Here is a 374571-nt window from a genome sequence, read left to right as displayed (position 1 = left end):
AAAAAATATTCATTTTAAATAATTTATATTCATTTTAATCAATTTATATTCATTTTAATTGAGTTAAAAATATTAAATTTTTCTAAAATTAGCCTTGTGTTATATAAAATCATCTAAAATTTAGGTTTAACTAAAAAATAGAAACTTATATATTAAAATATTAGTGGGAAGCATTGATTATAATTGGATAAAGAGTACTAATTTAATTTTAAATTAAAAGATTCTTTTTCCATTAATTTTTCCATTAATTTATTTTTTAATTTATTTCTTTTAAGATGTTTATTTCTTAATTAATTTATAGACATTTTCTTAATTAATTTAAAAAGATTTATTTTTGATAATGAAACTATTCAAAAACTGACAAAGAGTAAAAATGACCAAGAACTTTTTAATACTTTAATTTTATATAATTATAAATATTTGAAATAATATATTATTGATTAATATACTATACTTAAAAAACTAAAAAATTAACTCTCTATTAGTTAATTAGGAATTGGTTTTATGAACTCTATATTAATTAAAAATATAACAATTATTGATTCTAATTATGATGAACCTTTGGAAAATGTATCTATCTTTATTAAAGATGGAAAAATAGCTGATATTGGTAAATCTACTTGTATTGATATTGATGATGGAACTAATATTATTGATGCTGAGGGAATGTTCATTCTTCCTGGATTTATTGATATGCATGTTCATTTAATGGCTAATGGTTTTATAAAAGAAGATGATTTAACTAATCCTTTAGCTAATTACTTTTATCAAGCTGTAAAGAATATGAAGGATACTATTGATGCTGGTGTTACTTATGTCCGTGATTGTGGATTAGCTGATATTGGAGTAAAGATGGCTGTAGAAAAAAAGATATTTCCTGCTCCAAAGATGAAAATAAGTGTGATGCCTCTTTCTATAACTGGAGGACACTTTGATTTTGCTCTTAATTCTGGTATTGACACTGTTATAAATTATCCTGGATTTCCTCTTCCAGTTTGTGATGGTGTTGAGGGAGTAATAAAAAAGACAAGAGAAGTTTTCAGAGCTCAAGCCGATTTCATAAAGGTAATGTCAACTGGTGGAGTTATTAGTGCTAATGATGCTCCTGAATTTAGTCAATTTAATGTAAAAGAGTTAAAAGCTATTGTAAAAGAGGCAGATATGAGGGGTGGAGCTAAAGTTTCTTCTCATGCCCATGGTTTGGGTGGTATTAAGAATTCTATAAAGGCAGGAATTCAATTCATCGATCATGGAACTTTTATTGATAGAAAAACTGCTCAGCTAATGGTTAAAAAAGGAATTTATTTAGTACCAACATGTTCTGTAATGAAAGGTGTTGTAGAACAGGTTAATCAAGGGATAATAAAAGGAAGAAGTGCTGAAAATGGACTCCAAACTGAAAGAGTACATAAAGATAATATGATTATGGCATATAAAGAAGGAGTTAAAATGCTTATGGGTACTGATTCTGGTGTCATTCCTCATGGAAATAATTTAAAAGAATTAGAATTATTATGTGAAATTGGGATGTCCCCAAGTGAAGCTATTGCTTCTGGAACAATTGAAGCAGCTAAAGCATTAGAAATTGATGATGAAGTGGGTTCAGTAGAAATTGGAAAATCTGCTGATTTGATTATGGTTTCTAAAAATCCTTTAGTGGATATTAGCCATCTATCTAATCCGAATAATATTTTAATGGTTATTCAGGATGGTACTATTGTTAAGGATATTTTTAATTAGAATACACAATTAATATACTGAAATATACTAATAAAATTATTAATCAAAATATATTAATCATACTATTAATTATACTATTATTATACTGTTATTCATAGTATTATCCATAATATTAATCATAATACTCTTAATATTAACTTGTATTGATTAATCAAGTTCTTATTGATTATAATATTATAAGTTTTTTATTAATCAAGTTTTTGGACAATTATAATCAAATCATCATATCAAATCTAAAATTATAATCAAAACATATAATAACTTTAAGATAGATATTTTAATACATAATTTAGGTGTTCCTAATTTCTGATTAATTATTCTTAATTTTTATTTTTTTTAGATGATTAGGATATTTTTAATTATTATTATATTTCGGAGTGTTTTCATGGCTCAAAATAATAAAACAAGTCAAAAAAATAATGACAATGATTATAAAGATAAATATCATAAATATAATGATCATAAGGATGATGATCATAAAGATAATGAAAATTCTATTAAAAAAATAGAACTATCTATTGAGGGAATGCATTGTGCTTCTTGTGCATTAAATGTGGAGACTTCCATTAATAAATTAGATGGAGCTAAAGCTGAAGTTGATATTAATACAAATAAAGCAAGGGTAGAATATGATCCTAATAGTGTAGAAGTTTCTGATATTGATAGAAGCATTGAGGATGCAGGGTTTAGTGTTCGTAAATCAGAAGTTACTTTAAAAATTGGTGGAATGCATTGTGCTAATTGTGTTCTAAACATTGAAAAAGCATTAAATAATTTAGATGGGGTAAGTAAGGTATCTGTTAATTTAAGTTCTGAAAATGCCTTTGTAGTCTATGATAAAAATCTTGTTTCTGTTGATGATATGGGAAAATCTATAAAAGATCTTGGATTTGATTTTTTAGGGATAACTGATCAACTTGATCCAGATATGGATGATAAATTATATGAAAAAGATATAAAAGACAAGAAAAATCGTATAATTGTTGGTTTTGTTTTTTCTGGAATATTAATGGGATTAATGTTTACACCACATATGTTATTTGAGGATATTGGAATATCCATGTCTGTACTTTCACTTATAATATCGATAATTCCTTTTGTTTATGTTTCATACCCTATTATTAAAGCTGGTTTTAATTCATTAGCACATAAAAACTTAGATATGGATGTAATGTATACTATGGGTATTTTAGTAGCTTTTATATCTAGTTTCCTAGGTACTTTTAACATTGTTCTTGATTCAAGTTTTATGTTTTATGAAACAGCTATAATGTTAGCATCATTTTTAATGTTAGGACGATTTTTAGAAGCTAGAGCTAAAAGAAAAACGTCCAGTTCTATTAAAGAATTAATTGGATTACAACCTAAAACAGCTACTTTATTAGTAAAAGATGAAAAAGCTTCTAAATCGAATGAAAATAGGGAATTAAATGAAAATAGAGAGTTAAGTGAAAATAGGGAATTAAATGAAAATGATGAATTTATAGAAAAACAAATTTTGATAGAAGATATTTCTATAGATGATCTACTTCTTGTACGCCCTGGTGATAAGATCCCTGCTGATTCTGTTGTTTTCAGTGGGAATAGTTATGTTGATGAAGCAATGATCACTGGTGAACCAATACCAAAACTTAAAACAAAAGGAGAAGACGTTTTTGCCGGAACTATTAATCAAGATGGTGTACTTCGAATTAAAGCTCGTAAAATTGGAAAAGAGACTATCTTATCTCAAATAATTGACCTTGTTGAAAAAGCTCAATCTTCTAAGCCTCCTGTTCAAAAAATAGCCGATAAGGTTGTAAAATATTTCATTCCTGTAATTTTAACTATTGCCATATTTTCTTTTATTGGTTGGTACTTTGTTGCTGGTTCAACTCTTTTATTAGCTCTTACAACATTTATCTCTGTTCTTGTTATTGCATGTCCATGTGCTTTAGGTTTAGCTACTCCAACAGCTGTTACTGTTGGTATTGGGAGAGCTGCTGAATATGGAATTTTGATTAAAAATGGTGAAACTTTAGAAAATGCAGGTAATATTAGTGTTGCTGCTTTTGATAAAACTGGAACTATTACAGAGGGTAAACCTGTTGTTGAGGATATTTTCATAATTGATGAAACAGAATCAATATTGAAGAGGAATGAAGTAATAAAAAATACTAATGGTGAATGGATAGTTGTAGATGATCCTTCTGTCCCTGGAAAACCTGTTAATGTAAAACCTTTAAAAAATAATGGAGTAAATGAAGAAAATATTCACAAAGAAAACGAAAATTTAAAAGAATTGGATACTGAAGATATTGAAAAAGAAGTTATTAAATTATTAGCTAGCTTAGAGAATAATTCTAATCATCCAATAGCTAAAGCAATAGTAAAAAAAGCCGATGAACTTAACATAAACCTTGAATCAGTTGATAATTTTGAAAATGTGACTGGAAAAGGATTAAAAGGGGAAATTTTTGGAAAAACAGTTTTAGCAGGTAATAATTCTCTTTTAAGGGATGAAAATATTCCTGATACTGAAAATATTGTTACTTATTCTAATGCTCAAGAAAAATATAATGAATTTATTAGTCAAGGTAAAACTACAATATTTTTAGTGTATGATAATCATATTAAAGGTATAATAACTCTTGTTGATAAAATTAGGGATAATTCTAAAAGAACTATTGATGAACTTCATAAGATGAATATAAGTACTTATATGTTAACTGGGGATAATGAAAAAACAGCTAAAAGTGTAGCTGAATCTGTTGGAATAGATAATGTAATGGCTAATGTATTACCTAATGAAAAGTTGGATAAAGTTGTTGAAATTCAAAATCAAGAAAGTTTTAAACAAGAAAAAGAAGGAAAATTAAAAAAAGAGATTGAAACAATTGAAGGTAAAATAGAAGGGATAAAAAAGAATTCTAAAGAAGTAGTCTTTATAGGTGATGGTATTAATGATGCTCCAGCTCTTTCTCAAGCTAATGTTGGTGTAGCTTTAGGTAGTGGAACTGATATAGCAATGGAAAGTGGTGATATTGTTCTTATGGAAGGAAATTTAGAAAATGTGGTTGCAGCAATTCAATTTTCTAATAAAGTAATGACTCGTATTAAAGAAAATATATTTTGGGCATTTGCATATAATATAATCCTTATTCCAGTAGCTGCAGGGGTACTTTATCCGTTTTTTGGAATACTTTTTAGACCAGAATTAGCTGGATTAGCAATGGCATTAAGTTCAGTTACTGTGATTTCTCTTTCTTTAATGTTAAGAAATTATATTCCTCCTATAAAAAAATAATAGTTTATATTTTAGAGATTATTTTAAAAACTAAAAATTCATCGATTATTTTAAAAAATTGAAAATTATTAGTAAGATAATAGTTAGTGGAATATTAATAAAAATAAATAATAGAATACTAATAAAGAATTATCATTGGAATATTAATAAGAATAAGTAATAGAATATTGATAAGAATTATTATTAGAATATTTAATCGTTAATATTCTAGTTTTAACCATATTTAATATTCTAATCTTTTAATTCTATTTTTACAGGAGAGAATTTTTTACTAAAGAAATTGTATAAATAAGCACTTATTGCTCCATATATGAATCCTCCAATTAATCCTCCAATAGTTAGTAATACAATTAATATTAGATTGGCTGGAAGACTTACAGAAATAACACTAAATATTAATCCATATATTAAACCAAATACTAAACAAATAACTCCTGAAATTATTCCTGCATTTTTAGGATTTATATAATCTATTGAAGTCATATTGTCCTTTTTAGATAATAATACTTTTAATCCTCCAATCTTTGGACTAATTTTATTAAATATAAATGCTCCTATTCCTGTAAATACAAGGCTAATTACAAATGAATATAAAATGAATGTTGGATCAAATGCAAGACTAATTGGATAAACCAGCCATGAAAATCCTTGTAAACTAATTGCTTGTATTAATGAATATAGAATTGTTACAAATGACAACATAAGGAATATAATTGGATAAATGATTATTGAAACAACTAATGAGATAACTGCAACTATTAAGGATAATGATAGTATTGAGATATTTGTAATACTTTCCATATTATCAATGCCTATTTCAACATCTCTCATCCGTTTTATAAAGAAATTATATAAAAATGAGACACCAAAATATTTAGATATGCTAAGTATTAATGTTCCAAAAATAATTCCTATTCCAATAATTGTAAAGCTAATATCAAATCTACCTATTATTAAAGATAAAATAGCTATTATAATTATTGAAAATACAATACTCCAAATAAAACTAATTGAAGTACCTATTATTGTTAAAGATGATAAATCAATTGATTTCACGCTTTTTAAGTCTTTCATTTAAAGCCTCCATTTTTAAGTTTTTGTCAATATTTTTATGCATTTTTATATATTATTTTATACATTTTTCATTTTTTAATATTCATATTGTTTTTTGTTTTTGTTATATCTTTTTATAATCAATAATTTCTTTTTTAAAATAAAATATATTTATTAATGAATTTAAACTAATAATTAATTATTAATAACTAATTATTGATAATAAATATAATTATAAAATAAATTATAAAATAAATTATAGAATAAATTATAGAATAAATTATAGAATAAATTATAGGATAATTATAAAATAATTATAAAATAATCATATTTTTATGTATTATAATAGATTTTAAGTAAAATTAATAAATTTTAACAAATTTTAACAAATTTTAATAAATTTTAATAAATTTTAATAATTTTTAACAATTTTTAATAAAACCTAATAAATTTTAATAATAAAGGAGAGTTTAAATGGCTATTCACCCTATTGAATTTAGATATGGAACTCCTGAGATGAAAAATATTTGGGAATCTGAAAATAAATTGCAAAAAATGTTAGATGTTGAATCTGCATTATCTCAAGCAGAAGCTCAACTTGGAATTATACCAAAAGAAGTAGCTGATGAGATAAGGAGTAAAGCAAGCACTAAATATGTTAAACTGGATAGAGTAAATGAAATTGAAAGAGAAACTAATCATGATATAGCTGCTCTTGTTAAAGGGCTAGGAGAGCAGTGTGAAGGTGATGCAGGCGAATATATTCATTTTGGTGCTACATCTAATGATATAGTTGATAGTTCACAATCTCTTCTATTTAAAGAATCAATAGAAGTTCTAGAAGAAAAAGTAAAAAGATTAGCTAATATTACATTAAAATTAGCTGATGAAAATAAGGAACTTGTATGTATAGGTCGTACTCATGGACAACATGCTCTTCCAACTACTTATGGTATGAAATTTGCTCTTTGGGCAGATGAACTTAAAAGACAATATGATAGACTTGAACAATCAAAGAAAAATCTTTGTGTTGCTATGATGGATGGAGCTGTTGGAACTACAGCTGCTTTAGGTGAAATTGGATGGGAAGTTCATAAAAAGGTGGCTGAAATCCTTGATCTTCCTCCAGCTAAAATAACTAATCAAGTTGTTCAGAGGGATAATCATGCTGAATTTATGATGGTAATGGCTAATATAGCTACTACTCTTGATAAAATAGCTCTTGAAATTAGAAATCTTCAACGTACTGAAATTATGGAACTTGGAGAATATTTTGATCCTGAAAAACAAGTTGGAAGTAGTACAATGCCTCATAAAATGAATCCTATTACTGCTGAAAGAATTTGTGGTGTTTCACGTGTTGTTAGATCTTATGTTGTCGCAGCCATGGAAAATAATCCTTTATGGCATGAACGTGATCTTACAAACTCTTCCTGTGAGAGAATTATATTCCCCGAAGCTTGTATTCTAACTGATTACATTTTAAATTTAACTATTAAGTTAATGAGTAATTTGGTATTTTATAATGATAATATTGAGAGAAACCTTAATTTAACTAATGGTTTAATCATGGCAGAACGTCTTATGGCTGAATTGACAAGAAGTGGTATGGGAAAACAAACTGCTTATGGCATTGTTAGAGAATGTGCTATAAAAGCTAATAAAGAAAATGAACCTCTTTTTGATGTTATATTAACTAAAGATGAAGTTAAAGAATTTTTATCCAAGGAAGATGTTGAAAAAATCATGAATCCTCATACTTATTTGGGTTCTTCTAAAAAAATAGTTGATGAAGTTTTAAAATCATCTAAAGATTGGTTTTAGATTAATTTTAAATAAATTATTTTTTATCTTATTTATTTAATTTTTGTATTTATTCAGTATTTTTATAAATATTTCTAAAATATTCTTATTTAATACTTTTATCTTTTTATATTTTTTTCCTTTTTTATTATATTTTGTCCTTATTTTATTTTAAGTCATTATTTTATTTTAATTTTAGTTATCTTATTTTAATTTTACTTATTTTAGTTATTACTTTTATTTTTTCTAGTTTATTTTTCTATTTCTAGTTTTTAAATATGGAAATCCAAATTTTTAATACTCATTAAACACAAATATATATTCATATTTGTGTCTTAAAACAACTCTTCATATCTAATTTGATTATTATAAAATTTTTTTATTTATCTTTTAAATAGAGATTTATTAATTAAAGAAGTTGAGGGTTAAAAATGAAAACAAGAAATATTTTTAAAACAGTAAAAGGCCAACCTGTGATTGATGGTGCAGGTGTTCATTTAATAAGAGTTCTTGGTCCTAGTGATGTCTATGATATTGACCCATTTTTAATGCTGGATGCTTTTGATAGTGAAAACCCTGAAGATTATATTTTAGGTTTTCCAATGCACCCTCACCGAGGAATTGAAACTATTACCTATCTTATAAAGGGAGAAATTGATCACAAAGATAGTTTAGGTAATGGAGGGACTATTAAAGAGGGAGAATCTCAATGGATGACTTCTGGAAGTGGTATTCTTCATGAAGAGATGCCTCAGGCATCTGATAAACTTTTTGGTCTTCAAATATGGTTAAATATGCCAAAAATGTCCAAGATGGACGAACCTGCTTATTTTGATATTACTAGGGATATGATTAAATCTATCGATCTTCCAGAAAATGGTGGTGTAGTTAAAGTTATTTCTGGATTATATGATAATATTGATGGTGTTGATACTCGCCATGTTCAAGTCATTATTTTTGATATTAGCTTAAATCCAGGTTTTGAGTTTGAAATTCCATCAAATGAAGAAAATAATTTATTTATCTATATATTTGAAGGAAATGGGTTTTTTGGAGAAAATGAGGATATTATTGTTGATAATAAGACTGTAGCTATTTTTGATGAAGGAGATCATTTTAAAGCTAAAGCTGGAGCCAATGGATTACGTTTCATGTTGTTTTCAGGTAAACCTCTTAGAGAACCTATTGCTTGGGGAGGTCCTATTGTTATGAATACTGATGAAGAATTAGATGAAGCTTTTCGTGAACTTAGATTAGGTAAATTCATTAAATAATAACTTTAGCATAACTTTAGCTTTTTTAATATTTTTTTAGATAATTTTTTAATATTTTAATATTTTTTCTGCATTGTTTCATCATTTTTTAATTTAAAATTTAATTGAAATTTTATGGGGGTCATTGATTTTAATTAAATTTATTTAATTCTTAATTTATATCAAATTATAAATATTAATAAACTATAAATTTTAATAAGTTAATCTTATTGGTGGAACAAATGAAAGATAAAAACATTGACAATGATATTCTAAAGAATCTAAATTATAAATGGCTTATTTCATGTGGTGCTATTGCATCTTTTATATTTACATTTTCTTGGATTATTCAAGGAATTTTTAAATATTCTTATAATCCTTTAAAAATGTCTATAAGTTCATTAGCTATTGGGTCTTTTGGATGGATACAATCATTTACTTTCATTTTAACAGGAATTTTACTAATTTTATTTGCATTTGGATTTTTTAAGTTAAGTAAAATGAGATTTAATCAGATTTCTAAATGGACTTATATTTTTATATTTATTTGTGGTTTGGGATTAATTGGTGCAGGTTGTTTCACTACAGGTTATATTAATGGATATTTTACACCTGAAATGTTATCTAATGAATATTTGAGAAGTATTTTGAATCGATTGTTTTTAACAATTTTTTTCTTTGGGATAGCATTAGCTTGTTTCATTTTTGGAAATTATTTCACTTATAAAAGAGAGCTAAATTGGTTAGTTTATTCTTCTTTGTCTGGTATGATAGTATTAATAACCTTTTTGATAAGTAATTTAGGATTTTCTAATTTTATTGGAATACAATATTATGCAGGGCTTTTAGAAAGAATAACATTTACAATAGGATTTATTTGGGTGTTTTTAGTTTCAATTTATTTTTTAATAGATAATAAAGCTTAACTATTAATAATACTTTTTATCTTAACATTCAGCTTAATAATGTTTAACTTTTTAATATTTCTTTAGATTATAATATTTTTAACTTAATATTTTTAATCTATATACTTTAACCTTCTATATACTTTAACCTAACGTTTATAGCTGAATATATTTTAATCTAATATAATTTTAATTTAGTATAATTTTAATCTAGTATATTTTAATCTAGTATAATTTTTATCAATATTTTTTTAACTTTTATAATTTTACAGGTGTTTTAGATGGATCAAAAGGATTTAATTAATATTTTCAAAAAAATCGAATCTGATGAATTAGATAATGGATTAAAACCAGTATTTTTACAAAATAAAAATGATATATCATATCAATCTGAAAAAATTCATTTTATATTTATTAATAAGGTAACCCTTGCATTTAATAAGTTACAAATTGATGAAAATAATCTTCGTTTTTATATAGATGATGAAGCGGTTAGTGCTATAGCTATCTTTAATATTGAAGAAATAAATCTATAAATCATCTTTCAATGTTTTTGTTTCAAAATTAAGGCAAAAAGCTTATATAATAAAAAAATTAGATAAAATATTGTAATAATATAAAACTCAGAAATATTATTTTAATTTATTTTAGAACTTAATATTTTCTTAAATATAGTTTTTATATTATATATCGATTTATAAAATTTTTAAAATCGAAAATAGAATTAAAAATTTAATATAATTAAAGTTAATTTATATAATTAATTAAAAATTTAAATATCGGGTTATGGAAAATTTAAGATGATTGATATTCAACTTATACTTTTAGCTATAGGTTCTTTACTTTTAGCTGGGGTATTATTAAGTAAACTTTCTTCTTATATTGGTGTCCCAACTCTCATTGTTTTTTTATTGCTTGGACTTTTTTTCAATGGAAATACTCTTTTTACTCCTTCTGTTGATAGCTATACATATATTCAGTATATTAGTATATTTGCATTAATTATAATAATGTTTTCTGGTGGTTTGGATACTAATACTAAGAAAATGAAGCCAATAGCTTCTAGAGGAGCTGTTTTAGCTACTGTTGGTGTTTTAATAACGGCTATTGCCACTGGATTACTTATTCACTATTTATTGGGAATAGATATAGTACTTTCTTTATTAATGGGTTCTATTATTTCTTCTACTGATGCAGCAGCAGTATTTTCAATTTTTAGATCTGGAAAAATAAAATTAAAAAAAAATCTTGCTGAAACTCTTGAACTTGAAAGTGGGGCAAATGACCCAATGGCTTATGTACTTACAATCAGTTTTATAGAACTATTAACTCACCCAACAACTTCTATTGAAGGTATCATATTCTTATTTTTGAAGTCTTTGATTCTTGGGGCGGTATTTGGAGTTATATCTGGTAAATTATCTATAAAATTATTTGAAAACGTTAATTTGGATGTTAAGGGTTTATATCCAGTTCTTTTAGTTGCTTTAGCTGTTTTAACCTTTTCAATTTCTGAAATAGTTGGTGCAAATGGATTTTTAGCTGTTTATATTGCAGGAATCATGATAGGTAATGCTAAAATGATAAAAGATGCTAAACTATCTAATGAAACAAATACAACTTTCTTCGAAGGGTTAGCATGGCTTATGCAGGTTATAATGTTTTTAGTTTTAGGGTTGTTTATTTTCCCAAATCAGTTATTAGAAACTGCTGGAATTAGTATAGTAATAGCAATAGCTTTAATGTTTATTTCTAGGCCTATAGCTGTTTTCACTTCGTTGATTCCATTTAAAGTGAGTTTAAAAGAAAAGGTATTTTTGTCGTGGACAGGAATTAAAGGAGCGGTTCCTATAGTTTTTGCTACATATCCCTTAGTTGCAGGAATTCCTGAGGCTTATACAATATTTAATGTTGTATTTTTTATTACAATAATCTCAGTAATTTTACAAGGTGGAACTATTAAATTTGTTGCAAGAAAGCTTGATTTGCTCTCTACTTGTTAAATATTTAAAAATAAGTAATTAGAATTAGATAATAAGTAAAATTATATAATAATTAGATAATATGATATTAGATATAATATTATTTAAGATAAATTATATTATCTAGTTTTAGATATAGTTTTAGAAATTTTGTTATTTTTAATTTGAAAAATTTAATATAAAACAGAAGATTCCTAAAATTATTGTTGCAATAACAACTCCTTCTGGAGAAATTTTAGGTCCAGTACTTTCTTCATCAAAGTATCGTACTAATCCTGCCCCTGTCGGAGGAAGCATATTTTGATCTTTTTTTGCCATTTTATCACCGATAATGAAATATAAATATTGTATAATAGATTATAAATATGATTATAATAAATATAAATAAATTTAATATTGATAAATATTATATTATTTCTTATATTTATACTTATAGTAATATTATTATAATATATAATAAGAGTATGTTTATAGCTATGTTTATAAACTAAGTTATAATTATATTATTTTTAAATATTAATATAATATTAATATTACATTAATAATTATTTTAATATTATTATTAAATTTTAATATTATTATTAATTTTATTTATTTTAATTATTTATTATTAATCTCATTTTTAATATTTGTAAATTTGCTTAGTTTAATTCACCAATCTTATTTAATATTGTTAATTTTATTTAGCTATTATTAATTTTATTTTTATTAGTTTTATTTTTATTAATCTTAATTTTATTGATTTTATTTTTATTAATTTTAGTTTTAATTATTTAATCATTTTTGATATTATTTTACTGAGATTTATAAAATTAAACTAACCCTTAATAATAAATACTAGTTTGAACAAAAGATTACATAGTAAGATAAACTTTGCACAGCCATATAAATATTGTTTTTTTAGTGTAATGTTTGCTGATTTGGATTATTTTTTAGTTATAGCTAATTAAAGGATGTATTAGGTAAGATGGAAGATTCTGAAAACACTATAAAAATGGATTATTTTGAAAAACTAGAAAAAGAAACTCATTATCTCTATAAAATAGCTAATGAGGCTCGTTCTAAAGGATTTGATGTTGAAACTGAGACTGAGATTCCTTTAGCTAAGGATTTAGCTGAAAGAGTTGAGGGACTTGTTGGTCCTGTGGGAGTAGCTAAAAGGATGAAAGAACTTGAAGAAAAAAATCCTTCATGGTCTCGTGAACAGATTGCATTTAAATTAGCTGCTGAAATATCTTCTCAGAAAATCGAAGAAGATTTAAATAATAGTAGAGGAAAAGAGAAAAAAGTTTATGAATCTTTTGGAGAAACATTTGATTCAAAAAGAGAACAGATTGCAGATCAAGCTTTAAGAACAGCTTTAGCTATTTTAACAGAAGGTGTAGTAGCAGCTCCTATAGAAGGTATAGCTAAAGTTAAAATTAAAAAAAACTTTGATGGAACAGAATATTTGGCTGTTTACTTTGCAGGTCCAATTAGAAGTGCAGGAGGAACTGCTGCAGCACTTGCTGTTCTTATTGGAGATTGTATTAAAGTAGCTACTAATCTTAGTAATTATAAACCAATTGATGCAGAAATTGAGAGATATGTAGAAGAAGTTGAACTTTATGAATCAGAGGTTACTAATCTCCAATATTCTCCAAAACCTGAAGAAGTACGTCTTGCAGCTCAAAATATTCCTGTTGAAGTTACTGGTGAACAAACTGACCAGGTTGAAGTATCCCATAGGGATTTAGAGCGTGTTGAAACTAATAACATTAGGGGAGGAGCATTACTTGCAATGGTTGAAGGTATTATTCAGAAATCTTCAAAAGTCTTAAAATACTCTCACACTCTTAAACTTGATGGTTGGGATTGGTTAGAAGGTTATTCAAAAGAAAAAAATGAAAAAAATGAAAATACTGATAAACAAGAAGATAAACAGAAAAATAAGAAAGAGAATAAAGAAGAAAAATCTAAGCATGAGACTGCTAAAGAAAATGCTAAATATATTCAGGATATTATTGGTGGACGTCCAGTTTTAGGCTATCCTTCAGAAAAAGGAGGATTTAGGTTACGATATGGGAGAAGTAGAAATACTGGACTTGCAGCTATGGGTGTAAATCCTGCTACAATGCAGCTTCTTGAATTTTTAGCTGTTGGAACTCAACTTAAAATTGAAAGGCCTGGCAAAGGAAATTGTGTTGTTCCAGTAGACTCAATCGAAGGACCTATTATAAAATTAAAAAATGGTGATGTAGTTAAAATTAATTCTGTAAAAGAGGCAAAGGCTGTTAAAGGTCAAGTAGCTGAAATCTTATTTTTAGGTGATATGTTAGTAGCTTTTGGAGAATTTTTAAGGAATAATCAGACTCTTCTTCCTTCAGCTTGGTGTGAAGAATGGTGGATTGAAACTATTAAAAATTCAAGCATTTTTGATGAAAACGTTTCTCTTTTGGATTCAAATCCTGATTTGACTTTAAAAAATCTTGGTAAATTAGAAATGTCTGAATATAGTTATATTTCTGCTGAAGAAGCTTTTGAAATTTCAAAAAAGTATGATGTTCCTTTACATCCTTTGTATACTTATTGTTATAATGATATTTCTATGAAAGATTTAAATTCATTAATTAAATGGATAAATAAATATAAAGAAAGTTATAATGAAAATGTTGAAGAGTTTAAACTTGATTTATCTTTTGAAAAACGAATTTTAGAAGTTATTGGTGTTCCTCATAAAATTGAAGGAAGAATTGATAAAAATGGTGATGTTAAGGTTATTTTAGATCGTGATGATGCTTATACATTAATTCATACTTTATCTAAAGAGATATCTAGAGATGATTTAGATAATTCTAATATATCAACTCTTGAAGCTTTAAATAATGTTTCTCCAGTTATAATAAAAGATAAAGCTCCTATATATATTGGAACTCGAGTTGGAAGACCAGAAAAATCTAAAGAAAGATTAATGCGTCCTGCTCCTCATGTTTTATTCCCTATAGGAAATTTCGGTGGAAACAGGCGGCTTGTGGCCGAAGCATCTAAAAAAGGAAAAATAGCTGTTGAATTATCTAGAAGAGTTTGTACAAATCCTCAATGTCAGTTAAGCTCATTTAATTCAATTTGTCCTCATTGTGGCTCTCCTACTGAAATTGGATCTCCGGGTCGTAAAAATATAAACTTATCTGGAATGTTAAGAAAAGCTTCTGATAATGTGTCATATAGGAGAGTAGATGAGATTAAAGGGGTTATAGGAATGATTTCTGAATCAAAACTTCCTGAACCTCTTGAAAAAGGTGTTTTAAGAGCTAAAAATGAAGTATTCACATTTAAAGATGCTACAATTAGGCATGATTCCACAGACCTTCCTTTAACTCATTTTATTCCTAAAGAGATTGGAGTAACAGTAAAAAAACTACTTGAAATGGGTTATGATAAAGATGCTTATGGAAATCCTATTGAAGATGAAAATCAAGTAATTGAGCTAAAAGTCCAAGATGTAGTTATATCTAACAACTGTGGGGATTATTTAGTTAATGTAGCTAATTATGTGGATGATTTACTTGATAAATTTTATTCTATGGATAGATTTTATAATGTAAATGAAAAACAAGATTTAATAGGTAATTTAATAGTAGGTCTTGCTCCTCACACCTCTGCTGGTGTTTTAGGCCGTATTGTTGGTTTTACAAAGGCTTTAGCTTGTTATGCTCATCCTTATTTCCATTCTGCAAAAAGAAGGAATTGTGATAGTGATGAAGATTCTGTTATGTTACTTCTTGATGCTTTAATTAATTTTTCAAAATCATATCTTCCTAGTACTCGTGGTGGAAGTATGGATGCCCCTTTAGTTTTATCTTCAAGAATTGATCCTGAAGAAATCGATGATGAGTCCCATAATATTGATGTTTTAGCTAATTTTTCAGAAAGCTTCTTTGAAAAAACTTATGAGGGTGTTAAACCTTCAGATGCCTTGGATTTAGTTGATAATGTTTCAATGCATTTAGGAACATATAAACAATATGAAGATTTGATGTTTTCTCATAATACCTCTAATATTCACGCAGGTCCTAATATATGCTTATATAAAACCCTACCTTCTATGAAAGAAAAAGTGGAATCGCAGATTGAATTAGCTGAAAAAATTCGGGCTGTTGATCAAAGAGGTGTTGTTGAAGGAGTATTAAGCTCTCATTTCCTTCCAGACATTATGGGTAATGTAAGAGCATTTTCAAAGCAAAAAGTTCGATGTACCTCTTGTGGTTCTAAATATAGGAGAATGCCTCTCACAGGAAAATGTAAATGTGGATCAGATTTAGTTTTAAGTGTTTCAAAAGGATCGGTAATTAAATATCTTGAAATATCAAGGGATTTAGTAGCTAGATATCCCATAACTCATTATTTAACCCAAAGATTAGAAATACAGGAGTTTGGTATCGATTCTCTTTTTGAAAGTGATAAATCTAAACAAAGTTCTCTTGATATTTTCTTATAAATAATACTTTCTTATAAATAATATTTTTTTTATTAGAATTTTTTCATAGATTATTTATTTAAAAGATATTTTTTATATTTATAACATTTCTGATTTTATAATTTAAAAACGGAGTTTTTATTATTTATTAGATATTCTTATTTAAATGATATCTCTATTTTGGAAGATATTTTTATAATTGATCTTTAGATATTTTGTTTATTCTTTTTATTTGTTTAGAATTAAGATTTATTTTTATATTTTGTTTAATTAATTTAATAATTCTCTAATTTTTGATTATTTTCATTTATTTGATGGTTATTAGAATAATTCGTTTTTATTAAAAACTTAGGAAGTTATATATGTTAGATTTTACATATAATTAGACAATGAATTATTAATTTTTTTATGAAAATTCAGGGATGTGTATGTAAATTCGCTAATTATTATATCATATTATTTGTTTGATATCATACGAATATTTATATATTTCTTTTTATAAATATTATTAATAATTCTTATTAATTCATATTTAAAATGAAATTAATTTTAAAATATTAGTTTATATTTAAATAAAATATTAGTTTGTATTTAAATAAAATATTTTGTATTTAAATTAAAATATTAATTTGTATTTAAAAATTAATTTACTAGAGTAAGTTTAATTATTAAAAAATTATTTTTAAAATTGAACATTTATATGTATTATTAAATGGGTGTTGGCAATGCAAAACGAGACAAAAACAACCGATGATTTATCAAATAAGGTTAAAATATGTGTCAAAAAAAATAATGGGATAATGGAGCGTTTTAGTTATGAAAAACTTTTAAAGTCATTAGTTATGGTAGAAGCTCCTTACTTTGAGTCTGATAGAATACTTTCTAATGTTGCTTCTTCAGTTTATGATGGAATTTCAACAAAAGAAATAAAAAAGATAGTTTATGAACTATTATCAGATATTGATGAAGAAAGTGCTAATAAATATTTAGCTGCAACTACTTTAAAGGTTAGGACTTCAAGAGATAAAATTGAATCTTTTGATCTCGCTAAAATTGCTAACACTTTGGTTGAAGAAACTGGTGCTTCACAGGAAACAGCTTTTGAGATTGCTTCTCAAGTTTGGAAAGAACTTAAAAAATTAAATGTTGAATATCTTACTGCTCCAATGATAAGGGAAATTGTAAACACTAAGCTAGTTGAACATGGTTTAGAGGATTTGAGAAGTAGATATACTCGTTTAGGTATTCCTGTTTTTAATATTACTTCTTTAATCGAAAATGGATCTCGTGATAATGCTAACATGATCCATAATCCTGAAAGTGTTCATAAATATGTAGCTGATGAAGCTTTAAAACAATATGCATTACTTCAGATGCTTCCATCAGATTTAGCTGATGCTCATATGTCTGGTGATATACATATTCATGATCTTGAATTTTTCGCTGGAAGGCCTTTAAATTGTATGCAACATGATATTCGTACCTTTATTAAATATGGGCTTAAAGTAGATGGGACTGGTGATCACACTTCAGTAGCTGGAGCTCCTAATCATATAGAAACTTTAATGAATCATACTGGGGAGATAATGCTTGCAGCACAGCAAAATATGTCTGGTGGACAAGGTATGTCTCTTTGGAATGTTTTTGTAGCTCCTTTTGCAAGTGGTCTTCCTTATGGTAAAGTAAAACAAGCTGTTGAGATGTTAATTTATAATCTAAATATGGCTTATGCAGCAAGAGGTTCTCAAGTCCCTTTCACAAGTATGGGCTTAGAATTTAGCGTTCCTAAATTCCTTCAAGATGAAGTTGCTTATGGCCCTAAAGGGAAAATTGTAGGTACTTATGGTGATTTTGAGGAAGAAACTCGGATGCTTCAAAGAGCTTTCACTGAGATATTGCTTGAAGGAGATGCTGATGGAAAACCTCATCTTTTCCCTAATACTATCTATACTCTTAGGAAAGAGTCATTAAAAGATGAATATGCAGAAGATTTACTTAAAGTCCATGAACTTTCAGCTAAATACGGCTCTGCTTACTTTGCAAATATGTTACCTGATTATAGGGGTAATATGGCTAATTATATGGGTTGTAGAACTTGTCTTCAGGATAATTGGACTGGAGATTGGAATACTGATTGTCTAAGAACTGGTAATTTAGCTTACATTACTTTAAATCTTCCTAGAATTGCTTATCAATCTAGAGATGAATCTGAAGTATTTGAATATATTGATTCTTATATGGATCTTGGTATTAGAGCATTAAATATTAGGAGAGAACAGGGACTTAATTGTTTAAATAATTATAATTTATTGCCTTTCCTTAATCAAGATGTAGAAGATGATGTTTATTATAGAATTGAAAATGCTACTATGTCTTTTGGTTTCGTAGGACTTAATGAGATGTTAATGTCTTTATTTGGTTCTGGAATTGATAATCCTAATTCCAATAAATTTGGTGTTGAAATATTGGAGTATATGAATAAGAGAGCTCAGGAACTTAAAAAAGAAACTGGTCTTAGGTGGACTATTTTGCAAACTCCTGCAGAATCAACTGCTTATAGATTTGCAACTCTTGACAAAGAGAAATTCTCAGATAATGTAATTACTCAAGGAGAATCTGGAGCTAATTATTATACTAACTCCTCCCATGTTCCAGTCAATTCAAATGTTTCATTGGTTGATAAGATTAAAATTGAAGAGAAATACCATCCTTTAACTGGTGGAGGTCATATTTTCCATGCATTTATGGGTGAATCTTATTCTGACCCAGAATCTTTAATGAGTTTAACGAATAAGATAGCTAAAAAGTCTGATATCGGATTTTGGGCATATAGTTCTGCATTGAGTTTTTGTATTAAATGTAAAACTCTTATGAAGGGTTTGAATGATCAATGTCCTACTTGTGGCGAACGTGATGATGTTGAATGGTATGATAGAATAACAGGGTATGTTCAACAAGTTGGTAGAGCTAAATCTTCATCTGGTGGATGGAATGCTGGTAAAAAACAAGAACTTGTAGATAGAAATAGATTTGAGAATAGTTAATAATTAAATTATTTTTTTATCTTATTTATTAATTTTTATTTATTAATTTTTGTATTTATTCAGTATTTTAAAATTAGCTATATTAATTCTTTATTTTTCTTTTTATTATTCTTTTTAGTATTTTCTTTATTTTTATTATGCAATTTTTATCTAATATTATTCTTTTTTATTTTTATTATTTTTAGATCTTTATTTTCAATATTATTATTGCTTTTATAATATTACTATTGTTACTATTATTATTACTTTTATTATTACTTTTATTACTATTATTCTTATTATTCTTATTATTGCTTTTATCATTATTTTTTATTTTTCATTGAATTTTGACTAGAATATTTATTATATATGTTGTACAATAATGTACTACAAAGGTTTAAATAGTACTTTATATAATTTATTTATACAGTAAAGTTCTAAAATTTATTCTAAAATTGAATAAAATATTTAAAAAAATACTAATAATACCGAATTAAAAGTTTTATAAATTGTTATTCCTTTGAAAAAGATTTAATTTCTTGAATAACATTATAAAAAAATTAAATTGTCTAAAAATTCTAATTTAAGAAAAATATAACTATATTTAAAGCAAAATAACAATTATTTATTCATATTAACAAAAAACATATTAATTATATTAAAAAGGAGTTATAAAATGTATTTTCCACCAATAGAAAAAGCAAAGAAGATACTTAAAGAAGGTGACTATAAAGTCATTCCAATTTGTTGCGAAATATTGTCTGATATTAAAACTCCAATTGAAGTGCTTAAAATTTTAAAAAATAACAGTAAGCATTGTTTCATATTGGAGAGTATGGAAGATTTGGAAAATTGGGGAAGATACACAATATTAGGTTTTGATCCGACTTTAGAAATTACTTGTGAGGATAACTTTTTAAATATTAAAGGTTATAAGAATTTAAGTAAAAAAACTAACAATCCTAAAAAATACATTAACCAAATTATCGATGAAAATAGGAGTCCTAAAATATTAGAACTTCCACCTTTTACAGGAGGATTAGTGGGGTATTTTGCATATGATTATATTAAATATGTTGAACCTTCTCTTAAATTAAAAGAAAATTTATTTAAAAATAATAATGAGGATGATGAGTCTTTTAAAGATGTTGATTTAATGCTATTTGATAAAGTAATTGTTTTTGATAACCTTAAACAAAAGATTTTCTTAATAGTTAATATAAAATCAGATAATATTGAAAAAGAGTATGAACTAGGTATAGCTCAATTAATGGAATTAAAAAACATAATAATTAACGGTATGCCAACAAATGGAAATGATAATAGATTAAAACTACTTGATGATTTTAAACCTTTATTTTCTAAAGAAGAATTTTCTAAAATAGTAAAAAAAGCTAAATTTCATATAAAAGAAGGAGATATATTCCAAGTTGTTTTATCTAATCCATTATCTTGTAAAATAAAAGGTAGTTTATTAGATACGTATAGAATTCTCAGAACAACTAACCCTTCTCCCTATATGTTTTATTTTTCAAGCGATGATATTGAAATAGCTGGTGCTTCTCCTGAAACTCTTGTAAAACTGCAAGATGATAATTTATACACTTTTCCATTAGCTGGAACAAGACCAAGAGGTAAAAATAAAAAAGAAGATGATGAATTAGAAAAAGACCTTCTTTCAGATGAAAAAGAACTTGCAGAACATAATATGTTAGTTGATCTTGGAAGAAATGATCTTGGAAAAGTTAGTGAATTTGGTTCTATAAATGTTGAAAAATATCTTACTATTGAAAGATTTTCTCATGTGATGCATATAGGTTCTACTGTTTCTGGAAAATTAAAAGAAGGTAAAAATGCTTTGGATGTTATAGATGCAATTCTTCCTGCAGGAACTCTTTCTGGAGCACCTAAAATTAGAGCTTGTGAAATAATAAATGAGCTGGAAGATAATAAAAGGGGCATATATGGAGGAGCAATTGGTTATATTAGCCTATCTGGAAATATGGATACTTGTATAGCTATTAGAATAGCTTTTTCTAAGAAAAATAAAGTTTTCATTCGATCAGGTGCAGGTATAGTTGCAGACAGTGTTCCTGAGTTAGAATATGATGAATCTATAAATAAGGCAAAAGCAGTCTTAAATGCTCTAAAATTAGCTGAAGATATTAATGTATAATTTTTATTAAATAATGGTGATAAAATGATTTTACTTATAGATAATTATGATAGTTTTTCATATAATCTTTATCAAATGATTGGAGAATTGAATCTTGATATTAATGTTATTCGTAATGATGAATTAACTTTATCTGAGATTAAAAGACTTTCTCCAAAATTTATTGTGATATCTCCAGGTCCTGGAAGACCAAATGATGCAGGATTATCAGTAGATATTATAAAAAATTTTTATAAAAAAATACCTATTCTCGGAATTTGTTTAGGGCATCAATCTATTTATGAAGCTTTCGGTGGGGAGATTATATATTCAAAGAGATTGGTTCATGGAAAATCTTCTAATATTGAAATTGATAATGAAAATATCCTATTTAATAATTTAGAAAATGAAATTTCTGTAGGTCGTTATCATTCTCTTTCTGTGAATAAAGAAAATATTCCTGAAGATATTTCTATAATAGCTAAATCAAAAGATGATAATGAAATAATGGCAATATGCCATAGAAAATATCCTGTTTATGGTTTACAGTTTCACCCAGAATCAATACTGACTCCTAATGGTGATAATATTGTTAAAAATTTTTTTAGAGGATTTAAATCTTAATTGACAATTGTAGAATATTAGAATATTAGAATATTAAAATTAAAATGATTAATAATTAATTTGAGAGGTAGAAACATGATAAAAGAAGCTATTTTAAAAGTAACTAAAAATCAAGATATTTCTTATGAAATGGCTGAAGAAACAATGAATGAAATAATGAATGGTGAAGCCAGTAAAGTCCAAATGAGTTCCTATTTAACTGCCTTATCTATGAAAGGTGAAACTATAGATGAGATAACTGCTTCTGCTGCTTCTTTAAGAAATCATTGTATTAAATTATTAACAGATATGGATGTTTTAGAAATTGTAGGTACTGGTGGTGATGGTTCAAATTCATTTAATATTTCTACAGTATCTTCAATTGTAATTTCTGCAGGAGGAGTTCCAGTAGCTAAACATGGTAACAGAGCATACTCTAGTAAATGTGGAGCTGCGGATGTTTTAGAGGCTTTAGGTGTCAATATTGAACTTCCACCAGAGAAAAGCAAGTTGTTACTTGAAAAAATTGGCATTTGCTTTTTATATGCTCAAAATTATCATTTAGCTATGAAGTATGTTGCTCCTGTTAGAAAAGAGCTAGGTATCCCTACAATTTTTAATATTCTAGGGCCATTACTTAATCCTGCTGGTGCTAATATGGAGGTAATCGGTGTTTATGAAGAATCTCTTGTTCTTCCTATAGCTATGGTTATTCATAATTTAGGTGTTAAAAATGCTATGGTAGTTTATGGTCAAGATAAATTAGATGAAATCTCTATTTCGGCCCCTACTACTGTGTGTGAGATAAAAAATGGTAAATTTTCTCAGTATACTTTAAATCCTGAAGATTATGGCTTCAATTTAGCTTCAAAGTCTGCAATAACTGGAGGTTCTGCATCACATAATGCTCAAATTGCATTAAATATTTTAAATGGAGAAGAAAGTCCTAAAAGAGATGCTATTATTATTAATTCAGCAGCTGGACTTTATATTTCTGGAAAGGCAAATAGCTTAGAAAAAGGTATAACTCTTGCTGAGAATATTATTGATAGTGGTAAAGCTAAAGAAAAGCTAGATAACTTTGTTTATATGTCTAACAATATTTAGTATTAGATTAATAATATCAAATTAATAGTATTAAATTAATAGTATTAGATTAATAATTAGATTAATAGTATTAGATTAATAGCATCAAATTTACTATAATTAAATTTTATTGATTAATATATTTTTAAAACTTTTTGGTTGAGTTTGTAATGATTTTAGATGAAATTTTAATAGCAACTGAAGAAAGATTAGAGAATAAAAAAATGAATATCTCTCTTAAAGATTTAAAAAACAAATTAAAAAACAAATCAAATAATAAATCAAATAATAAATCAAATAATAAGTCAGATAATAAGTCAGATAATGAATTGGATAATAAGTTAAATAATAAGTTAATCAATAATAATTCTAAGAGTATTAAACTTGAAGATAATTATTTTGAGAAATATTTAAAAGAAGATAATATTTCTTTCATCTGTGAAGTTAAAAGAGCTTCTCCATCTAAAGGAATTATTTGCGATGAATTTGATTATATAAAAATAGCTAAAGAATATGAAAATGCAGGAGCAGCTGCTATTTCAGTTTTAACAGAGCCTAAATTTTTTAAAGGTAGTGACACATATCTTTCAGACATTGTAGCTAATGTAAATATTCCAGTTCTCAGAAAAGATTTTATAATTGATGAATATATGATCTATGAATCAAAATTATTAGATGCTTCTGCATTACTTCTAATAACCTCTATTTTAGAACCAAAACAACTAAAAAAATATATCAAACTCTCCTATAGTTTAAATATTTTCCCATTAGTAGAAACTCATAACTTAAATGAGGTTGAAATAGCTATTGGTGCTGGTGCAAAGATTATTGGTATAAACAATAGAGATCTTAGAGATTTTACTGTAGATATTAATAATACTTTAAATTTAGAAAAAAATATTCAAAAAGACATTAGGAATTCAATAACCATTGTTTCTGAAAGTGGAATAAAGACTTCTGAAGATATAAAAATATTAAATGATAATAATATCGACTCTGTTTTAATTGGTGAGTCTCTTATGAGAAGTAAAAATAAGGAATTAGCTATTAAAGAGTTAAAATCTTTGATATAGATTATATTTGATTACTATATTTAATTGTTATATTAATTAATATGACTTATAATGAATAATTACAATTTTTAATAAGTAGTTAAAATCTATAATAATTTATGAGTGAAATAATGAATAAAGCTATTAGTGAAGAAGATATCAAAATTAAAATCTGTGGATTGAAAAGAATTGATGATGCAAAAATCCTTAATAAATATGTTCCTGATTATGCAGGATTTGTATTTGCAGAAAGCAAAAGGAAAGTTAGTTTTGATGAAGCTAAAGCTATTAAAAATGTTTTGGACGAAAGTATTACTACTGTTGGTGTTTTTGTTGATCCTGATATTGAAGATATTTTTTACCTTATAAAAAATGGTATTATTGATATAGTACAGCTTCATGGTAATGAAGATGAAGGTCTTATAAATAAATTAAAAGAATTTGATAGTAATATTAATATTATTAAGTCTATTGAAGTAAATAATGAATATAGTGAAAATAAGTATGACGATGGATTTAATATAAAAAACACCATTAAAAAATGGGAAAATTCTAATGTTGATTATTTATTGTTAGATAGTGGAAAGGGTTCAGGAAAAGTTTTCAACTGGGAATTAATAGGAGATATTAAAAAAATCAAAAAACCAGTTTTCCTTGCTGGAGGTATTAATAGTGAAAATATCAAAAAAGCTTCTAAAATTAAACCTTTTGCCTTTGATTTAAGTTCTGGTGTTGAAAAAAATGGATTTAAGAGTTCTAAAAAAATAAATGAAATTATAAATAATTTGGATAATATTAATAAATCGAATAATAAAGCAAATAACAAGAATAAAACAAGTAATAAAGAATCAAAAAATAATAAATCAAATATTAACAAGTCAAATATTAATAAATCAATTAATTTAAATAGATTAGATGATGTGAAAGATATGAATAATGGAAGATATGGAATTTATGGTGGACAATATATTCCAGAAACATTAATGAATGAATTGATTAATCTTGAAGAGCAATATAACTTTTATAAAAATGACCCTGATTTCATAGAAGAGCTTCAAAATTTACTCAATGAGTATGCGGGGCGTCCTTCACTTTTATATTTTGCAGAAAACATGACTAATGATCTTGGTGGAGCTAAAATATATTTGAAGCGAGAAGATCTTAATCATACAGGATCTCATAAGATTAATAATGTTCTTGGTCAAGTCTTATTAGCTAAAAAAATGGGTAAAACAAGAATCATTGCTGAAACTGGTGCTGGACAACATGGTGTTGCAACAGCTACTGGTGCTGCATTTTTAGATATGGAATGTGAGATATTCATGGGTGAAGAAGACATGGAACGCCAAGCTCTGAATGTTTATCGTATGGAACTTTTAGGAGCTAAAGTTAATCCTGTTTCATCTGGAACAAAAACCTTAAAAGATGCTGTAAATGAGACAATGAGGGAATGGACAACAAGAGTTCATGATACACACTATGTTTTAGGTTCTGTAATGGGCCCTCATCCTTTTCCAATGATTGTTCGAGATTTTCAAAGTGTTATAAGTTGTGAAATTAAAGAACAAATATTAAGAATTGAAGGTAAGCTTCCAACAGCAATTGTTGCCTGTGTTGGTGGTGGAAGTAATGCAATAGGCTCATTTTTTAACTTTATAGGTGATAAAAATGTTAGATTAATTGGTTGTGAAGCTGGAGGGGAAGGTGTTGATACTGAATATCATGCAGCATCTATTACTAAAGGTGAAGTTGGGATTTTCCATGGTATGAAGTCTTACTTTTGCCAAGGCAATTATGGTCAAATATCTCCAGTATATTCAATTTCTGCAGGTCTTGATTATCCGGGAATAGGGCCTGAACATGCTTACCTTAATGATACAAAAAGAGCAGAATATGTTCCTATAACTGATGACGAAGCTGTTGAGGCATTTGAATACTTAGCTGAAAAAGAAGGAATTATCTGTGCTATTGAAAGTGCTCATGCCATAGCTCAATCAATAAAAATAGCTAAAGAGATGGATTCTGAGGATATTATTGTAGTTTGTCTTTCTGGAAGAGGAGATAAAGATGCTGAATCTATTAAAAATTATAAATTAGCTAAATCAGATAAATTAGCTAAATCATCTAATTCAGCTAAATTAGATAAATTGAGCGAAGAGGAGATTTAATTGAGTAGAATTACAGAAGTTTTTCAAGATGAAAAAGCATTTATAGGTTTTTTAACAGCTGGAGATCCTTCAAAGGAAAAAACTATTGAGTTTATTTTAGCTATGGATAGTGCTGGGGCTGATTTAATTGAAATAGGAATACCTTTTTCAGACCCCATAGCTGAAGGTCCTGTTATTCAAGATGCTAACTTAAGAGCACTATCTAAAGGTATAAACACTGATGATATTTTTGATTTAGTAATTGATGTAAGAAAAAAGTCTGATATTCCTCTTATTTTTCTTACATATATTAATCCTGTTTTTTATTATGGATATGAAAAATTCTTTAAAAAGTGTAAAGATGTTGGACTAAATGGGATAGTTATTCCTGATTTACCTTATGAGGAAAAAGAAGAAATATCAAAAGTTGCAAAGAGTTATGATGTTGATATTATTTCTTTAATAGCTCCAACCTCAAAAGATAGGATAAGGATGATAGCTAAAGATGCTACTGGTTTTATATATCTTGTTTCATCAATGGGTGTGACTGGTGTTAGAAGTGAGATTAAAACTGATTTGGAAGAAATTATTGTTGAAATAAGAAATGTTACTGATGTTCCAGTAGCTGTGGGTTTTGGGATTAATACTCCTAAACAGGCTGAAAACATTTCTAAAATAGCTGATGGAGTCATTGTTGGTAGTGCTATAATAAAAATAATTGAAGAATATGGTAATGATTCTAAAGATCACTTAAAAGATTATGTTTCTAGAATGAAAAATGCAACTAGATTTTGATTATTAAGAATCAAACATTTAATTTAATAATATGTAGTTATATAATATTAATTGTGTTATGTATATTATTAATTGGTGTTTAAATGGATGATGTTTATTTCATGGAAAAGGCTATTAATGAAGCTAAAAAATCTATATCTGAAGGTGGAATTCCCATTGGGGCAGTTTTAGTTAAAAATGGGGAAATTATTGGCAAAGGTCATAATCGCCTTATTCAGTCTAACTCTGCTATTTTTCATGGTGAATTAGATGCTATTGAAAATGCAAATAGTAAAAATAGGCTAACTGGTAAGGATTATCAGAATTCTACTCTTTATACGACTCTTTCACCTTGTCCAATGTGTTCTGGAGCTATAATATTATATAATATTCCACGTGTAGTTATTGGAGAGAATAAAACTCTTCTTGGTGCTGAAGAATTGCTTAAAAATAATGGTGTTGAGATTGTTAGTTTAGATAATAATGAATGTAAGGTTCTTTTTGAAGATTATATTAAAGAAAATCCAGAAACATGGAATGAAGAATTGAAACGTGTTGATGGCACTACATCTTTAAAATAAATGCTTTAAATAATTTTTTAAATAATTTTTTTAAATATCTATTTAAGTAAAATTCTTAAATAAACTTCTTAAGTAAGTTTTTAAATAAATTCTTAAAATAATTTTTAATATTATTCCCAATTTTCTTTATTAAGTTTTTCACCTAAAATTTTTAATTTTTTCTTCTGTTCTGGGTAATCAGGCATTATAGATTCTACTATATTCCAAAATTTCTTTGAATGGTTATGTTGTTTTATATGTGCTAGTTCATGAATTATTACATAATCAATTGTCTTATCATCTGCCATAATCAGTTTCCAAGAGAAATTAACACTATTTTTTCCACTACAACTTCCCCATCTTGTTTTGGCACTTGTAATACCAATTTTTATGGGTTTAACGTCCATTTTATTTTTAAAATAGTTAACTCTTTTATTTATATGGTTATGGGCTATTTTTTTATATAATTCTATCAATATTTCTTTGATTTGATTTTGTTTATCTGTTTCTGGTATAAAAAATATCTTTTTATCTTTATTGTATATTGCTCTTTTACCATCAACAGGCTTAATTTGGTTATTTTGTCCTCTGACTAAAATAAAATCTCCAAAATTCAGTTCAAACTGTTTTTTAAGAAAATAATTATTAGAAATTCTTTCGCTGTGTTTAGCTATCCATTTTTCTTTTGAATTTACAAACTCATCTATTTTATTTTTAGACAAGTTTACTGGTGCTTTAACTTCTAAGCTACTATCTGCATTGATTTTAATAGCAATAGTTTTTCTATTAGAACGAGTAATTGTATATTTTCTCATAAATATCCTTATTTTTAAATATTTTTATTATATATCATTGATTTATTATTACTTTTTTATCTTTTTTATCCTTTTATCTTTCTTATTCTTTTTATTCTTTTTTTATTAGTTTATTTATTATTTTTCATTAGCTATCACTATTTATTTTAATATCTTTGTTTTAATTAATCAATATAATTATTTTGGATTATTATTATTTTAAATATTATTTTAAATATTTTAAATATTAATTTAAATTATTATATATTGGATTATATATTACATAATTATATACCAGTGATTTAATGAATCAAAAACATAAAGAAATTATTTGTAAGAGTGCATGTAATAAAACTAAACGTTCTATGCCTTATAAATGGGATTTAAATATTTATAGAGGTTGTGAACATAGATGTAAGTATTGTTATGCTTTGTATTCTCATAAATATCTTGAATCTAACTATAGAGAAAGTTTGGATTCTAAAAATACTAATAATTCTAGTATTTCCAATAGTTTTTTTTGAAAATATTTACATAAAATCTAACATAGCTGAAAAACTTGATATTCAGCTTTCTAAGACTAGTTGGAAAAATGAAATGATAGCTATAGGAACTGTAACAGATAGCTATCAACCTATTGAAAAAGAATATGAATTAATGCCAGATGTATTAAATACACTAATAAAGCATAAAAATCCTGCTGTAATTTCAACAAAGTCTGATTTAATATTTCGTGATTTAGATTTAATCAATGAATTATCTGAAATTAATTTTATTAACATAGCTGTAACAATAACTTCTCTTGATGATAAAATTCAAAAATTAATTGAACCAAATACTATATCTTCAAAAAAGAGATTTAATATATTAAAAAAGATAAGAAAAAATACTAATGCATCTTGTGGACTTCATTTTATGCCAATTATACCTTATTTAACTGATAGCTATGAGAATATGGATTTAATGTTTAAAAATGCAGAAAAACTTAATGTAAATTGTATTATTTCAGGATCACTTAATTTGTATGGAAAAACAAGGGGATATTTCCTTAAATTTATAAAAAATGAGTTTCCTGAGATTTATAATGATTTATTCTCTTTATATAAGAATGGTAAAGTTAATAGAGAATATAGTAAGGATCTTTTTTCTAAAATTAAAAAGTTTAAAAAGGATTATAATGTTGAAACTAATTATTCTAATGTTATAAAAGAAAAAATAAAGGTTTATAATAATGATTTAAAACAATCTTCTCTTTTTGATTATTAATAATATTAATATTATTATTAATAATAATAATTAATCGAATTTCTACTATAATAATCTTTTACATAATAATCATTCACTCTAAATATTTATATACTATAAATTGTTTTATTATATTTATTTTTTAATTTAATCTTACATATTTTCTTTTTAGTTGTTGTTTTTTCTCTTTCTAATAGTTATTTCATTGTTTTTTTGTTGATTAGATTTTATTTTTTTATAATAATTATTTTACTTTTTAATACTTTTTTAATTTTAATTTAAATAACGGAGGGGGGTAGGTATTGTTTTTTGTTTTTATTCAGTAATATTTATATAGAAGTTTTTTTATATTATATATGTAACATAGTGAATGTTCACTTATTACATTTTTATATTTTTTAAATTCTCTTTTACTTGAGGTTGTTGTTTAAAAAATTGAGGTGATTTTTTGTCTTTAAAGAGATCTTCAAAAGAGGCTATTATTGAAACTACATTTTTATTATCTTTAAAAAAGGGTTTTGATAATGTATCAGTTAATGATATTGGGAAGCACACTTCTATGTGTGGTTCATCAGGGATTTATTATCATTTTAAGAAAAAGGAAGATTTATTAGATCATGTTATTGATAAATATGTTGTGGAAAATACTAATGCTTTTAAAAATGCACTTGATTCTCATAATGGGACATTAATTGAGAAATTAAGATTTGTTTTTTATTATCATGTTGGAATAAATATTTTAAGTGGTGATAATGTTCCATTAGCTGATTTAATTGATTATAAAGATTATTATCTTTTTTTCATGAATTCTTTCCATATTCGCCCTGTTTTTAGGGATAAACTTTATGAGTCTCGAAAAGGAAAGTTGGATTGTTTTGTTAAAAATTTATCTGATGATTCTTTGGAGGATGGTTTGTATATTTATGCTGTTTTAAGGGGATTTATTATTGATTGGATTTTATCTCCTGATTTCGAGTTGGATGTTAATATTGAGAGATATTGTAGAATGATTTTATCTGTTTTAGAAAAATAGCATAATTAAAATACTATTATTAAATAAAACTATTAAAATAATATTATTAGGTAGAATTAAAGTTGAATTATTAAAATTGGGTTATTAAATAGGCTTATTAAAATTTTATTATATTAAAATAGTTTTATTTGAAGTTATTATTTTACTTTTTTTCTGATTAACTTTTTATTTTATTATATTTTTTTGAGATGCCTCATGATTACAAGTTCAATGAACAAAAGCTGGAATTTAAGAATATATTTATACAAAATATTATATATTAAAATTTCTTAGAAATTGCTCATTTTAGTTTATATATATAAATTGAATAAAAATAATTCTGAGTCAACCTCTTTTTTTAAAAAAAGAATCATCATATTAATATATTAAAATAATCTAATATTTTTATATGATAGTAAATGCAGACTTACATATTCATAGCTGTTTTTCTATGGCAACTTCAAAAGATATGCTAATAGATAATATAGCTCCTCAAGCAAAGCTAAAGGGGCTTCAACTTATGGGTACTGGGGACGCTCTTCATCCTGGATGGTTAGATATAATTGAAAAAAGTACTGAATATGTTGGAGGCGGCATATACTCTACAGAACACTGTGATTTTATCCTTACTTCTGAAATTGAGGGTGAAAAGAAAATTCATCATCTTGTTATTATTCCTAATATTGAAATAGCTAAAGAAATAGGGGATAAGCTTGTTTCTAATAATAAATATAAAGATGGTCGTCCTAGGGCTAAAATGAATGGAAAAGAAATTATGGACTTAGCTAAAGAATATGATTGTTTAGTTGGTCCTGCTCATGCATTCACTCCTTGGACTGGTATGTACAAAACATTTGATAGTATTATCGATTGTTATGGTCGAGCACCTGATTTTTTAGAGCTAGGATTATCTGCAGATACTGATATGGCTGATACTATTGAAGAACTACAAAATATTCCATTTCTTTCAAATTCTGATGCTCATTCTCCATGGCCACATAGATTAGGTAGGGAGTTTAATCAAATAGAGCTTCAAGATATTTCATTCGAGTCTTTAAAGTCTTCAATTAAAAACAACAAAATTAAAGCAAACTATGGTCTTGTTCCGAATTTAGGTAAATATCACATGACTGCGTGTACTAAGTGTTATAAATTAATAGATCCTAACTTAGCTATTAAAAATAAAATGAAATGTAGTTGTGGAGGAACTATAAAAAGAGGTGTTGATTTTAGAATTTCTCAGATAGCTACTTGGGATACACCTCATCATCCTTCTCATCGTCCACCTTATATACACTTACTTCCTTTAGCTGAAATTATTAGCATGGTTTATGATAAGGGAGTTACAACAAAAACTGTTCAAGGTAAATGGAAAGAGTTAATTGATAATATTGGTAATGAAATTGAAATTTTGATTGATGCTCCAATAGATACAATATCTAAAGTCAATGAGGATCTTGTTCCTGCTATTGAATCTTTTAGAAATAGATCCTTATATATTAATCCTGGTGGTGGGGGAAAATATGGGGAAATCTCTTTTGATGAAAAACTAGCTGAAAAAAAAGTAGAAAAAGATAATAATGTTACTCTAGATAATTTTTAATTTAATAATTAGAATTTGAAAATAGAAAAAATGAGATTTTAATTCTATTTTCCTATTCTAAGGGCATTAGCTACTACTAAAAGTGTTAATCCCATATCACCAATCAAAACTGCTTCCCAAAGACTAACATAGCCAATTACTCCTAAAATTGCTAGAATAGATTTCACAGTTAGAGGTATTGCTATATTTTGCTTTATAATTCCCATTGTTTTTTTAGCTATATCAATTAAATAATTTACTTTTGATATATTATCTTGCATTAAAACTATATCTGCAGTTTCAACAGCTACATCTGCACCACCCATTCCCATAGCTATTCCTACATTAGCTCTTGCAAGTGAAGGAGTATCATTTACTCCATCTCCGACCATAGCTATATTTTCATATTCTTTACCTAATTCTTCAACAATATTAACTTTATCTTCTGGAAGAAGATTTGGATAGTAATTATCAAGTCCAAGTTTTTCTGCTACATTTTTAGCAGTCGCTGAATTATCTCCAGTTAACATAATAGTTTTAATGGATTTATCTTTGAGTTTTTCTATAGTTTTAGGACCATTTTCTCTTATTTTATCATTTAAATTGATAAAACCCAATATTTCATTTTCATTTCCAATAATAACACTAGTTTTTCCAATATTTTGGCTTTCTAGATTTAAGTTATTAATATCTTTTTTCAAATTCTCATTATAATCAAAAAGTTCTTTTTTACCAACATAGTATGTTTTCTGATTTATTTCTCCTTTTAATCCTTTTCCTGCTATAGATTTAAAATTTTCAACTTTAAAAGAGTTTATATTGTTATTTTTTTGATATTCATTAAATGCTTTTGCAATTGGATGTTTTGACTGATTTTCTAAACTACAAGCTATTTCTATCATCTCATTTTCTTTGAAATTATTTAGTGTGTTTATTTTACTGATTTCTAGCTTACCTTCAGTTAAAGTTCCAGTTTTATCAAACATAACAGCTTTTATCTCTGCTAATGCTTCAATATATTCTCCACCTTTAATAATTATTCCATTTTTAGTTCCTGCTGTAATTGCTGAAACAATAGAAACTGGGGTTGAAATAGCTATTGCACAAGGACAGGATATAACTAATAAAACTAATGCTCTGTATACCCATTCATTAAGAGGTTGTTTAAATATTAAAGTTGGTATTATTGCAACAAGCATGGCTAATACAATAACTGTTGGAGTGTAATATCTTGCGAATTTATCTATAAATAAGTCTATTTTTGCTTTCTTATCTTCTGATTCTTTTATTAAATCAATTATTTTTGAAAATATTGTTTCATTAGACTTTTTAGTAACTTTTATTTCGATATATCCATCTTCATTTATTGTAGAAGCGTAAACTTCGTCTCCTTCTCTTTTTGTAACTGCTAAACTTTCTCCTGTAATTGAAGACTGGTCAACAGAGGTAATTCCTTTTATAATAGATCCATCTATTGGAATTTTATCCCCTGGCTTCACTATTACAGTATCTCCAATGGATAAATCTTTAACATTAACTTCAACTTCTTCAAATTTATCATTAATTCCACTATTTCCAATTTTTCTTTTTACAGTTGCTATATCTGGAGATAGTTTAACTAATTTTGATAATGATCTTTTTGACCTGTCTAATGCATATGTTTCTAAATATTCGGCAAGGAAAAACAGAATCATTAATGTTGCACCTTCTCCTCCATCCCCAAGAAGAAATGCACCAAAGGTTGCTATTGTTATTAATAATTCTATTTTTACTTCTTTATTGAGTAGTGATGTTATACCGTGTTTTATTATGCCAGGCCCAACAATTAATACTACGATTAAATATATTATTTGAGATATTATGTCTTGATTAATATTGATTGATATATTAGAGATGGTTAGATTGAATAGATTAAAACTCATTGTAGATATAAAATATCCTATTACAAATATAAATATGCCTATTCCTAAAATAATCAATGGTTTTTTAGATTTTTTCTCTTCAATGCTATCTATGTTTTCAAGTATGCCTTGTTCACATGCACATCCTTGATGCTCATGATTGTTATTTTCATGATCACAACAATTATCTTGTTCATCGTTTTCTTCATGTTCTTGGCTGCAACAATCATCTTGTGTATTGTTTTCTTCATTTTCTTGGCTGCAACAATTGTCTTCATTTTCAATTTTTTCATTTTCATGGTCACAGCAGTTGTCTTCATTATTGTTTTCTTCATGGTCACAACAATTATCTTCGTTTTCTGATGCTGTTTTATTTTTAGAATCCATACTCATTCGCCTTTCTTATTATTGAGATAATTTCATCATTTTGTAATGAATAAAATGTTTGTTTATTTTCTTTTCTAAATTTAACAATGTCTTTATGTCTAAGTAGTCTTAATTGGTGTGAAATAGCTGATTGGCTCATATCTAATAGTAAAGATAGTTCACATACACAAAGTTCTTGATAGCTAAGTGCACAGAGTATTCTTATCCTATTATAGTCTCCAAGTAGTTTAAATAGATTAGATATGTCATGATATGTACTATCTTTTGACATTTTCTTTGTTACTTCAGCAATAAGATCTTCTCTAATACTTTTAATTTCACAACCTTGATTTGACATATGAACATATATTCATATATTCATATTTAAAGTTTTCTATCTTAAAGTCTTTTAATTACTAAAATTTTTTATAGACATTTTTATTTAATATACAATTAAAAATTAGATAAGAGTAAAAATTTAGATAAAAGTAAAAATTAGCTTAAAATGAATATTTATAATATTAAATATATTATAATAACAGTTTATACTATAATATAGTTATCAAAAATCAGTTGTGTATTTTTAAAACAAGTTGTATAGTTTTAAATCCTTTTGTTGTTAATATATACTCTCCATGGTCTTGTTTTTGAAATATTAAATCATTTTCTATTAGCTTGTTTATATGGAATATGAGATTTCCTCCTTTCAAATTTGTTATATTAGAAAGGGATGAAAAACTCTGTGGCTCAAGAGCTATTGATTTTAATATTTTCAACCGTTTTTCATGAGATATTGGGTCTAAAAAACCTTTAACAATCTTTTCTTCATTAATTTCAGATATTTTCTTCTGATCTTCTTCTTTTTGATTATCATAAATCTTGAATGATTTAATTAAGTTTATTTGATTTTCAAACATGTCAGAAACTTCATTAAAACACACATCACACTCTTCTTTTTTACTAACTTTTCTTAAATCTTCTAATTCTGTTTTAATTTCACCTATTTTTTCTGGTGTCATATTTTCTGGATTTAAATCAAGAGTATACCTTTTCAAATATTTTTTAAATACATTTTTACATTGTTGTTTCATATCACAATGATTAACCATTCTTCTTTCTAATTCAGGATCCATTTTATCTATCATATATCCATTCATAGATCCAATGAATTCATTTTTGAGGTTTGAATACATTAAATTTAGATATTCTTCATTAGACTTTTCAATCATATTCTTCATATCTTTTTGAATGTCTCTAATCATATCTTTCATTTCAGCTATTTCTCCATAATCGGCATGAATACTCAAATCATTTACTTTTTCTATTCTTTTTTCAACTTTTTTTTCATTGGTAGCGTTATTTCCCATCATTTCCCCTTTTTATTTATTTTTATATTTTATTAATTTTTAAAAAATTATAATAAAATTGTTATAAAATTATTATAAAATACTATAAAATTTTAGTTACTTCAATATATTTAACTACATTTTTATGACGATTAAGTATATATTTATATTTATATATAAATTATTTTATAGAATATTTAGATTTTCTATAATATTAGAAATTTTTAAAATAGTTTTAACTGTTTAATAAATTATTTTATAAGCTATTTTATTAATTATTTTATTAATAATTTGAACAATAAAAGAAATTAAATAAAAAAATTAAATATTCTATATTTTTAATATAAAAATAAATTTAAAAGAGGTAAAATTATGTCTGTAAAAGAAGATATATATGAACAAATTGTTGGAGCACTAAAAGGAGCTAATTTTCCCATTCAATCACCAGAAGAATTATTTGATGCATTGCCTGATGGTCCAAATACCACATGTAAATCAGGAGATGTATCTTTAAAAGCATCTGACGCAGGAAAAGTATTATCTGAAGATGATTTTCCATTTGAATCAGCTGAAGATGTTGCTTCAACTATTGTTAATAAAGCTGGACTTTAATTAATAAATTGTCCTTAATTAATAGTTTTTCCTAATTAATTAGTAAATTTTTCTAATTAAATAAAAAACTTATATTCTAACCTATTTTCATATTTCAATTTATTTCTATATTTTAAATATTTTTATATTTCAATTTATTTTTATATTTTAAATATTTTCATTTTTTAAATTATTTTCATAATTTAAAATATTCTAATTTTTAAATTAATATTTAATAAAATTATAAAAATTTATAAAATTTTAAAAGAATAAAATTTGATAAGCAAAAGAAAGTAAAATAAGATAATAAAAAAGAGCAGAATAGGTAAAAAGAGTAAAATAATTAACAAAAAGAATATAAGGATAAATAAATTATCCTTAATTATTAATATTGTTTCTATGAACTATTATATAATAATTAAAATTCAAATATACTATTAAAGTATACTTAAAAGTATATTGAATTAATTTTATAATAGCTTTTAATTAATTTTTAGCTATTTTTTTCATTATAGATTAATCCAGTTGCTCTTGAAGAGAACATAACAAGATATGGGTTGATAACTAATAAAGTAATTATAAATCCTATAAATGGTATTAAATTGATTATTCCCATAATAAATACAACAATAAATAATATTATGAACAATAAAATATACCATACAATATAATTTCCCCATCCAATTTTTTTAATTGTATTGAATATTTCACCAAATTTAAATGCAGCACCCATATTTCCTTTTTCTGCAAATCTAGCAATACCAATAGTTATAATCAATGTTGTTATGATGAATAAAATAATTCCAACAATCATTACTGCGAAAAATGAAGCAAATAAGTTAAAAGCTAATTCATCTGAAATAGCTCCTCCACTGAGAGCTATTATTTGAGCTAAATTATTGAATGCTCCGCTTGCGATAGCTACTAATATAGTTATTATAACTGGTATTATGTAATATACTATTGAAATAATTAAAATTTTTAGCCCATTCAAAATATTATTGCCGATTTCAAACGATGGAATTGTGTCTATATTATTGACAGTATTCTTAATTATACTAAAACTATATCCCATTATAATTAAATTTATTATAAAACTTATAATAGAAACTATAGTAAGTACTATTCCAGTAAAACCAATACTATTTAAGCTTATTCCAATAGCAGGAATAACTAAAACGATATTAGCTATTATAGTTAACAATCCTAAGATTAATACATTTTGCCAATTATTTGATGGATATGTTAATCCATCTTTAAAAATTTCTACGATTTTCATTTATTAAACTCCTTTATGTTTTAAATATAAGTCTAACTTATATAAGCTTAACTTATACTAATTATTATTTTGTTTATACTATATTTAATTCTTTCTCAATTTTATTGAAACTTTTTAAAGTTAATTAGTATAATATTCATTTTGTTTATAAAAACAAGTAGTGATAAATGGAAATATTTAAAATATAAAGTATTCAATATTTAAGATATTTGTATAAATGATATAGACTATATTTTTAAACATATAAAATCAGAGATTTTATTAAATAATAAAAATATTTATATAATTCTTAAATAATAATTTATTTTATATATATTATAATGGATTTCATATAATAATGGGGAAGAATATGAGAAAGTATTATCTTGATGTTTTAAGACTATTAGCAATTTTTTTTGTGATTATTCTACATATCTTTTTAATTTATTCTACTTTACCCTATTATATAAAACAGGGGAGCAATGACTTTTTAACTTATGTAATTATACTATTTTTAGTTTGGTTAATGCCTTTATTGTTTACTATTGCAGGAATAACTTCTTTTTATTCTTTAAGAAAGAGAAGTATCGGAGAATATCTTAAAGAAAGAGTTCAAAGATTATTAATTCCATTTATAGCGGCAATGTTTCTTTTAAATCCAATTTTGTCTTTTTATGGGCTGAAATTTCATGAAAATATTCAAATTAACTATTTAGAGTTTTATCCTCTTTTTTTTAAGGTTACAGATCTTACAGGATATGATGGTGGTTTAACTCTTGGACCAGCATGGTTTATTTTGTTTTTGTTTATAGTTTCATGTTTAGCTGTACCAGTTATTCTATTATTAAGAAAATATAAGATTGATTTAAGTAATAAGGACTTTTCAATTTTTACAATAATTTTATTAGGTATTATTCCAGTTATTTTGTATCCTATACTTAGTAGTGGAGAAGGAAAAAGTATTGGAATGTCTTTTGCTTTCTTTTTACTGGGATATTATGTTTTGTCAAATGATAATGTTATGATGAAACTTGAAAAAAATAAATGGTTATTAGGAATATTAACTTTATTATTGACAGCTGTTTTCGTGATTGGAGCTATATATTTCGGAAGTATTTTTGGACCTATATCTTTTTATTATCAAGCATTTTATGGCTGGGTTTGTATTCTTTTATTATTAATAATAGGCAAAATGTTTTTAAATAAAACAAGTAATACCCTTCAATATTTGTCTGAATCATCCTTTACAATATATATTTTCCATGAATCAATACTTGTTGCAGTTGCTTTTTATATAATACAAATAACTTCAAATATTTATATTCAGATGATCTTAATATTTATATTAACTGTATCGTTATCTATTGGTTTTTATGCACTGTGTCAACGATTTAAGTTAACTAGGTTTATTTTTGGAATAAAATAAGTATGATTTACATTTTTAGATTAAATAATCATGATAAAACACACTTTAAAAATAATGTAATGGATAGAATCTGAACTTTTGATTTTAAGATTTTTACTTTTTAACTTCTACTGATGTTGATGTAATAAATAAAATTTATCTGTGAATTTTTAATAGGTAAAATTGATAAAAAGGATATATAATTATATACTTTGAAAAACATAATTTAATAATGCAATAGTTAGAACAATATTATTTGATGATTTATTATTTTTTCTTAAAACAAACATTATCATATAATACTAAAATATTTTTAGTATTTTTCACTGATTTTTTTTGAATAGATATTTTAAAAAATCTTTTTTATTAACTAATTAATATTGCATTATTAAAAAATATATCTCTAAAATTTAAAATGGAAGTGATTTTATAATGTTTGATAGAAACAACAGAAATAATAGAAATAATAATTATAGAAACAATAATAACAATTATAGAAACAATAACAGTAACTATGGAAACAATAATAATAGTTATAGTAATGCCCCTGTAAATGTAGGGGAAACATATGATGTTAAAATAGAGGACATAGGTCGATCTGGGGATGGAATAGCTAAAGTAGATGGTTATATTCTTTTTGTACCTAATACTAAAAAAGATCAAGAAGTTAAAATAAAAGTTACTGCAACTAAACGAAACCTTGGATTCGCAGAATTAGTAGAATAATAATACATTTTTATTATTCATCTTTTTTATTTTTTTCATTTACCCTATTTTTAAATTGAGTATTTAAAATATTACTTTTTTTATGAATAATATTTACTTCAAATAAAAGCATATTAACCTAATTTTTATATACGAGTATATTATTAATTCTTTATTATAATTCTTCATAGTTAGCTATACTACAATACTAAGACAATAAGAATTTTCAATATAAAGATATATTAAAACAAGCAATATTTCTATTTTTCCTTTATTTTTCATGTTGAATTGGTTATTTATAGCTTTTCTTTTGTCAATTGTTTTTCAATGTCTTTGAACCTTTATGTAAATATAAGTATGTAAAATAATTATTAAATGAAGAATCTCAATATTGAATTTATATAGAAGCTATATATTATTTTTAATTCTGAATATTTGGAATAAGATAAAAAAATAAAAAAGATATTTAAGAACTTTGAGGAAATTTGAACTTTTGATTTTAAGATTTTTTCATTTTTTTAATTATCATTTTTTTTAGTTTATTTGTTTTTCTTAAGTAGCCATGTTAAAGCTATAATGCTGTTTTCTAAATCATAAACTCCATCTTCATGTTCTTGAACATAATTATTAAATAATACACTTAATTCAGGATATTTTTCTTTTAATTCTTCTGCTCTTTTAGATATTAGTTCAGTATTAAGTTTGTTAATACTAGAAAATTTTTTACCATCCGATAAAATTTCATTAATAATTTCTAATCCATTTAAATTAAATAATTCTATCCATTTATCATATTTTAGATAGACATGTTTATCATATCTTAAGTTTTTTTCAAGTGAATTATCTTCAAGATATCCTCCATCGAATATGATGTATCCATTAGGTTTTATAATTTTTGAAAGTTTGTTTATTGTTTCTTCAGGACTTCCTAGAATATTTCCTCCTCCACAAAACAATACTAAATCCCAATTTCTTTCATTTATAATTGTATTGTTCACATCATCGACTTTTAATTCATAAAAATCATTTTTTAGTCCATGTTCTAAAGATTTTTTCCTAGCTTCTTCAATAAATTCTGGTATAATATCAACTATTTTGATATATGCTCCTGTCTCTTTAGCTAAAGGTATTGAAACTCCTCCTTTACCTCCTGCAAGATCTAAAATTCTGATTTTATCAGAATTTTCTATATTATCTTTTATTATTTTCAATGTTAAAATTTAATGAGTGGACTTGGAAGGATTCGAACCTTTAATAGCAAGATTAAGATTTGTTAGCGGATTTAAGTGTTTCTAGCTTATTTGAACTAGTTTTTAATGTATTATATTAGTTTTATTTTTAGAAATAATAAAAAATAGAGAATTAAAAATTGAAAAATAATAAATATTTTTTTTATTGTAAAGTTTTTTATTTAGTGCCATTGTGGTCTTAGCTTTTGTTGAAGTGAATGTTTTACTTGATTCAATTTTATTGTATTCGGAATCATCATTAAAACTTGTTTTAATAGTATATTTAGCTACAGTAAGTATTATATTTTAAAATAGAACAAAAAGATTTTCATACAGTGATAGTTAGCTTATTATTTCTTTTATAGCTTCAAGGTTGGCATCTATTATTTCATCTACATCACTATCAGATAGAGTCATCCATAAGTTTATAAATCCTTTAATATTGGTAAAAAGAAATAAAGCCATTTTATTTGGACTAATATTAATATCTAATTCTTTTTTGTATATAAATTCATCCACTAATTCTTTAAAAATTTGAATTACATTGTGAGTTGTATTATCAAATAGATCTCTATATTCTGGATGTTGATGATAAATACTATTAATCATTAAATAGTATTTTTTATAATCAATTGTTTCACCATTTATTTTTTGAATAGGTATCTTATTATTCTGAATATCAATGCCTATGGAACGATAATATATGAATTTTAATTTTTCAATAAATGTGCCTTCGAACTCATAATAAAGTTTTTTTAATTCGATGGTTTTTTCTACAAAGTATTTTTGTATCATATAAAATAAAATAGCATCCTTATTTTTGTAATGATGATAAATAGAACTAGCGGCGATTCCAGATTTTTCTTTAATTTGTTTTATAGAAACATTATCATATCCATATTCCATGGATAATAGAAAAGTAGATTCAACAATTTTATCTTTTGTATTCATTAAGATCTCCCCGAATAAATATAATAATTATATAGTCAAACAATTACTTATATATTATAGTGTTAATGCACAAATAAATAAAAAATTCAGTTAGTATATCTAAAAACATTTATATATATGAATAAACTAAGAATATAATAAGTCATAAATGGAACGAAGATCTGTTCCAATATATCAAGATTTAATTTTTTATAAAAATTAAATCTAAAATAATATGACTTTGAATAAAAAGATTGGTATAAAAATAATATTAATTTATTCTCCCCCGAATAATAAATTAAATTATAAATCAATCTTTTTATTCTAAATATAATATTTTTAGGTTGCTAAATTTTTAGTTTTCTGAGAGCTTTTTTATGCTTTCTAATTCATTAATTCCATGTTTTATGAATTTTATCTAAAGTACTAAAACAATGAGAATTTGCAGTCTTAGTAAGTTTTCGATGTAACCATCTATTAAAAGAGTTATTATCTGCATTTCTTTCATATTTTCAATTAAACTATTAATAATTTCTTCTACTAGTTTATTGTTTGAAGATAGTATTATTATTAAGATATATAATTTATTATTGATTCTATTATTTTTTAGTTAATATTTTTTCTTTTTTTATTTCCTATTCATCATATAAAATATTATTAGTATTGATTTTTAGTTTTACTCTCTGATTTTTCTACAAATTTCTATATTTTCAACTTTTAAAGTTTATTAATGCTTATTGGTGGGCTTTCTAGAAATTTAGTATTTTTTTATTTATTTCATGGATTATATTTTTTTTATTTATTTTCAAGTATTAAAGTGTGATAAATATAAACAAAAATCTCTTAAAATACTTAATTATATAACTCTTTAGAATAGTATTAGATTTATGAAAAGAATGTAAATTATAAATGATTCATATTACAACTACTTTTCAATCTATTGATTTTAATTATATATATTTATATATGGGAGACAATATAGATAAAAAATCAACAGATTGGAAAGTAATTAAACTTTTAAATTGAATATAAATTATTTTGAAAGATAATAAGCGTAATAATTAATTTTATTTGTCTATTATTAAAATAAATAGTAAATAATTCACTATTTGAAAAATGAACCTGAATTATCAATAATCAACAAACGGACTTGGGGAGGGGAATTTAAACCCTCGATCTACTGATTATGGCCTATTTTCAAAGTTTTTACTTGTTTTAAGATATTTTAAGATTATTTGAGGCTGTATTTCACTCAATGATTTAATAAAAAGAGATTTTGTTTCTGAACCCCATTTTTCAAAATCAATTAATAAGTTATTTGAATTTTTTATATAATTATCATATTCTATTATTCTTTTAATTTCTCTGAATTCATAAGAACAAAAGAGATTGAATAATTTATTTTTAATATTAATTCTTAATTCCCTTTTATCTTCTGCATGTACATTTATGTATTCTAACTGTTTCAAATTTTTAATATTTTCTATTAATCTTTCATCAGTATGTGGATTTTTATCATATTCATTTTTTTCATGATTTAAACCCTTTAGAATATTTTTATTATTAATAATTAGTTGAAATTTAAATATTTATTAAATAATCTTTTTATTCTCAAAATATTATTTTTACTTTTTTAATAATATTGTTAATCTATTAATTAATAATGGAATGATTTAATAAACTAAAAATAAGTTCTCATCTGAATAAAAAACATATATAACAATTACGACAAAATACTATTCTAATTAGAATCTATATTGATTTTCAATGAAAATATCAACATTATTAAAAAAATAATTCTTAAAAGTAATAATAAAATTTTATGGTTACATCATAATATATTTGCTAATGTTAAAATTTAGAGTTAAAGATTTAAAAATGGAATATAAAAAAAATAAAAAATGGGTGGAAATAGATTTTTCATAGTTTCTATTTTTTATTTTAGTTTTTTCTTGCTTTATATGCAACTCCAAATATCATTACTAATAGACCTAAAATTAAAGGTAGTGCAGGAGCACCAGTGGATTTCATTGATACTTTTTGTACATTGGCAGATGTTTTAACTGGATTTTTAGTGATGTTGTTTATTCGTGAATCAATATATACAGTTACATTAGTAGTATTTGATATTTCTGAATTGTATTCGTTTTGAGTTATTATTGTTGCTTCATTAGTAAGGGTTTTACCTACTAAAGAAATTTTAGGAGTGACATATAGTAATAATGTCGCACTAGCATCATTAGCAATTGTTCCTACATTCCATATTCCAGTAGCACTGTTGTAGTTTCCTTGGCTTGCTGTGTAACCATTAAAGGTTAAACCAGCAGGTATAAAATCAGAAACTTTAACACCAGTAGCAGTATCTGGGCCATGATTAGTTGCTATTATAATATATCTAAATTGCTGACCCACCCTAGGAGCAGTATTGCTTGTAGTTTTAGATAATACTACATTAGCTTTAGGAACATGGATAGTTACATTAACAGACTGTCCAGGTATTGTTGCATTGTTAATTAAATTTTTACCAGCTACAGAAGCTTTAGGAGTGACATATAGTAATAATGTCGCACTAGTACCATTAGCAATTGTTCCTACATTCCATATTCCAGTAGTACTATTGTAGTTTCCTTGGCTTGCTGTGTAACCATTAAAGGTTAAACCAGCAGGTATAAAATCAGTCACTTTAACACCAGTAGCAGTATCTGAACCATTATTATTCACTATTATAGTGTAAATAAATTTTTCGCCAACATTAGGTGTAGGATTGCTAGTAGTTATATTTAAGACTAAATTAGCTATAACAGCAGGAACAAATACAGTTACATTAGCAGTTTGGTTTGTATTTATTAATGTTACATTTTTAGTGACGTTTGTACCATTTACAGATGATGTGGGGGTAACAAACAGTTGTAATATTGCACTAGCACCACTAGCGAGGGTTTCGATATTCCATATGTCAGTTGCACTATTATAAGTTCCTTGACTTGATATATAACCGTTAAAATTAAAGCCGGGAGGTATTCCATCAATCAACTGAACATCAGTAGCATCGTCTGGGCCATTGTTAGTCACAATTATAATGTAAATAAACTCTTTACCAACTTTAGGTGTAGAATTACTAGCAGTAATGTTTAGATTCATTGTATAATTCAAGAAAGGTATTACAGTTATACTTGAATTACCTGCCACATCGTTTGATGCTGGACCAGAAGTGGAACCCCACCAGTTAGATGTAGCAATTATTATTCCTCCATTCTGTACTGTGTTTGTGGTGAGGATATTATTAGTTCCATTTATTTCTGCATAATTGTAGATTGCATTACCATTAGGTGCAGTGTTACCTACAATTGTGTTGTTAGTTACTGTTAAAGTTCCAGCACCATTTTGTATGGTGTTTGTAGTTAATGTGTTGTCAGTTGTGTTTATTATTGCATTATTGTCTATTGCTCCACCGTTATTTGTTGCTGTATTGCCAGCAAGTGTATTATGAGTTATTGTGAATGTTCCACCATTCTGTGCAGTATTATCTGTGAGTGTACTAGCAGCTACAATTGATGCTGCATCATTATAGATAGCACCACCATTCTGTGCAATATTACCAATAATAACACTATTGTTAATAGATAATGTTCCACCATTACGTGCTACAGTACTACCTGTAAGTGTACTATTATTAATAGTTATTTTACCACCATTATAAATAGCACCACCATTGTTTGTTGCAATGTTGCCAATGAATGTACTGTTTTTTATGGTTAATACTCCACCATTATGTGTTGCAGTACTTGTAGTAAGTGTACTACTATTAGTTATGATTATTGTAGCATCATTATAGATAGCACCACCATTCTGTGCATTATTGTTTCTGAAGGTACTGTTAGTTACTGTCAATGTTCCACCATTGTATGTTGCAGTATTACTTGTAAGTGTACTATTATTAATAGTTATTTTACCACCATTATAAATAGCACCACCATTATCTGTTGCATTGTTATTTATGAATGTAGTGTTGCTTATTACTACTGTTCCACCATTAGCAGGTATTGTGTTTCCTACAACTGTGGTTGTGTTAGTTATATTTATTGATGCATCATTATAGATAGCCCCACCATTTTGTGCATTATTTTCTCGGAATATGCAGTTGTTGATATTTAAAGTTCCATTGTTGTATATAGCACCACCGAAGGTTCCTTGACCTTTGGTAATTATTAAATTCTGCAGTTTAACTATCACACCACTATTTATTATAAATATTGTTCCAAGGTTATTACCATTTATAGTGGCATATCCATTGTTAAATACATTGAAATCCAAATTTTTGTCAATAACAAGATTATATTCAAAAAAAGTTGCTCCATTTTCAAGCATTATAGTGTCACCGCTTAAAGCAACACTAATAGCATCAGCTATTGTGCTGTAAATGTAACCTGGAGGATTACCTCCACGAGCTACAGGAACCCCATCTTTATAGATTTGAGGGTCTTTTAATGTTTGATTACTTTTCGAATTCAATGAATTAGATGTTTCATTACTATTATTGGATGTTTTTGATGTGTTCTTGGCAGTTGTCTGTGAATCCTCTAATTCTGTATTAGATACTATTGAATTGTTTGATTGAACTACCGTATTGTTAGATGTTTCCTGAGCAGCTTGAACATCAGTGACAATGCATGAAAATAGTAAAATCAATGTTAAAAGCAGTAAAGGAACCATAATTTTAGCTTTATTATATTCTTTAATAGAGTTAAAATTGTCTTCTTTGGCAATTGTTTGTTTTCTAATTTTTTCATCTCCTTTATATTTTTTAGGATATGGAATATATTGTAGAACTCTAATCATAGAATTCTAATCGATGAATAAGTAGTAGAAAACATTTATACTATCAAATATCCACAATCGAATACGATCAAAACTTGATTTATAAAAGAACACATAAATATTTTTATTTTATAAAGATTGGATTTTGATAATGATAATAAAATATACTCCAATAAAGTATACTCAAATAAAATATACTCCATAACCATATTATATTTAGTACACCATAAGTAATAAAATTTTTGATTATTTTTTAAAAAAAACGGATTTAAGAATAATAATAAAAAAAATAAAAAATAATATTAGATTTTATGGGAAATAAGTCCAAATTAAACAATTTTTAGCTTAAGAACAATAGCAATATAACCAAAACTTTTTTTAAATTTAAATGAATTTCAATACATTTTAGTATCTCTAAAAATTTTAAAGAAATAAAAATGCCACGACCTAAACATTTCTTGATATTGGCAGTAGTGAATAAAAATTTAAAGTCATGAAAATTCTTTAAAAATTACATTATTTCCCATATTAATATTAATTTTCATGAAAATAATACCTAAAAAGTAAGAATACATAATTTATTTTTTTTCATGAAAATGAATTAAAGAAAATAATTATAACTAAAAAACGATGAAAATAGACAATATTAAAATAGACAATATTATTTAAATATGGACTTCTATTAAAAATCAAATATTATATACAAAACTTGTGAAGAATATTACGAATAGTAATTATGATAATATTAGTAATAATAATATAAAATATATGGAATGAACTTATACTCTGAAATTTGATGAAATAAAAATTTTTAAGTTTTTAATAAATTAGATAATAAAATAAACAAAAAAATCAGAAAAAATAAAAGAAGATGTAATTATTTTGTATTTTGTGTTTCTTCTTTTTTATCTTCTTTATTATCTCCAGTAATAGAACTTTTAATATCATTAACTTTGTTTTCTACTTTGTTTTTATTTTCTGTTGCAGAACTTTTGATATCTTCAACTTTACTACCTACTTTATCTTCAACTTTATTCCCTGTATCTTTCACTTTTTTTTGAATTTCCATGTTAAAAAACTCCTAAATATTTTCTAAAAACAACAACTGTAATTAATTAATAATTTAGGTAAAGAGTATCGGGAATTGATTTTATTTATTTTTTTTCATCAACTAAAAATATCAATTGGAGCTAATATCGACTTTTTTATAATTTATATTATTATCAATAACAAATAAGCACGATATATTTAGTACTCCTTTCTTTTTTACAAAAAATTAATAATTTTTTTAATTATAGTTGTATAATTAATATATTGTTTTACATCCTACATAATGCTTTGCTTTTAAGCAGTTTTTATATAAAAATAATAATTTGAAAAATCATAGATTTTAAACCAAATTTTTGCATTTGATTTGTATATATGGCATAGAAATAGCTTTAAAAGTATTTTAATATTTTTTATCTCAATGTTTCTATTTTTTATTTTTTTCTATATTTTATATTTCTAGTTTATTAATAATGAAAAGTTATAAATAAGAGTTTAAACATATTATTTATTAATATTATTTAATTATATATCATTAATTTTTATAAAGTTATGATAAAAGCTATAATAAGATTAATGATTAAAGAATAATTTATTTTATATAATTTTATTGATTAAATTAGAATTAATGATCTTTTTATGATTTTTTAATCATTTGTTAAAGTTATTATTTTTATTAATAAGAATAAATATTTTACAATATATTAGATTTGGAAAGGGCTATTTTAGTATAATTTTGGGGAAATGTGTTGTGTTTTATGAAAATTTTGATGGTGTGAATGTTAATATATTTAAATTATTGAGGAACGATGAATAGTATTGATGTATTGTTAATAAATCCTATAGATAATACTGCTGTTAAAAATGGTTTAGGTCTTAGTATACCTCCTTTGAATTTGATGTATCTTGCTGGTGCACTTGAAAAAGCTTCATTTTCGGTTAAGATATTTGATGATGATTTGTATCAATTAGGGAATGATAAAATTCTTAAAGTTGTTTCAAAGATTGATCCTATGGTTGTAGGTCTAACTGCAACTACTGCAACAATAAATAATGCATTAGAATATGTTAAAAATATTAAAAGAGTTTTACCTAATGTTTTATCAGTTATTGGTGGTCCTCATACTACATTTGTTCCTGAAGAAACTTTAATAGATGAAGAATCATTGGATGTTGTTGTTATAGGGGAAGGTGAGGAAACATTTGTTGATCTTGTTGAAGCTTTTATTAAAACTCAATATAAAAAATTATCTAAAGTTAAAGGAATTGCTTTTCGTGATGAAGATAAAGTTAGAATGAATGGATTTAGACCTTTAATAAAAGATTTAGATAGTATACCATTTCCTGCGAGACATTTAGTTCCTTTTAAGTCTTATGAACTTTCAGGCCAATCTGGAGGGATGATTACAAGTAGGGGTTGTGTTTTTGGTTGTAATTATTGTTCTTCATCTCTTATAATGGGTAAAAAGTTCAGAACTCGTAGTCCAGAAAATGTTGTTGATGAAGTTGAAGAATTAGTTTTTAAATATGGGCTTGAGGATATTGCTTTTTTAGATGATATTTTCATGTTAGATAAAAGAAGGGCTATAAAAATATGTGATGAAATCAAGGAAAGAGGTATTGATTTAAAATTTGTAGCTTCTTCAAGAGTTGATACTGTTAATAAACCATTGTTGGAATCTCTTACAAATTCTGGAATGAAAACATTGTATTATGGTGTTGAATCAGGTTCACAACGAGTTTTAGATCTTATGGGGAAGAATATAACACTTAATCAGACTGAGAAAGCATTTAAGATTGCGAAAGATGTGGGTGTTGATGTTATTGGTTCTTTTATTTTAGGGTATCCTGGAGAAACAGTAGAAGAAATGAATGATACTATTGATTTTTCGATAAAGTTGGATCCTGATTATGCTCAGTATTCTATATTAACTCCATTTCCAGGGACTCCTATTTATTCTCAATTGAAAAAAAGTAATCTTTTAGAGGGGAATAATTGGGATAATTATACTGTTCTTAATTCTGTTTTAAATTATGAAAAATTGGGATTAAGTAGTAAATTAATTGAAAGAAAGTTGATTAAAGCTTATTTAAAGTTTTATGTAAGGCCGTCTTATATTTTTAAACATAAATATATGCTTAAAGTTTTAGCAGATACAGTTATTCGTAGCTTTGTTTTACCTAAATTTAAAAATAAAAATCCACAAGGATGGTATGATACATTATAAATAATAATAAAACTAAATTATAATTAAAAAAATAAGATTTTTAATCTTTTTATATCATCTTTAAATAATATTATTCGTTTTTCAAAATATAACTGGATTATGTAAAATTAAAAAATTCAAATCATCAATATCCATAACGGACTTGGAGGGATTTGAACCCTAAATCGCAAGATTAGGACTTGATAGCAGAGTTTTGAGTTGTTTTATGCTTGTTTAAAGTTTTTATTTTTTAAAGAAGAGATTTTTTATATTTATATTTAGATTAGATTTGAGGAATTTTAAACATTTCTAAAGATATTAAATATTTAAAATAAATTAAATTAATTTCTTTTACCCAAAAGAGCTATTAATCTATCTAATGAGTCATTCACACTTTCATATATTGCTCCACTACTATTTTCAGCATCAATTTGTCTTTCTATTCTTTTTAATTGAAGACCTATAGCATAATTTATTATTTCTTTTTTATCCACATTTTCATTATTCTTTAATTTTTCTGCAATATTGTTTTTATCAGACATTTTATATACTCCTGTGTTGCATTTTTGTTTTATAAAATATATATCATTTATCTATTATATCATGAAAAGTAATAATTAATTTTTTAATTAATTCAGTATATTTTTATTGTTAGTTGGTTTTTTTATATTTTGTTTTTGTTTCTTTTAGTTATGGTTTTATTTATATATGTTTTTGCTTGATAACAGCTATTTTGATTTTGGTGATATTGTGTTTTTATTTTTTATTTCTTTTGTTTTATTTTCTCTATTTTTTTTGGTGTTTAGCTGTTATTTTTATATTTTTCTTATTTTTTCTTTATATGCTTATTTTTTTATACAGCTATTCTACTATTTTTGTGGGGGGAGGGGGTAGCTATTGTTTTTTTATTTTTTGGATAGGAAGTTTTTTATATTAGTTTTTTTATATTATATTATCGTAGTGAGTGTTATCATTGTGTTAGTATTTTTTTATATACTGGTTGATTGGATCCTGAGGTGAAAAAACAAAATGTTTACAATAAATAGATTTTTTAAACCAATTATTTTTGTTATGTGACCAATATTGGTAGAATAAAAAACATAACAGAGACTAAAACTACAGATATTATTGAATTAAAAAATTTAACATACACAGGATCAAACAATACAGGAATTATTATTAGTGGTGGTAATATTAATATTCTTAACATAATAAATGGAAAATTTAATTAGAAAAACATGAAAAAATTAAAAAAGCCTAAAATTTTACAATCTATTTTTATTTAAAAATAAAATATAGGCTAAATAATATATAATGAAAAAAGATGTTACTAATATAATAGTAATATTAAATAATAAGGAAAGATGCTATGAAAATTTTTAAAAATTTATCTCAAGGAATGATGCTTACTTTAATATTGTTAGTGTTTTTTTTAAGCTTATCAATTAAAAGTGCAGCAGATATCCATATAAATACAACGAACGATACATTAAGCAATGCTGTGAATATAGCAGATAATATTTTGCCTTCTTTTGTGTAATAATATTTGTCATGTTTATAAATAAGTATATAACACATATAATAATAAGTTTGATATCTATTTTAAATTTTATATTTTAGTTATTATTATGAATAATTTTTTTTGAAAAATTGGATAAATGGAATATATTTTTTAAGGTATTTTATTCGCTGTTTAATAGTTTTTAATTAGATATTTTTTTTTATTATTAATTGATGTAACAATTTATTAGAGGGGTTAAAATTATGAGTTTTTTAGAAAATAGTAGTTATGGTTTAAATAATGTTTGGAGATATGCTTTAACTATTATTTTGACTTGGTTTGTTGGAAGTTTAATTGGAAGTTGTTTAGGGATTGTACTCGTACCATTATTTGGATTGAGTTTAACTGTGGGTACAGGATATCTTTTGAATATATTCATTGTTTTTGCAATTCAGTTATTATTATTGTTCTTATCAATACGTTTTATTCATAAACGAGACTTTTTTTCTATAATTAATATGTCAAAATCTAATAATTCTTTTTTAAAAAGAGTGAGATGGATATTAATTTTAAAAGGAATGCTTTTGTGGATTCTTTTTCTGTTAATACTCACATTGGCAAATTTTATTATAATTCCTAATGAGATTTATATAAATCCCAATTGGATTATGATATTGTCTTCAATTCCAATTTTAGTAATTGGGCTTATTATTCAAACAAGTTTTGAAGAATTTTTCTTTAGAGGATATTTTAATCAAGGATTAAATTTACTATTTAAAAATAAAATTTTTGTTATATTAGTAGGTTCTTTAGTTTTTGCTATTCCTCATTTGTCCAATGGTGGGGTTGATACGTTTTTATCTTTTGAAATTTTAATTGAAACTTTTTTAATGGGTGTGATATTCACTATTTTCGCATTACTTTACGAAGGGCTTGAATTTTCTATTGGAATACATTTTGTAAATAATTTATATGTTTTTATTATTGGCCCAACAGAGGGAACTTTCTCGACTGTTCCAACTATTTTGATGAATATTAGTAATAGTTTATTAAGTCTATTAATTCCGACTATATTCATGTTATTATTTATTGCTATTCTTTTTATTTATAAAAGAAAGAAAATATCAAATATTTTGCTAAATTAGTGAAAAATAGTAATTCATTATTTCAAAACCATTTTATTTTAAATAATTTTATTAAATAATTTTTTTATTAAAATCGAAATTATCTTATGAATATTCTGAAAAAAATAATTTTGGAAAATATTAGGATTCATTGATCGAATGATTAGGGGTTCTTAGCTTTATTTAAATTAGGTTAGAATCTCTTTATAATTAATTATAATAGAAAAATAACGTGTTTTTAAAGATTAAAGAGTTTTTTAAAATAAAATGACATTATTGGGTCGGGAGGGATTTGAACCATCGGTCTTAAGATTAGGATTATTTTTTTAAACTCACTAATTATATCTAATTTTTTATATATTATTATTTAAAATTAGGAATGTAATTTATAATTTTCGATAGCTACTTTTTAATATTCTTTTTTCAATAACTTATTCTTATATTTCCATCATTTTAAACTAATAGTTACTTTAAGACTATTATTTTCATTAACGGTTTCTGTAAGAATAATTTAAGTATTCTGAAAATTAGTATTTTATTCAGTGTTTAATCTATATCTATCTCTTCCTATTAAATTATAGTTAACGGACTTGGCGAGATTTGAACTCGCGCTCTAACGATTAGGAGTTATAAAAAAACCCGCTGATTATGTATTGTTTTAGATATACTTTTTTATTATAAAGTATTACTTAAAATTAATAATATTTTTAATGTAATGCTGTATTAAAAATAATTTTGTTTATATTTTTTAAGATTTAATATATCTAAAATACTTCAATGATTAAAATTTTTGATTGAATTTAAATAACCATTAAATAAAAATATTATTTTTTAATTTTTTTAATAAATTATTAATTTATTGGCATGTATTGTTGTATGATTAATATAGAAAATTATAATAATAAAAAATACCTATAAGTGTATAGAATTAATATTAACTAAATGAAGTAAGCAAGGAATTTATTATTAACAGATAAAAGGAAAAGAAGCTTTAAAATATATTGAATAATATTATTTTTCATGATATGGGATTAAAACTATAACATAAATAACACTTACTATAAATTAATTAATAGATAACAAAAAGATTATTAAAACAGGTTTAATTCAGAAAATTTTATAAAATAACAAAAATAAAAGAATTATTAATATTTATAAGGAAGAATTACTTATTTGAATTAAGCTAAACGTGGCTTTTATCAAATTAAAAAGAAAGAAGTTTGATGTAGATAAAATTATAAGTGTGTTGTTTTGATGTTTATATTTGAAGTGAAAAAATGAAGATAAAAGAGTTGAGAATATATAAAAAAATTAAATCTTTCTTTGAAAAAAAGGAAAATCATCAACAGGATTATAATTTTTATCCATTATCACCTAATGACCGAATAGAGAATGGAAAAAGCTATTTTGATGCTCTAAATTGGGCATTAAACAATGATAAAATTAAAAATATAGCATTAACGGGTCCTTATGGTTCAGGTAAAAGTAGTATTCTTCAATCCTTTCGAAAGCAAAATACTAATAAAAAATTTTATTTTCTTAATATTTCTTTGGCAACTTTCAAGGAGGAAGAGGAGAAAAAAGAAGAAAACCAAGCTCCCTCTAAAGATAATGAAAATAAAACAATAGGGGAAGATTTATTAAGATTGATAGAATTAAGTATTCTTCAACAATTATTTTACAGAGAAGAAGATAAAAAACTACCCTACTCACGACTGAAAAAAATAAGGAGTTTCACTTGGAAAAATTTAATATCTACCACAATTGCTTGTTTTGTGTTTATTGCTTCACTTTTTCTTTTAATTAAACCTGATATTCTTTTATATATCTTGCCGACAGTTACTATCCCGAATTATTTAAAAATAGTATTTGCAGGTGTGTGTGTTTTAGGATTTGCTTTTATTGTATACAAGTTAATTCCAATATTCCACAATTTAAAAGTAAACAAATTGAATATAAGTAATGTTGAAATAGAAATCAGTGATGAAATTAACAAATCAGTTTTAAATCACAATTTAGATGAAATTTTATATTTTTTTGAAGCTACAGGGCATAATGTTGTGATAATCGAAGATTTAGATAGATTTCAAGAAACAGAAATATTCACAAAGCTTCGTGAAATAAATCTACTTATCAATAATTCAAACAAAATAGATCGGCATGTTACCTTTATTTATGCCATTAGAGATGAAATGTTTACAGATAAAGACAGAACTAAATTTTTTGATTTTATAGTTCCTGTTATTCCAGTTATTAATACTTCAAATTCTAATGAAATAATTAAAAAAGAAATGAAACACATTGGAGTTAAAGTTTCTGAAGTACTGATTGATGACATTTCACTTTTTATTGATGAAATGCGTCTTTTGTACAATATAATTAATGAATTTACGATTTACAAGCAACTTCTAAGTGATGAATTAGTTCAAGACAAATTACTTGCAATGATTGTATATAAAAATATTTTTCCTAGTGATTTTGTGGAATTAAGCAATTATAAGGGGATTTTATACAAAACAATCAATAAAAAGCAAGAATATATGAAACAGAAAAGAGAAAAAATAGATGATGAAATCTTAAAACATAAAGACGAGATAAAAAATTTAGACACTCTAAAAATAAAAGACATAAAAGAATTAAGAGCAGTATATATTTTACAATATGCAAATCGTTTAAAAGGGATTAAGTCATTTCATATCAATGACACGGATTATGATATTAATGGTGTACTTGAAGATGATATTTTTTCTTATTTCATAGAAGACGAAATTCAGTATAAACATTATAATGATAATTACTATCCACGACAAATAGGAATTAATTTCACTGATATTGAAAATCAAGTTAATTCTAAATATACTTATAAAGAACGAGAACAACTGATTAAAGATTGGAATAATGGCAAAATAGGAGAATTAAAACAAAAAATAGAATCATTATTGCAACAAAAGGATGATTTAAGAAATAAAAAGTTACAACATTTAATAGATTCAAAAGATGTGACTATAGAGACAAGTTCAAATCAACAAAAAATACTTATCAATTTGCTTTTGCATAATGGTTATATTGGTGAAGATTATTTGGACTATATTTCCATATTCCATGAAATTAGCATATCCAGAAACGACCATAAATTTTTACTAAATGTAAAATCTTCAACAAAAACAGAGTTTACCCATCCTCTTGATAGAATTGACAAACTTATCAACAAAATAAATTTGATTGATTTTGAGAAAGAATATATTTTGAATTATCGACTTGTGGATTATATTCTAGATAATCCTGTGTATGAAAAAGAAAAAGAGGCTATTTTCAATTTTTTGAAAGATGAGTCTGACACTTCAATAGGCTTTATAGACGGTTTTATTGCTAATGGAAGCAATTTAGATGGATTCTTCAGAGAACTATGTCATTATTGGACTGGAATTTGGAAATATATATCTTCTGGAGCCAGTTATAGTCAGATTCTTCCTTACCTCCCAGATAATAAAATATGCACTTATTTCAATCTTATTATTAAAAATGCTAAAAATGATGATATAAAAGCAATAGCTGAGAAATCTAATCTAAAAGAATATATTTCTGAACATACTGAATTTTGTAGTATTATAACTGATGAAGAAAAAATTAAAGAAGTTTTAAAAACTCTTGAAATAACATTTATTGATTTAGATCTGACTGAAACTCCTAGAGATTTGCTTGACTATATATATGAAAACAATCATTACCAAATCAATGATGTGATGATTAAAATAATGCTTCAAGAAAAAGGAAATTTTAATCAAGTAAATTTTGACACAAAAAATTATTATGCAATCAAAAAATCAAATTGTGATAATCTAATTAAATACATTGAAAACGAAATCTCTGAATATATCAATAATGTTTATCTAAAATTAGAAAACAACACAAAGGAGAATGAAAATTGTTTGATTGAACTTTTAAATAATGAATATTTAGACATTAAAGAAAAAGAATCAATCATTAAACAAGTTGAAACAAAAATTTTAAATTTGTCAAACATAAATGATAATGAAGTAAAAGATCTATTATTAAATAACTCCAAGTTGATACCAAATTGGGAAAATATCTTAACTTGTTTTATAAATAATGAAAATGTTATATCTAAACCAGTTATAACATTTTTAAACAATACAAAAAATGTGGAAATTCTAGTAAAGACTAAAATAAAAAAAGAAACAGATGATGAATTTTTAAAAACACTTCTGCTGAGTGAGAAAATCGAAAACAATTCTTATGCACAAATTATAAAACCTATTTCTGAATTACATACATACGATTCATTGGCATTTGATAGTCTGCTAAAAGATAAGGTTACTTTATTGATTCAAAATAACATATTAAGACTCAATGATAGTAACTATACTTTATTAAAAGATAGTTTTTCAAATTTACACATCACTTTAATTGAAAAAAGGCATTTAGAATTAACAGAGGAATTATTAGAAAAATTGATATTTGATAATGATGATATAATAAATGTTTTAGAATCAGCTACTTTACCATTTGAAAAGAAACAAATGATTGTTGATGCTTATGATGAAGGAGAGATAATAAATTCAGCTAAGATATTGAATTTGTTAAAAAACATTTGTTTAGATCACTCATTCAACGTGAGTAAAAATGTTTTAATGGTAATTCTTACAAAAAAAGAAGAAAAAGAAGAATCAAGAATAGAACTATACAACAAACAATATACTATTCTCAACAAAGAAGATATAACAATATTCTTAAATTCACTATCTGAACCATATCCAAGTATCGTAGAAAAAGGGAAACGACCTTTATTGCAAAATACGAAACCAAACAAATTGTTTGCAGAAAATCTTAAAGAAAAAGATTATATTTCAAACTATAACATTGGAGACAAAGGAATAAGAATATCTACATTTAGAAAGTAAAATATGACGAAACATTTACTTCTTTTGGAACTTCTTTCCTATTTTACTTCCTTTTCTATTTTTACTTTCAACTAAAGAGTATGTAAAAAATGTGGAATTATTTGAAGAATTTCCATTTTATTCACTGACCATATTCTCTAAATAAACATCTATTAACCTTCTATCCAAAAAACAAACATAAATTATCAATTATTCAAAAACACAAAATAGGAATTTAGAAAGATATTCCTATTTATTCGCAATTTTATTTTAACAAATCAGTAGGATATTTAATTTTAATTATCGGTGCAAAACTCATTTTTGCACTTCAAAAACGCGTGATTTCATTGTAAATCTAACAAATGAATAAAAAACTAATCTTAGATGTTTTGATGAGAAAAATATGGAGAATCTTTTGGTATTATATTAAGTAAAAGGAACATCTAAATTCTCACTTAAAAAAATAAAATCACATCCTTTTTCAAGATTTTTTAATTATAACTTTGAGTTTAAAATATAAAATAACTCTTGATAATGATAGATTACTAATATTTAGCTACTTACTTCTTATTTTAATATTCGTGCGCTCATTATTTTTTTATTTTTAAGATATTTTTCACCTTTATTATAATTTAAGTAATTGAATTGATTTTTTAGTATTTAAAATATTATTTTAACATTGGCAATAAGTTATATACAAAAAACATTTTTTCTAGAATTTATTTTATACTCTAAAGTTATCTTATACAAATAGATTAACTATAAATTTACCATTATAATTAATTGATTTCGTATTTAATTAATTGAAAACATAATAATTTTATAAAATTAGCTAAATGAAATAAGATATTGCTAATAATATAATATTACTATAATGTTAAATACACCATATTCTATATAGATTAATAACAAATGACAATTATTAATATATGGATGTAATAAGAAGGGATGATAGTGAAAATAAAAAATTTTAATGTAGAAAATTTTAAATCTATAAAAAACTCAGGAACAATAGATTTAGAAAAAGATATCACAACACTAATTGGTATTAATGAAGCTGGAAAAAGTAATATATTAGAAGCTTTGCACTTTTTAAATTATGCTGAAAGATTTACTTATAATGAATTACCTCTTGATTCTGATTTAAAAGAAAAATATGAAAATGGGGAAGATTTTTTAGTATTGACTGTAGATATCCTATTAAAACCTGATGAAATTAAAAATACTACTATTTCAGGAAAAATTCGAGATATAATCACCGTTAAAAAGTTTTTCAGTGATAATTATAAAATTTATGATAACAATAAATTAATTTTTGAATATAAAAGTGAAGATGTTAAAAAAATTGCAAACGAATTAAAAGAAATCCTTATAAAAATTGAAAACGAAGATGATGATGAAAATGAAAATCGTGAGAGTCTTAAAAAAGAATTGGAAGGCAGAATTGTTTATTTTCCTACGGAATATGAAATTAATGAACTTACGGATGATACTCAAGCTATAGATAGTTTTAAATCAGAGTATGATGAAAAATTGGAGTCTCTATATACAGAAATTAATAAAAGGGATGATAATTTCGATGAATATAGAAAATTAATTCCTCAAGTTGTTTTATATGAAGATAAAAATGATTTAACCTTAGAATTCAATATTAAAGATATAAATTTAGAAAGAGACCATCATAAAATACCAGACTTGTTTAAACTATCTGAAATTGACTTTGTTCAATTAAAAGAGATGGATAATGATTCTTTTGTGACTGAGTTAAAAAGAGGTTCAAAGTTATTAACTGAAAAAATTCGTGCCAGATGGAATGAAAAGAGCATCGAAATTGAAATCCATGAAAGAAATGGCAAAATTTTCATGACACTAACAGATAAACATTTAAAAAGTTCACATAACTTAAAAATAAGAAGTGATGGTTTAAACCAGTTCTTAAGAACATTTGTTGTGAATAATGCAAAAAATTATAAAAATAAAGTATTGTTATTTGATGATGTTGGCGTTTATTTACATGCAAAAGGACAATTAGATTTACTTGATACTTTTAAAGAATTATCAAATGAAAATCAGGTCATAATATCCACTCATTCTCCATTTATGATAGATACTAATAAATTAAGCAAAACACGTGCTATAATAAAAACTGAAGAAAATGGAACATTAATTGATAAAAATATGAAAAAAAGAGGCGACTCTTATCATACCATACGATTAGCAATGGGAATTCCATTGGATAATTCTTTAATATTAAATAGTCCAAATGTGTTAGTCGAAGGAGAAGTTGACAAAATTATTTTAGATTCAATGTATAAAATTTTGGAATTGGATATACCATTAGAATCCTTTACTTCATTACCTTGTGCAGGATGTACTAAAGTTATAGATATGGCTCATATAGCATTAACATATCATAAAATGCCAGCAATATTGCTAGATAGTGATGATTCTGGTAAAAAATCTAAAGAAGAAGTGAAAAAATTGCTTCCTGATGTTAATGTGATTGATTATGGGGATTTAAAGGGTTTGAATGGTAAATTAGAAATAGAAAATTTGATTGACATTGATTATTACCTTAAAAGTCTTAATAATGTTCATTCAAATGATTTAGACCAAGAACTAACTAAAAGTGATTTTACCAAACGTAACCCTACTTTTAGAGATATTAAACTATTTTTCAAAGGAAAACATTTAAAATTAGATAAACGAGAAATTGCCTTGGATATTTCTAAAAGAATTGATGATGAGGAATTGCCTCCTAAAAAAACAATCCAAAATTTTAAACAGTTATTTGAGTTAATTAATGATAATTGTGAAAAATGAATTAGCAAAAAACACCAAATACAATCTGTGAATAATTTTAATATAAAACTTGGATAAATGATATAATGGGCGAAAATACTAAAAAGAATGTGTTAAAAATGTTATGATGAAATGAAAAATTATTTAGATAAAAAATTTTTTAGAAATAATTACAATAACAATTAGTACGTTATTTTTATTATTGATTGTTGTAATAACAAATCCATCATGGTTAAGTATGCTCCCTGGTGTTGATATTCCTGTTAATCAAAGTGGATTAGGAGCTATTGGAACTTTTATTTTTATAATTATATATTTTGCTTTATTAGCCATAACAACAAATAAAATTGGTCAATATTATAATAAAAAACAAGATCGAAAAGTTTACAATATAGGTTCTAAATCAGTCGATGAAAATGATTTAACAATTAACTTTGATTATATTATCCAAACTAAAACATTTAACAAGTTAATTGGGGTAATAATTGGGATAATTCTTTTTTTAGCAGTAGTTTATTTATTAACACCATTATTTGTTTAATAATAGAGATTATATATGTATTTCATGATTGAAGAGGTTAATTATTAGTTTTCATAATAATATGAAAAATTTATATAGGATATAAAAATAATTAGGGCCCTAGATTTTTATGAAAAAATGAAGAATGTATAATGGTTATTTGATATGTTTTAAGCTAGGACGGTGATGAGTTTCTAAAAGTACAAATGAAATTTGGCTTAAAATTCATTTGTATTTAGTAAAATTATTGAATATTAGTTTAAAGTATTTTCCATAATGTCACTTTTCACCCAATTTTGAGGTATGTGGATTTTCTTTATTATTAAAATCAAAGCTTTAAATTTTAGAATTTTCACTCAAAAACACCATAAAATTTGTACTTTTATAGGACAAATATGCAGCGAACTTCACTCATGTTAAATAGGACCATATATTACTTCAATTTTTCCCAAAAATCTAGGACCCTAAATAACTTGTTCTTATAGTTTCATTAGTTTAAATTAATAGATATCTCGAAAACTAGTATTTTTATTAATAGCTTTTATGAGAATAATTGAAGTATTCTAAAAATTAGTATTTTATTAAGTGTTTAATCTATATCTTTTCATGTTAAATTATAGTTAACGGACTTGGCGAGATTTGAACTCGCGCTCTAACGATTAGGAGTCGTTCGCCTTATCCAAACTAGGCCACAAGCCCTTATATTGTATATTATGTAAAAATAGTATTTTTAAAAACAAAAAGTGGTTAACGGGCCGGGAGGGATTTGAACCCTCGATCTACGGATTAGGACATCTTATGTTATTTAATTTTAGTTTTAATCGTTTTAAAACGGTTTTATATTTAATTATTAATTTTTATAAGTTTTTTTCAATATACTTAATTTTTTAATTATTGTTTTATTATAAATAGGTTTTTCTTTTTAGATATTTAAAATATATAAAATTAATAATTATTAATCTTTTATTCGAAAAATAGCCATATAATATCAATTATCAAAAAACGGGCTTGAAGAGATTTAAAACCCCTGATCTTAAGATTAGGTTATGATTGTGGATTATAAATTATTTTAAGATTATTTCAATCATTATTTTTTGAAATAAAGTTACAAATGAGTTCATTTATGCTTTGAGCTTCTTTAGATAAATCTTCTTTGGTATTTATAAGAGGAAGTGACTTTCTTAAAAGATATTTTTTCACATTTTTCTTTTTATATACAAATTCAGGAGCATTATTTAAGATATCTTCTTTAATGAATTCATAAAATTCATTGTCTTGATAATCTTTTTCACTAAAGTTTTCATTTATTTGAATATTATTATTCTTTATTTGATCAAAATCCTTTAAAGCATTAATAAGAACATCTTTCTTTAACAAATTTTCAACTTCTCGGGATTGTAATATATGATATTCACACTCATTTTCTTTTAAAACTTCTTCAAGGGAGTTATCATTATCATCTCTATCGATAATAAATAGAGATCTACTTTTTTCTCTTTCATTTAGTTTGTTAGCTACATGTTTCATTTCACTTCCGCCACAGATAGTGAAATTATAATTATAACCTTCTTCAATAGTATCTTTTTTTTCTAATTCTTTTAAATGAATTTTTAAATAATGATTATAGTAACTAACATCAATGTTACCTTCAACGAAAATATTACAGTTAGACATAAGTACTGAAGAAGGTTTCACTCCTAATTCATCTAAAATGGAATAGTTATCAAATGAAAATTTTTCTATTGAAAAATTAGGTATTTCTTCATTTCCAGAGCCTGTTATTTTTTTCCGAAATGAAAAAACAGATACATTATTATTAGTTAGTGTATTGTCTAAAAAGTGGTTAGAGTGTGTAGTTAAAAAGAACTGAAAATTATTAAAAATATCATCTTCAAAAGTTTTTATTAATTTTTTCTGAAGAGCAGGATGTAAGTGAATTTCTGGTTCCTCAATAAAGACTAAAACATTATCTGTTTCTTCAATTTCTTTTAAATTTAGAAACAACGGAAAAGTTATATTAATTATTGATTGTAACCCATCACCTAACTCATAAATTGGTCTTTCAAACTCGTTTCCAATTTTTATAGATATAATATTTTTATCCTTTTCTTTAGGTATTAAGTAAACTTCTTCTCCATCAAAAAAATTTTCAGATAAATATGCCTGATACTTTTCAATAAGGTTTCTTTCATTAAAATCACCATGCGCATAACTTTTTAATAAATCATATGATTCTAATCCAGTAAATATTGTTAATTTTCCATTTTCTCTTATAGTGCCTATATTAAAATAATCCTCTATGGTTCTTTCTTGGTAAATATCTTCTTCAGATAATGGTCTCAATCCTCTTAGAATAGGAATATATATTTTTTGAAAATTAAAGAATTCATTGGATTTAAATATTTCAATTTTGAGTTTATGCTTGTTTATAATATCAGTTATTTCCTTAAAAACCGTATTTTCAAAAACATCTCCCCATTCACTTGATCTATTACTATGATTAATTTCATAATGTCCTGCTTGTTGGTTAATATTATAATTGTTTAATATTTCCATTAACTTATTTAATAAATGAATTATCTCCTTTTTTGGAAATTCATCGGATAATTTTCCCTGTAATTCTGTTAATATTGTTTCAATTGAAGGTATATAATTAGAATATTTTTCTGTGTATTTTTTCAAATACTCTTCAAGTTCATTTATAAAATTTTCTATATTGGGAATATATTTTTCATATGCTTCTTCGGTAGTTTTAAAATTAATTTCAGGATTTTCACCATTTAAAAATAAAGATCTCATAAAACGACTTTTACCACAGTTGTTTTCCCCAATAAAAACATTTATTCTTGATAAATCATTTAAAAAATCATTACCACTTTCGGCAATAGTAGAATAAGAATTGTTTTCTATCTTTAAATCTTTAATTATTGTCACCATTTTAATTCATCCTATCAATATCTTATTAATTATTTATTAAATTATGTCCTTATAGTTATCTATAACGAAATAATAATTAATTTTTGTAATGATTTTCAATATATTATTCTTTCTTCATTTTTTTTATTTTGTAATTTGTTAATGTTATTTTCTTTGTTATATTGGGGGTTACTCTTAAGTTTTTTTATTATTTAAAGCCTTTCCGTAAGTTTTTATACGAGTAGAATGAATATAATATTATGATTTCGAGTGATATTAAACTTAAGCAGATGTTTTTGAGAAAAAACTTGTCTGAGTCTAGGGAACATCATTATATAAAGACTTTAACTGAAATGTATGAGATTACTGGTAAAACACCATCAGAACTTATTGTTGAAGCTAAAGAAGAAGAACAACCATACTTAATTAATGGTGTGCCTCGTATAAGAGATATTGATGATAGAAAAATTACTTCTTATCTTTATAATTATTATGAATCCTTATTAAAAAAGAATATTATTGATTCTACTATTAATTATAAATTAAGTTGTATAAGAGCTTTTTATCGTGAATATAATATAACCCTGCCTCGGCCGATTGAAATTAATATTCCTCCTAAGATTATCAGGGAGGGAGACATTCCAAACCTCGAAGATATTAGGTTGGCTGTTGATAATACTTCAGTAAGGAATAAAGCTATATTATTACTAATGGCTTCATCAGGAGTAAGAAGTAGCGATATGAGAAACTTTAAGATTTCCGATTTTACTAATGCTACTATTGACTATCATAACGGAGATAGTATAGAGGATTTGTTAGATGGAAAGTATAAGAATGTTATTCCTTGTTGGGATTTTGTACCTATTAAAACTAAAAAAACTAATAATATCTGCATGACATTCAACACACCAGAAGCAACCGAATACATAATAAACTACCTAAAAACCAGAGATAATATAAAAGAAGACCAACCTTTATTCATGTCTCAGTATAAAAAAGCTTTAACTCAACATGGTGTAATTTGGTTATTTAGTGAGATTAATGATAGATGGTTCTACCGAAATGATGAAGGCAAAAGATTCTTTCATGCGCATGCATTGAGGAAATTCTTTATTTCAACAGTAAAACATTATACTAGTGATTATAAGAAATCTAAAGTTTTATCAGGTCATGCAGTTACAAGATTAGAAATAGCATATGAGGAAATAAGAAAAAGCGTAATGAAAGAATTTTATTGTCAACTAATACCTCATTTAAGCATTAATAAGACTAAAATAAATGATATTAAGTCTAAAGAATACTTAGATTTAGAAGATGAGTTAAGCTATGAAAAACTAAAGCATGATAAATTGAGAAATTTATTAAATCAGCAAGGAATTAATGAAAATAAAATAGAAGATATATTAAATAAAGTTTAGCTAAATAATGCTCAATTTTTTAATATATAAAATTTTTTTAAACTTAATGTTTTAAATTATTTGTTTTTCAAGGCGGAGTATAACATTTTTATATAATTTTTTTGAATTTATTAATGTATAATTATTCTTAGCTGATTTGTTATTTAATTCATTTTTTAAACTTTTTTATATAATCGTTCATTTTTAGAATTTTCACTACTCATCCACAAGTGATATGATTGTTAACTAATAATGTAAACATAACATTGTTATGTAGCAATATATTGCAATATCTTCAATTTATTCTATTTTACTACATTGTTTAATTTAAATAAGAATTATATAATTTTTGTTTAAAAAATAAACTCTTAAAAACATGCAAAACATTTATATAACGATGAAAATCAAGTATATATGTTATTATAAATTTTTAATTTTATAATAGCTAAAGAATTCTTAAAAAGATAAACAAGTATTAAAATATGTAAAAAAAGTAATATTAATAGAAGTTATTGGCTAATAAAAATTTACTAGTCAATAATCTTCAATCTGCAATTAATATTTTATTTTTTTATTATATTTATAAATTGTTGTCTAAGGAGGACATAAATATGAATGTTAATAAGAATAAAAATATTTTAAAAAATGATGTGTCTAGTATTGTTGAAAGTAATATCAGTCTTAATAGTGATTTAGAAATTGAGATTTCTAAAGAATTATCAGCGTATTTAAAACAAATTTTATCTCCTAATAATAATTTTCAGTTTAATAAACATTACAAATTTACATATATGGGATTTTATTTAGATATTAATAAAATGGAAGAAATAATAAATGCTGGTAAAAATAAGAATTTTGAAGTAAAATTAGTTGGAGCATTATGTAAACTGATTTATGAACAACATAATCATATTGCTGATCATTTTTTGGATTATGGTGAAAAAAATAATTTAATAACAACAACAGAAGAAAATAAACAGGAAATGAAGGAGTCCATCGTAAGCATGTCTATAATTTATTTAGTTATAGGTGAAGAATTTAAAAGATTATTAGAAATTATTACTCCAAATGGATATAACATTGATGGCTATTATGGTAGTCGTCTTTTAGATGAAATTAAATATTATACTATTAAAAATAGTTTCGATGAATGTGTATCCCAAATTCTTAAAGATATGGGATTAATTATAAATCTTTTGGAAAGTAGTGAATTGGATAATAGTCATGACCCTATGATAGAATAAGTAATAAAAATAAATTAAATCTCTTTTTAAATTAATTTTTCTTTTTTTTTTATTTAGTAGTGTCTGAATGCATACTTACTAATTTTTTTCATTATTGTACTTTGGGGTGGTTTTGGAGGTTTGTTATTTTGGCTATGGGTATTAAAGAGGATAATTGGAAAAAAATCAATTTTGAGCTAGATAAACTTAATAAAAAATATCTACATAAACATTCCGTTATTTTAAATACTTCTCCTCCGCGTGTAGGTAAGACTATTAATACTATTTCACGGCATATTGATGATAATGTTCCTGTTATTGTTTTTGTAGATAATGAGAAACAATCCAAGGATCTTTATAATAAATTAATTGGTACAATTAGGGTTGATGGGGAGAGACTATACTATTGGAGAAATAAGGCCAGTTCTTGTTATATTATGCAACTTAGTGAAGAAGAAACAGAAAATAATGAATATATTATTAATGCTAAATCTGAAATTAATGAAGGAGTTAATCATTGCAAAAAATGTTTTTATCATAAAGATTGTTATTGGAAATGGCAAAGAAGAAATGTGAAAGAGTATGATGTTGTTTTAATGAATAAGCATAATATTGGTACTGTGCTTATTGATGATGATGAATTATTTTATCGAAATGGTGAAAGGAGGTCTATTATTTATGATGAAGAGATTGATAAACCTCAGTTAACAGATTATAAACAATTAGATGATGTTGATATTGAATTATTCAATAAAGTATATAGCTTAACAAGTGGATTTCCTGATAATTTAATAATTAATAATAATGATTTTATTAATAAAATCGATTTAATTAAAGAAATGCTTAAAGTTAGAGCTACAGATGCGGAAATAATAAGTAGTGGTTTTGATTCTTCAAAATATAGTAAAAAATATGGTAATTTAGATGAAAAAGCTTATTTGGAATTATTTTTCAATAAGATAAGAGTTAATATTGAAATCTATGATTATCTTGATAAGAAACCTGCTCCTTTACCTAAAAAAGAAGATAAGAGTTATGATTTTGATCAGTTTAAACTTGAAAAATTATTCATTGATATCTTGATTGATAAGAGAAGTGAACATAATATTATTTTACTTGACGCTACGCCATTAAAGATTATAGTTGATAGGATTAAAGATAAGGTTGATGATTTTAAGGAAATTGGAGTAAGTGCAGATTTTTTTGAAAAACAGTCTTTAATGTTTAGGATTGAAAGAAAAGGAGGTTATGTTAAAAATTCTAGAATGTCAGTAAAAACTAGGATAAGGAAAAATATAAGTTTTGAGAATATTTATGATAAGAATTTGGGCTTAGATAAAGATATTTCCTACATAACTGCTTTTAAAATTAATGAATTAATAAAAGAATATAATAGAATAAATGGTAAAAATGCTAAATATGGTGTGGTTACCTATGGAAGTATTAGATTTAAAAATAATTTAGTTATAGATGTAGTTAGAATGCTTAAAGAGAATGGTATTGAAAATATATTATATTATGGTAATTATAGGGGTCGTTCTAATTTAAATGAATGTGAAGTAATTCATGTTATTGGAACAGATCTTCATGATTCTTCAGCTTCATATAATTTATACCGGTATTTAGATGGTGAAAAATCACTGCAAGAACTTAAAAAATCATATAATTTGGAAAAACATGAGTTTGGGGATGTTTTATTTGATGAATTGGTTAAACATCAAAGAAACAGTGGTATGGAGCAAATAATCTTCCGTAATATGCCACATATGAAAAAAAGAATAGTAATAATTGAAGGATACCTACCTCCTCATTTAGAAGAATATTTCAAATATACATTTCCATTAAAAGTATATGAAGAATTTCCAAACTCTGGTACAATAGCCAATCCTTCTAAAAAAATCATAAAAGAAATAATAAATAAATTTCTTGATAGTGTTTATTATAATAAGAAAATAGAAGAAGATTTTTATAACTCATTTTCTCAGCTGTCTTGTGAACCTAAACAAAAATTAAACATTAAACTTGAGAAAATAGATAAAGAAGAAGCTAGAAAAGAAGTCATGACTTTAACAAAAAAATATTTGTCTCCAAAAAACAAAAGAAAATATAAGCGTTTACCGAAAGGTGCTTTTGATAATTTAAATGAAAATTATACTAATTTAATGAAAAAAGCAAAAATTAAATCTTTAGGAAGATTTAGAGAATTATACCGTGATTTTATTGAAAATAAATAGTTTTAAACCAAATTCGGTTTCATTTTTTACAACATCTTAATAATTATATACTTATATTATAATGATAAATTTTTTGAAACCGTTTTCCCATATTTTCAAGTAAAAACCAATTAAAATTCCTATATAACTTTTAATTATTTTCAAACCGTTTATAATTTTTTTATTTATCCAAATTCACTAATTATAATAGCTAAATTACTATTATAAAATCTTCTTCAATCATTGGTTATCCATACTGCCTAAAAAACCTATTATACGCCTTATATTAAGCTGTTTTTTAAATATAATGTATTTATATTAAATTTTATTTATCATAGCTTTTTTTAATTGTAAATAGGACATAAAGTTTTGATTTATATTAATATTTATCTCATTGAATTATATAAAATCTTTATTAAACTTTTCAATCGATTATTTAACTATTTAAGAGCTATAAAGTATAGTAAATATATATTATAAGAACTTTATTAGAAAATAATATATACTTATGCCACAAATTTATCTTTTATGTTCCTTTTTATCTATACCAAATGGGGAATATTTGGCAACTTCGCAGAGTTATAGGAGTACGTAGCATCTTTTATAGCTGTTTTACTAACTTTTAAGAGCTGTTATATTTGAAAAATAATAATATGGCTATAACTTATCGTTATTGGGCTATTTTTGGTGAAGTGGTAAACCTTTTTTTTTAAGAATTTAGAAATTATTATATTGAAAATTAGAATGTTTAAATTTATTTTTAATCTATGAAATATAATAAATTTATAATAATGAAAAATAGTGGTTGAATGAATTTTTTAATTAAGTTCATTCAATTGTTTTTGTTTAATTTTTTTACTATTGTTCTGAAAATATTTTATCTAAAAGTTTTTTTTCTTCTTTTGTTAATTTTCTATTATTTAAATAGGCAACAAATCTTCTACAGATTTTATATATCCTCATACTATCGTTAGATTTAACAGACTTAATTTTAATAAAATCAGTTTCATATCCTTTAGCATATTTTCTGAGATATTTTATCATTATCTCTTCAACAGGGTTAGTTGTACTACTATAAATATATAAACTATTTTTAGGTATTTTTTCTCCTTTATTTATCTTAATGATAGTAGTGTTCTCAATAAATTCATTGTCCTTAAATTTTTCAGGTAATTTATTATATAATTTTATAAATTTATTTTCCTCTTCTTCATTAAATCCTCTAAATTTCATTTCAAATTCATAATTGGGTTCAGATTTTTCGTTTGAAATTATTTTAAGATTATTTTTAATAATTCTTCTATATTTTATAATTTTGTTTTTATTCATTACTCCATTATCAACTTTTTTGGCAATTATTTTTACAAAATCATCGCTTGGATGTTCAAACTCTTTGTTTAGCTGATTTCTTATTTTATTGTTCATTACAATATTTTCAAGATTTTTTGAGTTATATTTCTCTTTTGTAAACATTTCTAACTCTGAAATATCAACTTTTGATAAATTCCTTAAATCAATTTCGAGAAAAGGAGTTCTATCCATCAATTTATCAGTATTAGTAAAAAATTTATAAATAATGCCGTTGGTCAATATAGCTAATCTACAATTATCTATGATGTTATAATAGCTTCTTAATTGTGTTTCATCTTTTTTTGTAAGTTTTTTTTTAATTTTTTTACATTCAATTATTATTTCAGGTTTATTAGTATTATTTAATATGATAATATCTATTTTACCTTTTTTATTTAGTTTAGGCACTCCTAATTCAATATTTACATCATATTGATATTCAACTTCCTTGGGGTCTGTAATATCATAACCTAATAAATCTAGAAAAGGGTTGATTAAAGCGTTTATTGTTCCATCTTCACTTTTTATATGTTTCATTTTTTCTGGTATATTTTCTGTAAATTTTTTAATATTTTCCTCAAAAGGCATTATTAAACCTCGAGTATGTTTGTATATAAAGTGTAAACATGTATTAAAAAGAAATTTCTTACTGGAGTATCTAATCTCACCAGTTTTTTATTAATTAATATTATATAATAATCATTTAAAGCTATAGTGCCTGAAGGACTAGGTTTTGTATAATTTTTTTTGGTAAAATACCTCATTATACTTCCATGTGTCATGTATATTTTGATAAAATGGTATAACTGTTATATGAAATATATAATTCAGATATCAATGATATAATTATTAATAAAATTATATTTATAATTTATGGCCTTATTCACTTCATTAAACAGTATTTGTTTCTCCAATATAACTATCTTCGAAATTAAAGCTTTCTAATTTATCTTTTAATTGAGGATTTTTAATTAATAGTTCTCTTATATTATCAATAATTTTTTCAGATTCTTTGTTTAATTCGTTTAATTCTTTGTTTATTTTATTAGCTTCATTAAGACCTATATCATCAGGTTTTAAACCATTAATCACATCTTTATAATTATTAAGTCCATTATTATATTTTTCATACCATTTTTTGTAATTATTTTTAAGTTTTAATTGGTAATCGACGTATTTTTTCTCTTCTGGTGTTTGAGCATAGTTTTTAGCTTTTTCAAGTGAATTAATTTCTTCATCTAAAGCTTTATCAATTTTTTTAATTGAATTAATAGCATCATTTGTTTGATTTATATTAGGTCTGTCTGGAAGACTTTGGATATTGTCTGATTTATCAACACGCATTTTACTATAATCATGAGCTTCTTTTAAATTTTTATCAAATTCAGCATTTGCATAAGAAGTATAAGCAAAATAACTGCCTAAACCTATAATTATTATTAAAGCAACAATTATTAAAATTTTAAATTTCTTTTCCATAAATTTTCATCCTCTTTTTTTTTTAATAGTATTCGTATACTTCTATATTCCACCATTCTAGTTCATAGGTTGAAATTTCAATTTCAAAGTTACCTGAATTTGAAACTTCTATAGTTTTTGTTTTTGTTGCTACTGCACTTTTACTATTCCATGACATTTGCGACATATCAACGGTTCTACTTCCTTGATTGAGTATAGTTGTTAGTGAATTATCAGCATAGTTTTTAATAGGCATAGCAGTTGAAACAATTTTTATTTTACTTCCTTTAGTGTTGATTTGTATGCTATCATCACTAATACCGTTATATGTTCCTATTTTGTGCCATGTGGGATTGGAACTAATATTTTTAATAGTATTATTATTGTTGCTTATTTCATTAATATTATTATTAGTATTTTGTGGGTGGAAGAGTATATTTCCTATTATAATGCCTCCAATTAGTCCTACTATTAGTAAAATTGCTATTAGTGGTATGTATATTTTTTTCAATTTTTTCAACTCATGCGTATGGGTTAATTTCACCTTCTATAATTAGCCATTTTCCTAACCCTGTTGTGGTGTCCCATTTCATTTTATATTTTCCATCAGGTGATTCACTTATAAATGAATTGTCGTCTTTGTTTATTTGTGTGATTATCATTCCTTGACTACCTTCTGTATGATTTGAAGTAGAAATTGCATCACCGACATACCAAGTTTCACCATTAAATTCAATACTCTCTGGAGCACTTAAAGCACTAATTAACACACCAACACCAACAACAGCAACAACTATTATTATAATTCCTAAGATAATTTTTTTATTTTTCTTCATAAATTTGTACCTCGTTTTTCTTAATTTTTTAAAACCTTTTTTTTATGTAGTGTTGGACATATAATTGAATAGTTCATTTTTATTTAATGCATTGTCATTGTTTGAATCGTATGATAAGAATTCATCTGCTATACTTTCAGGGTCACTACTAGAATTGAAATAAGTTATTAATTCGGAACGATCTATTAAATTATCATTATTAACATCACTTTGTGCTAAAAATAATTGAGTTTTAGCTTCAGGGTTATTATTTAATGCTTCCATTTCAGCCTCATTGTTTAATTCACTAACATAATTAATAATAACTATACTAATAACTACTACAACAACAGCAATTATAACTCCTAAGATAATTTTTTTATTTTTCTCCATAAATTTTAACCTCATATAAATTTTTTATAAACTTTTTTGTAAAATATAATTATAAATTATTTTAAGAATATATAAATATTGTGTACATACTATGCAAGTTTAATGCACCTAAAAATATATTATTATGCAACAACTAATATTATATGGAAAGAGAACTTATTGAAGGAATAGCTATTATTCAAAGGAGTAAATGCAAAGAAATAGTTTTAAGAAGTTTAAATAATGGTATAAAAATGCCTTCAAAAATTTCTAAAGAAACAAAGATAAGTATTCATCATGTTAGCAGATATCTTAAACAATTAAAAGAAAAAAATTTAGTTATATGTTTAAATGAGGATTATAAGCAAGGAAGATTATATAAAATAACAGAACTTGGAAAAGAAGTTTTAGAACATATATAAAATTAAATGAAAAATTATTAAATATATTATAATATTAGTGAAAATTTTATTTAATTAACTATTATTTTTGAATATTTAAATATCTATTAAACAACTTTTTATTATTTTTTTACTTTTTTAAAGATTATTCATTTATTAATGTTTATCTTTGAATGATTAATATAGAAAATTATAATAATGAAAAATACCTATAATTGTTTAGAATGATTATTATGGTGAAGTTAAACAAGGAAATTTTTATCATATTAAAATATTAAAAAATAAAAATCCATATGGGGTGTATAAAATGGATAAAAACGAAAGAAATGAGTATTTAAAGTTATTAGGAGAAAATATAGTTAAAATTAAAGGTTGTTCAGCTTACTATCATGATAACATTGGTCATTTTGAAAATTGTTATAATGAATACTATGGTATTATATGTAAGCTTATTGATTTGTTAAACAAAGAATATACAACCAATTTAAAACATTTAAACTTTTATAATTTATCTGATGATTTTTATGAGAACAATATGAATCAAAAAAGTGTGACTGCTTATTTAAATAATGCTTATAATCCTTTAGAAGATGAAATACGCTCAATAATTTCTGAAAATCAGGAATCTGCTGAATCCAATTCTAAGAATTTTAATAAAGCTTCAAAAAATGAATTGAAAAATAGTGTTTATATTAATAATAATCAACCAATTGATAATCAGGCTTCGGAGGATAAATTACAGAATAATAATATTATGAATAATAAGATCATAGAAGATGATCTTTGTTTTGTATTGATGCCATTTGATGAAAAATTTAATGGAGTTTATGATTTAATAAAAGAAGATTTAGATAATTTTAACTTGAACATTATACGTGCTGATGATATAAATGAGCCTGGAACAGTAATTGATGACATATGTAATCATATAAAAAATTCAAAATTTTTAATTGCTGAATTGACAGATTCAAATCCTAATGTATTCTATGAATTGGGTTATGCAGATGCTTTAGATAAAAATATCATTTTAATAATTCAAAATAGTCAAAATACTTCAGAAAAATTCCCATTTGATGTTTCAGGAAAAAGAATGATTATATATGAAGACACAATAGCAGGACAAACGTATTTAAAAAACAAACTGCAAGGATTTGTTAAAAATATAATCAATAGATAATTATTAAGATTATTAAATAAAAAAAGTTAAAAATGGTTTTAACAGATAAATGGAAGGAAATTTTTAATTATAGCAAATAATTAGTCAAAAGGTGAAGAATTTGAAAATAACTGAAACAAAAATTAGAAATTTCAGAAATCTTGATGGAATGAATTTAAAATTAAATCCTAAAATGAATTTTTTAGTTGGGGGAAATGGATATGGGAAAACAAACTTTTTAGAACTGCTTAACAATATTTTAAATAGGAAAACATTTAGAGAAACAGATTTTAAAGAAATTAATTCTCCAATTGAAGTTGATTTTTCATTAAAATTAGAAGATTCTGAAATAGGTATTTTTGAAGATTTATTTTGTCCTACTGATAAAAATATAATAAATATTAATGCATCAATGAATTTTGAAGATGAAAAAATACAGTATACTAATACTGATACTAATCAAGATATTTTTTGGAAAAACTTAGATTACATTAATTATATTAATTATGGATCTATGCGAAACCCATCAGATGAATTAAGCTTTTATAAGAACCGTGGTGTTGGGAAATTTTTAAATTTTATGGTTGAAAGAGTGGTTGATAATAAATCACCTGAAGATATTATACAAAATGATAGTATGGATGAAATTGTCGATGAATTAAACTCTCATTTTGAAAAAATTAAAATATTTTCGGATCTTGGAATTAAAACAGCAATTGAGACAGATATAGTTGATTTAGTCAGAAGATCTTTAACAATGATAGATTTAAATGAATTTAATATATCAAATTCTGGAGATGGAACTCAATATTCAATAGTAATATTGCTATCTCTAATTGATTATTTGTTGAAAATCACTAAATTAAATAATTCAAAATATTTTGTGGATGAAAATGGTGAAAAAACTATATTTTTAATTTTAGGACTAGATGAACCTGAAACTCATTTAAATCCTTATAAACAAAGATACTTAATAAAATATATTAAAAATATACTTTGTAATAGAGAAATACAATTTTCATCACTTATTTCTGATATTTTTGGTATTGATAAGATATGCGGTCAAGGAATAATTATAACACATTCACCTAATATTTTAAATGATGATTATAAAAGTTTAATCAGATTTTATCAAGAAAACAAACAAACTAAATCTATTTCTGGATCTAGTTTAAATTTAGATGATACAATCGAGAAACAATTAAGATTAACTTTTCCATTTGTAAAGGAAGCTTTTTTTTCTAAAGCTGTGATGATTGTTGAAGGATCTAGTGAATATGGTTCGATTCCAGTATTTGCAAAAAATGAAAATATTGATTTAGATAAAAAAGGAATATGTATAGTTTCAGCTGGAGGAGCTGATGGTATACCTAATATATCAAAATTATTAAATAATTTTTCTATTAAAAACATTGGAATTATGGACAAAGATAAAGGACACATCAAAGATAAAAATGCAGATTTAAAGTTATATATAACAGATTTTGATGATTTTGAAGACGAAATTTTTGAATGTGTTGAAATATCGAAAATAATTAACTTTATAAAAAATGATTATACTGGAAGAAATAAAAAAATTAAAAATTTGAAAAATGATATTAATAAACTTGAGCTTTTTCCAACGATTATGAGTAATGATAAAGATACAATTTGTGAAAATATACTAAATCATTGCGAAGATATTGAAAAAAATGATTTGAAGGAACCTTTTATAAAATTTATTTCTGGTAAAAATAAAAATATTAAATTTTCTAGAGAAATTTCGTTAAGTATTGAAAAAACTCCAGATTTTTATTCAAGAATGCTTAGTAAAGTAGAAAGGTTATCTGATGAGTAATATAAGATATAAAATTAAAAAACTGCATGAAAATAGAGGAGTTACAGATGCACATCAAATTAACGTGGTTTTTTCAGAAGAAAGTAGGGTAATTGTTGAAGCTCCTGCGGGATATGGGAAAACAAAAACTTTGATAAGCAAAATAGCTTATTTAATTTGTGATAAATATATTAAAAATAGTAAAAAGATATTGATTTTAACTTTTAGTGTTAATGCAGCATATAAGATTAAAAAAGACATTTTAATTAATTTACCCATAATTTTAGAAGAATATATTTCCTCAAAAGATCAATTAAGTAACCATATTTTTTCTACAAACTATCATGGGTTTTGTAGAAGTATACTAAATAAATATGGTTATTTAATGGAGGATACTTTAAAAGATTTAAATTCCTTTGAAACAGTAGATTTTGATGAAAATTCTTCTGAAAAAAAAATAAATCTGAATAGGGCGGAGAAAACATTTCTGATAGATTTTAAAAATAATTTAAAAATGTCAAATAGAGAATATATTGAAAAAAACATTCTAAAATACAAATCTATAATTATAGAAAAATTTATCCCAGTTGAGAAAATCACATTTGATTCCATAATAATTTTTGTACTATGTCTTTTTTATGAATATCCTGAAATATTAAAATTTTATCAATTATACTACCCTATATTAATAGTTGATGAATATCAAGATACCAATATTTTAAATTTTATGCTAGTTGAAACACTTATAACTCCTGAAACAAGAATAATATTATTTGGAGACCCTTTACAAAGAATTTATGGGTTTCTAGGTGCTGTACCAAATATCATGTCTATTTCTAAGGAAAAATTTAATATGGAACTTTTTAAGCTGAAAACTAATCATAGATTTGAAAATGAAAATATGCTTCTTTTAGATAAAAACCTTAGAAAACACGCCAAAAATTTAAATAATCCTTCAATAACTGAGGATGCAATAATTAAATGTATTGCAAGTGATGATCAACAATCTGAAGCTAAAAATATTTTAAATAAAATAAAATATTTGAGCGGAGAGGGTGAAAAAATTGCAGTACTATGTAGGTTAAGAAGTGAAAATTTAAATCTACTGAAAAGAGAATTAAGAAATATAAATTATTTCGATGCTGTTTTTAGTGATGAAGATCCTGATTACATAAAATTTCATAATATTTGTAAAAGAATTTTCAATCAAATCGTTGGTGATGAATTAAACATATTTAATATGAGAATTATTAATCGATTTGTTAAAGATGTGAAAGTTGAATTTAAAATTGAAGAGAATATTATTTTTGATTCACTGATATATTTGTTAGAAGTGTTTTTGGAAAGTATCAGAGAAGAATATAATTTTTTAACTCAAAAACAACAGATCATGATTATAAAAGATTCATTAGAGAGAAAAAGTCTCAAACAATCTTTAGAAAATGTTAAACATGATGTTATTTTAACAACAATACATGGTGCTAAAGGTTTAGAATGGGATTATGTAATAATGCCAGATTTAGAAAAATATAGTTTTCCTTTATATTATACTTGTAAAGAATGTGGGTTTAATCAAACTTGTAGTATAAATTGGAATGAAACAAGTGAAGATTTTAAGGAAAAGTATCTTGAAGAGCTAAATGTTTTTTACGTAGGTGCTACTAGATCAAGAAAAGAAACAATTTTTTCATTTAGTAGACGAAATGCTCCTTATAATTCTCTTTCTGGGGCAAATTGTTTTTTAAGGCTTGAAGGAATTAAATTAATAAAAGATAGTATTGAAGATAATAAATAATTTATTAAAATATTACATAGTTAAAAGCACGATTAAAATTGAAAGAGTTTTAATTTTTACCTTGAACATTAAAATATATACATTACTAAAATTATTTAAAAGATAATAACTAAGAATAAACATTTTTATATTCTCTAAATAAAGTTTTGATAAATGTAAATTACCAATTATTCGAATATTGACTTGGAGGAATTTGAACTTTTGATTTTAAAATTAATACTATTTTTAATGAATTTATTTTTTAATAGCTACTTTTTAATATTTTTTATTTCAATAACTTATTTTAGTTTTTCCATCATTTTAAACTAATAGTTACTTTAAGACTATTATTTTCATTAACGGTTTCTGTAAGAATAATTTAAGTATTCTGAAAATTAGTATTTTATTCAGTGTTTAATCTATATCTATCTCTTCCTATTAAATTATAGTTAACGGACTTGGCGAGATTTGAACTCGCGCTCTAACGATTAGGAGTCGTTCGCCTTATCCAAACTAGGCCACAAGCCCTTTATATTACTATTATATGAAAATTAGTATTTTTTAAAATAAAATGTGGTTAACGGGCCGGGAGGGATTTGAACCCTCGATCTACGGATTAGGACATCCGATGCCATTTAATTTTAGTTTTAATAGTTTTTAAAACGGTTTTATATTTAAATATTGTTTTTTATAAGTTTTTTTCAACATACTTAATTTTTAATAATAATAATAATGGATATTTTTTTAATTATTATTTTTATTATAAATAAGTTTTTCTTTTTATTTTTTTCAGATATTTTCATAATGCCTTATTGATGTATTTTATTTAATTATATGGGGCTTATACTTAAGTTTTTTAGAAATTTAGAGCCTTCCCGTAAGTTTTTATACGAGTAGAATGAATATAATATTATGATTTCGAATGATATTAAACTTAAGCAGATGTTTCTTAGGAAGAACTTATCTGAGTCTAGGGAGCATCATTATATTAAGACTTTAACTGAAGTGTATGAGATTACGGGTAAAACTCCGTCTGAACTTATTGTTGAAGCTAAAGAAGAAGAACAACCATACTTAATTAATGGTGTGCCTCGTATTAGGGATATTGATGATAGAAAAATTACTTCTTATCTTTATAATTACTATGAATCCTTATTAAAAAAGAATATTATTGATTCTACTATTAATTATAAATTAAGTTGTATAAGAGCTTTTTATCGTGAATATAATATAACCCTGCCTCGGCCGATTGAAATTAATATTCCTCCTAAGATTATCAGGGAGGGAGACATTCCAAACCTCGAAGATATTAGGCTGGCTGTTGATAATACTTCAGTAAGGAATAAAGCTATACTATTACTAATGGCTTCATCAGGAGTAAGAAGTAGCGATATGAGAAACTTTAAGATTTCCGATTTTACTAATGCTACTATTGACTATCATAATAGTGATAATATTGAGGATTTACTAGATGGGAAGTATAAAAATATTATTCCTTGTTGGGATTTTGTACCCATTAAAACTAAAAAAACTAATAATATCTGCATGACATTCAACACACCAGAAGCAACCGAATACATAATAAACTACCTAAAAACCAGAGATAATATAAAAGAAGACGAACCTTTATTCTTATCTCAGTATAAAAAAGCTTTAACTCAACATGGTGTTATCTGGCTATTCAGCGAAATTAATGATAGATGGTTCTACCGCAATGACGAAGGCAAAAGATTCTTCCATGCACATGCATTGAGAAAGTTCTTTATTTCAACTGTTAAGCATTATACTAGTGATTATAAAAAATCTAAAGTTTTATCAGGTCATGCTGTTACAAGACTAGAAATAGCATATGAAGAAATAAGAAAAAGCGTAATGAAAGAATTTTATTGTCAGTTAATACCTCATTTAAGTATTAATAAGACTAAAATAAATGATATTAAGTCTAAAGAATACTTAGATTTAGAAGATGAGTTAAACTATGAAAAATTAAAATATGATAAGTTGAGAAATGTATTAAGCCAACAAGGAATTAATGAAAATAAAATAGAAGATATATTAAACAAAGTTTAGCTAATAAATGACTAATTTTCTAATATATAAAATTATTAATTCTTTTTTATTTATTTATAATAGCTTATTTTTAGAAAAGAAAGCTTAAATATTAGAATTTAGAAAGATTTTAGTTAGATGTATTGGGGATTGTTTTTTTTCTCAATATAATATTTTTTTGGAAGTTTATAAATATAGTTGAAAAATTGAAGGTAAAAAAAATAGTAATATAATATTAGAAAGATTGGATTATAACCCAATCCTCCCTCATTGCTTTGTATATTACTTTATTTTTACTCATATATAAAATTACTGTGTTATTATTATGAGTCAAAGAAGTAAAAACCAGAAAAAAGTTAATAATAAATTAATGGAACTTAATAGAGAATTTATTCCTGAGTATGATGTTATTTTGAATACTGCTCCTCCGAGGGCGGGTAAAACTATTAATACTATTCTTTATCATGTTGATAATGATATTCCTATTATTGTTTTTGTTGATAATAAAGAACAAGCTGAAGATATAATGGCTGACTTAGGAGAAATTGATGATTATTTCAAAGCTCCTTATTACTGGAAAAGTAAAAAAAATTTATGCTATATTCTTAATAATAAAAAAGAAATAATTAAAGAAGAGGGTAGGAAATTTTTTAAGTTTACAGAGTTTAAATATGAGAATGGCATTAATATTTGTGATAATTGTAAATATCGTGATAATTGTGAGTGGCAGATTCAGAAAATAAGCTTATTAGGCAATAATCTAATTTTAATGAATAAAAAGAATATTGAAACAGCTACCGTAGATAATCCTAATGAAAATGAGCATTTAATCTTATTTCACAAGCATACTCTGGATATATCAGATACTGATGGTGAACCTCGGAATATTGTTTATGATGAAAAATTAGAGCAATTACATACAATAGAATTCAAGGAATTAACATCTAATGAGCTTAAATTAATTAATAAAATAATTAAATTAAAAGAACCATCAGCAGATATTATTATTCTGGATAATCAGGATTTTATTCATCAAATAGACTTCATTAAAAATATTTTAAAAGAGGATATTTATACTTATTCTTTTTTGAAGAGATTGGATTTTGATTTTAGTTTATTTGGTGAATTTGATTATAAAATTTATTTTGAAATATTTCTCAATAAGATAAAAGATAATATAAAAATTTATGACTATTTGGTTGAAAAACCTGCTCCTTTACCTATGAAAGGTAATTCGTTTGATTTAAAGCATTTTACTTATGAGAAATTATATATTGATATTTTATTTGAAAGAATGAGTGAACATAAGATAATTTTACTTGATGCCACACCACTTAAATCTATAGTTGAAAAAATTAAAGAAAAAAAAGGTTTTAAACATATAACATTAGATAATGATCTATTGGATAATGATTCTTCATTACTTAGAATATGTAGGGGAGGTAAAGCTGTTAATGCTTCAAGATCCACATTACAAGATAGATATCATGATGATGACCTTGATGATATTCTTGATGATGTGGCTTATACTCCTGTAATTGAAACTAGTCAGTATATTCAAGAGTTTAAAAAATTGAAAAATGTAGAATTAGGTGTTGTATCTTACCAATCACTTGAGATAGAAGGTATTAAAGATCCTATTCCTATTATTGATCTTTTGAAAAAGCGATTAGGTAATATTCATACGCTTTATTTTGGTAATGTTCGTGGTAGATCTGAGTTAAATGATTGTGATATATTATATATTGTTGGAACTGATAGGCATCCTTCATCATCTAAGTATGATCTTTACAGATATTTAGGGGGAGAAAAGTCTTTTTATGACCTTAAAAAGCTAAAAGGAGGTTATTCTAGGTTAACTTTTAATGATGAGCTTTTTAATGATATAATAAATCATCAAGTTGATAGTGAGATGGAGCAGGTGATTTTTCGTAATATGCCTCATATGAAAAAGAGGCTTACTATTCTTGAAGGAGATCTACCAGAACATATGAATAAGTATTTTAAAAGGGTTGGTAAGATTAATATGCATGAATATTCCCAAGAAAACATTTTTCCCACTGTTATTAATCATTTTCTTAAAATCGTTTTTTTAGATAAACCTTTTGATTTTGAAGAAGTTAATAGACTATATGATCTTAGTCTTAAAACAGAAGAAGAAATTGAAAAAGAAATTGAAAAGAGAGCTTTAAAGCTTAACAAGAAAAAATCCCTAGATAAATCTCTTAAATTAGCAAGAAAATATATGTCTAAAAGATATCAACATAAATATAACTGTAAGCTACCCAATATTTTTAATTATTTAAATAGAAACAATAGTAGTTTGATGAAAAATGCCGAATTAGACTCTTTATCAAAATTTAGAAGATTATATAAAAAAAGGATATAAAAAATAACTGTTTTAAATAGATTTTTGTTTCATTTTTTCAAAAGTTATTATAATATATTAGTATAAATAAGTTTTTGATTTTTGAAACAAAATTTTAATAATATAAAGTATTTTTTAGATTAAGTCTTTATTTTCAACTAATAATCTTTTAATTTTCTTAATTGTGTTTATTTATTAATTTTCTTAATTTCTAAATCGTTAATTTATATTATAATTATATATTATTAGGTTTTTATAATTATATTTTTTTTAGAAGATTGTTAGTTTTTTTTTAATTTATATAAAATTATTAATTTTTAAATATTTTTTTCTATAAAAAAAATATTTAAGTATAAAATTTAAATTATGAAAAAGTAGGAATCTTCTAAAAAAAGAAAAACTATAAAGCTAATTAGAAAATTAATTATTTTTTTGTAATTTTTTTCATTAATCTTTATTATTTTTACTTAAAAATTTTTCTACTAATATAATTTTAGTAAATAGATTAAATTATTTCTTATTTTTAATAATTATAGGTAATTTTTATATACTAATTTTTTTTATCTTATGGCTATGATTAATAGCTATAATGATGGTTTATAGTTGGTGATAGTTACGGTTAGGGTTTTTAAAGATTAATATTAGTCGGAAATGGTTTTTATAATTTTTATGAAGGTATATTTATATACTGAGTGCAACATACCATTATATAACTGAATAGAATAAGTTTTTCTGATTTGTTTAAAAAAATAAGTATGTGTTACTAGTTACGGCCGAAAATATGTACTATTTTTTCTAATTAATAAATAGTAAGAAAATTATTCTTTTTAGTAGCAAATTAGTAAAGAATAGGCAATAATACGAATATATAAAGAAATAGGATATTAGAAGGATATATTGACTAATAAAAGGTTTATTGGTTAGCCAATATATTTCTTCAATCGCATTTAATATTTTATTTTCTTATTATATTTATAAATTGTTGTCTAATAATGGAGAAGATAAAATGAATGGTAATGAAAATGAAAGTATTTTAGAAGATATTGTGTCTAGAATAATGGAAAATAGTAGAAATTTTAGTTTGGAGCTAAAGAGTGATATTGGTGTGATGTTAAATGAGTATATAAATCAATTTTCCCCTATTAGGAAATTGGTTAGTTTTAATAATTCTCCTGCTTCATATGCTAAATCTACTGTTTCTGAGGAAATTATAATACCTGAATTGGGGAATAAGTATGATTTGAAAGAAGAAATTAATAATTTAGTAAAGAATATAATTAGTAGAGAAAATGAATTCATCATTACTCATTTAATAAAATATGCTAAAGAAAATGATTTAATGGAAGACAATTCTGAGCATGCTATTTTAAAGGCAGTAAATCATTATTTGCAAACACCTGAAAGTCATATAATTGCAGGTAAGAGCTTAAAAAGTACTATAATGGATAGTGAAATATATAAAGATAATATAGACATGATTGATATTGATGATATTTGTTTTTTAGAGGAAGCAGAAAATTATATTATTTTTCTTTGTTTTTATGATGGTTATTTTGGTGTTAATAATTTCTATGATATTGTGAATTTAAAAAATGGGTCTAAAAATAATTTTATTATGCATAATGTTGAAGAAATACATATTGGTGGTTTTTATGATTTTGGGGGTTTTATATCAGTTATGGAATTGAATTAATAATTTTATAATTCTGTGAAAATATTTAAAATTTTTTTTATTTTTTTATTATATTAGACTCTAGATATTATTAAGCTGGTTACTTTTACTTGAAAATACTTTATTATCAGACACCTTGTTTATTATATAATCAAGTGTTAGGTATTTTTTGTAATAATAATTAATGTTAAATTTATTTTAATGAGCTTTATTTTATTATATCTTGCTAAAGCTACAATCTGATAAATAAAATGAGTATAAAAGCACTTATCTATTGAGAAATACTAAAATTTATAGCTAAATTAGTATTTTAAATGTATTTTCAATCATTGGTTATCTATACTGCCTAAAAAACCTATTATCTACTTGATATTAGCTCATTTTTTAAAAATAATGTATTTATATTAAATTTTATTTATCGTAGCTTTTTTAGTTGTAATTTAAGATATAAAAATATCATTATTATATTAATATTAAAATGATTCAAACTATCTAAACCATTATTAAACTTTTTCAACTGATTATTTAACTATTTAAGGACTATATAGTAATTATAATGACCTTATTAGAAAATAATATATGCGTATGGTGCAACTTGAACATTTATGTCCCGTTTTATCTATACCAAATGGGGAATATCTTGCAACTTCGCAGAGTTATAGGAGTACCTAGCACTCTTCATAGCTGTTTTACTAACTTTTAAGAGCAGTTATATTTGAAAAATAATAATATGGATATAACTGGTTGTTATTAGGTTATTTATGATGAAACGGTAAACCTTTTTTTAAGAATTGAGAAATTATTATATTGAAAATAAGAATTTTTAAGTTTTAATCTATGAAATATTATTGAAAATATAATATTGAAAAATAGTGATTGAAGGAATTGTTTTTTTTAATTAAGTTCCTTCAATTGGTTTTTGTTTAATTATTTTCTTTTTTTTTTAGTATAGTATGTATTTTATTTCACCAGTCTCTTTACTAATTATAAATAAGCCGAAATTTTTGACTACTGCTGTCCAATAGTTATTTGTTTCATCAATTTCATAAACGGCATAATTTGTACCTAGTTCTTTATTTACTTCTTTTAAATAGTTACTTACATATATTTTTACACCTTGTTCATCTAATTCACTTGGTTCAGCTATTGTATAAAGATGTTCTGCATTTAAAAACATTTCTTTATTATTTAAATCATGTTCTTCATCTATTGTCATCGGCATCATACTTGATATTACACTAAATACTACAACAACAGCAATAACAGCTATTATAACTCCTAAGATAATTTTTTTATTTTTCTTCATAAATTTGTACCTCTTTTTTCTTAATTTTTTAAAACCTTTTTTTTATGTATTATTGGACATATAATTGAATAATTCATTTTTATTTAATGCATCGTCATTGTTTGAATCGTATGATAAGAATTTATCTGCTATACTTTCAGGGTTACTACTAGAATTGAAATAAGTTATTAATTCGGAACGATCTATTAAATTATCATTATTAATATCGCTTTGTGCTAAAAATAATTGAGTTTTAGCTTCAGGATTATTATTTAATGCTTCCATTTCAGCCTCATTGTTTAATTCAGTAATATAATTAATAATAACTATGCCAATAACTGCTATAACAACTATTGCTATTATAATTCCTATAATAATTTTTTTATTTTTCTCCATAAAATTTAACCTCATATAAATTTTTTATAAACTTTTTTGTAAAATATAATTATAAATTATTTTTAATAGTATTTAAATATTGATATGTTACTGATATGGTATTGTTTAGGGACTAATTAAATTTTTAATTTAATACAACAAAAACTATATGAAAGAAAAATTAGATGATGAACTGATAGAATTAATATCATTTGTTCAAATGTCAAGTTATAGAGAAAAAATTTTGTTTGCTTTAATGGATAAATTAAGAACCCCTTCAAAAATATCTAAGTCAACTAACATAAAAATGAGCCATATAAGTACAATTTTGAAAGAATTATCTGATAAAAATTTAATAAAATGCTTAAATCCTCAAAAAAGACAAGGAAGACTTTATACTACTACAGACAAAGGAAAAAAAGTCTTAAAATATATAGAATAATTTATATGCGAAATATATAAACATTTAAGTAATCAGTATTAGGTTTATTGATGGAATTAAAAAGGACGAATATACAAAATAACAGACTTAGGAAAAGAAGTATTAAAACATATTTAAATAAAAAAATATCATTGAAAGTATAAATTACTAAATTCTTATAATTCTTCTAAGTTATATATCTAAACTAGTAAAACTATAAGAACTTTATATGCTATTAAGATTTTTAAAGTAATGGCTAATTAAACTGATAGTATTATCTATTCTTTGTTTTATTTTATCATGTTAAATTGTTATTATAGTTTTTATTTGTTTCATTATTTTTTAATTTTTTTTAATAGATTATTCATTTTAGCTTTATTATTGTATGATTAATATAGAAAATTATAATAATAAAAAATACCTATAATTGTGTAAATTAATATTATAATGGAATTTAAAAAGAATTATTAATTAACAGATAAAAAAAGTATTAAAACGATATCTAAAAGTTTATAATTAATGGGAAAAATGAGGTAATATTATGATGACTAGAACTTTTCATCCTATTGGACAAGGGGCTTTTTATACTGAACAATTTGAAAAAAATAATAATTTAATATATGAAATAGATGATTATTCTGATGGATTATTTGAAAAAATTAATATCGTATATGATTGTGGTACTTCATCAGGGGATAATATAGGAACTGATGTAATTGAAAAGAGTTTTAGGCAGGGAGAGGATATAGAGATATTATTTATTTCTCATTTTCATTCAGACCATGTCAATATGATAAAAAAACTGATAGAACATTGTGGATTGATTAAAATTGTCGTTTTACCTTTATTAAATGAAAATGAAAAAAGATTAATTATAAATATTTATAAGTCTTTGGATTTAAACGAAACAGCTGACTTAATAGAAAATATAGGTTTATATTTGGATGATAAAACAAAAATTCTTTTTGTTGAAGAAAAAAAAGATAAACAAGAGAAAGACAAAAAAGAAGAAAATATTTTTGATAATAAAATAATAGATATTGAAGATATAAAAAAAAATGAAGAAATAAAAAGTGGAGATGTGATAAAATTACAAAAAGAATGGTATTTTGTTCCACACAATTATGAATATGAGAAAAGAAAAGAAGAATTAAAAAAAGAACTTAAAGCTAATGATTTGGATATAATAAAAATTGAGAATGATTTAGATTATGCGCTAAATGAACGTAAAAAAATAAAAGATGTGTATGATTCACTTGAAGGAAGAATCCATTTAAACTCAATGGTATTATATTCTGGTCCATTGGAACCAAAAAATAATAAATCATTAATGCATTGTTTACATTCTTCATTACATTATATATGTACTAAATATAGGATTTTTAATAGAATTGGATGTATTTATACAGGCGATGCCAATCTTAAAAAGATTAATATTAAAAAAGACTTTAAAGATTACTGGGATAGTGTTGGAACAGTCCAAATTCCTCATCATGGTTCAGGAAATGAATTTAATAAAAATTTCTTTGATGATAGATTTTATTATTGTCCTATTTCTGTTGGGAAAGATAGGAGGTATGGTCACCCATCTGAAGATGTAATTGATATTATTCGTGATAATAAATCAATAGAAATTATTATAAATGAATTACCTCGATCCAAGTTCATCCAAAATATTTATATTTAATAAAAATTTTTACTATATTTTTTCCTTTTTTTTTTATCTTGAGATATGTTTCCCTTAAAATTGTATAGTGTTAATTTATCTCTTTATTTTTTATTTATATATTTTCATTTAAATTTTTTATATTTTTGTAATGAGTTATCTATAATTTTAATTAGATTATATATAAAATTTGTGTACATACTGTGCAAGTTTAATGCATCTAAAGATATCTTATTATGCAATAACTAATATTATATGGAAATAGAACTTATTGAATGAATATATATTATTCAAAGGAGTAAATATAAAGAAAAAGCTTTAAGAAGTTTAAAAAATAATATTAAAAATTTCTAGAGACACATAGATAAACATTTATCATTTAGCAAATACTTTAAATAATTAAAAGTGAAAAATTCGTTATTTGTTTTAATGAGGATTATAAGCAATGACTATTATATAAAATAAATGATCTTGGAAAAGAAGTTTTAGAATATAGTTAAATAATAATTCATTATCAAAACTACACTAAAGCACAATTATGAATTTCAAATAAGTATAAATAATATTAATATTTGGAAAATAATATATTTAACACATATTAAAATTAATCATTGAAATATTTGATATGGACTATTTATATAGATTTAAATGGTTTTTAAATATAATAGATCTTTTTAAAGTAGATAATAATTAATTATAGATTACAAAATTAGTTGAATTGTTAGTTGAGGAGTATTTAGCGAATTAGATTATATTTAAATTAATATTTTTTCAAAAAAAAATAGTATTATTGATTTTAAAATGATTTTTTTCAGCTAATATGAATATTTACTCCATGGAACATTCTCAATTGGAACATCTGCCATGAACTTTGCTATATCTTGTCTCCCATAATATGTTGGAACGCCTCTAGAGTCTTGGGCCATAAGAACTACAGGAATGCCCGGAAATACTGGTTGAAATTCTTGTATTGTCTGATCTGCTTTTGAACTATTTTGAACAATATGTCTTTTCACAATGACTATTGCAAATTTAATACCTTGCTCTTTAATTACAGCACCTTCAAATTCCATTTTTTCACCTCCATTAACTTTTATAAAATTTTAATATTTTTCTCAAAAATAATATGGTATTTGTTGAAAAATATATAATAATACTATAATTATATACTATTTAAGTATGTCTATTTGTAATGAATATAAGAAAATGAAGTTTTAATCTAATAGTTTAATTAATCATAATATATTTATTAAAAATAAAAATAATAAAATGAATATTATTAATTATTTAAAAATATTAAAATGGTTTTGATAATTGTTAGGGAACCCTAGATCTTAAGATTACTTATTTGTTTAAACGAAGACTATAAATAAGGAAGGCTATATAAAATTACAAAACTTGGAAAAGAAGTATTAAAACACATTTAAATAAAAAAATTATCCTTGAAAATATAAATTACTAAATTCTTATAATTCTTCTAAGTTATCTATATTTAAACTAGTAAAACTATAAGAACTTTATATGCTATTAAGATTTTTGAAGTAATGCTTTATTAAATAGGTAGTATTTTATATTCCTTGTTTTATTTTATCGTATTAAAGTTATTTATGGTTCTTTTTTGTTTTATCATTTTTAATTTTTTTTTAATAGGTTATTCATTTGTTAATCTGTGTTGTTGTATGATTAATATAGAAAATTATAATAATAAAAAATACAGATAATTGTATGGAATGAATATCATATGATAGAATTAACAAGAGATTTTTCAAATTAACAGATTAAATGAAAGAGTTTTTGAAATATATTGAATATGCATTATACGTATAGAGGAATTATTATATATAAATAACTTAATATTATTTACAGTGGGTTTAAAATGGATGCTTTATTTTTTAAATTAATATTATTAATTATTTTTATTTTAATTATAGTAGTTAATAATGATTTAAGAAAACAGTTTATAGAACAAATGAAAACAAATATTGTAATAAGATACTTGGTGTTCCCTGTATTATTATATGTTATATTTGTAATTGCATTATTAGGAAGTATTATAAAAATAGAGCCTCCTCAATTGTTTACAGTTGGTTTGTTTGTTGTAATGATTTTAGGAGGCATTCTTGGTTGTATTGAAGATAGAAAAAAGAAAAAACAGGAGAAAAATGAATAGTTTATTAAATATAGTTATATTATAAGATGGATGGTTAAAGATGAATTATTTTGAGTATATAAATATGGATCCTGTATTGGCTATTGTGGTTGCTGTGGTTTTACTTATTGTGTGTTTTTTAGGACCAATTTTATTAAATAAATATTTTTTACCTAAACGCCTTAATGATGATGGGGAATTAGAAGGATTTCTTGATACTGATACAAAAGAAGGAATTATATATCTTATAAGTTTGGCAGCACTAGTAATTTTTATTAGCATGATTTTGAGCTTACTCTTTTGGGGTCTCATAGTTTTTGCCATTGTTCCAATTGTAGGACTTATATATTTTACCTATAGATATTTTAAACTATAATATCTTTCTTATATCTTTTTCAAGTAGCTACTTTTTAATAGTTTTACTTTAATAACTTATTTCAATGTTTTCATCATTTCAAATCAATAGTTACTTTAAACTTAGTAATTTACTTAATAAGTTTTTTAAGAATAAATAAGGTATTTGAAAATTAGTATTTTATTAAGTGTTTAGTCTATTCTTTATTATTTTTATTTTTTTTAGTAATATTTATATATTATTTTGTTGTATATTTAAAATATTATCTTATGTTTTTTTTTTAGGAGGTGTATTTTTTTTATGGATAATAAGAATTTTGCTATAATATTGGTTGTGATAATTGCTTTTTTGGTTGTTGTTTCTTTAGTAGGGGTTTTTTATTTTTTAAGCCCTGCTAGTTCTGATTCTATGAAGAATGAGACTTTTGATAATGTTGTTATTAGTGTTCCATCTAATGTAAATTTTGCAAAAAATGATTTAAATGTTTATGAAGATATGATTAAAGGAATCTCAATTTATACATATACAACTGGCACTGATAAAAGTTTTATCGAAGAATTAATTAGATCTGAACCTATTTTAAATAATTTAACTGAGATTAATATAACTAATCTTTCATCTAATGCTAAAGCATTTAAATGGGGACAAGATGAGAACATGACAACAATTATTGTCACTAATGATGAAAAAGATAAGGCGGTTTTTATAGTTTCTGTTTATAATAGGGATTTAGCTGTTAAAATGGCTAATAGTGTAGTTTTTAGATAGTTGGATTCATTTATTATTGTTTTATGGGGTTGATTTATAAAATGTTTGATAGAAAGTATTTTTTTGCTTTGGCTTGTGTTTTTATTATGTTTGGTGCTTTGGTGATTGCTTCTGATTCAGTTTCAGCTGCTAAATATAAAAAAATTGATAAAGGTGAAAATAAGTTAATTTATAAAAATTCTTGGAAATCTTATTATAATGGTAAAACAGTTGTAACTGCTTATAAGATGTATGTTAAATATCCAAATAAACATAAATATGAGCTTTATGTGAATAATAAGATTTATTTAACTAAAGTTAGTAAAAATAAGTTAAAAGTCACTGTTGTAAATCATCGTACTAAAAATAATCCTCATGGTAAGTATACAGATTATGTTAAAACAGGTTTAAGTGCTAAATCTTATTATAACAAATTTTATAAAAAAAGTTTTAGAAATCCTGGTGCATAAAAAATATTAAAAAACATCACATCTTTTTTTTTATTATAATTTTTTTTATTCTTATATATCTAATTGAGCATAGATAATTTACAAGTTAAATAAAAAACAATATTTTAATTTTAATATATCCTTTATTGAACAAAAAGGTTATATATTGAATTTTTTTTGAAATAGTTTATTTTCTTTTATATACTTCTTAAATAAAAATACATAAATGTTTATTGTTTATATGCTTATTTTATCTATTTTTATTGAAAATTAAATGAGAAAGTTTAAATATTAATTAAATTAATACTATGTTTAATAAAAAATAATAGTATAATTATATTTTTATTTAATTTATTAATACTATTATAATACTAATGGGGTTCGTCGAAATGGGTTTTAAAAAATTGATGATTGTATTGTCTTGTATTTTAGTTCTTTTTTTGTTTGTGGGTGCTGTTTCTTCTGCTACTTTGAATGAAACTGAAATGAAAGATTCTTCTTCTGCTGTTAAAAATTATACTGATACTAACAGTAAATTGCCTAAGTATGTTGACATTTCTGATAAGAATAATTCTATGCCTTCTTATTTGAATTCATTGGTTACTTATACTTTGCAGCTTAATAAAAGTAATAAGAATCCTGTTACTATAAAGAGTGTTGGTGCTCCTACTGGTCCTTCTGGAACAGCTACAGGTACTTTAACAAAGGCACAATATTTGACAATGGCTAATAATATTAAGAATTTTATTAATACTAATGGTGTTGCTCCTAATTATGCATCAAGTTCTTTGGGTAATATTCGTTATGAATCATTAGTGTATGCTTATGCAAGAATTGTTAATTATTATCATGTTAATGGTGTTTTACCAAATTCTGTAACAATCACTCAAATTTCTGGCGTTAATTCTGCAGGAGTGATAGTAGATAATTTGCCTCCAACTGTAAGTATTAATTTAGCTGGTGGCACTTATAATAGTATTAAGAATGTTACTATAACTGCTACAGATAGTCGTGATGCTAATCCCAAAGTTTATTATAGCATAAATAATGGTGCATGGGTTAATAAGGTTAAAACAGTTACATTAACACTTGGTGCAGGTGAAACTGTTTTAAAGTATTATGCAATTGACTCGAAAGGCAATCCCTCTGCTACAAAAACAGTAACATATAATATAAACATTGCTAATAGTAACACCACTAAATTTTCATTGGAAGATCTACAATATGCTGCAAATTCTGTTCAAGCACATGTTGAAGTTAATCATAGATTGCCTGAAAATATCACTATTAATGGAATAACAATTAATATGGCTCAATTCTTAAAACTCTTATCTATTTCAATTATTAACATTAATAATGGTACAAATTCTTCGATTGAACTGGAAAATGCAACAACAGTTGTTTCATCTGAAAATTTAAATAAATCTAGAAGTCTGAATAAAACTGATTATTTAAGCCTTGCAAACAGTATTAAATCTTATATGGATACTAATGGTCAAGCTCCAACATATCAATCTACTAATATTGGTAACGTTGGCTATGAATCATTAGTTTATACATTCACACAAATAATATCCTCACATCAATCTTTAAATTCTTTACCTGATTTTATCACTGTTTATCCATGGAGTACTGTTTCTAATAATAGAACTGTATTTATGAACATGGCAGATATTATTCTTGCTTCTGGTACTCTTGTTTCTCATGTTGAATCACAGCATAATTTGCCTGATTTTATTATTATTTCAGAAAATAAGGTTAAAATGAGTGATTTTTTAATGCTTTCATCAAAAGCTTTAAAAAATCTAAATGGAAAACTCTTCCAATCTATTATGTTAGAAAATTTCAGTGCTGCTGCTAATCCTTATGAAAGTATTACTGGTGGTAATTTACTTTATAATGATTATTTAAGTTTGATAAATGATGTTATTAGTTTTATGGATGCTAATCGTACTGCTCCTAACTTTAAAAACACTATTCGTGGTGCTATTTCATATCAATCATTAGTTTATATTAATGCTCAACTTTTAGTTTCTGCAAACAAAAACAATATTCTACCGGAGTATATTACATTAGTACCTTGGAGTATTGTTCAAAATACTTCTACTACTTTTATCAGTATGGATTTAATTAATTCTATGGCTTTTTATCTTAAAAATTATGTTATTACTAATCATGCTTTACCAAATAATCTGAATATTTTAGGTTTTATTATTAATATGCCTCAGTTTTTAATGCTAGAAATTGTTTCTTTAAAAAACATTAAAATAGGCTTGTATCAATCTATAATATTAAGAAATTATTCTGCTCCAAATAATCCTTCAGAAAGTTTAATTGCTGGTAAAATTAGTTTTGCTAATTATTTTAATGCTATTGATAATATTAAATCATATATGGACACTAATGCCCAAGCTCCAAATTATTCTTGGATATCTCAAGGAAACATGTCTTATTATAATTTAATTTTCATGTATGCAATAATTTTGGATTATTATAATATTAGAGGCTCTCTGCCTGAATATGTTTCTGTTAATCCTTGGTCAGTAATATCTAATCCGAATACTATGAGTTTTACTGAAACTCAAATCATGGAAGCTGCAGAAACTGTGGAATATTATATTGAAGTTAATCATGTTTTACCAGATAAAGTTGTTATTGGTGGTTATAATGTTACTATGCCTCAGTTTTTAAAGCTTTTAACCACTACATTACATAATCTTAATGGTACTTATGCGGGTCAAATATTGCTTGGTAATTTTGGATATCCAACATCATATTCTGAAACCACTACTGGAGGTATTCTTGATCAGGATACTTATTTAAATCTTGCTCGTAGTGTTGAATATTTCATGTTTGATGGAAGAGCACCAAACTATCAAAGTTCAACTATTGGGAACATAAGATATGACTCATTAATATATATGTTTTCACAAATATTAAGTTCTACAAAACAAATTGGTAAATTGCCAGATTTTATTGTTGTTGATCCATGGAGTAAAATATCCAATTCGTCTAACACTTTTGTTTCAGTTGGTAATGTAGTTTTGTTTTCTAGTGTAGTTAAATATTTTATTGAAAAAAGGCATGTTCTTCCAATAAATGTCACTATTTTTAATTTTACTATTTCAATGCCTCAGTATTTGAAACTGTTAAGTAATTGTTTGAATTATATCAATGGTAATTTAAGGTCTAATATTTTGTTAGAAAATTATAGTGTGCCTATTGGGGTTTCAGAAAAAATCAATTCTTCTCTTTTTGATGAAGAATTTTATATGTCTTTATCAAATAATGTCAGTTCTTATATAATGGATAATGGTAATGTTCCTGCTTATATGGTGACTAATTTGGGTAATATTTCTTATCAATCTTTGATCTATACTTTTTCAAGTATTTTAAGCTATTATTTTGATACTAATAATTTGCCTGATGTGTTTTATTTTAATAATTGGAGTGTTATCTCTAGTAATAATACTAAGTTTGTTTCTATTAATGATATTTTAGCTGCAGGAAAATCTGTAGCTGATTATATTGAGAAATATCATACTTTGCCTAGTTCTGTGGTTGTTAATGGTTCTACTATTACTATGGCTCAGTTTTTAAGTCTTGCGGTTATTGGTGTTATGAATATTGACAATGGTTTTAGTGGAATGATCCCTATTAAAAATTATGGTTCCCCTACAAACATTTCTGAGGGTATTAATCAGTCTTTTGGTATTTCTAATAATGATTTAATTGATCTTGCGTCTGTTATTGCTGAATATATGGAAGTTAATGGAAAAGCTCCTGATTATCAAAACTCTACTTTGGGTAAAGTAGGCTTTAATTCACTCATTTATACTTATAGTCAAATCTTAAGATCTTACCAAGTGATAAATCAAACTCCTTCTTTTATAACAATTGTACCTTGGGATCTGATTTCTAATTCCAGCACTGTGTTTATATCAATGGAACAATTGAAAAATGCTTCAACTTATATTCAATCTTATGTAAGTAGCTATCATGTTCTTCCGAGTAGTGTTTTGGTTTCTGGTGTGAATATTTCAATGGATGAATTTTTATTACTTTCTGCAAAAGCTGTAACTTTTCTTAAAAGTGATTTGGATACAAGTTTAATTTTAGAAAGGCTAAATACACATATTTCAAATAATGCTTCTGAAAATATTATGAAAGGAGATATTTATTATGATGAAATCTTAGAAATAGCAGATTACGTTGTTTCTTATTCAAATACTAATAAAAAAGTTCCTTCTAACTTCAATAACAGTAGCTTGGGAGATTTAATCGGGTTTGAATCTTTAGTTTTCATGTTTTCAAATATTATGGCAACTTATAATGTTACTAATGGTAATATTAGTGATCAATTGTCTGTTGTTCCTTGGTTAGCTGTTTATAATCCTAATAAAACTTATAATTTCAGATCAAATAAAGTCTTCGATAATTTACAAGAAGCTATTAATGATGTTGATACTATTGTTGGTGATACTTTATGGCTTTCTAAAGATAAATATCTTGAAAACATTATATTAAATAAGAAATTAACAATCACTTCTTTATTTGATAATTTTGTATTAATCCAAGCATTAAACACTTCTACTCCTGTGTTTACAATTAATTCAAATGCTAGTGGTAGTTTATTAAAAGGTCTATGGATAAATGGCTCTAGTAATTATGTTCTTAGTTGGGGTGTTTACATTTCTAATTCATCCAATAATACTATTTTAGAATGTAAAATTACTGGTCATTTTTATGGAATTGAAATTTATGAATCTAGTGGGAATGTAATATCAACAAATATTATATCTGATAATCTTCGCAGAGGTATTTCTGTTGAAAGTTCTTTAAATGATGAAATTGCTTATAATAATGTAACTAATAATATGTATGGAATTTTTAGTCATCTTTCTAATAATTCTAAGTTTTATGATAACATTGTTTCAGAAAACTGGATAGGATTTGTTTTTGAAAACTCTTCAGGTGAAGGACACTATAATATAATATTTAAAAATACAGAAAGTGGATTGTATGTTGAAGGTATAAATAGTGTTGTGAATTTTATCAATAATTGGTGGGGTTCTAATAATCCTATATCATCATCAAATAATGGCAGTGATATTCATATAAAAAATGGGAATGTTTTATATAACCCTTATTTGATTTTAAAACTTACCACATCTACTGACAGGTCTACTTGGAATAGTACACATTATGAATATTTCATCGAGGCTGATTTAACATATAATAATAATGGAGAAGATACTTCTCCTCATGGTAATATCCCAGATGATTTAATTATATACTTTAACTCTACTAATGGATATATTAATGCTTCAACAAGTACAGTTAATGGTAAAGCTAAGGTCAAGCTTATAAACACAACTAATGGAACCACAACTGTCTTTGCTTCTTTTAATGACTTCGCATTGAATAAAACTTTTAATGTAATGTCTGTTAATTCTACTGGTGTTTTAAATACTAGAACTGGAGAATATTTTGAAACTATTCAAGAAGCTATTAATAGTATAAATACAAAATCAGGAGATCTAATTCGTGTTTCTGAAGGTACTTACTATGAGAATATAATTATAAACAAAAAAATTACTTTAGAAGTTGTTTCAGGAGAAAAAGTATATTTGTGCCCTAAAGATATTGATCAAAACATGATTACAATTACTTCTTCAGGTAGTGGAAGCACTATTAGTGGTTTTAATATTATAGGTTCTGGTTATGCATATGGTATAAGCTTAGTTAAATCATATGGGTGTATTATAAAAAATAACATAATATCTGGATTTAATGTGAATATTTATTCATATATTTCTGGAAATAATACTATTCAGAATAATACTATTTTGGATGGTGTTGAAGGGATTTCATTAATCGCTTCAAATAATAATAAAATTAATGGTAATAAATTAGTTTCTAATGAGAATGGAATTAATTTGCAAAATTCAAATTATAATGCTATTAATTCTAATGAATTAACTTATAACTATTATGCTATTTATATAAGTTTTAGTGATAATATTAATATTTTAAACAATAAAGTAATTAATAATTGGGTTGGTGTTTATCTATTTAAAACCGATAGTAATAATATCATAGGCAATAATTTTACTGAAAATGGTGCAGGTTTATCAATTTATAATTCTATTGCTACTTTGAATAGTTCTAATATTTTTAAGAATAATTGGTTGGCGGATACTTCTGTTATTGATGATAGTGAGATGGTTATGGCGACTACTGTGTATACTTGTGGTCCAGCAGCTCTTGCAACATTATTTAAAAAATGGGGGATTTTCACAACAGAAGCAGAACTAGCAAAACTTGCTGGTACTGATAATGAAGGAACAAGCCTATGGGGGCTTAAAAATGCTTCAGGATTTAAAGGCATATGCTCTAATGCGTATAATGTTACTTTTGATAAGTTAAAGGTTGATAATATTGTTCTTTTGAAAATTAATGGTTTTAATCATTTTGAATTAATATTGAATATGACTAATGAGACTATTACTTTGTTTGATCCTAATCTTGGTATTATAAGTATGAATTGGACTAAGTTTAACGAGCTGTTCACTGGTATTGTAATGGTCTTTAATGATACTATAGCTAATTGTACTCTATTGTCTGAGAAAGTGATGAAGGAAATTAAAGGTTTATGGCATTATGAATGGCGTACATATTATAAGTATCATCCACCAAAAATATATTGGAAGACTTATACAATAAAGTACCCTGTTAAAGTTTCTGTAAAAGTAGGATGGAAAACAGGATGGTTTGGTATTAAATATCCTGTATTCAGTACAAAAATCGTGTGGAAATCATATACGGTCAGAGTGCCTTATGTTAAAAATGCAGGATGGTTTCAAGCAATAAAATACCGTGTGAAAGTTTATGACTGGAAAGATGTTGTTAATGTAGGTAAATTTGTCTATAAAAAAGTTAGTAACTATGTTAATAATGGTATTAAATCTGCTACTTCTATAGCTATTAGTGTTATAAATAACAACCCATTGATTAAATCAACTGCTAAGAATATTGTCGCATGGACAAATAGTACAATAAAAGCTGCTAATTCTTTGGTTACTGGTATTGATAAAGGCATTAAGTCTTTAGAAAATGGCAATAATAAATTTGCTATGCGAACAAGTGCTGATGTAATAGGAGGATTTTTAATGACTGGAGCTATTGTGGCAGCAAGTACTGGAGTTGGAGCTCCTGTGGCTGCTGTGATGGCAGTAGCAGGTATTGGTCTAATGGCTTATGGTAATGGCATGTTTGAAGATCCATTGAATCCAATTAATGTTATTGGTTTTTCTTCATCAGTTGCGTTCTCTATTATGGGAGGAAATGCAATGATTGCCTTAAAAGGTGTTCTCAGAGGTGCTATGGGTGCATCAAGAGGTGCTACTAAAAATATTGCAAAAGGTATTGTTTATTCTACATATGGAACTATTGATGCTGGTGAAAGTGTTGCATATGGTGTAACTATGAGCGGATTTGAAAAATACTTTTCAAATTAACCTAAAACTCAATAAGAAATAAAATACATTTTAAAATACATTTGAAGAAAATTATTTGAATATATTAAAATATTATTAATTTGAAAATAATGTTATTTTATTAAATGTTGAAAATTAGAGTAAGAGATACAATGTCCTATGATACTTTTTTAAAAATAATGAAAAATGGATGGGGGGGAACAATAGAATGCTCTGAAAATAGCCTTCATGACCCCTCCATATCAACAATGTATAGTAGAATAAGAATGAATCCTTTTGATGCATTAGCTGTAGATAGATTGGCTCATAAAATAAATGCTAATTTTAGAGTTGACAATAATGGAATAGTTATTCATCAAACTAGTCATAAAAACAAGCAGATGAAAATAATTTGGGAAAATATAATCAATGTATACAATACAGAAATCACTAGTGAAATTCTAATTAAAGTAGTAGATGGTAATGAATTAATAATTACGCCTCCTTTCGTCAAGCGCTTCTTTTTAAAACATTATTTTGTCAATGAATTCATTTCATATATTAACAATCATATTCTAAAGAATAAATCTTAAATTTTATATTTTTTCTTTAAATAAATTATTTTAATCGTTTCATTAGTTTAAATTAATAGTTATCTTTAAATCTAGTATTTTAATTAATAGTTTCTGTAAGAATAATTGAGGTATTCTAAAAATTAGTAATCTATTAATTGTCTAATCTTGAGGAGTTTGGACTTTGATTTTAAAATTTATATTTTTTTATATAAGGTTTGTATTTTAGTTTATGGTGTTTTTATTTCTTTTTAATTTAAGAAGCTTTTTATAATATATTTATTATAGGGGAGTGATTTAAAATTTATAATAGGGATCTTTGTATATTTCTTGCATTTTCATTAATTGGTAGTATAGTGGGTTTCATTGATTTTCCTAATCCTGGATATTTCTATAGGAATTCTTGGGTATATTATTTCTCAAATAGAATCAATTAGGTTAAATTTAAAACTATATTATTTTTTAATTTTAGTTTTTATTAGTATACAAATAATTTATTTAATAATTAGTATTTTTAGTAATAATATTTCAACTTATTTGAATGATTTTAAAGGACAAATAATATTCTATTTAGGAATTTTTGGAATTGTAATTTTAATAATTAAAGCTATTAAACCTAATATTGATTTAAAATATAGATGATAGATTTTTTTCTTATTGATAACTATTTAATAGTTATTTTTGATTTTTTTTTAAATGGATTATTTAACATGCTTTTATTAATTATTAAACTTGTAGTATTGTTTATAGGGGATGTTTTTTATTATTTTTAAAGGTTTTAGAGTTAGATCATTACATAAAAAGGCTTTGGATTGTGTTAATGATGGTTTTTATTCAGATGCTTTGGACTTTTATCAAAAAATATTGGAGATTGATAAAGAGGATTATGCTGCGTGGAATGGAAAAGGTATTGCGCTATCAAATTTAGATAGTGAAGATGAAGCTTTGGTTTGTTTTGATATTGCATTAAAAATTGAGCCTAATTGTCATTCTTGGTATAATAAAGGTCTTATTTTAGAGGAAAAATTTAAATTTGAAGATGCTTTGGTAGCTTATAATGAGGCATTAAAACTAAATCAAGATAACATTTCATTGTTGATAAAAATAGCTATTTGCTTAACTGAATTAAAAAGATATGATGATGCATTAAAAAAGTATGATGAAGTATTATTAATTGATAAAACTTCTTATATTGCTTTATACAATAAAGGCATAGTTTTTTCACATCAAAAGCTATATGATGATGCTTTAAAATGTTTTAATAAAGCTTTAAACTATTTTAATCATGATTTATATTTAAAAGAAGATTATGCTAGTATATTATCTAGTAAAGGTTTAGCATTATATAAGTTAGGTAAAAAGAAAGATGCTTTGATTTATTTTGATAATGCATTTGAAATTTCTCCAGATAATTTTATTACATGGTATAATAAGGGTTCTGCTTTAGCGGAATTAGGAATGTTTGATGAAGCTTTAAATTGTATAAATGAGACTTTAAATTTGAATCCTGAAATGGAAGAAGCTATTGAACTTAAACCTATGATTTTAGAGAAAATTAATAATCCTAAAAAGTAATTTTTTTTATATTTTAAAGATTATGTTGCATGAATTAAATTATTTTTAAGATTTTATCATTTTTTAAACTTGTTTGTTTTGCCTTTTCAGGACTTTTAATTTAATATCCAATTTCAAAAAGTATTGTTCCATTTATCAAATCTTGTATTTATTTTGATAGTTTAATAAAAATAGAATTTTTTCTTTCATTTAATCCATTATTATTTTTATTCAAGAATGATTGAATAAACTTGAAGGGATTTTAAACCCTAATATTAATACTATTTTTCATTAATTTACTTTTTTAATAGATTATTCATTTATGTGTATTGTTGTATGATTAATATAGAAAATTATAATAATAAAAAATACCTATAATTGTATAGAATAATTATTAAATGATGAAATAAGGAATTTATCAGATTAACAGATAAAAGGAAAAGAAGTTTTAAAATATGTTGAATAACAACATATGGATTAATGAATTATTGAACTTAGTGTAGGTGATTTTCTGTATCTTGAAAAATTTAAAATTAAAAATTTTAGATTAATAAAAGAAACTACTTTAAATTTTAACCCAGGTTTAAATGTATTAATTGGAGAAAATAATTCTGGAAAAACAGCTATTATTGATGCATTGAGATTATGTATTGGATTTAAAGATCAAAAAAGGGAAATTTATATAAATAAAAGCGATTTTCATATCAATAACGATTTTAACTTATTAGATGATATAGAATTTAATTTATTTTTTAAAATAAACGATGAATTTGAAAAAGCTTGTTTCATTGAATTATATAACCCAAAAAATGATTGTTTAGAACTTAATTTTAGATATAATTTAAATACTTCAGCTCCTATTGAAAGAATAAATTATAAAATTTGGGGTGGAGAAAATGAAGGTCAAAATATTTCAAATGAAGTTTTTCAGCTTTTTTATCATGTTTATTTAGGTGCATTGAGAGATGCCAGAAGACATTTACATCCAGGGAGAAATAGTAAACTAGCCCAATTTTTTTCAAAGATTGATTCTAAAGAATTGAGTCAGGATTTTGATAAAGATGAGATGATTAAAAGCTTAAATGAAGCAATTAAAGATGAAAAAATATTTGAATTCATTGAAAAAGCTAAAAAGGAATATATTAGTACTCATCTGACTCAAACTACTATTGATGACATAGATATTAATATAAAATTTTTACCACATAATTTTGAGGATTTTGTTGAAAAATTTAAAATATTATTACCATATTCCAACGAAACAGGTGATTTAGAACAAAAATATCTGGAATTGCATCAAAATGGGTTAGGATATAATAATTTAATCTATATATCGATTCTTTTAGGAGATTTGAAAGATTTAAATAAGATAGAAAAAGGTTCATATGTAAGTTTATTAGTTGAAGAGCCAGAAGCTCATTTACACCCACAACTACAAAATTTATTTTTTAATTATTTAAATGAACTGAATAAAGAGCTAAACACTGAAAAAAATCAAGGATTCCAAATTTTTGTTTCGTCCCATTCGCCCACACTAACTGCAAAATCTGATCTGGATTCGCTAATTATTTTACAAAATTTTAACAATTCTATAAATAATATTTCAATGAAAAATTCTAATTTATCATTGGATAATAAGAAGTATCTTCTTAAATTTTTAGACGTTACAAAATCACAACTATTTTTCGCTAAATCTGTTATATTAGTTGAAGGTATTTCTGAAGCATTATTATTGCCTATTTTTGGAGAAATTTTAGGATATAACTTTGATAAGCAAGGGGTTGAATTAGTAAATGTAAATGGATTATCTTTTAAACATTTTATTCCTTTATTTTCAAAAAACATTAATTTTGAAAATAATACAACAAAAAATATTTTAACATCTCGATGTTCTATAGTAACAGATGATGATAGAAAAAATCTATTTTCTAGACCATCAAATACATTTAAATCATTGAAAAAAACTGAAGATATTAATTTAAGGGTTTTTGGAGGGATGAAAACATTCGAATTTGCATTATTCAATGCTAGTAATAAAAATATAGAAATATTAACTCCTTTATATAAAAAAGTTCATCCCACCATGGGTAAAAAATTTTCTGAAAAAATAAAAGGTATGATTTACAAAGAACAGTTTATATTCAATAATCTTAAAATTAAGGAAAAATCAGAATTTGCTTGGGAATTATCTATGCTTTTAAATAGTGAATCAGAAGTTAAAAATAAATTCAAAGTTCCAAATTATATTGTGGAGGCAATAGAATTTGCCATTGGAAAAAACGATTAAATGGACTAAAAAGCAGAAAGAAGTTATTAGTTTGGAAAAAAATGGAAAATTTGTTGTTAAAGCTTGTCCTGGAAGTGGAAAAACAACTACAATATCTAGGAAACTTTTTAATATTATAACTAATTGGAATGAAAGTTATTCTGGAGTTGCAACTTTATCTTTCACTAATGTTGCAGCTGATGAAATTAAAGAGAGATTTATCAAGTGGAGCAATAAATCTATTCTTTTCCCACATTATATTGGTACAATTGATAGTTTTATAAATAAATATATATTTTTACCTTATGGTCATCTTGTTATGGGGGTTAATGAAAGACCAATTCTTGTAGGAGAACCTCATGGAAAATGGCATGCTAAATCTCATGGTTGTAGCTATTTTGACAAGTTTACTTATGATATTAATGAAAATATAGTTGAAATGGGAGATTATGGTCTAACTGAACCTGAATTAAAAGAAGTGAAAAGATGTAAAAAATCTTTAATCAGTAGTGGTTATGCTAATCAAGCCGATGCTAATTATTTTTCAATGAAAATCCTTAAAAATTATCCTAATGTTGCTAAAGCAATTGCTTTAAGATTTCCTAATTTTATAATTGATGAAGCTCAGGATACTTCTGATATTCAAATAAAAATTTTTGATATTTTAATTAAACACGGTTTGAACGAAATAATATTAATAGGTGATCCTGAACAAGCTATTTATGAGTGGAATAATGCTAATCCAGAACTTTTCAATGGTAAATTCGAGGAATGGGAACATAATTCTATAATATTCAATAAAAACTTTAGAAGCTCTGAAGAGATATGTAAAGTTACTTCTAAACTTTCAGAAATAGAATACTCAACAGGAAAAGAAAAAAATCTAGATAATATCAGCTATATTCCAGAATTCATTCCATATGATAATGAAAATATTAATGATATAATTCAAAAATATTTAAAATTATGCAAAAAATATAGTATATCTTTATCTAAAGAGTCTGTTGCAGTTTTATATAGAAGTGATAATTTTTTAAAAGAATTTTTAATTAATAACAAATATACTGATGAAACTATTCATAGTATCTGGAAATCAGGAAAAAATTCGAGTCCTGAAAAAATTGCATATACAAAAGATTTTCTGTATGGAAAATTTTTATGGGATAATCAAAACAAGCTAGACGGATTTAAATTAATTGAAAAAGCAATATTTGAAATGTATAATAATTTTACTCATGTAAAACAAGAAGAAATTTCAGAAATAATAAAAAATGTTGGCTTTTATAATCATAGAACTCATATTTATAATATTATTAATTTACTTCCACATACAAGTTTAAAATCAAATATTAATGAATGGATAATTAAAACTAACAACATATTTCATGAGAATAATATTGAATATGAGTTGAACATGATAAAAAGTAAAAGAGGTCATGCTTATTTTAAGGAAGATTTAATTTTTAGTGATATTTTTTCCAACAATCTCAATAATAAAGATATTAAATACCACATAGGTACGGTACACAGTGTTAAAGGAAAATCTTTTAAAGCAGTTTTACTTTTTTTGAAGAAACAAGGTGCAAAAGGTAGTCATTATAAAACACTTCTAAAAAATAATACTTACCTTTGTGAAAGTGAAGAATTAAGAATTGTATATGTGGGAATGACACGACCTGAGAAAATTTTACAAGTGGCAGTTCCAACAAGTGAAATTGAATATTGGAAAAACTTTTTTGAAGATTTTAAGTCCGATGAAAAGATTTTAAGTTCACAATCTACTTTATTCGATGTTTTTTCATAATCAAACATTATTAAATCTTTTAACCTATCTTTGATAATTAATCACACGATTTAGAAAAATATGAGAAACAAAACAATTAATATATATTGGTGATTAAATGGACGAATTTGAAGTGATAATTTCAAAATTTAAAGGAATTGAGTTAGAAAAAAGTAAAATAGAAAAATTAAGAGAAAGTATAAAAAATAATAGTATTCTTATAATAGCAACAATAATATTTTTATTTGCAATTGGAGCTGTATTCTTTTTTGCTTCTTCAGATTCTAATAAAGGTTCATATTTAATTGCTGTTACTTCAATTTATATCATGTTTATAACAAATTTCATCAACAATAAACATAATAATAAACAAATAGAGCAAACAAGAAAAATGATGTCTATTGAGTTAAGAAAAGATGAAATTGAGGATGCATTAAGTCAATTTGTTGCAGATTTAGAACATATTATTAATTCAAAAAACGAAGAGAAATATGTAACATATAACTTATGTAAGATTTTTTCTAAAAACTATTTAAAATATTTACCATATTTCATATATAGGATATATTATGAAAATATTCGGGAATTGATTGCGAAAAACGATGAAAGAGAAATGTTTAAATTAGAAGAGGATTTTGAATTTGTGAAATTAAAAATTAATGATAATCTTGAAAATTTTCAGAAAAGGTACGAAAATTTAGATTCTGAAACAGAATATGGAGTAGCTTTTAAAGGTATTTTTGACCATATATTAAACAGTAGTTTAGAATCACTTGAAAATAATCGTGCAAAACTTATGGTATTTTTAAATGTTCTTAGTATTGCAATAAAAACTACACCTATTGATACAATATTAAAAGTAGAATTTTTAGATGATTAAATCGATTTAACAAACAATATTACAGCCCAATTTGTGAAAATAGTTTAAAAACACCAATTTAAATTAACAATTTTTAAAAACGGACTTGGAGGGATTTAAACCCTCAATCTTAAGATTAGGATTATTTTTTAAACTCATTAATTATATTTATTTTTAATATACTTTTTTTATATATTATTATTTAAAATTAGGAATGTAATTTATAATTTTCGATAGCTACTTTTTAATATTCTTTTTTCAATAACTTATTCTTATATTTCCATCATTTTAAACTAATAGTTACTTTAAATCTAATAGTTTAATTAACTGTTTCTACAATAATAATTGAGGTATTTTGAAAATTAGTAATTTATTAAATGTTTATATATTATTATCATTATTATTTATTATTTTTTAATGCTAAAATATAGTGAATTGAATTGGCGAGATTTGAACCCTTGATTGTAAGATTAGAAGTAATTATTTAACTTATTTATAATATTATTAGTAGCATAGCCCTATATAGATTAATGTGGCAAGCAAATAGAAAAATAAACAGTTAGATTTAATAATAATAGTAGTAACATATATATTTTCAATTTTCTAAGTTTTAGCATATTGTAATTGTTCATTATTCATAACTCATTAAATAGTTTCAAAGTATTGTTTTTATTAATTAAGATAAAAAATAATAGTATTATTTAAATATTACTTTTTATAAATTTTAATATTACTACTAAAATTTCCATGATATATAAGGATTTTATAAAGATATAATAATATGTTGTAGTAGAAATAATAAAGATTTAGGTATGCCTAAAAATATATATATTAATGAATAAATAGTGTTAAAAGGGGGAAAATTAAAAATGAAAAAAGGAAATAAATAATAATATTGGTTTCTTTAATAACTATACTACTCTGTTTAGCAATAAATACAACCTATGCAAGTGAAATTACAATTAATGATACAAATCAAGATGGAATAAAGGTGCAATTGCAAATGGAAATGATATAATATCTCTTGAAAAAGGAAAATACATTGGATCAAAAAATACTAATATAACTATTGGGAATGATCTAAATATAATAATAAAAAATACAGATAATTGTATAGAGTAAATATTAAATGATGAAGCTAAAAAAAGAATTTATGTCAATAACTTTTTTGTATATGATAAATTTAAAGATTCTGTATTATCTTTAAATCTGATAAAGAATCATTTAAACTTATTTCAAGGAGTTATTTTAAAATTTTGAAGAATATATAATTGATTTAAATATGATTATATAATAATTAGATAATGAGGAAAAAAATATTATGAAAACTTTTAAAAATTTATCCAAAGGAATGATACTCACTTTAATATTGATACTATTTTTCTTAACCTTATCAATTACAAGTGCAGCAGATATCCATATAAATACAACGAACGATACATTAAGCAATGTTGTAGATATGGCAAATGATACTGATAATATATATTTAGACACAGGAACATACAATTTTTCACATATAAGCAATGTTAATGGTATAATTGTAAATAAGAACTTGACAATAGTAGGTAAAAGTCGAGAAAATACAATTATTGATGCTGAAAAAACTGGAAGAATATTCAACATCACAACAGGAAACACACTCACACTCATAAACATAACATTAATCAATGGAAATACAGCAGGTGCTGGTGGAGGAATCTACTCACAAGGAACACTCAAAATAACAAATACTAATTTTTTTAATAATTCCGCAAATGTGGGTGGTGCTATTTTCAATTCAGGTGGTGCTAATTTTTCATTAAATAGTAGTACTTTTACAAATAATTCTGCAAATAATGGTGCTGCAATCTATAAAATTGGAGGTAATTTAAATATTTCTGATGTGGAATTTATAAATAATAGTGCAACATGGTCTAATCTATATTTTATAAATTCTAATGTTACCATAGTTAACTCTACTTTTGCAAATATCTCAAGTAAGTATGCAGGAGCTATTTATTCTTCAAATGGTTATTTGAGAATTTATAATACTAGTTTTCTTAATATTCATGTAAATGAAACCGGAGGGGCTATTGGTTTAAAAGATAATTATTATGCAATTATAAATAATTCTACTTTTATTAATACTACTTCTGAAAGTAATGGTGGAGCAATATATTTTGACAGTCAATATAGGTATGAAAATAGTTCTGGATATGAATTAGAAATTTATGATTCTGATTTTATTAATTGTTCATCTAATTTTGGAGGAGCATTGCTTTTATTAAATGGCGATTTAATTGTATCTGATTCTAATTTTAGAAATAATTCTGCTTATTTGGATGGTGGAGCTATTTATACATCTTTTTCTAATGTATTCATAGCAAGATCTAATTTTACAGGAAATAAAGTCTTATATAATTTATCAGATAGAGGCGCTCAAGGAGGAGCATTATACTTTGATAATTCTGAAATCGTACTTTTAAATTCAACACTTGAAAATAATTCTGCTACTTTAAATGGTGGAGCTATATATACATATGATACTAATTTATCAGTATCTGACACTATTTTTATTAACAATTCTGCAGTAAATGGAAGTGGAATATATTGTGACTTTTCTAAAGACATCAACCTTACTAACAATCAGTATAATAATGATACAATTTCTTTAAATAACACTCCTTATGCTTTTATAATGACATACCCTGGTGCTGTCTTAGCATTAGTGAATAATAGTATTATTCTTGTTAATTTACCTTCTAAATTTGATTTACGTGATTTTGGATGGGTGAGTTCGGTTAAAAATCAAGGATCAATGGGTGCTTGTTGGACATTTGGAGCTTTAGGTGCTCTTGAATCTGCTTTATTAAAAGCAACAAATATAGAATATGATTTTTCTGAAAATAATATGCAAAATTCAATGGTTCAATATTCTAAATATGGAATAATTGGATTAACAGAAGGGGGAGGAGATTGGACTGCTCTTGCTTATCTTTTAAGTTGGTTAGGTACATTTCCTACAGAATATGACAGCTATGATGAACTTGGGAAAATTTCTCCAATAATAGTTACAAATAATGATATTCATATTCAAGATATAATTATAATTCCTCCACGTAATGGTTCTATGGATAATAATCTAATTAAAGATGCTATATTAAAGTATGGTGCATTAACTGTTTCTTATCATGTAAATAATTCATATTTTAATCCAAGTACAAATGCATATTATTATAATGGATCAGACCATGCTAACCATGCAGTTTCTGTTATTGGATGGGATGATAATTATAGTAAAGATAATTTTGCAACTACTCCTATAGGTGATGGTGCTTTCATTGTTAAAAATAGTTGGGGAACTGATTGGGCAGACGGTGGTTATTTTTATGTATCCTATTATGATACTTCTTTTGCCACTGATGGTATATCTTCAGGTTATATAATAAATAATACTGTAAATTATAATAAAAATTATCAATATGATTTATCTGGTCTTTCAAGATTCATATCTTCTCCTCTTAATTCTACTTATGTTTATTATTCTAATGAGTTTGAAGCTATTGAGGATGATTTAATAGCTGCAGTAGGTACTTATTTTGATGATTATGATAATGATTATGAGATTTCAATTTATGTAAATGGTGTTTTAAAATATATTCAGGAAGGTAAGACAAATTTCCCAGGATTTGCAACTATTAAATTAAATGATTATATTCAAATTAAAAAAGGTGATATATTTAAAGTTGTTATGAAATCATCAGTAATCCCTGTAATGCAGTATAGTAGAAGTCATTTATTAGCTAATACTTCATTTGTTAATTTGGGTGATGGTGAATGGGTGGATTTATATGAATTAAATATGACTGCTTGTTTAAAAGTTTATACTGTTAAAAATCCAATAATCACTAATTCAACTATTATTGTTGGTCCATCTATTGTTGATATTGGTCGAAATGTCACTATTAATGGCCAGTTAGCTAATTACTCTGGTAATGGTTCTGATATTTTAAATGTTATTGTTGATGGAAATCAGATCTTAGTTTTTATTAGTAATAATGGTATTTGGAGTTTAAATTATATTACTAACAAAACAGGGAAAATTAATGTAACTGTTAATTATCAAGGTAATGAAAACTATACTGGATTTACTAACACTACAATATTCAATGTAAAAGGTTTATTAACCACTATAACTATGAATAATTTTAAAGGAACTTATAATAAACTAGTCACATTGTCTACTACCCTTAAATCCAATGGTAAAACTTTAGCTGGTCAAACTGTTAAGTTTTATGTTAATGGTAAATATGTAGGACAAGGAAAAACAAATTCTAAAGGAGTAGCTACTTATAAATATAAAGTTGGAAAAACAGGTAATTTAATTGTTAAAGGAATATTTACTAATACTTCAGTGTATGATAGTAGTTCTAAATCTAGTAAATTAACTGTTCCTAAATTATCTGAGTTAAAAATCAAGAATAAACTTTTAGTTAAAAAGAGAACAGCTAAAATAAAAAGTATAATAGCTAATTTGGGATATAATAAAGGAACTTTTAAATTAACTTTTAAACTAGCTAAAGGGTTAACTTATAAAAAACCTAAAGTAAGTACAGGTAAAATATCTTACAATAAGAAAACAAAAACATTAACATGGATGATTAAAAACTTAAAAGTCAACAAAGCAAAATCAGCAGCTATAAAATGGAATTTAAAAGCTAAAAAAGGCAAATATAATTTAACACCAAAACTTGTTAAAAACAATTATATAAAATTATTATATAATAATAAATTAAGTTTTAAAGTTAAATAAGTATAAAAAATATTTAAACTATTTTTTTTAAAAAGAGAGATTATTTCTCCTCTCTTTTAAATAAATTATTAATATTTAATACTTTAAATGTATTATTATTATTAGATTTCTGAATCCTTTTGTCTTTATATAATCTTAAAGTATTTTTGTTTTATTTTTTTTTTCAATTAGAATTTTGGTTGATTTGTTATAAAAAGAGAGATTTATATTTTTTTTGGGCTATTTTTCTTAATAATTGAGTTTAATAAAATTATATTTTATTTGAATTAATGAGAGTTGTTTTAAGAGTATTTATGAAATTATGAGGGTGTTTGATATTTTAATAAGAGTTGTGAGATTTATTTAAATTCATTGTAGTGTATAGAGTTAGTTTTTCATTGTTTAAATTTTTTTAATAAGTTTTATTATATGAAAAAGGATTATTTTTCAATCTTAAATAGATTTTATTATAATTAGACTTTAGACCTATTAATTATGAGATTATTAGGTTTGTTTTTATAGAATTATTAATGTTTTTCATATTTAAAAAAGAGTTAATGTTATTGGCTAGTATTCAGTGTAATTTAAAAAAATATGAGCATAAGAATATGAATTATATTTAATTGATAATATTGATTTTAATAGTGAATTATTCTCAATAACTTAAAAATAAGTATAAATTTTTCATGAAAATTACTTAAATTGAAGTGGTGTATAAAGGCATTATGAAAAATCTAATTTTAAATCATTTATAAAGTTTTTCAAGAAAAAATTAGGTAATTTTTTTAGTGTTATGGGTGTTGGAGTTTAATATTTCAGATATTTGTTGCATTTTGTTTTAAAAGGCTATAAAGCCTTGAAAAAATTCTTATTAAATTCATTTTCGAAATAGGTTACTATTTTTAAATAATTTTAATCTAAAATTTGTTGTATTTTTTTGTATTATCAAATAGTAATTTTTATATATTTTTAGACAAAATATTAATTATAGTTTTTATTAGAATATTTATTTAAAATAAAGATTATATTATATTACCAAAGTTTTGTAATGGATATTTAGTATTGAATATTTGTTAATATATTTTAAACACTCTTTAATTTTAATTTAAGGAATGTTTAAAAATTTTTATAGGAAATTAAAATATTAATATGTGGTTGCAATTTTTAAGTAAGGTATTATAACTAATATTAAATATATGTTTAGAGGTTATTTTATGAGTAATAAAAATTTTTTAGAAATAATTACAATAACAATTAGTACGTTATTTTTATTATTGATTGTTGTAATAACAAATCCATCATGGTTAAGTATGCTCCCTGGTGTTGATATTCCTGTTAATCAAAGTGGATTAGGAGCTATTGGAACTTTTATTTTTATAATTATATATTTTGCTTTATTAGCCATAACAACAAATAAAATTGGTCAATATTATAATAAAAAACAAGATCGAAAAGTTTACAATATAGGTTCTAAATCAGTCGATGAAAATGATTTAACAATTAACTTTGATTATATTATCCAAACTAAAACATTTAACAAGTTAATTGGGGTAATAATTGGGATAATTCTTTTTTTAGCAGTAGTTTATTTATTAACACCATTATTTGTTTAATAATAGAGATTATATATGTATTTCATGATTGAAGAGGTTAATTATTAGTTTTCATAATAATATGAAAAATTTATATAGGATATAAAAATAATTAGGGCCCTAGATTTTTATGAAAAAATGAAGAATGTATAATGGTTATTTGATATGTTTTAAGCTAGGACGGTGATGAGTTTCTAAAAGTACAAATGAAATTTGGCTTAAAATTCATTTGTATTTAGTAAAATTATTGAATATTAGTTTAAAGTATTTTCCATAATGTCACTTTTCACCCAATTTTGAGGTATGTGGATTTTCTTTATTATTAAAATCAAAGCTTTAAATTTTAGAATTTTCACTCAAAAACACCATAAAATTTGTACTTTTATAGGACAAATATGCAGCGAACTTCACTCATGTTAAATAGGACCATATATTACTTCAATTTTTCCCAAAAATCTAGGACCCTAAATAACTTGTTCTTATAGTTTCATTAGTTTAAATTAATAGATATCTCGAAAACTAGTATTTTCATTAACGGTTTCTGTAAGAATAATTTAAGTATTCTGAAAATTAGTATTTTATTCAGTGTTTAATCTAATCTCTTCCTATTAAATTATAGTTAACGGACTTGGCGAGATTTGAACTCGCGCTCTAACGATTAGGAGTATTTTTTAAACCCGCTAATTATGTATGATTTTGGATATATTTTTTTATTATAAAGTATTACTTTAAATTAATAATATTTTTTATTATTTATATAAAATGATTTTTGTGTGTTTTTTGTTTTATTGATTTAGATTTTTTGTTATAATTTTTATATTTTATTTTGTATTTATTTTTTGTTTTTTTTGTATTATATCTTTATTACTTTTGTTTTTTATTAGTATTTATTTTTTTCTTTTTGATGTTTTTATAAATATTTATAAAGTTTAATTGATAACTTATCAAATAATATTTAATTATTCATTTTTTATTATAAATTTCAAAATTATCATGTAAGGTTTAAGTGAATTTATATGTCAAGAAAGTATTTTTATATAGCTATATTGGTTTTATGTATTTATTTTTGTATGAATGGTGTTGCTGCTAGTGATAATAGTAGTTATGATAATAGTACTGACTTTAATAGTGATAGTGATTATGTAATTAATGAGTCTGTTGTAAATGAGTCTGATACTCAGAATAAAGCTGAATCAGTTAATAATAGTCCTAGTGAAATTTCAGATTTTGATATTGAGCAGATGAATATTCAAAGTACTAATTATCCGGGTAATGTTTTTAATGAAAATACAGGTTCTTATTTTAATGATTTACAACAAGCTATTGATAATGCAAACAAAGGGGAAAAATTGATAGTCTTTGAGGGTTATTATGAAAATATTATTTTATCTCGTAATGGTTTGACTATAACCTGTGTTAATCAGTATAATTCTACAATAGGCAATCTATATGTTCATTATGTAGTTGGGTGTAATATTTCAGGTTTTACTATAAATTCATTGGATCTTTATAATGCACATGAAAATGTTTTTTGTAACAATTTTTTTGACCATTATAATAATAATATGAATTGGCCCACAAGTAATCCTGTTATTATGATAAGTATTTCTTATTATAATTTATTTGAAAGTAATAAGATAAAACAGAATACTAATGGATTATTCATATTATCTGGAGGTAGTAATTCCACTTTTAGATTTAATCTGTTTGATAAAATTGATTATTATCCTTATGGAGATATAGATGCAGGAGGTAGTTATTTAGATTTAGATAATAATTTATGGTATTGGATGGAAATGATAACATATGATCCTAGCTATTTTGAAAGTATTAAAAATGAACTTATTAGAAATCAGGGGTCTAATGTTGTTTTAGATAAGTGGATTATTCCTAAATTTGATATAATAAACTATAAAACACTGCTTAATTTTAATTTTAATAATTTCAATGAAGATATTTCATCTTTAGGAAGTATGAATAAAATTAATATACTGTATCAAATGTATTGGGATTATAATATCATGACATCTGAGATAAACAATGGCTATGCTGAACTAAATCTACCATATAATATTAATTCATTTTATTTATTAATTGACTACTATATGCCAATCATGTTATTTGAAGATGAAAGTTTTATTTTTAATCGTAATACTAGTAATTATTATAAAAATTTACAAGAAGCAATTGATGATGTTTATACTTTAAATGGTCATACTTTAGAATTATGTGGATCTCATAGTAGTGGGGATATATTCCTTAATAAAAATTTAACAATAAACGGTCGTAATTTAATTATAAATAATTTTTTAATTAATGAGGGTGGTAGTGGTTCTAAAATTTCAAATTTTAATATTAAGAATTTAACAATAAAAAGCTCTAATTATTTAAATATTTTAAATAATCAAATTGAGAATTTATTAATGAATAATTCTAACTTTAACACATTTTTTTCAAACAATATTAAAAATATTACTGAAATATTTAATTCTAATAATTTAAATCTTTCAAACAACCGAATTAATAGTATATATATGGATAGTTCTGATTATTGTATAATTTATTTAAACAATATTACTAAAATCGATATATTTAATTCCAATAACTTAAATATTTCAAATAACCAGATCAATATCTCATCTATAAACAATTCTAATTTCAGTAACATATCTTCAAATAATATTAAAAACAATACTATAATACTTAATTCTAATAATTTAAATATTTCAAATAATCAAATTGATAATTTATATATGAGTAATTCTAATTTCAGCATAATTTCTAACAATATAATTAATTATTTAAATTTGAATAATACTCATAGTAATAATGTTTTTTCTTCTAACAGTGTATGGGATTATTTGTTGAAAACTCATCTAATATGAACTTAAGTTCTAATAATATTAATAATGCAAGTATTTTTTATTCAGATAATATTACTTTTTATTGTAATAATTTGAACAATATTACATTTAGTAATAGTGTTAGTAATTTAAGATTTAACAATATAAAAGGTAAAATTAAAAATATTAATGGTTCTGTTATTGCAAACAATAATTGGTGGGGAACAAATAATGTTACAAATGATCAAATATTAGCTCCTGGCAGCGATAATATTATTCATAATTCTTGGATTGTGATGACTATATATGTAATAAATAGTAGGACGCTTATTTTAGATTTTACTTATAATAATCTTGGTGATAATGTTTATTCTCAAGGAAATATTCCAAATAATATTCCAATCACAATAATAACAAAAACTACTGATTATCGAATTTTAAATAATAAAACTGTCTATACTGAAAATGGATTGGCTTCTTATGAAGCATCTCATTATTTTATATTAGATATTTACTTAGTAAAAGAAATCAAAAGTATTATTTTATATCCTATTGTTGTTTCAAATAATATATCTTCTAAAGTTGTTAAATTAACTGCTAATAATTCTACTATTTATTATAGGATTAACAATGGTCGGTGGATTTCTAGTTTTAACTCTGTGAATATATCTTTAAATGAAGGTTTGAATAGTATTCAGTATTATGCAATAGATTCTTTGGGAAGAATTGGTGATTCTAATACACTAGAATATTATTTTAATCTTTTAAATTATACTGTTGAAATTCCTAATTATGTTAATGTTACATATGATGGTTATGTTTATAATACAAGCTCATATGTTTTAAAATCAGGTATTGGTGGTATTATTAAAGTACCTTTCTCAAGAGAAATTAGAATTAGGACTTCTATTAATACTTATATTTTTATGTATACTCCGTTTGATGATGTTACTTCTGGTTATATTGATATTACTAATGGTGATTCTTATTTCGTTTATTTTGATAAAAATCAAGTAATTAAGTTAAATTCTTCGGATGGTTTTGCAACTAATGATTCCGGTATTTTAATTAAAGCTTTCAATGATGTTATGACATTAACTTATTATAATTTCATAACAGATGACATTAATCAATTTGCAGTTATATACAATAAAGCAATAATAGATTATGAACGTGTAGATTTTATTTTAAATGGCTTTAATCAGTCTACTATTTTTTTAAGTAATGCGCTTCCTGGTTTTGATGAGTGGGGTTTAAGAGAACAATTTGTCCGTAGCTACGGTTATCGTTCGGATTGGTTGACTTGTAAATATGAAGACTTTGCACAATATTATTATAATGTTTTCAGATATACTGCAACCGGAGAACCTTTAGGAGTTAACATTTATGGAAACAGATTAGTTAGAGGTACTTCACAAGAAAATATAACTACAATATTTTCATTAAATAATGAAATTATAAATAAGAAAGAAACCATAACATATGGTACAGGTTCTAATTATGCTTCATCAAATGGATTCGAAATAGTACAAAGCTTTGCAATTGTCCAAAAAATTGTAACTGATAGTATGTTGCAAGAATGGTTAAATAAAAGTAATCTTTATCCTGTTGGTGGTATGAAAGCAGCTTATGGTACTTTTTTAACTGCATTAACAACAATATGGTTAAGTGATAAACTAGCGAGTGCTACTGCTCCTAAATATAATGTTACTTGGAATAGAACAAAAATAACAATTACTATGGCTGGAGTAAATTATATGGGTAGAGCTTATTTGCATACACCTGATGCTAATATGGGAATGAATATTATAAGTAATAATGAGTCAAATATTATTGGATTCAGATTTGTTAGTTCAATGTGTATTCAGGAAATCGAAAGTTATGTATTGAGTTTAACAGGTATTCAAACAAGTTCTTCTTTGAATAATATATTTAATGCTATTAGTAATTTTAATTTCACTATACTTCATGATGGCGAATTGATGATTATTTCAACAGAAGATGGGTCTAATTCTTCAATGGTCATAAATACAACAAGTGGTTTAGTTAAAAATTTAATTGAAGATGATGGTTTTGTTTATAAAGGTGTGATATCTGATGAAATTGCATATTGTTTCCATGATACAATTACAAATCTATTTATTAATGGTTTAACTAATGCATGGAATACTTTAACATCTCCGTTTAGTCCAATATTTAATGATTTTTGGGACTTTGGTGTTGGAATTTCTAAATTTAACATCACTGATAACTGGGCATATTTACCATCTTATATTCCAGGCATCATTGAAGGTTCTCTTGGAATTGTTACAATTTCTTCAGGTATTCTTTTTCCTATTAGTTTAGGATTTATTTTAATGGCTGAAGGAGATTTGATTGTAGCAGTACGAAATGATTTTAAACCTATGGACACATGGCAATATATCAGTTATCATCCTAATACTTATACTAGTAGAATAAAAACATTTGTTTTTAAAAATAATGTGACAAATTATATTAATTATATTGAAGTTCCAATTTTAGGTAATGGAGATTATGATAGGGATAATGCAATTTATATTGATCATAATGGTGCTAGGAATATGACTAAGCAAGAAACATATAATTATTTTTAATGAAAATTTGGGATTAATATTTATTACTGAAGAGGTTAAATTTATGCTGATGTTGTCAAATATCTTGAAGCTATCTTATTTATTAATTATTATTCAGATTGTAATTTTAATATTTTATACTCGTTACAATCTTTTTTCTTCAGTAATATTGTATATCATTTGTTTACCTATAGTTTTAAGCATCATATTATTGGGTATAATGAATAAAAATAAAAAATATTATGGAAACTCAAGAAATTTTATGATACATTATTTTATCCTTTTTTTAACTGAAGGAGTTATAATTCTTTCATGGGCTTATTTATTCAATTAATTACAATTTTTTAACTTTATGAAAATGAAATGTTTTTTAATAATATTTCATGTCTTGAATTTGCGGAGTTTTCATATTCTTTTTTTAGTGTTAATAGTTTGTTATTGTCAGCTTGATATGTTAAATCGTTTTCCCATATGGTGCATTGGTTTTTTATTTCTTTAAACCATTTTAGTTGGTTGTTGTATTCTTTTATTTGTGCTTCTGCGTATTCTTTTTCAACTTGTGTTGTAGCGGTTCTTTTCATTTCTTCTGAGTAATTTATAGCTTTTTGTGATGATTCAATAGCTAGGTCTAATGAGTAAAATATATTGTCAAAATAATCAGTTGTGTTTTGATAGAATAGGGCTGTGTTATTCATATCAACATTACTTTCATTTAGATAGTTAAAAGAATTTACAGCATAGTTACTTCTTAATTTATATGCTTCATCGTATTTTGAGTCCATGTATATTTCATAAGCAAAATAACTCCCAACACTAACAACAGCAATAATTGCTACTATAATAACAATTATGACTTTCTTTTTCTTTTCCATAAATTTTCAACCTCCTTTTTTTTTAATAGTATTCGTATACTTCTATATTCCACCATTCTAGTTCATAAGTTGAAACTTCAATTTCAAAGTTACCTGAATTTGAAACTTCTATAGTTTTTGTTTTTGTTGCTACTGCACTTTTACTATTCCATGACATTTGCGACATATCAACGGTTCTACTTCCTTGATTGAGTATGGTTGTTAGAGAATTATCAGCATAGTTTTTAATAGGCATAGCAGTTGAAACAATTTTTATTTTACTTCCTTTAGTGTTGATTTGTATGCTATCATCACTAATACCGTTATATGTTCCTATTTTGTGCCATGTGGGATTGGAACTAATATTTTTAATAGTATTATTATTGTTGCTTATTTCATTAATATTATTATTAGTATTTTGTGGGTGGAAGAGTATATTTCCTATTATAATACCGCCAATTAGTCCTACTATTAGTAAAATAGCTATTAGTGGTATGTATATTTTTTTCAATTTTTTCAACTCATGCGTATGGGTTAATTTCTCCATTTTTAACAAGCCATTGACATAGTCCTGTTGTTGTATCCCATTTAGCTTTATATTTACCATCTGGACTTTCACTTAAAAAAGAATTATCCTCATTATTTATACTAACAATAACCATACCTTGGGAACCCTCATCACCTTTTTCAGTATGAACCACATCTCCAACTTGCCAAGTTTGACCATCCATTTCAATACTATCTGGAGCACTCAAAGCACTAATTAACACACCAACACCAACAACAGCAACAACTATTATTATAACTCCTAAAATAATTTTTTTATTTTTCTTCATAAATTTGTACCTCTTTTTTCTTAATTTTTTAAAACCTTTTTTTATGTAGTATTGGACATATAATTGAATAATTCATTTTTATTTAATGCATCATCATTGTTTGAATCATATGATAAGAATTTATCTGCTATACTTTCAGGGTCACTACTAGAATTGAAATAAGTTATTAATTCGGAACGATCTATTAAATTATCATTATTAACATCACTTTGCGCTAAAAATAATTGAGTTTTAGCTTCAGGATCATTATTCAATGCCTCCATTTCAGCCTCATTGTTTAATTCAGTAATATAATTAATAATAACTATACCAATTGCTAAAACCGCAACAACAGCTATTATAACTCCTATAATAATTTTTTTATTTTTCTCCATAAAATTTTACCTCATATAAATTTTTTATAAACTTTTTTGTAAAATATAATTATAAATTATTTTTAATAGTATTTATAAATTTGTATGTAAATTGTCTTAATTAGTATAAATTATGTCTAAAATTCTATAAGATTATTTTATTTAATTACTATTATGGATGAAGAAATGGCAAACTTGATTGCTTATGTAAAATCAGGAAAAAATCGGTTGAAAGTTTTAGAAATATTAGATAAACAAGAAAAATTAGTTTTTGCTTCGGATATAACTGATGAGGTTGGAATTAGGGTTAATCATATGGGAGCATTATTAAGAGAACTAACTGAAAAAGGATTACTTAATAATCCTAACCCTTCAAATAAAAGGCAAAAATTATATGAAATTAGCGAAAAAGGGAAAGAAATAGTTAATTATTTCAATAAATAGAAGAATATATAACAGCAAATTAATTATAAAATAACAAAATTGGAAAAGAAGTTTTAAAACACATTTAAATAAAAAAATAGCATTTAAAATATTAATATAAATTACTAAATTCTTATAATTCTCCTAAGTTATCTATATTTAAACTAGTAAAACGACTAGAACTTTATATGCTATTAAGATTTTTAAAGTAATGGTTTATTAAACTGATAGTATTATCTATTTCTTGTTTTATTTTATCATGTTAAATTGTTATTATAGTTCTTCTTTGATTCATTGCTTCTTTAATTTTTTTAATAGATTATTCATTTTAGCTTTATTGTTGTATGATTAATATAGAAAATTATAATAATAAAAAATACTGATAATTGTATAGAATTAATATTTAATAATGAATTTAACAAGGAATTTATTGAATTAATAGATAAAAAAATAAAAGAACCTTTAAAAAATTAATTATAATTGAGGGGATTTATTGAAAAAAATTAAAGATAAATATTATAAAATTGAGTATGGTTGTATATATTTATATTATGAAGATTTAGTAAATATTATTGAAATAATAAACAAAAATTTTAAAGAATATAAATTAAAATTTGAGGATTATGAAATAACTAATGAAGATGATATTAATATAGCACTAAAAGAAATTAAAAAAGAGGGTATTGAAGTAGTATATGATTTAGATTTAGATGCAAAATATTTATTAAATAATAATGATTATGCTTCTTTAAATATAAATATAGACACTTATAATTCAAAAATTTCTACTTTTTATTCCAATAATGAGATGATAAGAGGGATTATGGCAAAATTAGATGAAATATTAAGTTTAAGAGTAAAAAAATTTAGAAATATGTTCCAATCTACTTATTTTATATTCATTTTTGGGACATTATTATTTTACCCGATTTTAAGATTTGGAATAGATCTTATTAATAATTTTGATATTTTATTATTGGGTGTTGTATTCTTGTTAGTTTTTTTATTGGGTATATTTTTCATATTTTCTTTTCCAGGGAAATTCAACAAAAGTAAAATTTATTTATTGAAATATAATGAAAAAAATTCATGGTATTCTAAGATTAAACAACATATGGGTGAACTAATACTTCTCATTGTTGGAACTTTTATTGGAGGAGTTATAGTAGCATTAGTTTCATATTTCTTTTTATAATTCTTAATAAATAAAATTTAAACAAAAAATTTATAATTGACAGAGAAAGGAAAAGAAGTTTTAAAATATATTCAATAATATTAGTTTTCATGAGATAGTTAAAAGTATAACATAAATAACAATTACTATAAATCAATTAATAGAAAAGGAAAAGAAGTTTTAAAATATATTGATTAAATGATTGCTTATTGTATAATATGTATTAATTTACTATATTATATCTAAAATTAAATAAAAAATTATAGGGAGTTATTGAATGAAATCTGAGGAAATAAAAAATATAAATGATCTTGAGGAATATATTAAAGATTTTGATTTAACTGAAAAATCAAAGGAAAATTTTGACAATGCAGATATTATATTCGTACCTGACACATCTGAAGATGAATATACTTGGTGTATTGATTTTTTGAATGCTGGTATCAACAAACTAGGTGATGTAAATTCTTGGACAATGAATGAAGATAAAAGAGTTAAAATGGGATTTTCTGAGCAGCAAATTATAGATTTGGGATTGATATTTATAAAAGAAATAGCTATTCCTGTTATAGTTGCTCTCATAATTAAAGCTTTTCCATCTGACAAAAACAGTACAGTGAAAGTGAAAATTAAAAGTGATGATGGTGAATTTGAATATCAAGGTCCTTTAACTGAAATTGAAGCATCTAAAGAGGGAATTATTATTAAAGATAATGTAAAATAATTTAATTGGAATTTTATAACGATATTAAATTGCATAATTACAATTAAAGAAAATCTTTCGAAAAAAATTTTGCTAAGTAAAATAACAGAACTTGGAAAAGAAGTTTTAGAAAATATTTGATTTAAGGCTAAAAAATTATTTTCATCCTTAAATAGATAATTTGAGTAAAGAATGGCATCATTGATTAACATAAAAAAAGGAAAATTGTTAAAAAAAAATATTTGAATGTTTAAAAAATTTATTATCATTTAATAGTTACCTATGTGATTTATTAGGAGATTTATATATGGTAAATGAAGATATATTGGAAAATATCACATCAAAAATAATGAAAAATGAAACTAATTTCAGCGAAGAATTAGAATCTGAAATCTCTAAAGAGCTAATAGAATATTTAAATCAAAAATATTGCATTAGAAAAATAATTCCTTTCAAAATGCATGAAAAAATGGCAGAAGGTCCTTCTTATATCACTATTGAAAAAATGAATGAAACACTTACTGTAGGTAAACCTAGACGTGAAGGTCTTAAATTTAAAATAAAACAAAATTTTAAACAAAAACTGACTGAAGAATTACATAATTTGATGATTAGAGAAACTAATTATATTATTAATTATTTAATCAAATATGCCGAAGAAAATAATCTAATAAAAAGTATAAAAGAAGATAACGATGAAGAAATAATAGATTCTCTTATAAATGCTTTTGTGGGGGATAAAGTAATAGCAGATAAAAAAATTAAGGCTATGTTACTCAAAAATGAGATATATAAAAATAATTCAGATAGTTTTAATAGTAATAATCTTTGCTTTTTAAAAGAAGCAGAAAATTATATTATTTGTATTGATTTCGATGAAGGCATATTTGAAGTTCTTGAAGATAATAAACTCATTAATTTAGAAATTGACAATAAAAATTACTATTCTCAACTTCGTTTATATGATATGATATCTATTAAGGCATTCAGTGATGATTTTATTTCAGTTATAAAAATAAATTAGCTTGATAAATAATATTATAATTTTTTCTTTTTTTCATTGGCTATAATTTAAAATCTAATCACTTTTCATTTTTTATAATTTATTTCATTAATTATATATTTAGGGTGCTAGATTTTTTCTTATTTTTTGAGGTTGGATTTAGCTTATTTTCGTTGTTTTTATATTTTTTTGTTTTTTGTTTTTAAAAGTACATTTTTTATGAGTTTTGTTTTATTTTTTAGGGTATTTTAAATCGATAAATATAAATAACAGTATTTAGAATATTATATTAGATTTTAATGTTTCATTTGAAGGTGATGACGAATATCTACCAAGCAATACAACTGGAACTGTAACTCTAATTATAGAACCTATACCACCAAAACCACCTACTCCAAAACCAATTAATACAAACTCACATAAAAACACTAATACTACTACTAGTGATAATTCAGTGAAAGCAGCGATGAAGCCAACTGGAATACCAATAATTACCATTGTTTTAGTGATTTTAGCTAGCTTAGGAATAATATACAGAAAAAAATAAAAATTTAAACTTTTTAGGATAAATTTATTTATTTTTATCTTTTTTTTCTCTTTTTTATTATTTTAATTTAATATACTTTAATTTACTTTTCAAGTAGCTATTTTTTAATTCTCACCTCAATATCTTATACTTATAACTCCTTCAATTTAAATTAATAGCTACTTTAAAACTAGTATTTTTATTAATAGCTTTTATGAGAATAATTTAAGTATTTTGAAAATTAGTATTTTATTCAGTGTTTAATCTAATCTCTTCCTATTAAATTATAGTTAACGGACTTGGCGAGATTTGAACTCGCGATCTAACGATTAGGAGTCGTTCGCCTTATCCAGACTAGGCCACAAGCCCTTATATTGTATATTATGTAAAAATTAGTATTTTTTAAAATAAAATGTGGTTAACGGGCCGGGAGGGATTTGAACCCTCGATCTACGGATTAGGACATTTTAACGACTTTTAAATTATTTTTACCTTATTTTAGGATACAAATAATTTCTACAACTTGTTAAAGATAAATGCACTGTTTTAACAAACTATTTTTTATAAAATTTTAAGCTCATTTTCATATGATGAGATATCAATTGAAAAAATCTTCAATTTTTTCTTTATTTTCTTCCGAAAAAGAGATTTCACTATCTGTAAGAAAATTGTTAATAACATTTTTTGTTCCAAGATTGCTCTTATTATATACAGAAAAAGTTTTTGATATTAAGTTATTTTCTATATTTTCATCGACACAATTCCAAAGTTTCTTAAAAATATTTAAAACATCTGCTCTTGAATTAGTGGAATAATATACATCTAACATGGGAATTAATTTTAGCAAAAATTTTTTTGATGTTTCATAGGTTAATAAATCAGTGTTAAATTCTTCTTTAAATAAATTTGTAATAAGTCTAAAGAATGGTCTTCTATTATTATAGTTACTAAATGAACGTGGATTAAGATGATTAGTACCACAATTGATTAAAATGTTCAACCTTTCTTCTTTTATTATGCACTCCTTAGAATAATACCTGAATAAGTTACCAAAGAATATATATGAAACACCTACATTTTTATTATTTTTTAAATTATCAATTGCAAATTGTATCACAGAGTCCAATTTTGGTCTTGTATTTTTAAAAATGGAGTTGATATGTTTTTCTCTTTCAATTATTAAAATAAGTGAATTAAAAAAGTCAATATTTTCATTATTTTTAATTTCAGAAAATATAGTATCAACCAAAGATTTTTTATTTTCTTTTGAAAGTTTTGTATAAATATTTGTTGCTTTAATGTACTCTTTTTCATTGATAAGACTTATAACATTCTTAGGACTGAAAAATTTTTGTTCTAAAATAGTTCCTTCAATATATTTAATTTCTTTATTAGAAAGTTCATTAATAATGTCTCTTTCATTATTTTTAATCTTTGTTGTTGAACTTACAACATATATATCATCTATTAGATGAGAAAATTGAGGAATACTTGATAAATCATCTGTTTTAATTTTAGATAGATAATCTTTACACTCAAAAGCTATCAATGTTTCGTTTTCAAAACAAACAACATCTAACTCGTTTTCAACTTTTTTCCCATCTTTTTCATGTCTTATATGGATATTATGTTCCACACTTTCGTAAATATCTTCACAAATAGTATATACATACCATTCAAACCAATGTCCCTCATTGTTTAAAAATTCATAATTAGATGAGTAATAATATTTAATTTCTCGTTGATGTCCACATTTGCAGATTAAATCTTTGTTTTCAGAATATTCTTGAGTATTTTTGCATTTATTACAATAAAATTTTAAATCTTTTTTGAAAACCCCTATATTTTCTAATTTTTCTAGGAATTTTATAAGGTCATTTCTATTTATATCAAAATCATCTTTCAAAGTATCGAAATTAAATTCAATGATAGCTCCACATTTTGGACAAGTGATGTCCTCTTCATCAAATCCAATATCATCGATATGTTCTCTAAAAAGTAAATGATTACAATTAAAACACTCTATTTTTTTAATACAACTTTCCTTTATTTTGTTTTTAAGAGTATCTTTGTTTAAATATTTATAGAAAAAAGGAATATTATCAATATTCATTGATTTTGTTCTCAATATAAGTCCAAATAAATATCTATTAAGGTTATTTTCAACTAAAAAAGTGAAAAATTTTTTGCTTACCTCCTCTTCTATAATAAAATCATCTATAAGTTTTCCATTTTCTGTCTGAGTTATTTCTATACATCCCCTTTCCTTTAATTTTTCCATTATATCATCATATACTTCATAAATAGAAATACCTCCCATATTATGTTTAGTTTTAATAGTTAATATTTAGCTTATTATAATATTAATTTGTTTATATTTACCTATAACGAAATGTTAACTAATTTTTATATTATTTCTTTCAAGGTTTTAATTTTATATAAATTTCTAATCTGCTAATTTTTTATTCACTTTTAGGAATTTTAAGACTTTTTGTAAGTTTTTATATGATGAAAATGAATATAATATTATGATTTCGAATGATATTAAACTTAAGCAGATGTTTCTTAGAAAGAACTTATCTGAATCTAGGGAGCATCATTATATAAAGACTTTAACTGAAGTGTATGAGATTACGGGTAAAACTCCATCTGAACTTATTGTTGAAGCTAAAGAAGAAGAACAACCATACTTAGTTAATAATGTGCCTCGTATTAGGGATATTGATGATAGGAAAATTACTTCTTATCTTTATAATTATTATGAATCTTTATTGAAGAAGAATATTATTGATTCTACTATTAATTATAAATTGGGTTGTCTGAGAGCTTTTTATCGTGAATATAATATAACTTTGCCTCGTCCGATTGAGATTAATATTCCTCCTAAGATTATTAGGGAAGGAGATATACCTAATCTAGAAGATATTAGGTTGGCTGTTGATAATACTTCAGTAAGGAATAAAGCCATACTATTACTAATGGCTTCATCAGGAGTAAGAAGTAGCGATATGAGAAACTTTAAAGTGTCTGATTTTACTAATGCTACTATTGACTATCATAACGGAGATAGTATAGAGGATTTACTAGATGGAAATTATAAGAATGTTATTCCTTGTTGGGATTTTATACCCATTAAAACTAAAAAAACTAATAATATCTGCATGACATTCAACACACCAGAAGCAACCGAATACATAATAAAATACCTAAAAACCAGAGATAATATAAAAGAAAATGAACCTTTATTCCTGTCTCAGTATAAAAAAGCTTTAACTCAACATGGTGTAATTTGGCTATTCAGCGAAATTAATGATAGATGGTTCTACCGTAATGATGAAGGTAAAAGATTTTTCCATGCGCATGCATTGAGGAAATTCTTTATTTCAACAGTAAAACATTATACTAGTGATTATAAAAAATCTAAAGTTTTATCAGGTCATGCTGTTACAAGATTAGAAATAGCATATGAAGAAATAAGAAAAAGCGTAATGAAAGAATTTTATTGTCAGTTAATACCTCATTTAAGTACTAATAAGACTAAAATAAATGATATTAAGTCTAAAGAATACTTAGATTTAGAAGATGAGTTAAGCTATGAAAAATTAAAATATGATAAGTTGAGAAATGTATTAAGTGAGCAAGGAATTAATGAAAATAAGATAGAGGATATATTAAATAAAGTTAGCTAAGAATCTTTAATTTTTCAATATATAATATTATAATTCCTTTGTATTTATTTTAATAGCTTATTTTTAGAAAAGAAAGCTTAAATATTAGAATTTAGAAACATTTTAGTTAGATGTATTGAGAATTATTTTTTTTCTCAATATAATACTTAGATTTTATTTTTGAATCGAAAATTTGTTTAGTTAAATTTTTTTTTTACAAATATTATCATTGATTATATAATTTAATATAGGGGGATTTTAGTATGGAAGATTGTAATGTTTTTAGAGAAAAAATTATTAGAACTTGGCATTTAGATAAAGAAGGTAAAGATTATTTAGGAGGGCCTAGTAAATATTTTGGGTTTTATATGAAAGAAATGATTTTTCAAGATGATAAGTATTTTAAAACAGTTATAAGATATAATCCATTTCATATTATGGAAATTTATAGTGAAAAATTACTTTCTTTAACACATAAAGAGCTTGAAAATAGATGTGAGGAAAACAATAAAAATTCAAATTGGGAAATTCTAAAAGAATATTATGAAAATCCAGATGAAGAATTTTTAAGTATATTAGAAGGATATAAGAAGAGTTCTAGTAAAATTACTTTGGATAAGGGTCCTAATGGTAGTATAACAAAAGGTAGACTTATAGTGCCTATTAATATTGCAAGAAAATTAGATTATAGAACTGGAAATTGTAAAGTTTATTATGATGAAGAAAGGGGGGATGTTTTTATTCATTTTAACACTAAAAAATCAGTTAATTATGGAAAGTAGAATAGTTAATAGAATATTATTATAATATTATGTACCTAACTTTTATACTATAAAATACTAATTTATTGTTATGGTTAGAGAAAAAATTGGATTTAAAGAAGATCAGACTTCGATTAAAAAGTTGGATTTAATCTTTTATAATAATGCTTATTTTAAAAAAGTTATTAAAAGAGCTTATTTTATAAAATATAGGTCTAAAGGATATTCAATTGCTGAAGCATCAAAAAAAGCAGGAGTTTCTAGAGGAACTGGTTATATTTGGCAAAAAATATGGAATAACTCTAATACTGAAAATTTTAATGTTTTATTTGATGTTGGTAACTTTGGTGGCCCCAAACCTAATCTTTCTTATGATGATTTAAAGATATTGAAAGATTTAATATCTCATAATATGTCTGTTAAAGATGTTAAAAAATTAATAAAGGATGAATTTGATGTGGATTTTTGTGAAAAGCATGTTAGAACTTATATTATGAAAAAATTAAAATACATTGAATAATTGTTTCTTTAACCTTTATTTTTTTCATTGTTTTATAAAATTTGTTTTTAAGTGGTTTTTTTCTTTTTTATTATTTTTTAGTTGTTTATTTCTTTTTTTATTATTTTTTATTAGAATTAGAGGTCGACTCACAATTATTTTTGTTCAATTAGTATATATACTAAAATGAATAATTTTTAAAAAATTTTATTATATAATATTTTGTTCAAAAATATTTCTAAATTTAGACTTTTGTTCATTGAATTTGTAATTATGAGTCATCCTCAATTATATTTTTTTTAATTTTTTGTGTAAAAGTTAGGTATATATTTTTGTTTTTAGGGTACTTTTCTAACGTCTATATATACTCTAGTTCAAATTATTATTTGTGATTTTAGCGCTATATCACCAAAGTTTAGAATGTAATTAATTAAATTTGAAAAATTATAATGGTGATCAAAATGACACTAAAAAAGAAGATTGAAAATAATTTAAGTATTTTAAAAAGAGTAAATAATGAATATAAAAGATGTGAGACTTGTAAAAGTGATAATGAGGATATTAAAGTGTTAGTAATGCTACCTACAGAACCTACAATTTTCAATATCCTCTATTATAACTATCTTTCTTGTAATATAAATATTTTTCAATTATTTAGAGGAGGATTTTTATGAATAAAAATGAAACCCTTTTTATAAATAATAATTCTAGTTTGAAAGTAGTTTTAGCTACTAAATCTGAAATTGATGCTAAAAGAAAAGAATTATTTGAACAAGAAGAAAAAGCTAAAATAGATAAAGAGCGACTTTTTATTAAATTAATAAAAATACTAGAGAAGAATTGTTTTAAAGAAGAACAAGCTATTGGTTTGGTGAATTACTTATGTCATAAAAAATTATACCATAATGAGATAATTTATATTATTGAGAGCTCTATAAAAGCAAAAGAGAATGGAAATAAAATAATATCTCTAATTAAACCTATATTTAAAAAAAATAATAAGGAATTAACTAAAACTAAAAAACTTAGGGAGTTATTTCCCAATGATATTGTTGATGATATAATAAATATTGCTAAAGAAATAAAAAATATTAATGAAGGAAAATATATTAAAAAATTTGTTGATGGTAAAATTTATAATATTCTTGAAAATGATGGTCAGCCTAATACAAAATTATTAGTAGATTCAATAGAACAATATGCAAAGTTATATGTTGATCATTCTACCTTGAAGTATTATGCTAAGATTAAAAATTCAAAAGGTAAAGAGCAAATAAAAAATATTTCTATTAAAGAAATAACAGATTATTGTAATAAAGCATTTGGTTCAAATAAAATTAGTAAAAGTATTTGTGCCAGTGTTTTAAAGTTTATTACAAGAAGCATAGAGAAAGATTATACTTTATTAGAATTTACAAATGGAACATTAAAATTAAATGATGAGGATTATATTTTTAATGATGGCGAATTTAATGTAAATGCTGTGCCAAAAAGAGTATTTCCTTTTGAATGGAATCCTTCTTTTGAAGATGATGAAGAAAATAAGATTGAAAATATTGTAAATGATATATTAAAATCTGAAAGCCTTGGTTTTGAGGAAAATATTGATAATTTTTATAAGTGTGTTGGTAATGTTTGTATGCCTATTAATTATCCTCAAATTTTCACTATATTTCTCGGACCGCCAGGTACTGGTAAAAGTACTTTATTAACTATTTTAAAAAGGATTTTTAGTTATTCTGAGGTTCCTATACCTGATATTATTAAAAATGATAGATTTTCATTGTATCCTGCAATAGATGTAGATATAAATATCGATGACGATCTTCAAACCGAATCTTGGAAAAATATTGGTAAGCTAAATACTTTTGTCAGTGGTAATGGTATTCAAATAGAAGTTAAAGGAGAAAATGGAAGATTACCATTAAATCAATATAATACTCCTAAGTTATTTGGAAGTACGAATACTTTGCCTCGTGTTGAGGGTAGTGGTTATAAAAGACGATTAATATTGATAAAAGCTGAAAATAAAGTATCTGAAGATAAAAAAGATGATACTTTACAGCATAATATAAATAATGGAAAATATGATAAAGGCTTAGCCAAACTAATATATAAGTCCATTAATCTTTTTTATGATAATAGGAATAATTTGTTTTCTGAAGAATCTAGAAAAACTATGTTGGATGAATGGGATTTGAGGTCTGATCCTTTAAATTGGGTTATTGATAAGTTTTTCAAAGTACCTAATAGTGATGAATTTTTCTCTGGAAAGTGCAGGGATATTTCTGTTTCTGAAGTTAATGATAAGATTAGATTTCTTTTAATGGATTATTTTGATAAAGGAAAAATAGATTCTAAATATTCTCGTCCTAGTAATCATGATATTAAAAAAACCATGTTGGGCAAAGGTTTTACTCAAGGTAAAATAGCTATTACAAATGATGAGGGGAATCCTTCAACTATTTCAGTTTATAAAGATGTTCTTGAAAAAGGTAGTAATGATATAAAGGATAATAATGAACCAAAAGATAATAATGAGGAAAAATATGATGAGGATATATTAATATAATATTTATCTAATTTATCTAATTTCCCCTTTTCTCATCTATTTTTTTTATTAATTATTTTTTTAAAAAATTTTTTTCTAACTTTTAGATAGATTATACGTAAATTCGATAAATATGATAAATATTTATTCTTTATTTTTCTATTCATTAAACACGATGAAGAATTTTTCAATAATGAGCCTATTTTATTCTCATATTACTTTTTAATTATTATAAATCTTTCAAATAATTAATTTATAATTTTTTATTCTTTTTTTCATAATATATTATCTAGATTTATCGTATTTATTAAAATCTGCTCTTTTTTAACTAAAAAAATTATAATATTTTTTTAAAAATTTTTTATTTTAAAATTAAATTATTTTTTCATGGAAATTCGATAAATATTATAAAATTAAATATTCTCATTAATTAATCCGTTGAAGAAAATCTCTAAATAATATTCTATTTAATATAATAATTAGTCTAATATGCTTCTTAAAATTATATTAGTTACTATATAATAATTATATAATAATATTAGTTGAAAAATATTATAATCTAATACCTAAATTACTATTATAAAAGTTTTTTCAATAAACCATAGTCAATACTTCCCAAAAAACTTATTATATAGCTAATATTAGTCTATTTTTTAAGGATAATTCTATTATTATAAATTTTATTTAGTATATTTTATTAAAATTATAATTTAAGATATAAAATTCTTCTATTAAATTTATTTTCATAGGATTTAAACTAATTAAAATCTTTTAAACTTTTTCAATCGATTATTTAACTATTTAATAGTTATAAGGTATAGTAAATATATATTTTAAGGAGTTTATTAGAAAATAATATATACTATAGTGCAAGTTGAACCTTTATGTCCCGTTTTATCTATAGTAAACCGTCAACATATGGCAACTTAGCAGAGTTATAACGCTCCATAGCATCTTTCATAGCTGTTTTACTAGTTTTTAAGAGCTGTTATGCTGGTAAAAAAATAATATTGCTTATAACTGGTTGTTATTAGGTTATTTTTGATGAAACGGTAACCCCTTTTTTAAGAATTTAGAAATTATTATTCATTGAAAATAAGAATGTTTAAGTTTTAATCTATGAAATATTATTGAAAATATAATATTGAAAAATAGTGATTGAAGGAATTATTTTTTTTTAATTAAGTTCCTTCAATTGGTTTTTGTTTAATTATTTTCTTTTTTTTTTAGTATAGTATGTATTTTATTTCACCAGTCTCTTTACTAATTATAAATAAGCCGAAATTTTTGACTACTGCTGTCCAATAGTTATTTGTTTCATCAATTTCATAAACGGCATAATTTGTACCTAGTTCTTTATTTACTTCTTTTAAATAGTTACTTACATATATTTTTACACCTTGTTCATCTAATTCACTTGGTTCAGCTATTGTATAAAGATGTTCTGCATTTAAAAACATTTCTTTATTATTTAAATCATGTTCTTCATCTATTGTCATCGGCATCATACTTGATATTACACTAAATACTACAACAACAGCAACAACAGCTATTATAACTCCTATAATAATTTTTTTATTTTTCTCCATAAAATTTTACCTCATATAAATTTTTTATAAACTTTTTTGTAGATTTTTTAATCTATATTAATATAATATAAAATGGAATATAAATGTTGTGTAAAAAAGATTAAAAAATATTATTTCACATTTAAAACTTTATTATAAAATATTTTAATACATATATATGGATATTAAAAAAGAGTTTTATAAAGAAATAAGTTTTCTTAAAGCTGGAAAATATAGAATTTTAGTTATTTCAGATATAAATAATAAGTTTAAAACTCCAACAGATATTTCCAAATCTCTTAAAATTCCAATGCGAGAAACAAGTAGAGCATTAAAAGAACTTAGAGAGCATGAAATGGTTGAAGTTTTAGATGATGATGTTAAAAAGGGTAGATTATATAAATTAACCTCTAAAGGATTTGAAGCTCTCGAAATATTAAAAAATAACATATAATCAAGGAAGATTATATAAAATTAAAGAACTTGGAAAAGAAGTATTAAAACACACTTAATTAAAAAAAATATTATTGAAAATCTTAATATAAATTACTAAATTTTTATATAATTCTTCTAAGTTATCTATATTTAAACTAGTAAAACTATAAGAACTTTATATGGTATTAAGATTTTTGAAGTAATGGTTTATTAAATAGGCAGTATTCTATATTCTTTGTTTTATTTTATCATGTTAAAGTGTTATTTATGATTGTTATTTGATTCGTTGTTTTTAATTTTTTTTAATAGATTATTCATTTTAGCTTTATTATTGTATGATTAATATAGAAAATTATAATAATAAAAAATACTGATAATTGTATAGAATTAATATTTAATAATGAATTTAACAAGGAATTTATATATAATAATTGAAATGAAAGAAGTTTTGAATAAATTAATCCAATAAGCATTACTTTTGAATTATTCAAAGAAGGAGATATTTGATGTCAAATACTCATGATGATGATAATTTTTTATATGAATTACTAAAAGAAGATTTTTATAATGAATATAATAGATTAGGGATATTAGAAGGTAAAGCAAGTAATCTTTTGGCAGTTGCAGGAATCATTTTAACATTTCAAGGAGGATTACCTTTATTAAGTCAGAATAATTATTTTAGTAATTGGTCTATTTTTCATTTTATTTTGTATATATTGCCACTAATTCTATATGCCCTTTCTATAATTTTCTTTCTAAAGGCTTTTTCAACTAGTGATTATAATTATATTCCTGATACTGAAAAAAGTGAATTATATGAATGTAAAAATGACAAAAAAGAACTAAAATTTTTATTAATAGAACATTATAAAAAAGAATTTAAAAAAAAGTAATAAAATTTTAGAAAATAAAGGTAAAAATATTGATCACGGAGTTTATTTATTTATTGGAGGCATATTACTTACTTTAATATACCTTTCGTGTACGATTTTGAATATACAAGGAATTATTTAAGTTTCCTTTTAGTTGAAATTATTTCGTATTTTTTAAGATAACTTTTAATTATTTACTATAAATTAGTAGCTTATATAAATTAACAAATCTTGGAAAGAAATTTTAGAGCATATATAAAATTAAGTTTTAATAACCAAAAAGTATAATTATTTTTAAAAGTAGGATAATTTAATTTATATTTTAGGATTTAGTATATTATAAAATATTTTAATGATTAATGTTTTATCTTGAATTTAAATAACTATTAACTAAAAATATTATTTTTTAATAAATTATTAATTTATTGGTATTTATTGCTGTATGATTAATATAGAAAATTATAATAATAAAAAATACATATAAATGTATAGAATAATTATTAAATGATGAATTTAAACAATGGAATTTTATCAAATTAACAGGATAAAAGGAAAAAACTCCTAAAATATATAGAATAATTTATATAAAAATTAAAATAATTATTATATTTATTATGAAGTTAAACAAAGAATTTATCAATTAACAGGGTTTTAGGAAAAGAAGTTTTAAAATACAGCAAAGAATAAGAATAATGTACATTTTGGCAAGTATTAATCATAGTATAATTAGTTATCTGTTTTCAAGAAAAATTTCTAAAAATTCATATATGAACTTTAAAATAGGTTTTCATTAGCTAATGAAAAAAATATGTTGAAAACTACTCTAAAGCCTACAAAAAAGTGAGATTATGAAAAATTCTAAATGAATTAATTACATCATGGTGATTTTATGGCAGGAAATTTAGAAATAACAAACCAAATAAAATTTCATTTAGCTCAACTTTCTTCAAACAATGAACATCATAAATTTGAAGATATATGCAGACATCTGACAAGATCAAGAATATGTAGTAATATATTACCCGCAACAGGTCCAGTTACTAGTGGAGGAGATCAAGGAAGAGATTTTGAATCTTTTTCTACATATATTAAAGAAACCTCCTTAAAAGATTCTTCTTTCTTCAAATTAAAATCTGATAAAAAAATTGTTGGTGCTTGTACAACTCAAAAAGGAGGTATACCAACAAAAATAAAAAATGATATTAAAAAAATTGTGAGCCAAGGAGATAATGTTGAAATAGTTTACTTTTTCACAACTGAAGCTATTCCAATTTCAAAGACACATGAGCTACAAAAATTTATCAGAGAAGATTATTCTTTAGAATTAGAAGTCCTAGATATCAATGCTATTTCTGAATTATTAGCAGAGAAAGATATTTTTTGGATAGCGAATGAATTTTTAAACATTCCCTCTGAGTTGTATCCTAAAATTAATGATGATGAATATAATAATATTTTTAATAAATGGAAAGAATCTGATCCTTTCAATTATGCTGATTTTGTTGAAATAAAAAATACTCTTAGAAACTCTTATTTTAATGAAGAATATAAACAAGATATTAACTTTTGGATGGATAAAATAAAATATTTTTTTGAAAATGATTTTCCACAAAAATTGAAAAATCAAGCTATATATGAATATATCATAGCTAATTTAAGAGGTAAAGATACTTTAATGGGCTTATCTTCGTTGATAAATGAATATTTCAATGATTTGGAGGAGGTTGATAATTATAATGAACTTGAAGATAGGGTTGTTTTACTTCAATATTGTGCTGAAGCAGAACATAGAAATATAATTGAAATAGATAAAAATATTTTAAACAATTGGCATGGAAAACTCATCAGTATTGTTGAAAAAGATATTGAATCTAGTAATTTTGGAGCCAAAAGATTGTCATTGTTAGAATTACGAGGATATCAACATTTAAATCCTTTTCTAAATGATATTGATGTCACTGTTGAAATTGTTATGAAATCTTGGATTGAGTTAATAGAAAATGTTGAAAATGTTCCCCTATTCCCTATAGAGACTTTTTCAGATAGAATTAATTTTTTTGCACCAATAATTGAAAATCATTCACAATATGATTATTTAATAGAACGGACTGATATTTTAGTTGGAGAAAAAGTTGGAGGATTCCAAGTTGCAGAAAATAATAGAGATAGAGCAATGAGATTTTACGAACGTAGAAATATTGTTAAAGCAATAAATAGCCTCCATAATACAAAAATGAAATGGTTTTCTGATGAAACACTTTATGGGTCTTTGTTAACTACAAGATTAATATCTCATTGGTATGCTGAACTAGGACTTTATCATGCAGCTAAATATTACGCTATGATCACTGTATTCATTGCATTGAATTCTAATAAAGATAGTGTAAAAAAATTCATTCACAATGGTTTATTTTTACTAGCTAACCATGACTATGCTATTGGGTATTGGTATGGTTTCTTAGATGAATTTTTACTATCCATTGAATATTACAATATGTTTTCTGATGGAACAGATCAGGATAATGATTTAGTGGATAGAAGCTATTACCATCTAAGTATATTAATATGGTTTGTAAAAAACTTTAGCAATAAAGAGATAAAGGAATATGTTTCTGAAATGGAAGATAAATATCCTATTAATGAGATGACTGATTTGATTTTACAGGAAATAGAATCAAACTTTTCAGATAATTTAGATGATATTTGGCCTAATCTTGAAAAATCAATTATGGGTATGCCATTTTCAGACTGTGGAATTTCTAGAAATATTGTTTTTAAGACTTTTGGCATTAAATGGAATATCAATTGGAAAAATGATTATAATTTAAACATTTTAAGTGAACAATTTATTTCATCCTTACAAATATTTCTAATAGATATCCTAAAACAGGATTTATGTCTAATTGAAACTAATGTAGAAATTGAAATCTCATCAAATAGTCAATCAGATGAAATAATCTTTAATAGAAAACCTTCAAACAAGAATAGTCAATGGGAATTATTACTTCCTCCAACTGACAAAATAAAAATGTCTGATTTTGAAAATAAGATTTTAGAATTTTTATTGGAAATTCTCCAAGATGTCTCACTTCTAAATCAAAAAGGTCTTAATGAAATGATAAAAATTACATTTAATAAGGGTTTAGCGACTAAATTGATTTTTGGGGGATCATATTACAAAATATACAATAGTTTATTTCCTGAATCTGATTTGAATAAAGAAGTTATATTTAGCAAATTACCCTACTCTAATAAAAAATTTAACAGTTCCTTTGAGCATGAAGAATTAAAATGGCCTGATGGAATTGGACCTACATATACTAAAAAAATTTCTGAAGAAGCTATCAAAAATAGATATAATCGAGCTAAAAAAGGAATTGAATTTACAATTAAAAGACTAACAAAAAACCCTAAGTTTACAAGAAAAGTTCTTGGAGAATTAAGAAAAATGGGGTGGAAAGACTGGCATATTCTTTTAATAATTAATAATATTGCACTTAATTATCGTGCAAATGAATTGGTAAAAAAAGACCCTGCTCCTTTAGGAACAGACCCTGGTTTTTGGTATGACTTAAAATTAGAAATTGTAAGGTCTGAAAATGAAAAAGAATCATCTAAACAAATTTCTTTATCTGAATTTACTTTAGATAAATTTATTTTTCACATGAATTTTGTAATGATTACTTCATTACAAGTTTTTGATTTAGAATGTAGGCAACCAACCCCAAACATAGAAGCAATTGATAAATTTTTAAAAAATCGTTATAATTTCTGGAATGATGATATAGAACATATTCCTTTATTTTAAATCAAAGAATAAACAATAGAAAAGTTAATAAAATAAAATAGAAAAAGTATTTATTATGTCAAGTGATGAAACAAAAAAAAGTTTTTGGAACAAAGGAATAATTTGGTTAATTATCGGTTTAATATTAATATTATTACTAGGAACAATTTTAGTTGCTAATAACATGAGTTTTGCTAATGCCATTTCTATATGTGCTTCAACTGTAGCTATTTTAAGTTTATTATTTACTCAATATAAAAATAGTAATAATATAAAAAAGCAATTAGACAAAGCAGATGAAAGATTAGAAATTCAAATGAATAAAGCTAATACACGTTTAAAAAAACAATTAAATGTTCAAAAAGAAAATCTTAAAGAGCAATTAATACATGATGACAAACAAAAAGTGTTATTAAGTATATATAAAGAATTATCTAACTACCAAGACTCAAAAAAGTCTTTAAACTATAATCTTTTTAGAGGTAATATTCATAATGCTATACTAAAATTTGCATCAGATGGGGATATTATAAAAAATGAAGAACTATCAATATTCATTAATAAACTCTATATTTATATGTATTTAAAAGAAATTAGAAGGGATATATTTAGCTATTATTATATCCCAGAGGATATTAAAAAAATTATAACTGACTACCTAGAGAAAATTGAAAATGAAACATTGAAACGTTCAGGAACTAATAAAGATGATTTTATAAAAATATTATCAAGTTTTATTGAAAAATTTAAAAATGGTGAACAATTAGAGAAAATTGACATAAAATTGTATGGTTTATTAAATGATGTTTTTTATGATGATAAACTAAAAGTTAATGAGGATATAAACAACATTTACAAAAAAATAGAAAAAGAAGTTGGAATAAAAATGATTGAGTAAATGTTTATAATTGTTAACCATAATTTAACCAATATTTTCAATGATAAAATTAGTGAACTGACTTGGAGGGATTTGAACCCTTGATCTTAAGATTAGGATTATTTTTTAAACTCATTAATTATATTTATTTTTAATATACTTTTTTTATATATTATTATTTAAAATTAGGAATGTAATTTATAATTTCCGATAGCTACTTTTTAATATTCTTTTTTTCAATAAATTATTCTTATATTTCCATCATTTTAAACTAATAGTTATCTTTAAATCTAGAAGTTTAATTAACAGTTTCTACAAAAATAATCGAAGTATTCTAAAAACTAGTATTTTATTAAGTGTTTAATCTATATCTCTTCTTATTAAATTATAGTGAACGGACTTGGCGAGATTTGAACTCGCGCTCTAACGATTAGGAGTCGTTCGCCTTATCCAAACTAGGCCACAAGCCCTTATATTATGTATTATACGAAAATTAGTATTTTTAAAAATAAAAAGTAGTTAACGGGCCGGGAGGGATTTGAACCCTCGATCTACGGATTAGAAGTCCGTCGCCTTATCCAGACTGGGCCACCGGTCCATATTAATGTATATATATTTTATTTTTTTATTTACTGAAGTTTTTTTCTTCTTTTTAACCTTATTTATTTTATTTATTGAATAAATAGGTTTTAATTAAAGTTTTTTTTCTGTGGTATCATATCATTGTTGGATATACTTATGATTTACAGAATAATAAATTATTGTACTTTTTAATATATAAACATAACTCTTATATAAATATATTTCTTTTTAATATTTATTTTTAGAGCTAAGTTTTTTCTGCAGAAATAGTTGAAAAATATATTTTGAACTTTTTAATATTTAAACTTAACATTAAAATTAGAATTAATATTATCATAAAAATTATAAAAAAATATTGGTAAATAGCAAAAATAGCTATCTACATGTAAATAGGTGGTTGAGGATTTTTTGTAACTTCTTCAGCTAGTTTTTGAAGTCTTGATTCAATATCTTGAGCTTCTTTTAGAAGTGGCTCATAATCGATATCCATATCAAGTAGTTTATTAAGTCCTTGAACTGCTTCAGCAGCAGCTCGTGGATCAGGATATTGTGTTAGAGTTTCTGCAAGTATACATGTAGCAGGGATATTTTTTTGTGCAGATTGGGTTAATAAAGTTCCTGAAATTCCATTTATATTTCCCATTTGCATTATTGGAAGATCTTTTTCTTTTAGCTTGTCTAATGCCTCTGTTGAGTTAGCAACCGCACCTGCAGGATTCATTTTTTCTCTAACAAGTGCACTATTAAATGTTAGTAATTCTTTGCTGTTATTTTTATCCATCCAGTCAACGATCACATTTGTCATATCAAAAACAACTTCTTGTGGAACTATAAAATCTGATAAAAATAGTACTAATCCTTCTCCTTCATATATTCTAAAAGGATGTAATGCTATACCTTTGTATAATACTGCCAATGGAGGAAAATGTTTTGATTCAATATAACCAATTTCTCTCATTTTTAGGTTATCTACTAATAACCACCCTATTATGTTCCCAATAAGCCCTGCATTTGGGGAACCTTCAAGTACAATTGCATCTTCTATATCTTCTGAAACTATTTTACAACAATCAGTTTTAGTTTCCACTATCATTTGATTCAACCCTATTTTTAAATTTTAATTAGCAACCAGCTCCACCAAGATTTTCACCAGTTTCGCTATTTATATGGATTTCTCCAACAATGACTTCGTTTATAAGTATAGGAACAATATAAACTAATAAGTTATTGTCCGTTTCTTTTAATCTTGGTGTTCCAGCTATTGCTTCTTTTTCTTCAATATATTTTGAAGCAATTAATTGTGCTTCTTCTTCATTTATCATATAATTCCGCCTCTCATGATTATGAATATTTTTAGTTATACTCTATTTGTGTGTCCGTTTGGTTCTACACCAATACCGTCTACTACATTACCATTTTTATCATAGACTTTAACAACCCACATTTGCATAGAACTATCCCATTGTGCATCTCCTGCATATGCTCCTGGTTCTTTAATTACACCTTGAGCTATTTGTTTAGCTTGGGATGCACTCATACCTCCATGGGATGAATCGCCACCGCTTCCAGAATTTCCATTTGTAGATCCTCCACTATTTGATGATGATCCACTTGAGCTACCACTATTACTAGCTCCATTATTATCATCATCATCATTTGTTCCATTTACATCTCCAACTCCAGAAGAACCAGCATCACTAGAACTACTATCTGGAGTATAACCTGGAAGACTAAATATGCTATTATCTGGATTGGTTACACTATAAGCTGTTACTCCAGCAGCTATACATAAAACTATTATAACTGAAATAATTATGTTTGAACTTTTCATTTAATTACCTCTTAGGTTTGGTATTATTATGCTTTTTACAAGTTATTTAATAAGATCTTCTTTTTTTTGTTTATTTTTTATTTTTTTATTCTTATTTAATCTAACTTAACATAATTATACATGATAATATATATTCTAATTACTTAATATATCTTTCTATTGTTCTATTTTATTACTTAAATAATTATTTTTTCTTTTTTAATAGTGTTTTATTTCTTTTTTATCATTGTTTTATTGTTTAAAGTTTATTTTATAGAGTTTTAACTTTATTTTAGATAATTTTTAGATAATTATTATTTAATGGATAACTTATTGTTTAATATAAACTTGTATATTTTAATTATAAATAATATTTTCAATTATATAGTTTAAATTATAATATTATTAATTATATCTAATTTAAATTATAATATATTAGATTGTATAGTTTAAAATCATAAAATTCTTAATTATATCTGGTTTAAATTTTAATAATTTATATTATGAATTTCGTGAATAAAAACAATATTGATTAATCTTTTAATTTGAGTTTATATTTTAATTTGAATTTATAGTTTTTATTGATTATTAATTAATTTTTAATTAATTTTTTTGTATTGCCTAAATTTCATTCATTTGCTTGTTTTTTAGTTATTTTTTCTTATTTTTTCTTTTAATTAACTATTTGATTTTTATTCTTTGATTAATACTTAGCTTAAAATTTTTATTAAAAAACTGTTTTTTAACCAAGCCTAAACTTCACTTTATAATATATAAATGTTTCCTTTTTTTTCAAATGGAAACTTTATTAATAAAGAGTTATGTAAAATATATTTGTTAGTTTCTAATTTTTTATAAATAAAGAGGTGACACATTTGAGCGAAAAAATAGTTATATCTCCTACATCTCGTCAGGAAGGACATGCTGAGCTTGTCATGGAAGTCGATGATGAAGGGATAGTTACCAAAGGAAGATACTTTAGTATCACTCCTGTTAGAGGCTTAGAGAAACTCGTAGCTGGTAAAGCACCTGAGACTGCACCAGTTATGTGTCAGAGGATTTGTGGTGTTTGCCCAATACCTCATACTTTAGCTTCCGTAGAGGCAATGGATGACTCATTAAATATTGAAGTCCCAAAAGCCGGTCAATTGTTGAGAGAATTAACCTTAGCTGCACACACAGTTAACAGTCATGCTATACATCACTTTTTAATAGCTACCGACGTTGTGCCAGAAAACTTATTTGCTGATGCTGTTAACAGTGTTTCTACAATAAGAAAAAATGCACAATATGTTGTAGATATGGTTGCTGGTGAAGGTATCCACCCATCTGATATTAGAATTGGTGGTATGGCTAGTAATATTACTGAATTAGCTAGGAAAAAATTATATTCAAGATTAAAAGCACTAGTTCCTGTTGTTGATGCTCATGTAGAGTTAATCACTGGTTTAGTTGCTGATAAAGAATTCCCAGCAGGATTAGGTGTACATAATCAACCTGTTTTTGCAAGTGATAAAATCTATGGTAAAAGAGAATACTTTGATTTAGATAGATTTACTGAAATAATGCCTGAAAGTTGGTATGATGACCCTGAAATAGCTAAAAGAGCTTGTTCAACCATTCCTTTATATGATGGTGTTAACGTAGAAACTGGTCCAAGAGCAAGAGCTGTTAAGTTTGGAGGCTTTAATGAAAGAGGAGTTGTAGCTCAGCATGTTGCTAGAGCTGTTGAAATGAAATCTCATCTTTCTAGAGCAATTGCTATCTTAGATGAATTAGATACTTCAGCAAATACTTTAGCTGACTTTGATCCTAGAGGAACAAATAAGCTTGGTATTGGAGCAATTGAAGGACCAAGAGGTTTAGATGTTCACATGGCACAAGTTGCCGATGGTAAAACTCAATTCTATAGTGCATTAGTACCTACTACTTGGAATATTCCAACTATGGGTCCTGCTACTGAAGGGTTCCATCATGAATGGGGACCTCATGTTATACGAGCTTATGACCCTTGTTTATCCTGTGCTACTCATGTAATGGTAGTTGATGATGAAGACAAGAGTGTCGTTAAAAACGAAATGGTAAAAATCTAATTAATATATGATTTTAGTAAAGTTAATTATTTAATTTTACAATACAATCATTATTATTAATGGATTATTGAAGGGAAAAACATGCCATATGATGCAGAAATATTAGTTGTTGGATGCGGAAACATACTCTTTAAGGATGATGGTTTCGGTCCAGAAGTTATTAATGCTTTAGAAGACTATTTTAAAGATAAAGAAATGCCAAATGACACCATGTTTATTGATGCAGGAACTGGTGCAACACACTTTATATTTACTTTGCCACATGAAAGTTGGAAAAAGTTAATAGTAGTTGATGTTGTGGAGTTCGATGCAGAACCGGGAACTCTAAAAATTTTTAGTCCCTATGATATGCCAAGAGGAGCATATGAAAATGTTCATTCTTGGCCAGTTGAAGAACCTCTTCATGACTTAGCTAAAGACATTGAAGTAGTTATTGTAGGGTGTAAACCTAAGGAAATTTCTGCACCAAATGTGGAAATGGGCTTATCAGAGCCTGTTAAAAATGCAATCCCTGAAGCCATTGAGATGATTTTAAAAGAAATAGGGGTTTAGCAAATGCTTGCAAGAATTAAAAGATTTTTAGGACTTGGAGGTAAGCCAGAAAAACAAGCTAACCCAATTAAGCCAAAAGATGATGAATCTTCACAACAGGAGGTTGAAAAAGTGGCTGATAAACCAAGAATAGGATATATTCACTTAAGTGGGTGTTCTGGTGATGGTATGGCATTAACAGAAAATTATGACATACTCGCCGACCTACTTACTGATATGGTAGATATTGTATATGGACAAACCTTAGTAGATGTGTGGTATGAAGATGGTAATAACCAAAATAACCCACAAATGATTGATGACATGCCAGAAATGGACTTAGCATTAGTAGAAGGATCTGTCTGTTTACAAGATGAACATAGTATGCATGAACTTAAAAAATTAAGAGAAAAATCTAAATTAGTATGTGCTTTTGGGTCTTGTGCTATGAACGGATGTTTCACACGATTCTCTCGTGGTGGACAACAAGCACAGCCAAAACATGAAGCATTTTTACCAATTGGAGATATAGTACAAGTTGATTGTGCAATTCCAGGTTGTCCTGTTTCTCCAGAGATTGTAGCTAAAACTGTAGTTGCGCTTATTAATGGAGACATGGATTATTTACAACCTATGTTAGATATTGCAGGTTGTACATATAACTGTGGTTGTGACTTACAAAAAAATATTGTTAATAAGTCCCTTTGTACTGGATGTGGAACTTGTGCAATGGCTTGTCAAACAAGAGCTATTGATATGAGAGAAGGTAGACCAGAAGTCAATATAGACAGATGTATTAAATGTGGTATATGCTACACTCACTGTCCAAGAAGCTGGTTCCCTGCAGAACAGATCAATAAGGATTTAGGACTATAGGAGGGTTTAAAAATGGTATTAGGTACTTATAAAGAAGCTGTATCTGCAAGAGCTACTGATAAACAAATCCAAAAAGTCTCACAAGATGGTGGAATAGTAACTGCATTATTATCTTATGCATTAGATGAAGGTATTATTGAAGGAGCTGTAGTAGCAGGACCTAGTGAAGAATTATGGAAACCAGAACCATTAGTTGCTATGACTTCTGATGAAATTCTTTCTGCAGCAGGAACAAAATACACTTTTTCCCCTAATGTATGGGCATTGAAAAAAGCTGTTAGACAATATGGGCTTGAAAAAGTCGGTACTGTTGCAATTCCATGTCAATTACAAGGTATTAGAAAAACACAATCTTATCCATTTGGAACAAGATTCTTAGCTGATAAATTATCTTTAATTGTTGGTATTTTCTGTATGGAAAATTTCCCATTTGCTTCACTTGAAACTTTCATCAGTGAAAAGATGAAATCTTCACCTGAAGTAACTGAAAAAATGGATATTGGAAAAGGTAAATTCTGGATTAATGCTTTAGGAGAAGATATTGGTCTTCCATTAAAAGAAACTCATGGATATGAACAAGCAGGATGTAATATATGTCCTGATTATACTGCTGAGTTAGCAGATGTATCTACAGGTTCTGTTGGTTCTCCAGATGGTTGGTCTACTGTTCTTAAAAGAACTGAAGCTGGTATATCCATTTTCGATCAGGCTGTTGAAGTTGGTATTATCGAAACTAAATCCATGGATGATGTAAAACCAGGTTTACCATTACTTGAAAAACTAGCACAAGGTAAAAAAGACAATGCTAAGAAAGAAAGTGATAGTAGAAGAGAATTGGGACTCCCTGTTCCATTCTAATTCTATTTTCATTTTTTATTTTTATTTTTAAATTTTTCAATATATAATCCTTTTAATATATAATAAATAATATTAAATAATACTATTTTTAAATATCATACAGTTTCATTATATCATAATACTGTTATATATAATATTATTTGTATATCATACTATTTTTGCATATTATACTATTTTTAAATATCATTAATACTTTTATATATTATAATATTATTACATATCATAATATTTTTGACAAAATTGTTATTAACAAAATTATTATAATTACCATTGATTAATAATACAATAAAAATAATATAATAATAATTATAATAATTATAATACTTCTAATACTTTTAATAATTTTAATATTAAAAATAGTCTTATTATTAAAAATAAAAGCATTATTGATCTAAATATTATTATTTAAATAATTTTAACAATTATAAAAATTTTCTATTTTTATAAAATTAAGAAATCTTTGATTTTTTAATTATTAGATTAAAAATGTTATTAATTTTATATATCTTAAAAACTTTATATATCTTAAAAATATAATGCCTATCTTAAAAATATAAAGATTATTAAAAATATAAAAAAGATATTAGCTGAATTCTTATTCAAATTTACATATACTGATTATTTGGTTGTTATAGTACAACTGTCTCCTTCAACAATAACAGTATGTTCACTTTGAGAAACCCAACAATTAGTTTTTTCTTTTAGTGCAGGATATGGATATATTGCCATTGCTTGTGAAAGTTGCCTCATGGAACTATTTAATCGATTTGGATTGAATTTTTTTGTTAACCATCTAATAGAAAATGGCAGTGTATTATAGTTTGTTTTTATTTCACTTAGAACTTTTGTAGTATGTGCCATCCTGAAAGGTTTATCCTTTAAAAATCTAAATATATATGTATTGGGAGTATCGGTTACCCAACCAACCCCATCTGTTGCAAATGGTTCTATAGCTATTACATCTCCTTCTTTTAATTTTGTTGTGCTTTTATCATCAACACTAGGAATTGATAAACCAGAATGTAAATTCCATTGTTCTAAACTATGTCCTGTTAAATTAGATATTGGATTAAATCCATAACTATTTATAGCTTCTTGAACAGCTTTGCCTATCTTACCAATTTCAACACCTGGTTTCACTGTATTAATAGCTGCTTCAAGCCCAGCATCTGAACTTTCAATCATTTCTTTATTTTTATTTATAATATCATCATCATATTTTTCTTCTAAACCTTTTCCAGGAACCATTACTGTTATTGCAGAATCAGCTATATAACCATCAATATGTGCTCCTAAATCTAATTTTACTAAATCTCCAGTAGTTATTTTTGTCTTATCATTAAATGGGGCGGTATAATGAGCGGTCATTTCATTTACAGAAACATTACAGGGGAATGCTATTCCTGCTCCTGCTTTTTCAATTTCATTTTCTACAAATTCTACTAAGTCTAATATTAGTAACTCATCTTTTATAATCTTAATTGCATCTTTTCTGACTTGTGAAACGATTTTTCCAGCTTTTTCATATGATTCTATCATGTTTTCATCTTATTTTTTTATATACTAATAAACTTATTGATTTTGAATGTTCTATTACTATTTAAACTAATTTTTAATAGAACTAAATTGTAACAATATTAAATTATATTACAATAGGAAATATAAGGTACTTAATAAGGTACTAAATATAATTTATTATAATATAATGTATTATGATATGAAATATAATTATAATTTTACTAAATGTAGTAATTATATTTTGCTAATCTGAAGTATATTTAATTATTTATTCTAAAATTCTTACAAAATTTTTATATAGTTTTATTAACAAATATTAGTAATAATAGTCTTTCATATAGATATATAATATATATTAAAATTTTTAAATTAAAATTTTAAAATGAGGTAAAATTATGGCAAATTTGGTATTATCTGGTGTAAATACAATATCAGTTAATCAGATATTCATTGTTGTTATTGCCATCATTGCTTTAATAGCTATTATAATAATAGTTATGCAGTGGAGACGAGTTAGAGAATCTCAAAATAATGTTCGAATAATGGAAACCGAGATTGAGCTTAAAAAAATAAGCATGGTCGAGAAAGATTTGGAATCAAAGCGTTTAATGGAGAATCCAATTCAGTTACCTAAAGAACAACAAGAGAATCTTTCTACTATTCGTAAATCTACATCTGATATAATGGGCGATGTTGGATATTTGCACAGTGAAATTAATGAAAGGTTAGCTAGATTAGAAGCTCAAACAGAGCAAAAAAAGCTTGAAAAGATGCTTAAAGAAATTGAAATTAAGGAAAAACAACTCCTTAAAAAAGGTAAACTCTAATGGGGTGTTATTATGGATGCTTTAGAAGCTTTAGCTGTTTTAATACTTGCAGGTGCAATAATAGTTTTATTATATTATTATTTACAAAATAATACAGAAGCTATGAGTAAAGTTAGAGAATATATTCCTTCCAATGTCCAACAGAATAATGAGGAAGAACAAGTTCCAACTGGAGGTTTAAACATGACTCAAAATGCAAATTCAGATTCAAATACTTCTATGGGAGAAAAATTAAAAGTTAAATTTAAAGACATTGATATGCCTAATTTTAGTACTGATTCATTTTCAAAGAAAATAGATTCATTTTTAGATGAAAAAAGTGATGAATTAATTAAAGATTGGTCTTTAGCTACTAAAGAAGATACTGAGGCTCTTGAAAAAAGATATGAATCAGTTTCTAGAAATGTTGATGAATTAACTAAAAGATTTAATGAATATAGGGAATATACTAATGAAAGATTAGATTCTATCAATGAAAGGTTAAGTAAACTTGAAGAAGAGTAAATAATACAAAAAATAATTTTTTATATCTTATTTTTTATATTTTTTACTTCTATTTTTTTATTTATTTTTATAAAAAGCTTTATATACTATAAAAACATATAGTTTGATGATGACTATTTTTAAGTAGATCTCAAGACTTTTAAAAGTATTTTTTAAAAATTCAAATTTATTAGTTTAGATTTTCTTCTAAAAATAATTTGTTTTTTGTAAACTATTTGTTTAAATAAATTTTCATTCATTTAGCAGGGTGGGGTAGTCTGGTGATCCCGCGGGGCTCATAACCCCGAGAGCCCTAGTTCAAATCTAGGCCCTGCTATTCTAAATTCTTGTCTTTTTTTACTATCTTCTTTTTTTACTATCTAATAAATATAATAATATTTTTAGGAATTTCACAAATTTTTCAAGAATTTGCAAATTTCATAATATTATTTAGGTTAAATATAATAATTTTAATTAAACTTATTAATAATAAAATATATATCTTTTCATGATAGCAAGCTAAAGACAGTTGCTGGTTATTTTTAACTAAGGAAACTCCATCCATCACACAGAACTATAATGTTGAAAGACATATGCTGAGAAGTATGACTCTGGAGCAGAAACGACACGTCTTTTAATGAATGAATATGATAGTTTAATCTTGATTGACATTAAAAGGAACGGTGAAACGGCCATTCTATAGGGTGCAAGGACAAGTTTGCTTTTGATCCTCTGTGGTAGGCAAGGTAGTCCGCGTAGATGAATACTGTAGAAACAGAAGGTGGGTTATTCTTAGCATGCTATCTATAATACTTATTTTCATGTTTTAACTGCTTTATTCAATATTAAGCATAATTTATGAGATATTTATATATTTATAATATTTATACTATTCTTGGCAATTTATTTTTGCCAATTTCATATTTCTTCTATTTTTTTTCTACATAAATAATTATAATAAACCTTCATAATTGTATTAAGCTATGCACTTACTATGTAAATTTTCATAGGGTTTTTTAATATAATAAATGTATTCATAGATTTTATAATTAATACTTTAATATATACATACATCTACATCTTGTATCATATACTAATCTAATAGATGACTTATAAGTGTTTATATATATAAAAAAGAAAAAAAGAAAAACAATATTAAAAATAATTTAAAAAAAGATAGCAAATAGCTATATTAGCTATTTACTTGATTTTAATAGTTCTAATAGTTCTAATAGTTCTAATAGTTCTAATAGTTCTAATATTTCTAATATTTCTAATAGTTCTAATATTTCTAATATTTCTAAAAATTTTGGAATATTTTGAATAGAATTTTATTAATTATTCTATAATCTCACCTTTTAACTATCCTTATTGTATTTTTGGTGAATGTATTCTTTGAAATAGTATTTTTAATCCCTTTAACATATATTCCGTACTTATGGTATGAAATTTTATTTTTTAAGATATTATTTTTACTTCCTAGAATACAAATTCCAATTTTTGAATTTTTATATACAGTATTTATATATACAGTAACACTTTTAGCAGTTTTAGAGAGTATAAGTCCATACTTACAATTTTTCAAGATATTATATTTTATTGTTGATTTAACACTAGAGTATATTCCTTTAATATTAGATTTTAATGTGTTTTCCCTTATTAAAGTATCTTTGCCTATATTATAAATACCATATTTTGCATTTGAATAAATCTTGTTGTTATTTATATTAAGTGACTTTGCTTTATTATAAATACCGTTTTGATAGTTCTGTATTGAAAATCCTCTGATACTTGTTCCAGTAGCATTGGTATTAACTTTTATAGCTGTTCCTTTTTTATTAATTCCTTTTAAATTAACAGTACCATTAGTTCTTAGATTTAAAGGTTTAGATATTGATAGTGTTAATCCTTTATAAGTTCCTTTTGCAAAAAGTATAATGTCTTTAGAGGCAGCTTTGTTAATTATAGATTGTATTGTACTTTTATTCATCTTATTGTTAACTTTCCATATAACTTTAGCATTCGCTACATTGATTCCTCTATTGTTTTCAGAAGATATATGATTATTATCTCCCTCAAACACAGTTTTTACAATTAATTTACCATATGAATATGAAATATAACTAAATTTAGCTATTCCATTAACATTAGTAATGCTATTGCCAACATATACATTGTTCACATAAAATTTAACAACTTTATCAGAAATAGGATTACCATCTTCATCTTTTAAAGTAGCAATCAGATTAAACAATACTCCCCTTTTACCAGTAACAGAATTTATATTTATACTAGTGTTTTTAACTACTAAAATTTCTGAAGTATATAGGGAAATTAAATTTCCTTTAGTATAATTTGCATAATATTCACCAGACAGAATATATTTGCCTAAATTATTTATGCTTAAATCATATTTTGCTAAACCTTCACTTACTACTGCATTAAATCTTTCATCACCTAATAAAAATGTGAAATTACCTCCAGAAATATTATTTCCTTTATCATCAGTAACTAAAACATATAAACTTATATTTCCTTTTATAATTTTAATAGTCTCATTCTTTAGTAAAGTTAATTTTACAGTATCAATTGATCCATTATTGTATATATAATGTCCATCAGTAGAAGCAAAACAATTAGTCATTGTATTATTTTTAAGTTTTAACAATCCATTGTTCCATATTGCTCCTCCTCTTTCTAATACACTATTATTTTCGAAATTAGAATCATTAATATTAACAATACATCTACTAGTATAAGCAGAAGGTGCGGCATTATATATAGCGCCGCCCTGAGTTGCATTATTACTAATAAAATTAGAATTAGCAATATTTAAAACGCTGCTTTCACCACCATAATTGCATATAGCACCACCTTCAGATGCATTATTACTAATAAACTCAGATGCATTAATATTTATAGTTCCCAATGTATTATATATAGTACCTCCCTTAGTTGCATTGTTACTAATAAAACTAGAATTATTTATTGTTATATTATTCCAATTTCCACTACTGTAGATAGCACTTCCGTTAGTTGCAACATTGCCTATAAATTTAGAACCAGTAATATTTATAATACCTGGTGAACCCACAATACCTTTATTACTTATACCAGCACCATAATTTTTTGCAGTATTGTTTGTGAAATTGGAGTTAATAATGTTTAACTTTCCATCATTATAGATAGCACCACCGTCAGTTGCATTGTTATTAATAAAGCTAGAGTCTTTAATACTTACAATTCCAACTGTATTAATATTTATTGCACCACCATAATTTCTTGTACTACCTGTCACAAATGTTGCAGTATTATTTATGAATTTAGAGCTAATGATAGATAAAATACCATTATTAACATAAATAGCTCCTCCAGTTTTTGCTGTGTTGTTTATGAAGTTACAATTTTCTATGTAAGCTGTTGCATTATTATATATTCCTATTGCTCCTGCTTCAGATCCTTTTCCTTCATCGACTACTTTGTTGTTTGTGAAATTACAGTTTATAATTGTTGCGTTTGCTCCGTATTCTCCGTAAAGTACATTTATTGCAGCTGCTCCAGGTGCAGTATTCCCTGAACCTAGACCTAATGCAGTATTATTATTAAAAGTACTATTGGATACAGTGACTCTTGAGTAGATAAGAACAGTACTGTATAATGCACTATTATCATCAAAAGTACATCTATCTATAATTTTATCTCCTTGGTTTCTTTTTTCGCTGTCAAAGAACATTACTGCTCCGCCGTGGCGTGCGTTGTTTCTTGTGAATGTGGAATTATATATTAGTACGTTGTTTATGTTGTTGAGTATGAGGATTGCTCCTCCTGAGCCTCCATCTCCTCCAGGTTCTTCATTTTTGCTTGCAGCAATATTACTATCGAAAATAGAATCATAAACACTTAATTCACCATGGGAAAGTATTGCTCCTCCTCCATAGCTTTGACCTGTTGCTCCTTGGATTGTAGTTACTTGGTTGTTTTTGAAGGTAGTACCTGTTATGGTTGTTGTTCCATTGTTCCAGATTGCTCCTCCTCGTTGTGTTGCATTATTATTTTCAAAGTTACAAGTATTAATGGATAGTATGTTGTTGTTCCAGATTGCTCCTCCTTGTGTTGCTGTATTGTCTGTGAAATTACAGTTTTCTATTTTAGTGTTTGATTTGGAGTTGTATATTGCTCCTCCTTGTGTTGCTGTGTTGTTTATGAAGTTACAATCTTTTATGAGTGCTGTTGCATTGTTATATATTCCTATTGCTCCTGCTTCTGAACCTAATTCTAGGTTGGTTGCTTTATTATTTGTAAAGTTACAGTTTATGATTGTTGCGTTTGCTCCGTATTCTCCGTAAAGTATATTTATTGCTGCTCCTCCAGGTGTTCTGTTCCCTGACCCTGTTCCTGTTGCTGTATTGTTATTGAATATACTATTGGATACTGTTACTTGTGAATATATTGCTAATGCTGCATATAGTGCTGTATTTTCTTCGAATGTACAGTTATCTATAGTTTTAGTTCCTTGGTTTCTTTTTTCATTGTCAAAGAACATTACTGCTCCGCCGTGGCGTGCGTTGTTTCTTGTGAATGTGGAATTATATATTAGTACGTTGTTTATGTTGTCGAGTATGAGGATTGCTCCTCCTGCTCCTCCGTCGCCTCCTGGCTCTATATTATTATTTGCAGCAATATTGTTGTCAAAAATTGAGTCATAAACTTCTAAAGCACCATGGGAAAGTATTGCTCCTCCTCCATAATCTTTATTTGTTGCTCCTTGGATTGTAGTTACTTGGTTATTTTTAAATCTTGAATTATTAATAACTAATGTCCCATTGTTCCAGATTGCTCCTCCTCTTTGTGTTGCATTATTATTTTCAAAGTTACAATTTGTTATTGTTAAAGTACCATAATTAACTATTGCTCCTCCATTTATGTTTGTACAATTTAAAATTGTTAAATTGTGTAAATAAACAATAGAGTTTGAACTTATGTTAAATAGGTATGAAATTGAACTTCCATCAATGTAAGTTTTGTCAACTCCCTTACCTATAATAGTGATACTTCCTCCTTGATTTTCATGAAACTTACTAATTTCAATTTTCGTGTTATTATCGCCTTGATAGATTCCTTCATCTAAATTAATAATGTTCTTATCGGAATCTGTTGATTGATTGATGGCCTTACCTATTGAATTGTAGGGATTATCACTTGATCCATTCCCTGATGAATCACTTCCACCAAGAGAAACATAAATATTATTTTCAGCTGCTGAAACTTCTGATGCTATAACAACACCTGAAAATAAACTTATTATAAGTAAAAAACTTATTATTACCTTATTAATTTTCAATAATTGCGCCCCCTTATTTAATATTTTTAAAATTAGCTAATCAATAATTAAAAAGAAAAATTAAAAAGAAAAAATAGTATTAAGAATATTTTGTATATTTAAAAATTTCATTTTACTGTTAAATTAAAAGCATGATTGATTAACTAGTAATACTATAGACTAGACAACATATATAATTAACTATACCATTATTTAATTGTACTGTTTTTATATTTTATTCATAGTTATATATAATTTATTCATATCTATATGGAATATTCACATTGATATAAATATTACTTCTATTCTATAAATTAATATATATTTTTTATATATTTATATTAATTATTATTTAATTTTTATATAATCATTATTTAATTTATATTTAATTTATATATATTTTTCATTTCTTCATTATTATTCATTATTTTTTATTTAATTTTTTCATGATTTAATGATTTTTGATATAATTATTTATAGTATTAAAATCTATTATTTAATTATGAACATAATTAAAAGGAGAAACAATACAAATCTAAGAAGATTAAATGAGATTCTGAAAGTTTTCAGCAAATATGAGTTTGGTTTTGTAATTGAGAGAATAGGTTTAAAACACAAAATTCCATTTTTTGGGCATTCTAATAAATATGAATCATTAGAGGAACTTGATGAATCATTGCCTGTCAGATTAAGAAAAACATTACAGGAATTAGGTCCTGCATATATCAAATTAGGACAAATGATAAGTACTCGGCCTGATTTGGTTGGAGAATTGATTGCATCTGAGTTTTCTAAAATGCAATCTGATAATCCGACTGTAGAATTTTTAGAAATAAGAAAAATTGTTGAAGAAGAATTAGATAGTCCTATAGATGATATATTTGACATATTTTATGAAACTCCTTTGTCTGCTGCATCTATTGGTCAAGTTCATGTAGCTAAGTTGAAAAATGGTCCTTATGTTGCAGTTAAAATTCAAAAACCAGATATTGAAAATGTAATAAAAAGTGATTTAGCTATAATGAAATTTCTAGCTAAAAGAATTGACCAATATATTCCAAAAGCTAAGCCTTATAATTTTCCCACTATAATTAAGGAATTTGAAAGGTCAATTTTAAAAGAAATTGATTATAATCAAGAATTAAATAATATGGAGCATTTTAAAAAGATATTTGATGATGATGAAACAGTTCATGTTCCAAAAGCATATTCTGAATTTTCAACTAAACGGGTACTTACTATGGAATATGTTAATGGGGAAAAAGTTTCTGATGTTATATTGTCAGAAGGAGTTTATGATAAAAAATTAATAGCTCAAAGAGGAATGAAATCTTACTTCAAACAGATTGTAGATCATGGGTTTTTCCATGCAGATCCACATCCGTCTAATGTTTATATTTTAAAAGGTAATATTATTTGTTACATCGATTTTGGAATGATGGGATTTCTTGATAACGAGTTTCGTGAAAATTTAACTGAATTATTCGTATATTTTATTGAAAAGAATGTTAAAGGAATGATTAATCAGTTATCTTATATGGGAATATTAAACAATCGTGTAAATAAAAAGGATTTAAGCTATGATTTAATGGATTTAATGAATAAATATTATGGAGTAGAGTTAAAGGGAGTTCATGGAGGAATGATGGATTTAATATCTATTATGAGGGATTATGAAGTTACTATGCCAAGAGAATTTGTTTTAATCTCTAAGGGCCTTTCAATGTTAGAAGAAACAGGTATAGAGTTAGATCCAAATTTTGATACAATATCAACACTTGAACCATATGTTCGTAAAATAACAGTTAGAAGATTAAGCCCATTTAGATTAGTTAAATTTATTAAAGATAATATTTTTGAAATTGAGCATATATTAAAGACACTCCCACTAAATATATCTAAAACACTTTATAAGTTAGAAGAAGGCAAGCTACTTATTGAGCTAGAGCATAAAAATTTAGAAAAAATGACTAATAGAATTTCAATTTCAATGATTTTATCAGCATTGCTTATTGGATCTTCACTAGTTATATTATCTGATAAAGGCTTTATGATATTAGGTTTGCCGTTTTTAGGAATTATAGGATTTATTTTCAGTGCTATATTGGGGTTATGGCTAATTATATATACATTAAGAGGAAAAAATTATTAAAATTAAGATTAAAATAAGGGAAGATTAAAATATATAAGATTAAAATAAGAGAAGATTAAAATAAGGGAAGAATAAAATTAAAAAATTATAATTAATATTTTTTATTAAAAGTTTTATTAAAAACTGATAGATTGGAATTTTAGTGGTTAATAGCTTCTTTTACTTTATCAAAAAATCCTTTTTCATAAGTTTTTATCTCTTCACCACTTATTTCAGCAAATTCTTTAAGTAATTCCTTTTGTTTTTCATTTAATTTTTGAGGAACAACTACACTAGCTGTAACATAAAGATTTCCTTTGGAATTTCTCCTCATTATAGGCATACCTTGACCTCTTAAGCGGAATACACTACCACTTTGAGTTCCAGGAGGTATTTTAAGTTCTACTTCACCATCAATAGTAGGAATATCTATAGAATCTCCAAGACTAGCTTGAACAAAACTGATTTGTTGTTCATAATAAAGATTAGGTCCTTCTCTTTCAAATTTTTGATGTGGTTTAACATTAATTAAAACAATCAAGTCTCCATATCCACCATTAAAATCTCCAGCATTTCCTTCACCAGGAACACGAAGACGAGAACCAGATTCCACTCCAGCAGGAATTTTTATACTAATTGTATTATTTTCTCTTACTTTTCCTTTCCCATTACAGTTCTTACATGGGTCTGTTATGATTTTTCCTTCTCCTCTGCATTCAGGACAAGGTCTTACATTCATCATTTGGCCTAAAATTGTATTAGTCACTTGTTTCACTTGACCAGTTCCACCACATGTTTGACATTCTTTAGGATTGCTTCCAGGTTCAGATTTGCTTCCATGGCACACTGGACATTCTACATCATGCATTATAGAAATATTTTTTTCTATATCTTTTGATGCTTCTTCTAAAGTTATATCTATTTCTGCATAGATATCAGATCCTCTTTGAGGACCTCCTCTTCTGTTTCCACCACCAAATCCAAACATTTCAAAGATATTCCCCATGTCAAATCCACCACCAAATCCTTGGAATATATCTTCAAAATTAACATTTCTGAATATGTCTTCATTAGAAAAGCCATCCATACCAGCATGACCAAACTGATCATAAGTTTTTCTTTTTTCCTCGTCAGATAAAACAGCATAAGCTTCACTTATCTCTTTAAACTTCTCAGTAGCTTCTTCATCTTCAGAGACATCTGGATGGTATTTCATAGCTAATTTACGATAAGCTTTTTTTATTTCTTTTTTATCTGATCCCTTCTCTACCCCGAGAACATCATAATAGTCACGCTTTTCTGGCATTTATTCACCTAAAATATAAAATTATTTATAAAATAAAAATTATCAATTTTTTTAAGTTTATTTTGAATATTAACTTCATTTATTAATATTAATCTTATATATTAATATAAGCTTACTTATGAATATAATTTTTTAAATATAAAAATAATTAAAAATAAATCAATTATTAAAAATAAAATTTAGGATATATAATAGCTTTGATTATATTAGTTTTAATTATATTTTAACTACTATATCCATTAACTACTATAATCCATTATTTAGTAATATATTATTTAATAATGTATTATTCAGTATATATCTATTACATTATATATTTTATTTTTATTACAAATATATTTATTTTTTAACTTCATAATCTGCATCAATAGTGTCATCATTGTTAGACTCATTATCTTGGTCTTGATTTCCACCTTGATCTGCTGCCCCTTGTTGAGCTTGCTGTGCTGCTTGAGCTTCTTGATAGATTTTTGCACCTAATTCCTGAACAATTTTTGTTAATTCTTCAGTTTTATCTTTTATAGCTGCAATATCATCACCAGTTATTAATTCACGAAGTTCTTTAACTAAATTTTCAATTTTAGATTTTTCATCATCAGATACTTTATCTTTAAGATCTTCTAAGGTTTTTTCTGCAGTATAAATCATAGAGTCTGCATTATTTCTAACTTCAATTTCTTCTTGTTTCTTTTTATCTTCTTCAGCATGCACTTCAGCTTCTTTAACCTTTTGATCGATTTCATCATCAGATAATTTAGTTGAAGCAGTAATTGTAATAGCTTGCTCTTTACCAGTTCCCATATCTTTTGCAGATACATTTATAATACCATTTGCATCAATATCAAATGTAACTTCAATTTGAGGAACTCCTCTTGGTGCTGGAGGGATTCCTACTAATTGGAACCTTCCAAGAGTAGTATTATCAGATGCCATTGGCCTTTCACCTTGTAATACATGAATATCCACAGAAGTTTGATTATCTGCAGCTGTTGAGAATATTTGGCTCTTTTTAGCAGGTATTGTTGTGTTACGGTCTATGAGTTTAGTTGCAACTGCCCCCATTGTTTCAATACCTAATGAAAGTGGAGTAACATCAAGAAGTACAAGATCTTTAATTTCTCCTGCTAATACTCCTCCTTGAATAGCTGCCCCCATAGCTACACATTCCATAGGATCAATTCCTCTTTCAATATCTTTTCCAATATATCCTTCAACGAATTTTTGGACTACTGGCATTCTGGTAGGTCCACCAACGAGAATTATTTTATCTATGTCTCCTTTTGTCATTTTAGCATCTTTTAATGCTTGTTCCATAGGGCTTCCACATTTTTTAACAATAGGATCAACTAATTCTTCAAGTTTTGCTCTAGTAAGATTGTTTATTAAATTTTTAGGACTTCCATCAGTTCCCATAGTAATGAATGGTAAATTTACTTCACTGGTTAAGGTGGTTGAAAGTTCTATTTTTGCTTTTTCAGCTGCTTCTCTAAGTCTTTGAACTGCTTGATCATCATCCATAAGACTTATACCTGTCTCTTTTTTAAATTCATCAGCTAAATAGTTCATTATAGTATTATCCATATCGGTTCCACCGAGTTGTGTGTCACCACTTGTAGATTTAACTTCAAATACTCCTCCACCAAATTCCATAATGGTTACATCAAGAGTACCTCCACCAAAGTCAAATACCATAATTTCTATTTCATCTGCTTCTTGTTTATCAATTCCATAAGCTAAACTTGCTGCTGTTGGCTCATTTACAAGACGTACAACATCTAAACCTGCTATAGTACCAGCATCTTTAGTAGCTGTTCTTTGATTATCATCAAAATAAGCTGGGACAGTAATAACGGCTTTTTTCACTTCTTCTCCAAGGAATGATTCTGCATCTTTTTTAATTTTTTGAAGAATAAAAGCAGATATTTCTTGGGGAGTATATTCTTTTCCCTGAACTTTAACTTTCCTGTCAGTTCCCATACTACGTTTGATTGCACTAATTGTATTTTCTGGGTTTGTAACAGCTTGTCTCCTAGCTGGCTCTCCAACTAATCTCTGTCCATCTGGTGTAAAAGCTACATAACTTGGAAATGCTTTACCATACTGACTAGCTCCTTCTGCACTTGGTATTACAGTTGGTTTTCCACCTACAAGAACTGCTGCAGCTGAATTACTTGTTCCTAAATCGATTCCTATTATTTTTTCTTTTTTATCTGCCATGAATATCACCTATCTAATTTTTTGTATTACTTTTTATTTTTATTATTTTTTATAAAATTTTATTTTTATTAAAATCTATTAAAATAGCTTATATATTAAAATTTTTTTAATAAGAATTATCATTAATTATAAGATTTATATAAAATAAGATTTATTTATATAAGAGTTATTTTTATATAAGACTCATTTTATGTTATATAATATTTATTTTAAGTTATATGGGAATTATTTTAACTATAAGAATATTTTAAAGTTATATAAGAATTATTTTGATTTATATAAGAGTTATTTGATTTATAAATAAATTTATTTGGCTAATTTATTTTTTACAAACTCTAACTTTTGAATATTTAATTACTTTATCTTTTAGAGTGTATCCTTTCATTAATTCATCAATGATTTCACCATTCTCATGTTCTTCACTAGCTTCTGCCATTAAAGCTTCATGTTTAAATGGATCGAATTTTTCGCCTTCTGCAACTATTTCTTCAAGTCCTTCTTTTTCTAAAGTTGATTTTAATTTGGAATATATTAATTCTACTCCTTCTCTTAATTCTTTTTCAGTTTTAGATTGTTTAAGAGCTCTTTCAAGGTCTTCATAGCTATCTAATATATTCATTATTAAATTTTCATTTGCAAACTTAATGATTTCTTGTTTTTGTTTTTCAGTTTGTTTTTTAAAATTTTCAAAATCAGCCTGAAGGCGTTGAATATGAGACATATATTCACTTATTTCTTCATTTTTGTCTTCAAGGTCTTTTTCTATATTAGCTAACTCATCTATCTTTATTTTTAACTCTTTCTGAGTATCATCAAATTCTTTTTCCTGAAGCTTCATTTTTTCTTTCATTTCTTTTATTTGCTCTTCAAGATTTACTATTTTTTTGTCATTAGCCATCAATTCACCTTTTTTAATAATAATAAAAGAAAGAATTTTGTTATAATTAATAAATTTGATTAATGAATTTATATAGTTTGAAATAGATATTAATTATTAAAATTTCTAATTTATACAATTAAATAATTGTGCAATTAGAAAAAATTAAATGTTTTCGATTATTAAAATTTTGGGTTGAGTTTAGTTTTATTTTAATAATAAAAACAATTATTTTTGAACTCATATTTGGACTTTTTTCTATCAAATTTATTAAAGTAACAAAAAGTTATCTTTCTCATTATCTTATAGTAACAAAAAGTTATATAAATGTTTCGATATATAGTTAATATGATGATTATGATAGGTGATAATTTTAATAATAAAAAAAATAATAAGAGCAACTTTGGCACTAATACTAAAGAATTTATTAGTGATAATGATTTAAACAATTTTAATGCTCCTAATCCTTATAATATTACTGATAATAGTAACCAATTTAATAATGTAGATATGGAAGATATTCTTGATGTCATGGGATGTCGAACTAGGAGAGAAATTATTAATTTGTTAAGGGAAGAACCAAGATTCGTAAGTGAAATATCACAAGAGCTTGAAATTGGACAAAAAGCAATTATTGAGCATTTAAGAGCTATGGAAGAAATTGGAATACTTGAATCTTCTTTTAAGAAGATTGTTAGAGGTAGACCTCGTAAATACTACGATATGCCTAATGATTTCACTATTAACATAACTATAACTGAAAATTCTTTTGATGTTAATATTTCTGAGGATATCCTTAATCTTAAACAACTTCCTTCTGGGGATGAATGGTCTAAGTTATTAGATATTGAAAAAAGAATTGATCAAGGGCATTGGGAGGCTGTTGAAGAGCTTAAAAGTCAAATAAGATTATATGAGAACTTAAAAAATAGAGCAGAGTATATTCTTGAAAGAACTCAAATGAAATGAGTTATATATCCTTTCAATTCATCCATATATGTTTATAACAAATAAATATATATTCAAATTATCCATATATCCTCAATTCATATATCTACTCATATATCTTTATATCAATTCATGTTATTCTTTTTATATGCATTCTTTTTATTATACTATTAAATTAATGTTATTCTATTATTCTAATTCTATTATTCTAATTTTATTTATGGCTATATTTAATGAATTTATTTTTTAATTTTAGAAGATGCTATTATGGCCTGTCCAAGTGAGATGGAACCATCACCTGCACAAGAATTTCTATGCTGAATGAATTTAAATCCTTCTTTTTCAATATATTGTTTTGTAGCTAAAGTAATTGCTTCATTATAGAAAACTCCTCCAGTAGCACCAATATAATCAATTCCAACTTTTTCTGCAGCATCTACAGCTAATTTTGCTAACCCTTCACTAATAGCAACTTGTCCAGCATATGCTATCTCTTTTTTATTTTTTCTTTCTTTTATTAAATCCATTATATCTATAAGTATTTGACTAGTATCAAGGACAGGTCTATTATCCACTTTTTTAAATTTTGGTTGGATGGTTATATCTCCATTTGCACCATATGCATATGATTCTAATTTCATAGAACATTCTCCTTCATAAGTTCTTTTACCGCAAATATTTAAAGCTGCAGAAATAGAATCTAAAATCCTACCTGTACTTGTTGTAATTTGGACATTTAGATTTGATTTGATTTGATTTAAAACATTTTTTATTTCAATTTCTTTGTGTTGGAAATAATAAGAATAGTTAGAAATTAATATATTCTCAAGTTCACTCTCTATTTTACTCTCTTTATAATAGTCACTATTATATAAAATAGAAGCTAACATTCTTGCAGGATATTTAGTAGAAATATCTCCTCCTGGCATTTTTTGAGGTTCAAGAGAAGCTAATCTCTCATAATTAGTTAAATCTGTGTAAAGTATTTCTCCTCCCCAAGCAGTTCCATCTTCACCATATCCTACACCATCAGCAGCTATAAAAATTAATTCATCGATAGAATTGTCAATAGCTAATACTGCACCATGAGCATGATGGTGTTGAACTGGAACAACAGGACAATTGAATTTTTCTCCCATTCCTCTAGCTAAACGTGTTGTAAAAAATTGTGGATGCATATCGCATGCTATTAAATCCAATTTTTCTGTTTTTGTAATATTCATCATATTTTTTATAGCTTCTTGAAGAAATTCATAGGTTTTGAACTTGTTTGTATTTCCAATATGCTGAGAAACATAAGCTAATCCTTGTTTTTGAAGTGTAAATGTAACATCAAGTTCTGGTCCAAGAGCTAAAACATTAAAATTACTTTTTAAGCCTTTCAAACTATTTAAATTACTTAAATCATATGGTTCAGGAACATAACCTCTTGATCTTCTTATAAATGACAATTCATTATTTCTATATCTTATTACAGAATCATCGCAACGATTTATAATTTTCCTATTATGTAAAAGGAAGTAATCAGCTATTCCATAGAGACTAGAAAGGATTTCCTTGTTTTTTATCATCATAGGTTCTCCTGGAATATTTGCAGATGTCATAATGAATGCTGGTTCTTCTGTGTAATCAAAAATAAGATGGTGTAATGGAGAATATGGGAGCATAACTCCAATATTATGAAGCTCTGGAGCTAAAAATTCCGAAAAACCATATTTATCATTCTTTTTTAGTACAACTATTGGTCTTTCTTTTGATAATAAAGAATTCATTTCAAGCTTTGATACTTCAGCGAACTTTTTTATTGTTTCTAAATTTGGAGACATAACTGCAAATGGTTGGTTAGGTCTATTTAATCTTTTTCTAAGTTTTTTGATTGGGTTATCTTCAGTCACCTTAGCCACTAGATGTGTTCCACCTATTCCTTTAATTGCTAATATTTTTCCGTCATTTAATAAACTAACTCCTTCTTTTAGAGGGTTACTTTTTTTATTAGGTATGAGTTCTTTTCTATCTTTATCAAATAGTTTTAAAGAAGGCCCACAATTTTTACAACAACTAGCTTCTGCATGATATCTACGGTCACTTGGGTTTTCATATTCTGTATTGCATTCATAACAAAGAGGAAATTCATCCATTGTTGTTCTACTTCTATCATATGGAACTGATTCAATTAAAGTAAAACGAGGTCCACAATCTGTACATGCTGTAAATGGATATTTATACCTTCTATTATTTTGATCATTCATTTCATCTAAACAATTATCGCAAACAGCTAAATCTGGAGGAATAACAGAAGCACCTGAAAAATTGGACGAACTTTCAAGTATATTAAATCCATCTTGAATTTCAATGTGTTCTAACTTTTTTCCACCTTTTCTATCTTTTTCATTTTTTTCATCTATCCAATTTATTTCAATTGAATTTATCTTAGCTATTGGAGGACATTTATTTTTAAGTGTTTTTATGAAATTATTTACATTATCTTCATTTTCAAATAAAACTATTTCAACAACATTTCCAAGATTTCTAACATATCCTGCCATATTAAGAGCATTAGCTATCCTATATACTGTTGGTCTGAATCCAACTCCTTGCACTATTCCTTGGACTAATATTCTAGCAATTTTCATTTATTGCACCATTGAAACCAATTTTATAATATAATTACTCATAATGGGTATGATGATAATTCATATTGATCATATGATGTTATATTGATTGTTATATTGATTATTAGTTATCTAATTATATTGATATATTATTATATTAATTGTTATCACATTGATTATTTTCTTAATTATATTATACTCTAATCATTATGAAATTTTTAATAAATAATAATCAATAAAACAAGACCTAATTAATAATAATAAAGATCTAATAAATAATAATATTTTAATAAAAATGAATATGATAAATAGATATTCAATAAACTATACACAATAAAATATACACAACAAAATATACACAGTAAAATATACATTAAATAAATTACATATTTATAAAGTAGGGTATTTAATAAAGAAAATTATTCTTTAATATTTTTAATAATAATTTTTTAATAAGATAAATTTTATATTGATTGTTTTATATAATTTTAATATAGTAATTACATTAATATCTATAATTTATAATATTTATAATAATTTACAGTATTATTATTTATATTATTTACAGTATTATTATTTGGATTATAAAGTATTATTATTCATCAAACATTTATTCGATCTTCCTTACATTCTTTATCAACAATTAGTTGTGGTATTATGAGAAAAATCCTTGAAAAACTTTTAAAAGGGGAAATAGATATTGAAACTTGTGAAAGTCTTTTGAAAGCTAATACTATACTAGAATTAGATGAAATAGCTAAATTTGATAATAATAGAAAAAATAGAACAGGATTTCCAGAAGCGATTCTGGCTCAAGGAAAAGATTATAATGATTTATTAGCTATAATTAAAGGATATTTTGATAATAAGGGAGAATATTTTGATAATAAGGAAAACAATGATTTCAATAATTCTATTATTCTAACTAGATTGGATAATGATAAATATGATAAATTGAAAGCGGATTTAGCTTATTTAAATGAAAAATTTGATTTTGAATATAATTATAAGGCTAAAATATTAATAATATCTAATAAAATTATTAATAATGAGTCTAATGATGAGGTTAATAATGACTCTAATAATGACTTTAATAGTAATGAAAACTCTAAAAAAATTGGCATAATAACTGCTGGAACTTCTGATATACCTGTTGGTGAAGAAGCTAAGGTTATTGTTGAACAAGGAGGTTGTAAGGCTATAACTTCTTATGATGTTGGAGTGGCAGGTATTCATAGACTTTTTCCACAAATTGCTAAAATGATTGAAGAGAGAGTTTGTGTAATAATTGTATGTGCTGGTATGGAAGGGGCTCTTCCTTCTGTTGTAGCTGGTTTAGTTGATGTTCCTATAATTGGTGTTCCAACTTCTATTGGTTATGGTATTGGTGGAAAAGGTAAAGCTGCTTTGTATGCTATGTTACAATCATGTGCTCCGGGATTAGCAGTTGTCAACATTGATAATGGTTTTGGAGCTGGAGTTTTTGCTCTTACAATTGCTAAAAATTTAAAATAATTACTTTTTTTTCATCGACATATATTATGGTATTGTTGTCTATTAATCATTTTTAAGAGGAATTGAATTGATTTTTAAAGAATTTAACCCTAACAAACATGATACTCGTAAAGTTGCAGAACTTATTTATTCTGTAGATTATAGAACAAATCTTAAAGTTTTTAGATCTAAAGAAAGAGCAGTTCTAGCTATTGAAACTCTACTCTTATCTGGAAAGAACAATTATAATGAAAAGAGTTCTGAAGATTATATCATCGATCTTAATCATCACAATCAGAAAAATAATACTAACATTACTAATAATCAAACATATAATACTAATAGTAAATCTATTAAAAAAACAAATAATCATGATAATAAGTCTAATTATAATAATAAATATAATGATAGAAAGAACAATAAAATTATCAATGATAAGATTATCAATAATAAAATTATCAATGATCAAAGTATAGATAATCAAAATATAAATAATAAAAGTATAAATAATAAAAATGTAAATAATAAAAATATTAATTCTAATGATTTGAATAATAATTCTAAATTTTATATTATATTGGATGAAAATAATTTTGAAGATAATGAAGACAATATAGTTGGAATAATATCTCTTGTTAAAGGTAAAAAAGGTAGCTTATTAAAAGATATTTTATTAACACTTAAAAATTTAAATTTATTAGATTCCCTAAGATTTTCTTTTATATATATTTTAGATTATTTTGTTTTAGCTAAAACTCTTCCAGATGATATTTACCTTGCTGAAATAGCTATTGATAAAAGTCAAAGAGGTAACGGCATGGGAACAGAGATATTAAGTATTATTATTGAAGCAGCAAGAAAAAAAAGATTTAAACGAGTTGTTTTAGATGCTGAATTTAATAATAAGGGAGCAATAAAGCTATATAAATCTTTAGGATTCGAAATATTTGATAAAAAAAGTATTAAATTGTTTAAAAAAGAAAGGGGAATGTATAATATGGAATATCTATTATAAAATTACATACTTATATTAAATGAACTTACAATATTTAGTAAACTATAATAAAATTGCCATATTTAGTAAACTATAATAACATTGCCATATTTAGTAACTATAATTCATGTCTTCTCTTAAATTCCTCTAATAATTCATCTAGGCTAATTTCTTTGTATGCTAAAAGAAGAAGTGTGTGAAAAATTAAATCAGCAGATTCATGAACGAGTTTCTCATTATTTTTTGATGCAATTATAACCTCAGCTGCTTCTTCCCCTATTTTTTCTAAAATTTTATCCTCAGCTAATTTTTTGCTATCTTTCATTATATTAGAAGTATATGAATCAATCGGGTTATTTTTTCTATCTTCTAGTGTTTCATAAATGTCTCTGATAATTTTTTCATTAGTCATTAAGGATCCTTCTTCATTGTATAAATTATATATTATTTATTGGATATATTGGATATGAATTCTTTAAAGCTATTTTTACTTTATTCATTACTTTCTTGTTCTTCATCTTCTTTGGTCCAATATTTACCAGGCTTCATTTTTTCAGGCATTTTTTTCTTTAAACTTTCTGTAATAGCTATAAGTGGATGTTGTGCATCATCAATAATTTCAATATCATCAAAATTATGTATCCCTGCTTTGTCAGCTGTTTTTTCCATACCTAACTCTAAATCCTTGTTTAGATTAATAACATAACAATCAATTTCATTACATCCTAATTTTCTTGCAGCAACGGCTCTGTGATGTCCATCAACAAGTATCCATCTATTTCCACTTTTTACTACAATAGCTGGTTCAGCTAACCCTCTTTTTAATTCATAAGTCCTTCCTTCTAATTCATCAGCATAGACTTTATCTTGAGTAGGTCTTAAATCATTAGTACTAACTTTTTCTCTTTTTAAATTTGTTTTAATTCCATATAATTGTTCTAAAGTCTTTTTAAAGTAATTTACTTTAGTTGGAGTTGATCGTTCTATATGGGATCTAACCATATCTGTGTTTGTTATTATTCCATTAAGTCTTCCATCTCTACCTACAACTGGTAATCTTGAAATTCCTTGTCTAAACATTACTCTAGAAGCATCATTGATAGACATATCTTGTTGAGCAACTACTACTTCAGTTGACATAATATCTTTCACTAACTCTTCCCATTCTTTTAATAATAAGTCAAAAGCAGTAACTATTCCTACAATATGTTCGTTTTCATCAATAACTGGAAATCCATCGTGACCAGTATCTTTCATTAATTTTATAACATTTGCATTAGGTGTATTAGGATTTACACTAATAACATCCTTTGTCATATAGTTTTTTACTAAAGATTTTCCACTCATTTTTCTATACTTCCTTCAATTATTAATTTTTAAAATAGCTATTTTTTCCTTCAATTCCTATTTAATTCAATAATTTGCTATATTAATAATTTTTATTCTATTTAAGTAATTCTTTTAATATTTTTACAGTTTCTCCAGGATCTGCTTTTCCTCTAGTTAATCTCATAACCTGACCAACTAAGAAGTTTAAGGATGCTCCTTTACCTGCTTTATAATCTTCTACAGCCTCAGAATTTTCTTCTATGGCTTTTTTAGCTGCATTTATTACTTCATCTTCTTTTACAACACCTATTAATCCCAAATTTTCAGCTATTTCCTTTGGAGGTTTCTTATTCTTAGGCATTTGTTCAACTATTCTTTGTCCTGCTTTTGTTGTAATCTCTTTATCTTTAAGAAGTTTTAATAGATCTATAATATTATTTGGACTTATTTCACTATCTGCAAATTCAAGTTTATTATATGTTAAAACTCTTTTAAGTTCATCTCTCATCCACATTGCAGAAAATTTTGGATCTATTGATTTAGCTACTTCTTCATAAGCATTAGCTAATTCAAGTTCTGAAGTTAATGTTTTAGCAGTTTCTTCATCTATTTTATATTGTTCCATGAATCTATTGACTTTATGGTGAGGAGCTTCAGGCATAGATTCAGCTACTTCTTCAAGTTGATTGCTTTGAATCTTAATTGGGGGTAAATCTGGGTCTGGTATAAATCTATAATCATCTGCGTCTTCTTTTGTTCTCATACCTACGGTTATCATTTGAGATTCTAAGAATGCTCTTGTTTCTTGTTTTACTTCAACCCCTCTTTTTATTAAATTTTTTTGTCTGATCATTTCAAACTTAAGTGCTTTATATGCACCTTTTATAGAGTTTATATTTTTAATTTCTGCTCTATTTCCTCCTTCAAGGGATATATTGACATCTGCTCGCATGGTTCCTTCTCCACGAGCACATTCACTATAATTTAAGACTCTAATTAGCTCTTTTAAAAATTCACGAGCTTCTTCTGGGGAATGCATGTCTGGTTCTGTAACAATTTCAACAAGAGGAATTCCAGACCTATTAAAATCAACTATTCCAAAATCTGGTTTAAATTGACCTGGATCTTCTTCCATATGTATTTCACGTATTCTGATTCCATTCAGATCTCCTTCATATCCAATTGGAACTGAAGTTCTTTGATAACCAGAAGGTAAATCTGGATAATCATAATGTTTTCTCATGAAATAGGTTATACTTTGGTCTATTTTACAGTTTAACATTAATGCTATTGTTAGGGCATTTTCTAAAGCTTTTTCATTAGTTGGATATGGTTTTGCTCCTGGTTGATTTAAACAAACTGGACAAATGTTTGTGTTTGCTGAAGCATCTTTATAGTTTGTAGGGCAATCACAAAATAGCTTTGAGTCAGTTTTTAGCTGTACGTGAATTTCAAGTCCACATTTCATGTCAATAATAATTCCTCCAATAATTAGAAATACTAATTAGAATTAATAATATATAATTTTAAACAATTTAAACTATTTAACTAAATCATACTTTTAATTTATTCACATCTTTAATTTATTTTCATCTTTAATTTATTTTCATCTTTAATTTATTTTTGATAATATTCTATTTAACTATTTTATATATTATAAATTTTTCCAAATTTAATAATTTGAATTTAATAATTTAAGTTTAATAATTTAAGTTTAAAAAGTTAAGTTTAATATTTATCATTTAATGATTCTTTGATATATCTTTTTATAAAAGGATCTAGATTGGACATATATTCGCTTTCTTTTTTTCCCAGCTGTTTTTGATCTGTAAATGTTCCTTTTAATTTTCTTCCTGCCCAATAAACTTCTTCTTCAACTCTTTTTCCATATTTTGTTCCAAACATTTTAAAAAGAGGAAATTTTGTTATACCATTAGCTCCACTTAAAATTAAGGGACCAATATTGGCTAGATTGTCTGTCCAAGTACCACATATTATTTCAATATCTGGAAAAACAAGTCTTATTGTGGATACTACTCCTGCATAATATAAAGAGGCAGGTTGTGATGATTTTTCAAATTCTGTGTCTTTATGAGGATTTAAAGAATAAAATATTACTCTATCAATTTTATGATTTTTAATGTATTCAATTAAATATTCAATATCATCAGGAGTCTCACCTAGTCCTAAAATCACAGTAATCGCTTTTTTGAAACCTAGTTCTCCAGCTTTATCCAACATATTTCCAATTTTATCTAAGGGTTTGCTTGGACATAGTTTATCATGCAACTTGGGGTTGGCTGTTTCAACTGCTCCAGTTATACCAATAACTTCTTCTCCATATTCCTCTAAATCATTTGTTATACCAATATTTAACCATACTTGATTGTTTGTTATATTATATATTTTTTTTGCTATTTCTTTTATTTCTTTTATTTCAAATGATTCATATCCTCCAGATAAAAATTCTATATTCCAATTTAATCGTTTACACATTTCTGCTTCTGCTAATATACTTTCAACTTTTCTTCTAGCTTTTTTAGGATCTTTAATCTTGTTTTTTTGTGTACTCATATAACAAAAACTACAATCTCCTTTTTCACACCACCATGATAAGAATATTGCTCTTTCTAAACTTATAGTGTTGTATCTTTTTTTTAAACTAAGTTTATTAGCTTTACTGATTAAATCTATAACTTCAAAGCTTTTTATTTTATTTATATATGTCATTTTGTTTCCTTTTGTTTTATGTTAACTACTGTTATTTTATATAATATTATTATTTAAAATATATTATTTAAATTATTAATGATATAAATGATAATATAATATTAGCTAAAATGGTAATATTACATAAAATAATTACATAAGATATAGATTATAATAATAAACTAAAATACTAGATTAAAATAATAGGTTAAAATACTAGATTAATACAATAGGTTAAAATAATAAGTTAAAAAATAGATTAAAAGAATATATTAAAAGAATAGATTAAAGAATATCTAAAAATTTATAAAGTTAATAATATAATAATATATATTATAATAAACTGATAAAGTATTTTATAGTTATATAAATTGTATTTTATAAAAAGATATTAAAGGGATTTGATGGTATATTGTAGATATTGTGGGACTCAAAATAGGGATGGTACTTTAAAATGTATTAAGTGTGGTAAACCTTTGAGTTTAATTCCTAATGATTCTCACCCAAACTCAATGCAAGATTCATCTAGAAATCATTATTCAAAAGAGGATGATTATAGGAAAAACAATAATTATGGAAAAATCGATAATTATGGGAATAATCGTAATAATCATGATGATTCTATTAATTCTGATGTTTCTAATTATCATAGGAGTCCAATTAAGGATAGTTATATGAGGAAAAATCAAGAATTTGATAATTTTGAAAATCCTTCTAAATATCCGGTTAATCTAAATAAAAATCAAAATAATGATTATTATTCTCAAAATTATAGGAAAGAACCTGTAAAACCAGATAAAAACTCGGTTGAATGGGATGTTGTTATAGCTACTGCTTTAATGGTTATTATTTTAACTGCAATACTTCAAAGAATCTTTCCTTTTATGGCAATATTCATATCATTAATAATAGGACTAATATACATATTAATAGCTACTAAATCTAAATCAAGCCTTTTTAAAGCTATTCCATTAACAATTATAACTATACTAGCTATTTCAGCTTATTTCAGTATTTGAATATTTTTTTTAGTTTATAATAAGTCTATTTTAATTACTATTTCTTGATTTAAGATTTTTAAAAGATTTTAAATTTTTGCTTGGTTTATTTAATTATCAAAAAGTTTATATATGATGATTATCAACCTATGTAATGCTGTCTAAAGCTTCAATGATTTTAGACATATGCTATCATCATGCCCGATTATAGGCGTGGGTTTTCATATGCCGTCGTAGCTCAGTAGGTAGAGCGTTCGGCTGTTAACCGATTGGTCACAGGTTCGAGCCCTGTCGACGGCGTTTTTGGGCCCATAGCTTAGCCAGGTAGAGCGCCCGGCTCATAACCGGGCGGCCATGGGTTCGAATCCCATTGGGCCCATTGATATAAGCTTTAATTTGATTATTTTAGATTATTGGGTAATTTTAATAAATATAATTTTAAATAAATTAATAATAATCTTAATTGTAGTAATCTTGTTGATAAAATATATTAATATTGATATATTAATAAATATGAATATATTAATAAAATAATCTTAATTAATAATAATTTTATAAATTTAATATTATAAAGTGTTATAATAGTAATGTTTATAAGTTAATACAATAATACTATTATAAGTTTACTAAATTTTTTTATTTGCTCCGGTGGTGTAGTCCGGCCAATCATTTCGGCCTTTCGAGCCGAAGACTCGGGTTCGAATCCCGGCCGGAGCATTTTTATCATTTGTTCAATATATAATTCATTTAATTATATATTTCATTTATTTGTTATGTAATTTTTTCAATGAATTATATTGTGTTACATTTATGTTTTGAAGATTCATGGGACAAACCTCCTTCTTATCTAAAGCGGGGGTGCCCGAGCGGCCAAAGGGGACAGGCTTAGGACCTGTTGACGCAGGTCTACCAGGGTTCGAATCCCTGCTCCCGCATTAATCTTTAAATATATAAATACTTTAAATGTTATAATGTCTTAAGTAATCTAATTTATTATAATGTTTTTAATTAATTTAATGTTTTAAATAAGTTAATTTTATTTGTTATCAATGCCGGGGTGGGGTAGGCGGTTATCCTACGGGACTGTGGATCCTGCGACTCGGGTTCGAATCTCGGCCCCGGCCCCATTTTTATATAAATTAGTTTTGCTATTGTTTATATTATTTTTATTCATTTTTATTTATTATTATAATTTTATTCAGGTTTATAATAGTTCAGGCTTATAATAGTTATTATAATAGCTATTATAATTATTATTAATAAACATGATTTTATTAATAAATATGATTTTCATGCTTTTTTAGGAAAAAGATAACTATATATACTATCTTCAATATATAACTCCTTGTTAAACCATATATTGTTAAATGATAATAAGATAAAGATATATTTCATGGCTGCTATTTAGTTTAATTATTCCTTATTTTTCAGGTAATAAAAATTAAAATGATAGTATTGTGAATATCTTAAAAATAATTTTATTCATTCTATTTTTGCTGATGTTTATAATATTATAGTCATGAATATGGTTTAAGGAGGTATTTTATGCAAAATAAATTTATAGCATTAATAATAGTTATTATAATTGCTATTTGCGGAGTTTCAGCATTTTTATTAACTCAAGGTACTGATAATGAAGTTAATAATATGACTGATAATAGCAGTTCAAATAAAACTGTTAACAATGTTACTAATAATAAGAATATTAATAATCGAAATACAAACTTCAATGGAAATACTGATGAAAACAGTGTCACTGCTTCTTTGAATGGCCCTGAATATTCTGCTGAAGGAAAAACAGTTAATTTAATATGGAAAATTACAAATGATGGTAATACTACCATTACTAACGTTCTTGCAGAGGATCAATCATCTTCTAATAATTTTGGAAGCTTAGCTCCAGGAGAATCTAAAACATATTCTGTGTCTTTAAATATTCCTACTTTAGCTCAAGTTAAAGAGGATTTTGGTCCTGATGCAACTGTCTCAAATCCATTTTCTATTGGTGGATATTCTATAACTTATGTACTAAATGGAGAGCAATTCCAATTTAACTCAAATTCTCTTGAGATTAAATTAGTTTAATACTTTTCATTCTATTAGAATATTTTATTTCTTTTTTTATTTCTTTATTTTCTTTTTTATTTCTTTTCTCATTATTTTTATTTTATTTTTCTTATTAATACTCATTTAAATTTATTCTCATTTAAATTTATTATTTAAATTCATTAACTTTTAATTTTTATTATTTTTCAAATATTGTTAATTAAAATATTACTTTTCATTAGCTAGGAAAAATTTAAAGTATATCATGTTAGATATTATAATTTAGATATTATAGTCATTATTAAACTGTTTATTTCATTAGGATTATTTCATTAATTATCATGTTATTATAAGATTATTCTATAATTATTATTATTATAGAATTATATTATAATATTTATTATAATATTGCTGTGTTGGTAAGATGGCTAAAAAAGGTTCAGCAGAAGAAAGAGATTTAGTTCACAAATTATGGGAAAAGGATTTTGCAGCTATGAGAGCTCCAGCGTCAGGTGGAGCTACCAAAAGACCTCTTCCAGATGTTTTAGCAGGCAATGGAAAATTATATCTTGCAATTGAGGTCAAAACTACTACTAAAGATAAAATTTACATTGATTCTCCTCAGATTGATGCTCTTTGTGAATTTTGTGATATTTTTGGAGCATCTCCTTTTTTAGGAATTAAATTTAAATATACAAAATGGCTATTTTTATCTCCAGAGAAAATAGATAGAACTAGAAGTAATAATTATAAGATAGAAAAAGATGTAGCTTTGAAAAATGGTCTAGAACTAGATGAAATTATAGGTATCGATAAACAAATTAAATTTTAGAAATATAACTATGTATCTTATAATATGGTTAATATAAATCAAACTTAATCAATTTAATTAAATTCCTTTTTATCATTTTAATGGCTTATTTTTTAGTATTAATGGATATTTTAGTTAATTTATCATTGTTACTATTTTTAATGGGATTAATCTCTAATTCAATTTATTAGCTTATTTTTAATATTTTATGAAATATTCATTATTCTAAATTTTATCAAAACATTTAAATATTAAGTTAAACTAAACTTTCAATGTTGCCAAGGTAGCTTAGCGGCGAAGCGGTGGACTGCAGATCCATTACACGGGAGTTCAAATCTCTCCCTTGGCTTCAAATTTATTATAAAAAACCATTACAATGTTCATTTTTGTTTTGTAGTTGGGGTTATAGTGTAATCTGGCATCATCTGGGACTCCAGTTGTCTTTGAAGAAAAAAACGCGTAACTGACAGTATGATGATCAACATCGTATAGTATGATGATCAATTGGAGTACTGAGACATGAGAAATCCCAGGATCGGGGTTCAAATCCCTGTGACCCCATTTATTTATTTTTTACTAAGGACTATTTTTAAAAATAATAGCTAATTTTCATTGATGATTATTTTCAAAATCTATTTAAATATTAAATTAGATAATAATTAAAATATATAATAATTTAATTGCTTGCTTTTAAATGGTTTAAATTGTTATTTTAATTTTAACTAGTATGCAATATTATTAAACTATATATATTATAATTGTGACGAGTATTATATATAGTATTATTATACATTATATTATTATAAGTTGTATTATTATATAATTATGTATTAGTATTATTATATTGAATATCATTATGAATATTATTGAGGATTTTTATGGAAAAAATAAAAAATATTTTTTGTATTGAAGGCTTTGGGGCTGACTCTAATTGTTATTTGTTTGATGATATATTAATCGATACTGGAACTGGTATAAAAAAAGATTATTTATATCAAAAAATTAAAGAAGCTAACTATAGTATTGATGATATATCTATGATTGTAAATACACATTGTCACTTTGATCACGTTGGTGGAAATTATTTATTTCCTAATGCTAAGGTTCTTATTCATGAAAATGATGCTGAATCAATTAGATCTGGAGATCTTTCATCAACCGCAGGCTTTATTTTCGGAGAATCTATTAGGAGAAATGATGTTGATATAGAACTTAAAGAAGGAGATAAAATATCAAACTTTGAAGTTCTTCATACTCCAGGCCATACTAGTGGAGGAATTTCTCTTTGGGATGGTGAAATACTTATTTCCGGAGATACAGTTTTTTCTAATGGTGGTTTTGGTAGAATAGATATTGGTGGAAATTCTAATGATATGGCTGAATCTATTGATAGATTGAGCAAATTAGATGTAAAATATCTCTTACCTGGACATGGTCCTTGGGTTAATAATGGTAAAAGACATATAGAACTAGCAAGACAAATGTTTCAAGGATATTAGTTATTATTCATAACTATTATTCCTAATTATTATTTATAAATATTATTCCTACTTATTATTTATAACTATTATTTCTAGTTAATATTATTTCCAAATGTTTGAATAATAATTAATGACAAAAAAATATTAAAATATTTCTCTTATTTTTATTTCAATTTTACTATTTTACTTATCCTTGATTTAATTAATAGTTTCATCATTTTAAATTTAAAAAAGTAATTAACTTATTGTTTAAGCAATGATTATTATGATATTTTCATGTGCTGTTTAATTTTTAATAATATTAAATATCTTACATCTATATATTATATCTACTATATCATCTATCTATATGATTATATCATATAAATCACAATGTATAACACACATTATATTAGATGATTGTTATATTGTCTAATCATATAATCTAAATATAAAATATTCTTAATTATTTACTTGATATTAACTATTTATATATTGATAACCATTTATTTTATTAATCTTTATTCAATGTTATTAACTATTTATTTGATTTTATTATTTTATTATTTAATTTTATCTATTTCATTTTATTATCTATTTCATGAATTTTTTAGCCGCTTTTTTAAAGTTACCTCTTTTTACAAGTATTGAGATTTTATTCCCTTTGTTTAAGACTGTATCAGGTTTTGGAATAGTTAACTTACCTCCATGATAGGTAGCAATTATCATGTAATCATCAGTTGGAGAAACATCAGATACTTTTTTACCAGTAACTTTCTCATTTTCTATAATCATATCAAGGATTTCTGCATTGCCTTTTCCAAAAGCAGTTAAATCAGCTACATTGGGGCGGGTTATAATCTTTTCAAGAAAACCTGCTGCTGTTATTTCAGGACTTATTACATCATCTATTCCAACTTTTCTGAAAGCTTCTTCGTGATCAGGGTTACTTACTCTAGCTATTATTTTAGGTATTCCATAATCTTTAACTAATATAGATGAAAGAAGATTAGCTTCATCATTTCCAGTAGCTGCTACAAAAAAATCAGCATCTTGTATATTGGCTTCTTCTAATGTTTTTGTATCAGTACCATTTCCACAGATTATTAATGCATCTAATTCTGCAGCTGCATCATTACATAAATTTTCACTATTTTCGATTAGAGTAATATCATAACCATCATTTATTAGAAGGTCTGCAAGTGTGAGTCCTACACGCCCACCTCCCATTATAATAACATACATTCAAACACCTTGATTATTATACACTGATATTAATAATTTTTTATAATAATTTATAATAATTTATAATATTTTTAATAATATTTTGTAATTTTTATAATAAATTATTAAATTTATAATTTTTTATAATTTTAATTTGACAATGATTTTAAGTCTATGTTTATTGATGTTAATAAGCTTTTTTGTTATTATTAATTTTAGAATATTTTTTATTTATTTTAATAAGTTTTTTTAGGAATTACTCCTTTAAATATTTCAATAAAACTTCTTAAAATTACTAGTACGGGTATTATTTCCAGACGACCTATCCACATGTTAAATATTGTAATTATTTTAGCTCCAATAGGCATTTCTCCATTCACAATTCCGACACTCAGTCCTACATTTCCCTGTGCAGAAACTATTTCAAATAAAGAGTTCATTCCATCATAACCATAGAATACTAATACAGACCAACCAATAACAATGAATATCAGATAAAGAGAGATATATGAACTTGCTTCTCTAACTTGAGTTTCTTTTAAATTTTTGTTAGATAGTTCCATATTTATTACTCGTCCTTCTGGAGAAATTATATTTATTATATTTTTGTATATTCCTCTTAGTAAGGTGATTACTCTGATTATTTTTACTGCACCAACAGTAGAACCTGCTGCACCACCTATAAACATAAGAACTATTATAATAACTTTTATAAATGCATTATAATCTGTAAAATATCCAGAAGGATTTATACTTGCTCCTGTTGTTGTTATAGCAGACACTACACTATAAATAGCATCTATAGGGAGTATGTTATTAGCTAATATTAATAAAAGACTTGCAACAATTATTACTCCTATCATAGCTTTAAACTGTATGTCACTAAAGATCGATTTTCCTCTTGTTTTAATTGCTTGATAGTGAGATAGAAAACTAGTTGCCCCAATTATCATCATAATCATGGATATTATATAAAATAAATCATTATTATAAAAACCCATATTAATATTCTTAATAGACATTCCTCCAGTAGATATTGCAGTAAATGTATTGTTTACAGCATCAAAAACTGGCATTCCAACTATAATAAATAATAAAGTTCCTATAATTGTGTAAATTAAATATATTTGGAGAATCTTTTTTAATGTGTTGGCTATACTGGGTTTTATTCTGTCTTCTCTAGCTTCAGATTTATAAAGACGAGATGCAGCGGTTCCTGAATGGATTAAAACTCCAATCATTATAACAACAACTCCCAATCCCCCTACCCACTGTTCAAGGCTTCTAAGAAATAGTATGGAGTTTGGTAAGATTTCTACATCTTGGAATATTGTAAATCCACTTCCTGTCCAAGCAGACATATTCTCAAAAAAAGCATTTATGAATGAAATATCTAAACATATGTACATTACTAGAGCTCCAATAAATGCAGCCCAAAGCCAAGCTAATGAGGATACAATCATCCCATGTTTCAACCTAACTCGATTACATTTAGGATTTATTCTTCCAAGTAATGTTCCCACACCTAATGATATCAAAGAAGGTATTATAAACCCTAAAAGATAAATATGTTCTCTATATATTAAGGCAATAATTATTGGTAATAGTATTACTATTCCTACTCCTTGCATTACTTTACCTAGATAATATAATGCTATATAAATATCTCTTCGGGTAATATATTTCATCTTTAATCATTTGATTTTTATATATAAATATCTTATTATTTTATTAATTATATTATAATTATCTTAATTCATATCTCAAATATATTTACAGATTTAATATATTTAAAAATTTGACATTTATCTTAAGATTTAATATTATCCTAATATTTACATATCATTGCATAATTGTTTAGAATAATCATATATTTTATAATAAGTATATATCATTTAGAATAAGCATAAAATATTGTTTATAATAGTATCTAAATGAATAAAAAATATAAAAATATAATTAAAATTAAAAATAGAAAACTGTTTAAAATCAAAATATTAAAATCAGATCAAATAAAATTTTTTAAATTACTGATTTAAATTAGCTAGTTTAATTTATATTAAAAATAAGTAGGATTATTTAGTCTATTGAGTATTTATTATGGATTTTAATATTTATCCATTTTAATGTAATTTCATCTAATATATAAAATTTAATAATATTTTAATTTAACAATGTTAAGGTATATTATTAAATTTTATATATTATAATATAGCTTTATGATTATAATTCCTTGTAAAATAATAATAACAAATATATTAATAAATATTAGTAATAATGTACTAATACTTTATTAATTCATATTTATCATTTTATTATTTTATAAAATCAATGAAGTAATATTATTCTACTACTTCTCCGAAAGCGAACTTTCTGCGGGTTGCATTGACTTTTACTTTTACTTCTTGACCAACTTCGGTTCCAGGAATGAATATAACAAACCCATCTACTCTAGCAATACCGTCGCCAGTTTTACCTTGGTCTTCTATTTTAACATCATACTCTGTACCGACTTCTACTGGGCAAGAGAATTCTTCTTGTCTATTATAACTATCTTCAAACATTTTAATAACACCTAGTTTTGGATTAGATATCACTAATCCTTAACTTCAATGCAAAAGTAGTAATAACATAAAAATTTATCATACAACCAATTTAAATTATGTAATAAAATAATTAATTAAAAAAGTATGAATCTATATTCAGTAAAATTAGTATGAATTTATATTCAATTTTATTTTTAATGTCTTATATTATTTTAAGAAAAAATTTAATTAATTCAGAATAAAACCTATGTATATATTATCTATTTTATGCATTATTAATACAATGTTTTTTGACATATATAAATATTTCTATTTTATAGCATTTTTTTTATAACATAACATTAAAATATTTATTATAAATATTGATTAGTTAATATTAATCATAGAATAGTATATAAAATATTTTAGAATACTTTAGAATATTTTAAAATATTATCTATTTTAGATTGAGAATAATATTTTAAATAATAAAATTTGTTTATAGAGATAATACATATAATGTTATTTTGCTTTATTACTATTTATTTTATAAAGTATTTAATTTATAATAAAATTATAATTGTTTTTATAATAAGCTTTTCTTTTATATTAATCTTTTTTTATATTAATCTTTATAATAATATTTAATCTAGTAATTCTATAATATCTATTAAATTTTTTAATAATATTTAATCTATTATTTTTTATTTAAATAATAATTTATTTATAATGATTATTTATTATATAAATATATAAATGAATTTATAAAGTTATAAAAGCTATACTTATAAAATTATAAATTAATAAAGATTGTGAATATAATATATTTATATAATTATATTATATAATGATAATTTATTAAAAAGTAATGATAATTTATTAAAAAGATATTTTTTTTATAGACGTATAACATATTAAATATAATGTTTAACTGTGTATATGATGTGATGTGCTTATGAAACATAAAACTGTTATATTTTTAGCTATTGGCTTAGCAATAATGGGAGTTATGCTATATTTTATTGGCATAGACCAGGTAATCGATGCTCTTAAGTTAGCTAATTTTTGGTTTATTTTATTAGCTATATTAATTCAGTTTTTCATTTTTTATCTGTATGCACTTCGGTGGAATATAGTAAATAAAACTGCCAACATTAATACAACAGTTAAAGAGATCATTCCAATGGTTTTAGTTGGCATGGCGATTAATAATATAACTCCTAGTGGTCGTGGTGGTGGTGAACCAGTTAGGGCATATATACTTTCTAAACATGTTAATAAACCAACTGAAGAGACTTTCGCTACAGTAATAGCTGATAGGGCATTGGATACATTTCCTTTTCTTGTACTTGCAGTGATTACTATAATTGCTGTTATGGTATATTTTTCATTAAGCAAATTAATTTTATCAATTTTAATCATCTCAGTTATAGTTATTACAATTGCTTTTATTCTTTTAGTATATATGTCAATAAATCAAAAAGCTGGAGAAAAGATTACAGCATGGATTGTTCGCATTATTAAAATTTTTTACAAAAAAATTGATCCTGAAACATTAGAAAATAAAGTTATTAAAGCTATTGCAGGATTTCAAAAAACTATGAAAAGAATGTTAGCTGATAAAATGATTCTTTATTATGGTTTACCTCTTTCTTTTTTTATTTGGGCTGTTGAAATAGCACGTGTTTTTGTAGTTTTTTTAGCTTTCGGTGCTAATGTAGATCCAATTTTAATAGGTGAAGTCTTTATTGTTGCTAGTTTAATTGGTATGATTCCTTTACTTCCTGGAGGTATTGGTGCCGTTGATGGAGTTATGATTCTTTTTTATAGTTCAGCAGGAATTCCCCCTTCTATAAGTGCAGCAGCAACTGTTATTGAGAGACTTATATCTTTTTGGATGCCAACAATGATTGGATTTGCTATACTTCCTCATTATGGCTCTTCTGTTCTTGATAAGATAGGTACTACTAGTATTAGTGAAGAAAAAACAGCTAAAGAAATTATTGACGAGTTAGATTATATTGAAGATATTGATGAAGAAGAAATGAAACCTGAATAAATTATGCTTAAAATAATTAACTTAAAATAATTAATACTCACAATAATAAATAACACTTTAAATAAAAAAATAATAACATTTTAAATAAAATATAAATAACAAAATAAATAACAGAATAAATAATAAAATCAATAATATTTTAAATAAAATATATTTTAAATAATAAATTATTAACGGAATATTTGATTAAAAATTAATAGAATAAATTAATTAGACTAAAGTTAAATAGAAAACTTTATTTTATAATAAATGAAATTCTAAATTGGTGAAATTTATGCAATTAAATGGTGTAGATATAAAAGATACTTATGCGGAAGCTTTTGGAATAAAAGTTTCTAGATTACTCGTAACTGCAGCAACTAAAAAATTAGCTCTTGTAGCAGCTACTGAGGCTACTGGTTATGGTACTTCTGTAATTGGATGTCCTGCTGAAGCTGGAATTGATGGTTATGTTTCTCCACTTGAAACTCCTGATGGAAGACCTGGTTACACTATAATGATTTGTAACTCTGGTAAAAAAAAGTTAGATCATGAACTTCTTGAAAGAATTGGTATGGGAATATTAACTGCTCCGACTACTGCTGTATTCAATGCATTAGAAGATACTGAAGAAGTATTAAAAGCTGGTTTCAAATTGAAATTTTTCGGTGATGGGTATGAGAAGGAAGTTGAAGTTGGTGGAAGAACCGTTCAATCTATCCCTATTATGTCTGGTGACTTTTTAGTTGAGTCTGATTTTGGAATGAAAGATGGTGTTGCTGGAGGAAACTTCTTTATACTTGCTGATAGTCAGATGAATGCTCTTGTGGCTGCTGAAGCAGCTGTTGATGCGATTTATGAAGTACCTGGAACAATCACTCCTTTCCCTGGTGGAATTGTTGCTTCTGGATCTAAAGTAGGATGTAATGAATATAATTTCTTAAATGCTTCTACAAATGAGAAAATGTGTGTTTCTTTAAAAGAAGAAGTTGTAGAAAGTGAAATTAGAAAAGATGTAAATGGTATCTATGAAATAGTTATTGATGGTATTGATGAAGAATCTGTAAGAGAAGCTATGAAACAAGGAATAAAAGCTGCTTGTACAATTCCAGGAGTTAAAGAAATCAGTGCAGGTAACTATGGTGGAAACTTAGGTGCTTATAAGATTAATTTAAGAGATTTATTTTAATTAGATCTATTAGATAAATACATTTATAGTTATTTTGATTTATAATGTGTTTTTAAGGTATTTATTAATATTTGTTAAATAAATCTTTATTTTTTAAATTTTTTATTTTTACATTTTCCATTTTTTATTTTTTCATTTTTTATTTTAGTTTATTAAATTATTTTTAACCTATTTTAATATATTTTAACCTATTTTTAATCTATTTTTAACTTACTTTTACTTATTCTCAAATTATTTTTAACATTTTCTTAACCATATTCTTTTAATTATATTTTTACAAATTTTGTTAAATGTTAATTAGAATAATTTATATATTTTAATAACTAATTTTTTAATGTGGGTTTGTCATGTTACTTAATGAAATAGTAGAATATAATAAAGAATTTGTTGATGAATTTGAAGGGAGTAAATTATCCCATATACCTCAAAAAAAATTAGCTATTGTTGCTTGTATGGATACACGGCTTACTGATGGTTTTTTAGAAAAAGCTATGGGTATAAGTCGTGGTGATGCAAAAATAATCAAAAATGCAGGTAATAATGTTTTAGATCGTGATGTTATACGTTCTATTGCAGCAGCTATATTTGCTTTAGGTTCTAAAGAAGTTATTTTAGTTGGGCATTATGATTGTGGTATGTCTAATGTTGATGGAGAAAAATTAAAATCAATAATGTTAGAAAGAGGAATATATCCTGAAGAAATAGCTAAAATAGATATTGAAGATTGGATTGGATCTATTGATAGCGAAGAGTCAAATGTAATAAATGGAGTTAATAAAATTAAGAGTTCTCCTCTTATTCCTGATGATGTTCCTGTTCATGGCCTTATTATGGATCCGATTACTGGTAAGGTTGATATTTTAGTAAATGGATATTAATATTTATTTTTTATATTTAATTATTTATTTATATTATTTTTAGTTTTATTATTTTTAATAATTCTTAATAATTTTTATTTTATTTTTATAATAATTATTTTTATATTAGTTTTTAATTATATTTTTAATTATATTTTTAATTTATAATTTTTGTATAATTTTTTCATAATTATAAATATTTTAGTAGTCTTTATATTTTTTTCATTGATATATTCATGATTATATTAGTTCTATTAATATAATTAGTTCTATTAATAAATGAATATATTATTTCTAAATATATTACTTCTATGAATAATAAAACAATTGTATAATATAAAATTTCATGAATAATATAAAATAGTTTCATGAATATAAAATAATTTATATCATAATAATATAGATAATAAATATAGATAATAATTATACTAAATATATTATACTAATATATGAAATAGAATTATATTGCTTATAAAATACTTTAATTATATACTAATAAAAGTTAAATCGTTTATAAAATTAACTACTATTGTTTATAAAGTATCTTATGGTTATATTGCTTATGATACTTGTTCATGATATTATAATTTGCTTTAATAATATTATTTAGATTGGAGATTTAAAAATGGATCCTATTGATATGGTGGTAACAGATATAAATTGTGAAGATCTAGGTCTATCAAGATTATGTTTAATGGAGAATGCAGGTAAATGTTTGTCAGATGAGATAGCTACGATATCTACATTTACATTTTCAAAACCAGTTAAAATAGCAATATTTACAGGTTCTGGTGGTAATGCAGGTGATGGGTTTGTAGCTGCAAGACATCTTCTGAACCGTGGTTTTGAAGTAGAAATCTTCATGCTTACTTCTCCAAAAGATATTAAATCAATAGATGCTCAAATTAACTTTGAAATTTTGGAAAATATGGTTCCTCGCATTTCAAGGTTAAATATCACTGAATTAAATGATTCTAATGATATTGATAATATAGAACTAGCTAAATCAGAGAGTTTCAGTGAGTATATTATTATAGATGGGATTTTAGGAACTGGAATCAAAGGGGATTTGAGAAAAAAAGTTAAAAAATCTATTGAAGTAATAAATAATTCAAATGCTTTAAAGATATCTATCGATGTTCCTTCTGGAATGGATCCATTAACTGGTAAAATCAATGATATAGCTGTAAAGCCAGAATATACAATAACATTTCATAAAGTAAAAACTGGTGTTAAAAAAGCTAGTTTTAGTAACGAATCATTAGTTGGTGGGCTTGTAATTTGTGATATTGGAATTCCTATAGAAGCTGAAATATTTGTTGGTAATGGTGATTTGATTAGGCTAAAAAATAGGATTGATACTTCTCATAAAGGTAATAATGGAAGAATACTAATAGTTGGAGGAAACAAAGATTATCATGGGGCTCCAACGATCGCTGGTTTATCTGCTATGTCTAGTGGTGCTGATTTAGTTTATATCGCCACTCCGGAATCTACAAGTTTAGCCATTAAACAAGAATCGCCTGATTTAATTGTTAAAGGTTTAAATAATGATAATGGAAGTAAAGATTATTTAAATTTGGATAATTTAGATGAAATAATGACTATTATTAATGAAAATAATATTGATGCGATTTTAATAGGTCCTGGAGCAGGATTAAATGAAGAAACTGGAAAATTATTTAATATTTTGGTTAAAAAAATAGATATTCCTATTGTTCTTGATGCAGATGCTTTAAAATTAGTTAATCCTCTTTTAATAAAAGATAAAGATAATTTGATTGTTACTCCTCATTTAAATGAATTAAAAATATTTTTCAATGATTCTATTGACGATTTAAATAATTTATCTAATGTTTCTAATTTTGATAAGGATTTTGATAAATTTAATGAAAAAATATCTGTTTTACAAGGTATAACAAGAAATATAAATGGTACTCTTGTATTAAAAGGAAAGTATGATTTAATTTTCAATGGAATTAGTTTTAGAATTAACAGAACTGGAAATTCTGGAATGACTGTTGGAGGTACTGGTGATTCTTTAGCAGGCATAGCTACAAGTCTTTTATCTCAAGGTTTGAATAGTTATGATGCAGGTGCTTTAGCTACTTATTTAAATGGTAAAGCAGGAGATTTTGCTAAAGAACAATATGGCAATGGCTTTTTAGCAAGTCATTTATCTGAATTTTTAGGTATATTGATGGAAAATATATATTGATTCTAGAATATTTGATTCTATATTTTTTTTTATTGATTCTTTATATTATATTTAGAATTTAATTTTGCTATCTTTACCTTAACTTCATTTTCATAGATTTTTTAAGCTTATTTCTACTGTAATACTATACTAGTAATATATTAGTAATATATTAGTAGTAGATTAGTGATAATATATTAGTGGTATTTAGTAGTATATCTATTAGTATACATATGTGAGTAATATTATGAACGATTATATAAAAGCTGTATTTAGATCTAGACCGAATCGTTTTATAGCAGAAGTTGAAATTGATGGAAATTTAGAAATTGCTCATGTTCCAAATACTGGAAGATGTAAAGAACTTTTAGTCCAAGGGGCAACTGTTTATTTATTGCCTAGCAACAATCCAAAAAGGAAAACAAAATATTCACTTCATTTTGTAGAAAATGAGGGGGCTCTTGTTTCTATTTATTCTCAGCAAGCTAATGAAATTGTATATAAATCTATTTTAGATGGTAAAATAAAGGAACTTTTAAATTATGGCATTGTTGAAAGAGAAAAAAGTGTTGAAAATTCAAGAATAGATATATATCTAGCTAATGAATATGAGGATTGTTATGTGGAAGTAAAAGGCGTTACATTAGTTAATAATAATATAGCTATATTTCCAGATGCTCCAACTGAACGAGGACGAAAACATCTTCAAAAACTAATAAAACTAAAAAAAGAAGGTCATAGGGCAGTTGTTTTCTTTTTAATCCAACATCCTAATGGTAACAGTTTTAGACCTAATTGGGAAACAGATATAGATTTTAGTAAAACTCTTTCTAAGGCATATACTGAAGGTGTAGAAATTTTAGTCTATAAATCTGATAATAAACTTGATAAAATTGAAATTATTGAAGAATCTATAGATTTTGATTTAGAGGAAGTATAATAATTGACTCATTATCATATTGATTTTTTTAATATTGATTTAAGTATTATAATTGGTTTAATTAGTTTCATCTTCTTGATTGTTTAATTATTTTAATCAATAATATCTTATCCCATGGTTCTATATCTCATACTTTTACATTGTTATTTTTTCAGTATATAAATTCTTTTAAATTCATTTTTTATATTATTTTTTTAAAAACTTCTCCTATAGGTTCATTTATTACTAAATTAGCATAATTATCATATGATGTCATTGTTTTATTGATTAAAACTAAATTTTTTCCTTTGAAATGTTGGATAAGTCCTGCTGCAGGATAAACAACAAGAGATGTTCCTCCAATAATTAGTAGATCAGCTTCCGTTATGAATTCAATAGCTTTATTAATAATTTCTTCTTTTAGTGGTTCTTGATATAGAACTATATCAGGTTATTATTTCTCCACAATATTTGCAAATTGGTACATTTTTTGAATCTACAATATAATCCAGATTGTATTTGGTATTACAATTTACACAATAATTTTTTAAGATATTACCATGAAGCTCTAAAACATTTTTACTTCCTGCTTTTTGGTGAAGACCATCTATGTTTTGTGTGATAATTGCTTTAATTTTACCTTCTTTCTCAAGTTTATTAATTCCTATATGTGAATATTTAGGTTTGGCATATTTATAGATTATATTTTCTTTATAATATTCATAAAATAAGCTTGTATTTGAAATAAAGTAGTCATGAGATAGTATAGTTTCAGGGGATTCTCTATATTTTTTCATAGTGTTATAAATTTCTTCTTCTCCTCTGAAATCTGGAATCCCACTTTCAGTTGATACTCCTGCTCCTCCAAAGAAAACGACATTTTGTGAGCTAGATATTCTTTTTTTTAAATTAGATATCTTTTCTAAACTCTCTTTTTTCATAATTCATTCTTTTTCATAGTTTAATCTTTCTTTTTTCATAGATAATTCTCTTGAATTCAGTAAATATTTTAGACGTGAATTTATTAATAAAATATACATTTATTAATAAAAGTATTTAATATAAAATATAATTTATTAAGTTATAAATATTCCAAGTATTAAAAAAATCAGTAAAAATGTTAAAAGTATTAATATTATTTTTAGTAAGTTTTTCAATATTTTTATAATCGCTTTTTTGTCTGATAATTTTGATTTTTCTAATATTTCCTCAATTTCAAGATTGTTAAATCTATTTGGAGGATTATGTGACTTGTTTAAAATAGTAAAACTATTCAATATTATTTCTATATCATCTATTAATAGGTTTAAATCTTTATCAGTTAATAGTTTAATTTGATAAATATACTGATTTTTTATAAACCCAATAAATCTCTCTTCAAATTCCATATCTCTAAATCTTCTTTTAGCCCAAATATCACAAGCTTCTATATCGTCTATCTTTGTTTTATTGGTTTTTATGATCTCTGAATCAAAGGTATTTATAATATATCGTTTAGTATATACTTCATAATCAGTAGTTGTATGATTTTTTCCATTTTTATAATTTATAGGGATTTTTGATATATCTAAAATTGTTTTTTCACTTAAATTATTATACATAGCAAAAATAGAAAATGGATCATTAGAATTATACTTTTTTATCCAATTTTCATTATATTTAAATGAAATATCGTTATCAATATATACTAAAATAGGCATTATTCAACCTACTATTAAATTCTAATTATTATTTAATCTATTATTTCTAATTTTTATTCAATCTAATATTATTTCTAATTATTATCATTATCTTTTTGTTTTAATATTAACTTTAATTCTTTTCTCTTTTAATATCTAATAATTCTAGATAAGAGGTTCTTTCAAATCCTTCAGTTATATTTAATTTTTTAAATAATTCAAATATTTTATCTATTTCGGCTTTATAATCATTACCTTCTTCAATATCAGTTTCAATTTCCATGTAAGGTTCTAAACCAATAACATCATCAAGGCTTATTATATATTGTTCAAATTTATATATTATCCTTTTTTTAATAACTTTTGAGGCTTTAACAAATTCCAATGATTCAAATATATCTGCTACCTTTTCTGGGTCTTCAATTTTCACTTCAACTTCTTTTCTGGTTTTACTTTTATCATCAATTTTAGGTCCTTTATATGTTATAAATGTTTCAATAGAATCCTTAGTTCTAACTTTCCTTATTCTTAATGCTTCATCGGTTTCTGCAAAATCTTTTATAGGACTATTAAAATAAATATCTTCTTGATGTTCAGTATGGCTTTCTAAAGCTCCAATATTATATAAATCTTTTTTAATAGAATTAAAGTCATCTATTTTTGCTTTAACTTCAACTTCAATCATTTTATCACCTTTTAAATAATCCTATTTTACTAAATTCTATAATTTATACAAATCTTTATACAAATTTTTTATAAAGTTACAAATTTTTTATAAAATATTTATACAAAATATTTATATGATGAAATATATATTAAACTTATAAAAATATAGTAAGCTATTTATACTAGTATTTAAGTATTTTTATATTTACTCTTTATTTATGGTATGGATTTTAATGTAATAACCTTTTGTAATATTTTTAAAAATAATTTTTATACTATTATTGACTTTATCTAAATACTATGTATTAAAGTATTATTATTGCTTTATATTGCTTTATAAGTGAGCTAAAAAATGATAATTTTTAAAATATTTATTTAAAATATACATATTAAGCAATTTATTTAGTTATTTATTTAAAATATTTATAGATTTAAATTAAAATTTTCAAATGTTTAATAGTTACAATCATTATAATAATTATATAATTCTTGTTATAATTATTCTTGTTATAATTGTTGTTGTAAAATTTTCATTCTGAAATTTTTAAATAGGTTTATATAGTATATAAATTAAAAAATAAATAAAGTAAATTATTACTATTTTTTAAAATTTGATTGGGAGGAATCTTAACTTGACCGATGTTGATATTAAAATAGAGAACATTGTAGCTTCTGCGGCCATTGGAAAGGATATAGAATTAACTGAAGTTTCCAAAGCTTTAGAAGGAGTTGATTTTAATCGAGAACAGTTTCCAGGATTAGTTTTTAAACTAAAAGAACCTAAAACTGCTGCACTTATTTTCAGTTCAGGAAAATTGGTTTGTACTGGGGCTAAATCTATAGATGATTCTATTTTAGCTATAAATAAAACTGTTGATCTAATGAGGACTGTTGATAAAGATATCCCTCATGAATTTGAGATTAAAATTCAAAATATTGTGGCTTCTGCCAACTTGGAAGCAACATTAAATCTAGATGCAGTAGCTCTAGAATTAGAAAATACGGAATATGAACCTGAGCAATTTCCAGGTTTAGTTTACCGTTTACAAGACCCTAAAGTTGTTTTATTATTATTTGGATCAGGTAAAGTAGTTTGTACTGGTGCCAAAACTAAAGATGATGCTAAGCTGGGAGTAGAAAGGGCATACGATCGACTTAGCGAGTTGGACTTAATATAATTGGTGATATGATTGATTAAACTTGTAGTATTTGACTTAGATAATGTTATTATTGATGGTGAAGCGATAGATGAGATCGGGAAATTAGTAGACGTTCAAGAACAAATTGCAGAAATCACTGAAAAAGCAATGAATGGTGATTTAGACTTCGAAACATCTATAAAAGAAAGAGTTAAACTTTTAGAAGGAGCTTCAGTAGAAGATATTAAAAATTTAGCTAATGAAATGAAGCTCATGGAAGGAGCAGAAGATGCTATCAAAGGTTTGAAAGATAAGGGCTATAAAGTAGCTGTTATAAGTGGTAGCTTTGATTTGATTGCTGATTCTTTAAAAGAGAAACTCAATTTAGATTATTTATTTACTAATAAATTAGAGGAAAAAGATGGAAAACTTACTGGAGAAGTTACTGGACCTCTAGTTGAAGGTTCTAAAGCTGATGTACTTAAAAGTATTATTGAAAGCAGTGATATTTCTGTTGAAGAATGTATAGCTGTGGGTGATGGTGCTAATGATATTTCCATGATGGAAATAGCACAAGTAGGTATTGCATTTAATGCAAAACCTGCAGTTAAAGAAGTTGCAGACATAGTTTTAGAAGAAAAAGATTTAAAGGAAGTTTTAAATATTATAAATGATTTAAATTCTGAAGCTACTGAGGAAGCTACTGAGGAAGCTACTGAGGAAGCTACTGAGGAAGCTACTGAGGAAGCTACTGAGGAAGCTACTGAGGAAGCTACTGAGGAAGCTACTGAGGAAGCTACTGAGGAAGCTACTGAGGAAGCTACTGAGGAAGCTACTGAGGAAGCTACTGAGGAAGCTACTGAGGAAGCTACTGAGGAAGCTACTGAGGAAGCTACTGAGGAAGCTACTGAGGAAGTTAAAACTTCTAAAAAAGTTAATAAAGAACCAAAAACTAAAACTAAAAAGTCTAAAAAAGATGCACTTCCTGAAGTAGATTTTGATCTTGCTCCTACTCCTGAAGGAGTTAGAAAGCAAAAAGACGAAAGAGAAGAAATCATTGCTAAAATAGCTGATGAAAGAGAAGAATTCAATAAAATAGCTAAAGAACAACGTAAAATACGTGATGAACTTAACGATGATTTAAAAGAAAATCTTAAATTAGCTATTGAATTGAGAGATAAACGTAATGAAGTTAACAAATCTGTTGAAGAAGCTAAAAAATTACGTGATAATGTCAATGATGAACTTAAAAAGCTTGAATGGTCATCTGGAAGAAGAGACAGATTAAAACTTGAGAATGAAATTAAAAAAATAGATAAAATTATTGAAACTCGAGTTTTAGACATTAAAAAAGAAAATCAATTGGTAAAAAATGCTAATGATTTGAGAAAACAACTAATGGACATTCAAGAAGATGAAAAAATTAAAGATGAAGCTCAAAATCTTAAAAAGATTTCTGAAGATCATCATGCTAAAGTTGTTGAATTATCTACTCAAGCTCAAGATTTTCATGAAAAAATGCTTAATTACTTTAGAAAAACTGATGATATTAGAACAAAAGCGGATGAGGCTCATAAAAAGTTTGTTGAAGCTAGAAAATCTGCATCAGCTAAACATGAAGAATTTAAAGTTGTTTTAAGCGAAATTCATGTTATTAATAAGGAACTTGGAACTAACAAGTCTAAAAGAAGAAAATCTGAAAAACAAGCTAGTACAAAGAAAAATCGTGAAGAAAAAGAAAAAGCAGAAGATATCTTTGAGAAGTTTAAGCATGGTAAAAAGCTTACCACTGAAGAACTTTTACTTTTACAAAAACACGATATAGGTTAATTCAATTACTAGTTTATTGATTTATAGAGATTTTTAGGTATTGAAAATATTAACTTTATGTTTTCAGCCTTTATTTCTATTTACCAAATTGAGTCCATATAGTCTTTAGAATATATAATAATTCTAAGACTAGTCATTTAATCTAGCTATTGGTGAAACAATGGATAAAAAGACAGTATCGGAATCTCCTAATCAAATTGATGATAATGAAAAAATAGAAATTTGTTATATGTGTCATCAGGAATTTAATATTAATGAAGATGATGATAGTCATTATCATTATGATAATTATCCTATGTGTGCATATTGTAGTGAATTCTATGGATTTTATAAAAAAGACCGTTGATTGTCTTATTTTTTATAGTAGCTAGTATTTTTTATTTTATATTTAATTTTATTTTTAATTTTATTTTTATTTCATTTTTTATTCTATATTTTATTTTCTATTTTTAAATTTATTTTATTATTTTATTTTATCCTATTAAGCTTTAGTAATGTTTTTATCAAACATGTTTTTATCAATCATTATTATAATACTTATTAACAAAAAAGTTTAAATAATACTATTTTATATATTAGTATTAAATAATTTATTAATTATATATTTTGATTAAAATTAATGTAAATTATATTTATAAAAAAAGAATTATTTATAAAAAGGATTACTATAATATTTAGTTATTAATAATATATTATATTGTAAAATTAGATATTCTAAAAATTTTATAAACTTAAGTATAATTAGATAATTAAGTATAAAATTAATATAAATTAAGAAAAAATTAAGCATATATTTTGAAATAGATACTTTATAAAATTTATAAATTAGATAATTCATAAGGCTTTAATAAACTTCATAAGGTTTATAATAATTTATATATAAAAGTAATGAAATAGACAAAGTAAACAATTTAACATTGGTAATATAATTTATAGTATTAATATAAAGTGATATAATGCATGAAGTGATTATTTGTGAGAAACCAAAATCTGCTGAAAAAATAGCTCAAGCTCTTTCTTCTAATGTAAAAAAAATGAAATATGGTAGGAAAGTTAACTATTGGGAAATCAATGAAAAAGACAAAAGAATTACTATAATATCTGCTGTAGGTCATTTATATTCATTAACCCCAAAAAATCAAAAAGAAAAGGTTTATTTTGATTTAAAATGGGTTCCATCATATGAAACTCAGAAAAATTTAAATTATGTTAAGGATTATGTTTATGCTATAAAAAAATTAGGCAAGGGTGCAGATAAATATATTCATGCTTGTGATTATGATATTGAAGGAACTTTAATAGGTTTCAATGCATTGAAATATGCATGTGGTGAAAATTCTATCGATATAACCTCTAGGATGAAATTTTCAACCTTAACAAAGAAAGATCTTATTGATGCTTATAATAATCAAATTGAATTAGATATTAATCAAGTTAATGGTGGTATAGCTAGACATATTGTTGATTTTTATTTTGGGGTTAATATATCTAAAGCTTTAACAACTGCTGTTAGAAAAGCTAAATATAGATATTTACAACTTTCAGCAGGTAGAGTACAAACTCCAACATTAGCTATATTAGTTGGTAGGGAAAAAGAAATTCAAAAATTTGTTCCAGAGCCTTATTGGTTGATTAAGGCCTTACTTGAAAATAAGTATGAAAAAAATAAAGAAGAAGATATTATAGCTGATCATGTTGAAGGTAAGATTTTTGACCCAGAACGTGCTGAAAAAATATTTGAAAGCTGTCAGGGTGCTGATTCAACTGTAGATAAAGTAAAACTCAGCGAAACTATTAGAAAGCCACCTATACCATTTAATTTAGGAGGTTTGCAGTCTGAAGCACACACTGTTTTTGGTTTCAGTCCTAAAAAGACTCAAACTATTGCTCAGAATTTATATACTGAAGGTTATACTTCTTATCCTCGTACTTCTTCTCAAAAATTACCTGAAAGTTTGGAGTTTAAAAAAATATTCAAACAGTTGTCTGCAAATGAGGTATTTAAAAAGCATATTGATTCTCTTCCTCAAAAAACTAAACCAAATGAAGGTAAAAAAATTGATGCAGCACACCCTGCTATTCACCCAACTGGCATAATTCCTAAAAAATTGGATAGTGATAGTGCTAAAATTTATGAACTTATTGTTTATAGATTTATTAGTGTTTTCGCCGAAAATTCTAAGTTAGAAACATTAAGAGTGGATCTTAGTGTTGATAAAGAGAAATTTTTCTTTAAAAGGAAAAGAGTTTCATATATGGGTTGGTTAAGTCATTATCCTTTTCGTAAGATTGAAGAAGATTTTTTCCCAGCTTTTAAAAAAGGAGATAATATTAAGGTAAATGAAATATTATCTGAAGAAAAAGAGACTAAACCTCCTGCTAGGTATAATGAAGCTTCTTTAATTAAAGAATTAGAAAAAAGAGAGTTAGGTACAAAAGCTACAAGAGCTGATATCATTGCAAAACTATATGATAGAAAATATATTTCTGGTAAAAAAATTGAAGTTAATCAGCTAGGCATGAACATTATTTCTAATTTACAGGAATATTGTAAAAATCTTACGAGTGAAGAACTTACAAGAGACCTTGAAAAGAAACTTGAGGGTATAATGGCAGATAAAATAACTAAAGATAAAGTTATCGAAGATGCTAAAAAAGAAGTCTTAACTATATTGGATGATATTGATAAAAACAATCTTAAAATTGGTGAAGGACTTTATAATGCTTATCAAGAAAGTAGAATTGTTGGTAAATGTACTTGTGGAGGCAATTTAGTTGTTAGATTCTCTCCAAAAACTAAGTCTTCATTTGTTGGTTGTTCTAATTATCCTGATTGTAATGTAATATATTCACTTCCAAAAGGTGCAGAAGTTTTAAAAAGTAAATGTGAAAAATGTGGACTTCCGAACATTTCTTTTGGAAGAGGTAAATCTCGAAAAAGAGCATGTTTAGATTCTAAGTGTGGTGTTGACCATTCTAAAATTAATGAAGTTGAAGTTGTTGGTCAATGTCCAGATTGTGGAAATAACCTTCTTAAAAGACATGGCCGTTATGGCGAATTTGTTGGTTGTAGTGGATTTCCAAAATGTAAATTTACTTCTTCATTGGAAGATTTAGAAGACAAACTAAATAAAAAAGAGGACTAATTATTTATAAATAATTTATTTTTATATCTATACATAATTCATTTTATATATTTATAAAAATTTTATATAATTCATTTTATTATGTATTGAATATAAAAATGAAGTTTATTTTTGATTGAAGTGTTTCAACTTGAACTGTTATTATCTTTCTTCTTATTTTTAATATTTTTAAATTTGTTATAATTTTTTTCATAAAATAGCTTTGAAAATAGTATAATTTAATAAGGTAAAGTTATAAATATTTAGGATAATATTGTTATTTAGACAATTAATAATATTTCTAATAATATTTCTAATAATATTGTTGGCGTTACAATGTTTCTCATGTAATTATTTATACAATATTATTTCATGATATTATTTTTAATCTCAAATCATATTTATTAGATTATACTTAATAATTTCAGTATTATCGAGTATATTTTCAATTATTGAATATATTTTCAATATTATTGATTATGAAATTTAATATAAATTATTCTTGGATTTTTGAGATTATTAGTCTTAATAATTATTAATTATTTAGGTTATAATTATCTAATAATTGTTTAATTTATAATTATTTAATTTATAATTGTTTAATCTATAATTATTTAATTTATAATTGTTTAATTTATAGTTATTTAGAAAACTTGAAAAATCTGTTTATAAATACAATAATTCTCTTTATAATAATGTTTATAAACATATTAATATTTAATTCATTTATTGGATGATATTTATGGATAAAAATAAAATAATGTCGATATTAAAGTCAGTAGCTATCATACTGGTAATCGTCTGTTTTGTTGCATTTTTGCGATTTCAAGCAGCTGATTTATCAGTTATTCCAGCTGATCAACAATCTTACTACAAAGACGCTAGCGGACTCCCTTACTTCACTGAAATGGATTCATATTATAATTTACGTATGACAGAAAACTTCCTTACGTATGGACATATGGGAGATACAATTAAAAACGGTACTCCTTGGGACACCCTTTCTTATGCTCCTGAGGGTAGAAGTGCAGAATATAAACCTATGATTGTTTATGTAACTTCTTTCTTATATTATATTTCTAATATATTTTCGGATGTATCTTTAAAAGAAGTAGCATTCTTCGTTTCTGCAATAATAGCTCCTCTTGCAGCTATACCTGCATTTATCATTGTTAGGAGACTCACTAATAATTATGGTGGTGCAACAGCAGCTTTAATAGTAGCCTTAGCTCCAAATTATTTTGCTCATACATTTGCAGGATTTTTTGATACAGATATGTTTAATGTAGTCTTACCTTTGTTTTTGGTTCTATTCTTTATTGAAAGTATAAGATCGAGTAAATTGGCCTATAGAATAGTATATATTTTATTAACTATCATTACTATGGTGCTTTTCTCATTAGCATGGGATGGATATGTATTCTATATAGGTATGTTAGTAATATTCATGATTGTGTATTTATTATTAGGTTTTATACTAAAATTGGATCTAATTAAACCAAGGAAAAATTATTCAAATTTATTATCTTGGTTCACGGATCAAAAAGAGATATTTTCTATTGTTTTAATAGCAATTATAGGGTTTATAGGACTTGGTTTAACTAATGGATTTGATTCTATTATACAAGCCCCTATGAATCTTCTTGGAGCAACTCAAATTCAATCAGCAGCTAATGCAGCTGCTTATCCTAATGTTTTTATTTCTGTTGCAGAACTGCAAATTCCAAGCCTTTTAACCGGAGGAATATCTGGTGCATTTTCAGCTAATTCTGGAGGTATAATAAATGGTGTGGGTGGAATTGTAGCTATATTTGGTGCATTTTTCATATTAATTTTATTTGCACAGAGGTTATGGAAACTTAGATCATTTAATGCTAGGGGTGTAAATAAAAAACCTCCTAAAGGGCAACGTAAAGCTACATCTAAACTAAAAGAGAGTAAAAGTAGAGATTCTCTTATTGAATCTACATTATCAGATATTAAAACTATTGAAGATGTTAATAGAAATAAACGTGATACATTACTTTATTTAGTTTTGTTTTCTGTATGGATATTTTTATCTGCGGTTGCAGTAACACAAGGTTCAAGATTTATCATGGTATTAATGATTCCTTTAGGTCTTTGTGTTGGCTTATTTGTAGGATATGCAGCTGTATATATTAAAAATAAAGTAGATAGTAAAAGTAAACTGATGGCAATAGCAATAATAGGAACATTTTTGATTGTTTATCCTATATTCCAAACATTTAGTGTATTCTATCCTTTATTTAACATATCTTCTACATTAGCTTTTATTATTCCAATAATCATACTTTTTGCCTTGATTGGAATTTCTGCTTTATTAATTTATGGTTTTAAAGGACTTAAAAGTTCTAAATTTGCTAAAACAGCTGTAATACTTATATTAATGTTTGCTATAGTTTCACCAACTGTTTTTAGCGCTTATCAAGTTTCAGAATCTGTTGTTCCGAGTACTAGTGATCCAATGTGGGATTCCATGTTATGGGTTAAAGCAAATACTACTGATGATACTACTTTGGCATCTTGGTGGGATTTCGGTTACTTGTTTGAAATAGCATCTGAAAGACCAACACTTTTCGATGGTGGTTCTCAGACAGGTATACGGGCATTCTGGACAGGTAAGGCCATGACGACAAATGATACGGAACTTTCAGCAGCTATATTTGAAATGTTAGCTTTTAGTGGTGATAAAGCGACTGAACTATTGGATAATTACACTGGAAATGATAGTCAAAAATCTGTTGAAATTCTTGAAAATACATTAACATTACCAAAAGAAGAAGCTAAAACTACGATGATTAATTCATATAATTTAACTTCGGATCAAGCAGATAATGTTGTGAATTTAACACATCCTGATGAGCCGGTTCCTGTTATATTTGTTGCAAGTTCGGATATGTTACAGAAAGCTGGTTGGTGGACTTACTTTGGGAATTGGGACTTTAATTCTAAAACTAGTACTGGATATCAGTACCTTATTGCTCAACAACCTGCAAACTTGGAAAATCTTGGAAATGGTTCATATCAAGCAAATATAACTAATTTGGAAGAGAATGGTATTTTATTTAAAACTGTAGTTACAAAAGATATTGATAATAATACTACTAATGCAACTACTGCTGCAGTATTTGAAAACGGAACTCCAGTTAAAACACAGGATAACACTACTTTCAATCCTTTCACAGTTAACAGACTTGTTATTATAGAAGATAATATGCTTGTCCAGAATGAAACTGTTAATGAAAGTGGAAATTACACCTTACTTGTAATGGGTGATAATGGAACTTATACTTCTGTTATTATGAGTAAAGAACTTGAAAATGCCATGTTTACAAAACTTTTCATACTTGGAGGATTTGGACAGGATTCATTTGAAATGGTTCATATGGATGATGGAATTTCATTATGGAAAATTAGTGGATATAACACTTTAAGAAATGAAACAGGATCTACTAACAGTTCAACTTAATGTTAATTCCTTGTTTCAAGGTGTAAATTTTGAAGAAGTGATATTAGTTTATATTAAGTATATTCCATGGTAATAAATGGTTTATGCTTAATTTTATATATTTTATTATTTTAATTTTTAATTAGTTATATACTATTTTTTAATTTAATGGAATATCAGATTTATTGAAATTAACTATTAATAAAGATTATTAACTATTATTTATAATTATTAACTATTATTAAAGTTTGTTAACTATTATTTAAGCTCATTAGTTCTTGTTTAAATTTATTAACTATTGTTAGCTATTATTTAACCTTATTAACTATTATTAAGTTTATTATTATCACTAAAGTTTATTATTAATTATTAAAAGTATTATTTATCGAAAAAAAATTATTGGATATTAGTGAGTTTTATGGATATTGATGAAAAAATAAAGAAAATTGAGGATGAAATTCAGAAAACTCCTTATAATAAGGCTACCTCTCATCATATTGGTAAGCTTAAAGCTAAAATATCAAAATTAAAAGAAGAATCATTACAAAGAAAAAGTTCTGGAACTAAAGGTAAAGGGTTTCATGTAAAAAAAAGTGGTGATTCTACAGCAGTTTTAGTTGGATTTCCTTCTGTTGGAAAATCCACTCTTCTTAATGAATTAACTAATGCTGAGTCAAAAGTTGGAGCTTATCAATTTACTACCTTAGATATTGTTCCAGGCATTATGGAATATAGAGGAGCTAAAATTCAGATTTTTGATATTCCTGGAATTATAACTGGGGCTTCTGGTGGAAAAGGAAGAGGAAAAGAGATTCTTTCTGTAGCAAGAACTGCTGATTTGATTATAATAGTTTTGGATGTTTTTAATCCTCAACATTTGGATATTATCTTAAGAGAATTAAGGGATATAGGGATCCGTCCAAATGAAAATAAACCTGATGTTACTGTTAGAAGAAAAAAACTTGGTGGGGTTCAAGTTTCTTCAACAGAAGAATTAACTCATCTTGATGAAGCTACTATAAGGTCTATTATAAATGAATATGGAATGCATAATGCAGATGTTTTAATTAGGGGCGATGTAACTATGGATCAATTCATTGATGCTTTAGAGAATAACCGATCCTATGTTCCAGCAATTGTCCTTTTAAATAAAGTTGATCTTGTAGATGAAAGCTACTTAAAAGAGCTGAAAAAGACTATTCCTAATTTTATTCCAATTTCTGCTGATAAAAAATTCAATATTGATTATCTTAAAGATCAGATATTTGAAAATTTGAACTTGATAAGAGTATATCTCAAACCTCAAGGTAAAAAAGCCGATTTTGAAGAACCTCTTATAATTAAAAAAGGTTCTACTGTTTTGGATGTTTGTGGAAAGTTACATAGAGAATTTGTAAAAAATTTCCGCCATGCAAAGATTTGGGGAGATTCTGTCAAGTTCCCTGGACAAAAAATTGGACCAGATCATATTTTAGAGGATAAAGATGTTTTGAGAATAATTCTTAAAAAATAATACTCAAAATTTATTAAATAGTTTTAACTTTTAATATGTTTAATTACTTTGTTTATTAAAATATTAATTAAATTTTTATTTAATTAATTTATAAGATTTATTATAAGAAATAACACTAAATAAGATATTAATATAGGAAATATAGGAATATTATAATAATTATAGTAGTATAGGAAAAATATCTATAGGAATATTATAAGAATTACAGTAGTATAGGAAAAATATCTATAGGAATATTATAAGAATTACAGTAGTATAGGAAATATCTAATGAAAATAATGAAATCTTCAAATAAAGAAAATATTAAAGAGAATCATAATAAGATTATTTTTATTACTGGAACACCATGTACTGGTAAGACTACATTAGCTAATGTGTTGGAAAGTAAATTTTCTAAAAATTACAATTTTCAAATTATTAAAATAAATGATTTAGCTATTGAGAATGATTTTATTGATGGTGTTGACTCTGATAAAGGTTATAAGATTGTTAATATTCAAAAATTAGATAAAAAACTTAATGAACTTTTAGATTCCTTTTTTAATCAAAAAAATCTTAAGGATTCTAATTTGAAAATATCTATTGTTGAAGGCCATCTTTCTCATCTATGTAATTGTGAGAATGTTGATAAGATAATTGTTCTTAGATTAAATCCAAAAATTTTAGAAAGTAGGCTTAAATCAAGGAATTATAGTGAAAATAAGATTCATGAGAATTTAGAAGCTGAAGCATTAGGAGTATGTTCGGTTGAAGCATATCAAAAATATGGAACTAAAGTTAATGAAATTGACACAAGTGATTTATCTACTAAAGAAGTTTCTAAGTTTGTTGAAGATATAATATTGAATAAAAAAGATTTTCCTGTTGGAAGTATTGATTTTATGAATTGGATATTAGGTTAATACTGATAATAGTAACAATATCATTATTAATATTTATTATTAATATTTGTAATATGAATAATATTAATATAGTAATCTTTTTAAGGTATAAAACATATATTTTTTATTGATTGATTATTTCCTTAAACAATTTTGATTACTAATTAAATATCATAAATTTATTAATAATATATAATAATATTTTGTTTAATTTATAATATAATTAAATTTATATTATAAACTTATAATATAACGTTATAATTTATAAAAATTAAAAGATTTAAGTAATAAACTTATTTTATAGCTAGTAAATTCATAAGTAATAAATCAACATAATAATAATCAAAATATAATAAATTAACATAATAAATTAACAATTATATTATAATTAAATATTATAATTATAATTATAATAATCAAACAATTATATAATCAATTATAATCATAATAGAGCAATATAAATCGATTGTAATTATAGATATGGCAATTATATAGATTGTAATTATAGATAATCATATTTGATAAATATTTAATTATATGATAATAATTATATGATATGTTTATAATTATGAAATTTATAATTCTTAATAATTTTTAAGTATATAAAAATATTAATAAAATAAAAGTCTATAGAAAGTCTTTTTAAATAGAAGATACAAAAGATTATTATTACTCTTCTACTACCTAAATAGTTAAGACTAACTTTTAATATATCGTTTTAAAACATTCAAAATCATGTTATAATTACTTGAATAATATAAATCTATATTTATTTTATTCGATTGCATGTTTTACAATTATATGAGGTTTAATATTGCGAAGAGGAAGAAGACCTAAATGGATGATTGATATAGCTCATGAACGTATGAATATTCTATTCTCCATGGCAAAAAATGAATTTTCAAATAATCCTGATAGGTCACATAGATATGTGAGCTTAGCTCGTAAAATATCTAAAAAATATAATACTAAAATTCCTGATAACTGGAGACGTAGCTATTGTAAAAATTGTTATAAATTTTTATATCCTTCTAAAAATTCTTCGGTTAGGCTATTTAATGGTGAAGTAAATATTAAATGCCATGAATGTAATCAAATTATGAAAATACCTTATAAAAAAGAGAAAAAAGAAAAAAGGAGAGCTAAAATTGAGTATTACACTATCAAAAAAAGAAATGATGAATAGGGCTCTCAATTCTATGACAATAAACATTGGAAAAGCTGGAATAAATGAAAATGTTATTGAAGAAATAAAACGCCAGCTAAAAGCAAATGAAATTGTTAAATTAAGATTTGCAAAAAATATAGCAAATCAAAAAGAAGATTATCTTGCAGTAATTGTTGAAAAAACAAGATCTAAGCTTGTTGATTTAAGAGGAAATGTTGCTGTAATTTACAAAAAGAAACCTTAAAAACTTTAAAAAAGAAACCTTGATTTTAAAATTCAGTGGAATTTATTTGTGTGCTTAATATTTCAATGAGTTGTTTTCTAATTAGTTGGTTTCTCAATAATTATAAAATTTATTAGGAGAATTAATATGACTACTGTATATGATGTACCTGCTGATTTATTAATAAATAAAGTTGCAAAAGATTTTAATGAGAATAATGATAAAATTGCTGCTCCAGAATGGACTAACTTAGTAAAAACTGGAGTTCATAAAGAAAGAAAGCCAGAAAATGTGGATTGGTGGTATGTAAGATGTGCTTCTATTTTAAGAAGAGTTTACATGGATGGTCCAGTTGGAATTAATAGTTTAAGAACTTTTTATGGTGGAAAGAAAGATAGAGGAGTTACTCCAGAAACTTTTAGAAAAGGTAGTGGAGCTATTGTTAGAGGAGCATTACACCAACTTGAAGATGCTGGATATATTCAAAAAGTAAATGCTGGAAGGATTGTAACTTCTGAAGGTAAATCTTTCTTAGATAAAACTTCTAGTGAAGTAATTAAAGATATTCCAGAACTTGATAAGTACTAATAATTCTTTATTAATAATTTCTATTAATAATTCATTATTAATATTCTCTATTAACAATTCATTATTATTAATTCTATAATTGTTTATTTATTCAGCTATAAACCAATTTATTTCTGTTTAATGAATTATTATATAGCTAAATCCTATAAATCATTTATAAAATCAATCATTTATAAAATTAATCATTTATAAAATTAATTTCTTATAAAACTTATCTATAATTAATTATATTTTTTATACTACTATAATTTAATACAAAATGGAGGTTCTGAAAATGAGTGATCTTGATGAATTACGCCGTAAAAGGATGCAAGAGTTGCAACAACAAGCTGCTGCTAATGAAAATCAGCAAGCACAGCAACAAATGCAACAGCAACAGATGCAGCAAGAAATGGAAGCACAAAAAAGACAATTAATGATGCAAATCTTGACTCCAGAAGCTCGAAGTAGATTAGCCAACCTTAGATTAACTAAGCCTGAATTTGTAGATCAAATTGAGATTCAACTTATTCAATTGGCTCAAAGTGGTAGAATGAAAGGTAAAATTACTGATGAGCAACTTAAAGTTCTTCTTAAGCAGTTATCTGGTCAAAAAAGAGATATAAATATTACCAGAAGATAATTTATAAATTTATTACAATGAAAGCTTATGTTTTATTCAGTGGAGGGAAAGACAGTTCTTTAATGGCTATTCTTCTTAAAAAAATGGGAATAGAAGTTGAACTTCTAACAGCTAATTTTGGAGTTTATGATTCTTATATTCCTTCTCAAAAATCTGCTGAATCTCTTAAAATAAAACATAATGTATTAAATTTAAATAAAAAAATATTGGATAATGCTGTTGATATTATATTGAATGATGGTTTCCCTAATAATGGGATTGCTTATCTTCATAAGGTTGTAGTTGAAAAATCAGCTGATTTAGCAAAGAAAAAAAAATTTTCAATCATTGCTGATGGAACAAGAAGAGATGATAGGACTCCAAAGTTAGATAAAAATGAAATTAGGAGCTTAGAAGATAGGAAGAATATTCAATACATTAATCTAGATAGTTTTGGTTATAAAACTATTGATTATTTAGTTTCAAATTTATTTAATATTACTCAAGAAGAAAGTAATCGATATAATAGCTCTGATTATGAAGTAGAAATACGTTGCTTAATTGATAAGGAAAAAGGCGTTGATTCAACTGTTTTTTTTCCAAAACATTTTCAGACAAGAGTAATTGGATTGAATAGAATTCAGAAATTATAAATTAGTAATATAAATCAATATTATAAATTAATAATATAAATTAGTATTATAAGTTAGTATTATAAATTAGTATTATAAATTAATATTATCCGTTAATATTATATCATTTAATATTTTAATCAGTTAATATTTATATTAATTAATGATATATCATTAATGATACATAAGTTAATGATAGATTTAATAAATAAATAATAATTTTAATCTGTATAATTAAGATTAATTCTACTGTGGTGATGATGCTTAACTATAGTAGTATTCATATAATGTTTAAATATATTTATGTTCATATGGTGTAAAAATGAGTAGAAATAAACCATTAGCTAAAAAATTAAGACTAGCAAAAGCTAATAAACAAAATAGAAGAGTCCCAATATGGGCTTATGCGAAAACTAAACGTCAATTAAAATATAGGCCTAAACCAAGACATTGGAGAAGAAATAATCTTAAAGTATAGGTGTTATCATGGAAAGAACTTACACAATACCTCTTAGAGATGCTAAGAATGTACAAAGAACTATAAGAGCAGCTAAAGCTATTAGGGTAGTTCAAGAATTCTTACAAAAGCATATGAAATCAGAAGAAATTAAATTGGATGCTTCTGTAAATGAAAAAATTTGGGAGAGAGGAATTCAGAAGATTCCTTCAAAAATAAAAGTTAAAGCTGTTAAAGATGACGATGGAGTTGTAGAAGCAACTTTAGCTGAATAATGTTATAATTAATATTACAATTAATTAATATTATAACTAATTATATTATAACTATAATTAACTATATTATAAGTAATATTAAATATATTATAAGTAATATTATAATTTTAATATAATAATTTTAATATAATTATAATTTTAATTAATACAATAATATAAATATCAATAATATAAATAATTAATAATTTTAAAAAAGATTTAGATTATAAAAAATTAGATTATATTTGTTTAGATATGGAGAAAGGTACAATGCTTAAAAGAATAAATTTAACTGGAAACCCAAACTTAGGTGTATATATTTCCGTCACTGATCAATTAGCTATTGTTCCTTTTAACTTTCCAGAAGTAATGGAAAATCATATAAAAGAAGCATTAGAAATTGATGTTGTAAGAACTACAATATCTGGAAGTAATTTGTGTGGTGCATTGTCTTGTGGAAATTCTAATGGTATTATAGTATCTCCATATACATTAGATAGTGAGATTTTTGTTTTAGAAGAAGTTGGACTTAATGTAGCTAAAATTTCTGATAAATATACTGCTGTTGGAAATATTATTGCAGCAAATGATAATGGAGCTATCATAAGTCCATTAGTTTCTGAAAAATCAATCAATATTATTGAAGAAACTTTAGACATTCGTGTAGAACGATCAGAGATAGCAGGATTTAATATTATTGGTTCTTTACTCAATGTTACTAATAAAGGAGCTCTTGTTCATAGAGAAACATCTGAATCTGAGCTTAAATTCATTGAAAATGTTTTTAAAGTTAAAGGTGATATTGGAACTGTTGGCCAAGGTATAAATTTTGTTGGAGCATGTTCTGTAGCTAATTCTTATGGTGCAATTGTTCCAGAAAATAGTACTGGTCCTGAAATGGCTCGTATTGAAGAAGCTTTAGGATTTTTAGACTCTTCTGAAATTTAAACTTCTTTCGTCATGTTTTTTATAATATAATTTAATAATAAAATATAATTTAATAATCAAAAATTTAAAATTTACATTACAGACTTACAAATATTACAGATTTATAAATTATTATAGTGTGGTAGTATGAAAACAAAAATATATAGAATTCAAGGTAGATTTACAATGGGTGATCAAACTAAAGTATTTACTAAGGAATTAAAATCAATGAGTGAAAAAAATATTTATGAAAAAATTTACTCTGAGTTTGGTAGTAAACATGGAATAAACAGAAATCAAATTGACATTGAAGAAATTAAAGAGATTTCTGCTGATGAAGTTAATGATCCTTTAGTAAAAGCATTATTATAAATTTTTATTTCAGTATATTTATTTGTTCCTTATTGGATGATAGAACGTTATTAAGGTGTAATTATGGAAGATCAGCAAAAATTAGATGAGATGGTAAATGAGCTTAATTTATATAAAAATCAAGCTGAAGTATTACAACAACAAGTTGAAGCTATACAAGCTTCATTAGCCGAAGTTGAAACATTAGAATCAACATTAGAAGATATTAAAGAAGAAAATTCTTTAGAAGCACTAGTACCTGTTGGTGCTGGATCTTTCATGAATGCTGAAATTAAAAATACTAATGAGATTATTATGAGTATTGGTGCAGGTGTAGCTATTAAAAAATCTGTTGAAGATGCTAAAGAAACCTTATCTTCTCAAAAAGAGGAGTTAAATGACAGTCTTGATAAAATGTTAAATAATCTTCAAAAAATCAGTCAGATTGTAGCTCAACTATCTCCTCAAGCTGAAGAGCTTATGAGAAAAGTTCAAGCAAGCAATCCACAATAAATGATACACTACTTTTTTTAAGTTTTTTCATTATTTAATTATTATTTCTAATTTTGTATTAAATATTAAAAATCTATTTTTTTATTAATTTTTTATCATTATTACTATTTTTATTTTTTTTATTGTACTATTCTCTATTTTTATCATTTGAGATCATTTTGAGTTTATTATAATAGTTAAAGAATTACTACTTTAAATTAATTATATAAATAAATTATAGTTTATGGTTAAATTTTTATATACTAATAACATAAATTTGATTATATATTAAATTGATTATATATTGAAGTTTATTAATTAATTTTATGTAATATAATATTATTAATAATATATAATATTAGTAATACTATAATCAATATTACATATTAAAAATCCATCTGAGGATTTTTCATGTTTTAAGGATATTATTTATCTATAAATATTAAATTATTTTATTATATTCTATTAGGGAAGGTAATATTTTGTTTGAGTCAATAAAAAAGAAATTTGCCGAAGCTTCTGGAAAATTAACTAAAAAAGTTTCTGAGGAAGCAGAAGAAGAGAACAATGTTAAACTAGAAGAAAAAGCTGAGGAAGTTAATGAATCTACTTTGATTAATCAAGATGATGCAAATAAAAATGATCTGATTAATCATGAAAAGGATGATGAAAAATCAAATGATGATGAAAAAATTGAAAAGGATGTTTCAGCTGAATTAGACACTTTTAAAGATGAATCTGAAGTCATTGATGATAAAGAAACTACTTTTTCAAAGATAAGTGAAAAATTAAGATTTAAAAAACCTAAAGTTGATAAATCTGATGATAAAGTTAAAGTTGATAAATCTGATGTTATAGCTAAAAATGATAAATCTGGTGATAAGGAAACTATTGAAACTGGAACTGATATTTCATCAGATTTAGAAACATTGGATGATGAAAAAAAGAAGTCTGGAATTTTTTCTTTCATCCGAGAGAAAACCATTTCTGAAAAAGATTTAGAAGATATTTTATGGGAATTAGAACTTTCTCTTCTTGAAAGTGATGTAGCTATTGATGTAGCTAACTTTGTTGTTGAATCTGTAAGAGAAGATCTTATTGGTCAAAAAATTAAAAGAAGCAGTGATGTTGATGAATACACTTATCAGGCTCTTCGAAATGCAGTATCAAAAATTATTGATATTGAAGGTAAATCAATGACTGATATGATTGAAGAAAAGAAAAAAAAGGGAGAACCTCTTGTTGTTATGTTTGTTGGAATTAATGGAACTGGTAAAACAACAACTATTGGTAAGTTAGCTAATTATTATATTAAAAAAGGATATACTCCTGTTGTAGCTGCTTCTGATACTTTTAGGGCTGGAGCTATTGAACAAATTAATTATCATACTGATAAACTAAATGTTAAGCTTATTAAACATGAAAAGGGGTCTGATCCTGCAGCTGTGGCATTTGATGCGGTTGAACATGCAAAAGCAAAAGGTAAGGAACTTGTTTTAATTGATACTGCTGGTAGAATGCAGACAAATACTAATCTTATGGACGAAATGAAAAAAATACGTAGGGTAGCTAAACCTGATATTGTTGTTTTTGTAGGAGATGCATTAACTGGTAATGATGCTGTTGAACAAGCTACTAAATTCAATGATGCTATTGATATTGATGGTGTTATTCTAACTAAAGCCGATGCAGATTCAAAAGGAGGGGCTTCTCTTTCAATTGGTTATGTTATTGGAAAACCTATACTATTTTTAGGAATGGGTCAGAGCTATGATGATATAAAAGAATATGATCCTGATTGGATGTTAGATCAGATATTTAGTTAATTAATCAATATTTTTATTGTTAGAAATCTTTTAAATATTCTAATGTAATATTATGAATAATACAATTATTAAAAATAAGAAAATTATATATAATTTATTATGAGTTTATTATTATGGGTTTATTAAATTTATAATATATTTATTAATTTTTTGAATATGATAAATCTTAGACTATAAATATTAAGGCATTTTTATGGAAGTTTTGAATTATCCATTTTCTGATCTTTTCATGAATCTAGTTTGCAAATTTTTATAAAAAAGTTTCTGACATTTCTGCTTTAGATAAAATTTTGTTTAATAACCATCAGATTTTCAATCATTCTGCATTATATGCTAAATTTTATGTTTTTGATAATTCTAATGTGATTATTACTTCTGCAAATTTAACATTCTCTGGATTAAACAGAAATTATGATTATGGTATTATATAAATGATCCAAATTCGATATCTCAGATTTCAAATGATTTTGATCAATTATGTAAAATTGATCAAGCAGGTAATATTAATCAGGATAATATAGTCCAAATACAAAAAATATTAAAGGATGTTTATTTATTTGAAAATGAAATTCAAAGAATCTATCCAATAATCAAAATATTAAACCTAAAATTAGACAAACTCTTCAATTTTTGAGAGATTTAGGACTAATAAAATTTGAAGGAAGTGGATTCTACAGGAAGTTATGTAAAAATTAATATTTTTCATTTAGTCATAATGGATAATAGTTTTATTATTTCTATTCCTCTAACTCACTTAATAAGTTTCCAGCCACTCCTATATTTTCAGCTTCGTTCTCTCTTATTATGATTGTTACTGTGTTTTCAGGTAATCCATATGTTTCAGCTGTTAATTTTGTTAAATTTTTAACATATTCTCTTTTTTTATCAACATCTAATTTATTTGATTCTACTATTATTACAGGCATTCTTTTATCTCCTTATTTTTATTTTATTAGATAGCTACTAATTCTATTAATTATTAATAATCTTTTAATAATTTTATTTAACAACCTTACTTAACAATTCTTTTAATTTTTTTTTTATATTATTATTAGATTGTATTAATTTTAATAGCTATTAAATATTTTATGATATAAAGTTATATCTGTTAAAGTACATAATTATTTTTATATAAATTTTTAAATAATCTTATAAAAAATAATCTTATAAATATACGTGATTAAAAATGTTAGGAGAAAAAGAACTTATAAAATTATTTCCTGATTTTAAAAAATTAGTACAACCTTCTGGAATTGACTTAGCTCTTGATGAAGTATTTATCCAAAAATCAGCTGCTTCTCTTATTGATAATGAGAAAAATCTACCTGATATTGAAGCTATAGATGGACCAGTATATACTCTTAAACCACATACTGCTTATTTAGCTACAATTGATCGAAAAATTAAGATTCCTAAAGGATATTCTATGTTATATTTACCCAGATCTACTCTTCTTCGTAGTTTTGTTTCAGTTCAAACTGCTGTTGGTGATCCTGGTTTTTATGGTACTCTTATGTTTATGATTTATAATCATGGAAATTTTGATTATAAAATTAAAAAAGGCGATAGAATAGCTCAGGGTGTTGTTTTTAAAGTTGATGGTTCTGGGGAGTATTCTGGCAGCTATCAAGAGGAATAAAATCTATAATTATATATTATTTTGTTTTTATTCAATGTTTTCATTATCTAATCTTTTTTATTCAATATTTTTTTATTTAGTATTTTATTTCATGTTTTTTATTTATATTTTTATCATTTTTAGTAATATTTTGGATAAGTGTGTCAAATGAATACTGCGGAATGTATTGTTAAAATTCTTGAAAATTCAGGTGTTAAACATATTTTTGGACATCCTGGAGAGCAAATTATTCCATTTTATGGTGCTTTAAACAATTCTAAAATTGGTCATGTTCTTATGAGACATGAACAAGGTGCTGTTCATGCTGCTGATGCTTATTCTAGAGTCTCTGGTAAGTTTGGAGTTTGTGTTTCTACTGCAGGTCCTGGTGCTTTAAATATGGTAATGGGTGTTGGAGTTGCTTTTAAAGATTCTGTTCCTATGCTTGTTATAACTGGAGATAATCATTTAAATCATGAAAATAAGGATGAATTTCAAGATATTGATATTGAAGCTATTTTTAAACCTATTACTATTAAAACTTTCAATCCTAAAAATGGTAGATCATCTATTGATAATATTAAAAAAGCTGTAAAAATTCTTAATAACGAACCAAGAGGCCCTATTCACATTAATCTTTCGAAAAACGTTCTTTTAGATAAATCTATTGATCATAATAATTGTAATTTGGATTTGTCCTCTGATTATTATCTGTCCTCTGATTATCCAATGTCATCTGATCTATCCTCTAATTATTATGATTATAATAAAATAGATGATGCATTGTTAGAAATAAAAAAATCCAAAAGACCATTGATTGTTGCTGGTGCTGGAATATTTTGGGCAGACTCTGTTGAAGAGCTTAAAAAATTTTCAGAAACTAATAAAATTCCTATTACTCATACATATCATTCAAAGGGCTTGATAAATGATTATGGCCTTGAATTAGGCCTTGTAGGTCTTAGAGGATCTAAAATGGCTAATTTTGCATTTAAAAACGCTGACTTAATAATATTTTTAGGTTCTAAAATATCTGAAAGAACAACTCATATTAACAGTCATTTTGATTTTAGAAAAGCTAAAACCAAGGTTATTAGTGTTAATATTGATCAAAATGTTCTTTTTGGAGATATAAAAATTCATGGTAATGTAAAAAAGGTTTTAAATCATTTTAATTATTCAAAAATAGTTAATAATTCATTTAAGGATTCCGTTAAGGATTCATCTAAGGACTCATCTAAAGATTCATCTAAAGATTCATTTAATAATTCGTTTAATGATTCATGGATAGCTGATATTTTTCAAAATAATGAAAAAACTCATATCGATGGGTTAGAAAGTAAAGAAATCCCTTTAAAACCACAAGTAGCTATTAAATTAATAATGGAATATTTCAATGATTTAGATAAATTAGATAATTTTAAGGATTATATTCTGGTTAATGATGCAGGTTCACATACGACATGGGTTAATCTTATATCTGAAATTTATAATAAAAGGATTATATTCTCAGGAGCTATGGCTCCTATGGGATATGGATTACCTGCAGCTTGTGGGGCATCAATATCTCAACCTAATAAGAAAATTCTTCTTATTAATGGAGATGGTGGCTTTCAGATGAATATTCAAGAGTTAGCTACTATTTCTTCTAATAATCTCCCTATTTTAATCATAGTATTAAATAATTCTCAATTGGGTGTAATTAGGCAATGGGAAGCTTTTTATAATAAAGATTTAAGATATTCTGTTGATTTAGAAAATCCTGATTTTGTGAAATTAGCTAATGCTTATGGAATTGAAGCTGATTCTGTAAGTTCTAGGGAAGAGTTAAAATTAGCTATTAAAAATTTAAAATTAGATAAACCTTATTTATTAGAGGTTTTAATTGCAGAAGAAGATATTCCACTTGTTAAATCTTAATAATAGCTATAAATTAAAATTTACTATTTTTTAAGTATTTTTAATAATAATTTTAATATTACTTTTAATATTACTTTTAATACAAAATTAGAAATAATAATCAAAAACATTAAGGGAAGAATATAAAAATTAATATTAATTATAATATTGAGATTAATATTATTATTAATAATATTAAATGTAATACTGAGAATATATTAAAAATGATACTAAAAATAATAGTGAAAAGAATACTACAAATATTACAAACAATATTAAAAGTATTATTAAGATAGTATTAAAATTAAGATTAAAACTAGTATTAAAACTAGTATTAAAAGTAATATTAAAAGTAATATAAAAATTATTATTAAAAATAAAATTAAAAAATTTAAAAAAAAGTATTAGAAAATACAACTAATATAACAACTAATATAAATATTATTATAGAATATTATTATAAAATATTATATTATAAAATATTATTATAAATTTTATTATTAATATTATTATTAATATTATTATTTAATAGCTGTATTATAACATATAATATATAAAATGAATCATAAGTATGATTTATTAACTGCAGCTACTCCTGCACCCATGTCAATATCGAATCCAAGACCTTTTAAAGTCATTCCAAGTGCAGAAAATGTAATAGCTAGTTCTTTATAGGATATGTTACCCATATGTCCAATTCTAAATATATTTCCTTTTAAATGGTCTTGTCCACCAGCTAATTCTACTTTATATTTATTTCGCATTGTTCCTCTTAATTCTGCGTCAGTAACGTTTTCTGGCATTTTAACTGCGGTAACAGTTGTAGATGAAACTTTTTCATCAGGGAATATTTCAAGACCAAGAGCTTTAACAGCATTTCTTGAAGCTTCAGCAGCTGTTTCATGCCTAACTACTCTATTTTCTAGGCCTTCTTCTTTAATTATTTTTAAAGCTTCAAATAAAGCATAAATTAATGAAACTGATGGAGTATATGGAGTTTCAGGAGGTGTTCCAGCACCACTTTTTTTGTATTTTTTCATATCTAAATAATATGTGTTAGAATCGGTATTATCAATAACTTTCCATGCTTCATCATTTAAAGTAATTGCAGCTAATCCTGGAGGAGCAGCTAAACATTTTTGAGATCCTGTTACACAAATATCGATGCCATACTTATCTACATCTACTCTATCTCCTCCAAGAGATGATACAGTATCTACAATGTATAATGCATCGTAATTTTTCATAACCTTTCCAATTTCTTCAATAGGAGCAGCTACACCAGTAGAGGTTTCATTATGAACAACAGTAACTGCTTTAATATATTCATCATTTTCAAGAGCAATTTTCACTTGTTCTGGTGTTACAGCAGTTCCCCATTCAACAGCTAATTCTTGTGCATCTATTCCAAATGAGTTAGCTATTTGCATAAACCTTTGTCCGAATTTACCTCCTACAACATTTAATATTTTTTCTCCAGGTTTTATAGTATTAGCGATAGCTGCTTCCATAGCTGATGTACCTGAACCAGTAAGTAAATAAGATTGATTCTGTGTTTTAAAAACCTCAGACATTAGTTCAGTAGTTTCAGTAAATATCTCTCCAAAAATTGCGCTTCTATGGTTAACAATATTATTAGACATAGCTTTTAGAACTCTTGGTGCTACGCTTGTTGGTCCAGGAAGCATTAATAAAGTATCATCCATTTATTTATTCCTCCAATTGATTATTTGCTATAAGAATGATTATTTATAGTTTAATTATAAAATATCTTAAACTATATTACAAACTTTATTTAATATATATAAAAAGCTTTTCTATTGGGTATAATTATAGTGCTTAATTTATTATATTATTTAATTAAAATGATTAGAATAATTAAAATTCAATGTTTAAATAATAAGATTATATATTATTTTTTTATATTATTTTTTTATATTATTTTTTTTGGATTGATTTTTTAGTTATAAATTATATTTTTTATTATTGTACATTTGTTTTTTCACTTATTTTTTTATTCACTTATTTTTTTATTTGTTTTTATAGTTATATTAATTTATAAGCTTTTTAGTTGATTAAAAATTGAAAATAAGATAATTTTAATTAAAAGCAATATTAATTTCAAAAAACTTATTTAATAGAAAATATATAGTTTTTAATAATGAAATTTGATGAATGGAATATTTGGTATGAGAAAATATTATCGGATTTTGGATTTCCAAAAGAAGAAGATGAAAAAACTGCTGCTATTTTGAATAAACTATTATCTGTAAGAGATTCGATTAAAATTGAAGATTTATTGGATAATTTAGAGCATGAGAATATTACTGTTCATAATTTTCATAAAAGTAAAACAGATATAAGAAATTTCATAGTTTTTGGTGCAGGACCATCATTAAAAAAAGACATAGAAAAAGTTAAAAAGATTTCTAACTTAGAAGACTCTGATGATTATATATTAATTTCTGCCGATGGTGCAACAACAGCTCTTTTAGAAGAAAATATCGTTCCAGATATAATAGTAACTGATTTAGATGGTAAAATTGAAGATTTATTATTGGCAAATGATTTAGGATCTTTGTTTGTTCTTCATGCTCATGGTAATAATTTTGATCAAATACTAAAATACACAAATAAGTTTAATAAGATTTTAGGTACTACTCAGTCTAAACCATTTTCTAATCTTTATAATTTCGGAGGTTTTACTGATGGTGATAGGGCAGTGTTTTTAGCTATTGCTTTAAATGCCGAGAAGATTATTCTTGCTGGAATGGACTTTGGAAAAATTATAACCAAATATTCTAGACCTGAAATCAATTTAGAAACTGCTGAAGCTGATGAAATTAAGCAAAAAAAGTTAGTATATGCTGAAAAACTTATTGATTGGATAAAAAATAATAATGATGTTGAAATAATTAATTTAAGTAAATAATTTATTTACTAATCAATTAGATTTAGTAATAGTTTATTTTATTTTAAGATAATTAGAATATACTTTTTTATATAAGTTTATACATACTATTGTTATGGGAATTGAAGATATATTACTTCATGATGAAACAATATTTCAGGATATAAATGCATTTAATCCAGATTATATGCCTGAAAATTATAATTTCAGGGATTCACAAATGGAAGGAATGGCAATGTCTATTCGCCCAGCTTTAAATAAGGGGCGACCTGTTAATACTGTTATACTTGGGTCTTGTGCTACAGGAAAAACAACTGCAATAAAAAAACTTTTTAAGATGGTTGAAAAAAATTCTAATAAGATTTTTTGTTGTTATGTAAATTGTCAATTACATACTACTCGTTTTAGTATATTTTCACAGATACATAAAAAGATTTTTGGACATGCTCCTCCTGAAACAGGAATTCCTGTATCAAGAGTATATGAGAAAATAATGCAACATCTTTCAGATGAAGATAAAGCATTACTGGTAGCTTTTGATGATGTTGATTATTTATTCAAAAATAACATGATTAATAAGATATTTTATGATATATTACGAGCTTATGAAGAATTTCCAGGAGTTAGAACCGGATTGTTTGCAATTTTATCAGAACTTGAATTTAGGTTTGCATTAGATAAAAATGTAAATACAGTTTTCATCCCTCAGGAGATAACGTTTCCTCCTTATACTCGAAGTGAAATACTAAGTATTCTAACTGATAGGGCTAAATTGGGATTTTATCCTGGAGTAATTAGTGATGAAATATTAGAGGAAATTACTGATTATTCTATAGATGGAGGAGATTTGAGAACTGGAATTGATTTATTGAGGATATGTGGAAATATAGCTGAATCCAATGCATCTAAAACAATAGAATTATCTCACCTTGAAGAAGCTAAATCTAAAAGTAATTCTTTAAAATTAGTTGAAACACTAAGATCATTAAATAAATCAGAAAAAGATTTGTTAAAAGTTATTGCAACTAAAGAGGAGCCTTTAAATTCTGGTCCCTTATCTAAGCTGTTTATGGAAGAAACAGGACTTAGCTATGCAACATTTGGAAGAACTTTAGAAAAATTAGAATTTTTGCGGTTGATTGATACAAAATTCACAGGAAAAGGAGTTAGGGGAAATTCTAGACAAATAATACTTAGAGTTAATTCTGATGATGTTAAAAAATGCCTTTTATAATTAAAAATTTTTAAATATTGTATATATCTATTTTTAAGCCATATAATTTAATATATAAATTATATGGTCTTATTAGGATTATTCATTGTTATAATTACTATTTATTATAATATTTTTCATCATGATTACTATTTATTATAATTATTTTTATAATAATTACTTTTTAGCATAATTATTTTTCATCATGATTACTTTTTATACTATTATCATCTGAATTTAAATTATTAATTTTTATACTATCTATAACTTTTAATTACAAATTTAATTATTTCCTAATAGCATAGTTGTAATGCAATTCTTACTATAATTATTAATATAAATATCTATATTAATATTTATAATAAAAAGTCTTGCATGGCTTACTCATTAGCTACTTAGGGTTTGGTAGTATAATTTTTTAAGTTATATATTGGATTTATATAATATTAAAATATATAATATCAATATTAGTTTAATAATGATACTATTTTTAAATTCCAAAAATAACACTAGGATTAGGGGTTGTAGCTATAGATAATATACTGAAAAGTAATACTAGAAAAACAAAGAGTATTACCATGCAAGATTGAAAGTTAATGTTTTTAAAGAATAAAAAATCATTTATATCATTTTTTTTCCTTAAATCATTTCTTATATATTGATTTGTATTTTTTGACATATAATCACTCAAATTTTAACTCAAATTTGTTCATAAATATAATTAGTTAAAAATACATATAAAGAAAATCCGAGAGAGCTTATGAGGAGTAATATTAAAATTATTGAATTTTAATTATGTGTACTTATTTTGATAAAAAAGATTTAAATCAACTTAAATAGCAAAAAATTGACTTTAAAAATTTTCATGATTGATATGATTGAAGAAAATAGAACTAATCAGAAAAATATTCAAAAAAAGTTTGAATTTTTCGATGTTACTGCTGACATTGGTTATTGGGCATATGGGAAAACATTAGAAGAAGCTTTTGAAAATTCTGCTTTAGCAATGTTCAATGTCATTACTAATGTTAAAAAAGTAGATAAAAAAGAAATAAGAGAATTTACCATTGAATCGGAGGATAAAGTTTCTTTATTATATGATTTTTTAGAAGAATTATTATTTATTCATGAAATTAGTCTTCTTCTTTTTTCAAATTTTAGTGTATCTATTGAAAAGAAAAATTCAGGTGATAATAAGTTTTATAAACTTAATGCAATAGCTGAAGGTGAGAAAATAGATTGGAAAGTCCATGAAAGAAGAAGTGAAGTTAAAGCAATAACATTTCACATGATGGAAGTTTCATGTAATGAATTATGTAAAATAAGAGTTATTTTAGATTTATAACTATGGTATTGTTGTATTTAATTAGTATTTATAGTTTTATAGTATTTATAATATTTATTTAATATTTTTATTATTATATATTACTATATATTATTGTTTTTATTATTATTTTCAGTATTATTCTTAGTATTTAGTACTTTAATTAGTATTTTCATTATTTTTATTTTTTATAGTATTTTTAGTAAATTATATAATATCATCAAAACTATATAGTATAATATATAGTACTATAATTTAATGTATTGATATCTAATTTATAAGATTTTTAATTTAGTGTTTAATCGACATTGTTTAATTAAATTTTTTAATTTAATATAATTAATGCTTTAAACTTTATTTTATACAAATTTATACAAATTTACTAAATATTTTTATAATAAAAAATTTATCTTTCTATTTAATTAATACAGTTGATTCTTATGAGTATAAACAAGAATATTAAGGAAAATATTACTGAAGTTCGTCCAAATGTTTGGGAGATTCCTAGTAACTTTAAAAGAGAAATGAAAGTTCCTGGCCGCTTTTATTTAGAAGAAGATGCACTTTCTAGTTTAGAGGAAGGAGCTATTGAACAGATAACTAATGTAGCTTGTCTTCCTGGAATACAAAAGTTTGCTATTGGCCTTCCTGATATTCATTTTGGTTATGGTTTTCCTATTGGTGGAGTTGGAGCTTTCAGTACTCGTACTGGAGTAATTAGTCCTGGTGGAGTTGGTTTTGATATTAATTGTGGTGTCAGAATGGTTAGAACAAATCTGACTGAAAAAGATATCAAACCTAAAATGAAAGAAATTGTTGATAAACTTTTTGTTAATGTTCCCTCTGGTGTTGGAAGTAAGGGAAAAATTAGACTAAAAAACAATGAAATTGACAATGTTTTAGACTTTGGAGCTGAATGGGCTGTTGAAAACGAATATGGTTGGGAAGAAGACCTTAATTTTCTTGAAGAAAATGGTAGGATGTTAGATGCTGATTCATCTAAAGTATCTGAAAAGGCTAAAAAACGTGGAATTCCTCAGCTTGGTTCATTAGGGTCTGGAAATCATTTTTTAGAGGTTCAAAAAATTAATGAAATCTTTAATGAAGAAGTAGCTAAAACTTTTAATCTTGAACCTGGAACAATAACTATTATGGTTCATAGTGGATCTCGTGGATGTGGTCATCAAGTTTGCTCTGACCATCTTCGTGCAATGGATAAGGCATATAAAAAACACAATCTTAATATACCTGACAGACAATTAGCTTGTGCCCCTATAGATTCTATTGAAGCTGAAAATTATTTTAGAGCTATGTCTGCTGCGGCTAACTATGCTTGGGCAAATCGTCAGATGATGGTTCATTGGGTTAGGGAGACTTTTGAAGGAATATTTAATCAGTCTGCTGAAGATATGGAAATGAGTGTTATATATGACGTTGCTCATAATATTGCTAAAAAAGAGGTTCATAATATAAAAAATAGGAATCAAGAGGTTATTGTTCATAGAAAAGGAGCTACTCGTGCTTTTGGTCCAGGTAGGGTTGAAATTCCAAGTGAATATAGAAAAGTGGGACAACCAATTTTAATTCCTGGAACTATGGGAACTGCTTCTTATATTCTTCATGGAACTGATATTGCTATGGAAGAAACTTTTGGGTCTACTGCTCATGGTGCTGGAAGAAAATTAAGTCGTACTGGCGCTAAAAAGAAATTTACTAGTGATGAGATAAAAGCTGATCTTAAAAGTAAAGGTATTCATGTAAGAGCTAATTCAGACCCAGTTCTTGCTGAAGAAGCACCTGCAGCTTATAAAGATGTTGATCAGGTTGTTAGAACATCTGATAGCACTGGAATAGCTAAAATTGTAGCTAAAGTTGTACCATTAGCTGTTACTAAAGGTTAATCTTTTCTTTTTTATTTTTATTATCTATATTTGTTCTTTATTTTTATTTTTTTTTAATGTTTGGTGTATTTATGATAGGTATTATTGGTGGTAGTGGTGTTTATGACATTACAAAAGAGGTTGATAATGTTGAGAAGAAAATAGTTCTGACTCCTTATGGTGAGTCTGCAGAAATTTCTCTTTTTAAAATTGGGGAAAATGATGTAGCATTTATGCCAAGACACTCTGGAGATCACAGTTCACCTCCTCATAAAATTAATTATCGTGCAAATATTTGGGGGCTTCATAGCTTAGGTGTTAAACAAATCATAGCTACAAATGCAGTAGGCTCTTTAGATGAAAAAATTCATCCGGGTTCATTAGTGATAGTTGATGACTTTATTGATTTTACTTTTAGAAGGGAAAAAACATTTTATGATGATACGGTTGTTCATATTGATGTTACAGAACCTTATTGTAATAGGCTGAGGTCTCAAATTATAGCTAATAAATCTGTTGTTACTGATGGTGACTTTGTAGAAGGAGGAGTTTATGTTTGTAATGAAGGTCCACGATTTGAAAGTCCTGCTGAGGTAAAAATGCTTCAAACCTTAGGTGGAAATGTTGTAGGTATGACTGGTCTTCCTGAAGCAGTATTAGCTAGAGAAAAAGAAATATGTTATGCTAGTATTTGCCTTGTTTCTAATTATGGGGCATCTATTTCTCCAAATAAGTTAACAATGGATGAAGTTTTTGAAATAATGGAAGTTAAAGGACAAGAACTTATTAATCTTATTTATAAAACGGTTGAATCAATGAATAGAGAATATGATTGTCATTGTTCATCTGCTTTAGATGGTGCTGGAGTTTAATCCTTTGGTTTATAAACATGTTATTTATCTATGAATATTTCTTCTACAGAAACTTTAAAGAATTTGGCTATTTTAAATGCTAGTTTTAGTGATGGATCATATTTATCTTTTTCAATAGCTAAAATTGTTTGTCTTGATACTTGTAGCTGTTTAGCTAATTCTTCCTGAGTAGTGTCATGTATCGCTCTGAATTCTTTTATTCTATTTTTCATTTTTACTCACTATATTTTCGTTTAAAATAGATTCTACTTATTAAAAATATTATAATTCCTATAATTGCTGTAAAAAAGAATGCATATGACATTGGAGTATATTGTGGGTATATGTTTCTGAGAGTAAAAATAGCTATTGCTGCATATATAATTATCCCCATCACTGATCCAAAAGCTGGAAGTGAAGCTCTTTCATCAATATATTGTGTTCTTTCATCTTCGATTATTTCTCCATTTCTGCTTTTAAAGAATTTATCTAGTTCTTTATAATATCTAATTGTCGGTATAAGAGTTATCATTAACACAATCATGGATATTATAAATAAATTGAAATTTGCAAATATAATTCCTAAAACCCAGAGTAGTGTTACTAAACTTGATAATAAAATAGTTATTATTACTTTTAGTTTTGTTTTCATATTTTCACTCTTAATATATTCTTTCTTTATTCTTTTCTTAAGGTATTTTTTCTTAAATTAATTCTTTTCTTAGGATTATTCTTTTCTTAAATTATTTTTTAAAAATATTCTTTTATTTATTAAAACTTTTTAAGATACTTTTTAATTTAAATTTTTTATTAAATGATTAATGAATTTTTTGTTAAGCTTATTAAACATTTTGTAAATAGTTTTTTACATTTTGTTAAAAGTATTATACATTTACGTATTTATACTTTTCTATTTTTAATATTTTAATAATTTTTAATTTTATTTTTTAATTATTAGAAACTATTTTTTAAACTATTTTTAAAATCATTTTTTAAAATTATTTTCAATTACTTTTTAAATACTATTTTCAAGTACTATTTTTAAATACTATTTCTAGTACTATTTTTAATTTAATGATAATAATAAATGAATAAAATTTAATTAAAATAAAAAATATACATATATTTGTGTATTATAATTAATCTATTTACAATTTTTAGTAAAGTATTTAAAATTGTTTAATATTTGAAATATCAAAATATCAAATATTTGAATTAGATGGAGTGTTAGAGATGGCAGATGTAATTTTATTAAGTGGAAGTCCTAGGAAAAATAGTAATACTGTTGAAGTTTTAGAAGTATGTGCTGATGAAATAGAAAAAAATGGATTAAGTACTGAGATTTTAAATCTTCGTGGAATGCAAATTCAGTCTTGTATAGCTTGTAATAAGTGTATAGAAGAGGGAAATTGTGTTTTAAAAGACGGACTTGATGAAATCATTGAAAAAATAAGAAAAGCTGATGGATTTATCCCTGCAGCACCTGTTTATTTTGGGACAGCTAGAGGGGATATAATGGCGGCTCTTCAAAGAATTGGAAAAGTTTCTCGTGGAACCGATCAATTTCTTTCATGGATGGTTGGTGGTCCAATAGCTGTAGCTAGAAGAGGTGGTCAGACTTTAACACTTCAAGAAATGGCAATGGTTTTCCCTATAAACAATATGATCATGGTAGGTTCAAATTATTGGAATATGGTTTTTGCACTTGAAGAAGGTACTGCTAGTGAAGATGAAGAAGGTATTGGAACAATAAAATTATTTGCTGAAAATGTTGCTAAATTAATTAATAAAATTAGAGACTAATTGGAGATAATCATGAGAATTGCTGTTGCTTCATCTGATGGAAAAAATGTTGATCTTCATTTTGGAAAAGCTAGTTCTATCTGTATTTTTGATTTTGATGAAGAAGGGAATAATAAAAAATTTATTGAAAAAAGATCTGTTGAATTTAACCCTGGAGAAAAACATCAGTGGATGAAGACTTTGAATGCAATTAAGGATTGTGATGTGGTTATTTGTGTTCAAGCAGGATTTAAGTCAAAGTTTGGAATTGAAGAATCTGGTATAAAACTTGTTGAAGATGACGGTCCTATTGATGAAGCTTTAAATCGTTATATTGATCATTATAATTTTATGAAGACTCCAATATAATAGAATCATATATTATAGGATAATATATTATAGAATAGTATATTATAGGACCATATATTATAAAATCAAGTATAATTAAATCAATTAAATAAATAGGAAAAGGTTGGAATATGAAGTGTATTATTATATATGAATCAATACATCATAATAATACTGAAAAAGTAGCTAAAGTAATTGCAGATGAAATTGGTGCGGAATTAGTAAATGTGAGAGATTTCAATAAGAACTACGAAAATCTGGATGAATATGATTTAGTTGGTGTTGGTTCTGGTATATATTATGGGAAAATTCATAAAAACATTAAAAATTTTATTGATACTACTGAACATATGGATAATCAGAAAAGCTTTATTTTTACTACAAGTGGTAGAACTAAAAGTAGCTTCAATGAGAAGTTTAAAGATTTTTTAAATTCCAGAGGATTTAATGTCATAGCTGATTTTAATTGTAAAGGTTTTGACACTTTTGGCCCACTTAAAATTGTTGGAGGTATAAATAAGGAACATCCTAATGAAGATGATTTGAATAATGCAAAAAAATTTGCAAAGTCTTTAAAATAACTTTTTATTTTTTCCATTTTTTTGATTATTTATAAGTATCTATGATCATTTGGATTTCTTTAATTATTTTTAATTATTTTTAATTATTTAAATTTTTAACTTTTTAATTTTCTAATTTTCCATAATTTTCTAATTTTTTAAAAAACTTTAAATATGATAAATCCAAATGTTATATTAACCTTTAAGGGCGGGTTTTAAAGTATTTTAAAACTTTATTATAAACAATTTTTACTAATATTTGGATTGAGTCCAATATCAGATTTGCGAATTAGCTGATTTTAGAGCTAAGAAGTTAATTCGAGTTAATTTTATTGTTTTTATAGTTATTATAGATAATTTTATGTAACTTTATATAGTTTTATATATTTTTATATACTTTATATACATTTTTATATAAAATATTAGAAAATATTATTTTAATTATATTAGTAATATTAATATGAATTAATATGAGTTCCAATTAGGGTACTCTTTGATTATATATTTCTGTTTCTAAAAATATTAATTTACAGATTAAGGAATTGAATAAAAAATTTATAGGATGTAATATTTATGGCAAAGGCAAAAAGAAGAAGAGCACGTGATACATGGAAAGAAAAATCTTGGTATACAATTAAAACTCCTGTGGCATTTGGAGATAAAGAAATTGGGGAAACTCCTTCTAGAGATCCTGACTTTTTAATAGGTAGGGGTGTAGAAGTCACTATGAGGGAATTGACTGGTGATTTTTCTAAACAATACATAAAATTAAAGTTTGAAGTTGATAATGTAGCTGGAGATATAGCTAATACTAAATTTACTGGTCATAAGGTAACAACTGATTATGTAAGAAGTATGATTAGAAGAGGAACAAGTAGGATTGATACTCATGTTGTTATTAAGACTAAAGACGATCATAAAATGAAACTTCATGTTTTAGCTATAACTACAAGAAGGTCTAAATCTTCCCAACAAAAGTTCATGAGAGAAACAATCACTGGACTTGTTCAAAAATTAGCAAGTGAAAGAAGCTATGAAGATGTAATTGAAACTTCTGTTAATGGAAGAATGGCTTCTGAGATATATCATAGAGCTAAAAAGATTTATCCTCTTAAAAGAGTAGAAATTATTAAAAGTAAAGTATTAGATTAATTATTATATTATTCTAATATTTTTATTATTAATTTTATTTTATTATTAATAGTATTACATTATTATATTATCATTATATTATCATTATATTTTCATTATATTTTCATTATTACTATTTTTATCACTATTTTTATTATTATTTTTATTATTACTACTTTTATTTTTACTTATTTCTGTATTAATCAATTTTTTATCATATTTTGTAATTTTCATAAAAAGTTAATTTATACATATATTTCTATAACTCATTTAATAATTAATTTTTATTAATTCGGCATATTTATATAAATCATATAATAAATTTAATAATGATGATTTTTATGGAAGAGACCTTAATGATAAATTGGGGGTATGTAGTTTTGCTTCTATTAGTGGGAGCTTTCATCTATAATCGAAAGGCTTTAGATTTATGGGGAACTCTTGCTATGGTTATTATGGGTATTATAATAATATTTTCTGCAGGTATCAGCTGGTTACTTCTAATATTAATTTTCTTAATTTTAAGTCTTGTTGCTACAAGACATAGTAAATATTATAAACAGAATTTAGGAATATATGAAGGTAAAAGAACTGCAAAAAATGTTATTTCTAATGGTGTTGTTGCCTTCATAATGGCTGCATTCGGAGGTTATTATCTTCCACTTGTAGGGGGTTTTATAGGAGCTATTGCTACTGCTACTGCTGATACATTAGCAAGTGAGATTGGAATACTTCAAAGACCACGCCTTATAACTACAATGAGAAAAGTTGATCCTGGAACTGATGGTGCGATTTCTGTCCTTGGTACATTGGTGGGGATAATTGGGGCAGCTATAATTGGTATTGCAGCATTTTTTTTAGGTATAATATCTGACCCGTTTCTTTCTTTAAAAATTGCAGTTGTTTCTGGTACTGTCGGTTGTTTTATGGATAGTATACTTGGAGCAGTTTTTGAAAGAAGAAATTTCATAAACAATGAGCATGTTAATCTTTTAGCTACTATAACTGGAGCTTTAGTTGGTATAATTTCAACTTTATGATTAATCAGTATTTATTTTTAATTATTAACTTTCTTTAATAACTAAATTTATTTTATTAAAACTTATATGTTTTAAATTTCAATATATATTACAATTATGATATATTGTAATTATGAGATAGAATTTGAAAAAGAGATAAGATTTAAAAGATAATTGTGATATAAGCAAAATATTAATATTAATATTAAATATTAATATTAATTATAAATATTGGTTATAAATATTAGTTATGGATATTGATTATAGATAGTAATTATAATATTGATTATAAATATTTACTTTAAAAATAGTTTTTTAATAATATATTGTGATTTTTATGAAAGGAATGATTTTAATAATGGATGGACTTGGAGATCGCCCATTAAAAGATTTAAATGGAATGACTCCATTACAAGCAGCTAAAACCCCAAACATGGATAAAATGGCTGAAAAAGGTATTAATGGATTGATGGATTCTATTAAACCTGGTATAATTCCTGGAAGTGATACTGCCCATATTTCAATACTTGGTTATGATCCTTATGAGATTTATACTGGAAGAGGTCCTTTTGAAGCTTCTGGTGTTGGTGTTGATATTTTACCAGGGGATATAGCATTCAGATGTAATTTTTCAACTGCTGATAGTAATAAAATAATCACTGATAGGCGTGCTGGAAGAATAAGGGATGGAACAAAAGATATTATTAATACTCTTAATGGAATGATTATTGAAGGGTATGAAGATGTAAAAATTATTTTTAAAGAGTCGACTGGTCATAGAGCAGTTCTTGTTCTTAGATCTGAAGGTCATGAATCTCTTTCAGATGCAGTTTCAGATGCAGATCCTAAAAATGAAGGAAAACCTCCAAAAACAGTTTTTCCAACTGATGATACTAAAGAAGCTGTTAGAACCGCAGATATTTTAAATAAAATTGTTGATACGTCTTATGAAATGATTAAAGATCATCCTGTTAACCAAGAAAGAGAAAAAAATGGTGAACCTCCTGCGAATATAATTGTACCTAGAGGTGCTGGTGCAGTACCTGAGGTTGAATCTATAAATGAAAAATATAATCTTAATTCTCTATGTATTGCAGAAACTGGACTTATTATGGGTATAGGAAGGTTTGCGGGTATGGATATTATTGAAGTTGAGGGGGCCACTGGTGGAACAGATACTAACCTTGATAATATTATTGATGAGATTGTTAAACATGCAACTGGTAATGAATATAATTTTTTACTTATAAATATTGATGGGGCAGATGAAGCTGGTCATGATGGTAGTTTTGAAGAGAAATTGGAATTTATAGAGAAAGTTGATAAGATTGTTATAAAGAAATTATTAGAAATTGAAGATTGTTATATAATATTGACTGCAGATCATTCAACTCCAATTTCTAGGATGGATCATACTGCAGATCCAGTTCCAATAATTATTAATGGTCCTGAAGTCAGAATTGATAATGTAAAAGAATTTAATGAAATAGAAGCTCATAAAGGAGGACTTTGCAGAATACGTGGTTCTGATGTTATGGACATTTTAATGGATTTAATGAATAATTCTTCTAAATTTGGAGCTTAATCTTTAATTATTTTAATCTTGCTTAGCTTAATCTTAATTATATTAATCTTAATTATATTGGAGTAATAAAATGCCTGTTAATACTAATAATAAAAAGCTTTTTGGAACTTCTGGAATAAGGGGAAAAATTGGTGAAGAAGTTACATCAAACCTTGCCTTGAATGTTGCAAAAGCATTAGCCACTTATTTAGGGGGGACTGGAAATGTTGTTTTGGGTTATGATACAAGAACAACTAATAAAATGCTTGACAATGCAATTACTGCGGGATTGCTTGAATCAGGAGTCAATGTTTTAAAAATAGGTATGGTTCCAACACCTCTTGTAGGTTATGCTGTTAAAACTTTAAATGCTGATGCAGGAATAATGATTACAGCATCTCATAATCCTTCACAATATAATGGTATTAAGATATGGAATAGTAATGGAATGGCATATACTCCTTCTCAAGAAAGAGAAATAGAAAATATATATTATTCAAAAGAATTTGAAGAAGCTGGCTGGGACAATATTGGAACGATTTATCATGATAAAGAAATTAAACAAAAATATATTAACAATCTTTTGAGCATTGTTGATATTAAACCAGGATTAAAAGTAGTGATTGACTGTGCTTCAGGTGCAGGTTCTGAATTATCTCCATTGATATTTAGAATGGCAGGATGTGAAGTTATTACTCTAAATTCTCAAGTTGATGGATTTTTCCCTGGCAGAAATCCTGAACCAAATGAGGCGAATTTAGGGGACTTAATGAAGATTGTTATAGCTACTGGGGCTGATTTAGGGATAGCTCATGATGGTGATGCTGATAGAATGATTGCAATAGATGGAAATGGTAGAGTTGGAGATTTTGATAAGTTATTAGCAATAATATCAGGATATATGGCTGAAAAATATGGGGAAAATGATTTAAAGGTTATTACTACTGTTGATGCGGGTATATGTCTCGATGAATCTTTAGATCATGTTAATGGTAAGATCATTAGGACAAAAGTCGGTGATGTGAATGTAGCCGAGTCTATAATTGAAGAAAATGCTATATTTGGTGGGGAACCTTCTGGAACATGGTTGCATCCTGATTTTTGTATGTGTCCTGATGGTATTCTTTCAGGTCTTAGGATGGCAGAAATTGTATCAAAAAAAGGTTCTCTTTCTAAACTTTTAGATAATATTCCAAATTATTCAAACATTAGGGAAAAAATAAACTGTTCTAAAGAAGATAAGCTTAAAGTAATGGAAAATATGGAAAAATTACTAATAAAATCTTTTGATGATGTTATTGATGTTAATACAATTGATGGAGTTAGATTAACATTTTCAGATGATAGTTGGGTTTTAGTTAGACCTTCTGGAACAGAAGATTATATTAGAGTGACTTTAGAGGCTAAAACCATTGAAAATGCAAATTTAATAAGAGATATTTCGGTTAAAATAATTAAAGATAATTTGAATTAGTTATTTAATTGTTATTTATCTAATTATTACTTATTTAATTATTAGGTAGATAATTATTAATTATCTTATTAATATTTAATAATTATAAAAAAATTATTATTTTATTAATTATAGAATATAAAATAAGAATTATAAAAATAATAATTGTAAGATAATTATTTGTATTATATCATTATTTACTTTATCATTATTTAATTTATTATTATTTACTTTATAAATATATAGAGGGGATTTTTTGAAAGCTATAATTTTAAGCGCAGGGGAAGGAACAAGAATGAGGCCTTTAACACTTACTAAGCCGAAGACAATGCTTCCAGTAGCAGGTAAACCTATTATACAATATAATATTGAGTCTTTAAGAGATAGTGGGGTTACTGATATTCTTTTAATTGTAAATTATAAGGAAGATATGGTTAGAAATTATTTTAAGGATGGAAAAGACCTTGGAGTCAATATAACTTATAAAAAACAAGAAAAATTATCTGGAACTGCTAATGCTATTGGGTATGGTGAAGATTTTGTTGATGATGAATTTATAGTTTTAAATGGGGATATAATACTTGACACTGCTCTTTTGATGAATATTATAGATGAATATTATAAAATCAATCCTGATACTTTAATGGTTTTAACAGAAGTTGAAGATCCAACTCTCTTTGGTGTTGTTGAAATTAAAGAAAATATAGTCAATAAAATAATTGAAAAACCAACCATTGATGAAGCACCAAGTAATTATGTCAATACGGGGATTTATATATTTAATAAAGATATATTTGAAAAAATAGCAAAAACAAAAAAGTCTTCAAGGGGAGAGTATGAGATTACTGATTCATTAGCTATGCAAATTGATGATGGTAAGACTATTTGGGGATTTAAATCTAATAAAAAATGGCTTGATGTGGGGCGCCCTTGGGAGCTAATTGAAATTAATGAATATTTTTTAGAAGAAATTACTACTAATATTAAAGGTAAAGTAGAGCCTGGTGCTCATATTCATGGTAATATTCATCTTGGTGAAGGTAGTGTGATTAGATCAGGAGTTTACATAATGGGCTCTGTTTATATCGGAGAAGATTGTGATATTGGTCCAAATTGCTATATTAGAGGAAGTACTTATCTTGGTAATAATGTTAATGTTGGTAATGCTGTTGAGATAAAAAATTCAATAATAATGGATGATACTAATGTTAATCATTTAAGTTATGTTGGTGATTCTGTTATTGGATCTAATTGTAATATAGCTGCTGGTACAAATGTAGCTAACTTAAGATTTGATAATGAAACAGTTAAAACAACAATAAAAGATGAAAAAATTGATAGTGGTAGACGTAAACTTGGTGCAATCTTTGGTGATTCTGTTAAAACTGGAATTAACTCAAGTTTCAGTCCTGGGGTGAAAGTTGGTTGTAATTCTTCTGTTGGTTCTGATGTTTTGCTTTATGAAGATCTTGATTCTGATAAGGTTGTTTTAGTAAAACAAGAACATATAATTACTAATAAAAAAGAGGATTAGTAAAACATGAGAATAATTTCTATTAGTCAATATTTATTTCTTTAATTATTGTTCAATATTATAATAAAGTTCAATATTTATTAAAGTTCAATATTTATAATAAAATATTTTTAAATAATTTATTTTAATTATTACTTTATTCTCACATTATTTGATATATTTAGAATTATAATTAGCATTATACTTAGTATTATATTTATTATTATATTTATTATTATATTTAGAATTATAATTAGTATTATACTTAGCATACTTAATATTATATTTATTACTTATAGTGATAACATGGTTATTAATAATTTAAATGATTTAAAACCAGTATTGCATAAATCTGTGAGAATTTTTGAGGGTTCTCATATTATCGGTGATGTAAAAATAGGTGAAAATTCTTCTGTGTGGTATAATGCAGTTATTAGGGGGGATAGAGGACCTATAATAATAGGTAAATCTACTAATATTCAAGATAATTGTGTTATTCATTGTTCTGATACTTTAACCACTACATTAAAGGATTTTGTTTCAGTAGGTCATGGTGCGATTATCCATGGCTGTGAAATAGGTGAAAATGTTATTATTGGAATGAATGCAACAATTTTAAATGATTCAAAAATTGGTGATGATTCTATTGTTGGTGCAGGGTCTGTTGTAACAGAAGGAAAAGAATTTCCAGAAAAAAGTTTAATTTTAGGCATTCCTGGAAGAGTAGTAAGACAATTAACTTCTGATGAAATAAATAAAATTAAATTAAATGCATTAAATTATGTGAAATTAATGAAAGATTATTAGTTTTATTTTTTAATTTAATTTCGATTTTCTTTAATTTATTAATTTTCTTTAATTTGATTGTTTATATTTTGTTTAAATTTATTCTATTTCAATTAAATATATTTAGATCAATATTTAAATCAATATTTAAATTATTAATATTTAAATTATTATTAATTTAAGATAGTTTTATTTATTTAAGTAGATTTATTAATTAAAATAGCTTTATTAATTAATATATTTTATTAATTAAGATAATTTTATTAATTAAGGTAATTCTATTAATCAATATAATTTTATTAGTTTAGGTAATATTATGAGAGTAAGAAAAATAGTAAATGAATTAGATCCTTATATTCCTGGAAGGTCTCAAGATGAGATAGCTGAAGAATTTGGTTTGAAAAAAGAAGATATAATTAAATTAGGGTCTAATGAAAACCCATGGGGTCCTTCAAAAAAAGCTATTTCTAGTATTGAAAATGAATTAAGTTCTATAAATCGCTATCCTGAATCTGATTTATCTGATTTAAAAAAGGAGATTGCAAGTTATTCGGGAGTTAATAGTTCACAAGTTATTGTTGGTGGAGATGGTGCTGATGAAATTATTGATATCTTAGCAAAAACATTTATAGAAGAAGGAGATGAATTTATTGTTCCTTTACCATCCTATATGTATTATGAATTTTTGTTTAAACCATATGGGGCGATTCCTGTTTATGGAAAGTGGAATTTAGAAGATAATACTCTTGATCTTGATTCTATTATATCTAAAATAAATGAAAAAACAAAAATGATATTTTTATGCTCTCCTAATAATCCTACTGGTGCTTTGGTATCTAGAGAGGATATAATTAATATTTTAGAAATTACTGAAGAAAAAGAAATAGTTTTAGTTATAGATGAAGCCTATTTTGAGTATTCTGAAGTAAATAATGTAGATCTTATAAATAATAATTCAAATGTTTTTATAATGAGGACAATGTCTAAAGTTTTTGGATTAGCTGGTATGAGAGTTGGATATGGCCTTGCAAATTCTGAAATGATAGAATATATGCATAGAATAAAACCAGTATTTTCGCTTACGAAACTTTCTTATTTTGCAGCATTAAATACACTTAAAGATAAAGAATATATTGAAAAATCAATAAAAAAAGGTATTGAAAGTAGAGAATTTTTATTTGAAGAGTTATCTAAAATAAATTCATTAAATGTTCTTCAATCATGTTCTAATTATATTTTAATTGGAATAAAAGAAATTGGAATTACTGCAAAAGATTTATCTCAGAAACTTATGGAAAAGGGCGTAATTGTTAGGGATTGTACTTCATTTAAAGGATTAGATGAATATTGGATTAGGGTTAGCATTGGTACAATAGAAGAAGATAAAAAATTTTTAGAAATTTTTAATAGGATTATTAGTGATATATAATATTTAAATTTATAATATAGATGTATAATACATTATGTAATATTTAAATGCATAATAGGGACGTATAATACATTATGTAATATGTAAATGTATAATGTAGATATATGATATGTAAATATATAATATTTTAGTAATATATAATATGGGGTAATTTGTGATAATATGGAAACAGGAGGAACTTTAATATCTTCAGTTGAGTATAATGGAAAGATATCTTTAGTTATATTTATGGCACATTGTCCTTTAAGATGTCCATATTGTCATAATGCAGAATTATTGGAAACTGGTGAAGAAACACCTTTGGAGGATATTTTGGGAATTATTAGTGATTCTTCAGATTATATAGATGCTGTTGTAATATCTGGAGGAGAACCTTTGGTTCAGTTAGATAATACAATTGAAGTATTAAAATATTCAAAGTCTTTAGGTCTTAAGACCAAAGTTGATACAAGTGGTTGTTATCCTAGACGCATAAAAAAAATTTTAAATTTCACTGATTATGTTGCTGTGGATATTAAAGCTCCATTTGATAAATATGGGGAAATTATAGGTTCAGATATTGGTAAAAATGTTGAAAAAAGTATGAAAATAATTAATAACAGTAAAAATACTTTTTTAGAGTGTAGAACTACTTATGTCCCTACACTTTTGAATCATGAAGATATTAAACAAATTTCTCGTGAAATTGATTGTGATGTTTATACATTACAACAATTTAGAAATAATAATGTATTAGATGAAAATTTAAAAGATGTTAAAAATCCAAATCCTTCAGAACTTAAAGAATTAGCTAAAGAAATAAAGCCTATTTTAAAAAAAGTAAAAGTAAAAACATCAGAGTTTGGAGAAGAGTGTATTTAGTAATTTATAAATTAATATATATTATCATAATATTTACTAATATTTCTTACTAAATATTAACATTATGATAATTTGTAATATTTACTTTAATTTGTGATATATTAATTTATAACATATACTGATTTATAATTATTAATTTTATAATATTACTAATTTATAATATACTAATTTATAATATACTAATTTTATAATATATAATAATTTATAAATTACTAAACCAAATCCTAAATAATACCATATTATTAATAGAAACTTTAATTATTTTATATAAAACAATAGATACATATAATTTTATTGAAGTATTCTTTTATTTGGAGGAAGATAATGCCAATCATATCATTTGGAAGCCAAGACATAGACCTCATAACTGGCAAAAAAACAATGACTATTAGAAAGTTATGGAAAAATCCTCTTAAAGTTGGAGATAGGTTACATTGCTATTGGAATTTAGTTTCTAAAGAAAAAAAGAAAATATTTGAAGCTGAAGTTACTGATGTCAAGCTAATTTCATTCAAAGATTTAAAAAATAATGATAAAATAGCTAAAGAAGAAGGATATGATAGTTCTCAAGATATGATTAAAGAATTTAAAAAGATGTATGTTAATGGTATTGATGAAGAAGATATATTTCAAATAATTCGTTTTAAAAAATTAGATGTTAATAAATGGGAAGGTGAAAAGATTGATGAAAAAGCAATGGTGACTCAAAGAGCAGATATATTATTTGATAGTGGTAAATATGATAAATCTGCTCTGTGTTATACTGCTGCTTTAAAATTTGATCCTGAAGATGTTTATTTACTAAATAAGAGAGGAGATAATTTATCTCGTTTAGGTAAGTTTGAGGAGGCTATTGAATGCTATAATAAAGCTTTGAAAATAGAGCCTAAAAATGAATATATTTGGAATAATAAATCTATTGCTCTTCTTAATTATGGTGATCCTGAAGAAGCTTTGAATGCTAATAATAATGCAATGAAAATAAATCCTAAAAATCCTGTTGTTTTATATTGGAGAGGATTTATTTTGGAAGTTTTAGGAAAATTTAACGAAGCTATTGATATCTATGATGATTTATTAAAAATAGATAGTAAAAATCCTGAAGTTTGGAATGCTCGTGGAAATTTGCTTTCTGAAATGGAAGAATTAGAAGAAGCCTTAAAGTCATACGATATGGCATTAGAATTGTGTTTTGATGATGATGAAGTGGATGCTGAAACACAAAATAGAAAAGGCAATGCTCTTTTAGATCTTGGAAGATTTGATGAAGCATTGGAATCTTATGATAAAGCTATAGAAATTGCCAATAATAATTCAGAAGACCCAAGCTATTTTATACTTAATAAAGGAGTTGTTTTAATGGAATTAAATAGATTTCAAGAAGCAATGGAAAGTTTTACTAAAGTATTAGCAATAGATCCTAATAATGATGATGCTAGAGTTTTAAGAGATGAATGTTTGGAGAATTTATAAGCTTTATATAAAGTTCTATAGAAGAAATTATGGAAAAATTTATAGAGATATTATTCTATTTTTATATTAATCACTAATTTTTGAATTTTTCAATCAATGATATTCCCCATTCAGCCATTTCAATAGCTGTTTTTTGGGAATTGCTTTCAGAAAAACATCTAAATATTGGTTCAGTACCAGAAGGACGAATTATAACCCAACCCTCATTTTTAAAGATTTTAACGCCATCAGTTGTATCGATGGTATATCCGAGGTTAGCTACTTCACCTGCAACTTTTTCCATAACTTCTTGTTTTTTATCATCTTCACATTCACATTTCATTTTTTCTGAATAATATACTGGAAGCTCTTCTACAAGTTCTGATAATTTTTTGTTTTCTATAGCCATTATTTCTAATATTTTTGCTGCTGAAAGTGCTGCATCTCTTCCATATACGAAGTCTGGGAAAATTAATCCTCCGTTTTCTTCTCCACCAAATAGGCCATTTTCTTCTTTTAATTTTCGAGCTACTAGAAGATCTCCTACAGCAGTAGCTATTACTTCTCCATTATTTTCTTTTGCAATATCATATATTGCTGTTGAGGTAGCAACTGTAGTTACAATTATATTTGTAGTGTTTTCATGAGCTAAATTTTCATTTTTTTCTTTTAACATTCTTTTTTGAACTAAAGAGAATGATTTATCACCAAGAACAAAATTTCCTTTCTCATCAATACATATTGTTCTATCAGCATCCCCATCATGGGCTATTCCTAAATCTGCACCTAAATTTTTAACAGCAGATATTAAATCACCTAAATTTGCTTCAATCGGTTCTGGGTCACGACCAGGGAAAAATCCATCTGCTTGAGAATTTAATGTTATCAATTCACATCCAAGTCTTCTTAAAATAATTGGTGCAGTAAAACATCCTGCTCCTGATCCACAATCAAGAACAACTTTTAATTTAGCCTCTTGAATTGATTTAACATCAACTCTTTTAAGAACTTCTTCTATGTATTCTTCGATTATTTTATCATTTTTAAAAAGATTTCCAATAGATTTCCAAGATGCACGATCTACTTCACCATCAAAATATATATTTTCAATAGCTATTTCATCAGTATCACTTAAACCTATACCATATTTATCAACAAATTTAATACCATTGTATTTTGGAGGGTTGTGGGATGCAGTGACTATTATTCCTCCATCGTAATAATTTCGAACAGCATACTGTACTGCAGGGGTTGGTAGGATTCCTAAATCTATAACATCACATCCAGAGGACATAAGTCCTGCAATTATGGCATGTTTTATCATTGGTGTCGTTGTTCTAGTATCTCCTCCAATAGCTACTTTCCCTTTGATTAAAGTACCATAACTTGCAGCTAGCTTTGATGCAAATTCTGGTGTTAAAACGTCATTAGCTGTTCTTCTTACACCAAATGTCCCAAATAATCGTTTTTTCATTGTAATAACCTTTTAAATTCTTTTTATAATTATAATATAGTTTATTGAAGTTTTTTCATTGATTAAATAAATTTTTATAACTTTCTTATTTGATATATTTAATTATTATATTATTAATGATTTTGGATATAAATTTAATTCTTCTATTTACTTATATTTTCCTGTTTTTACACATTTAATTTCTATTTTAGTTTCATTCTATTAAATTTAATTCTATTTTAAGCTTAATTAAATTATTATTATAATAAATGTTAATTGGATAGAATATACTGAATATAATTTATTATAATAATTAATTAGAATAATATTTTATTATAATAATTCATTGAATATAATTTGTTAGATATAGAATTTTTAGTTTTCTATCTTGATGGAATTTGAATCATGTATAATTAATTCCATTGTTGATTTAAATTCAGTAACCGTTCCTGTAACTATGACCTTTTTATTTTCGAAATTTTCAAGGTTAACCTCATTTTCTGCAAATTTTGTTATTGTAGATTCAAATATCATCATATTTATTCTTCCAGAACCATCATTAAGAGTTAGAATGTAATTTTTTCCATTTGATGATTTTTGTATCTTATCTATATTTCCAGTAATCGTAACCTCTTCATCTATCATTCCTCTATCTATATCTTTTATAATCACTTCTTTGGGATTTATTTCTCCTGCAAAAATAATCATTCCTATTAATCCAATTATTGTTGTTATTAAAGCTATTTTAAATATTTTTTCATCTGTTATTTCCATTTTAACATCCTAATTTTTTATTTTAGATTAAATATTTTAAAACAATATTTTAATTATCTTTATGAATGTTTGAGGAAAAATAATATTTAAATCTTACTCAATTATCTTAATAATTTGAATTTTTCTCTTTTTGATTGTTTTACAATTAATAAATTCTTATTTTATTGTAAAATTTATCTTCTTCTTAGAAAATTTATTCATTTTAAAAATAGCTATAGCAAATAATAAAATAAATTAATAAGAATAATGGCTATGATAGTTATGATAAATAGTGGAGATAATAGAAATAGTGAGAGTAGTAGAAATATTAATTATAAGAAATTATAATAGAAATTTTAGCTTTAATAAAAACAATAACTAATAGGATATGTGAATTTAATATAATGATAATGAAACATGATATAATTTAAAAAATAAATAATATATAATAATTAATATGGAAATAAAACATATATAGTAATCAATAGAAATAATAAATAGATATAATAAATAGATATAATATTAATGGGAAGATAATTATTTATTCATCCTATCCTTTAAACATAGATTTTAAACGTTCCACAGTATCAATATCTGCTAGTCCTTTATCTTCCCTAATTCTTTTTACTACTGGAAATCTTAAAGAGTATCCTGCTTCATATTCAGGACTTTTAACTATCTCACTATATGCAATTTCTAGAATTATTCTTGGCTCAACGTTTATCTTTGTACCTTTTTCTACAATTTTGTATTTTTTCATGAGGTTAGTTAGTTCTGCTAATGTTTCATCATCTAAACCAGTAGCTACATGTGCTAGTGTTTTTAAACCACCATTTTCATCAGCTAAAGCTACTTTATATGATCCAATAAAGTTTGCTCTTTTTCCAACACCGTAAGTTCCACCCACCACTACTACATCTAATGTTTCTGGTTCAGCCTTAAATTTTAACATTTTTTTGCCACGTATTCCAGGAATATATGGTTCTTTTGGATTTTTTATCATAATTCCTTCATGCCCTTTAGATATAGACTCATTAAAAAGTGTTTGAGCATCTGAAATATTTTCAACTGTGACTTTAATCATTTTGCTAAGGTTTATTTGGCTTTTTTCGGTTTTAACAATAGATTCAAGTGTTGCACGCCTTATTTCTAATGGATTATCTATCATTGGTTCTTTAAAATATAGGAGGTCAAAAAGATATAATTTGAGTGGTACATCTTCAATTGCTTTTTCAATATTGTATTTTCTTCTTACTCTTTGCAGCATATACTGAAAAGAGATAGGATTATTGTTTTTTGTAGCAATTATTTCGCCTTCAGCTATAAAATCTTGGTTGGGGAATGATTCTCTAATATAATCTACCATTTCAGGAATTGCTTTACTAATATTTTCAAGTCGACGGGTAAATAGGTTTATTTCATCATCTTTTTTATGTATTTGAACTCTTATTCCATCATATTTTGTTTCACAGATAGCTTCTCCCATTTCTTCAACACTAATAGCTATTCCCTCTGAAAGCTGAGCTAACATAGGTTTTACTGGCTTACCAGGACTTAAATTCAATTTTTTGAGTCCATTTTCTCCTTCTTCTTTAGCTACTTTAGCTACTAGTCCTAAATCATTTGTAAGCATATGTGCACGATCTGCAACTGATTTTTCTACTTCAAATGCTTGTGAAATTGCGTCACGTATTGTTCCTTCTCCAACCCCTATCCTAAGCTCTTCAATTATAGTTCTTGATATATATTTTGCTTCAGTTGCTGTAGCAGATGATAAAAGTTCTAAAACAATAGCTATTTTCCTTGATGTTGACCTATCACCAGAGATTTTAGTTAATTTTCTAAGATTATTAAATACAAAATCTATCTCGAGAGGTTTAAAAAAGAAAGTAGTTTGAGATTTATTTTTATACAATTCTTCAGCAGCTCCACCAATATCTCCTTGTTCTCTTACTTGGTCCTCTACTTTATTTATTGAAACACCCACAACATTTGCTATTGATTTCATAAGTAATTTATCAGCTAAACCTTGTTCTTCTTCACACCATGGAGGAAAAACTGTACCTAAGGCCATAAGAACAACTTTGGGGAGTGTTTCAGTATCTACTTCTTTAAAAAATTCAGATAATATGCTTGTTTTTTCCAAACGCTTTGTTGTTGCAGCCAATGATTCATATACATCAACTAGTTTTTTATACTTCATTTTACCTTTACCTTGTTTTATCAGTATATTCTAGCAAATAATTATCGATTTATGTTTTGATTTACTATCCATTACTATCATATTTCAATAACTAATAATTATCTATTATAATACTATAAATATTTAATATTATAAATATTAAAGTTATAGGATTGAAATTGAGTACTATAATAAATTTATATATTATAAAAAGATATTTTATGAAAAATTTAAAGTTTAAAAATTTAAAATTTAAAAATTAAAGTCAAATAATTAAATAGCTAAATAATTAAAGATTCAAATAATTAAAGACTAAGATAATTAAAGACTAAAATCAAATAATTTTAAATATTAATAATTACAATTAAAGATAAAATTGTTAAAATATTAAAATTGTTAAAATAGTAATTATATTAAAAATAAAAATTAATTTGAATAAATATTATGTTAAATTACAATATTTGTTCAAATCTTTCAGCATCTACTTTACAGATTGGACATTTATTTGGAGGTTTTGGTCTACTACATAAATATCCACAAACTTTGCATCTCCACACAGGAAACTCAAAATTAAGAGATGAAACATTATCTTCGTTTGATTGAGTCTTTTTATTTTTTTTAAGTTCCAATTCCTTCAACCTCCTATCTGGTATTGATGTTAACTTTTTTTTACCATCTAAAACATCTTGAGTAACATATAATGCACAGAAGCAGGCTCCATAATTATCTAAATCCTCATCTCTGTAATCACAGGGACAAATCAAATCAAGATCTTTTTCTTTTTCTCCTGATGCTAATCTACAAGGACAAGCTCCATATCCATATCTTTCAATATTAACATCAATGTTTTCAAGCAACATCTCTACAAATTCCACATCAGCATTGACATTATAACCAGAAGATTCGGCTTCTTTTTTAAAGTTATCATAAGCTTGACCCATAATATCCCTTTTTTCCTTATATTTACTCTTTTATGCTTGATACATCACTTTTATTAATTTTTAAGTTTTTAACTTAATTTGGCTTTAATTTTATCCTCTTCGAATCCAATTATTGTATCAGTATCGTTTATCACTAATGTTGGGAATGAAATGTCTGGATTATATTGTTTAAGAGTTTCAACAGCTTCTTCTCTTTCATCACCATTTGTTAAATCAACATAAATGTAATTGTATTCTACCCCAAGATTTTCAATTAGCATTCTTGTTTTTTTACACCATCCACAAGTACTCAAAGCAAACAAAACAATGTTTCCTTTATTTTCACCATCTACATGTTCTAATTTCATTTTATAACTTCCTTTTATTAAATTTTATTAAATTTTAAGTAATGATTCATTTATACTTTTATTATTCATATTATATTAATTTATTCTATTATTTTACTGAAAATTCATTATATTAATAACAATTTATTATTTTACTAAAAATTCATTATTTTGCTAATTCATTATTTTGTTGAAATAAATATTTTTTTAAAAATCCTATAAAAAATTTTAAAAGTCGTCTTTTGCTATTCTAATAGCACAGTATTCTCCGCACATGGAACACATATCTTCTTCTTCCACTGGACAGCTTTCACGATATTTTTCACATTTCTCTCTATCAAATGCAAGTTCAAACTGTTTATCCCAATTAAATGTTTTTCTAGCTATCGCCATATCTTTTTCTTTCTCTAATGCAGAATTTAATCCTTTTGCAACATCTGCAGCTTGAGCTGCTATTTTAGAAGCAATAACTCCTTCTTTTACATCTTCAAGGTTTGGAATTGATAGATGTTCAGCAGGTGTAACATAACATAAGAAATTAGCTCCTGATTGTGCAGCTATAGCTCCTCCTATTGCAGAAGTAATATGATCATATCCTGGAGCTAAATCAGTCACTATTGGTCCAAGAACATAGAAAGGAGCACCGTAACATAGAGTTTTTTGTATTTGCATATTTGATGCTATTTGGTTCATTGGAACATGTCCTGGACCTTCTACCATACTTTGTACTGATGCATCTTGTGCTTTTTTTACTAAAGTTCCAAGATTTACTAATTCTTGTATTTGTGAGATATCTGTTGCATCCTGAAGACAGCCAGGTCTTAATCCATCCCCTAAACTTAATGTAATATCATATTCATTTGCTATTTCAAGAATATAATCATAATTTTCATATAATGGGTTTTCTATACCATTATGAAGGATCCATGATGCTAAAAAGGTACCTCCTCTACTAACAATCCCCATTGTTCTTTTAGCATGTGTTAATTTTTCTACAAGGTCTTTATTTATACCACAGTGAAGTGTCATAAAATCAACACCTTCTTTGGCTTGATTTTCAATGGCTTTAAAAATATCTTCTTCACTCATACTTGTTATAGGCTCTCCTCTTTTTTGTGTAGCTACTCCTGCTTCATATATTGGAACAGTTCCTATGGGGATATTTATTTCATCCATTATTTTTTCTCTAAATTCTTTAAGATTTGATCCAGTACTCAAATCCATTACTGCATCAGCACCATATTTCACTGCTGTTTTAGCTTTTTCAATTTCAAGAGGTAGATTTTCCATTTTTGTTGATGATCCAATGTTTGCATTGATTTTTGTTTTCAAGTTGTCTCCAATTCCACATGGTTTTGTTTTTCTGTTGATATTTTTTGGTATTACAACTTTACCTATAGCAATCATCTTTCTAAGTTTTTCAGGAGAAATATGTTCCTCGTTAGCTATAATTTCAACTTCTTTAGTTATGTTGCCTTTTCTAGCTTCTTTCATTTGAGTCAATTAAATACCTCTTTTATTTGTTGCTTATTATTTACTAATATTTATTTATTAAACTATTATCATTGTTATTATTATAGTTGACATCTTTAATATTTTCACTGTTATTGTTCAACTATTATCTTATCTTAGATTTCTTAATATTTATTATTCTTATTTTTATCATTATTTTTATTCTTTTTTTTATTATTTTTATTCTTGCTTTTTTATTATTTTTATTATTTTTATTCATCATTTTTTATATTTCTCATGTTAAGCATTTTTATTTTATTTTTCTGTGTTTTGCTATTAAGTTTATTAATTAAACTATTAAAATTAATTTAATAATTAATGAATTTTTAATAATTAAAAAGGAATTAATATTAAAAAAGGAATTAATAATATTAACAAAAGAATTAATAATAATTTTAATATATTAGTAAAAACAAAATATTATTATGATTGAAGATTTATGTGCTAAAGATATAATGTTGAAAGATGTTATAGTTTCATCACCCACTGACTTGGTAGCAGCTGCTAAACTTAAGATGGTAAGGGCAAACATTGGGGGTGTTCCTGTTGTTGACGGTGATGAACTTGTAGGTCTCATAACTCATAGAGATGTTTTACTTGCAGGTAGTGAAGCTATGGGACTTAAAGTTGGAGATTTAATGAGTAAAGAATTATCTACAGTAACAAAATCAGTAAATATAAAAGAAATAAGTAGAATAATGTCAGATACTGGATACCAAAGAATTCCTGTTGTTGAAGATAAAAAACTCCTTGGTTTAATTACTCAAAGTTGTATAATAAGGGCGTTTGCAGATAATATTGATAAAAAATAGTTTATATGATTAAAAATATAATCAAACATTAATATACAAACATTAATATATTAAATTAATTATTATAATATTAAATCTAATCAATATATATAATATAAAATATTTATACAATATTTAAATAAGTTTTAATAAAGTTTAATAGCTTAATAAGATTTAATAAATTTTATTAGTTTTAATAAGATTCAATAAATTTTACTAGTTTTAGTAAAATTAAATAAAATTTACTTTTCTTAATATAAGATTTAATAATATTTACTAAGTTTTACTAAGATTTGAATAGGAAATCATATTTTTAAATTAATGGTTCTGGTGTTTTAGGATCTTTTTTAGGTTTCATTCCTCCTATATGTTCTAATCTTAGTTCTAAAAAATATTTTCCTTTGTTTGTTGCAGCATAGATTGGTATTGACTCTCCTACTTTTTTCTTAGATTTTTCATCACCAATATCTCTAATATCTTTTGAAGCACATGAAGTTATAACATCACAGTATTCAAATAGCTGTTCACAACCCTCTCGCTTAATGCCAGTATTATGAACACTAAATATGTATATATTTATTTTTTCACCATTTTCATTATATTTTTTTTCTAATTTTCTTATATTTTCTGCATCATCGGGATTAGCTATTGTAACTGCGATATTTTTATGTCCCTTAGATTTTGCTAATTCAATACCTTTAATTTGATCAATTAAAGCGTTTTTTGGATCAAGAACATTTTTTTCTCCAATTTTACCAATTATTTTAGGTATTGGCTTTGTTTCAGACAAACCAGATACACGTCCTCCAATTCCTTGAGCCATTTCTCCAGTTTCAACAATCACGGTTCCACAGCCTTCACAAACCATAATTGCACAATCGATAATATTTTGATTTAGTAGTGTTGAAATAGTTTCAGAGATTCCAAAAGATAAGAAATCTTTCATTTTAATCTCCCTATCTTCTGAACACATTCCAAAATCAGCCATCCTAAATTCTATATTTTTTTTTATTGATTCTTTATCTAATTTTTCAATTCCTCTATGTTTATGAAATAATGGACAATATTCTATTTTAGGATCCTCTATATCAATAACTTTTCCATCTCTAATAGTAATTTTAGCTCTTCCCATAGCTTCTATAATATGTTCATCCATTTTAACACCTACTAAGAATAGTATTTGTATAAATATTAAATATACTTGTTTTTATTATTATTTCTACTTTATTATTTCTATTTATTATTATTTTTACTTTTAATTAGTATATTTATATTATATTTTTTATAATATTTTTATATATTTTTTATATTATTTCTTGTAATATTTTTTAAGATTAATTTTTTCTTTTAGAAAGTTTATATCATTAAAATATCTATTTACTATAAAAGTAGCTAATAAACCTCCAAATATTCCAATTATTGCTCCAATAAGAATATCGAATGGATAATGAACTCCAATATACACTCTTGAAAAACAAGTTAATAATGCTATTGGATAAAGAATCCAAGCTAGTTTAAACTGTTTTCCTCTTAATTTTAATGTACAGTTAAGACCAAATGCAGTAGCTAATGCGAATATGTTTCCTGAGTGTCCTGAAGGAAAAGAATAGGGGTCATTTTCTATAATTAATAGATTTACATATTTTAATACTATAAAAGGTCTTGGTTCTTCCACTAATACTTTTAATGTAAATATTATTGCAGCTGTAATTATAAAGGCAATTAATCCAATTATAGCTAATCTTCTTAATTTCATATTTTTTTTTAAAATACCAACTATTAATAGTACTGTACTTATAGTGAAAACGACTATAGTACTACCTATATCTGTTATAACTGGCATTAAAAAATTAAAAAAAACTATTTTTTAGTGTATGATTTATAAAATAAAATAATGATATATTCATTTCTATTAAACATTCATATATACTCGTAATTATTCAATCAACCCATTTTCTTTTATTAAAATCATCTTTATATAATTATTAATATTTTTATCTAATAATTTTATATAATAAAAATTTTATTTAATAATATTTTTTTTCTAATAATATTTTTATACTAAATAATATTAATTATCATTATCAATGATATAATTATTATTAATCTAACTACTATTATTAATAAAATTTTTATTTTTTATTCATTTTTTATTATATATCTACTATTTTTTATAATTCTCTTATTTTTTTATATTTCTGTTAATTTTTTTATATTATTACTATTTTTATATTATTATTATTTTTATTATTCTTATTATTATTTTTATTAAGAGTTATTCTATCTTTATTATTATGAATTATATAAAAAGTATTACTAGTAGAAAATAAAAAAGTGAGGGTAATCATTAAGATTCCCTCACTTTAATGGGTTTTTAAACCACAGATTGATTTAAAGGGTGTTTTTAAAATTTTGAAAATCAAAAATTTTCATATTATGAAATTATGATTTTCCAATCTTGTAGTATTTTTGATCTGTTTTCATCAGGAGAGATGAATTCTCTAATTTTTTTGATTTCAATTTAATGATAGTTTTTTATATATGAGGTAATATAAGGAGGTTAGTGGCTAATTAATCTATCAATTAATCAGAACTATTCATTAATCTAATCAACAGGGTTTACTTAGAGATATTGCACCATATCTCCATCATCTGAAGTTGGTTTAACTTTTTCCATAGCTTTATTAAAGTATTTCATACTCACTTCTTTAGCTTCAATATTATCTCTTAAGGTTAACATTGCAGCTTCACGACAAACAGCTTCAATATCTGCTCCAACATAATCTTCAGTTTCTTTAGCTAATTTTTTGAGATTAACATCTTTTGCAAGTGGCATGTCAGCACTGTGAACTTTAAATATCGCGAGACGTCCTTCTTCATTAGGATTCTCTACTTTAATATGCCTATCAAATCTTCCTGGTCTCATTAATCCCGGATCAATGATATCTGGTCTATTTGTTGCTGCAATAATTGCCACATCTTGTAATTCTTCCATACCATCGATTTCAGTAAGTAACTGGTTAACCACCCTTTGAGTTACACCAGAATCTCCACTAGAATCGCCTCTTGTACTTGCAATAGAATCAATTTCATCGAAAAAGACGACTGTAGGTGCAGTTTGTCTTGCTTTTCTAAATACTTCCCTTACGCCTTTTTCAGATTCTCCTACCCATTTAGATAAAAGTTCTGGACCTTTAACTGCTATAAAGTTAGCTTCACTTTCATTAGCTACAGCTTTAGCTAAGAGTGTTTTACCTGTACCTGGAGAACCAAATAATAATGTTCCTTTAGGAGGTTTAACTCCAAATTTTTCAAAGTTTTCAGGATATTTTAATGGCCATTCAACAGCTTCCTGTAATTCTTGTTTAGCATTTTCAAGTCCTCCTATATCATCCCATCCAATATCTGGGATTTGGACTAGAACTTCTCGAAGTGCTGAAGGTTGAATCTCTTTAAGAGCTTCTTTAAAGTCATCTTTTTTAACAATTATTTTTTTCAAGGTTTCTTTAGGTATCTCTTCGTCACCTTTTATTTCAGGTAGGATTCTTCTTACAACTCTCATAGCTGCTTCTTTACATAAGGATTCTAAATCCGCTCCTACAAATCCATGTGTGGTATCAGCTATTTCATCTAAATCAACATCTTCATCTAAAGGCATTCCTCGTGTATGTATTTCCATTACTTCTTTTCTTTCCTCACTATCTGGAACACCTATTTCAATTTCTCTGTCAAATCTTCCAGGTCTTCTAAGTGCTTGATCTAAGGAATCTGGCCTGTTAGTAGCTCCTATAACTACAACTTGTCCTCTTGATTTGAGTCCATCCATCAAAGTAAGTAATTGTGCAACGGTCCTTCTTTCTACTTCTCCTTGAGTTTCTTCTCTTTTTGGAGCTATTGCATCTAATTCATCTATAAATATGATAGACGGAGAATTTTCTTCGGCTTCTTCAAAGAATTCTCGAAGATTTTCTTCAGAACCTCCTACATATTTGCTCATTATTTCTGGACCATTGATAAGAATAAAATGGGCATCACTTTCACTAGCTACTGCCTTGGCTAAGAGTGTTTTACCAGTTCCTGGAGGTCCATGCATTAAAACTCCCTTTGGTGGGGAAATTCCTAATCTTTCAAAAAGTTCTGGTCTTTTAAGAGGAATTTCAATCATTTCTCTTACTTTTTTAACTTCTTCCTTTAGACCACCGATGTCTTCATAACTAACATCTATAACATTTTTCATTCCTTCAACTTTTGAAACATCGACTGGTTCAGTTTGGACTTCTAAAGTTGTATTTGGACCAACTTTTACAATTCCTGCAGGGCTTGTAGAAACAACTGCTAACTTTATCTCACCGAGTGGAGAAACATCCATCATTTCTCTAAACATATCATCAATTAAACTTCCACCCCTGCCAGGTTGAGGGGTACGTTGTTGACGAACTCCGGTAACAATAATATCTCCTTGTGTCATTACTTGATTTGCAAAAGCAGATCTAACATCTCCTCTAATACTTATTTGATGTTCTACTGGTGCAAGAACAATCTTTTTAGCTTCTTTAACCTCAGCCTTTCTAACGATTATTTCTCCTCCAATAGATGCTCCTGCATTTTTTCTTAATATTCCATCAATTCTAATGACACCTAACCCAATATCACTTTGTGATGAAACAGCTTTTGCAGCTGTGATTTTATTTGCTTCAATTTCAATTATATCTCCATCAAGAAGATCTAATTTTTCCATACATGCTGGATCGATTCTCGCGATCCCTCTTCCAACATCGCTTTGAGCTATTGCTTCAGCGACTTTAAGATTTATTTCTTGTCTTTCCATTTTTAAAAACTCCCTTTTTTGTTTAAATACTTATGAAAAATAAAAATTATAATGTTTCAAAGTTTTTTGTAAAATATCTTTTTAATTATACTTTTAAAGCATATTTTTTAAAGTATTTTTTAAATTTTTAATATATTTTTGTTAAAGTGTATTCTTGTAACAATAATATATAATCTAAATATTTTATTAATCAATTAAAGTTTGTTATGCTTTATTTTTTGATTTATATTTGTTATAAAGTTAATAATAATAAAAATAATAATTTTTAAGCTTGATTAATGTAAAATGGATTGTTATTCTAGGATTAATATTCATATTACATTAAAAATCTTTTAGTAAGTTTTTGTTACTATAATATAACTTGTTGTTCATACTATATAAAGGTTTCGGTATATAGAAATAATCAAAGTTTAATATTTAAATATTTGAACTTTATTTTAAAAATAATCATTAATTATTAGTTTAAAAATTTGAAAAATTGATAAAAAAAGGTATATGTTCTATATTTTATATTTGGAATAATATTTACGTGTTATATTCGTTTTAAATAATTGTTTCATATTAAATAACTTTATTTTTTAAGTAAATAATAAATAACCACTTTTTATACCTTCTGAATTATTATATTTACTAATTTTTCAGGGTCATATGAATCATTTAAAGCATTCTAATTTAAAGATCATTTCACTGAAATATGTAAGATTTTCAATATTTTCACAAGAGAAATTCATATTCTATATCATAATTGCGTATCTCTGATCAGATTCATAGTTAAAATCTTCTCAAAATCTACTTGAAGACCTATATTCCGACTCTCCACTATATAAAAAGAATATTCATTCAATAATTAATATTATAATACTAACTATTATAATTATAATACTAATTATAATACTAATTATTATAATAATTATTATAATAATTCCTATAATTAATATTGATTTATTTTTTCATATAATAAAAAACATTAGAATGTAAAATTTTATTATTTTGTATATCAAAAAGAAAATAAGGAAGATAACCTAGTAAATGACTATTTTTACCTTATAATTCCACCAAAACCTTCTAATACATCTTTAACAGATTTAAAAGTAGATTTATCAAATGCAACGATCTCAAATGTAAAACTAACATTTCCTTCAGATATTTGATGCCCAGTATAAATATCTGTAACTTTTATACTAATTATATCATCTACACAATTTTTTATAGTGTCTTTTATAATCTCTGCATTGGAATTTTTTGGAAATATACAGCTAATAGAATTTGTTTTAGTATTTTGGTTTTTAATTTTCCAATCTAGCAAATCATATTTATCTAAGATTTTAATATTAGCTATTTTAAGTTTTTTCTGATTTTTTCCAGTATCTAATATTATAAAATCAGGATTAACTTGATTCAAAACACCTATATGGACTTCTTCAGAATATATATGTTGTAAAGCTATTTCTTTTCCAATTGAATTTTTAAGAATAGTTAACTCATGATTTTGAGAATCAATAGCTTTATCACTTCTACCAAGTGCAGATTGTATGTCATCTAAATTTTTTGTAGCTTCAATTGCTATTTTTACAAAGTTATCTTTATCATGATTAGTAATGACTTTTTTCAGCTCTAACACTGAATCAGCAAAGGTTTGCCTTACTTTTTCCCCATTTTGATTTTCTAATTGTATTGAATAAGTAAGAAATGGATTTTGGGAAACTATTCTTGATATCATATCAACCATAAGATTGTAAATAGGACTTGCAAACTTTCTTGTGTCTTTTATATTAATTCCAAGTTTTTTAATTGCTGAAGCTGTTGAAATATATGAAAAATGAGTTAAAACTTGAACAACAGCCATCATATCGTCGTGTTCTTCTGGGCTTGCTTCAATTATCCTAACTTTTCTATCGTTTAAAAATTTTAAAATTTTGGGATACCATTTTCCTTCTTTTTGTTTTTGAGATATAGGTGTTAAAACAACTACTTGTCCTTCTAAATTAGTCGTTCTCGGCCCAAAAACAGGATGTGTGGGTATAAATTCAACATCATCATCTAAAAGAGTTTTCATTAGATTACTAGGTTCTACTTTAACAGAAGTCACATCAACAACTAAAGAACCTGGTTTAACTGATTTAGCTATTTCTTTAATCACTTTGCTAGTTGTTGATATTGGTACTGATATTATAATAATATCTGATGAAGATGCTACTTTTTTATTATCATTTGAGTATTCAACATTTAGATCTTCACTAACTTGATTTCCAGTAACAGTATCTCGTCCTGTGATTGTTACATCAAACTCTTCTTTGCTTAAGATACTTGCAAGAGTCTTTCCAAGACCTCTTGTTCCTCCAATAATTCCAATTTTCATTTTATCTAATATTCATAAATATTCATATTTTATCAACAAAGGATTTTCAGTATTCTTGATATTTTTCAATATTTATTCTTTTATATGCTTTTTCTGCTATGAATCCTCCTAAGAATCCTAATATTCCTGCAAGGATACATGTTACTAAAAATCCTATTATAAAGTTTGGAAAATCAAATCCAATATTTTCAGCTATATAAGAGGGGATATTTGGAACTAAAATTAATCCTCCAAAAAAATTCAATATTGCAAATATTAATGCAGCTATAACTCCTATAATATAAGTTTTGCTTTCTTTTTTAACCATATATGTTGATATAAATCCTATAAAAGCTATTACGAATATATTGTCGAATAGTAATGTTAATATTCCTCCAAGAATTAAACTAATAATTATTGAGCTTGTTTCTCCAAATTCCATATATAATAGCTCCTTTATAAAATATTATTTTTTATTTATATTATTTTTATATAAATTCTTTTTTATAAATCATTTTTATATGATTTATGAATTCAATATAAAGTTAATACTTCTTTAAATTTATTGATTATTAAACTATTGTTTTTATGTTATTTTAATTTTTATTAATTATTTTACTATACTTAAACCTTAATATAATAATATTATATATTATTTAAAGTAATATTATATATTATTTTAATAAGTAATATTATTGGTAATTTATTGATAATAATATAAATAATAACAATAGTAATAATAAAAGTAGTAATATTATTAATAACATAATTAATAATATAAATAATAACATAATTAATACTATTAATTAGAATAATAACTGATTATTGGGTAATAATTACTAATAATTCTAATAATTAGTAATACTTTGTAATCAATAGTTAGTAATCAATATTTACTAATCAATTAGTAATCAATAGTTGCTAATCAATTAGTAATCATTGATAATAATATTATTAATTAAAAATATTATTAATTAAAAATTAAAGATTATTATTAAAAAATACTAAAAATTATTAGTATTACATATTTTTATTAATATTTAGAAATATATTATATTTATTATAAATTATTAAATATTTTTTAATAATAATCTTTAATTTTTTAATGTTTATTGGTCATTATAACTATTATTTAGTTATTTTAACTATTTATTAAGTATTTTAATATTATTTATTAGGCATTTTACATCTATTAAAGATTTTAATATTATTGAATTATTAAGGGGCTAAAATGAGAATAACATATCAAGATACAAAGAAAGGAGTTATTGACCTAGTTCCAGAAACTCTTGATGATCTTTGGCATATTTCACATATAATAGAAGTTGGAGATATTGTTTCTTCTAAAACAACTCGTAGAATACAAGACACTACTGGGGATAAATTAAGAAGTGATAGAGGAGTCAAAAAAACATTTTTCATTGGAATTGGGGTAGAATCAGTTAATTTTCACTTATTCACTGGTAAATTAAGAGCTACAGGCTCTATAGTCATGGGACCTGAGGATTTTGTTCCTCTTGGTTCTCATCATACTATAGAAGTTAAACTAAATCATCCAATTAAGATAAAAAAAGAACATTGGTCTAAATATATTTTGAATAGGATCAAACAATCTATTGAGGCATCTAAAAAACTTTCAGCAATAATAGTTTCTATTGAAGATGATACGGCTGATTTTGGTTTAGTTCGTCAATTTGGAATCGAATATTATGGTCCTATTATAGGAAACATTTCTGGAAAGAGGATTATTGATAAAAATAGAGGTAAAAATCTCGATGATTTTTATAAAAGAATATGTGACTCTTTATTAAAATTTGATAATATTCAAAATATAATTATTTCAGGACCTGGTTTTACAAAAAATAGTTTTCATGATTTTTTAGAAAATAAATATCCTGATTTAGCTAAAATTTCGATTGTTGAGAATACAGGCTCTGGTGGAAGAGTGGGGATCAATGAGATTTTGAAAAAAGGATTGGTTGAAAAATTAAATTCTGAAAATAGAGTTGCTAAAGAGATTGCTGCCATAACTAATTTATTGGAGGAAATAGCTAAATCTAGAGGTAATGTTGCTTATGGTAAGCAAGAAACTATTGATGCTGTTAATGCTGGAGCTGTTAAAGATTTGTTAGTTCTAGATAAATTTGTTAGGATTGAAGAGTTAGAAAGAGTAATGGAATTAGTTGAAAATATGGGTGGTAATGTTATGGTAATAAGTAGTGAGCATGATGGTGGAAAACAGCTGGAATCATTAGGTGGAATTGCTGCATTATTAAGATACGCTATAAAATAACATTATTCTTAATTATTTATGTTAATATTATTCTTATTCTTCTATTTTCATTTTATATTATTTTTTTATTCTTATTTTTCCATTCTTTTTCCATTCTTTTTTCTATTTTTATTTTTTATTATATTTTTCCGTTCTTTTTTTATTCTTAGTTTTATTATTAATTTTTAATATTTTATTAATCTTAATATCTTATTTATTAATTTTAATTTATAATTTATTGATTTTAACAAATATTTTATTAACTTTAATAAATTTAATATAATTAATCATTAATTAAAAAAAGTTATATATTAGTAAAATCTTATTTAAATCTGGATTATAAGTTATAACTATTATACTTATTTCGATGGTATATCTATTTTGACTGATAAACCTATAAATCTATAATTTATTGAGAAATTAATAAAAAATTGGATAATATTATTTTTTTCTTGTAAAATTAGGTTCTTTCATGTATAAAAATTGTAAGGATTAATAAAATGAATTATCAATATATTTTAATACCATTTTTACTGTCTTTAATCTTAACTCTTGTTTTAACAATTGTTTTTAGATTTGTAGGTAAGAAGGGTTATTTGGGAAATCTTTATGTGAATAATGTTCGTGGAGGAACTCCTCGTGCTTTGGGAATAATACCATTTATAATACTTAGCTTTTACTTTCCCTCTGGATTCAATAATTTAATCCTTATAATAGGTATATTTGCTTTTATAGATGATTTAATCGGAAGAAGGAAAATAGGAAATTCTAATATAGAATGGGGACAATTATCTCGAGGTATTGGGATGTTGGCTGTTATGGTTGTTGGTTTTCCTATTGTAGGATTTTCATCTATTTTAATCGCATTGATGGTTCAACCAATTAATATTTCAGATATGCAACCAGGTTCTACTTCTATTGTTGTAATTATAATGAGTGTATTTACAATTTTAGCTATGATAATGTTAGATATTGGTTCAATAATTTCAATACCAGGATATTATGCTTTCTATGCTCCATTACTATTACTTATTGTATGTATTGGTTACTCACCGTTAGATTTCGCTGGAAAAATAATGTTAGGAGAAGTTGGAAATCATTCTTTTGCTGTAGCTCTTGGAATATGTTTTTATATGTTAGGAGGATTTATTTGGACTCTTGTATTATTCATTGCTACTACAATCTTAATTGCATTAATCAGGAAAAATAATCTAAAGAAATTCTTTGCAAGAAAGCTGAATATTAAAAATCCAACTTTTGGAGATTACTTTATGGATGTTTTAACTGGAGGAGGATTGGGAGATGCTCTAAGAAGGTTAATTTTAGGTAAAAAACAATATAACATTAAAAATCCTTTTTTCATAATGTTAGGCTTCAGAAGACTTTTTTACAATCCATTTGCCCATAAAACTCTTGATAGCTATAATAAATATTATTCTCCTAGTGATTTAGAAAGAAAATAACCTTAAAAATATATTTTTATTATTTTTATCAATATTCTATTATTGTATCAATAAACTTATTAGTTTTTATTTATAAACATCATATATAAAAATGATTTTAAAATGATCATATAATATTGGTTCTATATAATATAATTCTGTATAATAAAAAGTCATATTATGACAAATTAATTATCTAATAATAATTTTATCATTAGATATTAACTAAATATTATTTTATCATTAGCTATTAACTAAATATTTTAGTATTTATTATTAATATGAAGGTGAATTTTATGAAGGATGTTTTTGATGTAATTAATGGTCGTAGAAGTATAAGATCTTATAAAAAAGAGCAATTAAAAGATGAAGAAATTGAAAAAATAATTAATGCAGGTTTTATGGCTCCTACTGCAAGAGGGGAAGAGCCTTGGCATTTTACAGTTATTCAAGACCGAAAACTCCTTAAAGAGATGAATGATATTGGGATTAAAAATATGGCTTCTTCTGGTGATAAATTTTTAGAATCAATAGCTAATAGTGGAAAAAATATACTTCATAATGCCCCTACAGTTATTATAATCTCAGGAAACGAATCTGCTAGTGATATTAAGGCAGATTGTAGTGCAGCTATTGAAAATATTCTTCTTGCAGCTGAAGGATTAGATATTGGATCTTGTTGGATAGGCTTAATTAAAGCATATTTCCAAGACCCAGAAAGTTCAACTAAACTTAAAATTCCTGATGGTTATGTTCCATTGTATGGTGTTACTTTAGGATATAAAGATGTGAAAAAACAAGGAAATCCAAATAGAAATGAAAATGTTGTAAATTGGATTAGATAATAAAAATCCTTATTTTAATAAGAAGAAAATTAATTGGAATAGAAAGCATTAATTAAATTTATATTATTTAAGTTTTAATAGTTATTAGTTAATTTTTAATAGTTTAATTTTTTAGTTTTTAATATTTTGAGTGAATGATATTATGAAAGCTTTATTGGTTATAACTGGTAGGGGAATGGGGGGAGATGCAGTTAATGCATTAAATATTGCTCGTTCTTTAGAAAAAAAAGGTATTCAATGTGAACTTGCACTTGATAAAAATGCTCCAGGTTTACTTTTTAAAAATAATGGTTATACATGGCATAAAGTTAGCGTTCCACAAGCAGGAGGACATGCTGCTACAAAAATAGCTACAGCTAAGGCAGGTTTTAGGACAATAAAAGCAGCTTTTGAAACAAGAAATTTAATAAAAAAACTTAAAGTCGATGTAGTGGTAGGTATTATTGGTGGAGGGGCTGTTGTAGGATGTATAGCATCTAAATTAGCTAATGTTCCAGCAGTTGGTATTATTGATACTCCAACTGATACAAAAGTTTGTACAAAATTAAATACTTGTATAGTTCTTCCTGAAGCTCAATTATTTAGGTCAAATAATATTCCTGAAAATGTATTTAAATCATTTTTCCCATTAACTCCTGGTTTAACAAAGGGAGATAAGGATAAAGCATTAGATGAAATAAAAAAATCTATAAAAAAATCTATCGAAGGAAAAAATCTGAAATTAGAAGATCTTTTTGATGAAAATAAGCCTAGTATACTATTTTCTTCTGGGTCTTCTTTATTTGAAATGATGGCTAAAGCAGTAGCTAATGCAAGTAATTTAGAATTATCTGATTTATCTGAAAGATATAATTTATTATTAGTTGGAATTCCTTTAGAAGAAGACTATCTAGATTTAATCAACAATAAAAAAGTTATTAATTTAGGTTATATTACTTGGATAAGGGATCTTTATGAACTAATTGATTTGGCTGTTTTAACAGATGATGGAGTTATGATTCAAGAGGCTATGGCTTGTGAACTTCCTGCAATAGCTTTAACAAGGGTTAAATATGGTAGATACCACAATATGGCAGGAATTTTCCCTGGAGCTGTAATTGAAGCGGATATTGATAATTTGAATAATAAAATCGAAGAAGCTTTACTTGATTTAGATGAAATTAAGTCTAATTCAAAAAAATATAGTAAAGAAGTACTTTCATCTGGTGAAAAAATAGCTGAAATAGTTATTAAGGAAGCTAATAAAAAATTAATAAAAAAAACTGTTAAAAGAACTAATAAAGGAACTAATAATAAATAAAAATAAATTGAACATGAGTAATTATAAATAATTTTTATAAATAATTTTTTAAACAAACTTTTAAATAATTTTTTAATAATTTCTTAATAACTTCTTAATTTTTCTTATTTTTTTTTAAAAAAAATTGTTATAACAAGGAATACATAAATTTTTTTTATCATAATCTTTTATTCTATGTTTACTAGTCGTTTCTCCACATTCATCACATATTAATGTTTCATAAATATTAGCTTTTTCAGGAATATCTATTTCAACTTCCTCTATAGAAAATATATCTTCATCAGGCATATTTATTATATAATCACATATTTCTGATGTTAATTTTTGGAGTAACTTTTTTTCTTCATTTGTTATAGTTTGATTTCTTTCTTTTCCTTTTAATTCTGTAAATTTAGGATTTATTTTCATTGGATTAAATGATTCTTTCATTGATAGTCTAATAGATTTATCTGTTTTTCTATCAATTATAGTGTAAACTCCTTTACCATAATCTTTAAATATTAAATTTCCCTTACCAAATGTACAACTTAAAACTACCTGAATTGAGTCTACAGCACAGCTATCATTTTCAACAATAGCTAATATTTCTTCATCTTTAGATAAACCAATATTCAACTTTTCAGCAGCTATTTTTGCGGCTTTGTATCCAATAGCTGACCCTGGACACATATGTCCATGAAAATCTGTAACTTCTTCAAATTTTTTTATCATTACAACATCTCTTTTATTCTAAAATCTTTTATAATTTACATAATATTTCATTATCTGAAAAATATTTATATATATTTCATAATTTGGAAAAATACATCGGTTGAAGGATGTATTTCAATGAATTCATCAAAATTTTCTATGTTTTCACCTATTCTCATTAAATAGGATAAGTATGCTATATCATTTACAGATGAGGGAGAAATTGCAGTAATTGATTCTAATAATCCTTTTTCTGAATTAAAAGAAGCTTTTGTCATTCCAGTTTCGTTTGTTAAAACTTTCCAAAATGCTCTAGGGCCTGCTGAACCTGGAACTAAAACTTCATTGAGTTTTTCGTTGTTATTAACATAAACATTATTAGTGTTATTATCAATATTATTATTAATATTATTAATATTATTAGTATTATTAGTATTATTAGGATTATTAGTATTATTTTTAGTGTTGATTTTACTGTTTTTATATTCTATGTTTTTTACAAAACTAACATCCATTTCTAAACGTATAGATTGAGGAATACAATTGTAATCTATTTTGTTAAAATAACCTGCCATGTTTCTAGCTGCTAAAATTCCTTGCATTCTGGCTACTGGTGTTAAATTAAGTCCTCCAATAACATCTCCTGCCGCATAAATATTTTTCACATTGGTTTGCATCATCTCATTAACTTTTATTGCTCCTTTTCTATCAAATTGACTTGATTCTAGGATATTCTTTAATATTTTTGAATTTGGGGATCTTCCAGTAGCTAAAAATGTCAAACCTTCAATTTCTATTATTTTTTCATCTTTATTTTTTGCAATGGTTTTATTTTTTTGAATTTCTAGAGGTTCTGTTTTTTCATGAATTTTAACATTTTTAAGTAATTTTTTAACTACATATTCTTTTATTTCTGGATCTAATTCTTTTAAAAATTCAGATCGAGCTATTACATTAACTTCACTTCCTAATGAGGAATAAATATTCGAAATTTCAGCAGCTATTATGCTTCCACCTAAAATGTTTAATCTTTCAGGAACTTTTTTGAGTTTAAGTATATCTTTATTATTGATACTATATTCAACGCCTTTAATATTGGGAATATGAGGATTTGCACCAGTTGCAACTAGTAAATTTTTATAATTAAAGCTCTCTCCATTTACTTTAACTTCATTATCGTTAATTTCAGCTTCTCCATATATGATTTCATTATTGTTTGAAGTGTTTTCAGCATGATCAATTTTATGGATTATTTCTTGAGTTTTTTTAATTTTTTTTACAATTTCTTCATATGAGAACTCAATATCTCCTCTTATTAAGCTTAAACTTTTATAATGAGTGGAGTCGTTTAAAAATCTGGCTATATCTGTTAATGCACAAACTACCATACATCCTTCATTTAAACATGTTCCTCCTAGTTTATTCTTTTCAATAAGAATAACCTCTTCTCCTAATCTTCCTAATTCTAATCCTGCTAGTCTTCCTGCAGGTCCAGCCCCGATTATAATATTTTTCATTATATTCAGCTCTTATATCGTTTTTAATTTATTATTTTAATTTTTCATTTTAGTTCATTATTTTAATTTTTTATTTTAAAATTATTTTGCTTTGCTTTTTTAACTTTTTCCTGTTTTTATAGATCTTTGATTTAAATATTAGATATTTTATATTCTATATTTTTTACAAAGAATTCTACAAAGCAATTTATATACTATTTATGGATTTTTTATAATTAAATATAATTTTCATAATATAAGTCTTTTTTATATATTATTTTTTCATATAATTATTTTTTATATTATTATTTAATAATAATTTAATAGTAAATTACATAATTTTATATAACTTGAAATTCAAATTTTTATTAAAATATTTATAATCCTTATTTGTAATATTATACTTGTAATATGTTACTAAGTATTTTTTATTAAGACTAAGTATTATCTACTAAGTATTTTTTATTAAGTTATTTAATTTATGAATATTTATTTTTAAGTTTTTGCATGTTATTATTTAATTATTAAAGAGAGGGATACTATATGTGTATTGCAGCACCAGCACAAATTGTTGAGATTAATCAAGAGGAAAAAATAGGATTTGTTGATTTTGGTGGAGTTAAACAACAAGTAAAATTAGACCTTGTTGATGAAATTGAAGAAGGAAAATATGTTCTTGTTCATGCAGGTTATGCTATTGAAGTTTTGGATGATCAAGCAGCTAAAGAATCTTTAGAAGCCTGGGATGAACTTTTAGAAATTCTTGATGAAGAAGATAAGGAACTTCAAGCCTTAGCTGACAAATAGAATATCTTATTTTATTCTTATACTTTTTATTTTTCACTTTTGTTCTTCATTTTTACCTTTTTATTTTTAAATTTTTTTTAAATTTTATTTAAATTTTTTAAATATTTTTATATTTTTAAATATTTTAATCTTTTACTATTTTTTACTTTATTTTTATTATTTTTATAATATTTTTTATTATTTTCAATATTTTTATAATTTTTTTACTTTATTATTTTTATAATATTTTTTATTATTTTTTATTATTTTTACAGTATTTTATATTTCTTATTTAATAATTATAATTTAAAAGAATTTAAATAAAATAAAAAACATATTATTATAAAATTATAGGTCAATAGATGCGAAAATACTTTTTAAAGAAGGGATAAGATGTTTAAGTACCGGTGTAAAGTATGTAACTATTTTTTTGATGAATTAAAAGAAAATATGGCATTTGAAAAACTTCCTAAATCTTGGAAATGTCCTGTTTGCAATACCAGTAAAGATATGTTTATTGAAATAAAAGAAAAGGATATTAAAAACAAGAATATGGATTTTAATAAAAATAATAAAACTGTGGAAAATAATATGGCTGATGAAGATTCATTTAAAACGGCTCCAGATGTGATGATTGAACAGATGGTAGCATGGGGAATTAAATACGTTTTTGGAATTCCTGGAACTTCTTCTCTTGGTGTTGTTGAGGCAGTTCGTAAAAATAAAGATATTGAATATTTTCAAGTTCGTCATGAACAGACTGCTGCCATGATGGCTTCAGCTTATGGAAAATTAACTGGTAACATTGCAGCTTGTCTTACAATTGCTGGTCCTGGTGCAACTAACTTAGCTACTGGACTTTATGATGCAACTCTCGATAAATCTCCTGTACTTGTAATTACTGGGCATGTTCAAAGAAAACTTATTGGTACAAAGGCATTTCAGGAAATCAATCAGCATGAATTTTTTGAAACCTTTGCTGTTTTTAATAAGACTATAAATCATTCTGATGAGGTCACTCGTTTAACTACTCTAGCTATTCGTCATGCACTAATAGAAAAAGGAGTTTCTCATCTTTCAATTTCTGTTGATATTCAAAAAGAAAAGTGTGATGATGAAATTATTCCTATTGAGGGTAAAATAGCTACTATATCAGCTACTGCCTCCGAAAATGTAATTGATCAGGCAGTTAGTATGATAAATAACTCAAAACGTCCAGTTATTGTTGCAGGTGCTGGTGCTCTTGAAAATAAGGAAGACATTAAAGAACTTTCTCAAAAGATATCTGCACCAATTGTAACTTCATTTAGAGGTAAAGGAATTGTTGATGATAATTATTTTCTTCATGTTGGAGGCCATGGCGGAATTGGATCTTTAACAGCTGGAGAACTCACTGATAGCTCTGATTTACTTATAATAATTGGTTGTTCATGTTCAAATAATACAAATCTTCCAAATAGGCCAGCTATACAAATTGATATTGATCCTCTTGTAATTGGTAAAAAACATCCTATTGATTTAAATATTATGGGTAATAGTGGGGAAATTGTTCCAAAAATATTAAAAAAAGTTAAAAAATCAAACAAAGAAGAATATTTAGATGAAATTGCTAAATTAAAGAAACAATGGAATGAGATATTGGAAAATGAAGAAGATCCTACTAAAGTTCCTCTTAAATTCCCATTTATATTGAAAGAGTTGTCTAATTATGTTGCTGATGATGCTATAATAGCTATTGATGTTGGGGAAAATGGTTGGAGAGTTGGAAGAAACTTTCCAATGAAAAATACTCAAAAAATTGTCATGTCTGGATATTTAGCTACCATGGGATTCGGACTCCCTGCAGCCCTTGTTAGTCAGATAATTAACCCTGGAAAAGAGGTTATATGTATATCTGGAGATGGTGGCTTTGCAATGGTTATGGGTGACTTTTTAACAGCTGTTAAATATAAATTACCTATAAAAGTATTTATTTTTAATAACCATGAGCTTGGAATGATAATGGCTGAGCAAGAAAATGAAGATTATACTAATTGGAATACTCATTTACATAATTGTGATTTTGCAGAATTTGCAGAAAGCTGTGGAGGTATTGGTCTTAAAGCAAACACTTCTCAAGAGCTTAAAATGGCTATAGAAACTGCATTTGCTGTTGATGAGCCAGTCATTGTTGATATTGAAACAGATCCTAATACTTATGATTGATTTAAAATATAATTTTTAAAATACAAAAAATAATTTTCAAAATATAATTATTATTTAATTCTAATTATAAACAACTCAAAAAACTAAAAACTATTAAAAAAGTAGTCAAAAATTTATTCAAAAATTTACTCAAAAATAACTAAAAAAATTATTCAAAAATTACCCAAAAAACTTAATATTAAGCTAATGGAATTAATATTATGAAAGTGATATGTTCTAGTGAAGAATCTTTATATCGTCCAGAAGTTCATAGATGGCGAGAAAGAATGGAATTAATGAATCCTATTGGTGAGGTAGTTGTTATTCTTCCTTGTAGTATGAAAAAACCTTATTCAAATTCTAAATCTCATCAAAAATTTAGAAGAGCTACAAAAGGATATCAGGAAGTTATTTTAACATCTCCATTTGGTATTTGTCCTCGTGAGATGGAAAATACATTCCCTATAAATTCTTACGATGTTACAGTTTCTGGAGATTGGAGTTTTGAAGAGAAAAAATTAGCTGGAGAGCTTCTTAAAGATTATGTTAAGGATAAAAATGTAATTGCTAATGTTTCTGGAGGTTATGAAGAAGTATGTAAGGAATATTTAGAGGATGTTATTTATACTGCAAAAGAAGGTAGACCAACTTCCAATGATTCGATTTATAATCTAAGAACTGAATTAAAAAATTATAAAAAAGTTAAAGGTCGTGATAGGCTTATTAATGAGCTTCGTTCAATAGCTATTTATCAATTTGGGGCTGATGGAAAGAATTTTATTTCTGATAATACTATAGCTAAAGGGATGTATCATAGGAGAATTTTCACTGAAAGTAAACAAATAGCTCTTTTAAATAAGGATACTGGATTTTATTCTTTAAGACTTCCTGGAGGGGAATTATTACATGATTTAGGCATTAATATTATAGAAATTGATTTTGAATTAAAAACAAACACTTTATTTTCTCCAGGTATTGAAAAAGCTGATAATAATATTATTCCTAATGATGAAGTTGTAATTATTAAGGATGATGAAGTTGTTGGTGTTGGAAAGGCTGTTTTAACTGGTAAAGAAATGGAAGAATCTGGTAATGGAGTTGCTGTTAAAGTTAAAGATAGAAAAAAATAATTTTTTATTAATTATTAATAATCTCTTAATAATTTTGGTTTTGATTATTTTTTAAATTATTTTTTGGCTTGTTTTTATAATTTATCTTTTTTATAATTTATTTTTTATAATTTATTTTTTTATTAGTTATATTTATTTCAAATTATCTTAATTTAACAGTTCGTCATGTTATTTTATTTTTTTATTATATTTAATTTTTCATTTTAGATATAAATCAATATTTATGTATTATTGAGATTTATAGGGTTTATTTTTCCTTTTTTATATTATTTTAATAAATTTTATATTTTATTAAATTTATTTTTATATTAGAATAAAATAGCTATCTATAAATATAACTAAAACAAAAAGTTGATATGATTATTTTTGTATGAAATTTAAAAACAAAATAACTTAAATATAAAAATAACTAAAATTATTATAATTAATTCAATTAAATTAAAATGAATTATTATAAACTCATTAGTGAGTATAATACTTAAATATATAAGAGTGAGGAATAATATGTCAGAAGATTTAACAAATAAAGTAAGAGAGGCTGTTTCTAAAGTAAATGATCCACACATGGGAGTAAGTATTGTAGAAATGGGCATTGTACAGAATATTGATATTGATGGTTCAACTGCTAAAATTACAATAAAACCTACTAATCCTGGATGTATGAGTGTAGCTCGTATGGCTGCAGATGCAAAAGCTCAAGCTTTGTCTGTTGATGGAATTGATGATACTGAAATTATTGTTGAAGGCCATGCTATGGCTGATTCCATTAATGAAATGATAAATAAGAAAAAATAGCTAATTTTTTATTTTCTAAATCTGTTTAATTGTCTACTTTATTTTTTTATGCAATTTTACTTTTTTAGGTTTAAATTTATTTTTGATTAGGTATTTTTTATAATATTATTTTTATAATATTCGTTTTTAGACTTTTCATAATATTTAGATTCATAATATTTAGATATAAGTTAGTATCTTAAAAATTTATAATTATAATATTTTTAATATTTTTCTAATTGAAATCGAAAATATTATATATGATGAAATCTAAATGTTGTGTCTAGCTCTAATTTTATTACATAATTTTTTATGATTATATAGGTTTATATATAATTAGAGTATATCGATATAAGAAATATAGGCCAGTGGCTCAGCTTGGTTAGAGCGCACGGCTGATAACCGTGAGGTCCTGGGTTCGAATCCCAGCTGGCCTATTTTTTATTTTTAATTATTAAAATTTTTATTTAAAAATTTATATCTTTATTTTTTTAGTCTGCTTTTTAATCTGTATTAAGCCTTATCTTTACTTTATATTATGTATCTGTTTTTTTATTTAGTATATAACTTCTAAATTGTATTTTTCCTTGTTTTTTCTCTAAATTGTATTTTAGTTTTGAAAATGTGGTTTCTATTAGAATTATAATTCTATAATTTTCTAATTTCATAGCTTTTTAATTCTATAAGCTTTTAGTTATATTTTTACTAATTAACTTAGTTTTAAATAATGATTATAATATTTAATGATTGATAGTTGTAATATCTAATAAATAGATTATTGATAATTATTATAATATTAAATGAATTTGTTAATTAATAATTATTATAGTATCTAATGACTAATCATCATAATATATTAAGATGTTTTTCCAATATATTATAATATTGAAAATATATTATATGATTAAAAAGCAAGGAAAAGTAGAGTATATATAAATATAATAATTTTTAAAAATAAATTAATAGTAAAAATATAACTAAACTAATTTGTGGTTTATAAAATGTGGGAATCATTGAAGTATAAATTTGAGAAGTATCCTGCACGTATGAATGTTGCAAGTAAGATGATAGAATTAGGTCTTAGAGTAGGTAAAGATCATAAGATTTATTGTGGAGATCTTAAAATAAGTGATGTAGCTTTAGCTAAGGCTGCAAATGTAGATAGAAAAGCTATAAAATTAACTGTTGATTTTATTTTAAATGACGAAAAACTTTCAAATATTTTTGAAAATATTTTTCCTGCTGGAACACTACTTAAGAACATAGCTAAAAATCTTGGACTAGGGGTCATAGAAATAGAAGTTGGTGAGGAAAATACAGGAATACTTGCTAATGCTACCAAGATAATATCAGAAGAAGGCATAAGTATAAGACAAGCTTATGCTTCGGATACCCAACTAGAAGAAATTCCAAGATTAACAATTATTACTGAAGAAAATGTATCTGGAGAAATTATAAAAAAATTTTTAAAAATTAATGGTGTAATAAGAGTTTCAGTTTATTAATAATTATTTTTAAATAATTTTTAAATTATTTTTTTATTAATTATTAATAATCTCTAATAATTTTGGTAATTATTTTTCATATATTATTGTTTTTCGTATTAGTATTATTTTTTGTATTAGTATTATTTTTCGTATTAATATTATTAATATTATTATTATTTTTTATATTATTTTTCAAAACGAGTTATTAGTTCATCATGAACTTTTTTTAATCTATCAACTGATTCTTCTAAATTATTTATTTGATAATTTTTCCATTTATTAATTATAAACTCAATATCTACTTCTTCAATACCATGTATAAGATTATCGGCATGTGAAATTATCTTTTCTTCAATAGTACTAGGGATATAATCTTTTTCTGGAAGCCCCAATTCAACAGCTTCTTTTTTTGATATTCCTGAACCAACATGTTTTTCAATTATAGAAGCTACTTCATTAGAAAACCCATTTTCAATAGCTAAGTTGGCTCCAATGATTGCATGATTAATCTCATTTGTTTTAGATCTACCAATATCATGAAGTAAAGCTGCCTCTTCTATTAACTCTTGACTAACATCAAAATTTTTTGATATCTCTTTAGCTTTATTCCAGACTGCTAAAGAATGTTCAATAACCCAGTCTGGACATCCTTCTTCTTTTAAAAGTTTTATTACCATAATAACACTCCAATATTAATAATAATAAAATATAATACTTTTAATATTAAAAGAAAAATTTAGTATATTTAACATTGCTTTTAATATTAAAAATAATAACTATAATATATGAAATAATATAAAAAATATTAATAACTATAAATTATATGAAATAATATAAAAAATAATATATAATAATTTAAAAATAAACTCAATTAAAATATAATAGAAAAATTTCACTAATTATTTTTATTAGTTATTTTTTATTAGTTATTTTTCATTAATTATTTTGCATTTTCTGTTCTACCAATAGAGTATGCTTTTTCATAGCTTGCAATTTCTTCTTTTATTCTACTAATTATCCCATCATTTTCTTGGAAACTGATATCATTTCCACATTCTGGGCATATGAATCCCATTTCTGAAGCTTGATCAAATGCAAACCTTGAATGCCCTTCTGGACAGACAAAAAACATATTGTTCTCTTCAATCTCTAGGATTTCTCTTAGATTATTTATTTCATCAGCTGATTTTTCTTGAATTTGCGTATTTACTCCATTGGAATCAAATTTCCATGAATATGTATACCATTGTGTTTCAGGATCTTTACTTCTTTTGTAACTAGCTAATCCTGAATCATATAGCTTATATAACACTTTTCGCACGATATTTAATTTAATTTCAGTTTTTTCAGCTATTTCTTCATCAGTATTAGTTCCATCTATTAAACATTCAACAATGGATATATTTTCTTCATCCTGTACAACTTCATTTAATAATTCTTGGACCAATGGATCATTTAACATTTACTCAACCCTCTCCACAAAAACAATTGTATATATGACTTTATCATAGTAAATAAAGCTTATAAAATTATTTGATAAAATGCATTAGCACTATATGGTGTTCAAAGGAGATTAAACACCTTAAAAAATAATTAGGTATTTATTAATACCACTAATATATATGTAGTGCATACAATATAAAATTAATTATCGTAATATTTTTCTAAAAAATATTGTCTTTAAAAGATTGTTAAAAAATATATTATTATGTTTTAAAACTGCTTCTATAATAAGTAAAATTCTTTATTTTTATTATTTATAAAAATATGATATTTTTTATTAGTAAAAACATGTAAATAACATTCTTATATCTAGAAACAGTATGTATCTATTTTATTATATAAAGAACATATATTTTATAAATTATTACTATATCTTATCAAACTATTTTAATACTACTAATTATATAATACTTATATTAATTGTTATACTGTGCATAAACTATTATCTTAATAGCATTATATATTATGTTATAAGTTATATTTATTCTTTTCTCTTACTATAACTGCTGGGGTATGAACAATAGAATCAAGAGATTCAACAGTAGTACTGTCTATATCACTACTTAAAATATTTTTAACACTATGTATAGTTTCCATATTTGTTGAAAGAGTTTTTTGGTAGCTTTCAGCTATATTAGCCATTTTTATTCCTTTTTTGACAGTGATATTTTTTGAACTTCCAAGTGGAGTAGAGCCAACATTTTCAGATAATTGTCCTAAAACATATCCAAAAACACCTTTATTAGAATCAATTCCATCTATAGCTATTGGAAGCCCTGTAAAATATTTTTCACCCCTTTTATAGGTAGCATCAGTATCTATTATTAAGACATTCACTGATTTCGCTGTTTTTCCTTCTATTTTTTTTGCTATGTCTTTAGCTACCTTTTCAGGATTTTCAGGCAGCAATGATACAAAAGTTCCAGGAGCATTACTTAAATCTATCCCTGCTTCTGATGCAGGTTTTAAGGCATGTTTCCATCCATATAATTGTAAAACCACTTCTTTATGTCTTTTTGATTCTGGTGGTAATCTTCTCAAGTTTTTAATTGTTCTATCTTTTATTCCAAAAAGAGGCCCAAGTAAATATCCCCAAATATATTTGCTCCAAATGATAGCTAAGAATTTAGCTGATATTCCTGGTTCATATTCCATTTCATCAACTAACCTTCCTTGTGATATAGCAACAGGAGTTTCAGCTATTATTAAATAATCATCATTCTCTATTAGTTTAAGTACAGGATCAATGATCTTATTTAAGTTTTCATTAGCATTTATGTAACTTGTTTCAATGGGGATAATAATAAAGTCGCCACTTTCGACATATTTATAGTTTATTCCTTTTTTTGTTTTTCCTTGAATATAATTTGGTTTTATAGTCTTTTTTTTCATGTAATCATGCTTTTTTACATTTTTAAAGATTAAATTCTTCTAATATTAAATTCCATTAATTATTTATATTATATTATGTTTTATATCATTTTATATCATTTTATATCATTTTATATCATTTTATATCATTTTATATCATTTTATATCATTTTATATCATTTTTATATCATTTTTATATTATTTCATATCATTTTATATAGTTTTACTTTATTTTATTTATTGTATCTCCCCTGAGCCCTCTTCTAATAGTTTCAAGAGAAGTTATGTCATCTGTTGAGATATTTCCAAGATTCGTTTCTTTGCCAAGTTTAAGTATAAAGTAAACTTGCTGATCTTTATTTGGAGCTTCCCATATAATTTTTTCTTTAGGAACATGTCTTAGAAGATAGTCAACTTCTTCTTCTTTTGCATTTCCTTTTTCATCATAGATTCCAATGTTTTTTCCACCTTCTCGTGCTTCTATGATTACCATATCTGATCCTGCTTTCAATTCTGCATTTACTAATTCTATTCTTTTTTCCATAGTAATTGATGCATCTGCTTCAGGATCTTTTTTACCTACTTCAGATAAAACATAAAAACCTTTTTCTTTGGCTTCTGATATGAAATTAAGCTTTTCATTTTTTGTCATATCAGTTGATCCATCAGATATTTCGATAGCTTCAAAACCTATTTCTTTTGATTCTTTAAAAAATTCAGGAACTTTATTGTTTATATAAGCTATTTCAAAAAGTGTTCCTCCTGTATAAGGAGTTATTTCAAATGACTTATACATTTCTATTTTTCTTTTAATTATTTCCTTATCATGAACGATTATTGTTCCCCATCCAAACTTTAAAAAATCAATGTATTCTCCTGATATCTCCATTAAACTTTTTGCAGTTTTTAAACCAAGTCCTTTATCTAAGACCATGGTAAATCCTTTTTTTCTAGGTTTTTTTTCTCTTGATGGAAGTAAAAATTCAAAACATTTCATATAATCACTTTTTACGAATTTATAATATTTTCATTTTGTTCTTTATAATTTTTATTTTTTTGCAATCATGCTTTTTTTGTAGATTATTTAATTTAAAATTTATTTAATTAAATAGACTATTAATTTAAATAAGTTATTAAATATAGATTATAATAGATAATTAAATTATAATCAACATTAATAATTAATATAATATCAATATTATAATCGATATAATTATTTAAAATGGAATTTATTTAGTAGTTTATTTAGTTATTTAGGAATTTATTTAGAAATTTTTTGAGAATTTTGATAAAATTAGTTTTGGAGGGATTTTTATGGATAAATTAATAAAATATTTCGAAAAACCTGGCAATGAGAATACGGATGATTTAATTAATCTTGTTAAAGAAAGATTGGTAGATTCAGATATTAAATATGTTGCTATAGCTTCTGTTTCTGGTGAAACTGCACTTAAGCTTTTTAAAGCTCTTGAAGATGTAGGGATCAATGATAAAATTACTATTGTTAATGTAACTCATCATGCAGGTTTTAAAGAGAAGAATAAATTAGAAATAAGTTCTAAAACTAGGAAAAAATTGGAAGAAAAAGGAATAATTACATTTGCAGGGTCTCATGCTTTTAGTGGTGTTGGAAGAGGAATTTCAAATAAATTTGGCGGAGTAACTCCTGTTGAAATTATATCTGAAACATTTAGAATGTTTTCACAAGGAATAAAAGTTTGTGGAGAGATAAGTATCATGTTAGCTGATGCTGGTCTTATTCCAGTTGAAGAAAAAATATTAGCTATTGGTGGAAGAGCAAATGGTGCAGATTCTGCTGCTATTATTACTCCTGCTAATATGACCAATGTTTTTGATATGAGAATCCATGAAATAATAGCTATGCCAATAGATTAATACATTTTGTATGTTTCAATGTTAGATTATAATTATTTCTATTAATATTTCTATTTTTGGCTTATTTCTATCTTTATAATTCTTATTTTTATAATTTCTTTATCTTTTTATTCTTATATTTTTATTATATTTTTATTTATTTTTATTTATTTTTATTAATTATTTTTATTAATTTTAAATTTATAGATTTAATATGATTATTAATTAGTTTAATAAAAGTTTTTCATAGATATTTTTTCTTACTAAAGATATATTTACTAATAGTAATAATTTCATTTTAATTTCTCATTTGATTTTATGATTAAATTACAATTAAAATTTTTATCTAATTATAGTCTTATAAATATTTGAATTTTAGATTTTTATGTTAAATTACTATCTAATTTTCAGATTTCTGAGATTTTTACCGTTGCATTTAAATATAACTTATTACAAATCAATTAACATAAAATAAATTAAAATTATAATTTATAAATTATATGTTTTAATTTTTATTAATGTGGGGTTAGTAAGTGAAATTTTTAAATGATGCAATCAAAGATTCTGAAAAGAGAATGGAAAAACAGATTCCAACAAGAATTTCAGCAGACCTAGATGATGAATTACTTGACATGATTGATAAAAGTCGTGCTAGAATTTTCGTAATTGGTGCTGGTGGTGCTGGTAATAATACTGTATCTAGATTAAATGAAATTGGTATTGATGGAGCAGAAACAGTGACTGTTAATACTGATGCTCAAGATCTATTTTATAGTCAATCTACCAAAAAACTACTTTTAGGTAAGAAAACTTGTCATGGTTTAGGTGCTGGTGGAGATCCTGATGTTGGAGAAGAATGTGCTGAAGAAAGCGAAGATGAAATAAGAGATGAACTCGAAGGATCTGACATGGTTTTTGTTACATGTGGTCTTGGTGGAGGAACTGGTACTGGTTCTGCTCCAGTTATCTCAAAATTAGCTAAAAAAGCAGGTGCTTTAACTGTTGCTGTAGCTACTATGCCATTTTCAGCAGAAGGTATTAAAAGAAGAGAAAATGCTGAGAAAGGTTTAGAAAAACTTAAAAATAATGCAGATACTGTTATAATAATTCCTAATGATAAATTATTAGAAGTAGCTCCTAATCTTCCTCTAAACAAAGCATTTATGGTTTCTGATGAAATCTTAGGTCGAGCTGTAAAAGGTATTACTGAGTTAATTACTAAGAAAAGTTTAGTTAACCTTGATTTTGCTGATATTAGAAGTATTATGCAAGGTTCTGGTATGGCTATGATTGGTATGGGTGAATCTGAATCTGGAGATAGAGCATTAGAATCTGTCCATGAAGCTCTAAACAGTCCTTTACTTGATTTAGATATTTCAGATGCTAAAGGTGCATTAATTAATATATCTGGTAGTTCAGACTTAACTTTACATGAATCTGAGAAGATTGTTCAAATTGTTGCTGATAAATTAGATCCAGAAGCAAATGTTATTTGGGGTGTTCAGATTGATGAAGACCTACAAAATATGGTTAGAACAACAATTGTTGTTTCTGGAGTCAAAACTCAAGATGAATATAGTGAAAGAGCTATCGAAAAAATTGATGTAGCTGATATGGATAATATGCCTTCTGAAGTTGAATCTGATCCTTTAGATGATTTTATTGATGGAACGTTCTAAATATCAATTCATTTTGAGACTTAATCTTTATTTATCTCAAATTATTTAATCTTTATTTATCAGACTATTCAATCTTTATTTATCAAATTATTTAATCTTTATTTATCTTAAATTAAAATTTTTTAGATAGTTTTTCAATAATATAGCTAATCCCATCGTTTATTTTCTTTGATGAATTATCCTTATGATTTTGATGAATTATTTTGATGATTTCTGATAATTTATGATGAATATTTTTATTTCATCATAATTTATTTATATTTTTATTAGTGTATTTTATTGTTTTAGGGTATTCTATTATTTTTGTTTTGATTTATTTTAGATTATAATATATAATATTGTAATTAATCTAATATTATAACACAAACTAATATCAAATTTTTGCACATTCATACCAAAAGTTTATAAATATAGAATTATAATTATAATATTATTATAAATACTTAACAATTAATTAGTGATTAATTATAATAACCAATATTGATTATAATATTAGTTATCATAATCTTTATCATATCATAATTTTTATCATATAATATTTTTAAATAATTAATTTAAATATTATTATTTATCTAATAGTAATAACATATAATTAAGAATAAATAGTTATATAGTCAATTAAGAGATTATCAGTAAATTGATCATTAACATAACAATTTTAAAAATATTAAACTTATTAATAAGTTTATTATAAGGTTTTTATATTTATTAGTATTAAATCATAACCTTATTTAAAGAATAGGGGATTTCAATGAGTTTTCAAGGATCAGTGAATCGTTTTTTCAAAGAATGTAAAAGAGTATTGAAGGTATCTAAAAAACCAAGTAAAGAGGAATATGTCAATTTTTCAAAAGTAACAGCTATAGGTATACTTATTATCGGGGTTATTGGTTTTATAATAGTTTTAATTTTCCAATTAATAGGAATATAAAGGTTATATGGAATTTGGTGATTATTCAATATTTATTTATAGTCTTTATTTAATAATTCTATTTAATGATTTTATTTAATGATTCTTGTTTAATAATTCTTATTCTTTGGTAATTTAATGCAATTTAATTAATTATTTATAATATTAAAATTATTTGATATTATAATTAACTATATTAATATTATTAATTAAATATTAATTAAATATTAATTTAATATTAATTTAATCAAATGAATTAATCTTAATACATAGTTTTAATAAATAATTTTCAAATATTTGTTTTAATTTTGAAAACTTTAAATACTTGAATAATATAAATATAGAATTAATATAAATAATATAATCTAATTTTAATATTATTATAGAATTTTAAAAAATTTGTTTATATGTTATAAATCATTATATAATTGATTAAATGTTTTTAACTTTAATTAGATAGTATTAATAGTGTATTATTTGTATTAATTTTATCTTTAATCTTTAATAGATAAATAGACGAAATTTTAATTTGTATAGGTGTATTTTAAAATGGAAGATCATAAAAATTCCATATATGCTCTTAAGACAGCAACAGGTCAAGAGAGAAATGTGGCTAGGATGTTAGCTAGAAAATCAAAAGACAGTGGTATTGGTTTAGGAGCTATTCTCGTACCTGAATCTTTGAAAGGTTATATATTAGTAGAGTCTTCGACTAAGATTGATATGCAAAATCCTGCATTTAAAATACCTCATTTAAGAGGTATTGTTGAAAGCAGCTCAAGAAGTGCAGCTAATGCTAATATGGTATCTTTTGAAGAAGTTAAAAAATTCCTAAATCCTGAGCCTATTATATCTTCTATTCAAAAAGGAAGTATTGTAGAGCTTATATCCGGTCCTTTCAAAGGAGAAAGGGCTAAAGTGGTTCGTATTGATGAATCTCGTGAAGAAGTTGTTCTTGAGCTAATCGAAGCTGCGGTTCCAATTCCTGTAACTGTTAAAGGAGATCAAATTAGAATTATACAAAAGGAGGCTGACTAATGGCTAAAGATACTGTTGAAATTCTTATAGAAGGAGGAAGTGCAACTCCAGGACCACCTCTTGGTCCAGCTATAGGTCCTTTCGGAATTAATATGATGCAAGTTGTTGAGGAAATTAACAAAAAAAGTGCTGATTTTGAAGGGATGAAAGTACCAGTTAAAGTAATTATTGATAGTGATACTAAAGATTTTGAAATAGAAATTGGTACTCCGCCAACTACAGCCCTTATTATGGATGAGTTAAAACTCGAAAAAGCTTCTCAAGACCCAGGTTTAGACAAAGTTGCTGATTTATCAGTTGAACAAGCTTTAAAAATAGCTAGAATGAAGTTCGATACAATTTTAGCTAATGATTATAAACATGGTGCTAAAGAAGTAATGGGGACTTGTGTAAGTATGGGAATTACTGTAGATGGTAAAGACCCAAGAGAAGCACAAAAAGCTGTTGATGCTGGGGAATATGATAGTATTCTTGTAGAATAATCAATTAGTTTTTTAATTTATTAAGCTTTTAAGTTAGCTTTTAAATTATATTTTTAAATTATTAAATGTAGATGATATTGCTATATAATTTTAATTTTTAATATTTTAATATTTTTAGTGATTGATACATTAAGTTCATACAATTGATTAAATCAATATATTATGTATTTAATTATATTTAAGTTAATTACTAGAATTTTATTGATTTTCAGTTGATCATGAAGCCAAAAAATATCCAATAATGGACTTAAAGTTCATGGAGGATTTATATGACACAAGAGATTATGGAAGCGGTGAAGAAGGCAAAAGATGAGTCTAAGCCGAGAAACTTCACACAATCTATTGATGTTATTATTAACATCAAAGATTTGGATGTCAAAAAACCAGAAAATCGGTTTGATGAAGAAGTTGCTCTCCCTAATGGACGTGGTAAAGATGTTAAAATAGGCTTTATCGCAGATGGGGAATTAGCAGTTCAAGCTAAAAATGCTGGTATCGATCTTGTTGTGACTAAAGCAGATTTAGAAGAGTATGGAAAAGACAGAAAGCAAGCTAAAAAAGTAGCTAATGCACATGACTTTTTCGTTGCTCAAGCTGATATGATGCCACTTGTTGGTAGATTCTTAGGACCAGTTTTAGGTCCAAGGAAAAAAATGCCTAAACCAGTTCCTGCTAATGCTAAAGCAGAACCTTTAATTAAAAGGTTACGAACTACTGTTAAAATAGGTGTTAAAGACCAGCCAAGCATTCAAACTTTAGTCGGAACTCAAGATATGAGTGACGAGCAAATAGCTGAAAATATCGAGGCAATTCTCACAGTCTTAGACCGCAATTTAGAGAAAGGAAGAAACCAAGTTAAATCCATGTTTGTTAAAACAACAATGGGTTCAGTAGTGAGGGTGATTTAAGATGGCTCACGTTGCTGAATGGAAAAAAGAAGAGGTTAAAGAACTTAAAGGTTTGATTGATTCTCATGAAGTAATAGGTATAGTTAATTTGCTTAATATACCTGCAAGACAACTTCAAAAGATGAGACAATCTTTAAAAGGCAAAGCTATTATTAGAATGTCTAAAAAGAATTTAATTGATTTAGCCTTTAAAGACTGTAATGATAAAAAAGAAAATATTATAGGTCTTTCTAATCACATGGATGGTCAACCTGCAATTGTATTCACTGATATGAACCCTTTCAAGTTGTTCAAAATATTAGAAGATAGTAAAACTTCTGCTCCTGCTAAGGAGGGGAATATTCCTGATTCTGATATTGTTGTACCTGAAGGGGATACTGGATTTGAACCAGGCCCATTACTTGGTGAATTGCAACAAGTGGGAATACCTGCTAAGATTGATAAAGGTAAAATTGTAGTTTCTAAAGATCATGTTGTTGTTGAAGCTGGTGAAGTTGTTTCTAAACAAGTTGCTAGTATGTTAACAAGACTTGATATTCAACCTATGGAAGTAGGAATCGATTTACAAGCAGCTTATGAAGAAGAGTCTGTTTATACTTCTGATTTGTTAACTATTGATGAAGAAAAAACTTTGGCTGATGTTCAAAGTGCGTTCTCACAAGCATTTAATCTTTCTGTTAATGCTGGAATACCTACTAAAGAAACTATTGTTGCTATTATCCAAAATGCAAATAGTAAGTCAGTTAACTTAGCTATGAATGCATCAATCCTTACATCTGAAACAACAGAACCTTTAATTGCTCTTGCAAATGCTAAAATGTTGTCTTTAGCTAGTGCAATAGTTGATGAAGAAGGTGCGCTTGATGAAGAACTTATTGAAAAGTTATCTAATGTTTCTGTTGCTGCAACTGTGGTTGAAGAAACTAATCAAGCAGATGATGAAGATGAGGATGAAGAAGAAGAGAAAGAGGAAGAAGCTGAAGAAGAAGCAGCTGCTGGCCTTGGAGCTCTCTTTGGTTAATAGATAATAATTTCAAATCAAAATTTTATAGTTTTTAATTAATTCAACCAAGTTGTTAAACTTAATCTACTAAAAATTTAAATAAAAAATTTAAATTAAAATTTAAATATAATTAAATATAAGGTGAAAACATGGAATATATATACGCAGCAATGATTTTGCACAGCGCAGATAAAGATATTAATGAAGAAAATGTTAAAAGTATTATTGAAGCAGCAGGAATTGAAGCAGACGATGCTAGAGTCAAAGCATTAATTGCAGCTTTAGAAGATGTGGATATTGAAGAAGCTATTGCAACTACTGCTATGGCAGCAGCTCCTGCAGCAGCTACCGAAGCAGCTCCTGTAGCTGAAGAAGAAGCTGATGAAGAGGAAGAAGAAGAGGAAGAAGAAGCGGCTGAAGAAGAAGCAGCAGCTGGATTAGGTGCTTTATTCGGATAAAAACTTTTCCTTATTTTTCTTTTTTATTTATTTTTTTATTTTCTAACATAGTATGTTTTAAATCTTTTTTTAAAGTTAATTTTAATAGCTTAATTAATAACTGTGATGATATTTATTTATAATTTGTTTGTTTAACAAATAATAATGTTTATTTTTATAAATACTTTTTAATTATCAATATTTTTTAGAATTTTGTTAATTTTAATTCAATAATTTCATTTTTTATTATAATTTTTTAATCACAAATATTTTTATTAAAATAGTTTTATTAAACATTTTTATCAAAATATTTTTATCAATATAAATAATAATTTAAATTTCTATTTTTAATAATTAATATTATTAAGACGAATAAACAAAACTTATTATAATCATTATTTAAATAATCATAAGTTAATTAATTTAATAATTTATATTAATTACATTACATAAATTATTTAAATTAATGTAATATAATCTAATCTAAATTGTTATGAATTATTAAATTATTTTAACCATTTAATTTATTTTAAACTATTTTAAAATATTTCAACTGTTTAAATTATTTTAATCTATTTTAAAGTATTTTTGACTGTTTAAATATTTTAAATTATTTTTTATATTAAAAAATTTTTCAACTGATAATATGACTGAAATATTGAAAGAATTAGGGTTTAGTAAAAGGAAATGTGAAACATGTGGAAATGAGTTTTGGTCTATTCCAGAACGTTCTACTTGTGGGGATGCTCCTTGTGATGAGTATGAGTTTATTGGAAACCCTGCAACTGAAAAGGGTTATGATCTTTTTGAAATTCAAAAATCTTTTAGAGAATTCTTTGAAAAAAATGGACACACTCAAGTTTCCCGCTATCCAGTTTTAGCTAAAAGATGGAGGGATGATGTATTCTTAGTTGGAGCTTCTATTTATGACTTCCAACCATGGGTAACTTCAGGTTTAATTGAACCTCCAGCCAATCCTCTTGTCATTGCTCAACCATCTATTCGTCTAAATGATGTTGATAATGTTGGAAGAACTGGTAGGCATATGACTTGCTTTACAATGGGAGCTCATCATGCATTTAATAGTATAGATAATAAAATCTATTGGAAAGAGAATACTGTTAAACTTTGTCATGATTTTATAGGAAGTATTGGAATTGATCCAGCTGAAATTACATTCATTGAATCTTGGTGGGAAGGTGGTGGAAATGCTGGACCTTGTTATGAGGTCTGTGTTCGTGGAGTAGAGTTAGCTACTCTTGTTTTCATGCAATACAAAATTCTTCCAAATGGAGATAAGGAAGAGATTCCTATTAAAACAGTTGACACTGGTTATGGATTAGAACGTTTCGCATGGATTAGCCAAGGAACTCCTACTGCTTATGATGCTTGTTTTGCTCCTGTAATAGATAAACTTAAAAGTATTACTAATATTGATGTTGATGAGAATATTTTAGCTGAAAATGCTCAAATAGCTGGTATGATGGATATAGAAACCTTTGCTGATATCCGTTCACTTCGTGAAAAAGTAGCTAATAAGCTTAGTATATCTATTGATGAGCTTCTTAAATCTGCTGAACCTATGGAAGCTATTTATGTCATAGCTGATCATACTAGATGTCTTGCTTTTATGTTGGCTGATGGAATTATTCCTTCTAATGTTAAAGAAGGTTATCTTGCAAGACTTGTTTTGCGCCGAACAATTAGATTCATGAAAGAGCTTGAAATGAAAGAATCTCTTTCTTATATCATGGAAATTCAACTTGACTTTTTATCAAAGTTTTACCCTGAGATTAAGGATAGCCAGGATCATATTATGAATATTATTTCTCTTGAAGAAGATAGATATGCTAAAACTATTGATAAAGGTAATAGGATAGTCAAAAGAACAATTAAAAATTTAAAGAAGCAAAATAAGGACTTAATGCCTGTTGAGACTTTAATTGATCTTTATGATGCTCATGGAATGCCTCCTGAAACTGTTAAAGAAATAGCAGAGAGTATTTATGATGAAAATGAATTTAAAGTAAATATTCCTGATAATTTTTTTACTTTAGTAGCTAATCAGCATACTGGGGAAGAAATTACTAGTGATTCTGAATTAAAACTTGATTATCCTCCAACAGACCTTTTATTCTATGATAATTTTCATATTTCCAACTTTGAAGCTGAAATATTGGATATCGTCAAAAAAAATTATAATAAAAATTATAATAATGAAGACAACAAAGAAAACAACCAAGAAGACAACCAAGAAGACAACCAAGAAGATAAAAAAGAAGATAATAGTTCAAATATTGATAAAAAAAATCAATTTTCTATTATATTGGATCAAACTGCATTTTATCCTGAAGGAGGAGGTCAACCTTCTGATATTGGTTATTTAACAATTAAAGGAAAACAAGTTGAAGTAATACATGCTGAAAAAGTTGGAGATGTTGTTTTACACAATGTTCTTGTAGGTGAAGACATAGATTACTTTAAAAATGAGTTAGATATTATTGGGGAAAAAATAAATGGTAAAATAAATTGGGATAGGAGAATATCTCTTGCAAGGAACCATACAGCTACTCATTTGATAATAGCTGCTGCTAAAAAAGTTTTAGGTAATCATATATGGCAAGCTGGTGCTCAAAAGGGTTTGAAAAGATCTAGACTTGATTTATCTCATTATAAACGTATCACTCAAAATGAAATCGATAAAATTGAAAAAATAGCTAATGATTTAGTTATGGATAATATAATCTTAGATATTAATTGGATGAATAGAGATGAAGCTGAAAAAAAATATGGTTTTACTCTATATCAAGGGGGAGTAGTACCAGGTTCTGTGATAAGGGTTATTAATATTCCTAATGTTGATGTTCAGGCTTGTGCAGGAACTCATGTTCCTCAAACTGGTGAAATTGGCTTAATAAAAATTAATAAAACAGAACGAGTTCAAGATGGTGTTGAAAGAATTGATTTTTCAGCAGGACTGGCTGCAGTTGAATCTATGCAATCTAATGATGAATTTTTAAGAGATAGTAGTGATATTTTTAAGGTTACTCCTAAACAGCTTCCTAAAACTTGTGAAAGGTTCTTTACTGAGTGGAAGTCTTATAAAAATGAATTGAACAAATTAAAATCAGAAATTGCTAATCTTAAAATTAATAGTTTAGAAGATAATTTAGAAGAGTTTAATGGTTTAAGAATTTTGAAGCAAGTAGTTGATGGGGATATTAAAGAACTTCAAAAAATTTCAACTGATTTTACTGATAATAATAAAGCAGATATTGTTATCATTGGAAATAATAATGGTAAAATTGTTGGAGCAGCATCTAAAATAGCAATTGATAAAGGTATAACTATCAATGAGATAATTAAAGAATCTGCAGCTATTCTTGGTGGTGGTGGTGGTGGAAGACCTACACTTGCTCAAGGTGCTGGTCCAAAAGCTGATAAAATCACAGAAGCTGTTGATTTTGCTATCGAAATCATAAAAAATATTTAAAAAACATTTAAAGATTATTTAAAAAATATTTAAAAGTTATTTAAGAAATATTAAAAGAATATCTAAAGGTAATTTAAAGATATTTAAAGATATTTAAAGGTAATTTAAAACGTTTTTAAAGGTTATTTAAAGAATATTTGATCAAATATGTTATTCTAGAGATGATATTTTGAAATCAAGAACTCTTGATGAGATTAATGATAAAATTGAAAATAGAACAGCTAATGTTTTTACAGCTCAAGAACTAAAAGATTTAATTAGAAATGAAAATGCTCCTAAATTTGAGGATGTTGATGTTGTAACATGTGGTACTTGTGGAATTATGTCTGGAACTGCAGCCGTATTTCATTTAGATATTTTTGAACCTGGGGTTTTTAAAAGAGCTAAAAATATCTATTTAAATGGTGTTCCAGGTTTTACAGGGCCTTGTCCTAATGAATGGTTAGGATCTATTGATACAATTGTTTATGGAACTAGCCATAGTAAGATTAATCCAGATTATGGTGGGGGTTTTTTATTTAAGGATATTATAGAAGGTAATGAAATTGATGTTGAAGTAGAATCTAATGATGGTAAAAAATTCTCTTCTAATATTACTATTGAGAATATTCCTCGAGCTGAAATGATTGGAACAAGAATGGCATTTAAAAATTATACTGCCTTTATTAATCCTTCAAATAATCAAATTTCATCAATTTTTAATGCAATTCCTATGGAAGGAAATTTCAAATCTTTTTCTTTTTCTGGATGTGGTGATATTAATCCTCTTCAAAATGATCCTAATATGAATGTTATAAAAAAAGGATCAAAAGTTTTACTTAATGGATCTGAAGGACTTGTTCTTGGAAATGGAACAAGAAGCAGTATTAATAAGCCTAATTTGATGTTATCTGCAGATATGCGTCAAATGAGTTCTGATTACTTTGGAGGTTTTAAAACTGCTGAAGGTCCTGAAATATTTGATTCAATAGCATTAGCTATTCCAGTTCTTAATGAAAATATATTAACTAATTTAATGGTTATAAATAAAGATATTAATCTACCTATTGCTGATATTCAAGGTAGACATTTACCTCTCTCTGAAACAAATTATTCTAATGTATGGGATGGTTATGATGAGAGGCCACAATTTAATGAAAATAAATGTGTTAATTGTAATAATTGTTTAGTTGAAGAACGTTGTCCTACATTTGCTTATAGTAATGAAAAAGGAAATAAAAAGTTAGATACTGAAAAGTGTTTTGGTTGTGGGATGTGTTCTTATTCTTGTATTGGTGGTGCATTTGAAATGAATACTGGTCAGGTATCTATTCGTATTGATGAAAATAACCATGATATTCCAATTGCATGTAGACAATCTGATATAAGAAGAGCAAAATTATTAACTAATAAACTGAAAAAAATGGTTGAAAATGGAAAATTTAAGATTTAATTATTTTAATTAAAATTCTCATGATAAATATAGTGATAATTTTAAATATATGTAAATTTTAAATATATAAATTCATTAATTTTTAATAATTAAAGAGGCATTTTAAAGAGGTATTTAATGGAATATAGTTTAATAATAGCAAGGTATGGTGAATTAGGGCTTAAAAGTCCTAAAGTTAGGGGTCGATTTGAAAGAAAGCTTTCTTCTAATATTAAAGCTGCTTTTAATTGTGAAATAGATATTAATCAGGCGCGTATATTTATATTTCCTGAAAATTTTGATGAAGCATTATCTAAACTTCATAAAATATTTGGTATTGTATCTTTTTCTCCAGCAATATCTACTTATAGTAATTTTGATGATATCGAAAAAACAGTGTCTAAATATCTTGATAAATTAATTGATGAAGGATTAATATCTTCAGATACTCCTTTTGCAATTAGATGTAGAAGAGTAGGAAAACATGATTTTTCATCTCAGGAATTAGCTGCCTTTGCTGGATCTGTTGTTGTTAAAAAGCTTGGATGTCCTGTCGATTTAACAAATCCTAGGTTTGAAATTTTTATTGAAGTTCGTGATAATGAAACTTATATATTTCATGAAAAAATTAAAGGTCCTGGAGGTTTACCTCTTGGAACTCAAGGAAAATTAATTTCACTTGTATCTAGTGGTATTGATTCTCCTGTAGCAACTTATCTTATGATGAAAAGAGGCTGTGAGATAATAGCTCTTCATTTTGATAATGATCCTTATACAAAACCAAAATCTGAAGAGAAATTTGAATCTATTGTTGAACAGCTCAAGTCTTACTCAAGTGGTGTTCCTTTCAGATCTAGAGTTGTTAAATATGGAAATTATCTTAATAAATGCAAGGAAGATGCTCCAGAAAAGATGACTTGTATTCTTTGTAAGTCTGGAATGTATAAAATAGCTGGAATGTTAGCTAAAGATATGAATGCACTTGGTGTTGTTGATGGTAGTAGTGTAGGTCAAGTAGCTTCTCAAACTCTTCCAAATATTCTTGCTACTCGTGATGATGTTGAAGTTCCTATTTTAAGTCCTTTGATTGGTTTGGATAAGGTTGAAATCGAAAAAATAGCTAAAAAAATAGGGACTTATGATATTTCAAAAGAATATGATGGGGGTTGTAGTGCTGTACCACGATATCCTGAAACAAAGGCAGATATTGAAAGAGTTAGAAATGCTAAAGAAGATATTAATCAAGAAGAATTGATTAATAAGGCTTTTGGATCAATAATTTTTAAAGACTCTGTTGAATAAGTTGATAATGAGAAAATAAATTTTGAATGTGAAATAAATTCAGAAATTAAGAAGGTTTATAATAATGAAAATTACATTTGTTAATCCACCACAAACAGCTTCTAAATACAAGTTTATGGGGGTTATTGCACCACCATTAGGTCTTGCTTATATGGCTGCTGTTTTAGAAGAAAACCATTTTTCAGTTAATATAATTGATGCTTCTGCATCTGATATGACTTGGGAAGAATTTGAAGAGAACTTGAAAAATTCTAATCCTGATATTATTGCTATTACAGCATTAACACCAACTATTGAAAAAGCTTTAAAAACCGCTAAAAAATCTAAAAACCTTTTCCCAGATAGTATAATTGTAATGGGGGGATATCATCCTACTTTTAATTTTGAAGAATTATTGAATTATGAGTTTATTGATATTGTTATTCGTGGAGAAGGTGAATACATTATTTTAGACTTGGTTCAAACTATTGAGAATCATGGGGATCTTAGTAAAGTCAAGGGAATAGCTTTTGATAATATTGTGACTCCTGAAAGAGAATTGATTATGGATTTAGATTTATTACCTTTCCCTGCTAGGCATTTACTCCCTATGGATAATTATAAGCTTCTTAATATGGATACAAAGATGTCTACTATGATTACTAGTAGGGGTTGTCCTATGCAATGTTCTTTTTGTTCTTCTGCTTCTTTACATGGATCTAAACTTCGCTTAAGATCGATTAAAGGCATTGTTGATGAAATGGAAGATTTGATTGAAAATTTCAATATAGAGACTATTGCTTTTATGGATGATACTTTTACAATAAATAAAAAAAGAGTTATTGAAATCTGTGATGAAATAATAAGAAGAAATATTAAAGTATTATGGGGATGTACTGCAAGAGTTGATTCGTTAAATGCAGATATATTGAAAAAAATGAGGGAAGCAGGATGCATTACTCTTTTTATGGGTGTTGAATCGGCTGAACAGCAAATTTTAGATGATGTAAATAAAAAAACTACTATTGAAAAAGTTCAAGAGGCATTTAAGGTTTGTAGGGAAGAAAAAATCAGAACAATTGCTTCTGTTGTACTTGGAATGCCTGGAGATACTCATGAAAGTATAAAAAAGACTGTTGATTTTGTGAAGGACTTAAAACCTTCTTATGCTATTTTTTCTTTAGCAACACCTTATCCTGGAACTAAATTTTATCAACAAGTTTTTGAAAAAAATATGATAAAAGTTAAAGATTGGTCAAAATATACACTAATTTCTCCTATAATTGACACAATAGAGTGTTCTTTAGATGATTTGAAAAAATATCAAACTATAGCTTTTTGTAAATTTTATTTAAGACCAAGTTATTTGCTTCGTCAGTTAATTACTGATGGACCAATCTTGCTTAAGACAATTTGGGGTGTTTTTAGGCATGTTTTAAGTTAATTATTTGTAAGTTAATTATTAATAAGCTAGTTATTAGTAATTTTATTTTTATATTTTAATTTATAATAAAAACTATTTAATTAAAAATAAGGTAATAGAAACTATTTTAGTTTAAATTTACATAAATAGAAATTAGAATAATAAAAATTAGAATAATAAATATATATAATAGGTATGTTAAATAAATAATATATCTATAGATTTATAGATAAATTATAGTTGACAATTAAATGGTTTATTAATCATTTATTAATCATTAGATAATTATTGTTAAAATTATCTAGAATATCATATTCTTGTATTAAATTAATTAAAATCAATTTTTGAGGTAATATAATGAAAACAACTATTAGTGTAATTAAAGCAGATGTTGGAAGTATTTCTGGTCATTTAGTAGCTCACCCAGCGTTACTTGAAACTTGTGATGAAGTTTTAGGAAAAGCTCTTGAAGATGGTTTATTAGAGGATTATTATATAACTCGTTGTGGGGACGATATTGATATGATAATGACTCACAGAAATGGTGAGGAAAATGAAGAAGTTCATGAAACTGCTTTCAATGCTTTCATGAAAGCTACTGAGTTAGCTAAAGAATTAAAATTATATGGTGCTGGTCAAGATTTGTTATCTGATACTTTTTCAGGCAATATTAAAGGTATGGGTCCTGGTGTAGCTGAAATGGAATTTAAAGAAAGACCAAGTGATCCAGTTATTGTTTTCTGTTGTGATAAAACTGAGCCTGGTGCATTTAACTTACCTTTATATAGATTGTTTGCTGACCCATTTAATACAGCTGGACTTACTATTGATCCTAGTATGCATGATGGATTTAAATTTGAAGTATTCGATGTAATAGAACATAGAAAAGTAATTCTTAGTTGTCCTGAAGAATCATACGACTTACTTGCTCTTTTAGGTTCTACTGGAAGATATGTTATTAAAAGAATCTTTAAAAAGAATGGTGAAATTGCAGCTAGTATGAGTACTGAAAGATTGAACTTAATGGCTGGTTCTTATGTTGGTAAAGATGATCCTGCAGCTATTGTAAGAGCGCAATCTGGTTTCCCATCAGCTGGTGAAGTTGTTGAACCATTTGCATTCCCTCATTTAGTTAGTGGATGGATGAGAGGTTCTCATAATGGTCCTTTAATGCCAACTGCTCAATATGATGCTAACCCTATTAGATTTGACGGACCTCCAAGAGTTATTGGTTTAGGTTTTTCTGTAGCTGATGCAAAATTAGGATTACCTGTAGATTTATTTGACGATCCTGCATTTGATAGAACCAGACAACAAGCTTCTGATATAGCTGATTATATGAGAAGACATGGTCCTTTCGAACCACATAGATTACCAAGTGAAGAAATGGAATATACTTCTTTACCTGGTGTTTTAGAAAAATTAGAATCAAGATTTGAAAAGATGGAATAATTTAATCAATAATTCCATTGATTTTTCTTGTTTTATTAATATTTTATTCAAATAAATAGTATAAAACAAGATTTTTTTATAGATAATTAACATAGAGAATGATCTTTATAATTTTTATTAAATAAATTTAAAAAATCTTTTAAGAAGGTATTTTTATGGATATAGGAATTTATAAAAATTTAAAACCAAAATATTTGATATTTGTTATTATTGATGGGATGAAAAGATACTTCACTAATATCTACTTGGGAGGGGGGGGGGGTAATTAGTGGAATTTTATTTATTCTTGGCTTAAAAAATGAAACTAAAATTAATATTAAAAGATTAGGAGAAGTAAATTTTTGTAATAATTATAATCAAAGAAAACTTTGCAGCTTTATTTTTAATAAACCTTTAAAAAATATATCATCACAGGGTATTGAAAATATTAAACAATTGATTGAATGTATTGATGAAGATATAATTATAATTAATGGTATTAGTTTTAATAACTTAGGAGGGGTGTTTATATAGCTTCTTTTTGAAATATTTATCTGGGAAGAATATTATTTAGATGACTGCTTAGAAAGTGAAAAAACTGTCATTGATGTTGGTGCAAACATTGGTGATTCTTCATTATATTTCGCAAATAAAGGTTATAATGTTTTTGGATTCGAACCAATTTCAGAAGTTTATGATATAGCTACTGGAAATATTAATCTAAACCCTCAATTAAAAGATAAGATAACCTTAATAAATAAAGCTGTTTCATGTAAAAAAGGAAGAATTAAAATATATAAAGATTCTGAAAATTCTGGAGGACATTCAGGTTATGGATCTAATAAAGAGTATGAGGAGTTTGATCTTGTAGAAACAACAACATTAGGAGATATAATTAATGAGTATAACATTGATCCATATGCACTTAAAATTGATTGTGAAGGATGTGAAGTTGATATTATAATGAATTCTGATCTTTCAGATTTTAAAATAATTTATTTTGAACATCATAAGTTTCTGACTGGCATTAACCATGAAAATTTAGTAAACAAGTTAAAATCTGAAGGATTTATGATAGTTGGGGAAAATAAGTTTAATAAACAAGTTGATACTATTTGTATGATAAATAACTTCAAATAAAAATTATTATCCTCTCAATATTATTTTTCATTATTTTTATTATTTTTTATTCCTATTTTTATTATTTTTATTTCTATTAATTTTTTATTAATACTTTATTAATTATTTATATTATAGTATTACTACAATATAATAATGATTAATATATTTATCGAAGTGAAATTATTAAAAATAGTAGCTTTGGCAAAAAGTTAATGGAGGTGAAGCTTCATGAATATAAAGCTAAAATTTTTCTTAATAAGGATTTTACTCCTTAGGAAGATAATAACAAAAGTTTTATTATCTGAAATTAAGCTCATAAGAGATTACAATCAAAATAGTAAAAACTAAATTAGTCCTAATGAACTACTTTCATATCTATATAAGTATGAGTTAATATTTAAGGTTTTTTTTATGAATAGTTATGATAAGTTTCACAAATCCATTAATTTCAATGTTTAAGAATTTATTTAAAAATTAAATATATTTTATAGTTTTATAGTTAAATAAATTCATGGATAATTCTTAAAGTATCAATTAAACCATGACTGTAGCTAATACATTCAAAGGATGTTATCTCATCTTCTTTTTCAAGGTAATATTTGCAATCTTCTCTATAATCTTTTGCTCTTGAAATTGCTTCTTTTTCTTTTTTAGAAAAACTAATACCTTCAATTTCTTTAAGATTAGCTTCTAATTTATCAATATCCTTTAATATTTTTTCTTTCCATTCAAGATGGTTTATCATTTATACGCTCCTTTTCTACTTTTTCCTATTTTTCTCTAGTTTTTCCATTTTTCCTACTTTTTATATATTTCACACGTTTTTTACTTTTCATATCTTTTACCATTTTTTTACTTTTCAATGACTTTGTAGTGGTATTCTTATTAATTTATATGGTGATTGAGAAGTATTGCATCAACTAATCCATGTGCATAGGTTATACACCCAAATGATGTTATTTCATCTCCTTTTTCAAGGTAATATTTGCAATCTTCTTTATAGTTTTCTGCCCTTTCTATTATCTCTTTTTCCTCTTGGCTTAATTTTATGGATTCTATTTTTTCAAAACTTTCATCAAGTTTTTCAATATCAATTAAAATTCTCTCATTACAATCCATTATTCAACCTTCTATCCTTGCTCATATATCTATTTCTTATTATAGTCCTATTCTCTCATAACTTGTTTTTTTCCAAACATGATATATTCTTTGAGCTACAGTTATATACGAGAGTATGATAAGTATTATAATAGTCCAGTTCATAAAGATACTTCCGAATATCCATGCAATAAATGCACCTACCATTAAAATAATGAGTCTAGTAGCTCTTTCAGCTATTCCTACATTACATTCAATTCCTTTTGCTTCAGCCCTTGCTCTAACATAGCTAACTGTAATTGCTGAATGAATAGCTAAAATTCCAAGCAACCATGGGGTATAACCTCCCCAAATTATCCCGATGATTATTATAGCATCTGAGAATCTATCCATTGTAGAATCAAGAAAAGCTCCGAAATCAGATGTTTTATTATGATATCTAGCTATTGCTCCATCAAAAACATCAAAAACTCCACTTATAAGGATAAAAATTCCCCCCATTAATAAATTTCCAGTTCCAAAGAATATTGCAGATATAATGGCAATTAAAGGGGATATTAGTGTTAATATATTTGGATTTATATTTATTCTTTTAGCAAAAGGTTCAAGGATTTTTTTTAATAGTGGTCTAAATCTTTCTAACATTGCTATAGTATATGAAAACAAATATTTATATAAGTTTTTATATATGAATACTTGTATATAAGACTCATTTATAATGAATATTTTTTAAAATAAATATTTTTTTATAATAGATGCTTTTTTAATCAATATGTCTTTTAATTTTATAATTTATGTGATTTAGATGAAAATAGTTGAAATGGATCAAAATAATCCTGATTTAGATTTAATTGATGAAGCTATCGAAGTTTTAAGCTCTGGGGGAGTTGTGCTTTATCCTACTGATACTGTTTATGGATTGGGTGCTAATATTTTCAATGAAAAAGCTGTTGAAAAGGTTTATAACATTAAAAATAGGGATTATTTTAAACCATTATCTGTTTGTGTTTCTTCTATTGATGAAATATTGTTAATAGCTGATGTAGGTAATCATAAAACTCATGAAATTCTTACTAACAATTTGCCTGGTCCTTTTACTTTTATTTTTTATAAAAAAGAACCAATTCCTAATTATGCTACTAAAAATCATAAAGTAGGAATTAGAATTCCTGAAAATATTATTTCTAGAAAATTAACACAGAATTTTCCTATTACTACTACTAGTGCAAATTTATCTGGAAAAAAAACATTAAATAATCCAAAAGACATCATTAATCAGCTAAATGAGGGTATTGATTTTGTAATTGATGTAGGTTGTTTAAAACAATCTGAACCTTCAACCATTGTAGACTTAACTAGAAAAGAACCAAAGATATTAAGGAAAGGTTCAGGTATTCTTAAGTCCTTTTAATAATAAATTCATTGTAATTTTAATAATATTTTTATAATAATTTAATAATTTTAATAATAATTTTAATAATAATTCTTATTATAATTTTAATTATAGTATTATGCATTATTTGTATAATTATACATTATTGGTATAGTATTAATAATAGTAGTAACAATATTAATATAATAAATTTACATAGTTTTAATCTTATTTATAATAAATCTAACTTATATATAATATAATTTATATATACAAAAATTATACTTTAAAAAGTTGAAATTTATAATAATTATTATTTATAGAAAAATTTATATAAAATTTCTAAATATTTAGTTAAAATATTATTAAAAGATAATTCGAATATATTTTAAAGATATCTTAGAAATAGTTTCAAATAGTTTAACATTGTTTAATAGTTTAAAATAGTTTTAAAATAGTTTTAAAATAGTTTTAAAATAGTTTAAAATGTTTTAAAAAATAGTTTAAAGATAATTTAAAGGAGATAATATGAAATCATTAGCTGATATTAGTAATCCTTCAAAAATTCAGACCAATTCTTCTTTGGATCTTATATTAGGTGGAGGGATTGAAAAAAGAAATATAACTCAATTTTATGGACCTCCTGGATCTGGTAAAACCAATATATCTCTGGATTTAGCTGTGCAAGTAGCGAAAAATGGAAAAAAGGTGGCCTATATAGATACTGAAGGAGGAATATCAATTGATAGGGTTAAACAATTAGCTAAAAACGATTTCGATGTTATATCTAGCAATATAATTGTGTTTGAACCAAATTCTTTTCAAGAACAATCTAATAATTTAAAAACAATAGAATCATGGATCAATTCTAATGAAGATGATATCGATTTAATTATTATAGATTCTGCAGTTGCATTATATAGATTAAAAGAAGGTAAAAAATCTAATCTTTTAAATAGGGAATTAGGGACTCAGATGGGTTCATTGTCACGGATGGCTCGTAAATATGATATTGCAGTTGTAATAACTAATCAGATTTACTCTACATTTGAGGATGAAAGGTCAAGTACTATTATACCTGTTGGTGGAACTATACTTAGGTATTGGAGTAAAATAATTGTTGAATTATCTAAATCTGGGATAAATGGTCAACGTATAGCTACTCTGAAAAGACATAAATCAATAGCTGAGGGTACAAATATTAAATTTTCTATTACTAATAATGGTATTGAATAGACATTATATTATTTTTATTTCTATTTTTTATTCTTTTATTTACTTTTCTCTCATATCTTAAATTTTAACCATTAGTTTTATAAATCATTTTGAACATAAATATTTTTGTTATAAAATTAGTTTAAAATTAGTATAACACACATCAATTAGTTTAAAATTATTATATTATTTTAAAATAACTATTATATTATTTTAAAATTTTTATTCTTATTAAAAATTTATTAAATATTAACATTTTATTAAATAACATTTTGTGATAATATGATCCAACCAAAAAAATATGCAAAAGCTGCCAAAACACCTCCAAAAGGATTCAAATCAGCTAATGAATTTTTTGAACATGTTTTTAATGATAAAGATATTATATGGATGGGTCAAAATACTAATCATCTTCATAATAAGAATTATATAATGGATGCAATGGTTAATTGTGTTGAAAGTAAGGAATATTGTAAATATCCTCCTCCTGAAGGATTTCCTGAGTTAAAAAAATTGATTTTAAATGATCTTAATTTAGAAGATATGGATATCTTAATAACTGCTGGAGGAACTGAGTCATTATATCTCTGTATGAATGATATTTTAGAACCAGAAGATAATGTTATAACTTGTGACCCAGGTTATTTAATTATTGACAATTTTGCAAGTAGATTTTCTAATAAAGTCATATCTGTTCCTATTTATAGTAGTGATAATGATTATAAATTAACTCCTGAACTTGTAAAAGAATATATGGATGAGAACACAAAAATCATCGTTCTTATAGATCCTTTGAATCCCTTAGGCAGTTGTTATACAGAAGAAGAGATTAAAGAGTTTGCTAAAATTGCTGAAGAAAATGATTTATACTTATTACATGATATCACTTATAGGGATTTTGCTCGTGAACATTTTTTAGCTGCTCATTATGCACCAAATCATACTATAACTATTTATAGCTTTTCAAAAATTTTTGGAATGGCAGGTCTTAGAATTGGTTCAATTATAGGAACAAAAGAAACAATAAATTCTGTTAGAACTATTCTTATCAATGATTTAGGTACTAATTTGATTGCCCAAGCAGGAGCTATTGCAGCTTTAAAGTCAAAAGATAATTGGATTGATGAGATTACAAGTATTACTCGAAATAATCAAATTCTAATTAAAAAATGTATTGATGAAATAAAAGGAGTTTTTATTCCAGTTTATCCTTCAGATGGTAATATGTTAGCTATTGATCTGAAAGCTACTGGAATTAGTCCTAAAAAAATGGCAAACTATCTTTTGAATAAAAAAATATTTACAAGAGAAGGTAATTATACAAGTAAATTATTTGGAGATAATTATCTTAGAGTTAGCTTTTCAATTCCTGAAGAAAAAGTTAAAATATTTGTTAGAGAATTTAAAATTGCTGTTGAAGAATTAAGAAAATGATTCAAAAAAGGAATCATTCCTAACATTTTTTGTAACACTCTTTTTAATTTATATAATTTTTTATAATTATAAGAATTATTTTTATAATATTAAGAAATTTTTGATTTTTTATAATTATATAATTTTTTATTTTTATAATATTAAGAAACTTTTGATTTTTTAATAATTTTTTTAAATGTTTTTATACTTTTCTACTATTTCTTTGAAAATATTGTCGTTTATTATATTTCCATTTTCACTAGTTTCTTTTACTATTTTAAGGATTTCTGGGATTTTATTTTCTTTTATCTTAATTCCAAATTGATTTAATTTTGATTTAATTGCTTTTGATCCAGAATGTTTTCCTAATACTAAGTTTCTTTCCTGTCCTACTATTTTTGGTGAAAATGGTTCGTATGTGAAAGGATTTTTCATTACTCCATCTACATGAATTCCAGATTCATGTTTGAAGATATTTTTCCCAACTATTGGCTTGTTAAAAGGTATTTCTATTTTTGTATACATTTCAACTGTTTCTGATATTTCTTTTATTAGTTCTGTGTTAAATCCAAGATCTATTTCATATAAAACTTTTAAAGACATGACTAATTCTTCAAGAGGAGTATTGCCTGCTCTTTCACCAATTCCATTTATTGTTGTTTCAACAATATTTGCTCCAGCTAATAATCCAGAAATAGCGTTTTGCTGAGCCATACCAAAATCATTATGGCAATGGAGATTTATGTCAATTTTTATATCTTTTCTCAATTCTTTTACTAGATATTCCATTCCTTGTGGTGTTATGGCTCCAACTGTATCTGCAATATGAACTCTATCTACTTTTCTTTCTTGTGCTTCACTGTAAATCTTTTTTAAGAAATTTAAATCAGTTCTAGTTGCATCTTCAGCTGAAAATCCTACATATAAACCATGTTCTTTTGCATAATCTATAATATCCATACTTTTAATTATAACTTCTTCTTGGCTTAATTTTTTACATCCTAATTGAATTTTTGAGGTTCCTATAAATATTATTGTTCCATCAACTCCACATTCCAAACTTGCGTCTATATCCTCCTTTTTTGCACGAGATAAAGTAATAGTTTTTGAGTTCAGACCTTCATTAACAATATTTTTAATAGATTTTTTTTCTTTTTCTGAAACTGGTGGAAATCCTGCTTCAATTTGGGGTATTTTTAATTTATCAAGTAGAATAGCTATATCTAACTTTTCATTTTCATTTAAACTAACTCCGGGGGTCTGTTCTCCATCTCGAAGTGTTGTATCACATATTGTTATATTTTTTGGAAAGTTGCACTTCGCTTTCTTATTGTATGGACTTATATAATCTTCCAAGTTTTCACCTTTTTTAATTATTAAATTTTTAACTATTTTTGAACAGTTGAACAATGTATTTGTTCAAATATTAAACTTTATTACAATATATTTTAATTTATCTTTGCATTGTTAGCACAATATTTATATATGATGAACTACAATATAAAGTTGTCGGAATACGGAAACCGTTTTCCTACTATTAGGTAATTAAAATATTAAATTTAAAATTCTAAAAATTTAAAATTTGAATAATTAAAGTATTAAAATATTAAAAAATTTTTAAAAAGTAATAATATTAAAAATATTATTAAAAGTATTATTAAATATAGTATTAAAAATAGTATTAGAAGTATTATTAGAGATAGTATTAAAAATATTATTAAAAGTATTATTAATATAGTATTAAAAATAGTATTAGAAGTATTATTAGAGATAGTATTAAAAATATTATTAAAAGTATTATTAATATAGTATTAAAAATAGTATTAAAAATAGTATTATAAATCATACTAGAATTAAGGAAAATTAAGATGCTAAAAATTAAGATGGTAAGATAAGATGGTAAGAAAAATTGCAATCTATGGAAAAGGTGGAATTGGAAAATCAACTACAACTCAAAATACTGCAGCTGCAATGGCTCATTTTCATGATGAAAAAGTAATGATTCATGGTTGTGATCCAAAAGCAGATAGTACTCGTATGATTCTTAGAGGTAAAATGCAAAAAACTCTTATGGATACTCTTAGAGATGAAGGTGAGGAAGCATGTATGGATCTTGATAATGTTATGAGTGTAGGTTTTGGTGATATTAAATGTGTTGAATCTGGTGGTCCAGAACCTGGTGTAGGTTGTGCTGGTAGAGGGGTTATTACAGCTATAAACATGATGGAAATGCTTAAAGTTTATGAAGATAATTTAGACTTTGTTTTCTATGATGTTCTTGGAGATGTTGTTTGTGGTGGTTTTGCAATGCCTATTCGTGATGGTAAAGCCGAAGAGATTTATGTTGTTGCTTCTGGTGAAATGATGGCATTGTATGCAGCTAACAACCTTTGTAAAGGTATGGTTAAATATGCTAATCAAAGTGGTGTCCGTTTAGGTGGAATTATATGTAATAGTCGTAATGTTGATGGTGAAAGAGAACTTATTGAAGAATTTTGTAAAAGAATTGGAACTCAGATGATTCATTTTGTACCAAGAGATAATATTGTCCAAAAGGCAGAATTCAATAAAAAAACTGTTACAGATTTTGATCCTGAGTGTAATCAAGCTTCTGAATATAAAGCTTTAGCAGATAAAATTATCCATAATGATAATTTTGTAATTCCTGAACCTTTAAAAATGGAGGAACTAGAAGAATTAGTTGTAGAATTTGGAATTTTAGATTAATAAAACTATTAATAAACTAAATAATATTAATAAGATTAATTAAATCTTAAAAAACTTAATAAATTAAAATAAATTAGATAAACAGATAAATTGATTAAATAATTAAATATTAAACTATTAAAATTAATTTAAGGGTTGGAATTGTTAAAAGGTTGATTATAAGAAATTATCTTTAAAATAAGATTATCTCTATAAGATTATCATTAAACTAGGATTATCTCTATAGTAAGATTAGCACTAAGATAGGATTATCATTAAACTAGGATTATCTCTAAAGTAGGGTTATTTTTTAGATTATTTTAAAAATAGGTTATTTTAAAGTAGAATATTTATTTTTTTAATTTAGAATTAGGAGAGTATTAAATGAAAATGATTCGAGCCATTATAAGGCCTGAAAGAATTGAACACACAGTAGATGATTTAGATGAGGCAGGATTCGTTGCTCTTACAAAGATTGATGTCATAGGTAGAGGTAAGCAAAAAGGAATTCATCAAGATAATATTAGCTATGATGAGCTACCTAAGAGACTAATAATGTTGGTTGTAGAAGATGAATCTGTAGATCAGGCTATAGATGTAATAACAGAATCTGCTTTCACTGGAAACTTCGGTGACGGTAAAATATTCGTAAGCCCTGTTGAAAAAACTTATACAGTAAGAACTAGGTCTGAAGGTATATAAATCAGATCTCATTAATTTTTACTTTATTGATTAAATTTCTCTTGATTAAGTTTCTTTAATAGTTTCTATTTCAATATTTCATCATTATTTTAAATTTAATTTTTTTTAGTGTATCAATGTGTAGAAATAATCAAATAGGTTATTAGAGATTATTAATTCAAGAATTTAATTCATTATTAAAGTTATATCATAATTTTATATCATAAAGTAAAGTTATTTCATAAACTCATATTATTTTTATAAATTATTATTAAAATTGTTGAAATCATATTATTAAATTAACATTATTATAGTATATTAATTGTAAGGTTATTCATATGAAAGAGATATTAGCTATTATTAGGCCAGGAATGATTTCTAAGACAAAACAAGTTTTAGATGCATTAGGTTATCCCTCTATAACAGCTACAAGTGTTGTTGGCAGAGGAAAACAAAAATCATTTATTGATGAGGTTAAAGTTATTAAAAATAATGAGGGACTGCATTCCTACAATGATCAGATGAGATATGTTCCAAAGAGATTGTTAATGCTCGTAATTCCAGATGAAGATGTAAATTTAGTCGTAGAAGCACTAATGAAAGTTAATCATACTGGAAACTACGGAGATGGCAAAATCTTTATTTGTCCAATTGAAAATTCTGTAAGAGTAAGAAACAAGGAGGAAGGATTAGAAGCAATACTCTAATCACCAAAATTTATCTATACAAAATATTTAGATATAGCTATATGAATATTAGCAAATAAATATTAGAAGAATGAATATTAGGAGACTATAGAATCTATTAGGAGATTATTAATGCCACATAAACTATTTGAAATAGATAAAGAGATACCTGAAAGAGAAAAACATATATATATAAAACATTGCTCTGATGAAGATAATGAGATCGATTGTAATAAAAGCACAATACCTGGTTGTATGACTGAACGTGGATGTGCTCTTGCTGGTGGTAGAGGAGTTATTACTGGAGCTATAAAAGATGTAATAGGTCTTGTACACAGTCCTGTAGGTTGTCAATACTACACTACAGGAGTAAAACGGTATCCCTCAAAACCAGAACTTCCAAATGGGAAAACATTCCCAATTGATAACTTTAATTTAAAATATAGTTTTGGAACAGATTTGAAAGAGGCGAATGTTGTTTTTGGAGGAACAAAAAAATTAAAAGAAGCTATTATTGAGTCTAATAAAGAATATCCTTTTGCTTCAGCTATTTATGTTAATAGTACATGTACTACAGGATTAATTGGAGATGATGTTGATGCTGTTTGTAAAGAGATGACTGAAGAATTAGGTAAAGATGTTGTAGCTTTCAATACACCTGGTTTTTCTGGCGTATCTCAATCAAAAGGTCATCACATAACAAATGATGCTGTTTTTGATCGTTTAGTTGGTACAAAAGAACCACCTAAGACTACAGGATATGATATTTGTTTAATTGGAGAATATAATATAGATGGTGACTTGTGGGTTCTTGAAAAGTATTTAACTGAAATGGGATTAAATATTTTGTCACGGTTTAGTGGTGATGCAAGTCATGATGAATTATGCTGGATGCATAGATCTAAATTGAATCTTGTTAGATGTCAGAGATCTGCAACTTATATAGCTGATTTAATAGAGGAAAAATATGGAGTTCCTTATAAAAAAGTTGATTTCTTTAGTACTGAGTATTGTGATGATAATTTACGTATGCTAGGTAGATATTTCAGTTTAGAGGAAGAGGCAGAAGCTGTTATTGAAAAATATCATGGGGAAGTTAAAGAAGAATTAAAATGGTATAAGGAACAGTTATCTGGTAAAAAAGTTTATATTTTTTCAGGAGGGCCAAAAAGCTGGCATTTATCTATTCCTTTAGAAAAAGAGCTAGGTTTGGATATTATTGCTGTTGCATCACAATTTGAACATTTAGATGGATATGATAAAATGAAAGCAAGAGTTAAAGATGGAACAACTATTTTAGATGATCCTAACAGTTTAGAGTTAGAAGAATTAATTTTAACTAATAAGCCTGATTTGATTCTTGCTGGTATTAAAGAGAAATATTTGGCTTATAAACATGGAATACCTGCAATACAAATACATAGTTATGAAAATGGACCTTATATCGGTTATGAAGGATTCCTTAATTTAGCTAAGGATATATATAATAATATTAATGCTCCAGTATGGAAATTAATGGATTTTGAAAGTGAGTGAGTTGGAAGTGAATAAATGGATTTGGAAGTGAATAAAAATGAGTGTTAATGTATACAAAAGGGATAGACAAGTAATAATAGATCCACTTGTAACATGTATGCCCCTAGGAGCAATGTGGGCTGTTCTTGGAATAAATCATGGAGTGCCATTAGTACAAGGATCCCAAGGTTGCAGTACTTTTGCAAGATATCATCTTGCAAGACATTTTCGTGAACCAATTGAAATAGCTGTTAGTAGCTTTCATGAATCAACAGCTGTCTTTGGAGGTAAAAAAAATCTAAATATAAGTCTTAAAACTCTTATACAAAGACAAGATCCTGAACTTATAGGAGTTATAACAACATGTAGTTCAGAGATTATTGGGGATGATGTTTATGGATTTGTAGATTCAAACAAACAAGAATTAAAAGAGTTAGGATACGATAACACTGAAATTATACCTATAAATACTCCTTCTTTTGCAGGAAGTCATTTTGCTGGTTATGATAATGCTATTGATGCATTAATTAAAAATTTAGCTACTCCTAATGAGAATATTGAATGTGATAATAATATTAATATTATACCTGGTTTATTGAATCCTGGTGATGTTAATGAAATAAAACATATGTTGGATTCGATGTTTGTTCCTTACACAATGTTAACTGACATTTCAGAAACATTTGATTCTCCTTTAAATCCAAAAAAACAAAAAACCCCATATTTTGGAAAAGGAGGAACTACAGTTAATGACATAAAGAATATATCAGCAAGTAAAGGAACTATAAGTATAGCTAAGTATGCTAAAACAGGGGCTGAAACATTAAAACAAACTCATAAAGTCCCTGCTGTAACAGATAATTTGCCTCCAATTGGTATTAAAGGAACTGATAAATTTCTTAAGACTGTGAATAAATTATCTGGATATGATATTATTGATACTTTAATGACAGAAAGGGGTTTAACATTAGATTTAATGGCTGATGTAAGTGCAAGATATTTAGCAGGAAGAAAAGTAGTAATTTTTGGTGATCCTACACTTGTAACTGGATTAACATCTCTTGTAATAGAGTTAGGAATGGAAGTTGTAATGGTAACCACAGGATCAGAGGAAAAAACATTTCCTACAGATATTGAAAGTATAAGTAAAAATCAAAGTATAGATGTATTCTCAGAAGGAGATTTGAAAGTAGTAGAAGATTATGTAAAAGATAAAGATAATGGAGTAGAATTAATATTAGGTTCAAGTGAAGCTAGATTCATAAATTATGATACAGGAATTCCATTAGTACGTTTTGGATTTCCAGTTTATGATAGAGTGGGATACCATTCACAACCAATTGTAGGATATCGTGGTGCTAAACGTGTTGTTGAAATGGTAACTAATGAGGTTTTAGCAAAATATTATGAAGAAAAACATTGGAAATTACAACAATAATAAGATAAAAATTGTAAATTAATATAAAAATTACAAATTATAAAAATTAAAATAATAATAATGGAGATTTTGTATTTATGGAAAAACAAGATTGTGTAGAACCTATAATTGACACATTTGAGGAACGCCAAAGCCATATGTGTATTAAAGGTGGAGGACTTTCTCTTCCTGAATGTGATAAACCAGGAATTCCTGGAACAGTCACACAAAGAACTTGTGTATTTGGAGGAGCAAGAATTGTACTCATGCCAATCACAGATTCAATACATCTTGTACATGGTCCAATAGGATGTGCCTCATGTACTTGGGATATTAGGGGAAGTAAGTCTTCAGATTCAAAGTTATATAAGAAAGGATGTTCAACTGATTTAAAAGAAAAAGATATTGTTTTTGGAGGTGAAAGAAAGTTATATGACTCAATAATTGAACTTCATAAATTACATAACCCTGGAGCTATTTTTGTATATGCAACTTGTGTTTCTGGTGTTATTGGAGATGATATAAATAGTGTATGCAAGGAAGCTCAAAATATTACTGGGTGCAGAGTCATTCCTGTACAATCTGAGGGTTTTCAAGATCATAATAAAACAAAAGGACATTGGATTGGATGTGATGCATTAATTGATAATGTTATAGGAACATCAGAACCTGATCAAGATTCAATTACTCCTTTTGATATTAATATAATTGGAGAATTTAATGTAGCTGGTGATTTATGGGGTATTAAACCTTTATTAGAATATTTAGGATTAAATATTGTAAGTACTGTCACTGGAGACTCTAAAATTGAGGATATAGCTAAATCTCATAGAGCAAAATTAAATATAGTGCAATGTCAAAAATCTTCAAATTATTTAGCTAAAAAAATGAAGAAAAAATATGGAATTCCATCAATTAAAGTTAATTTTTTTGGAATTGAAAGTACTATAACTTCTATAACTGAAATTGCCGAATTTTTTGATGATGAAGAAATGAAAAATAGGGCAAATAATTTAATTGAAAATGGACTAAAACATTTAGATAATAAATTAGAAGAATATAGGGAAAGATTAAATGGAAAAACTGTTGCTTTATATGTTGGAGGAAATAAAGCTTGGTCTTTAGTTAGGGCATTTGAAGAATTGGGAATGGAAGTTATAATGTCTGGAACAAAGAATGGAATAAAAGAAGATTATGAAAATATCAAAAATATTGTTAAAGAGGGAACATTAATCGTTGATGATGCTAATTCTAATGAGTTAAGAAAGTTATTAAAGAAATTAAAACCAGATTTACTTATTTCAGGAGCTAAAGAGAAATATATAGCTTTAAAATTAGGAGTTGGGTTTTGTGATTTTAATCATGATAGAATTTCTGCTTTTGCAGGATTTAAAGGCTTTTTAGAATTTGCAAAAGAAGTTGATGGTGCTGTTTCAACATCTGTTTGGAATGTTGTATCTACAAGTATATATGATGAATAATCTTATGTCAAAGAATTATATTTTATGAAGAGTTATACTTCAAGACTTATATTTTATGAAGAGTTATACTTATGAAGAGTTATACTTATGAAGAGTTATACTTTATGAAGATTTATATTTGACAAAAAATTATAAAATAGATAATAATTAGTATAATAGTATTAATTTTAATAAATAAAATATTTTTAAGATATAGGCTAGTTTTAAAGGTGAAATTAGTGAGATATGGGAGATATATTGATGAAAAAGAATCAAGATTGTTGTGGATTTGAAGAAAATAAATATATTAGTAATAAAAAATTTGCAGTGGAAAATCCTGCAAGAATGTGTCAACCTATGGGTGCTTTACAGGCAATAATGGGATTGAAAAATGCTATGCCTCTTATACATGGTTCTCAGGGTTGTGCTACATACATGAGATTTCAGTTGATTAGACACTTCAGAGAACCAATAGAAGTATCATCATCAGCACTTAATGAGAAGACAGTTATTTATGGTGGAGAAAATAATTTATTAAATGCACTTAAAAATGTTTCTGAGAAACAAAATCCTGATATTGTTTGTGTAATGAGCAGCTGTTTAACAGAAACTATAGGTGATGATATTGAAGGTATTATAAGTAAATTTGAGGATGCAAATATTGGTATGAAATTACCTAAAATGGTTTCTGTTTCAACTCCTAGCTTTTCTGGATCTCATATTGAAGGTTATGATAAGGCAGTTCTTGAACTTGTTAAAGATTTATGTAAATTAAATATTCCAAATGATAAAATTAATCTTATAATGGGAAATTTATCTCCTGGAGATGTTAATGAGGTTAAAAAATTAATAAATGACTTAAATATTTCGAGTATAATTTTAACTGATACTTCTTTAAATCTTGATGCTCCATTAGATGAGGATACATTGGAATTACATAAATATGGGACATCATTAAATGAAATTGAAGATACTCCTAATTCTAAAGGAACAATATCATTATCTAAACATGCTGATTCAGCTGGAAAATATCTTGAAAAAAATTTTGATGTTAAATGTTTTTCAGAGAATTTACCAGTAGGTATCAAAAATACTGATAGATTTGTAAAAAATGTATGTGAATTAATGAATATTGAAATTCCAAAAAAAGTAGAAAGAGACAGAGGAAGGCTTTGTGATATTTTAGTTGATTCTCATGCTTATAATTACAGAAAAAAGGTAGCTATTTTCGGCGATCCTGACATGGTTATTGGAATAGCTAATATCGTTAGTGAAATGGGGATGATTCCTGAAGTTTTATGTATTGGCATGGAAAGTGAAAGATTTATTAATGATGTTGGTAGTATTAAAGAACTTTCAAATGAAATTGATTATAATCCTATTATTTTAGAAAATAGTGATTTATTTGATTTAGAAAATGTTTTAGATAATCATGATGTTGATATTTTATTTGGAAATGCTTATGGCGCATCAATAGCTGATAAAAATAATATTCCTTTATATAGGATAGGATTTCCTATTTTTGATAGGGTTGGTGCTCAAAGAATTTCCTGTCTTGGATATACTGGTGGAATAAAATTTGTTGATGAAGTAACAAATATGATAATTGATTATTATTATGATTTTGAAGGTTATAAGTTAGATGAAGAAGAAGAGATTGTTTTCAGTGATATTGCTACTGAAGAAAAACATATTGAGGAGAAATTTTAGTTTTAAGATGTTTAATTTTATAATATGTATTTTTATATAATAATTAATTGTGATTATGAGTTATGAGTTATGAGTTATGAGTTATGAGTTATGAGTTATGAGTTATGAGTTATGAATTGTGAGTTATGAATTAGTAATTATGATTATGTATTAAGAGAATAGCATTATTGTAGTATATGGTGATATTATGATGGTAGCAGTTGCTTCTACTGATGGGAAAAATATTGATCTTCATTTTGGAGATGCTGAACAATTTTTCATCTTTGATGTTAAGAATAGTGAATTTTTAGAACTAAGAAAAAAATCAAACATTCGATTAGAGGATCATACAGACAGGTGGAAAGAATCAACAGACCTTATAAATGATTGTAAAGTAGTTTTATGCAAAAAAATAGGTAAAGAACCTCACATTGAACTTAGAAAGATGGGAATTAAAGCTATAATACTTGATTGTAATGTAGATGATGCATTAAAAGAATGTCATAATCATTTAAACCTTTCTTAAGCCTAATATTTATTTAATAGGTTAAATATCTTTATTTAATATTAATATTTATTATTACTATTTATTTTTAATATAGTATCTTTTAAAACATTTTTTATTTTTATAGAGTTTTTTTATAATACTCTTTTTATATTATTTTTTTATAGTACTTTTTTACAGTAATTTTCTATATAGTACTTTTTTATAGAGTATCTTTTTAAATGTTAATTATTTATTTAGGGATTTTGAAAAAATAGCTTTTAAGTAGTCTATTTCTTTTATAATATTAGTACTTTAATAAAGTTTTTTTAACATTAGGCTTAGGATAATAGTTCTATCATTTACATCTATTATATATTATAATAAAACTGTTGTTAATGTATTAATTTAAGATTAAATTATTAATAATATGTACAAATAGCTATATTTATATATAATTTACTACAAAATAATTACAAGTTAGAATAATATGATACAAGATAATAAAAACATGAAAAGTATGTAGTTATCAAAATAGAAAAAATAAAAGATAGTATAAAATAATTTGCTGGTTTATTAGAGATATTTCAATATATCTTTATTTTCATAATTTAAAGTATTAACTCTATTCTATGACTTTTTTATTAAGATAAAACACTATCTTTTTGTCTTTTAAAGCTCTTAGAGTTCTACTAATTTGATTTAGTTAAATCAATTCATTTACTAATTTCTGTAAGAACTTTTAAATTATTTTCTAAACAAAATATTATTTTTTCCATGTTCAGAGAGTTTGATCTATCTATCCTCAATAGCTTTAACTTTCATATAGCTTTAGCTTTCATATATTTCAATGAATTTTAATATAAAAAAATATAAATTTGACATTTTAATTGTAATATAATTGATATTATATTTGATAGATTTATCTTTATTAAAATAAATATCAAAATAAATGTTCAACATGTTAAAAATTTAGATAATAATGTAAAATTAATGTTTAATGTATATGAAATGATTTATGTCTATGAACCGTATTATTTCGTATAAAATGGTGAAAATATAGAACAAAAAAATAAAAGAAAATAAATAATATTGGGATATTTCAGATAATTATATATTAGAAAAGCTATATGGATTAGCTACTGTATTTTTATCATATAATGAGTTACTATTCAAATAAATAATATACTAATAAATTCAAAAAGAAGGAGGTTTGTTTTTGACAAAATATTGTTCAAATTGTGGGAAAGGCAATGATGATAACTCTACATTTTGTAGAAACTGTGGAGAAAGACTATCTGGGATGCATTCAATAAATTCTGATAATAAAAGTGTTAAAAAAGGGAACAATAAAGTTTTAATCGGTGTTATAGTATTATTGCTAATGGTTATTGCTATTGTTGGTACTTATGCTTTTTTTACTATCAATGAAAATAGTTCTGATACAAGTAGTAGTGGTTCTGTTGGTAATATTTCTGATAGTTCTGTTAGTTCTATTAGTGATGTTTCTGGTGGAAGTACTAAATCTTGGCATAAAGTAGACTCATTTAATGGTGTTGGTGATTATGAGATTACTTTTAATAATAATGGTGGAAATAGGATTAAGATTGTTTCATCAGCCATGCCTATAAAAAATTATGCTGATAATTATATGTACACAACTGTTAGTAAAAATGGTTATAATATGGGTTCTTCTCAATTATCATGGAATAGTAAAAGTGCAGTAGCTACAAAGTCTGATAATATTGAATTTTCAGGTTCTGGAACATATTCCATATCTATATCTGCTTATGAGTTACAATATTGGAATTTAGAAATATATGAATATTATTAAAAAATCTTAATATAAATCTATTCAATGTTAAATTATACATGGGGATTTTTATTTATTGACAAAATATTGTCCTAATTTTGAAGAAGAAAATTCTAATGACTCAATATTTTGCAGAGTATATGGAGAAAAAAATATTTATTCTTAAAGAAATTAAGGAAGAATATATAAAAATTAATGGTGAAATTGATGATGATTTCTTAAAAGATTATGATGAGAAATACAAAGATTATTCAAATGATTTCCAAAATTTCAAAAAACATTTTTTCACTAATATTTATCAACCAAATAACAAAGAAAATGACACTATAAGAAATATTGTAAACTCATTTTTAGGGTGATTATTGATGAGTTTCTTTTTCGATACAAATGTTGTTATAGGGTATTGTTTTCGGTGAGATCCTTTTCATAATGAGTCAATAGTTGCTTTTTTACTTGAAGGGAATTTATATTGCTCAGATAAGATTAAACAAGAATTAAAAAAATTCATTTTCAAATTAAACATCTTTTATCTAATTTTTTAACAGATTTATATGATTTTGTTTTGTTAAATAGTAATATCATTAAAAAAAATTTACTTATTAAATATATCCAAGATAGGTATAATGATGTTGATCACCTTGAAAAATTTGTAAATACTGCGAATATTTTTTGGGATAAAAATAATTCTAAAAATAAAATGAGTAAAAAAGTTGTTTTAAAATGCTTTAAAGAGTTTAATTCTTCAATTTGAATATATTTCAGATAATTATAAAGATAATGTAGGGGATAAATTAATTTTAAGTTCTTTAATTATATCTGACTTTTCCTGTTTATACAGAATTATTTTCACTTTTTAATAATAGTATTGGTAGTCATGATGAAGATATTAATATTATTCTTGATGCTTATTATTTAAGTATGGGTTTTAATGATAACTTGTATTTTATAACATTTGATAATGGGATTCATAATTATGCATCCGGTAAAACTAATATCCGTAAATTTTGTCATCCTAATGAGTTATAATTATTATAAATCACTTTTTGAATGAATATATTATTAGTAGATTTCTTATTTTTTATAACCCCTCATGCAACATTAATTTGTTGTTATGATGGGGCTTTTTTTATTTAATATACTAAAATCATAAAATTTTAAGGGTAGATCTTTATTGATTCATCCTCTATTTTTTTAAACTATTTTCAATACTTATTGAAGAACAGTAAAATTTATAGAACTCTAATTATATAATTATGATATAACAAACAAGTTATTTTTAAATTTATATAAAAAATAAATAATGGTGATAACATTGGTAAATACATCTTCAAGAAATGCAGAAAAAGACTGCACGAAAGTAAAATGTAAATGCCTATATCGGGATTGTGTGAATACTCCTGAATGGGTTTGTCCTAGATGTGGCAGAGTATATGAACTCTTAGGCAATGAGTATGTACTAAAAATTGATATTTAATAATAAATTTTTCTTATTTTTTCATTTGAAATGGTTAGTCTTGCAGTTGCAAGAAGTACTTTTTCAAGTGTAATTATTTTATAATATTTAATAGTTTTACTATTTTTTATAAAATATGTAATTGGAATGTTCTCTTTTTATATATCATTAAATATCATTAAAAACATACTATAGTTAGAGATTTTGCATATATTTTGATTATTGTTTTAATATGAAAGTGGGTTTTTGAAAAATGATTGTTATTTGACAAAAAATGAGTATTTAGAAATTAAATTAGGCAAAGGCATATGCTCATGGAAATGAGGAACATTATAATAATGTCTATTGAAAGGCATGTTATACAGTTGAATATACTTGAAATGTAAATTCAACAAAATTATTTTAATATATAATTGGGGGTTTTTTTCATGGATATGAAGGATTTTCTTGATATGGAAGTAATTGATAAAGAGGGGCAAAGTATTGGGAAAGTTGATACTGTTAAATTTAATGAAGATACTGGAACAATCAATGAAATTGTTATTAAATTAGATAAAGGGATATTTTCTCGTGCCAAAGAAATTATTACATTTAATGAGATAAAAAATATAAAAGATGTAGTATTATTGAATATTAGGGTAGATATGGATAAATAATTTCTATTTTTAAATAGAAATATTTTTTTTATATAGATATTATTGAAATGAATTATTGAATGAGGATGAAAACATGAGTGATGATTTAAAAGATAAATTGAAAAAAAAGGTTAATGAAACTAATGAGAAGATTAAAGATGTTGCATCAGATGCTAAGAGCGTAGCTGAAGATGTTGCATCAGATGCAAAAGATAAGGTTGATGATGCTACAGATACTGTTAAAGATAAAACAGAAGAAGCAAAAAATAAAACTGAATATGAAGGTAAAAAAGCTAAAGATAAAGCCGAGTATGAGGCTAAAGAAGCTGATAGGAAATCTTAAAAATTATAAATACATTATTTTCTTTTTTTAATTTTTTTGGCTTTGTAGAAATCCTTATTTTTTACACTTGAAATTTTTAATTTGTGAAATTAAATTGTTAAAATAATTCTTTAATTTCAAAATAAAAGATTTTTAATCATAATCTTTTTTATAATTATATTGATATTAAAAGGATTTCTACAAAGCCTATTTTTTTATTTTTATATTTCTTATTTTTATTTTATTTTTTTTTAATTATTTTTAATATTCCTTTAATTTTAATTTAAAGCTGGGGGGGGGGATAGCTATTGTTTTTTTCTTTTTGCTGTGTTTATTCGTTCATATGGGTTCTTATTGTTTTGTTTATTATTTTTTAGTTTTTAATTTTTTTATTCTTTTAATGACGTTTGGGTTGTTTTTTGTTTTTGGGTAGGAAGTTTTTTATAGTAGTTTTTTTATATTATATTATTGTAGCGTAGTGAGTGTTCTCATTGTGCTAGTATTTTTTATATATACTGATTGATTGGATCAGGAGGTGAAAAAACGAAAATGTTTACAATAAATAGACTTTTTAAGCCAATTATTTTTGTTATGTGTGTTTTATTTATCTTTTTAGCTTTATCTAGTGCTAGTGCAGCTAATCATAATTTTACTACAGTTAATACTACTGAACAGTTTCAAAGTGTTATTAATAATGATAATGATAATGATTTGGTGATTAGTTTTGATGATGGTACGTATAGTGATTGGGGTCAGCTTAATATTAGTCGTAATGCTACTATTGTTGGTAAAAGTCGTGGTGGTGCTAAATTCACAACATCTAGTGTTGATACTTTGTTTAATATTACTGCTACTAATGTAAAGATTATTAATTTAACTATTAGTGGTTATGCTACAGCTATAAAATCTAATTGTAGTGATTTGACTGTTAGTGATAATAATATTACTACTTCTGGTGTTAGTATTAATTTAAGTAGTAGTGGTAGTGCTAATCCTATAACAGGTGTTGTTATTAAGGATAATATTATTAAATCCAGTATATCTGATTATTATCGTGGTGCTGTTTCTTTTTTCGGTAAATCTGCTGGTAAGACTGTTTTTGATGTTTTATTTAGTGGTAATAATATAACTGGTGTTTATTCTGGTGTATACTTAGGTGATGGTAGTTATAATAGTCCTGTTTCGTCTGCTAATTTGGTTTTTGAAAACAACAACATCTTAGGAACATCACATGGTGTTTATCTGGCTGTATCCAGCAGCAACAACACCAATATAACCTTCGCCAACAACAACATCACAGGAACATCAGGCTATGGTGTTTATCTGGATGTATCCGTCAGCAACAACACCAATATAACCTTCGCCAACAACAACATCACAGGAACACCCGGCAATGGTGTTTATCTGGCTGTATCCAGCAACAACAACAACAATATAACCTTCGCCAACAACAATATCACAGGAACATCATATGGTGTTTATCTGTCTGCATTCAGCAGCAATAACACCAATATAACCTTCGCCAACAACAATATCACAGGAACATCATATGGTGTTTATCTGTCTGCATACAGCAGCAACAATACCAATATAACCTTCGCTAACAACAATATTACTGGTGTTAGTTGTGGTGTTCATGTTTATTTGTATAGTAGTAATGTTAAGGGTGTTAATTTCTTGAATAATACTATTAATGCTACTAGTGGTGATGGTTTTTATTTCGATAGTAGTGGTGGTGGTGTTCCTAATGTGACTGATTTTGTTGTTAGTGGTAATACTATTTTTGCTACTAATGCTGGTTTGAATTTCACTGGTTTACGTGTTGGTTCATTGGTTAATGTTACTGTTGAGTATAATCGTATATTGGCAAGTTTTGGTGTTAATATTACTGGTCGTAATGATAATAGTAGTTTTGATCGTAATTGGTGGGGTGTTAATGATATTACTGGTATGATTTTGGGTGTTGATACTCTTAATCATTTTATTTTGAATATTATTAATACTTCTAGTTTGGATGGTGTTCATTTTGGTGATAATGTTAGTTTTATGTTGTTAGTTTTGAATACTACGCTTAGTAATGATGGTGTTGAATTTTTACCTGATTTTGTTGTTAATGGAACTTTCAATTGTGATAAGTTTAATAGTAGTCGTGTTGATGGTTTTGTTTATAATGCAACAGCTACAGCTGGTGTTCAAACTTTAGCTGCTACTTTAGATAGTCAGAATGTGATTCTAAATTTTAACATTAATTCTAGTATAATTGTTATTAATGATCCAGTGAGTATTGGTGAGAATGTTACTATTTCTGGTCAGTTAACTGATTATGCTGGTATAGCTGGTGTTAATGTTACTGTTGATGGTAATCTTTATACAGATGTTTCTGTTAATGGTACTGGTGGTTGGAGTCTTAATTACAGAACTAACAAGACAGGTAATATAACAGTTATTGTTAGTTTTAGTGGTAATGAGAGTTATACTGCTTTTAGTAATAGTACTATTTTTGAAGTGTTGAGGAATAGTACTAATTCTACTATCATTGTTAATCCAGTAGTGAATATTGGCAACAATGTTACTATTTCTGGTGAGCTTGTTGGTTATGTTGGTAATGGCTCTGACATTTTAACTGTTAGTGTTGATGGTAATGTTTATGATGATGTTATTATTAATTCTACTGGTGTTTGGAGTCTTAATTACACAACTAACCGCACAGAAAACATAATTGTTAATGTTACTTATGATGGTAATGATAATTATACTGCTTTTAGTAATAGTACTACTTTTGAAGTTGTTAAGAATAGTACTAATTCTAGTATTATTGTAGCTAGTGTTCAAATTGGTACTAATGTTACTATTTCTGGTGAGCTTGTTGGTTATGTTGGTAATGGCTCTGACATTTTAACTGTTAGTGTTGATGGTAATGTTTATGATGATGTTATTATTAATTCTACTGGTGGTTGGAGTCTTAATTACACAACTAACCGCACAGGAAACATAACTGTTAGTGTTACTTATGCTGGTAATGATAATTATACTGGTTTTACTAATGCAACTAGTTTTACTGTGAATTTGAATGATACTAATTCTAGTATTGTTGTTAATCCTGAAACTGTAAATATTGGCAACAATGTTACTATTTCTGGTCAGCTTGTTGGTTATGTTGTTAATGGCTCTGACATTTTAAGTGTTAGTGTTGATGGTAATGTTTATGATAATGTTATTATTAATTCTACTGGTGGTTGGAGTCTTAATTACACAACTAACCGCACAGGAACTATAACTGTTAATGTTACTTATGCTGGTAATGATAATTATACTGCTTTTAGTAATAGTACTAGTTTTGAAGTTTTAAGGAATAGTACTAATTCTACTATTATTGCTAATCCAAATCCTGTGAGTATTGGTAATAATATTACTATTTCTGGTCAGTTGGATAATTTTACTGGTATAACTGGTGTTAATGTTACTATTGATAGCAATATTTACACAGATATTTCTGTTAATAGTACTGGTGGTTGGAATCTTAATTACACAACTAACAAAACAGGTAATATAACAGTAATTGTTAGTTTTAATGGTAATGAGAATTATACTAGTTTTACTAATACAAGTAGTTTTACTGTGATTTTGAATGATACTAATTCTAGTATTGTTGTTAATCCAGATTCAGTGAGTATTGGTGATAATGTTACTATTTCTGGTGAGCTTGTTGGTTATGTTGGTAATGGCTCTGATTCTTTGACTGTTAGTGTTGATGGTAATGTTTATAATAATGTTACTATTAATTCTACTGGTGGTTGGAGTCTTAATTACACAACTAACCGCACAGGAAACATAACTATTACTGTTACTTATGCTGGTAATGAGAATTACACTAGTTTTACTAATGTGACTAGCTTTTTAGTGGCTAAGAATGGTGTTAATTCTTCTATTAATATTCCTAGTAATGTTAAGGTTGGAGATTCTATAATAATTGATGGTGTTTTAGCTGATGAAAATGGTAATCCAATAGCTAATACTACTATTACTGTTATTATTGATGGTGAAAACTTTAATGTAACAACTGCTGAAAATGGTAGTTGGAATCTTAATTACACTCCAACTCATGCTGGTGAATTTACTATTAATGTTACTTGGGAAGGTAATGAGAATTACACTAGTTTTAACAATAATACTAACTTTACTGTTACTAAGTTAGCTACATATTCTAGTATTGATATTTCAGGTGATTTTAGAGTAGGGAAAACTACTGTTATAATTGGTGTTCTTCTCGATGAGGAAGGTAATACAATAGCTGATAGTGAATTAGAAATTACTATTGATGGTAAAAAACATTTAGTGAAAACTAATTCTAATGGTTACTGGTATTTAACTTATAAACCCAAAAGCACTGGAAAAATTACAGTTGTACTTAATTTCAATGGTGATGCTAAATATTTAGGTTTTACTAACAGCACTAGTTTTGATGTTAAAAAAGGTGAAAGCTTTGTTAATGTTACTGTTAATGAAAATAAGAATGGTTCTGTTGATTTGATTGTTAAAGTAGTTGATGAAGATGGTGATACCATACCAGATTATAAAGTTGATGTTGAATTAGATGGTAAATACATAGGATCTGTGATAACAGATTCTGATGGAGTTGGAATATTCCATATACCAAATTCTAAACTTACACCTGGTAAACATAAGATTACAGCTTTATCAGATAATGAAAATTACTTTAGTAATCTAGCATTTGCTGAATTTGAAACCAAAAACAACACCAACAACACTAATAATACTAATGGTAATGACAATAAAACAACTGATAATCCAGTAGCAATAGCTACTATGAAAAAAACAGGAATACCAATAATAGCTATTATACTAGTATTGATAAGTATATTTGGAATCAGCTTAAGAAGAAAACAATAATTAAAAATTTTTTTTTTTTAGGAGGATTTATTTATTTTTTTCCTCCATATTTATATTTTATTATTTATATTTTAATTTTTATTATTATTTTTTATATTATTTTTGGCTTTGTAGAAATCCTTTTTTTTTTAGCTTATTTGTGCTGATCTTTTTTAAACAGATTTTAGCATTAATTATAAGTATAAATAATGAAATTTATAAGTTTATTTTCATTTAAATCAGTGATGCATTGATTTTTAAATTTTTTAATATAATTTTTCAGGCTTTTCAAAGTTAAAATCCGAAAAGATTTAATTGTCTTGAAATTAAATCATTAAACTGAGAGTATGTACTTTTGCGTTTCATAATAATATATATTCTCATTATTAATATTTATATCTTTATAATCCTTAAATTTCAAAATAACTAAATATAAACTAAAATATAAAAATTTAAAGAAAAAAAGGATAGTTTATTTGAAAATTAAAGAATAAATTTTTCAAAAAAAAAATGAAACTTCAAATATAAAAAATTAGGATTTCTACAAAGCCATTTTTTTATTAATTAAATTATTAAATTATTTTATTTTTTAATTTTTTTATTACTATTATATTTATAATGTTTTTTGGTTTAATATGATAATTTGGACTATTTTTAATAAGTTGAAAGTGTTTCTTTTAATAGTTTATAAGAAATTAAAGATACCTATTAAGGCATTTTCTTATAAATTGAAGATAAGGCGTATTATTAAAAGAGTCTTCTTATTTCACGATACCAATAATTCAATCTGGAACTCCAGCAATAATAATTATATTTTATAGATAGATATAATCTTTTAGGGAATTATTATTCTTTTTAATAATTACTTAAAAAGAATATAATACTTTAAACATGGAAAAACTTTAGCTTTATACTTTATTTATCTTTTAAATAGTAATATTCTCCAATTTCTTTTTGTTCTCTATCAAGATAACTGTCTAACTTGTTTACTCTTGGCCTTTTTGTTTCTTTATCTCTTCTAAATGTGATTTTTAGGTCTTTTAGGAATTTGTTCATTGATGTTCTTAGATCCATTGGTTTACTTGCTTTTCCTTTGAGTCCTGGCTCACCTTGGAAAACCATTGCTCGATCACTTATATAATCTATAAATACAATGTCGTGGTCTATGATGAGTGAAGCTGTATTTTTACTTTCTATAATTTTTCTAATAGCTTTTCCAGCTATTAATCTTTGTTCTACATCAAGAAAAGCCGTTGGCTCATCAAAAAGATATATATCTGCGTCTTTTGATAAAGTAGTGGCTACAGCAAGCCTTTGCAGTTCTCCACCACTTAATTCATTTACTTGTTTATCTAAAATATCTTCAAGTGAGAATGGCTTCATAATTTCTGTTTTAAAAATATTTGATCCATAGCTTGGAGCATTCATATATAAGAAATCTTCTACTCTGCCTTCAAAGTCAGAAACAATGTATTGTGGTTTATAAGCTATTTTTATGTCTTCTTCAACTTCTCCCTCATCGGGTTTTACTTCATTAGCTAATATTTTTGCAAAAGTTGTTTTTCCAATACCATTTGAACCAAATGCAGTTACTATTTCGTCATGAAATATCTCTCCTGATTCTGCAGTTAATGAAAATCCATCATATGATTTTTTTAAGTTAGTATATGACACTATGGATTCTCCTTCATCTTCAGGTGTTGGAGGCCTAATACTAAATTCGATTGGCTGTTTTCGGATTCTGACATTTTCTTCTTTTAAGAAACCATTAATATATGCATTTATCCCAATTCTAACTCCTTTCATCTGAGAAACTACTCCATAAGCTCCAGTTTGACCGTATAGAATATTAATATAATCTGATATAGCATCTAATGTAGCTAAATCATGTTCAATTACCATGACTGATTTTCCATCTTCTGCAAGAGACCTTATGACTTTAACAGCATTTAAACGTTGACGAACATCTAACCATGAAGTGGGTTCATCAAAATAGTAAAAATCTCCTTCTCTTACATATGATGCAGCTATTGCAACTCTTTGAAGTTCCCCTCCACTTAAATTAGTTATCTCTCGATTAAGAACATTTTCAAGATCTAATGTTTCTATAACTTCTTCAAATTTGTTCCTTTCATCTGCATTTGATAAAAGTTCTGAAACATTTCCTTTTACAAATTTAGGAAGTTGATCAACCATTTGTGGTTTGTGTATAACTTTTATTTTCCCTTCTGATAAGTTTTTAAAGTAACTTTGAAGTTGTGAACCTTTATAATAATCTATTATTTCATCCCAATTATCAGCAGGGTTTTCCCAATTTCCAAGGTTTGGAATCATTTCTCCTGAGAGAATTCTCATTATTGTTGATTTTCCAATTCCATTTGGTCCAAGGATACCGATAACTGATCCTTCACTAAGAGTAGGAAGTCCAAATAATTCAAACATATTTTGCCCAAACCTATGAATAGAATTATCAAGAGCCTCAGGAAGATTAATAACACTTATAGCATTAAATGGGCAACGATTTGTACATATACCACACCCAGAACATAATTCTTCTGATATTAATGGTTTTTTTGTTTTTTCATCAATTATTATTGTGTCTTCTTCCATACGGACTCCTGGACAATATTCAATACATGTGTAATTACATTTTTTGGGTTGACATCGATCATGGTCTAATATGGAAATTCTACTCAATTTATCACCTGTAAATAAAAAATATATTAAAAATTATTAAAAATTATTAGAAATTATTAGAAATTATATTATAATCTGTATAATTAAATATATTTAGATAATTTATTAAATATATCATTAAATTTATTAATTATATTATTAAAATAATTTTATTGTTAAATAAATTATCATAAATTCTATCATTATAAGATATATTATCATAACTTATATTATTATAAATTTATACTATTAGTTTAATAAATATATTTTAATAAATATATTATTCGTAATGTATTATAATTTTAATTTAGCAATTAAAATATATCCTTAAATTTAGAGTAATTCTAGATTTATTAAAAACAGATTTATTAAAAACTTTTATTAAAAATATATATTAAAATATACATTAAAAATAATATAGGTGTAATTTAATGAAACAGGTTATTGTAGTAAGAAATGATTTGAAGATGTCTAAGGGTAAAACTGCTGCTCAAGCTTGTCATGCTTGTTTAGGTGCATATAAAAAATCAGACCCTAATAAAATTAGGCTTTGGGAACAAGAAGGTCAAAAAAAGGTTATAGTAAAAGTAAATAGCTTAGAAGAGTTGTTTGAGATAAAAGAGATAGCTAAAAAAAATAATGTTCCTAATTTTATGGTAAAAGATGCTGGTAGAACTGAGTTACCTACATCTACTATAACTTGTTTGGGTGTTGGTCCTGATACTGATGAAATAATTGATAAAGTGACTCAGAATTTGAAATTGTTAAGCTAAGTATATAATTTAATTTACTATATATTTAATTTAAATTGTATTAAACTTAGTATAATATTCATCATACTTTATTATATTCCTAGTATTTTATTATAAGTATTTTATTATATTTAATTTAGTCTTTATATTCAGTTTAGTCTTTAAATTCAGTCTTAATCTTTATATTTAGTATTTATATTTAGTATCTAGCTTTATTTTCTTAAATTAATTTTATTAAATTATTAGTTTACATATTAGAGGTGTAATAATCATTGAATGGGTGATTAAAATTGGAGGAAGCCTTTTTCCAGAGAAAGCTATAAAATTATTAGAATCATTAAAAGGAAGAAATTGTATAATAATAACTGGTGGAGGAGAATTTGCAAACCTTATTCGTAAGTATGATTTTGAAACTGAATTTTCCAATGATATAACTCATGAAACAGCTGTTAATGCTATGGATATAATAGCTAAACTCCTAAATGATAAATTAAATTTTACAAAACTTGTTTATTCTCTTGAAGAGGCTGAAAAAGTTGTTGATTCTGGAAATATTCCCATATTATTATGTTCAGATTTTTTAAAGGGTAATAGTTTTATTCCTCATTCTTGGAATATAACTTCAGATTCAATTTCTGCTTATGTTTCAAATATCTTAAAATCGAAACTTTTAATAGCTACAAATGTAGATGGTATATATAGCCGAGAACCAAATAGTGTTGGGTCAAAATTTTTTGATGAAATTGATGCTAAAAAACTACTAACTTTTAATGAAACATCAGTTGACTTAATGCTTGGTGAGTTATTACTTGAATTCGGTACTAATTGTTTTGTTGTTAATGGAAACTTCCCTGAGAGAGTTTTATCTCTTATTGGAGTTGAAAATGGTGACAGAATAAGTGATAATAATTATAAAGATAATTATAATTTTAAATATACATTAATTAGAGGTGAATAAAATGAAAAAAGTAGAATGTAAATCTTGTAAACAAGAAATTCCATTGATTGATACTTATGTTGAGTTTCCATGTCCTGAATGTGGTGAATTAATAGCAAGATGTGATAAATGTCGTACTTTTGGTCACACTTATGTTTGTGATTGTGGTTTTGAAGGACCATAAAAATATTTACTTCAATATTTCTTATTCTAATATTTTCAGGTATTTTTTCTTTTTATCTTAATACCTTAGAACATATACTACTTAATAATTATATTAATTGGGTATATTAATTTGATAATATATAATAAATATGATCATAGATTTATAAATTGATTTTTGTATGTAAAACTGTTTTTGATTATTATCATTTATTTAAAACGGTTAAAATTATCTTTTTAAGATAATAATCGATTTATTAGTAATATTTACTTAATATAAACCAAAATAATTAAATATTAATAGAGATATATCTTATCTTGCATTTATTTAAGTATTATATTCAAATAATCTATAAATGTGTCCTAAAAAGTTAGCTATATTTTTATTATATAAATCAATAGATTATGCACCACATAATTTTACATGGTTTTTAAATAAATTAGTTCATTATTGTTTAATTTTTAAATTTGAATAAATTAAAAGACTAATGACTCAAGATATAGGTATATATACTAAAATGATAAAATTATATTATATATACTAAAATATAATCATATTAAAGTGATAAAATTATATTATATATACTAAAATATAATCATATTAAAGTGATAAAATTATATTATATATACTAAAATATAATCATATTAAAGTGATAAAATTATATTATGTATTTATAATATAAATTTCGAAATTTCTAAAATGATTTTATTCGGAGGATTTAAAATGGGAGAAGTTGTAGCAACTGTAAAATTAATGCCTGAAAGCCCTGATGTTGACCTAGAACAAATGAAAATTGATGCTCAAAATGTTGTTAGTGAAGATGCTGAATTACATAAAATAGATGAAGAACCTATTGCTTTTGGTTTAGTAGCTTTAAATGTGATGTTTATCATTGATGATGGCGAAGGTGGAACCGAAATAGTAGAGGAAAAATTAGCAAAACTTCCAAATGTCAACAGTGTAGAGGTTCTTGATGTTAGAAGATTGATGTAGTTTTCATTTTAATTTTAACTTACTAAATTATTATTAATTAATTTAACTTTATTTAATATTATCAATTTATTTTTAATTTAATAATATTAAATTAATTTTAGTTTATTATTAATTTAAATTTAAAATAATATTAATTATTTTATTTTTCATTTTTATTTTTTCAATTGATAATTGTATAATTATTAATATAATTATTACTAATTCATCTATAAATATTAAAGTGCAGGTGTGATAGGATGTTTGATCTTATTTTTGCTTGCTTTTTAGGTGTTATATGTGGTGCAATCACTGGATTAATTCCAGGAATTCATGTTAATACAGCAGGAGCTATAATTTTTACATCTTCTGCTTTTTTATTGGGAATTTTTTCACCAGAATTTTTATGTGTATTTTTGGTAGCTATGTCAATTGCACATGCATTGATAGAATTTATACCTTCTATATTTTTGGGAGTACCTGATGAAGCAACTGCAGTATCAGTATTACCTGGTCATCGAATGGTTTTAGAAGGAAGATCTAAAGAAGCTATTAGAATAGTTGCTATTGGTGGATTTGGAGCAATAATTGTCATTATATTAATACTCCCAATACTTATAATTTTTTTACCTAATATACAAGGAGCTGTAAAACCTTATACATTTGTAATACTTCTTTTAGTTTCAGTATATATGCTTTGGAGATTAAGTAATGGTAAAAAAGCCTTTTTTTGGTCATCTATATTATTTATTTTTTCAGGTTTTTTAGGTTGGACTATCTTTCAAACACCTATATCATCAGGACTTTCTATGATGTGTATATTTTCAGGTCTCTTTGGAATAAGCACTATTTTATTTAGTTTAAATGATAAATCTTTTATGCCTCATCAAAACAAATTTTATGACCTTGAATTGAATAGTAATATGTTAAGGGGAATTTTTGCAGGTGGTGTATCTGGAGCTATTCTTGGGTTTTTACCAGGTTTTGGTCCTGCACAGGGAAGTATAATAGCTCAGACAGTAGCTGGTGGGGATGGTGAAGACAATACTGAGAATTTTTTAACATCAATTAGTGGTTTAAACACTTCTGATACTTTATTTTCTCTTATATGTATTTATCTAATTGGAAACCCTCGAAGTGGAATAGCTGTTTATATGAGTTACTTAATAAGTACATTTAGTATTTGGCATTTGTTAATATTCATATTCACTGCACTTGTAGCAGTATCTATATCATTAATGTTATGTTTAAAATTAGGGGATAGTTTTTCTAAGATAATGCAAAACATAAATTATAAAAAGTTGTCTTTTATAGTTATAATTTTAATGGTATTGATTTTATATATATTTACAATAATTTATAGTGCTAATATTATCTATATTACTCTTGCCCTTATTACTTCAACTGCTATGGGCTTGCTTCCACATTATTTAGGTGTTTCTAAATCTCATTTAATGGGAGTTTTAATAATTCCTGCAATGATAATCTATTTTGAAATGTTCATATAGTTTATTTAGCTTTATATATTGTTTTAGTTTATATTATATAACTTTGGTTTATTATTATATCGTTTTGGTTTATTAATATCTTGTTTTGGTTTTATCATTATTATTATTTTAGATATATTGTTCTTTTTTAGATATTCTTTTTTCTTTTTCATTTTTTTTCATTTTTTTCTTTTTTATAAAAATTTTCTATTTTTATAAAGCCAAAAATGAAGCTTTTATTATTTATTGATTATATAATTTCAAAAAGTTATTTTAACTATGTTTTATATATTATATATATCATTATTTGATTAATTAGTTACCAAATTTTTAACTTTTAAAATTTTTATAATTTTTATTATTATTTTTGGTTTCTAAAATATTAAAGATAAAGGTGATAATATGACGGATAATTCTATTAAAACTACAGTAGATGAATTAAAAAAGCTTTTAAATGTTAGAAATTTTGTTGGAGATCCAATAGAAACTGAAGATAAGATATTGATTCCTTTTATGAAATGGGGATTTGGTTTTGGTGCTGGACAAGTAAATAGTTCTGATTCTGATAATGGATTTGGTTCAGGTGCTGGTGCTGGAATAGAACCTATTTCCATAGTGGTTGTTGATAAAAAATTAGAGGGTATGGATGGTGTTAGAGTATTAAATCTAACAAAGGCCACTGAAACTAGTAAAGCAATATCTGAATTGGGCATAGTTGCAACTGATTTAATAAAAGAAATTATTTCTAATTATAATGAGCAAACAGATAAATCCAATTCTGAATTTGTAAATAATCCTAATGAAGATTATACTGAAGTAAAAGATTCTGAATAGACTTTAGCCATATATTATAAATTAACTTACTTGAATTTTCTGAATAATCCATATGTATTTTAATATCTATCTAATAATTTAATATTTATTTAATATTTTAATGTCTATCTTGCTAAAGGGGATAATTTGGATCTATTAACTTTAATTTTAGAAATAATTTTATTTTTAATTATTTTTATCATAATATTACTATTGATTTTCTTATATGTTGGGTTAGATATAAATATATTTCTAAATAAAAAGGAAAATGATTTTAAAGGACATATTGAGGTTAAATGGTCTTTTATTAGAATTTTTTCTAAAAATTTTCCAGATATTGAAGAAAATAATAAAAATTCTAAAAATAATAAGGATTCTAAAAATAAAAATAATAAGGTTAACAATAAAATTAATACTAAAGATACTGATGATAAATCTTCAAATGATGAAAAGAAAGAAAATAATGATAAAAAAGGCAAAAAAGGTAAAAAAGATAAAAAAGGTAAAAAATCTAAAAATAAATGGAATGAATTTAAAACATTATTTCCTCTTATCAAAATCAATTTTTGGGATATAATAGATTTGATTAAATCTATTTTATCTTCTATAGAATTAAAAAGCTTTAAAACTCATCTGATATTGGGATTTTCAAGTCCTGTGGATACTGCAACTATTTTAGGTTATATATGGGCTTTTTCAGCTGCTCCTAATATGCATAAATCTTTTAGTCTCTCTGCAGAACCAGTTTTTAATAGAGAGATTATGAATTTTAAAAGTGAAATTTCATTTAAAATAAATCTTTTAAAGCCAGCATTAAAAATCTTTAAACTTTTAACTAAAAAAAGCATGATTAAACTTATATTAAAGTCAAGGAAGCTGTTTAAAAATGATTAAAGATTATTTAGCAGAGATTTTAAAGTTTAAACTTCATGAAGAAAGTTTTTTCACAAAAGCTTTTAGTTTAGGTAAATTTAAGATTTATCCGTTCTATGATTTATCTATTATGATTTCAAATTCAGATGAATCGGGAGTTTTTTCTATAAGTCCATTAGCTATTGTTGTTCTAGAATTTAAAAGTAATGATGAAATTGAATATTATTTATATTATTTTGATGAGTCTAAAAAAAAGTGAAGAATGTAATAAGATTATAATAGAAAAATTCTGTAGAGATGTTTTGAATTTAAACAATTAGGACATCTATAGCTATTTTTTCAGCTATTTTTTTGATTGGGCTTGTGTTTGTTTCAGGAAAACAATCTAATATGCATATATCGAATTCTTTATCTTCATTTTCTTTATTAAATTCGTAATTTTTTAGTTTTGAGTATAATTTTTCTATAGATAGGTTATATATTCTGAAATTTTCACCGAATGACATTTCAAAGTTTTCATAGTTATATCCTTCTATTTTTCTAGTTTTTTCTTTTGTTATTTTTGTCTTTGGTAGTAGTCTTTCATCACTTTTAAGTTCAGACATATTTTTATTAAATCTTTCTTTGATCATCTTAAATCCATTAGCTTCAAGATTTACTAATGTCATTATTGTTGCAGGTTTCCATATATCATTAAAAACTACTTCTTTAACACCTAATTTTAATAAAAATATACCTAGAGTTCCATTACCACAGGTCCCATCTAAAACTTTTAATTTGGAAATTTCTTCTCTGGAATAATTCTTTGATTTTAGATAATTACATAAATTAATTATTTTGTTTTCTGAAGAGTTTGGAAACTCTATGTAACTTAGATGCTGAACTTTATTTATAGCTATTTTTCCAAGTGGACTTTGAATTATATCACATCTTATGTCGTTTCCTTTTAAAATTTTGTATGATGTTTCTTCACAATTTGAATCAATTTTTCCAACTGTTTTTCTTGAATTTCCTTTCAACACTCCTTTAATTTCACTAACTTCGTCTAATATTATCTCTGCAATATGTTTTGTTAAATCTGTATGTAAAATTATCAGGGAATTTTTTTTTAGATATATGTTAGGGTGGTTTGTTAGTGGAGTTATGAGTGGTACTGGTCCATTTCGAAGATTGTAGTTTCTTAATTCAATCTTTTCATCTTTCATTATTTTTAAAACATGAGTCATTATTATATCTAGATGTCTTTTTCCACAGCTACATCTACCAAATTCATCATCAATATCACATAAATTTACTTGCTCGTCTATGTTTTTAAATTTTTTAATCTTAATTGGAAGATTAATTTCGCATTCTGGACATTTTTGTGTTTTTTTTAAAGAATTATGGATATTTTCAGTATTAATTATTTCTTTTGATAGATTATAACTTATTCTATCAATATTAAGTCGACTATAATTTTTTGAAAATATTTTTTTTTCCATACTATCATTTTTGTTTTAGTTATCTTTATATCTTACTTTTAATAATAATATTATTATAGTAATAATAAATAATATTATTTTATTATTAATTATAATGATTATTATTTTAATTTATATTGTATATTTATTAGTATATATTTATTATTTATTGTTACTAATATAATCAAAGGTGAAATTATGCCTATTAATAAAGAAAATGAGAATTTAAATAATAATTTTAGAAATAATGGTAATAGTACAATACCAAAATATGAGTTATTAAAAACAGATTTTTCAGAAACAGAAAAATTTTTATTAGAAGATTTAAGGGATAATCTTGTTGATGAAGCTGTGTCTTCAGGTAAAAATTTCAGAATTAATGAAAAAGAATTATTAGATCATATTAAAGATTTTTTAACAAGTAGTATTATTAAAAATAAAGAGAATGTTGACGATTACTTAAGTTATGATATTCCATCTAATAAGATGAACCACAATGATAATGACTTAAATTCTAAACATAATACTTTTAAAAATGGTTCAGGTAAAACTTTTTCCAATGAAGGCGTTGATAAATTAGCTAATAAATTTTTTAAAGAAATTATTGGATATGGTGAACTTGATTCATTGATAAGTGATGATGAACTTGAAGAGATAATGATAATAGGTATTAATAAGCCTGTTTTTGTTTATCATAGGGATTATGGTATGATGGAGTCAAATCTAATATATAAAACAGATGAAGAAATTCTTTCAGTAATCGATTCAATAGCTCGTCAAGTTAATCGAAGAATAGATCAAGAATCTCCAATAATGGATGCAAGGCTTGAGAATGGTTCAAGAGTTAATGCAACAATTCCTCCAATTTCTGCTGATGGCCCATCTCTTACTATTAGAAAGTTTAAAAAAGATCCTTTAACTATTATAGATATTATTAATAAAAATACATTGAACTCTGAATTAGCTGCATTTTTATGGTTATGCGTAGATGGATTAGGAGTAAAACCTGCTAATACTATTATTTCTGGTGGAACAAGCTCAGGAAAAACAACGACTTTAAATTCTCTAGCTGCATTTATAAATCCTAGGGAAAGAATAATTACTATTGAAGACACACTTGAACTTCAAATACCTCATCAGCATGTTTTAAGAATGGAAACAAGAAATTCTAACATTGAAAATAAAGGTGAACTAACAATGGACGATTTAGTTAAAAATTCATTAAGGCAAAGGCCTGACAGAATAATCGTAGGTGAAGTTAGAGGAAAAGAAGCAATAACTTTATTTACAGCACTTAATACTGGGCATTCTGGATTTGGAACACTTCATTCTAATAGTTCACGTGAAACCATAACTCGACTTACGAATGCTCCTATGAATGTTCCAAAAGTAATGATTTCAGCTATTGATTTTATAATAATGCAAAATAGAATATATCGCTCTGATGGTGTTTCTGTTCGAAGAGTAACTGAGGTTGTTGAAGTTGTTGGTATTGAAGAAGGTACTATTCAATTGAATAAAATTTTCAATTGGAATTCAAAAAATGATAAAATAGAAAATGTTTCTATCTCCTGTAATACATTGCAGACAATTGCAGATATTAAAGGAATCAAAGTTAAAGATCTTTTTGATGAAATAGATAAAAGAAAACGAGTTTTAAATTTTTTATCTAATAATAATATTAGAAATATTCATGAATTAAATAAATTTATAGGTAATTACTATTTAAACCCTTTCAATGTCCTTGATTATATATCAAATGATTAAATTGTGAAGCTTAAATTATGGATTTACCAAAATTATAATATCAAGATTAGGAGTGGATATTATTTTAAAAAGCTTTTTCATTTCTTTAACAGGCAAATGTATAGTATTATTTAATTTAACTTTTAAAATTTTTGTAATTTTTAGAAATATTCTTTTTTTATTTTTTACACTTACAAAAGGAATTTGTGATGAAATTAATAAAAAAGTTCTTAATCATAATTCACAGAATAAAAACTTTAATAATAGCTATTCAAATAATGAGGATGTTGATGGCTTAAATAATAATTTAACTGATATAAATAGACATAATAACATAAATAACTATGCTAAAATAAATAAATATAATAATGATTTATATAAAAAAGATTTAGTTAAAGAAGGCTTAGATAAAAGATATTTAGATAAAGAAGACTTAAATAAAAAATATTTAGCTAAAGAAAGTTTATATAAAAAAAATATTAATAATACTTTCTTTGAAAATATTAGAAGTTCTATAATAAAAAGAAACTCAAGAACTGAAAATATAAAAATTAATTTTATAGATGGAAATTTAAATAAAGTCTTTGATAATAAAAAAATAGGTTCTATCTCTATACCGTTTATTAATATAAAACTATTTTTATTGATTCTAATCTCACTTTTATTAGTCTGTATAATATTTAGTTATGTATTTTTAGGTTTTGAAGTAGCTTTAGCTATCTTGATTTTATTAAGCTTAGTAATGTTTTGGATTATTAGTTTTCCAAAGAGGAATAAAGATAAAAGTAAGACTGAAATATCTAATGAATTACCATATGCAGTTCGACAAATGGTTACTGAGTTAAGATCAGGTAAAGGTTTACATGATGTCATAAATTCAATAGCTAACTCAAATTATGGGTTGTTATCTCATGAATTTTCAATAGTTATTGAAGAAATCAAGTATGGTGAAACTACTGAAAGAGCATTGACTAACTTATTTAATAGAACTTCTTCTGATGGTTTAAATAGAATAATTCAGCAGATTATTGGAACTATGAATACTGGAGGGAATCTTTCTTCAAATCTTAATATAATTGCTGAAGATATTTCTTATGATATTCGAATAAAATTAAAAGATTATTCTCAAAAACTGAATGCTTTCATAATGATATATACATTCATAGCTATATTAGGCCCTGTAATCCTCTTGATAATGTTAATGGCAGCTTCTACTGTAATGGGAGATGTAATTCCAAGCAATATTATTCTGATTATTTATATTTTCTTTTTCCCTATGTTAATCATATTTATGGGTTTATTGATGAAAAAAATGGAACCTGTACTATGAACATTAAGATTAAAATGAGTATTAAACTTAAATATTTTTATTTTTAAATATTCTTTTGAGTTTTTAATATTTTTCGATCTTTAATTGTTATTTTAAATTTTAAATGTTTTTAATTTTAATTGTTATTTTGACTTTTAAATGTTGCTTTGATCTTAAATATTGTTTTGGCTTTTCATTTTTGCTTTTAGTATTTCATCACAAGCATCTTTTGTTGTTAGCTTCATATCCACATTTAAACCTTTTTTTTTCAATCTATGTAATATTTCAGATGATTTTGGAGGTCTTAAATGAGCTTCTATTAAAAATTTGTGATTTGCAAAGACTTCTTCAGTAGTTCCTTGATTTATAATTTTTCCATGATGTAATACAAATATTTTATCTGCAAATTCTGTTATCATTTCTACATCATGTGAAGATATAACAATACTCATTCCATTTTTATTTAAATCATTTAAAATCTTTAAAACTTGTTCTACACCTTGAGGATCAAGACCTGCTGTAGGTTCGTCAAGTATCATAATTTCAGGACGCATTGCTATTACTCCTGCTATGGATACTCTTTTTTGCTGCCCACCACTTAAATGATGAGGAGGTTTATTCTCAAAACCTGTCATTCCAACCATTTCTAAAGATTCTTTAACTCTTTTATCTACTTCTTCTAAAGATAATCCTAAGTTCATTGGCCCAAAAGCCACATCTTCTATAACACTAGGTGCAAAAAGTTGATCATCAGGTTTTTGAAAAACAACTCCTACTTTTTGTCTAATTTTCATCAATTCTTTCTTTTTATAAACAATTGGTTGTTCGTTAATTTTTATTATACCTTCTGTAGGCTCACTAAGTCCATTAAAGTGTGAAAATAATGTTGATTTTCCAGCTCCATTAGATCCAATAACCGCTACTTTATCTCCTTTTTCAATAGAGATATTAATGTTTTTTATTGCTTCTGTACCATCAGGATATATGAATCCTAAATTTTCAGTTGATAAAACTGTTTCTTTCATTTTATAATCTTCCTTCTTTATCTATCTGTACAAAACAACACCTAAATATCCTAAATAGTCTGGATAAAAAGTTACTAAAATTTGTAAAATAATTATAATACTAATGATTGTTGATATATAAATATAATCTGATTTATTTATTTTTTTTCTCACATGATACAAATCAGAACTATCAGAAAAACATCTACTAACCATACTTGAGTATGTTGCTTCTCCTTTTTCATATGCTTTTAAAAACATCATAGCTATCGAATATCCTACCTGTTTTACTCTCCATTTATATGGTGTCAGTTTACTATGAATATCAAAATTTCTTGATTTTTGAGCTTTACGAATGGATTGAAGTTCATCAACAAAAATAAATAAGAATCTAACCATAATACTTAAAATCATAGCTAAATCTCTAGGCATACCTAATTTTCTAAGTGATTGAACAATTTCTTGCATAGGACTTGTTGAAGATAGTAATACAATACTAGTTAAACATACAATTAACCTAGAAGCTAAGAGTATAGCCCAATTCAATCCTGACTGGGTAATATGTATCCATGAAATAGGACTTTGCCATATTATATCTCCTGGATGGATAAATGGTTGAAATAATATAATAAATCCACCAAATGGTAAAAGTAGAGCTATTCTCATAAAAGAATTCTTAAAAGATAGCTTAGCTAGAAATATCATTATTAATAAAAATATTTCTAGAACTAATGGAACTAATAATTGAGTAGAAAAAACTGTGTATATTATAATAATTAAAACAGCAATAAGCTTTATTCTACCTTCTAAATCATGGACAATAGAATGTTGAGATGATAAAGACTCTAAATCTAAAGTTTCATTAATATTCATTAAATGTTCTCCGGATAATCAAAATAAAATATTTTTTTCTGTAAAAAAAGTTATCTCAACTTAAAATTGTCTTATAAAATTTATTTTTATAAAGCTTCTTTTCTTTTTAATATATTAAAATTTTTCTATTTTAATATATTAAAATTTTTTATTAAACTTTCAATAAACTTTTATTTAAATTTTTAATTAAAAATTTTTTTAAAAAATTTAAGTAAAATTATTATATAAAAAATTTAATAAAGAATTTAAGTAAAATTCTAAAATTTAAGTTTTTTAAAATAAAAAATAAGTTAGTATAAAACTAACTTAATCTATGCTTTGTTTTTTTTAATGAGATATGCCACTCCAAATGCTAATAACAGTGTTATTATAATACCTAGAACTAAGGCAAATATCTCACCAAAAACACTATCTCCCATGGTATAATCCGGGAATGGTGATTCTACAAAAGCATATGCAACATCTTCACCAACATTTGCATCTTCTGCAGATTTTTCAAGTCCATCAGGGTCTCCAGATGCAATAAATGGTGATAAACCAGCAACTACAATACATATAATAATTCCTACTATAATTAGATATTTATCTTTTTTTTTCATCTAATCAGCTCCACCATTTGAATAATCTCTCTTATTCCATGCTAATAAGTCTGGCCTGAATTTTTCAAGTGCCATTATTACAATAATTGTTAAAACAGCTTCAATTATACCAATAAATGCGTGATATATTCCCATTGATGTTAAACCCAAAACAAGTGGGAATGTTCCAGCAAGTGCCATTTCAACAGCACATGCTAATGCAGATATAAATGTTGCAAGCCATGCTGCAACTCCGATTGCAGGATATTTTCCAATGTAATTTTTTAACCCTTTAAATGTGAATAATCCTACTGATCCTCCGATTACTCCCATATTTAAAACATTAGCACCAAGAGCTGTAATTCCTCCATCTCCAAAGAGTAATGCTTGAAGAATTAATACAACTGTAAATACAAGAACAGCTGCTTCTGGTGCCATAAATACTATCGCTACTAAAGCACCTCCAACCATATGCCCACTAGTACCAAATGGAATTGGCATGTTCATAGACATTATAGCGAAGATACCTGCTGCTAAAACTGCCATTAATGGAATTCGTTTTTCATCAAGGTTATTTTTCGCCCATTTACTAGCGAAATACACTGCTATAATTAAAATCACATAATATATAGCACACTGCCACAATGGTATAAAACCGTCAGGTATATGCATACTTTCATTTCCTCCCAAGTAATACTTTTACTCTAATTTTCCTATGTAAAGTATTACTTCATATTCCTCTAAACTATTTTTTTTAAAATTCCAAGTTTCATATAGCATTCTTTGCATTGTATATTAACTGGATAACAATGTTTATATAATATTCCTAATATAAAGCTTTTGATAGTAATATTTTTTTTGAAATTTCAATATTAAAAGTATTACTTTTTAAATATATCTTAGAAAATAAAAATTATAATTTTAAAGTTTGTTTTAATAAAAATCAAGAATATTTTAATTTAATTTTAATATTTTAAATTAATTTTAATTAATCAAAGATATTTTGAGTTAATCCTAATTCATCTTAGTTAATCTCAATTCATCTTAGATTAATTTTTAATATTAATAAAATTACTAATAAAATTTAAAAAATAGGTTAAATTTAAATATTTTTTAATTATCAATTAAAAAATTAGCTAGTCATAATTTTTTCATAAGTTTATAATACCATTTTTTCTCCATTTTTTTATTTTTTAAAATTTCTGCTTTTTTGAAAGATTCTTCTGCTTCTTTTTCCTTTCCTAATTTTTTTAAGAGATCGCCTTTCATTTCCCAAGGAATATTATTATTTGGATTTTTGGAAATAGCAGAATCATAAAGTTGGAGTGCTTCTTTTGGTTTTTCTATCGCTTCAAATATTTCAGCTTTTTTAATAATAGCATAAACATAATTCGGATCTTTTCTTAAAACTTTTTTACAATATTTTAAAGCTTTTTCATATTTTCCTTTCTTAATCATTCTATCTGCAAGGGTTATATTTATTTCTTTTGAGAAAAATGTAATTATGATTGCTATTAAAAGTAAACAAGCAATGCTCATGACAATATCTTTTAAAATAATAATACATATTAAAAATGCAATTAATAATATAGCTATAAGTATTGTATCATACCATTTCCATCCTTGATATCTATCCATTAAGCACACCTCCATTTTCATTTTTTCATTTTCATTTTTAATATTTAATAACTTTAATATTAATACTAATAATATTAATAATATTATCTCTTATAATAATATCTATTAATAATATTATTCTTATTAATAATATAATTCTTATTAATAATATCAATATTATTATCACTATTATTACTATTATTAATAATATCACTATTATTATTATTATTATTATTATTATTATTATTATTATTATTATTGAATATGATAAACTTAGCTATGGAGAAAATTTGTTATCTTAGCAACATTATAGAAAATTACTTATACTATTAATGATATATATTTAATTAACATTATATTTATATAATATTTTATTTAAAGAATATTTTATTCAAGTTAGTGTATCTTATGATTGTATCTTAGTTAATGATTGTATTTTATTCAGAAGGTATTTATTTAAATTTTATCTTACTAAACTAATATTATAGTGATTATATCTTATTTTAAGTTGTTTAAAATAATTTTACTGGTTAATTCGCTTGATTAATTTTTTATTTTTTGACAATTGTTATTTTTTTTATATTGAAATTAAAATGCTTTATAAAACTTTAAAACTTACATTTCATAACATATATTTCATCATTTTGAAAGATCTGGATATTTAAAGCTTTTTACACTTCATTAAGTGTTTTTAGTATGAAATGTATCAACCGTGTAAAAAATTACATCTCTCAAATTCGATTTAATCAATTGAAAAATTAATAATTCTATTTAAAAAATGAATACTTTCTTTATTTATAATATTATTAAACCAGAGGATTTTATTTTTAATTTATATCAATTTTATTATAGTATGATTTATTTGCGATTTGTTAATACAAAAAAATATATATACTTTAAATTTAAAATAAAATATCATTATAAATCATTATTAATTGCAACTGTAAAATCAATATTATAAAATCTTAATATTATAAGACTTCAACATTATAAGATTTTAATATTGTAAGATTTCAGTATTGTAAAATTTTAATATATAAGATTTTAATTTATAAGATTTTAATTATATTTGGAATTATTAAAAATAAAAATTATAGCAAGAATAATAAATATAGTGATAAAAATTATACTAAAATAAAAATTATACTAAATATATAAACTAAATATAATAAAAAATATAATAAAAATAATACTAAATATAGTATAAAAAATAATATTAAGGGCTGTGATAATTTGACACCTAATTCAACTAAACCTAAAGAGTTTAAAGATGATTTTTGGAAAGCTAAAGATATAAAATTTTCTTTTGGTGAAATTATAGAAGATAATTCTCCTGCTTCTGAAGATAAAGAAACTTTTGTTGGTCCAACTTTAAAACCATCAGCTACGGATTTAAGATCATGGGATATGAAACTATTAGAAAGATATCCTCCTTTTTATGCTCCGTTTTGTGATATGTGTTGTTTATGTACTTATGGAAAATGTGATCTTACTGGGAAAAAAGGTGCTTGTGGTATTGATATTGAGGCTCAGCAAGGAAGATTTGCACTTTTAACATGTTGTATAGGTGCTGCTGCACATTCTGCTCATAGTAGGCACTTACTTGAATATTTAATTCACAAGGTAGGTCCAGATCATCCAGTAGATTTTGGAAATAATATTGATATTGAAGCACCAATTATAAGAACTTTAATTGGTAAAGCTCCTAAAACATTAGGTGATATTAGAGAAGCAATGTCCTACATGGAAGAAGAAAACCTTCATTTACTTTCTGCTTGTCACACTGGACAAGAAGGTAACCATCTTGATTTTGAATCTAAAGCTTTTCATGCTGGTTTAATGGATCATATTGGAATGGAAATAGGAGATATTTCACAAATAGCTGCTTTGAATTTACCAAAAGGTGAGCCAGATACTTCTCTTATAGAACTAGGTATTGGGTCAATTGATAGAGATAAACCAGTCATACTTTGTATAGGTCATAATGTTGCTCCTGGTTCTGGAATTGTTGATTATTTAGAAGATAATGATCTTGAAGATGATGTTGAGATTTGTGGTATATGTTGTGCTGCTATTGATATAACTCGATATAGTAATAGGGCTAAGGTTGTTGGACCTATTTCTAAACAGTTAAAATTCCTTAGAAGTGGTGTTGCTGATGTTGTTGTTGTTGATGAACAATGTATAAGATCTGATGTTCTTGAAGAAGCTCAAAAAACTGGAACTGCGTTAATAGCTACAACGGATAAAATGTGTTTAGGATTACCTGACAGAACAAATGATGAAGTTGACTCAATTTTAGCAGATATACTAAATAAAAGAATTGAAGGAGCTCTTATTCTTGATCCTGAAAAAGTCGGTGAGGTAGCTACTAAACTTTCATTAAGTTTATCTAAATCCAGAAAATCTATTAAAACTTTACCTGATATGGATGAAATTCAAGAAGAAGCTAGTAAATGTACTCAGTGTGAATGGTGTGTAAGAGTTTGTCCTAATAATCTTCCTATAATGGATGCAGTATCTTCTGCAGGTAAAGGGGATCTTGATGCAGTAGAATCATTGTATAATAATGATATTTGTTATACTTGTGGTCGCTGTGAACAAGAATGTCCTGAAGATATAAAAATTATGGATTTAATGTCTAAAGTTGGTGAAAACAACCTTAAAAGTCAAAAATTCAATATTCGTGCAGGAAGAGGTCCAATACAAGATGTTGAAGTTAGACGTGTAGGTGCTCCAATTGTTTTAGGTGATATACCTGGTGTTATAGCATTTGTAGGATGTACTAATTATCCTAATGGTGGGGAAGAAGTTGCTAAAATGGCTGAAGAATTCTTAAAGAGGAATTATATTGTGGTTACTAGTGGATGTGGAGCAATGTCTATTGGTGAGTATAAAGATGAAGAAGGGAAAACTCTATATGAAAAATATAGTGGGGATTTTGATGCAAGAGGTCTTGTTAATCTAGGTTCCTGTGTATCCAATTCTCATATATCTGGAGTTGCTATTAAGATAGCTAACATCTTTGCTAAAAAGCCACTTGAAGGAAATTTTGAAGTTATAGCTGATTATATATTAAACAGAGTAGGTGCTTGTGGGGTTGCATGGGGGCCTTATTCACAAAAAGCAGCGGCTATTGCAGCCGGTGTTAATAGATGGGGTATTCCTGTAGTTTTAGGACCTCATGGTTCTAAATATAGAAGGCTCTATTTGGGTAGACCGGATAAAGAAGATGTTTGGAATTTAAATGATATGAGAACTGGAAAAGTTATTAAAGGTGAACCTGCTCCAGAACATCTATTATTCGCTGCTGAAAATAGAGAAGAAGCTACAGTAGCTATTGCTAAAAATTGTCTTAGACCTACTGATACTAATAAAGGAAGACAAATTAAATTGAACCATTATATAGATTTAAACAAAAAATATTTTGGTGTGATTCCTGAAGATGTTTATAAATATATTCGTACTGATAAAGATATTCCAATAACTTATAAAAATGATGTTAAGGAAATCTTAGAAAGAAATAATTGGGAACCTCGTGAATTAGTTATGGAACCATCAATTCTTGACTTTCCTGAAGAAGAATGAATAGAATATAGAATAATTGACCAATTATGAGTAATTATAATTATGAGTAATTATAGAACATAGGAATAAAATAAGAATGTGGGAATAAATGGTGATTAAATGAATGACAGAGTTATTCCATGGCAACCAACAGTTATTGCTGGACCAAAACAAGCTTTACTTGCAACTCCTGAAACTGCAAAGTTAATGCTTCGTAAATCTAAGCGTCCCTTGTTTGTTGTTGGGCCTTATGCAAAAAATGAACCTTTAATGGGTCTTATTAAAGATATAGCTGAAGCTTGGGATTTACCTATTGTTACAACAGCTGATACTTTTAAATCTTTTAATGAAAATGGAATTGAAAGTAATTATTATGGTATTGTTGAAATAACTAATTTACTTAAAGATCCTGAGTGGAAAGGTATTAGGGGTGAAGGACCTCATGATTTAGTAATGTTTGTAGGATGTATTTATTATATAGCCTCTCAGGGGCTTTCTACTTTAAAACACTTTGCACCTCACCTTAAAACTTTGACAATATGTAAATATTTCCATTCAAATGCTGATGCATCTTTTCCTAATATGAAAGATGAAGAATGGGAGAATTATTTAGAAAAAATGAGTGAAAAGTAGAATATTATTAAATATTAATATTATTAATATATCGATAATTTCCCATTAGGATATTATTAATAATATTTGTTTATTAATAATGTTTGTCAATAATGTTTATCTAAAGTTTAATAATATTTGTAAAGTCTAGTAATATGTGTATTAAATTTTAGTAATCTATATTAAATTAATATTTATACTAAAATTTATTATTAATATTATCTTAATATCATTTTAATATTATTACAATTATTTTTATTATTTAATAAAATGATTAAATATAATTCTTAATAAAACATTCTTAATAAAATGCTAATAAAGTGTTTAAATACTTAAAAATCATAAATAAAACTTAATATAATAACCATAAATAAAAATTAATATAATAATCATAAAATCATAAATGAAATATAAACTCGAATATTAAATCATAAAATCATATAATATTAAAATCATATATTAATGTTTAATTGATAGAGGAGGAATTAAATGTTTAGTGATATCCCTGTTGATGTAAGTCCTATGCATGAAGGTGAAAGAATACGTGCAGCTAATATGTTTGTAGAATTAGCAGGCCCCAAATCTATTGGTGCAGAACTTGTTCAAGTCGATGATTCTATAACGGATGGTAAATTTGAAGTCATTGGTCCAGAACTTTCTGAAATGACCAAAGGTGAAGTTTATCCATTTGGCATAAAAATAGATATTAAAGGTGAAAAGCTTGAAAAAGAGCTTGAAGGTGTTATTGAAAGAAGAACTCATGATTTATGTAACTATGTTCAAGGATTTATGCATCTGAACCAAAGAGACCAAATTTGGTGTAGAGTGAGTACTGAGGCTTTAGATTCTGGATTTAAACTTTTAGATTTAGCTAAAGCTCTTGGAATATTATTTAAAGAAGAATTTCCAATTATTGAAGAAATTTCAGTTACAATTTTAACTAATGAAGAAGATGTTAAAGAATTTGTAGCTGGTGCTCATGATATTTATGCTGCAAGAGATGAAAGAGCAAGAGAATTATCTGATGAAGATGTTGATGTGTTTTATGGGTGTTTAATGTGTCAATCATTTGCTCCTACTCATATGTGTGTTGTGACTCCTGATAGAACTGCTTTATGTGGGGCTATTAATTGGTTTGATTGTAGAGCTTCTGCTAAAATGGATCCTGATGGATCAATTTTCGAAATAGAAAAGGGTGAAGTTTTAGACGATGTTAAAGGCGAATATTCTAATGTTAATGAAGTAATAGCTCAAAAAACTCAGGGTGAAACTGATAAAGTATATCTTCATAGTGTTTTTGAATATCCTCATACTTCCTGTGGTTGTTTTGAAGCTGTAGCTTTTTATATTCCTGAATTAGATGGTATTGGTATTGTTGATAGGGATTTTTCTGGTGAAACTCCTTTAGGAATTCCATTTTCATCAATGGCTGGACAATGTTCTGGTGGAAAGCAAGTTGAAGGGTTCACTGGATTGAGTTTAGAATATATGAGATCCCCTAAATTTTTACAAGCTGATGGAGCATATGAAAGAATTGTTTGGATGCCTAATTCAATTAAAAGTTCTTTAGAAGGTTTTATTCCAGATGATATGTTTGATAAAATAGCTACTGATGAAGATGCTACATCTGTTAATGATATAAAAGAATTTTTAAAGGATAAAGATCACCCTATTCTTGAAAGAATTGCTAACTTAGGCACAGATGATGATGATGTTGATGATGAATATTCTGAAGATGAAGATTTAGTATCTCAAGATGAAACTATGGGTCAAGAATTTGTACCTGTAGCTACTGCTCCTGAAATGGCTATGCCTATGTCAGGGGGAGTTAAAGTCATTTTTAAAAATGCAAAAATATATGCTGAAAAGGTTATAATCAAAAAAAGTAAGAAATAATAACTAATTTATTAGATTGATATTTTATAATTTAGATATTATTTTAATAATATAGATATAAATTAAATATCTATAGATTAAATTTCTATAGATTAAATTTCTATAGATTAAATATCTATGGATTAAATTTCTATAAATTAAATCTCTGCGTGATAAATTGATAATCGCTGTTAGTGGAAAAGGTGGAACTGGTAAAACTTTGGTTTCATCCATCTTAGTTAAATTATTATCTAAAACAGGAAAAGATCTCCTTGTTATTGATGCTGATCCTGATTCAAATATTCCTGAATCTTTAGGAATTGATGTTGATAGGAGTGTTGGTGATGTAAGAGAAGATCTTAAGAAGGACATCAACAAAGGAAAAATTCCTTCTGGAATGAATAAATGGGATATTTTAGACTATAAAATCATGGAATCAATTGTGGAAACACCTGATTTTGATTTACTTATGATGGGGAGACCTGAAGGTAGTGGATGTTATTGTGCTGTCAATAATATGCTTAGAAAGATTATAGAAAATATTTCCTCTAATTATGATTTTATCGTGATTGATACTGAAGCAGGACTTGAACATTTAAGCCGTAGAACAACACAAAGTGTTGATACAATGTTAGTAGTTTCTGATTCATCAAAAAGAGGATTGCACACAGCTTCAAGAGTTGGAAATTTATCTAAAGAATTAGAAATATCATTTGATCAAATTTATTTAATATTAAATAGGGTAAAACCTGGTAATGAAAAAGAGATATGTGAAAAATCGAAAGAAACAGGCTTAGACACAATTGGATTGATACATGATGATGATATTGTATCTAAATTTGATATTGAAGGGAAACCTTTAATAGATCTTCCAGATGATTGTGAACCTGTTGAAATTATTAAAGAGGTTATTGATAAGCTAATTTAAAATTAATTTAATGAAATTAATTTAATTAAAGTAATTTAATTAAAATTAATCTAATAAAAATTAATCTAATGAAATTAATTTAATAGAATTAATTTAATCAAAGTTAATCTAATAAAATCAAAATTATCTAAATCAAAACTAATTTAAAATCAATAAAATTAATTAAAAATCATATTAATTAATAATAATTATGTTAAGGATGTGGATTTATGGATCAGATCAATCAGCTATTAAAGCTATTGGAAAATACGGAATCTATTGAGATTGATGAGTTTAGAATGGATTTCGAAGAATTAGAAATAAATTTAGCTCCAGCTATTGCAAGAACAGTTCAACAAACTGTAGCTAGGCAGAATGCTATTGAAAAAAGTGTTGAAAAGACTATGCTTAAAGCAACAGAGTTTAAACCGCCTATTAAAGAGTATCCGGGTAAAATTGCACAGGTTCAATTAGGAGCTGGATCAAGAAAACCAGTATATCTTGGAGGGCAAACATCGCTTTATAGATTTGAGGAACCTCAACCAAATCCTCCAATTGTAACATTTGATGTTTTTGATATTCCTATGCCAGGATTGCCTCGTCCAATAAGAGAACACTTTTCCGATGTTATGGAGTCTCCTGGTGAGTGGGCTAAAAAAGCAGTTAAAGATTATGGGGCTAATATGGTTACAATGCATTTGATTGGTACTGGTCCAAAAGTTATGGATAAGTCTCCAAGAGAAGGTGCTCAGGCTGTTGAAGAGGTTCTTCAGGCTGTTGATGTTCCTCTTGTAGTAGGGGGCTCTGGTGATCCAGTTAAAGATCCTCTTGTTCTTGAAGCGGCTGCAGCTGCAGCTGATGGGGAAAGATGTTTACTTGCATCTGCAAACATGGATTTAGACTATCATAAAGTAGCTAAATCTGCTGTTGATTATGGTCATGCAGTTCTTTCATGGGCTATTACTGATGTTAATATGCAAAAATCCTTGAATAAATATTTAATGAAAGATGGATTAAAACAAGAAGATATTGTTATGGATCCTACAACTTGTGCTCTTGGTTATGGTATTGAATTCTCAATTGATGTTATTACAAGAACTCGTTTAGGAGGTCTTAAAGGAGATCCTGATCTACAGATGCCAATGTCTTCTGGAACTACTAATGCATGGGGTTCAAGGGAAGCATGGATGAAAAAAGAAGAATGGGGACCAACAGATTATAGAGGCCCTTTATGGGAGATTTTCACTGGTCTTACATTGATGCTAAATGGTGTAGATATATTTATGATGCTTCACCCAGAATCAGTAAGAATACTTAGAGAAATCGGTGAAACCTTTACTAAAGAATATTTAACCAGCCCAAGTCCAAATATAGAGAATTGGATTATGGAGTTAGAATAATTAGGGCATGATGGAGGTTTTATTATGGCTAAGGTTACTGCAATGGATGTTTATAAATTATTGCCTCAAACTAATTGTGAAGATTGTGGGGAAGCAAGCTGTATGGCTTTTGCAACTAAATTATCTGAAAAAGAAGCTGATTTAACTTTATGTACTGAATTGTCAGATAAAAAATTTAAAAAACTTGATGATTTACTTGCTCCTGCTGTTAAAGAAATTATAATTGGAAAAGACGAAAAAGCTAAGATAATTGGTGGAGATGAAGTTCTTTATAGATATGAAGAATCTTATTATAATCAGACTGTTTTAGCTGTTGATGTTCCAGATGATTTGGATGATTCTGATTTTGAGAAAAGAATTAAACAGATTGAAGATCTCGAATTTGAAAGAACTGGTGAATCACTCAAACTTGATGCAATAGCTTTAAGAAACAAATCGGGAGATCCTGAAAAATTTGCAAATTGTGCTAAAAAACTCAAATCTTCTAAGTATCCTGTATTTTTAGTTACTTTTGACCCAATAGCTATGGAAAAGGCACTTGCATTTATTGGTGATGATCGTCCTTTAATTTATGCTGCAACAAAGGATAATATATTTGATATGGCTGATTTAGCTACTAAATATCAATGTCCTATTACTGTATTTTCACCAGGAGATATTGAAAAGATGAAAGATTTAGTTTTCACTCTTAGGTCTAATGGAGTTGAAGATATTGTTCTTGATCCTGGTACTCTTACTGGTGATGCTATTGGTGATACTTTAGATAATTTTGTTATGAGTAGAAGGTTAGCTGTTGAAGATAAGGATGAAGACTTTAGATATCCTTTACTTGGTGTTCCAGCGTTAGTTAGATTAAATAATGAAGAAGATGATGATATTAAAAAAGGAACTATGGAAGCAACTATAGCATCTACTTTAATGAATAAATATGCTGATGTTCTTATCCTTAAAGGTAATGAAATTTGGGAGCTTATTCCTATACTTACTCTAAGACAAAGTTTATACACTGATCCAAGAAAACCTCAAGCAGTTGATCCAGGAATATATGAATTTGGTGATGTTGATGAGAATTCTGCTGTTTTGCTTACTACAAATTTCTCTTTAACATATTATACTGTTGAAGGAGATTTAAAATCTGGAGATGCAAACTGTTATCTACTTGTTCTTGATACTGTAGGTAAAGCTGTAGATGTAGCTATAGCTGGAGGACAATTTGATGGGGAATCTGTAGCTGATTTAGTTAAGGAAACTGGAATAGAAGACATGGTTAAAACAAGAAAATTAATAATTCCAGGTTTAGCTGCTCCGTTAAGTGGTGAAATTGAGGATGAAACTGGTTGGAATGTTATGGTTGGTCCAAGAGATTCATCTGCTGTCCCTGATTTTATAGATGAAAAATTTTAACAATCTATTAATTTGATTGTTGTTTAATTTTTTATTTATTTTTATTTTAATTATTTTTTAATTATTTAGATTTACTTTGGTGATTAAATGAAAACACTTATGGTCACAGACCCTCAAATGTGTACTGAATGTGAAGCCTGTATTAATGCATGTAAAAAAACTTATGGAACTGCTAGAGCAAGAAAAACTGATTCAATTCCTATATTTTGTATGCATTGTCATCCTGATAAAGCTCCTTGTCGTAGAATTTGCCCTCATAATGCTATTGAGGTCATTGATGGTGAAGATGGGGAGACATTAATTGTTAATGAAGAAAATTGTATATTATGTAAATTATGTGCAATTGCATGTCCTATAGGGATTATATCATTCGATAAAGAGAAAAAATCAGCTGAAAAATGTACACTTTGCTTAGAATCTGATAATATAATTCCTGCATGTGTTGAAGCTTGTAAAGATAATGTTTTAAATGTATTTTCTATTGAAGATCTTCAAGAACTTAAAAATGATGAGAACTTGACTGAAGAACTTCAAGAAGCTATTAAAACTTTTAAATCTAAGTCTAATTAATTTTCATTTTTTATTTTTAGATTTTTTAATTAGATTATTTAATTTATTATAATATAACTTTATCATTTTTTACTTTTATCCCTTCATTAATGAGTATTTCTTTTTTAAGATTTATCCCTCCATTGAAACCAGTTAATTTCATATTAGAGCCAATTACTCTATGACAAGGAATTATTATTGGTATTGGATTTTTGTTTAATGCATTTCCAACAGCTCTATATCCTTTACTTCCAATATTATCTCCTATTTCTTTATATGTTTTTACTTCTCCTCTTTGTATTTTCATTGTTTCAATATACACTTTTTTCTCGAATTCAGTTGATTTAAGGTTGCTTAAGTCAATATATTCTGAAAAATCTATATTTTCATGTATTGATTTTTTTATCAAATCTTCTAAATCTTTACATTCTATTAATTCTTCTTCTATTATTTCTTTTTCAGTTTTATAATCAATTAAGTCTCCATTCAAGGATACTTTCATTACTTTCCCATTTTTACAATATGCTTTAATATTTTCCATTTTAACACTTTTGATAGTTATTTTAGAAATTTCTATAATACTTTTTTTATTTTTATTTTATTTTTTTAAAAAAAAATTGAATTTAAATTACATAATTTCGAAATTAGTTATATTAACTAGTTTGTTAATATATTATTTATTAGATTATTTAATTTATTAGATTATTTATATTTTTGAATTATTAATATTATTTCAAACTTTAATAATTTTCAATAATAATAGTATATATAATTAGAATATTTTAATTAGAATATAAATAATCTAATTATTATTTTATTAGATTATTATTTATTAGATTATTTATAATTAGATTATTTATATGTATTATGTGATATTATGAGTGATAATAGTGATAGAAAATGTGTTTTTGATAGTGAAATAGAGATTAAAAGATTTGAAAATGATAAAATTGCTTTTAATTATCCTTCTAATTGGTATGAATTTGAAAATAAGAATAAAAATCCTACGGAAGTGGTAGCTATGAAGACTGATAAAGGGAAAGGTGGCACTTTCTCATTTTCAGTAGCTAATTCTGGAGGAAAAACAACTGAATATTGGAAAGAATTTATGGAGAATTTTCTTAAAGATAATGGAGCTAAAATTTTAGATTCTAAAATAAGAAACATTGAAGGTGTAACTATATTTGATTTTAAGAGTGAAATATCTAAATCTGATGTTTCTTCTTCTCAAAGACATATTGGATTTGTAAAAGAAAAAGCTTTTTTTTATTCTTTTTTTACTAGTTTAGACTTAGATTCATTAAAAGAAGATATTGATATTATGATTGGTTTTAAATAATTTTATACCAATATTTTTATTATTTTTATTATTTTTTAATTTTTTAATTTTTTAATCTTTTATACTATTTTTGTAATGTTTTTTTTAAAATATTAGCTAAATATATAAAAAAACCCAAGAAAAAGTAAATAATAACTTGAATATCAAGTATTCCAGTTTCAACTCCTAATATTGTATAGGTTAGAAGTAATCCATATAATGCTATGTAAAATGCGTCCTTGGTTTTTTGTAATATTTTATATCCAATTCCCAATATAAACCCTAAAAGCCCCATTCCAACAGCAACTCCAAATTTACCAAAATCAACTAGCATTGGGCCTATAAGAGTAGGAGTCACTGTTACTTCAGTTCTCCAGGCTATTAATTGACCAATCATCATCCTAGGTCCTAAATCACTACTACTAGGAATCGCACTAAGTGTCAATGCTCCATGTTTAATTCCAAAATTTCCAGAGATATAATTCAATAGATTTAACACATTCAGTGTAAAGTCAGCTCTACTTTGCAAAGTGTAAAATGGACTAGTATAACTGGTTATTGTTAATTCTTCAATTGAACGGAAGTATCCAATTCCAATAATTAGTATAACTCCTGCAAATGCTCCTATAACTACTTCCCATACAGCTAGAATTTTACCATAATAACCCATGATTATCATCATCAATAAAGAAGCTATTATTGGGGTTCTATATCCTAAAGAAAATAAAAAGAACCCACTGAAAGCTACAAGAACTAAAAATCTAAATCTTGCTTGACTTCTACTTAAAATTCCCCTTTTAAATTTATCTAAATAAACAGATCCTATAAGTCCTATTCCAGGTATCATTAAAAACACTGGCATAGTTAGTATTGGCTTTAAACCATAACGTAGGGAAGGTTTAAGGAGTGGAACTCCTCCAACTGATGCAATACTGAGAAAGAAAAATAGAACTCCTATTAAAATCAGACAAAAGCCTATTGAATATACATCTTTTGGATTAAATTTTATAAATGAGTCTTTAGTATAATTTTTAAAAAAATATTTTGGTATAATAACCGAACCAACAATAAATGAAATGAAAGCAATAGCTATACTAATCTGTAAATCAAAGGATATTGGGCTAAGAGATAATATTAAAAATATTGAAAAGGTTAAAATAATTATGATAGGGTGGAAAATATGATTTTTAACTATCTTATTTTTTTTAAAGAAACTTAAAAATTTTTCATTAGGGTATAAACCTTTAAAATAACTATTTACCCACTGATTTTCTATAAATCTTGCAAACGAAAAGATAACAGTAAATAAAAGTGATTTTCTAAATATTTTTTCAATTTTTCTACTTAAATATGTAGTTATTGAATATAATCCACTCATTATATCACTTTTTAAGCTATGTGTTAATTATATAATAAATTGTACTATTTTTAAATATCATAATAGTTTCATTACTAATATTTTTAGTACTAATAACTAATAATAGTCTTAATTACTAATAACTAATAATATTTTTATTAATAATTTTAGTACTAGTAACTAATAATAGTTTTATTAATAATAAAAATAGTTTTACTAATAGTTTATATTTTAAGTTACTTTTCTAATATTTAAAACATTAAAATTGTTTTCTATTGTTTTAATGTCTTCAGGTGTTGAGTTATATATTCTAATTGTTATTAATCCTGTTTCTCCATTTATTGTTCCAAAAATACTTGAAGCCATATTTATCTCATTAGGGCTTGCCATTATAATTTTGATTTGGTCATAAATATTTTCTGCTACTGATGTTACTGATTCTTTTCTTCCATTTAGGAACATCTTATTGTATAAATTTTGATAAGTTTTACTATCCTTTTCATCAGTCGCTATTTTAGTTGTAACTGTGTAATTAGTTTCATTTCCTATTTCAGTTGCTAACTCACTTAATGTACTAATGTTTTTAGGAGCTACTTCAATTTCAGTAACATTTTTATATTTTGCACCACTAGTTTCTAGTGTTATATGTTCAGTATATATATCTGCAGGTTTTTCATCTTTATAAAGCCTTGCAAGTATTGGTTCCCCACTTTGATCTCCATCAACATCTATTAATATCTGTACATTAGCTCCATAGTCATCATCTACCCATACTACAGTTCCATACAATTCTTGATATTCTCCAGATGTGGCATTGTATCCGCCAATATGTGTTTTTACTATTTGTCCATCTTGATAAAATGATAAATATTTTTCAGCAAATTTGTTCATTGAAGAAGAATCAAAAGAAATTGATTCTGTTTTATCTTCATTTCCCCCTGTATACATAAAAGCAAAAACAACAGCTCCTATAATACATATTATTATTAAAGCATCAATTATTGTCATTTTTTTTAGGATACTTTTAAAATTAGGTTTTTTCATATTTAACCTTACCTTATGTTATAAATGATTAGTGAATTGTTATTATCAAATTTTTAATTAATTATTTTTAATTAATTATTTTTTATTTTATTAGTAATTTTTTAAAATAATTTTATATGATAATAAATAATAATAAAATTTTTATATCTTATAAATAAAATTTTATATCTTATAAATAAAATTATAACTAATATTTAATTTTTATACTAATAAATTTTTTTATAATAAATTTTTATACTTCTTTTGTTTATAGAATAGTTATATTTTTAATTTTTTATTTCTAAGAGATTCATTTTCTAAGAGATTCATTAATTAATAATTAATAATTAATATTATAATAATTAATATTATAATAATTAAAAATTATAATTAAAAAATAGTTTAGTAATATAATTTAGTAGTATAGTTTGTATGGGTTGTAATATTTTAATAATATTATAAAATTAATCTATTTTTAATTATACTATTTTTAATAATAAAATTTCTCTTAATTTGATACTCATAATAATTAAAATTCATATCATTATTTTATTAGTCTGTCTAAAATTATTTTTTTAATTGAAGATTATTATAAAATAATTAAACCAATGTTAATCTATATCTTCTTCATCTTCAATGATACATCCCATAGGACATACTTCTTGACATTCTCCACAATTTTTGCATCCTTCTTGGATAATCATTTTAAACCCTTTCTTTTTTATTAATCCTAGTGGACATGATTCAATGCATATTTCACATACTCCACATTCTGACATGTTAATTTTCATTATACCACCATATATTTTTAGGGTAAAGTTTATATACTAAAATATTCAAATATTTGAATGCTGTAATATCAATTGCAGATACTTATTTAAAATTATTATTATAAATAATTTATATTTCACAATATAAATCTTTATCAATTTTTAGATTCTTACAATCTGATTGTATATCTTATTTAATATAATAATATTATTTATTATATAATTATTTTATAATTTGAAATAATATGATTTAAATTTAGACCTATAATTTAAATTTAGATAGTATAATTTAAAATAATTAATTTAAAATAAAATACTTAAAATAAAAACATTAATTTTATATATTATGATGAACAACTAATGTTGTTGTATAATTTATATGCAGGGGTGCCCGAGCGGCCAAAGGGGGAGGACTTAAGATCCTCTGGCGCAGGCCTTCGAGGGTTCGAATCCCTTCCCCTGCACTTTAAACTAATATAAATCAAAATTGCCTTAGTGGCTCAGCCGGTAGAGCGATACCTTGGTAAGGTATAGGCCGGGGGTTCGAATCCCCCCTAAGGCTTTTTTGAATAATTGTTTTTAATAATATCATTTGTTACATTGATTAGTAGATTTAAGTAATAATCTAAGTAAATAATACTCTAATTAATGTTATTTCATTAAATAAAAATATTTTTTTTGGAATATATGAATTTTAGCTATTCATGATATGTTATTTTTATTATATTTATTGACTAAAATATTAAATTTATTATTATAGTATCTATGATGATAAAATTTATTATATTATTAGTAATAAATATAAAAATCAGTAATATAAAAACTAGATAAAAAATAGTAATATAAAATTTAGCAATAAAAATAATAATTAGTATAAATATTCATATTTTAATTAATTATTTTAATCAATTGATATTACTTTATTAAAAATATTGATAATACTTTAAATTATTTAATAGCATTTTCTTAAGATAAAAGTATTCTTGAGATAAAGTATTCTTAAGATAATGCATATTCTTAAAATAGCATATTCTTGGAATATTGATTTATTAAATTATTTTATAGTATTTAAATGAAGGAATAATATGTCTAAATCTTTTGATATAATAATGGCAGGATTAATATCTGGTATAGTTGCTTTAACAACCTCTTTTTTAGGTCTTGCTGGAACTGTTATAGGGGCAGTTTTAGGAGCTATATTATATCAAGTGCTCTCTATATTCATAAAAGAACCTCTTAAAAATTCTACTATACGTAAAGTTGAAAATAGTCTGGTATTTATCATACCATTAGTGTTAATAGCTATTTTTTTAGTAATCTTTATAATAGCTTTGCTCCATTCCTATTTAATATACTATCCTGACTTTTTAAATATCTTTATTCAATTAGAACAGCTTACTAATAATAATCTTGTTAGATTTATGGGTATTGGCTTAATTTTAATGGGTGTTTATCCTTTAATTCAACCTAAAATGATTAAAAGAGAATATGGTTTTATAATTCTTATTTTAGGAATTGTTTTATTGATTAGGGGTCTTTTAGATCTTAATCCAGAACTATTTTACTTGTACACTAATTTATTAACCTTTTTTGATGTATTTTTAGTCATAGGTATCTTTTTAGTCTTAATATTTATAATAATTAAAATATTCTTAGAATCAGTGTCATTGTATATGGGAAGAAATAGTGGTTTGAATATATTTAATTCTAAATCAGGAAATATAAATAATACTAATGATCAGGATGATGAGGGAAATATTGATTATAGAAGTATAGAATATAAATATATGAATTATGATAATATGGATTATGATGATTTAAACAATATAACTAATGATTTGGATAATAATTTGGATAAGGATCTGAATTTAAATAAGAATTCAAATAAAGATCTTGATAAAAATTTTGATAAAGATTTAAATAAAGACCGGAATAAGGATTTGGATAAGGATTTTGATAGTAAAATTAATCAATTTGATAATAATAAAAAAATTGATAAAAAAAATTTTAATCAATCAAATAAAGATCAATATAATAATAATGTAAATCACAAAATTATATCTTCTAATGAAGTTATAAAATCTAGTAAAGTTAAAGACTCTAATAAAACTATTAAATCTAATAAAACTAGTACTATGTCTAAGAATAGAAAATATTTCAAGCGTTGATTCTTTAAAATTACTTTTTTGTACATATCGGAAAAAACTTTATTATAATGGTTTATAAAATGAAAAAAAAGAATAAAACTCTTAAAGATATATTGGATATTATATTATATGATAATCCTGCTACTCAGGATGAAATTGCTCAAAAGCTAGGTGTAAGTAGGCGTTATGTCACTCAATTACTTAAACCTTTAATAGATAAAAAAATTGTAAAAAGAGCATATATTCTTGACTTAAAGAAATATGAAGAATTTGCTGAACCGATTGGGGAAGATTTTTCATCAAAAGACCATTCTGCTACATTTTTAATTAAAGGAATGTTACAAACTATGGAGGAACATGTTTTAAAACAATTAAAAACAGCATTCACTGCTTTAATAGAAAATAACATTGATAAAGCAGAATTAGCAATGGAGATGGATTATACAACTAATAATATGTTTGAAAAAATACGATCTTCAGTTGATACTGTTGTCAGTATTGATCCTTCTACTCAATTTTCAAAAACACTTATTTTTAATGAGATTGCTTATGATTTAGAACGTATTGGTGATTATTCTGATCATTTTTCAAAGTTTACTATAAATGAAAATACTGATGAAGTTAATGAAGTTATTCTAGATTTATTAAAATCTATGTATAAATCTATAAATAAAATGATACAAAATTCTATGAAGGCTTTTTTAAATGGAGAATTATCCCTTAAAGGAGATATTATGGATCTTGAAGAGAAAATTCATAGTTTACAGAAAAAAGCTCTTAATTGTATAGCTATTGAGATGGCTGAAACTTCATTTGAAGATAAAACTGAATCTACTTATTATATTTATCTATCTCGGCTTGTTAAATCATTTGAGAGGATTGGAGATATCTGTGTTGAAATATTAGATGCTGCGACTGAATTTCACAAGAATATTCCTCGCCCTACTGTTCCAAGGAGCTTTAGAAAATAATATGATTAAAAAATAAAAGATTTTAGATAAAATATTCAAAATAAAAATCCTAAATACCAAATAAAAGATTTTAGATAGAATATTCCAAATAAAAGATTCTAAATACAAAATAAAAAATTTTAAATAAAAGACTCTAAATAAAAAGTTTTAGATAAAATTTTGGATAAAGATGTTTAATAAAGAATTTTAAATAAAGTTTTCAATGAAAAATATTTAAAAACTGATTTGATAAAAATAGAACACTATTTCATTGTTTTTTATCATTATCCATATATTCTTTTATTTTTTTATCTTCCCAATCTTCCCCAAATATTTTATTTTTAAAAACGAATATTCTTAAAAATTGTAATACTATAAATATCCCCCATATAGCAACTACAAATAAAAACCACCAAAATCCTGGTGAAAAAATTAAATTTATCACGAATAAAAAGATATTTATTATAATATATGAAATTAAGCTTTTATAAAAGATTTTAACTTCTTTTACTCTTTTTTTAGCATTATAATAGCTATTTTTATCATAATCTTCCATATAATCCCTTCTTCTATATCATCACCTAAATATATAGGTTTACATAATAGAATTAGATATTTAATATACATTTATATATTTAATACATATTTATATGTCTAATATATATTTAATACCTATTCATATAATTAATATATATTATTAATTTTATATAAATTTTTTTTATATTCACTTTTTTATTTACTATTTTCATATTCATTATTTTTTTGTAAATATGTTTATTTTTTGATTTTATTTCTTATTTTTTATTTTAAGTTTTCTAATTAAGATTTTGTTAATTCTTTTTAATTATATTTTTTTGTAAATTGTATTTTTTAGAGTTTTTTTTTCATTTATGGGTATTAATTTCTTTTTGGGCTGTTTAGTGACATTATCTTTGGATAATAATTTGATGAATTTTATTTCACTTTTTATGAAATATATTTTTTTCTTTTTTTTATTTTTTAATAATTTTTTCATATTATTATTATTTTTTTATATCATTGTTCCTATTATGTGTACTATTGTTCACATAGTAGTAAATTTTATATACTAAAAATTGTAACTTATTTTTGAGGTGTAAAAAATATGAAAAAAAATAATATAATTCTAATAATAGTTGTTGTTGCTATAATAGCTGTGGTTGCAATGGTATTTGCAACTGGTGGTAGTGCTACTACTATTGATGTTGTTGGATCAACATCTGTCCAGCCTGTTGCAGAAAAACTTGCTGAAACTTATCAATCATCTCACCCTGATCTCAAAATTAATGTTCAAGGTGGAGGTTCAAGTGTAGGTATTAAAAGTGCTCAAGATGGAACTGCTGATATTGGTACAAGTTCTAAGGAGTTAAAAGATGATGAAAAGAAAGGTTTAACTGAATATACTCTTGGTCAAGATGGTATTGTTATAGCTGTAAATAATAATAATTCTGTATCTGGTCTTACAACTGAACAACTTAAAGATATTTATTCTGGTAAAATAACTAATTGGAATGAAGTTGGAGGTTCAGATGCACCGATTCATTTAATAACTCGTGAAGATGGTTCAGGTACATTAGATGCATTTGAAGCTATTGTAATGGGTAAAGATACAAAGATAAAATCTGATGCAATTGTTCAAAGTTCTACTGAAGCTGTTAAACAATCTGTTAAACAAGATCCTGATGCTATTGGTTTTGTATCATATGCACATATGAGTGATGATGTCAAAGCATTAACTATTGGTGGCGTTGCTCCTAGTGATGTTACAATAGGTGATGGTTCTTATGAATTACAAAGACCATTCATTTTCCTTGTTAAAGGAACTCCTACTGGTGATGTAAAAGAGTTTATCGATTGGGTAATGAGTTCTGAAGGAACAAAAGTTTTAAATGATGAAAAGATTGTAAAATCTTCTAATCAATCTTCTTCCAGTTAAATGTTTATTTAAAACTTTAAATTCTTTTAATTAAAAGTATTAGGTTCATTAAAACTTTTTAGATTTGTTTAAATAAATTCTAATGACTAATAAATTTTAATTGAATTATAATGCTTTTAATAAATTTTAATAATTAAAATAACTAATAATAATTTCTATATTTCAATTAAAATCTTAAATTATTAATTTATAATCAGATTAGTGCTGAGTATTACTTATAAAATATAAATAAATCTATGAATCATTATATTTTCTCAAAATGAACATTGATTATTGATAAATTTGCCTAATAATAGTAGTAGGGATTTTTATCTTTTCATTTATATTTTTCGATTATAGCTGAACCTTAATTTTTAAATAGTTCCAAGTTGAACTAAAAATTAAGGTGATGTTATGAACTCAAAATATAAGGGAATAATCATTCTTGCCATAATTATTATCTTGGCTTTTTTATTGGTTAATCCTGGCACAGACTACGAAAGAATTGATATTGTAGGTTCTACTTCTGTACAACCTTTAGCAGAGAAATTAGCAGAAAACTATATGAAATCTCATGATGGAGTAAGAATTTACGTTCAAGGTGGTGGTTCTGGAATGGGTATAAGAAGTACAGACCAAGACCTTGCAGATATTGGTATGAGTTCAAAAGAACTTTCCCTTGAGGAAAAAAAGAACATTACTGAAGTCCCAATTGGAAAAGAAGGTATTGTAATAGCTGTAAGTAATCAGAATAATATTTCAAAACTGTCTATAGAACAAATAAGAGATATTTTCAATGGAAAAATAACTAATTGGAAAGAGTTAGGTGGAAAATCCGGAGAAATTAATGTTATAACTCGTGAAGAGGGATCTGGTACAAGATCTGCCTTTGAATCTATTGTTATGGATGATACAAAGATAAAAAATTCTGCTGTTGTTCAAAGTTCTACTGAATCTGTAAAACAATCTGTTGCAAGTGATCCTAATGCTATTGGGTTTGTTTCTTTTGCACATATGAGTGAGGACGTTAAACCAATCTCTGTAAATGGCACTTCACCTTCTGAAGAAACAATTTATAATGGGGACTATCCTTTACAAAGGCCTTTCTTGTTTCTTATTAAAGGAACTCCTACTGGTGAAGTAAAAAATTTTATTGAATGGGTTAAATCTCCTGCTGGAATTGAAATTATTAAAGAAGATAAAATAATTCCTATTTGATATAATATGCTTATAAATTATGAATATTTGTTAATATCAAAAATTATTTAAATCAAAAAGTAATTAATGAATTATTATTAAAATTATTATAAAATTATTATTAAGATTATTATCAATAATCATTATTTTATAAAAAATTTTATAGAATTTTATAGAGAATTTTATAAAAATCTTATCAAAAATCATTATTAAATTATATTAAAAATCATTATAAGATATTATTAGAAATCATTATTAAAATATTACTAAAATTATTAAATAACAAATTATTATTACTGTTAAAGAATGTTAAAAATGATATTAAAATACTATTAAACATTATTATTAAAATATTATCAAACATTAATTATTAAAAATCAAAATAATACTTAAGGGATTATTATGGAAAGAAATAGATTTTCTGAATTCTTAATAGAAAAGGGGTTATTTATAACAGCTATTTTTTCTATTATTATAATTCTTCTAATTGTTTCATTTATATTAATTGAAGGACTTCCAGCTTTTGAAGATTATGGTTTCTTTCGTTTTTTATTTGGAATGACGTGGGCTCCGAATGATGGTGATTTCGGAGTTTTTGCTATGATTATAGGATCAATTTATGTGACAATGTTGTCTTTATTAATGGCTGTGCCATTATCACTTCTTTGCGCTATATTTATGGCTGAAGTAGCTCCAAACAATGTTAGACGAATTTTAAAACCAGTTATTGAGACTTTATCAGGAATTCCTTCAGTTGTTTATGGATTTTTTGGTTTAATTGTTTTAGTTCCACTCATAAGGACTTACTTTGGCGGCACTGGTTTCAGCATGTTTACTGCTGCTATTATTCTAACAATCATGGTTTTACCTACAATTATAACGATATCTCAAGATTCACTAAGAGCAGTTCCTCAAGAATATAGGGAAGCATCTTTTGGACTTGGGGCAACCAACTGGCAGACAATACGACACATCATATTTCCCGCAGCACTTCCAGGAATTATAACTGCAATAATTTTAGGAATGGGTAGAGCAATTGGGGAAACATTAGCTGTTATTATGATTGCAGGTAATGTTGTTCAAATACCAGGATCTATATTTGATCCTGTAAGAACTTTAACTGCTAATATAGCTTTAGAAATGGGTTATGCAACAGGTCTTCATTATAATGCATTATTTGGGACAGCAATAGTTCTTTTCTTAATAATCATGATACTCCTATTAATTGCAAATTATATACAACATAAATATAAGGTTGATGTTGGAGGTGGATATTTATGAGTGGATTAAATTTTCAAAAAATATTATCTCCAAAGACTTCTCAAAAAATAATGAATTCAATCTTTGTAATTTCAGGACTCGTAACAATATTAATCTTAATAATTATATTGGGCTATATTTTGATAAGAGGCCTTCCAGTTGTAAACCTTGGATTTATATTTTCAAATCCAATTGATTCAGGAGCATCTGGTGGAATTTTCCCAATGATTGTTTCTAGTTTGTATGTTACTCTTATTGCAGGTATAGTTGCAACACCTCTTGGTGTTGGTGCTGCAGTATACCTTGTTGAATTTGCTGGTGAAAGTAAAATTACTAAACTCATTAGATTTGGTGCAGAAACTCTTGCTTCAATCCCTTCTATTGTTTATGGTTTATTCGGTTTAGCATTTTTTGTTATTGCTGTGGGATTAGGATGGTCAATCATATCTGGTGGATTAGTATTAGCTATAATGGCACTTCCAACAATATTTCAGGTTTCAGAAGTTACAATTTCTTCAATACCTAGTTCTTATCGTGAGGGTAGCTATGGATTGGGTGCAACAAAATGGCAAACAATTTATAGAGTAGTGCTTCCAGCTGCAATACCAGGTATTGTAACTGGTGTAATTCTTGGAATGACTAGAGCTATTTCAGAAGCAGCTGCAGTAATGTTTGCAGTTGGAGCATCTCTTTCGATGCCTTTATCAATATTTGATCCTGGAAGACCATTACCACTTCATTTGTATATATTAGCTACTGAAGGTATTTCTCTTGAAAATGCTTTTGGAACAGCTGCAGTTCTTGTTATAATCGTATTGGCATTAACTATAATTACAAACTATCTAGTGGATAGATATCAAAGGAAAATCATGGGGAGATAATTAGCTATAAAGATGACTATTTTAAAATATATTTTACATATAATCATGCTATAATTAATTTATACATATAATTAACTTAACAAAGGGGTTAATAATGAATAGAATTGAAGTAGAAAACTTAAATGTATATTTTGGAGATGCTCACATTCTTAAAGATGTTAATACAGGTATTCCAAAAAATACTGTTACTGCACTTATAGGTCCTTCTGGTTGTGGTAAATCTACATTTATTAGGACTATTAATAGAATGAATGATTTAATTCCTAGCTTTTCACATACTGGTAATGTATATCTTGATGGTAAAGATGTTTATGACCCTAAAATGGATGTTGTAGACCTTAGAAAAAAAGTAGGTATGGTTTTTCAAAAACCCAACCCATTTCCTAAATCAATATTTGAAAATGTTGCTTATGGTCTTAAAATTCATGGAATAAGTGATGATGATGCTATTTCTGCAAGAGTAGAAGAAAGTTTAAGAGCTGCTGCATTATGGGATGAAGTTGAAGATAAACTTGATAATTCTGCTATGGGATTATCTGGAGGTCAACAACAAAGATTATGTATTGCTCGAACAATAGCTAATAATCCAGAAGTTATACTAATGGATGAGCCTTGTTCTGCTTTGGACCCTATTTCAACCACTAAAGTGGAGGATTTGATTCATAAACTTAAGAGAGAATATACAATTCTTATTGTAACTCATAATATGCAACAAGCTACAAGAGTTTCTAAATATACATCATTTTTTTTAAATGGAGAGATTATTGAAAGTAACTTAACTGATAAACTTTTTGTTGATCCTAAAAATAAGAAGACTGAGGATTATATTACTGGTAGATTTGGTTAGTACAATCTTTTGTAAACAAAAAGATATGAAAATTTTATAAAATTATTAAAATAGAACTATTAAATTAAAACTATTAATTTAATAAATTATTAAATTATTAAAATGGAACTGTTAAAATAGAATTATTAAAATGGAACTATTAATTTAATAAATTATATAATGATTGAAATTCATTTTTTAATCAGTTATTTAGCTATCTATTGATTCGATAACTATTTATTGTAAAATAAAGATAATTTATAATAATTAGATTATTTAGAATTAAGATTTAATCTAAAAGTCCATTTTAAATCTTAATAATTTTTAATTTAGAAAAGTTGATAATTTAATACTTTAAACAAATTTAACAAGGGGATGTGCTTGATGGATAAAGAATATCCAAGAATATCATTTAAAAATAGAATAAACAATGTGAAAGATGAAGCAGAAAAGATGGGACAAATGGTAATGGAAACTCATCGTAATGCTATTACCTTACTTAATGATTATGATGAAAAAATAGCTGATGAAGTAGTTGAGAAAAGTAAAGAAATTGATCAAGCTGCTTTTGACTTAGAGAGGAGATGTATTAAGTTTATAGCTGTTGAACAGCCAGTTGCTGGAGATTTAATGTTTATTGAGTCTACTATAAGAGTAAGTAGCCATATGAAAAGAATTGGTTATTTAGCTGCTAATATAGCTGATTTATCGGTTTTAATTAAGGATGTGTCTGTCCCAGATAAACTAATGGAAGATTTACAATATATGGCAGATTATGTTCAAATGATGTTAAGTAAAGGATTTTATGCTTTCTTAAATCAAAATTTAGATACTGCAAAAGAGCTTAGAAATGATGATGATAAAGTCGATGATTTGTTTGATTCAATATTAGAGCAAGTCACAGATAATATGTTTGAAGATAAAGAAAATATTAATCAAACTATTAATCTAATATTTATAGCTAGGTTCCTTGAAAGGATCGCTGACAGGGCTGTTGATATTGGTAGAAGAACAATATTTATGATGACTTTTAAAAAGCCTAAAAACTAATCATAAAACTAACATCAGACTAATAATTAGACTAATTCTTAACTAATTATTAAATAATTATTAACTAATTTTTAATTTTTTTTGTATGATTATAATATTATTAATATTCCTAATATTTTTAATATTTCTAATATTTTTAAATAAGATTTTTAATATTTTTAATTAATATTTTTTATAATAAATTCTATAATAGATAATATTGTGATAAATATTCCATAATTTTTAATTAATTTATTTTAACCTTGTTGTAGCGTGTCTATGTGCCCAGCATTGAATACATACTCCAATAGGAAGCCCTGCAGTATGTGTAGAAACTTTTTTGATTTTAACACCTAACGCTGTTGTTTTACCTCCTAATCCCATTGGACCGATTCCACTATTATTTATTTCTTTTAGTATAGAATCTTCTAGTTCTTTAAGTAGAGGATCTGGATTTTTATCTCCTAATTTTTCAAGAAGTGCTTTTTTAGCGGTTTTCAAAGCAAGATCTGATGTTCCACCTATTCCAACTCCAACTACAATTGGGGGGCATGGTTTTCCACCAGCTTTTAAAACAGTTTCAACTACAAAATTTTTTACTCCTTCTATACCTTCTCCTGGTAAAGCCATTTTCAAAGCATTATTATTCTCAGATCCGAATCCTTTGGGAAGTATTGTAAATTCAATATAATTCTCATTTATTAATTCTATATCAATTTGAGGAATCATTATTCCACTATTGTTCCCACTATTTTCTCTTGTTATAGGATCTACTATATTTGGTCGAAGTGGTGTTTCTTTTGTTGCTTTTTGAACTCCTTTTACTATCCCATTGTATATTGTTTCATAAATGTTGTTATTTTCAAATTCAACTTTCCCAATTTTTACAAAAATTATAGGCAATCCTGTATCTTGACACATTGGAATCGCTCTTTTTTCTGCAAGTTCAATATTTTTTAAAATAGCTTCAATATTTAGCTGGGGTAATTCATCACTCTCTACTTTAAGAGCAGATTCTAATGATATTTTAACATCTTCTGGTAAACTTATTGCTGCTTTTTTGTAAAGTTGACAAATTGTATCTTCAACTTTTTTTTCTGTAATCATGCCTCTTATTCCCCTTTAATTGTTATATTGAATTTCTAAAAATAGTGAGTATCTATAAACTTTATTTGTAAAATTTAGTATATTAAATTTATTATATTTTAATATTGAATTATGAGGTAATTATGAGATTATAATTGATAATTCTATAATGTAAAATTGAATCTATTATAGTTTGTATAATTAATTTATAATAGTTTTAGTTTATATAATATTTCAGTTTAGGATTAAATAGAAATATTAAAATATAATAAAAATGATTTTTAAGTAAAATTAGTAAAATTAGTAAAATTAGTAAAATTAGTAAAATTAGTAAAATTAGTAAAATTAGTAAAATTAGTAAAATTAGTAAAATTAGTAAAATTAGTAAAATTAGTAAAATTAGTAAAATTAGTAAAATTAGTAAAATTAGTAAAATTAGTAAAATTAGTAAAATTAGTAAAATTAGTAAAATTAGTAAAATTAGTAAAATTAGTAAAATTAGTAAAATTAGTAAAATTAGTAAAATTAGTAAAATTAGTAAAATTAGGAAGAAGTTATTATTTCATAACTCCTTTTAATCTTTTAAGTTCATTAACTATTTTATTTTGTTTTTTAGAAACCATATCTAGGGAATTATTACTAAGTGCATTTGTTGGACAAGATTCTACACATTGTTGGGTTTCTTCATTTGTGCAAAGATCACATTTTTTGGCTTGACCAATCTCATCCATAGAGATTGCTCCAATTGGACAAACATCTCTACACATTCCACATCCAATACATTTATCACCATTAATAACTATTGCACCACCAAGTTCTTCAATAGCTCCTTCAGGGCATATATTTAAACAAGGTGCTTTTTCTGGTGTACAATGCATGCAAAATAGAGGTACTCCTTCATTCACTCTGATTGCATTCATTGGACAATTTCTTTCACATTTTGCACAACTTACACAGAGTTCTGGATTTGAAACTAATTCACTCATTTTTGTACCTTCTTATCAAATCATTAATTAATTTTTTATTAAACTATTTAATCCTTAAAAGACCTACTAGATCTTGAATTACTAGTTAGTATACTTATAATGCTTTTAGCTTTAGGTTTTGATGTTCCAGCTAATTTTGATAAATGTTCTTTTTGTTTTTGAAGTTTAATTTTATCAATATCAATTAGTGAAATAGCTCTTTTAGAACATGCTTTAATACAAGCAGGACCACCATCTCTATCTTCACATTGATTACATTTTTGAGCTTTCTTATCTTCTACACTTACAGCTCCAAATGGACAAACCATCATACAAAGTCCACAAGCTATACACTTATCTTCTTCAACTCCTTTTCCTATAATAGCTTCTGTTGGACATATTGCTTTACAAGGAGCATCTTCGCACTGTTGACATATTATTGGATAGTATGTACCTTCAATTTCTCTAATATTTATTCTGGAAGCTCCATAAAGTCCGCAACAAGCACTTTCACAGTCTAAACAACCATTACATAAATCTGGTTGTACTAATATTTTTTCCAACTTCAGCCCTCCAGTATATTTTTATTTTATTCCTAATTCTGCACATTGATTATCAACATACTCTTGTATTCTTTCTTTTTCTTCATCTGAAAGATGTTTAAACCTTTTTTGAGCATTTAAAAATTCATTTACAGGTTTTCTATCCTGTGGTTTATATGTTAACTTGAAGTCACCATTTTCAATTTCATACAATGCCCAAGAACCTGTTTCAACAGCTAATCTTCCAAGTTCAATAGTTTTTGAAGGACTATATCCCCAACCAGTGGTACATGGTTGATTTAAATGTATGTAAGCAGGACCATCAACTTCAGATGCTTTTTTAACTTTTCTCATAAAATCTTCAGGGTATGCAATTGAAGCTGTAGCTACATATGGTACTCCATGGGCTGCCATAATAAGAGGAACATTCTTTTTAGGCTTATCTTCTCCAAAACTATCTTTTCCATGGGGGGAAGTTGTAGTAGATGCACCATAGGGTGTGGAAGCACTTCTTTGAATTCCAGTATTCATATATGCTTCATTATCATAACAGATATATATCATGTTATGTCCTCTCTCCATAGCTCCAGATAATGATTGCATACCTATGTCTGCAGTTCCTCCATCACCACCAAAAGCTACTACATTAACATCTGTTTTTCCTTGAGCTTTAAGTGCACTTTCAACACCAGATGCAACAGCACCTGCATTTTCGAAAGCTACATGTATCCAAGGTATTTCCCATGCAGTTTCAGGGAAAGGAGTTGTAATAACTTCTAAACAACCAGTAGCTGAGATAGCTACAGTATTCCTACCTAATGCTTTTAATGCTAACCTTACTCCTATGGTAGCTCCACAACCAGCACAACCTCTGTGTCCTGGTGCTAAAAGTTCTTCTTCAGGTAATTTCATATAATTTCTCTCCTATGTTAATTTTATATAGTTTGTTTTTATATTTTGTTCTTATTCTTTTAAACCAATCCAAGTAACATCTTTTTCAGGGTTTTTAGTTTTTTCAACTACTTCTTCAATATAATTCGGTGTTATATCTCTTCCTCCAAGCCCTATGATGAAATCATATGCCTCAACATCAATTTTTGCTTTGATGTCATTGTACAATGCTCCACCGACACCGAAAGAAATATTCTTATCGAGTACTGCAACTTTTTTAGCATTTTGTACTACTTTTTGTATTTGTTTTTGTGGGAATGGTCTATAAACTCTTATTTTTAAAAGTCCGACTTTTTCACCACGATCCCTCATTTCATCAACACAAACCCTTACTGTACTACAAATCGATCCCATAGCTACTATAATGATTTCAGCATCTTCACATTTGTATTCTTCAACAAGATCATATTTTCTTCCAAATATTTCTTCAAACTCTTGGTTTGTTTTTTCGATTACTTCTAAAGAGTTTTCCATTGCTTCTTCAATTTGATATCTTGCTTCCATATAATAATCTGGATCAGTTAATGTTCCAAGTGACATTGGAGCTTCTGGATTTAAAAATGCATGTTCTGGCTTATATTCTGGAAGGAATCTATCCACTTGTTCTTGGCTAGGGATTTCTACAGGTTCTACTGTATGGGTTAATATAAACCCGTCTAAGCATACCATAGAGGGTAATAATATTTTATTATTTTCTGATGTTTTATATGCCATAAGTATAGAGTCAAGAGCATCTTGTCCATTTTCAACATAGATTTGCATCCATCCAGAATCTCTTTGTGCTATGGAATCTTGTTGGTCATTCCAAATACTTAATGGTGCAGATATTGCTCTGTTTGCATCAGCCATCACTATTGGCATCCTCATTCCTGCAGCAGCAAACAATATTTCATGCATTAGCATTAATCCTTGGGATGAAGTGGCTGTAAAGACCCTCACTCCTGCTCCACATGCTCCAACAGCAGCACTTATAGCACTATGTTCTGATTCAACTCTAATATATTCTGCATCAATATCTCCATCAGCTACAAATTGTGCAAGATATTCTGAAATTGATGTTTGTGGAGTGATAGGATAAACAGGAATAACTTTTGGTCTAGCTAATTTTACAGCTTCAGAAACTGCTCTGTTAGCTGTCATAACTTTTTTTGTCATTTATAATTCTCCTATATTTTTTAGTTTTTAAATCTTAAATTTTTCATTTGATGTTTTCCATTTAAATTAATGCTTTCTAATTAATTATGATTGATTATTTTCTTTGATTGATTATTCTCTTTCCATTTTGATTGCTTTTACTGGACATTCTACTTCACATATCCCGCAACCTTTACAATAATCATAATCTATATCATGATCTTTGTTTATACATCCTTCTGGACAGAACATAATACAGTTATCACAATCAATACACTTTTCTTTATCAAGAATAGGTTTAAATGTTCTCCAACTTCCTGTTTTATTATTTCTAGTACTTCCAGGGGTTTTTACAGCTCCTCCAACAGAATCCATTTAATCACCTTATATTTAAAATTAAATTTTTATTATAAAATTATTTTATTATAGAATTATTTTATTATAAAATTAATTATAAAATTATTCTATTATTGAATTATTCTTTTATTATAGAATTATATTTTGTATTAAAAGTTATACTATAATTTTAAGATTATTAATATAACTTTAAAAGTTTATTATAAATTTAAAAATATTTTTAGAATATTCTAAAAATATTTGAAATATTCAAAAATTAATTTAAGCTATTAAATTTGATTATAAGCAATTTCAGCGGCTTTTGAATTTTTATCTCCAAGTTTTCCAGGGAAAGTTTCTTTTATAACTTTAATAATAGACCCAAGAGACACTTCGCCACTTTTTTTTGCAAATGATCCTAACATAATAGTATTCACAATAGGAACTCCTAGATTTTCTAAAGCAATTCCTGTTGCATCAATATTATAAATTTCTTTGTCCTTATTTTTTTCTAGGTTTTCTTCTTTATTTGTGTTTATAATTATAGAACTGTCATTCTTTATTCCAGAAAAAACATTTACAACATCTAACAATCCATCGTCAAGGACAACTACATAATCAGGATTTTGAACTTGATATCTTATTTGTATAGGTTTATCATCAATTCTTGTGAAAGCCATAACAGGAGCGCCCCGTCTTTCTACTCCAAAGAACGGAAATGCTTGTGAAAATTTCCCATCTTCGAATGCAGCCTTTGCTAATATCTCTGCTGCGGTAACGGCACCTTGTCCTCCACGGCCGTGAAAACGAATTTCAATCATTCAAATTTCCTCCATTCATCATGTATAATCATTATAAATTACAAGATATATAAACTTTTACAATGTTATAAAATTATTCATTATTATTAAAAAATAAGTATTACTATTATTAATATTATTATTCATACTATTATTTATTATTAATATTTTATCTAATAATAGTATCTAATAATGTTGTTATATTGTCTATTAGTATTTGTATTGTCTATTAATGTTACTATTTCATCGATTAATATTGATTATATCTGTTAATTTTAATATATATGTTAATTTTAATTCAATTAAAAAAATGATTAATTAAAAATATGACTTTTAAAAATATAACTTAATAAATTAACTTAATAAATTATAGATTAATAAATCAATTTAATATACTAATTTAATAAATTAATTATAATTAATAATATAATAAAACAACATAATGAAACAGTTTATTTAATAAAATAATTTATCAATTATTAAATATATATTATCCATTATTAAATATATAATTATAAAAATGATCATTAATATCATAATAATCTAAAGATAATTATTATAAGAATTATAAAAAAATTATAAAAGTTTATAAGAATAATTATGAAAATAAAAGTTGAGATTTTATGACAATACTTATTGTAACTGGAAATTTAGCCTATTCTTCAGTTGAAAAAATTGCTTCAGAGTCTAATAAGGAGGTTATTGTCCATTTAGCTGATTCACAAATAGCTGCGTTTTTGACTCCAAGAATGATAATTAAAGAATTAAAAAATAACTATGAAGAAGAATTAGCTAATGGTTCTATTGATCTTATCATAACTCCAGGGCTTATGAGAAAATCTACTGATGAAATATCTGAATCTTTAAACATTCCAACATTTAAAGGACCAACCGATGGAGCAGATATTGGGATGGTATTAGATTTAATTGATGATTTAAAACTTTCAACTTCTAAACCTGCAGATAAATTAATTGAAGAAGAAAAAAGAAAGAAAGCTATTAAATTAATAAATGAGTTTGAATCAGATATTGAAAATAGGGAGAGGTTGCTTGAAAAGCCTAATAATATATTAGTTGGAAATTTAGCTGTTGGTGAAGATTTTCCAATGAGAATTTTAGCTGAAATAGCTAATGCACCTATTTTAACTAAAGAAGAGCTTATCAGAAAATGTGAGTACTTTTTGATAAATGGTGCAGACATGATTGATATTGGAATGGTAGCTGGTGAAGATTTTTCAGATAAAATTCCAGATATGATAGCTACACTACGCCCTATTGTTGGAAATAAAGCTCTTAGTATTGATACATTGAACCCAAAAGAAATTTCTGTGGCTATTGAAAATGGAATTGATTTAGTTCTTAGTATTGATTTAGGAAACTATAAAAAAGTTTTACCTCTTTTAAAAAAGTATAATGTTCCTGCTGTAGCATTACCAACTAATTTTAGTGAGGAAAAAGTTCCACACACAGTTGATGAAAGGGTAAATTCTATGGTGGAGTTAGCTAAAGCATGTATTGATGAAGATATTCAAATAATAGCTGATTTGATTTTAGATCCTGTTAATAGTAGTAGTATTGTTGATTCAATTTTAGCTTGTAGGAAATATCATGAAAAAATGAACGAACCAATGTTTTTTGGAGTTGGAAATGTTAATGAACTTATGGACACTGATTCTGTTGGTGTAAATGCTCTACTTTCTGGAATAGCTATGGAACTTGGAGCTAGTATTCTTTTCACTCCTGAAGAAAGTGGAAAAACTCTTGGAAGTGTTTATGAATTAGCTATTTCTAGTAAAATGATGTTTTTAGCTAAGCAAAGAGGATCTATTCCTAAGGATCTTGGTATTAATCTTATTCTGTATAAAGATAAAAAGAAAAGAAAGGATATTTATGAAGATTATGAGAATTCTGATTTTGATGTTCCATTAGAAAAAGCAACAGAATCTGTTCGGTTTATTCTTGATCCTGCAGGAAGCTTTAAAATTAGAGTTGAGCATGCTATCGATCCTAGAAATAGCAAAATTGTTGTTACTCACTTTAAAAAAACAATTCCTGATTTGACTATTGAAGGAAGATACGTGAAAGAGATTTATGATGAGTTGGTAAGGCAAGGAATTGTTACAAGATTGGAACATGCTGCTTATTTAGGTTCTGAGCTTCAAAAAGCAGAGATCGCTATGATTACAGGTAAAGAATATGTTCAAGACTTTGATTTATTTAAAAGATTGCCTGAATTAAATTGATTATTATATAATTATTATATTTATATAATTATGATATAAATATAAGTATTACTATTTATTATAATTATAATAAAATTATCAAAATTTAAATATTAAGATTAATATAATAATCGTAAAAATATAATTACAAAGTACCAGTACAAAGTATCAGTACTAATATTAGTACAAGTATCAGTACTAGTATCAGTACTAGTATTAGTACATAGTATTAGTACAAAATAGCAATAGGAAATTTTGGTACAAAACTTTGTGATTCTTTTAGAAATCTCTGTTCTAAATTTTTAAATATTTCTATTTTTAAAGATTTTAGATTGTTGTGTCTTATTTTTTATTATCAATAATTTTTTTGTTTTAGTTTAATTTTATAGTTTTACTCTAGTTTAATTTATAGAAGCCATGAATTATATTCTCAATATCTGGAGTAACTTCATTTCCTAACCACTCAATAAGGACTTTTTTACCATTCACTTCAAAGAAGGCCAATCTATAATCTCCTCTTGTATCTGAGTGTTGAGTGACATAGAGTATTGTGTGGTTTGCTATTGTTATGTTTTCTCTTTTGGGATTGTTATCTTTATTAGCTATTCCATAAGCGAAATAATCTATATCTCCCTGATAAACTTTTTCTCCTTGGGAGGAATCATCATAAACTGTAATATAAATGCTATCATCATCATATTTCCCATAAGTTTCAATGCCAGAACTAGTTTTAATAGTTCCATTAGAATATTTACTAGGAATCATAGTTATTAAACCATTAATGGTAGTTTTTTCACCTTTTAGTTCAAAAGTTTCATCACTAATATTATTAATATTATTAATATTATTATTAGCATTAATAATATCATTAGCATTATTAGAATAATTATTAGAATTATTTTGATTATTTAAGTTACTAAAAATAAAATAAGCACCAATTATACAAATTATTATAATTCCTATAATAACTATATTTTTTTTATTCATCATACCACTTTTACTTGTTGATGTTTTTGTTTTTGTATACAATTTTTAATATCAATTTTTAATAAATATACTTTTAATAGATATATTCTTAATAAATATATCAATGGACATATTCTTAATAAGTATATTAATGGATATATTTTTAATAATTATATTATTGATAGATATATTTATTATAAATTTAATCTAAAATATAGTTTATAATAAGATATATTAATAATATTTTAAATAATCTTATAAAAATTATAGTGGCATATTATGGAAAATTGTACAAAATGTGGAAATCCTAAGATTATAATAAAGAGAAAACAATCAGGACAGGCTTTATGTAAAGAATGTTTTATTGAAAGTATTCAGAAAAAAGTAATAAAGACTATAAAAAAAGAAGAACTTCTTGAAAAAGGAGATAAAGTTCTTGTAGCTCTTTCAGGAGGTAAAGATAGTGTAACCCTTCTTGATATTCTTGATACTTTTAGAAAGCGTAATATAATAGATATTTGTGCTGTAACTGTTGATGAAGGGATAAGTGGATATCGCCAAGATGGTGTTGAAATAGCTATTCGTCATGCAGAAAGACTTGGAATAGAACATAAAGTAGTTTCATTTAAAGACTCTTTCAATATTACTCTCGATGAGGTGATGAAAATTCCTAATTATAGAGGTTCATGTACTTATTGTGGAGTATTTCGTCGTTGGATAATAAATCGAGCTGCAAGAGATTTTTCTGCTACTAAAATTGCTACTGGTCACAACCTTGATGATGAAACTCAAGCAATATTAATGAATTATCTTGAAGGAAATGTTGATAATTTAACTAAAATAGGTCCTAAAACAGATTCAAAAAGTCCTCTTTTTACTCCAAAAATAAAACCTCTTAGAGAGATTCCTGAAAAAGAAATTGGATTATATGCTTTAGCAAAGGACTTAGAAGTCCATTTTGCAGGTTGTCCTTATTCAGAAGAGTCTTTTCGAGGTGAAATTGGACAAATAATTAAAAATTTGTCTAAAGATCATCCTACTATCATGTATTCTACGCTTAGAGGTTTTGATAAAATCAAAAAAGCTTTAAAGAAAGAATATAAAAGTGAATTTACTTTTGAAAGTTGTACTATTTGTGGTGAACCGTCTTCAAATGAAATATGTAGGGCATGTACTTTTTTAAATGAGTTAAAATGATCTAATAATAGATAAATTGGCAAAAGATTAGAATAAACAATAATAAACATAATTAACAATAAAATAATAATAACTAATAATAACTAATAATAAATAACAAATAAATAATAATAAGTAATAATAAGTAATAATATCTAATATCTAATATTAATAACTAAATGCACAATTAGATATACAATTAAATTAGCAAATGACTAAAAATTAGCTATATAATACTAGATGAATTAATAATAATTATATAATCAATATATTATTAAGTTATAAGGAGATAAGCTTATGAATTTTAAACTTATATTCAACAATAAAAATGAAACTAAAACTATTAAAAATGAGGATACTTCTATAAAAGATATTTTAAATGATATGGAGCTCTCATCTGAAACAGTAGTAGCTAAAAAAAATGGAGATATTGTTATTGAAGATGAAATAATTGAAGAAGGAGATGAAATTCAACTAATAAAGATTATTTATGGTGGATAATTTGAAAATGAAGTTGAAATCTATATTTTTGGTGTTTACTAATGAAAGTTTATTATAAAACTCAACAAAATCAAAAAAATCTATTTTAACTTAAAAATTAGGAGTTTTAATATTTATTTATATTATTTAAAAGACAATAACTAAAAATAAATAATTTACCAACCTATACTCTAAATAAACAATTGATGATCATATATTCAAGAAATAAGGCTAAATTATCAAATATTCAAAAACGAATTTTGAGGGATTTAACCTCTTGATCTATAAGATTAGGACATGTTCATGGATTAAGCTATTTTTAGATTTTTTTTATTATTATATTGAATAGAATATGTGTTTACAATCTTTGATTTAGTTGGATAGACAATTATTAAAAATAGTAATATTTATATATAATGAAGTAGATAATTATAGTATCTATATATAATTAATATCTGTACGAACTTATTGTTTTATTGATGATGTGGCAATCTCAATCTTTTTTATTATTTTTATTTTTAGGATTATAATATTAATAAGTATATATAGTGTTATTTATCTTTTGATATTGAAAAGTATTTAGAGGATAAGAATCTTTTGATCCTTTTTTATAGGGGTGATAGAGATGAACGATGATATTTGCTAGTTAATTATTATTTTTTTATTTTTTGCTTTAATGCATGGGTGTCAGAACAACTGTCTTCTTGTCATGCATTAAATCAAAAAATAGGAGAATATGAATAATTGGATTTTAATTATTTTGATAAGTTATATATTAATTCACATGCGAAGGAATTAGCTAAAGTTAATAATAGTGGAGGAGATTATATAGATAATGTTTATATGTGGCATACATCACTTATAGATGATCCTCCATACATTAGCTTAGCTATATTCTTTAACTATTGCTCACTCGACTGTTTAACCTGTTGCAATCGTTTATTATTATCTGGAAGCGGTGGCTGTACTCCGTTTCATTTAAATGATATTGATAATCATAAAGACAATATCGATAGTACAACGATCGTAGGAGGAGAACCGTTTGCTCAGGATCTAACTAATATTCGTAATATTTTACAACGTACTAAAGATCTTGGTTTAAGAACTAACGCTCTCACAAATGGTTTACATCTTTGGGAGCCTGAGGTACATAAATTGTGGCCATTAATTGATCATATCAACCTTCACGTGACAGAAGAATTTTTAGCACTTGGTTTATATGATAGAGTTGATGAGTTGCCTTTTGATGTGGATTATAATATTATTTGGCATCCTAATAATATTCCGTTTGTTTTGGATTGTATGGGTTTATTAGATGGTGATAAGTTTTTTATTAAGAAAGATTTTATGTTCGGTGGGGAAAAATATATCCCAACTAAAATTTAATTTTTATCTTCTTAATTTTCCTTATTTTTTTTATTTTTAATTTTGAAATTGTTAGTCTTAGAGTTGCGAAAGTGAATATTTTAAGTAATTTTTATTATAGTTTAATTTTTTATATTATAAAAGTTATATATAATCAATATGATATTTAGTATTAATTTTAGTAATACATTTGTTGAAAAAAGTATGTCAAAATTAGTTTTAAGGTGAGCAACTTTTATGAAAGTTTATTATGAATGTGGTGCTTGTTTTCTTCGTCAATCTAAAGATGCAATGGATTTAGCAACTGATGATGATGTTTTAAAACTAGAATTAATAGAAGAAATACTGGATTTTTTAGCTAAAAATTTTAATGAAGGTGCATCTTCTAATAAATTAGGTTCAGCTGTACATAGAATCATAAAAGAGAAAACTAATTGTGATGATCCTTACTATAAAGAAAAAATCATTGGGAATAAAATAGCTCTTGAATTCCTTCCTAAAATTCAAAAACTCTTAGAAAAAGATAACACTCTTGAAAATTATATTAAAATAGCTATTGTAGGTAATATACTAGATTTTGGAGCTTTGGGTCTTGATTTCAACCCTCAAAATTTCATACTTTCTAATTTAAAAAAGAAATTAGCTATAAATGATATTGATAAACTCAAAAAAGCTATTTCTAATCATAATCGCTTACTTTATCTTGCAGATAATACTGGTGAGATTGTTTTTGATAAACTACTTATTGAGAAATTAAGAGAGTTTGGATTAGAGATCACTGTTGCTCTTAAAGAAAAACCAATTCTTAATGATGCTTGTTTAGAAGATGCATTAGATGTTGGCCTTAATGAAATTGCTAATTTAACAACTATTGGTACTGATTCGGTTGGCATAGTATATGAAGAAGCTTCTGAAGAATTTAGGAAAATTTTCGATTCTCATGATTTTATAATATCTAAGGGTCTTGGAAATTATGAAGGCTTAACTGAAATTGATCTTGAAAATAAAGATGTTTTTTGTCTTTTATGTGTAAAATGTAGCGCTATAGCTAAAGATATTGATCTTGAAGAGAAAGATAATGTGCTTTTAAAGTTATGATCTACTAATATAATTAATTAACATAATCATAATTAAGTATAATTAAGCATAATTAATCATATTAATCACAACTAATCACATTAATGAGATTAAGCATAATTAAACATAATTAAAATTAATATAGTTAATAAATCAATATTATGGTGTTAATTTGAAAATAGGCTTCATTGGTTTTGGAGAGGTTGCTTCAACGATTTCAAAAAAACTTTTAGATAACAATGTTAATGTTTTAAGCTCTATAAATGGTCGAAGTGATAAAACAAAGAAATTAGCTAAAAATTCTGGAATAGATTTGGTTAATAGCTTTGAAGATGTTGCTTTATCTTCCGATATTTTAATATCTACTGTCTCTCCTTTTGAAGCTTTAGAAATATCTAAAAAATATGGGGTATTAACTAATGGAATTTTTTTAGATTTAAATAATATTTCTCCTAAAACGACTTTAGAAATATTTGACTTTTTTAAGGGTATAAATGAAACAAAATCCTCAAATTTTATAAAAGGATCTATCATTGGGAAAATATCTTCTAAAAATCAGATCATTTATCTTTCTGGGGAAAATTCTAATGATTTACTTCTTTTAAAAGACTATGGACTTAATATTAAAGTTATAGGAAGTAATATTACAGATGCTTCCTATATAAAAATGATTAGGAGCATTTATTCAAAATCACTTACAGCTGTAACTTATGAGGCTTTTAAAATTTCAGAAAGCTTCAATATGGGAGATGAGTTTTTTGAAGTTTTATCTATTACTGAAGGTAAAGATTTTGAAATTCAAGCTAAATCAAGAATTAAGAGTTTAAAAAATTCACATGAAAGAAAATATGAAGAAATGAGCGAAATTTTAAAATTTTTAGAAAACATTCAATCTTCAAATGATTTTAAAGATAATAATATGATTAAAGCTACACAAAATAAATTTAAAGAAATAAAATAGCTTTTCATGGTTAATAAGCTAGTATTATTAATAAAATTATGATTAATAACTGTTATTTTTAATATTAGGGCTAATAATTGTTATTGTTAATGAAATTATTTTCATTGACTATGTATTTCATTGATTATGTATAAAAATCCTTATTCTAAATCCTTCTTTTTTCTTTATTATTTTAGCAGATACTGGTATAAATTGTGAATCAAGAATATACCTTATATAAGTAACATCTCTACTATGTAATCTTAGATTGGTTTTTATTTTTTTATTCTCAACTCTAATCTCACAAGAAAGTTTTCCATCTTTATTAATATAAATTTGAGGATTTAATTTATTTTTTTCTGAAGCTTCTTCTTTTAAATCATTATTTAGATTTCTCTTCAATACTTTTGTTTCAAATTTTGTAAGGTATAATCCTGCATCAATAAATAGTGGAATATCGTCTATTTTAATATTGGAATTACTTCTAAATTCTCTATTAGCTACACTAGCAGCTTCACCTTTTTCACATTTATCTGCAACGTAAAATGATCTTTCAATTACCTTATCAACACTTTGTTCTTTAGGTATAACTCCTTTTTCTTCATAGCTTTTCATTAAGTTTACTACTTCTTGTCTTGTCACTCCTTCTTCAATTGAGCTAATAGCTAAACGAGTAAGGACTGGACCATAACCTGCTCTTCTAAATGTTGCCCATATAGACTCTTCATCTCTATAAACTCTTCCTTTTATTATCTCATTAATTGCATTTCCATTTAGATAAGATATATTCATTAAATTAGGCCTAGAACAAGTATTCATTCTTTTTTTTATAATATCCCAATTTCTCCTTCCAGGTATTGTTCCTTTTTTTATTTCTCTTTGAAGAATTTTTATTGTTGTTTTTGGAAGTAGTTCTTTTGTTTCTTCTGGTATTTCCATATTATTTTTAATAATGGATTTTCTAATTTCTCTTCCAGATATTTTACCAATAGATTCTTTACCATTAGCTTCTTTATCATTAAATTCTTTATCATTAACTTCTTTATTATTAATTTCTAATTCTGGAATGATATGAAAATCCATATTTCTTCCGTATTTCTCTTTTAGAAATTCATTAACAGCAAACCATCTTATAACATTACGATTGGGAAGATTCCTTGGGATCCCTACAAATATTCCCTGTTTTACAAATTTTTGTGCATATTTAATAATTTCTGGAGTTGATACATTGGCAGCATCTACATAATCCACTACTCCATCTTCTATCATCATAGCTATTCTGATTGGTACACTATATGCTAAAGTTAGTCTATGGTGAAGTCCTTCAATACCCACTACTTTATCTGCTCCTGCAGCTAATGCCATGTCTTTTCTTGCTTCAAATGGAGTGAAAAATGGCGCATGATTTGCACTATAACCTTTGTTTAGATATATTACTACTTCATCTCCAGTTTTTTCAGCTATTTCTTTTCCCTTTTCTATTAGCTTCATATGCCCTAAATGTACTGGGTCAAAATCTGCACTTATTCCAATCATATTTTTCACAGCATTATTTCATTCAATAAGATTTATAATATAAACATAAAAGAGTTAAATATAAAAATGAATTAAGTATACAATTGTTTATTATTTGAGCTAAAATTAATTTTAATTTAATAAAAATTTTTAATAAAGTTTCTTAATAAAATTTTTAGTAAATAAACTACAAGATATTGAAATATTAAAAAATAGAAAATAAAATAATCAGTTAGATTAATCTGATTATAAATAATAAATTTATTTTAAATTTATTTAAGTATAGTTTTAATTATCAAGAAGTCTAATTATTCCAGTTAATATTAACCAGATACCTATTAATGCTCCTAAAACCATAGGATCTCTAGCATAAGTTCCTAAAATTATATATATAACACCTAATATTATTCCAAGAACTCCACTCCAAAATGAAAAACCACTATCTTTATTTCCAATTAATGTTACTAGTCCTGCAATAATAAGTAATATTCCAGCTAAGTATATTGTCAGAGCAGCTAAAAATGCAAAGGTATTTGGACTAAATAATAAGATTAAACCTAAAATTAATATTAAAATACCAATAATTACTGTAGCTATGCCTCTGCTGGGACTATAATCTACTTCTGAAATTCCACTAATTAATAAAAATACACCCATTAAAAGAACGGCCACACCAATAATAGCTTGAGCACCAATTAACCCTACCATTGGAAATGCTATTATAATTAAACCTAATACTATTGCTAAAATACTAAGCATTGATTTTTTCATATTCAAACCTCCATACTACAAACCATATTTCAATATATTATCATTAATTTATATTCTATAAATATAATTTATATTTTATAAATATATTTTATAAATAATATATAATAATACATAAGAATACTAATAATACTTTATGTAATTTTATTTATATATTTTTTGTATTTTTTGTATTTTTTAATTAGTTTAATTGCATACATTTTTAATTTAATCATATAAGGGGTAAATGTTTAATTTTTGTTTTAGATTTATTAAAATTTTTAGAATTTATTTCAGCTAGCCATTCATTTTTACACTGGCATTCATAATCATCAATAACACTTTGTTTAATATTTGAATCAATAATAGTGTGTTTAAGATCTTTATTACATTTTTTACAATTATATGGTCCTCTACGAGATCCAAAACCTGATGTATCCATAAATGAAGGAATATTTAAATTTTTTCTAGTCTCATTTATGACTTCAATTACACTCCATATCCAAGGGGGTTGATAAGATCCTTTTCTCCAAAATCTTTCTATTATTGTTCCTTTGTGTATTGTTGCTGGACAAAAAGAAACTCTACTTACTCCAACACTTTCTGCATAGTATGCTGTTTGAATAGCTTCATCTATTGCTTCTTTTTCTGATGTTAAAATTGGTTTTATGAAAATATATGCTTTAGATTTAGCCTTATAATCATTATCTTCATCATTATCTATTTTTGCCATTATGTTTACAGCTTTTTCAAAGTCTTCTTTTGAAAATCCTTTGTTAATCTTTTCTTCTCTTATAAATTCATTTTGAGATTCTAATCCAATGCTTACCTCAAATAACCTATCTCCAATAATTGGAAATATTTCCTCAATAGCTTCTTTTTTTACATATTCTGGACGAGATTCAACTATAACTTCTTTTATTTCATCTATTTTTGAGATAGTTTCAAGTATTTCACATCGAACTTCTTTAGAAATCTCTTGAGGATTTAGAAAGCTTCCTGAAACAAATATCTTAATAGCTATTGGCATAGTTTTACCATCAGTTTTTATATCATCTAGATGTTTATCTAACTCTTTTTTAAATAATTGAATGATCAGTTCATCATCAATTGGTTCTAATGTACAGTCTGAAATATAGCTACACATAGTACATCCTCCAGAATCTCCTAATGCCCATGAACAGCCTGGAGTTGGCACTATTACAAATAAACTTTTTCCAGATCCTCTATAAAGTAAATCATCTTGATACCAACTTACAGATAACCTTTCTGGAGGTCTTATTTTCATTCTTTCAAGGTAATTATCTCTTATTTCTTTATTAAGTTTTTGAATTTCCATTATTTTTAACCCTTGCTTTATTTATTTGTTTTATATATAGTATTTGTTCTATCTGTGATTATTTATAATATTATTCTAATATTCTCTTTTATGTTTATATTTATTTTTAAATCTTTAATTTTTCCTTTGATTTCTAAATCTTTAAGATATATAAATTATATAAAATTTTTAAATTATAAATTAATTATATAATATATTATTATTTTAATATAATAATAATTATTTTATATAATAACATGTTTTATAGGATTATAATTGATATATAAAAATCATACATAATCAATATATAATTAATATATAATCATACATAGCTTATAATTATACATAGCTAATACATAATAAATAGATAATCAATATATAATCAAACATATCAATAGATAATTAAATAAATTTAGTAACTATATTGATCTATAAAAGATTAAAAATAAAAAATAAGTAGGTTAACAAATTAATAAATTTTAGTTATTAAAAGTATATAGAAGATTATAATTTATATGGAAGTGAAACAATCTCTGATATACCATTAGATTATTTTAGTAATAAAGAAAAAAATCAAGATTCTTTAGAAAATAATGAAAACCATAATCCTAATAATTTTGATATTAATAATATTATTAATAATAGTTTTAATTTTCATGAATTAGCTAAAAAACACGGTTTTAAAGAAAAAAATGTTAAAACAATTCTTAATAAAAGTAAAGAAAATAGGGGAGTATTTTTAGGAGATTATTCTTTAAATCCTTACTTAGGTTGTTCTTTTGATTGTAAATATTGTTATATTAATGGAAGCAAATATGCTGGTTCTACTAAATCTTTTTATATAAAATCTAATGCTTTAGATATTCTTAAAAATCAATTAAAAAGGAAATCAAAGACAGGGGAGCGAGGAATTATTCTATTTGGCTCTGCTACTGATCCTTATATTGACATCGAAAAAGAATTATTTCTTACTAGAGATTTACTAAAAATAGCTAATAGATTTAGATTTCCTATACACTTAGTAACTAAATCTGATCTGGTTTTAAGAGACATTGATTTGTTTAAAAAAATTAATAAAAATGGACTATTACCAAAAGATATAGAACATCTTGATTCAAAAGTAATGATAACATTTTCATTTTCATCATTGGATGAAAAAGTAGCTAAAATTTTTGAACCAAATGTTCCAAACCTAAACAGAAGGTTAAAAGCTATTAAAAAATTAAAAGATGAAAAATTTTTAGTAGGAGTATCATTAATGCCACTTCTTCCTTTTATTTCAGATTCATATAATGCTATTGATAAATTTGTTTCTATTTTCAGTGATATTGGAGTTGATTATATTTTTGGAGGGCCTCTTACATTATTTGGGGATGGAAATAATGATTCTAAAACAAAATATTATAAGATACTTAATGAAAACTTTCCTAAATTTGTTGAACCTACTAAAAATATTTTTAAAGAAAAAGATTATCCTAATATTAACTATCAAAATAATATTTATAAAAATCTAGAGAATGTTTGTAGGAGATATAATATTAAAAATTCAATTGTTTAGAATTTTATTTAGAATTTGATATAATAAATTATAAAAATAGAATGAATTATAAATAGAATAAGCTATACAGTTAGAATAAGCTATAATGATTTAATAAGTTATAAAAATAAGAATAATGTATAAAAAATAAAAAAGAAATAAAAAGAAGTTATTCAGCTTAGAAGCTGCTTATAACGTCTCCTAATAATTTAATAGATTCTTCTTTATCTGGTCCGATTGGGGAACCTGCTACGTATTGTGTAACACCCATTTCTCCGAGAGCTTCGATTTTTGGTATAAACTCATCAGGTGTACCACATACAGAGAAAGCTTCCATTAAGTCGTCACTTACTGCACCAATAGCTCCACCAAAGTCACCTTTACCAATTAATCCTCCGAGTTTTTCGTTGATTCCTTCAGGCAATCCATGTCTTTGTAATACAGGAGGTGGGGAACCAGCAGCAATGAAAGCTACAACAATTTTTGCAGCATTTACAGCAGCAGCAGAATCAGCAGCAATAGAACAGCAAGTGTATGCAGCTACGTCAACATCAGACATAGATTTTCCACCAGCTTTAGCTCCTTCTTCAATTAAAGGCACTGCAGCTTCAAAGTCTTTAGGGTTTGATGCGTTAATTAAAGCACCGTCGGAACATTCTCCTGCGGTTTTTAACATCATAGGTCCTTGGGCACCCATATAAATAGGGATTTTATCTTGGACTGCTTTTACTCCACCGAGTTGAGCTCCAGACTCTGTTTTTCCACCAGACATTAAAGTTTCCATCATTTCTATAGCACTTTTGATGGTACTTACTGGTTTTGTCCATTCAATTCCGAGAGCATCGAAAGTAGCTTTGTCTCCAGGTCCAATACCTAGAGTAGCTCTACCATTGGATAATTCATCTAAAGTAGCAATTGCTGCAGCTGTTACAGCTGGACTTCTTACATAAGGATTGGTTACACCAGGTCCTAATTTAATAGTCTCTGTTGCTTCAGCTAATAAAGCTAATGCTTCATATACGTTCTTGTTGTTGTAATGGTCAGTAATCCAGACATATTCAAATCCTACGTCTTCTGCCAATTTAACAAGCTTTGCAATTTTATCAATTGGTTCATTTGGAACAAATTCGATACCGAACTTCATATTTTATCACCAATTAATTTTTAAGTGCTTCTATATATAAAGTATTTTATATTTGATTATAATAGAAAACTTTAAATATGTAATATCAGATAATATTTGATATTGTTGTTTTTCAATGTTATTTTTGTTTGTTTATTATTTATTTTTATTAATAAATCATTTTCAGTATTTTTATGGAGTTTATAATAATATAATCTGATTTTAGTTTAAAAAAGAAATAGAATATAATTTATATAAAATAGAATATTGTTTATATAATTTATAATATTAACCTAAATTTATAATTATACATTTTATAAGTTACGTCATTTATAATAATAAGAAATATAATTTATAATAAAATATTGATATAAAATTATTAATATAAAATATTAAATAGTAATATGAATTTTATATAGTATTGATTTTAAGAATTCGACTTTATATTAAGAATTCATATTTATGAAAATTTTAATCAAGATCTTTTAAGTTCCATTTTTTTCTGAATTTATATTCCATTTCTGGAGACATCCAATGTTTACCATCACAAAAAGGCTTGTGGTTTGATTTTCCACATCTACAAAGTGTTATTCGATTTCTTTTTTCATAAAAATCACCATCTTCACTTTCTATAGGAATTTTACCTTTAACCCATATAGGTCCTTCACAATCTTTACCTTGATCATATAGTATTACAATTTCCTTTTCATATTCTTTTTCTGTAGATTCTCCACTTTCTTTATCTAAAATTAAGAGTCTTCCAGATGGACAGTTAGAAGCTTGTTCTTTTGCAATTTTTATTGATTCAGGATTTCCTTTTTCTATTAACTTTCTGATTCCTTCATCTTTTTGACAGAATCTAGAATGATCACAAAGTTCTATTGCATCGTCTAAACGTATTTTATCTGTTTCAAATGTAGTTAAGCTTTCTTCATATATTTTTTTACTAACAACTTCAGTTCCATCGAAGTTGATTTTCAAATGAGACCCATCACAAAACGGTTTATTTTTACTTTCTCCACATCTACAAAGAGTATATGTTTCACTAGAATCTATTTTTTCTTTTTCTTTAAAACCAATAGTATTTCCTTCTTCATCACAAGCTATTATTTCATTATGCAGTGGAATATTCCCAGTCACTATGTATGGGCCGTCCTTTGTTATTTTAATTTTCATTTTTTCTTCCTTATTAAAAATTATTTACTAAAAATTATTAATATTAAAATTGTTAATATTTTTCATTATTATCCTATTAGTCTAATAATTGTTTATATAGTATATGTTTAACTAGTATAAGGAATTTACTATAAAGAATTTGATATGAGGTAATTTATTAATGGGAAATTTTATTATAAAATTTTATTTTTTGCTTTTTCATTTGTTTTTGGCGTTTTTAGGTTTGTTTTTGTTGTTTTGCAATTTTTTTTGTTGGTTTTTGTTGTTGTTGTGGGTTGGTGTATTGGTTGTGCCATGTGTTTTGTGTTTTTGGCGTTGGTTTGAGTTTTGATGTGTTGGCATTTTTTTGGATTATGATGACCATTGTTCCGCATGTGGCTAGATTTTTCATGTTTAGATAATGTTTATTTATTATATTAAGGTATCATGTTTATAATGTAGTTGTAGATGGTATTTTTTTGTGGTTTATGTTGTTTGTGCATGTTTTTTTATGAGAGTCTAATGTTTTTTTGTTAGATTTGATGTTGGTTTGGTAGATGTGGTGATATTTGATTGTTGTGTCTTATGTTTTTTTTTTTGGGATGTATTTTTTTCCTGTAAGATGTGATTTTTTTTTGTGTATTATCCTGTCTATATTTTTTTATGTGTACTTCTATTTTTTTTTATGATGGATTGTCTGTGGGAATGTATTTTTTTTTATGGATTATAATTTGTTGTAATAGAATTTTTTTTTCTGTCAAATCTGTTTGATCCTGGCAGAGGCTACTGCTATTGGGGTTCGATTAAGCCATGCAAGTCGAACGATTTTTTTTCGTGGCATACGGCTCAGTAACACGTGGATAACCTACCCTTAGGACTGGGATAACCCTGGGAAACTGGGGCTAATACTGGATAGATGGTTTTTTTCCTGTAATGGTATTTCGTCTAAATGTTTTTTTTCGCCTAAGGATGGGTCTGCGGCCGATTAGGTTGTTGGTTAGGTAATGGCTTACCAAGCCGTTTATCGGTACGGGTTGTGAGAGCAAGAGCCCGGAGATGGAACCTGAGACAAGGTTCCAGGCCCTACGGGGCGCAGCAGGCGCGAAACCTCCGCAATGTGAGAAATCGCGACGGGGGGACCCC

General features: G+C 25.3%; 301 protein-coding genes, 16 tRNA genes, 1 rRNA gene, 1 other RNA gene and 1 pseudogene. 212 read left to right on the top strand and 108 right to left on the bottom strand.

The window, feature by feature from the left end; genetic code table 11:
* The first annotated feature begins 504 nt into the window (after positions 1-504).
* Positions 505-1740 carry a metal-dependent hydrolase family protein gene (locus tag MBBAR_RS01575; protein ID WP_080459519.1) on the top strand — a complete coding sequence of 412 codons (1236 nt, stop codon included), beginning with the start codon at positions 505-507 and terminating at the stop codon, positions 1738-1740.
* A gap of 385 nt (positions 1741-2125) precedes the next feature.
* Complete coding sequence (locus tag MBBAR_RS01570; protein ID WP_143746092.1) at positions 2126-5026, top strand: heavy metal translocating P-type ATPase; 2901 nt, start codon at positions 2126-2128, stop codon at positions 5024-5026.
* 231 nt (positions 5027-5257) lie between these two features.
* On the opposite strand, the gene MBBAR_RS01565 is transcribed toward MBBAR_RS01570, so the two are convergent.
* On the bottom strand, positions 5258-6100 hold the full coding sequence (locus tag MBBAR_RS01565) for a hypothetical protein (protein WP_080459517.1): 843 nt from the start codon (positions 6098-6100) through the stop codon (positions 5258-5260).
* Between the two features lie 453 nt (positions 6101-6553).
* On the opposite strand from MBBAR_RS01565, the gene purB reads away from it, so the two are divergent.
* The 5 genes from purB (at position 6554) to MBBAR_RS01540 (ending at position 12043) form a co-directional block, all read left to right on the top strand.
* Positions 6554-7903, top strand: a complete 1350-nt coding sequence (gene purB, locus MBBAR_RS01560) for an adenylosuccinate lyase (protein WP_080459516.1) — start codon at positions 6554-6556, stop codon at positions 7901-7903.
* Positions 7904-8313: 410 nt separating this feature from the next.
* On the top strand, positions 8314-9156 hold the full coding sequence (locus MBBAR_RS01555) for a pirin family protein (protein ID WP_080459515.1): 843 nt from the start codon (positions 8314-8316) through the stop codon (positions 9154-9156).
* Positions 9157-9377: 221 nt separating this feature from the next.
* On the top strand, positions 9378-10061 hold the full coding sequence (locus MBBAR_RS01550) for a DUF998 domain-containing protein (RefSeq protein WP_080459514.1): 684 nt from the start codon (positions 9378-9380) through the stop codon (positions 10059-10061).
* 260 nt (positions 10062-10321) lie between these two features.
* The gene (locus MBBAR_RS01545) at positions 10322-10576 is read left to right on the top strand and encodes a hypothetical protein (protein ID WP_080459513.1); all 255 of its coding nucleotides are present in this window, start codon (positions 10322-10324) and stop codon (positions 10574-10576) included.
* Positions 10577-10840: 264 nt separating this feature from the next.
* Positions 10841-12043 (top strand): potassium/proton antiporter, encoded by a 1203-nt coding sequence (locus MBBAR_RS01540; RefSeq protein ID WP_080459512.1) that lies wholly within the window; start codon positions 10841-10843, stop codon positions 12041-12043.
* A gap of 138 nt (positions 12044-12181) precedes the next feature.
* Here MBBAR_RS01540 and MBBAR_RS01535 read toward each other — a convergent pair whose 3' ends face one another.
* Complete coding sequence (locus MBBAR_RS01535; protein WP_080459511.1) at positions 12182-12340, bottom strand: preprotein translocase subunit Sec61beta; 159 nt, start codon at positions 12338-12340, stop codon at positions 12182-12184.
* A 676-nt stretch (positions 12341-13016) separates the two neighbouring features.
* On the opposite strand from MBBAR_RS01535, the gene polC reads away from it, so the two are divergent.
* The 9 genes from polC to MBBAR_RS01490 all read left to right on the top strand — a co-directional run bounded on the left by polC (position 13017) and on the right by MBBAR_RS01490 (position 27899).
* Positions 13017-16499, top strand: coding sequence for a DNA polymerase II large subunit (polC, locus tag MBBAR_RS01530; protein ID WP_080459532.1), 3483 nt, complete (start codon positions 13017-13019; stop codon positions 16497-16499).
* Between the two features lie 704 nt (positions 16500-17203).
* Positions 17204-19522, top strand: coding sequence for an anaerobic ribonucleoside-triphosphate reductase (nrdD, locus tag MBBAR_RS01525; protein ID WP_080459510.1), 2319 nt, complete (start codon positions 17204-17206; stop codon positions 19520-19522).
* Between the two features lie 655 nt (positions 19523-20177).
* On the top strand, positions 20178-21677 hold the full coding sequence (locus MBBAR_RS01520) for an anthranilate synthase component I family protein (protein ID WP_080459509.1): 1500 nt from the start codon (positions 20178-20180) through the stop codon (positions 21675-21677).
* A gap of 24 nt (positions 21678-21701) precedes the next feature.
* A complete protein-coding gene (locus MBBAR_RS01515; protein WP_080459508.1) occupies positions 21702-22280 on the top strand; it encodes an anthranilate synthase component II in 579 nt (192 codons plus the stop codon).
* Between the two features lie 75 nt (positions 22281-22355).
* On the top strand, positions 22356-23366 hold the full coding sequence (gene trpD / locus MBBAR_RS01510) for an anthranilate phosphoribosyltransferase (protein WP_080459507.1): 1011 nt from the start codon (positions 22356-22358) through the stop codon (positions 23364-23366).
* A gap of 149 nt (positions 23367-23515) precedes the next feature.
* Positions 23516-24418, top strand: a complete 903-nt coding sequence (gene trpC / locus MBBAR_RS01505; RefSeq protein WP_143746091.1) for an indole-3-glycerol phosphate synthase TrpC — start codon at positions 23516-23518, stop codon at positions 24416-24418.
* 110 nt (positions 24419-24528) lie between these two features.
* Positions 24529-26565: a tryptophan synthase subunit beta gene (trpB, locus tag MBBAR_RS10750; RefSeq protein WP_080459506.1), complete on the top strand. Its 2037-nt coding sequence runs from the start codon at positions 24529-24531 to the stop codon at positions 26563-26565.
* Positions 26566-27339, top strand: coding sequence for a tryptophan synthase subunit alpha (trpA, locus tag MBBAR_RS01495; protein ID WP_080459505.1), 774 nt, complete (start codon positions 26566-26568; stop codon positions 27337-27339). It begins immediately after the preceding gene.
* A gap of 83 nt (positions 27340-27422) precedes the next feature.
* Positions 27423-27899, top strand: a complete 477-nt coding sequence (locus tag MBBAR_RS01490; RefSeq protein WP_080459504.1) for a nucleoside deaminase — start codon at positions 27423-27425, stop codon at positions 27897-27899.
* 110 nt (positions 27900-28009) lie between these two features.
* Here the strand turns inward: MBBAR_RS01490 and MBBAR_RS01485 are convergent, their stop codons facing one another.
* Positions 28010-28693: a M48 family metallopeptidase gene (locus tag MBBAR_RS01485; protein WP_080459503.1), complete on the bottom strand. Its 684-nt coding sequence runs from the start codon at positions 28691-28693 to the stop codon at positions 28010-28012.
* Positions 28694-29074: 381 nt separating this feature from the next.
* On the opposite strand from MBBAR_RS01485, the gene MBBAR_RS01480 reads away from it, so the two are divergent.
* From MBBAR_RS01480 to MBBAR_RS01470, 3 genes are all read left to right on the top strand, one after another.
* Positions 29075-29938 carry an SPL family radical SAM protein gene (locus tag MBBAR_RS01480; RefSeq protein WP_211272903.1) on the top strand — a complete coding sequence of 288 codons (864 nt, stop codon included), beginning with the start codon at positions 29075-29077 and terminating at the stop codon, positions 29936-29938.
* Positions 29939-30365: 427 nt separating this feature from the next.
* Positions 30366-30950 (top strand): TetR/AcrR family transcriptional regulator, encoded by a 585-nt coding sequence (locus MBBAR_RS01475; RefSeq protein ID WP_080459502.1) that lies wholly within the window; start codon positions 30366-30368, stop codon positions 30948-30950.
* 388 nt (positions 30951-31338) lie between these two features.
* A complete protein-coding gene (locus MBBAR_RS01470) occupies positions 31339-32532 on the top strand; it encodes a TIGR00375 family protein (RefSeq protein WP_080459501.1) in 1194 nt (397 codons plus the stop codon).
* 44 nt (positions 32533-32576) lie between these two features.
* On the opposite strand, the gene MBBAR_RS01465 is transcribed toward MBBAR_RS01470, so the two are convergent.
* From MBBAR_RS01465 to MBBAR_RS01455, 3 genes are all read right to left on the bottom strand, one after another.
* Positions 32577-34799, bottom strand: coding sequence for a heavy metal translocating P-type ATPase (locus MBBAR_RS01465; protein WP_080459500.1), 2223 nt, complete (start codon positions 34797-34799; stop codon positions 32577-32579).
* Positions 34789-35136: an ArsR/SmtB family transcription factor gene (locus MBBAR_RS01460; protein ID WP_080459499.1), complete on the bottom strand. Its 348-nt coding sequence runs from the start codon at positions 35134-35136 to the stop codon at positions 34789-34791. Before MBBAR_RS01460 ends, MBBAR_RS01465 begins: the two co-directional genes overlap by 11 nt.
* Positions 35137-35347: 211 nt before the next feature.
* Positions 35348-36145, bottom strand: coding sequence for a winged helix-turn-helix domain-containing protein (locus MBBAR_RS01455; RefSeq protein WP_158082499.1), 798 nt, complete (start codon positions 36143-36145; stop codon positions 35348-35350).
* Between the two features lie 351 nt (positions 36146-36496).
* On the opposite strand from MBBAR_RS01455, the gene MBBAR_RS01450 reads away from it, so the two are divergent.
* On the top strand, positions 36497-36736 hold the full coding sequence (locus MBBAR_RS01450) for an MTH865 family protein (RefSeq protein WP_080459497.1): 240 nt from the start codon (positions 36497-36499) through the stop codon (positions 36734-36736).
* Positions 36737-37208: 472 nt separating this feature from the next.
* Here MBBAR_RS01450 and MBBAR_RS01445 read toward each other — a convergent pair whose 3' ends face one another.
* The gene (locus MBBAR_RS01445) at positions 37209-37994 is read right to left on the bottom strand and encodes a DUF4013 domain-containing protein (protein WP_080459496.1); all 786 of its coding nucleotides are present in this window, start codon (positions 37992-37994) and stop codon (positions 37209-37211) included.
* A 349-nt stretch (positions 37995-38343) separates the two neighbouring features.
* Here MBBAR_RS01445 and MBBAR_RS01440 point away from each other — a divergent pair, with 349 nt between their 5' ends.
* Complete coding sequence (locus MBBAR_RS01440) at positions 38344-39399, top strand: acyltransferase family protein (RefSeq protein WP_158082498.1); 1056 nt, start codon at positions 38344-38346, stop codon at positions 39397-39399.
* Positions 39400-39810: 411 nt separating this feature from the next.
* Positions 39811-40104 (top strand): TRAM domain-containing protein, encoded by a 294-nt coding sequence (locus MBBAR_RS01435; RefSeq protein WP_080459494.1) that lies wholly within the window; start codon positions 39811-39813, stop codon positions 40102-40104.
* A 518-nt stretch (positions 40105-40622) separates the two neighbouring features.
* On the opposite strand, the gene MBBAR_RS01430 is transcribed toward MBBAR_RS01435, so the two are convergent.
* The 5 genes from MBBAR_RS01430 to MBBAR_RS01410 form a co-directional block, all read right to left on the bottom strand.
* Positions 40623-41294, bottom strand: coding sequence for a class I SAM-dependent methyltransferase (locus tag MBBAR_RS01430; RefSeq protein WP_158082497.1), 672 nt, complete (start codon positions 41292-41294; stop codon positions 40623-40625).
* Between the two features lie 360 nt (positions 41295-41654).
* Positions 41655-42263, bottom strand: coding sequence for a TetR/AcrR family transcriptional regulator (locus MBBAR_RS01425; RefSeq protein ID WP_080459492.1), 609 nt, complete (start codon positions 42261-42263; stop codon positions 41655-41657).
* A 1163-nt stretch (positions 42264-43426) separates the two neighbouring features.
* Positions 43427-43711: a hypothetical protein gene (locus MBBAR_RS01420; protein ID WP_080459491.1), complete on the bottom strand. Its 285-nt coding sequence runs from the start codon at positions 43709-43711 to the stop codon at positions 43427-43429.
* Between the two features lie 472 nt (positions 43712-44183).
* The gene (locus tag MBBAR_RS01415) at positions 44184-47081 is read right to left on the bottom strand and encodes a DUF11 domain-containing protein (protein ID WP_080459490.1); all 2898 of its coding nucleotides are present in this window, start codon (positions 47079-47081) and stop codon (positions 44184-44186) included.
* 856 nt (positions 47082-47937) lie between these two features.
* Positions 47938-48129, bottom strand: a complete 192-nt coding sequence (locus tag MBBAR_RS01410) for a YtxH domain-containing protein (protein ID WP_080459489.1) — start codon at positions 48127-48129, stop codon at positions 47938-47940.
* A gap of 787 nt (positions 48130-48916) precedes the next feature.
* Here MBBAR_RS01410 and MBBAR_RS01405 point away from each other — a divergent pair.
* Positions 48917-50335 (top strand): B12-binding domain-containing radical SAM protein, encoded by a 1419-nt coding sequence (locus MBBAR_RS01405; RefSeq protein ID WP_249025001.1) that lies wholly within the window; start codon positions 48917-48919, stop codon positions 50333-50335.
* Positions 50336-50655: 320 nt separating this feature from the next.
* Here MBBAR_RS01405 and MBBAR_RS01400 read toward each other — a convergent pair whose 3' ends face one another.
* Positions 50656-50856: a hypothetical protein gene (locus MBBAR_RS01400; protein WP_080459488.1), complete on the bottom strand. Its 201-nt coding sequence runs from the start codon at positions 50854-50856 to the stop codon at positions 50656-50658.
* A gap of 531 nt (positions 50857-51387) precedes the next feature.
* Between MBBAR_RS01400 and MBBAR_RS10165 the strand changes: the two genes are divergently transcribed.
* Positions 51388-51546, top strand: coding sequence for a hypothetical protein (locus tag MBBAR_RS10165; protein WP_158082496.1), 159 nt, complete (start codon positions 51388-51390; stop codon positions 51544-51546).
* Positions 51547-51706: 160 nt separating this feature from the next.
* Here the strand turns inward: MBBAR_RS10165 and MBBAR_RS09985 are convergent, their stop codons facing one another.
* A complete protein-coding gene (locus MBBAR_RS09985) occupies positions 51707-51892 on the bottom strand; it encodes a hypothetical protein (protein ID WP_143746090.1) in 186 nt (61 codons plus the stop codon).
* Positions 51893-52078: 186 nt separating this feature from the next.
* Here MBBAR_RS09985 and MBBAR_RS01395 point away from each other — a divergent pair, with 186 nt between their 5' ends.
* The 4 genes from MBBAR_RS01395 (at position 52079) to MBBAR_RS01380 (ending at position 61183) form a co-directional block, all read left to right on the top strand.
* Positions 52079-52960, top strand: coding sequence for a CPBP family intramembrane glutamic endopeptidase (locus MBBAR_RS01395; RefSeq protein WP_080459487.1), 882 nt, complete (start codon positions 52079-52081; stop codon positions 52958-52960).
* A gap of 1256 nt (positions 52961-54216) precedes the next feature.
* Positions 54217-57861 carry a YobI family P-loop NTPase gene (locus MBBAR_RS01390; RefSeq protein WP_080459486.1) on the top strand — a complete coding sequence of 1215 codons (3645 nt, stop codon included), beginning with the start codon at positions 54217-54219 and terminating at the stop codon, positions 57859-57861.
* Positions 57862-58794: 933 nt separating this feature from the next.
* Positions 58795-60663: an ATP-dependent nuclease gene (locus tag MBBAR_RS01385; RefSeq protein ID WP_158082495.1), complete on the top strand. Its 1869-nt coding sequence runs from the start codon at positions 58795-58797 to the stop codon at positions 60661-60663.
* 181 nt (positions 60664-60844) lie between these two features.
* Complete coding sequence (locus MBBAR_RS01380) at positions 60845-61183, top strand: hypothetical protein (RefSeq protein ID WP_143746089.1); 339 nt, start codon at positions 60845-60847, stop codon at positions 61181-61183.
* 603 nt (positions 61184-61786) lie between these two features.
* Here the strand turns inward: MBBAR_RS01380 and MBBAR_RS01375 are convergent.
* Both MBBAR_RS01375 and MBBAR_RS01370 read right to left on the bottom strand, forming a co-directional pair.
* Positions 61787-61861 (bottom strand) — tRNA-Arg (locus MBBAR_RS01375).
* A 381-nt stretch (positions 61862-62242) separates the two neighbouring features.
* A complete protein-coding gene (locus tag MBBAR_RS01370) occupies positions 62243-64099 on the bottom strand; it encodes an AAA family ATPase (protein WP_080459483.1) in 1857 nt (618 codons plus the stop codon).
* Between the two features lie 239 nt (positions 64100-64338).
* Between MBBAR_RS01370 and MBBAR_RS01365 the strand changes: the two genes are divergently transcribed.
* The 3 genes from MBBAR_RS01365 to MBBAR_RS01355 all read left to right on the top strand — a co-directional run bounded on the left by MBBAR_RS01365 (position 64339) and on the right by MBBAR_RS01355 (position 68932).
* Complete coding sequence (locus MBBAR_RS01365) at positions 64339-65496, top strand: tyrosine-type recombinase/integrase (RefSeq protein WP_080459482.1); 1158 nt, start codon at positions 64339-64341, stop codon at positions 65494-65496.
* Positions 65497-66086: 590 nt separating this feature from the next.
* Entirely contained in the window at positions 66087-66719 is a 633-nt protein-coding gene (locus MBBAR_RS01360; RefSeq protein ID WP_080459481.1) for a hypothetical protein, read from the top strand.
* A 128-nt stretch (positions 66720-66847) separates the two neighbouring features.
* Complete coding sequence (locus tag MBBAR_RS01355; RefSeq protein ID WP_080459480.1) at positions 66848-68932, top strand: hypothetical protein; 2085 nt, start codon at positions 66848-66850, stop codon at positions 68930-68932.
* A gap of 837 nt (positions 68933-69769) precedes the next feature.
* Here the strand turns inward: MBBAR_RS01355 and MBBAR_RS01350 are convergent.
* The 6 genes from MBBAR_RS01350 to MBBAR_RS01330 form a co-directional block, all read right to left on the bottom strand.
* A complete protein-coding gene (locus tag MBBAR_RS01350) occupies positions 69770-70849 on the bottom strand; it encodes a type I restriction enzyme HsdR N-terminal domain-containing protein (protein ID WP_080459479.1) in 1080 nt (359 codons plus the stop codon).
* Positions 70850-70851: 2 nt separating this feature from the next.
* Positions 70852-71025, bottom strand: coding sequence for a hypothetical protein (locus MBBAR_RS09980; protein WP_158082494.1), 174 nt, complete (start codon positions 71023-71025; stop codon positions 70852-70854).
* Between the two features lie 127 nt (positions 71026-71152).
* Positions 71153-71740: a hypothetical protein gene (locus MBBAR_RS01345; protein WP_080459478.1), complete on the bottom strand. Its 588-nt coding sequence runs from the start codon at positions 71738-71740 to the stop codon at positions 71153-71155.
* Positions 71741-71762: 22 nt separating this feature from the next.
* Complete coding sequence (locus tag MBBAR_RS10160) at positions 71763-72230, bottom strand: hypothetical protein (RefSeq protein WP_158082493.1); 468 nt, start codon at positions 72228-72230, stop codon at positions 71763-71765.
* 10 nt (positions 72231-72240) lie between these two features.
* Entirely contained in the window at positions 72241-72555 is a 315-nt protein-coding gene (locus MBBAR_RS01335; RefSeq protein WP_080459476.1) for a hypothetical protein, read from the bottom strand.
* Between the two features lie 42 nt (positions 72556-72597).
* Entirely contained in the window at positions 72598-72927 is a 330-nt protein-coding gene (locus tag MBBAR_RS01330) for a hypothetical protein (RefSeq protein ID WP_080459475.1), read from the bottom strand.
* 143 nt (positions 72928-73070) lie between these two features.
* On the opposite strand from MBBAR_RS01330, the gene MBBAR_RS01325 reads away from it, so the two are divergent.
* The 4 genes from MBBAR_RS01325 (at position 73071) to MBBAR_RS01310 (ending at position 78074) form a co-directional block, all read left to right on the top strand.
* Complete coding sequence (locus MBBAR_RS01325) at positions 73071-73328, top strand: winged helix-turn-helix domain-containing protein (protein WP_080459474.1); 258 nt, start codon at positions 73071-73073, stop codon at positions 73326-73328.
* A 286-nt stretch (positions 73329-73614) separates the two neighbouring features.
* A complete protein-coding gene (locus tag MBBAR_RS01320) occupies positions 73615-74484 on the top strand; it encodes a hypothetical protein (protein WP_080459473.1) in 870 nt (289 codons plus the stop codon).
* A 100-nt stretch (positions 74485-74584) separates the two neighbouring features.
* Entirely contained in the window at positions 74585-76300 is a 1716-nt protein-coding gene (locus tag MBBAR_RS01315) for an ATP-dependent nuclease (RefSeq protein WP_080459472.1), read from the top strand.
* Positions 76293-78074 (top strand): UvrD-helicase domain-containing protein, encoded by a 1782-nt coding sequence (locus MBBAR_RS01310; protein ID WP_080459471.1) that lies wholly within the window; start codon positions 76293-76295, stop codon positions 78072-78074. The genes MBBAR_RS01315 and MBBAR_RS01310 overlap by 8 nt, the downstream gene beginning before the upstream one ends.
* Positions 78075-78506: 432 nt before the next feature.
* Here MBBAR_RS01310 and MBBAR_RS01305 read toward each other — a convergent pair.
* Positions 78507-78581 (bottom strand) — tRNA-Arg (locus MBBAR_RS01305).
* Between the two features lie 384 nt (positions 78582-78965).
* On the opposite strand from MBBAR_RS01305, the gene MBBAR_RS01300 reads away from it, so the two are divergent.
* The 3 genes from MBBAR_RS01300 to MBBAR_RS01290 all read left to right on the top strand — a co-directional run bounded on the left by MBBAR_RS01300 (position 78966) and on the right by MBBAR_RS01290 (position 84163).
* Complete coding sequence (locus tag MBBAR_RS01300) at positions 78966-80123, top strand: tyrosine-type recombinase/integrase (protein WP_080459470.1); 1158 nt, start codon at positions 78966-78968, stop codon at positions 80121-80123.
* A 304-nt stretch (positions 80124-80427) separates the two neighbouring features.
* Entirely contained in the window at positions 80428-82491 is a 2064-nt protein-coding gene (locus MBBAR_RS01295) for a hypothetical protein (RefSeq protein ID WP_080459469.1), read from the top strand.
* A gap of 985 nt (positions 82492-83476) precedes the next feature.
* Entirely contained in the window at positions 83477-84163 is a 687-nt protein-coding gene (locus tag MBBAR_RS01290) for a hypothetical protein (RefSeq protein WP_080459468.1), read from the top strand.
* A gap of 922 nt (positions 84164-85085) precedes the next feature.
* On the opposite strand, the gene MBBAR_RS01285 is transcribed toward MBBAR_RS01290, so the two are convergent.
* Positions 85086-85448 (bottom strand): hypothetical protein, encoded by a 363-nt coding sequence (locus MBBAR_RS01285; protein ID WP_080459467.1) that lies wholly within the window; start codon positions 85446-85448, stop codon positions 85086-85088.
* A gap of 42 nt (positions 85449-85490) precedes the next feature.
* Positions 85491-85823 (bottom strand): hypothetical protein, encoded by a 333-nt coding sequence (locus tag MBBAR_RS01280; RefSeq protein WP_080459466.1) that lies wholly within the window; start codon positions 85821-85823, stop codon positions 85491-85493.
* A gap of 148 nt (positions 85824-85971) precedes the next feature.
* On the opposite strand from MBBAR_RS01280, the gene MBBAR_RS01275 reads away from it, so the two are divergent.
* Together MBBAR_RS01275 and MBBAR_RS01270 are read left to right on the top strand one after the other, a co-directional pair.
* Positions 85972-86244, top strand: a complete 273-nt coding sequence (locus tag MBBAR_RS01275; RefSeq protein ID WP_080459465.1) for a winged helix-turn-helix domain-containing protein — start codon at positions 85972-85974, stop codon at positions 86242-86244.
* 520 nt (positions 86245-86764) lie between these two features.
* Positions 86765-87910 carry an MBL fold metallo-hydrolase gene (locus MBBAR_RS01270; protein WP_080459464.1) on the top strand — a complete coding sequence of 382 codons (1146 nt, stop codon included), beginning with the start codon at positions 86765-86767 and terminating at the stop codon, positions 87908-87910.
* Positions 87911-88704: 794 nt separating this feature from the next.
* Here MBBAR_RS01270 and MBBAR_RS01265 read toward each other — a convergent pair.
* The gene (locus MBBAR_RS01265) at positions 88705-88962 is read right to left on the bottom strand and encodes a hypothetical protein (protein WP_080459463.1); all 258 of its coding nucleotides are present in this window, start codon (positions 88960-88962) and stop codon (positions 88705-88707) included.
* An 803-nt stretch (positions 88963-89765) separates the two neighbouring features.
* Here MBBAR_RS01265 and MBBAR_RS01260 point away from each other — a divergent pair.
* The 14 genes from MBBAR_RS01260 (at position 89766) to MBBAR_RS01190 (ending at position 117922) form a co-directional block, all read left to right on the top strand.
* Positions 89766-90059, top strand: a complete 294-nt coding sequence (locus tag MBBAR_RS01260) for a hypothetical protein (RefSeq protein ID WP_080459462.1) — start codon at positions 89766-89768, stop codon at positions 90057-90059.
* A gap of 64 nt (positions 90060-90123) precedes the next feature.
* A complete protein-coding gene (locus tag MBBAR_RS10155; RefSeq protein WP_158082492.1) occupies positions 90124-90414 on the top strand; it encodes a hypothetical protein in 291 nt (96 codons plus the stop codon).
* A gap of 279 nt (positions 90415-90693) precedes the next feature.
* A complete protein-coding gene (locus MBBAR_RS01250) occupies positions 90694-91161 on the top strand; it encodes a hypothetical protein (protein ID WP_080459460.1) in 468 nt (155 codons plus the stop codon).
* 41 nt (positions 91162-91202) lie between these two features.
* Positions 91203-91610 (top strand): hypothetical protein, encoded by a 408-nt coding sequence (locus MBBAR_RS01245; RefSeq protein ID WP_080459459.1) that lies wholly within the window; start codon positions 91203-91205, stop codon positions 91608-91610.
* A 368-nt stretch (positions 91611-91978) separates the two neighbouring features.
* Positions 91979-99109 (top strand): pseudomurein-binding repeat-containing protein, encoded by a 7131-nt coding sequence (locus MBBAR_RS01240; protein ID WP_158082491.1) that lies wholly within the window; start codon positions 91979-91981, stop codon positions 99107-99109.
* 131 nt (positions 99110-99240) lie between these two features.
* Entirely contained in the window at positions 99241-99660 is a 420-nt protein-coding gene (locus MBBAR_RS01235; RefSeq protein ID WP_080459457.1) for a hypothetical protein, read from the top strand.
* Positions 99661-100392: 732 nt separating this feature from the next.
* Entirely contained in the window at positions 100393-101214 is an 822-nt protein-coding gene (locus MBBAR_RS01225) for a tetratricopeptide repeat protein (RefSeq protein WP_080459455.1), read from the top strand.
* Between the two features lie 463 nt (positions 101215-101677).
* A complete protein-coding gene (locus MBBAR_RS01220) occupies positions 101678-103480 on the top strand; it encodes an AAA family ATPase (RefSeq protein ID WP_080459454.1) in 1803 nt (600 codons plus the stop codon).
* Positions 103458-105263: an ATP-dependent helicase gene (locus MBBAR_RS01215; protein ID WP_080459453.1), complete on the top strand. Its 1806-nt coding sequence runs from the start codon at positions 103458-103460 to the stop codon at positions 105261-105263. Before MBBAR_RS01220 ends, MBBAR_RS01215 begins: the two co-directional genes overlap by 23 nt.
* Before the next feature lie 97 nt (positions 105264-105360).
* On the top strand, positions 105361-106122 hold the full coding sequence (locus MBBAR_RS01210; RefSeq protein ID WP_080459452.1) for a hypothetical protein: 762 nt from the start codon (positions 105361-105363) through the stop codon (positions 106120-106122).
* A 1300-nt stretch (positions 106123-107422) separates the two neighbouring features.
* Positions 107423-110893: a C1 family peptidase gene (locus MBBAR_RS01205; protein WP_080459451.1), complete on the top strand. Its 3471-nt coding sequence runs from the start codon at positions 107423-107425 to the stop codon at positions 110891-110893.
* Positions 110894-112086: 1193 nt separating this feature from the next.
* Entirely contained in the window at positions 112087-112485 is a 399-nt protein-coding gene (locus tag MBBAR_RS01200) for a hypothetical protein (protein WP_080459450.1), read from the top strand.
* A 995-nt stretch (positions 112486-113480) separates the two neighbouring features.
* Entirely contained in the window at positions 113481-115349 is a 1869-nt protein-coding gene (locus tag MBBAR_RS01195; RefSeq protein ID WP_080459449.1) for a hypothetical protein, read from the top strand.
* Positions 115316-117922 carry a hypothetical protein gene (locus MBBAR_RS01190; RefSeq protein ID WP_080459448.1) on the top strand — a complete coding sequence of 869 codons (2607 nt, stop codon included), beginning with the start codon at positions 115316-115318 and terminating at the stop codon, positions 117920-117922. Before MBBAR_RS01195 ends, MBBAR_RS01190 begins: the two co-directional genes overlap by 34 nt.
* 329 nt (positions 117923-118251) lie before the next feature.
* On the opposite strand, the gene MBBAR_RS01185 is transcribed toward MBBAR_RS01190, so the two are convergent.
* The 4 genes from MBBAR_RS01185 to MBBAR_RS01170 are packed head-to-tail and all read right to left on the bottom strand — an operon-like array spanning position 118252 to position 119962.
* Positions 118252-118773 (bottom strand): hypothetical protein, encoded by a 522-nt coding sequence (locus MBBAR_RS01185; RefSeq protein WP_080459447.1) that lies wholly within the window; start codon positions 118771-118773, stop codon positions 118252-118254.
* 22 nt (positions 118774-118795) lie between these two features.
* On the bottom strand, positions 118796-119263 hold the full coding sequence (locus MBBAR_RS10150) for a hypothetical protein (protein ID WP_158082490.1): 468 nt from the start codon (positions 119261-119263) through the stop codon (positions 118796-118798).
* Positions 119264-119273: 10 nt separating this feature from the next.
* Positions 119274-119588, bottom strand: a complete 315-nt coding sequence (locus MBBAR_RS01175; protein ID WP_080459445.1) for a hypothetical protein — start codon at positions 119586-119588, stop codon at positions 119274-119276.
* A gap of 41 nt (positions 119589-119629) precedes the next feature.
* Positions 119630-119962 (bottom strand): hypothetical protein, encoded by a 333-nt coding sequence (locus tag MBBAR_RS01170; RefSeq protein ID WP_080459444.1) that lies wholly within the window; start codon positions 119960-119962, stop codon positions 119630-119632.
* Positions 119963-120127: 165 nt separating this feature from the next.
* Here MBBAR_RS01170 and MBBAR_RS01165 point away from each other — a divergent pair, with 165 nt between their 5' ends.
* From MBBAR_RS01165 to MBBAR_RS01150, 4 genes are all read left to right on the top strand, one after another.
* Complete coding sequence (locus MBBAR_RS01165; RefSeq protein ID WP_158082489.1) at positions 120128-120385, top strand: winged helix DNA-binding protein; 258 nt, start codon at positions 120128-120130, stop codon at positions 120383-120385.
* 472 nt (positions 120386-120857) lie between these two features.
* Positions 120858-121559 carry a hypothetical protein gene (locus MBBAR_RS01160; RefSeq protein WP_080459442.1) on the top strand — a complete coding sequence of 234 codons (702 nt, stop codon included), beginning with the start codon at positions 120858-120860 and terminating at the stop codon, positions 121557-121559.
* Between the two features lie 256 nt (positions 121560-121815).
* Positions 121816-122262: a hypothetical protein gene (locus tag MBBAR_RS01155; RefSeq protein ID WP_080459441.1), complete on the top strand. Its 447-nt coding sequence runs from the start codon at positions 121816-121818 to the stop codon at positions 122260-122262.
* Between the two features lie 286 nt (positions 122263-122548).
* Positions 122549-123265, top strand: a complete 717-nt coding sequence (locus MBBAR_RS01150; RefSeq protein ID WP_080459440.1) for a hypothetical protein — start codon at positions 122549-122551, stop codon at positions 123263-123265.
* 255 nt (positions 123266-123520) lie between these two features.
* Here the strand turns inward: MBBAR_RS01150 and MBBAR_RS01145 are convergent, their stop codons facing one another.
* From MBBAR_RS01145 to MBBAR_RS01135, 3 genes are all read right to left on the bottom strand, one after another.
* On the bottom strand, positions 123521-123742 hold the full coding sequence (locus MBBAR_RS01145) for a hypothetical protein (protein ID WP_080459439.1): 222 nt from the start codon (positions 123740-123742) through the stop codon (positions 123521-123523).
* A gap of 322 nt (positions 123743-124064) precedes the next feature.
* Positions 124065-124139, bottom strand: a tRNA-Arg gene (locus MBBAR_RS01140).
* 229 nt (positions 124140-124368) lie between these two features.
* Positions 124369-126051, bottom strand: a complete 1683-nt coding sequence (locus tag MBBAR_RS01135) for a Card1-like endonuclease domain-containing protein (RefSeq protein WP_080459438.1) — start codon at positions 126049-126051, stop codon at positions 124369-124371.
* A 247-nt stretch (positions 126052-126298) separates the two neighbouring features.
* Here MBBAR_RS01135 and MBBAR_RS01130 point away from each other — a divergent pair, with 247 nt between their 5' ends.
* The 5 genes from MBBAR_RS01130 (at position 126299) to MBBAR_RS01110 (ending at position 131270) form a co-directional block, all read left to right on the top strand.
* The gene (locus MBBAR_RS01130; protein WP_080459437.1) at positions 126299-127459 is read left to right on the top strand and encodes a tyrosine-type recombinase/integrase; all 1161 of its coding nucleotides are present in this window, start codon (positions 126299-126301) and stop codon (positions 127457-127459) included.
* Positions 127460-127701: 242 nt separating this feature from the next.
* A complete protein-coding gene (locus tag MBBAR_RS01125) occupies positions 127702-128220 on the top strand; it encodes a hypothetical protein (protein WP_080459436.1) in 519 nt (172 codons plus the stop codon).
* 70 nt (positions 128221-128290) lie between these two features.
* On the top strand, positions 128291-128719 hold the full coding sequence (locus tag MBBAR_RS01120; RefSeq protein WP_080459435.1) for a helix-turn-helix domain-containing protein: 429 nt from the start codon (positions 128291-128293) through the stop codon (positions 128717-128719).
* A gap of 440 nt (positions 128720-129159) precedes the next feature.
* Positions 129160-129372, top strand: coding sequence for a hypothetical protein (locus MBBAR_RS01115; protein ID WP_080459434.1), 213 nt, complete (start codon positions 129160-129162; stop codon positions 129370-129372).
* Positions 129369-131270 carry a hypothetical protein gene (locus MBBAR_RS01110; RefSeq protein WP_080459433.1) on the top strand — a complete coding sequence of 634 codons (1902 nt, stop codon included), beginning with the start codon at positions 129369-129371 and terminating at the stop codon, positions 131268-131270. Before MBBAR_RS01115 ends, MBBAR_RS01110 begins: the two co-directional genes overlap by 4 nt.
* Positions 131271-132475: 1205 nt before the next feature.
* On the opposite strand, the gene MBBAR_RS01105 is transcribed toward MBBAR_RS01110, so the two are convergent.
* Positions 132476-132838: a hypothetical protein gene (locus MBBAR_RS01105; RefSeq protein ID WP_080459432.1), complete on the bottom strand. Its 363-nt coding sequence runs from the start codon at positions 132836-132838 to the stop codon at positions 132476-132478.
* Between the two features lie 157 nt (positions 132839-132995).
* Here MBBAR_RS01105 and MBBAR_RS01100 point away from each other — a divergent pair, with 157 nt between their 5' ends.
* The 4 genes from MBBAR_RS01100 to MBBAR_RS01085 all read left to right on the top strand — a co-directional run bounded on the left by MBBAR_RS01100 (position 132996) and on the right by MBBAR_RS01085 (position 138812).
* Positions 132996-133271: a winged helix-turn-helix domain-containing protein gene (locus MBBAR_RS01100; RefSeq protein WP_054834648.1), complete on the top strand. Its 276-nt coding sequence runs from the start codon at positions 132996-132998 to the stop codon at positions 133269-133271.
* Positions 133272-133758: 487 nt separating this feature from the next.
* On the top strand, positions 133759-134148 hold the full coding sequence (locus tag MBBAR_RS01095; RefSeq protein ID WP_080459431.1) for a hypothetical protein: 390 nt from the start codon (positions 133759-133761) through the stop codon (positions 134146-134148).
* A gap of 868 nt (positions 134149-135016) precedes the next feature.
* Positions 135017-137935, top strand: a complete 2919-nt coding sequence (locus tag MBBAR_RS01090) for a hypothetical protein (protein WP_080459430.1) — start codon at positions 135017-135019, stop codon at positions 137933-137935.
* 55 nt (positions 137936-137990) lie between these two features.
* Positions 137991-138812, top strand: coding sequence for a hypothetical protein (locus MBBAR_RS01085; RefSeq protein ID WP_080459429.1), 822 nt, complete (start codon positions 137991-137993; stop codon positions 138810-138812).
* Between the two features lie 374 nt (positions 138813-139186).
* Here the strand turns inward: MBBAR_RS01085 and MBBAR_RS01080 are convergent.
* The 5 genes from MBBAR_RS01080 to MBBAR_RS01060 form a co-directional block, all read right to left on the bottom strand.
* Positions 139187-139261, bottom strand: a tRNA-Arg gene (locus MBBAR_RS01080).
* Positions 139262-139314: 53 nt separating this feature from the next.
* Positions 139315-139389: transfer RNA gene (locus MBBAR_RS01075), tRNA-Arg, on the bottom strand.
* Positions 139390-139752: 363 nt separating this feature from the next.
* Positions 139753-140466, bottom strand: coding sequence for a proteasome assembly chaperone family protein (locus tag MBBAR_RS01070; protein ID WP_080459428.1), 714 nt, complete (start codon positions 140464-140466; stop codon positions 139753-139755).
* 28 nt (positions 140467-140494) lie between these two features.
* Positions 140495-140695 carry a hypothetical protein gene (locus MBBAR_RS01065; RefSeq protein WP_080459427.1) on the bottom strand — a complete coding sequence of 67 codons (201 nt, stop codon included), beginning with the start codon at positions 140693-140695 and terminating at the stop codon, positions 140495-140497.
* 35 nt (positions 140696-140730) lie between these two features.
* Positions 140731-141204, bottom strand: coding sequence for a hypothetical protein (locus tag MBBAR_RS01060; RefSeq protein WP_080459426.1), 474 nt, complete (start codon positions 141202-141204; stop codon positions 140731-140733).
* An 854-nt stretch (positions 141205-142058) separates the two neighbouring features.
* On the opposite strand from MBBAR_RS01060, the gene frhA reads away from it, so the two are divergent.
* The 4 genes from frhA (at position 142059) to frhB (ending at position 145541) form a co-directional block, all read left to right on the top strand.
* On the top strand, positions 142059-143276 hold the full coding sequence (gene frhA / locus MBBAR_RS01055; protein ID WP_054835494.1) for a coenzyme F420 hydrogenase subunit alpha: 1218 nt from the start codon (positions 142059-142061) through the stop codon (positions 143274-143276).
* A gap of 81 nt (positions 143277-143357) precedes the next feature.
* Positions 143358-143828 carry a coenzyme F420-reducing hydrogenase, FrhD protein gene (gene frhD, locus MBBAR_RS01050; protein ID WP_080459425.1) on the top strand — a complete coding sequence of 157 codons (471 nt, stop codon included), beginning with the start codon at positions 143358-143360 and terminating at the stop codon, positions 143826-143828.
* A gap of 3 nt (positions 143829-143831) precedes the next feature.
* Positions 143832-144683: a coenzyme F420 hydrogenase subunit gamma gene (frhG, locus tag MBBAR_RS01045; RefSeq protein ID WP_080459424.1), complete on the top strand. Its 852-nt coding sequence runs from the start codon at positions 143832-143834 to the stop codon at positions 144681-144683.
* Positions 144684-144695: 12 nt separating this feature from the next.
* Positions 144696-145541: a coenzyme F420 hydrogenase subunit beta gene (gene frhB, locus MBBAR_RS01040; RefSeq protein WP_080459423.1), complete on the top strand. Its 846-nt coding sequence runs from the start codon at positions 144696-144698 to the stop codon at positions 145539-145541.
* 618 nt (positions 145542-146159) lie between these two features.
* Here frhB and map read toward each other — a convergent pair.
* Entirely contained in the window at positions 146160-147080 is a 921-nt protein-coding gene (gene map / locus MBBAR_RS01035) for a type II methionyl aminopeptidase (RefSeq protein WP_080459422.1), read from the bottom strand.
* Between the two features lie 374 nt (positions 147081-147454).
* Here map and MBBAR_RS01030 point away from each other — a divergent pair, with 374 nt between their 5' ends.
* From MBBAR_RS01030 to rnpB, 4 genes are all read left to right on the top strand, one after another.
* Positions 147455-147886: a hypothetical protein gene (locus MBBAR_RS01030; RefSeq protein ID WP_080459421.1), complete on the top strand. Its 432-nt coding sequence runs from the start codon at positions 147455-147457 to the stop codon at positions 147884-147886.
* Between the two features lie 12 nt (positions 147887-147898).
* Positions 147899-148390 (top strand): hypothetical protein, encoded by a 492-nt coding sequence (locus MBBAR_RS01025; RefSeq protein ID WP_080459420.1) that lies wholly within the window; start codon positions 147899-147901, stop codon positions 148388-148390.
* Between the two features lie 241 nt (positions 148391-148631).
* Positions 148632-148706 (top strand) — tRNA-Met (locus tag MBBAR_RS01020).
* Between the two features lie 177 nt (positions 148707-148883).
* Positions 148884-149170: RNase P RNA component (gene rnpB / locus MBBAR_RS01015), an RNA gene on the top strand.
* Positions 149171-149720: 550 nt separating this feature from the next.
* On the opposite strand, the gene MBBAR_RS01010 is transcribed toward rnpB, so the two are convergent.
* Entirely contained in the window at positions 149721-153710 is a 3990-nt protein-coding gene (locus MBBAR_RS01010; RefSeq protein ID WP_080459419.1) for a right-handed parallel beta-helix repeat-containing protein, read from the bottom strand.
* 481 nt (positions 153711-154191) lie between these two features.
* On the opposite strand from MBBAR_RS01010, the gene MBBAR_RS01005 reads away from it, so the two are divergent.
* Positions 154192-155841 carry an ABC1 kinase family protein gene (locus MBBAR_RS01005; protein WP_080459529.1) on the top strand — a complete coding sequence of 550 codons (1650 nt, stop codon included), beginning with the start codon at positions 154192-154194 and terminating at the stop codon, positions 155839-155841.
* Between the two features lie 139 nt (positions 155842-155980).
* On the opposite strand, the gene dnaJ is transcribed toward MBBAR_RS01005, so the two are convergent.
* The 3 genes from dnaJ to grpE all read right to left on the bottom strand — a co-directional run bounded on the left by dnaJ (position 155981) and on the right by grpE (position 160241).
* Positions 155981-157126, bottom strand: a complete 1146-nt coding sequence (dnaJ, locus tag MBBAR_RS01000) for a molecular chaperone DnaJ (protein WP_080459418.1) — start codon at positions 157124-157126, stop codon at positions 155981-155983.
* Between the two features lie 339 nt (positions 157127-157465).
* A complete protein-coding gene (gene dnaK, locus MBBAR_RS00995) occupies positions 157466-159343 on the bottom strand; it encodes a molecular chaperone DnaK (protein WP_080459417.1) in 1878 nt (625 codons plus the stop codon).
* A gap of 319 nt (positions 159344-159662) precedes the next feature.
* The gene (gene grpE / locus MBBAR_RS00990; RefSeq protein WP_080459416.1) at positions 159663-160241 is read right to left on the bottom strand and encodes a nucleotide exchange factor GrpE; all 579 of its coding nucleotides are present in this window, start codon (positions 160239-160241) and stop codon (positions 159663-159665) included.
* A gap of 489 nt (positions 160242-160730) precedes the next feature.
* On the opposite strand from grpE, the gene MBBAR_RS00985 reads away from it, so the two are divergent.
* A complete protein-coding gene (locus MBBAR_RS00985; protein WP_225369330.1) occupies positions 160731-161189 on the top strand; it encodes an ArsR/SmtB family transcription factor in 459 nt (152 codons plus the stop codon).
* A 218-nt stretch (positions 161190-161407) separates the two neighbouring features.
* Here the strand turns inward: MBBAR_RS00985 and hypF are convergent, their stop codons facing one another.
* A complete protein-coding gene (gene hypF / locus MBBAR_RS00980; RefSeq protein ID WP_080459415.1) occupies positions 161408-163801 on the bottom strand; it encodes a carbamoyltransferase HypF in 2394 nt (797 codons plus the stop codon).
* A 636-nt stretch (positions 163802-164437) separates the two neighbouring features.
* Between hypF and larB the strand changes: the two genes are divergently transcribed.
* Both larB and MBBAR_RS00970 read left to right on the top strand, forming a co-directional pair.
* Positions 164438-165295: a nickel pincer cofactor biosynthesis protein LarB gene (larB, locus tag MBBAR_RS00975; RefSeq protein WP_080459414.1), complete on the top strand. Its 858-nt coding sequence runs from the start codon at positions 164438-164440 to the stop codon at positions 165293-165295.
* A 67-nt stretch (positions 165296-165362) separates the two neighbouring features.
* Positions 165363-166289: a GNAT family N-acetyltransferase gene (locus MBBAR_RS00970; protein WP_158082488.1), complete on the top strand. Its 927-nt coding sequence runs from the start codon at positions 165363-165365 to the stop codon at positions 166287-166289.
* A 97-nt stretch (positions 166290-166386) separates the two neighbouring features.
* Here MBBAR_RS00970 and hisE read toward each other — a convergent pair whose 3' ends face one another.
* The 4 genes from hisE to MBBAR_RS00950 form a co-directional block, all read right to left on the bottom strand.
* Positions 166387-166680 carry a phosphoribosyl-ATP diphosphatase gene (gene hisE / locus MBBAR_RS00965; protein ID WP_080459412.1) on the bottom strand — a complete coding sequence of 98 codons (294 nt, stop codon included), beginning with the start codon at positions 166678-166680 and terminating at the stop codon, positions 166387-166389.
* Positions 166681-166760: 80 nt separating this feature from the next.
* A complete protein-coding gene (locus MBBAR_RS00960; RefSeq protein WP_080459411.1) occupies positions 166761-167615 on the bottom strand; it encodes a CBS domain-containing ParB/RepB/Spo0J family partition protein in 855 nt (284 codons plus the stop codon).
* 97 nt (positions 167616-167712) lie between these two features.
* Positions 167713-169065: an Asp-tRNA(Asn)/Glu-tRNA(Gln) amidotransferase subunit GatB gene (gatB, locus tag MBBAR_RS00955; RefSeq protein WP_080459410.1), complete on the bottom strand. Its 1353-nt coding sequence runs from the start codon at positions 169063-169065 to the stop codon at positions 167713-167715.
* A 260-nt stretch (positions 169066-169325) separates the two neighbouring features.
* A complete protein-coding gene (locus MBBAR_RS00950; protein WP_080459409.1) occupies positions 169326-170327 on the bottom strand; it encodes a radical SAM protein in 1002 nt (333 codons plus the stop codon).
* Positions 170328-170710: 383 nt separating this feature from the next.
* On the opposite strand from MBBAR_RS00950, the gene MBBAR_RS00945 reads away from it, so the two are divergent.
* The 11 genes from MBBAR_RS00945 to MBBAR_RS00900 all read left to right on the top strand — a co-directional run bounded on the left by MBBAR_RS00945 (position 170711) and on the right by MBBAR_RS00900 (position 175660).
* Positions 170711-171325, top strand: a complete 615-nt coding sequence (locus tag MBBAR_RS00945; protein WP_080459408.1) for a zinc ribbon domain-containing protein — start codon at positions 170711-170713, stop codon at positions 171323-171325.
* Positions 171326-171531: 206 nt separating this feature from the next.
* A tRNA-Asn gene (locus MBBAR_RS00940) sits at positions 171532-171604 on the top strand.
* A gap of 5 nt (positions 171605-171609) precedes the next feature.
* Positions 171610-171683 (top strand) — tRNA-Ile (locus MBBAR_RS00935).
* A gap of 263 nt (positions 171684-171946) precedes the next feature.
* Positions 171947-172021 (top strand) — tRNA-Glu (locus MBBAR_RS00930).
* Positions 172022-172156: 135 nt separating this feature from the next.
* A tRNA-Leu gene (locus tag MBBAR_RS00925) sits at positions 172157-172239 on the top strand.
* A gap of 116 nt (positions 172240-172355) precedes the next feature.
* Positions 172356-172431 (top strand) — tRNA-His (locus tag MBBAR_RS00920).
* A gap of 418 nt (positions 172432-172849) precedes the next feature.
* The gene (locus MBBAR_RS00915; protein ID WP_080459407.1) at positions 172850-173389 is read left to right on the top strand and encodes a hypothetical protein; all 540 of its coding nucleotides are present in this window, start codon (positions 172850-172852) and stop codon (positions 173387-173389) included.
* A 385-nt stretch (positions 173390-173774) separates the two neighbouring features.
* Positions 173775-174182 carry a Holliday junction resolvase Hjc gene (hjc, locus tag MBBAR_RS00910; RefSeq protein ID WP_080459406.1) on the top strand — a complete coding sequence of 136 codons (408 nt, stop codon included), beginning with the start codon at positions 173775-173777 and terminating at the stop codon, positions 174180-174182.
* 256 nt (positions 174183-174438) lie between these two features.
* Positions 174439-174510, top strand: a tRNA-Cys gene (locus tag MBBAR_RS00905).
* A 50-nt stretch (positions 174511-174560) separates the two neighbouring features.
* A tRNA-Trp gene (locus MBBAR_RS10145) sits at positions 174561-174722 on the top strand.
* Between the two features lie 317 nt (positions 174723-175039).
* Positions 175040-175660 (top strand): MBL fold metallo-hydrolase, encoded by a 621-nt coding sequence (locus tag MBBAR_RS00900; protein ID WP_080459405.1) that lies wholly within the window; start codon positions 175040-175042, stop codon positions 175658-175660.
* Positions 175661-176215: 555 nt separating this feature from the next.
* On the opposite strand, the gene MBBAR_RS00895 is transcribed toward MBBAR_RS00900, so the two are convergent.
* The 3 genes from MBBAR_RS00895 to MBBAR_RS00885 all read right to left on the bottom strand — a co-directional run bounded on the left by MBBAR_RS00895 (position 176216) and on the right by MBBAR_RS00885 (position 179409).
* Entirely contained in the window at positions 176216-176866 is a 651-nt protein-coding gene (locus MBBAR_RS00895) for a potassium channel family protein (RefSeq protein ID WP_080459404.1), read from the bottom strand.
* 215 nt (positions 176867-177081) lie between these two features.
* On the bottom strand, positions 177082-178533 hold the full coding sequence (locus MBBAR_RS00890) for a TrkH family potassium uptake protein (protein ID WP_080459403.1): 1452 nt from the start codon (positions 178531-178533) through the stop codon (positions 177082-177084).
* A gap of 654 nt (positions 178534-179187) precedes the next feature.
* Entirely contained in the window at positions 179188-179409 is a 222-nt protein-coding gene (locus MBBAR_RS00885; RefSeq protein WP_042702324.1) for a TRAM domain-containing protein, read from the bottom strand.
* Positions 179410-180325: 916 nt separating this feature from the next.
* Here MBBAR_RS00885 and MBBAR_RS00880 point away from each other — a divergent pair.
* From MBBAR_RS00880 to sfsA, 5 genes are all read left to right on the top strand, one after another.
* A complete protein-coding gene (locus tag MBBAR_RS00880) occupies positions 180326-181429 on the top strand; it encodes a UPF0104 family protein (RefSeq protein ID WP_080459402.1) in 1104 nt (367 codons plus the stop codon).
* A gap of 274 nt (positions 181430-181703) precedes the next feature.
* Positions 181704-182597: a formylmethanofuran--tetrahydromethanopterin N-formyltransferase gene (fhcD, locus tag MBBAR_RS00875; RefSeq protein ID WP_080459401.1), complete on the top strand. Its 894-nt coding sequence runs from the start codon at positions 181704-181706 to the stop codon at positions 182595-182597.
* A 347-nt stretch (positions 182598-182944) separates the two neighbouring features.
* Positions 182945-183475: a beta-class carbonic anhydrase gene (locus MBBAR_RS00870; protein ID WP_080459400.1), complete on the top strand. Its 531-nt coding sequence runs from the start codon at positions 182945-182947 to the stop codon at positions 183473-183475.
* A 604-nt stretch (positions 183476-184079) separates the two neighbouring features.
* Positions 184080-185672: an NAD(P)H-hydrate dehydratase gene (locus MBBAR_RS00865; protein WP_080459399.1), complete on the top strand. Its 1593-nt coding sequence runs from the start codon at positions 184080-184082 to the stop codon at positions 185670-185672.
* Positions 185673-185898: 226 nt separating this feature from the next.
* A complete protein-coding gene (gene sfsA / locus MBBAR_RS00860; RefSeq protein WP_080459398.1) occupies positions 185899-186591 on the top strand; it encodes a DNA/RNA nuclease SfsA in 693 nt (230 codons plus the stop codon).
* A gap of 181 nt (positions 186592-186772) precedes the next feature.
* On the opposite strand, the gene MBBAR_RS10745 is transcribed toward sfsA, so the two are convergent.
* From MBBAR_RS10745 to cyaB, 4 genes are all read right to left on the bottom strand, one after another.
* The gene (locus tag MBBAR_RS10745; protein WP_449288496.1) at positions 186773-186967 is read right to left on the bottom strand and encodes a hypothetical protein; all 195 of its coding nucleotides are present in this window, start codon (positions 186965-186967) and stop codon (positions 186773-186775) included.
* Between the two features lie 49 nt (positions 186968-187016).
* Positions 187017-187511, bottom strand: coding sequence for an SIR2 family NAD-dependent protein deacylase (locus MBBAR_RS00855; protein ID WP_249025000.1), 495 nt, complete (start codon positions 187509-187511; stop codon positions 187017-187019).
* A gap of 135 nt (positions 187512-187646) precedes the next feature.
* On the bottom strand, positions 187647-188270 hold the full coding sequence (locus tag MBBAR_RS00850; protein WP_080459397.1) for a hypothetical protein: 624 nt from the start codon (positions 188268-188270) through the stop codon (positions 187647-187649).
* A 112-nt stretch (positions 188271-188382) separates the two neighbouring features.
* The gene (gene cyaB, locus MBBAR_RS00845; protein ID WP_080459396.1) at positions 188383-188934 is read right to left on the bottom strand and encodes a class IV adenylate cyclase; all 552 of its coding nucleotides are present in this window, start codon (positions 188932-188934) and stop codon (positions 188383-188385) included.
* A gap of 613 nt (positions 188935-189547) precedes the next feature.
* Here cyaB and MBBAR_RS00840 point away from each other — a divergent pair.
* The 20 genes and pseudogenes from MBBAR_RS00840 to MBBAR_RS10685 form a co-directional block, all read left to right on the top strand.
* On the top strand, positions 189548-190093 hold the full coding sequence (locus tag MBBAR_RS00840) for a TATA-box-binding protein (RefSeq protein WP_080459395.1): 546 nt from the start codon (positions 189548-189550) through the stop codon (positions 190091-190093).
* Between the two features lie 12 nt (positions 190094-190105).
* Positions 190106-191884, top strand: a complete 1779-nt coding sequence (serB, locus tag MBBAR_RS00835) for a phosphoserine phosphatase SerB (protein ID WP_080459394.1) — start codon at positions 190106-190108, stop codon at positions 191882-191884.
* Positions 191885-192044: 160 nt separating this feature from the next.
* Positions 192045-192230: a hypothetical protein gene (locus MBBAR_RS00830; RefSeq protein WP_080459393.1), complete on the top strand. Its 186-nt coding sequence runs from the start codon at positions 192045-192047 to the stop codon at positions 192228-192230.
* 610 nt (positions 192231-192840) lie between these two features.
* Entirely contained in the window at positions 192841-195030 is a 2190-nt protein-coding gene (topA, locus tag MBBAR_RS00825) for a DNA topoisomerase I (protein ID WP_080459392.1), read from the top strand.
* Positions 195031-195751: 721 nt separating this feature from the next.
* A complete protein-coding gene (locus MBBAR_RS00820) occupies positions 195752-198499 on the top strand; it encodes an STT3 domain-containing protein (RefSeq protein ID WP_158082487.1) in 2748 nt (915 codons plus the stop codon).
* A 397-nt stretch (positions 198500-198896) separates the two neighbouring features.
* Positions 198897-199991: an OBG GTPase family GTP-binding protein gene (locus tag MBBAR_RS00815; protein ID WP_080459390.1), complete on the top strand. Its 1095-nt coding sequence runs from the start codon at positions 198897-198899 to the stop codon at positions 199989-199991.
* 269 nt (positions 199992-200260) lie between these two features.
* Complete coding sequence (locus MBBAR_RS00810) at positions 200261-200893, top strand: adenylate kinase family protein (protein ID WP_249024999.1); 633 nt, start codon at positions 200261-200263, stop codon at positions 200891-200893.
* Positions 200894-201686: 793 nt separating this feature from the next.
* The gene (locus MBBAR_RS00805) at positions 201687-202058 is read left to right on the top strand and encodes a ribonuclease P protein component 4 (RefSeq protein ID WP_080459389.1); all 372 of its coding nucleotides are present in this window, start codon (positions 201687-201689) and stop codon (positions 202056-202058) included.
* On the top strand, positions 202027-202284 hold the full coding sequence (locus MBBAR_RS00800; protein WP_042704428.1) for a YhbY family RNA-binding protein: 258 nt from the start codon (positions 202027-202029) through the stop codon (positions 202282-202284). The genes MBBAR_RS00805 and MBBAR_RS00800 overlap by 32 nt, the downstream gene beginning before the upstream one ends.
* Before the next feature lie 126 nt (positions 202285-202410).
* Complete coding sequence (locus MBBAR_RS00795) at positions 202411-202851, top strand: 30S ribosomal protein S19e (protein WP_080459388.1); 441 nt, start codon at positions 202411-202413, stop codon at positions 202849-202851.
* A 274-nt stretch (positions 202852-203125) separates the two neighbouring features.
* Positions 203126-203473 carry a DNA-binding protein gene (locus MBBAR_RS00790; RefSeq protein WP_042702298.1) on the top strand — a complete coding sequence of 116 codons (348 nt, stop codon included), beginning with the start codon at positions 203126-203128 and terminating at the stop codon, positions 203471-203473.
* Between the two features lie 17 nt (positions 203474-203490).
* Positions 203491-204105 carry a DUF7411 family protein gene (locus MBBAR_RS00785; protein WP_080459387.1) on the top strand — a complete coding sequence of 205 codons (615 nt, stop codon included), beginning with the start codon at positions 203491-203493 and terminating at the stop codon, positions 204103-204105.
* Positions 204106-204406: 301 nt separating this feature from the next.
* The gene (locus MBBAR_RS00780) at positions 204407-204562 is read left to right on the top strand and encodes a 50S ribosomal protein L39e (protein WP_042702295.1); all 156 of its coding nucleotides are present in this window, start codon (positions 204407-204409) and stop codon (positions 204560-204562) included.
* A gap of 8 nt (positions 204563-204570) precedes the next feature.
* A complete protein-coding gene (locus MBBAR_RS00775) occupies positions 204571-204816 on the top strand; it encodes a 50S ribosomal protein L31e (protein ID WP_080459386.1) in 246 nt (81 codons plus the stop codon).
* 249 nt (positions 204817-205065) lie between these two features.
* On the top strand, positions 205066-205743 hold the full coding sequence (locus tag MBBAR_RS00770; RefSeq protein ID WP_080459385.1) for a translation initiation factor IF-6: 678 nt from the start codon (positions 205066-205068) through the stop codon (positions 205741-205743).
* Between the two features lie 126 nt (positions 205744-205869).
* Entirely contained in the window at positions 205870-206094 is a 225-nt protein-coding gene (rpl18a, locus tag MBBAR_RS00765) for a 50S ribosomal protein L18Ae (RefSeq protein ID WP_080459384.1), read from the top strand.
* A gap of 63 nt (positions 206095-206157) precedes the next feature.
* On the top strand, positions 206158-206586 hold the full coding sequence (gene pfdA / locus MBBAR_RS00760) for a prefoldin subunit alpha (protein WP_080459383.1): 429 nt from the start codon (positions 206158-206160) through the stop codon (positions 206584-206586).
* A gap of 461 nt (positions 206587-207047) precedes the next feature.
* The gene (ftsY, locus tag MBBAR_RS00755; RefSeq protein ID WP_080459382.1) at positions 207048-208391 is read left to right on the top strand and encodes a signal recognition particle-docking protein FtsY; all 1344 of its coding nucleotides are present in this window, start codon (positions 207048-207050) and stop codon (positions 208389-208391) included.
* Between the two features lie 290 nt (positions 208392-208681).
* On the top strand, positions 208682-208822 hold the full coding sequence (locus tag MBBAR_RS00750; protein ID WP_158082486.1) for a phospholipase D-like domain-containing protein: 141 nt from the start codon (positions 208682-208684) through the stop codon (positions 208820-208822).
* Between the two features lie 160 nt (positions 208823-208982).
* Positions 208983-209087, top strand: a pseudogene (locus tag MBBAR_RS10685) (hypothetical protein); the annotation flags it as partial.
* 41 nt (positions 209088-209128) lie between these two features.
* On the opposite strand, the gene dmpI reads toward MBBAR_RS10685, so the two are convergent.
* Positions 209129-209317, bottom strand: coding sequence for a 4-oxalocrotonate tautomerase DmpI (gene dmpI / locus MBBAR_RS00740; RefSeq protein WP_080459380.1), 189 nt, complete (start codon positions 209315-209317; stop codon positions 209129-209131).
* Positions 209318-209577: 260 nt separating this feature from the next.
* On the opposite strand from dmpI, the gene MBBAR_RS00735 reads away from it, so the two are divergent.
* Both MBBAR_RS00735 and MBBAR_RS00730 read left to right on the top strand, forming a co-directional pair.
* Entirely contained in the window at positions 209578-210030 is a 453-nt protein-coding gene (locus MBBAR_RS00735; RefSeq protein ID WP_054835338.1) for a dCTP deaminase, read from the top strand.
* A 147-nt stretch (positions 210031-210177) separates the two neighbouring features.
* Positions 210178-211929, top strand: coding sequence for a thiamine pyrophosphate-binding protein (locus MBBAR_RS00730; RefSeq protein WP_080459379.1), 1752 nt, complete (start codon positions 210178-210180; stop codon positions 211927-211929).
* A 542-nt stretch (positions 211930-212471) separates the two neighbouring features.
* Here MBBAR_RS00730 and MBBAR_RS00725 read toward each other — a convergent pair.
* Positions 212472-213614 carry a pyridoxal-phosphate-dependent aminotransferase family protein gene (locus MBBAR_RS00725; protein ID WP_080459378.1) on the bottom strand — a complete coding sequence of 381 codons (1143 nt, stop codon included), beginning with the start codon at positions 213612-213614 and terminating at the stop codon, positions 212472-212474.
* A gap of 455 nt (positions 213615-214069) precedes the next feature.
* Here MBBAR_RS00725 and MBBAR_RS00720 point away from each other — a divergent pair, with 455 nt between their 5' ends.
* Positions 214070-214840 (top strand): 6-hydroxymethylpterin diphosphokinase MptE-like protein, encoded by a 771-nt coding sequence (locus MBBAR_RS00720; RefSeq protein ID WP_080459377.1) that lies wholly within the window; start codon positions 214070-214072, stop codon positions 214838-214840.
* 94 nt (positions 214841-214934) lie between these two features.
* Complete coding sequence (locus MBBAR_RS00715; RefSeq protein WP_080459376.1) at positions 214935-216053, top strand: ORC1-type DNA replication protein; 1119 nt, start codon at positions 214935-214937, stop codon at positions 216051-216053.
* A gap of 469 nt (positions 216054-216522) precedes the next feature.
* On the opposite strand, the gene MBBAR_RS00710 is transcribed toward MBBAR_RS00715, so the two are convergent.
* Complete coding sequence (locus tag MBBAR_RS00710; protein WP_080459375.1) at positions 216523-216711, bottom strand: hypothetical protein; 189 nt, start codon at positions 216709-216711, stop codon at positions 216523-216525.
* Positions 216712-216906: 195 nt separating this feature from the next.
* Here MBBAR_RS00710 and MBBAR_RS00705 point away from each other — a divergent pair, with 195 nt between their 5' ends.
* The 3 genes from MBBAR_RS00705 (at position 216907) to mtnP (ending at position 220108) form a co-directional block, all read left to right on the top strand.
* Positions 216907-217377 carry an archease gene (locus MBBAR_RS00705; protein WP_080459525.1) on the top strand — a complete coding sequence of 157 codons (471 nt, stop codon included), beginning with the start codon at positions 216907-216909 and terminating at the stop codon, positions 217375-217377.
* Between the two features lie 419 nt (positions 217378-217796).
* A complete protein-coding gene (locus MBBAR_RS00700; protein WP_080459374.1) occupies positions 217797-219257 on the top strand; it encodes an RtcB family protein in 1461 nt (486 codons plus the stop codon).
* A 71-nt stretch (positions 219258-219328) separates the two neighbouring features.
* On the top strand, positions 219329-220108 hold the full coding sequence (gene mtnP / locus MBBAR_RS00695) for an S-methyl-5'-thioadenosine phosphorylase (RefSeq protein WP_080459373.1): 780 nt from the start codon (positions 219329-219331) through the stop codon (positions 220106-220108).
* A gap of 20 nt (positions 220109-220128) precedes the next feature.
* Here the strand turns inward: mtnP and MBBAR_RS00690 are convergent, their stop codons facing one another.
* Entirely contained in the window at positions 220129-220320 is a 192-nt protein-coding gene (locus tag MBBAR_RS00690) for a helix-turn-helix transcriptional regulator (protein WP_080459372.1), read from the bottom strand.
* A gap of 2 nt (positions 220321-220322) precedes the next feature.
* Positions 220323-220619: a DUF2178 domain-containing protein gene (locus MBBAR_RS00685; RefSeq protein ID WP_394334513.1), complete on the bottom strand. Its 297-nt coding sequence runs from the start codon at positions 220617-220619 to the stop codon at positions 220323-220325.
* A gap of 701 nt (positions 220620-221320) precedes the next feature.
* On the opposite strand from MBBAR_RS00685, the gene MBBAR_RS00680 reads away from it, so the two are divergent.
* The 12 genes from MBBAR_RS00680 to MBBAR_RS00625 all read left to right on the top strand — a co-directional run bounded on the left by MBBAR_RS00680 (position 221321) and on the right by MBBAR_RS00625 (position 234006).
* Positions 221321-221890: a flavodoxin family protein gene (locus tag MBBAR_RS00680; RefSeq protein WP_080459370.1), complete on the top strand. Its 570-nt coding sequence runs from the start codon at positions 221321-221323 to the stop codon at positions 221888-221890.
* A gap of 12 nt (positions 221891-221902) precedes the next feature.
* The gene (locus MBBAR_RS00675; protein WP_080459369.1) at positions 221903-222238 is read left to right on the top strand and encodes a NifB/NifX family molybdenum-iron cluster-binding protein; all 336 of its coding nucleotides are present in this window, start codon (positions 221903-221905) and stop codon (positions 222236-222238) included.
* Positions 222239-222348: 110 nt separating this feature from the next.
* Positions 222349-222798, top strand: coding sequence for a flavodoxin family protein (locus MBBAR_RS00670; protein ID WP_080459368.1), 450 nt, complete (start codon positions 222349-222351; stop codon positions 222796-222798).
* Positions 222799-223350: 552 nt separating this feature from the next.
* A complete protein-coding gene (locus MBBAR_RS00665; protein WP_080459367.1) occupies positions 223351-223929 on the top strand; it encodes a 30S ribosomal protein S3ae in 579 nt (192 codons plus the stop codon).
* A gap of 320 nt (positions 223930-224249) precedes the next feature.
* Positions 224250-224948, top strand: a complete 699-nt coding sequence (locus tag MBBAR_RS00660; protein ID WP_249024998.1) for a TIGR00297 family protein — start codon at positions 224250-224252, stop codon at positions 224946-224948.
* Between the two features lie 316 nt (positions 224949-225264).
* On the top strand, positions 225265-226512 hold the full coding sequence (locus MBBAR_RS00655; protein WP_080459366.1) for a 2,3-bisphosphoglycerate-independent phosphoglycerate mutase: 1248 nt from the start codon (positions 225265-225267) through the stop codon (positions 226510-226512).
* Positions 226513-226582: 70 nt separating this feature from the next.
* A complete protein-coding gene (gene glmM, locus MBBAR_RS00650) occupies positions 226583-227965 on the top strand; it encodes a phosphoglucosamine mutase (protein ID WP_080459365.1) in 1383 nt (460 codons plus the stop codon).
* 235 nt (positions 227966-228200) lie between these two features.
* Positions 228201-229478, top strand: coding sequence for a bifunctional sugar-1-phosphate nucleotidylyltransferase/acetyltransferase (glmU, locus tag MBBAR_RS00645; protein WP_080459364.1), 1278 nt, complete (start codon positions 228201-228203; stop codon positions 229476-229478).
* Positions 229479-229763: 285 nt separating this feature from the next.
* Positions 229764-230264 (top strand): gamma carbonic anhydrase family protein, encoded by a 501-nt coding sequence (locus MBBAR_RS00640; protein WP_080459363.1) that lies wholly within the window; start codon positions 229764-229766, stop codon positions 230262-230264.
* Between the two features lie 295 nt (positions 230265-230559).
* The gene (gene hisC, locus MBBAR_RS00635) at positions 230560-231672 is read left to right on the top strand and encodes a histidinol-phosphate transaminase (RefSeq protein ID WP_080459362.1); all 1113 of its coding nucleotides are present in this window, start codon (positions 230560-230562) and stop codon (positions 231670-231672) included.
* A 162-nt stretch (positions 231673-231834) separates the two neighbouring features.
* Positions 231835-232533 (top strand): anaerobic ribonucleoside-triphosphate reductase activating protein, encoded by a 699-nt coding sequence (locus MBBAR_RS00630; RefSeq protein WP_080459361.1) that lies wholly within the window; start codon positions 231835-231837, stop codon positions 232531-232533.
* A 324-nt stretch (positions 232534-232857) separates the two neighbouring features.
* The gene (locus MBBAR_RS00625) at positions 232858-234006 is read left to right on the top strand and encodes a tetratricopeptide repeat protein (RefSeq protein ID WP_080459360.1); all 1149 of its coding nucleotides are present in this window, start codon (positions 232858-232860) and stop codon (positions 234004-234006) included.
* A gap of 73 nt (positions 234007-234079) precedes the next feature.
* Here the strand turns inward: MBBAR_RS00625 and glmM (MBBAR_RS00620) are convergent, their stop codons facing one another.
* The 6 genes from glmM (MBBAR_RS00620) to thiC form a co-directional block, all read right to left on the bottom strand.
* Positions 234080-235459, bottom strand: coding sequence for a phosphoglucosamine mutase (gene glmM / locus MBBAR_RS00620; RefSeq protein ID WP_080459359.1), 1380 nt, complete (start codon positions 235457-235459; stop codon positions 234080-234082).
* Between the two features lie 354 nt (positions 235460-235813).
* Positions 235814-236212 carry an OB-fold nucleic acid binding domain-containing protein gene (locus MBBAR_RS00615; RefSeq protein ID WP_080459358.1) on the bottom strand — a complete coding sequence of 133 codons (399 nt, stop codon included), beginning with the start codon at positions 236210-236212 and terminating at the stop codon, positions 235814-235816.
* A 529-nt stretch (positions 236213-236741) separates the two neighbouring features.
* Positions 236742-238394, bottom strand: a complete 1653-nt coding sequence (locus tag MBBAR_RS00610) for an ATP-dependent DNA ligase (RefSeq protein WP_080459357.1) — start codon at positions 238392-238394, stop codon at positions 236742-236744.
* A gap of 431 nt (positions 238395-238825) precedes the next feature.
* The gene (locus MBBAR_RS00605; RefSeq protein ID WP_080459356.1) at positions 238826-239314 is read right to left on the bottom strand and encodes a ferredoxin-thioredoxin reductase catalytic domain-containing protein; all 489 of its coding nucleotides are present in this window, start codon (positions 239312-239314) and stop codon (positions 238826-238828) included.
* Positions 239315-239382: 68 nt separating this feature from the next.
* Positions 239383-239661, bottom strand: coding sequence for a glutaredoxin family protein (locus tag MBBAR_RS00600; RefSeq protein WP_080459355.1), 279 nt, complete (start codon positions 239659-239661; stop codon positions 239383-239385).
* A gap of 207 nt (positions 239662-239868) precedes the next feature.
* Entirely contained in the window at positions 239869-241143 is a 1275-nt protein-coding gene (thiC, locus tag MBBAR_RS00595) for a phosphomethylpyrimidine synthase (protein WP_080459354.1), read from the bottom strand.
* 434 nt (positions 241144-241577) lie between these two features.
* Here thiC and MBBAR_RS00590 point away from each other — a divergent pair, with 434 nt between their 5' ends.
* On the top strand, positions 241578-241964 hold the full coding sequence (locus tag MBBAR_RS00590) for a CBS domain-containing protein (protein WP_080459353.1): 387 nt from the start codon (positions 241578-241580) through the stop codon (positions 241962-241964).
* 292 nt (positions 241965-242256) lie between these two features.
* Here MBBAR_RS00590 and MBBAR_RS00585 read toward each other — a convergent pair whose 3' ends face one another.
* The 5 genes from MBBAR_RS00585 to MBBAR_RS00565 form a co-directional block, all read right to left on the bottom strand.
* Positions 242257-243099 carry a methanogenesis marker 8 protein gene (locus tag MBBAR_RS00585; protein WP_080459352.1) on the bottom strand — a complete coding sequence of 281 codons (843 nt, stop codon included), beginning with the start codon at positions 243097-243099 and terminating at the stop codon, positions 242257-242259.
* Positions 243100-243252: 153 nt separating this feature from the next.
* On the bottom strand, positions 243253-243786 hold the full coding sequence (locus MBBAR_RS00580) for a phosphatase PAP2 family protein (RefSeq protein ID WP_080459351.1): 534 nt from the start codon (positions 243784-243786) through the stop codon (positions 243253-243255).
* A 780-nt stretch (positions 243787-244566) separates the two neighbouring features.
* Complete coding sequence (locus tag MBBAR_RS00575; RefSeq protein WP_080459350.1) at positions 244567-246771, bottom strand: CDC48 family AAA ATPase; 2205 nt, start codon at positions 246769-246771, stop codon at positions 244567-244569.
* 1039 nt (positions 246772-247810) lie between these two features.
* Entirely contained in the window at positions 247811-249130 is a 1320-nt protein-coding gene (locus MBBAR_RS00570; RefSeq protein ID WP_080459349.1) for a prephenate dehydrogenase, read from the bottom strand.
* A 46-nt stretch (positions 249131-249176) separates the two neighbouring features.
* Positions 249177-249551 (bottom strand): hypothetical protein, encoded by a 375-nt coding sequence (locus MBBAR_RS00565; protein ID WP_080459348.1) that lies wholly within the window; start codon positions 249549-249551, stop codon positions 249177-249179.
* 789 nt (positions 249552-250340) lie between these two features.
* Here MBBAR_RS00565 and MBBAR_RS00560 point away from each other — a divergent pair.
* The 4 genes from MBBAR_RS00560 (at position 250341) to MBBAR_RS00545 (ending at position 254968) form a co-directional block, all read left to right on the top strand.
* Positions 250341-251402, top strand: coding sequence for an mRNA surveillance protein pelota (locus MBBAR_RS00560; protein ID WP_080459347.1), 1062 nt, complete (start codon positions 250341-250343; stop codon positions 251400-251402).
* 479 nt (positions 251403-251881) lie between these two features.
* A complete protein-coding gene (locus tag MBBAR_RS00555) occupies positions 251882-252844 on the top strand; it encodes a cell wall biosynthesis protein (RefSeq protein ID WP_080459346.1) in 963 nt (320 codons plus the stop codon).
* Positions 252845-253119: 275 nt separating this feature from the next.
* Positions 253120-253668, top strand: a complete 549-nt coding sequence (locus tag MBBAR_RS00550; RefSeq protein WP_080459345.1) for a nitroreductase family protein — start codon at positions 253120-253122, stop codon at positions 253666-253668.
* A 142-nt stretch (positions 253669-253810) separates the two neighbouring features.
* Positions 253811-254968 carry a glycosyltransferase gene (locus MBBAR_RS00545; protein WP_080459344.1) on the top strand — a complete coding sequence of 386 codons (1158 nt, stop codon included), beginning with the start codon at positions 253811-253813 and terminating at the stop codon, positions 254966-254968.
* A gap of 114 nt (positions 254969-255082) precedes the next feature.
* On the opposite strand, the gene MBBAR_RS00540 is transcribed toward MBBAR_RS00545, so the two are convergent.
* The gene (locus MBBAR_RS00540) at positions 255083-255679 is read right to left on the bottom strand and encodes an FmdE family protein (RefSeq protein WP_080459343.1); all 597 of its coding nucleotides are present in this window, start codon (positions 255677-255679) and stop codon (positions 255083-255085) included.
* A gap of 65 nt (positions 255680-255744) precedes the next feature.
* A complete protein-coding gene (locus MBBAR_RS00535) occupies positions 255745-257175 on the bottom strand; it encodes an FAD-dependent oxidoreductase (RefSeq protein ID WP_080459342.1) in 1431 nt (476 codons plus the stop codon).
* A 522-nt stretch (positions 257176-257697) separates the two neighbouring features.
* Between MBBAR_RS00535 and MBBAR_RS00530 the strand changes: the two genes are divergently transcribed.
* From MBBAR_RS00530 to MBBAR_RS00505, 6 genes are all read left to right on the top strand, one after another.
* Entirely contained in the window at positions 257698-257961 is a 264-nt protein-coding gene (locus MBBAR_RS00530) for a HypC/HybG/HupF family hydrogenase formation chaperone (protein ID WP_080459341.1), read from the top strand.
* A gap of 372 nt (positions 257962-258333) precedes the next feature.
* Positions 258334-260145: a thiamine pyrophosphate-dependent enzyme gene (locus tag MBBAR_RS00525; protein WP_080459340.1), complete on the top strand. Its 1812-nt coding sequence runs from the start codon at positions 258334-258336 to the stop codon at positions 260143-260145.
* A gap of 200 nt (positions 260146-260345) precedes the next feature.
* On the top strand, positions 260346-261254 hold the full coding sequence (locus tag MBBAR_RS00520; protein WP_080459339.1) for a DUF5591 domain-containing protein: 909 nt from the start codon (positions 260346-260348) through the stop codon (positions 261252-261254).
* Positions 261255-261758: 504 nt separating this feature from the next.
* Complete coding sequence (locus MBBAR_RS00515) at positions 261759-262049, top strand: iron-sulfur cluster assembly protein (RefSeq protein WP_080459338.1); 291 nt, start codon at positions 261759-261761, stop codon at positions 262047-262049.
* Positions 262050-262390: 341 nt separating this feature from the next.
* Positions 262391-262465 (top strand) — tRNA-Ile (locus MBBAR_RS00510).
* 552 nt (positions 262466-263017) lie between these two features.
* Positions 263018-263533, top strand: a complete 516-nt coding sequence (locus tag MBBAR_RS00505) for an amino acid-binding protein (protein WP_211272902.1) — start codon at positions 263018-263020, stop codon at positions 263531-263533.
* Positions 263534-263700: 167 nt separating this feature from the next.
* Here the strand turns inward: MBBAR_RS00505 and MBBAR_RS00500 are convergent, their stop codons facing one another.
* From MBBAR_RS00500 to comA, 4 genes are all read right to left on the bottom strand, one after another.
* Complete coding sequence (locus MBBAR_RS00500) at positions 263701-264192, bottom strand: TIGR00295 family protein (RefSeq protein ID WP_080459336.1); 492 nt, start codon at positions 264190-264192, stop codon at positions 263701-263703.
* Positions 264193-264455: 263 nt separating this feature from the next.
* Complete coding sequence (gene tfe, locus MBBAR_RS00495; protein ID WP_080459335.1) at positions 264456-264977, bottom strand: transcription factor E; 522 nt, start codon at positions 264975-264977, stop codon at positions 264456-264458.
* Between the two features lie 509 nt (positions 264978-265486).
* On the bottom strand, positions 265487-266410 hold the full coding sequence (locus tag MBBAR_RS00490; RefSeq protein WP_080459334.1) for a coenzyme F420-0:L-glutamate ligase: 924 nt from the start codon (positions 266408-266410) through the stop codon (positions 265487-265489).
* Positions 266411-266612: 202 nt separating this feature from the next.
* A complete protein-coding gene (comA, locus tag MBBAR_RS00485) occupies positions 266613-267386 on the bottom strand; it encodes a phosphosulfolactate synthase (RefSeq protein WP_080459333.1) in 774 nt (257 codons plus the stop codon).
* Between the two features lie 317 nt (positions 267387-267703).
* Between comA and MBBAR_RS00480 the strand changes: the two genes are divergently transcribed.
* From MBBAR_RS00480 to MBBAR_RS00415, 14 genes are all read left to right on the top strand, one after another.
* On the top strand, positions 267704-268285 hold the full coding sequence (locus MBBAR_RS00480; protein ID WP_080459332.1) for a pyruvate kinase alpha/beta domain-containing protein: 582 nt from the start codon (positions 267704-267706) through the stop codon (positions 268283-268285).
* Positions 268286-268797: 512 nt separating this feature from the next.
* Positions 268798-269943: a cell division protein FtsZ gene (gene ftsZ / locus MBBAR_RS00475; RefSeq protein WP_080459331.1), complete on the top strand. Its 1146-nt coding sequence runs from the start codon at positions 268798-268800 to the stop codon at positions 269941-269943.
* A gap of 751 nt (positions 269944-270694) precedes the next feature.
* On the top strand, positions 270695-270874 hold the full coding sequence (locus tag MBBAR_RS00470; protein ID WP_080459330.1) for a protein translocase SEC61 complex subunit gamma: 180 nt from the start codon (positions 270695-270697) through the stop codon (positions 270872-270874).
* 528 nt (positions 270875-271402) lie between these two features.
* Complete coding sequence (locus MBBAR_RS00465) at positions 271403-271891, top strand: transcription elongation factor Spt5 (protein WP_042702130.1); 489 nt, start codon at positions 271403-271405, stop codon at positions 271889-271891.
* Positions 271891-272373 carry a 50S ribosomal protein L11 gene (locus tag MBBAR_RS00460; protein ID WP_080459329.1) on the top strand — a complete coding sequence of 161 codons (483 nt, stop codon included), beginning with the start codon at positions 271891-271893 and terminating at the stop codon, positions 272371-272373. Before MBBAR_RS00465 ends, MBBAR_RS00460 begins: the two co-directional genes overlap by 1 nt.
* A 269-nt stretch (positions 272374-272642) precedes the next feature.
* Entirely contained in the window at positions 272643-273281 is a 639-nt protein-coding gene (locus MBBAR_RS00455; RefSeq protein ID WP_080459328.1) for a 50S ribosomal protein L1, read from the top strand.
* Position 273282: 1 nt separating this feature from the next.
* Positions 273283-274302 (top strand): 50S ribosomal protein L10, encoded by a 1020-nt coding sequence (locus tag MBBAR_RS00450; protein WP_080459327.1) that lies wholly within the window; start codon positions 273283-273285, stop codon positions 274300-274302.
* Between the two features lie 131 nt (positions 274303-274433).
* On the top strand, positions 274434-274742 hold the full coding sequence (rpl12p, locus tag MBBAR_RS00445; RefSeq protein ID WP_080459326.1) for a 50S ribosomal protein P1: 309 nt from the start codon (positions 274434-274436) through the stop codon (positions 274740-274742).
* Positions 274743-275367: 625 nt separating this feature from the next.
* A complete protein-coding gene (gene alaS / locus MBBAR_RS00440) occupies positions 275368-278214 on the top strand; it encodes an alanine--tRNA ligase (RefSeq protein WP_080459325.1) in 2847 nt (948 codons plus the stop codon).
* Positions 278215-278383: 169 nt separating this feature from the next.
* Positions 278384-279646: a methanogenesis marker 16 metalloprotein gene (locus MBBAR_RS00435; RefSeq protein ID WP_080459324.1), complete on the top strand. Its 1263-nt coding sequence runs from the start codon at positions 278384-278386 to the stop codon at positions 279644-279646.
* 117 nt (positions 279647-279763) lie between these two features.
* Positions 279764-280927 carry a tRNA uracil 4-sulfurtransferase ThiI gene (gene thiI, locus MBBAR_RS00430; RefSeq protein ID WP_080459323.1) on the top strand — a complete coding sequence of 388 codons (1164 nt, stop codon included), beginning with the start codon at positions 279764-279766 and terminating at the stop codon, positions 280925-280927.
* 64 nt (positions 280928-280991) lie between these two features.
* Entirely contained in the window at positions 280992-282350 is a 1359-nt protein-coding gene (locus MBBAR_RS00425; protein WP_080459322.1) for a B12-binding domain-containing radical SAM protein, read from the top strand.
* A 336-nt stretch (positions 282351-282686) separates the two neighbouring features.
* Positions 282687-283781 (top strand): fructose-1,6-bisphosphate aldolase/phosphatase, encoded by a 1095-nt coding sequence (gene fbp / locus MBBAR_RS00420; RefSeq protein WP_080459321.1) that lies wholly within the window; start codon positions 282687-282689, stop codon positions 283779-283781.
* A 525-nt stretch (positions 283782-284306) separates the two neighbouring features.
* The gene (locus tag MBBAR_RS00415; protein ID WP_080459320.1) at positions 284307-284900 is read left to right on the top strand and encodes an FkbM family methyltransferase; all 594 of its coding nucleotides are present in this window, start codon (positions 284307-284309) and stop codon (positions 284898-284900) included.
* A gap of 481 nt (positions 284901-285381) precedes the next feature.
* Here the strand turns inward: MBBAR_RS00415 and MBBAR_RS00410 are convergent, their stop codons facing one another.
* The 3 genes from MBBAR_RS00410 to pgsA form a co-directional block, all read right to left on the bottom strand.
* Positions 285382-285627 (bottom strand): DUF357 domain-containing protein, encoded by a 246-nt coding sequence (locus MBBAR_RS00410; protein ID WP_249024997.1) that lies wholly within the window; start codon positions 285625-285627, stop codon positions 285382-285384.
* 140 nt (positions 285628-285767) lie between these two features.
* Positions 285768-286001, bottom strand: a complete 234-nt coding sequence (locus MBBAR_RS00405) for a DUF357 domain-containing protein (RefSeq protein WP_080459319.1) — start codon at positions 285999-286001, stop codon at positions 285768-285770.
* 39 nt (positions 286002-286040) lie between these two features.
* On the bottom strand, positions 286041-286625 hold the full coding sequence (gene pgsA / locus MBBAR_RS00400; protein WP_080459522.1) for an archaetidylinositol phosphate synthase: 585 nt from the start codon (positions 286623-286625) through the stop codon (positions 286041-286043).
* A gap of 160 nt (positions 286626-286785) precedes the next feature.
* Between pgsA and MBBAR_RS00395 the strand changes: the two genes are divergently transcribed.
* From MBBAR_RS00395 to MBBAR_RS00385, 3 genes are all read left to right on the top strand, one after another.
* Positions 286786-287391 (top strand): L-threonylcarbamoyladenylate synthase, encoded by a 606-nt coding sequence (locus tag MBBAR_RS00395; RefSeq protein WP_080459318.1) that lies wholly within the window; start codon positions 286786-286788, stop codon positions 287389-287391.
* Between the two features lie 489 nt (positions 287392-287880).
* The gene (gene radB, locus MBBAR_RS00390; protein WP_080459317.1) at positions 287881-288588 is read left to right on the top strand and encodes a DNA repair and recombination protein RadB; all 708 of its coding nucleotides are present in this window, start codon (positions 287881-287883) and stop codon (positions 288586-288588) included.
* 261 nt (positions 288589-288849) lie between these two features.
* A complete protein-coding gene (locus tag MBBAR_RS00385) occupies positions 288850-290001 on the top strand; it encodes a pyridoxal phosphate-dependent aminotransferase (protein WP_080459316.1) in 1152 nt (383 codons plus the stop codon).
* Positions 290002-290172: 171 nt separating this feature from the next.
* Here the strand turns inward: MBBAR_RS00385 and MBBAR_RS00380 are convergent, their stop codons facing one another.
* Positions 290173-291336: a homocitrate synthase family protein gene (locus MBBAR_RS00380; RefSeq protein ID WP_080459315.1), complete on the bottom strand. Its 1164-nt coding sequence runs from the start codon at positions 291334-291336 to the stop codon at positions 290173-290175.
* A gap of 540 nt (positions 291337-291876) precedes the next feature.
* Between MBBAR_RS00380 and nifH the strand changes: the two genes are divergently transcribed.
* The 14 genes from nifH (at position 291877) to MBBAR_RS00310 (ending at position 309752) form a co-directional block, all read left to right on the top strand.
* Positions 291877-292707 carry a nitrogenase iron protein gene (gene nifH, locus MBBAR_RS00375; RefSeq protein ID WP_080459314.1) on the top strand — a complete coding sequence of 277 codons (831 nt, stop codon included), beginning with the start codon at positions 291877-291879 and terminating at the stop codon, positions 292705-292707.
* Between the two features lie 363 nt (positions 292708-293070).
* Positions 293071-293388 (top strand): P-II family nitrogen regulator, encoded by a 318-nt coding sequence (locus MBBAR_RS00370; protein WP_042702091.1) that lies wholly within the window; start codon positions 293071-293073, stop codon positions 293386-293388.
* 317 nt (positions 293389-293705) lie between these two features.
* Positions 293706-294074: a P-II family nitrogen regulator gene (locus MBBAR_RS00365; RefSeq protein ID WP_080459313.1), complete on the top strand. Its 369-nt coding sequence runs from the start codon at positions 293706-293708 to the stop codon at positions 294072-294074.
* 111 nt (positions 294075-294185) lie between these two features.
* Positions 294186-295589: a nitrogenase subunit alpha gene (locus MBBAR_RS00360; RefSeq protein ID WP_080459312.1), complete on the top strand. Its 1404-nt coding sequence runs from the start codon at positions 294186-294188 to the stop codon at positions 295587-295589.
* Between the two features lie 37 nt (positions 295590-295626).
* Positions 295627-297006: a nitrogenase component 1 gene (locus MBBAR_RS00355; RefSeq protein WP_080459311.1), complete on the top strand. Its 1380-nt coding sequence runs from the start codon at positions 295627-295629 to the stop codon at positions 297004-297006.
* A 77-nt stretch (positions 297007-297083) separates the two neighbouring features.
* Complete coding sequence (gene nifE, locus MBBAR_RS00350) at positions 297084-298466, top strand: nitrogenase iron-molybdenum cofactor biosynthesis protein NifE (RefSeq protein ID WP_080459310.1); 1383 nt, start codon at positions 297084-297086, stop codon at positions 298464-298466.
* A gap of 240 nt (positions 298467-298706) precedes the next feature.
* Positions 298707-300155, top strand: coding sequence for a nitrogenase component 1 (locus tag MBBAR_RS00345; protein ID WP_211272901.1), 1449 nt, complete (start codon positions 298707-298709; stop codon positions 300153-300155).
* 187 nt (positions 300156-300342) lie between these two features.
* Entirely contained in the window at positions 300343-300660 is a 318-nt protein-coding gene (locus MBBAR_RS00340; protein ID WP_080459309.1) for a NifB/NifX family molybdenum-iron cluster-binding protein, read from the top strand.
* Between the two features lie 1177 nt (positions 300661-301837).
* The gene (locus MBBAR_RS00335) at positions 301838-302452 is read left to right on the top strand and encodes a zinc ribbon domain-containing protein (protein ID WP_158082485.1); all 615 of its coding nucleotides are present in this window, start codon (positions 301838-301840) and stop codon (positions 302450-302452) included.
* A gap of 119 nt (positions 302453-302571) precedes the next feature.
* A complete protein-coding gene (locus MBBAR_RS00330) occupies positions 302572-302790 on the top strand; it encodes a hypothetical protein (protein ID WP_158082484.1) in 219 nt (72 codons plus the stop codon).
* A gap of 203 nt (positions 302791-302993) precedes the next feature.
* Positions 302994-303182, top strand: a complete 189-nt coding sequence (locus MBBAR_RS00325) for a hypothetical protein (RefSeq protein ID WP_080459306.1) — start codon at positions 302994-302996, stop codon at positions 303180-303182.
* Between the two features lie 1130 nt (positions 303183-304312).
* Positions 304313-304540, top strand: a complete 228-nt coding sequence (locus MBBAR_RS00320; protein WP_080459305.1) for a PRC-barrel domain-containing protein — start codon at positions 304313-304315, stop codon at positions 304538-304540.
* A 55-nt stretch (positions 304541-304595) separates the two neighbouring features.
* Positions 304596-304862 carry a YtxH domain-containing protein gene (locus MBBAR_RS00315; protein WP_143746078.1) on the top strand — a complete coding sequence of 89 codons (267 nt, stop codon included), beginning with the start codon at positions 304596-304598 and terminating at the stop codon, positions 304860-304862.
* A 528-nt stretch (positions 304863-305390) separates the two neighbouring features.
* Complete coding sequence (locus MBBAR_RS00310) at positions 305391-309752, top strand: beta strand repeat-containing protein (RefSeq protein WP_080459303.1); 4362 nt, start codon at positions 305391-305393, stop codon at positions 309750-309752.
* Positions 309753-310646: 894 nt separating this feature from the next.
* Here the strand turns inward: MBBAR_RS00310 and MBBAR_RS00305 are convergent.
* Positions 310647-312428 carry a ribosome biogenesis/translation initiation ATPase RLI gene (locus MBBAR_RS00305; RefSeq protein ID WP_080459302.1) on the bottom strand — a complete coding sequence of 594 codons (1782 nt, stop codon included), beginning with the start codon at positions 312426-312428 and terminating at the stop codon, positions 310647-310649.
* A gap of 410 nt (positions 312429-312838) precedes the next feature.
* On the opposite strand from MBBAR_RS00305, the gene pth2 reads away from it, so the two are divergent.
* The 8 genes from pth2 to MBBAR_RS00265 all read left to right on the top strand — a co-directional run bounded on the left by pth2 (position 312839) and on the right by MBBAR_RS00265 (position 318660).
* Complete coding sequence (gene pth2, locus MBBAR_RS00300; RefSeq protein ID WP_080459301.1) at positions 312839-313180, top strand: peptidyl-tRNA hydrolase Pth2; 342 nt, start codon at positions 312839-312841, stop codon at positions 313178-313180.
* Positions 313181-313430: 250 nt separating this feature from the next.
* A complete protein-coding gene (locus tag MBBAR_RS00295) occupies positions 313431-314117 on the top strand; it encodes an amino acid kinase family protein (protein WP_080459300.1) in 687 nt (228 codons plus the stop codon).
* 1 nt (position 314118) lies between these two features.
* Positions 314119-314280 (top strand): zinc finger domain-containing protein, encoded by a 162-nt coding sequence (locus MBBAR_RS00290; protein WP_042702070.1) that lies wholly within the window; start codon positions 314119-314121, stop codon positions 314278-314280.
* Positions 314281-314982: 702 nt separating this feature from the next.
* Positions 314983-315252 carry an elongation factor 1-beta gene (locus MBBAR_RS00285; RefSeq protein WP_042702067.1) on the top strand — a complete coding sequence of 90 codons (270 nt, stop codon included), beginning with the start codon at positions 314983-314985 and terminating at the stop codon, positions 315250-315252.
* 236 nt (positions 315253-315488) lie between these two features.
* The gene (locus MBBAR_RS00280; RefSeq protein WP_080459299.1) at positions 315489-316736 is read left to right on the top strand and encodes a tripartite tricarboxylate transporter permease; all 1248 of its coding nucleotides are present in this window, start codon (positions 315489-315491) and stop codon (positions 316734-316736) included.
* Positions 316737-317117: 381 nt separating this feature from the next.
* Entirely contained in the window at positions 317118-317549 is a 432-nt protein-coding gene (locus tag MBBAR_RS00275; RefSeq protein WP_080459298.1) for a GerW family sporulation protein, read from the top strand.
* A 126-nt stretch (positions 317550-317675) separates the two neighbouring features.
* Complete coding sequence (locus MBBAR_RS00270; RefSeq protein ID WP_080459297.1) at positions 317676-318422, top strand: DUF2953 domain-containing protein; 747 nt, start codon at positions 317676-317678, stop codon at positions 318420-318422.
* Complete coding sequence (locus MBBAR_RS00265) at positions 318415-318660, top strand: hypothetical protein (RefSeq protein WP_080459296.1); 246 nt, start codon at positions 318415-318417, stop codon at positions 318658-318660. Before MBBAR_RS00270 ends, MBBAR_RS00265 begins: the two co-directional genes overlap by 8 nt.
* Positions 318661-318709: 49 nt before the next feature.
* Here MBBAR_RS00265 and MBBAR_RS00260 read toward each other — a convergent pair whose 3' ends face one another.
* Entirely contained in the window at positions 318710-319882 is a 1173-nt protein-coding gene (locus tag MBBAR_RS00260) for a hypothetical protein (RefSeq protein ID WP_080459295.1), read from the bottom strand.
* A gap of 177 nt (positions 319883-320059) precedes the next feature.
* Between MBBAR_RS00260 and MBBAR_RS00255 the strand changes: the two genes are divergently transcribed.
* Both MBBAR_RS00255 and MBBAR_RS09950 read left to right on the top strand, forming a co-directional pair.
* The gene (locus tag MBBAR_RS00255; RefSeq protein ID WP_080459294.1) at positions 320060-321628 is read left to right on the top strand and encodes a CpaF family protein; all 1569 of its coding nucleotides are present in this window, start codon (positions 320060-320062) and stop codon (positions 321626-321628) included.
* A gap of 52 nt (positions 321629-321680) precedes the next feature.
* On the top strand, positions 321681-322937 hold the full coding sequence (locus tag MBBAR_RS09950) for a type II secretion system F family protein (protein WP_143746077.1): 1257 nt from the start codon (positions 321681-321683) through the stop codon (positions 322935-322937).
* A 152-nt stretch (positions 322938-323089) separates the two neighbouring features.
* Here MBBAR_RS09950 and MBBAR_RS00245 read toward each other — a convergent pair whose 3' ends face one another.
* From MBBAR_RS00245 to MBBAR_RS00225, 5 genes are all read right to left on the bottom strand, one after another.
* Entirely contained in the window at positions 323090-323941 is an 852-nt protein-coding gene (locus tag MBBAR_RS00245) for an energy-coupling factor ABC transporter ATP-binding protein (protein ID WP_080459293.1), read from the bottom strand.
* A 21-nt stretch (positions 323942-323962) separates the two neighbouring features.
* Positions 323963-324793, bottom strand: coding sequence for a cobalt ECF transporter T component CbiQ (cbiQ, locus tag MBBAR_RS00240; RefSeq protein ID WP_080459292.1), 831 nt, complete (start codon positions 324791-324793; stop codon positions 323963-323965).
* A 311-nt stretch (positions 324794-325104) separates the two neighbouring features.
* The gene (locus MBBAR_RS00235) at positions 325105-325392 is read right to left on the bottom strand and encodes a PDGLE domain-containing protein (RefSeq protein WP_080459291.1); all 288 of its coding nucleotides are present in this window, start codon (positions 325390-325392) and stop codon (positions 325105-325107) included.
* Complete coding sequence (gene cbiM / locus MBBAR_RS00230; protein ID WP_080459290.1) at positions 325393-326043, bottom strand: cobalt transporter CbiM; 651 nt, start codon at positions 326041-326043, stop codon at positions 325393-325395.
* A gap of 468 nt (positions 326044-326511) precedes the next feature.
* Complete coding sequence (locus MBBAR_RS00225; RefSeq protein ID WP_080459289.1) at positions 326512-327009, bottom strand: tetratricopeptide repeat protein; 498 nt, start codon at positions 327007-327009, stop codon at positions 326512-326514.
* Between the two features lie 1212 nt (positions 327010-328221).
* On the opposite strand from MBBAR_RS00225, the gene cdhA reads away from it, so the two are divergent.
* The 7 genes from cdhA (at position 328222) to MBBAR_RS00190 (ending at position 337323) form a co-directional block, all read left to right on the top strand.
* A complete protein-coding gene (gene cdhA, locus MBBAR_RS00220; RefSeq protein WP_080459288.1) occupies positions 328222-330576 on the top strand; it encodes a CO dehydrogenase/acetyl-CoA synthase complex subunit alpha in 2355 nt (784 codons plus the stop codon).
* 99 nt (positions 330577-330675) lie between these two features.
* The gene (cdhB, locus tag MBBAR_RS00215; RefSeq protein WP_080459287.1) at positions 330676-331188 is read left to right on the top strand and encodes a CO dehydrogenase/acetyl-CoA synthase complex subunit epsilon; all 513 of its coding nucleotides are present in this window, start codon (positions 330676-330678) and stop codon (positions 331186-331188) included.
* 468 nt (positions 331189-331656) lie between these two features.
* Positions 331657-333063, top strand: coding sequence for a CO dehydrogenase/CO-methylating acetyl-CoA synthase complex subunit beta (gene cdhC, locus MBBAR_RS00210; protein WP_080459286.1), 1407 nt, complete (start codon positions 331657-331659; stop codon positions 333061-333063).
* 157 nt (positions 333064-333220) lie between these two features.
* Positions 333221-333970, top strand: coding sequence for an ATP-binding protein (locus MBBAR_RS00205; protein ID WP_080459285.1), 750 nt, complete (start codon positions 333221-333223; stop codon positions 333968-333970).
* Positions 333971-334179: 209 nt separating this feature from the next.
* On the top strand, positions 334180-335349 hold the full coding sequence (gene cdhD / locus MBBAR_RS00200; protein ID WP_080459284.1) for a CO dehydrogenase/acetyl-CoA synthase subunit delta: 1170 nt from the start codon (positions 334180-334182) through the stop codon (positions 335347-335349).
* 24 nt (positions 335350-335373) lie between these two features.
* Positions 335374-336753, top strand: a complete 1380-nt coding sequence (gene acsC / locus MBBAR_RS00195) for an acetyl-CoA decarbonylase/synthase complex subunit gamma (protein ID WP_080459283.1) — start codon at positions 335374-335376, stop codon at positions 336751-336753.
* 87 nt (positions 336754-336840) lie between these two features.
* Positions 336841-337323, top strand: a complete 483-nt coding sequence (locus MBBAR_RS00190; protein WP_080459281.1) for a 4Fe-4S dicluster domain-containing protein — start codon at positions 336841-336843, stop codon at positions 337321-337323.
* Between the two features lie 46 nt (positions 337324-337369).
* Here MBBAR_RS00190 and MBBAR_RS00185 read toward each other — a convergent pair whose 3' ends face one another.
* Entirely contained in the window at positions 337370-337843 is a 474-nt protein-coding gene (locus MBBAR_RS00185; RefSeq protein ID WP_080459280.1) for a methylated-DNA--[protein]-cysteine S-methyltransferase, read from the bottom strand.
* A gap of 336 nt (positions 337844-338179) precedes the next feature.
* Between MBBAR_RS00185 and MBBAR_RS00180 the strand changes: the two genes are divergently transcribed.
* Positions 338180-338641 (top strand): hypothetical protein, encoded by a 462-nt coding sequence (locus tag MBBAR_RS00180; RefSeq protein ID WP_080459279.1) that lies wholly within the window; start codon positions 338180-338182, stop codon positions 338639-338641.
* A 64-nt stretch (positions 338642-338705) separates the two neighbouring features.
* Here the strand turns inward: MBBAR_RS00180 and MBBAR_RS00175 are convergent, their stop codons facing one another.
* From MBBAR_RS00175 to MBBAR_RS00165, 3 genes are all read right to left on the bottom strand, one after another.
* On the bottom strand, positions 338706-339998 hold the full coding sequence (locus tag MBBAR_RS00175) for an oligosaccharide repeat unit polymerase family protein (RefSeq protein ID WP_080459278.1): 1293 nt from the start codon (positions 339996-339998) through the stop codon (positions 338706-338708).
* A 210-nt stretch (positions 339999-340208) separates the two neighbouring features.
* Positions 340209-341021, bottom strand: coding sequence for a hypothetical protein (locus MBBAR_RS00170; protein ID WP_080459277.1), 813 nt, complete (start codon positions 341019-341021; stop codon positions 340209-340211).
* Between the two features lie 590 nt (positions 341022-341611).
* Positions 341612-341791, bottom strand: a complete 180-nt coding sequence (locus MBBAR_RS00165; RefSeq protein ID WP_080459276.1) for a 4Fe-4S binding protein — start codon at positions 341789-341791, stop codon at positions 341612-341614.
* Positions 341792-342151: 360 nt separating this feature from the next.
* Between MBBAR_RS00165 and MBBAR_RS00160 the strand changes: the two genes are divergently transcribed.
* From MBBAR_RS00160 to MBBAR_RS00145, 4 genes are all read left to right on the top strand, one after another.
* Positions 342152-342234 (top strand) — tRNA-Leu (locus MBBAR_RS00160).
* 25 nt (positions 342235-342259) lie between these two features.
* A tRNA-Thr gene (locus MBBAR_RS00155) sits at positions 342260-342332 on the top strand.
* 523 nt (positions 342333-342855) lie between these two features.
* The gene (locus MBBAR_RS00150) at positions 342856-343938 is read left to right on the top strand and encodes a CvpA family protein (protein WP_080459275.1); all 1083 of its coding nucleotides are present in this window, start codon (positions 342856-342858) and stop codon (positions 343936-343938) included.
* A 59-nt stretch (positions 343939-343997) separates the two neighbouring features.
* Positions 343998-344888: a PhoU domain-containing protein gene (locus MBBAR_RS00145; RefSeq protein ID WP_080459274.1), complete on the top strand. Its 891-nt coding sequence runs from the start codon at positions 343998-344000 to the stop codon at positions 344886-344888.
* A gap of 247 nt (positions 344889-345135) precedes the next feature.
* On the opposite strand, the gene MBBAR_RS00140 is transcribed toward MBBAR_RS00145, so the two are convergent.
* A complete protein-coding gene (locus tag MBBAR_RS00140; protein ID WP_080459273.1) occupies positions 345136-345423 on the bottom strand; it encodes a 2TM domain-containing protein in 288 nt (95 codons plus the stop codon).
* A 567-nt stretch (positions 345424-345990) separates the two neighbouring features.
* On the opposite strand from MBBAR_RS00140, the gene MBBAR_RS00135 reads away from it, so the two are divergent.
* From MBBAR_RS00135 to phoU, 6 genes are all read left to right on the top strand, one after another.
* The gene (locus MBBAR_RS00135) at positions 345991-346821 is read left to right on the top strand and encodes a phosphate ABC transporter substrate-binding protein (protein WP_080459272.1); all 831 of its coding nucleotides are present in this window, start codon (positions 345991-345993) and stop codon (positions 346819-346821) included.
* A gap of 393 nt (positions 346822-347214) precedes the next feature.
* A complete protein-coding gene (locus MBBAR_RS00130; RefSeq protein WP_080459271.1) occupies positions 347215-348018 on the top strand; it encodes a phosphate ABC transporter substrate-binding protein in 804 nt (267 codons plus the stop codon).
* Positions 348019-348399: 381 nt separating this feature from the next.
* Positions 348400-349278 (top strand): phosphate ABC transporter permease subunit PstC, encoded by an 879-nt coding sequence (gene pstC, locus MBBAR_RS00125; RefSeq protein WP_080459269.1) that lies wholly within the window; start codon positions 348400-348402, stop codon positions 349276-349278.
* Entirely contained in the window at positions 349275-350138 is an 864-nt protein-coding gene (gene pstA / locus MBBAR_RS00120; protein ID WP_080459268.1) for a phosphate ABC transporter permease PstA, read from the top strand. Before pstC ends, pstA begins: the two co-directional genes overlap by 4 nt.
* 94 nt (positions 350139-350232) lie before the next feature.
* On the top strand, positions 350233-350985 hold the full coding sequence (pstB, locus tag MBBAR_RS00115) for a phosphate ABC transporter ATP-binding protein PstB (protein ID WP_080459267.1): 753 nt from the start codon (positions 350233-350235) through the stop codon (positions 350983-350985).
* 363 nt (positions 350986-351348) lie between these two features.
* A complete protein-coding gene (gene phoU / locus MBBAR_RS00110) occupies positions 351349-352014 on the top strand; it encodes a phosphate signaling complex protein PhoU (RefSeq protein WP_080459266.1) in 666 nt (221 codons plus the stop codon).
* Positions 352015-352245: 231 nt separating this feature from the next.
* Here the strand turns inward: phoU and MBBAR_RS00105 are convergent, their stop codons facing one another.
* The 7 genes from MBBAR_RS00105 to porC form a co-directional block, all read right to left on the bottom strand.
* A complete protein-coding gene (locus MBBAR_RS00105) occupies positions 352246-353100 on the bottom strand; it encodes a fumarate hydratase (RefSeq protein ID WP_080459265.1) in 855 nt (284 codons plus the stop codon).
* Positions 353101-353636: 536 nt separating this feature from the next.
* A complete protein-coding gene (locus MBBAR_RS00100) occupies positions 353637-354065 on the bottom strand; it encodes a 4Fe-4S dicluster domain-containing protein (protein ID WP_080459264.1) in 429 nt (142 codons plus the stop codon).
* A 47-nt stretch (positions 354066-354112) separates the two neighbouring features.
* Positions 354113-354607 (bottom strand): 4Fe-4S dicluster domain-containing protein, encoded by a 495-nt coding sequence (locus MBBAR_RS00095; RefSeq protein ID WP_080459263.1) that lies wholly within the window; start codon positions 354605-354607, stop codon positions 354113-354115.
* Between the two features lie 21 nt (positions 354608-354628).
* Complete coding sequence (gene porB, locus MBBAR_RS00090; RefSeq protein ID WP_080459262.1) at positions 354629-355498, bottom strand: pyruvate synthase subunit PorB; 870 nt, start codon at positions 355496-355498, stop codon at positions 354629-354631.
* A 51-nt stretch (positions 355499-355549) separates the two neighbouring features.
* On the bottom strand, positions 355550-356692 hold the full coding sequence (porA, locus tag MBBAR_RS00085) for a pyruvate synthase subunit PorA (RefSeq protein WP_080459261.1): 1143 nt from the start codon (positions 356690-356692) through the stop codon (positions 355550-355552).
* A gap of 111 nt (positions 356693-356803) precedes the next feature.
* Positions 356804-357046: a pyruvate synthase subunit PorD gene (porD, locus tag MBBAR_RS00080; protein WP_042701981.1), complete on the bottom strand. Its 243-nt coding sequence runs from the start codon at positions 357044-357046 to the stop codon at positions 356804-356806.
* 251 nt (positions 357047-357297) lie between these two features.
* A complete protein-coding gene (gene porC, locus MBBAR_RS00075) occupies positions 357298-357828 on the bottom strand; it encodes a pyruvate synthase subunit PorC (RefSeq protein WP_080459260.1) in 531 nt (176 codons plus the stop codon).
* A gap of 602 nt (positions 357829-358430) precedes the next feature.
* Here porC and MBBAR_RS00070 point away from each other — a divergent pair.
* Positions 358431-360050, top strand: coding sequence for a dihydropteroate synthase-like protein (locus MBBAR_RS00070; protein WP_080459259.1), 1620 nt, complete (start codon positions 358431-358433; stop codon positions 360048-360050).
* A 375-nt stretch (positions 360051-360425) separates the two neighbouring features.
* On the opposite strand, the gene MBBAR_RS00065 is transcribed toward MBBAR_RS00070, so the two are convergent.
* Entirely contained in the window at positions 360426-361016 is a 591-nt protein-coding gene (locus MBBAR_RS00065) for a hypothetical protein (protein ID WP_080459258.1), read from the bottom strand.
* Between the two features lie 258 nt (positions 361017-361274).
* On the opposite strand from MBBAR_RS00065, the gene MBBAR_RS00060 reads away from it, so the two are divergent.
* The 5 genes from MBBAR_RS00060 (at position 361275) to MBBAR_RS00040 (ending at position 366054) form a co-directional block, all read left to right on the top strand.
* Positions 361275-362192, top strand: a complete 918-nt coding sequence (locus tag MBBAR_RS00060; protein ID WP_080459257.1) for a TIGR00269 family protein — start codon at positions 361275-361277, stop codon at positions 362190-362192.
* Positions 362193-362468: 276 nt separating this feature from the next.
* Complete coding sequence (locus tag MBBAR_RS00055) at positions 362469-362672, top strand: MoaD/ThiS family protein (RefSeq protein WP_080459256.1); 204 nt, start codon at positions 362469-362471, stop codon at positions 362670-362672.
* Between the two features lie 723 nt (positions 362673-363395).
* Positions 363396-364037, top strand: a complete 642-nt coding sequence (locus MBBAR_RS00050; protein WP_080459255.1) for a 4Fe-4S cluster-binding domain-containing protein — start codon at positions 363396-363398, stop codon at positions 364035-364037.
* Positions 364038-364253: 216 nt separating this feature from the next.
* Positions 364254-365114 carry a damage-control phosphatase ARMT1 family protein gene (locus MBBAR_RS00045; protein ID WP_080459254.1) on the top strand — a complete coding sequence of 287 codons (861 nt, stop codon included), beginning with the start codon at positions 364254-364256 and terminating at the stop codon, positions 365112-365114.
* Between the two features lie 151 nt (positions 365115-365265).
* On the top strand, positions 365266-366054 hold the full coding sequence (locus MBBAR_RS00040; RefSeq protein ID WP_080459253.1) for an NAD(P)-binding domain-containing protein: 789 nt from the start codon (positions 365266-365268) through the stop codon (positions 366052-366054).
* Positions 366055-366171: 117 nt separating this feature from the next.
* On the opposite strand, the gene MBBAR_RS00035 is transcribed toward MBBAR_RS00040, so the two are convergent.
* The 3 genes from MBBAR_RS00035 to MBBAR_RS00025 all read right to left on the bottom strand — a co-directional run bounded on the left by MBBAR_RS00035 (position 366172) and on the right by MBBAR_RS00025 (position 369634).
* Positions 366172-367578, bottom strand: a complete 1407-nt coding sequence (locus MBBAR_RS00035) for an adenylyltransferase/cytidyltransferase family protein (RefSeq protein WP_143746072.1) — start codon at positions 367576-367578, stop codon at positions 366172-366174.
* Between the two features lie 258 nt (positions 367579-367836).
* Positions 367837-368319 (bottom strand): DUF308 domain-containing protein, encoded by a 483-nt coding sequence (locus MBBAR_RS00030; RefSeq protein ID WP_080459251.1) that lies wholly within the window; start codon positions 368317-368319, stop codon positions 367837-367839.
* 208 nt (positions 368320-368527) lie between these two features.
* On the bottom strand, positions 368528-369634 hold the full coding sequence (locus MBBAR_RS00025; protein WP_080459250.1) for an archaeosine biosynthesis radical SAM protein RaSEA: 1107 nt from the start codon (positions 369632-369634) through the stop codon (positions 368528-368530).
* A 475-nt stretch (positions 369635-370109) separates the two neighbouring features.
* On the opposite strand from MBBAR_RS00025, the gene MBBAR_RS00020 reads away from it, so the two are divergent.
* Positions 370110-371171, top strand: coding sequence for an SPL family radical SAM protein (locus MBBAR_RS00020; RefSeq protein ID WP_346218166.1), 1062 nt, complete (start codon positions 370110-370112; stop codon positions 371169-371171).
* 157 nt (positions 371172-371328) lie between these two features.
* Here MBBAR_RS00020 and mer read toward each other — a convergent pair whose 3' ends face one another.
* The 3 genes from mer to MBBAR_RS09945 all read right to left on the bottom strand — a co-directional run bounded on the left by mer (position 371329) and on the right by MBBAR_RS09945 (position 373823).
* Positions 371329-372294, bottom strand: a complete 966-nt coding sequence (gene mer / locus MBBAR_RS00015; protein ID WP_042701945.1) for a 5,10-methylenetetrahydromethanopterin reductase — start codon at positions 372292-372294, stop codon at positions 371329-371331.
* A gap of 450 nt (positions 372295-372744) precedes the next feature.
* Positions 372745-373449: a CDGSH iron-sulfur domain-containing protein gene (locus MBBAR_RS00010; RefSeq protein WP_080459248.1), complete on the bottom strand. Its 705-nt coding sequence runs from the start codon at positions 373447-373449 to the stop codon at positions 372745-372747.
* A 173-nt stretch (positions 373450-373622) separates the two neighbouring features.
* Positions 373623-373823, bottom strand: a complete 201-nt coding sequence (locus MBBAR_RS09945) for a hypothetical protein (RefSeq protein WP_143746071.1) — start codon at positions 373821-373823, stop codon at positions 373623-373625.
* A gap of 365 nt (positions 373824-374188) precedes the next feature.
* Between MBBAR_RS09945 and MBBAR_RS00005 the strand changes: the two genes are divergently transcribed.
* Positions 374189-374571, top strand: a 16S ribosomal RNA gene (locus tag MBBAR_RS00005); the annotation flags it as partial.

The sequence above is a fragment of the Methanobrevibacter arboriphilus JCM 13429 = DSM 1125 genome (assembly GCF_002072215.1).
In the GTDB taxonomy this organism is placed as follows: domain Archaea; phylum Methanobacteriota; class Methanobacteria; order Methanobacteriales; family Methanobacteriaceae; genus Methanobinarius; species Methanobinarius arboriphilicus.
This window is presented reverse-complemented; position numbering and strand designations above follow the sequence as displayed.

Coding starts and splice junctions, on each gene's coding strand:
- MBBAR_RS00590 (WP_080459353.1), top strand. CDS start 241,578: ATGATTGAAGATTTATGTGCTAAAGATATAATGTTGAAAGATGTTATA.
- trpB (WP_080459506.1), top strand. CDS start 24,529: ATGAATAAAGCTATTAGTGAAGAAGATATCAAAATTAAAATCTGTGGA.
- pstB (WP_080459267.1), top strand. CDS start 350,233: ATGAATAGAATTGAAGTAGAAAACTTAAATGTATATTTTGGAGATGCT.
- MBBAR_RS01400 (WP_080459488.1), bottom strand. CDS start 50,856: ATGTCTGATAAAAACAATATTGCAGAAAAATTAAAGAATAATGAAAAT.
- MBBAR_RS01130 (WP_080459437.1), top strand. CDS start 126,299: ATGATTTCGAATGATATTAAACTTAAGCAGATGTTTCTTAGAAAGAAC.
- MBBAR_RS00660 (WP_249024998.1), top strand. CDS start 224,250: ATGGAAGAGACCTTAATGATAAATTGGGGGTATGTAGTTTTGCTTCTA.
- MBBAR_RS00665 (WP_080459367.1), top strand. CDS start 223,351: ATGGCAAAGGCAAAAAGAAGAAGAGCACGTGATACATGGAAAGAAAAA.
- tfe (WP_080459335.1), bottom strand. CDS start 264,977: ATGTTAAATGATCCATTGGTCCAAGAATTATTAAATGAAGTTGTACAG.
- MBBAR_RS00625 (WP_080459360.1), top strand. CDS start 232,858: ATGCCAATCATATCATTTGGAAGCCAAGACATAGACCTCATAACTGGC.
- MBBAR_RS00545 (WP_080459344.1), top strand. CDS start 253,811: ATGAAAGCTTTATTGGTTATAACTGGTAGGGGAATGGGGGGAGATGCA.
- MBBAR_RS01170 (WP_080459444.1), bottom strand. CDS start 119,962: ATGGAGAAAAATAAAAAAATTATTATAGGAGTTATAATAGCTGTTGTT.
- trpC (WP_143746091.1), top strand. CDS start 23,516: ATGATTTTAGATGAAATTTTAATAGCAACTGAAGAAAGATTAGAGAAT.
- MBBAR_RS00320 (WP_080459305.1), top strand. CDS start 304,313: ATGGATATGAAGGATTTTCTTGATATGGAAGTAATTGATAAAGAGGGG.
- MBBAR_RS00405 (WP_080459319.1), bottom strand. CDS start 286,001: ATGGATTGTAATGAGAGAATTTTAATTGATATTGAAAAACTTGATGAA.
- MBBAR_RS00550 (WP_080459345.1), top strand. CDS start 253,120: ATGAAGGATGTTTTTGATGTAATTAATGGTCGTAGAAGTATAAGATCT.
- gatB (WP_080459410.1), bottom strand. CDS start 169,065: ATGAAATGTGGACTTGAAATTCACGTACAGCTAAAAACTGACTCAAAG.
- MBBAR_RS00640 (WP_080459363.1), top strand. CDS start 229,764: ATGGTTATTAATAATTTAAATGATTTAAAACCAGTATTGCATAAATCT.
- cbiQ (WP_080459292.1), bottom strand. CDS start 324,793: ATGAATATTAATGAAACTTTAGATTTAGAGTCTTTATCATCTCAACAT.
- MBBAR_RS01005 (WP_080459529.1), top strand. CDS start 154,192: ATGAACATAATTAAAAGGAGAAACAATACAAATCTAAGAAGATTAAAT.
- MBBAR_RS00540 (WP_080459343.1), bottom strand. CDS start 255,679: ATGATAAAAAAATTTGAAGAAGTTACAGATTTTCATGGACATATGTGT.
- MBBAR_RS01325 (WP_080459474.1), top strand. CDS start 73,071: ATGGAAAGAGAACTTATTGAAGGAATAGCTATTATTCAAAGGAGTAAA.
- MBBAR_RS00355 (WP_080459311.1), top strand. CDS start 295,627: ATGAGTGTTAATGTATACAAAAGGGATAGACAAGTAATAATAGATCCA.
- MBBAR_RS00950 (WP_080459409.1), bottom strand. CDS start 170,327: ATGACATATATAAATAAAATAAAAAGCTTTGAAGTTATAGATTTAATC.
- MBBAR_RS01285 (WP_080459467.1), bottom strand. CDS start 85,448: ATGAAGAAAAATAAAAAAATTATCTTAGGAGTTATAATAGCTGTTATT.
- MBBAR_RS00010 (WP_080459248.1), bottom strand. CDS start 373,449: ATGAAAATTAAAATAACAAAGGACGGCCCATACATAGTGACTGGGAAT.
- MBBAR_RS01290 (WP_080459468.1), top strand. CDS start 83,477: ATGAATGGTAATGAAAATGAAAGTATTTTAGAAGATATTGTGTCTAGA.
- MBBAR_RS01270 (WP_080459464.1), top strand. CDS start 86,765: ATGATGACTAGAACTTTTCATCCTATTGGACAAGGGGCTTTTTATACT.
- map (WP_080459422.1), bottom strand. CDS start 147,080: ATGATAGAATCATATGAAAAAGCTGGAAAAATCGTTTCACAAGTCAGA.
- pth2 (WP_080459301.1), top strand. CDS start 312,839: ATGAAACAGGTTATTGTAGTAAGAAATGATTTGAAGATGTCTAAGGGT.
- MBBAR_RS00410 (WP_249024997.1), bottom strand. CDS start 285,627: ATGATAAACCATCTTGAATGGAAAGAAAAAATATTAAAGGATATTGAT.
- sfsA (WP_080459398.1), top strand. CDS start 185,899: ATGAACGATTATATAAAAGCTGTATTTAGATCTAGACCGAATCGTTTT.
- MBBAR_RS00150 (WP_080459275.1), top strand. CDS start 342,856: ATGTCTAAATCTTTTGATATAATAATGGCAGGATTAATATCTGGTATA.
- MBBAR_RS00065 (WP_080459258.1), bottom strand. CDS start 361,016: ATGAATAAAAAAAATATAGTTATTATAGGAATTATAATAATTTGTATA.
- MBBAR_RS01065 (WP_080459427.1), bottom strand. CDS start 140,695: ATGATAAATGAAGAAGAAGCACAATTAATTGCTTCAAAATATATTGAA.
- mtnP (WP_080459373.1), top strand. CDS start 219,329: ATGATAGGTATTATTGGTGGTAGTGGTGTTTATGACATTACAAAAGAG.
- MBBAR_RS01440 (WP_158082498.1), top strand. CDS start 38,344: ATGAGAAAGTATTATCTTGATGTTTTAAGACTATTAGCAATTTTTTTT.
- MBBAR_RS01260 (WP_080459462.1), top strand. CDS start 89,766: ATGGATGCTTTATTTTTTAAATTAATATTATTAATTATTTTTATTTTA.
- thiI (WP_080459323.1), top strand. CDS start 279,764: ATGGAATATAGTTTAATAATAGCAAGGTATGGTGAATTAGGGCTTAAA.
- MBBAR_RS01370 (WP_080459483.1), bottom strand. CDS start 64,099: ATGGTGACAATAATTAAAGATTTAAAGATAGAAAACAATTCTTATTCT.
- MBBAR_RS00190 (WP_080459281.1), top strand. CDS start 336,841: ATGAAAACACTTATGGTCACAGACCCTCAAATGTGTACTGAATGTGAA.
- porD (WP_042701981.1), bottom strand. CDS start 357,046: ATGGATTCTGTTGGAGGAGCTGTAAAAACCCCTGGAAGTACTAGAAAT.
- MBBAR_RS01070 (WP_080459428.1), bottom strand. CDS start 140,466: ATGATAGTGGAAACTAAAACTGATTGTTGTAAAATAGTTTCAGAAGAT.
- MBBAR_RS01545 (WP_080459513.1), top strand. CDS start 10,322: ATGGATCAAAAGGATTTAATTAATATTTTCAAAAAAATCGAATCTGAT.
- MBBAR_RS00285 (WP_042702067.1), top strand. CDS start 314,983: ATGGGAGAAGTTGTAGCAACTGTAAAATTAATGCCTGAAAGCCCTGAT.
- MBBAR_RS00600 (WP_080459355.1), bottom strand. CDS start 239,661: ATGAAATTAGAACATGTAGATGGTGAAAATAAAGGAAACATTGTTTTG.
- pstC (WP_080459269.1), top strand. CDS start 348,400: ATGGAAAGAAATAGATTTTCTGAATTCTTAATAGAAAAGGGGTTATTT.
- MBBAR_RS00275 (WP_080459298.1), top strand. CDS start 317,118: ATGACGGATAATTCTATTAAAACTACAGTAGATGAATTAAAAAAGCTT.
- radB (WP_080459317.1), top strand. CDS start 287,881: ATGAAATCATTAGCTGATATTAGTAATCCTTCAAAAATTCAGACCAAT.
- MBBAR_RS00135 (WP_080459272.1), top strand. CDS start 345,991: ATGAAAAAAAATAATATAATTCTAATAATAGTTGTTGTTGCTATAATA.
- MBBAR_RS00870 (WP_080459400.1), top strand. CDS start 182,945: ATGTTACTTAATGAAATAGTAGAATATAATAAAGAATTTGTTGATGAA.
- MBBAR_RS01145 (WP_080459439.1), bottom strand. CDS start 123,742: ATGGTAATTATTGGTATTCCAGTTGGCTTCATCGCTGCTTTCACTGAA.
- MBBAR_RS01150 (WP_080459440.1), top strand. CDS start 122,549: ATGGTAAATGAAGATATATTGGAAAATATCACATCAAAAATAATGAAA.
- MBBAR_RS00260 (WP_080459295.1), bottom strand. CDS start 319,882: ATGGAAAAAAAAATATTTTCAAAAAATTATAGTCGACTTAATATTGAT.
- MBBAR_RS01265 (WP_080459463.1), bottom strand. CDS start 88,962: ATGGAATTTGAAGGTGCTGTAATTAAAGAGCAAGGTATTAAATTTGCA.
- MBBAR_RS00670 (WP_080459368.1), top strand. CDS start 222,349: ATGAAGTGTATTATTATATATGAATCAATACATCATAATAATACTGAA.
- MBBAR_RS00895 (WP_080459404.1), bottom strand. CDS start 176,866: ATGTATGTTATTATAATGGGAGGTGGGCGTGTAGGACTCACACTTGCA.
- topA (WP_080459392.1), top strand. CDS start 192,841: ATGCATGAAGTGATTATTTGTGAGAAACCAAAATCTGCTGAAAAAATA.
- polC (WP_080459532.1), top strand. CDS start 13,017: ATGGATTATTTTGAAAAACTAGAAAAAGAAACTCATTATCTCTATAAA.
- MBBAR_RS00425 (WP_080459322.1), top strand. CDS start 280,992: ATGAAAATTACATTTGTTAATCCACCACAAACAGCTTCTAAATACAAG.
- MBBAR_RS01310 (WP_080459471.1), top strand. CDS start 76,293: ATGAGTAATATAAGATATAAAATTAAAAAACTGCATGAAAATAGAGGA.
- MBBAR_RS00310 (WP_080459303.1), top strand. CDS start 305,391: ATGTTTACAATAAATAGACTTTTTAAGCCAATTATTTTTGTTATGTGT.
- MBBAR_RS01320 (WP_080459473.1), top strand. CDS start 73,615: ATGGATAAAAACGAAAGAAATGAGTATTTAAAGTTATTAGGAGAAAAT.
- MBBAR_RS00060 (WP_080459257.1), top strand. CDS start 361,275: ATGGAAAATTGTACAAAATGTGGAAATCCTAAGATTATAATAAAGAGA.
- MBBAR_RS01395 (WP_080459487.1), top strand. CDS start 52,079: ATGAGTTTTTTAGAAAATAGTAGTTATGGTTTAAATAATGTTTGGAGA.
- porC (WP_080459260.1), bottom strand. CDS start 357,828: ATGATTGAAATTCGTTTTCACGGCCGTGGAGGACAAGGTGCCGTTACC.
- MBBAR_RS00725 (WP_080459378.1), bottom strand. CDS start 213,614: ATGGATGATACTTTATTAATGCTTCCTGGACCAACAAGCGTAGCACCA.
- MBBAR_RS01195 (WP_080459449.1), top strand. CDS start 113,481: ATGTCAAGAAAGTATTTTTATATAGCTATATTGGTTTTATGTATTTAT.
- MBBAR_RS00770 (WP_080459385.1), top strand. CDS start 205,066: ATGCTTAAAAGAATAAATTTAACTGGAAACCCAAACTTAGGTGTATAT.
- MBBAR_RS00055 (WP_080459256.1), top strand. CDS start 362,469: ATGAATTTTAAACTTATATTCAACAATAAAAATGAAACTAAAACTATT.
- MBBAR_RS00175 (WP_080459278.1), bottom strand. CDS start 339,998: ATGAGTGGATTATATTCAATAACTACATATTTAAGTAGAAAAATTGAA.
- MBBAR_RS01135 (WP_080459438.1), bottom strand. CDS start 126,051: ATGGAAAAATTAAAGGAAAGGGGATGTATAGAAATAACTCAGACAGAA.
- MBBAR_RS00575 (WP_080459350.1), bottom strand. CDS start 246,771: ATGGAAAGACAAGAAATAAATCTTAAAGTCGCTGAAGCAATAGCTCAA.
- MBBAR_RS00515 (WP_080459338.1), top strand. CDS start 261,759: ATGTCAGAAGATTTAACAAATAAAGTAAGAGAGGCTGTTTCTAAAGTA.
- MBBAR_RS00025 (WP_080459250.1), bottom strand. CDS start 369,634: ATGGAAATTCAAAAACTTAATAAAGAAATAAGAGATAATTACCTTGAA.
- larB (WP_080459414.1), top strand. CDS start 164,438: ATGAGAAAAATCCTTGAAAAACTTTTAAAAGGGGAAATAGATATTGAA.
- MBBAR_RS00170 (WP_080459277.1), bottom strand. CDS start 341,021: ATGAAAAAACCTAATTTTAAAAGTATCCTAAAAAAAATGACAATAATT.
- MBBAR_RS00880 (WP_080459402.1), top strand. CDS start 180,326: ATGAAACATAAAACTGTTATATTTTTAGCTATTGGCTTAGCAATAATG.
- MBBAR_RS01175 (WP_080459445.1), bottom strand. CDS start 119,588: ATGAAGAAAAATAAAAAAATTATTTTAGGAGTTATAATAATAGTTGTT.
- mer (WP_042701945.1), bottom strand. CDS start 372,294: ATGAAGTTCGGTATCGAATTTGTTCCAAATGAACCAATTGATAAAATT.
- alaS (WP_080459325.1), top strand. CDS start 275,368: ATGACTGAAATATTGAAAGAATTAGGGTTTAGTAAAAGGAAATGTGAA.
- pgsA (WP_080459522.1), bottom strand. CDS start 286,625: ATGTTAGAAAGATTTAGACCACTATTAAAAAAAATCCTTGAACCTTTT.
- MBBAR_RS00580 (WP_080459351.1), bottom strand. CDS start 243,786: ATGCCAGTTATAACAGATATAGGTAGTACTATAGTCGTTTTCACTATA.
- MBBAR_RS01405 (WP_249025001.1), top strand. CDS start 48,917: ATGAATAGTATTGATGTATTGTTAATAAATCCTATAGATAATACTGCT.
- MBBAR_RS01115 (WP_080459434.1), top strand. CDS start 129,160: ATGACACTAAAAAAGAAGATTGAAAATAATTTAAGTATTTTAAAAAGA.
- MBBAR_RS00395 (WP_080459318.1), top strand. CDS start 286,786: ATGAAAATAGTTGAAATGGATCAAAATAATCCTGATTTAGATTTAATT.
- phoU (WP_080459266.1), top strand. CDS start 351,349: ATGGATAAAGAATATCCAAGAATATCATTTAAAAATAGAATAAACAAT.
- MBBAR_RS00945 (WP_080459408.1), top strand. CDS start 170,711: ATGGTATATTGTAGATATTGTGGGACTCAAAATAGGGATGGTACTTTA.
- MBBAR_RS01330 (WP_080459475.1), bottom strand. CDS start 72,927: ATGGAGAAAAATAAAAAAATTATCTTAGGAGTTATAATTGCTGTTGTT.
- MBBAR_RS09985 (WP_143746090.1), bottom strand. CDS start 51,892: ATGTGTTATATACTTATTTATAAACATGACAAATATTATTACACAAAA.
- MBBAR_RS00685 (WP_394334513.1), bottom strand. CDS start 220,619: ATGATAACTCTTATACCGACAATTAGATATTATAAAGAACTAGATAAA.
- MBBAR_RS00070 (WP_080459259.1), top strand. CDS start 358,431: ATGACAATACTTATTGTAACTGGAAATTTAGCCTATTCTTCAGTTGAA.
- MBBAR_RS01120 (WP_080459435.1), top strand. CDS start 128,291: ATGGTTAGAGAAAAAATTGGATTTAAAGAAGATCAGACTTCGATTAAA.
- MBBAR_RS00130 (WP_080459271.1), top strand. CDS start 347,215: ATGAACTCAAAATATAAGGGAATAATCATTCTTGCCATAATTATTATC.
- MBBAR_RS01165 (WP_158082489.1), top strand. CDS start 120,128: ATGGCAAACTTGATTGCTTATGTAAAATCAGGAAAAAATCGGTTGAAA.
- MBBAR_RS01155 (WP_080459441.1), top strand. CDS start 121,816: ATGAAATCTGAGGAAATAAAAAATATAAATGATCTTGAGGAATATATT.
- MBBAR_RS01110 (WP_080459433.1), top strand. CDS start 129,369: ATGAATAAAAATGAAACCCTTTTTATAAATAATAATTCTAGTTTGAAA.
- MBBAR_RS01185 (WP_080459447.1), bottom strand. CDS start 118,773: ATGGAAAAGAAAAAGAAAGTCATAATTGTTATTATAGTAGCAATTATT.
- purB (WP_080459516.1), top strand. CDS start 6,554: ATGGCTATTCACCCTATTGAATTTAGATATGGAACTCCTGAGATGAAA.
- MBBAR_RS01460 (WP_080459499.1), bottom strand. CDS start 35,136: ATGTCAAATCAAGGTTGTGAAATTAAAAGTATTAGAGAAGATCTTATT.
- cdhD (WP_080459284.1), top strand. CDS start 334,180: ATGGATCAGATCAATCAGCTATTAAAGCTATTGGAAAATACGGAATCT.
- MBBAR_RS01415 (WP_080459490.1), bottom strand. CDS start 47,081: ATGATTAGAGTTCTACAATATATTCCATATCCTAAAAAATATAAAGGA.
- MBBAR_RS00265 (WP_080459296.1), top strand. CDS start 318,415: ATGATTAAAGATTATTTAGCAGAGATTTTAAAGTTTAAACTTCATGAA.
- hypF (WP_080459415.1), bottom strand. CDS start 163,801: ATGAAAATTGCTAGAATATTAGTCCAAGGAATAGTGCAAGGAGTTGGA.
- MBBAR_RS00030 (WP_080459251.1), bottom strand. CDS start 368,319: ATGAAAAAATCAATGCTTAGTATTTTAGCAATAGTATTAGGTTTAATT.
- MBBAR_RS00535 (WP_080459342.1), bottom strand. CDS start 257,175: ATGAAAAATATTATAATCGGGGCTGGACCTGCAGGAAGACTAGCAGGA.
- MBBAR_RS00555 (WP_080459346.1), top strand. CDS start 251,882: ATGAATTATCAATATATTTTAATACCATTTTTACTGTCTTTAATCTTA.
- MBBAR_RS01365 (WP_080459482.1), top strand. CDS start 64,339: ATGATTTCGAGTGATATTAAACTTAAGCAGATGTTTTTGAGAAAAAAC.
- MBBAR_RS00290 (WP_042702070.1), top strand. CDS start 314,119: ATGAAAAAAGTAGAATGTAAATCTTGTAAACAAGAAATTCCATTGATT.
- MBBAR_RS00690 (WP_080459372.1), bottom strand. CDS start 220,320: ATGAAAAATAGAATAAAAGAATTCAGAGCGATACATGACACTACTCAG.
- MBBAR_RS00720 (WP_080459377.1), top strand. CDS start 214,070: ATGAAATTTGATGAATGGAATATTTGGTATGAGAAAATATTATCGGAT.
- MBBAR_RS01350 (WP_080459479.1), bottom strand. CDS start 70,849: ATGCCTTTTGAGGAAAATATTAAAAAATTTACAGAAAATATACCAGAA.
- MBBAR_RS00185 (WP_080459280.1), bottom strand. CDS start 337,843: ATGGAAAATATTAAAGCATATTGTAAAAATGGGAAAGTAATGAAAGTA.
- glmM (WP_080459365.1), top strand. CDS start 226,583: ATGCCTGTTAATACTAATAATAAAAAGCTTTTTGGAACTTCTGGAATA.
- MBBAR_RS01390 (WP_080459486.1), top strand. CDS start 54,217: ATGAAGATAAAAGAGTTGAGAATATATAAAAAAATTAAATCTTTCTTT.
- fbp (WP_080459321.1), top strand. CDS start 282,687: ATGAAAACAACTATTAGTGTAATTAAAGCAGATGTTGGAAGTATTTCT.
- hisC (WP_080459362.1), top strand. CDS start 230,560: ATGAGAGTAAGAAAAATAGTAAATGAATTAGATCCTTATATTCCTGGA.
- MBBAR_RS01100 (WP_054834648.1), top strand. CDS start 132,996: ATGGATATTAAAAAAGAGTTTTATAAAGAAATAAGTTTTCTTAAAGCT.
- MBBAR_RS01540 (WP_080459512.1), top strand. CDS start 10,841: ATGATTGATATTCAACTTATACTTTTAGCTATAGGTTCTTTACTTTTA.
- MBBAR_RS00795 (WP_080459388.1), top strand. CDS start 202,411: ATGACTACTGTATATGATGTACCTGCTGATTTATTAATAAATAAAGTT.
- MBBAR_RS00520 (WP_080459339.1), top strand. CDS start 260,346: ATGAAAGTGATATGTTCTAGTGAAGAATCTTTATATCGTCCAGAAGTT.
- MBBAR_RS01450 (WP_080459497.1), top strand. CDS start 36,497: ATGTCTGTAAAAGAAGATATATATGAACAAATTGTTGGAGCACTAAAA.
- rpl12p (WP_080459326.1), top strand. CDS start 274,434: ATGGAATATATATACGCAGCAATGATTTTGCACAGCGCAGATAAAGAT.
- trpD (WP_080459507.1), top strand. CDS start 22,356: ATGATAAAAGAAGCTATTTTAAAAGTAACTAAAAATCAAGATATTTCT.
- MBBAR_RS00815 (WP_080459390.1), top strand. CDS start 198,897: ATGGATATTGATGAAAAAATAAAGAAAATTGAGGATGAAATTCAGAAA.
- MBBAR_RS01445 (WP_080459496.1), bottom strand. CDS start 37,994: ATGAAAATCGTAGAAATTTTTAAAGATGGATTAACATATCCATCAAAT.
- MBBAR_RS00165 (WP_080459276.1), bottom strand. CDS start 341,791: ATGAAAATTAACATGTCAGAATGTGGAGTATGTGAAATATGCATTGAA.
- MBBAR_RS00525 (WP_080459340.1), top strand. CDS start 258,334: ATGTTTAAGTACCGGTGTAAAGTATGTAACTATTTTTTTGATGAATTA.
- MBBAR_RS00370 (WP_042702091.1), top strand. CDS start 293,071: ATGAAAATGATTCGAGCCATTATAAGGCCTGAAAGAATTGAACACACA.
- hisE (WP_080459412.1), bottom strand. CDS start 166,680: ATGACTAATGAAAAAATTATCAGAGACATTTATGAAACACTAGAAGAT.
- MBBAR_RS01105 (WP_080459432.1), bottom strand. CDS start 132,838: ATGGAGAAAAATAAAAAAATTATTATAGGAGTTATAATAGCTGTTGTT.
- MBBAR_RS00460 (WP_080459329.1), top strand. CDS start 271,891: ATGGCTAAAGATACTGTTGAAATTCTTATAGAAGGAGGAAGTGCAACT.
- dnaJ (WP_080459418.1), bottom strand. CDS start 157,126: ATGCCAGAAAAGCGTGACTATTATGATGTTCTCGGGGTAGAGAAGGGA.
- MBBAR_RS00280 (WP_080459299.1), top strand. CDS start 315,489: ATGTTTGATCTTATTTTTGCTTGCTTTTTAGGTGTTATATGTGGTGCA.
- MBBAR_RS00915 (WP_080459407.1), top strand. CDS start 172,850: ATGCAAAATAAATTTATAGCATTAATAATAGTTATTATAATTGCTATT.
- MBBAR_RS01485 (WP_080459503.1), bottom strand. CDS start 28,693: ATGAGAAAATATACAATTACTCGTTCTAATAGAAAAACTATTGCTATT.
- MBBAR_RS01555 (WP_080459515.1), top strand. CDS start 8,314: ATGAAAACAAGAAATATTTTTAAAACAGTAAAAGGCCAACCTGTGATT.
- MBBAR_RS00865 (WP_080459399.1), top strand. CDS start 184,080: ATGGATCCTATTGATATGGTGGTAACAGATATAAATTGTGAAGATCTA.
- comA (WP_080459333.1), bottom strand. CDS start 267,386: ATGAAATGTTTTGAATTTTTACTTCCATCAAGAGAAAAAAAACCTAGA.
- MBBAR_RS01470 (WP_080459501.1), top strand. CDS start 31,339: ATGATAGTAAATGCAGACTTACATATTCATAGCTGTTTTTCTATGGCA.
- MBBAR_RS01360 (WP_080459481.1), top strand. CDS start 66,087: ATGAATGTTAATAAGAATAAAAATATTTTAAAAAATGATGTGTCTAGT.
- MBBAR_RS00340 (WP_080459309.1), top strand. CDS start 300,343: ATGATGGTAGCAGTTGCTTCTACTGATGGGAAAAATATTGATCTTCAT.
- MBBAR_RS00465 (WP_042702130.1), top strand. CDS start 271,403: ATGGAAGATCATAAAAATTCCATATATGCTCTTAAGACAGCAACAGGT.
- MBBAR_RS01235 (WP_080459457.1), top strand. CDS start 99,241: ATGTCCTATGATACTTTTTTAAAAATAATGAAAAATGGATGGGGGGGA.
- porA (WP_080459261.1), bottom strand. CDS start 356,692: ATGACAAAAAAAGTTATGACAGCTAACAGAGCAGTTTCTGAAGCTGTA.
- MBBAR_RS00885 (WP_042702324.1), bottom strand. CDS start 179,409: ATGTTTGAAGATAGTTATAATAGACAAGAAGAATTCTCTTGCCCAGTA.
- MBBAR_RS01550 (WP_080459514.1), top strand. CDS start 9,378: ATGAAAGATAAAAACATTGACAATGATATTCTAAAGAATCTAAATTAT.
- MBBAR_RS00710 (WP_080459375.1), bottom strand. CDS start 216,711: ATGTCAAAAAATACAAATCAATATATAAGAAATGATTTAAGGAAAAAA.
- MBBAR_RS01515 (WP_080459508.1), top strand. CDS start 21,702: ATGATTTTACTTATAGATAATTATGATAGTTTTTCATATAATCTTTAT.
- cyaB (WP_080459396.1), bottom strand. CDS start 188,934: ATGATTGAAGTTGAAGTTAAAGCAAAAATAGATGACTTTAATTCTATT.
- MBBAR_RS01455 (WP_158082499.1), bottom strand. CDS start 36,145: ATGGGAAATAACGCTACCAATGAAAAAAAAGTTGAAAAAAGAATAGAA.
- rpl18a (WP_080459384.1), top strand. CDS start 205,870: ATGAAAACAAAAATATATAGAATTCAAGGTAGATTTACAATGGGTGAT.
- MBBAR_RS00180 (WP_080459279.1), top strand. CDS start 338,180: ATGAGTGATAATAGTGATAGAAAATGTGTTTTTGATAGTGAAATAGAG.
- dmpI (WP_080459380.1), bottom strand. CDS start 209,317: ATGCCTGTAATAATAGTAGAATCAAATAAATTAGATGTTGATAAAAAA.
- MBBAR_RS00530 (WP_080459341.1), top strand. CDS start 257,698: ATGTGTATTGCAGCACCAGCACAAATTGTTGAGATTAATCAAGAGGAA.
- MBBAR_RS01520 (WP_080459509.1), top strand. CDS start 20,178: ATGTATTTTCCACCAATAGAAAAAGCAAAGAAGATACTTAAAGAAGGT.
- MBBAR_RS00810 (WP_249024999.1), top strand. CDS start 200,261: ATGAAAATAATGAAATCTTCAAATAAAGAAAATATTAAAGAGAATCAT.
- MBBAR_RS01300 (WP_080459470.1), top strand. CDS start 78,966: ATGATTTCGAATGATATTAAACTTAAGCAGATGTTTCTTAGGAAGAAC.
- MBBAR_RS00455 (WP_080459328.1), top strand. CDS start 272,643: ATGACACAAGAGATTATGGAAGCGGTGAAGAAGGCAAAAGATGAGTCT.
- MBBAR_RS01345 (WP_080459478.1), bottom strand. CDS start 71,740: ATGGAAAAGAAATTTAAAATTTTAATAATTGTTGCTTTAATAATAATT.
- MBBAR_RS00235 (WP_080459291.1), bottom strand. CDS start 325,392: ATGAAAAAAAAAGATAAATATCTAATTATAGTAGGAATTATTATATGT.
- MBBAR_RS01280 (WP_080459466.1), bottom strand. CDS start 85,823: ATGGAGAAAAATAAAAAAATTATTATAGGAATTATAATAGCAATAGTT.
- MBBAR_RS00715 (WP_080459376.1), top strand. CDS start 214,935: ATGGGAATTGAAGATATATTACTTCATGATGAAACAATATTTCAGGAT.
- MBBAR_RS00365 (WP_080459313.1), top strand. CDS start 293,706: ATGAAAGAGATATTAGCTATTATTAGGCCAGGAATGATTTCTAAGACA.
- MBBAR_RS00960 (WP_080459411.1), bottom strand. CDS start 167,615: ATGAGTGGAAAATCTTTAGTAAAAAACTATATGACAAAGGATGTTATT.
- MBBAR_RS00470 (WP_080459330.1), top strand. CDS start 270,695: ATGAGTTTTCAAGGATCAGTGAATCGTTTTTTCAAAGAATGTAAAAGA.
- MBBAR_RS00255 (WP_080459294.1), top strand. CDS start 320,060: ATGCCTATTAATAAAGAAAATGAGAATTTAAATAATAATTTTAGAAAT.
- MBBAR_RS10155 (WP_158082492.1), top strand. CDS start 90,124: ATGGATCCTGTATTGGCTATTGTGGTTGCTGTGGTTTTACTTATTGTG.
- MBBAR_RS00605 (WP_080459356.1), bottom strand. CDS start 239,314: ATGGGTCAAGCTTATGATAACTTTAAAAAAGAAGCCGAATCTTCTGGT.
- MBBAR_RS01090 (WP_080459430.1), top strand. CDS start 135,017: ATGGCAGGAAATTTAGAAATAACAAACCAAATAAAATTTCATTTAGCT.
- MBBAR_RS01250 (WP_080459460.1), top strand. CDS start 90,694: ATGGATAATAAGAATTTTGCTATAATATTGGTTGTGATAATTGCTTTT.
- MBBAR_RS01410 (WP_080459489.1), bottom strand. CDS start 48,129: ATGGAAATTCAAAAAAAAGTGAAAGATACAGGGAATAAAGTTGAAGAT.
- MBBAR_RS01125 (WP_080459436.1), top strand. CDS start 127,702: ATGGAAGATTGTAATGTTTTTAGAGAAAAAATTATTAGAACTTGGCAT.
- MBBAR_RS00675 (WP_080459369.1), top strand. CDS start 221,903: ATGAGAATTGCTGTTGCTTCATCTGATGGAAAAAATGTTGATCTTCAT.
- MBBAR_RS01060 (WP_080459426.1), bottom strand. CDS start 141,204: ATGAAAAGTTCAAACATAATTATTTCAGTTATAATAGTTTTATGTATA.
- porB (WP_080459262.1), bottom strand. CDS start 355,498: ATGAAATTACCTGAAGAAGAACTTTTAGCACCAGGACACAGAGGTTGT.
- MBBAR_RS00855 (WP_249025000.1), bottom strand. CDS start 187,511: ATGAAAAAAGAGAGTTTAGAAAAGATATCTAATTTAAAAAAAAGAATA.
- frhG (WP_080459424.1), top strand. CDS start 143,832: ATGCTTGCAAGAATTAAAAGATTTTTAGGACTTGGAGGTAAGCCAGAA.
- nrdD (WP_080459510.1), top strand. CDS start 17,204: ATGCAAAACGAGACAAAAACAACCGATGATTTATCAAATAAGGTTAAA.
- MBBAR_RS00225 (WP_080459289.1), bottom strand. CDS start 327,009: ATGGATAGATATCAAGGATGGAAATGGTATGATACAATACTTATAGCT.
- MBBAR_RS01200 (WP_080459450.1), top strand. CDS start 112,087: ATGAGTAATAAAAATTTTTTAGAAATAATTACAATAACAATTAGTACG.
- cdhC (WP_080459286.1), top strand. CDS start 331,657: ATGTTTAGTGATATCCCTGTTGATGTAAGTCCTATGCATGAAGGTGAA.
- MBBAR_RS00775 (WP_080459386.1), top strand. CDS start 204,571: ATGGAAAGAACTTACACAATACCTCTTAGAGATGCTAAGAATGTACAA.
- MBBAR_RS01190 (WP_080459448.1), top strand. CDS start 115,316: ATGGGATTATTTGTTGAAAACTCATCTAATATGAACTTAAGTTCTAAT.
- MBBAR_RS01335 (WP_080459476.1), bottom strand. CDS start 72,555: ATGAAGAAAAATAAAAAAATTATCTTAGGAATTATAATAATAGTTGTT.
- MBBAR_RS00610 (WP_080459357.1), bottom strand. CDS start 238,394: ATGAAGTATAAAAAACTAGTTGATGTATATGAATCATTGGCTGCAACA.
- MBBAR_RS01210 (WP_080459452.1), top strand. CDS start 105,361: ATGGACGAATTTGAAGTGATAATTTCAAAATTTAAAGGAATTGAGTTA.
- hjc (WP_080459406.1), top strand. CDS start 173,775: ATGGCTAAAAAAGGTTCAGCAGAAGAAAGAGATTTAGTTCACAAATTA.
- MBBAR_RS00450 (WP_080459327.1), top strand. CDS start 273,283: ATGGCTCACGTTGCTGAATGGAAAAAAGAAGAGGTTAAAGAACTTAAA.
- nifE (WP_080459310.1), top strand. CDS start 297,084: ATGGAAAAACAAGATTGTGTAGAACCTATAATTGACACATTTGAGGAA.
- MBBAR_RS00615 (WP_080459358.1), bottom strand. CDS start 236,212: ATGGAAATAACAGATGAAAAAATATTTAAAATAGCTTTAATAACAACA.
- MBBAR_RS00680 (WP_080459370.1), top strand. CDS start 221,321: ATGGCAGATGTAATTTTATTAAGTGGAAGTCCTAGGAAAAATAGTAAT.
- dnaK (WP_080459417.1), bottom strand. CDS start 159,343: ATGGCAGATAAAAAAGAAAAAATAATAGGAATCGATTTAGGAACAAGT.
- MBBAR_RS01465 (WP_080459500.1), bottom strand. CDS start 34,799: ATGGATTCTAAAAATAAAACAGCATCAGAAAACGAAGATAATTGTTGT.
- MBBAR_RS00140 (WP_080459273.1), bottom strand. CDS start 345,423: ATGGAAGATTATGATAAAAATAGCTATTATAATGCTAAAAAAAGAGTA.
- MBBAR_RS00890 (WP_080459403.1), bottom strand. CDS start 178,533: ATGAAATATATTACCCGAAGAGATATTTATATAGCATTATATTATCTA.
- MBBAR_RS01240 (WP_158082491.1), top strand. CDS start 91,979: ATGGGTTTTAAAAAATTGATGATTGTATTGTCTTGTATTTTAGTTCTT.
- MBBAR_RS01030 (WP_080459421.1), top strand. CDS start 147,455: ATGGCAAATTTGGTATTATCTGGTGTAAATACAATATCAGTTAATCAG.
- MBBAR_RS00360 (WP_080459312.1), top strand. CDS start 294,186: ATGCCACATAAACTATTTGAAATAGATAAAGAGATACCTGAAAGAGAA.
- MBBAR_RS01085 (WP_080459429.1), top strand. CDS start 137,991: ATGTCAAGTGATGAAACAAAAAAAAGTTTTTGGAACAAAGGAATAATT.
- MBBAR_RS00785 (WP_080459387.1), top strand. CDS start 203,491: ATGAAAGCTTATGTTTTATTCAGTGGAGGGAAAGACAGTTCTTTAATG.
- MBBAR_RS00560 (WP_080459347.1), top strand. CDS start 250,341: ATGAGAATAACATATCAAGATACAAAGAAAGGAGTTATTGACCTAGTT.
- MBBAR_RS01205 (WP_080459451.1), top strand. CDS start 107,423: ATGAAAACTTTTAAAAATTTATCCAAAGGAATGATACTCACTTTAATA.
- MBBAR_RS00655 (WP_080459366.1), top strand. CDS start 225,265: ATGAAAGGAATGATTTTAATAATGGATGGACTTGGAGATCGCCCATTA.
- grpE (WP_080459416.1), bottom strand. CDS start 160,241: ATGGCTAATGACAAAAAAATAGTAAATCTTGAAGAGCAAATAAAAGAA.
- MBBAR_RS00705 (WP_080459525.1), top strand. CDS start 216,907: ATGATTGAAGAAAATAGAACTAATCAGAAAAATATTCAAAAAAAGTTT.
- MBBAR_RS00490 (WP_080459334.1), bottom strand. CDS start 266,410: ATGAAAAAAAAGACTATAAAACCAAATTATATTCAAGGAAAAACAAAA.
- MBBAR_RS00565 (WP_080459348.1), bottom strand. CDS start 249,551: ATGGAATTTGGAGAAACAAGCTCAATAATTATTAGTTTAATTCTTGGA.
- MBBAR_RS01575 (WP_080459519.1), top strand. CDS start 505: ATGAACTCTATATTAATTAAAAATATAACAATTATTGATTCTAATTAT.
- MBBAR_RS01570 (WP_143746092.1), top strand. CDS start 2,126: ATGGCTCAAAATAATAAAACAAGTCAAAAAAATAATGACAATGATTAT.
- nifH (WP_080459314.1), top strand. CDS start 291,877: ATGGTAAGAAAAATTGCAATCTATGGAAAAGGTGGAATTGGAAAATCA.
- MBBAR_RS01225 (WP_080459455.1), top strand. CDS start 100,393: ATGTTTTTTATTATTTTTAAAGGTTTTAGAGTTAGATCATTACATAAA.
- MBBAR_RS00700 (WP_080459374.1), top strand. CDS start 217,797: ATGAGTATAAACAAGAATATTAAGGAAAATATTACTGAAGTTCGTCCA.
- MBBAR_RS00850 (WP_080459397.1), bottom strand. CDS start 188,270: ATGCCTATTTTAGTATATATTGATAACGATATTTCATTTAAATATAAT.
- MBBAR_RS00820 (WP_158082487.1), top strand. CDS start 195,752: ATGGATAAAAATAAAATAATGTCGATATTAAAGTCAGTAGCTATCATA.
- MBBAR_RS00330 (WP_158082484.1), top strand. CDS start 302,572: ATGGAGAAAAAAATATTTATTCTTAAAGAAATTAAGGAAGAATATATA.
- MBBAR_RS01275 (WP_080459465.1), top strand. CDS start 85,972: ATGAAAGAAAAATTAGATGATGAACTGATAGAATTAATATCATTTGTT.
- MBBAR_RS01565 (WP_080459517.1), bottom strand. CDS start 6,100: ATGAAAGACTTAAAAAGCGTGAAATCAATTGATTTATCATCTTTAACA.
- pstA (WP_080459268.1), top strand. CDS start 349,275: ATGAGTGGATTAAATTTTCAAAAAATATTATCTCCAAAGACTTCTCAA.
- MBBAR_RS09945 (WP_143746071.1), bottom strand. CDS start 373,823: ATGCGGAACAATGGTCATCATAATCCAAAAAAATGCCAACACATCAAA.
- MBBAR_RS00480 (WP_080459332.1), top strand. CDS start 267,704: ATGGATAAATTAATAAAATATTTCGAAAAACCTGGCAATGAGAATACG.
- acsC (WP_080459283.1), top strand. CDS start 335,374: ATGGCTAAGGTTACTGCAATGGATGTTTATAAATTATTGCCTCAAACT.
- MBBAR_RS00985 (WP_225369330.1), top strand. CDS start 160,731: ATGGAAGATATTCTTGATGTCATGGGATGTCGAACTAGGAGAGAAATT.
- MBBAR_RS01435 (WP_080459494.1), top strand. CDS start 39,811: ATGTTTGATAGAAACAACAGAAATAATAGAAATAATAATTATAGAAAC.
- MBBAR_RS01490 (WP_080459504.1), top strand. CDS start 27,423: ATGGATGATGTTTATTTCATGGAAAAGGCTATTAATGAAGCTAAAAAA.
- MBBAR_RS01245 (WP_080459459.1), top strand. CDS start 91,203: ATGTTTGATAGAAAGTATTTTTTTGCTTTGGCTTGTGTTTTTATTATG.
- glmM (WP_080459359.1), bottom strand. CDS start 235,459: ATGAAAAAACGATTATTTGGGACATTTGGTGTAAGAAGAACAGCTAAT.
- MBBAR_RS00105 (WP_080459265.1), bottom strand. CDS start 353,100: ATGATTACAGAAAAAAAAGTTGAAGATACAATTTGTCAACTTTACAAA.
- MBBAR_RS00045 (WP_080459254.1), top strand. CDS start 364,254: ATGAAAGTTTATTATGAATGTGGTGCTTGTTTTCTTCGTCAATCTAAA.
- MBBAR_RS00735 (WP_054835338.1), top strand. CDS start 209,578: ATGTTAGGAGAAAAAGAACTTATAAAATTATTTCCTGATTTTAAAAAA.
- MBBAR_RS00500 (WP_080459336.1), bottom strand. CDS start 264,192: ATGGTAATAAAACTTTTAAAAGAAGAAGGATGTCCAGACTGGGTTATT.
- MBBAR_RS00585 (WP_080459352.1), bottom strand. CDS start 243,099: ATGGATGAACATATTATAGAAGCTATGGGAAGAGCTAAAATTACTATT.
- MBBAR_RS00830 (WP_080459393.1), top strand. CDS start 192,045: ATGGATAAAAAGACAGTATCGGAATCTCCTAATCAAATTGATGATAAT.
- MBBAR_RS01535 (WP_080459511.1), bottom strand. CDS start 12,340: ATGGCAAAAAAAGATCAAAATATGCTTCCTCCGACAGGGGCAGGATTA.
- MBBAR_RS00245 (WP_080459293.1), bottom strand. CDS start 323,941: ATGAAAGAAACAGTTTTATCAACTGAAAATTTAGGATTCATATATCCT.
- MBBAR_RS01425 (WP_080459492.1), bottom strand. CDS start 42,263: ATGAATACAAAAGATAAAATTGTTGAATCTACTTTTCTATTATCCATG.
- pfdA (WP_080459383.1), top strand. CDS start 206,158: ATGGAAGATCAGCAAAAATTAGATGAGATGGTAAATGAGCTTAATTTA.
- MBBAR_RS00385 (WP_080459316.1), top strand. CDS start 288,850: ATGATCCAACCAAAAAAATATGCAAAAGCTGCCAAAACACCTCCAAAA.
- cdhB (WP_080459287.1), top strand. CDS start 330,676: ATGAATGACAGAGTTATTCCATGGCAACCAACAGTTATTGCTGGACCA.
- cbiM (WP_080459290.1), bottom strand. CDS start 326,043: ATGCATATACCTGACGGTTTTATACCATTGTGGCAGTGTGCTATATAT.
- MBBAR_RS01295 (WP_080459469.1), top strand. CDS start 80,428: ATGAGTCAAAGAAGTAAAAACCAGAAAAAAGTTAATAATAAATTAATG.
- MBBAR_RS00345 (WP_211272901.1), top strand. CDS start 298,707: ATGAAAAAGAATCAAGATTGTTGTGGATTTGAAGAAAATAAATATATT.
- MBBAR_RS01025 (WP_080459420.1), top strand. CDS start 147,899: ATGGATGCTTTAGAAGCTTTAGCTGTTTTAATACTTGCAGGTGCAATA.
- MBBAR_RS00900 (WP_080459405.1), top strand. CDS start 175,040: ATGGAAAAAATAAAAAATATTTTTTGTATTGAAGGCTTTGGGGCTGAC.
- MBBAR_RS01095 (WP_080459431.1), top strand. CDS start 133,759: ATGTCAAATACTCATGATGATGATAATTTTTTATATGAATTACTAAAA.
- MBBAR_RS00570 (WP_080459349.1), bottom strand. CDS start 249,130: ATGAAAATTGGAATTATTGGAGGAACAAGAGGTCTTGGAAAGACTCTT.
- frhD (WP_080459425.1), top strand. CDS start 143,358: ATGCCATATGATGCAGAAATATTAGTTGTTGGATGCGGAAACATACTC.
- MBBAR_RS00100 (WP_080459264.1), bottom strand. CDS start 354,065: ATGAGTGAATTAGTTTCAAATCCAGAACTCTGTGTAAGTTGTGCAAAA.
- MBBAR_RS00630 (WP_080459361.1), top strand. CDS start 231,835: ATGGAAACAGGAGGAACTTTAATATCTTCAGTTGAGTATAATGGAAAG.
- fhcD (WP_080459401.1), top strand. CDS start 181,704: ATGCAATTAAATGGTGTAGATATAAAAGATACTTATGCGGAAGCTTTT.
- MBBAR_RS09980 (WP_158082494.1), bottom strand. CDS start 71,025: ATGAGGTATTTTACCAAAAAAAATTATACAAAACCTAGTCCTTCAGGC.
- MBBAR_RS00780 (WP_042702295.1), top strand. CDS start 204,407: ATGAGTAGAAATAAACCATTAGCTAAAAAATTAAGACTAGCAAAAGCT.
- MBBAR_RS00145 (WP_080459274.1), top strand. CDS start 343,998: ATGAAAAAAAAGAATAAAACTCTTAAAGATATATTGGATATTATATTA.
- frhB (WP_080459423.1), top strand. CDS start 144,696: ATGGTATTAGGTACTTATAAAGAAGCTGTATCTGCAAGAGCTACTGAT.
- MBBAR_RS00790 (WP_042702298.1), top strand. CDS start 203,126: ATGAGTGATCTTGATGAATTACGCCGTAAAAGGATGCAAGAGTTGCAA.
- MBBAR_RS00730 (WP_080459379.1), top strand. CDS start 210,178: ATGAATACTGCGGAATGTATTGTTAAAATTCTTGAAAATTCAGGTGTT.